This window comes from Actinokineospora lacus, from assembly GCF_053813445.1.
The window spans coordinates 168,357-629,729 of the sequence record NZ_JBQERA010000002.1 but is presented as its reverse complement, the minus strand read 5'-3'; the positions used below and the strand labels follow the sequence as shown (position 1 = coordinate 629,729).

Below are 461,373 nucleotides of genomic sequence, written 5' to 3'. Positions count from 1 at the left end.
CCACGAGCAGGTCGCCGCCTTCCACCTGCTGCACGCCGCCGATGGCCACCCTGCCCACCGTCCCCGCGCGCGGGGAGGTGATCGCCGCCTCCATCTTCATCGCCTCGATGGTCGCCACCGTGGCGCCCGCCTCGACCTCGTCGCCCTTGGCGACGGCCAGGGTCACCACGCCCGCGAACGGGGCCGCGATGTGGTTGGCGTCGCCCCGGTCGGCCTTCTCCGCCGCGGGCGCCTTGGCGGCCACCGAGCGGTCGCGGACCTGCACCGGCCGCAGCTGGCCGTTCAGCTTGGCCATGACCGTGCGCATCCCGCGCTCGTCGGGATCGGAGACCGCCTCGATCTCGATGAGCAGGGTGACGCCGCGCTCCAGGCTGACGGCGTATTCCTTGCCCTGCTGCAGGCCGTAGAAGAAGTCCTTGCTCGCCAGCACGCTGGTGTCGCCGAACTGCTCGCGGTGGGCCAGGAACTCCTTGGTCGGGCCCGCGAACAGCAGCCGGTTCAGCGTCGCGCGGGTCTGCCCGGCCAGCCCGACGCGGTCGTCGTCGGACAGCTCGACCATGCCCTTGGGCTTGGGCCGCCCGGCCAGCGCCTTGCTGCGGAAGGGCTCCGGCCAGCCGCCCGCCGGGTCGCCCAACTCGCCGTGCAGGAAGCCGATCACCGAGTCCGGGATGTCGAAGCGGCCCGGCTCGGCCTCGAAGTCCTTGGGGTCGACGCCCGCGCCGACCAGGTGCAGCGCCAGGTCGCCGACGACCTTCGACGACGGGGTGACCTTCACCAGTCGACCGAGCATCCGGTCGGCGGCGGCGTACATGGTCTCGATCTCCTCGAACCGGTCGCCCAGCCCCAGCGCGACCGCCTGGGTGCGCAGGTTCGACAGCTGGCCGCCCGGGATCTCGTGGTGGTACACGCGCCCGGTCGGCGAGGGCAGCCCCGCCTCGAACGGCTTGTACACCTTGCGCACGATCTCCCAGTAGGGCTCCATGTCCGAGACCGCCTGCAGCGACAGCCCGGTCTCCCGGTCGCTGTGGTCGGTCGCGGCCACGATCGCCGACAGCGACGGCTGCGACGTGGTGCCCGACATCGAGGCCACCGCGCCGTCGACGGCGTCCACCCCGGACTGGATCGCGGCCAGGTAGGTGGCCAGCTGCCCGCCCGCGGTGTCGTGGGTGTGCAGGTGCACCGGCAGGTCGAACTCCTTGCGCAGCGCGGTCACCAGCCGGGCCGCCGCGGGCGGGCGCAGCAGGCCCGCCATGTCCTTGATCGCGAGCACGTGCGCGCCCGCGCCGACGATCTGCTCGGCCAGCTTGAGGTAGTAGTCCAGGGTGTAGAGCTGCTCGGCCGGGTCGGACAGGTCGGCGGTGTAGCAGAGGGCGACCTCGGCCACCGCGGTCCCGGTCTCGCGCACGGCCTCGATGGCCGGGCGCATCTGCTCGACGTCGTTGAGCGCGTCGAAGACGCGGAAGATGTCGATGCCGGTGGCCGTGGCCTCGTGGACGAAGGCGCTGGTCACCTCGACCGGGTAGGGCGTGTACCCGACGGTGTTGCGCCCGCGCAGCAGCATCTGCAGGCACAGGTTCGGCACGGCCTCGCGCAGGGCGGCCAGCCGCTCCCAGGGGTCCTCGGCCAGGAAGCGCAGCGCCACGTCGTAGGTGGCCCCGCCCCAGCACTCCAGCGACAGCAGCTCGGGCATGGTCCGCGCCACCTGCGGGGCCACGGCCAGCAGGTCGCGGGTGCGCACCCGGGTGGCCAGCAGCGACTGGTGCGCGTCGCGGAAGGTGGTGTCGGTGACCCCGACCGCGCGGGACTCGCGCAGCCAGCGGGCGAAGCCCTCCGGACCCAGCTCGGTCAGGCGCTGCTTGGAGCCGGGCGCGGGCTCGGCGGCGAGGTCGGCGGCGGGCAGCTTCTCCCGGGGGTCGATGACCTGCGGGCGCTCGCCGTGCGGCTTGTTGACGGTGACGTCGGCGAGGTAGGTGAGCATCCGGGTGCCGCGGTCGGCGGAGTGCCGGGCGGTCAGCAGGTGCGGGCGCTCCTCGATGAAGGCCGTGGTCACCCGGCCCGCGCGGAAGTCCTCGTCGTCGAGCACGGCCTGCAGGAACGGGATGTTGGTGGCCACGCCGCGGATGCGGAACTCGGCGATCGCCCGCTTGGCCCTGCGCACGGCGGCGTCGAAGTCGCGGCCCCGGCAGGTCAGCTTGACCAGCATCGAGTCGAAGTGGGCGCTGACCTCGGCGCCGACCGCGGTGCCGCCGTCGAGGCGGATGCCGCCGCCGCCCGGGGAGCGGTAGGCGGAGATCTTGCCGGTGTCCGGGCGGAAGCCGTTGGCCGGGTCCTCGGTGGTGATCCGGCACTGCAGGGCCGCGCCGCGCAGGTACACGTCGTCCTGGGTCAGCCCGAGGTCGGCCAGGGTCTGCCCGGCGGCGATGCGCAGCTGGGACTGGACCAGGTCGATGTCGGTGACCTCCTCGGTCACCGTGTGCTCGACCTGGATGCGCGGGTTCATCTCGATGAAGACGTGCTCGCCGCGCCGGTCGAGCAGGAACTCGACGGTGCCCGCGTTGCGGTAGCCGATGTGCCGGGCGAACTTCACCGCGTCGGCGCAGATCTGCTCGCGCAGCGCCGGGTCGAGGTTGGGCGCCGGGGCGATCTCGATGACCTTCTGGTGGCGGCGCTGCATGGAGCAGTCGCGCTCGTAGAGGTGGATCACGTTGCCCTCGCCGTCGGCGAGGATCTGCACCTCGATGTGGCGCGGCTCCACCACGGCCTGCTCCAGGAACACCGTGGCGTCGCCGAAGGCCGACTCGGCCTCGCGCATCGCCGCTTCCAGCGACTCGCGCAGCACCTTGCGCTCGGCGACCCGGCGCATACCGCGCCCGCCGCCGCCCGCGACCGCCTTGACGAACAGCGGGAAGCCGATCTCCTCCCCCGCGGTCAGCAGCCCGTCGACGTCGGTCGACGGCTCGCTGGAGCGCAGCACCGGCAGCCCGGCCTCCCGGGCGGCGGCGATGGCGCGGGCCTTGTTGCCGGTCAGCTCCAGCACGTCGGCGTCGGGGCCGACGAAGGTGATGCCCGCCGCCGCGCACGCGCGGGCGAGCTCGGGGTTCTCGGAGAGGAAGCCGTAGCCCGGGTAGACGGCGTCGGCGCCCGCCTTGCGGGCGGCCTCGACGATGGCCTCGACCGAGAGGTAGGCGCGGACGGGGTGGCCTGGCTCGCCGATCAGATACGCCTCGTCGGCCTTCATCCGGTGCGGGGAGTTGCGGTCCTCCTGGGGGAAGACCGCGACGGTGCCCGCTCCGAGTTCGTAGCCGGCTCGGAACGCCCGAATGGCGATCTCACCCCGGTTGGCGACGAGCACCTTGCGGAACATGCCCGGATACCTCCTGCTACCTAGGGGTCGGTCGCAGGAGATTACCGTGTTTGTCCCGCCAGTCGGGAGCTCAATCTCACGTGACGGGCGCAACGCCGGTGAGCCTCGGCACGTTGGCCATTGTGCCGCACCGCCCGCCCCTACCAGCGGGTTGTGAGCCTGGACACGCGGGACGCGGTTCTGTCGGGCTACCCCAGGACGGGTCCGGTGTAGAGGATCTTGTTCGGCGAGCCGGTGGGCAGGTTGCAGACGCCGGGGCTCGCGTCGCGGACCAGCGCCGCCTGCACCTGCGCGGGCGTCGCCGCCGGGTTGAGGGCCAGGTGCAGCGCCGCGCCGCCGGTGGTGTGCGCGGTGGCCAGCGACGAGCCGGAGATCGTGTTCGTCGCGGTGTCGGAGGTGTGCCACGGGCCGGGGATGACCAGGCCGGGGGCGTAGAGGTCGATGGCGGGGCCGTAGTTGCCCTGCGGCGCGGCGCAGTCGTCGCGCCCGATGGCCGCGGTGGTGATCGCCTCGGTGACCCGGGCCGGGGAGAAGTTGCTCGCGGGCTGGCGGGAGGACCCCGAGGTCACCGAGTAGGTGATGCCCGCGGCGATGGACCGGCGCACGGCGTCGTCCAGCGCCTGGTTGGCGGCGCCGCCGAGGCTGACGTTGACCACGGCGGGCTTGGCCGCGGTGCGGGTGATCCAGTCGATGCCCGCGATCACCCCGGACATGGTCCCGGAGCCTGCGTTGTTGAGCACCCGGACCGGGACCATCTTCACGCCCTTGGCCACGCCGTAGGTGCGGCCGCCGACGAGCCCGGCCATGAAGGTGCCGTGGCCGTTGCCGTCACTGGCGTCGCTGTCGTTGTCGACGAAGTCGTGGCCGCCGACGACCCGGCCGCCGAACTCGGCGTGCGTGGCGCGCACACCGGTGTCGAGGATGTAGGCCGTGGCCCCGCGCCCGTCGGTGCCCCAGCGGTAGCGCATGTCGAGCGGGGGCCTGCGCTGGTCGATGCGGTCCAGGCCCCACGGCGGGTTCAGCTGCTCGCCGTGGGCGCGCACCGGGGTGTCGGGCACGACGTAGGCCACCGCCGGGTCGGCGGCGTATCCGCGCACTTGGCGGGCGGTGAGGGCCGCGGAGAAGCCGGTGAGCGCCGAGTCGTAGCGGTGGCCGACGACGCCGCCGTGGCGCTCGGCCGTGGCGGCGACCGTGCCCGCCTTGAGCACGACGATGTAGTCGCCGGTCGGGGTGGCGTGGCCGGGCGCGGTGAGCACGGCCGACAAACAGACGATTCCGGCTGCCAGGGTGGTCAATCGGGCCGGGCGCGGGGTGGTGGCCATGATTCCTGTCTAGAAGCGCGGTCCGCGCGGGGCAATCATCCCCAGTTGCCACCCGTCCGGCGCTCGCGCGGGCATCCGTGCACGCAGAATTGACCGCGACGTCGCATTCACTACTCCAGGTGACCAACTATGGTAGGACGATGCCCTCTGGTGACGCCGAATCCGCTGATCGACTTCCCCACTTCGACACCGTTCTTCGGGGGTATAACCCCCGTCAGGTGAACGAGCGGGTCACTCGTTTGACCTACGACCTTCGCCACGCGACGAATGATCGCGACGAGACCAAGGCAAAGGTCGCGGAACTGACCAAATCGCTCGGCTCGCTTCAGCAGCAGTTGCTGGAGACGACCACTCGGCTCAACCGGATCACGGCCAACCCCAACAGCACGGAGGGCATGACCGAGCGGGTCCGGCTGATGATGCAGCTGGCCGAGGAGGAGATCGCCGAGTTCAAGCGCCAGGCCGACGAGTACGGCCAGGGCGCCCGCGCCGAGGCCGAGGCGTGGGGCGCCAAGCACCGGGCCGAGGCGGAGGCCGCGGCCGGGCGGATCAGGGCCAAGGCCGACGAGCAGGCCGCGCAGACCGGCCGCAGCGCCGAGGCGTACGCGACCAACACCCTGAAGAAGGCCGACGAGCAGGCCGTGGGGCTGCGGGCGGCGGCGGAGGCCGACGCCGCCGAGCTGCGCGCCCGCCACGAGCGCGGCCTGGCCGAGCTGGAGGCGCGCCGGGCCCAGCTCGAGGCCGACTACACCCGCACCCACCAGCAGCTCGACGCCGAGTACGAGCAGATGCGCACGACCCTGGCCGCCGAGCACACCAAGCTCATGGCCGACTCCCGCGCCGAGGTCGAGGCCAACACCAAGGCCACCGAGGCGCGCATCGCCCAGCTCGACGCCGACGCCGCCGCCGAGCGCGACCGGCTCGACACCCAGGCCACCGAGCTGCGCAACCGGCTCGACGCCGAGGCCAAGGACCTGCGCACCGCCCTGGAGGCCGAGTCCGACCGGCGCCGCGCCGAGGCCGAGGCCGCCTCCGCCGCCGCGATCACCGCAGCCCAGAGCGCTTCCGAGGAAAGCCTGGCCGCGCGCCTGGCCGAGACCGACGCCGACATCGCCGCACGCCAGGCCGACGCCGACGCCCGTATCACCGCCCAACTGGCCGACGCCGACCAGAAGGCCGCCGCATTGGTCGCCGACGCGCGAAAGCGGAAGTCGGAAACCGAAGAAATGCTCACTAATCTGCGAAAGACGACCGACGAGCAGATCGCGGCCCAGATCTCCGATGCCGACCGGAAGGCGGCGGCCTTGGTCGCCGATGCCGAAAAGCGGAAGTCCGACACCGAGAATGCGGTGACCGCGACCCGCGCGGAGGCGGAAGCGGAAATCGCGGCAAAGCGCGCCGAAGCCGACACCTACGCGGGCACGGTCACCGCGAAGGCGGAGGCACTGCTCGCCGAGGCGACCGACCGGCACACCGCGGCCACCGACTTCCACTCCCGGGTTGCCGACCAGGTCGGCAGCGCGTTCACTCTGCTTGAGGAAGCCAAGCGCCACTTCGCCGAGGCGGCGGCCAAGGCGGAGGCGAAGCTCACCACGGGCGAGCCCGCCGAGGCCGAGTCGCCCGCGGGCGGGTCCACCGAGGTCAAGCCCGCTGGGGCCGACCCCACCGGGGCGAAGCCCGCGGCGCGCAACGGCGACCAGAACCGCAACGGGACCCACGCGAGGGCTGGGGCCAGGTAGGTACGAGTGGGCCTCGCCTGCCGGGGCCCACTCGTTCTGGGGGTGCTCCTGGCAGGATCGACGTCGTGGAGATCCCCGACGCCGTGCTCACCACCGTCGGCCCCGACGCGACCTGGTCGACCGACCACGAAGGCCGCGGCGGCGACGGGGTCTGGCGGACCAGCGGCGCCGCGGGCACGTTCTTCGTCAAGCACGGGCCCTCGGCCGCCCTGGAGCACCAGCGGCTCTCGTGGCTCACCGGCCGCGTCCCGGTGCCGGAGGTCCGCGCCTGGGAGGCGGGGTTCCTCGTGCTGGCCGACGTCCAGGCGCCGTCCCTGCTGAGCGCCCCGCCGCCGGACATCGGGACCGTCATGGGCACGCTGCTGCGCCGCCTGCACGGCCTGCCGGTCGAGGAGTGCCCGTTCGACTCCCGCCTGCCGGTGACGGTCGGGCGGGCCCGCGCCAACGTCGACAACGGCCTGGTCGACGCCGACGACCTCGACGACGACCACCACGGCTCGACGCCGGAGCAGCTGTTCGCCACCCTGGTCGAGCGCCTGCCCGCCACCGAGGACCTCGTCGTCGCCCACGGGGACTTCACCCCGGCCAACGTGCTGCTGCGGCCCGACCGCACCCCGGTCCTCATCGACCTCGCCCAGCTCGGGGTCGCCGACCGCCACCGCGACCTGGCCCTGGCCGTCCGCGACCTGGGCGAGGCCGGCGGCGAGGCGGTCGAGGCGTTCACCGCCGCCTACGGCCTCGTCCCCGACCCCGACCGCCTCTACTGGTACCGGCTCCTCGACGAGTTCTCCTGAGACGACTCATTCTGAGACGACTCCTTCTGGGGGTCACACGCCCGCGTTGTCCTCGATCCACCGGCGCAGGGCGGGGTTGGCGAGGTTGGTGTAGACGCCGTAGTACCGCGGCCGGGCGCAGCCGTTGCCCCACGAGACCAGGCCGACGAGGGTCGCGCCCGCCGTCAGCGGCCCGCCCGAGTCGCCCTGGCAGGAGTCCCTGCCGCCGTCCGGGTAGCCCGCGCACAGCATCCGCGCGGTAATGGCGGCGTCCTCATAGGACTCCCGGCAGGCGGTGCGGCTGACCATCGGGACGACGACCGCGCGCAGCCGAGGTGACGCGGGGCCGGATTCCACCGTGCTCCCCCACCCGGTCACCACCAGCGGCTGCCCGACGCGGGGCACCGAGGTGCCGACGTGCGCCGCCCGCACTCCCGGGGCGCCCAGCGGCAGCGGGTCGGCCAAGAGCAGCACCGAGACGTCGTTGTCGACCGTGGCGGCGTCGTAGCGCGGGTGCTGGACGACGGCCGCCACGGCCCGCCGGTGCCCGCCCTCGGCGTGCCGCGAACTCCCGGCGCGCACGGACATCTCGTGCGCGGGGACGCCGTCGGTGCAGTGCGCCGCGGTCAGCGCGACCTCGGCGGAGACGATGACCGCGCCGCAGAAGTGGCTGTCGCCGTACTGCAGGCTCAGGGTCCACGGGACCCGCTCAACCTCGATCTCCTCGCCGCCCACGATGCGCTGGTCGGCCGCCGCCGGGGTCACCAGCGCACCCGCCAGCAGCACCGCCAGTGCCGTTGCCCGCCACCTCATGACCGCTCTCCCTCCCGCCGCCGTCCCCTCACCGTGGGGCGGCGCGGCGGGCCCGGCCAAGGCGATTCACCCGCCGGGACCGCGATGTCGCCCATCCGGGACGGCTAGGGCCTGTCCCCAAACCCCGATCGCGACAGCCGAGCCGGATCGGCCGGAGTTCGAGGACAGGCCCTAGGACTTCTCCAGGTACTCCGCGCGATCGCCCGCGACCAGCTGCTCGGCCATCGCGGCCAGCCCGGGGAACTCGGTCAGCTCGGGGTCCTCGGTCACCAGGGCCTGGGCCACCGCGCGGGCGTCCTCGATGATGCCCGCGTCGCTCAGCAGGGACAGCATCTTCAGGCCGGACTTGGCCCCGGACTGGCTCGCCCCGAGGATGTCGCCCTCGCGGCGCATCTCCAGGTCCAGCTGGGCCAGCTCGAAACCGTCCAGAGTGGACGCGACGGCGGCGAGGCGGTCGCGGGTCGCCGTGCCGCCGGGCATGTCGGTGACCAGCAGGCACAGGCCCGGCGCGGAACCGCGGCCCACGCGCCCGCGCAGCTGGTGCAGCTGGCTGATGCCGAAGCGGTCGGCGTCCATGATCGCCATGACCGTCGCGTTGGGCACGTTGACGCCGACCTCGACCACCGTGGTGGCCACCAGCACGTCGATCTCCCCCGCGGCGAAGGCGCGCATCACCGCGTCCTTCTCGTCGCCGGGCAGGCGGCCGTGCAGCACGCCGACGGACAGCCCGGCCAGCGGTCCCGCCGCCAGCATCGGGGCCACGTCGGCGACCGCGAGCGGCGGGCGCCTGCCGTCGGCGCCCTCATCGGGGCCCTCGTCGGGGCCGTCCGGGGTGACGTCCTCGGCGGCGGCGTCCTCCCCGATCCGCGGGCAGACCACGTACGCCTGGTGCCCCTTGCCGACCTCCTCGCGGATGCGCTCCCAGGCCCGGTCCAGCCACGCGGGCTTCTCCGAGACCGGCACGACGCTGGTGGAGATCGGCGAGCGGCCCGCGGGGAGTTCCCGCAGGGCGGAGGTCTCCAGGTCGCCGTAGACGGTCATGGCGACCGTGCGCGGGATCGGCGTGGCGGTCATGACCAGCACGTGCGGGCTGGTCTCCCCCGCCCGCCCGCGCAGCGCGTCGCGCTGCTCCACGCCGAAGCGGTGCTGTTCGTCGACGACGAGCAGGCCCAGCTCGGCGAAGGTGACCTTGTCCTGGATGATCGCGTGCGTGCCGACGACGATCCCGGCCACCCCTGAGACGACGTCGAGCAGGGCCTGCTTGCGCTGCGCCGCGGGCATCGAGCCGGTCAGCAGCACGACCCTGGTGGCGTTGTCGGCGCCGCCGAGCTGCCCGCCCTGGGCCAGCTCGCCCAGCGACTCGGCCAGCGAGCGGGCGTGCTGGGCGGCCAGCACCTCCGTCGGCGCGAGCAGGGCGCTCTGGCGGCCGGAGTCGACCACCTGCAGCATCGCCCGCAGCGCCACGACCGTCTTGCCGGAGCCGACCTCGCCCTGCAGCAGGCGGTTCATCGGGTGCGCGACCGCGAGGTCCTCGGCGATCGCCGCGCCCACCTCGGCCTGGCCCGCCGTCAGCTGGAACGGCAGGCGCGCGTCGAAGGCGTCGAGGATGCCGCCGGACTTGACCGGGCACTCCGGCGCGGGGCGCGCACCCGCCGAATTGCGCCGCAGGGCCAGCGCGAGCTGCACGGCCAGCGCCTCGTCCCACTTGAGCCGGTGCTGGGCCACCGCCAGCGCGGCCTGGTCGGCGGGCCGGTGGATGGCGCGCACGGCGCTCTCGTACTCCGAGAGCCCGAGGCGCTCGCGCAGCTTCTCCGGGACGGGGTCCTCGATCTCGGTGAGCATGTCCAGCGTCTGCCCGACGCACTTGGCGATCTGCCAGGACTGGATGCGCGCGGTGGCCGGGTAGACCGGGATCATGCCGCCCGCGAACTCCTCGACCACCTGGGCCGACGGGATGTCGCCGCCGTCGTCGGCGGGCTCCATCAGCTGGTAGTCGGGGTTGGCGAGCTGCAGTTTCGCGCGGAAGGCGGTGACCTTGCCCGCGAAGAGCGCCATCATCCCCGGCCGCAGCCGGTCGACGTGCCACGGCTGGTTGAAGAACGCGCACTCCAGCGACCGCTTGCCGTCGGTGATCACCACCTCGACCAGCGAGCCGCGCTTGGTCCGCATCTGCCGCTTGTTGACCGAGACGACCTGCGCCATGACCGTGACGTGCTCGCCGACCTCCAGCCCGGCGATGTCGGTCAGCTCGCCGCGCTCGGCGTAGCGGCGCGGGTAGTGGCGCAGCAGGTCGCCCGCCGTGTGCAGCTCGAAGGCCGCGGCCAGCGCGTCGGCCGACTTCTTGCCCACCACCTTGTCCAGGCGCTCGCCCAGCGCGACCATCACGCCCCTTTCCACAGACCCGTGCCCGATTATGTCGAGCGACCCCGACAGCGTGGGCAAGCACCCGCGATCACCCTCAAGGCGGCGCGAGTGGGTGACTAGCCCGGCTTCACGGCCTGGGCGGCGAGCGTCGCGGTCACCGTCTCCGAGACCGTCTGGAGTGGACCGGTGCCCACCGTGTCCGGGGTGGTGAGGGCGACGTAGACGGGCCGGTCGACGAGGAACCACGTGGTCGAGCCCATGCCGGTGACCGGGAGCCACTGCGCGCCGGAGACCTGGGTCAGCGACGAGGTGGGCTCCAGCTCCGGCGGCTGGCGCAGACCGCAGCGCAGGACGACCGGGGCCATCCGGTCCCCCCACGCCGTCGAGCCCGCCGGGGCGGGGTCGGCGATGGGCAGCGCGGGCAGCTCGGCGCCGCTGCTGGGCAGGGCGTCGGGCAGCGCGGCGAGCAGGTCGGCGCAGTGCCGCGACGCGGCGTCCGGGGCCTCGACCGGCACCAGGCCCAGCGGCCCGGCGCTGACCGGCGGCTGCTCGGCTTCCGGCGCGAACCGGCTGGCCACGATCACGCCGACGGCCAGCAGGCCGACCAGGACGGCGGCCACGACGACCGCGGCGCGCGGCGGCGCGGGGCGCGACGAGGTGGGGCGGGGCTCGGTCACCCGCTTACTGAACCACGCTCTAGAGGTGCACCACCGGGCAGGTGAGGGTGCGGGTGATGCCCTCCACACTCTGGATGCGGGCCACGACGAGCTGCCCGAGCAGGTCGACGTTGTCGGCCTGGGCGCGCACGATGACGTCGTAGGGGCCGGTGACGTCCTCCGCGGTGGTCACCCCGGGCACGGTGGAGATCTCGGTGGCCACGGCGGCAGCCTTGCCCACCTCGGTCTGAATCAGGATGTATGCGTGAACCACGGCGCGCCCCTTCGCGGCTCGAAGTCGACAACGGGTAGGAACGTGTCGTGAAACGTACCCCACTTCGCGGGTTTGGTGGGGTTCCAACAATCGGAGGACCTCGTGCGCGATGCTCCCGACGACGCGGAGACGGTGGCCGACGTCGGTGAGTTCGCCCTCATCCGGCGGATCACCGACGGCCGGGCCAAGGGCCAGGCCACCCTGCTCGGCCCAGGGGATGACGCCGCCGTGGTCGCCGCGCCGGACGGCCGGGTGGTGGCGTGCACGGACGTGCTGGTGGAGGGCGTGCACTTCCGCTTCGACTGGTCCCCGCCCGATCAGGTGGGTCGCAAGGCCGCCGCGGTCAACCTCGCCGACATCGCCGCGATGGGCGCGGTGCCCACCGCGCTGCTGGTCGGGATCGCCTGTCCATCCCGGACTCCGGCCTCGGTGATCGACGGGCTGTCCTCGGGGCTGGCGGCCGAGGCGGCCCGCGCCCGGATCGGCGTCGTGGGCGGGGACATGGCCCGCGCGGAAAGCCTTGTGATCTCGGTCACCGCGTTGGGATCACTGGAGGGCAGGGCCCCGGTCACCCGGGGCGGCGCCCTCCCCGGGGACATCGTCGCGGTGGCGGGCAAACTCGGCTGGAGCGCCGCGGGACTGGCCGTCCTCGGGCGCGGGTTCCGCTCCCCGGTGACCGTCGTCGGCGCCCACCGCGTGCCGCAGCCGCCGTACGCGGCGGGCCCGGCCGCGGCGCTGGCCGGGGCCACCTCGATGATCGACACCTCCGACGGCCTGCTCGCCGACCTCGCCCACATCGCCGAGGCCGCCAACGTCGGCATCGACCTCAGCGGCGAGCTGATCCCGGTGGACCAGCGGCTCATCGAGGTCGCGTCGGCACTGGGCGCCGACGCCCGGCACTGGGCCCTCACCGGCGGGGAGGACCACGCCCTCGTCGCCACCTTCCCCTCCGCCACCGTGCCCCCGGAGTTCCGCGTCATCGGCGCGGTGACCCGGGCCGGGGGCGTCACGCTCGACGGCAAGCCCTACACCGGCGAACAGGGCTGGCAGCACTGGCGCTGAGGGACAATGTCGGCGTGCGCATCGAAATCAGGGGCTACGACCACGCCGACTCCGTGACGCTGATCGCCGAGGTGCAGCAGGAGTACGTGGTGCGGTATGGCGGACCGGACGAGAGCCCGGTCGACCCGGCCGAGTTCGCGCCCCCGCAGGGGCTGTTCATGGTCGGGTACGCCGATGTCGGCGACGGCGAGCGGGCGGTGGCCTCCGGCGGCTGGCGCAGCCACGGCGCCGACGCCGAGATCAAGCGGATGTACGTCACCCCGGCGGCCCGCGGCAAGGGATACGCGCGGGCCATGCTGGCGGAGCTGGAGTCGACCGCGCTGCGGGCCGGGCACGGCAGGGTGATCCTGGAGACCGGCCTGCGCCAGCCCGAGGCGGTCGCGCTGTACCGCAGCGCCGGGTACGAGGACGTCCCCGCGTTCGGGCACTATGCCGAGGCAGAGCTGTCGGTCCACCTCGGCAAGGTGTTCACGAAGGAGCCCGCGTGCCCGTCTACGCCCTCGGCGACCTGACGCCCGAGATCCACCCCGACGCCTACGTCCACCCGGACGCCACGGTGATCGGCAACGTCGTCCTGCGCGCGGAGGCCTCGGTCTGGCCCCAGGCCGTGCTGCGCGGCGACGACGGGGTCATCGACATCGGCCCGCGCACGAGCGTGCAGGACGGGACGGTCATCCACGTCACCGAGTTCCACCCGGTGCGCGTCGGCGCGGACTGCGTCATCGGGCACAACGTCCACATCGAGGGCGCCACCATCGGCGACCGGTGCCTGATCGCCTCCGGTTCGGTGCTGCTGAACGGGTCCGTGGTCGAGGACGGGGCGGTGCTCGGGGCGGGCGCGGTGATGTCGTTCAACGGCCACCTCCCGGCGCGGTCGATGGCGCTGGGCGTGCCCGCGAAGACGAGGGAGGGTCACGTCGTGCCCGCTGACATGACCTCCGGGATCGTGGCGCGGTACGTGCGCAGCATTGGGGTCTACCGGGCGGGGCTGCGTCTGCTGGACTGAGTAGGGTTCCCCGGCGTGACGAAGCCGTTGAGCGAGATCGTCGAGGCGGGCTGGGCGCGGGCACTGGAGCCCGTCGCCGAACGAGTCGCCGCGATGGGCCAGTTCCTGCGCGAGGAGATCGCCGCGGGGCGGCGGTACCTGCCCGCGGGCGAGCACGTGCTGCGGGCGTTCCAGCAACCTTTCGACGCCGTGCGGGTGCTGATCGTCGGCCAGGACCCCTATCCGACACCCGGCCACGCGGTGGGGCTGTCGTTCTCGGTGGCCCCCGACGTGCGGCCGATTCCCAAGAGCCTGGTGAACATCTACAAGGAGTACTGCGAGGACCTCGGGCACCCGCTGCCCTCCAACGGCGACCTGACGCCGTGGGCCGCCAACGGGGTGCTGCTGCTCAACCGGGCGCTGACCGTCGAGCCGGGCAAGTCGAACTCCCACCAGGGCAAGGGCTGGGAGGAGGTCACCGAGCAGGCCATCAGGGCCCTGGCAGCGCGCGGCGGTCCGCTGGTGGCGATCCTGTGGGGGCGCAACGCGCGCAACCTGCGGCCGCTGCTGGACCCGGTCCCGGCGATCGAGTCCGCCCACCCCAGCCCGCTGTCGGCGCACGCGGGCTTCTTCGGCTCCCGGCCCTTCAGCCGCGCCAACGCGCTGCTGGTGGAGCAGGGCGCCGACCCGGTGGATTGGAAACTCCCCTGACCTGTGCGGTGAGGGCTGTGCAGGTGAATCTTGATCACCCGGCCCGCGATCCGCGTTAGGTTCGCCATGTGCGGGGCACACGGGATCTGGCGCTGGTGGCGAGCGGGGCTGCGGTGTCGCTGTTCGGCACCGCGGTCACCCTGATCGTGCTTCTCCTGCACGTCAAGGACTACGGCTCCTACGCGGTGGTCGGCGTGCTGGTCGCCGAGTTCGTGCCGGTGACGCTGGCCGCGCCGCTGGCCGGGCTGCTGGTCGACCGGCTGCCCAACCGCAGGCTGATGATCATTGGCCAGCTGCTGCAGGCCGCCGCCGTGCTCGCGGTGACCACCGTGCTGCACAGCTTCCCGCTGATCCTGCTCATGCTGGTCGTCCTCGGCTGCGGCACCGCGGTGGTCAACCCGGCCGCCTCGGCGCTGATCCCCGCCATCTGCGGGGAGGCGCACTCGGGGCGCGGGTACTCCTGGCTGGCGGTCGGGCGCGGCGGGGGGATGCTCGCCGGGTCGGCGGCGGGCGGGCTGCTCGTGGCCGCGCTGGGCACCCGCGACGCGCTGCTGGTCGACGCGGGCACCTACCTCGCCCAAGCGGCGCTGCTGTCCCTCGTCCGCGTCGAGCGCGACCCGCGCGGCCAGGGAGGGCGGGACAAGGACAGCGGGGCCACAGCGGGCCTGCGGCACCTGTGGAGCGACCCGGTCCTGCGCGTCGCCACGGTGTGCCTGGCCGTGGCGTGCATGGGGGTGATGCTCGCCGACGTGGCGAACGTCTTCTACGTCACCGAGGTGCTGGACGGCGGCGCGGCCACCCTGGGCCTGCTGCACGCCTGCTGGATGCTCGGCGTCCTCCTCGGCGCGCGGGTCGCCGCGCGGCTGCTCACCCAGCGCGCGCTGCTGCTCGGCCTGGGCTCGGCGTGCACGGTGATGGGCGTCGGCATGCTGATCCCCGCCCTGCTGCCCTACACCACCCCGGTCGCCGTGGGCTACGTCGTGGGCGGGGCGGCCAACGGCGCGCAGAGCGTGACCAACCAGGGCATCGTGCGGGCGCGGACGCCGTCACACCTGCGCGGGCGGGCGTTCGCGGCGGCGGGAGCGGTGCTGGTGGGGTCGAACATCCTGGGCACGGTGCTCGGCGGGGCCGTCGTCGCGCTGCTCGGGCCGCGGCAGACGTTCACCATCGCCGGGCTGGTCACCTTCGCCGCGGGCGTCGCCGCCCTGATGGCACTGCGGGCGGTGGACACGACGAGAGCGGCGCCGGTGACCTGAGTCACCGGCGCCGCCGTCGTTTGAAAGTCTGGGGATCAGCCCCGAACGACCTTGCCCGCCTTGATGCACGAGGTGCAGACGTTCATCCGCTTCCGCTGGGAGATGCCCAGCTTGGCGTGCACGGTCTGGATGTTCGGGTTCCACCTGCGGTTGGTGCGCCGGTGGGAGTGCGAGACCGACTTGCCGAAGCCTGGCCCCTTGCCACAGACGTCGCACACGGCAGCCACGTCAGACACTCCTTCAGGTTGCAGTACAAAGGCGCGAGCCGGGGCCCGAGCGGTTGTCCCAGGGTAACGGGTGCGTGTCCGCGGCTCCAAACCGGGGCTACTCTGCCCCGAACCGAGGGAGAGGAGCCGGGCCGGTGGTGGAGGCGCTGGACGCGGCCGGGGTGCGGCGCTGGGCGGCGGCCTGTGTGGAGTCGCTGGACGCCCACCGGGCCTCGATCGACCGGATCAACGTCTACCCGGTGGCCGATGGCGACACCGGCTCGAACCTCCTGCACACCCTGCGCGCCGCCCTGGAGTCCCTGCTGCGCGCCCCCGCGTCGGCCCGCTCGGACGCGGGCTCGGCGCTGGCGGTGCTCGCCAAGGGCGCGGTCACCGGGGCGCGCGGCAACTCCGGGGTGATCGCCTCGCAGATGCTGCGGGGCATGGCCGAGGCGGTGGACTCGGCGGCCGCGCTGGACGGGCGGTCGCTGGCGGCGGCACTGGCCTATGGCTCGTCGCGCGCGGAGGCGGCGGTGTCCGCGCCGGTGCCGGGGACGATGCTGACCGTGCTCTCGGCCGCCGCGGCGGGCGCGCACGGGAGCGGGCTGCGCGAGGTGGCCCTGAACGCCGCGCGGGCGGCGGCCTCGGCGCTGGACAAGACCCCGGCGCAGCTGGCGGTCCTGGCCGAGGCCGGGGTGGTCGACGCGGGCGGGCGCGGCGTGGTCGTTCTCCTCGACGCCCTGGTCTCGGTCATCGCCGGAACGCCGGTCAACACCGCGGCCGCCCGGGTCGACGGCGTGCTCCGGCCGCCGGACACCGCGGTGGTGGCGGCCAGGGAGATCGGCTCGGAGCTCTACGGGTACGAGGTGATGTACCTCTTGGAGCACGCCGACACCGCGGCCGCGGACCGGCTGCGGCGGACCCTGGAGGGCCTGGGCGACTCGGTGTCCGTCGCCGGGGACGGCGATTCCCTCTGGACCGTCCACGTCCACTGCAACGACATCGGCGGCGCCATCGAGGCGGGCGTCGACGCGGGCCGTCCCCGCGCCATCCGGGTGGCCCGCTTCGCTGACGCCCTCCCCGACGGCCCGGCCCGGTACGTGCGCGAGCGCGCGGTGGTGGCCCCCGTCCGCGGCGACGACCTGGCCGACCTGTTCCTGTCCGAGGGCGTCGCGGTGCTGCGGGTGGATGACGGGCTGCCGCCCACCCCGTACGAGCTGCTCCAGGTGATCACCGGCACGGGCGCCGCCCATGTGACGGTCCTGCCCGGCCACCCCGACCTGACCGCCATCGCCGACGAGGCCGCCATCCGCGCCGTCGCCGCGGGCCAAGACGTCGTGGTGATCCCCTGCGCGTCGCCGGTGCAGGCTCTGGCCGCCTTGGCTGTCCACGACCCCCGCCGCCGCGCGGGCGACGACGTCGTCGCCATGGCCGAGGCCGCGGCGGCCACGCGCCGGGGGGAGGTGGTGGTGGCCGCAGAAGACGCCATCACCTGGATCGGCCCCTGCGCGGCGGGCGACGTGCTCGGCTTCGCCGACGGCGAGGTCGTCATGATCGAGCCCGGCCCGGCCACCCCGGAGGCGGTCTCCCGCACCGCCACCGCGGTCATCGACCGGATGCTGGCCAACGGCGGCGAACTCGTCACCGCCCTGCTCGGCGACGCGGCCCCGGACACCGTGGCCGACGCCGTCACCGGCCACCTGCGCCGCACCCACCCGGAAGCCGACCTGGCCGTGCACCGCGGCGGCCAGACCGACGCGGTGCTGGTGCTGGGGTTGGAGTAGCCGCGCTCAGCGCAGGCCGGTTCCCCTCGCCAGCGCGGTGTCGATCAAAGTGGACACCAGGGTCGGGTAGTCGACGCCGGTCACCGCCCACATCTTCGGGTACGCCGAGGTGGGGGTGAAGCCGGGCATCGTGTTGACCTCGTTGATGGTCAGCTCGCCGCCCTCGCCCACGAAGAAGTCCACCCGGGCCAGGCCCTGGCAGTCCAGCGCCCGGAAGGCCGCGACGGCGGCGGCGCGGAGGCGGTCGGTGACGTCGTCGTCCAGTTTGGCCGGGATGTCGAGGTCGCCGCCGTCGATGTACTTCGCGTCGAAGTCGTACCAGTCGATCCCGTCGTCCAGGCGGATCTCCGCGGGCTGGGACGCCTCGACCCGGCCGTCGGGGAATTCCAGGACCCCGCACTCGACCTCGCGGCCCACCACGGCCGCCTCCACCAACACCTTGGGATCGATGGCGCGCGCCACGGCGACGGCGTCGGCCAGGGCGTCCCATGACGACACCTTCGTGATGCCGGTCGACGACCCGGCCCGCGACGGCTTCACGAACACCGGCAGTCCCAGGTGCTCGCGCTCGGCGTCGGTCAGGTCCCCGCGCCCGCGCGGCAGGTCGACGTAGCGCCCGATCGGCAGGGAGTCCGCCGCGAGCACCTTCTTCGTGAACCCCTTGTCCATCGCCGCCGCGCTCGCCAGCACCCCCGGCCCGACGTAGGGCAGCCCGACCATCTCCAGCAGCCCCTGGATGGTCCCGTCCTCCCCGTAAGCGCCGTGCAGCACGGGAAACACGACATCCACAGTGGACAGGAGCTCACCCTCGCGGCCCGGTTCCAAGACCACCAGCCCGGAACCGGAGGCGGGCAGCGTCAGCGCCGTGCCCGAAGACACCGAGGGAAGCTCGCGACCCGCGATGCGCAGAACCGACGGGTCGGCCGGGCCGAGCACCCACGCCCCCGACGCCGTGATGCCCACCGGCACCGCCTCGAACCGCTCCGGGTCCAGGTGGGTGAGCACACTCGCCGCCGACACACAGGAGACCGCGTGTTCCGTGCTGCGTCCGCCGAACACCACGGCGACCCTGGTCTTAGACATGAAACGACCCTAACCCGTGAAGAGTTCGACCAGCACCGGCAGGGCGGCGCGCAGCTGCTCGCGCGAACACGCCGCATAGCCGAGTGCGACGCCGAAGCGGGCCGCGCGGCCGCTGTGGTGGCGGGCCAGCCCGTCCAGGCGCAGGCCGCGGCGCGCCGCCGCCGCCAACAGCTCGGTCTCGGCCGCGGCCGAGGGCAGCGGGATCACCAGGTGCGCGCCCGCGTCGTCGCCCAGGAACGGCACGCCGCCTGCGGCCAGGGCGGTGACCAGCAGGCCCCGCCGCTCGGACATCTCCCGGCGGACCTTGCGCAGGTGCCTGCCCAGATCGCCGTTGCGGGCCAGTTCCACGACCACGAGCTGTCCCGCGGGGGACGGTCCGACGCCGGTCACGTCCCGGTGTTCCAGCACCGCGGACACCACCGACGGCGGCGCGACCATCCAGCCCGCGCCCAGGGTCGGGGTGAGGATCTTGCTCGTCGTCCCCAGGTGCACCACGACATCGGGCGCCAGGGCGGCCAGCAGCGGCAGCGGGGCCACGTCGTAGCGCAACTCGCCGTCGTAGTCGTCCTCGATGACCAGCCACCCCGCGCGCCGGGCGCGTTCGACCAGCTCGACCCGCCGCGACGCCGACATGCGCCGCCCGAGCGGGTACTGGTGCGCGGGCGAGCAGTACACCGCCCGCACGGTCGCGGGCAGGGCGTCGACCAGCACCCCGTCGCCGTCCACCGGCGCGGGCACCACCCGCAGGCCGGAGGCCCGCATCGTGGCCACCGCCCGCTGGTACCCGGGCTCCTCCACCGCCACGGTGTCCCCCCGGCGCAGCACCGCCGCGGCCAGCTCGGCCACCGCCGCGGTGGTCCCGCCGGTGGCCAGCACCGATTCCGCCTCGCCGCCGACCCGCAGCCCCCGGTGCCGCAGCAGGTGCTCGGCCACCACCTCCCGGTACGCGGGCAGCCCGGCCCGCCGCGGGCTCGGCAGCGGCGCGGCCTCCGCCGCCCCCCGCCACGCCCGCCGCCACGCCGCCCGGTCGATCCCGCCCGCCCACGGCGACCCGGGCGTCAGGTCCACCGACGGGACCTCCAGCGCCCCGGCCCGCGGGCGGCGCGGCCGGGTGCGCAGCGACCCCGGCGGCGCGGTGGTGACGTAAGTGCCGGACCCGTGCCGCCCGGCGATCCACCCCTCCGCGTGCAGCTGCTCGTAGGCCGCCGCCGTCACCGTGCGGCTGACGTCGAGCTGCGCGGCCAGCGCCCGGGTGGACGGCAGCCGGTCGCCCGCGCGCAGCCGCCCGTCGGCCGCCGCCGCGCGCAGGGCGTCGGCGAGCTGGACGGCCAGCGGGGTGGACGACGACCGGTCGACGCTGACCGGCAGGGCCGGGCTCTCCGTCACAAGTGGCCTCCTCAAACAACGCAGACATGGCCCTACAAGGATGCCACTCGACGCCCCTAGAGTCGACCTCGTGAGCGATCTCTCCCCCACCGAGCGCAGCACGGTCCGCCGCGGCAAGGCCCGCGCGGTCACCGACCGGGCGGCCCTGCGCGCGGTCCTCGACGCGGGCCTGGTGTGCCACCTGGCGACGGTGGTCGACGGCGCCCCGCTGGTCCTGCCCACCGGCTACGGGCGCGACGGCGACACCCTCTACCTGCACGGCTCGACCGGCGCGCGCAGCCTGCGGGAAGCCCAGGCCCAGCAGGTCTGCGTCGCGGTCACCCTGCTCGACGGCGTCGTCTACGCCCGCTCGGTGTTCGACCACTCCATGAACTACCGCTCCGCGGTCATCCACGGCGCGGCCGTCCCCGTCACCGACCCGGCGGCGAAGACCCACGCCCTGCGCGTGCTCACCGAGCACCTGGCGCCGGGCTCCTGGGACCACGCCCGCACGCCGTCGGCGAAGGAGCTGGCCGCCACCGCCGTGCTCGCCCTCGACCTCACCGAGGCGGCGGTGAAGATCCGCGCGGGCGACCCGGCCGACGAGGACGACGACATCGCCGCCGACCGCGCCTGGGCCGGGGTGCTGCCCCTCACCCAGGTCTGGGGCGACCCCCGGCCCGCACAGAACCTCGGCGACCGGTGGGAGGTCCCCGAGCACGTCAGGACCCGACGGTGAACCCGCCGCGCGGGGGCCGCTCGCCCCGGTAGACGTGGATGGTGATCGCGGGGTCGACCGTGTCGTTGCGCACCTGGTGGACGTAGCCGGGGCCGAACACCCGCGACTGCCCCGCCACCAACGGGTGCGCTTCCACCCGATTCCGCCGCGCGACCCGCTCGGTCAGACCGCCGCTGACGACGGTGAACGCGCCGCTCGCCCAGCCGTGGTCGTGCAGGTCGGTTGACTGGCCCGGCAGCCAGCTCAGCAGCCAGATCTCCTGGTCAGCGGTAGCCTCGACCAGGGTGGCGAAGCGCTCGTCGGGGTCGTAGCGCAGCAGCGCGCCCCAGCGGTGCCGGTCGGCGGCGACCTGCTGGGCGATCAGCGCGGGGTGGGCGGAGGCGGGCGTGCCCGCCAAGGCGACAGTGTTGGGCGGCACTGCGAACATGATTGAGGGACTCTCTGGGTGTCAGCGGGCAACAACGACGGGGTCGTTCACTGACAGAGACAGAGCGCGCTCGCGGTCCGGCCGAGGTCGATGGGACCCCGCCGTCCGGTCGTGGCGCGTGTGAACACGCCAGAAGGAAAGCAGACACCCAGGGCCGCCGCAACGCGGCCCAGGGGGTGAGACACCAATCCGGGCACCCATGACCCTCGAATGAGTGGTGCGACCACATCGAGACCGCGCGGAGCGAAGTGCGGGGAACGGGAGCAACACCATGGTCGAACGCGCGCGGCGGCTGTCCAGCGTTGCGGAGACCCGGGCGGGCGGCCCCCCGGACACCAGTGAGCTCCTGCAGCGGGTCGCCCGCGGCGATGAATCCGCCTTCGAGCAACTCTACGACGCGGTCTCCGCGCCGGTCTTCGGCCTCATCCGGCGAATCCTGCGCGACCCCGCGCAGTCGGAGGAGGTGACGCAGGAGGTGATGCTGGAGCTGTGGCGCACCGCCGCGCGCTACTCCCCCGACCGCGGCTCGGTCATGACCTGGGTGATGACCCTGGCCCACCGCCGCGCCGTCGACCGGGTCCGCTCGGCGCAGTCGGCCACCGACCGCGAGGACCGGGCCCACCGCCAAGACGGCGGCAGGCCGTTCGACGAGGTCGCCGAGCAAGTGCACACCCGCCTGGAGTACGAACAGGTGCGCCGATGTCTGGGCTCACTCACCGATCTCCAGCGCCAGTCGGTGGAACTGGCGTACTACCGCGGACTGACCTACCGCGAAGTGTCCGAACTGCTCAGCACTCCGCTCGGCACGATCAAAACCCGACTGCGCGACGGCCTCATCCGGATGCGCGACTGCCTGGGGGTGGCCCGATGACGAACGCAGACATCCACGTCCTGACCGGGGCCTACGCCCTCAACGCGATCTCGGAGACCGAGCGCGCCGCCTTCGAGAACCACCTCACCGAGTGCGGCTCCTGCGTGGAGGAGGTCGCCGAGCTGCGGGCCACCGCGGCCCGCCTGGGCGAGGCCGCCGCCGAATCACCGCCACCGGCGTTAAAGGCCGCGGTGATGTCCAGGATCGGGCAGATCCGCCAGCTCCCGCCGATCGGCGGTGACGGGGCGCGCGCGCTCGCCGCGACGCGCTCGCCGTGGCCGGTGCGGATCATGGGCCTGGCCGCGGCGGTGCTGCTGGTGGTGTCGGTGTCCCTGGGCGTCGTGCTCCAGCAGACCCGGGCGGACCTCGACGACACCCGACAGCAGACCTCGGCGATGACGGGCATCCTGTCCGCGGGCGACGCCGAAGTGGTCAGTGGCGGCGTGAACGGCCTGTCCGGCACGGTGCTCTACTCCCGCGAGCGCGGCGAGGTCCTGCTGATGGCGAACGGCGTTCCGACCCCGCCGGAAGGCAAGGCGTACCAGGTGTGGCTCATGGGCGACACCACGGCGCCGCACTCCGTCGGCCTGGTCGTCCCGGACGCCAACGGCCGCGCCGCGATCCTCGACGCCACCGGCGAGCTCGCGACCGCCACGCAGGTCGGCATCACCGTCGAACCGGCGGGCGGCTCGCGGGCCCCCACCGCGGAGCCGATCATGGCGATGGACTTGGCCTAGGTCTGGCCGAGGGCTGCCAGGACGTCGGCGACCAAGTCGTCGGGGTCCTCGCAGCCACAGGAGATGCGCAGCAGACCGGCGGGCACCGCGTCACCCCAGCGGGCCCGCCGGTCCGCGCTCGTGTGCAGCCCGCCGAAGCTGGTGGCCGAGGTGACGAGGGCGGCCTTGCCGACGAACTCCTCGGCCTCCTCCGCCGAGCCCAGCTCCACCGCGATCACACCCCCGAACCGGCGCATCTGCCGCGACGCCACCGCGTGCGCCGGGTCGTCGGCCGCGCCGGGCCACCGCAGGCTTCGAACCCGGGGATGCCCGCGCAGTGCGCCGTACAGCGCCGCGGCGTTCTCCGCCTGCCGCGCCAGCCGCAGGTCCAGCGTCCCCAGCCCGCGCAGCGCCAGCCACGACTCGAACGGCCCCGGCACGCTGCCCGAGGTCGTCCGCTCCGCCAGCAGCCGCGCCGCCCACTCCGCCGACGCCGTGCTCACGTGTCCCAGCACGACATCGCTGTGCCCGGCGACGGCCTTGGTGTCCGAGGCCACCACGAAGTCCGCCCCCAGCGCCAGGGGACGCTGCCCCAGCGGTGTCGCGGTCGTGTTGTCCACCGCCACCAAGGCGCCCGCGGCCCGCGCCGCGGCGATGACGGCGGCCAGGTCGCAGACATCGAGCCCGGGATTGGACGGCGTCTCCACCAGCACCAGTCGAACCCCGGTGAAGTCCCACGACGCCGACGTCGTCGGCACCTCCCGGACGGTCAGCCCGGACATGAACCGCCGCACGTACTCCCGCGCCAGGTAGTACCCGTCCGAGGGCACCACGACGGTGTCCCCGGCGGACACCGCGGTCCGCAGCAGCGAGGAGACCGCCGCCATCCCCGAGGGGTACACCAGGCACGTTCCCCCGTCGAGCCCGCCGATCGCCGACTCCAGTGCCCGCCAGGTCGGGTTCCCGGCGCGGCCGTAGAAGTCCGTGCCCGGATCGTCCCCCAGGTGGAACTGGGCGGCCAGCACCGGCTGCGCGGGCACCGGGTCCCCCACGGCGACGGGCGGCAGTCCGGCGTGCACGCACCGCGTGCCGTCCCCGAGAGAGGGCATCACCGCTCCGGCCTCGTCTTGCGGCCGATCAGCTCACCGGCCATCTCCCTCGGGTCGAACCCGTCGTGGCAGACCCGGTGCACCACCTCGGTGATGGGCATCTCCACGCCGTGCGCGTGCGCCAGGGCCCTGATCGACGAGCAGGACTTCACGCCCTCGGCGACCTGCCCCTGCGCGGCGGCCTGCGCGCGGGCCACGGACTCGCCGCGGCCCAGCCGCTCGCCGAAGGTCCGGTTGCGCGAGAGCGGCGACGAGCAGGTGGCCACCAAGTCGCCCAGGCCCGCCAGCCCGCTGAGCGTGATCGGGTCGGCGCCCAGCGCCGCGCCGAGCCGCGCGGTCTCGGCCAGCCCCCGGGTGATCAGCGTGGCCAGCGTGTTCGCCCCGAACCCCAGTCCGGAGGCCATCCCGCAGGACAGCGCGATGACGTTCTTGCACGCGCCGCCGATCTCGCACCCCACCACGTCGGTGATGGTGTACGGCCGGAAGTACCCGGTGGTGCACATGCGCTGCAGCTCCACCGCCCGGTCGTGGTCCTGGCAGGCGATCACCGTGGCCGTCGGCTGCTCGGCGGCGATCTCCTTGGCCAGGTTCGGCCCGGACACCACCGCGATCCGGTCGGCGCCCACCCCGGCGACGTCGGCGATGACCTCGCTCATCCGCTTCAGCGTGCCCAGCTCGATCCCCTTGGCCAGGCTGACCAGCGTCGAGTCCGGGGGCAGCAGGCCGCGCCACGCGGTCAGGTTGTGCCGCAGCGACTGGCTGGGCACCGCCAGCACCACCGTGGTCGCGCCGTCCAGGGCCGCGCGCGGGTCCGATGTGGAGTGCAGCGAGCCCGGCAGCCGCACGCCGGGCAGGTACTCGGCGTTCTCCCGGTCGGCCTCGATCGCGTCGGCGACGTCGCGGCGGCGCGCCCACAGCGTCACGTCCTGCCCGGAGTCGGCCATGACCTTGGCGAAGGCGGTCCCCCACGACCCCGCGCCGAGCACGGCGACGCTCACCGCTCCGCCTCGCGCCGCCCGGCCGGGGTGAAGAACACCGAGGGGGCGGGCTCGTCGCGGATGTCGGCGAGCAGGTCGCGCACGTGCGCCATCAGCAGGTCGGTGACCTCGCGCAGCAACTGGTTGGTCACCGGCTGCCCCCGGTAGGCCGAGAGGTCGACCGGGGCGCCGACGACGGTCCACACCCGCTTGCGCGGGAACGGCCGGAACTTCTTGGTGTACCCGTCCCAGATGCTGTTCGTGCCCCAGCGGGCCACGGGCAGGATCGGCACGTCGTTCTCCAGTGCCAGCCGGGCGACCCCGGTGCGCGCCCGCATCGGCCAGCCGGTCGGGTCCTTGGTGATGGTGCCTTCCGGGTAGATCAGCACGAGCTTGCCCTCGCGCAGGGCGGCGTGCGCGGCCCGCAGGCTCGCCGCGGCCGTCGAGCTGCCCCGGTACACCGGGATGCCGCCGGACCCGGCCAGGATCTTGCCGAACACCGGCACCGCGAACAGGCTGTCCTTGGCCATGAAGCGCGGCACCCGCTTGTTGCGGTGCACGAAGACCGCGTCGTTGGGCGCGTCCAGGTGGGAGACGTGGTTCATCACCAGCAGCGCGCCGCCGGTGGCGGGGATCTTCTCGACGCCCCGGTAGGACCGCTTGCCCAGCCAGCTCAGCGGGTAGAAGAGCGAAGCGGCCGCGCCCACCCAGAATCCGCCCTTCTCGCGCTTGCCCACCCTCGTCCTCCTCATCGCCCGTGGCCGTGGGGTCAGAGTCTGACCTGCGCCCGCGCGCGAGGTCCAGACGGGGTGGCCGGCAGTATCGGCCCGGTGGCGGACGTGCCGGTGGTGGACGTGGTGGTGCCGGTGAAGCACCTCGACCGGGCCAAGTCGCGGCTGCGGGGCGCATCGCCCCGCCACCGCGACCTGGTGCTGGCGGTGGTGCGCGACACCGTCACCGCGGCGCTGGCCGCCGCGGGCGTGCGCGCGGTGCTCGTGGTGTGCGAGGACCAGCGGGTGGTCGACGGGCTGGCGGGCACCGGCGCGGAGTGCGTCGACGAGCGCGGCCTGCCCGGTCTCAACGCCGCGCTGCGCCACGGCGCCCGGCTCCTGCGCTCGCGCGACGCCGGTTCCGCGATCGCGGCGCTGCAGGCGGACCTGCCCGCGCTGGTCCCCGCCGAGTTGGACGGTGCCCTGGCCGAGGCCGCGGGCAGGCGCGCCTACGTGCCCGACCACGTCGGCACCGGCACGGTGCTGCTGGTCTCGGCCCCCGGCGGCCCGCTGGCCCCCCGGTTCGGCCCGGGGTCGGCCGCGGCGCACGCGGGGTCCGCCGTCGCCGTCGGGACCGGGCTGGCCTCGCTGCGCCAGGACGTCGACACCCCGGCCGACCTGGCCGACGCCGCGCTGCTCGGGCTCGGCCCGCACACCCGCGACCTGCTGCTGAGCAGAGAATTCACCACGCCGTTCGACGCGTGACGGGCTTTCCGGGCCGTTGTGTCGGAGAATGCCAACCGTGAGCACGGACAGCACTTTCCCGGAGGCACCACCGGCGGCAGAACCCCGCGGGCTGCCGACCGCGCCGCCAGCGGCGACCCGCGCGCAGGCGGCCACCGACCTTCCCGACGACCGGTACCTCAACCGGGAACTGTCCTGGTTGGACTTCAACGCCCGGGTGCTCGCCCTGGCCGAGGACGCCTCCCAGCCGCTTCTCGAGCGGGCCAAGTTCCTGGCCATCTTCGCCTCGAACCTCGACGAGTTCTACATGGTCAGGGTGGCGGGGCTCAAGCGCAGGATGGAGACCGGGCTCTCGGTGCGCAGCGCCGACGGGATGACCCCGCGCGAGCAGCTGGCCTGGATCGCCAAGCGCAACCAGGAGCTCGTCGAGCAGCACTCGCGGGCCTTCGCCGAGAACATCCGCCCCGAGCTGGACCGCCTGGGCATCCGGATCGCCAGGTGGTCGGAGATCACCTCCGAGCAGGCCGAGAAGATGTCGGCCTACTTCCGCGACCAGGTCTTCCCGGTGCTCACCCCGCTGGCCTTCGACCCGGCGCACCCGTTCCCCTACATCTCCGGGCTCTCGCTCAACCTCGCGGTGACCGTGCTCAACCCGGAGGAGGGCACCCCGCGCTTCGCCCGCGTGAAGGTGCCGGACAACGTGCCCCGGCTGGTGCCGGTCGACCGCAGCCCCGACGAGCGCACCGCGGTGTTCATGCCGCTGGAGGAGCTCATCGCCGCGCACCTGCAGATGCTGTTCACCGGCATGGACATCATCGAGGTGCACGCCTTCCGGATCACCCGCAACGCGGACCTGGAGGTGGAGGAGGACCGCGACGAGGACCTGCTCAAGGCGCTGGAGCGGGAACTGGCGCAGCGCCGGTTCGGCCCTCCCGTGCGCCTTGAAGTCGCCGACGACATGACCGACCACATGCTGGAGCTGCTGCTGCGCGAGATGGACGTGCACGAGAACGACGTCGTCGTCGTGCGCGACCTGCTCGACCTCTCGTGCCTGTGGGGCATTTACGGAGTAGACCGCAAGGAGCTCAAGGACCCGCCGTTCGTCCCCGCGACGCACCCGGCCTTCGCCGAGGGCGAGACCCCCAAGAGCGTCTTCGCCCGGCTGCGCGAGGGCGACGTGCTGGTGCACCACCCGTACCACTCGTTCTCCACCAGCGTGCAGCGCTTCATCGAGCAGGCGGCCAACGACCCGCACGTGCTGGCCATCAAGCAGACCCTCTACCGGACCTCCGGCGACTCCCCCATCGTCGACGCGCTCATCGACGCGGCCGAGGCGGGCAAGCAGGTCGTGGCCCTGGTGGAGCTGAAGGCCCGCTTCGACGAGCAGGCCAACATCAAGTGGGCGCGGACGCTGGAGAAGGCGGGCGTGCACGTGGTCTACGGCCTCGTCGGGCTCAAGACGCACTGCAAGACCTCGCTCGTGGTGCGGCAGGAGGGCTCCACCATCCGGCGCTACTGCCACATCGGCACGGGCAACTACAACCCCAAGACCGCCCGGCTCTACGAGGACATCGGCCTGCTGACCGCCGAGCCCGCCCTCGGCGCCGACCTGACCGACCTGTTCAACGTCCTCACCGGATACGCCCGGCAGGACCACTACCGCCGCCTGCTCGTCGCCCCGATGGGCGTGCGCCGCGGCATCGTGGAGCGCATCGACGCCGAGATCGAGCACGCCCGCGCCGGGCGGCCCGCCGGGGTGCGCATGAAGGTGAACTCGCTGGTGGACGAACAGGTCATCGACGCCCTCTACCGGGCCTCGCAGCAAGGGGTGCCGGTCGAGGTCCTGGTGCGGGGGATCTGCGCGCTCAAGCCGGGCATCGCCGGGCTCTCGGAGAACATCAACGTGCGCTCGATCCTGGGCCGGTTCCTCGAGCACTCGCGCACGGTGTGGTTCGTCGGCGCGGACGAGCACTGGATCGGCAGCGCGGACATGATGCACCGCAACCTCGACCGCAGGGTCGAGGTCATGGTGCGGGTCACCGATCCCCGGCAGACCGCCCAGCTGGCGGCCATCTTCGAGTCGGCGATGGACCCGGCCACCCGCTGCTGGGTCCTCAACGGCACCGGCGACTGGACCGCCTCCCCCGCCGACAGCGAGACGGTGCGCGACCACCAGACCGAGATGCTCGCCCGCCACTGGTCCAAGGAGTGACTCCGGTGGTGATCGCCGCCGCGGGCGCGGTCCTCTGGCGGGCGGGCGACAAGGGCATCGAGGTGGCCCTGGTGCACCGCCCCCGCTACGACGACTGGAGCCTGCCCAAGGGGAAGTTGGAGCCCGGCGAGTCGGTGCACACCGCCGCCGTGCGGGAGATCGCCGAGGAGACCGGCCACCACGCGGTTCTGGGCCGCCACCTCGGCCAGGTCTCCTACCGGGTGGGCGGTTCGGCCAAGACGGTGGACTACTTCTCCGCCCGCGCGGTGTCCGGGGAGTTCACCGTCAATGACGAGGTCGACGAGCTGGTGTGGCTGCCCGTGGAGCGCGCCGCGCGGCGGCTGACCCACAACCGGGACCGCGATGTCCTGGCCGCATACGCGGTCTCGCCGCGCGCGGTGACCCTGCTGCTGGTGCGCCACGCCCACGCGGGCAGCAGGTCGGAGTGGGACGGGCCCGACGAGGAGCGCCCGCTGTCGAAGCGGGGGCTCACGCAGGTCTCGGGGCTCACCAGGTTCCTGTCCCTGTTCGGGCCGGAGCGGGTGCACTCGGTGGGGAACGTGCGCTGCGTGGGCACCGTGCGCCCGCTGGCGGAGCGGCTGGGCTGCCCGGTGGCGGTCGAACCGTCGCTGGGGGAGGACGGTTACGCCGCCGACCCCGACCGGGGCCTGGCGCGGCTGCTGGAGATCGCGGCGGAGGGCCGCCCGGCGGCGGTGTGCAGCCAAGGTGGGGTCATCCCCGAGCTGCTGGCCGCGCTCGGGGTGGAGTCCGGTGTGGAGGGGGCCCCGGTGCGCAGCCGGAAGGGAAGTGTGTGGGTGCTCACCTTCGACGGGGACAAGCTCGTGGGGGCGCGGTACCTGGCCCGCCCGGCGTGACCCGGCCCGGCGCACACTGATTCTTCAGACGCCCGAGAGCCCCGCACGTGGCCTGCGTGCGGGGCTCTCGCGGTCATCGCCCGATGACTACCGGGCCAACCACATCCGGGCTACTTCTTGGCCGCCGACGCGCGCTTGGCGGGCGCCTTGGCGGTGCTCTTGGCCGCCGCGGAGGTGGCCTTCTTGGCGGGGGCGGCGGTCGCCTTCGCGCGCGGGGTCGTCGTCTTGGCCGGGGTGGCGGCCTTCGCCCGCGTGGTGGTGGTCTTGGCCGCCGCCGTCTTCGCCGGGGCCTTGGCGGCCGCGGTCTTCGTCGCCGCCGCCGGCGCCTTCGCCGCGGTCTTCGCCGTGGTCGCCTTCGCCGTCGTCGCCTTCGCCGTGGTGGCGGGCTTCGCCGCCGCCGCGCGGGTCCGCGTGGTGGTGGAGCGGGTGGTGGCGGCCTTGGCCGTCGTGCCCGCGGCCGTGCGGGTCGTGGTGGCGCGGGTGCCCGCGGCCGCCTTGGTCGCGGCGACCTTCGGCAGCTTCTTCGACCCGCTCACGACCTCCTTGAACATCGTGCCCGCGCGGAACGCCGGAACGTTGGTCTTCTTCACCTTCACGGTCTCACCCGTGCGCGGGTTGCGGGCGGTGCGAGCGGCGCGGGCGCGCTTCTCGAAGACGCCGAACCCGGTGATGTTGACCTTCTCGCCCTTGTGAACCGTGCGAACGATCACGTCGACGAGACCGTCGACCGCAGCGCCTGCGGCCTTCTTGTCGCCCAGTCGCTCCGTAAGCGCCTCGATGAGTTGGGCCTTGTTCACGCTTCAGTCCTCCGTAAGAGACCACATTGCCGTTCACGGCCCATGAGGCCGACTTCAGGCCACCGTATTCCTATGGACGCGCAATTTCCACGCGACGCGCCCTAATTTTTCCTTGGCGGCCCGGAGGTTCGTCAACCGGGGTGGGTGCCGAGGGGGGATCAGGGGGTCGCGTGGGCGGTGTGGTGACCTATTCGAGAGGGGCGGAGGGGCGGGAAACTCCGGCGCTGGAAGGGGTTCCCCGCCCCCGTTCGCCAGAGGTGCCTCAGCCGCCCGTCAGCGGGGTCGTCACGGGCTTCCACTTGGGCCTGGCCTGCTCAAACGCGGTGACGGCCGCCTCGTGGCGCAGGGTCAGGGCGATGTCGTCGAGCCCTTCCAAGAGCCGCCAACGGGTGTAGTCGTCGACGCCGAAACGGGCGGTGAAGTCCTTGGCCGTGACGGTCTTCTCGCGGAGGTCCACGGTGACCTCCGTGCCCGGCTCGGCCTCCAGCAGCTTCCACAACAGTTCGATGTCGGCTTGGTCGCACTCGCCCGCGACGAGCCCCGCCTTGCCCGCGTTCCCGCGGAAGATGTCGGCGAACCGGGCGGAGAGGACCACCCGGAAGCCGTAGTCCGACAGCGCCCAGACGGCGTGCTCGCGGGAGGACCCGGTGCCGAAGTCCGGCCCGGCGACGAGCACGCTGCCCGCGCGGTAGGGCTCGGCGTTGAGCACGAAGTCCTCGTCGCCGCGCCAGGCGGCGAACAGGCCGTCCTCGAAGCCCGTCCGGGTGACCCGCTTGAGGTAGACCGCCGGGATGATCTGGTCGGTGTCCACGTTGGACCGGCGCAGCGGCACGCCGACGCCGGTGTGGCTGGTGAACGGCTTCATGGCGGGCTCCTTACGAGTCGAGGTCGGCCGGGGACGACAGGGTGCCGCGGACCGCGGTCGCGGCGGCCACCAGCGGGGACACCAGGTGGGTGCGCCCGCCCTTGCCCTGCCTGCCCTCGAAATTGCGGTTCGATGTGGACGCGCTGCGCTCCCCGGGGGCGAGCTGGTCGGGGTTCATGCCAAGACACATGGAGCATCCCGCCTGCCGCCATTCGGCTCCCGCGTCGAGGAACACCTGGTGCAACCCCTCGGCCTCCGCCTGCGCCCTGACCCGCATGGAACCGGGCACGACCAGCATCCGCACGCCCGCGGCGACCTGGTGCCCGCGCAGGACGTCGGCGGCGGCGCGCAGGTCCTCGATGCGGCCGTTGGTGCACGAGCCGAGGAAGACGGTGTCCACCCCGACCTCGCGCAGCGGGGTGCCCGGGGTCAAGCCCATGTAGGCCAGCGCCTTCTCCGCGGCCACCCGCTCGTTCTCATCGGCGATGGCCCCGGGGTCGGGCACGGCCGCCGTCAGCGGCAGGCCCTGGCCCGGGTTGGTGCCCCACGTCACGAACGGCGCGAGCGCGGCGGCGTCGATGACGACCTCGGCGTCGAACCCGGCGTCTTCGTCCGTGCGCAGTTCGCGCCAGTCGGCCACCGCGGCGTCCCAGCCGTCGCCCCTGGGCGCGTGCGGGCGGTCCTTGAGGTAGGCGAAGGTGGTCTCGTCCGGGGCGATCATCCCGGCGCGCGCGCCCGCCTCGATGGACATGTTGCAGACCGTCATCCGGGCTTCCATCGACAGCGCCTCGATCGCGCTGCCGCGGTACTCCAGGACGTAGCCCTGGCCGCCGCCGGTGCCGATGCGGGCGATGACGGCGAGGATGAGGTCCTTGGCCGTGACACCCGGCGGCAGGTCGCCCTCGACGGTGATGGCCATGGTCTTGAAAGGACGCAGCGGCAGCGTCTGGGTGGCCAGCACGTGCTCGACCTCGGAGGTGCCGATGCCGAACGCCAGCGCGCCGAACGCGCCGTGGGTGGAGGTGTGGCTGTCGCCGCAGACCACGGTCATCCCCGGCTGGGTCAGGCCGAGCTGCGGTCCGACCACGTGCACGATGCCCTGCTCGACGTCGCCCATGGGGTGCAGCCGCACCCCGAACTCGGCGCAGTTGCGGCGCAGGGTCTCGACCTGCGTGCGCGAGACCGGGTCCGCGATCGGGAGGTCGATCCCGATCGTCGGGACGTTGTGGTCCTCCGTGGCGATGGTGAGGTCGGGCCTGCGCACCGGGCGGCCCGCCAGCCGCAGGCCGTCGAAGGCCTGCGGGCTGGTCACCTCGTGGATGAGGTGCAGGTCGATGTAGAGCAGGTCCGGCTCGGCGCCGTCACCGCGGCGGACGACGTGCTGGTCCCAGACTTTCTCGGCGAGCGTCTTACCCATCGCTCATCACCATCAGCTTCCCACAGACTGGACATCCCATATAACGGGAACGTAGTATCGAGACGTGGGACAGCATAGCGGCATCGGAGTTCTGGACAAGGCGATGGCGGTTCTGCAGGCCGTGGCGAAGGAACCCTGTGGCCTGGCGGAGTTGTGCGCCAAGACCGGCCTCCCCCGGGCGACGGCGCACCGGCTCGCGGTCGGCCTTGAGGTGCACCGCCTGCTGCGCCGCGGTTCTGACGGCCGCTGGCGCCCGGGGGCGGCCCTCGCGGAGCTGGCGGGCGGCGCGACCGACCCGCTGCTCGACGCGGCGGACGCGGTCCTGCCGCGGCTGCGCGACCGCACGGGCGAGAGCGTCCAGCTCTACCGCCGCGATGGCCTGTACCGCGTGTGCATCAGCTCGGCGGAACCGCCGAGTGGTTTGCGCGACACCGTTCCCGTCGGCGCCCGCCTGCCGATGACCGCGGGCTCGGGGGCGAAGGTCCTCGCCGCGTGGGCCGACCCGGCAACCCAACGAAGCCTTCTCCAGGAAGCCGTCTTCGGCGAGCGCGCCCTCCTGGAGGTCCGCCGCCGCGGCTGGGCCCAGAGCGTCGCCGAGCGCGAACCGGGCGTCGCCAGCGTCTCCGCCCCCGTCCGCGACACCGCGGGCCAGGTAGTCGCCGCCGTCTCCGTCAGCGGCCCCATCGACCGCATGGGCCGCCGCCCCGGCGCCCGCTGGGCCGCCGACCTCCTAGCCGCCGCCGACGCCCTGCAAAACCGCCTCTAACCACCCAGCAACGCCCAAGTCCCAAGTAGACGGTCAACAACAAAGCCCAAAGAGGCAACCCGCCCACAATCACCACCCGATGCCGCGAAGCGGCGAGCCCACCCATACGTGACCACGCTGGATCGGCCACCGATCGCACCGTGGGCGATCCGACCGATGCTTACGTTCCCGGCCCGCACGCCGGATCGCGAGATACCGCACCGTGGGCGACCCACCCGATGCTTACGTGCCCTGGCGCCGGGTCGAGACGTACCGCACCGTGGGGGTGTGGGGGCTCGGCCCCCACGTGCAATGACGAAAGATCCCCGTGACCGCTTTCCGGTCACAGGGATCTCCCAGATCTTTCGTAGCCCCGACGGGATTTGAACCCGCGCTACCGCCTTGAGAGGGCGGCGTCCTAGGCCGCTAGACGACGGGGCCAGGAACTTTTTTAGTTGTTCTTACTGTCTTGCCTGGCGGAAAGTTTACCAGATGGCTTCTGGTGGACTTTCGCTGGGGTACCAGGACTCGAACCTAGACTAACTGAACCAGAATCAGTCGTGCTGCCAATTACACCATACCCCAATGACATCGCTCTGACGGGGCTCGCTTCACGCGGGTCCCGTCGTCGCGTTGACAGAAGATACCTTAGCCCACACCGATCGGACACCGGAAATCGGGGGGTTACCCACGCGGCGCGGGCACCCCGCCGCCGGTCGACAGGCTGGGGGTGCGGAACTCCGTCACCAGGAGTGTGGGCAGGTCGGCGAGGGTGTCGATGACGTGCACGCCCGCCCCGACGGGCTCGGGGCAGTCGTCGCGGTCCAGCCAGACGCCGTGCAGGCCCGCCTCGGCGGCGGCGCAGGCGTCGAGGTCGAGCCGGTCGCCGACGTGCAGGGTCTCCTCGGGCGCGGTGCCCAGTTCGGCGCAGGCGGCGTGGAAGATCGCCGGGTCGGGTTTGGCGACGCCGAGGGCTCCGGCGCTGATCACGACGTCGAAGAACCGCGAGAGGCCCACCCGGGCGAGGCGGGCCCGCTGGTCGGGGTGTGAGGCATTGGTCACAGCGGCGGTGCGCAGGCCCGCGGCGCGGAGCCAGTCGAGGGCGGGCGCGGCGTCGGGGAAGGCGCGCCACAGGTGGGCCATCCGGTCGCGGCGGCGGTCTTCCAGGACGGCGACGACGTCGTCGTCGAAGTCGGCGCCCTGGGCGACCAGGAACGCCTTGGTGCGCGTGCGGCGCATGGTGTCGTGGTCGAACTCCCCGGCGATGGCGCGGGCGCTGTGGTGCTCGGTGATCGCCTGCCACTCCGACCACAGGTCGTCGCGGCCGGTCAATTCCGAGAGCGCCATTCTGGCCGAGCCGGTGAAATCGATCACCGTGTCGTCGACATCCAGGCAGATCGCGTGAATCGTTGGCGGGAGCGCGGCGGGCGGTGGCTGTGTGATCGACAGGAAAGGCGCCCGCGCGGAAGTCATTACGGCAGGTTAGATCGCGGTCGCCGTGGGCCGATTCGTCTGCTCAGGTGATGTTTCGAGAACTTATTCGGTCAAGCGCGCAGTGCCCGCGACAGGGCCCGAAACGGGCCTATATCGCGGGCCGTCGGCGTGTCGTTACGGAAGTGCCTTGCGCAATCGCCCAAGCGTGCGCTCCCGGCCGAGCAGCTCCAGCGACTCGTACAGCGGCGGGGAAACCGTACGTCCGGTCGTCGCGACCCGCACGGGGGCGAACGCCTTGCGCGGTTTGAGGCCCAGCCCGTCGATGAGCGCGGCCTTGAGCGCGGCCTCGATGGCCGGGGTCGTCCACTCCCCCAGTGCGGCAAGGGCTTCGATGCTCGCGTCCACAACGGGCTTGGCGTCCGGCCCGAGGGCCTTGGCCGCGGAGTCCGCCTCGGGGGCGAAATCGGCCTCGTCGGTGAACAGGAACCGGACCATGCCCGCGGTGTCGGAGAGCACGATCACCCGCTCCTGCACCAGCGGCGCCACGGCGTCCAGCGTGGCCAGCTGCTCGGCCGACGGCTCGGCGGGCAGCAGCCCGGCCTCGACCAGGTACGGCACCGCCCGGCGGACGAACTCCTCGGCCGGGAGCGCGCGCAGGTGCTCGGCGTTGATGGCTTCGGCCTTCTTGAGGTCGAACCGCGCCGGGTTCGGGCTGACGCGGCCGATGTCGAAGGCGGACACCATCTCGGCCATGGTGAAGATGTCGCGGTCCTCGGCGATGGACCAGCCGAGCAGCGCCAGGTAGTTCAGCATCCCCTCGGGGATGAACCCGCGGGTGCGGTAGGCGAACAGGTCCGACTCGGGGTCGCGCTTGGACAGTTTCTTGTTGCCCTCGCCGCGCACGAGCGGCATGTGTCCGAAGTGCGGCGTGAACTCGGCGACCCCGACGCGACACAACGCCTCGTAGAGGGCGATCTGGCGCGGGGTGGAGGGCAGCAGGTCCTCGCCGCGCAGCACGTGGGTGATCCGCATGAGGGCGTCGTCGACCGGGTTGACCAGGGTGTACAGCGGCTGGCCGTTGGCGCGCACCAGGACGGGGTCCGGGACGCTGCCCGCCGGGAAGGTGATCTCCCCGCGCACCAGGTCGGTGAAGGTGATGTCGCGCTCGGGCATCCGCAGGCGCAGCACCGGCTCGCGGCCCGCGGCGGCGAACTCCGCGCGCTGGGCGTCGGTGGTGTCGCGGTCGGCGTTGTCGTAGCCGAGCTTGGGGTCCTGGCCCGCGGCCCTGCGCCGGGCCTCGACCTCGTCGGGGGTGGAGTGGGACTCGTAGAGCTCGCCGCCCTCGACCAGCTTGGCGATGACCTCGGCGTAGCGGTCCTTGCGCTGGCTCTGCCGGTACGGCCCGAAGTCGCCGCCGACCTCGGGGCCCTCGTCCCAGTCGATGCCCAGCCACCGCAGCGCGTCGAGGAGGGCGGCGTAGCTCTCCTCGGAGTCGCGGGCGGCGTCGGTGTCCTCGATGCGGAAGACGAGCCTGCCGCCCGCGTTGCGGGCGAAGGCCCAGTTGAACAGGGCGGTCCGGATGAGCCCGACGTGCGGGGTGCCCGTGGGGGACGGGCAGAAGCGGGCCCGGACGGGGGTGTCTGCGTGTGGCGTCGTCATGGCGTGGTGAGCGTAACGCCGTGGCCCGCCTTGACCGCGCCTGCGTCCCGGTGCATCCTGTAGTTATTCAACTGCTGTTGAAATAATGGAGGGGATCATGGACCGGACGACGGTGTGCGTGGTCGGCGGCGGGCCCGCCGGGATGGTGCTGGGCCTGCTGCTGGCCCGCGCGGGCATCGAGGTGACCGTGCTGGAGAAGCACTCGGACTTCCTGCGCGACTTCCGCGGCGACACGGTGCACCCGCCCACCCTCGACCTGCTCGACGACCTCGGCCTCGGCGAGGAGTTCGCCGCGATACCGCAGCGGCGCATCGATCAGGTCGGCCTGCCGGTGAAGGGCCGGATCGTGCAGGTGGGGGACCTGTCGCGGCTGAAGGGCAGGCACCCCTACATCGCGATGGTGCCGCAGTGGGACTTCCTCAACCTGCTGCTGAAGGCGGCCTCGGCCGAGCCCACGTTCACCCTGCGCATGGACACCGAAGCCACCGGACTCATCCGCGACCGCGGCAAGGTCACCGGCGTCACCTACATGACCCGCGACGGGGACAGCGGCGAGATCACCGCGGACCTGACCGTCGCCGCCGACGGCCGCTCATCGCTGCTGCGCTCCTCGGCGCGCCTGACGCCCAAGTCCTACGCGACCCCGATGGACGTCTGGTGGTTCCGCCTGCCGCGGCACGGCGACGACCCCTCCGGCATCGTCGCCACCATCACCGCCGCGCGGGCCGCGGTGATGATCGACCGCGGCGAGTACTGGCAGAGCGCGGTGCTCATCGGCAAGGGCACCGACCAGGCGGCGCGCCGCGGCGAGGTCGGCGACATCGTCCGGCAGATGGCCGCGGGCGCCCCGTGGCTGGCGGGCCGCGAGGGCGCCCTGTCCTCGTGGGACGACGTGAAGGTGCTCGACGTCAAGCTGGACCGGCTGCGCCAGTGGCATGTGGACGGCCTGCTGTGCATCGGCGACGCCGCCCACGCGATGTCCCCGGTGGGCGGTATCGGCATCAACCTCGCCGTCCAGGACGCCATCGCCACGGCCGGGCTGCTGGCGGGGAAGATCAGGCAGGGCACGCTGACGGGCAAGGACCTGGCGAAGGTCCGGCGGCGCAGGCTGTTCCCGACGGTCGCGGTGCAGACGCTGCAGCGGTTCGTGCACTGGCGGGCGATCGGGCCGGTGGTGCGCGGGGAGGTCGAGGTGGCCGGATCAGACACGCTGCCCCTGCCCCTGCGCCTGCTGAGCCGGGTCCCCCGCCTGCGCGCCATCCCGGCGACCATCATCGGCCGCGGCGTGCGCACGGAGCCGACCCCGGCCTTCGCCCGCCGCTGACCCCACCACCAGGGCACGCGTCCCGTCGTCCACCATGCCCCCCGCCAGCATGACCCTGACAGCATGATCTCGCCATCATGACCTGGCAGCACGACCTGACCGCATGACCTGACAGGGGATCGACGCCCAGCACGGAGACAGGCGCCATCGACAGCTCCTACCTGGCCGAGTTCGACGAGCCCACCGGCTACGCGGACTTCGCCCGCTTCGGACCGCCGGGCCGGTCGGTCATCACCACCACCGAGACCCTGACGCGGCGCGCGGCGCGGGCCGGGGCCGACACCGTGGACGAGCTGATGGCCGAGGAGACCCGGGCGACGGCGGTGGCGGCCCGCCTCTGCGGCACGACCCCCGAGCAGGTCTTCCTCGTCCCGAACACCAGCCTCGGCCTCGTGCAGGCCGCCTTCGGCTGCCGGGGCGAGGTCGTGGTCCCCGCGGCGGACTTCCCGGCCAACACCTACCCGTGGGCCAGGGCCGAGCAGGCGGGGCTGCTCACCGTCCGGTGGCTGCGCGCTCCCGCCACGCCGGGGACCGTGGCCGCCGCGCTGACCCGCGACACCGCGGCGGTGGCGGTCAGCGCGGTCGACTTCCGCACCGGCCACCGCGTGGACCTGGCCGCCCTGCGCGACGTCGTGGGCGACCGGGTGCTGGTGGTCGACGGCATCCAGGGGTTCGGCGCCGTCGGCTCGGCGTGGGCGGCCGCCGACGTCCTCGTCGTCGGCGGGCAGAAGTGGCTGCGCGCCGGGTGGGGAACCGGGTTCGCGGCGCTGTCCGAGCGCGCCATGGCCCGGCTGGAGCCGCTGGTGTCGAGCTGGACGGGCGTCGCGGACCCGACGCGTTTCGACGCCCGCCTCCACGACCCGGCCGACGGCGCCGCCCGGTGGAACATCACCAACCTCAGCCCGGTCACCTCGGGCGCGCTGGCGACCGCGCTGGACCTCGTCGAGGGCGTCGGGGTGCCCGCCATCGAGGCCCGGATCGCCGAGCGGGTCGGCCTGCTCGCCGACACGATCCGCGCGGCGGGCGCGCGCGTGGTGTCGACCGGCCCCACCATGCTGACCGTCGCCGCGCCCGACCCCGACCGGGCGAAAGCGGTGCTCCGGGACCACGGAATCGCCGCCACCGTGCGCGCCGACCACATCCGGTTCTCCCCACACGCCTCAACCAGCGCCGAGACCGTGGACGCCATTCGCGCCGCACTGCGCCGCTTATAGCCATGCCGAGCATTTCTCGCCTATTCGTCCCGCGCTGACGAGAAGGTGACGCGCGCGCTACGCCGATCGGGTGGCGTGCGTAATGAACAACCCAAATGCGCGACCGTGATTTCGGTAGAGTTGATCGGTACTTGGGCCGCGGGGGTGAGGGTGGACCGTGCGACAGCCGGGTGGCCACGCCGCGCCGCGGTGTGGTCCATGGTCGCGGTCTTCTGCCTCCTCTCGCCCGCCACCGCGCTCGCGATTGACGACGCGCACGTCGTCTACTGCCTCGCGCCCAAGCAGCGAGACGCGCTCCAGGAGGCCGCCGTCGCCCTCGGGAAGGCCGAGAACCGGTCCGCGATAGGCGATGTCGCCGCGTGGCGCAAGCGCGACGCCACCGCGTTCGAGGACACGTGCGAGGCGCTGTACGAGTCGGTCAAGCCACAGCCGGGCGTCTTCGCCGACCTCCTGCCCTTCCTGACCGCGGTCGCCGCCGCGCTGCTGACCTACTTCGCCGCGCTGGCCACCGAACGCCGGAACCGCCGCCGCCAGCAGGCAGCCGCCCTGCGGGCCGCCCTGACCGAGTTCGACGCCGCGGCCCGGCACTACACGCACGAACTGGCAGGCAACCGTCCGGTCGAGCGGCTGCGCCTGGCCCACGGCGTGCTGGCGGGCAAGGTGGCCGAGGCCGCCGCGGAAAACCCGGGCTGGACCACCGCCGCGGCCTGCCACACGCGGCTGGTCAGCGGTGATCTCGGCATGGACGCGCTCACCGCGGGCTGGGAAGGCGACAAGGAGGCCCGCGCGCGCGAGGTCCGGCGCCAGGTCAGCATCCTGCAGACCGCGCTCCAACGGGTGGCGGCGGGTTTGGCGAGGCCGCGGGTGCGCAATCCCGACAAGGATGAGGACGACAAGGCGCCGACAGCGATCCCGAGCACCGGGAACGCGCCGTGACGGCCGGCGGGGACCTGCTGAACCCCTTCGCGCTGCCCGGGGTCCAGGCCGACTCCGTGCGGGTCCTGCGCCCGCACGAAGACGGCAGCCACGACGAGCTGTACGTCGACGTGTGCGGCAGCGAGGCCGCCTACGCGAGGTTCCACGCGGAGTTCAACGCGGGGACCGTTGTCGAGCGCGGCGGCTACCTGCTGGTCGCGGGCGATTCCGGTTGCGGGAAGACGGCCCTGGTGAACAGGTGCGTCTTCCACATGACCCGCGAACTCGCGGGCTCCGCCACCGTGGTGGTCAAGAACCTCGACTGGGTCCTGCCCGCGCCGTTCGACCCGGCCAACCAGCTGTCGATCCCCGACCGGATCAGGCACGTGTGCGACGAGCTCTTCGACGTCCTGCACAGCGACGGCCTGATCTACCAGGGCGCGCAGGACGAGTTGGCGAAGGAGGCCAGGGAGAAGGGCAACCTCCTGGCGCTGCGCAGGCTGTCCAACCTCCTGAAGCCGAACATCGTCCTGGTCGTCTGCCTGCCGACGCCGGACGACCTGGTCGACGAGATCACCAACTACGCCTATTCCGGTTGCGCCAAGCGCGTGGTCTTCGTCACCGAGACCAGTTCACTCCAAAGTGAGCATTTTGACCACTTACGGTACAAGAGACCCTCACATTCGGTGCCGCCGATGATTATCACCCTGCGTCCAATCACCTCCGACGAGATTCAGGAATTCGTGCGGAATCGGCTGACCCGGTGCCAGGGAAGCGGTATCTTCCCGGGCGTGGACAACTCCGGTCTCACGTACCTCGCCAGGCACACCAACTCCATCCGACGGGTGCAGGAGTTGCTGTTCAGGGCATACCAGGCCCGCATGAGCACGAAGACGAACTACACCACGGACGATGTCGTGACCGATGTCGACTTCGCGAGGACCCTGGTCCCATGACTCGACGGCGAGGGCAATGAGATGAGCACCGGCGGACACGCGTTGCGCAGGAATCCGTTCCGCTCGACCGCGATCGCGGACACCGCGCTCATCGGGCACGACCCGGACAGTGCCGAGACCAATGTCGGCACCGCCGCGCACCACCGCGCTTTCGCGCCACTGCGCGCCTATCTCGCCGAGACCGACGGGCGCGGGAACGGCATCACGATCATGCTTTCCGGGGATTACGGAACCGGGAAGACGCACCTGTTGGTGCGTATGGTCGATGAGGCGCTGCGCACGATCGGCGACCCCGGCCGGGCGCTGTACGTCGTGGCGGGCGAGGACGGGTTCCTCGCGCTGTACCGGAACTTCCTCAAGGCCGTCACCAAGGGCGAACTGGTCCGGCAGGTCAGCCAGTACTACGCCGACGCGGTCGAGGCCGAACTGCGGGACAACGACGTGCCGCACGCCCACCTCTGGAGCCGGGGCGAAACCCACCACGTGGAACGCGAGTACGACGTGCTGTCCAGCGTCGTCAACCGGCGGGTGCACGAGAACCTCGCCCGGGTCACCGACAACGGCGACTTCACCACCGCGCTGTCGCTGCTGATGCGGGACGAGCGCATGGCGGACCCGGTGTGGGAGTGGCTCAACGGCGCCGAGCCGGGGATCGCGCTGCGCAACCGGCGCGTGGAGCACCGCATCGACGACGACCTCGCCGCGCTGGACGCGCTCGGCGTGCTGGCCCTGGTCCTCGGCGGGCGCGACCAGAAGTTCGTCCTGGCCATCGATGAGATGAGCGACATCTTCGCCCGCAGCGACACCCCGCGCGACCGGCTGCTGGAGGCGTTCCGCGTCCTGCTGGAGACCGCCAAGCGCTCCGGCGCGTGCTTCATCCTCTGCGGGCTGCCCGACCTCGTGGACGACCTCACCCCGAAAGTCCGCGAGCGCATCACCGAGCACGTGGAACTGGGCGGCTTCACCGAGAACGACATCATCGAGTTCATCCTGCGCTCGCACGAGCGGACCTTCCGCAGGCGCCAGTTCCCGCCGTTCACCGAGAACGCCCAGCACACCATCCGCGACGTCACCCGGGGCAACCCGCGCCAGGTCGCGCGGCTGCTGCACCGCGCGTTCGCCCTGGCGAACGAGGGGCGCCTCGACGGCGGTCCCGCGCAGCCCTCGGCAGAAGACGAGCGGCCCGCGTGGGTCGAGGACCTGCCGGAGATCACCCATGAGATCCTGTACCAGGCGGCACGCCTGCTCACGCCCGCGACCTTCGACACCGTGCTGGACGAGATCCGGGCGGTCGCGGCGCGCAACCACTGGGCGCTCTCGCCAGAGCACACACTGCCGCTGGAAGCCCACTCGTGGGCGGAGTTCCGGGTCGAGTCCGGTCACCCCGACGGTGACTGCGCGGTCCTGGTGGCGCGATCACTGCTCTCCCAGGCGGAGATCGCGCGGTTCACCGAGTGGGTTACGGCCGTGCGCGGGCAGAATCCGCGCGGGCCGCTCGTCGTGGTCACCGTCGGGGTCCCGAGCAACTCCGCGCTCGTCACCATCCGCGCTCAGTTGCGCGCCGACCCGATCGTGCGCCGGACGACATTCGAGGCCGACCTCACCGCGGCGCTGACCGCGGGCCCCGCGACGGCGCCCCTCGACAAGGTCGCCCTGTCGCGGCTCTCGCGCGTGCTCGACGACATCTCGGCCATGGTCACCACCGTCGCCGACCGCCCGGAGCCGAACTCGAAGCTCATCGCCCGGGAGATCGCCGCGCAGCTGGCGCCGCTGATGGCGGCCCGGCCCGCCGAGGCCGGGCGGGAGCCGGACCCGCTGCCCGCGTCGGTGGCCGACCTGTTCACCGTGGCGGAGGAGCGGGTGGACCGGCTGCTCGGCTTCGCCCCGCGCGTGCAGGCCGCGTTCAGCCGGGGCGGCTACGACGCGGCGGCGGTGTTCCGCGACCAGTTCTTCGAGTCCGGGACCCGCAAAGCCATCGGCGCGGCCGTCATCGTCGCGTCCTTCCTCCGCCAGTTCCGGGCCAGGATGGCCGAGTGGTTCCGCGAGTCCGCCCGCACGGACTCGGCGGAGCGGGAGCTGGCGGCGATCTGCGAGACCTACCAGGCCATGGAGGACTGGGTGCCGCTGACGGACCTCGCGCCGCTCACCGCGGTCGCCGACCCGCCCGCCACCGGCATCGGCGCGACCGACCCCGTCGAGCAGGCGGTCTTCGTGCTGTCCGGGTTCGCGGCCCGGATCAAGGCTGTCGCGCTGGACGTGTCCAGCGAACGGGCCTGACCCGCGGCGGATCATTCTTCGGCGGCGGCGGCGTTGTCGGCGGCGGCGGCGGGCGCTCCCGCTCGATATCGGGCCCCGGTGGCGGTCGGCGCGACGGGAACGCGTTGGCGGCCCCGTGCAGCAGGTTCACCACCACGACGGCGAAGGCCAGGATTCCGGCCGCGCCCGGGTACAGCGGTTCGAGCAGCAGCGCCAGCACGATCGCGGTCAGGCCGTTCTGCTGCGCGAACGCCAAACCCATCCGGTCGCTTGCCGAGAGCCCGCGCGCGGGCAGCACCAGCGCGACCAGGAACTGGGCGAAGAAGGCCGCCGTGCCCAGCACCACGCCGGTCAGCGCGGTCACCCGGTCGACCACGAGCACCATGCCGATGGCGAAGGTGGCGGCGAACAGGGCGCCGGTGGCGACCCGGTCGATGAGCGCGTCCATCCGCGGGCGGACGAAGAGCCCGATGAACGCCAGGGACAGCAGGAGCGCGTACCAGACCGCCACCACCGCGAAGGCCAGCACGACGACCACGGTGGCCACCCGGCCCCAGCGCCGCCTGCTCGCCGACCGAGTCAGCCCCGCGCGGGACTGGTAGGCCCGCCACACGGCGTACGCCGCGGCGGCCAGCAGCAGGTTGAGCGCCAGGTTGGTCAGCAGGGGCAGCAGACCGCTGTCGAGCGCGCCCAGCCCGGCGTCGCCTTCGCCGCTGAGCACGAACGCCGCCAGGTACGCGGTCAGCAGCACGGTGACCGGGTCGTCGAAGGACGCCCACACCGACAGCAGCGACGAGCCCGCGGGCGAGAGCCGGGTGCGGTGCCGCACCGCGGCGACCGACAGCGGGTCGATCTGGGCGACCGCGACCGCCAGCAGGACCATGCGCGGGTCGCCGAAGAACACCACCATGATGGTGGCGACCACGGCCACCTTCGCCAGCACGCCGACGGTGACGGCCAGCACGGCGGTGCGCAGGTGCGCGCGCGCCTCGCGCAGGTCGATGCCGTACGCCGCGGCGTAGAGCCCGACTCCCAGCAGCGCGGTGATCGCCCACGTGTACGCGGTGGAGCCCTCGACGTCGGACAGGCCCAGCTGGTCGGCGACCAGCCAGCCCGTCCCCGCCGTGGCGAGCATGAGCACGGATCGGGTGGCGCCGTTCATGCCGGGCGGCCCCGAAACCGGGCTCTGGTGGGGATCGCGGTCACGGCGTGCCGCCGTTGAGCGTGCGCGCCAACCGCGTGACGGTCTCGTCGGCCGCGGCCACCATCGGCTGCGAGAGGGTGACCGCGGTGAGGTAGCGCTGGGTGGGCAGGCGGGCGTAGAACACCGCGCCCGCCTCCACGTCGAGCACGATCCGGTTGAGCCTGCCCTTGAGCGCCCCGCCGCAGGTGAGCTTCAGGTCCGTGGCCAGGGTCCTGAGCCTGCGGGCGAAGGCGAGGTGGAAGTCGAGCCGCTGCTGCGGGCTGATCTCGGCCTCCGCGCCGACGATGCCCGGCGAGACGAGGTCGGGGTGGTCGAAGCAGTGCTCGACCTCCTCGCGCCTGCCGTTGACCCAGTAGGAGGCGAAGTGCAGCCCGTCGGGCCCGACCACGGCCCGGAGGCGGTCCTGCACGCTGCCCTCGGTCGGCACCCGCGGCGGCGGTCCGTCGTGGGCGCACTCGAAGGCCCCGTGGTTGACGGGCATCAGCCGGGCCTCGGCCCGCAGGCGGCCCGCGAGCTCGGCGACCACCTTGTCCCCGGCCAGCGCGGTGCTCTCGTCGGTGTCCGGGTCGGACAGCGCGACCACGCCCAGGATCTCGTGACCGGGCTGGATCATGTCGTAGAACAGCGCGTGCCGGTCGGTGCGCAGGACAGTGCGGATGAGCCTGCCGGTGCGGGCCCGCTGGAGGTCTTCGTCAAGGTCCTGCACGTGGTAGGCCATCTGCCTGGCGAGCACGGTGAACGCGCTCGCCATGCCGGTCTCCCCGCCGACGTCGCCCGCCTCCCCCCTGCCGCACCGGATCAGCGGCACGCCGTCGCGCAGGTAGCCCAGGTAGGAGATCGACGGGGACCGGGAGAGGGTGGCCTCGCACGCCTCGCGCACCGAGACCAGCTGGGCGTCGTCGGCGCCGATCCCGGGGCTGACCCAGGTCGCCTGGGCGTTCCGGTCAGGTGTGCGGGATGTCGACATCGATCTCCCTCCAGTTCCGCTGACCGCCCGCGCGGGCGAGCCCCAGGTTGTGCCCGGCGATGGTGACGTACGGGTGGGTGGGGCCGACGATGTCCAGCAGGTCCTCCAGGGCCTCGTCGGTGAGGGACTCGGCCGTGTCCAGGTCCCCGGCGGAGGCGGTGAGCACGGCGAGGTCGATAACCGCGGCGAGCGTCCACGGGTGCGCGCGGTCGAACCGGGCGAGCAGCGACTCGTACGCGCCCTTCACCAGCTCGGTGCCCGCGTCGTGGTCGCCCGCGGCCGCGGTGGCCAGTCCGAGGCCCATGGCGGCCAGGGCGCGGAACGGGTGCCCCTCGGCGAAGTCGTGGTGGTCGAGCCTGCCGGTGGCGTTGTGGGCCATCTCCTGCGCTTGGCGCGGCAGGTGCCCCGACCGGCGGGTGATGGAGGCGTTGGTCAGCATCGCCGCGGTGATGTCGGGGTGGCGGGGCGGCAGCAGCGACCGGAACCCCTCCAGGGTCTCGGTGCTGATCGTGGTGGCGGTGCTCAGCTCGCCGGTGTCGCGCAGCACCATGCTCCACTGCCAGCGCGCGATCAGCGACAGGCGCTCGCGGCCGGGTCGCCCGTGCAGCTTCTTGGCCAGGTTCGCCAGGCGCGAGCGCGAGTCGCCCAGGCCGAGGTCCCGCTGGTACGTGGCGATGCGCACCTCGGACCACTCGGTGCGCTCGTGGCGCTCACCGAAGAGCCGGACCCGGCGGCTGTGGTTCTGCCGTTCCACGGCGAGCGCGCGCTGGGTGTTGCCCGAGAGGTACAGCGAGGTGGCGAGGTTGTTGGCCGCCATCCTGGTCTGCGGGTGGTCCTCGCCCAGTTCCCGGACATACCCGCGCCACACCAGCTGGTCGGTGGCCAGGGCGTCGAGGTAGTGGCCGAGGCCGCGGTCGTCGCCGCCGAGCCCGCGGGACGCGGCGAGCGAGGTGGGCCGCGCGACCTCGCCGCGCGTGTCGAGCACCTCGACGTCGAGCCGTTTGGCCCGGTCGCGGTCGCCGAGGGCCCGCGCCAGGTTGGCCAGCGCCACGATCAGCCGCAGCCGCAGCGGGTCGTCGGCCGGGATGCCCGCCCGGTCCCAGGCCGCGAGCAGCCGCTCGCCGTGCTCCAGGGTCTCCTCGGAGATGGCCCTGACGTCCTGCTCGTAGAGGTAGCGCACCTGGTTGAGCAGCCAGCGGCGGACCTGGTCGTCGGTGCTGTCCAGGGCGCCGGAGGGCTCGACGTGCCAGACGAGGAGCTCGAACCGGCGCCTGCTGACCGCTGTCGCGGTCTCGGTCGGCGCGAACTCGGCCAGCGCGGACAGGACCAGCCCGGCGATCGCTGCCGCCTCAGCCGGGTCGGCCAGCTCCGCGAGCGCCGCGGTGACCGCCCTGGTCAGCCGGACCACCCCGCTCAGGCCCCAGTCCACCGTCAGCAGGCCGTACCGCTCGCCGAGGCGCAGGGCGCGGTCGATCTCGACGCTGTCGATGAGCAGGCTCCGCGCCGCGGGTCCCAGCTTGTCGGCCAGCGCGCGGGTCAGCTCCCGCGACTGGACGAACTCCAGGCCGACGCCGTTGGACGCGAGCGTGGCGAAGCACCGCGACAGCAGCACCGTCGCCTGGCCGAGCCAGCCCTCGCGGGTGAGCAGGGTGTCGCTGACGACCGACACCATGGCCGCGACCGGGTCGCCCGGCGCCCGGTCGGCGAGCGCGGCGAGCAGGTCGGCCCGCGCGGCACCGGCCGCGCCCACCGCGTCGTGGCCCGTCCTGCGGTGGCGGGCCGCGGTCTCCAGCAGCCAGCTCCCGGCCAGCCGCACGGCGAGCGGGATGTGCTCCAGCACCTCGGCGACCTCGGCCGCCGCGCGGGGCGTCAGGTCGGCGACCCGCGCGGTGAGCCGGGCGACGGCCTGCTCGGGCCGCAGCTCGGCGAGTTCGACGCGGTGGTCGACGGGCACGCCGCTCGCGGGCGAGCGGGAGGTCACCAGCACGTGGACGTCGCCGTCGGCGGCCGGGAGCAGCCCGTCGGCGAGCATGTCGAGGTCGTCGCAGCCGTCGTAGACGAGCAGGTAGCGGCTGTTGCCGGGCGCGGTCACCGCCTCCAGGGCGCGGGTGCTGCCGTACTGCGCGGCCACCCGGTCCCCGGGCAGGACCGCACTGGACAGGTCGGCGACCGCCCGCAGCAGGGAGCGCCGGTCCCGTGAGGACAGCCACCAGACGCCCTGGTAGTCCCAGGCGTAGTGCTCGGCGTAGGCGCGCGCGAGCGTGCTCTTGCCCGTGCCCGACCCGCCGTGCACGAGCACGGTGGTCCGGCTTCCGGTCGGCAGCACCAGCTTCTCGCGCAGCGCCGCCAGGTCGGGGTCGTCGACCCCCGGCAGGTCCGCGGTCACGGGCAGGCCGAGGTTCGCGGGAACCGACCAGGGGAAGCGGGTGGCGGCGCGCTCGGCCGAGCGGCTCGGGCCGACGAACCCCAGCGCGGACAGCAGCCGCGTGCGGAAGACGTCGGCCTGGCTCGCCCCGCCCGCGAACGCCTCGGGCCCCGCGACGTCGTCGGGGGCGGGCACGGCGAACGAGACCAGGGTCTCCGCGCCCCTGACCTCGGCGGGCACGGCGACCTCGTCCTCGTCGGCGCGGTGCAGCAGCAGCACCGGGGTGCCCGGCGCCGCGTCGGCCGCCGCGACCACCGTGCCGCCCGCGCGGATGACCTGGGTGCGCACCCACGGCACCCACTCGCGGGTGTCCGGCAGGCCCGCGATCACGACCGGCCGCGTCCCCGGGTCGCTGTCGAGCCCGCGGGACCACCGGTACCCGGCGCGGATGTGCGCGGGGACGGCGGACCAGTCGCCGTCGTCGGTGAGCCAGGTCGCCAGCCGGACGTGTTCCTGCCACAGTGCCGTTCCCGGGTCCTCGGCGACCACGGCGAGGATCGGCGATGACTCCGAGTAGGGCGTGAGGGCCAGTTCGGCGCAGCGCTGCTTCGGCACCCGCTCGGCCTGCTCGGCGAACAGCACGGCGAACATGCCGTTGGCCTCCGAGCGCACCCTGGCGATCAGCGGCGACGGCCGGTCGACAGCGGGGACCCTGGTCAGCGCGGGCAGCACGGCCACGTTGAGCGGAGCGGCCTTGCGGATGCCCCTGGCCACGTCGACCGCGGCCGCCACCGCCCGCGTGCTGGGGCCGAAGACGACCAGGACCGTGTCGGCGAGGATGCCCGCCACGGTCTCGGCCCGCGCGTCGGCGGCGTCGGACTCGGGCAGCACCACCAGGACGTCGTCGTACCCGCTCTCGAGCAGGCGGCCCCGCAGCGCGGCGACCGCCTCGGGGTCGGCGCGATCGAGGTCGAGCGTCGGCGGCGCGGCCGGTTCGCCGATGACCAGCGTCGAGACGCTGCCGCCGAGGTCGCCCGGGAGGTCGAAGCGGCGCACCTCGCCCACCGCGGCGGTCGGTTCCACGCAGAGCGCGCGCACCCGCTCGCGCAGCCGGTCCGGGCACGTGGTGATCTGGCCGGGGAACACGTCGAGGTAGTCGTGCACGGCGCGGTAGGCGTTCGCGAAGTCCAGGACCAGCACCCGCCTGCCGCCGCAGGCCAGGACGGCGGCGAGATTCGCGGTGAGGTCGACGTGGTCGCATCGGGGGGACGCGGGAAACGCGACACACACTCTCGTCTGACCGATCGCCATCGGCGGACTGCCCATCTCGCTCCCGCTCAACCGACGTGCCTCCTTCTTTCTATCGGACCCACCGGTGAATCGTTCGCGTGTGGACGGACCAATCACTCGATCGGCGCAATCGAACTAGAGCGCGCTCTCGAATGCGGCGAACCGGTCCGGCACGGCGGCCCTCTCGGCGAGGACGCGACGCAGGGCGTTGCCCAGCACCGAACCCGGGAGCCCGGTGAGAACGGCCAAGTCGATGCCGCTCACGTCGAGCAGGCCGCCGTCATCGCCGGGATCGGGAGCCGTTGTCGTGTCCTTGGACGTCATCTGTCCTCTTTTTGTCCAATAGTTTGAACAACCCGAGACGCACTTGCCGCGGAATCCTACGATACCCCTTTTGTCGGAGCCTATCGCCAAATACCCCATTCGGTCGACTGCGGCCGGGGTGCGCGCACTGTTTCATGGAAGCAGGGCTCGGAATTGCCCGGCCCACACTCGCGGAGGGGGACCGTGACACGCGCGGTGCGGCAGTTCGTCCTGAAAGTGCACGGCCGCTGCGACCTGGCCTGCGACTACTGCTACGTCTTCACCTCCGCTGATCAGCGGTGGCGGGGGCGAATCCCCGCCATGGCGCCGGAAACCGCCGCGCTGGCGGTGACCCGGATCGCCGAACACGTCCTGGCGCACGGGCTGGCCGAGGTGGAGATCGTGCTGCACGGCGGGGAACCGCTGTTGGCCGGGCGGGCGTTCATCGACTCCGTGGCGCGCGACGCCCGCGCGCGGATACCGGCGGCGACGCGGATCACGGTCCAGACCAACGGCGTGCGACTGGACCGGGAGTTCCTGGACCTGTTCCGCGCGCACGACATCCGGGTCGGGGTCAGCCTCGACGGCGACGCCGCCGCGCACGACCGGCACCGCAGGACCCACGACGGCAGGCGCAGCCACCACCGGGTGCGCGCGGCCGTGGACCTGCTGTCCAGCCCGGAGTACCGCGACCTGTTCGCGGGCCTGCTGTGTGTCGTCGACCTCGCCAACGACCCGGTCGACACCTACACCGCGCTGGCCGGGTTCGCCCCGCCCGTCATCGATTTCCTGCTGCCGCACGGGACCTGGGCCGCGCCGCCGCCGGGGCTCGGCGCCCGACAGGCGCGAACCCCCTACGCGGACTGGCTGATCGCGGTCTTCGACCACTGCTACGCCGCCCCCGACCCGGTCGCCGTCCGGTTCTTCGACGCGGTGACGGCGCTGTGGCTGGGCGGCCGCTCGCTCGTCGAGGGGCTGGGCACCGAGCCGTCGCCGCAGGTGGTGATCGAGACCGACGGCGGCATGGAGCGCTCGGACATCCTCGCGGTCGCGTACCAGGGGGCGGGGGCGACCGGGTTCACCGTGCGGGAGGACCGGATCGACGCCGTCCTGCCCCTGCTGCCGGACCCGCCGTCGGCGACCTGTCGCGCCTGCGCGGTCTTCTCGGTCTGCGGCGGGGGGCATCCCGCCCACCGGTTCGCGCCGGGCAGCGGGTTCGACAACCCCTCGGTCTACTGCCCGGACCTGTTCCGCTTCACCACCCACGTCCGCGCGCGGCTCGCCGCCGATGTGCGGCGGCTGACCGGAACGCGGTGACCGGCGCGCTCCCGGTGATCTCGCTCGGCCCCGGCGAGATCGACGCGCTCGCGGGCGGCGGCGGGGGCCCGGACCTGGCCCGGCTGCTGGTGCGGGCCCGGCGCAGCACCACCCTGTTGTTCATCGCGAGCGTGGCGGACCGCGACGCGCCGGCCTGGCGGACGCTCGCCGCGCTGGCCCGCCAGGCCCCCGCGGCGTTCGCCCGGGTGCTCGACGACCCGGCGGTCGGGGCGTGGGCGGCGGCCCGCGACCCCGGCGGTCTCGCGTTCGTCGCCGCCGCGGTGGCCATCCGCGCGGGCGTCGGGGTCGAGTTGGACTTCCCCCCGGCCACGGCCGGGTTCCTGCCCTCGCTCGGGCCGCTCACCTCGCCCGTCGGGGGCCTGACCAGGACCGACCGGCTGCGCTGGGAACCCGCGCCCGTCGTGCGGGTCGGCGACGGGATCGCGTTCGCCGTCACCGGGCTCCCCGCGCACCTGCTGCCCCCCGGGCTGGACCAGGCCCACACCGTCGACATCGCCGCGTGCACGGCGCTGCTCCGCGAGGCGTGGCACGTGCTCGTCGGCACCGACCCGACTGCGGCGGCGGAGTTCGCCGCGGTGATCACCACGCTGGCGCCCATGGCCGCGCGGGGCGGGCAGGCCAACAGCCTGACCGTCACCGACGCGCTGGGGTGCGTGTTCCTGACGTTCAACACCGACGCGGAAACGCTGGCGGCCACGCTGGTGCACGAGCTCCAGCACGCCAAGCTCGCCGCCGTCATGGACATCCACCCGCTGACCACGGGCACGGGCCAGGCCCGCTACTACGCGCCGTGGCGGACAGACCCGCGGCCCGCGGCCGGTTTGCTGCACGGCGTCTACGCCTTCCTCGGCGTCGCGGGCTTCTGGCGGCGCAGGCGCGGGCTCGGCGGCGGGCTCCGGGCCGAGCGCGAGTTCGCCCGCTGGCGCTCGGCGGCGCTGTCGGCCGCGTGCGCGCTGATGGCGGGCGGCGAGCTGACCGCGCGGGGCGGGCGCCTGGTCGACGGCGCCGCGCGCACCCTGTTGGCGTGGTCGGCCGAACCGGTCCACCCCGACGCGATCGCCTACGCGGCGCAGGAGAACACCGCGCACCGGCGACGCTGGCGTTAGGCCGTGGTTCAACGGCATGGCCGCGCCAATCCGGGCGCTGACGGCACGGGCCGGATACACACCGGTATCAGGGCGATCCCGCCGCACCGCCAGTGACCAGGCTGATCACGACTCTCCCGAACCTGAACACGACCTAGCGCCTGTCCTCAAACCCCGCTCGCGACAGCCGGGCCGAATCGGCCGCTGGCGGCACCGCCGCAGAACCCGAGTACAACCCCGGTACGAGGGTCCTGCGCCTGCGCCGCCAACAACCGATCCACCGACCAGGGTTGGAGGACACTCCCTAGCGCCGCCCCCGCAGCAGGTCCCCGAGTTCCGGGCGCAGCTCGCGGACGAGCGGGTCGCTGGAGTGGCGGGTCAGCGAGACCGCCAGGTGCCGCACGTCGACGCGCACCGTGGCGCTGTCGATGCGGCGGAGGTCGCCGAGCAGGCCGGTGATCCCCGCGCAGGCGCTGTCGATGTCCCCGGCGTCGGCCTGGGCGCGGGCCAGGCGGACACCGAAGCGCGCCCGGGAGCGGACCGACAGCGAGGGGATGCCGTCGAGTTCGGCGGCGAGCAGCGCCACGGACTGCTCGCTGCGGGCGAGGTTGACCATGGCCCACCCGCGGACGAAGGCGAGCGGGTTCGACAGGCTGGTGGTGCCGTAGTGCGGCCCGCTCTCGGCCATGGCCTGCTCCTGCCACCGCTCCGCCTCGTCCAGCGCGGACAGGCAGGCGGTCAGGTCGCCGAGGAGGGCGTGGCCCTGCGCTTCCCGTTGCGCGGCAAGGGATCGGATGGCCGCGGTCGCCCCGGGCGCGCCCGCCGCCCGCCGGGCGAGGTCGACCATGGTGTAGCCGTCCTCGCGGTAGAGGGCGATCTCGGCGGCGCGGACGAGCGCGTAGCTGCCCAGGCCGGTGTCCCCCACCGACGCGGCGATGCGCACGGCCGTGCGGGTCCAGAGCAGCGCCCGGTCCGCGTCGCCGATCTCCTGGTACATCCAGCCCGCGTACTCGGCGTAGCGGGAGGCCATGCGCACCAGCTCGGGCATGGGGCGGTCGGTGACCAGCTGGCGGATCGCCACGCACTGGGCGAGCAGGCCGGGCAGCACGTGCGCCGGGCTCATGCCGTGGCCCATCATCCGCCAGCCCTCGAACTGCGCCCCGAACAGCGCCACGGTCCGCTCGTCGACGACGTAGCAGTTGGGCGCCATCGCCGCCGGGTCCAGCAAGCCGGCGCCGACCGCGCCCGCGTACGGGTCGGGCACGAAGTGCGTGCCGCCGCCCGGGTCGACCACCAGGCTCCACAGGTCCTCGTCGTCGGGTGGCGGGTCGGGTCGCGCGGGCGGGGGCGCCAGCGCCCGGGTGAGCACGCCGTCGGTGGCCAGGATGCGGTCGAAGACCATCGCCTTGTCCGGCGACAGGGGACGCTCGCCGTTCTCGATCTTGCTGAGGTATCCCTTGTTGTAGTTGGCCTCCTTGGCGAGCCTGGTCAAGGAATAACCTTTTCGCTCGCGCAGTTGGCGCAGAATTTCCCCGGGTTCAGTCAACGTCAATCCCTCCCCCGCATCTATCCTCACGGTCGCACGGCTGGTTCGATTGTGGAATGGCAACCACCCGTGAGAACGCCGCCGAACGACCGTGGCGGCTCCTGGACAGCCGGGAACTGGTGCGCACGCCGTACTTCGCGGTGCACCGGGACTCCGTCGTCCGGCCGGATGGGGAGCAGGACACCTACGACCACGTCGTCGCCCCGGGCGCGGCCACCGTGCTGGCCATCGACGCCGAGGACCGCGTCGTGCTGACCAGGCAGTACATCTACACGTGGGGCACCCGCCAGTGGCGCCTGCCCGGCGGCGGCGTCGACACCGGCGACAGCGACCCGCTGGCCGCCGCCCGCCGCGAGCTGGCCGAGGAGACCGGCCTCTCGGCCGCGACGTGGGAGCCCCTCGGCCAGGTCCACGGCGCCGACAGCCTGAGCAACCACGTCGACCACGTCTTCATGGCCACCGACCTCACCGAGGGCCCCGCGTCCCTGCAACCGGGCGAGGTCGACCTCGACGTGGTCCGCCTCCCCTTCGAGGAGGCCATAGCGCTGGTGGAGAAGGACCAGGTCCCGCACGCCGCCAGCGCCTACGCCCTGCTCCGCGCCGCCTTGCGGCGCAACCGCTCCTGAAGCCATCCCGCTCCCTCACCCTGGGCGGACGCTCTCGCGTCACGCTATCCAATGGGCGCGGGCGGACAAGGACAAAACGTCGACAGTTTCCCAACCGCTGGAACCGGCCCGCCCCCACACCCAGCAGGTGCCGCCTGGACCTCGGCGAGCACAGCGCACAATCGCGCCAGGTCGGCACGGGTGTCGGTGGACACCAGGACCCGGCGGCTCGACCACACGCCGGCGCTGCCGCCGGGGCCCGGTCGGTGACGGGTCAGCGGTTGGCGACGGTGTTGGTCAGGGTGCCGATGCCGTCGACGGTGACCGAGACGGTCTGGCCCGAGCGCATGGGGCCGACGCCCGCCGGGGTGCCGGTGAGGATGACGTCGCCCGGGAGCAGGGTCATGACGCGGGTGATCCACTCGATCAGTTTCGGGATGTCGTGGATCAGCAGGGAGGTTCGGGACTCCTGCTTGGTCTTGCCGTCGAGCACCGTGCGGATGGCCAGGTCGGACGGGTCGATCTCGGTCTCGATCCAGGGGCCCAGCGGGCAGAAGGTGTCGTGGCCCTTGGCGCGGGTCCACTGGCCGTCGGCCTGCTGCTGGTCGCGGGCGGTGACGTCGTTGGCGATGGTGTAGCCCAGGATGAACTCCGCCGCGCGCGAGGCGGGGACGTCGCGGACGGGGCGGGGGCCCATGACGACGGCCAGCTCGCCCTCGAAGTCCACGCGCGCGGAGTCGGCCGGGAGCTTGACCGTGGCCGAGGGGCCGACGACCGCCGTGGAGGGCTTCATGAAGATCACCGGGTTCGCCGGGGCCTCGGACCCCATCTCCGCGGCGTGGTCGGCGTAGTTCTTGCCGACGCACACGATCTTCGGGGGCAGCATCGGGGCCAGCAGCCGCACGTCGGCCAGCGGCCAGCGCCTGCCGGTGAACGTGTGCGGGCCGAACGGGTGCTGGTCGGCGATCTCGGCGGCGACGAGGTCGTCCCCGGCGCCTTCGACGGCAACGAACGCGACACCTGCTGGGTGGGCAATACGGGCGATACGCACGCGCCAACCCTAGACGGTGGCCCCCACACGCATCGCCTTGTGGGCCAGGGCGTCGCACAGGGCCAGCCAGCTGGCCTCGACGATGTTGCCGTGCACGCCGACGGTGGTCCACTCGTCGGAGTGGTCCGAGGAGCGCACCAGCACCCTGGTCACCGCGTCGGTGCCGTGCTCGGCGCCGCGCGGGCCGGTGGTGAGGATGCGCACCTTGTAGTCGGTCAGCTCGACGTCGTCGAGCCACGGCAGGTGCGGCGCGAGGGCCTTGCGCAGCGCGGCGTCGAGGGCGTGGACGGGGCCGTTGCCCTCGGCGGTGGCGATGACGCGGTGGTCGTCGACGAGCACCTTGACCGTGGCCTCGGAGACCACCGTGCCGTCGGTGCCGTGGTCGAGGATCACCCGGTAGGACTCCAGCGCGAACGGGACGATCGCGGCCTCGTCCAGTTCGGTGCGCAGCAGCAGTTCCAGGGAGGCGTCGGCGGCCTCGAACGACCAGCCGCGCGCCTCCAGCTCCTTGACCCTGCGCAGGGCGCTGCCCACGGCTTCGGGCCTGGCGGCCAGGTCGAGGCCGAACTCGTGTCCCTTGAGTTCGATGCTCGCCCGGCCCGCCATCTCGGTGACCAGGACCCGCATGTCATTGCCGACCACGCCCGGATCGATGTGGTTGTACAGCTCCGGGTCCACTTTGATCGCACTCGCGTGCAGGCCCGCCTTGTGGGCGAAGGCCGACGACCCGACGTAGGCCTGGTGGGAGTCGGGGGCGATGTTGGCGATCTCGGCAAGGGCATGGGAGACCCGGGTCAGCTCGGCCATGGCCCCGGTCGGGAGCACGTCCTTGCCGAGCTTGGTCCCGAGGTTGCCGATCACGGCGAACAGGTCGGCGTTGCCCGCCCGCTCGCCGTAACCGTTCGCGGTGCACTGGACGTGGGTCGCCCCCGCCTGTACCGCCGCGATGCTGTTGGCCACCGCGCAGGAGGTGTCGTCCTGGCAGTGGATGCCCACCCGGAAGCCGGTGCGGGCGATCACCTCGCCGACGGTCTCGGCGAGGCCGAGCGGGAGCTGCCCGCCGTTGGTGTCGCACAGCACGGCGACGTCGGCCCCGGCGGCCATCGCCGCGTCGAGGACGCGCAGCGCGGTGTCGGGGTCGAAGGCGTACCCGTCGAAGAAGTGCTCGGCGTCGAGGAAGACCCGGCGCCCCTCGCCGCGCAGGAAGCCGACGGTGTCGCGCACCATGTCCACCGCCTCGTCGACGTCGGTGCGCAGCGCCAGCTCGATGTGGCGGCGGTCGGCCTTGGCGACCAGGGTGATCACCGGCGCCTGGCTGTCCAGCAGCGCCTTGACCTGCGGGTCCTCGTGCGCCTTCGTGTTCGCCCGCCGGGTCGAGCCGAAGGCGACGAGGGCGGCGTGCTTGAGGTCGAGCTCCCCGGCGGCCCTGGCGAAGAACTCGGTGTCCTTGGGCATGGCGCCCGGCCAGCCGCCCTCGATGAACCCGACGCCGAGCCCGTCGAGCAGCCGCGCCACGTGCAGCTTGTCGGCCACGGAGTAGGAGATCCCCTCGCGCTGGGCCCCGTCGCGCAGCGTGGTGTCGTAGACGTGGAAAGCGTCGCCGAGCGGGGTGCCTGCGGGCGTCGTGCGGGTCACGGAAGGCTCCTAGTCGGGGGGATTCGCCGCGGAAAAAGCAAAAGACCCCCCGCTGTGGATGCGAGAGGTCTGCGCGCCGGTGCCGGTGGAGATCGGCTATCCAGCGCGCTCGTCAATAATGATCACGACGAAGGCGGCCACGGCACGATGGTGCCACAGCCGTCCGCCGGATACCAACCCACGGACGAGCGATTCCAGATGGTGGACTACACGGCGGTGGGCACGACGGTGTCGGGATCGTCCAACCCGTACCGCTCGGCGATGGAGGCGGCCTCCGCGCCGCGCCCGAACCGCAGGTACGCCCATCGCAGCGCGACCGCGACCCGGCGCACCTCCCAGAACGTCCGGTCCTGGCGCAGTTCCAGCTGCCGGATCGACAGGGCCTCGCCGATGACCGACAGCCCGCTCATGTCCCGCAGGCACGCCCGCGCGATCCCGTTGCGCTGCAACGCGATGGCCCGCGACGCGGGTTCCGCTCCCGCGCGCAGCTCGACCACCCGCGCCGATTCCGCGCACGCGGTCGAGAAGTCGGCCCGCGCCGAGGCGTCATCGCCCGCCCGCTCCCTGGCCAGCCCGCGCCGGTAGTACGCGCGCGAGCGGTTGAGCCTGCTGGACAGGGTCAGGCGTCCGTCCAATCCGAACGCGCGCGAGCGCAGCAGGACGGCCTCTTCGGCCAGGTCGAGCGCCTCGTCGACGACCGAGTCGTCGTCCAGCTCCAGCAGGCTGGCCACCAGGTTGTGGCTCCCGCTGGAGGTCTGCAGCACGCCGAGGACGCCCGCGAGCGCCTGGCGGCGAACCAGCAGGTCCCGGCGGATGGCGACGGACTGCGGCACATCGCCGATGCGCATGGCGTTGAAGGCGACGTCGGCCAGCGCGCTGAGGGTGTGGCGGTGGTGGGCGCCGAAGTGCTCCTCGCTGAGCGCGGCGCGTTCACGCGCGCATTCCAGCGCGCGCAGCCGGTCACCCAGGCCCGCGTGCCGGACCATCGTCGCCTCGGCGAGTTTGACCTGGGCCAGCGGGGAGAGCGCCGTCTCGTCCACGCTCCGCCGGGTCTCCGCGAGGAGCGTGGTGGCCTCCTCGGCGGCGGCCTGACCCCGGCGCAGCAGCGTGAGCACCAGTTCGGCGCGCGCCTGGGCCAGCAGGTCCCGGTCGCCGAGCGGGCCGAGGACCGCCACCGCGCGGCGGGCGATCGGCTCGGCGGTCTCGCGGCCGTACTCGGCGCGCAGGAGCCCGGAGACCGTGCTCAGCGCCGACCCGAGCCGGGCGGACGGCAGCGGGGTCACCGAGTCGTACCAGCCGATCGCCTTGCGGAGGTAGCGGATCGCGTCCGAGCGGCGGGATTCCTCGATCGCCCGGTCGGCGAGTTCGACAGCGCTGTCGGCGGCGCCTGCCAGGTCCTCGGCGACGGCGGCGTCGGCCAGGTCGACGCGCAGGGTCAGCAGGACCAGGCGCGCGCTATCGGGCAGGTCGCCCGCCAGCAGCATCCGGGTGGCCCGCAGAGCGCCCCGGCGGACCTCGGCCTGGTCGGTCGCGGACAGCACGTTCGGACCGTCCACTTTGGCCACTTCCCAGCGGATGCGCTCGATGAACTCCATCAGCCCGATCGCCCCGGCGGGCTGAATCCAGGCCGAGCTCCGCGCCTGGTCCAGCCCGGCGCTCGGGGTGATGGGGCGCAGGGCCTCTTCCAGAACCTGTTCGTGGAAGGACGACCCGAGCATCGACGCGGCGACGAGGATCTGCCGGACCCCCACCGGCAGCTGCGCCCACAGCTCGCTGATCAGCCGTTCCAGGCCGCTGCTCAGCGAGTCGACCTCGGCGGCGGTGAGCCCCAGCCTGCCGTCGGCGGCCGAGGACACCACGCGCGGGGTGTTGAGCAGCAGCCGCAGGGAGTACGGGTTGCCGTCGGCGCGGCGGGCCAGGCCGGTGAGGATCTGCGGGTCGGTGGCCGGGTACTCCCCCGCGATGCACTCGACCAGGTCGTCGTCGTTGAGCCTGCCCAGGGAGATCCGGGAGTAGCGGTCGCCGTGGCCCGCCGAGGCGAGGTAGTCGGCGAACGGGGAGCGGGCGTCGTCGACGACGAGGTGCTCCGGCCAGGTGGTGGCCAGGACGAGGACCGGCAGGTCCGAGGCCAGGGTCTCGCCGAGGAAGTCCACGGTGGCCTGGTCGAGGTCGTGGGCGTCGTCCAGGACCAGCACGATGGGCAGGCCCGCGGTGAGCGTGCCCAGCAGGGCGCTGAGCCTGCCCGCCATGGACCCCTCGGGCAGGGTCTGGTGCTGGCCGAAGGCCAGTTCCACGACCCGGCCGCCGAGCACGCCCGCCATGCCGATCACGTCCGCCAGCGGCAGGGTGCGGACGATCTCGGCGAGCACGTCGTCGGTGGGCAGCCCGGCGGCGGCGCGGCGGGCGAGCAGCGCGGGGACTGCGCGGGTGAGCTGGGTGGCGACGTCGGCCAGCGCGGGGGCCGGGGTGCCGTCGCTGATCCGGCCGGTGGCGGGGGCCAGCCACAGCCAGGGGATCTCCGCCTCCGGCGGCGGGGTGAAAGCCTGGTGCCGCACGGCTTTGCGGGTGGCGGTCAACTCAGCCAGCGCGCCTGCCCCGGGGCCGACCACCGGCGTCAGCGAGGCGGGCCAGTAGCGCTGCCCAGCGGCCAGCTCGGCGTAGAACTCCTGGACGATGCGGGTCTTGCCCCAGCCGGGCGGCCCGACGTAGGCGACCATGCGGGCCTCGCCGGAGGAGGCCACCATGGCGAACGCCTCGGTCAGGCGCTCGACCTCGCGGTGGCGTTCAGCGCCGACGAACGGTGCGGCGTTGATCACGGTGCTACCTTCCGGCCGTGCGCGGTGAACAGCGGGACTTCTTCATCAGCTACAACAAGGCCGACCACGACTGGGCGGTGTGGATCGCCCACACGCTGGAGAACGCCGGCTACACGACGGTGCTGGAGGCGTGGGACTTCCGCCCCGGCCAGAACTTCGCCGTGGAGATGCAGAACGCGCTGACCCGCTCGGACCGGGTGATCGCGGTGCTCAGCCCGGACTACTTCCGCGGCGAGTTCGCCTTCGCCGAGTGGGCGAGCGCCTTCGGCGACGACCCGACCGGGGCGCGGGGCAGGCTGGTGCCGGTGATGGTCCGCGAGTGCGCTCCGCAGGGGCTGCTGAGCACGATCATCCACATCTCGCTGGTGGGGCTGGAGCAGACCGCGGCGGGGTCGCGGCTGCTCGGCGGGCTGGCCGCGGGCCGCACCAAACCCCTGACCGTGCCGTCCTTCCCCGGGGCCGTGACCCCGGAGGCCGAGCCCGAGCCGCCCAGGACCACATCCACCACCACCTGGACCCCGCTGGACACCCCGCCGAAGGTCACCTGGCGGGTGGACGCGACCGGCGCCGACCGGGCGGGCGGCCCGCTGCTGGAGGCGCACCTGCTGCCGGTCCCCGCGACATCGATGCCGGTGCGCGAGCTGTCCGCGCTCGGCGACCGGCTGGTCTCCACCGGTCGCGCGATGGGGCTGTTCAGCCAGGCGCAGGCGGTGTCGATCAAGAGCGGGACCGGCCACGTGACCGCCTTCGTCGGCAGCACCCGGATCGGTCCCGGGCTGCTGGCGACCCGCACCGGCCAGCGCGGCGGGTGGGCGCCGCTGCCAGGTGACACCTTCGGCGCGGTGCTGGACGAGGCCGATGTGGCGATCCGGCTCGTCGGGCTGCTGACCACCTTGGCCGCCGTCGACCCCCTGCCCGCCGAGATCGCCATCGCCGTCGGGGTCGAGCCCGCCGATTTCCTTGTCCTGGGAAGTGCCGCCGACGTAGGCAGGCGATCGTCCGCCGAATTCCCGAGCGTGCGCGCCCCGCTTGTCCGCTGGGAGCCGACCGACACCGTGCCGTCCGCGCGGCTGGGCACCCACGGCGAGGAGATCGCCGCGGAGCTGGCCGCCCGGATCGTCGGCCGGTTCACCGAAAGCCGCTGACACGGCCCACCCCCTCGCCCCTCATGATCCGCATCGAGGGGGCGAGGGGGCGCGTTACCGAACCGGGTTGCCTGTTCAGCGGACGACGACCAGCACGTGGTCGTGGCCGAACTGCCAGACCGGCCCGCGGCGGTCAGCACGGCGGTGTACTCGCCCACGGTGAGCGTGCTGGAGGAGTCGTGGGAGATGGTCAGGGCGGAGTGCTCGCGGGCGGTCTCGGAGTCGACGTCTGCCAGGATCGCCTCCCACCAGGCGCGCCAGTCCTCGTTGTCCTCGACGCCCACTCGGCGCGCGCGGGCCTCGCGGACCAGGCGCGCGTAGGTCTGCAAGGGGTTGGCCAGGACCATGTGGTCGGCGTTGACCAGGACGCCGCCGGGGCGCGGGCGGGTTGCGGCGGTGGTGATGACCTGGGCCAGCCGCGCGGGTTCCAGCCAGTGCAGCGCGGTGCTGGAGACCACCGCGTCCCACTCCCCGGGAACTGCGGCGTTCCGCGCCAGGAAGAACGGTCCACAATGGACACGAGCCGCCCTCCGGTGCGGAGGGCGGCCCGTGTCTCGAACTGGGGTCAGAACGCCTTGGCGTTGGACGAGACCAGCGCGGCCAGGCGGTCGCCGATGGCGTGGGTGCCGCCGGGCGATGCGTGGTCGCGGGTGGCCAGGTCGAAGGCGACCGATGCCTCGATGCGCCGCGCCGCCTCGTTCTCGCCGAGGTGGTCGAGCATCAGGGCCACCGACAGGACCGCCGCGGTCGGGTCGGCGATGCCCTGCCCGGCGATGTCCGGCGCGCTGCCGTGCACCGGCTCGAACATGCTCGGGTTGCGGCGGGTGATGTCGAGGTTGCCGCTGGCGGCCAGCCCGATGCCGCCGGTCACCGCGGCGGCGAGGTCGGTGAGGATGTCGCCGAAGAGGTTGTCGGTGACGATCACGTCGAAGCGGCCGGGGTCGGTGACCATGTGGATCGTCGTGGCGTCCACATGCTGGTACGCCACGGTCACGTCCGGGTGCTGCAGCGAGACCTCCTCCACCACCCGCGACCACAGCGAGCCCGCGTGGGTGAGGACGTTGGTCTTGTGCACCAGCGTCAGGTGCCTGCGCGGCCGGGCGGCCGCGCGGGTGAACGCGTCGCGCACGACCCGCTCGACGCCGAAGGAGGTGTTGACGCTGACCTCGGTGGCGATCTCGTGCGGAGTGTCCTTACGCAACAGTCCGCCGTTGCCCGCGTAGAGGCCCTCGGTGCCCTCCCGCACGACGATCATGTCGATCTCGCCCGGGTCGGCGATCGGGCTCTTCACCCCCGGGTACAGCCGGGCAGGGCGCAGGTTGACGTGGTGGTCGAGCTCGAACCGCAGGCGCAGCAGCAGGCCACGCTCCAGGATGCCGCTGGGCACCGACGGGTCGCCGACGGCGCCGAGCAGGATCGCGTCGTGCTCGCGCAGCTCTCCGAGCACCGACTCCGGAAGCAGCTCGCCCGTGGCGTGCCAGCGCGCCGCGCCGAGGTCGTAACGAGTGGTCTCCGCCGACGGGACGACCTCCTCGAGGACCTTGAGGGCCTCGGCGATCACTTCCGGCCCGATCCCGTCTCCTGGGATCACCGCGAGCCGCATGCACACACCTCCGAAGGTATATCGGCCCGAAGAGCGCAGGGCCTGGTAGACGAACGAAGGCTACCGGTTTGCCGTCCGGCAGCCGCACCTCGCCACCCCCCCGGGTGGTTTTGGGCGTGTGCCTACACACGAACGGTGCCCGGAAACCGCTCCGGGCACCGCTGGCGTGGTCTTAGTTGAACGCGATCGAGCGCACGACCCGCGCGCCGACGGAGGCGCCGATCGAGTCGAGCACCGCGGCGTCGACGGCCCGGTCGACGCGCAGCAGCATGACCGCGTCGGTGCCGTCGGTGGTCTGGCTGATCTGCGCGGCGTCGACGTTGACCCCGGACTCGCCCAGCAGCGTGCCCACGGTGCCCATCACGCCGGTGCGCTCGGGGTACTCCAGCAGCAGCACGCTGCCCTCGGCGCGCAGGTCGAAGTGGCGGCCGTTGACCTCGACGAGCTTCTCCACCTGCGCCAGGCCCGAGAGCGTGCCGGAGACGGTGACGACGGAGCCGTCGGGGTAGACCGCGCGCAGCGTGACCAGGCTGCGGTGGTTGGCGCTCTCGGACTCGGTGGCGACCTCGACGGCCACCCCGAGGTCCTCGGCCAGCCGGGGCGCGTTCACGAAGGTCACCTGGTCGGCGACGATGCCGGAGAACACCCCGCGCAGCGCGGCGAGCGGCAGGATCGAGACGTCCTCAGTGGACAGTTCACCGCGGACGATCACCTTGAGGACGCTGGGGGCCTTGCTGTCCAGGGCGGACAGGACCACGCCCAGCTTCTGCGTCAGCGGCAGGTACGGGCGCACCTCCTCGCCGACGACGCCCCCGGCGGCGACGTTCACCGCGTCGGGCACGAAGTCCCCGCGCAGCGCCAGCAGCACCGAGCGCGCCACGTCGGTGCCCGCGGCGTCCTGCGCCTCGGCGGTCGAGGCGCCCAGGTGCGGGGTCACGATGACGCCGGGCACGCCGAACAGCGGGTTGTCGGTCGTGGGCTCCTTGGAGAACACGTCGACGCCCGCGCCGCGCACGTGGCCGCTGCGCACGGCGTCGGCCAGGGCCTGCTCATCGATCAGACCGCCGCGGGCGGCGTTGACGATGATCACGCCCTTCTTGGTCTTCGCCAGCGCCTCGGCGTTGAGCAGGCCCGCGGTCTCCTTGGTCTTGGGCAGGTGCACCGAGATGACGTCGGCGCGGGCGAGCAGCTCGTCCAGGGTGACCAGCTCGGTGCCCAGCTGCGCGGCGCGCGCCGGGGAGGCGTAGGGGTCGTAGGCAATCAGCTCGGTCTCGAAGGCGGCCAGGCGCTGGGCGAAGAGCTGCCCGATCTTGCCGAGGCCGACGACGCCGACGGTCTTGCCGCGCAGCTCGACGCCGGAGAACGAGCCGCGCTTCCACTCCTTGTTCTGCAGGGTGGCGTGCGCGTCGGGGACCTGGCGGGCCACGGCCAGCAGCAGGGCGACGGCGTGCTCGGCGGCGCTGACGATGTTCGACGTCGGCGCGTTCACCACCAGCACCCCGCGCTCGGTGGCGGCGGGCACCTCGACGTTGTCGAGCCCGACGCCCGCGCGCGCGACGACCTTGAGGGTGTCGCTCGCCTTGAGCACCTCGGCGTCGACCTGCGTGGCGCTGCGCACCAACAGGGCGTCGGCGTCGGCCACGGCCTGCAGCAGCGCGGGTCGGTCGGTCCCGTCGACGTGGCGGATCTCCACTTCGGAACCGAACACGTCGAGCACGGACGGCGCGAGCTTCTCGGCGATCAGGACGACGGGACGGTTCGTTGTCACGCTACGACTCCCGGAAGAGATGTTGAGGGGGTGGTTACCGCGCTGTAACCGGGCGACCGAAGTCTAGAACCGGACCTGAACCGTTCCACCCGGAGGGTGAGACTTGTGACATGTCAGCTTCCGGTCATGGTCATTCTCCGATAACGGGAGGCGCGGTGAACTCCTCGTTGCCGAACATCTCGTCGCCGTCCCCTTCCACCAGGTAGGAAGGCCGTTTGCGCTCCGGGGCCGGGGCGGGCGGGGCGGCGGGCTCGGGGTCTTGGTGACGGATCGGGACGGGCGTCTGCCCCGTCACCGCGCTGCCGGAACCGGCAGGCCCGAACCCGTCGAGCACGGGAAGCACCGGCCGCGCGCGCTGCGGTCGCGGGGCGGGCGCGGCCGGGATCGGCGGCAGGCTCCCGCCCCGGCCCCCCGACACCGGCCCGAAGTCCGCCGACGGCGCGGGCTGGGGACGCCCCCCGGGCCCGCTCGGCTGCCACGGCGGGGGCTGCGCTTGACGCGCCTGCCCCGGCGGCTGGACGGCCCCGGTGTTCACCTGCGGTCGTGGTGGACCGACTGGCGGGCCAGGCGGACGGGCCGGCTGATTCGCCTGAGGCCCCACGGGCTGCGGCCCTCCCCCAGGCTGCGGCGACACCGCCTGCGAACGCTGAGCCCCTGTCGGCTGCCGCTGCACCGGCTGGGCGGGATGAGGCCCCGTCGACTGCTGCACAGGCTGCTGACGCTGAGGCCCCGCTGGCTGCCGCCCCGGCTGGGCGGGATGAGGCCCTGTCGGCTGCTGCGCCGGTCCCGCGACCCGCGGGCGCCGAGGTCCCGCCTGCGGCGACTCCAACATTCCCGAGAACTGCGACCCCGCAGGCCCGGTCGACTGCGGTCGCACCGGTGGCCCGGCCTGTGAACCCTGAGGTCCCGCCTGCCGCGGCTGCGCCACCGCCCCAGGCTGCGGACGCTGAGGTCCCGCCTGCTGTGGGTGCGCGGGCTGGGGGCGCTGGGTCGCCGTCGGCTGCGGCGGGTTCGGGCGCTGGGTCGCCGGTGCGGGGTGCGCGGGACCGGTCGGCTGGGGGCGTGCCGGTTGCGCGGCGGCGGGTTGCTGGGGAGTGGGCTGGGGCGGGCGTGCCGGACCGGGTGGGGAGGGGTGCAGGGCGCGGGTGGGCGCGGACTCGTCGGTCCAGGGCGGGTCGGGGTGGGGGACCTGCTCGGGGGGTGTCCAGACCGGGCGGTCCTCGGTCACGGGGTCACCACGGTTCGTCGAATTCGCCTGCCTTGGCGCCTTCGACGAAGGCGTCCCACTCGGACATGGTGAACACGAGGACGGTGTCGTCGGGGCCGGTGTGCTTGCTGTTGCGCATGGCCACGTACTGGTTGCCGTCGGTGTGCGGGACGAAGGCGATCTCGACGTACTCGCCGTCGGGGTCGGCGTCGGGCTCGGCGGCCCGCTGCCAGTCGGCCTCGGTGAGGTCGAGGTTGCCGCGGACCTCGGCCTTGTCGTCGTAGATGGGGGCGCTGTCCATCGACGTGATCTCCTCGCGGGTAGTTCGTCCGGCCGGTCCAGGTATACCGCAGACGGGCGCATGTCGATCCCGCGGCGGACCGGTCGCGCTCAGTAGCGTAGCGGGGTGACCTCGTACTACCGGCGCTACCTGCGCGGCGACCGCGAGGCGGTGTGGGCGGAACTCCGCGCGCTCGGCCCGGTGCCGGACGCCCTCGTGGAGGACGCCGCCGCGGTCGCCGACGAGACGATGATCCGCGTCGCCCAGCACGTCGCCCGCATCGCCGCCGCCCTCCCCGAGCTGGGCTGGGTCTCCGCCGACCGCCTCGTCTCCCCGCACGAGCCCCCGACGTCGGCCGACGACGCCCTGGTCGACACCCTCACCCAGAAGATCGGCCCCCTCCCCCTGTCCCTGGACGCCTGCCTGCGCCGCGTGGGCGAGGTCTGGCTCGCGGGCGACTGCGCGGTCCTCGACCTCACCTACCACCGCCAACCGGCCCCGCGCACCCGTCCGCCCAGCCCCGAGTTCCCCGACCCCCTGTGCCTGGGCAACGCCTACTCCCTGGCCTACGAGTGGGAGCACCACGACGGCCCCGGCGGCTTCGCCTTCCCGCTGGCCCCGGACGAGCTCGGCAAGGCCAACCTGGACGGCGGCGACCACACCATCGCCCTCCCCAGCGACCTGGCCGACCCACCCCTGCGCGGCGTCGCGGGCAAACCCGACACCACCCTGGTCGAGTACCTCCGCGAGTCCATCACCTGGGGCGGCTTCGCGGGCTGGTCCCTGCACCCCGACCTGGCCCCGCACGCCCTCATCACCCTGCGAGCCCACCCGGACTTCTGACCACCGCTCCATTTGGCGTATCGCCACGACTCCGCTGCGGCCGAATAACCCATCCCACCATGCTCAGTCCCCCAGCAACGGAGGGACATGGTGGGCAAACCTGACCAACCACGCGACCTCGATGGGAAGTGGCGACGCCGAGGCCGCGTGGTGGTGCTCGTCGCGGCCTTGGGCGGCACCGTCGCGGCACCGAGTTCACCGGTCGCCACTACGGCTCGCGCGCCGCTCCACATCCCTACGTCGTGATCGCCGGGGCCGAGCCCGTCAAGCGGTGACCCGGACCCGGCGTTCATCGACGGCGTCGCCGAGGTGGCGGCGTCGCCGCCGCCACCATGAGCGTCAGCGGGACGGGTCGCGGACCGCGCCGGTCGAGGCGTCGGTGGTCAGGCGGGCGTAGGCGCGCAGGGCGGCCGTGACGGGGCGGACGCGGTCCTTGGGCTGCCAGGGGCGCTCGCGGGCCACCATCTTGGCGCGGCGCTCCGCCAGCACGTCGGCGTCGACCAGCAGGTCCAGCTGACGGGTGTGCACGTCGATCAGGATCTGGTCGCCGTCCTCCACCAGCGCGATGGTGCCGCCGCCCGCCGCCTCAGGGGAGACGTGCCCGATGGACAGCCCCGACGAGCCGCCCGAGAAGCGGCCGTCGGTGATCAGGGCGCACTTCTTCCCCAGCCCGGACCCCTTCAGGAACGCCGTCGGGTGCAGCATCTCCTGCATCCCCGGCCCGCCCGCCGGGCCCTCGTACCGCACGACCAGGACGTCGCCGGGCTGGATCTTCTTGCCGAGGATGACCGACACCGCCTCCTCCTGGCTCTCCACCACCCGCGCGGGGCCCTGGAAGCGGAACAGGTCCTCGTCGATCCCCGCCGACTTGATGATCGCGCCGGACTCCGCGAGGTTGCCGAACAGCACGGCCAGGCCGCCCTCGACGGTGTACGCGTGCTCGACCGACCGGATGCAGCCACCCGCCGCGTCGACGTCCAGGCTCGACCACCGGTTCGAGGTCGAGAACGCCTTGGTCGTGCGGACCCCGCCGGGAGCGGCGTGGAACAGCTCGACGGCCTCCGGCGACGGCGACCCGGCGCGGATGTCCCAAGTGGACAGCCACTGCTCCAGCGTGGGGCTGTGCACCGAGGTCACGTCCGTCCGCAGCAGCCCGCCCCGGTACAGCTCCCCGAGGATCGCCGGGATGCCGCCCGCCCGGTGGACGTCTTCCATGTGGTAGTCGGAGTTCGGCGACACCTTGCTCAGGCACGGCACCCGCCGCGAGACCGCGTCGATGTCGGCGAGGGTGAAGCCGATCTCGCCCTCCTGCGCCGCGGCCAGGATGTGCAGGACGGTGTTGGTCGAGCCGCCCATGGCCACGTCGAGGGCCATCGCGTTCTCGAAGGCCGCGCGGGTGGCGATCGAGCGGGGCAGGGCCGTCTCGTCGTCCGAGCCGTACCAGCGCCTGCACAGGTCCATGACCGTGGTGCCCGCGCGGGCGAACAGGTCGCGGCGGGCGGCGTGGGTGGCCAGGGTGGAGCCGTTGCCGGGCAGGGACAGGCCCAGCGCCTCGGTGAGGCAGTTCATGGAGTTCGCGGTGAACATGCCCGAGCACGAGCCGCAGGTCGGGCACGCGGAGCGCTCGACCTCCGAGAGCGCGGCGTCGTCCACCGCGGAGTTCGCCGACGCGGCGATGGTGGTGATCAGGTCGCTGGACGGGTGCGCGACGCCGCCGACGACGACCGCCTTGCCCGCCTCCATCGGACCGCCGGAGACGAACACGGTCGGCACGTTGAGCCGCATCGCCGCGTTGAGCATCCCGGGGGTGATCTTGTCGCAGTTGGAGATGCACACCAGCGCGTCGGCCTGGTGGGCGTTGACCATGTACTCCACGGCGTCGGCGATCAGCTCGCGCGAGGGCAGCGAGTACAGCATCCCGCCGTGGCCCATGGCGATGCCGTCGTCGACGGCGATGGTGTGGAACTCCCGCGCCACCCCGCCCGCCCCGGCGATCGCCTCGGCCACGATGTCGCCGAGGTCGCGCAGGTGCACGTGGCCGGGCACGAACTGGGTGTAGGAGTTGGCGATGGCCACGATCGGCTTGCCGAAGTCGTCGTCGGTCATGCCGGTGGCGCGCCACAGCGAGCGGGCGCCCGCGGCGTTGCGGCCGTGGGTGGTCGTGCGGGAGCGCAGCGCTGGCACGGCTCCTCCAGATCTCGCGGTTCTCGGACTCAGATGCGGCCCTGGGGGTGCGCGGGCCGATGGCGGGGAGCGGTGCCGCCCAGGCTACTCCGCCGCCGGACCGGGCTCCGACGGCGCGGGCCCGTCCTTGACGGGCGCGGCCTCCTTGGGCACGGCCTTCGCGGAGGTGGCCTTCGCGGAGGCGGTCTCCGAAGGCGCGGCCTCGGTGGGGGCGGGCTCCGTGGGGGCGGGCTCAGCGGGGACGGGCTCAGCGGGGACGGGTTCGCCGGGGACAGGTTCGGTGGGGTCGGTGATGCGCCCGCCGCTGATCAGCGACAGCGCGGGCAGGTGGCGCACCCGCACCGAGGGCAGCTCGACGCGGCTCTCGTCGGCCAGCACCGCGGCCACCCCGCCCTTGCGGCTCAGCAGCAGCCCCTTGAGGTCGTCCCAGGCCAGCGACCTGCGCCCGACCACGGACCGCACCACCAGGCCGTCGGCGTCGGCGGTCGTGCGCACGCGCACGACCCATACGATGATCGAGATCGGGATCGCGTACAGCGCGAGGAAGGCCGGCTGGGCGGCGGCCATCGGTGTGGCGCAGATCGCGACCAGCAGGGCCGCGAGAATCGAGATCTGCGGGACGCGGAACACCAGCCGGGACGGTATCTGCAGCTCGGACACCCTTAGATGGTGCACTCACGGCGCGGCGGCCCCGCCCCCGGGTCCCCCGATGGTGTCCAGCATCCGGAACCTCCGTCCCGCAGAGTTGACGCCTCTAGACCGGACGAACTAACGTCACGACCGTGCCGACACAGATCATTCTCGTACTTCCGCCGCGCGTTCGACGCTGACGGAAGCCCTCACCTGCGTCGAACGCGCGGACCCTCGTACGACCCACTGGCGGTCGGCGGGGGTTTTTTCGTGTCCGCCCCTCGCCCAGACTCCCTTCTACCCACGAGGCAGAGATGACCAGCGCAACTTCGCGGCCCACCCCGGCCGCAGGCAATCCTGGCGCCACGCCTGCGCGTCCCAAGCCGGCCCCGCCCGCGGGGGCGCCCATCCGGGTGACCGGCGCGCAGTCGCTGGTCCGCTCGCTCGAGGCGATGGGCGTCGAGGTGGTCTTCGGCATTCCCGGCGGGACCATCCTGCCCGCCTACGACCCGCTGCTGGACTCCACCAAGGTGCGCCACGTGCTGGTCCGCCACGAGCAGGGCGCGGGCCACGCGGCCACCGGGTATGCCCAGGCCACCGGCGAGGTCGGTGTGTGCATGGCCACCTCGGGACCCGGCGCGACCAACCTGGTCACCCCGCTGGCCGACGCCAACATGGACTCGGTGCCCCTGGTGGCCATCACCGGGCAGCAGTCCCGCGCGCTCATCGGCACCGACGCCTTCCAGGAAGCCGACATCTGCGGCATCACCCTGCCGATCACCAAGCACAACTTCCTCGTCACCGACCCCGCGGAGATCCCGCGGACGATCGCCGAGGCGTTCCACCTGGCGAAGACCGGCCGACCCGGCCCGGTCCTGGTCGACATCCCCAAGGACGTCCTGCAGGAGACCACGTCCTTCGCCTGGCCCCCCGAGCTGCGCCTGCCCGGCTACCGGCCGACCACGCGCCCGCACGGCAAGCAGGTCCGCGAGGCCGCCCGGCTGATCAACTCCGCCAAGCGCCCGGTGCTCTACGTCGGCGGCGGCGTGATCAAGGCCCATGCCTCCGCCGAGCTGCTGGAGCTGGCCGAGCTGACCGGCATCCCGGTGGTCACCACGCTGATGGCCCGGGGCGCGTTCCCCGACTCCCACAAGCAGCACCTCGGCATGCCCGGGATGCACGGCACCGTCCCCGCCGTCGGCGCGCTGCAGCGCGCGGACCTGCTGGTCGCCCTGGGCGCGCGCTTCGACGACCGGGTCACCGGCCAGCTCTCCTCCTTCGCCCCGGACGCGGCCGTCGTGCACGCCGACATCGACCCGGCGGAGATCTCCAAGAACCGCCGCGCCGACGTGCCCATCGTCGGCGACTGCAAGGAGATCCTGGTCGAGCTGATCGCCGCGGTGCGCGCCGAGCGCGTGCAGGCGCCCTCGGCCGACCTGGCCCCGTGGTGGCGGACGCTGGACTCCTGGCGCGAGGCGTTCCCGCTGGGCTACGAGTGGCCCTCCGACGGCACCCTGTCCCCGCAGTACGTCATCGAGCGCATCGGCGCGATCGCCGGGCCGGACGCCATCTACACCGCGGGCGTCGGCCAGCACCAGATGTGGGCCGCGCAGTTCATCCGCTACGAGAAGCCGGGCACCTGGCTCAACTCCGGCGGCCTGGGCACCATGGGCTACGCGGTGCCCGCCGCGATGGGCGCCAAGTTCGGCCGCCCGGACAAGGTGGTCTGGGCCATCGACGGCGACGGCTGCTTCCAGATGACCAACCAGGAGCTGGCCACCTGCGCCATCGAGGGCGCGCCGATCAAGGTCGCGGTCATCAACAACGGCAACCTGGGCATGGTCCGCCAGTGGCAGAACCTGTTCTACGGCCAGCGCTACTCCCAGACCGACCTGGGCACGCACAAGCACCGCATCCCGGACTTCACCCTGCTGGCCGAGGCCCTGGGCTGCGCGGGCCTGCGCTGCGAGACCCGCGATGACGTGGACTCGATCATCAACCGGGCCATGGAGATCAACGACCGACCGGTCGTGGTCGACTTCGTGGTCGGCAAGGACGCCCAGGTGTGGCCGATGGTGGCCGCGGGCACGGGCAACGACGAGATCATGGCCGCGCGCGGCATCCGACCGCTGTTCGACGAGGACTGAGCACATGACCACCCATACCCTGAGCGTGCTCGTGGAGAACAAGCCCGGCGTGCTGGCCCGGGTCGCGGGCCTGTTCTCCCGGCGCGGCTTCAACATCGAGTCCCTCGCCGTCGGCCCGACCGAGCACCCCGACGTGTCCCGGATGACGATCGTGGTCGCCGTGGACGACCTGCCGCTCGAGCAGGTCACCAAGCAGCTCAACAAGCTGATCAACGTGATCAAGATCGTCGAGCTGGAACCCGCCGTGGCCGTGCAGCGGGAGTTGCTGCTGGTCAAGGTGCGCGCCGACGCCACCGTCCGCAGCCAGGTGCTGGAGACGGTGCAGCTCTTCCGCGCCAAGGTCGTCGACGTCTCCCCGGAAGCCCTGACCGTGGAGGCCACCGGCACCGCGGACAAGCTGGAGGCGCTGCTGCGCATGCTGGAGCCCTACGGGGTGCGCGAAATGGTCCAATCCGGCATGGTCGCCATCGGCCGCGGCCCGCGGTCCATCACCGCGACCGCGGTCCGCTAGTTCATTTCATCGAAGGGAAGTGCCCGACCCCATGTCCGTCGAGATCTTCTACGACGCCGACGCCGACCTGAGCATCATCCAGGGGCGCAAGGTCGCCGTCATCGGCTACGGCAGCCAGGGCCACGCGCACGCGCTGAGCCTGCGCGATTCCGGTGTGGACGTCCGCATCGGACTGCCCGAGGGCTCCAAGAGCCGCCCCAAGGCCGAGGAGCAGGGGCTGCGGGTCCTGACCCCGGCCGAGGCGTCCGCCGAGGCCGACCTGATCATGGTGCTGGCGCCGGACACCAAGCAGCGCTTCATCTACGCCGAGGACATCGAGCCCAACCTCAAGGACGGCGACGCGCTGTTCTTCGGCCACGGCTTCAACATCCGCTACGACCTCATCAAGCCCCCGGCCAACGTGGACGTGGCGATGGTCGCGCCGAAGGGCCCGGGGCACCTGGTGCGCCGCCAGTTCGTCGACGGCAAGGGCGTGCCGTGCCTGATCGCCGTGGAGCAGGACGCGACCGGCGGCGCCCAGGCGCTGGCCCTGTCCTACGCCGCGGCCATCGGCGGGGCGCGCGCGGGCGTCATCAAGACGACGTTCACCGAGGAGACCGAGACCGACCTCTTCGGTGAGCAGGCCGTGCTCTGCGGCGGCGCGTCGGCGCTGGTGCAGACCGGGTTCGAGGTGCTGACCGAGGCCGGGTACGCCCCGGAGATCGCCTACTTCGAGGTCCTGCACGAGCTCAAGCTCATCGTCGACCTGATGTACGAGGGCGGCATCGCGGGCCAGCGCTACTCGGTCTCCGACACCGCCGAGTACGGCGACCTGACCCGCGGCCCGCGCGTCATCACCTCGGCGGTCAAGGCGGAGATGCAGAAGATCCTGGGCGAGATCCAGGACGGCACCTTCGCCCGCGAGTGGGTGGCCGAGGACGAGAACGGCCGGGGGAACTACCACCGCCTGCAGCAGGAAGGCGCCAAGCACCCGATCGAGGAGACCGGCGCGAAGCTGCGCGGCCTCATGTCCTGGGTGCAGCGCCCGATCACCGAAACCGCGTGAGCGACGCGGCGGGGAGGGTGTCCGCCCCCTCCCCGCCGCGGCTCAGCGCAGCACGAACAGGGTGACCGCGGACAGGCCCAGCGCCAGGACCAGGAAGATGAACCCGAACGCGGGCGCCCGCCGGAACCACGGCGACCTGCGGTCGAGGGAGAAGTGGCCCGCGCCGGTGAACAGCAGGGCGAACGCGGCCGCGGCGTAGATCACCTCCAGCTCGACGTCGCCGACGAAGAGGTTGATGTCCAGCCGGACCCAGATCGCGTTCAGCATCACGCCGAAGACGGCGGCGGCCGCCGCCGGGGTGAACAGGCCCAGGATGAGCAGCAGCCCCGCCACCAGCTCGGTGACGCCGGTGACCCAGGACAGCAGCGTCGCCTGCTGGAAGCCGAGCTGGGTGAGGACCTGGGCGAACCCGTCGATGCCGGGGCCCTGCATCAGCCCGAACACCTTCTGCAGCCCGTGGGCCAGCACGAGCGCGCCGAGTGTCACGCGGAGCGCGAACAGGCCCAGGTCGGCGCCGACGTGCCATCGGTGGGTGTCCACCGGCTGCTGTTCCTGCGCTTTGTTCAGGACCGTGGTGTCTTTGGTGTCATACGGGCTGTCGAAGGCCGCGGTGCCCTGCGACTCCGAAGGCCGGAAGTAGTCGCTCACGCGGGCAGAGTAGTCGGTTCGCTCAGTAGTCGCCCCTCACCAGGGTCGTCGGCTCCTCCCCCGAGGCGAACAACGCGACCTGCTCAGCGACGACCCGGTAGGCACGCTCACGGTGCCCCACGCAGCTCCCGGCGACGTGCGGGGTGAGCAGCAGATTGGGCGCCGTCCACAGCGGATGCCCCGCGGGCAACGGCTCGGGATCGGTGACATCCAGCGCGGCCCGCAGCCTGCCGAGTTCACCCAGCAGCGCGTCGGTGTCGACCACCGCACCCCGGGCGGCGTTGACGAGAATGGCGCCGTCAGCCATGCGCGCGAGGAACCCGGCGTCCACCATCCCCCGGGTGGCCGGGGTCAGCGGAACAACGAGCACCACCACGTCGTACTCCGGCAGCAACTCGGGCAACTCATCAAGCCCCCGCACCCCATCCCGAGCCCGGGTCCCCACGAGCGTGCAGTGCGCGTCAAAGGCATCCAGCCTGCGCCGAGTCTGCTGCCCCAGATCCCCCGCCCCCACGACCAGCACCCGCTTGCCCTGCAGGGTCTCGGTGACCCGACCAGCCCACCGCTGCTCGCCGCGCGCCACCTCCAACTCCCTGAACTCGCGATAAATCGTCAGCAGCGCGGCAACAACCCACTCCGCGGTACTCCCCCCGTGCGCCCCCCGACAAATGGAGATCTCCACCCCCTCCGGCACCCGCCCCACCCACGCCTCAGCCCCCGCGGTGAGCAGCTGGATCAACCGCAACCGAGGCAACCGCCCCAACACCCCAGCGTCCGCAGGCACCCCGATCCCGGGCACCAGCACCTGAGCGCCATCAGCCTCGGGCGGCAGGTCGTCAAAGGACCCATACCGAACCACGCGGACCCCATCGATCCCTCCGAGCGCCCGCACACCATGATCATCAGGAACCAGCACCGTAACCGTCACCCCGCCACACTAAGCGCCGCGCTCCATCCGCACCCGAGGCCGCGTCCGCGCCACGTGACCGGTATGTGTCCAGCCGCGACTGCGGCCCGGCCGGGTCAGCGGTTCGCGGGGCGCCCGTCCGGGTGGGCCATGGTGATGACGCCGCCGCTCACGCCGGTCTGGCCGCGAGCACGGTCTTCGTGTTCTCCGCCGCATTGGTCCTGCACTGGTCGACCATCGGGCCGGATCTCAAATCGGCCCTGTGGTGGCTGTTTGGGTGCGCGGCGGCGCTACAGCGGCGCGGTGGAGCTCGGCCACCGCAGCCACCTGTGGAGGATCCGGTCCACGCTAGAGCAGGCACCCCAGCGGGTGTCGGCGCTCAAAGAGCGGTTCACTGAATTCAGTCGCCCGATCCCGTACTCCGCCCATTCCGTCCGCACGCAGCGCACCACGGGGTAGCGAGCACAAGATGGCCGTGGAACGCGCCATCGAGGGGTTCAAGTCGAACAGTCCCCTGCTTAGGTCCTGTACATCGCCCTCAACTTCGACGACGTCAGATATGCCGTGTGCCCACTTCCGAGGTCGGGTGATGTTGGCGGTCACTTGGATGATTTCTGCTCGTCTGAGCGACCGCCGTTCAGTCAAGGCTTTCTCGTTGTGATGACCGGCTGAGGTCAGGCGCGGAGGTTGATGTTGGCGCGGGTGCCGTCTTTGGTGAAGGTGCCGTAGAGGGCGGTGCGGGTGGTGCCGGTGGTGAGGAAGGTGAGGTAGTTGTTGTCGGCGTGCGGGCCCGCGACGTGGAAGACCGGGGCGGTGGCTGCCTGGAGGGCGTACCACTGGTCGACCACGATGCAGTTCGCGCCCCACAGGGCCGGGGTCGGGACGGTCTGGCCGACGGCCTCGACCTGGTTGGCGCGGTTGATGACGGCGATGGCGTGTCCGAGGCTGCCCTGCTTGACGCCGATGTACTCGATCACGGTGCCGTTGGCCAGGGGACTGTTCTTGGCGGCCAGGATGGCGATGGCGACGGCGTTGAAGCTCTCGCAGACGCCGACGAAGGGGTGCTTGACGGCCCGGTCGGCGCCCCAGTCGAGGTAGGACGTGACGCGTTCGGCGTGGGAGGGCGGGGCGTCGCCGTAGCCGATGGCCCGTGACTTGAGCTGAGAGAGGACGGGCAGCAGAGTGTCCGTCCCGGGCGCGACCTGCACGGGCCGCTTCCTCGGGTCCTTGCCGAACCTGGTCAGCGCGTTCGCGTTGATCGCGTTGTACGGGTTGTCGATGTAGACGCCCTGGTCAGGCCCGTTCACCGGGTGGGCCACCGCCACCCCCAGCGACGACGCCTGAATCCGCGTGGCGATCTGATCCTCGAGCGACTGCGCGTGGGCCATGTCCTGCTCCTCCGTCTGACGTCCTACCTAAATGATCATCGTCGGCGGGAGGCCGGACGTAACGGACAGGCCAGAAGTCGGACCGCCTGCCGAGGGACGGGCCCCCGCGGCGAGGTCGGGCCTAACCGGTGGTTCACGGGTGGGCACCTAGCCTTGTCGCATGTCAGGACACCGGAGCCTTGTGGCGTTGGCGGCCACGGTTCTTGTTGTGTCCGGGTGTGCGACGTTCACCGAGCAGCCGCCGTCGGCCAGTTGGCAGGTGCAGGTGCCGCTCACGGCGCAGGCCGCGCCGGAGCCTCGGCCTGGGCCCGAGGGCGGGGACGGCGGCGCGGGTGAGCAGGAGGTGCCGCAGTCGGTGCCCCCGCCCGACGGCTGCACCGACTTCCACCCCGCCGTCCTCGGCACCTGCATGGACTCACTGACGGCGGTCGCGGCCCTCCCGGGGGACGGCAGCAACCCCACCGCCCTGGTCGGCGAGCGCACCACCGGGCGCATCCTGCTGGTCCGCAGGGACGAGGAGCCCAAGGTGGTCGCCACCATCCCGGTCGACGCGAGCGCCGGTGGCGGGCTCACGGGGCTGGCGCTGTCCCCCAGCTACGCCGAGGACCAGCTCCTCTTCGCCTACATCACCACCCCCACCGACAACCGCCTCGTCCGCATCGCCCCCGGCGACGTGCCCAAGCCCGTCCTCACCGGCATCCCCCGCGGGACCACCGCCAACCGCGGCGCCCTCGCCCTGGACCACCGCGGCGCGCTCCTGCTGGCCACCGGCGGCGCGGGCAGGCCCGCCGACCCGAAGTCCCTGGCGGGCAAACTCCTGCGGCTGAACTCCGCGGGCAAGGCCGCCGAGGACAACCCGACCCCCGGCTCCGCGATCGTGGCGGGCGGCCTGACCGCGCCCGGCGGCGTGTGCAGCTCGCTGGACGGCGCCCGCACCTGGGTCACCGACCAGACCGCCAAGGCCGACGTCGTCTACCGCGTCGAGTTCGGCAAGCCGCTGGGCAACCCGGCCTGGGTCTGGCGCGACAAGCCCGGCGTCGCGGGCTGCGCATCGACCACCCAGACGCTGTGGGTGGCGATGTCCAAGGCCGCCCACCTGCAGAACCTGCCCCAGGCCCCGGACGGCACCTTCACCGGAAAACCCCAGGTCACCCTGGAGGACGACAAGGGCTTCGGTCGCGTCTCCGGCCTGGACCTGATGAACGACCGCGTCGCGGTGGCGGGCACCCTCAACAAGCGCGGCGGCACCCCCGTCTCCAGCGACGACCGCGCGGTCGTGATCGTCCTCAGCGACGCGGGCGGCGGCAACGGCGCGGACTAGACCGCCGAGCCAACCGCTGACGCTGACCGTCCCCAGCGCCCAGCGACGACACGGACCAAACCACCGAACCGGCCGAACAAACCACTGACGCTGACCACCCTCAACGCCCCAACAGCGACAACGACACAGGAGCCATGGGTCCTCCTCGAAGTGGGGTCGAGCGGCCCGAATACCCGGCCCCACCTCGAAGAATCAGAACCCGACGCGGCATCCCGCGATCGGACGACTCCGCCACCCGATCAGGCGGACCAGTTCCCGCCCGTCACGGAATGCCACCCAACCGAGTGGTCGTGGGAGGAACCTTGACGACGAGCATGGCGGGCCCGGCAACCGCCGGACCCGCCAGCGCGCGACCTCAGCCGCAGCGCTCGAGGACCAGTTCGCGGACGCGCTTGGCGTCGGCCTGGCCCTTGGTCGCCTTCATGACCGCGCCGACGATCGCGCCCGCCGCGGCGAGCTTGCCGTCGCGGATCTTCGCCGCGACGTCGGGCTGGGCGGCCAGTGCCTCGTCCACGGCGGCGTAGAGGGCCGAGTCGTCCGAGACGACCTTCAGGCCGCGCTGCTCGATGACCTCAGCGGGGTCGCCCTCGCCCGCCAGCACGCCGTCGATGACCTCGCGGGCCAGGCCCTTCGTCAGGGTGCCGTTGGCGACCAGGGCGATCACCGCGGCCACCTGGGTCGGGGTGATCGGCAGCTCCGCCAGCTCGACCCCGCGGTTGTTCGCCTGCTGCGCCAGGTACGACACCCACCACGACCGGGCCTCGGCCGGGGGCGCGCCGACGTCCACGGTGGCGGCGATCAGGTCGATCGCACCGACGTTCACCAGGTCGCGCAGTTCGGCGTCGGACAGGCCCCAGTCGGCCTGGGCGCGCTTGCGGCGCTCCCACGGCATCTCCGGCAGGGTGCCCCGCAGCTCCTCGACCCACTCCCGCGACGGCGCGATCGGCACCAGGTCGGGCTCCGGGAAGTACCGGTAGTCCTCCGAGGTCTCCTTGCGCCGCCCCGCCCGCGTCGAGCCGGACCCCTCCTCGAAGTGCCGGGTCTCCTGCAGGATCGTCCCGCCGTCGGCCAGGATCGCCGCCTGGCGGGTCATCTCGTGGCGGACCGCGCGCTCCACGCTCCGCAGGGAGTTGACGTTCTTCGTCTCCGTGCGGGTGCCGAACTCGGTGGCGTCCTTGGCCATCAGCGAGACGTTGGCGTCGCAGCGCAGGGACCCCTGGTCCATGCGCACGTCGGAGACGTCCAGCCCCTTCAGGATCTCCCGCAGCGCGGTCACGTACGCGCGGGCCACCTCGGGCGCGCGCGCACCCGTTCCGGTGATCGGCTTGGTGACGATCTCGATCAGCGGCACGCCCGCCCGGTTGTAGTCCAGCAGCGAGTAGTCCGCGCCGTGGATGCGCCCGGTCGCCCCGCCCACGTGCAGGGACTTGCCGGTGTCCTCCTCCATGTGGGCGCGCTCGATGCCCACCCGCACGACCTCGCCGTCGGAGAGCGTGACGTCGAGGTGACCGCCGAAGGCGATCGGCTCGTCGTACTGCGAGGTCTGGAAGTTCTTCGGCATGTCCGGGTAGAAGTAGTTCTTCCTGGCGAAGCGGCACCACTCGGCGATCTCGCAGTGCAGCGCGAGGCCGATGCGGATCGCCGAGGCCACCGCGGCCCCGTTCAGCGCGGGCAGCGCGCCGGGCAGGCCGAGGCAGACCGGGCAGACCTGGGTGTTGGGCTCGGCGCCGAACCCGGTCGGGCAGCCGCAGAACATCTTCGTGTTCGTGGACAGCTCGACGTGCACCTCAAGACCCAGCACCGGGTCGAAACGCGCGATGACGTCGTCGTAGTCCATCAGCTCGACAGTGTCCACTGTGGTCACTTGCCGCTCCGCAGGGCCCGTACGGCGAGCATCACGCCGGTGACCGCGACCAGGATGCTGGCCAGGGCGTTGACCAGCGAGAGGTGGTCCTTGTCCAGCCGGGCCGTCTTGATCGTGGCGACCGCGCTCGTCGTCGAGGCCATCGCGCCCGCGAGGCGGAACGCGCCCTTGATCTTCCGCTGATCTGCCATCAGTGTGCGACCTCCAGTTCGGGAACGCGGTGGATGAGCGCGCCGCCCTGCGCGGCGTCGCGGGCGACCTCGTAGGCCGCGGCCACCCGGTAGCCGCGGTGGTCGTGCAGCGCCGGGGACATGATCTGCAGGCCGACCGGCAGGCCGTCGTCCTCGGACAGTCCGGACGGGACGCTGATCGCGGCGTTGCCCGCCATGTTGGCCGGGATGGTGCACAGGTCGGCCCGGTACATCGCCATCGGGTCGTCGACCCGCTCGCCGATGCGGAACGCCGTGGTCGGCGTCGTCGGCGACACCAGCACGTCGACCTGCTCGAACGCGGCGGCGAAGTCGCGGGTGATGAGCGTGCGGACCTTCTGCGCCGAGCCGTAGTAGGCGTCGTAGTAGCCCGCCGACAGCGCGTACGTGCCGAGCATGATGCGCCGCTTGACCTCCGCGCCGAACCCGGCCTCCCGGGTCAGCGACATGACCTCCTCGGCGCTGCGGGCGCGGTCGTCGCCGGTGCGCAGGCCGTAGCGCATCGCGTCGAAGCGGGCGAGGTTGGACGACGCTTCACTCGGCGCGATCAGGTAGTACGCCGGGAGCGCCAGGTCGAAGCTCGGGCACGACACCTCGACCACCTCCGCGCCCAAGGCGCGCAGCTGCTCGACGGCGGCGTTGAAGGAGGCCAGCACGCCCGGCTGGTACCCCTCCCCCGACAGCTCGGTCACGATCCCGACCCGCACGCCGGACAGGTCGCCGGTCGCGCCCTCGCGGGCCGCGGCGACCACCGGCGGGACCGGCGCGTCGATCGAGGTGGAGTCCATCGGGTCGTGCCCGGCGATGACCTCGTGCAGCAGCGCCGCGTCGAGCACGGTGCGCGCGCACGGCCCCGCCTGGTCCAGCGAGGAGGAGAAGGCGACCAGGCCGTAGCGGGAGACCGTGCCGTAGGTCGGCTTGACCCCGACGGTGCCGGTGACCGAGCCGGGCTGGCGGATCGAGCCGCCGGTGTCGGTGCCGATGGCCAGCGGCGACTCGAAGGCGGCCAGCGCGGCCGCCGACCCGCCGCCGGAGCCGCCGGGGATGCGGTCGAGGTCCCACGGGTTGTGGGTGGGCCCGTAGGCGGAGTTCTCGGTGGAGGAGCCCATCGCGAACTCGTCCATGTTGGTCTTGCCAAGGATCACCAGGCCCGCGTCGAGGAGCCTGCGCACGACCGTGGAGTCGTAGGGCGGGTGCCAGCCCTCCAGGATCTTGGAGCCGCACGTCGTCGGCGCGCCCTGCATGGTCAGCACGTCCTTGACGACGACCGGCACGCCGGCCAGCGGGGACCCGGGCTCCTGACCGGCGGCGACGCGCTCGTCGACCGCTCGCGCCGCGTCGAGGGCGCGCTCGCCGTCGACGTGCTGGAAGGCGTGCACGGCCGGGTCGACCGCGCTGATGCGGTCGAGGTGCGCCTGGGCGACCTCGACGGCGGAGACCTCGCGGGTGCGGACCAGCTCGGCCAGCTCGGCGGCGGTGCGCCGGATCAGCTCGCTCATGCTTCCTCCCCCAGGATTCGCGGCACGCGGAAGCGGCCGTCCTCGGCGGCGGGGGCGCCCGCCAGTGCCTGCTGCTGGGTCAGACCGGGGCGGACCTCGTCGGCCCTGAACACGTTCGTCAGCGGCACGGCGTGCGAGGTCGGCGGGATGTCCTGGTCGGCGACGGAGCCGACAGCGGCCACCGCCGACACGATCTGGTCGAGCTGGGCTGCGAACAGGTCGAGCTCGGCGTCGGTCACGGCCAACCTGGCCAGTCGCGCGAGGTGAGCCACCTCGTCGCGGGAAATGGTGGGCACTGAAGCGAACCCCCGGGGTCTCGCGGTGTTGTCCGGTCCCGGTGGAGTCTATTTCCCCAGGGCCGGTGGGCTCGAACGGGTTGTCGTCAACCGGCGATCCCGGTATGCGGTCCCGGGTGGACGCCTGCCCGCGCGTATTCGGTGGTCTGCGACAATCAGCGATCGGCATGGCGACTGGCCGGGAGTCCGGGCGCCGACCAACCGATAATGCGGGAGGCGTTCGACGTGTCCTTCCTGATCCGGGTCCAGCTCCCGGACAGCCCTGGCACGCTGGGCGCGGTCGCGACCGCGCTCGGCGCCATCGGGGCCGACATCCTCAGTGTGGACGTGGTGGAGCGCGTCGGTGGGATCGCGATCGATGACCTGGTGGTGGAGCTGCCGGGCGGGCGGCTGCCGGACGTGCTGATCACCGCCGCCGAGTCGGTCGAGGGGGTCGAGGTCGACGCCGTGCGCCCGTACGCCGGGGTGCTGGACACCCACCGGGAGCTGGAGCTGGTGGAGGAGATCGCCGCCGACCCCGCGCACGGCCTGACGGTGTTCACCGAGGGCGTCCCGAAGATCATCCGAGCGGGGTGGGCCCTGATGCTGGGCCCGTCCGGCAGGCTGGCGGCCTCGACGGCCGCCCCGGAACTCCAGGAACTCGACCTGCCGTGGATGCCCCTCGCCCGCGCGACAGTGCTCGACGGCGAGGAGAACTGGGTCCCCGAAACTTGGCGGGAGCTAGGCACCGAGCTGACCGCGACCCCGGTGGGCAAACCCGAACGGGTACTCCTCGTCGGCCGCCCCGGCGGCCCGATGTTCCGAGCCGCCGAGGTGGCCCGACTGGCCCACCTGGCAGGCATCGTCTCGGTCGTCCTGCTGGACTGAAGCGACCGCGCTAACCCCGCCGCTGATCTTCGGCGGCGAGAGCTTCACCGGCGATCCGGATGAAGCGCGACACGCTCTCGAGGCCCATGGTCAGCTCGAAGTCGTCGCCGCCCTGTCCCAGAACGAAAGTCACCTCGCCGTTGTCGCAGGGGTAGTACCGCATCGGACAGCTGTTGTTGACGACCATGCCCGTGAATACCGTCATGTGATCACTCATCGCACTCCCCAATCGACTGTGGCCTGACACACGGTAAGCCGCGCACGGTGCGCCGCGCAACGCACGAACGGGCGATATTTGGTCGTCACTGTCTGTCGCTAAGGTGTGGCGCATGCCCGCTGAGCTGACCCGTCGCAAGCGCAGTCTCGGTCGATACATGGAGGCACTGCGCAAGCGACCGGACCGCACGCTGACGGCGGACGAAGTCGCCACCCTCGCCGAGACGTCCCGGACGACGATCAGTCGGATGGAAGGCGGCCTCCAGTTGCCCAACAAGCACCTGTTCGCCGCGATCCTCGGTGCGCTCAGGGTCAACGAGACCGAGCGGCAGGAAGCATTCGCACTCTGGCGCCGGGCAGGAGTGCGCACCGCGTCAGTCGAGCACGCAACAGACCTGCCGCCGAAGTACCTTGCCTTCCGGCGTGACGAATCCGAGGCGGTCTCCGAGCTGACAATCAACTACGTCGCTCTTCCCGGCCTACTCCAGACGGCCGCCTACCACCAAGCTCTGGTGGAGGCGACCCACTGGCTTGTCCCGAAAGCCTCTCCTGGTTGGGAAGAACGCTCAGCAGATGAGCGGCGTGCCCGGCAGCAACTACTTACCGGCGAAGCTCCTCTGCATCTGCACGCGATCCTCAGCGAATCCGTCCTCCGCTATGTCGTCGGGGGCCGCGAGGTGTGGATGGAGCAGTTGGAGCACCTGTTGGCCGTGGCCCAGCAGGAGAACATCACGATCCAGGTTGTCCCGTTCCACCGGGGCGCGTACGGGTCGACCAACGGACCGGTGACCATCCTCTGCTTCGAGGACGACCCCGACACGCCTCACACCGTTTACCTCGAACATCCGGCAGGCGGGGAGACCATCGATAGCCAGGAGGAGGTGTCCTCGTTCGTGGGTATGTTCGATGATGTACGCAAGCTGGCTTGCTCTCCGGACGAGTCGGCACTAGTCATCCGAACACTGCTGGACAAGGCCAAGGACCAGGAATGAACTACACAGCGTCATGGCGTAAGAGCAGCTTCAGCGCCCCGAACAACGCGTGCGTCGAGCTGGCCGTGGGTGGGGACAGCGCTGGGGTGCGTGACTCGAAGCGGCCTGTGGCGGGGGCGCTTTGGTTTGGCGCCGCCGCCTTTGGTCGCTTCCTTCGGCAGGTCAGGGGCTTCTAAACCGCTTCCTCGGCCTCCGGGGTGGGCTCGGTCGCGTCGTCGCCGATTGTGGCGATCTCCCGGGCCGCGTCGGGGCCCTTGGTCAGCAGGATGGTGAAGCCGTCTTCGTCCAGGACCGGGACCTTGAGCTGTACCGCCTTGTCGTACTTTGATCCTGGCGCGTCTCCCACCACGACGAATGCCGTCTTCTTTGAGACCGCGCCGGAGGCTTTGCCGCCTCGGACCATGATGGCTTCCTTGGCCTCGTCCCGGGAGTAGGTGCTCATGCTGCCGGTCACGACGATGGACATGCCCTCCAGGGTCCTGGGGATCGAGTCGTCGCGTTCTTCGGCCATGCGGACGCCTGCCGCGCGCCATTTCTCCACGACGGCCACGTGCCAGTCGATGGCGAACCAGTCCTTCACGGCCGTGGCGATGGTCGGGCCTACGCCCTCGCTGGCGGCCAGCTGCTCCTCGTCGGCGTCCCTGATGGCGTCGATCGAGCCGAACTCGCGGGCCAGGGCCTGGGCGGCGGTCGGGCCGACGTGGCGGATCGAGAGCGCCACCAGGACCTTCCACAGCGGGCGGTCCTTGGCCACGTCCAGGTTGTCCAGCAGCTTGTGGCCGTTGGCGGAGAGGTTGCCCGCCTTCGTCCTGAACAGGTCGACCCGGATGAGGCTGTCCTCGTCGAGGTCGAACACGTCGCCCTCGTCGACCACCACGCCCGAGGACAGCAGCGCCGCCGCCGCCTCGAAGCCCAGCCCCTCGATGTCGAACGCCGCCCGGCTGGACAGGTGGAACAGCCGCTCCCGCAGCTGCGCCGGGCACGACTGGGCGTTGGGGCACCGGATGTCGGCGTCGCCCTCCTTCTCGTACCGCAGCGTCATCGCACATTTGGGGCAGACGTTGGACATCACGAACTCACGGGCGTTCTCGGGCCGCGCCTCCATGACCGGGCCCAACACCTCGGGAATGACGTCACCGGCCTTGCGCATGACGACCCGGTCGAGGAGCTGCACGCCCTTGCGCCTGACCTCCGAGGCGTTGTGCAGGGTCGCCATCGACACCGTCGACCCGGCGATCTTCACCGGCTCCATCACCGCGAACGGGGTCACCCGGCCGGTGCGGCCGACGTTGACCTCGATGTTGAGCAGCGTGGTCGTGGCCTCCTCGGGCGGGTACTTGTAGGCGACCGCCCAGCGCGGGGCGCGGGAGGTGGTGCCCAGGCGGCGCTGGAGGGAGACCTGGTCGACCTTGATCACGACGCCGTCGATCTCGTAGGCGTTGTCGTGGCGGTGCTCGCCCCAGTGCTTGACGTGCTCGGCGAGCTTCTCCGGGTCGTCCAGGACGACCGTGTGCTCAGAGACCGGCAGGCCCCAGGCCGCCAAGGCCCGGTATGCCTCGGACTGCGAGGTGGGCTCGAACCCGTCGCGCTTGCCGAGGCCGTGGCAGATCAGGCGCAGGTTGCGCGAGGCGGTGACCCGGGGGTCCTTCTGCCGCAGCGACCCGGCGGCGGTGTTGCGCGGGTTGGCGAAGGGCGGCTTGCCGGACTCGACCAGCCGGGCGTTGAGCGCCAGGAAGTCCTCGACGGCGAAGAACACCTCGCCGCGCACCTCCACCAGGCGCGGCACCGGGAACTCCTCGGTGGCGGCCAGCCGCTCCGGGACGCCTTTCATCGTGCGAACGTTGAGGGTCACGTCCTCGCCGGTGCGGCCGTCACCCCTGGTCAGGGCGCGGGTGAGGCGGCCGTCCTCGTAGAGCAGGTTGATGGCGAGCCCATCGATCTTCAGCTCGCACAGGTACTCCGCGTCGGCGGCCTCCTTGCGCACGCGGTCGACCCAGGCACCCAGCCCGTCGAGGTCGAAGGCGTTGTCGAGGCTGAGCATCCGCTCCAGGTGGTCGTGCGCGACGAACTCGGTGGAGAAGGTGCCGCCGACACGCTGCGTGGGCGAGTCCGGGGTGACCAGGATCGGGTGCCGCTCCTCCAGCTCCTGCAGCTCGCGCAACAGGGCGTCGAACTCGCCGTCGGAGATGGTGGGCGCGTCGCGGACGTAGTACCGGAACTGGTGGTCCCGCAACTCCTCGGACAGCACGGCATGGCGGTCGCGCGCGTCGGCCGGGATGTCGGTCGACTCCGTGTTCTCACTGGTCACCGGGTCAGAGTAGCCAGGGGCACCGACGAAACCGTTATCCGTCCGTGGCGAGTCCGCGCACGAGGTCGCGCAGTTCGAGGAGCCCGATGCTGTCCGCCGGTTCCTGGTCGGCGGCCTCCACCCGCCCCAGCCGCTCACCCGCCAGGCGCTCACCGAGCGTGGCGTCCAGGGGCAGGAACGTCATGGCCTGACGGGCCGCCGGGTCCAGCTCCGACAGCAGCGGGTGGTGCACGGCGACGTCGACCACCCCGCCGTCGACCTGGGCGTGCACGCGGACGTCGGCCAGGGCGACGCGGTGGGCGCCGAGGTTGACCGTGACCAGGGTCGGGTCCGGGACCGGGGGCACCGAGTCGTGGAACTCCCAGATGGCGTCGTCCGGGGGCGCGGCGGCTTTCCAGGCGTCGGTCAGCGCGCGCAGCTCCGGGTCCTCCTGGCTGGAGACGACCAGCGCGTAGATCGCCCGCCCACCGCGTTCCAGCGCGAAGTGCAGGTCCGGGTGCAGCTCCCCCACGAGGTCGCAGAGCAGGGTCTCGACCCGCTGCGGCTCCCCCTCGCCCAGCGCGGCGGCGACGGTGGGCAGGTGGCGGTGCCAGGCCGCCCAGAACGCCTGGGCGCGGTCGGTGGGAGTCACCCGCCCATCCTGCCCAATCAGCCGCCCGCCACGGACGGGATCACCTGGATTTCGGTGCCCGGTGGCACGGGGGTGTCCTTGCCGTGCAGGTGGCGGCACTCCTCGCCGTCGATGAAGAAGTTGACGTAGCGGCGTAAGGCGCCCTGTTCGTCGCGGAGGCGGCGTTCCAGGCCCGGGTGGGACTGGGCGAGGGTGGTGAGGATGTCGGCGAGGGTGGCCGTGGGCGGGGCGTCCACCTCGACGGCCGCGCTGCCGCCCGCGCGGGGGCGCAGCGCGCCGGGCAGGCGCACGGTGACTGTCATCTAGACCACCGCAGCCCTGATGCACAGCACGTCGGGCAGGCTGCTCGCGATGCGCAGCCAGGTGTCGCCGCCGTCGCGGCTGCCGTAGACGTCGCCGGAGCGGGAGCCGAAGTAGACCCCGGCGGGGTCGGCGTCGTCCACGCACATGGCGTCGCGCAGGACCGTGGTCCAGTAGGGCTCGCGTGGGAGGCCGTCGTCCAGGGCCGTCCAGGTCTCGCCCGCGTCGGTGCTGCGGTAGACGCGGCAGCGGCCCTCGGGCGGGAACCGGTGGCCGTCGGCGACCAGCGGGAAGGTGAAGACGGTGTCCGGGTCGTGCGGGTGGACCACGATCGGGAAGCCGAAGTCCGAGGGCAGGCCGTCGGCGATGGACTTCCAGGTGTCGCCGCCGTCGTCGCTGCGGTAGACGCCGTGGTGGTTCTGGGCGTAGAAGCGCTCGGGGCGGGCCGGGTGCTGGGCGATCTTGTGCACGCACTGGCCGTACTCGGGGAACGGGTCGGGCAGGAAGTACGCCTTGATGCCCGCGTTGCTGGGGGCGAAGGTCGCGCCGCCGTCGGTGGTGCGGTAGACGCCGCCGGTGGACATGGCGACGGTGACGTGCGCCGGGTCGGCGGGGTGCGGGATCACCGAGTGCACGGCCTGGCCGCCGAAACCGGGGAACCAGTGCTCGCGGTGCGGGTGGTCCCACAGGCCGCGCACCAGCTCGAAGTCGCGGCCGCCGTTGTCGGAGCGGAACAGCGCCGAGGGCTCGGTGCCCGCGTAGACGACGTCGGGCTCGCCCTTGGGGCCGGGCGCGAGCTGCCACACCCGGTTCAGCGCGGTCTCGGTGTCGGCGGGGAAGGCGATCGGCGCGTGGTCGGGCTCGTCCCAGGTGGCGCCGAGATCGTCGCTGACGGCCACGCTCGGCCCCCAGTGCTCGGAGGTCACCGCCGCCAGGATTCGCGGCGTCTCCCTGCGCGTATCGATGGCGACGGCGTACACGTCGGTCATCGCGTGGTGTGGTCCGGTCACCGTCCACCCCGCGCTCGACGCCAGGAACAAACCCTTGCGGGTTCCGATCGCCACCAGCACTTCTTGTGCCATTGCCCCTCCTCGGCCGTGATGGCCGACACGCTACGCCCGGCCACCGACAGAGTCGGGGTTCATCGCCGCGACCAGCACGTCGCGGTTGAGGGCGGCGATGACGTCGAGCGGGATTTCCTTGGGGCACACCGCCGTGCACTCCCCCGCCTGGGTGCAGCCGCCGAAGCCGAGGTCGTCGTGGGTCTCGAGCATGTCGAGGGCGCGGGTGTGGCGCTCGGTCCGTCCAGGTGGGAGCGCGGCGAGGTGGGCGGTCTTGGCTGCGGTGAACAGCATCGCCGATCCGTTGGGACAGGCCGCGACGCACGCCCCGCAGCCGATGCAGGCGGCGGCGGTGAAGGCGGCGTCGGCGTCGGGTTTGGCGACCGGGACGGCGTGGGCGTCGGGGGCGGCTCCGGCGTGGACGCCGACGTGCCCGCCCGCCTCGATGACCCGGTCGAGCGCGGAGCGGTCCACGACGAGGTCCCGGATGACCGGGAAGGGGCGGGCGCGCCAGGGTTCGACGGTGATCGGGTGTTTGGGGTCGAACTCGCGCATGTGGAGCTGACAGGTGGTCGTGGCCTTCTGGGGTCCGTGCGCCACGCCGTCGATCATCACGCCGCACATGCCACAGATGCCTTCACGGCAGTCGTGGTCGAAGGCGACGGGTTCGTCCCCGTCGAGGGTCAGGCGCTCGTTGAGGACGTCGAGCATCTCCAGGAACGACATGTCCGGGGTGACGCCGTCGACGGTGTACTCCACGAGCCGTCCCCGGGTGTCCGGGCCGGACTGCCGCCACACGCGGACGGTGTACTTCACCGGTAGCTCCTTTCAGTGGGGCGGGCGGCGGTGAACTCCAGGTGCTCGCGGTGCAGGACCGGTTCGCCGTCGGTGTGCTCCCAGGCGGCGACGTAGGCGAAGGCGTCGTCGTCGCGGCGGGCCTCGCCGTCGGGGGTCTGGCTCTCGGTGCGGAAGTGGCCGCCGCAGGACTCGGTGCGGTGCAGGGCGTCGCGGCACATCAGCTCGGCCAGTTCGAGGAAGTCCGCGACGCGGCCCGCGTGTTCGAGGGCCTGGTTGAGCGCGCCGCCGGAGCCGGTCACCTTGACCCGCCGCCAGAACTGGGCGCGCAGGTCGGGGATGCGCTTGAGGGCGTCGCGCAGGCCCTCCGCCGAGCGTTCCATGCCGCAGTGGTCCCACATGAGCCTGCCGAGTTCGCGGTGGAAGGACTCCGGGGTGCGGTCGCCGTCCACGGCCAGCAGCGCGGCGATGCCCGCGTGGACGTTGTCCTCGGCCTCCTCCACGGCGTCGCGGTCGACCGCACCGAAGGGACCGTCGGCCAGGTAGTCGCCGATGACGGCCGGGAGGACGAAGTAGCCGTCGGCCAGGCCCTGCATGAGCGCGCTGGCGCCGAGGCGGTTGGCGCCGTGGTCGGAGAAGTTGGCCTCCCCGATGACGAACAGGCCGGGGATGGTCGCGCGGAGGTCGTAGTCCACCCACAGGCCGCCCATCGTGTAGTGCACGGCGGGGTAGATGCGCATGGGGACCTGGTAGGGGTCCTCGGCGGTGATCCGCTGGTACATCTCGAACAGGTTCCCGTAGCGCGCGGAGACGGCGTCGCGGCCAAGGCGGTCGATGGCGTCGGCGAAGTCGAGGTACACGCCCCGCCCGCCCGGTCCGACGCCGCCGCCCGCGTCGCAGACGGCCTTGGTCGCGCGGGAGGCGATGTCGCGGGGGACGAGGTTGCCGAAGCGCGGGTAGCGGCGTTCGAGGAAGTAGTCGCGCTCGGCCTCGGGGATCTCACCCGGCGCGCGCGGGTCGCCCAGGGTGGCGGGCACCCAGACGCGGCCGTCGTTGCGCAGGGACTCCGACATCAGGGTCAGCTTGGACTGGTGCTCGCCGCCGACCGGGATGCACGTCGGGTGGATCTGGGTGAAGCACGGGTTGGCGAGCCAGGCGCCGCGCCGGTGCGCGCGCCAGATGGCGGTGGTGTTGCAGCCCTTGGCGTTGGTGGAGAGGTGGAAGACGTTGCCGTAGCCGCCGGTGGCGAGCACGACCGCGTCGGCGGTGTGGGTGGTGATCTCCCCGGTGACCAGGTCGCGGACGACGACGCCGCGCGCCCGTCCGTCCGAGACGACCAGGTCCAGCATCTCCGTGCGCGGGTGGCTGTGGACGGTGCCCGCGTGGATCTGCCGCGCAAGCGCTTGATAGGCGCCCAAAAGAAGCTGCTGGCCGGTCTGGCCACGGGCGTAGAAGGTGCGCGAGACCTGGGCGCCGCCGAAGGAGCGCGTGTCCAGGAGCCCGCCGTACTCGCGGGCGAATGGGACGCCTTGGGCCACGCAGTGGTCGATGATGGCGCCGCTGACCTCGGCGAGCCGGTACACATTGGACTCCCGCGCGCGGAAGTCGCCACCCTTGATGGTGTCGTGGAACAGGCGCTGGACGCTGTCACCGTCGCCCGCGTAGTTCTTCGCCGCGTTGATCCCGCCTTGGGCGGCGACGCTGTGCGCGCGCCGCGGGCTGTCCTGGTAGCAGAAGGACAGGACGCGGTAGCCCAGCTCCGCCAGCGTCGCCGCGGCGGAGGCGCCCGCCAGCCCGGTGCCGACCACGGCGACGGTCATGCGGCGGCGGTTGGCGGGACTGACCAGGCGGGCGCTCAGGCGCCTGCGCTCCCAGCGGGTCTCCAGCGGGCCGTCCGGGGCGCGGGTGTCCCGCAGCGGCGTGCCCTCGGTGTACATCAGTGGATCACTCCCAGGAGGACGGCGTAGGGCACCGACAGGAACCCGACGGTGACGGCCGCGGCGACGCCCAGCGCGGCGGTGTGGGCCAGGGCCGTGCGGCGCGCGCCGAGGCTGCGCAGCGCGCTCCACATGCCGTGGCGGATGTGGAAGCCGAGCGCCACGACGGCGAGGGTGTAGGCGGCCACGACGTACCAGCGGCCGAACCCGGCCACGACGCTGGCGTGGATCTCGCCGGGGACGCCGTGCGGGTTCAGCACGCCGACGGTCAGGTCGAGGATGTGGTAGACGACGAACAGCGCGATGATCACCCCGCCCCAGCGCAGCGTGCGGGCGGCGTACCCGCCCTGCACGCGCGGGCGGTGGGCGTAGCCGACCGGGCGGGCGCGGCGGGCCCGGCGGGCGAGCTGGACCGCGGCGGTCATGTGCAGCACGACGGCGGCCAGCAGGACGGTCCGCGCCACCCAGAGGAAGCCGCCGTGGCCGAGGACCGGGTCCAGGAACTCCCGCAGGAACCGGCCGTAGCCGTCAAGGGACTCGGGGCCGACGAACGCCTTGAGGTTGGACAGCATGTGGGCGACGACGTAGAGCAGCAACACGATCCCGGTGACAGCCATCACAGCTTTCTTGCCGACCGTGGTGGACCACAGCCGGACAAGCGGAATCCGTTGGCGCACCGGGGTTTCCGGCGCCGCGGTGACGGGCATACCACCACGCTAAGCCGATCGGTGACGAGTCGTCCAATACATGAATCGGTTCGAGTCGATAGCGTGGGACTATGACGCTGCAACAGCTCGCGTACTTCCTGGCCGTGGCCGAGACCCGCAACTTCACCCGGGCGGCGCGGCGGTCGCACGTGGCGCAGCCCTCACTGAGCAAGCAGATCCAGGCGCTGGAGTCGGAGCTGGGCTCGCCGCTGTTCACCCGCGGCCGGTCCGGGGTCACCCTGACCCCGGCGGGCGAGGCGCTGCTGCCGATCGCCAAGCGCATCTCCTCCGACGTGGACTCCGCGCGGCTGGAGGTGGCCGAGCTGGCCGGGCTGCGGCGCGGGCGCATCCGCCTCGGCGCCACCCCGAGCGTGTGCGTCGGCGTGCTGGCCGACGTGCTGCGCCGCTTCCACGACGCGCACCCCGGCGTGCGGCTGCTGGTGGAGGAGAGCGGGTCGCGGGACCTGACCGCCGCGCTGGTCGCCGGTGACCTCGACCTGGCCCTGGTCATCGTGCCGCCGCAGGGCGTGGACCCGACGCTGCGCGCGACCCCGGTGCTGCACGAGGACCTGGTGGTCGCCGCCGCGACGCCGCTGCCCGCCCGGGTCCGCCTCGCCGACCTGCGCGAGCACCCCGTGGTGATGTACCGGCAGGGCTACGACCTGCGCGAGACCACCCTGCAGGCGTGCCGGGCGGCCGGGTTCGAGCCCCGGCTGGCGGTGGAGGGCGGGGAGATGGACGCGGTGCTGCGGTTCGTGGAGGCGGGCCTCGGCGTGGCCGTCGTGCCCAGCCTGGTGCTGGCCGACCGGCCCCGCCTGCACTCCGCCCCGCTGGTCTCCCCCGCCCTGCGGCGCACCGTCGCCCTCGCCCACCGCAGCGACGCCCCGCCGACGACGGCCGCCCGCGCGTTCCGCTCGGTCCTGCACGCCCACCTGGACCACCTCGTCGCCACCGCCGCCCTCCCGCCGGGGGTCACCCTCGCTTAGCCCGCGCCCCACACCTGGATCTTCACCAGCTCCGGCGTCGCGGCGGGCGGCGGCGAGTCCGTGACCACCTTGCCCAGGGCGTCGAGCCCCTTCAGCGCCTTGGCCGCGACGGGGTCGCCAAAGAGGTTCACGCGAGCGCACTCCTGTGCCGTTGGTACCCCGGCCCGATGTGGCAGGGCTACCAGGACTCGGGTGGCTCCACGAACGCCTTGCCGACCTCGCGGACCAGGGTCATGGCCCGGCGCGCCCAGCCCGTGCTGGCCCCCGCCAGGCCACAGGACGGGGTGGGCACCGCGCGCTCGGCGAGCGTCGCCCGCGGGAAGCCGAGGTGGTCGGTCAGCGTGAGCGCGGGGGCGGCGGCCTCGCGCAGGGTCGGCAGGCGGGCGGGGTCGGTGCCGGGCAGGACGCCGAGGAACAGCACCGCGCCGGACTCCCACGCCTCGCCGATCTCGTCGTACAGCGAGGCGTTGAAGGGGATGTCGGCGTCGAAGGCGATGGCGTCGGCGCCCGCGGAGCGCAGGAACGCCACCGGGGGGCGGTCGGCGCAGCAGTGCACGAGCACCGGCTGCCCGCTGGCCGCGCGGGCGGCATCGATCACCGTGGACAGCACGTCGCGGGCCTCCGGCTCGGCGACGGCGGACACGGTGCCGAAACCCGAGGGCGTCGGCACGGCCCCGGCGAGGACGGTGGGCAGCCCCGGCTCGTCGAGCTGGACCACCACCGGCGCCCCGATCCGCCGCCGCACCTCGGCGACGTGCAGCGCGATGCCCTCCACGAGCGAGGCGGTCATGTCCCGCAGCGCGCCCTTGTCGGTGAGCACCTTGTGCCCGCGGGGCAGCTCGATCCCCGACGACAGCGTCCACGGCCCGGTCACCTGGACCTTGACCACCGGCGGCTCGGCCCCCGTGCGCCCCACGACCTCCTCGATCGCGTCGAGGTCGCGGCGCAGCAGGTCCACCGCGCGCCGGTGGTCGCCGCCGGGCCGGGGCACGATCCGGTACCCCGAGGGCACCAGCTCCACGGCGATGTCGACCAGCAGCCCCGCGGTCCGCCCCAGCACGTCGGCGCCGAGGCCCCGCGCGGGCAGCTCCGGCAGGTGCGGGAACTCCGGCAGCTCGCCGAAGACGACGGCCGCGGCCTCAACCGACTCGTGCCCAGGCAGCGACCCGATACCGGTCGCGGCCCCGGGCGCCCAGGGTGCGGTGCTCATGGCCGCAGTGTGGCCGATCACGCGGTGCGGGCCGGGTCGGGGGTCTCGTCATTAGCATGGCGGTCATGGACCTGGCCGACGTCACCGAAGCGGCGGAGCGGATCGCGCCGCACATCCGCAGGACCCCGCTCCTGCGGGCCGAAGTGGACGGCAGGCCGGTCGTGTTCAAGCTCGAGCACCTCCAGCGCACCGGCTCGTTCAAGCTCCGGGGCGCGCTCAACGCGCTCAGCTCCGGCCCGAGGGCCGAGCATGTGGTGACCGCGTCCGGGGGCAACCACGGGGTCGCCGTGGCCACGGCCGCCCGGCTGCTGGGGCTGCCCGCCACCGTCTACCTCCCGGAGACGGCGCCCGCCGCCAAGGCGCGCCGGATCGAGGCGGCCGGGGCGAAGCTGGTGCGGGTGGGCCGGGCCTACGCCGAGGCGAACGTCGCCGCGCGCGCCGAGGCCGCCGGGTCCGGCGCCCGCTACGTCTCCGCCTACGACGACCCCCTGGTCATCGCGGGCCAGGGCACCTGCGCGGCCGAGGCCGTCGCCGACGCCCCGGACATCGACGTCTTCCTGGTCGCCGTCGGCGGGGGCGGGCTGGGCGCGGGCACGGTGCTCGGCGGTCAGCGCCCGGTGGTCGCGGTGGAGCCGGAGGGCTGCTGCGCCTTCCACCACGCGGTGAAGGCCGGTGCCCCGGTGGACTCCCCGGTCGAGTCGGTCTCGGCCTCGGCGCTGGGCGCCACCCGCGTCGGCGCGCTGCCGTTCCGGGTCATGGCAGGCGTCCGCTCGGAGCTGGTCACCGACGCGGCCACCCTCGCCGCCCGCGACCGGCTGTGGGAGGAGTTCCGGCTGGCGGTGGAGCCCGCCGCCGCCGTCCCCTTCGCCGCCTGGCTGGCGGGCCGCGCCGACGGCCTCGCGTGCGTCGTGCTGTGCGGGGCGAACTCCGACTGGACACCGACGGTATAGGCCGCTGCGCCGATCGGGCGACATTGTTCACGCGCCGTCCATCCCACGGCACCAATGCCTCTCCCTGCGCAGTCACTCCTTGGGCAATACGTGTGGTCCTCTTGATTCGATTGGACAGTGTCATCAAGGGCTCATAACATGAAATTCGACGACCAAATTGGGGGGGTCGACGATTAGTGGATTACTTCGATATCTGCGTGGTGGGGAGCGGCGCGAGCGGTGCCGTCGCGGCGGCCGAATTCGTCAAAGCCGGATCACGTGTGCTGCTGCTCGAAGAAGCGTCCGGGGACCGCCCCCGGCGAATGGACGACGTCGAACCGAATTGGCCGAGAGCGGTGCTGGCCGACGGCGCCACCGGCAGACCGTGGTCCGGGCGGGCGTTCGGCGGGGGCACCGCGTTCTACGCCGGAATAGCCTTCCGCTACCGCCTCGTCGACTTCGACGCCCGCGAGCACGTCGCGGACGACGCGCTCGACCCCCGCTGGCCCATCGGCTACGACGACCTGCGCCCGTTCTACGACGAAGTGGAGCGTCGCGTCGGGATCGCCCGCTGCGACGGCGGCGACCCGCTCGCCCCGCCGAGCCCGCCGCCGGTCATGCCGCGGCACCCGTACAGCCTGGCGGGCGGGCTGATCGCCGACGCGGGGCACACCCTGGGCCTGCGCCCCTTCCCCACCCCGCTGGCGGTCAACTCCCGCCCGTACGCGGGCAGACCGCGGTGCGCGCACATGACCCCCTGCAACGAGTACCGCTGTCCCATCGGCGCCCGCGCCGACGCCGCGACGGTGTTCCTCACCGGCCTGGGCGAGAACCTCACCATCGCGCTGAACAGCCGGGCCCTGCGGGTCGAGCTGGCGGGCCCGGACCGCGCGGGCTGGGTGCAGTGGCTCGACCTGCGAACCAGGACCCGGCACCGCACCCGCGTCGGGCGGGTGGTCCTCGCGGCCAACGCGGTGCAGTCCTCCGCGCTGCTGCTGCGATCGGCGCAGCAGTGGGCGCCGCGCGGGCTGGGAAACCGGCACGACATGGTCGGCAGGGGCCTGTCGTTCAAGGTCAGCGGCTCGGTTCAGGCCCGGCTCCCGGTGCCGCGCAACCAGGTCAGCCCCCTGACCGGTCCACACTCGACGGTCGCGCTGTCGGACTACTACCTCGCCCCCGACAGTCCCGGCGGCCTCGGTGGGCAGATCTACGAGAACAGCCCGGAGTCCCGCGCGGTCGTCGACGGACGGCTGCCGGTGCGCTTGCACTTCGTCGCGGGCGACCAGCCGATGCGCGGCAACCGGGTCCTCCTGGCAGGCAGCCTCGACGAGTTCGGCGTCCCCCGGGTGGCCATCGACTACACCACCCACCCGCTGGACGCGGAACGCCTGCACTACCTGGAGAAGCGCTCGACAGAAGTGCTCGTCGCCGCGGGGGCGGAGGCGGTGGCGGCCGAGAAGTCGTTCTACGAGCGGGGAAGCCGCCACCTGCAGGGCGGCGCCCGCGCTGGGGACGACCCGCGCGAGTCCGTGGTCGACCGCGACGGGCGGGTGCACGACCTGGCCAACGTCCACGTCGTCGACGGCTCGTACTTCCCTTTCGCGGGCGGAGTGAATCCGACCCTCACAATTCAGGCGAACGCGCTGCGGATTTCCCGCACACTGATCTAGGCAAACAAAGGACGGCAATGGCACCGACCATGCTCGAACGCGCCCGAAAAGTGACCACGACTCACAATTCGGAGGTTCATCCCCGATTCCCCTTTGTCCTCCACCGCGCCGATGGGGCGCACATGTGGGACGCTGACGGAAAGCGCTATATCGATTTCACGTCGTGCAGCGGCGCCGCCCCGCTCGGCGCGGGCCACAAAGGGGTGCTCGACCGCACGGTGACCGCGCTCCACGAGACCGGCGGAATCGTCGCGGGCCCGCTGTCGACCGCCCGCGTCGAGCTGGCCGAGCGGCTGTGCGAGATCTTCCCCGACGCCGACCGCGCCCTGTTCTTCCGCACCGGCTCCTGCGCCACCACCGCCGCGGTCCGCCTCGCCCGGGTGCACTCCGGCCGCCGCCGGGTCCTCACCAGCGGTTTCCACGGCTGGCACGACTGGCACCTGCAGTACCGCCCGCACCTGGCCCTGCCCGACCGCGACCCGGACACCGCCGACTTCGGCTACGACCTCGACCTGCTGGCCGGTGCCGCCCGCGCGGGCGACGTCGCCGCGGTGATCATCACCCCGGAGGTCAACTTCTTCCCCCACGAGTACGCCCGCGAGGTCGAGAGGACCGCCCGCGCCCACGGCGCGCTGCTGATCGTCGACGAGGTGATGACCGGCTTCCGCTACGCCCCCGGCGGGTACGCCGCGGCGGCGGGCACGCACCCGGACCTCATCACCGTCAGCAAGGGCCTGGCCAACGGCACCGCCCTGTCCGCGGTCCTGGGCCGCGACGAGGTCATGCGCGCCCAGGAGGCGACCTACGTCGGCAACACCTACCAGCGCGAGGTGACCCCGTTCGCCGCCGCCCTGGCCACCCTCGACGCCTACCGCGACGAGTCCCCGGCCCAGCGCGTCGACCAGGTCGGCGCCGCGCTGATGGCCGGGCTCAACGAGCTGTTCGCCGAGCTGGGCGTGCCCGCGTGGTGCTTCGCCGTGCCCGCCATGTTCGACATGGTTTTCGCCGACCCCGCCGAGGGCACCCGGTTCTGTGCCGAGATGTGGCAGCGCGGCTACCTCATGCAGTACGGCGGCCGGTTCCTGCCGTCGGCGGCCAACTCCGCGGACGACGTCCGCGAGGCCCTGGCCGCCGCCCGGGAGTGCCTGCGCCCGGGCGAGGGCAGGCCCGAGGCGCCGTCGGGGCTGGCCGGGTTCGCCGGGGAGAACTTCGCCGCGACCGCCGCGACGGTCGCCCGGTGGTCCACTCGCTCGTCTGCCCGCTCGGTTGGGGGTGCGCGGTGACCGCGACGCTGTGGCTGACCGGGCTGCCCAGCGCGGGCAAGAGCACCCTGGCGGGCGCGCTGGCCGCGGGCCTGCGCGCGGCGGGCAGGCCGTGCGAGGTCCTCGACGGCGACGTCCTGCGCCAGCACCTGGCCCAGGACCTGGGCTACACCCGCGCCGACCGCGACGCCAACGTGCGCAGGGTCGGCTGGGTGGCGCGGCTGCTGGCGGCCAACGGCGTGCTGGCCATCGCCGCGGTGATCGCCCCGTACCGCGCGGCCCGCGACGCCGTGCGCGACTACCACGGCGTCGCGGGAATCCGCTTCGTCGAGGTGCACGTGTCCACCCCGCTGCGGGTGTGCCGCGAGCGCGACGTCAAGGGCCTCTACGCCCGCGCCGACCGCGGCGAGATCACCGGCCTGACCGGGCACGACGACCCCTACGAGCCGCCGCTGGCCCCGGAACTGCGGGTGGACACCAGCACCGAACCCCTCGACCACAGCGTGGCCCGGCTGCTGAGCGCGCTGGACGCGACGGTCTCCGCCTGAGAGGACACCCATGTTGACTTCCGATCCCGTGCTGCTCGGCGGGGAGAACCGCTCGGGGACCACCCTGTTCAGCGTGGTCCTGGACTCCCACCCGGACCTGGTCGTCGGGCCCGAGCTGGACTTCGTCGAACCGCCGGACCTGGGCCCGCACATCATCGAGGCGTGCGGGCTGCTGCTGGCGGGCGACGAGCGCGTGCTCGGTCCGGGCACCGACACCGCCGACCCGTTCTGGTACCACGGCGCGCACTTCGTCAAGCAGTGCGAGCGCTTCGGCGTCGGGCCGGAGGAGTTGCGGTCCCTGGTGGCGAAGGTGGCCGCCGAGTGCGGCTCCGAGCTGGTCACGCTCGCGGACCGGTGCAGGCTGGTCGAGGTCATCGGCGAGCACCGGCGCGCGGCCACCGGGGCGAAGCGCTGGGGGATCAAGCTCCAGCGCAAGATCGCCAGGGTGGACGAGTTCGCCGCGATCTGGCCGCGGGCGCGGTTCGTCCACATCATCCGCGACGGCCGCGACGTCGCCGCGTCCCACCTGACCACGGTGACCTGGGGCTACCGTCAGGTGGCGGAGGCGGCCACCGGGTGGCTGGAGGTCGTCGGCCGTCCACACCGGATCGCCCCGGCGGGGCGCTACCTGGAGTTCCGCTACGAGGACCTGGTCAGCGCCCCGGAGCCGACGCTGCGCCGGGTGGTGGAGTTCCTCGGCCTGCCGTGGCGCCCGGAGGTGCTCGACCACGCCTCGCTCACCCACTCGCTGTTCCACAAGCCGTGGGGCCACCCGGCGGCGGAGGCGGCCCGCAACCCGCTGTACGACAACCGGATCAGCCGCTACCGCCGCGACCTGAGCGAGACGCAGATCGCCGAGTTCGAGCGCATCGCCGGGGCCGAGCTGGCCCGGGTCGGCTACCCGGTCGGCAGGCCGAGGTGACCCAGGCGGAGTTCCTGCTCCCGCTGCGCCGCAACCGCTCCTTCGTGCTGCTGTGGTCGGGGCAGAGCGTGTCGCTGGTCGGCTCGCAGGTGACCGTGGTCGCCCTGCCGCTGGTCGCCGCGCTCTCCCTGGGGGCGGGCGCGTGGGAGATGGGGGTGCTGGCCGCGTGCAGCCGGGCGCCGTACCTGGTCTTCGGCCTGCCCGCCGGGGTCTGGGTCGACCGGCTGCCGCGGCGGCGGGTGCTCATGACGTGCGTGCTCGGCCAGGCCGCCGTGCTGGGCCTGGTGCCCGCGGCGGCCGGGCTGGACGTGCTGACGCTGCCGCTGCTGTTCGGGGTCGCCTTCGCCGCGGGCGCGCTGGCGGTCTTCGCCGACATCGCCTCGCTGGCCCTGGTGCCGATGGTGGTGCCGCGCGCGCAGCTCACCAACGGCCAGGGGGCGCTGGAGGCCAGCGCGTCGGGCTCGCAGATCGCGGGCCCGGCGCTGTCGGGCTGGCTGGTGCAGGCGCTGACCGCCCCGGTGGCGATCCTGGCCGACGCGCTGAGCTTCCTGGTCTCGGCGGTGACCCTGTCCGGCATCCGGGTCGAGGAGCGCCCCCGGGACACGGGGGCCGCGCCGTCGATGCTCCGCCAGATCGCCGCGGGCGGGCGGGCGGTGTTCGGTCCGCCGATCCTGCGCTACGTCACGCTGTGCACGGCCACGCACATCTTCTTCTTCAACGCCTTCCTGGCCGTGCTGGTGCTGTACCTGGCCCGCGACCTCGGCCTGTCGCCAGGGCTCCTCGGCCTGACCCTGTCCGCCGGGGCCGTCGGCGGCCTCCTCGGCTCGGTGCTGGCCAGCCGGATCGGCCGCCGCTTCGGGCTGGGCCCGACGATGACCGCGGCCATCACCCTCGCCGGGCTGGGCTCGCTGCCGATCGTCCTCGCCGACGACGCGTCGGGCCGCTCCATCGCCCTCGTCGTGGGCTCGCAGATCCTGCTGTGGTTCGCCTTGCAGGTCTACAACGTGCACCAGGTGCCGGTCCGCTACGCCCTCACCGAGGAGTCCATGCACGGCCGGGTCAACGCCACCATCCGCACAACGGTGTGGGGAACGGCCCCGATCGGCGCCTTGGCGGGCGGCGCGGTGGGCGACCTCGTCGGCATGCGCGCCGCCCTCCTCGTCGGCGGGATCGGGGCGGCCCTCGCCTCGCTGTGGCTGATCGCCACCAGGGTCAGCGCGGTCCGCGACCTGCCTGCGCGTGAATAGTGGTGTTGAGGAGGGCATGCTGGTGGACATGCGGCCGCACACGTTGCTCGCGCTCATCGTCGCCGCGGCACTGCCGGCGGCGACCGCCCTGGTCTCCCCACCCCTGCTCCCCTGGGCACTGCCCGTCCTCCCGGTCCTGGCCTGGCTGCTGAACCACACCCGCTGGACCAGCCTGGTCCGGCTGCGCGCCATCCAGGCCGCCGCCGCGGGCCAGACCGTCGCGGTGGCCGCCGTCCTCCTCAAGGCCCCCCTCCCGCTGGCAATCCCCGGCGTGGCCCTGTTCGCCCTCGCCGCGATCGCCACCGGGTACGGGGTGGTGAAGTTCCCAGCCAGAACCGAGCCCCGCTAGCGGGGCGATAGTGAATTCCCTATCATGGTGGCATGGGTGCCAACGGCAGCGAGACGGCCGCCAACCTCGTGGCGTCGGCGCGGGAGCGGCGAGACCTGTCCCAGCGTGAGCTGGCGCGCGCCGCAGGGGTGCCGCAGTCGACGGTGTCGATGATCGAGTCGGGGAAGCAGCAGCCCTCGGTCGCCATGCTCGAACGCCTGCTCGCAGCCGCGGGTTTCACGCTCAACACCCGTCTGGTCAACGCGGTGGCGCCGTCGGTTCTCTTGGCGCGGCACCGCGAGCGGGTCAAGGCGACGATCGCTGAGTACCCGGTGGCCGATGTCTGGGTTTTCGGCTCGATCGCCCGCGGCGACGACCACGCGGGCTCCGACGTGGATCTGCTCGTCGAACTCAAACCCGGAGCGACCGTGGTCGACATCCTCGGACTCGACGAGGCCCTGGCCGCACTCCTCGGCTGCCCCGTGGACGTCGTGACGACCTCGGAGATCGCGGCGAACCACCTACTCCGCCGCGGCGTGAACCGACACCGTCGCCCCCTAGCGGCCTGACACGCGCCACTTGTCAGCCGGACGGTCGGGCACGCCTGTCATTGCTGGACGCGATCTGACTGCACGGCAACAGCCGTCCGACTTTGTCCTCTCAGCCAGTGCAGGAACATTCCCTCAGCGGCCCCAAGGCACGTAGTGGTGCGGTCGTGCGCCAAATCGACGCCTCCGGTGGCGATCGCTCAACCGCGATCGCCACCGGGGGGGTCAGAGGTTGATGGTGGCTGGGCTGGGGGACTCGGCGTAGAGGTCGTCGATCTCGTGGGCGTACTTGCGGGCGATGGGCTTGCGGCGGAGTTTCAGCGTGGGGGTGAGTTCGTCGCCGCCGGGTTCCCAGGTGGCGCTGAGGATGTGGAAGCGCTTGATCTGTTCGATGCGGGAGAGGCGGGCGTTGCCGTCGCGGACGGCGGTGGAGACGAGGTCGCGGACCTGGTCGTGCTCGGCGATGGCGCTGGGGGCGGCGGTGATTCCGAAGCGGGCGGCCAGGCCCGCGGCGGCGTCGGCGTCCAGGACGATCAGGGCGGTGATGTAGGGGCGGTCGTCGCCGATGGCCACCACCTGGCCGATGACCGAGCTCGCCGCCTTGATGGCGTTCTCGATGTTGGTCGGGGACATGTTCTTGCCCGACGAGCTGATGATCAGCTCCTTCTTGCGGTCCACAATAGACACGTACCCGTCGGCGTCGATCACGCCGATGTCGCCGGTGTGCACCCAGCCGTCCATGTCCACGGTCTCGGCGGTGCGCTGGGGGTCGCCGCGGTAGCCGCGCATGTTGGAGGGGGAGCGGATCAGGAGTTCGCCGTCGTCGGCGAGGACGACCTCGGTCGCGTGGACCGCGGTGCCGACCGAGCCGAGCCTGACCTGGCCGGGGCGGCACGACGTGCCCATGCCCGCGGTCTCGGACATGCCCCACACCTCGTACACCGGCACGCCGAGACCCCAGAAGAACTCCATCGTCTCCACGGGGATGGCCGCCGCGCCGGAGACCGGCACCCGGCACTCGTCCAGGCCGAGCTTGTGGCGCAGCTTGGCCAGCACCAGCTTCTCGGCCAGCTTGTGCTGCAGGCCGAGCAGCGCGGGCACCGGCTTGTTCGCCTGCTCCAGCTTGACCTTGCGGATACCGGTCTGGATCGCCCACGTTGCGATCTTGCGCTTCTTCTCCGGCTCCTGCTCCAGCGCGCTGTCGATGGCGAGCTTCATCTTCTGCCAGACGCGCGGCACGCCGAAGAAGACGTGCGGGTGGCAGTCGGCCAGCCCGGCAGCCACCTGCCTCGGGTCGGCCACCGAGGTCACGACGCTGCCGAACAGGATCGAGCAGTAGTGCGCGACCACCCGGTCGGCGATGTGCGCCGACGGCAGGAACGACAGCACCCGGTCGGCGTGGCGGATCTCGAAGGAGTGCCGCAGCGCGTCGGACACGGCGAGGATGTTGCGGTGGGTCAGCTCGACACCCTTGGGCGGGCCGGTGGTGCCGGAGGTGTAGATGATCGTCGCCAGGTCCTCGGGGTCGACCGCGCGCCAGGCGGCGTCGAAGTCGAAGTCCGCGTCGCCGGACTCCTCCAGCTCCCGCAGCGACATCGTCCCCTCGACGCCCGCCTCCACGCAGATGACCGTGGCCTCGACCCCGGAGGCGCGGACCGTGGGCAGGAACTGCTCCTCGGTGATCACGACGCTGGTGCCCGCGTTGGCGAAGACGTACGCCAGTTGCTCGGCGGCAAGGGTGTTGTACACGCTGAACGGCACCGCGCCCAGGTGCAGCACACCCGCGTCGGCCACGTGGAACTCCGGGCGGTTGGTCAGCATCAGCCCGACGGTGTCGCCCCGGCCGACGCCGAGCTTCGCCAGCCCGGCGGCGACCGCGCGCGCCCGCTCGGCGTAGTCCCGCCACCGCAGCGACACGGTGTCACCCGGGGTGCGTAGCGCCACCAGGTCGGGATTGCGACCTGCGATGTCCTGGAACGCCGCGCACAGGGTCTCGGGAGAGCTCATCACGCGCCTCTCGGTGGGGTGGGTTTAGACACAGTGGCGTGATCGTAGGTACCGCTCCCGCGCGTGTCTACGGGCCATCCGCCTGGTTCATCCCGATCCGAGGCACACGAACGGCCGCCGGTACGGGTCCACCGCCACCGACTCGGCCAGAGCGCGGGCAGGCGACAGGCCCGAACGCAGGCGCTGGTGGTAGTCCACCATCGCCGTCGCCGCGGCCTCGTCCCCCACCCGGCTGGTGGCCGCGACGACCGTGCGCACCCCCGCGGCCAGCAGCGCGCCCGCGTACCCCAGCGCCTCGTCACCCGGGCGCACGTAGCTCAGCGCCAGCTCGCACGCCGCCAGCACCACCTGCCGGGGCGGGCGCTGGAGACGGGCCACCTCGTAGGCGAACAGCGGGCCATCGGCGAGGTCGAGCTGGGAGAACAGCGCGTTGGTCGACTCGTGCTCCCCGTGCGCGGCCACGTGGGCCAGCGACGCACCGTCCAATGCGGACAGCACCTCGGCCACCGTCGCCGCGGGCCCCTCCAGGTCGACCGCGTCCGGGTAGATGCCGCGCAGCGACGTGCCCTCGACGACGCGGCCGGTCAGGTTGGGCCCGCGGGCCAGCAGCACCGGCCCGTCCGGGCCGGGTGGCGCGGTCGCGGCGGTGTGCCACGCGGTCGCCGACGGCGCCACGACCACCGGGCGCCCGACCAGCGACGGCAGGCTGCCCCACTGCACCGCGTACAGCTCCCCCGTCGGCACCACGACCAGGTCGCGGTCGCCGATCACCGGCAGCAGCGGGTGCACCAGCAACTCGTCCAGCGTGCCCGCGCTGCGCACCGCGCAGTCGCGCACCACCGCGGCGATCGGCGGCGGCAGCACGTCCGGGGCCAGCGCGTTGAGGTCGTTGTACAGCCGCGCCGCCCACTCAGCGGCCCGCGCCATCGAGCCGAGCCGCACCATCCGCACCGACCCGCCCGCCACGACGACGGCCACCAGGTCCCCGCCGGAGGAGGCGAACTCCACCAGCGCGGCGGAGCCCAGCGCCTCGGCGACGGTGTCCAGGGTGGCGACCGGCTTCGGCCTGCCCCACTGGCTGGCGTACCAGCCCATCCGCGCGACCTCGCGCTCCAGCGCGGCGGCCTGCTTCTCCAGCGGGGCCACCGCCCGCCCGGCCAGCCGGGCCAGCTGCGCCTCCCGCCGCGAGCGGCGCAGCTCGGCGGCCTTCTGGGCGATCCCCGGGTCGTCGATCTCCGGCAGCGGCTCGTAGCGGTACACCTGCGCGCGGGTGCGCTCCAGCCAGCCGAACAGCGTCCTCGGCTGCCCGCCCAGCACCAGCCGCACCGCCAGCTCCCCGAGCTGGCGCCCGTGCACCGCCGTGCCGCACACCAGGTCCAGACCACCCATGCGGTCACGCGCGGAGCCCAGCTCGGTCAGCCCGGCGCGCGCCTGGGCCAGCGCCCCCCTGCGGTTGGCGTCGGCGACGGCCAGCTCGGCCCGGCACAGCCGCAGCAGCATCCGGTGGTCGACCGGGGTGGTCGGCCGCGGGCGGGGCACCTGGGCCAGCATCGAGCGCGCCGCCTCCCGGTCGCCGCGGCGCAGCTCCAGGCGCACCGCGAGCATCAGCGCCAGCGCGGTCTCGTCCACCAGGCCCAGCCCGCGCAGCTCCTCGGCCAGCTTCACCGCCACCGCGGGCAGCGAGGCGGGCACGCGCCCGGCGGTGAGCGCGGTCGCGGTCTCCGCGCGCAGCCCGGCCAGCGCCGCCACCGCGGCCCAGCGCTGGTTGCCGCGCCGGATGAACCGCCGCTCCGCCGAGCGGGCCCACTTGCGGGCGTCGCGGACGCGGTCGTCGAGCAGCGCCGAGGCGGCCAGGGTCACCTCGACCTCGGCGGCGTCCTGCCCGGCGCGCTGCTTGCGCAGCATCGGCAGGGCGTCGGCCAGGTGCCGGGCGGCCTCCTGGGGCAGACCCGCGGCGAGCAGCGCCCTGGCCTGGTCCAGCCGCACGACGGGCAGCAGGCTGGGCGCGCGGACCAGGCACTCCTGCGCCACCCGCTCGAAATCGCGCAGCGCCGTGGGCAGGTCACCGGTCATGTAGGCGATGTAGCCGATGTTGTGGCGGGCCTTGATGCCGACCGGGTTGAGGTCGTAGCGCTCGGCGAGGTCGACGCTGCGGCGCAGCTCGGCCACCGCGCCCGCGGTGTCGGCCCGCTCGATGAACACCAGGCTGCGGTTGACGTGCAGCCCGGCCAGCACGTCCGGGTCGCCGACGCCCATCGACAGCCCGGTCTCCAGGTCCCGCACCGCGGAATCCAGCAGGCGCATCCCCTCGCCGCCGCGCCCGGCCCGGATCAGCAGGAAGCCGCGCTGCTGGGCGACCAGGCCCCGCAGTTCCAGCAGGCGCGGCCCCTCCGGGATCAGCTTCAGCAGCTCCGCCGCCGCGTCCAGCGCCCCGAGCCCGCGGCCCGCGCCCTCGCTGTCGGAGTACGCCAGGCTGACCAGGACCTGCACGCGCATCGCGGTCAGCTCGGCGTCACCGGTGTGGTCGACGGCGTCGAGGGCGCTCAGCGCCGCCCGCAGCGCCGAGCGCGCGTCGGCGAACCGGTAGGCGTAGAGGGCCTGCCGCGCCTGCCGCTGGAAACGCCCGGCCCGACGGAGCACCCGGTCACGGACCGGGCCCCGTCGGGACTCGGGGATGCTCGACACAGATCATTACATTACGGACTGTGCCGGTGTCTGGGGAGGCGGCGGGGCGCTCAGCGTTTCCAACCCAGTGACGTCAAGTAGTCGTCGACCTCGGCCAGTGCCTCGGCGGCGCGCAGCGGGCGGTCGCAGAGGGCCTCGGGGTCGGGCCGGTCGGCCAGCCGCTCGGCGAGCATGCCCGCGATCACCGGGGTGGCGAAGGACGTGCCCGCCCACACGGCGAAGCCGGTGGTCAGGTCGTCGTGGTCGGGGGCGGCGCGGACGTGGTCGCCGTTGTCCAGCGAGATGGACCCCTGCCCGGAGCCCTGCCACAGCGGCACGGTGCTGACCAGCGCGTTGCCCGGCGCCCAGCGGGTCACCCAGTCGCCGTCGTTGCTGAAGGCGGCCACGGTCTTGCCGGAGGCGTTGAGCGCGCCGACGGCGACCAGCAGGTTGTTGCCGTTGTTGCTGCCGTCGGCGTTGAGCGCGTGCGCGGCGGGCACGAACGGCCGCGCGGACGCGTCGTTGCCCGCGGCGGCCACGACCGTCACGCCCAGCTCGGTGAGCTTGCGGACCGCCTCGGCCAGCAGGAAGCCGGTCTGGGTGTCGTCGGTCTCCGGGTAGAAGCCCAGCGACAGCGAGACCACGTCCACCAGGTCGGCGGGCCGGTCCTCGGCCAGGGCTGCGACGACGCGCAGGCGCAGCCACTCCAGGGCCAGCAGCACGATGCGGTCGGTGGTGATGCCGTCGGTGTGCAGGACGCGCAGCGACAGGATGCGCGCGTCCGGGCAGTTCTGGTGGACCAGGCCGGTGACGAACGTGCCGTGCCCGCTGTGCGAGTCGGTCAGGCCCAGCAGGGGCTGCACGACGTCGCGCTGGTCGAGCGGGGAGACCAGGGACGGGCCGGGCTGGTGGCCGCTGGCGGCGGCCAGCGCGGCCTCGGAGTCGGCCAGCAGCTGCTGGAAGTCCGGGGCGATCTCGACCACCGGGTCGTCCGCCGGGTCGCCGACGGGCAGCCACGGGTGCTCGCCGATGCCGGTGTCCAGCACGGCGACGACGGGGCGCCTGCCCGCGGCGATGTCCTGGACGTCGCGGCGGCGGGGCTGGGGCACGAACAGCCGCACGGGGTTGCGGCTGCCGGTGGCCAGCGGCAGCCCGGCCGGGACCTGTCCGTGGGGCTGGCCGTGGCCGAAGGGCTGGCCGTGCCCGAACGGCTGGCCGTGGCCGAAGGGTTGACCGTGTCCGAAAGGTGTGCCGTGCAGTTCCACTGAAGCAGCTCCCGCCAGGTGCTCAAGTCCGATGCCCCGGGTGTCCTCGTCGTCGAGCTTGCGGCGCAGCCGCACGAGCAGCGCCCACGGATCGGGCAGCTGGTCGGCGCAGGAGTCCTCGCTGAGCCGGATGAGCGTGGACACGGGCAGGTCCTCGGTGAGCCGGGGCAGGACCTCCTGCCAACGCTTGGTGGTGGGCACGATCGGCTCCAGGACCACCTCCATCGGCGCGAGGACCTTGTTCAGCCGGGCCAGCGCCTCCGGGTCGCGCACCACGCGCAGCGGCACCAGCAGGGTGTCGCCGCGGTAGAGGGTGGACCCGGGCTTGCCCTCGGCGCCGCACAGGGCCGACGCCGGATCGAGCACGCGGGCGCGATGGCGTTCGAGCAGGGCCAATGCCGGGCCCGCGGGCAGGCGGGTCCCCCCGCTCGGCGGCTTGTCCCCGTTGGCCGCTGTCCCGGTGTTCGGTCCCATCGTCACCATCGCCCCACCCTTCGTGACGTTCTGTGCTCCGTTTGAGGCCGTATCTGCCATTTGTAGTAGAGCAGCTCACGCCTCATCAGATACGTCGCTCACCATATTTCCTGCGTAACGGGTTGGTGTGAAATCCCCGTCGGGTGAGGATGATTACGCAGCGTAGAGGGCTGGTTGCGATTACTCGTTCGGCCGCGTGGCGCTGGTGGTCGCGCTGATGGTCGCGCTGCCGAGCACGATGTCGCCGTCGGGGTCGGGGCGGTAGAGGACCACCGCCTGTCCCGGTGCGACTCCCGTGAGGGTCTCGTGGGGCCGGACGATCAGGACACCGTCCTGGACGCGGGCCGTCGCCGGGCTGGTGCCGCCGTGCGCGCGGACCTGGGCCACGCAGTCGACCGCGCCGACGAGCGGCTCGTGGCGCGGCCACACCGGCCGCTCCGCGACGATCTCGGCCACGGCCAGCCGTTCGATCGGTCCGACGCGGACGGTGCCGTCGACCGGCTCCAGGGCGAGGACGTAGCGCGGGCGACCGTCCGGGGCGGGACGGTCGATGCCCAGGCCGTGGCGCTGGCCGACGGTGAACCCGTGCACCCCGGTGTGGACGCCGAGCACCGCGCCGGTCTCGGCGTCGACCAGGGTGCCGGGGCGCTCGCCGATGCGGGACTCCAGGAAGGCCCGGGTGTCGCCGTCGGGGATGAAGCAGATGTCGTAGCTGTCGGGCTTGTCCGCGACGGCGAGGCCGCCCGCGGTGGCCTCGGCGCGGATCTGGTCCTTTGTGGTGTCGCCGACCGGGAACATGGCGTGCTTGAGCTGCTCGGGGGTCAGCGAGGCGAGCACGTAGGACTGGTCCTTGGCCTCGTCGACGGCGCGGCGCAGCACCCCGCCTGCGAGCCTGGCGTAGTGGCCGGTGCAGACCGCGTCGAAGCCCAGGGCGACGGCCTTGTCCAGCAGCGCCTCGAACTTGATGCGCTCGTTGCACTTCAGGCAGGGGTTGGGGGTGCGGCCCGCGGCGTACTCGGCGACGAAGTCCTCGACCACGTCCTCGGTGAACCGCTCGGCGAAGTCCCACACGTAGAAGGGGATCTTGAGGATGTCGGCGGCGCGGCGGGCGTCGTGAGCGTCCTCGACGGTGCAGCACCCGCGCGAGCCGGTGCGCAGCGTCCCCGGCTTGGCCGAGAGCGCCAGGTGCACGCCGACCACGTCGTGCCCGGCGGCCACCGCCCGCGCGGCGGCCACCGCCGAGTCCACTCCCCCGCTCATCGCGGCCAGCACGCGCACGTTCCTCAGACCTCCGCGGGCTTTCGCCGCATCCCGGCGAGACCCGCCGACCGGGCCCGCTCGACCACCGGCACGATCGCGGCGACCAGCGCGTCGATGTCGGCCTGGGTGGTGGTGTGGCCCAGGGAGAACCGCAGGGACCCGCGGGCCAGGTCGGGGGCCACGCCCATGCCGAGCAGGACGTGGCTGGGCTGGGCGACACCCGCGGTGCAGGCGGACCCGGTCGAGCACTCGATGCCGCGGGCGTCGAGGAGCATCAGGAGGCTGTCGCCCTCGCAGCCGGGGAAGGTGAAGTGGGCGTTGCCGGGCAGGCGGGACGGCCCGCCGTCCATGACCGTCTGGCCGGGGTCGCCGTTGAGGATGGCCAGCGGCAGCACCGCCCTGACCCGGGCGACCAGGTCGTCGCGCAGCTCGGTGAGCTGCTGGGCGCGGGCTGCCCGCCGCGTGGTGGCGGTCTCGATGGCCGCGGCCATGGCCAGGATGGAGGGGACGTCGAGGGTGCCGGAGCGCACGTCGCGCTCCTGGCCGCCGCCGTGCGTCAGGGGGACGCAGGGCACGTCGCGGCCGAGCAGGAGGGCGCCGACGCCGTAGGGGCCGCCGACCTTGTGCCCGGAGACGGACAGCGCGTTGGCCCCGCTCGCGGCGAAGTCGACCGGCAGCGCGCCGACGGCCTGCACGGCGTCGGTGTGGAAGGGGATGCCGAACTCCGCGCACGTCTCGGCCAGCTCGCGGACCGGGTTGACGGTGCCGACCTCGTTGTTGGCCCACATGACGCTGACCAGCGAGGTCCGCTCCGGCGCCTCGGCGATCGCGGCGCGCAGGGTGTCGGCGTGCACGCGGCCGAAGTCGTCCACCTCCAGCTCGACGACCTCCGCGTCGGCGTGCTCGCGCAGCCACAGGGCGGCGTCGAGGACGGCGTGGTGCTCGACGGCGCTGACCAGGACGCGGGTCTTGCGCGGGTCCTTCTGGGCGCGCGCCCAGTGGATGCCCTTGACGGCGAGGTTGTCGCTCTCGGTCCCGCCGGAGGTGAAGACGACCTCCGATGGCCGCGCGCCCAGCGCCGCCGCGATCGACTCCCGCGCCTCCTCCACCGCTCGGCGGGCCCTGCGGCCCGAGGTGTGCAGCGAGGAGGCGTTGCCGAGAGCGGGCAACGCCGCGGTGAGCGCCGTCACCGCCTCCGGCAGCATCGGCGTGGTGGCCGCATGGTCGAGATACGTCATCGCGCCACCAGCGTAACCAGGGCCGTCACGGGCATCGGGCTCAGCACCCTCCTTCCAACACGCCGCCGCCCGCCCTTGTTCCGCCCACCGCCACGCGCCATCGGTCAGTCACGGGTGCGTAAGAACAGGACCGCGCCCGCGGCGGCGACGCCAGCCATGATCAGGTTGATGACGACGATCGCCGCCGTCGGCGCCGCCGGGGAGGCCAGCGCGGCCAGCAGGACACCGCCCGTGCCGACCAGGAGGGCGGAGAACAGCATGTCGGAGACCTGCAGGGCGGAGGAGGCGAAGCCGCGTTCGGTCTCCGGGGCGTACCCGAGCGCCAGCACGCTCACCGCGGGGAAGGCCATGCCCATGCCCGCCCCGGCGATGGCCCACCACAGCGACGCGGTCCACGCCAGCGGCCAGTCCGGGGCGATCAGGGCCATGCCCGCCAGGCCGACGGCCAGGAACGTGAAGCCGATCCGGACCAGCGTGGAGCGGTCCAACTCGACCCTGCCCTGCCACCAGGACGCGGTCGACCAGCCCAGGGCGCCGACGGTCAGCGGCAGACCCGCCAGCGCGGGCGAGTAGCCGTGCACGGCGCTCAGGGTCAGCGGCACGAACGCCTCCACCCCGAAGAACGCGCCCGCGAGCAGCCCGCGCGCCAAGACGACCCGCGGTAAGCCGGGACGCCCGCGCAGGGTGCCCCGCGGCAGCAGGACCCGCAGCGCCGGGACGATGGCCGCCACGCCCGCCACCCCGAGCCACAGCGTCGTCCCGGACGGGTGCTGCACCGCCCAGGTCAGCGCCGTAATGCCGAACCCGGCGGCCAGGGCGGCCAGCGGCAGCCCGCGCCGCCCCGGACCGGATGGCTCGACGCGGGGCAGCCCCCGCAGGGTCGGGATCAGCAGCAGCACACCGAGCAGCGCCAGCGGGGCCAGCCCCAGGAACACCCAGCGCCAGCCCACGAACGAGGTCAGCACCCCGGCGATCGTCGGGCCGAGGATGGACGGCACCACCCACGCGGCGGCCAGCAGGCCGAACATGGCGGGCCGGAGCGCCACCGGGTACACCAGCGCGATCAGCACGTAGATCGCCACCGCCTCCGCGCCCAACCCGAGGCCCTGCAGGAAGCGGGCGGCCAGCAGCGTCGGCATGTCCGACGCCGTCCCGGCCACCACCAGCCCCACGAGGAACAGCGCGGGGCCCACCATCAGCACCACCCGCGGCCCCACCCGGTCGCTGACCCGCCCGGCCAGCACGGTCGAGACGACGCTCGCGGCGAGGAAGGCGGTGAACGGCCAGGAGTAGAGGTGCCCGCCCTCCAGGTCGGCCAGCATCCTGGGCATGGCCGTGCTGACGCCCAGGTGCTCGAAGGCGCCAATAGTGATCAACAGCAGGATGCCCACCGTGGTGGCGCGATTCTGCTTGCCCCACAGCGGGTTCGCGGCCGGGGGGCGCAGGGTCGGGGTGCTCACCTGTTCATGGTGCACTCTCCACCCTGGTGGAGGTCCAGCCCAATTTCCGCGCCTGTGGACAACTTCAGGCCGCGGGCACCTCCTGGCGGCGGGCCCGCCGCGGCGCGGGGATGGTGACGCGCAGGCCGAGGGCGGTTTTCATCGCCGATTCGGTCAGCATCGCCAGTGCCGCGCGGTCGTCGGCCCTGCCCGGCGCGATCTCCGCGCACACCCGCAGGTCGACGACCAGGCCCCGCAGCCTGGCCACCCGCAACATCGACTCCAGGATCGTCTCGGTGCCGATGAACGCGGGCGCCGGGGTCTCGCGCCCGTCGGCCAGGTGATAGCGCAGCGCCAGGGGCCGCACCGGCACCCCGGCGTCCAGAGCGGCCTGGAACAGGGCGGGCCGGAACCTGCCCATGCCCTGCCCGCACCAGGTCGTGCCCTCCGGGCACACGTAGACCATCGCGCCGCCGCGCAGCGCCTCGGTCAGCCGCCGCACCGCGTCCGGCAGCGACCGCAGGCGCTCGCGGTCGATGAACACCGTGCCCGCCGCGGCGACCAGCGGCCCGAGCACCGGCCACGACCGGATGTCCTGTTTGGCCAGTGACCGCATGGGCCGCACCGCGCTGACCGCGGCGATGTCCAGCCACGAGATGTGGTTGGTCACCACGAGCACGCCGCGGCTGGACGGGGGGACCGGCTCCGAACAGGTCAGCCGCACCCCGAAAGCGCCCAGCAGCGCCCGGAACACGTGCTTGGCCACCCACTGCCTGCCGTGGCGCCCGATCAGCGGCAGCGCCGGGAGCAGCAGCAGGCTGCACACCAGCACACCCAGCGCCGCCGCCAGCCGCAGGACGGTCAGCCCCCAGCCCACGGTCGGCTCGTCACCCCGGAGGCAGTGCGGCCCGCAGGGCGAGAGCGGCATGTACGGGTGGGACACGGCTACTCCCCGAGGAAGAAACGCAGGTACCGCTGGTCAACGTGCTGGAGGCCCAGCAGCACGAAGAAGTCCGCGACCCCGAAGTCGGCGTCCAGCGCGGGCGGCCCGCACACCCGCGCGCCCAGGCGCAGGTAGCCCTTGAGCAGCGGCGGCAGCACCGCCCGCCCGGCGGACGCGGCGCTCTCCGGGTCCCACGGGGTCAGCGGCCGGACCCGGTACTCCTCGTCCGCGTAGTGCTTGGCGCGCACGGTCTGCCACACGCCCGCGGCGAGCGCGCCGCCGTCGGCCAGCGGGACCGACGCGCAGCCCGCCAGCCACTGGTGCCCGGAGAGCAGCATGTAGCGCGCGATGCCCGCCCACACCAGGCTGACGACCGCGCCCGTGCGGTGGTCGGGGTGCACGCAGGAACGCCCGGTCTCGACGAGTCCCCCGCGCAGTCCCGACAACCGCGCGAGATCGAACTCGGTCTCGGAGTACAACCCGCCCGCCGCGACCGCGCGTTGCGGCGGGAGCATCCGGTAGGTGCCCACGATCTGCCCGGTCGGGTCGTGGCGGACGACGAGGTGGTCACAGTGCTCGTCGAAACGGTCCACGTCCAGCCCGGCGACCGGCGAGTGGAGGTTGGCCCCCATCTCACCTGCGAAGACCTCGTGGCGCAGGCGCTGGGCGGCCTCGACATCGGCGGAGTCGTGGGCCACCAGCAGGGAGTAGTGCGATGCGTCGGTTCCCGGCTTCGGCGTGCTCAGCAGGACCTGGGAATGGGTCATGGCTTAGGTGTACGGCCCGGCACGCGTCCGCCACGCCCCCGTTCCCCTTACCAGTCGGTGGACCTTCCGTGAATTGCCGGTAGGCCGGAATCCGGACCCACGATTCCGCTCCGCCACGACGGCAAAGGGCGGCTCCCGGGAATCCCGGGAGCCGCCCTTGAGTACTGCCCTGAAGTACGGCGCCGATGTACCGCGCTCAGCCCTTGCGCTTGGCGACCTCGTCGGTCAGCTGCGGGGCCACGGTGAACAGGTCGCCCACGACACCGAAGTCGGCGATCTCGAAGATCGGCGCCTCGGCGTCCTTGTTGACCGCCACGATCGTCTTCGACGTCTGCATACCGGCCCGGTGCTGGATCGCGCCGGAGATGCCCAGGGCGATGTAGAGCTGCGGGGAGACCGTCTTGCCGGTCTGCCCGACCTGGAACTGCGCCGGGTAGTAGCCGGAGTCGACCGCCGCGCGGGACGCGCCGACGGCGGCGCCCAGCGTGTCGGCCAGCTTCTCCACGACGTCGAACTTCTCCGCCGAGCCGATGCCGCGGCCGCCGGAGACGACCACCGACGCCTCGGTCAGCTCCGGCCGGTCGCCGCCGATGATCGGCTCGGTGCCCGCGACGCGGGTCGCCTTCGCGGCGTCGACCGCGGGCACGGCGACGGTCTCCTCGGCCGCGGCGCCGTCGGCGGCCACCGCGTCGACGCCACCGGGGCGCACGGTCACGATCGGCGTGCCCTGGGTGGACTTCGACTTCACCGTGAAGGCGCCGCCGAAGATGCCCTGCACGGCGACGATGTCGTCGCCGGAGCGCTCCACCCCGACCGCCTCGATCAGCACGCCGGAGTCGGTGCGCACGGCCAGCCTGCCCGCGATCTCCTTGCCCTCCGCGGTCGCCGGGATCAGCACGGCCGCCGGGGAGGCCGAGCCGACCAGCGCGGCCAGCACGTCCACCTTGGGCGTCACCAGGTACGTGGCGGCGTCCTCGGACTCCGCGACGTAGACCTTGGCCGCGCCGTAGCCCGCCAGGGCTTCCTTCACCTTCGCCGCGGTGCCGGGCGCGCCGACCACGACCGCGGCGGGCTCGCCGAGCTCGCGGGCCGCGGTCAGCAGCTCGAAGGTGACCTTCTTGACCTCGCCGTCCACCTGGTCGACGAGGACGAGGACCTCAGACATGTTCTCGTTCTCCTTTGTGGACGTCAGATGAGCTTCTGGCCGATGAGGTACTCGGCGATCTTCGTGCCGCCGTCACCCTCGTCGGAGACGCGGGTGCCCGCCGCGCGCGGGGGCTTGGGCGTGGCCTCCAGCACCGCGGTGCTGGCGCTGGCCAGGCCGACCGAGCCCGGGTCGATGCCGAGGTCGGCGACGGTCAGGGTGTCGACCGGCTTCTTCTTGGCCGCCATGATGCCCTTGAACGAGGGGTAGCGCGGCTCGTTGATCTTCTCGCCGACGCTGACCACCGCGGGCAGCGTGGCTTCGAGGTGGGCCAGCCCGGCGTCGGTCTCGCGCGTCACCTTGATGCTGGTGCCGTCGATCTCGACCTTGCGCGCGTGGGTGAGCTGCGGGTAGCCCAGCACCTCGGCGAGCATGGCCGGGATGGCGCCGCCGCGGCCGTCGGTGGCCTCGTTGCCCGCGATGACCAGGTCGACGCCCTCGACGCGGCCGATCGCCGCGGCCAGGACCTTTGTGGTCTGCAGCAGGCAGGCGCCGTGCAGGGCCGGGTCGGAGACGTGGATGGCCTTGTCCGCGCCCATCGACAGCGCCTTGCGGATCGCCTCGGTGGCCCGGTCGGGGCCGACGCTGAGCACGGTCACCTCGCCGCCCTGGGCCTCCTTGATCAGCAGCGCCTCCTCGACGGCGCGCTCGTTGATCTCGTCGAGCACCGCGTCGGCGGACTCGCGGTCGAGCGTGTGGTCGCTGTCGGAGAGTTTGCGCTCCGAGTAGGTGTCTGGCACCTGCTTGACCAGGACAACGATGTTTGGCATGGGTCTTCTTCGACCTCCCGGGTACGAGCAGCCGACCAAGTGCGGCGCGACGTGCCGATTGTTGTGCGGTTCGGCAGACCTTGCCACGAGGGTCGGCCGCACGGCACGGTGGCCTTTGCCACGACCGATGTTACTAGCCAGTAGGAGGTCGGCAACCCGGATGCCCGGTGACGGTACTCACCTGGACACTCCGGACACGCCAAAGGCCACCCCGGGGCAGGGGTGGCCTTGAGCGGGCGGTCCCGCCAGGCGCGGCGGCGGGAATCCCGTGGGCGTCACGCCCGCGCGGCTCACGCCGTCGCGGGCAGCCACTTCGCCCGGCCCGGGGTGGTGGGCACCCAGCACCCGCGCGCCCAACTTGCCGCACAGGACTGGTCGATCACCCCGGGAGTGTGGTCATCAGGGAGGTCAAGCAACGCGGCCAGCACATCGGAGGCTCGGCCCGCGCGCTGCCACAGGATCTTGGCGGGGCGGGTGATGTCCGTGGTCTCGCCAGGCAGCCTGGTCGCCTCGACGTCGTCCTCGGCGCGCAGCCGGACGACATCGATGACGTCGTGGTGCACCCGCACCCCGACCACCGCGGTCAGCTCACCGCTGGCGTCGCGGGGGTGCAGGAACTCGAAGCCGCGCCTCACCAGCGCGCGCAGTTGCGACTCCGTGTCCGAATTCACCGCGCGAAGCCCCTGATCACGTCCGCGACGGAACCGGGGAAAACCAGGGCGGGTCCGGTGGGGCACTTGGAATCGCGCACCGCGGTCACCTCGCCGAGCGGGGCCAGTTCGACACAGTTTCCGACGGCGCCGCTGCGGCTGCTCTTGCGCCACTGCGCACCGGTCAGATTCTCGGCCGAGACTCCGTTGCGGACCACGAAGACCACCTTCCCGCTGCTCACTCTTGGTGTGAATGCACGTGCGCTTGGTAGTGACGACGGTAACACGTGCACCCGGTCGGGCAAATGCACGTGCATCCGCACAAGCCAAGAGCACCCGATAGCAGTAATTGAGCAACGGGTTAGCCTGTTTGGGTTAACACAGAGTGATTCTCACAGCTCAGCGCGACGCTTCGACAGCCGCTGCCGCGTGCGGCTGGGCGTCTCCGCGTCGACCGTCAGCCGGTCCACGGCCCGGCTGTACTGCTCGATCTCCTCGCGTCGGTCGAGGTAGATCGCGTTGGTGAGGTGCTCGATGCAGACCAGGTCGGGCAGCTCGGGCTCGGTGAAGCGCAGCATGGTGAACGAGCCCTCGGCGGCGTAGCCGCTCAGGTCGTAGGGCACGACCTGGAGCGTGATGTTGGGCAGCCGGGTGATCTCCAGCAGGTACTCGATCTGCTCGCGCAGCACCTTCTGGCCGCCGATGGGGCGGTGCAGCACGGACTCGTCGACGACCGCCCACAGCTTCGGCGCGTCGGTGCGGTGCAACACCTTCTGCCGGTCCATCCGCAGTTTGACGCGGCGGTCGATGTCCGGCGTGGCCATCTCCGGCCTGCCGTGGCTGACGATCGCCCGGACGTAGTCCTCGGTCTGCATCAGGCCGGGGACGAACTGCAGCTCGTAGGTCTGGATGCGGGAGGCGGACTCCTCGAGGCCGACGAAGTCCTGCAGCCAGTTCGGCATCAGGTCCCCGTAGCGGTACCACCAGCCCGGGTTGTTGGACTCCTTGACCATCTCCAGGTACTCGGCACGCTCGGCCTCGTCGTGCACCTGGTACATCGTCAGCAGGTCGGCGACGTCGCGCTCCTTGAAGCCGACCCGGCCCAGCTCCATCCGGCTGATCTTCGACTCCGAGCCGCGGATGGCGTAGCCCGCCTCGCCGCGGCTGATCTCGCAGGCCTCGCGCAGCCGCCGCAATTGGGCGCCGAGCACGATCCGGCGCGCGGTGGGCCTGCCCACGCTGCCGCCGTCTGTGCGCCGCTCGACCACTTGCCGCTCTCCTCATGGGCCAAACCGAGACCGTGCGCCCCTTGTCCACGACGCCAATGCGAGGATACTCCTTCACTGCACATCGTCCATGATCGACGACGCTCTGTGAGGATTTGCGATGCCGACTCCCGTTTACATAGACACGACCAAAGCGAGCATCGCTCGGGTGTATGACGCCTTCTTAGGGGGAAAAGACAACTACGAGATCGACCGTGAGGTCTTCCGCCGGGTCAAGCAGGTCGCGCCCGAAGCGGCGACACTCGCCTTCGACAACCGGCAGTTCCTGATCCGCGTCGCCCGGTTCGTCGCCTCCCAGACCGGCATCCGCCAGTACCTCGATTGCGGGTCGGGCCTGCCCACCGCGGAGAACACCCACCACGTCGTGCAGCGCCTCGAGCCGGACTCGACGGTCGTCTACGTCGACAACGACCCGGTCGTGCTCGCCCACGGGCGCGCGCTGCTGGAGGAGAACGAGCTCACCCACTTCATCGCCGAGGACATCTTCGAGCCCGAGCGGCTGCTGGAGAACGAGACCCTGCGCGGACACCTGGACTTCAACGAGCCGATCGCGCTGTTCCAGCTGGGAACCATCCACCACTACGACGGCGAGCGCGACCCGGCGGACATCATGCGCGCCTACATCGACGCCCTGCCATCGGGTTCGGTCGTGGCCATCAGCCACTTCTTCGACCCCGAGGACGACGGCGACCTGTCGCGGCTGGCCCGCCGCATGGAGGACGTCTTCGTCCACAGCCCCATGGGATCGGGCCTGTTCCGCACCCGGGACGAGATCGAGGCCATGTTCCCCGGCCTGGAGATGATCGACCCGGGCGTCACCCTGTGCGCCGACTGGTGGCCCGACGGTCCCCGCCTCAAGCCCCTCGACGCGGTGTCGCAGTGCATCGCCGGTGGCATCGGCCGCAAGCCCTAGCCCTGCTGACTGGCACTGGCACCTGATCCTGGCGCTTGGACCTGGCACCTGGCACTGACGTCTGACCCCGGCGCCTGGCACTTAGGCACTGGCGCTCAGCACTGCCGCTTAGCCCCGGCGCTCAGCCCTGGCGCCTGGCCCCGTCCGGCCAGAGCACCGTCACCGGCAGCCCTCGCTCCCGCGCGGCGGCGACCACGTCGGCCGTCCCGCCGTGACCACCGGCGGGCCCGCCGTCCCAGACGGCGATCACGGCCAGCACGGTGCTCAGCACCTGTTCGCTCGCGGCCATGTACGCCTCCTCGCCCGCCTGGGCGTAGGGCAGGACGCGCACGGTGTCGGCCTGGCGGATGAGGGCGTCGAACTCGGCGGCGTTGTCCGGGGAGACCACCCGGTCGCGGTAGTCCGCCGAGGGCAGCACGACCTCGACCCGGCCGCCGAGCCCGAGCACGACCCGCGCGAACACCTGGTCGGCGCCCTGGGCCAGACACGTCACGCCCACCAGGTCCTCGGCGTCGGCGAGCGCGGACTTGATCGCGTCGGCGACCAGGGGTGTGGTGTCGGCGGTCAGGTTGCTGTGCCCGGTGATGCCGATGCGCATGGGGTCCTCATTCGGGGGACGGCGATCCGCGCACGCTACCCGCCCGGGGGCTACTGACCGGTAGCCCCCGGGGCGCATGGGTTACCGTGCCCGCGTGGCCACGGACACGACCCCGCTCCCGCTGACCGGTGAACGCACGGTCCCCGGGATCGCCCAGGAGAACTACTGGTTCAGGCGCCATGAGGTCGCGTATCTCCACCTGGCGCACCACTGCGCCGACGCGGTCGTCCTGGAAGCCGGGTGCGGTGAGGGCTATGGCGCCGACCTGCTCTCCATGACCGCGCGGCAGGTCCTCGCCCTGGACTACGATGCCCACACCGCTGCCCACGTCGCCCGCGCGTACCCCGGGGTCCACACCGTGCGCGGGAACCTGGCCACCCTGCCGCTGCGGGAGCACGCCGTGGACGTGGTGGCGAACCTGCAGGTCATCGAGCACCTGTGGGACCAGGAGGGCTTCCTCGCCGAGTGCCACCGCGTGCTGCGCCCCGGCGGCGCCCTGCTGCTGACCACCCCCAACCGGATCACCTTCTCCCCCGGCCGGGACACGCCGCTGAACCCGTTCCACACCAGGGAGTTGGCCGGGCGCGAACTGGCCGGGCTGCTGGCCGACTCCGGCTTCACCGTGGAGTTCCTCGGCGGCGTCCACCATGGACCCCGGCTGGCCGAACTCGACACCCGCTTCGGCGGATCGCTGATCGACGCGCAGATCGAGCACGCCCTCGCCGACGCGCCGTGGCCCGCCGACCTCCAGGAAGCCGTCGCCTCGGTGACCGCCGAGGACTTCGTCATCACCGACGACGACGTGGACGCCTCCCTCGACCTCGTCGCGGTCGCACGGGCATGAGCGAACCGATCGGCGGGTTCGCCCTCGTCCTGCACAGCCACCTGCCCTGGCTGCCCCACCACGGCACGTGGCCGGTCGGCGAGGAGTGGCTCTACCAGGCGTGGGCACACTCCTACCTGCCGGTTGTCGACCTGCTGCGCCGCTTCGCCGACGAGGGCCGCCGGGACGTGCTGACCCTCGGGGTCACCCCGGTCCTGGCCGCCCAGCTCGACGACCCCTACGCGCTGCGCGCGATGCACGACTGGCTGGGCAACTGGCACCTGCGCGCGCAATACGCCGCGGTCAACTGGCGCGGCGCCGACCACCGGCTCCGCGAGCTGGCCGCCGCCGAGTTCCGCGCGTCCGGCGCGGCGCTGGCCGACTTCGAGCAGAACTGGCGGCACGGCTTCTCCCCCGTGCTGCGCCCGCTGGTCGACAACGGCGTCATCGAGCTGATCGGCGGCCCGGCCACCCACCCCTTCCAGCCGCTGCTCGACCCCCGGGTCCGCGGGTTCGCCCTGCGAGCCGGGCTCGCCGACACCGCCCGCCGGGTCGGCAGGCGGCCCGCGGGCATCTGGGCCCCGGAGTGCGGCTACGCCCCCGGGATGGAGACCGGGTACGCCAAGGCGGGGGTGCGACGGTTCCTTGTGGACGGTCCGGCCCTGCACGGCGACACCGCTTTCGCCCGCCCGGTCGGCGATTCCGGCGTCGTGTGCTTCGGGCGGGACCTGGAGGTCACCTACCGGGTCTGGTCGCCCAAGGCGGGCTACCCCGGGGACGCCGCGTACCGGGACTTCCACACCTACGACCACCCCTCCGGCCTCAAACCCGCCCGCGTGACCGGACGGGGGGTGTCCCCTGAGGACAAGAAGCCCTACGAGCCGCTGCTGGCAGAGGATGCCGTCCGCAGGCACGCACAGGACTTCGTGGACACCATCGTCGCCAGGCTCACTGATCTACGGCGACGGCACGGCAGGCCCGCGTTGGTGGTCGCCGCCTACGACACCGAGTTGTACGGCCACTGGTGGCACGAGGGTCCCGCCTGGCTGGAGGCCGTCCTGCGCGCGCTGCCGGAAGCGGGCGTCGAGGTGACCACCTTGGACAAGGCGCTCGACCACTACGTCGGCACCCCCGTCGAGCTGCCCGCGTCGTCCTGGGGATCGGGCAAGGACTGGCGGGTGTGGGACGGCACCCAGGTCGCCGACATGGTCGAGGCGAACGCCCGCCTCGAAGCCGACCTGCTCGACCTCGCCTGCGCCACCCGCGACCCCGCGCGCGACCAGGCCGCCAGGGAGGCGCTGCTGGCCCTGTCCAGCGACTGGGCGTTCATGGTCACCAAGGACTCCGCCGCCGACTACGCCCGGCGCCGCGCCAAGGCCCACCACGAGCGCTACGCCGAACTGGCGTCGCTGATCCGCGCGGGCGCCCGCGAGCGGGCCGCGACCCGGGCCGCCGAGCTGCGCGCGGAGGACGGGGTCTTCGGCGCGCTCGATGCCCGCGATCTGCTTACCGACGAGTAGGGTGCCCGGATGCGCGTGCTGATGCTGTCGTGGGAGTACCCGCCGGTCGTCATCGGCGGGCTCGGCAGGCACGTGCACGCCATCGCCCGCCACATCGCCGCGCAGGGCCACGAGGTCGTCGTCCTCTGCAGGCACGAGGCGGGCACCGACGCGGCCACCCACCCGACCGAGGACGCGGCGGCCGACGGCGTCCGGGTGGTCAGGGTGGCCGAGGACCCGACGCACCTGGTGTTCGAGAAGGACCTGGTCGCCTGGACGCTGGCCATGGGCCACGCGATGATCCGCGCGGGCCTGCGCCTGCTGGACCGCTGGCGCCCGGACGTCGTGCACGCCCACGACTGGCTGGTCACGCACCCGGCGATCACGCTGTCCGAGCAGGCGGGCGTGCCCCTGGTCGCCACGCTGCACGCGACCGAGGCGGGCAGGCACTCCGGCTGGCTGTCCCAGCCGCTCAACCAGCAGGTCCACTCCGCCGAGTGGTGGCTGGCCAACCGCGCCGACGCCCTGATCACCTGCTCGGCGGCCATGCGCGCCGAGGCCGCCCACCTGTTCGAGGTCGACCCCGAGGGCATCGAGGTCATCCACAACGGCATCGAGCCCCGCAGCTGGCGCGTGCCCGCGACGGTGGTCCGCGCGACCCGCGCCGAGCACGGCGACGCGCCGCTGCTGCTGTTCTTCGGCAGGCTGGAGTGGGAGAAGGGCGTGCACGACCTGATCGCCGCCCTGCCCAAGATCCGCCGCACGCACCCGGGCGCGCGCCTGGTGGTCGCCGGGCGCGGCACGCAGACCCGCAAACTCATCGACCTGGCCCGCAAACTCCGCGTCCGCCGCGCCGTCGACTTCGCGGGCCACCTGAGCGACGAAACCCTCTCCGCCCTCCTCGCCGCCGCCGACGCGGTGGTGCTGCCCAGCCGCTACGAGCCCTTCGGCATCGTCGCCCTGGAAGCCGCCGCCGCAGGCGCGCCACTGGTCGCCTCCACCGCAGGCGGCCTGGGCGAGGTCGTCATCAACGGCCGCACCGGCCTGTCCTTCCCCCCGGGCGACATCGACGCCCTGACCACCGCCATCCGCACCGTCCTGGACGACCCGACAAGCGCCCGCCGCCGCGCCCGCACCGCCAAGTCCCGCCTGTCGGTCGACTTCGACTGGAACCGCATCGCCGCCCAGACCGTCGGGGTGTACGCAGCGGCTCGCGTGGGCGAGCACCCACCGCTGGGCAGGCCGAAGATCGCCTCCGGCAACGCCTTCAACCGCTGACCGGCCGCTCTGACATCTTCCATTTCATATGCCCGACATTTCCAGAAGGTGGGATCGGGCCTCGATCAGGCTGTCGAAAACTGCGACCGCCCCCGCTTCCTCCAGTTCGGTTCGGCTTGTCTTGCCAGTGGAGACGGCGACAACGGCCACCCCCGCCTCTCGCCCTGCGCGGACATCGTTGGCGGTGTCCCCGATGAGAACGGTTCGGTCGTTCGCGAACGGCTCACCGGCTCGTTCTCGGGCTCGTCGCTGGGCGATGTGCACCAACTCGGCCCGGTCGTGCCCGTCCTCGCCGTACGCCCCTGCATCGAGATCGACGAATTGGTCGAGGTCAAAGGCTTCCAGCTTGACTCGCGCGACATCTCGCAGATTCCCGGTCAAGACGCTCTGGTAGATCGCGGGCAGACCGGCAAAATGCGCGAGGGTGTCCTGTGCCCCCGGCAATGCCCGTCCTGTGCCGGTGAGCTCATGGCGGTGTTCGGCGTATGCGCGAACCAGTTCGGCCGTGACGTTCGAGATCGCCTCGTCTGTCGACTCGATGCCGTTCAGCCGCAGCGACTCCGCGGTGATGTCCAACTCAGTCCTGCCCGCGATCTTGGCGAGCCGGCGCAGCTCCTGCCCAGTGGCCTTCTCGAACGCCCCCTTGTAGAGCGCAAACCCAATACCGCGCGTCTCGATCAGGGTGTGGTCGATGTCCCAGAGAATCAGGAGGCGGGCAGAACCATCGGCAACGGACATGGCAGAAGTTTGCCAGTCCGCCGCTCAGCAGCCCGCCCGGCGATCACGGTGGGCTATGTCGTCCCAAGTCAACCCCGGCGTACGATGGCAGCACGGCGTTACGGTTGGAGTACTCAGCGTGTCGGTTGACCAGGGAAACCAAGCTCGCCAACTTGGCGAGCGGCTGCGTCGTATCCGACTTGCCCAGCGCCGCCAACAGACCGTTGTCGCCGGGCTCGCCGGGATCACAACCGACTACCTGTACCAAATCGAGCGTGGACTGAAGCTCCCATCGTTGCCGGTCCTCATCGAGTTGGCCCGCGTACTCGGCCAACCGGTGTCGGCTCTGCTTGGTGAAGGCCCCGCGTCGAGCACCACGGCAGAAGATGCCCGGCCCCGCAGTGCGGCAGACGAGCCGCCCACGACGCTGGCGAAGTTCGATCCGATCCCTGGACCGGGCATGGTGCGACTGGGCGAAGACCTGTACCGGGCGATGACGACCCTGGCAGGCGATACCGCGACGAGGTCTTCGTCAGACCTCGGCGATGAGGTCGAGCGCGCGTGGGACACCTGGCAGCGCCACCCACAGCGGTACAGCGAACTCAGTGCGACCGCCCCAGCACTGGTCACGGGCGTTGAACAACAGCTCCGCGAGCTTCAAAGCGCCGATGCCCACGCAGAACGTCGCGTGGTGGCCGGGCACGCAAGTGACCTCTACGGACTCCTCCGCTCGTTCTGCAAGCGAGTCGGGCGCATCGAGCTGTCGCTCCTCGCCGCTGATCGCGCCATCCGCTCGGCTGAACTCGCGGACGACCCGACCCGCCTGGCGGCAGCACAGTGGAACCTGGCCCATGTCCTACTGGCCGATAACGAGCCGGCAGGGGCCGAAGACGTGGCGATGGCCGGTATGACGGCACTCCAGTCTGGTGCCAGCGCCGAATCAGCCACGGGCGCGGCTTTGCGCGGAGCACTGCTACTTGTTGCCTCGATGGCAGCCGTGCGTCGTGGTGACGCCTGGACGGCCCGCGCCCGCGTCGATGAAGCGAGCCGCCTGGCAAAGCGCACCGGCGAACAGAACGCCTGCTGGACGGCGTTCGGTCCCACCAACGTGGCGATGCACGCGGCCAGCGTCGAGCTGATGGCCGGTCAGGCCAGCGAAGGACTCCATCTCGCGGAGCAGGTCGACCACCGTGCTTCACCGTCGATCGAGCGCAGGGTCGCGTTCCTGCTAGACCAAGCACAGGGCTGGCACCAGAAGCGCGACAACGCCCAGGTGCTCGTGCTGCTCATCGAGGCGGAACAAGAGGCACCTGAAGATCTTCGCTACCGCCCGGCTGCGAAGTCACTCATTGCCAACCTCATACAGAGGGGCCGACGGTCGGTGGCTGAGCAAGCAACATCCCTCGCGGGGCGATTGGACCTCGTTATCTCGTAGGGCTTGCTCGCGCAACCGAGCCAACAGACAACCCGAGCTGACAGTACGGATTCGGCTACTGACCTGCACATACGTTGCTCCCTGGCACCCGGATACCGGGAGCACCCGCGCTGAGACAAGCCCGATGTCTCCTCCATCAGCGTAGGCAGCTCACGGCGTTCGGTATGCCTCCAGACATGGCACCGGAGCCGGGAGACACGAGATGCCACAGCAGCCGATCACGCACGAAGAGGCACCCTGGTCGAGGTCAGCGAGCGTCCATGACGTTGTCGATCACTTCATGCGTTTCGCGTTGCGGGACGGCGCAACTGACCTTGAGCGCTTCACTTACTACGAGGCGTACGTCGCGGCGCTGGAGGCCGCACGCGAGCGCGGTACTGGGCTGGAGTGGTCAGCGTTCGCTGAACGCTGGTACCGGGACCTGCATGATGCCTTGCTGCGGTGCTTGGAGCGATACCGGTTGCGCTGCGAAGAGAACTCTGTCCCGGAGCAGTCCAGGCCAGTGTCTGGACCAGGTGCCGGTCATTCCCGTGCGTGAACGGGCCCGGATGGTGCTGCACCCGGGCGAGGCGCGGCGGTTGTTGCGATTTGAGCTGGAACGGTTGGTTGCCGAGACAAAAGTGACTCACGCGACGGTGGCGTCGTGGCTGGGGGTGTCCAGGGCATCGGTGACCCAAGCGCTGAACGGCAAGAACCTGTTGAGCCGGCCAGCCATTGAGGTGGTGTGCAATCACTTGGGCCGCGTGGAGTTGTTCCCGCGTTTGGCGTCTCTGCTCGCTACGGCACGCGGTCGTGGAACAGCACCAGGTGGGAAGGATGGACGTGCCTCGCGTGACACTGACCTAGTGGTGGGGTTGGAAGCCTTTGCCGAGCAGGTCACGGTTTTTGACCCGTGGCAGGTGCCGCCGCACTTACAGATCCAGTCCTACGCCGATGCCTTGACCTCGCCGGATAACACCGCTCAACACGAGACGCGGGAGCGGCGGCAGTCTGCCCTGATGGAGAGCGATGATCCGTTGGGGTTTCTGTGGGTGACCACCGAGCATGTCTTGCACCGCAGGGTCGGCTCCGCACTCGTGATGCGTGACCAGCTCGCCTACCTGGTGGAGATGGGCGGGCGGGACAACGTCTGCATCCGGGTCATTCCCACGACCGCTGATGCGCTCGTTGATGCCGGGGGCAGTTTCCAGCTCATCTGGGGTGCGCCGCCGGTGGTGGTGGAGCACAGCCGGTTGGCCGTGCAGCACAGCCATGACGCCGAGACGGTCGCCTGCTTCGCCCATCTGCTCGACAGCGTGCAGCGGCAGGCGCTGGAGTCGGACGCGTCGCTGGCCCTGATCGCGGGACTGCTGCCGTGACCAGGACGGCTCTCGGACTGCTGGCCATGGGGCTTGCGGGTCAGGGGGAGTCGAGGGTTTCGCGGAGGGCTCGGTCGGCTTTGCGGCCCATGTCGGCGATGGCGGCGCGGTGGGTGGTGGCCGCTTCGTAGGCTTCGCGGCGGTCGCGGACGACGCGGGCGGGGATGCCTGCGGCTACGGCGTAGTCGGGGACTTCGCCGCGGACGACGGCGTGGGCGCCCAGGACGCAGCCGCGGCCGATGCGGGTGCCCTTGGTGACGGTCACCTTCGTGCAGATCCAGGTGTCCGGGCCGATGCGGACCGGGGACTTGGCGATGCCCTGGTCCTTGATCGGCTGGTGGATGTCGTCGGTGACGTGGTCGAAGTCGCAGATGTAGACCCAGTCGGCGACCAGGGCGGCGGCGCCGAGCTCGATGTCGAGGTAGCAGTTGACGACGTTCTGCCTGCCGAAGACCACCTTGTCGCCGATGCGCAGCGAGCCCTCGTGGCAGCGGATGGCGTTGCCGTCGCCGATGTGCACCCAGCGGCCGATCTCCAGGCGGCCGTAGCCGGGGCGGGCGTGGACCTCGACGTCCTTGCCGAGGAAGACCATGCCGCGCAGCACGATGTGCGGGTTGAGCAGGCGGAACTTCAGCAGCCGCCAGTAGCGGACCAGATACCACGGGGTGAAGGCGCGGTGGCGCAGCACCCAGCGCAGCGAGGCCATGGTGAGGAAGCGGGCCTGCGCGGGGTCGCGGCGCTGCCGCAGCCGCGAGATGACCGGCGATCCCCACATGGACGTCATGCGGGAAAAGGTAACCCAGGAGCCGGCACAGTGAGGACATGCCCCGACTCATCATCGACACCGACCCGGGCGTCGACGACGCGTTCGCACTCGCCTTGGCCGCGCGGTCGCCGGAGGTCGAGCTGACCGCCGTGACCACGGTGTTCGGCAACGTCGGCCTGGAGAGGACCACGACCAACGCGCTGGGCCTGCTCGCCCTCGCCGGGCGCCCGGACGTGCCGGTCGCGGCCGGGGCGGCCCGGCCGCTGGTGTTCCCCGCCCCGCACGAGGCCGAGTACGCCCACGGCCGCGACGGGCTCTCCGGCCAGGCACACCGGCTGCCGTCCCCCGACCGCGCGGTCGAGCCGGAGGGCGCGGTCGCCCTGCTCGCGCGCATCCTCGCGGAATCACCCGAACCGGTGACCCTCGCGCCGATCGGGCCGCTGACCAACATCGCGCTGCTGTTCGCGGCGTTCCCGTCGCTGCGGTCGAAGGTGGACCGGCTGGTGGTGATGGGCGGCGGGCTCGGCGGCGGCAACTCGACAGCGGCGGCGGAGTTCAACATCTGGGCGGACCCGGAGGCGGCGTACCGGGTGCTGGTGGAGGAGGACGTGCCGACCGTCCTCGTCCCGATCGACCTGACCTACCGCTGCGCGGTGGACGGCGGCTGGCTCGGCGACCTGCGCGACTCGGGCCCGCTGGGCGAGGTCCTGGAGTCCTTCACCCCGTCCTACCGCGCCCACTACACCGAACTGCTCGGCTACGACTGCACCGTCCTGCACGACGCGGTCGCCATCGCCGAGGCGGTGAAGCCCGGCCTGCTGACCACCGAACGCCTCCCGGTCACCGTGCAGACCACCGGCCCGGCCCGGGGCGCGGTCATCGCCGACCGCCGCCTCGGCGTCCCCCCGACCCCCGGCTTCCGCACCATCGACGTCGCCGTCGACACCGACCTCGACGGCCTGCGCGCGTTCATCCTGGACCGGGTGCGATCCGCCTGACCAAACCGTTCCATCCGCTCACAGTTGGCGCACACGAGCAGTGTGTGCGCCCTTCACGCTGTCCCACTGTGCAGACACCCTGCACGGCCTCGTAACCAGCGCGTTCGGCTCGGCCGATCGGTTGACCGATGCGGGTTCAGCCTCGGAAGCGTTGCGGTTTCAGCGATCCTGCTCATGGTAGTGATCACCCCCGGGGGACATCACGCGAGGAGGAGATCAATGGGGGTAGGGGGAGAGCCTGGCTCGTGCCATAGGAAGTGGTTGGTGGGCGCGAATCCGTGCCGCGCCCACCCAACCATCCGACCTGTGAACGTGTCACTTGTTGAACGATCGAACGATTGAACGACATCGTGGTAGCGGTCGTTGGATTGTTCAACGATACGACATCAGGTGCGCTCGGCTTGGCAGATGATCGCGGTGGGGGTGCGGCCGATGCGGGTGAGGATCACCGAGGCTTCGGCGTGGCCGCGGGGTTTGAGGCGGGGGCGCAGGGTGTTGGGGTCGATGTCCAGGCCGCGGACCAGGATCTCCAGGCGGCCGACGGACAGGCGGGACAGGGTGGAGCGGAGGGTCTTTTCCGTGTACTTCCCGTGTTCCAGGACGCGGAAGGCGCGGATGCCGGGGGGTGGGACGGGGCCGGTCAGGTAGGCGATGCGGTCGTCCAGTTGGGACAGTCCGTGCCGGGCGGCGTAGTGGCGGACCAGGCCCGCCCGGACGACCGCGCCGTCCGGGTCGACGATCCACTCGTCGACGGGGGTGACCAGGCAGGTGTCGTCGTCGGCGTCGGTGACCGTCCACTCGGCACCGTCGGAGCGCAGGACGGTGGCGCGCCTGCGAGCCGTCGCCAGGGTTCCGGTCCACAGGCACGCCTCGCGGACCGCGCCATCGAGGGAGACCAGCTCCACCTCATCGGCCCACGGGACGTCCGCGGGGTCGACACCAGGGGCGCACTTCACCGCCAGGTCCCGACCCGGGTACGCCGACACCAGGGCGTCCAGCGGCGGGGCGAAGTCGGCAGGACGCCAGCGGCGGCGGCCGGAGGCGTCGCGGCGGGCCGGGTCGGCCAGCACCGCCGCGGACCGGGTGACCGGGCGCAGCGCGTCCGCCCGGACCACGGCGGCGCCCGGCACGTTCCCCCGGGCCATCGCCAGCCGCACACCGTCCACATCGGACCCAACCGCCCGAGCCGCCACCTCGGTGACCGCCGCCAGGTCCACCCCCACCGAGCAGGTCACGTCGTGCACGTCGCGCCCCGCCAGCCGCCGGGCCCGCGCCACCGCCACCGGCCACGGCGTCGCCTGCTGCACGGCGTCCGCGGTGAACAGCCACGCGCCGGGGGCGGGCACCTTCGCCGATGCCTTGCGCCGCAACAGAACCGTCTCCACCAGCGCCGCGGCGCGGGAGCCAGCCAGCGCCCGCGCGGCCGTCACGTCCGCCAGGTGCGATGCCGGGGTCAGCGCGAGCGCGGCGATCTCCGCGAGGGCCGCGATCCCGGCGGGCGAGCGCAGGAACGCCACGTCGCCGACGGTGAAGGGGTAGCCCAACTCAGCCCGGCTTACGCCCGGTGACGAGCACGTTGTAGAACAGCTCGCGCGGCAGGACGTGGCGCAGCAGGCGCTCGTCGACCCACGTCAGCCGCTGCCAGGCGCGGTAGGCGAACATCGCCCAGCGGAAGCCCAGCTTCTCCCTCGGCACCGCGGCCTCGAACGTGCGCACCGGCCACCCGAACAGCGCCGCGGCGAACTCCTCGGTCACCGCCCGCACCTCGACCAGGCCCGCCGAGCGGCACACCGACTCCAGGTCGGTCGGGTCGAAGGTGTGCAGGTCGACCACGGCTTCCAGGGCCGCGGCGCGCGAGGACTCGTCCAGCTCCTCCTGCGGCTTGCGCCACGCCCGCAGCGGTCCGAGCCGGGTCAGGTTGGTGGTCAGCCACCAGGTCGCCTGCCCGAGCCTGCGCGCGTACTTGTCGCCGATGCGCGTGGGCTCGCCCGCGAAGACGAACCGGCCGCCCGGCTTGAGCACCCGGCGGACCTCGCGCATCGCGGCGGCCACGTCCGGGATGTGGTGCAGGACGGCGTGCCCGATCACCAGGTCGAACGACTCGTCCGGGTACGGGACGCCCTCGGCGTCGGCGACCCGGCCCTCGACGTCGAGCCCGAGGCCGCGCGCGTTGCGCAGCGCCACCTCGACCATGCCCGGCGACAGGTCGGTCACGTGGCCCTTCGTGATCACCCCGCCCTGCATCAAGTTGAGCAGGAAGAACCCGGTGCCGCTGCCCAGCTCCATCGCGTTCTCGTAAGGCCAGCCCGCCTCGCCCGCGACGGCCTTGAACCGAGACACCGCGTACTCCACGCAGCGCTCGTCGTAGGAGATCGACCACTTCTCGTCGTAGGTGCCCGCCTCCCAGTCGTGGTAGAGGACGTTGGCGAGCTTGGGGTCGCCCCAGGCCGCCTCGATCTCCTCGGCGGTGGCGTGCGGGTTGGGCGCGGGGTCAGCGGCCACGGAACTCCGCCTTCCCCGGGCCGTTCTCGATGAACGACTCCATGCCCACCTTCTGGTCCTCGGTCGCCCACAGCGCGGCGAACAGGTGCGTCTCCAGGCGCAGGCCGCTGTCGAGGTCGTTGTCCAGGCCGCCGTCGATGGCCGCCTTGGCCGCGGCCAGCGCCAGCGCGGGGCCGCTGGTGAACTGCGACGCCCAGCGCCGCGCCGCCTCGTAGACGTCGTCCGGGGCCACGACCTCGTCCACCATGCCGATCGACAGCGCCTCGTCGGCCTTGACGAAACGGCCGGTGTAGACCAGGTCCTTGGCCTTCGACGGGCCGATCAGCCGGGCGAGGCGCTGGGTGCCGCCCGCGCCGGGGATGATCCCGAGCAGCATCTCCGGCTGCCCGAGCTTGGCGTTGTCACCGGCGACGCGCCGGTCGCAGCACAGGGCCAGCTCGTAGCCGCCGCCCAGGGCGTAGCCGGTGATGGCCGCGACGGTCGGCTTGGGCAGCTCGGCCAGCACGCGCAGGGACCCGCTCAGCTCCGGCCCGTACGCCACGATGTCGGAGTACGACATCGTCGCGAACTCCTTGACGTCGGCGCCCGCGGCGAAGACCTTCGGCCCACCGTAGACGATCACGGCCCGGACCTCGGGGTTCTCCCGCGCTTGCACCGCCGCAGCGCGCAGCTCGGCCTGCAGCTGCCGGTCGATCACGTTCATCGGCGGCCGCTCCAGCCGGATGGTGCCGATGCCGTCCGCGACTTCCAGCCGCACGAACTCACCCACGGCGCTGTCCTCCCTGCTCGGTTGCTCCGCGAAGGCTACCTGCCAGTAGCCGCCTACCGCCTGCGGGCGAAGAACCGGTCGTCCGCCCGGGTCAGCTCCAACTGCTGACCGAAGGCGGCGGACAGGCTCTCGCTGGTCAGGACGTCGTCGATCAGCCCCTGGGCGACCGCCCCGCCGCCGGAGAGCAGCATCAGGTGGGTGAACCCCGGGGGGATCTCCTCGACGTGGTGGGTGACCAGGATCGACGTCGGCGCGTCCGGGTCGGCGGCCAGGTCGGCCAGCCGGGCCACCAGGTCCTCGCGCCCGCCGAGGTCCAGGCCCGCGGCGGGCTCGTCGAGCAGCAGCAGCTCCGGGTCGGTCATCAGCGCGCGGGCGATCAGCGCGCGCTTGCGCTCGCCCTCGGACAGCGTGCCGAACGTGCGCCCGGCCAGGTGCGCGATGCCCAGGGCCTTGAGCAGCTCCTCCGCCCGGCCGGTGTCGAGCCGGTCGTACTCCTCGCGCCAGCGGCCCAGCACCGCGTACCCGGCGCTGACCACGACGTCGAGCACCCGCTCCTCGGCGGGCACCCGCCCGGCCAGCGCGGCCGAGCAGAAGCCCAGCCGGGTCCGCAGCTCGAAGACGTCGACCTTGCCCAGCTGCTCGCCGAGGACCTTCACGGTGCCGGTCGTGGGGTGCAGCTCGGCGCCCGCCAGGCGCAGCAGGGTGGTCTTGCCCGCGCCGTTCGCGCCGAGCACCACCCACCGCTCGTCCACCTCGACCTGCCAGTCCACGCCCGCCAGCAGGTGGGTGCTCCCGCGGCGGACACCCACGTCGGCCATGTGCACCACGAGGTCGTCGGTACCGGTGTCAGGATCAGTCTGCGCGGTCACGGGGGCCATTCTCGCCTGCCGCCGACCGGCAGCCGCCACCGGCACTGGATGGATCACATCGCGGTGGGTCGATCAAGTCGGTCCGGTGGGCCAGGATGGGGGTGTGGCTTATTCGGACTCGCGCCTGCTGCCAGGACACCCGTTCCCGCTCGGGGCCCACCCCGAGGCGGGGGGCGTGCGCTTCTCGGTGTACTCCTCCGTCGCCGACGCGGTGGAGGTGTGCCTCATCGGCGAGGGCGAGGACGGGCCGGTCGAGCACCGCGTCGAGCTGACCGAGCGCACGTTCGGGATCTGGCACGGCGTCATCGCGGGCATCACCCCGGGCCAGCGCTACGGCTACCGCGTGCACGGGCCCTACGAGCCCGCGCGCGGGCTGCGCTGCAACCCGGCGAAGATCCTGGTCGACCCCTACGCGCGGCGCATCGCCGGGACGGTCCGGGACCTGGGCGTCACCCGCGGCTACCGGGGCGAGGCGATGACCGGGTCGCGCTCGCGGATGGACTCGCTGGGGTCGGTGCCGCTGTCGGTGGTCACCTCGCCGGGCGGGTCGGACATCGGGCGGCTGCCGGACGTGCCGTTCGAGGAGACGGTGATCTACGAGCTGCACGTGCGCGGCTTCACCAAGCTGCACCCGGACGTGCCGAAGAACCTGCGCGGGACGTACCTGGGGCTGGCGCACCCGGCGGTGGTGGAGTACCTGCAGCGGCTCGGGGTGACGGCGGTGGAGCTGCTGCCGGTGCACGCCCACTCCGACGAGCCGCTGCTGCTGCGCTCGGGGCGGCACAACTACTGGGGCTACTCGACGCTGGGCTTCCTGGCCCCGCACGCCGGGTACGCCAGCAGGCCGGGCCACGAGGTCGAGGAGTTCCGCACGATGGTGGCCGCCCTGCACGCGGCGGGCATCGAGGTGATCCTCGACGTGGTCTTCAACCACACCAGCGAGGGCGGGGTGGCGGGCCCGACCCTGTCCTACCGGGGGCTGGACGCGCCCGCGTACTACCTGCTCGACGACCAGGGCCGCGACATCGACCTGACCGGCTGCGGCAACACCCTGGACCCGGGCTCGCCGACGGTCGTGCGCCTCGTGCTGGACTCGCTGCGGTACTTCGCGGGGGAGCTGGGCGTCGACGGGTTCCGCCTGGACCTGGCCTCCGCGCTGGGCAGGCCGCGCGGCGGGCCCTTCGACCCGAACGCCGCGCTGCTGACCGCGATCACCACCGATCCCCTGCTGTCGCGGCGCAAGCTGATCGCCGAGCCGTGGGACGCCACCGGCGAGGGCTACCGGGTCGGCGGGTTCGGGGTGCAGTGGGCGGAGTGGAACGGGCGCTTCCGCGACGGCGTGCGCGACTTCTGGCGCGGCGCGACCGGGGTGCGCGACCTCGGGTACCGGCTCTCGGGGTCTTCTGACCTGTACGGGATGAGCGGGCGCAGGCCGTGGACGTCGGTCAACTTCGTCACCGCGCACGACGGGTTCACCGTGCGGGACCTGGTCTCCTACGACCACAAGCACAACCACGAGAACGGCGAGCACAACGCCGACGGCACCAACGACAACCGCTCCTGGAACTGCGGCGCCGAGGGCGAGACGCAGGACCCCGCGGTGCTGGCCCTGCGCGACCGCCAGGCCAGGAACCTGCTGGGCACGCTGCTGCTGTCCACCGGCACCCCGATGCTGGTCGCCGGGGACGAGCGCTGGCGCACCCAGCACGGCAACAACAACCCGTACTGCCTGGACAACCAGACCTCGTGGGTGGACTGGAGCCACGGCGAGCGCCCGGAGGCCATGCTGGCGTTCACCCGGCGGCTGACGGCCCTGCGCGCCCAGTCCCCCGCCCTGCGCCAGCCGGAGTTCTTCGACGGCCGCCCGACCCGCTCCGGCGAGCCCGACCTGATCTGGTTCCGCCCCGACGGCACCCCCATGACCGACGAGGACTGGTTCGACGAGGGCAGGCGCACCCTGGGCATGTGGATCGACGGCTCGGAGTGCCTCTCCCGCGACCGCGAGGGGGAGCTGGTCGCCGACGACTCCTGGCTGCTGCTGCTCCACGCGGGCCCGGAGACGGCGAGGTTCACCCTCCCCGCCGAGCGCTACGCCCACCGCTTCGTCCCGGAACTGGACAGCACCACCCCGACCGGCGCGCCCAAGCACACCACGCCCCACGCGCCGGGCACGGTCCTGCGCCTGCCCCCGCACACGCTGCACCTGCTCCGCGCCCCCCGCGCGGTCTAACCCGGGCCCAGGCCGTGTTAGACCCGGGCCGCCTTGGCAGCGGCGACGAAGGCCCGGATCAGCGCCGGGTCCTTGACGCCGCGGCTGGACTCCACGCCGCTGGAGACGTCCACGCCCCAGGGGCGGGCCTCGGCGATGGCGGTGGCGACGTTGTCCGGGGTGAGGCCGCCCGCGAGCAGCCAGTCGCCCGAGGGCGGGCGGAGGTCGGCGAGGTCCCAGCGCTCGCCGGAGCCAGCGACCGGGGAGTCCAGCAGGAGCATGTCCTCGCCGTAGGCGCCGACGGCGACGTCGGTGTCCGGGGTCAGCGCGGTGGCGCGGATCAGGCGCAGGCCCGCGAAGCGGGTGAACGCCTCCCGCGGGTACTCCCCGTGCAGCTGCACGGCCCGTACGCCCGACTCGGCGGCCAGCTCCACCGCGGCCGAGGGCTCGACGTCCTTGAAGACCCCGACGGTCAGCACCTCGTCGGGGATCTCCTCGGCCAGCGCCCTGGCGAGCGCCGCCTCGATCCGGCGCGGGCTCTCGGCGAAGACGAAGCCGATCGCGTCGGCCCCGGACCCCACCGCCGCGGCGACGTCGTTCGCGGTCCGCAGCCCGCACACCTTGACGAACACGCCGCCAACCCTACGGCTCACCCGGAGAAGGCGCGGGCACAGCCCGCGTCCCCCTCGAAGTACCCGATCCGGAACGCCTCCACCCGGGCGAAGCCCGACGGGACCTGCCTGCCGTTGACGTCGGCGGCGATCAGGCTGGTGTCCTGCAGCAGCTCGGCCACGGCCTCGTCGAGGTCGCCGATCGCCAGGTGCAGCTGCTCGTCGCCGTCGCCCGGGATCTTGTCGACGGTGAACGCCGCCCACGCCCCGGTCAGGCACGCCGTGCGCAGGCCCGCGATCGCGCCCTCCAGCGGCGCCCCGACGCCCTTCTGCACCGCCAGCGAGTACCGGGAGGCGATCTCGGCGAACGCGGCGAAGTCGCCGATGCCGTTGCCGTCCACCCCCGGCTCCTGCCCGCGCTTGGGCGGGGTCGCGATCTTCTCCAGCGCGGACATGTCCACCGCCACCGTGTTGTCCTCCGCGCAGTAGCTCACCGGCGGGGTCCCGCCGCCGCCACCGCACTCGGCGCCGTCCTGCCTGATCTCGGGCAGCGGCACCTCGGTGCCCTCGAACGCGCTGGCCAGGCTCTCCTTCAACAGCTCGAGGATGCGCTTGTCACCGATGTCGACCTGCCCGCCGACACCCTCGTCGCTGACCACCCGCTCCTGCTCGGCGATGCGGCCCTCGATCTCGGCGACGTCCATCCGCGCGCAGCGCTTCGGGCCCTCGGCGAACCCGGCCTGGAAGGCGAACACCCGGTCGAAGGCCAGCCCGTGCGCGCCCTTCTCCTTGGCCGAGAGGCCCGCTGGGTCGCGGATGAAGAACATCGTGGCGAGCGCCTGGTTGAGGCCGCTGCCGGTGTTGATCGTGAAGTGCTTGGCCTTGTCCTCGGCGAGGTAGCGGAAGAAGCCGCCCGCGTAGCAGTCGGCCTGCTGCTCCTTGACGATCGTCGGCGTCGCCTGGTTGATGTTGGACTTCTCCCCCAGCCGGAACTGCACGGCGTGGCCCATCTCGTGGGCCAGGACCGCGACCACCGACATCGGGCCGAACTGCTTGTCCAGCATCGGCAGCAACTTGCCCCGGTCCCAGGCGACGCTGTCGTCCGCGCCGCAGTAGAAGGCGTTGACCAGGCCCGCGGTGCTCGTGCCGCACAGGGTGATCGCCTTGCCGCCGGAGTCGTAGGAGGCCAGGCGGGCCACCGGCTCGAACTTCTGCCCGCCGAAGTCGGCGGGCATGCGCTCGGTCCAGTAGTCGTAGATGTCGGACAGGGCGTTGACGGCCAGGCGGTCCATCTCGCCGTTGTCGGCGTTCTCCACCGCCAGGTCCGCGTCGGCCACGCCCTCGCGCGGGCCGGTGGGGGCGTTGTTGTCGATCGGCAGGCCCGCGGCCGTGCCGACGTCGATCGCGCCCGCCGCCCTCGGCTCGCCGGGGATGCCGCGACCGCAGCCGCCGATCACCGCGATCGCCAGCGCGACCGCCACCGCGACCCTGTACCCGCTCACCGTCATCCCCGCACCCCGATGCCGCATCGACCGATGTGCGAGCACCCTACTTGCCCGACCCGCGCCGGGTGTGGAGATCAGCAGCCCTGCGCGCCCTCGGTGAACCCGTGGCGGAAAACCGTCACCCGGTCGAACGCGGACCCGATCGCCTCGCCCTCGACGTCGCGGGACACGTAGTCGTAGTGGAGCAGCACCTGCACGGCCTCGTCCATGTCCCCGGCCGAGAGGAACCGCAGCTCCTGCTCGAACAGCGACCCGGTGAACGCCCCGGTCAGGCACACCGCGCCGCGCTGGGCCTCGGGTCCGGCGACCGGCTTCCCGGTGGCGGCCAGCGCGGCCAGGGCGTAGCGGCTCGCCAGGATCGTGCCGGTGGCGTAGTCGCCGATCTTGTCGTGGATGCCGGGCAGCTCGCGGGCCACGTCCAGCTCCACGACCCCGCCGTCGGGGCAGAAGGCCGCGGGCCCCTGCGCCTGCGGGGTGCAGCTGGGCTGCTCCTGGGTCTGGCGCACCTGCGGCTCCCGCCACCGGTCCCCGGCGACCGTGGCGAAGTAGGTGTTGAGCCCCGGGGTGATCGATTCCACGATCTGCTCGAAGTCCAGGTTGCCCCCGCGCGCGGCGTCGCCCGCGTCGATGAACCCGGAGAGGGTGAAGACGCGGTTGTCGACCGTCATCTCCGAGCACAGCTTCGCCCCGGACTCGTACCCGTCGAGGAACGCCGAGACCCGGTCGAAGGCGTCCCCGTGCGCCCCCCGGTCGTCGGCCTCGGTGCCGACCGGGTCGCGGAAGCTGATCATCGCCTCCAGCGCGGAGTCGAGCTGGTCGCGGCTGAACTCCAGCCGCTCGGCCTCCCCGTCGACCACCCACCGGATGAACCCGCCCGCGTAGCAGTCGGCCATCGCCTCGATGAGGATGGTCGGGAACTTCTCCGGGTCGGCCCGCCGCTCCGTGAGCCCGGCCCCGGTGCGGTTCTGCACGGCGTGGCCCATCTCGTGGGCCAGCACCAGCATCACCGCCGCCTCCCCGAACCGGTCCTTGAGCACCGGCAGCAGCGCCGCCCGGTCCCAGGCGATGACGTCGGCCGTCGGGCAGTAGAAGGCGTTGCCCTCGACATCCATGGGCGAGTCGGTGCACGGCGGCTCGGGCGCGGTCGCGTCGGCGGAGTCCACCGAGTAGTAGCCGCCGTTGAGGTCGGTGAACTCCTTGCCGAAGGTCTCGGGGAACCGCATCCCCCAGTACTCCCGCAGGTCCTCGACGACGGTGGCGGCGAGCCGGTCGATCTCCCCGCCGTCGGTGTTCTGCACGAAGGCCTCCGGATCGACCCCGCCGGGCTCCGCCCGCGAGATCACCCGCCCCTGCGACACCGGCTCCCCCGGCACCGCGGTGGTACACGCCACGACCGTCCCGGCCAGCAGCACAGCCACCACCAGCCGGACCGGACCGGCCCTCCGCACACGCCCTCGCACGTCCCCAGTGTGCCTGATGAACCTGGACGGGACCGGAGGGTTGGCGGAGTCCGCGCGGGACGGGCCGCCTACTCGCCGTCGAGCACCAGCCAGACGACGCCGCTCGGGGGGACGGTGACCAAGGCCGACGCGGGGCGGCCGTGCCATGGGGTGTTGTCGGCGGTGACCGCGCCCAGGTTGCCGACGCCTGAGCCGCCGTAGGTCGGGGAGTCGGTGTTCAGGACTTCCCGCCACCGGCCCGCCACCGGCAGGCCGACCCGGTAGTCGTAATACGGAATTCCGGCGAAGTTCGCCACGCACGCCAACAGGGAATCGCCACCGGAGCGCAGGAACGTCACCACGTTGTTTCCCCAGTCATTGGCGTCGATCCAGGAGAAACCCTCCGGGTCGACGTCCTTGGCGAACAGCGCGGGGGTCTCGCGGTACACCGCGTTCAGGTCCCGGACCAGTTTCTGCACGCCGCCGTGGAGTTCCTCCTCGGCCAGCGGCCAATCCAGCGACTTGCTCTCCGACCACTCCCCGACCTGGCCGAACTCCCCGCCCATGAACAGCAGTTGCTTGCCGGGGTGGGCCCACATATAGGCCAGCAGCGTCCGCAGTCCGGCCGCCTTGTTCCATTCGTCGCCCGGCATCCGGGACCACAGGGAGCCCTTGCCGTGGACGACCTCGTCGTGGGACAGCGGCAGCAGGTAATTCTCGCTCCACGCGTACATCAGCGAGAACGTCAGTTCATTGTGGTGATAGGCCCGGTGCACGGGGGCGTGACCCACGTACCGCAGGGTGTCGTGCATCCAGCCCATGTTCCACTTGAACCCGAACCCCAGACCGCCGAGGTGGGTCGGGCGGGTCACCCCGGGCCAGGCCGTCGACTCCTCGGCGATCATCATGATGCCGGGGTGGTGCTTGTAGACGGTCGCGTTCAGCTCCTGCAGGAAGCGGACCGCGTCCAGGTTCTCGCGGCCGCCGTGGATGTTGGGCAGCCACTCGCCCTCGTTGCGGGAGTAGTCCAGGTACAGCATCGAGGCCACGGCGTCGACGCGGAGGCCGTCGATGTGGTACTCGGAGAACCAGAACAGGGCGTTGGCGACGAGGAAGTTGCGCACCTCGGTCCGCCCGAAGTCGAACACCAGCGTGCCCCAGTCCGGGTGCTCGCCCCGGCGCGGGTCGCCGTGCTCGTACAGGGGGGTGCCGTCGAAGCGGGCCAGGGCCCAGCTGTCGCGGGGGAAGTGGGCGGGGACCCAGTCCACCAGGACGCCGATGCCGCGCTGGTGCAGCACGTCGACGAAGTGGCGGAAGTCATCCGGTGAGCCGAAGCGCGAGGTCGGGGCGTAGTACGAGGTGACCTGGTAGCCCCAGGACCCGCCGAAGGGGTGCTCGGCGATGGGCAGCAGCTCCACGTGGGTGAAGTTGTGCTCCTCGACGTAGGCGGCCAGCTGGTCAGCCAGCTCCCGGTAGTTCAGCCCCGGTCGCCACGAGCCCAGGTGCACCTCGTAGACGCTGACCGGGGCGGCGCTCCAGTCGGTGGCCTCGCGCTTGGCCACCCACTCCGCGTCGTTCCACACGTGCTCCGATGTGGACACCACCGACGCGGTCGCGGGCGGGTGCTCGGTGGCGAAGGCCATCGGGTCGGCCTTCTCGTGCCAGGAGCCGTCGGCGGCGTGGATGCGGAACTTGTACCGGCTGCCGGGCGTCACCCCGGGCACGAACAGCTCCCACACCCCGGAGGACCCCAGCGAGCGCATGGGGTACCCGCGGCCGTCCCAGCCGTCGAAGTCCCCGCACACCCGCACGCCGCGGGCGGTGGGCGCCCAGACCGCGAACGAGGTGCCCTCGACCCGGCCCGACGCGGTGTCGTAGGCCCGCACGTGCGCGCCGAGGACGTCCCACAGGCGCTCGTGCCTGCCCTCGCCGAACAGGTGCAGGTCCAGCTCGCCCAGGGTCGGCAGCCAGCGGTACGGGTCCTCGACCAGCACCACGTCACCGGTGCCGTAGTCGGCCTCGAAGACGTACTCGGTGGGCACCTCCGAGATCACGACCTCGAAGAGGCCGTCGGCGATCTCGGTCATGTCGTGACGACTTCGCCCGACCAGCACCGCCACCGACTTGGCGTGCGGGCGCAGCGCGCGGACGGCGGCCCGGCCGGGCTGCGCGGGCAGCGACTGGACCCCCAGCAGCGAGTGCGGGTCGTGGTGGGCGCCGGCGAGCAGCCGGGCGAAGTCGTCAGACAAGAGGTGTCACCCTTGGGAGATATAGGAAGTCAACTGGTCTCGGTCGCTCTCCAACTGGCTGATGCGGCTCTTGACCACATCGCCGATGCTGACGATGCCGACCAGCTCGCCGTCGGAGAGCACCGGCGTGTGCCGGATGCGGCGTTCGGTCATCGCACTCGCCAGCGCATCAATGGTGTCCCCCGGCTCGCAGGTGTACACGTCGGCGGTCATGATCTCGGCGACGGAGACGTCGAGCAGCCCGCCCCCGCGTTCGGCCAGCCCGCGCACGACATCGCGCTCGGACACGATCCCCACCACCGTATCCCCGTCGACGACGACCAGCGCGCCGACGTTGTGCCTGGCGAGCTCGGCGAGCAGCCCCGCCACGGTCAGTCCCGGGTCGACCGTGGCCACGGTTGACCCCTTGCTTCGCAGCACATCCGAGATCCGCATGCGATTTACCTCGATCCCGTCGGAAGTGTCACCCGGTCACGGGCCTGAACGATCAGGCTATCCACGTTCGGGCGACCTCGATACTCTTCGTCACCCACTTCGCCGAGCCCGCTACCGCGCGGGGCGACCGGGGGCCGCGCCATCATCCGACCCTGCGCAGCGCCGCGAGCGGGATGTCGAGCCAGTCGGGCCGGTGGCCCGCCTCGTACACCACCTCGTAGACGGCCTTGTCCAGCTCCAGCGCCCGCAGCAGCACGGCCTGCTCCCTCGGGTCGCCCGCGACCTCGGCGTACCCCGCGCAGAAGGCGTCGCGGTTGCGGTCGGCCCACTCCAGTGCCCTGGTGAGCTGCTGGCGGTCGGGCTCGGCGCCCGCGAGCAGGTGCAGCGCCGCGTAGTCGAACGAGCGGAGCATGCCCGCCACGTCCCGCAGCGGGGACCGGGTGCGGACCCGCTCGGCCGGGCTGGCGTCGGGCTCGCCCTCGAAGTCGATGAGCACCCAGCCCGTGGTGGTGCGCAGCGTCTGTCCCAGGTGCAGGTCGCCGTGGACCTGCTGGACGTCGACGCCGCCGAGCCCGCGCAGCGCGTCGAAGGACGCGCGGACCATCGCCTCGTGCTCGGCCAGCTCGGGCACCCTGGCCAGGGCGGCGTCGAGCCTGCCGTGCAGCTCGGCCACGGCGTCGCCGACCGCGGACGCCGCCATGCGCTCGGTGCCGAGCATCCTGGCCAGGTCCACGTGCACCTTGGCCAGCGCCTCGCCCAGCCGCCCGGCCTCGCCCGCGAAGTCCCCGCCCACCTCGGCGGCGAACAGGTCGCCCTCGGCGAGCAGGTCGCGGACGCTGGCGGTGGCCGCTGCCCAGCCCTCCGCCGCGTCGGCGAGGTAGCGCTGGGCGAACCCCAGGACCAGGTCCTCGGAGTGGACCACGGCGACCGGCTCGGCCACCTGGGCGCTGCCCGCGCGGAACAGCGCCCGGTGCAGGTCGACGTCGCGGTTGGGACCGGGCGACGGCCTGCGGAACAGCTTGAGGATGTAGTGGTAGCCGAAGATCACCGAGGTGTTGGACTGCTCCACCCCGACCGGCCGCGCGCGCAGCCCGGTGACCAGCTCCAGACCCGGCTCGGGCCGCCAGTGGATGCCCTCGGTGTCGGCGCCCGCCGCCATCAGCTCCAGCAGCACCGACATCAGCTCGGCGTCCTGGGTGGCCTCGTAGGCGTAGGCCCCGCCGACGCGCCCGATCACCGAGTGCGCGAGGTGCTCGGGCAGCTCCGAGCGCAGGCCGATGAGCAGCTGGTACGGCTCGTCGCCGTTGACCTTGACGATGGCCTGGAGCAGGGCGGGGTCGCCCTCGTGCAGCCGCGCCGCCTCGACCACGCCGACCGAGTCCGGCCGCGACCCCTTCGCCGCGTACCAGCGCTGCGCGGGCAGCCACTCGGCCAGGTCGTCGGCCAGCGCGGCGACGGTGTCCCGCGGGCGGGCGGTCATACGGGTTCACCCTCCTCGGTCGCGGTGCTGATCTGGAACCAGTAGAAGCCGTGGCCCGGCAGCGTGAGCAGGTACGGCAGCTCGCCGATCGCCGGGAAGCGCACGCCGCCGGTCAGCTCCATCGGCACGCGGCCGTTGTACTGGTCCAGGTGCAGCTCCACCGGCTGGGGGAAGCGGGAGAGGTTGTTCACGCAGAGGATCACGTCGTCGCCGTGGCGGCGCAGGTAGGCCAGCACGCTGGGGTTGGACGAGCCCAGCTCGGCGAAGTCGCCCAGGCCGAAGGCGGTGTGCTGGGTGCGCACCTGCAGCATCCGCCGGGTCCAGTGCAGCAGCGAGGAGGTGTTGTTCATCTGCGACTCGACGTTGATCGCCTGGTACCCGTAGATCGGGTCCATGATCACCGGCAGGTAGAGCCGCCCGGGGTCGGTGCGGGAGAAGCCCGCGTTGCGGTCGGGCGACCACTGCATCGGGGTGCGCACCGCGTCGCGGTCGCCCAGCCAGATGTTGTCGCCCATGCCGATCTCGTCGCCGTAGTAGAGCACCGGGGAGCCGGGCAGGCTCAGCAGCAGCGCGGTGAACAGCTCCTGCTGGTTGCGGTCGTTGTCCAGCAGCGGGGCCAGCCGCCGCCGGATGCCGATGTTGGCCTTCATCCGCGGGTCCTTGGCGTACTCCGCGTACATGTAGTCGCGTTCCTCGTCGGTGACCATCTCCAGGGTCAGCTCGTCGTGGTTGCGCAGGAAGATCCCCCACTGGGCGCCGGAGGGGATCGACGGGGTCTGGGCCAGGATCTCCGAGATCGGGAACCGCGACTCCCGGCGCACCGCCATGAAGATGCGCGGCATCAGCGGGAAGTGGAAGGCCATGTGGCACTCGTCGCCGCCGACGGTGGCGTCGCCGAAGTACTCCACCACGTCGGCGGGCCACTGGTTGGCCTCGGCCAGCAGCACCCGGCCGGGGAACTCGTCGTCGACGACCTTGCGGCAGCGCTTGAGGAACTCATGGGTGCGCGGCAGGTTCTCGCAGTTGGTGCCCTCCTCCTCGAACAGGTACGGCACCGCGTCGAGCCGGAAGCCGTCGATGCCCAGGTCGAGCCAGAACCGCAGCACGTCCAGCATCGCCTCCTGGACCTCGGGGTTCTCGAAGTTCATGTCCGGCTGGTGGGAGAAGAACCGGTGCCAGTAGAACTGCCCGCGCACCGGGTCGAACGTCCAGTTCGACGTCTCGGTGTCGACGAAGATGATCCGCGCGTCGGAGTACTGCTCGTCGGTGTCGCTCCAGACGTAGAAGTCGCCGTAGGGGCCATCGGGGTTGCTGCGGGACTCCTGGAACCACGGGTGCGCGTCAGAGGTGTGGTTGAGCACCAGGTCGGTGACCACCCGGATGCCGCGCTTGTGGGCCTGGTCGAGCAGGTAGACGAAGTCCTCGACGGTGCCGAACTCGGGCAGGATCGCGCGGAAGTCGCTGATGTCGTAGCCGCCGTCGCGCAGCGGGGAGGCGTAGAACGGCGGCAGCCACAGGCAGTCCACGCCGAGCCATTGCAGGTAGTCGAGCTTGTCGGCGAGCCCGCGCAGGTCGCCGGTGCCGTTGCCGTCGGAGTCGTTGAAGGCCCGCACCAGGACCTCGTAGAAGACCGCGGTCTTGTACCAGTTCTGATCGGCGGGCGCCGATCGGGCGTGGTCGAAGTCCTCGGATTGAGGTTCGATGAGGTGACCGTCAGCGGTCATCCCCTCACCGGTGTGCGGGATTCCTTCCAAGCCCAGGGCAGCGTCCGGGGCAGCGGGGTACGTCATGGGTCGCCTTGTCACCGTCGTCGTTGGCCGGTGTCCTTTTCCGGTTGGTGGATTCTGCCTGCCCTGTGTGCGTACCACGACAACGCGGTCACCAACCGTCGATTCGACCCGGTGGTGACGATCATGGCGGTGTTCGGGCTGATCAGTCCACTCCGTACCTCCGACGGAGGTCAGGACAGGGACCATTGTCGGGCAGGGCGCGCGCGTCCGCCGCGCCCGGCCCGACGCCGCCGGTCCGGGCGGGTTCAGCGACGGATGTGCACCACGTGGGCCACCGACTGCCACGGCTCGAGGCGCACGTAGTTGGCCCCGCCCCACTGCCAGTTCTGCCCGGTCACCTCGTCGTACACCGGGTGGCTGCCGTTGGCGTCGAGGCCGAGGGCGGCCGTGTCCAGGTACAGCGTGCCCTCCTGCGGCGCGTGCGGGTCGAGGGTGACCACGCACACCACGGTGTCCCCGGTGGCCGGGTCGACCTTGGAGTAGGCGATCAGGGCGTCGTTGTCGATGTGGTGGAAGCGCAGGGTGCGCAGTTGCTGCAGCGCCGGGTGCACGCGGCGGATGGCGTTGAGCCGGGTGATCCACGGCTGCAGCGACTGACCGCCTGCCAGTGCCCCCCCGAAGTCGCGCGGGCGCAACTGGTACTTCTCCGAGTCCAGGTACTCCTCGCTGCCCTCGCGGACCGCCGCGCCCTCGAACAGCTCGTACCCGGCGTACACGCCCCAGGTCGGCGACATCGTCGCCGCCAGCGCCGCGCGGATGGCGAACATCGCCGGGCCGCCGTGCTGCAGCGAGGCGTGCAGGATGTCCGGGGTGTTGACGAACAGGTTCGGCCGGGCCTCGTCGACGTGGGCGGCGATCTCGACGCCGAAGTCGATCAGCTCCTGCTTCGAGGTGCGCCAGGTGAAGTAGGTGTAGGACTGGGTGAAGCCCAGCTTGGCCAGCCCGTAGAGCCGCGCGGGCCGGGTGAACGCCTCGGACAGGAACAGCACGTCCGGCGCCACCGCCTTGACCTCGCGGATCAGCCACTCCCAGAAGTCCGGCGGCTTGGTGTGCGGGTTGTCGACCCGGAAGATCCGCACCCCGTGCTCGACCCACAGGAGCACGACGCGCAGCACCTCGGCGTAGAGCCCGGGGGGGTCGTTGTCGAAGTTGAGCGGGTAGATGTCCTGGTACTTCTTCGGCGGGTTCTCCGCGTACGCGATCGTGCCGTCGGGGCGGGTGGTGAACCACTCCGGGTGCTCCTGGACCCACGGGTGGTCGGGCGCGCACTGCAGCGCCAGGTCGAGGGCCACCTCAAGGTCGAGTTCCTTGGCCCTGGCGACGAAGGCGTCGAAGTCGGCGAAGGTGCCCAGGGCCGGGTGGATCGCGTCGTGCCCGCCCTCCTCGGCGCCGATCGCCCACACCGAGCCGACGTCCTCCGGCACGGAGACCACGCTGTTGTTGGGGCCCTTGCGGTTGGACCGGCCGATCGGGTGGATGGGCGGCAGGTACACCACGTCGAAGCCCATGTCCGCCACCCGGTCCAGTTCGCGGACCGCCGTTTGGAAGGTGCCGTGCACCGGTTTGCCGGACTCGTCGACCCCGCCGGTGGAGCGGGGGAAGAACTCGTACCACGACCCGTACAGCGCCGTTCTGCGGTCGACCCACACCTGGTGCGACCTGCCCTTGGTGACCAGCTCGCGCACGGGGTAGGCCGTCATGACCCGGTGGGTGGGCTCGGCCAGCGCCTCGGCGATGCGCGCGGAGAGGGGCATCGTGGTGTCGCGCAGGGCCCGCGCCGCGGAGAGCAGCAACTTGCGCTCGACGCTGCGGTCGGGCCGCCTGCCCACCCGCTCCAGCAGCCGCGCCCCGCTCTCCAGGTCGTTGGCCAGCTCGTCGGCCCGCTGCCCCGCGCCGACCTTGACCTCGACGGCGTGGCGCCAGGTGGCCCAGGGGTCGCTCCAGGCGTCCACCCGGAACGTCCACAGTCCCTCGGCGTCCGGCACGATCTCGGCGACCCAGCGGTCGAGCCCGACACCCTCGCCGGTCATCCGCGTGGTGCGCGAGACCCGGTCCCGCGGGCCGCGCCAGGACACGCTGGCGGCCACCGCGTCGTGACCTTCTCGCCACACCGTGGCGCGGACGGGGATGTGTTCACCCACCACGGCCTTCGCCGGATATCGGCCGCCCGACACGACCGGGGAGACGTCATCGATTCCAAGCCGACCGCTCACCGGTACGGCTCCTTCCCGTTGCTGGTCCTGTGGTTAGTTTGCCTTGCTCGATCTAGCCCCACACGCCGGGCTGCCCGCCCGGCGGGCTTGCCGAAGGCCGCCTGCCCGCTAGGGTCCTTGACCGTGAGAGCCGTACGCCGATTCACCGTCCGTGCCGGTCTGCCCGAGCCGCTGGCTGATCTCGGCCTGCTCGCGACCAACCTCCGCTGGACGTGGCACCCCCCGACGCAGGACCTGTTCGCCGCGGTCGACCCCGACATCTGGGCCAGGGTGGGCGGTGACCCGCTGCACCTGCTGGCCCAGGTGCCCGCCGAGCGCTTGGACACCCTCGCCGCCGACGCCGACTTCCTCGGCCGGGTGCGCGAGCTCTCCGACGAGCTGCGCCGCTACCTGACCGGGCCGCGGTGGTACCAGCAGCGTGAGCACAGCCACAACGGCACCCGCCTGCCCGCCGCGATCGCCTACTTCTCCATGGAGTTCGGCGTCACCGAGGCGCTGCCCAACTACTCCGGCGGCCTGGGCGTGCTGGCCGGTGACCACCTCAAGGCCGCCTCCGACTTGGGCGTGCCGCTGATCGGCGTCGGCCTGCTCTACCGCTCCGGCTACTTCCGCCAGTCGCTGTCGCTGGACGGCTGGCAGGTCGAGCACTACCCGGTGATCGACCCCAACGGCCTGCCGCTGGAGGCGCTGACCGAGCCCAGCGGCGCGCCGATCCTGGTGCACGTGGCCATGCCCGGCGGGCGGGTGCTGCGCGCGCGGATCTGGAAGGCCCAGGTCGGCAGGGTGCCGCTGCTGCTGCTGGACTCCGACATCGAGGAGAACCCCGACGACCTGCGCAACGTCACCGACCGGCTCTACGGCGGCGACCAGGACCACCGCATCCGCCAGGAGATCCTGGCCGGGATCGGCGGCGTGCGCGCGGTCCGGGCGTACTGCGAGCTCTCGGGCACCCAGCAGCCGGAGGTGTTCCACACCAACGAGGGCCACGCGGGCTTCCTCGGCCTTGAGCGGCTGCGCGAGCTGGTCTCCGGGCGCGGGCTGGACTTCGACCAGGCGCTCTCGGCGGTGCGCGCGGGCACGGTGTTCACCACCCACACCCCGGTGCCCGCGGGCATCGACCGCTTCCCCGTCGACCTGGTGCAGCACTACTTCGGCGACGAGTCGCTGCTGCCCGGCATCGAGCTCCGCCGGGTGCTGGCGCTGGGCGCCGAGGAGAACGCGGGCATGTTCAACATGGCGCACATGGGCCTGCGCCTGGCCCAGCGCGCCAACGGGGTGTCCAAACTGCACGGTGCGGTCAGCCGGGACATGTTCGGCGCGCTGTGGCCGGGCTTCGACACCGGGGAGGTCCCGATCAGCTCGGTGACCAACGGGGTGCACGGCCCGACGTGGGCCGCCAGGGAGATCACCACCCTGGCCGACTGGGACGACGGCGGGACCAACCCGATCGAGTCGGTCAGCGACGCCGAGCTGTGGCAGATCCGCGCCACCCTGCGCTCCCGGCTGGTCGCCGAGGTCCGGCGGCGGGTGCGCGCGGCCTGGCTCCAGCGCGGCGCCTCCGCCCTGGAGCTGAACTGGACCGACGCGGTCTTCGACCCCGACGTGCTGACCGTCGGCTTCGCCCGCCGGGTGCCCACGTACAAGCGCCTGACCCTGATGCTGCGCGACCCCGAGCGCCTGCGGTCGCTGCTGCTCAACCCCGAGCGCCCGGTGCAGCTGGTCGTGGCGGGCAAGTCGCACCCGGCCGACGACGGCGGCAAGGCCCTGATCCAGCAGATCGTCCGCTTCGCCGACGACCCGCGCGTGCGCCACCGCATCGTCTTCCTGCCCGACTACGACATGTCCATGGCCCGCTTCCTCTACTGGGGCTGCGACGTCTGGCTGAACAACCCCATGCGCCCCCTGGAGGCGTGCGGCACGTCGGGCATGAAGTCGGCCCTCAACGGCGGCCTCAACCTGTCCATCAGGGACGGTTGGTGGGACGAGTTCCACGACGGCAGCAACGGCTGGGCCATCCCCACCGCCGACGGCGTCCACGACCCCGTCCGCCGCGACGACCTCGAAGCCGCCGCCCTGTACGAGCTGATGGGCTCGCAGGTGGCGCCGCTGTTCTACGACCGCGACGCCGCCGGGGTCCCGACCCGCTGGCTGGCGATGGTGCGCCACACCCTGGACACCCTCGGCCCGCGCGTGCAGGCCTCCCGCATGGTCGGCGAGTACGTCGACCTGCACTACGCCCCCGCCGCCACCGCGGGCGCCCTGGCCGAGGCCGAGGACTTCCAGATGGCCCGCGACCTGGCCGACTACCGCCGCCGCCTGAGCGGCGCGTGGTCCTACGTCCGCGTCACCGGCTGCGAGCTGGGCATGGACGACGGCCACACCCCGGTGATCGGCGACCCGGTGACGGTGCACGCCGCGGTGGACCTCGCGGGGCTGGCCCCGTCCGATGTGGAGGTCCAGGCGGTGATCGGCCGGGTCGGCGACACCGACGAGCTGACCGACGTGGTGACCGCGTCGATGCACCCGGCCGAGCCGGGCCGCTACGTCGCGGAGATGGCGCTGCCGCACGCCGGGGCGCTGGGCGTGACCGTGCGGGTGCTGCCCAAGCACGGCCTGCTGGCGACCCCGGCCGAGCTGGGGAAGGTCGTCCTGGCCTAGGCCGTGTTTCAGATGGCCTAGCTGATGTCGAGCCGTGCCCTGGTGGCCGCCACCCGCGGCCACCAGGGCACGGTCTTCTCCGCTTCCCCGAGCGCGGCCCTGGCCGCCCTGTTGTCGCCCGCGGCCATGTGGGCGCGGGCGAGGGTGGCCAGGTCGTCGGCGCGGCCGATGCGGTCGTCGTTCGCCTCGACGGCCTGGCGGGCGAGGTTCATGGCCTGGGCCGCGTCGCCCGTGAGCAGGGTGTGCAGGGCCTTGGTGCCGGTGAGCTTGTAGGTGGGGTAGCCGAGGGTCTCGGCCATCTCCAGCGCGGTGGCGGCGGTCGACAGGCCGATCTCCGGGGGCAGCCCGCCCGCTTCGACGATGTCGCAGGCCAGCCCGGCCAGCGCGGCGAAGAAGGCCGCGGCCTCGGCGGGGGTCTGGTCGGGCTCGTCGATCATGGCCATCGCGATGGCCATGGCCTCGGCGTAGCGGGCGTGGGCCTGGTGGACGAGGATTCTCGCCGCCTTGGCGGTCCTGAGGGTGGGGTGGTCGCTCTCCAGGCGCGCCGCGAGCTGCTCGGCCTTCCCCAGGTCGCCATCCACTGTGGCGTCCACCGTGGCGGTGACGGCGGGAGCGGCGTCGAGCCGGGCGGCCTGGGCGCCGGTGAGGCGCAGCAGGTGGAACAGCAGCCAGCCGGTCGAGGTCGCGCCCGCGGTCTTGCGGGGGACCAGCGCGTGCGCCACCGTCAGTCCACAGGCGACACCGAGGACGATCCACGCGCTGGTGAGCAGCGCGGTGGCCGCGATCCCGAGGACCGCCGACGCGAGCGCCGCGCCCCACATCCGGGGCCGGACCGGCGTCCGCCCGGGAGCGATCGAGACCGACAGGAACAGCGGAACGGCCCGCAGCACCAGGGCCCGCCGCGGCGTCGACCAGTCGGCCAGCCGCGGCCCCACCCCGATCACGACCGAGCGCACCCCCACCCCGAGCCCGAGCGCCCCGGCGAGCAGCCCGACCTGCATGGCGAGCAGCCCGCCGAGGTAACCGGCCAGGGTCGCCGGCAGGCCGAGCAGCACGTCGGTGACGGACGAGGCCAGCACGACCGACAACGCCAGCCCGACGGCGAGCAAGCCCGTCAGGGGGTGGGACAGAACGCGCCTGATGGTGGGGTGTCCGACTAGAACAGCGCGCTCGCGAGGTCGCGACGGGCCTTCATGACCCGCGGGTCGTCCGGCGCGAACAGCTCGAACAGGCCGACCAGGTGGGTGCGGACCCTGTCCCGGTCGTCCCCGGACGCCTTGCGGACCGCGGCGATCAGCCTGCCGAACGCCTTCTCCACCTGCTGGCCCGCGACCTCGAGGTCGGCGGCGGACATCTGCGCGTCGAAGTCGTCCGGGGACATGTCCGCCCGGACGATCACCGAGGGGTCGATGGCCTGCGTGCGGGCCATGAACCGGACCTGCGTCAGCGCCGCGGCGGCGTCGGCGTTGCCGGGCTCGGAAACCAGCACCGCCTGGTAGGCGGTCTCGGCGGCGGCGTAGTCGCCCCGGTCCAGCGCGGCCTCGGCCTGCGCGAAGCGCGGGTCCTCCTCCTCGACGGCGGCCTCGGGAGCGGTCCCGCCCTCGGCCTCGGCCGCCGCGATCCCGGGCAGCCGCTCGCGCAGCGCGTCGACCAGGCTCGCCAGCCACTGCCGCAGCTGGTCCTCCGGCGGGATGTCGGCGAACGCCTCGACCGGCTGCCCGGCGGCCACGGCGACCGTCATCGGCACCGACTGGACGCCGAAGAGCTGGGCCACCCTCGGGCTCGTCTCGATGTCGACCTTCGCCAGGCGCCAGGTGCCGTTGAACTCGCCCGCGAGCTTCTCCAGCATCGCGACCATCTGCTGGGCCTGCGCGGACCAGCTCGCCGTGAGCGCGACGATCACCGGTACTTCCATCGAGCGTTCGACGACCTCGGCCTGGAAGGTGGCCTCGGTCACATCGGTCACGTGGTCCCCGGCGGGCTCCGGGGCGGGTCGCCCCCCGGCCGGGGCCGTCCGGACGGCATCCGCCCTGGCCTTGAGCGCGGAGAGGTCGACGGCCCGGGACAGGGCGGCCGAGAGTGCTGCGGTGTTGCGTGGGTCTGGCCTGGTCACGGGTCCCATCCTGGCATACCCGCGATCACGCCCCCTCGGCAAACACGCCCCCGGCGGGTTTCCCGCCGGTCACCCGGACAGCCGCACCAGGTCCGGCTCCGGCGCCAGCGCCATGGGGTTGGTCCGCATCGCCTCGTTCGCCCTGGTGATCCGCAGCGACAGCGGCGCCAGCAGCCGCGCCAGCCGGGCGGCGCCGTCCACTCCCAACTGCTCCCACGGCGCGGCGGCGGCCTCGTCGGTCAGCGCCTCGACGGTCTCCCGCACCGCGCGGCCGTCCTCGGTCAGCCCGCCGCCGTCCATCAGGCCGCGCTCGGTGAGCCGCTGGACCGCCGCCGCCCACTCCTGCTCCGACCACTTGCGCGCCAGCCGCATGTACTCCGCGGACAGGCCGTGCTCGGCGGAGAAGGCCACCAGGGCCTCGCAGGGGTCGAGCCCGGCGGTGACCAGCGCCGCGACGTGGCCGTCCCCGCGCGACTCGCGCAGGGTCGTGCTCGCCTGCCACAGCGCCAGGTGGGGCTCCTCGGGCCGGGGCAGCGCGGCGTTGGCCGCCCCGAGCGGCCTGCCCGCGGTCGGCGCCGCGGCGGCGGCCACCGTCGCCAGCTCGGCGGCCTCGACGATGTCGTCGCCGGTCACCAGCGGGCCCAGGAACCGCCGCAGGGCCTTGTCGACGCCCGCCAGCCGCGCGGCGAGGAACGCCTCCGGCGGCGCGATCTCCCACGCCTGGGGCAGGGCGCGGGCGACCTGGGACGGGTGGAAGTTGTAGAAGACGCTGGTGACCAGCCACGGCGGGGCCGCGCCCAGCGGGGCGGCGCGCATCCCGAAGTAGCCCATCCAGCCGCCCCGGCAGCCCAGCGCGTCGGTCTCGGCGCGGCTCTCCGGGGTGAAGTAGGTGACGTCGTGGTACGGCTCGATGCACAGCCACAGATCGCGCGGGGTGGTCACCCCGCGATCCTAATCGCCCAGGTACGACTCGACGCGCTCCACCTTGGCCCTGAGCTGGCCGGTGTGGCCGGGGCGGATGTCGGCCTTGAGCACCAGCGACACGCGCGGGTACTTCGCCAGCAGGACGTCGGCGGCCCGCTTGACCACGGCCATCACCTCGTCCCACTCGCCCTCGACGGTGGTGTACATGCTGGACAGCTCGTGCGGCAGGCCGGACTCGCGCACGACGCGCACGGCCTCGGCGACCGCGCGGCCGACGTTCTCCGATTCCCCGCCGAGCGGGCTGACGCTGAAGGCCACGAGCACGGGTGAACTCCTGTCGGGTCGGGTCCTCGGGCGCACCCCGGCCGGGTGGGCGCGTGGGTTCCGCGCCTTGACCTCGGCCAGTTCGTCGCCGCGGGGGCTACTGATCGGTTCACACTGGTAGTTTCACTGTTATGAGGCCGCGCACGTTGCCGTTCGACCCCATCGCCCGCGCCGCGGAACTGTGGGAGGACCGCATCGGCGACGCGACGGCGATGGCCGCGGTGACGAGCATCATGCGGGTGCAGCAGATCGTCCAGTCCGCTGTGGACACCGCGCTGAAGCCGCACGGGCTGACCTTCGCCCGCTACGAGGCCCTGGTCCTGCTCACCTTCGCCAGCCGGGGCAGCCTGCCCATGCGCGTCATGGGCGAGCGGCTGCAGCTGCACCCGACGAGCGTGACCAACATCGTCGACCGCCTGGAGGCCGACGGCCTGGTCCGCCGCCTCCCCCACCCGACGGACCGCCGCACCACCCTCGCCGAGATCACCGATGCCGGGCGGGCGCGGCGCGGCGAGGCCACCGCCGCGGTCACCGCCATCGACTTCGGCCTCCAGGGGCTCACCGAGCGCCAGACGGGTCAGCTGACCGACCTGCTGGCCAAGGTCCGCAAGGCCACCGGCGACTTCCAGGACTGACGCGCGACAGTCCACTGAGGACTCCTCAGAAGCGGCGGCGCAGGGCCACCGGGTCGAGCTTGCCGGTGCGCAGCGCCCAGCGCTCGAACAGCAGCGTGGCCAGCGGCGGCACGCTCGCCAGGAGGGCCCACAGGGTCGCCCTGCGGTCCCAGGCCAGCTTGCGGGCGGCGAACCACGCCACCGCGAGGTAGGCGACGAACACCGCGCCGTGGATCGGGCCGAAGACCTTGACGCCGAGCTCGCCGGATTCGGTGACGTACTTGAAGAACATGCCCGTCAGCAGGCCGATCCACGAGACGGCCTCGGCCAGGGCGACGAAACGGAACAGCGCAACGGGGTGCATGGCTCCAGTGTGCGGCGTGAGCGCCCTCACGCCGGGGTCGGGGTCAGGCGTTCTCCCAGGTGAACACCTTCGCCGCGATCGCCGAGACCACCAGGGTGAACCCGAGCAGCACCGCGCACGGCAGCAGCAGCGCCTCCGGGCCCTGCCCGCGCACCAGGAACGCGAGCATCCCGTCGTTCATGTGGCGCAACGGGAACACCTGCGACACCGCTTGCAGCCATGGCGGCGCGACGTCGATCGGGAAGAAGGTGCCCGACAGGAACGCCATCGGCAGCACGACGATGTTCGCCGCGCCCGTCGCGGCCTCCTCGGTCTTGCAGAAGGCGCCCACCAGGATGCCGATGGCGAAGAACGCCAGCACCCCACTGAGGAAGACCGGGATGGACATCCACCACGTGCCGGACAGTTTCAGCCCGAACACGGGCAGTAGCGCCACGGTGATGAACATGATCGCCTGCAGCGCGGCGACGGCGATGGTCACCACGATCCGCGCGCTGAGCACCGTGCCCACCTTGACCGGCGCGAGCCGCAGCCTGCGCAAGACCTGCTTGCGCCGCCAGTTGACCAGCGTCAGCGCCGCGCTGAACACCGCGCTGACGGCCACGCCCCAGCTGAGGATGCCCGGTGTCAGGTACTGGATCGGCTGCAGCGAGGCGTCCTCGACCTGTTCGGCGCTGTAGCGGAAGCGCGGCGGGCTGCCCGACTCGGCGACGTTGACCTGCTGGGTGATTCCGGACACCAGCCCCTGTACCAGCCCGGCCTGGGCCTGGTCGCTGGCGGCGAAGTGCAGGCGCACGGTGTCACCGTCCACTTCGACCACTCCGGGCAGGTCGCCGCCGCGCACCTGCTCGATGCCCGCCGCGGCGGTGTCGAACCTGGTGATCTCCACCGCCCCGGTGCTCTCCATGGCGGCCACGACCGGCCCGTCCCCCACCACGCCGATCTCGACCTTCTCGCCGCCCGCGTCGCGGAACAGCAGGCCGAAGATCACCAGGAACATCAGCGGGAACAGGAAGGCGAAGAACAGCGTGGCCTTGTCCCGGTAGTAGCCCTTGGCCATCGCCACCGACAGGCTCTTGAAGGCCGTGTTCACGCGCGGTACTCCCGTCCGGTCAGGTCGAGGAACACGTCCTCCAGGGTGGCGGTGCGCACCTGCAGCCCGTCGAGCGTGCCGCGCTCGGCGAGCGCGGAGAGCAGCGGCGCGGGCGTGCGGGTGCTGATGGTCAGCGACTGCTCGTCCTCGTGGGCGTGCTCGGCCCCGGCGAGGTTCCGGGCGTCGGCGACCGACATCGTGCCCCGTTCCAGGGAGACCCTGGTGGGCGCGTCGAGGCCGCGGATCAGGGACGCGGGCGTGTCGAGGGCGAGGATTCGCCCCCGGTCCATGATGGCGACCCGGTCGCAGAGGATCTCGGCCTCGTCGAGGTAGTGCGTGGTGTAGACGATGGTCTTGCCGCGCTCCTGGATGGCGCGCAGCACGTCCCAGAGGTTGCGGCGCGCCTGCGGGTCGAGCGCGGCGGTCGGCTCGTCGAGGAACACCAGGTCCGGGTCGTGCACCAGGGCGCAGGCGATGGAGAGCCGCTGCCGCTGCCCGCCGGAGAGCCTGTCCTCGCGGGTGTCGGCCTTGTCCGTGAGGCCGACCAGGTCGAGCATCTCGTGCGCCCGCTCGCTGCCGACGCCGTAGAGCGCCGCGAACGTCTCCAGCTGCTCACGCGCGGTGAGCTTCTCGAAGAACGCCGACGCCTGCAGCTGCACCCCCAGGCGCGGCAGCAGCGCGGCGTTGCGGGGGAAGGGGTTCTGCCCCAGCAGCCGCACCTCGCCGCCCTCGGGCTCCCGCAGCCCCTCGATGATCTCCAGCGCGGTCGTCTTGCCCGCGCCGTTGGGACCGAGGATGCCGAAGAACTCCCCCTCGGCCACGGTGAACGAGACCCCGTCGACGGCTTTGAGGTCCCCGTAGGACTTGCGGATCTCCCGCACCTCGATCGCGGAGGTGGTGTCGGTCATGGGATGAACCTAGTGGCGAGCGGCGGCCCGCATAGCCCATTCGAGTGAATTACACCGATTTGGGAGGTCAGATGCCGTCGATGAGGAGGTCCGCGGCGGTGTAGGGGTCGATCTCGCCCGCCATGACGCGCCGGGCGAGGCCGGTGAGGGCGTCGCCGCCGCGCAGGTCGCCGAGGTGGGCGCGGAGGGCGGCCAGGGCGATGGCCTCGACCTCGGTGCGGGCGCGGGCGGTCCTGCGGTGTTCCCACTCGCCGTGGGCGCGGGTCCAGGCGGCGTGCTCGGCGATGGCGGTGACGACGTCGGCGATGCCCTCGCCGCGGGCGGCGACGGTCTTGACGATCGGCTGGCGCCAGCGGGCGCCCCGGATCTCCCTGCGCCCCAGCGAGACGGCGTACTTCAGCTCGCGCACGGTGGTGTCCGCGCCGTCGCGGTCGGCCTTGTTGACGACGAAGACGTCGGCGATCTCCAGGATGCCCGCCTTCGCCGCCTGGATGCCATCGCCCATCCCGGGCGCCAGCAGCACCAGGGTCGTGTCGGCGAGGCCGACCACGTCCACTTCGGACTGTCCAACCCCGACGGTCTCGATCAGCACGACGTCGAAGCCGGCCGCGTCGAGCACCCGCAGGGCCTGCGGCGTCGCCCAGCTCAGCCCGCCGAGGTGCCCCCTGGTCGCCATGGACCTGATGAACACCCCGGGATCGGTGGCGTGGTCCTGCATCCGGATGCGGTCGCCGAGCAGCGCCCCGCCGGAGAACGGCGACGACGGGTCGATCGCCAGCACCCCGACCCGCCTGCCCGCCGCCCGCAGCGCGGTGACCAGGGCCGACGTCGTGGTCGACTTGCCGACCCCCGGCGGACCCGTCAGCCCGACCACCTGCGCGCGCCCGGTCAGCGGCGCCAGGGCCGCCGCGACCGCGCGCAGGTGCGGGCTGGCGTCCTCGACCAGCGAGATCAGCCGGGCCACCGCGCGCGGCTCCTGCCGCCGCGCGCGGTCCACCAGCTCGCCCACATCGACGTGCCGGGCCAACCTCAGCCCTTGGGGACGGTGATGATCAGGGCGTCGCCCTGGCCGCCGCCGCCGCAGAGGGCGGCAACGCCGACACCGCCACCGCGCCGCTTCAGCTCGTAGGCCAGGTGCACCAGCACCCGCGCGCCGGAGGCGCCGATCGGGTGCCCGAGCGCGATCGCGCCGCCGTCGACGTTGACGATGTCGGGGCTGACGCCCAGCTCGCGGGTGGAGACGACGCCGACGGCGGCGAACGCCTCGTTGATCTCCACCAGGTCCAGGTCGGCGACGGTGATGCCCTGCTTGGCCAGCGCGGCCTTGATCGCGTTGGACGGCTGCTCGTGCAGGCTCGCGTCCGGTCCGGCGACCACGCCGTGCGCGCCGATCTCGGCGATCCAGGTCAGGCCCAGCTCCTGCGCCTTGGCCTTGCTCATGACCACGACCGCGGCGGCGCCGTCGGAGATCTGCGAGGCGGAGCCCGCGGTGATGGTGCCGTCGGCGGCGAAGGCCGGGCGCAGCCTGCCCAGGCTCTCGGCGGTGGTGTCGGCGCGGACGCCCTCGTCGGTGTCGAACACCACCGGGTCGCCCTTGCGCTGCGGGACGGACACCGGCGCCAGCTCCTCGGCGAAGCGGCCCTCGGCGATGGCCGCGGCGGCGCGCTGGTGCGAGAGCGCGGCGAACTCGTCCTGCTCGGCGCGGGTCAGGCTGTAGCGGGTGTTGACCTTCTCCGTCGCCGAGCCCATGGCGACCTGGTCGAAGGCGCAGAACAGGCCGTCGTAGGCCATGTGGTCCTGCATCGTCACGTCGCCGTACTTGAAGCCGGAGCGGGACTTGGGCAGCAGGTGCGGGGCCTGGGTCATCGACTCCTGGCCACCGGCGACGACGATCTCGAACTCACCGGCGCGGATGAGCTGGTCGGCCAGCGCGATCGCGTCGAGGCCGGAGAGGCAGACCTTGTTGATGCTCAGCGCGGGGACCGACATCGGGATGCCCGCGGCCACGGCCGCCTGCCGGGCGGGGATCTGGCCCGCGCCCGCGGTGAGCACCTGTCCCATGATCGTGTACTGGACCTGCTCGGGGGCGACGCCCGCCTTCTCCAGAGCCGCCTTGATGGCGATGCCACCGAGCTGCGCCCCGGTGAAGTCCTTGAGGGAGCCGAGCAAACGGCCGATGGGGGTGCGGGCCCCCGCGACGATCACGCTTCCGGGCACGGCGGTCTCCTAGCGACGAGAGCGAACGAACGTTAACCTCGACGATACCCGCGCTGAATCGACGCGCCGGGTGGCGATGTGAGTAGCCGCACAGGAAAAGTTACCCATCGGTAGTCGTATCGTCTTCCTATGCAGGATGCGCTGAAGCAGTTCGTGACCGCGATCGACCACGTCGGCGTCGCCGTGCCCGACCTGGACTCGGCGATCTCCTTCTACCGCGACAACTTCGGCCTGGTCTGCGCGCACGAGGAGACCAACGCCGAGCAGGGCGTCCGCGAGGCCATGCTCCGCGCCCCCGGCGACGACGGCTCGGGCACGGCCGTGCAGTTGCTGGCCCCCCTGGACGAGACCTCCACGATCGCCAAGTTCATCGGCCGCAACGGCCCCGGCCTCCAGCAGCTGGCCTACCGCGTGGTCGACGTCGAGGCCGCCGCCGCCGCCCTGCGCGCGCGTGGCCTGCGCCTGCTCTACGACACCGCGCGCGGTGGCACGGCAGGCAGCAAGGTCAACTTCCTGCACCCCAAGGACACCGGCGGCGTCCTCGTGGAACTGGTCGAGCCGGGTGAGGGGCATTAACGGCGCCCGCGCGATCCCCGTCCTGCGCGACGGCGCGAGGACGACGGGCACGCTGACCTGGTGGCGCCACGGCTGGCAGACCTACGCCCTGCGCCTGGAAGGTCCATTCGGCATGGTCGAGGCCGTGGAGGACACCTGGTTCGACGCCCTGGCCGCGGTGCGCGAGCAGATGGCGGGCTGGACCCTCGACCTGCCCGAGAGCCTGCCCGAGATCGCCGAGGAACACCGCCTCCAGTGGCTCACCTGGCTGGACGCCCACGCTCCCGGCTAGCTCTCCCCCGCAACACCCCTGCCGCGCCGCGGTGATCGCCTGACTCGCCGTCGGCACCCGCGGCGGGCACACTGCGACGCTGGTGTCACATTCCCGGTCCCGGCGGTGCTCTAGAGGCATGGACCTGGTTCGGCACGGAGGAGCGGCCCCAGCGGCCGCGTGGGCGGCTCCCGGGGTGGCCGCCGGTGTCGCGGTGATGCGGGACGAGAGGGAGAAACGCGTGGCGGTGTCGGGTTCGGCCCGCGGTGCTGTGCGCGCCGACCTTGGCGAGATCTTCCGGGGCGAGTACCAGCGGACCGTCGGCGTCGCCGCCCGGGTGCTGGGCTCGCGGGACCAGGCGGAGGACGTGGCGCAGGAGGTGTTCCTCTCCTTCGGCCGCTCGTCGGTGCCCGCGGGGGAGGCCCGCGGCTGGCTCTCCGTCGCCGCCGCCCACACCGCTTTGAACCTGCTGCGCTCCGGGCGCCGTCGCGCCTCCCGTGAGGAGACCGCGTCCGCGGCAGACACCGCCGTGGTGTCCGACGTCGCCGAGGCGGTGGTCAGGCGCGAAGAGCGCGGGCGCGTGCGCGCGGCGCTCGGCAGGCTGCCCCGCAAGCAGGCCGTCGCCCTCGTGCTGCGGCACAGCGGGCTGAGTTACGCCGAGGTCGCCGCGGCCCTCGACATGTCCCCCGGCAGCGTCGGCACCACCGTGCGGCGCGCCGAATCCGCCTTGCGCAAGGAGTTGAACCGTCATGCGTCATCCGACTGAGGGTGTGCTGCGCAGGCTGCTCGATGAGCCCGCGGGTGTGACCGACCCCGACCGCCTGCACGTCGTGGACTGCTCGCGGTGCCTCGGCACGCTGAGCGCCATGCGCGAGGACGCCGCCCTGGCCGGCGCGGCCCTGACGACGGCGCTGACGACGGCGCTGGCGTCCGAGAGCGGCGGGGACATCGGGGAGAGCGATGTCGACGCCGCGTGGCGGCGCCTGTCGACGGCCGCGCCCGCCACCGGCCGGGCGCCCGCGCCCCGGACCGCCCGGTTCGGCGCGTTCCTGCGCCGCCCCGTCGTCGCGGCCCTCGCCGTCGGCGTCGTGCTGGCGGGCGCGGGCACCGCCGCCGCCAACGACTGGCTGCAGATCTTCAAGACCAAGCAGGTCGCCCCGGTCAGCTTCAGCACCGCCGACGTCATGGCCCTGCCCGACCTGAGCGCCTACGGCGAGGTCGAGGTGACCCGCGACGGCGACGTGCACCAGGTCGCCGACGCGGCGGCCGCGGCGGCGGAGACCGGATTGGTCGTGCCGGAGGTGGACACGCTGCCCCGAGGGGTGGGCGGCGAGCCGATGTACCAGGTGGGCGGCAAGGTGAACCTGACCTTCACCTTCTCGGCGGAGCAGGCAGCCAAGGCCGCCGCCGACGCCGGGGCCGTGCTGCCGCCGGTCCCGCCCGGCCTGGACGGCAGCCGCGTGCAGCTCGTCGCGGGCCCGGGGCTGGCCAAGGTCTGGGCGCAGTCCGCGGGGGTGCCCTCCCTCGTCGTGGCGCGCGCCGTCGCGCCGACGGCGTTCTCCTCCGGGGCCCCGTTCCCGCAGGTGCGCGACTACCTGCTCTCGCTGCCCGGCATGCCCGAGGAGATCGCGGCGCAGCTGCGCTCGTTCGCCGCGGACGGCTCGATCCTGCCGCTGCCCGTGCCCGGTGAGTACGTCACCACGTCGGAGGCGCGGGTCAACGGCAAGTCCGCCACGGTGCTGGCCACCCGCGACGGGGCCATGGCCGCCGTCGTGTGGGTCGACAGCGGCCTGGTGACCTTCGTCGCCGGGGCGATGGACGCCGACGAGGTCCTCTCGATCGCCGAGGACGTGCGCTGACCGTGGCCGATCCAACGACTGTCGAGAACGACCCGGGGCTCCACGCCGAGGCGCGCATGGTCGCGGGCCTCCCGCCCACGCCCGCGGTCTGGTGCTCCGGCTTGCGCAAGCGCTACCGCAAGCGCCAAGCGGTGGACGAGGTGTCCTTCGAGGTGGGCCGCGGCGAGGTGGTCGGCCTGCTCGGCCCGAACGGGGCGGGCAAGACCACGGTGATCAAGATGTTGCTCGGCCTGGTCCACCCCGACGCGGGGGAGGCGATGCTCCTGGGTCGGCCCGCGACCCAGCCCGCCGCCCGCGCCCGCGTCGGGTACCTGCCGGAGCTCTTCCGGTACCAGCCGTGGCTGACCGCGGCCGAGGTGCTGGCCCTGCACGTCCGCCTGGCCGGGGTCTCGGTGCCCGCCCAAGAGCAGCGCGACTGCCTGGCCCTGGTGGGCCTGGCCGGGCGCGAGGGCGACCGCGTGGGCGGCTTCTCCAAGGGGATGCAGCAGCGCCTCGGGCTGGCGGTCGCCCTGGTGGCCGAGCCGGAGCTGGTGGTCTTGGACGAGCCGACCAGCGCGCTGGACCCGCTGGGCCGCGTCGACGTGCGCGACATCGTGCTGGCCCTGAAGTCGCGGGGCGTCGCGGTGCTGCTCAACTCGCACCTGATCGGCGAGGTCGAACGGGTCTGCGACCGGGTGGTCATCCTCGACCGGGGCCGGGTCGCGGCGTCGGGGAGCCTCGCCGAGCTGCTCGGCCAGCGCGAGCTGAAGCTGCGCCTGACCGGCCTCTCCCCCGAGGCCGAAGCGCGGCTGGCCGACACCGGGAGCGTCGTGCGGGAGGGCGAGTGGTTCACGGTGGCGCTGCCCGCCGAGGACGACGACACCATTCCCGACCTGGTGGGCGACCTGGTCGCCATGGGCGCGCGGGTGCACGCCGTCGAACCCGCGAGGATCAGCCTGGAGGAGCGCCTGCTCGGCATCCTGCGGGCGGGCAACGGAGACAACCGATGACCGTGCTGACCATCGCCGCGCTCACCCTGCGCGAGGCGTCCCGCAGGCGCGTGCTGTGGGCGCTGGCCCTGCTCACCGTAGCGCTGCTCATCCTGAGCGGCTGGGGCTTCTCCCGGGTGGCGGCGGAGTCCGGGCTCGCCACGCTCACCAGCGGCCAGGCCCGGCTGGTGGCCTCCCAGCTGCTCAACCTCGTGATGTTCGGCATGAGCCTGATCGCGGCGCTGGGCACCGCGTTCCTGGCGGGCCCGACGCTGGCGGGCGAGACGGAGTCCGGCATCGCGCTGTCGACGCTGGCCCGGCCGGTCCGCCGCTCGGTGGTGCTGCTGGGCAAGTGGCTGGGGCTGGTGGCCTTCGGCACCGGTTTCATCGTCCTCGCCGGGCTGGCCCAGTGCCTGGTCGTGCTGTGGACGGTGGACTACTGGCCGCCGCAGCCCGCGGCGGCGCTGGCGCTGCTCGCGGGGCAGACGATCGTGCTGCTCACCCTCGGGCTGCTGCTGTCCACGGTCGTCTCGCCGATGGCCTCGGGCGTGGTCGCGGTCGGCCTGTTCGGCGCCACCTGGGTCGCCGGTGTGGTGGGCGGCATCGGGGAGGCCCTCGGCAACGAGGGCGTCGCGCGGGTCGGCACCGTCTCGCGGATGCTCCTGCCCACCGACGGCCTGTGGCGCGGGGCCATGCACGCCTTCCAGGACCCGACCGCGCTGGCCGAGCTGGGCGTCGCGCTCGACGGCTTCCCGTTCCTGAGCACGGCCCCGCTCACCGCCACCTACCTCGCGTGGGCCGCGGTGTGGGTCGCGATGGTCTGGGGGCTGGCGGCGGCGTCCTTCCTGCGGAAGGACCTGTAGTCAGCGCACTCCGTGCATCAGGCGCCGGACGAGCGGGGACAGGGCGAACATGACCACGCCGAGGGCGATCGCGCCCGCGCCCAGCAGGCCGAAGTACGACGGCTCGGCGTCCTTGGCGTAGTACGTCGCCAGCGCGCCCGCCACCGACGAGCCCAGGGCGATCGAGAGGTAGAACAAGGCCACCATCTGCGCCCCGTACGCCCGCGGGGCCAGCTTGGTGGACAGCGACAGCCCCACCGGCGACAGGCACAGCTCGCCCAGTACGAAGATGACCAGGACGAGCACCAGCAGCAGCGGGTTGACCACGCCGTCGCCCCGGGTGAAGCCCATCAGGGCCATCACCAGGAACGCCACACCCATCGCCGAGACACCGAGGGCGAACTTGACCGGAGTGGACGGCTGCCTCGGGCCGAGGCGGACCCACAGCGCGGCGAAGACCGGGGCCAAGAGCACCACGAACAGCGGCTCGACGGAGTTGAACCACGACGGCGGGATGGTGAAGAACCCCAGCGCGTCGCGGTCGACGCGCTGCTCGGCGTAGATCGCCAGGACGGTGAACTGCTGCTGGAACAGCGCCCAGAACCCGAAGCTGACCAGGAACATCGGGATGAACGCGACGACCCGCGAGCGCTCGACCCGGTCGACCTTGCGGCTGGTCAGCAGGATGGCGAACAGCACCACGGTCGCCACCGAGATCACCCAGGTCACGACGGTGGCCAGGTTCTCCGCGCCGATCACGCCGGTCAGCACCAGGGCGACCAGCGCCGCCGCGGCCACGCCGATCACCGCGAAGGCCCGCACCCGCTCGGCGCCCGCGATCGGGTTGGGCACCTCGCGGCCGGACTCGGGCAGGTTCGCGCGTCCCAGGACGTACTGCGCCAGGCCCGCGGCCATGCCGAGCGCCGCCAGCCCGAAACCCCAGTGGAACCCGATCTTGTCCTGCAGCAGCCCGGTCAGCAGCGGCCCGGCGAGCGCGCCGATGTTGACGCCCATGTAGAAGATCGAGAACCCGGCGTCGCGCCGGTCGTCGTTCTCCGCGTACAGCTTCCCGACCAGCACGGTGGCCGTGGCCTTGAGCCCGCCGGAGCCCAGCGCCACGCACACCAGCCCGGCGGCGACGCCCGCCACGCCGGGCAGCACCGCCAGCGCGATGTGCCCGACGAGGATCAGGACGGCGCTGTAGAGCAGCGTCCGCTCGGGCCCGAACAGCCGGTCGGCGACCCACGAGCCCGCGATCGTGGCCAGGTAGACCGAGCCGCCGTACGCGCCGACGATCCCGGCGGCCACGGCCTCGCCGATGCCCAAGCCGCCATCGCTGACGCTGAAGTACAGGTAGTACAGCAGGATCGCTTGCATCCCGTAGAAGGAGAAGCGCTCCCACATCTCCGTGCCGAACAGGTTCGCCAGCCCGCGCGGGTGTCCGAAGAACCCCTTCGGCTGTCCTGCCTCGGTAGAGGTCGCCATGCCCTCGACCGTACGACAGATGGCTACGCCAGGCCGTTCGCGGACATCCATTCGGCGTCGGGCTCGATCTGCTGGACGAACTCCACCACCGGTCCGGGTGAGCGCGCGAAGAAGTGCCGCTGCCCCCAGGGCTCGTCGCGGCACTCGGCCAGCAACTCCACGCCCGCCGCCGTGAGCCGGGCCTGCTCGGCCTCGGCGTCGTCGACGATGAGCGCCAGGACCACGCCCTCGGCCGGGCCCAGCGCGGCGGGCATCGACGGGTGGCCGACGGTGACGAAGTCCACCATGAACGACGGGTCGGACTCGTGCGCCAGGTCGACGAACCAGCCCAGGTCCACAGTGACCGCGCAGCCGAGCCGCTCGACGAAGAAGTCCCGGCAGGCGGCGACGTCCTCGACCATCAGGACGGTGGCGAAACGGGTGAACCGCACCAGGGTCTCCTCTCGTATAACTACAAGCGTAGTACTACAGTCGTAGTTGTCAAGGAGGACGCCATGCCCCGCCGCAATCCCGAACGCCGTGCCGCCCTGCTCGACGCCACCGTCGCCGTGCTGGCCGGGGAAGGCGCCCGCGGCCTGACCTTCCGTGCCGTGGACGCCGCCGCGGGCGTGCCCACCGGCACCGCGTCGAACTACTTCCCCAGCCGCGACGCCCTGCTGACCGAGGTCGGCGAGCACGTCCACCACCGGCTGGCCCCCGATCCGGCCACCGTCGACGCCCTCCTGGCCCGCCCCCGCGACAAGCGCCTGGTCGAGGCGTTCATGCGCGACATCCTCGCCCGCGTCACCCGGGACCGCGCCGGTTACCTGGCCCTGCTGGAACTGCGCCTGGAGGCCACCCGCAACCCCGCCCTGCACAAGGGTTTCGGCGCCACGATGGCCGACCAGCTCCGGTCCAATGTGGCCTTCCACCTGGAGGCCGACCTCCCCGGCGACGCGGTGGACGTGACCGTGCTGTACCTGGCGATGACGGGCCTGGTCGTGGAACAGCTGACGCTGCCGGACATGCTCCCCGACGCCGAGGGCCTCATCAGGCGGATGACCGAACGGCTCACGTGACCGCGCCCCGAACGGGTGCCATGCCTCACATCGCGGGCTTCTGAATCGCTACCCACGAGTAACCTCCAGCGCACCTTAAGCGCCGACTTGGAGGGACCGCCGTGCAGAAGATCCTCGACGCCATCATGGCCGACGAGCTGGGCGCGATCGGCGAACTGCCGGTCCCCGACACCTACCGCGGGATGACCGTCCACGCCGACGAGGTCGAGATGTTCGCCGGGATGCCGTCGCGGGAGAAGGACCCCCGCAGGTCCCTGCACCTCGACGAGGTCACCACCCCGGAGCTGGGCCCCGGTGAGGCGCTGGTGGCCGTGATGGCCAGCGCGATCAACTACAACACCGTGTGGACCTCGATCTTCGAGCCGGTCTCCACCTTCAAGTTCCTCGAGCGCTTCGGGAAGGTCTCCCCGCTGGCCAAGCGCCACGACCTGCCCTACCACGTGGTCGGCTCCGACCTCGCGGGCGTCGTGCTGCGCACCGGCCCCGGCGTGCACAACTGGAAGGCGGGCGACGAGGTCGTCGCGCACTGCCTGAACGTGGAGCTGGAAGGCCCCGACGGGCACAACGACACGATGATGGACAGCGAGCAGCGCATCTGGGGCTTCGAGACCAACTTCGGCGGCCTCGCCGAGATCGCGCTGGTCAAGGCCAACCAGCTGATGCCCAAGCCCGGCCACCTCACCTGGGAGGAGGCCGCCTCCCCCGGCCTGGTCAACTCCACCGCCTACCGCCAGCTCGTCTCCGGCAACGGCGCGGGCATGAAGCAGGGCGACGTCGTGCTGGTCTGGGGCGCCTCCGGCGGCCTGGGCTCCTACGCCACCCAGTTCGCCATCAACGGCGGCGCGATCCCGGTGTGCGTGGTGTCCAACCCGGAGAAGGCCGCGATCTGCCGCGCGATGGGCGCCGAGCTGATCATCGACCGCAGCGCCGAGGGCTACAGGTTCTGGAAGGACGAGCACACCCAGGACCCGCGCGAGTGGCAGCGCTTCGGCGCCAAGATCCGCGAGCTGACCGGCGGCGAGGACCCCGACATCGTCTTCGAGCACCCCGGCAGGGAGACCTTCGGCGCCTCGGTCTACGTCACCCGCCGCGGCGGCACGATCGTCACCTGCGCGTCCACCACGGGCTTCATGCACCAGTACGACAACCGCTACCTGTGGATGAACCTCAAGCGCATCATCGGCTCGCACTTCGCGAACTACCGCGAGTCGTGGGAGGCCAACCGGCTCATCGCCAAGGGGCTGATCCACCCGACGCTGTCGAAGACCTACGCGCTGGAGGACACCGGCCAGGCCGCGCTGGACGTGCACCGCAACGCCCACCAGGGCAAGGTCGGCGTGCTGTGCCTGGCACCCCAGGAGGGCCTCGGCGTGCGCGACCACGAGCTGCGGGCACAGCACATCGACAAGATCAACCGGTTCCGGGGCGTGTGAGTTCCTGGCGAGCACCGGTGTCCGGGTAGCGTGTGGGCATGGGCTTGGGCGAGGAACGCGAACTCGTGCCTCTGGGCCCCGGGTTCGACATCACGAAGCGCGGGTACCACCCCGCGCAGGTGAATGAGCACCTGGAGCGGCTAGAGGCCGAACTGCAACTGATGCACGCCGACCGCAACGCCGCGGTGTCGCAGTCGGCCGATTTGGCCAAGCAGCTCGAACAGAGCCGCTCGGAGATCAACGAGCTGCGCAAGCAGATCGATCGGCTCTCCCTGCCACCCACGACGCTGGAGGGCCTGAGCGAACGGCTGCAGCGGATGCTGCGCCTCGCCCAGGAGGAGTCCGCCGAGATCAAGGCACACGCCGAGACCGAGGCGGACCGTCTCCGCGCCAAGGCGGAGGCCGACGGCGCCGAACTCCGCCAGCGCTACGAACGCATGATCGCGGACGTGGAGAAACGCCGCGCGGACATGGAGTCCGAACACCGCGACGTGCTGGCCAAGGCCCGCGCCGAGGCCGATCACCTGGTCACCGAGGCCCGCGCGGAAGTCGACCGCCTCGACGTCGCGGCCAAGCGCCGCCGCGAGCAGGTGGAGGAGGACTTCGAGATCGCCATGTCCGGCAGGCGCACGGAGGCGATGCGCGCCTTGGCCGAGCAGGAGGCGACCAGCAAGTCCGAGGCCGAGCGCCGCGTCCGCGAGGCCACCGAGGAGGCGGGCCGCCGCCGCCACGACGCCATCACCGAGGCCAAGGCGAGGCTGGAGGAAGCCACCTCGGAGGCCCACCGCCGCGTCCGCGAGGCGACGGAGGAGTCCAACCGCCGCATCACCCACGCCGCCCAGCGGGTCACCGCGCTGCGCCAGCTCCGCGCCCGCGTCGCCGACCAGCTCAACAGCGCCCGCGACATGATCGCCAGCGCGCACGTCCAGCTGGCCGACGCCGCCCCCGCCCTCGACCCCCTCCCCGAGGAGCGCGTCCCCGCCACCGTCGACGGCGCCCCCGCCGACGAGTCCCCCACCCGCACCATGCTCACCCCGGTGAAGCCCGTCTCGGAGACCTCGGGCCCACCCCGCGAGCACTGGGAGGCCAAGGACCCCGACGCCAGCCAGACCCAGCGCCTGGCCAAACCGGCCCCCCAGCCGCCGAAGTCCTCTCAGGACAACGACCCCCAGAAACCCAAGCAGGCCCCGGTCAAAACCCGCCGCTGACCTGCCACACCCACCGCTGACCGAGGCCACACGGCCTCGGTCAGCGGTTTGGTCCGTGGTGAGTCCTTACTCGCCGATGTCCTCGAACCACAGGTCCGGGCGGGCGGCGATGAAATCGGTCATCAGGGCGACGCACTCGGGGTCGTCGGCGATGGTGACGGCCACGCCGTGCTCGGCGAGCCAGTCGTGGCCGCCGGTGAAGGTGCGGGACTCGCCGATGAGGACCGCGGTGATGCCGAACTGGCGGATCAGGCCGCTGCAGTACCAGCAGGGGGACAGCGTGGTGACCATCGTCGTCCCCCGGTACGACCGCCGCCGTCCCGCCGCGCGGAAGGCCGAGGTCTCGCCGTGGGCGGAGGGGTCGCCGTCCTGCACGCGGCGGTTGTGGCCGGTGCCCCAGACCTCGCCGTCCTCACCGATCAGGGCCGCGCCGATCGGGATGCCGCCGGTGGCCAGACCGGCGCGGGCCTCGGTGACGGCGATGGCGAGCCAGGCGGGGTCCATGGACGGAGATTGTGGCGCGTCCCTCGGGGTGCTGTCTCGTTGTCGTGGGTAGGTTTACCCGCAAGTAGCCAACGAGGGAGGACCCCATGGCCGCCTACCAGACCGTCGTCGTCGGCACCGACGGGTCGGATTCGTCGTTTCTCGCCGTCGACCGCGCCGCGCGCATCGCCGGGGACGCCGGGGCCACGCTGGTCATCGCCTGCGCCTACCACCCGGCCAGCGACCGCGACGTCCGCAAGGCCCAGGACGACCTCGGTGACGACGTCGCCTACCAGGTCGTCGGCTCCAACCCCGCCGACGACGCCGTCCGCACCGCCGCCGAGCGCGCCCGCAAGGCAGGCGCGGCCAAGGTCGAAACCGTGGTCATCGACGGCGAGCCGGTGCAGGCGCTGGCCCGGATCGTCGGCAAGCACCGGGCCGACCTCCTCGTCGTCGGCAACCGCGGCCTCAACACCCTCGCCGGGCGCATCCTGGGCTCCGTCCCCGCCGAAGCCGCCCGCAAGTCCGGCGTCGACGTGCTGATCGTCCACACGACGTAACCGAGCGGTCAGAAGAGCCGCTTGGCCATCCTGCGCCGCCCCGGCTCAACACCACTCAGCGGAAGCGCCAGGTCACCGCAGCCGTGACTCCTGAACCCGCACCACCGCGTCCTCGCCCGCCAACTCCGCGCGCGCCTCCGGGTGGTCGCGGTAGTAGGCCAGTGTGTGCAAGACCACCAGCTGGTCCACGTTCACCGACGCCACCGGGACCGCGCACGCCACGTCCGGGCCGAACCGGCGGGCCAGCTTCGTCATCCGCTCCCCCACCGCCAGCCGCTCGCGAGTGCACAGCCCGATGTAGTTCCGGCTGGCCGACTCGGGCGCGCGCCCCAGCCGCAGCGACAGCGGCCGGACCTCGGTGATCCCGTCCCACGGCAACCGGACCACGGGCCGCGACCAGGTGAGCACCACGGCCGTCGGGGTCAGCACGAACCCCGTCGCCGCGGGCCGCTTGCGCAGCGCGAACAGCCCGGCGGCGATCAGCAGGACCCCGAGCAGCCCCAGCACGACGCCGCCCACGACGCCGATCACCGCCGACCCGGTGACCAGCAGCCCGGACAGCACCGCCAGCGCGGCCCCCACGCCCACCAGCACGTACGCCGCCTTGCGGCTGGTCGCCTTGGTGGGCAGCAGCAGTCCGGTCTCACCGTCGATGGCCGCCGTGCACGGGGTGCCCGTGGGGACGGCGTCTTGCCGCGGTGTCCCGTCAGGACTCCGCCAGAGCTTCGGGCAGGGCAGGGCTTCCATACCGTCCATGATCGTCCATCACCAGCGCCGACGCGAGCGCGCCGACCAACATCCGCTGTGCCAATGCCGACGTTCCGACACGCCGTCATCAGCCGACCACACCACCAGGTGCGCGGTCCCCGGCCGGATCTCATGATCGCACCCGGGGCAGCGGTAGATCTTCACCGCCTGACTACCCGGAACCGTGCGAACCAACCATTCCCCGTCGGCGCCGGACTCCCGGAACTGGTTGGCCAAGCTCCCGCCGAGCGGGCGCTCGGCGGGACGGTGCGGTCGGTTGCGGCGGGGCACGGGTTGGCAGGATATGCGTGAGGCACAATAGGCGCCGTGCCCACCTACGAATACCGCTGCCGCGAGTGCGGCGGCACCTTCGACGTGAAGCGGCCGATGAGCGAGTCCTCGGCCCCCGCGTCGTGCCCGCAGGGCCACGACGACACCGTCAAACTGCTCCGCATGGCGGGCCTCTCCGGCGGCGCCGCGGCCCCCGCCCCCAGCGGCGGCGGTTGCTGCGGCGGAGGCTGCTGCGGCTGACCGCTGCCCGCGACCTCAGCTGTAGTCGCGGAAGCCCTTGCCGGTTTTGCGGCCCAGTCGGCCCGCGGTGACCAGGTGTTCCAGTAGGGGGGCGGGGGCGTAGCCCGCCTCGCGGAATCCGTCGTACAGGGTGCGCTGGATGGCCAGGGACACGTCGAGGCCGACGACGTCCAGCAGCTCGAACGGGCCCATCGGGAGGCCGCAGCCGACCTTCATGGCGGTGTCGATGTCGTCGGCGTCGGCGTAGTGGGCTTCGAGCATCTTCACCGCGTCGTTGAGGTACGGGAACAGCAGGGCGTTGACGATGAAGCCCGCGCGGTCGCCGCAGTGGACCGGGTGCTTGCCGACGCGGGCGCACAGGGCGTGGGCGGTGGCGACGACGTCGGCGGCCGTGGAGATGGTCTCGACGACCTCCACCAGCTTCATGACCGGCGCCGGGTTGAAGAAGTGCAGGCCCACCACGTCGGTCGGGCGGGAGGTCGCCACCGCGCACTCGATGACCGGCAGGGAGGACGTCGTGGTGGCCAGGATCGCGCCCGGCTTGACCACCTCGTCCAGCGCGCCGAACACCGCCTGCTTGACCGCCAGGTCCTCGGCGACGGCCTCGATCACCAGGTCGCAGTCGGCCAGCTCCTCGAACTCCACCGCCGGGGTGACGCGGCCCAGGACCTCGTCGCGGACCTCCTCGGTCAGCCTGCCCTTGGCCACCTGCCGGTCGAGGGACTTGCGCACCCTGCCCAGCGCCGCCTGCGCCTTGTCCGCGGCACGGGCGCGCAGCACGACGTCGAAACCCTTGCGGGCGAACACTTCCACGATCCCGGTCGCCATCGTGCCGGTCCCGACGACACCCACCCGGTGGACCTCGCGCACCCGCGCGCCGTCGTTCGCGCCCGCGACGGGCGTCTGCGCGTCGGCGACGACGGTCGGGGAGTCCGGGGCGTCGTAGGTGTAGAAGCCGCGGCCGGTCTTGCGGCCCAGCAGGCCCGCGGTGATCATCTGCTTGAGCATCGGGGCGGGCGCGTGCAGCCGGTTGCGCGACTGCGCGTACATCGTCTCCAGGATCTCGTAGGCGGTGTCCAGGCCGATGAGGTCCAGCAGCGCCAGCGGGCCCATCGGGTAGCCGCAGCCGTGGCGCATGGCGGCGTCGAGGTCCTCGCGGGTGGCGTAGCGCTGCTCGTACATCGACACCGCGTGGTTGAGGTAGCCGAACAGCAGCGCGTTGGCGATGAACCCGGCGCGGTCGCCGATGACCACCGGCTCCTTGCCGAGGGACTTGGCGAACTCCACGACGTCGGCGACCACGTCGGGCTCGGTCACCACGGTCCGCACGATCTCGGTCAGCTTGAGCACCGGCGCGGGGTTGAAGAAGTGCAGGCCGACGACCTTGCCGGGGCGTCCGGTGTGGACACCGATCTCGGTGATCGACAGCGAGGAGGTGTTGGAGGCCAGCACCGCCTCCGGCCGCACGATCTTGTCCAGCTCGGCGAAGACCTCCGCCTTGGCCGCCAGGCTCTCCGGGATGGCCTCGATGACGAGGTCGGCGTCGGCGAGGTCGGTCAGCGAGGTGGTGTAGGTGATCCGCGCGTGCAGGTCGGCGTGCGCGGCGTCGTCGAGCTTGCCCTTGGCCAGGGCGCGGGCGGTGGAGTGGGTGATGTGGCCCCTGCCCCGCTCGATCCCGGTCTCGTCGACCTCCACGGCCACGACCCGCAGGCCGTTGCGCGCCAGCACCTCGGCGATCCCGGCGCCCATGGTCCCCAGCCCGACAACACCGATCGTGGAGAACTCGCGCGCCACAGTGACCTCCGTGTAGCTGTCCGGGTGCAAAGCTACCTACCGGTAACTTGGCCCGATCCTGCCACGCGGTTCGGCTGACGCCGGGTGAACTACACCACTGGACCGTTCACGCGAGGGAAAGAACCCACAAGTCAGTCGCCGAATCCGCGGCCGGCAAGCGCTTGCACCCGGTGCAGCGCCTCGGCCGCGTCGGCCCCGTGCGCCTCGACGGTGACCTGGTCGCCGCCCTGCGCGCCGAGCCCCATGAGGGCGAGGACGCTGCGGGCGTCGGCCGAGCGGGACCCGAAGTGCACGGTGACGACCGCGTCGAGATCGGTCAGCGCCCGCACGAGCAGGCCCGCGGGTCGGGCGTGCAGGCCGATGTCGTTGGTGAGGTCGATCACGACCTTCTGCTCAAGACCCGGTGACTCGCCGGGCTTGGCCGTGCTGGCCGACGCCGCCGCGGAGAGGACCTCGTCCATGGTCCCGCCGGTCTGCGCGGTGACGGCGGCGGCCACCGCGCCCTCGACGAACGGCGCGTCGACCACCACGGCGGTGGACGGGTCGCCCAGCATCTCCACCGCGACGTCGGCGATGAGCTTGGCGCTGCCCAGGTCGTAGAGCAGGACGACGCCCGCGCCGGACTGGGCCCGCGCCAAGGCGTCGGACACCAGGTCGAAGTCGGTGCCCAGGTCCCCGTCGGCGCCGCCCGCGGCGACGATCGCCACGTCCGGGGCCATCTGACCGGCCAGCTCGGCCAGCCCCTCGGCGAGCCGGGCGCTGTGCGAGACCAGCACCAGGCCGACCCGGCTCACGAGGTCACCTCGGCGAACGCGCGCAGGATCAGCGCGGTCGAGCGCGCGCCCGGGTCGAGGTGCTCGGCGCTGCGCTGCCCCAGGTAGGAGGCCCGGCCCTTGCGGGCGACCAGTGGGACCGTCGACGCGGCGCCCTCGTCGGCGGCGTCGGCGATCCCGCCCAGGGACGCCCCGCCCAGCGCCGCCTGCACCGCGGGGGCCAGCGCGTCGACCATCGTCTTGTCGCCGATCTCGGCCTTGCCCCGGTCCACGACGCCGCGCAGCGCGGCCTCCAGCGCGACGGTGACGTCCAGCTCGGCGGCCTCGCCGACGGCGGTGGCGGCCCGCAGGAACGCCGTGCCGTACAGCGGGCCCGACGCGCCGCCGACCTTGGAGATCAGCGTGGTGGCCACCAGCTTCAGGACCTCACCGGGGGTGTCCGGCGTGGATTCGTCCAAAGCGGACACCACGAAACCGAAGCCGCGCTTGAGGTTCTCGCCGTGGTCGCCGTCGCCGATGGCCTGGTCGAGGGCGACCAGCTCGTCGCGGTGGGCGGTGACCGCGGCCGCCGCGCGGCGGACGGCGGCGGCGACGGCCGCGCTGTCGCAGCCCATCTACCGGCCCCAGCGCAGGGCGGCGGTGTGCACCGGGGCGTCCCACAGCGACAGCAGCGCCTCGTCCAGGCGCAGCAGCGTCAGGCTCATTCCCTGCATCTCCAGGCTCGTCACGTAGGGGCCGACCAGCCGCCGCCGCACCTCGATGCCGCGGGCGGCGAGCTGGTCCTCGGCGATGCCGTGCGCCAGGTACAGCTCCAGCAGCGGGGTGCCGCCCATCGAGTTGGTGAACAGCAGCACGTCGTCGCCCTCGGCGAAGGGCAGGTCGGCCAGGATCGGGTCGAGCAGGCCCGCCACGATCGCCTCGGCGGGCAGCAGCGGGGTGCGGACGCGGCCGGGCTCGCCGTGGATGCCGATGCCGACCTCCATCTCGTCCTCGGCCAGCTCGAAACTGGGGGTGCCCACGTGCGGGACGGTCGGGGCGCTCAGCGCCACGCCCATCGACCGGACGTCGGCGACCACCGCGCGGGCCAGGCGCTCGCACTCGTCGAGGTCCGCGCCGGACTCCGCGGCCGCGCCGACGATCTTCTCCAGCAGCACCGTGCCCCCGACGCCGCGGCGGCCCGCGGTGAAGGTGGAGTCGCGCACGGCCACGTCGTCGTCGATGACGACCGTGCGCACGTCGATGCCGTCGGCGGCGGCCAGCTCCGCGGCGGTCTCGAAGTTCAGCACGTCGCCGGTGTAGTTCTTGACCAGCAGCAACACGCCCGCGCCGCCGTGCACCGCGGTGACAGCGGCGTGCACCTGGTCCGGCGTCGGGGAGGTGAACACCGGGCCGGGGCAGGCCGCGTCGAGCATCCCCGGGCCGACGAACCCGCCGTGCAGCGGCTCGTGGCCGGACCCGCCGCCGGAGACGATGGCGACCTTGCCCGCGACCGGCGCGTCGGCCCGGATCACCGCGGCCGGGTCCTCGACCACCCGCAGCAGGTCGGCGTGCGCGGAGGCCAGGCCGCGCAGCGCTTCGACAACCACCGTCTCGGGCTGGTTGATGATCTTCTTCATCCCGGCTCGCCTCCTCGCAGCTCCCGGTTAAGTCCTACACCTGGGCCGACATCCGGCGATAGCGCCCGATTCAGCGTGGCGGCGATTCCGCGACGAGCACGGCGGCGGCCGATCGGGTGACGGCGCGGGCGTCGCGGCCCGGGTCCGCCGTGCTCAGCCGTCGTCCAATTCAGGCACCGGCCCGTCCAGGGAGCGCGGCACCCGACCACGGCAGCCGGATCAATCGGCGTCGCTCCTGGTCTCGGCGTCCCTCCTGGTCTCAGCGTCGGGGTCGGCGTCAGCGCCGGGATCGGCGTCGGGGTCGGGCACGACCAGCGGGCGCAGCCGCTGCCACAGCCCGAACGCGGCCGCGGTGAGCAGCATCGCCAGACCCATCCACAGGTTGACGTTGATGTCACCGGCCTTGCGCATCTCCTCCTCGGTCGTGACGAACAGGCCCATGATCGTGAGGACCACTCCGTACACGGCGAACAGCAGGGCCAGGATGCCCCGCAGGTCGAACAGCCCCACGCGCTTGGTCATGGCGGTCCTCCTCACCAGAAGATGACGTTGAGCACGGCGGTCAGGGCCAGCACGCCGATGGCGAGCACCGCGGGCCTGCGGTACCAGCCCGCCGCGTCGCCGGTGGTGTCGTGCTGCCGCTGCTCACGCGGGGTCAGCGACCAGACCAGGCCGACCAGCTCGCGGTCGGGCTTGGGCTTGGTCACCATCGTGACGGCCACGCTGACGGCGATGTCGACGACGAACGCCGCGATCGCGGCGACGAAGCTGGCGCCCTGCCCGGCCAGCCCCAGCACGCCCGCCCGGTTGAGCACGTCGACGGTCACCGCCGCCGCCGTGCCCGCGACCAGGCCGAAGCCGCCCGCGAGCGGTGTCATCCGCTTCCAGAACATGCCGAGGATGAAGGTGGCGAACAGCGGGGCGTTGAAGAAGCCGAACAGGGTCTGCAGGTAGTCCATGATGTTGTTGAAGCTGGCGGCGATGAACGCCGTGCCGATCGCCGCTACGCAGCCCACGATCGTGATGATCCTGCCGACCCGCAGGTAATAGCCGTCGGGCTTGTCCTTGACTATGTAGGACTGCCAGATGTCGTAGGTGAAGACGGTGTTGAACGAGCTGACGTTGGCCGCCATGCCCGCCATGAACGCCGCGAGCAGACCGGTGATGGCGATGCCGAGCATCCCGTTGGGCAGCAGGTCGCGGATGAGCAGCAGGATCGCGTTGTTGTAGGTCACGCCGTTGTCCGCGGTGCCGCCGCTGGCCTTGTACTCGGCCAGCTCCGGGGAGAGCACCGCGGCGATCATGCCCGGGATGATCACGACAAGCGCGATCAGCGTCTTCGGGTAGGCGCCGATCAGCGGGGTGCGGCGCGCGGCGGACATGCTCTTGGCCGACATCGCCCGCTGCACCTCGGCGAAGTTCGTCGTCCAGTAGCCGAAGCTGAGCACGAAGCCCAGGCCGAACACGATCCCGAGCACCGACAGCGTCGCGTCGCCGATGCCGGTCAGGTTGGTGCCCGGCCAGCTGTTGAGCTGGTCCGCGGCGTTGGCCTGGCCGCCGATCTTGTCGACCAGCCCGTCCCACCCGCCGACGCGGTGCAGGCCGACGAAGGTCAGCGGCAGCAGCATCGCGACGATGACGAAGAACTGCATCACTTCGTTGTAGACGGCCGCGGAGAGCCCGCCGAGCGTGGTGTAGGCCAGCACGATCGCCGCGGCCACGACGACGCTCAGCCAGAGCGGCCAGCCGAGCAGGAGGTTCACGACCGTGGCCAGGGCGAAGAGGTTGACACCGGCGATCAGGACCTGCGCGGTGGCGAAGCTGAGCCCGTTGACCAGGTGCGCGAACTTGCCGAAGCGGCGCAGCAGGAACTCCGGGACGCTGCGCACCTTGGAGCCGTAGTAGAACGGCATCATCACCAGGCCAAGGAACACCATGGCCGGGATCGCGCCGATCCAGTAGTAATGGACCGTCGGGATGCCGTATTGGGCGCCGTTGGCCGTCATGCCGAAGATCTCGACCGCGCCGAGGTTCGCCGAGATGAAGGCCAGACCGGTCACCCAGGCGGGAAGCGACCGCCCGGAGAGGAAGAAGTCCAGACTGCTGGACACCGACCGGCGCGCCATGGCGCCGATGCCGAGTACGACGAGGAAGTAAACGGCGAGCAGGGAATAGTCCACCCAATTCGCGTCCAGCCGCAGGTCGGCCTGCGCCATCACGTCCATCCGCCCTCCCCGAGCCACCCGTGATCGACACAGCATGGCGCGCCAACCGCTCTCGCGCACGACGAGCGCTCACCACTTTCGAGCGGCATTCCAGGACCGCCTGCCCGACGACGAACAGGGACGATTGCCACGTCGCCACGGCGACATCGCCGGGTGGTGAGCAAGCGTTACGGGCAGAATGGGCCTCCGCCCAACCTGGGGATCGACGTTGTCCATCGACGCAGTGGCCGCACAGCTACGCCAAGCCGTCGCCTGCCTGCCGCTGACCCTGCTGGCGCAGGCCACCACCTTCTTCGACGAGGCTCGCGCCACCTTCGCCGAGGCCAGCCAGGGAAGCAGCCGCACTGAACCCGGCGAAGCCATTCACGGCCTGAGTCAGACCATCGCCGAGGTGGCAGAACTGCACAAATCGACAGCCCAGGTGAAAGCGCTCATCGAGCAGTACCTGGCGCATATCGCTGGAGGAGACCAGAGCACCAAGCCACCAGCGTTCCGGCTACCCCCGACTACTCATTCCGTGCCCCGGACATCACAGACCACCGACCGCGACCTCGTGGCCGAGGTCCAGCGACAAGGGAAGAAGATCAGCCCGGAGAAGGTTGTCCGGATAGGGAAGGACAGGGCGGGCAGGGTGGTATGGCTGGAGGAAGGCGACGACAAGGCCGGATTGGCGCATCTGATGGACCCGATTCGCGTGGCCGACTTTGCCAACAAGGGTGTGACCAGCGAAGATGTAGTCGACTTGGTCTTCACCGCGCTCGCCAAGGGAGAACCGGTCGGCACCAGCGGCAGGGACCGAATCGTCTACGCTATCGCGTACCGCGGGCAACCTAAGCGGGTTGCCATCACAGTGGCGGGCAATGGATACATCATCGGTGCTCACCCAGTTGGCCTGACAAAAAGGATCAAACCACTGCGATGACCGAGACCACGCCTCTCCCCGCAACGCTGCGCGTCGACCTTCGTCCGGACTGGGGGACCGGGCCGATCTGGGTTGCCACGCCGAATGATGGCTACGAGCCCTACGACTCCGAGGAGGTGACCGAAGTGCTTGACCTCAGCGCAGAACTGCGGGCCGACATCGCGGCCTGGGACGACCGCAACCACGCGACGCTGAACCACGACGACCCGCCCAGCTCTGGTTTCCCGACACCGGAGGACGAAGCGGTCTTCGTCGCCGACGGCAAACAGCTCGCCCTGCGGCTCCGGGACGAGCTGCCGGGGGCCGAGGTCACCTACAGCACGATCGGCGGCGAGAACGTTCCACTCGATTAGGCTAGAACAGGCGGAACTCGTCCGGTTCGATGCCGCGGAGGGTGTCGTAGTCGAGGGTGACGCAGCGGATGCCGCGGTCTTCGGCCAGGGTGCGGGCCTGGGGTTTGATCTGCTGGGCGGCGAAGATGCCGCGGACCGGGGACAGCAGGGAGTCACGGTTGAGGAGTTCCAGGTAGCGGGTCAGCTGCTCGACGCCGTCGATCTCGCCGCGGCGCTTGATCTCCACGGCGACGCTGGCGCCGCCCGCGTCGCGGCAGAGGATGTCGACCGGGCCGATGGCCGTCGGGTACTCGCGGCGCACCAGGGTCCAGCCCTCGCCCAGGGTGGTGATGTGCTGGGCGAGGAGTTCCTGCAGGTGGGCCTCGACGCCGTCCTTGACGAGGCCGGGCTCGGGGCCCAGTTCGTGGGCGGAGTCGTGCTGGATCTCCTCGATGGTGATGACCAGCTTCTCACCCGCCTTGTTCTGCACCGTCCAGAGCTCGCGGTCCTCGATGAGCCAGCACGGCGGGGTCATCCAGTTCAGCGGCTTGTAGGCGCGGTCGTCGGAGTGCACGGAGATGGAGCCGTCCGCCTTGATCAGGAGCAGGCGGTTGGCCATCGGGAGGTGGGCGGTGAGCCTGCCGACGTAGTCGACCTGGCACCGGGCGATCACTAGGCGCACGCCGAGCAGGTTAGCCCCGTGCCCCCTGTCGGGTGAGAATGGCCCGCGTGGAATCTCTGGGCACCCGGCAGGTGTACGCGAACCCCTGGATGACCGTCCGCGAGGACGACGTGCGGCGCGCCGATGGCAGCGCGGGCATCTACGGCGTGATCGACAAACCCGACTACGCCCTGGTCGTCCCCCTCGACGACGAGCGGCTGATGCTCGTCGAGCAGTACCGCTACCCGCTCGGGCAGCGCCGCTGGGAGTTCCCCCAGGGCACGGCCCCCGGCGGCGCCGACGCCGAGCCCGCGGCGCTGGCCGCGCGCGAGCTGCGGGAGGAGACCGGGCTGCGGGCGGGCCGCGTCGAGCGCATCGGCTCGCTGGACTGCGCGCCGGGCATGTCGAGCCAGCGCGGGCACGTATTCCTGGCGACGGAGCTGAGCGAGGGCGCGCACGAGCGGGAGCTGGAGGAGCAGGACATGCGCTGCGCCTGGTTCCCGCGCTCGGAGTTCGAATCGCTCGTCCGCGCGGGCGCCATCAGCGACGCCCAGTCGATCGCCGCCTACACCCTCCTGCTGCTGCACGAACACCACAGTTGATCGTCCACTCAGGACCAATCACCGAGTTGTCCACAGCCCAGAACTTCCGGTGGCCGAGCCATCGGCCCCGGGTGAAGGATGGGGGAAACACACCGAAGCCGCACGACGGAACGAGGGTGACGAATGCGAAAAGCGATTCTCCCGGTGGCGTTGCTGGTCAGCGGGCTGGTGGTCACGCCCGCAGCCGCCCAGCCCGCCGCCCAGCCCGCCGCCGCCCAGCCCGCCGCGTCGGGGCCGCTCGCCCAGGGGTACGGCGGGGCCGTCGTGTCCGACACCGTGGAAGCCACCGAGGCCGGTCTGCGCGTGCTGCGCCGCGGTGGCACGGCCGCCGACGCCGCGGTCGCCGTCGCGGCCACGCTGGGCGTCACCGATCCGATGATGGCGGGCGTGGGCGGCGGCGGGTACTTCGTCCACTACGACGCCCGCACCGGCAAGGTCTCCACGATCGACGGTCGCGAGACCACCCCGCGCGCGGGGCACGAGCGCATGTTCATCAACCCGGCGACCGGTGAGCCGTACCCGTTCGCCGACGCGGTGACCAGCGGCTTGTCGGTCGGCACCCCGGGGACGCTCGCCACCTGGGAGCGCGCCCTGGACCGGTGGGGCCGCCTCGACTTACCTGATGTGCTCAAGCCCGCCATCGAGGTGGCCGACCGCGGCTGGCCGATGACGGCGACCCTGCGCGCCCAGGTCCAGGCCAACGAGGCCCGCTTCCGCCAGTTCGCCCCCACCGCCGAGCTGTTCCTGCCCGGCGGCACGGTCCCGGAGGTCGGCACGCTCCTGCGCAACCCGGACCTGGCCGCCACCTACCGCGAGATCGCCCGCCACGGCACCCGCGCGTTCTACGGCGGCGGGATCGGCCGCGACCTGGTCGACGCCGTGCGGAACCCGCCGCTGGCCGAGGACGCCACCATCGACCCGCCCGCGGGCCTGATGACCGTCCGCGACCTGCGCGGCTACCGCACGATCGACCGCGCGCCCACGCACGTCAACTACCGCGGGCACGACGTGTACGGCATGGCGCCCTCCTCCAGCGGCGGCATGACGGTCGGCATGGCCCTCAACAGCCTGGAGCGCTTCAACCTGGGCTCGCTGGACCGCACGCAGGCGCTGCACTACTACCTGGAGGCCAGCAAGCTCGCCTACGCCGACCGCAACCGCTACATCGGCGACCCGGCCTACGTCGACGTTCCCCAGCGCGAACTGCTCGACGAGTCCTACGGCCGTGCCCGCGCCTGCCTGATCGACCCGATCCGGGTGCTGCCCGCCCCCGTCGCCCCCGGCAACCCCCGCGGCCCGCACCAGTGCACGCCGCCCCCGCCCGGGACGGCGTCGAACGAGAACGAGGTGCACACCAACCACTTCGTCGTCGCCGACGCCCGCGGCAACGTGGTGTCGTACACGAACACGATCGAGCAGGTCGGCGGCAGCGGCATCGTCGTGCCCGGCCGCGGCTTCCTGCTGAACAACGAGCTGACCGACTTCAACTTCACCCCGACCCAGGGCAGCGCCCCCGACCCGAACCTCGCCGCCCCCGGCAAGCGCCCGCGGTCGAGCATGTCCCCGACGATCGTCCTGCGCGACGGCAAGCCGTTCCTGGCCCTGGGCTCCCCCGGCGGCTCCACCATCATCACCACCGTCCTGCAGATCCTGGTCAACCGCGTCGACTTCGGCATGACCCTCGCCGAGGCGGTGGCCGCCCCCCGCGCCTCCCAGCGCAACTCGCCCACCACCCTGGCCGAACCGGCCTTCATCGCCGCCGCCGACGGCCTGCGTCGCATAGGCCACGCCTTCGCCCCGCAGACCGAGATCGGCGCCGCCGCCGCGCTGGAGATCACCGGCCGGGGCCGGATCATCGCCGTCGGCGAGCCCACCCGCCGTGGCGGGACCCACGCGGGGGTGGTGTTCCCGAGGCCATGACCAACCCGGGGTGGGGCACCGCGGTGCCCCACCCTTCCGCCTCCCGGCCAGAGGGCGGGTGATCAGCGACAAGGGTCATTCCGGCCGTGCGACCACCCTCCCGGGTACTTTCAGGTCGCGGGCTGTGGACGGTCGGTGCCGAGGTCACCGGCACAGGGGTTTCGCCTTGGGCGAGATCGAGAAACGGGGGATTTCGCTGATGGCGACCTATGTGTTGATCCCGGGGGCAGCGAGCAGCCCGTGGCACTGGCACCTGCTCGACGCGCGGCTGCGTGAACGCGGCCACGACGTGGTGGCCGTCGACTTGCCCGTCGACCAGGACGGGGCGGGGCTCTCGGAGTACGCCGACGTTGTCGTCGAGACCCTGCGGGACCGCGATGTCGTTGCCGAACGCGGCGAGTTGGTGCTGGTCGCCCACTCGTTCGCCGGGTTCACCGCCCCATGGTCTGCGAACGAGTGCCCGTGGACCTGCTGGTGCTGCTCAACGCCATGACCCCGTCCCCGGGTGAGGCGCCGGGCGACTGGTGGGCGAACACCGGGTACGCCGAGGCCACGAAGGCCCAGGAGCACGACGGGGTGCACCCGGACGACGACACCTTCTTCAGCGACCTCCCCCCGGATCTGGCCGCCGAGGCGAACGCGAGGCTCCGCGACCAGTCCGGCACCCCCTTCGAGAAGCCGTGGCCCCTGCGCGCCTGGCCCGACGTGCCGACCCGGTTCCTGCTCGCCCGTCAGGACCGCTTCTTCCCCGCCGCCTTCCAACGCCGGACCGTCACGGCGCGGCTGGGCATCACCCCCGACGAGATGGACGGCGGGCACTTCGTCGCCCTCAGCAGGCCCGACGAACTCGCCGACCGCCTGGAGACCTACCGCACCGAACTGCTGTAGCGCCCGAGGAACCCTCGACGCGGTGAACAGCAGGCATTGGCCACCCGCCACAGGACTGGCTCGGCCCGCTTGCCGCCGATCACATCGACGGCGAACTCGACCGGGCAGTAGTACCGCGTCCTGCGCACGTTCACGAACCACAAAGTACGTACTTGTCCGCGGAGACCCAAGAGTGCTCGACTGCGGCGGTGACGATCGAGTACATCCGATACCGGGTAACCGCCCGTCGCGCGGCGGAGTTCGAGGACGCCTACCGCCGCGCGGCCGTCCACCTGGCCGCCGCGCCGGAGTGCCACGACATCGAGCTGAGCCGCTGCGAGGAGGAGCCGGAGAGCTACGTGGTCCGGTTGACCTGGACCTCCACCTGCGACCACCTGGCGGGCTTTCGCACAGGACCGCACTTCCCACCGTTCTTCGCCGAGATCCGCGAGTTCGTCGAGGACATCGAGGAGATGCGCCACTACGCACCGGTGGACATCGGCGGCTCGGTGCCGACCCTGTACGAGTGGGCGGGCGGCGCGGGCGCGCTGGAGAAGCTGTTCCAGACGTTCTACCAGCGCGTCGCCCAGGACGAGCTGCTGGCCCCGCTGTTCGCGGGCATGGACCCCGACCACGCGAAGCACGTCGCGACGTGGCTCGGTGAGGTGTTCGGCGGTCCGCGCACGTACTCGGAGAACCGCGGCGGCCACGCGCACATGGTCGGCAAACACCTGGGGCAGGGGCATCGGCGAGCAGCAGCGCAGGCGGTGGGTCGCGCTCCTGCAGGACACCGCCGACGAGGTGGGCCTTCCGGACGACCCGGAGTTCCGTTCGGCGTTCGTCGGCTACCTGGAGTGGGGCACCCGCATGGCGGTGATCCTCTCTCGGCCGGGCGCCGAGCCGAACCCGGCTGAGCCGGTGCCCGCGTGGGGCTGGGGCAACGTGCGCCCCTGGCAAGGCTGACGGGGGCGCCAGAGCCCGAGGGCCACGCACTCGTCGCGAGCTATGCGCACATCCCCCGTCGTCGTCGCCGGACTAGGGACTGTCCTCCAGCAGCGTCTCGATCGCTCGGTTCGCGTCGGCGGGGAAGACCAGGATGCGGAGGGTTTCGCCGTCCGGGCTTGGCACCGTCGTTGTCCGGACGCCCGCGTCGCGGAGGCGGTCTTCCACGATGGTGGCGGCGGTGCGGCTCGGGACCGTCGCGACCTCGCGCAGCAGGCCGTAGTCGCGGTTGCGGTCGCTCGCGAAGGCCCAGCGCAGGACCAGGCCCAGCAGGCCGACGACCACGAGGGCGACCAGGGTCAGGTACGGCGCGGGCAGGTCCACGGGTCAATGATGCGCCGTCGGGCGGCGACTCACGAGACGGACCGGATGGCGGGCAGGGCGGGTGGCGCCGATGCTGGGGGCGGCCGGGGCGCGCGTCTCGAACGATCCTGTGAGCAATGGCACCGCCGACACCGTGTTACCGGCCAGTACGCTGCGGCGAAAGGGCGAGTTAACGGAGGTTCACACCGGTGCCGTACCCCACTGATCGTGAGCGAGACCGCCCGTGGGTCATGCGGACCTACGCGGGCCATTCCTCCGCCAAGAAGTCCAACGAGCTCTACCGGCGCAACCTGGCCAAGGGCCAGACCGGCCTGTCGGTGGCCTTCGACCTGCCCACCCAGACCGGCTACGACCCCGACCACGAGCTGGCCAGGGGCGAGGTCGGCAAGGTCGGGGTGCCGGTGACGCACATCGGCGACATGCGGGCGTTGTTCAGCGGCATCCCGCTGGGCGAGGCCAACACCTCCATGACGATCAACGCCACCGCCATGTGGCTGCTCTCGCTCTACGTCACCGTCGCCCAGGAGCAGGCCGAGACCGAGGGCCGCGACTGGCACGAGGTGGTCGCCCGCCTCGCCGGGACGACGCAGAACGACATCATCAAGGAGTACCTCTCCCGGGGCACCTACGTCTTCCCGCCCGGCCCGAGCCTGCGCCTGATCACCGACATGGTGGCCTGGACCGTGGCCACCGTGCCCAAGTGGAACCCGATCAACATCTGCAGCTACCACCTGCAGGAGGTCGGCGCGACCCCGGTGCAGGAGATCGCGTACTCGATGTCGACCGCGATGGCGGTGCTCGACTCGGTCTTCGACTCCGGCCAGGTGCCCGAGGACCGCAGGGGCGAGGTCGTCGCCCGCATGTCCTTCTTCGTCAACGCGGGCGTGCGGTTCGTGGAGGAGATGTGCAAGATGCGCGCCTTCACCGAGCTGTGGGACGAGATCACCCGCGACCGCTACGGCATCGACAACCCCAAGCACCGCCGCTTCCGATACGGCGTGCAGGTCAACTCCCTCGGCCTGACCGAGGCCCAGCCGGAGAACAACGTCCAGCGCATCGTGCTGGAGATGCTGGCCGTCTCGCTGTCCCGCAAGGCCCGCGCCCGCGCGATCCAGCTCCCGGCGTGGAACGAGGCGCTGGGGCTGCCGCGGCCGTGGGACCAGCAGTGGGCGCTGCGGATGCAGCAGGTGCTGGCCTACGAGACCGACCTGCTCGACTACGAGGACATCTTCGACGGCTCCCCGGTCATCGAGGCCAAAGTGGACGAACTCGTCACCGGGGCCCGCGCCGAGATCGACCGGGTGCAGGCGATGGGCGGCGCGGTCGCGGCGGTCGAGAACGGCTACATGAAGACCCAGATGGTCTCCGCGCTCGCCGACCGCCGCAGGCGGATCGAGGCGGGCGAGGAGGTCATCGTCGGGGTCAACAAGTTCGACAGCACCGAGCCGAGCCCGCTGCAGTCCGGCGGGGTCAAGTCCATCGAGACCACCGACCCGGTCGCCGAGCGCGAGGCCGTCGCCGCGCTGGCCGCGTGGCGGTCCGAACGGGACGGTGGGGCCGTCACCGCGGCGCTCGCCACCCTCCGGGACACCGCCAAGACCGACGCCAACCTCATGGCGGCGACGCTGGCCTGCGCCCGCGCCGGGGTGACCACCGGCGAGTGGTCCGCGGCGCTGCGCGAGGTGTTCGGCGAGTACCGCGCGCCCACCGGCGTGGCGGGGGTGTCGGCCTCCGGCGAGGCGGGCGCGGCGCTGGCGCGGGTGCGCGAGCAGGTCAAGGCCACGGGCGAGGAACTCGGCGAGCGACTGCGGATGCTGGTCGGCAAGCCCGGGCTGGACGGGCACTCCAACGGCGCCGAGCAGATCGCCGTGCGCGCCCGCGACACCGGGTTCGAGGTCGTCTACCAAGGCATCCGGCTGACCGCCGACCAGATCGTGGCCGCCGCGGTGCAGGAGGGCGTGCACGTCGTCGGCCTGTCGATCCTGTCCGGCTCGCACCTGGAAGCCGTGCCCGCGGTGGTCGAGGGGCTGCGCGCGGCGGGCGCGGGCGACGTGCCGGTCGTCGTCGGCGGGATCGTGCCCCCCGAGGACGCCGAGGTGCTGCTGGCCCAAGGCGTTGCCCGCGTTTTCACCCCGAAGGACTACGAGATGACCCAGATCATGGCCGAGATCGTGGCCGTGATCCGCGAGGCGAACGACCTGGCCACCGCCTGACCGCACGATCGGGCCGCCTCACCCTGAAACCATGGCGTGCTCGCGCCCGTCCCCCGCTGCGCCGTCGTTCACGTGTTGGATTGTTGAACAAAACTACAACTGAACGATCTAACGAAATACCCCGCGGCGCCGCTCACTGAGCCCCGCGAGCCGCGCGCCCCAGGGTTGCCCTGGGCGTCCCTCGGCCGAGCCCAAGCCACAAGCGGCGTTGTTCGCCGTCACAAAGGACGTCCGAGCGGGATTGACAGCGCGCGGTGGCGCCGGTCACTGTGACCGAGCTAGTGCTACTTCCGAGTAGCCTTCGGTGCCGTAACCACGAGGAGTTCACAGTGGCACTCCGACCAGCCCTGCGTTTCGGATTGCTCGCGGTGGCCGCGGCCATGGTCACGGGCCTGCTCGCCTCCCCGGCCGCCGCGCTCCCGTCCTTCTACGACCCGCCCGCCACCCTGCCCGCCGCCGACGGCGACGTCGTCCGCTCCGAGCCCGCCGACTTCTTCCTCGACCCGCTGAGGCTGGTGAGGGTCGACGCCGTCGTCAACCGCGTCATGTACCGCACCACCGACCGCGACGGCACGCCCATCGCCGTCACCGGCACGGTGCTCACCCCGAGGCACGCCTGGCGCGGCGCGGGCGAGCGCCCGATCGTGGCGTACGCGCCGGGCACCCAGGGCCTCGGCGACCACTGCGCGCCGTCGCGGCAGCTCGCGGTCGGCAGCGAGTACGAGGGCCCGTTCATCGGCGGGCTGCTGCTGCGCGGCTACGGCGTCGTGGTGACCGACTACGAGGGCCTCGGCACCCCTGGCACGCACACCTACGTCAACCGCGTCGTCTCCGGCCGCGCGGTGCTGGACTCCGTCCGGGCGGCGCAGCGCCTGCCCGAGGCCGGGCTGCCCGACGACGGGCCGGTCGCCATCAGCGGGTACTCCCAGGGCGGCGGTGCCGCGGCGGCCGCGGCCGAGCTGGCCGGGGCGTACGCGCCGGAGCTGGACCTCAAGGGCGTGGCCGCGGGCGCCATCCCGGCCGACCTGCAGAAGGTCGGCGTGAACCTCGACGGCGGGCTGTACGCGGCGTTCCTGGGCTACGCGGCCGTCGGCCTGGCCGCGGGCTACGGCGTGGACATGGACCCGTTCCTCAACGCGCGCGGCCAGGCGCTGTTCGCCGAGCTGGAGGACCACTGCACGATCGAGGCGGTGGCCAGGTACGCGTTCACCCGGTCGGCGACGCTGACCGCCGACGGCAGGCCGCTGACCGACCTGCTCTCGACCAACGAGCAGTTCAAGGCCATGGTGGGCGAGCAGCTGATCGGGCGGCTGAAGCCCGCCGTGCCGGTGGTCGTCTCCCACAGCGTGCTCGACGACGTGATCCCGTACGGCGTGGGCCGGAAGGTCGCCGCGGACTGGTGCGCGAAGGGCGCGACGGTGGCGTTCCTGCCGAACCTCGCCCCGACCCACGTCGGCGGCGCGGTCGCCGCGTACCCCGCGGTCTTCGCCTGGCTGGAGGGCCGCTTCGCCGGGCGGCCCGCGCCCAACAACTGCTGGGCATTGCCCACGATGTGACCTAGCGTCGAGCCCATGTACGAGCACATCCTGGTCGCGCGCGACGGCGACACCGTCCGCGTCACCATGAACCGGCCGTCCCGGCGCAACGCGCTCTCCGCCGAGCACCTGACCGAGTTGCGCGACGCCTTCACCGAAGCCGGTGAGACCGACGCGACCGGGGTGGTGCTCGGCGGGGCGGGCCCGGTGTTCTCCGCGGGGCACGACTTCGCCGACGTCGCCGCCCGCGACCGCGACGGCGTGCTGGAGCTGCTGCGGCTGTGCACCGAGGTGATGGCCACGATCCAGGACATCCCGCAGGTCGTCGTCGCCAAGGTGCACGGGCTGGCCACCGCGGCGGGCTGCCAGCTGGTGGCCTCCTGCGACCTGGCCGTCGCCGCCGACACCGCCGGGTTCGCGCTGCCCGGCGGCAAGGGCGGGTGGTTCTGCCACACCCCGGCCGTGCCGGTGGCGCGGGCCGTGGGACGCAAGCGGCTGATGGAGCTGGCCCTGACCGGCGAGCCCGTCGACGCGGCCACCGCGCTCGCCTGGGGCATGGTCAACCGCGTCGTCGCGCCGGAGGACCTCGACGAGGCCACCGACGAGCTGCTGCGCCGGGCCACCCGCGGCAGCCAGGCCAGCAAGGCGCTCGGCAAGCGGACGATCTACGCCCAGCTCGACCGCCCGGAGGCCGACGCCTACGCCATCGCGCTGGAGGTGATGGCCGAGGCGTCGCAGCTGCCCGGCGCCAAGGAGGGCATGGCCGCCTTCCTGGAGAAGCGCACCGCGGCCTGGCCGGACTGAGGACGTGCGCGGCGGGCGCCCTCGCACCGCCGCGCACGTCCCCCGGGACCCCTCCTACGGCAGGGTGTCCAGGTGCGCGCCGACCGAGTTGGCGAACGCGTACCCGTTGGAGGCGTCCCAGTTGATCGACCACGTCATCGCGCCCCGGAAGGTGGGGTACGTGGTCGACGGGCGGAAGCTGCCGCAGTTGGTGCCCTTGGTCAGGCAGTCGAGGGCCCGGTTGACGTTGGCCGGGGACTGGTAGCCGCCGCCCGCGCCGGACGGGGAGGCGGGCAGGCCCAGGCCGATCTGGTCGGGCCGCAGCCCGCCCTGCAGCTGGATGCAGGCCAGCGCGGTGAGGAAGTCCACCGTGCCCTGGGCGTAGACCTGCTGGTTGCAGCCCATCATCGTGCCGGAGTTGTAGTACTGCATGTTGACGATCGTCAGGATGTCCTTGATGGCCAGCGCGGTCTGGAAGTAGCCGCCCTGGGTGGACTGCATGTCGATCGTCTGCGGGGCCATCGTGATGATCCGGCCGCCGCCCGCGTGGATCGCGCGCAGCGCCTGGGTCATGTACGTCGGGTTGATGCCGTTCTCCAGGTCGATGTCCACCCCGTCGAACCCGTACTCGTTGATCAGCGCGACGACGGAGTTGGCGAAGGCGGTGGCGGCCTGGGCGTTGCCGACCCAGATGGTGCCGCGCTCGCCGCCGACGGAGATGATCACCTTCTGGCCGCGCGCCTGCGCGGTGCGGACGTCGGCCTTGAACTGGGCGTCGGTGTAGCCGCCGAGCTTGGCGACCAGGCCGGGGTCGAGGGTGAAGTCGACGGCGCCCTGCACGCCCGGGACGGCGTCGGCGAAGGACACGGCGATGATGTCGTAGCTGGTGGGCACGTCGGCGATCTTCAGGGCGCGGGCGCCGTTGTCGAAGTTGTGCCAGTAGCCGGTGAGGACGTGCTTGGGCAGCGACGTGGGCGGCCGCGGCGTGGTGGTTGTCGTCGTGGTCGTCGTGGTCGTGGTCGTCGTGGTGGGCTTGGTGGTGGTCGTGGTCGGCGGGGTTCCCGGGCCGTCGAGGTTCACGTCGTCGGCGAGGTAGGCGGGCTGGCCGTACCAGCCGTGCAGGTAGACGGTCACCTGGCGGGTCGAGGAGCCCGCGGTGAACGAGGTGGACAGCTGGGTCCAGGCCGTCGACGCCGTCCAGGTGCTGACGTCGGTCGTGCCGGTGCCGGAGGCGCCGAGGTAGGTGTAGGCGCCCTTGACCCACGCGGTCAGGGTGTAGCGCTGGCCGGGCTGGACGGTGACGGACTGGGAGCACCGGGCGTTGTCCTGCCCGGCGGGGGTGGCGGTCATCGCGTAGGCGCCGGTGCGCTTGTCCGCCGAGGTGGCCGCCGCCGAGCCGGAGCAGGTCCAGCCCTCCAGGCTGCCGGTCTCGAACCCGGGGTTGCGGAGCAGGTTGGCCGCCGCGGCGCTGCCGGTGAAGGTGAGCACCAGTCCGGCGCACACGGTCACCGCGGCGACCAGTGCGGCGAGTGCCCGCCTGGATTGAGACGTCATAGCTGGCCTCCAGGGGCATGCAGGGTGTCATCAAAATGGACTAGACCATTGACGATGTCAACCCCTGGCCACGGGAAGGCCCAGGACGGCGGCGCGGGTTCTCTCGCTGGTCAAGCTAGGTGGGCGTGGGAACTCAGGCCCGCGCCCCCTGCCGGTCGACCGTCTTCCACAGTGGACCAAAGACGAACCACAGCCCGCTCACCCAGCCCAGCCGCGGCAGCCACCCCGCCCACAGCGCCTCGGTCTGGGCGGGCGTGGCCACGACGAAGGACAGCAGCAGGATCACCGCCGCGGCGATCCCGCAGGCCAGCACGCACCTGCCCCACTCCCGCCACTCGTGCGCCAGCCTGCCGGGACCGTGCCTGGGCGGCCTCCACGGCGGCGGACCGCCCGCGAACCGGTGCGCCACCCGCTGGTCGGCCCACCGGATCACGCTGTGTCCGAACGCGACGCTGAAGCCGAGGTAGGCCGCCCCCAGCCCGTGCGCCATCCCGGCCTCCCCACCGCGCCGCAGGTCGACGACCGTGGCCACCAGCAGCACCGCGTCGAGGACCGGCGTCCCCACCAGCAGCACGACGCCGACCCGCCGCCACTTGAGCAGGTAACGGGCGGCGAGCCCGGCGGCCAGCAGCACCCAGAACCCGATCTCGCACGCCGCGATCAGCGCCACCATCGGGTTTTCCGCGATCCATTCCACGAACTCCAGCCTGTCCCCCGCAGCGCCCCGACCGCGTCGGCGGACAGGGCGACCCGCCCTCATCACTTCGACGGATGTCCGACGAAGGGTGGACGCCGCGCCGCGCGCGCTGTGCTGTGATGGCGGTGTGGAGCAACCGAGGCGGCCGTGGCAGTTGCCGCTCTGGCACGCCGTCGTCTGCTTCGGCTTCGGGTGCGTCCTGCTGGCCGTCGACGTCCCCCTGGTCTCCCCCGCCGCGGTCATCCCGGCCCCGCAGTGGGCCCGGCTGCTCGTGCTGGCCGGGATCTGCGCGCTGCAACTGGGCCGGGACCGCCACCCCGTCGCGGGACTGCTCGCGGGCCAGCCCCTGCTGGTCCTGGACGCCCTGATGGGCCTGAGCCTGCCCGCCCTGCTGGCCGCGGGCGACCTGCTCTACGCCGCGGTCCTCAACGGATCGCGGCGGGCGTCCCGGGTCCTGCTGTGCCTGGCCTTCGCCGCGGTCGCGGCCATGCTGGCGGTGTCGCTGACCGTCGGCAAGGACCTGCGCGACTCCACCCTGTACTTCCTCGCCATCGCGCCGATCCCCCTGCTGCCGGTGTGGTGGGGGACGAACGTGCGCCGCCAGCGCGACGCCGCCGAGGCCGAGCGGGCCCGCGCCGACCAGCTCGCCCGGATCGCCGCGCTCGACCGCGCCGCCGCCGTCACCGCCGAGCGCGCCGCCATGGCCCGCGACCTGCACGACGTCATCGCCGGGCACGTCTGCGCGGTGGCCATCCAGTCCGAGGCGCTGCTCAGCCGCGTCGACGGCGACCCGGCCACCGTGCGGACGGTGCTGCGCTCGGTCCGCGAGAACAGCGTCGCCGCCCTCACCGAGATGCGCGCCATGATCGGCCTGCTGCGCAACGAGGCCAAGCCCGACGCCATGACCGCGCCCGCGCGCCTGCGCGACCTGGCGGGCCTGGTCGGGTCGGCCCGCGCCGCCGGGCTGCAGGTGGCGGCCGAGACGTCGGTGTCCGCGGAGCTGCCCGCGGCGGTCGACCTCTCGGCGTACCGGATCGTGCAGGAGGCGCTGACCAACGCGGTCAAGCACGGCGGCGCCCGCGCCGAGGTGAGGGTGCGCGCCGAGGACGGCAGGCTGCTCGTCGAGGTCGTCAACGACGTGCCCGCGACCCGGGCGCTGGGGCAGGGCACCGGCCTGCTGTCGATGACCGAGCGGGCCACCGCCGTCGGCGGCTCCCTGGCGGCCGGGCGCGACGGCGACCGCTGGCACGTGCGCGCCGAACTCCCCCTGGAGGACAGGTGAGCATCCGCGTCCTGGTCGCCGACGACCACGCCGCCATCCGCGCGGGCCTGTGCCTGATCCTCGACGGCGCCGAGGGCGTCGAGGTCGTCGGCGAGGCCGGGGACGGCGCCGCCGCGGTCCGCAAGGCCCGCGCGCTGCGCCCGGACGTCGTCCTGATGGACGTGCGGATGCCCGACGTGGACGGCATCGAGGCCACCAGGACGCTGGTCGCCGAGGGCACGTGCCCGGTGCTGGTCCTGACGACCTTCGACATGGACGAGTACGTCTACGGCGCGCTGCGCGCGGGCGCGGCGGGCTTCCTGCTCAAGTCCGTGGACTCCGCCCGCCTGATCGAGTCGGTGCGCCTGGTCGCCGCAGGCGACGGCGTCATCGAGCCCAGCGTCACCCGCCGCCTCATCCGCGCCTTCGCCGAGTCCGCGCCCCGGGTCACCGCGCCACCACCGGGCCTCGACCGGCTGACCGAGCGCGAGCACGACGTCCTGGTGTGCCTGGGCGAGGGCCTGTCCAACCACCAGATCGGCCGCAGGCTGGGCATCGGCGAGGCCACGGTGAAGACGCACGTGTCCCGGGTGCTGACCAAACTGGACCTGCGCTCCCGCGTGCAAGCCGCCGTGCTGGCCCAGGAAGCGGGCCTGACCGGTCAGGGCCCCTAGTCCGGTGAGGTCAGGACCCGCCGGACGTCGGCGCCCAGGCGCTGCATGTTCTCCACGAAGCGCGGATAGCCGCGATCGATGTGGAAGACGTCCCAGACCTGGGTGACGCCGTCGGCGCACAGCCCGGCCAGCACCAGTCCGACGCCCGCGCGGATGTCGGAGGCCCAGACCGGGGCGCTGGAGAGCAGCGGGACGCCCCGGACGACGGCGTGGTGGCCGTCGGTGCGGGCGTCGGCGCCGAGGCGGACCATCTCCTCGACGAAGCGGAAGCGGGCCTCGAACAGGTTCTCGGTGATCATCGACGTGCCCTCGGAGATCGCACTCTGCGCGATGGCGAAGGGCTGCAGGTCGGTGGCGAAACCCGGGTAGGGCAGGGTCACGAAGTCCACCGAGCGGGGCCGCTCGTGCTGCACGACGCGGAAGCCGTGGTCGGCGGTGGTGATCTCCGCGCCCGCGGTGCGCAGCTTCTCCAGCACGAGGTCGAGGTGGTGCGGGTTCACCCCGCGCACGGTGATGTCGCCGCGGGTCATGGCGGCGGCGAAGGCCCACGTGGCCCCGACGATCCGGTCGCCGACGACGCGGTGCTCGGTGGGGCGCAGCGAGGTGACGCCGTGCACGGTCAGGGTGGAGGTGCCCGCGCCCTCGATCATGGCGCCCATCTGCTGGAGCATCAGGCACAGGTCGACGATCTCCGGCTCGCGCGCGGCGTTGTCGATCACCGTCGTGCCATCGGCGAGGACGGCGGCCATCAGGATGTTCTCGGTGGCGCCCACGCTGGGGAAGTCCAGCCAGATCTGGGCCCCGTGCAGGCCCTCGGCCTCGGCGACGACGCAGCCGTGCTCGATCTCGGTGCGCGCGCCGAGCTGGCGCAGCCCGCTCTGGTGCATGTCCAGCGGCCGCGACCCGATGGCGTCGCCGCCGGGCAGCGCGACCACCGCCCGCTTGCACCGCCCGACCAGCGGCCCGAGCACGCACACGCTGGCGCGCAGCTTGCCCATGGAGGAGGAGTCGGCGCGGTGGTTCAGCTCGGCCGGGGTCGCGATGACCACCGTGCCCCCGTCGATGTCGACCTCACAGCCCAGGCTGCGCAGGACGTCGGCCATCAGCGGCACGTCCAGGATCTCCGGGCAGTTGGTCAGCGTCGTGGTGCCCTCGGCCAGCAGGGCGGCCGCCATGAGCTTGAGAACACTGTTCTTCGCCCCGACGACATCGACCTCGCCGACGAGCCGCGCGCCGCCGCGCACCTGGAAATGCTCTGTCACGCGAGCATCATGCCTTGACCGCTCCAGAGGGTTCGCCTGGCCCTAGGCTTGCGGCCATGTCCGTTCACATCACCCGCGTCTACACCAAGGTCGGCGACAACGGCACCACCGCGCTCGGCGACGGCTCCCGGGTCAGGAAGACCTCCCCGCGCCTGGCCGCCTACGCCGAGGTCGACGAGGCCAACGCGGTCATCGGCCTGGTCCTCGCCCTGGGCGCGCCGCCCTCGGAGGTGGCCGACGTCCTGCGGGCGGTGCAGAACGACCTCTTCGACTTGGGGGCGGACCTGTGCACCCCGGTGGTGCCCGACCCGCCGTACGAGCCGCTGCGGATCACCGAGCCGTACATCACCCGGCTGGAGGGCTGGATCGATGAGTTCAACGCCCCGCTGCCCAAGCTGAACTCCTTCATCCTGCCCGGCGGCAGCCCCGCCGCCGCGCTGCTGCACCAGTCCCGCACGGTCACCCGCCGCGCCGAGCGCAACGCCTGGGCGCAGGTGGAAGCGGAGCCGGAGACGACGAACCCCCTGGCGGCGAAGTACCTCAACCGCCTGTCGGACCTGCTGTTCGTCCTGGGCCGGGTCGCCAACCCCGACGGCGACGTCCTCTGGAAGCCGGGCGCGGGGCGTTAGTCCACAGCGCTACGAGGCCCAGGGCAGGCGGTGGCCCGGGGGCGCGCTTTCCAGCCAGGACAGGAACCCGGTGAGGGTGTCCGGGCCCATCGCGATCTCGATGCGGGTCTCGCCCGCCGTCGTCTGCAGGATGCGGGCGCCGGTGGGCATCACCGGCATCTCGGCGCGCTCGGGGTCGCGGCGCTCGGCGATCTCCAGGCCGTCGCGGCGGATGACGAGGTTGGGGCCCGCGCGCAGGCTGAACGCGCGGAACCAGGTGAACTCATCGCCCTGGTAGCGGCCGACGCCGAGGTGCCAGCCCTTGCCGGAGTCGTCGACGCGGGTCCGCATGGCCACGTGCACGCCACCCATCCGCAGCAGCCGCAGGCGGCGCAGGACGAGCAGGATCAGCACGAGCAGGATCGCGGCCAGGGCCAGCACCACCACGTCGCTGATGTCCACCGGCCCGCTCCCCCCGCTCGTCAGCGTCGCATCAGGCTGCGGTGTCCGCGGCGCGGAGGCGGGCGGCCGCTCGGGCTCGCTCCTCGACGTCGTCGTCGCTGAGGGCCCGGCGGGCGGCGTCGACGTCGATTTCGCCGGAGAGCTCGGCCGACTCGGCCAGGATGCTGACGTTGTCGGCGTTCACCGAGAGGAACCCGCCGAGCACGGCCGCGGTCACGACCTCGCCCGTGGTGGTCGTGATCTTCACGACGCCCCCCTCGACGAGCTGGCCGAGAACCGGCTCGTGCCCGGCCATCAGGCCGATCTCACCATCGGTGGTCTGCGCGACGACGAACGACGCGGAGCCCGACCACAGGCGTCGTTCCACGGCGACCAGCTGGACGGACATCTCAGCCACGCGTCTCTCCTTCAGCTCGCGGTTGTCGGGGAGTCTAGTCGGCCGGTGCGCAACCTCCCGAGGCCACCCGGTGTCTTCCCCGACGATGAACCACACTGATGACTGGGGGTGACGACCATCGACCCGGACCGTGACATCGGGGACTTCGCCGACTTCGTGGCGCACCGGTCGCCCGCGCTGCCGCGCACCGCGTACCTGCTCTGCGGCCCGTGGACAAACCCGCCCATTGATTAACCGACCGCCCGCACGTCGCCTACGGGCGGGCGTACGGCATGGGCGGTCGGTAACAGACCGAAGCCGTTTGCAGATGAGCCGGGCAAGATCGGCGAGTCGAGAGGTACCTCAGTGGAAACTGGCGACGCTGCTACGTGGTTCGCCCTCGGCGTGGCGATCATCTCCTCATTCATCGCACTCGGCAGTATGAACGCGGCGAAACGCAGCGCGGGTGCAGCCGAACGGCAAGCAGGTTCAGCGAAACGAAGCGCGGATGCCGCTGAGATACAAGCTGAATCGGCTAAACGAAGCGCCGATTTGGCGGAAAGACAGGCCGATACGGCCGACTCCGTAGCCAAGGCCACCCAAGATCAAATTGATATCATGAAGCAACAGGTTCAGAACGAAGTCAATCGCATGAATCGTGAGGACCGCCCAGAATTCACCCTCAAATCACGAATATTCAAAAGCGGAGCATGGGCCATCACAGTCAAGATGATCAAGGGTAATGGGCCGATTCGCGTGCATCCGGTATGGATGATTGAAGCCGCCCTGCTGACTGAAGACCCACCGATCGGCCACGAAGCAGACCTCGTGGGTGGCCTTAACGTCATCGAAGGACAGCTTCAACAGGTCGTACTCGATGAGGAGTTCGACATCTTTATCCCTACGCTGTATCAAGCAGAGCGCGGGATGACAGTTCAAGTCCACCTCCACTGCGTCGAGGTCGGCGGACTACAGCGAAGTTGGATGTGGCTCAAGGCCATCAAGCTTCCCGGCCCATTCCGATTCCGCTACCTAGATTCCGGGAATTAACACCACCAACACGTGGGCTGGGAGATCCCAGCGGGCCGCATCGACGATGGCGAAGACCCCGATCGACGCTGCGCGGCGGGAAATCCTGGAGGAGACCAGTCACCGCGTCGCCGTGGTCGAACCGCTCGTGAGGTACAGCCCTCTCACCGGGATCAGCGACCAGCGGTACCAGGTCTTCCTCGGCTTTCGAAGCCCGCCGGGAGGGCTCGGCGGGCGCCGCCGAAGCCAGCCGGGTCGAGTGGGTTCCCGTCACTGACCTGCGCGGCCTCGTCGCCAACGGACAGATCAGCGACGGCCCGTCGTTGACCGCCTTGAGCACCTACCTCGCCCTCCACGGCTAGGACGCGAGTATTTCTGCAGCAGGACGCGGCAGCCGCCACCGGGGCACCTCTACGCGATCACCACCGACGCGGGCGGGGAGGTCCTGTCGGTCACTTACGGCGGCAGGCTCGCCCCGGTCCAGCCACTGCCCGCCCGGGTGCGGCTGCCCGACGGGCAGGGCTGGGTCGTGGCCCAGCACGGCGCTTCCCTGGCCTTCCGGCCCACCGAGGACGCGCGGTGGCAGCCCCTGGGCGCCAACGCCGCTCTCGTGCCCGACGTCGACGGCGGGCAGGTCGAGGTGAGTACCCCGGGCAAGGACCCGGTCGTGGTGACCCTGGGATAGCGAAAAAGGGGCCGGTGTCCAGAGTGGACACCGGCCCCTTTCGACTGCTCGGTACTACTTCTTCTTGCCGGTCAGCTGCTGGTACTTGCGCTCAAGGTCGTCCAGGCCACCGATGGACAGGAACGCCTGCTCGGGGACGTGGTCGTAGTCGCCCTTGGCGACCTTGTCGAACGCCTCGATGGTGTCCGACACCTTGACGAAGGAGCCCTCCTCGCCGGTGAACTTCTGCGCGACGAAGAAGTTCTGCGACAGGAAGCGCTCGATGCGCCGCGCCCGGTTGACCGTCACCTTGTCCTCTTCGGACAGCTCGTCCATGCCGAGGATCGCGATGATGTCCTGCAGCTCCTTGTACTTCTGCAGGATGCGCTTGACCTCCTGCGCCACCCGGTAGTGCTCCTCGCCCACGATGGACGGGTCCAGGATGCGCGAGGACGAGCTCAGCGGGTCGACCGCCGGGTAGATGCCCTTCTGGGAGATCGGACGGGAGAGCTCCGTCGTCGCGTCCAGGTGGGTGAAGGTGGTCGCCGGGGCCGGGTCGGTGTAGTCGTCGGCGGGGACGTAGATGGCCTGGATCGAGGTGATCGAGCGGCCACGCGTGGAGGTGATGCGCTCCTGCAGCTCGCCCATCTCGTCGGCCAGCGTCGGCTGGTACCCCACCGCGGACGGCATGCGGCCCAGCAGGGTCGACACCTCCGAGCCCGCCTGGGTGAACCGGAAGATGTTGTCGATGAACAGCAGCACGTCCTGGTTCTGCACATCGCGGAAGTACTCCGCCATGGTCAGCGCGGACAGGGCGACCCGCATACGGGTGCCCGGCGGCTCGTCCATCTGCCCGAACACCAGCGCGGTGTCCGGGAGCACGCCCATCTCCTCCATCTCGAGGAAGAGGTCGGTGCCCTCACGGGTGCGCTCGCCGACCCCGGCGAAGACCGACGTACCACCGAAGTTGCGGGCGATACGGGTGATCATCTCCTGGATGAGCACGGTCTTGCCGACACCCGCGCCGCCGAACAGGCCGATCTTGCCGCCCTCGACGTACGGGGTGAGCAGGTCGAGGACCTTGACGCCGGTCTCCAGCATCTTGGTCTTGCCCTCGAGCTGGTCGAACGCCGGGGGCTTGCGGTGGATGCCCCAGCGCTCGACGTCCGCGGCGTGGCCCGGCTTGTCCAGGCACTCGCCCAGGGCGTTGAACACGTGGCCCTTGACCGCGTCGCCGACCGGGACCGAGATGGACTCGCCGGTGTCGGTCACGGGGGCGCCGCGGACGAGGCCGTCCTGGGGCTGCATGCAGATGGTGCGGACCAGGTTGTCCCCGAGGTGCTGGGCGACTTCCAGGGTCAGCGTCTTCCTCAGTGCCTCGTAGGTGACCTCGGCCTTGAGGGCGTTGAAGAGCTCGGGAACGGAGCCGCGCGGGAACTCGACGTCGACGACCGGACCGATCACCCGGACAACGCGCCCGACGGCGTTCTTGGTTTCCTGAATGGCAGTCATGGCTTAGTCATCACTTCCTGCGGCTGCGGCAAGAGCCTCCACACCGCCGACGATCTCGCTGATCTCCTGGGTGATCTGCGCCTGGCGAACCTGGTTGGCCGCGCGGGTGAAGCTGCGCACCAGCTCGTCGGCGTTGTCCGTGGCGGCCTTCATCGCCGTGCGCCGGGCAGCGGACTCCGAGGCCGCCGACTCCAGCAGGGCCGCGTAGATCCGGGTGTTGATGTACTTCGGGAGCAGGTTCTCCAGCAGCGTCTCCGCGCCGGGCTCGAACGAGTACGCCGACTTCAGCTCGGTGGCCGCCGCGGCGGCCTCCTCGTCGGAGGAGTACTCGACGACCAGCGGAGCGACCCGCTTGGCCATCGGCTTCTGCGTGAGCATCGAGACGAACTCGGTGTAGACGATGTGCAGCTCGTCCACGCCGAGCACACCGTCGGGGCCGGGGTTCTCCCCCTCGTCGTCGGCGCCCTGCAGGAACGCCTGCACGGCCGCCTCGCCCGCGGCCACCGCGTCGCTGTAGGCGGGCTTCTCGGAGAAGCCCGTCCACGAACCCGCCACGGTCCGCTGCCGGAACTTGTAGTAGTTCAGGCCCTTGCGGCCGACCACGAAGATGACCGGCGTCTTGCCCTCTTCGCGCAGCAGCGTCTGCAGCTCCTCCGCCACGCGCAGCACGTTGGCGTTGTAGCCGCCGCACAGGCCGCGGTCGCTGGTGACCACCAGCACGCCCGCCCGCTTGGGCCGGGCGCGCTCGGTGAGCAGCGGGGTGTCCACATTGGCCACACCGCCCGCCAGCAGGCTGAGCACCTTGGTGATCTCGTCGGAGTACGGCTTCGACGCGGCCACCCTGGCCTGTGCCTTGCTGATCCGCGACGTGGCGATCAGCTCCTGCGCCTTGAAGATCTTCTTGAACGACTGCGCGGACTTGATCCGCGCCCGGATCTCACGAAGTTGGGCCACAGCGGGTCACTTCTTCGGGGCGGTCTTGGCGACCTTGACGGTCTCCTGGCCGACCGCGTCGGCGTCCATCGCCTCGGCCTCGGTCTCGGTCACCACGACCGAGGAGCCGTCACCGGAGGTGAAGCCCGACTTGAACTCCTCGACGGCGGCGACCAGGCGCTCCTCGTTGTCCGAGGACAGCTCGCGGTTGACCCGGATCTCCTCCAGGACGCCCCCGTGCCGGTGGCGCAGGTTGTCCAGCAGCTCCGCCTCGAAGCGCCGCACGTCGGCGACCGGCACCGAGTCGATGTAGCCCTTGGTGCCCACGTAGATGGACACGACCTGCTCCTCGACCGGCATCGGGGAGAACTGGTTCTGCTTGAGCAGCTCCATCATCCGCATGCCGCGCTCCAGCTGGGCCTTCGAGGTGGCGTCCAGGTCGGAGGCGAAGGCGGCGAACGCCTCCAGCTCGCGGTACTGGGCCAGCTCCAGGCGCAGCGTGCCGGAGATCTTGCGCATCGCCTTGGTCTGCGCGGAGCCGCCGACGCGGGACACCGAGGTGCCGACGTTGACCGCGGGGCGCTGACCGGAGTTGAACAGGTCCGACTCCAGGAAGCACTGGCCGTCGGTGATGGAGATGACGTTGGTCGGGATGTAGGCCGAGACGTCGTTGGCCTTGGTCTCGATGATCGGCAGACCGGTCATCGAGCCCGCGCCCTCGTCGTCGGAGAGCTTCGCGCAGCGCTCCAGCAGGCGCGAGTGCAAGTAGAAGACGTCGCCGGGGTAGGCCTCGCGGCCCGGCGGGCGGCGCAGCAGCAGCGAGATCGCGCGGTAGGCCTCGGCCTGCTTGGTGAGGTCATCGAAGATGATCAGCACGTGCTTGCCCGCGTACATCCAGTGCTGGCCGATGGCCGAGCCGGTGTAGGGGGCGAGCCACTTGAAGCCCGCGGAGTCCGAGGCCGGGGCGGCGACGATGGTGGTGTACTCCATCGCGCCCGCCTCCTCCAGCGCGGCCTTGACGCCCGCGATGGTGGAGCCCTTCTGGCCGATCGCGACGTAGATGCAGCGCACCTGCTGCTTCGGGTCGCCGGTGGCCCAGGCCTTCTTCTGGTTGATGATCGTGTCGACGCAGACCGTGGTCTTGCCGGTCTTGCGGTCGCCGATGATCAGCTGGCGCTGGCCGCGGCCGATCGGGGTCATCGAGTCGATGGCCTTGATGCCGGTCTGCAGCGGCTCGCCGACCGGCTGGCGCTGCACGACGGTGGGCGCCTGCAGCTCCAGCGCGCGGGAGCCCTCGGAGACGACCTCACCCAGCCCGTCGATCGGGTTGCCCAGCGGGTCCACCACGCGGCCGAGGAAGCCGTCGCCGACCGGGACCGAGAGGACGCGGCCGGTGCGCTTGACCTCCTGGCCCTCCTCGATCTTGTCGTAGTCGCCGAGGATGGCGGCGCCGATCTGGCGCGCGTCGAGGTTCAGTGCCACGCCGAGCACGCCGCCCGGGAACTCCAGCAGCTCGTTGGCCATGGCCGAGGGCAGGCCCTCCACGTGGGCGATGCCGTCGCCGGTGTCGGCGACAGAGCCGACTTCCTCCCGGTTGACATCCGGGGAGTAGCTGGAGACGTAGTTTTCGATCGCATTGCGGATCTCGTCCGACGAGATCGTCAGCTCCGCCATTGAGGTTCCTGCTCTCGCTTCGTATCTGGGTGAAAGTTCTTAGGCGGCGAACCGGCGCCGCAGGGCGTCCAGCCTGCCCGCGACGCTGCCGTCGATGACCTCGTCGCCGACCCGCACGATCATGCCGCCGCCGAGGTCGGGGTCGACCTCGAGGTGCAGGGCGATGGGCCGGGCGTAAATGCGCTGCAGTGCCGCGGAGAGCTGCTCCTGCTGGGCCTCGGTCAGCGGGGACGCGGCGACCACGTGGGCCACCGACCGCTCCCGCCGCTTGGCCGCCTCGGCGGCCAGGACCTCGAGGCCGGAGACGATGTCGCGTCCCCGCGGCTGGCCGACGAGGTTCTCCACCAACACCACCGAGGTGGGGTCGGTCTTGGCCCCGATCAGCCCGCGGATCAGGCTGAGCTTGCCCTCCCGGCTCGCCGAGCGGTCCGAGAGCACCTGCTCCAGCTCGGTCTGGTCGGCGATGATCCGGCCGAGGCGGAACAGCTCGTCCTCGACCGCGTCCAGCCTGCCCGCCCGCTCGGCCCGCACCAGCAGCGCGGTGGTGCCGAGCGACTCCAGCCCGTCGACCAGCTCCCGCGGGCTCGACCAGCGGGTGGTGGCGACGGCCACGACCACGGCCAGCGCGCTGTCGCCGATCTTGCCGCCGAACAGCTCGCGCACCAGGCGCTCCCGGCTGGCGGCGTCGGTGGAGGAGTCGGCCAGCGCGCGGCGCAGGCCGATCTGCCGGTCGAGCACGCCGACGACCGCGAACAGCTGCTCGCCGAGGTCGTCGGTCGCGGCGCCCTCCAGGGTGTCGAGCAAGGTCAGCTCGACGGCGGCCAGTGCTTCCCGGCTCGCGGCATGCAGTGTCATCTGTCCCTCTTAGTTCTTCGCGGGAGCGGAGACCGAGTCGAGTTCGGACAGGAAGCGGTCGACGGTTCCCCGGCGCCGCGCCTCGTCCTCAAGCGACTCGCCGACGATCCGGCCGGCCAGCTCCACTGCCTGCCGACCGAGGTCGGCGCGCAGCTCGGCGACGATATGCGAGCGCTGGGCGGACAGTCGCGCCTCACCCTGGGCGACGATGCGCGCCGCCTCCTCCTGCGCTTGGACCCGCAGCTCTTCCTTGATCAGCTCGGCCTCGGCGCGCGCGTCGTCACGGATGCGCGCGGACTCGGCCCTGGCCTCCGCCAGCTGGTCCTGGTACTGCTGCAGGGCGGCCTTGGCCTCAGCCTGGGCCTCCTCCGCCTTCTTGATGCCGCCTTCGATCTTCTCGGTCCGCTCGGCGTAGAGCTTCTCGAAGCGCGGCGCCACGAACTTGGAGATGACGAACAGCAGCAGGAAGAAGGCCACCAGTCCGAGGATGATCTCGGAGAGGTGCGGGAGAACCGGGTTCAGCTCTCCCTCAGCGGCCAGGTTCAGCTCTGCCGTCAGCATCATGATGACTCCCTACGCCGAAACAGCACTGACTACGCGATGAAGAAGACGACCAGGCCGATCAGGGCGAGGACCTCGACGAGGACGAAGGTGGTCCACGCGATACCCATGAGCTTGCTCTGGGCCTCCGGCTGGCGAGCGGTGCCGTTGATGACGGCCGCCCAGATCAGGCCGACGCCGATGCCCGGGCCGATCGCGCCGAGGCCGTAGCCGATCGCGGCGAGGCCGGAGTTGGTGATTTCGACCGTGTTCTGGGCGAGAACAACTGCGCTCACTTGTGTATCCCTTTCCAACTCGGTCCGCGGGCACCCGCGGATCGGGGGTCTGTGGTCCGAGGTGGTGTCCCTCAGACGGCCTTGCTCAGTGGTCCGACGCCAGCGCCATACCGATGTAGCCTGCCGACAGCAGAGCGAAGATGTAGGCCTGCAGCACCTGGATGAACGCCTCCAGGAAGGTCATCGCGATGGCGAAGGCCCAGGAGATGATCGAGACCGGCTTGAGCGGCCAGGCGGCGTGCAGCAGCAGGTACTCGCCGCCGAGGGTGAACACCAGCAGGATCAGGTGCCCGGCGAACATGGCCCCGAACACCCGGATCGCCAGGGTGATCGGGTTCATGAAGAACTTCTGGAAGAACTCGATCGGCGTCAGCAGCAGGTAGACCGCCTTGGGCGCGCCCGGCGGGAACAGCTGGTTCTTCAGGTAGCCCTTGAAGCCGTGCCGCCGGAAGCCGACGAAGTGGTACACGGGGTAGACCACGAGCACCGACAGCGCCAGCGGGAAGGCGATGTGCGACATCGTCGGGAACTGGATCACCGGGATGACGCCGAAGATGTTGTTCACCAGGATGAAGGTGAACAGCGTGAGAATAAGCGGAACAAACGGCTTGAAATCTTTGGAACCGATCTGTTCCCGGGCGATGTTGTTGCGGCCGAAGTCGTAGACCGACTCGGCGGCGAACTGGAACTTGCTCGGGACGATCTTCAGGTTGCGGGTCGCCGCGAGGAAGAAACCGCCGATGATGACGACGGAGAGCGCCACCAGCACCATGGGCTTCGTGACCTCGCCGAAGATCGGCGGGAGGAAAAAGTCCCGGACACCGGGGGGCGTGAACTCCTCACCCTGTGCCAACACCAGCCTGCCCAACTCTGGGCTCCTTCCGGTTCTCCCGGCCGGCGACACGTCCGCCGGGGGAATCGTCACGATCAGGACGTAAAGTACCTGACGAACTTGGCTTGTCTGCAGGCGGCTGCCACTTGGCCCGGACGCCGGATCGGCACCCGCGAAACCACGGCTGACCTGCCGCCTTCATGGGCACCCTATCAGGGGTCACCCATACGTGGGACAGGCGTACTACTTACTGGTCAGAAGTACTCTCACCTGCGGGAATGATGGTTGGGAGCTTGGTCCGGCGGAAAGCGATGGCTTCCGCGGCCGCCGCGACGATCACCACCGCGATCATCGTGATACCGAGTGACTCCCGGTGCAGCGCGGCCACGTCCTTGAGTGCCGCCATGATCAACAGCAAGATCAGCAACTTGCCGACGAAGCCGCCCAGCGACGCGGCCATCCCCATATGCGGACCGGCGTTGGCGGATTTGCGCATCAGGAACAGCGTCAGCAGCGACGACCCGATCGCCAGCGTGGCGCCGATGAGCGCGCCCAGCGCCCCCGGCATTCCGTTGACCAGGCCGAACACCACGACACCGAGGACGCCGACACCAATCGAGGGCCAGATGGAGTAGCGAAACATCGCGGCGGCCAATGTGAGCAACGCCTCGGTATGGGGATTGCGCCCGGAATTCTCGCTCATGGTGCCGTCCAGTCTATTTCACGCCGCGGACCGAGGGCAGGAACGATACAGCCGCCGCCACGACCACAGCGCCCGCCAAGCTGAGCGTGACGGCCACCACATCGAACATGGTGATGGCCACCGCGCCGAAAGCGATGAGGCCGACCCACAAATAGATGAGCAGGACCGCGCGGCGCTGTGAGTGGCCGAATGCGATGAGCCGGTGGTGCAGGTGCATCTTGTCCGGGGAGAACGGGCTCTCCCCGCGCCTGGTGCGCCGGACGATGGCCATCAGGAGGTCCAATAGCGGCACGAACAGAACCGCGGCGACAATCACCAGCGGCGAGAGGACGGCGACGGTTTCGGTGGCCCCCCACAGCGACGGGTTCGCCCGGCCCGACGCCGACGTGCTCGCCGCGGCGAGCAGCAGGCCGATCAGCATGGAGCCGGTGTCGCCCATGAAGATGCGGGCGGGCTGGAAGTTGTGCGGCAGGAAGCCCAGGCAGGCGCCCGCGAGCGTGGCCGCGATCAGCGCGGGCGGGTAGCTGTTCACGTCGTTGCCGGACTGGCTGAGCAGGTGCAGCGAGAACGCCAGGGTGGCGGCGGCGGCGATCAGCCCGATGCCCGCGGCCAGCCCGTCGAGACCGTCGACGAAGTTCATCGCGTTCACCAGCGTGACCGCCAGCAGGATGGTCAGCAGGCCGCCCTGGTTCTCGTCGAGCACCAGCACCGAGCCCTCGCCGCCGCCCCACGGCACCCAGAAGATGAACCACTGGATGCCGAAGAGCACGAGGATGCCCGCGCACGTGGTCTGGCCCGCGAGCTTGGTCAGCGAGTCCAGCTCGAAGCGGTCGTCCAGCATCCCCAGCGCCACGATGATCCCGCCGCCGACGAGCACGGCGACCGGGTCGAGGGTGTAGTCGAAGGCGCGGCGCAGCAGCGGGAGCTGGTGGGCCAGCAGCATCCCGCCGCAGACGCCCAGGTACATCGCCAGCCCGCCCATGCGCGGGATCGGCACGACGTGCACGTCGCGCGAGCGCGGGTAGGCCACCGCGCCGATGCGGATGGCGAAGAGCCGGACGAGCCCGGTCAAGAGGAAGGTGACGACGGCGCTGATCAGCGCGACCAGCAGGTACTCCCGGACCGGCAGGCCCGCTGCGGCGTATCCGCTCGACGGGGGCATCTCAGTCCCGTTCCGGGGTGCACACGGTGGGTCGCATCTCCAGCGGTCGGTTGGGGGAAGTGGCCGCCACGCTACCGCGCTGTGCGCACCTCGGTGCCAAGAGCCTCGGCCACCGCGGCGACGCTGACCGCGCCCTCGCGCAGCACCACCGGCTCGTCCTCGGTCAGGTCGACGATGGTGGAGGGCACGGGGTCGCCGCACGGCCCGCCGTCGAGGTAGACGCTGACGGACTCGCCGAGCTGCTCCCTGGCCTTCCCGGCGTCGTTCGGCGCGGGCTGCCCGGTGCGGTTGGCGCTGGAGACGGCCATCGGGCCGACCTCGCGCAGCAGCTCCAGGGCGACCGGGTGCAGCGGCATCCTGAGCATGACGGTGCCGCCGGTGCGGCCGAGGTCCCACGCCAGCGAGGGCGCGTGCGGCAGGACGATCGAGAGGTCACCGGGCCAGAACGCCTCGACGAGCGTGCGCGCCTGCGGGGGCACGCTCAGCACCAGCCCGTCCAAAGTCGACCACGACCCGACGAGCACCCCGACCGGCATGTCCGGCCCCCGGCCCTTGGCGGCCAGCAGCGAGACCACCGAGTCGGCGGAGAAGGCGTCGCAGCCGATGCCGTAGACGGTGTCGGTGGGAATCACGACCAGCTGCCCCGCCCGCACCGCGCTGGCGGCCGCGGCGAGCCCGTCCACCCGTTCCTCGGGAACCGCGCAGTCGTAGACCATGCTCACGGCCGCGACCCTATCCCCCGCCCTGCCGGTGCCTGCCCCGGGCGTACCGCTCGGCGAGCAGGCGCCAGTTCTGGCGGCGGAAGCGCAGCACGATCGCCGCCAGCAGGGCGCCGCCGACGAGCACCCCGGCGACCACCAGGACGACGTTGCCCGCCAGGCCGCCCATCGCGACCATGAGGAAACCCAGGGACGCGGCCAGGACCGCCAGGCTCACCGCGATGCCCTCGGGCTCCCACCGCCAGCGGCGGGCGGTGTCGACCTCGTCGAGCAGGCGCCGCGCGCCGCGGCGGAGTTCGGGGTCGGCGACGTCGAGGGCGAGCATGCGGCGGGCGGCGCGCTCACAGACGGCGACCTGCTCGGCGCTGGTGAAGACCAGGACGTCCTCGCCGGTGCGGCCGCGGGCCTGCTCGGCCACCGAGCACCAGGTGCTGGCGAGGTAGTAGCGCAGCACCGGGTCGGCGGTGTCGGCGTAGCGGCTCTCCAGGTCCTCGGCGGCGTGGGCGGCGTCGCCGCCCGCGACGAGGGCCTGGGCCCGGCCCAGGACGGGCAGCGGGTCGTCGGGGGCGACCCGGGCGGCGCGCTCGTAGCGGCGCAGCGCGGCCCGCCAGCGGCCGCGGGCCAGCAGGACGTCGCCCGCGCCGACCTCGTCGTGGGCGTGCACGCGCAGCTCACCGGCCTTGCCGAACTCGGCCATCGCCTCGTCCAGCCTGCCCTCGAGCAGCGCGGCACGGCCGCGGGCGGCGTGGCCGCCTGCCGCCGCGTCGTCCGGCGCCGGGACCAGCCGCCACTTCTCGGTCACGTCCTGCCAGGTTCGCAGCATTGGATCACCCGGGAGGGCACGCTACTCTCAGTAGGCCCCAGGGGGGGACTCCGGCATCCACGCAAGGGGAGTACGACGAGCAGCCGCACACCGCGACCAGGGTTCCAGCTCAGCTCAGGCAGGCTGGCGTCCGTCCTCGTCACGGCCTACATCGCGGTGAGCACCGTCCTCGGCGCCACCCTGCTGGCCGCCCCACCCGCCCCGGACGGCTCCGCGTCGCCGCCGACGAGCTACGTCTACCAGCCCAGCGCGCCGACGCCGTCCGGGCGCTCCGCGACGGACGGGACCAGCCCAGGCGGGTCCAACACAGGTGGGTCCAGCCCAGACGGTTCCACCACAGGCAAGGCAGGCACGCGCCCGCGCGTCACCACCCCGAGCCCGTCGATGGTCGCCATGCCGATCCCCGAGGGCTTCCAGCGCGTCGCGGGTCCCGGCGGTCTGGTCACGACCGTCCCGAAAGGCTGGACGATCACCCGCTCGACCGGCCCGGGGGCCATGCAGGCCACCGACCCGGCCGACCCGGAGCGCTTCGTCCGCTACGGCGGCTCGCCGCCGCCCGCCCAGCCGCTCAACGAGTCCCATGTGGACTACGCGAAGCGGTTCGGCGCGACCAAGCCGGGGTTCGAGTCGATCCGCCTCGACGCGCTGACCTACCGCGGTTTCCCCGCCGTGGAGTGGGAGTTCACCCACGACTCGCCCGAGGGCAGGCGGCACGCGAAGTCGCTGTACTGGCGGGTCCAGGGCATCGAGTTCTTCATCTACGCGGCGTCCACCTCGGACCGCTGGACGGGCACCGAGCCCATCTACCGCACCATGATGGCGAACACTAAGCCCTGAGGGCGGTCGCGAAGCGGGGCCTGCCCGCCAGGTCGCTGTGCCCGGCGACCCCGGTGAGCACCGATCGCGCGCCCAGCAGCGCGGGCACCGCCTCGGCGTGGGTGTCGTCGTGCTCGATCGCCACCGCGCCGCCGGGCGCCAGCAGCCGCGCGGCCAAGGCCACCACCGGGCGGATGGTCCCCAGCCCGTCGGCGCCGGAGAACACCGCGTCGCGCGGGTCGTGCTCGGCGACCTCCGGGGGGACGGCGGTGCCCTCCGGCACGTACGGGGGGTTGCAGAGCACGAGGTGCACGCGGCCGTCCAGCTCGGCGAGCAGACCGGGAGCGGTGACGTCGCCGGAGAGCAGGCGGATGGGGGTGTCCCCGGCGGCGGCGCGGACGTCGGCGTTGCGGCGGGCCCAGGACAGCGCCACCGGGTCGCGCTCGACGGCGTGCACCTCGGCGTCGGGGCGGGCGGCGGCGTAGGCCAGGGCCAGCGCGCCGGAGCCGGTGCACAGGTCGACCACGACGGGCTCGCTCTGGCCAGCTGTCGCTTTGAGACCCCACTCCAGCAGCAGCTCGGTCTCCGGCCGCGGGACGAACACACCGGGTCCGACCGCCAGGTCCACCGCGCCCATCGCCGCCACGCCCGTCAGGTGCTGCAGGGGCTCGCGCTTGGCGCGCCGGGCGACGAGGCGGCCGATGGCCTCGACGACGGCCCAGTCGACCAGGGGCACCAGGGCGAGCTTGCCGCGCTCGACCTGGAGCACGTGCGAGGCCAGCAGCTCGGCGTCGGTGCGCGGGGAGGCAACCCCCGCCGCGGCCAGGACGCGTTCGGCCTCCAGGATGGCCAGGCGCAGGGGTTGGCGGTTCATGGCGCACAGCTTCGCACGCCGCGCTCTCAGGCGTCGGCCACCGCGATCACGACATTCCCGCTCTTGTGCCCGGTTTCGACATATCGATACGCCTCGGCGGCTTGGTCCAGGCGATAACTGCGGTCCACGACAATCCGCAGTTCGCCCGCCTCGACCAGCTCCTTGACGAAGACCAGCCCGGCGTTCTTCCGCACGGACATCCCGGTGGTGACCTTCTTGCGCCGCGTCGACGTCCACAGCGACCGGAAAACATTGCCCAAGCCCGTGGTCGGGATATAGCGCCCGTCTTCGGTGAGAGCGTTCCTGCACAGCGCGAAGGAACTCTTGGTCACCGTGTCGAAAATGACGTCATATCTGTTCGCGTGCTTGGTGAAGTCTTCCCGCGTGTAATCGACGACGGTATCGGCGCCGAGCGACTTGACGAGGTCCACGTTCCGCGGGCCGCACACCCCGGTCACCTCGGCCCCGAAGTGCTTGGCGAGCTGCACGGCGTAGGTGCCGATGCTGCCCGACGCCCCATTGACCAGGACCCGCTGACCTGCCCGCACCTTCGCCTTGTCGCGGAGGAAGAACAGCGCGGTCGTCGCCCCGTCGACGGCGGCGGCGGCCTCGGCGTGGGACAGGGTGGCGGGCTTCAGCGCCAGCGAGGCGCTTTCGGGCAGGCATTTGTACTCCGCGAGCGCGCCCACGTTGAACCCGGCGAATCCGAAGACCTGGTCCCCCGGCGCGAACCGCCGCACGTCCCTGCCCACCGACTCGATCTCGCCGGAGACCTCGAGCCCGAGGGTCCGCATTCGCTTCCTGGGTCTGCGGAAACCGAGGATGACCCTGCCCCACAGCGGCTCGCCCTTGCGCATGAGGCATTCCGCCGCGGTGGCCGTCGTGGCGTGCACCTTTATCAGGACTTCATTGTCCTTCGGCGCCGGTTTGAGCACGTCGCGGAGTTCGAGGACTTCGGGCGGGCCGAACCGGTCGTAAACGATCGCTTTCATGCCCGCACAGTATGCCGAAAGGCACTGAGACCGCTCTCAGGAATTCACCTGCTGGGCGTCGAGGCGTTCGGCGCGGTCGGCGTGGATCAGGGCGTCGAGGACGCCGTCGAGGTCGCCGTCGAGGACCGCGTCGAGGTTGTGGGACTTGTAGCCGACCCGGTGGTCGGAGATGCGGTTCTCCGGGAAGTTGTAGGTGCGCACGCGCTCGGAGCGGTCCACGGTCCGGATCTGGCTGCGGCGGGCATCGCTGGCGCGGGCGGCGGCCTCCTCCTCGGCCGCGGCGAGCAGCCGGGCGCGCAGGACCTGCATCGCGCGGGCCTTGTTCTGCAGCTGCGAGCGCTCGTTCTGGCAGGAGACGACGATCCCGGTCGGCAGGTGGGTGATGCGGACCGCCGAGTCGGTCGTGTTGACGCTCTGGCCGCCCTTGCCCGAGGAGCGGTAGACGTCGACCCGCAGCTCCTTGTCCGGGATCTCGCCCAGCTCGGCGGCCTCCTCGACCTCCGGGTACACCAGCACCCCCGCGGCGGAGGTGTGGATGCGGCCCTGGGACTCGGTCGCGGGCACCCGCTGGACGCGGTGCACGCCGCCCTCCCACTTCAGGCGGGCCCAGACGCCGTCGGCGTCGGCGCCGGGGTTCTTGATGACGATGGTGGCGTCCTTGACGCCGCCGAGGTCGGAGTCGGTGGCGTCGAGGACCTCGGACTTCCACCCGTGGCGCTCCGCGTAGCGCATGTACATGCGCAGCAGGTCCCCGGCGAACAGGGCGGACTCCTCGCCGCCCTCGCCGGACTTGACCTCCAGGACGACGTCGGCGCCGTCGTGCGGGTCGCGGGGCAGCAGCAGCTCGGTCAGCCGGGCCTCCAGCTCCGGGATGCGCGCGGTCAGCGCCGCGGCCTCCTCGGCGAAGCCCTCGTCCTCGCGGGCCAGCTCGCGGGCGGCCTCCAGGTCGCTGCGGGCCGATTCCAGCTCGCGCATGGTGCGGATGACCGGGGTCAGCTCGGCGTAGCGGCGGCCCAGCTTGCGCACGCGGGCCTGGTCGCCGTGGATGGTCGGGTCGGCGAGGGCCAGTTCGAGCTCCTCGTACTCGCGCACCCGCTCGGCCAGCTGTGAGGCGTCCACGCTTTGCGTTCCCTTCGGTGTGAGAAGACCCCGGGCGCTGAGAAGACCCCGGACACTGGGCAGACCCCGGACACGACGACGGCGCCCATCCCCGGCTCGGGGAGGGCGCCGTCAGCGAAGCTACTTCGCGGCCTTGTCGCGCTTGCCGTAACGCGCCTCGAAGCGCGCGACCCGGCCGCCGGTGTCCAGGATCTTCTGCTTGCCCGTGTAGAACGGGTGGCAGGCCGAGCAGACCTCGACGGTGATGGTGCCCGACTTCTTGGTGCTGCGCGTGGTGAAGGTGTTCCCACAGCCGCACTGCACGTCAGTCGAGACGTACTCGGGGTGAATGCCGTTCTTCATGCGTACGCCTTTCCTCGGATGGCCGCCGGGTCCCCGGAGGTGATCACGGGGTGAACCGGTGCCGGACTCGACCTGACAGTCTGCCAGACGCACCTGCTGCAACGCCCGCCAGGGTGGCGGTATTCCGCCTACCACCGCTCACCGCTTACAAGTAACCACTTGCCGACCGTGTTCGGCCACTCACCGAACGTGGCACGACTGCGCCGTTCAGTCGTCGCAGACTATCCAAGTGCTCTACGTCATCGACAGGCCGATCTCGGTACCCGCGTGGCTGGGGGCGCCGCTGGTCTTCGCGGCGTCCGTCCTGGGCATCACCGCCGCCGGTGGCCTGCTGGTGCACGCCTCGTGGGCGGTGGCGCTGTCCTCCGCCCTCGGCGGGGCCAGCGCCGCGGTGGCCGCGGCGCTGGCCAAGGCGGTGACGTGGAGCTCGCGTCGCCAACGCCTGGCGCTGGCCGTGCCGTACCCGGTGGCGCTGCTGGGCGCCGGGCTGGCCCTTGACGGCGTCGCGCTGCCGACCCCGGTGGCGCTGGGCTCGGGGATCGCCGCCACCTCAACGCTGCTCGGTTTGCTCTGCCTGCGCTCCCGCGCCGAACCGGTCGATCAGGCCGCGCGGGCGGGCCGGTAGGTCTGCAGGAGGACGTTCGGGCCGACCGGGCGGGTCTCGACCAGCTCCAGGTCCGAGACGCCCGCGGCCGCGTTGAACAGGCGCTTGCCGGTGCCCAGGGCGACCGGGTGCACCATCAGCCGGTACTCGTCGACCAGGTCGTGGGCGCGCAGCGTGTCGACCAGCCGGGAGCTGCCCGCGACCAGGATGTCGCCGTCGTACTCGGCCTTGAGCTTGGTGACCGCCTCGGCGACGTTCTCGGAGATGATCGTGGTGTTGTTCCACGTCGCCTCGGTCAGCGTGGTGGACACGACGTACTTGGGCATGGCGTTCATCTTCTCGGCGAACCCGGCCTCGTCGGTCATGCCCGGCCACGCCTCGGCGAAGGCGGCGTAGGTCAGGCGGCCCAGCAGCTGGGCGTCGGCGGCCATCAGCTCGTCGAACTTGAACTGGTCGCCGTCGGGAGCCGGGTTCCGGAAGCACCAGCCGCCGTGCTCGAAGCCCTCGACGCCACCCGGGTCCTCGATCACGCCGTCGAGGGACACGAACTCGCTGACGACCAGCTTGCCCATGGCGATCTCCTTCTGCCTGGCCCGTCCGAGCGGGCATTCACCCCTACGTCGAACGGGGCCAGGCGGATTCGACACCGCGGGCGCGGGGTCTCCCCTATGCCAGGGAAACCGCGACCTCCTCCAGGTGGTCCATGGCGTCCTGCATCCCGGCCTCCATCCCGGAGTCGATGTGCGCGTCGCGGTGCTCGGGACGCACGTGTTCCACCAGGACGGTCAGCGTCGTGCGGCCGTCGCGCTCGGTCAGGGTCACCGTGTTGACCGCGGCGTCCTCCTCGGTGATGCCCGGCGCGCCCTCGAACAGCTCCGTGGACACGATCCGCGAGTTCGGCGCGATCTCCCGGTACTCGCCGTGGAAGCCGACCTCGAAGTCGCCCGCCATCATCACGAAGCGCCACGCGCCGCCCACGCGCAGGTCGACGTCGCAGACCGTCACCACGCCCCGGTCCGCGTGCCACCAGCGGCGGATCAGGTCCGGCTCGGTGTAGGCCCGGTAGACCAGGCGCGCGGGGGCGTTGAACTCCCGGGTGATGAGGATCTGGTTGTCCGCCGGGAGGGTCACCACGGCGCTGCCCTTAGTCGTCGTCGCCATCTTCCTGCTCCTTCAGTTCGTCGATCACGGCGTCCATCAGCTCGAAGCGCCGTGTCCATGTCCGCTCATAGCCCTTGACCCAGTCGAAGATGGGTTTCAGGGGATGGCCGTTGAGCCGGTACATCCGCTGCCTCCCCACCTCGCGCACGTCCACGAGGCCCACCTCGCGCAGGACCCGCAGGTGCTTGGACACCAGCGGCTGCACCACGCCCATCGCGGTGACCAGGTCGGTCACCGAGCGCTCTCCCGCCGCCAGCAGATCCAGGATCTGCCGCCGCCGGGGCTCGGCAACCGCGTTGAAGGCGTCCGCCGTGGTCGCTGCCCTTGCCATGCCGGGAACATTACATACCCATATAGGTATATGTCAACCCGGAAGAAGGGCCGCCCCATGACAGGGCGGCCCTTCAACGCGGAGCGGATCAGATCAGTCGTCGTTGTGCGACGGGGTCGTCTTCGCCACCTGCATCAGGAACTCGATGTTGGTCCGCGACTTGCGCAGCCGGTCGAGCAGCAACTCGATCGCCGCCTGGCTGTCCAGGGCGTGCAGCACCCTGCGCAGCTTCACGGTGACCGCCAGCTCGTCCGGGGACAGCAGCAGCTCCTCCTTGCGGGTGCTGGACTGGTCGACGTCGACGGCGGGGAAAGTCCGCTTGTCGGCGATCTTGCGGTCCAGCTTCAGCTCGGCGTTGCCCGTGCCCTTGAACTCCTCGAAGATCACCGTGTCGGCCGCGGAGCCGGTCTCCACCAGCGCGGTGGCGATGATCGTCAGCGAGCCGCCGTTCTCGATGTTGCGGGCGGCGCCGAGGAAGCGCTTGGGCGGGTACAGCGCCGTGGAGTCGACACCACCGGACAGGATGCGCCCGGACGCCGGGGCGGCCAGGTTGTACGCCCTGCCGAGGCGGGTGATCGAGTCCAGCAGCACGACCACGTCGTGGCCCATCTCCACCAGGCGCTTGGCGCGCTCGATGGACAGCTCGGCCACGGTCGTGTGGTCCGACGGCGGGCGGTCGAAGGTGGAGGCGATGACCTCACCCTTCACCGACCGCTGCATGTCGGTGACCTCTTCAGGACGCTCGTCCACGAGGACCACCATCAGGTGGCACTCGGGGTTGTTCGTCGTGATCGCGTTCGCGATCGCCTGCAGCACCGAGGTCTTGCCCGCCTTCGGCGGGGACACGACCAGCGCGCGCTGCCCCTTGCCCAGGGGCATGACCAGGTCGATCACCCTCGTGGTGAGGATGTGCGGCTCGGTCTCCAGGCGCAGCCGGTCGTTCGGGTAGAGCGCCGTCAGCTTCATGAACTCCGCGCGGTTGCGCGCGGCGTCCGGCTCCAAGCCGTTGATCGACTCCACCCGCACCAGCGGGTTGAACTTCTGCCGCTGCTGCTCGCTGTCCCGCGGCTGGCGGACCAGGCCGGTGATGGCGTCACCGCGGCGCAGGCCGTGCTTGCGCACCAGCGACAGCGACACGTAGACGTCGTTCGGGCCGGAGAGGTAGCCGGAGGTACGCACGAACGCGTAGTTCTCCAGCACGTCGAGCACACCGGCGACCGGCAGCAGCACGTCGTCATCGCGGACCTCGGTGTCGTTCTGCCCCCCACCCGTGCTCGGGCCCTCGACGCGGCCGCCCCGCCTGCGACGGTCCCGGAAGCGACGGCCGCGGCGACCGCCGCGCTCGTCGTCATCGTCGTCGTCCATGCGGTTGTCCTGCTGCTGACCGCGGTTGTCCTGCCTGCCGCGGTCGCTCCGGTCGGGACGCTCGCCCCGGTCGGCACGCTCGCGGTCACGGTCGACACGGTCGCGGTCGGGACCACGGTCGGAACGGTCCTGCCGCTCGCCGCGGTCCTGGCGCTCACCCCGGTCCGAGCGCTCGCCCCGGTCGGCACGGTCACCGCGGTCCTGGCGCTCACCCCGATCGGGCCGCTCGCCCCGGTCGGCGCGCTCGCCGCGCTCAGGGCGCTCGCCCCGCTCGTGGCGCTCGCCCCGCTCGCCCCGCTCGCCCCGCTCGGTGCGCTCACCACGGTCGGCACGCTCACCACGGTCGGCACGCTCACCGCGCTCGGGACGCTCGCCCCGCTCGGGACGCTGACGCTCGCGCCGAGGCTCCCGCTCAACGCGGGTCTGCTCCTCGACGACGGGCGCGGCCTCGACGGTCTCCGCCTGCACGGCGGGGGTCGAGTCCGGGCTGCCCGCGGGCCGCACAACGGCCCGGCGACGCCGGTTCTCCCTGCGGGGCGCCTCCTCGACGGCAGGCGCCGCATCGGCGACCTTCGCCTCGGCTGGGGGCGCGGCCTTGGTCGGCGCGGCCTTGGCGGGCTGAGATTCCGCCGGGCTCGCACCGTTGAGCGGCAGTTCCTGCGGCGAACCGCCCTGCCGCTCCTTGATGGCAGCGATCAAGTCGCCCTTGCGCATGCCCGCGATTCCGGTGATGCCGAGCTGTCCGGCGAGTTCCCGCAATTCCGGCAGGACCATCCCGGACAGGCCCGCGCGCTTGCGCGGGGCACCGCCGTTGGCCGCGCGCTTGGCCGTACCGGATTCCGGGGAATCGGCAGGGCTGTCACTGCTCAATAGATCGGTATTGCTCACACATGTCCTTCCTGACCGGTCCCCGCCTCCTACGTGGACCAGCGGACCGCCGCCCGACGGAACGCGAGACGGCCGTTCTCCCCATCGGCGGCGCGCACCCGACACGACGCTGGCCACAGTGCGGGCCAATCGTGCGACTCGGTCGCTGATTGGGAGCATCTGGTCACCACGGTCGTCGGGTACCTGCCATCCCCGACTCGGCACTGGAAAGACAGAACCGAGATCTCGGCAGATGATGCGGCCCGGAGTTGCGATCTCACCGGCCCCGAAAGGCCGATGCTGCTACCGGGAACGACACCGGGCGCCCGTGCGCGCGGTGACTGAACGCTCCCGAGGGTAGACGCCCGTCACGCAAGGTGCAACAACCGCCCCACCGCGCGTCGCACGGGGAGGCACTTTGCCCGGTGATGTGTGTCACCAACGGGTTCCGGGCAGATGACAGCACGGTCACCCGATCAGGCCAGCGGCTCGACGACGACGCCCGCCCGGTCGACCGGCAGCGGCCACGCGCTGAATCCCCGCAGGTCAAGCCCGTCGGGAACGTCGCCGAGGGCCAGCACCGTCGGACCGGCCCCGGACACCACGGCAGGCACGCCCTGGTCACGCAGCGCGCGCACGAGCCGCAGTGTCGCTGGGTAAGCGCTCTCGCGGTAATCCTGGTGCAGGCGGTCATCCGTGGCGGCCAGCAGCAGCTCCGGGGCCGCGGTCAGCGCGTGCACGGCCAACGCGGCCCGGCTCGCGGTGAAGGCGGCGTCGGCGTGCGGCACGGTCGCGGGCAGCAGCCCCCGGGTGACGTGGGTGTCCGAGCGCTCCGAGGGCACGATCGCCACGACCCGCAGGTCCGGGTGCGGCTCCAGGCTGGCCGCCCGGAACCTCCCGGCGTCGCACCAGGCGATCACCAGCCCGCCCAACAGGCTCGCGGCGACGTTGTCGGCGTGGCCCTCGAACTCCGCGGCCAGGTGCAGCGCGTCCTCGTCCAGCGCGCGCCCCGCGATCCCGTGCGCCGCGGCGACACCGGCCACGATCGCCGCGGCGGAGGACCCGAGCCCGCGGGCGTGCGGAATGGTGTTCACGCAGGTCAGCTCGACCGGCCCGACGTCGACGCCGAGCCGGGCCGAGGCCGCGCGGAAGGCGCGCAGGACGAGGTGCCGCTCGTCGGCGGGCACCTCCCCGGCGCCCTCGCCGGATACCCGGACCGCCGGGTGAGCGGCGGTCCGGACCTCCACGTCGTCGTAGCGGCCCAGGGCCATGCCCAGCGTGTCGAAACCGGACCCGAGATTGGCCGTCGACGCCGGGACGCGGACCCGGACCCCGCTCACACCAGGTCCAGCGCCGAGGCCACGGCCGTGGCGTCGACGGGCACCGGCTCGACGGCGGCGACGCCGAGCAGGGCCGTGTCGGGGTCCTTGAGGCCGTGCCCGGTCACGGTGCACACCACGGTGGCCCCGCGCGGCAGGCGCCCGTCGGCGGCCGTGGCGAGCAGGCCCGCGACGCTGGCCGCCGAGGCGGGCTCGACGAACACGCCTTCCCGTGCGGCGAGCAGCTTGTAGGCGTCGAGGATCTGCTCGTCGGTGACGGCGTCGATGAGCCCGCCGGAGCCGTCGCGCGCGGCGATCGCCCCGGCCCAGGACGCCGGGCTGCCGATGCGGATGGCGGTGGCGATGGTCTCCGGGTTGGGGACCGGCTCGCCGCGCACGATGGGCGCCGCGCCCGCGGCCTGGAACCCGAAGAGCCGGGGAATGGACTCGATCAGCCCGTCCTGGGCGTAGGACTGGTAGCCCTGCCACAGCGCGGTGATGTTGCCCGCGTTGCCGACCGGCAGGCAGTGCACGTCGGGCGCGCGGCCCAGCACGTCGCAGACCTCCCAGGCGACCGTGCGCTGGCCCATGATGCGCACCGGGTTGACGGAGTTGACCAGCTCGATCGGGTACTCCGACGCGGTCTTCCGGGCCAGTTCGAGGCAGTCGTCGAAGTTGCCCTGGATCTGCAGGATGCGCGCGCCGTAGGCCACCGCCTGGGCCAGCTTGCCCAGCGCGATCTTGCCGGTGGGCACCAGCACGGCGCAGGTCATCCCGGCCCTGGCCGCGTACGCCGCCGCGGAGGCCGAGGTGTTGCCGGTGGAGGCGCAGATGACCGCCTCGCGGCCCAGCGCCTTGGCGTAGGTGACGGCCACGGTCATGCCGCGGTCCTTGAACGAGCCGGTGGGGTTGAGGCCCTCGGTCTTGAGGTACACCGACGCGCCGGTCAGCTCGGACAGGTGCGGGGCGGGCAGCAGCGGTGTGTTGCCCTCCCCGAGGGTGACCACCTCGGCCTCGCGCGGGATCTCGATTCTGGTGGGGTAGGCCCGGATGATGCCCGGCCAGCCCGGCCGCACACCGGTGGGAACGCTCATTATTCCTCGCCTTCGACCCGCATCACGCTGACCACCTCGTTCACGAACGGCAGCCCGGCGATCTTGTCCACAGTGGACCGCAGGGCGGCGTCGGGCGCGGAGTGCGTGACGATGACCAGGCTCGCGTCGACGGCGCGCCCTTCCTGGCGCACGGCGGCGATACTCACCTCGTGCTGGGCGAACACGGCGGCCACGGCCGCCAGCACGCCCGCGCGGTCGGCGACGTCCAGGCTGATGTGGTACCTGGTCGACGCCTGCGCGATGGGTCGGACCGGCAGGTCGGCGTAGGCCGACTCGCGCGGACCCCGCCCGCCGACGACCCGGTTGCGGGCTACCGCCACGAGGTCGCCGAGCACGGCGCTGGCGGTGGGTGCGCCACCTGCGCCCTGCCCGTAGAACATGAGCTGGCCCGCGGCGTCCGCCTCGACGAACACCGCGTTGAACGCGCCGTTGACCCCGGCGAGGGGGTGCGTGCGCGGGATCATGGCCGGGTGCACGCGCACCGCGACGGACTCCCCGCCGCTGCCGTCGGGGACGCGCTCGCAGATGGCCAGCAGCTTGATGGTGCGCCCGAGGGCGCGCGCGGCGGCCACGTCGGCCGGGGTGACCGCGGTGATGCCCTCGCGGTGCACCTGGCCCGCGGTGACCCGGGTGTGGAAGGCGATGGAGGCCAGGATGGCGGCCTTGGACGCGGCGTCGTAGCCGTCGACGTCGGCGGTCGGGTCGGCCTCGGCGTACCCGAGGCGGGACGCCTCGTCCAGGGTCTCGGCGTACCCGGCGCCGGTCTCGTCCATGGCCGAGAGGATGAAGTTGGTGGTGCCGTTGACGATGCCCATGACCCGGGTGATCCGGTCGCCCGCCATCGACTCGCGCAGCGGGCGCAGCAGCGGGATGGCCCCGGCGACCGCGGCCTCGAAGTACAGGTCGGCGCCGCTGGCGTCGGCGGCGGCGAACAGCTCGCCCGCGTGCTCGGCCAGCAGCGCCTTGTTCGCGGTGACCACCGACTTGCCCGCCCGCAGCGCGGCCAGCAGCCAGCCGCGGGTGGGCTCGATGCCGCCGATGACCTCGACCACGACGTCCACGTCGTCCCGGGTGACCAGGGTCTCCGCGTCGGTGGTCAGCAGCTCGGCGGGCACGGGCCGCACCTTGTTCGCCCGGCGGACGGCGATGCCCACCAGCTCGACCGGCGCCCCCACCCGGGCGGCCAGGTCGCCTGCCTGCTCGGTCAGCAGGCGGTGGATCTGGGTGCCCACCGTCCCGCAGCCGAGCAGAGCGACGCGGATGGCTTTACCGGTCACGACACCTCCAGTCGCAGCAAGTCGTCCACGGTCTCCCGGCGCAGCAGCAGCCGCGCCACGCCGTCGCGCACGGCCACCACGGCGGGCCGGGGCAGCCGGTTGTAGTTGCTGGCCATCGAGTAGCAGTACGCACCGGTCGCGGCCACGGCGATCAGGTCGCCGGGAGCCAGGTTGTCCGGCAGCCAGCAGTCTCGCACCACAACGTCACCGGACTCACAGTGTTTGCCCACTACTCGGGACAGCACCGCCCCGGTGCGCTGTCCGCCCTCCCCCGCCGAGCGGGAGACGAGCCGGGTGTCGTAGGCCGCGTCGTACAGGGCGGTGCGGATGTTGTCGCTCATGCCGCCGTCGACGCTGACGTAGCGGCGCACGGCGCCGTGACCGACGGTGACGTCCTTGGTGGTGCCGACCTCGTACAGCGTCACCGTGCCCGGCCCGACGATGGCGCGGCCGGGCTCGACGGCCAGCCGCGGCGTCGGCAGGCCCTCCTGCTCGCACTCCTTGGTGACGATCGCGCGCAGCTGCTCGGCCAGCCACTGCGGCGGCGGCGGGTCGTCGGCGGGGGTGTAGGCGATGCCGAGGCCGCCCCCGAGGTCGACGGTGGTCAGGTCGGACAGCGCCTCGGCGCCGTGGGCGCGGTGCAGCTCGGCGAGCAGCCCGATGACCCGGTGCGCGGCGATCTCGAAGCCGTTGGCGTCGAAGATCTGCGAGCCGATGTGGCTGTGCAGCCCGGCCAGGGCCAGGCCGTCGCACTTGAGCACCCTGGCGCACGCCTCGGCCGCCGCGCCGCCCGCCAGGGAGAAGCCGAACTTCTGGTCCTCGTGGGCGGTGGCGATGAACTCGTGGGTGTGCGCCTCGACGCCGACGGTCACCCGCACGAGCACCGACGCGGTGACCCCGCGCTCGCGGGCGAGCTTGTCCAGGCGGGCGATCTCGGCGAAGGAGTCGACCACGACGGTGCCGATCCCGGCGTCCAGGGCGGCGGCCAGCTCGGCGACGGACTTGTTGTTGCCGTGGAAGGTGATCCGCTCCGGCGGGAACTCCGCGCGCAGCGCGACGGCCAGCTCCCCGCCGCTGCACACGTCCAGGCTCAGCCCCTCCTGGGCCACCCAGCGGGCGATCTCCACGCTGAGGAACGCCTTGCCCGCGTAGTGCACGTTCGTCGGGTCGCCGAAGGCGCGGGCGTGCTCGGCGCAGCGGGCGCGGAAGTCCGCCTCGTCGACGACGAACAGCGGCGTGCCGTAGGTCTCGGCCAGCTCGCGCACGTCCACCCCGGCGACGCGGACCGCGCCGTCGTCGCCGCGGCTCGTGTTGCGCGGCCAGACCTCGGGGTGCAGCTCGTCGAGCTCGGCCGGGTCGACCGGGCGCTGGGTGGTGATCGTGCTGGGGGGCAGGATCTCGGCGTGGCGGGGTCCGGCCGGATGGGCCCTCATGTCAACTCCAGGTCACATGCGCTCGGGCGCGGTCACGCCGAGCAGGTCGAGGCCGGTGGCCAGCACCTGACGGGCGGCGGCGCACAGCGCCAGGCGGGCGGCGTGCCGCGGGCCGGGGTCCTCGTCGCCCTGGGGCAGGACCCGGCACGCGTCGGTGAACCGGTGGAACACCCCGGCCAGCTCCTCCAGGTGGCGGGCCACCCGGCGCGGCTCGCGCAGCTCGGCCGCGGTGGCGGCCACCCTGGGGAACTCGCCGAGGGTGCGGATCAGCTCGCCCTCGCGCTCGTGGGCGAGGAGTCCGAAGTCGACGGTGTCCGTGCCGCCCACCCCGAGGTCGGCGCCGCTGCGCAGGATCGAGCAGGCGCGGGCGTGGGCGTACCGGACGTGGTAGGCGGGGTTCTCGCTGTCGTGCTTGGCCCACAGGTCCAGATCGATGTCCACTGTGGAGTCTATTGGGGAGTTCATGGAGGAGTCCATGGGGGACCGGATCAGCGCGTACCGCGCCGCGTCCACGCCGACGGCGTCGACCAGGTCCTCCAGGGTGACCACGCTTCCGGCGCCCTTGCTCGTGCGCACCGGCCGCGCGCGGTCGACCCGGTCGACCGCGTCGTTGACGTGGTGCTCCCGGGTGACCTCGGCGCCCTGGAAGGCCAGCACGCGCCCGAGCGCGTCGCCGACCGCCGCCCGGCGGGCGCCGCCCAGGTGCGGTGACCCGGTCGGGTTCGCGCTGGCGAACTCCAGGGTGACCCGCCTGCCCGCGAGGGCGTCGCCGCGGCCGTAGTCGGCCCCCTCGGCCAGCACCTGCGCGACGACCGCGCCTCGGGCACCGGCGGCCACGCGCAGGTTGATGAAGCCGGGTCCGGCGACATCGGCGCCGCTCAGCCCGGGTGTGGACACCAGCTCGGCGGCCAGCCAGCCTGCCAGGTCCCTCGGGGCGACGCCGACCTTCCCGGCCACCTGCATGGCCAGGTTGGTGGCGTAGTCGCCGTGCTCGGGGTTGCGGGGCCGCTCCACGCTCACCGCGGCCGGGACCCGGGCCGCGTCGAGCCCTCGGTCGCCGAGCACCCGCACGGCGGCGGCGCGCACGGCCTCTGCGAGGGCTGCGGGGTTCACGGCCTGAAGTCTAGGGAGCCCTCACCAGCGGGTTTCACATGACCCTAGACTCGCCCACATGGTCTTGGTCTCGCGCGGACGGGTCGTCGTCGCGCTGGTGGGAGCGCTGCTGTCGACGGCGTGCGCCGCGCCGGTCACCGGCGTGCCCACCGCGGTGCGCCGGGTGGACTTCACCCCGAGCGAGGCCGACCCGGACCCGACCGAGGACATCGAGGGCGTCCTGCGGATCGACTACGCGCACGGCATCCAGCACGTCGACGCGCCGCGGCGGGTCGACTACGACAACCTGCCGCCGCTGGGCGGGGCGCACGACAGCCACTGGGCGCCGTGCAACGGGGTGGTTTTCCCAGTTGCCGTTCGCACCGAGCACTTCGTGCACTCCCTGGAGCACGGCGCGGTCTGGCTGACCTACGACCCCGAGCGCGTCCAGGGCGCCGACCTGGCGGCGCTGGTGGCGCGGGTGGAGGGCAAGCCCTACACCGTGCTCTCGCCGTTCCCCGGCCAGGCCAAGGCCGTCTCGGTGCAGTCCTGGGGCAGGCAGCTGCAGGTGGAGGCGGTCGACGACGAGCGGATCGACCAGTTCGTGACCGCGACCCGGGGCAACCGCTTCCTTGCCCCGGAGCCCGGCGCGCGGTGTGATTCCGTCGGTCAGGACTACTTCGACGAAAGCGACCCCCCGCCGTTCCAGGCGGGGCCACCGGGGCCCGACGCGGTCCCGGAGACCGGCGGTTGACGTCAACCGAACACCCTATCCCTAGACTCACCCCTGCAACCGGTGACCCGAGAGTCCGAGGACGGCATGGCCAACAAGAACAAAGGCGGCAAAGCGGCGCTCAAGGCCGCACGCGCTTCCGTCGTGTCGAAGAAGGGCCCGCCGTGGGGACTCATCGCGGCGATCTCCGCCGTGGTGCTCGTCGCCGCGGGTGTCTTCGGGTACGCCTACATGGAGATCTCCTCGGTGAAGGAGTTCACCGTCTCCGAGGAGAACAAGGACCCCTCGGAGAACATCGACGGCGTCGTGCGCGAGACCTACGAGGGCAGCCAGCACGTGAACCTCGACCAGCGGGTCGCCTACGACAAGAGCCCGCCCTTCGGCGGTCCGCACGACGGCGTGTGGGCGGACTGCACGGGCATCGTCTACCCCGTCGCGGTGCGCACCGAGAGCCTGGTGCACTCCCTTGAGCACGGCGCGGTGTGGATCGCCTACAACCCCGACACCGTGCAGGGGCCCGCGCTCGACACGCTGAAGGAGAAGGTCGAGGGGCAGCCGTACATGGTGATGTCGCCGTACCCCGGCCTCGACCGGCCGATCTCCCTGCAGTCGTGGGGGCACCAGCTCAAGGTCGACGACGCCAACGACGAGCGGATCGACCAGTTCATCCGGTCGCTGCGGACCAACCGGTTCCAGAACCCCGAGCCCGGCGGGCGCTGCGACACCAACGGGCTCAGCTTCGACGCGGCCAACCCGCCGCCGTTCGTGGCCGAGGCGCCCGGTCCGGACGCGATCAAGATGGACGGCTCGAACATCGCCCCGCCGCAGACCTCCGCCGCCGTGCCGACGTCGGCCGCCCCGCCCTCGCAGTGAGCCAAGCCCGCGGTCGCGCGGCGGTCTACTCGATCGCCGCGCTCGCGGTGCTGCTGGTGGGCGCCGCGGTCGGCATGCTGCTGACCCTGGGCGTGGTGCGCCCCGAGCCGACCCCGGACGCGGGCTCGGTGGACGTCGGGTTCGCCATGGACATGCGCGTGCACCACCTGCAGGCGATCACGATGGCCGGGCAGGCCCGTGACCGCAGCACCGACCAGGACGTGCGCGGTCTCGCCTTCGACATCGAGTCCACCCAGCTGGAGCAGGCGGGCAGGCTGGCGGGCTGGCTGGCCGTGTGGGACCAGCCCGAACTGCCCCCGCCCGGCGAGCGGCACATGCGCTGGATGCCCGCCTCAGCGCACGGCGGCCACGGCGGCGGCCCGGCTGGGGTGGAGCGGATGCCCGGCATGGCCTCGACCGCCGAGCTGACCACGCTGCGCTCCCTGTCCGGCCGCGAGCTGGACGTCCACTTCCTCCAGCTGATGCTGCGCCACCACCAGGGCGGCCTGGAGATGGCGACGTTCGCCGCCGCCAACGCCCAGACCGGCTACGTCCGCCTCCTGGCCGAGAAGATCGCCGCGGGCCAGGACGCCGAGACCCGGCTGATGCGCGACCTGCTCGCCGAGCGCCAGGCCGAGCCGCTGCCGTTCCCCTGAGTCACCAGGTCGTCTGGCACCGGTAGGCGGGGCGCTCGACCTGCAGGGTCGCGTGCTCGATCGCGTAGTCGGCGGCCAGCAGGTCCCGCGCGGCGACGAGCACCGCTTCCCCGTCGGCGCACTGGTCGGTCATCAGGTGCGCGGAGGCGACTTCCATGCCCGAGGTCAGGGTCCAGACGTGCACGTCGTGCACCTCGGCAACCCCCGGCACCGCGCGCAGCCGCTCGGTCAGCTCCGCCACGTCCACCCGTTCCGGGGCGTGCTGGAACAGGATGCGCAGGGCGCGGCGGGCCAGGGAGTACGTGCGGGGCAGCACCCACACGCCGATGGCCACACCGACGACGGCGTCGGCGTAGCGCCAGCCGAAGACCAGGGTGACCACGGCGCTGAGCAGCACGGCGACAGAGCCGACCAGGTCGGCCAGGACCTCCAGGTAGGCCCCGCGCACGTTCAGGCTCTCCTTGGCGCCCTCGCGCAGCAGCAGGAACGACACCGCGTTGGCCGCCAGCCCGCCCAGCGCGGTCAGCAGCACCGGCCAGCCCGCCACCGCGGGCGGGTCGCCGATCCGGTCGACGGCCTCCAGCAGCACGTACCCCGCGATGCCGAACAGCAGCACGGCGTTGGCCAGCGCGGCCAGGACCTCGGCGCGGTAGAGGCCGAAGGTGCGGTTGGGCTGCCGCACCGCCCGGCGCGCGGCCATGATCGCGGCCAGGGCGAGGCCGACGCCGATGACGTCGGTGAGCATGTGGGCGGCGTCGGAGAGCAGGGCGAGCGAGGAGGTCGCCAGGCCCACGGCGAACTCGGCGGCCATGAACACCGCCGCGATGCCGAAGGCCGCCCACAGCCTGCCGACCATCCGCCCCGACGCGCTGCGCGGCGCGTGTCCGTGGCCGTGCCCCATTCCCGACGCTCCTCCCGTAGCCCCGGGACATATTGTCACACGTGCATGAATCCTGGGCGAGGGGTCACACGAACGGGGGTTCTCCCCGCGCGCTGGTCAGCCCGGCGGCCCGGGGGCTGGTACCACGAGGAGGAGACCGGCTCCCGGCTTGGAATGAGGCCCGCGTGCGACTGCGCCCCAGCGTCCGTCCCGTCACCGCCCTGGCACTGGCGGCGCTCTGCGTGGCCGCGGGGGCTCCCGGTTCGACCCCGGGGGTCACCGCGGTCGTTCCGGTCGTCGAGCGGGCTCCTGGGGCGTCCGCGCGCCCGGTTCTCGTCGTCCCTGAGCTGCCGGTCCTGCGGCGCGTCGACGGGGCCGTCGTCTCGGTGCGCGTGCCGCTGCCGCGTGAGGTGGATGTGCCGAGGGTTCCCCCCGCCGCCGCGGCCCTGCCCGCCGTGAGCAGCCCCGACGGAGGCGAGGACGGGTCCGACCGGGCCACCCCCGCCCCAATCCGGCCGGTGCAGACGCCCGCGCCCGTTCCCGTCCCACGGCCGACGACCGCTCTTGCTCCTGCCCTTGCGCCTGCTCCCGTTCCTGCGCCTGCCCTTGCTCCCGCTCCTGCTTTCGCTCCCACTCCTGCGCCTGCTCCCGTGGAGGAAGCGCCCGCCGGGGAGATCCCGGGCGAGGACGCCGCGGGCGGGGAAACGCAGCCCGGGAACGACTTGGCGGGTGCGGACAGCGCGGGTGGGCCGTGCGGGCTGTCGCACGACGTTGACGACATCCTGGGAGACACCGACCTCACTGAGACCTGTGCTGGGTTCTGTCCCACACAGGACTGAGGCGGCTCCGCGCCCCCGACCGCGGAGCCGCCTCGGCGAACGGCTAGAGGGTGGGGTAGTCGGTGTACCCCCGGTGGTCGCCGCCGTAGAAGGTGGCCGGGTCGGGCTGGTTGAACGGTCCGCCCGCGGCGAGCCGGGCGGGCAGGTCCGGGTTGGCCAGGAACATCGCGGCGAAGGACAGCATGTCCGCCGTCCCGTCCTCGACCAGGCCCAGCTCCGACTGCCCGGTCGGGCGGCCCTCCGTGTGCGGGTTGAGGATGAACACGCCGCTGAACTGCTTGCGCAGCAACAGGGTCAGGTCCCGGTCCGCCGCCTCGCCCACGTGCAGGTACGCCAGCCCCAGCGGCTCGATCGCCTCGACGAGGGCGGTGTAGGTCTCGCGGTAGCCGTCCTCGACGATGTCGTTGAACCGGTTGGCGGGCGAGATCCGCAGCCCCACCCGGTGCGCGCCGATGGCCTCGGTGACCGCCCTGGCCACCTCGACGGCGAACCGCACGCGGCCCGTGCCGCCCCAGGCGTCGGTGCGCACGTTGGCGTTGGTGGAGAGGAACTGGTGGATCAGGTACCCGTTGGCGCCGTGCAGCTCGACGCCGTCGAACCCGGCGTCGACGGCGTTGCGGGCCGCGGCGGCGAAGTCGGCGATGGTCTCGGCGATCTGCTCCTCGGTCAGCTCGGCGGGCGTGACGAGGTCGTGCGGCCCGTCGCTGAGGTACACCTGCCCGGCCGCCCGCACCGGCGACGGACCCGCGGGGTGCAGCCCGTTGACGCTCGGGTGCCCGATGCGGCCGGTGTGCATGAGCTGGGCGAAGATCGTCCCGCCCGCGGCGTGCACGGCGTCGGTGACCGCCCGCCAGGCGTCGGCCTGCTCGGCGGAGTGCAGGCCCGGGGTGTTCGAGTATCCCTGTCCGAGCACCGAAGGCTGGGTGCCCTCGGTGATGATCAGCCCCGCCGAGGCGCGCTGGGCGTAGTACTCGGCCATCAGGGGCGTCGGACTCGCACCGGGACCGTAGGCCCGGCTGCGGGTCATCGGCGCCATCGCGATCCGGTTGGCCAGCGGCAGCCCGGCGAGGTCGATGGGGTCGAAGGCGGTGGTAGTCATGCCTGTCCGAACAGCTAAATTCACCACCCTCTTCCCCGCGCGCAAAAACTGTGACCGCCACCACAGGTCGTTCACTCCGTAGGATGACCAGGGGACAGAGGAGGACCGGTGGACCACAGCTGCGAGACCGACGAGCGCAAGCCCACCGTTCCGCTGCCCGCCGCGGCCTCCTGCGGCCCGGTCAGCCACGCGATCTTCCGCCTGACCCGCCTGCACCGCATGGTCGCCGCCCAGCTGCTGCGCCGCCTCGGCCTGCACCCCGGCCAGGAGCTGCTGATGATGCACCTGTGGGACTGCGGCCCCCAGCGCCAGGCCGACCTCGCCGCCCTGCTCGGCTCCGACTCGGCCACCATCACCCGCACGATCCACCGCCTCGAGCGCGGCGGGTTCGTCCGCCGCAGCCCCAGCCCGACCGACGGCCGCTCGGTCATCGTCAGCCCGACCGCCGCCGGGAACGCCCTGCGCGCCGAGGTCGAGGCGATGTGGCACGAACTGGAGCAGCGCACCACCGCGGGCCTGGACGAGGCCGCCCGCGCCGCCACCCTCGACACCCTGATGCACATGGAGTGCAACCTGCGCGAAGCCGACCGCTGACGCCCGGAGCCGCACCGAAAAGCGAGCACAACTCGCGCACCACAAGGCCATTCCACCGCCGGTCCGATGTGGACTCACCGTTGCCCCTGGTACGCATCTTTGGTGACACGGTCTCAGCGCCGACGTCACCAACCCCTCGGCGCGCCGTCCCGGTTCTGCGCCACACTGGGAACCATGAGGCACCCACTCGTCCACGACCTGGTGATCACCACCGCCGCGCCGTCGGTGCTGCTGTCCGGACTGGACGGTCAGCTGCGCGGCACCGGCGCGCACGGGCTGCTGCACGGCGACCGGCGGGTGCTCGCCGGGGCCGTGCTCACCGTCGCGGACCAGGAGCCCGAGGTCATCACCGGCGGGCGCGAGGGGTACCTGGGGCTGCTGCGGGGGCTGGACACCGGGCCCGACCCGGTGGCGCGGGTCTGGCGGCGGCGGACGCTGCGGGCCGGGAGGCTGACCGAGCGGCTGGCGCTGGAGCTGCCGCCGGGCGAGCACACCGTGCGCGTCGCGCTGTGGGCGGACTTCGCGGGCGTGGAGCACGTGCGGTCCGGGGTCGAGGGCGCCGCGGTGCGCCCGGCGGCCGACGGGTGGTCCGCGCGCGGGCTGCGGGTGCGGGTCTCCGCGCCCGGGGCGGAGATGTCGGTCCAGGGCGACGACCTCGTCCTGCGCTGGACGGTGCCCGGCTCGTCGGATCTGGAGTGGACGGTGCAGGTGGAGGACCCCGAGGCGGTGTTCTCCCCGGGCGCTGCCGTTGTGCCGCAACCGGTTGTGGTGGCCGACGACCCGCGCGTGGCGGCGGTGCTGCGCCGCGCGGTGGACGACCTGAACTCGCTGGTGCTCTCCGACGGCCCCGACGCCTTCGCCGCCGCGGGCGCGCCCTGGTACCTGACCCTGTTCGGCCGCGACAGCCTGTGGGCCGCGCGCCTCGGCCTGCCGTGGACCACCGCCCTCGCCGGGTCGACGCTGCGGGTCCTGGCCCGGCTGCGCGGCACCCGGCACGACCCGGCCACCGGCGAGGCGCCGGGCAAGATCCCCCACGAGCGCCGCCGCGCCGGTTTCCGGCTCGGCGACATGGTGCTGCCCCCGCTGTACTACGGAACCGTCGACGCCACCGCGCTGTGGGTGTGCCTGCTGCGCGACGCCTGGCGGGCCGGGCTGCCCGAGGCCGAGGTCCGCGACCTGCTGCCCGCCCTGGCCGACACGCTCGGCTGGATCACCGCGACCGAGGGCTTCCCCCGCTACGTCGACGAGACCGGCCACGGCCTGGCCAACCAGGGCTGGAAGGACTCCGCCGACGCGGTCCGCTTCGCCGACGGCCGCTTCGCCGAGGCGCCCATCGCGCTGGCCGAGGTCCAGGGGTACCACTACGAAGCGCTGCGCGCGGGCGCCGACCTGCTCGACGCCTTCGGCGGCGACGCGCGCGGTCTCCGCGAGCGCGCCGACGAGCTGGCCGGGCTGTTCCGGGCCCGCTTCTGGGTCGACGGCGTCCCCGCGCTGGCGCTGGACGCCCACGACGCCCCGGTGGACGCCCCCGCCAGCAACATGGCCCACTTGCTGGGCACCGGCCTGCTCGACGCCGCCGAGTCCGCCGTCGTCGCCGCGCGGCTCGCCGAGCCCGACCTCACCAGCGGCTACGGATTGCGCACCATGTCAACGGAAGCGGCCGCGTACTCGCCGCTGAGCTACCACTGCGGGTCGGTCTGGCCGCACGACACCGCCGTCGCCGTGCGCGGCCTGGCGCTGGCCGGGTTCCCCGGCCAGGCGGCGGATCTGGGCACACAGCTGCTGCGCGCGGGCGCGGCCGTCGGGGAGATTCCGGAGCTCTACGCCGGATACGGCGCCGACGAGGTCGCGCGCCCGATCCCCTACCCGGCCTCGTGCAGGCCGCAGGCGTGGTCGTCGGCCTCGGCGCTCACGGTGCTGAAGGTGTTGCTGGGACTGGAGGTCGACGTGCCGAACCGGCACATCGCCATCCGCCCGCCCCGACCGATGCCGGTCGGGGCGCTCGCGGTGTCCGGCGTGCCGCTGCCCGGCGGCCACCTGGCTGTCCAGGTGGACCGGGACGGCGCGGTGCTCGACGTCGCAGCACCGCCCGGATACCGCGTGACGGCCTAGATCATGCGTTCGCCGGTCTCCGGGTGGAACAGGTGGATCTCCTCGGGGTGCCGGACCGAGACGCGCACGACCTGGCCCAGCGCGGGCGGGGTGCGCCCGTCGACCCGCATGACCATGCGGGAGCCGGACTCACCGGTGATGGTGCCGTGCACGAGCGCGTCGGCGCCCAGCTCCTCGACCAGCTCGACGGTCAGGTCGAACGCCTGCGCGGTGTCGTGCGGGGCCAGGCCCAGCGACTCCGGGCGGATGCCGAGGGTCACCGTCTGCAGGTTCGCCTTGGCGATGGCGTTGAACGCCTCGCGGGTCAGCGGCACGTTCAGGCCGCCGAGCAGCACGCCGTTGCCCGCGACGCGCGCGTCGCGCAGGTTCATCGCCGGGCTGCCGATGAAACCGGCGACGAAGGCGTTGGCGGGCGAGTCGTAGAGCGCGCGCGGGGTGTCGCACTGCTGGAGCAGGCCGTCCTTGAGCACGGCGACCCGGTGGCCCATCGTCATGGCCTCGACCTGGTCGTGCGTCACGTAGATGGTCGTGGTGCCCAGCCGCCGCTGCAGCGCGGCGATGTTGGCGCGGGTCTCCACGCGCAGCTTGGCGTCGAGGTTCGACAGCGGCTCGTCCATGAGGAAGACCGCGGGGTCGCGCACGATGGCCCGGCCCATGGCGACGCGCTGGCGCTGGCCGCCGGAGAGCGCCTTCGGCTTGCGGGCCAGGTACTTCTCCAGGTCGAGGAGCTTGGCCGCCTCGGTGACCTTCTCCGCGATCTCCGTCTTGGGCAGCCCCTGCAGCTTCAGCGCGAAGCCCATGTTCTGCGCGACGGTCATGTGCGGGTAGAGCGCGTAGGACTGGAACACCATCGCGATGTCGCGGCCCTTCGGCGGGACGTGGGTGACGTCGCGCTCGCCGATGCGGATGGTGCCCTCGTCGATGTCCTCAAGACCGGCCAGCATCCGCAGCGCTGTCGACTTGCCCGACCCCGACGGGCCGACCAGCACCAGGAACTCCCCGTCCTCGACGGACAACTCGAGTCGGTCGACCGCCCGGACCGGCGGGGACCCCGCGTAAACCCGCGACGCTGACTCGTACCGGACCTCGGCCACCTCATCCTCCTAGCGTGTGGGCCGTGAATGGATTCAGACGGCTCAGTCGGACAGCATGCCTCACCGGGGCCCGCAACACCAGAGCCTGGTGACAGCGGATCACGGACAGCGTCAAGAATCGGTAACGAACAGATACTGGGCGGTACCGACCGCACCGCCGGAGGTGCACAGTGCCTCACACCGCGACGGAGCGATCGGCGTTCATGCGCCACCGCCCCGTCTCTGAACCGATTCACATATGGAGGCGCCGTGCCGACGCACCGGGCAGTAGGGACCACTCCCGTGCGCAATACCCTCCGCTCCGCCGCAGTCCGTTTCGCCGCTATCGCCACCGTTGTCGCCACCGCGGCGGCTTGTGGGTCTTCCGACCCCGAGCCCGCGGCGCAGGGCAACGGCGATCAGCCCGCCGCCCTCGAAGGCGTCGGCCCGATCTCCCTGGCGACCGGCAAGGACACGTCGGGAAACCTGCAGAAGCAGGTGGACGAGTGGAACAGCAAGCACCCTGACCAGAAGGTCACCGTCATCGAGCTGCCCGAGAGCGCCGACGCGCAGCGGCAGCAGATGGTGCAGAACGCCCAGACCAAGTCCGACGCCTACGCGGTGCTCAACCTCGACGTCGTCTGGACCGCGGAGTTCGCCGCCAACCAGTGGGTCGCCCCGCTGCCGGAGGCCGAGTTCCCGATGGACAAGCTCCTCCCGGCGACCGTCGAGACGGGCAAGTACTTCAACAAGCTCTACTCGGTGCCGACCACCTCCGACGGTGGCCTGCTCTACTACCGCAAGGACCTCGTCGAGGCCGCGGGCGCGCAGCCGCCGAAGACCTGGGCGGAGATGGCCGCGACCTGCGAGAAGATCAAGGCCAAGCCGGAGAACGCCAAGCTGTCCTGCTACGCGGGCCAGTTCGAGAAGTACGAGGGCCTGACGGTCAACTTCAGCGAGGCCGTCAACTCCGCGGGCGGCGACGTCGTCGGCGAGGACGGCAAGCCCAACGTCAACACCGAGGAAGCCCGCAAGGGCCTGGAGTTCCTGGTCGAGGGCGTCAAGTCCGGGATGATCCCGGACAAGGCGCGCACGTACAAGGAGGAGGAGGGCCGCCGCGCCTTCCAGGCCGGTGAGCTGATCTTCCACCGCCAGTGGCCCTACCAGTACGCGCTGGCCTCGGCGACCGACGGCTCCTCCAAGGTGGCCGAGAAGTTCGACGTGGCCCCGCTGCCCGGCCTCGACGGCCCCGGCGCCTCCACCCTCGGTGGCCACAACTACGCCATCAGCGCCTTCACGCCGAACAAGAAGACGGCGCTGGACTTCATCAAGTACATGGTCGACGAGCCGCAGCAGCGGGCCAACCTGGAAGCCACCTCGCTGGCGCCCACCTGGGCCTCGCTGTACGACGACCCGGCGCTGGTCGCCAAGTTCCCGTACCTGACCGGGCTCAAGGCGTCCATCGAGAACGCCGAGAAGCGCCCCGCCGTGGTCAAGTACCAGGAAGTCTCCACCGCGATCCAGGAGGCCGCCTACTCCGCCATGAGCGGCAAGGTCGCCCCGGCCGACGCGCTGGCGACCCTGCAGACCAAATTGGAACAACTGACCGCCAGCTGATCGACGTCGGGCGGTCTCGGGGGAGTTTCTCCCCTGGGGCCGCCCGCTTTCATGGAGGACCAATGACCACAACGGTCGGCGCTCCAGTCGATCCCAAACCGGAGGCGGCCCCGACACGCGCGGGCCGCCGGGCCGGGGTCGGTCGGCTGGCCGCGCTCCTCGTCTCCCCCACCCTCATCGTCCTGGCCCTGGTCGTCGGCTACCCGATCATCTCCGCGATCCGGCTCGCCTTCTACCGGCGCAGCGACGGGATCGACCCGGAGACGGGCATCCTGATCAAGGGCGACGAGTTCGTCGGGCTGGACAACTTCCTCGACATGTTCACGGGCGACACGGGCGCCCGGTTCCTCAACGCCCTCTACAACACCACCACGTTCACCATCGTCGCGGTCGTCCTGGAGGTCGTGATCGGCGTCCTGATGGCGCTGATCATGCACAAGGCGTTCCGCGGCCGCGCCCTGGTCCGCGCCAGCATCCTGGTCCCGTGGGCCGTGCCGACCGCGATCGCCGGTCTGCTGTGGCGCTGGATCTTCCAGGCCGACGGCGTCGCCAACAACCTGCTGCCCGGCAGCCCCGTGCTGTGGACCGCCGACGGCCCGCCCGCGTGGCTGGCCGTGGTCATCGCCGACACCTGGAAGACCGCGCCGTTCATCGGGCTGCTGGTGCTGGCGGGCCTGCAGGTCATCTCCACCGAGGTCTACGAGGCGGCCAAGCTCGACGGCGCGACCCCGTGGAAGACCTTCTGGTCGATCACCCTGCCGCTGGTCAAGCCCGCCCTGCTGGTCGCGGTCCTGTTCCGCATCCTCGACACGCTGCGGATGTTCGACCTGCCCTACACCCTGATCGGGCCGGGCAAGGACTCCACGGACACGGTGACCGTCCTGGCGTTCGAGGAAGCGGTGAAGTTCGGCAACTACGGCCAGGCGTCGGCGTACTCGGTGGTGCTGTTCATCTACGTCTCCACCGTCGCGTTCGTCTTCGTCAAGCTGCTCGGCGCCGACGTCATCGGGGCGAGGACGGGGAGGACGCGTCCATGACCAAGGCCCGTGCCTGGCTGCCGTACCTCGGCATCGCGGCGATCGTGCTGTACTGCCTCGCGCCGTTCTACTGGATGGTCGTCTCCAGCTTCCGGCGCACGTCGGACCTGTTCGACAGCTCCCCGCTGCCGAACCCGATGAGCCTGGAGAGCTACGAGGCGGCGTTCTCCCCGAACAACGGGTTCCTCAGGGCCCTCGGGAACAGCTTCATCGTGGCGGGCGTGACCACGGTGGCGGTGCTGATCATCGGCATCCTCACCGCCTACGCCCTGGCGAGGCTCGACTTCAAGTTCAAGAACCTCGTCCTCACGGTGATCATCACCACCGCGATGTTCCCCGGCATCTCCCTGCTGGTCCCGCTGCTGGAGCTCTTCGGAGCCATCGACTGGATCAACACCTACCAGGCGATGATCGTGCCCAGCATGAGCTTCGCCCTCCCCCTGGCGGTCTGGAACCTCACGGCCTTCTTCCGCCAGATGCCCACCGAACTGGAGGAAGCCGCCCAGATCGACGGCTGCACCCCGGCCCAGGCCTTCCGAAAGGTCATCCTCCCCCTGGCCGCCCCAGGCGTGTTCACCACCGCGATCATCACCTTCATCGCCGCGTGGAACGAGTTCATCATCGCCCTGTCGATGGTGAACAAGCAGGAGCTGAAGACGGCCCCGGTGATCACCTCCCAGTTCACCGGCCAAACCAACTTCGACGCCCCCTTCGGCACCCAGATGGCCGCGGGCGTGATCGTCACGATCCCCCTGGTCATCCTGGTCCTCATCTTCCAACGCCGCATCGTCGCAGGCCTAACCGCAGGCGGCGTCAAGTAACCCCCCGTATGGGGGCGGCCCGATTACAACCAGGCCGCCCCCATACGCTAGGCTTCACCGCGTTGGCCCCCGTAGCTCAGGGGATAGAGCACCGCCCTCCGGAGGCGGGAGCGCAGGTTCGAATCCTGCCGGGGGCACTCCACTTGACCAGCACGAAAGCCCGCTGACCAGCGCGAACGCTGACAGCGGGCTTTCGTGTGTCCGGCTGGCTCTGGCTGAGTCCGACCGTCTACGCTGCTCAGGCCAAATACGGGCCAAAGTTTGGACGGGGTTCGGGTCACCAAGCGCGGCGTCGACGCGCTGCCGTATAGCCGCCTGCATACCGTCGAGACACTTGGCGTAGATTCGCAGCACCAGACTCTGGTCGATTTCGAATCCCCAACAACGCCTGAGTCATCGCCAAGCGAGAATGAAGCCGCTTGCCCGAGCACACAAACTGGCATGATTTCGTGTGGAACGCGCAAGTCACCGGAGTACGTGCGGGTTTGGGCGCGGACACCCTGGACGTGTCGGCGTTGCTGGTCGACCTGCTCAACATCGTCTTCTAACTCGCCCTGGTCGGGGCTACTGTGGGTACCACATCGCCCGCCATGCCGCACCGCACGGCACGTCGGGCGGCGGGACGGAGACTCCGCCGATGAGCGACCCCCGCGCGGGGACCTCCCCGCTCGCGCAGCCGGACAACGGCTCTTTTCCGCGAATCGGACGTCGGGTTTCCTCTGCAACACATCACCGTCGCAACGTGAGCAACCCTTGCCCAGGTCGAGAAAAGGTCAGAGGCGGAGTTGATGAATTGTGGAACGACGCATGTCAATCGCGACGCACTGGGGTAGTTTTGTCGCCGTAGTCGATTCCGGTCGGTTGGTGCGAATCGAGCCGAGGCGGGATGACCCCGCGCCATCGCCTATCGGTCCCGGAATGGTGACAGCCGCCGATGACAGCGCCCGCGTGTTGCGCCCCGCGGTGCGCAAGGGCTGGTTGGACGGCGAGCCGCGCGGCCACGGCGCGGCCAGAGGCACGGACGCCTTCGTGGAGGTGAGCTGGGACCAGGCGCTCACGCTGGTGAGCGAGGAGCTCCGTCGAGTCCGTTCACAGCACGGAGACAGCGCGGTGTTCGGCGGCTCCTACGGTTGGGCGAGCGCGGGCAGGTTCCACCACGCGCAGGGACAGCTCCACCGGTTCCTGGCGCTGGGCGGGGGTTACACCGACTCCCGCAACACCTACAGCACCGCGGCTTTGGAGGTCATCCTCCCCCATGTGATCGGCGGGCATCCGTGGAGCTACCAGAGCCGGATGCCGATGTGGGACGAGATAGCCGAGAACTGCGAGCTTGTGGTGGCGTTTGGCGGGCTGGCCCTCAAGAACAGCCAGATCAACCCCGGTGGGCTGGCCAGGCACCAGACGCGGGACCTGCAGCGCCGATGCCGTGAGGCCGGGGTGCGGTTCGTGAACGTCAGCCCCATCCGCAGCGACGTCGCGGACTTCCTCGGCGCCGAATGGCTGCCCGTCATCCCCAACACCGACACCGCCGCGATGCTCGGCATCGCCCACACGATGCTGGTCAACGGGTGGCACGACGAGGACTTCCTCCGCCGGTGCTGCGTCGGGTTCGACCTCTTCGCCTCCTACCTGGTCGGCGAGCTCGATGGCATCCGGAAGGACGCGGCCTGGGCCGCGGAGATCACGGGCATCAGTTCCGAGGTGATCACCGACCTCGCTCGCCGCCTCACCACCCGACGGTCCCTCATCATGGTCAACTACGCGGTGCAGCGGGCAGACCACGGCGAACAACCGATCTGGATGTCCGTCGTGCTGGCCGCCATGGCGGGCTCGATGGGTCGACCTGGCTGCGGTTGGGGCGCGGGTTACGCGACGATGGACGCGACGGGCGTTGTCAAGGACCGCGCCTTCGTGGCGACGATACCGGCGGTTTCCAACCCGGTTCCGGATTTCATCCCGGTTGCCAGGATCGCCGACACCCTGCTGCATCCAGGCGAGGTCATCGACTATGACGGCACGCGCCTCACGTTGCCCGAACTCCGCCTGATCTACTGGTGCGGAGGGAACCCGTTCCACCACCACCAGGACCTCCACCGGTTGACCCGCGCTTGGCAGACCCCTGACACGGTGGTGGTTCACGAAGCCTGGTGGAACACGACGGCCAAGTTCGCGGACATCGTCCTCCCCGTGGCCACCAGCCTGGAGCGTGACGACTTCGCCGCCGGGTTTTCCGACCCCCACCTCGTCGCGATGCCGAAAGTCCGCGAGCCCGCGGGCGAGTCGCGCACCGATCACCAGATTTTCGCCGCCTTGGCCTCCCGGCTCGGAGCGGACGAGCGCGCTTCGCCCTGTTACACAAGCGCATCCCGCTCGACCAGCAGCAACGCCGAAGTCTTCGATCCGCACTTCAGCTCGCTTCGTTGATCACGCAATCGACGACAGATCCGCTCGTTGACCCGAACTGTCTGTCGGACGACACGGTCGCGCTGTGAAACCGCCGAGCCGGGATGCCGTCGTGCGAACGGGTACGGCGGCACCCCGATCGAAGTCAGCCAGGCGGTTGCCGGGCGCGTCGGGGTCGGTGCCGGTGCTATGCCTTCGAGTCACACGTCCTCCGCGGGAGAACATTCCCTGCTCGTCGAACCCGCAGGCACCGGCTACTGAGCACGGAGCCGTACCTCGACCCGCGCAGCCTGGACATCGTCCACCCCGCCGATTGTCAGAGCACCATGACCACCACCTCATCCGCCCTCGGCCCGCTCGTCGCGGTGTACGGCCTTGTCGGACACGACGAGCGGCTCCTGGCCGTCTGCGACCCGGACGCCACGACGTACCGACTGCCCGGCGGACTCGTACACGCCGCGAACCCGTCGAGAACATTCTCCGGCGCATTCTGCGAGAACACCTCGACGGCCACGTCACCCACATGGACTTCTGCTCCGCCGTGGAACTGCCCGGACACCACCCATCGAGATGTCGGCGGTGACGGGCGGCAGGTTTCCGGCTTGCTCATCAGCCAGGTAACGAGTCGCCGCAGCGAGGTTGGATCAGGTTCAGCGCGGCCCTGGTCGAGATGGCGGACCAGGAGGTCGGTGCTACCAGGTGGCCCAGGACTGGGGAGAACGGCGGCGGGTGACCGGGACATCGGGCTGCTGCGCCCGGGGGCCAGTCCGCTTGCCGCTGGGCCGAGCTTGACGCGGGTGTCATTCCTGCGCACGCGGAATTAGTTCGGCATTTATTCAACAAAGGTTGAGAAAAACGGAAAGTGAAGCAGAAACACCCTAGACCGCGCTATCGTCCCTGTTCAGCAAGTGTTCTCCCCGCGCACGCGGGCTGGTCCCCTCCCAAGAAGTCGTGGAAGCGCTCCGGCTCCGTTCTCCCCGCGCACGCGGGGCTGGTCCGGACGCGATCGCTCGCAACTCGGCGTCGGTCGGGTTCTCCCCGCGCACGCGGGGCTGGTCCCCAGAGCCGGGCGACCTCGGCGAACCTGGTCTCGTTCTCTCCGCGCACGCGGGGCTGGTTGCAACTACGACAAACGTCTGCGTCGATTTCGGGTCTCATCGCGTAGGCGGGCGGTCCCGGTAGCGCTGCCGATCACTGTCCGTGGGGGAAGGCTGGTTGTGGTGGTGTGGGTCGATGCCTCGTGTTCGGGGTGTTAGTCGTTTCTGCCGTAGCGGCGGCGTTGCTCCAGCCGGTTTTCTGTTCGGGGCGGGTGGTTTTTGGGTTGGGGCGGAGGATGAGGTGGAGGCCTTCGTGGTCGATGGGGGTCCAGTCGTGGTTGTGGACGGCGAAGTCGAGGCCCTGTTCGTTGTCGGCGGTGAAGACCATGATGGCGCGGCCGGTCTTGGCCATGTCGGTGACGCGGGCCCAGAGCAGGGTGCGGACTCGGGCGGTGATGTTGCCGATGAAGACACCTGGTGAGATCTCCAGGAGCCAGCGGGTGAGGTGGCCGCGCAGGCCGACGGGACAGGCGGTCACGACGATGACGGTCATAAGTCCTCGTCGTAGGAGGTGCCGCCCGCGACGGTGCGGCCGTTGTAGTCCCAGAGCATGACGACGTCCTCGAACGCTTCCGGGCCGTACTCCTGGACCTCGTCGTCGGGGGCGAGGAGGGCTTGGATGTCGCGGACGCAGGTTTCGAGGAACTTGCCGTCCTTCATGACGTCGCGGACGGCGCGGCGGGTGTCGGAGGCGATGTCGGAGGAGCCGCGGGCCGCCATGTCGAAAGCGATGGGCAGGGTGATGTCGGCTTTGTACAGGTCGGCGACGTCGTAGATGAACGAGCGGATATGGCCGGTGTGGACGAACCCGAGGCCGGGGGCGCACCCGAGAGCGACGACGACGGCGTGCACGACGCCGTAGAGGCTGGTGTTGGCCGCGGACAGGGCTTGGTTGACCGGGCTGCCGCTGTCGAAGTCGGTGGGGTTGTAGTCGCGGCGGTCCCATTCGGTGCTCCCCGCGCAGGCGGGGCTGGTCCCGGGCCGCCGCGCAAGTACGTCGTACAGCTACTGTGCTCCCCGCGCAGGCGGGGCTGGTCCGTGGATGACCCGGCCCGAGTAGGTGGGGAACTGGTGCTCCCGCGCAGGCGGGGCTGGTCCCCGTTTGCGCCGCTCGGCCTGCTCCCGGGTCGTGTGCTCCCCGCGTGGGCGGGGCTGGTCCACGCCCACGCGCTGCTATGGCCCCTCTTCCGTGCTTGCCGTGCGAGGTGCTTGCCAATATGGCGCCGTTACGGCTGCTTGGGCCAGGTGTGAGTCGAAGTTGGGGTGGGGTTTGGGTCACCGGGTGCGGCGGTGAGTGGTTGGGGGCGTTTTGGGGGGTTGGTGGTCACTACGCCTAGGAGTAGGTCGGCGTTGAGGTAGCCGAATGTGCGGGAGTCGTAGCTTTCGTTGGGGTTGTCTCCGAGCACCACGAGCCTTGCGGGTGGGACGTGGGAGCCGGGGTAGCGCCACAGCAGGGGTACGGCCTGGCGGGGGATGGGGTCGCCGGGTACGGCGAGGACGCGTTTGACCATCCAGCCTTCCATTGTGGCTCGGGGTCTGCCGAACACCACCACGTCGCCTGGTCGGATGTGGCGTAGGGGGGTTCGGCGGACCAGGACGCGGTCGCCGGGGGACAGATTGGGCAGCATGCTCACCCCCCGCACGTGGACCCGGACCAGCCGGGACCTCAGCCACAGCAGCGCGGCCACGCACAGCGCGGCGGCGATCCACGCCGTCATCCCGCCACCTCCGGTTCCCGGTAGCCGCGCATCTGCAGGCTGTAGAGCCGCGCGTAGAGGCCGCCGCGGTTGAGGAGTTCTTGGTGGTCGCCGGATTCGGTGACGCGGCCGTCGGCGAGGACGGCGATCCGGTCGGCGTCGCGCACGGCGCCGAGGCGGTGGGAGATGAGCACGCTGGTGCGGCCTTCGCGGTGGGTGCGCAACCGGGTGTGCACGTCGTGCTCGGCCTCGGCGTCGAGGCCGGAGCTGGGCTCGTCGAGGATCAGCAGGTCGCGCTGGTCGCGCAGGAACGCCCTAGCCAGGGCGAGCCGCTGCCACTGGCCGCCGGAGAGCACGACGCCGGTGCTCGGGTCGTCCCGGTCGGCGCTGTCGGTGAAGATCCGGCTGAGCATGGTGTCGTAGCCGTGCGGCAGCGTGGCGATGACCGCCCGCGCGCCCGCGCGGTCGGCCGCGTCGTCGAGGCGCCCGGTGTCGCCGAGCGCGGACAGGTCGCCGAGGGCGATGTTCTCCGCCGCGGTGAGGTCGTAGTCCATGTAGTCCTGGAATACCGCGCCGATGCGGCTGCGCAGCTCCTCGACGTCGAACTCCCGCAGATCCGTTCCGTCCCAGCGGATCGAGCCGCGGTCGGGGTCGTAGAGCCTGCACAGCAGCTTGATCACGGTCGACTTGCCCGCCCCGTTGTGCCCGACCAGGGCGGTGGCCGCGCCCGCCGGGATGGTGAGGGAAACGCCGCGCAGCACCCACGGGTGGTCTGGGCTGTAACGGAACCACACGTCGTGGAACTCGATCCCCTGCCGCAGCACGGGAACCGGCCTCGGCCGCGCGGCGACCGCGAGATCGGCCCGCACGGCCCCGACGAACAGGTAGTGGTCGAACAGCAGCAACGCCTGGTGGATCTGCGCGGCCTGGTCGACCCCGGTGGCCAGCGCCGCCTGCACGGCGCCGACAGCGGCGATGAACACGGCGACGTCGCCGACGCCGACCTCGCCCGCGGCCGCCGCCCGCACCACCCACACCAGCCCGAAGCCCGCGATACCCGCCGACAGCACCGCCAGCACGCCCTGCACGCCCACGGCCCGGCGGTCGACCGCGCGCTCGGCCCGGTTCACCGCGCGCAGCTCGGCGACCATCCGAGACCGGAAGAAGGCGCCGAGCCCGAACAGCCGGACTTCCTTGGCCGCGCTGAGACCGGTGAGCAGCTGGGCGTAGAACAGCTCGCGGCGCTGCCAGGGCTCCACCTCCCAGAGCATCCTGGCCCGCTGCCGGGACATCGTGAACTCCGCGACCGCGATGGGCACCGCGCCGACGAGCACGACCAGCGTCACCAGCGGGCTGATCAGCAGCAGCGCACCGGTGAACCCGATGACCGTCAGCGCCCCGCGCACCAGGTCGACAGCGCCCGTCACGACGGCAGGCGGGCTGATCCGGCCCGAGTCCGCGGCCAGCCGCAGCCGGTCGTGGAACGCGGGGTCCTCCAGCGTGGCCAGGCCGTGCAGCCGGTCCAGCGCGCCGAACAGCCGTTCCCTCGCCACGACGCCGGTGGCCCGCTCCAGTTCGGCCCGCAGGTAGCGCTCGAGGTGGAACAGCAGGGCGACGAGCACCCCGGCGGCGGCGATGGCCAGCGCCAGGCCGAGCATCCCGCCGGTCGCGCCCGCCGCGACCCGGTCGAGGATGAGCTTGGTGAGCCAGACGACCGCGACCGGGGCGAGGCCGCCGAGCACGGCGATCAGCAGGTGACCGGCGACCGCGCCGGGGTGCGCCGCCCACGCCAGCCGGACCGCGCCGATCGCCTGCGGGAGACCAGCCCTGGGCGGGCTGTCGACGGGTCCGCTCATGCCTGTTGGTGGATCGGCAAGTCGTCGACGTGGTGGGTGGACTGGCCGACCAGCCCGTCGACGACCACCAGGAACGCCGGAAAAGCGTTGACCCCGAATGCTTTCTGCAGCTCGCCGTGCTCGCGCTCGGAGAACACCGTGCCCACTTCGGACAGTGCGGCGCGGTATCGGGCACCGCCCGCTTCCCCCGCCACGACCGCCACCACCCGCTGCTTGCCACCGGGGAAGTCGTGCGCGTACGACAGGAAGGCAGGCAGCTTCTCCTCACACGCCGGGCAGTCCGGGGTGAAGAACGCGACCAGCGTGGGCGCCACGAGGTCGTCGCGGGTCAGCACGGCCCCGGTGGCGCTGACCGCCGAGAACGGATCGATCCCCGACCCGGGGTCGCGCAGGGTGTTCTCCTCCGGCAGGCCGTTCAGGGCGACGAGGCGGTCGGTGTGGTCGCGCAACCGCCGCACGATGCCCATTGTCAGCACCAGGTTGAGCAGGCACAGCGCGCCGAGCAGCGCGACGGCGGCGTACACCATGGTCATGTCCGGTTCTCCTTCTTCTGATCCGACCGGGGCAGACCCGCGACCAGATAGGTCAGCGAGTCGAAGTTGAGGACGAGCGCGGCCAGGACCAGCGCCGTGACACCGGCCATCGCCAGCCCCAGCGGGTCGCCTGCCCCGACCGGGCCCGCCAGCCCGGTCACCGCCGCCAGCGCCAGGACCGCGTTGCGCGCCAAGTCGCTCGTGCCCACCGGCCGGTCCCCGCCCGAACCGCCGAAGCACCGGCAGGGCGCGCTGCTCCCCCGCCGCAGCGCGAGCGCGATGGCGGCGGTGAACGCGCTCAGCAGCACCAAGGCCGCGGCCAGCCCGACCGCCGCCGTCGCGGGCACGGCCAGCAGCACCACGATCCCGACCTCCGCGGCGACCACAGCGCCCGCGAGCGGCGCGGAGTACCTGCCCGCCAGCGGCGCCAACGCGGCCGTGGCCTGGACGAACGCGGCGAACGCCGCCCTCCCCCGCAGCTTCCCGACCGCCGAGGCGGCGAAGACGAGCACCAACAGGCAGCGAGCGGCGAACACGAGGTAAGCCACAGGGTCCTCCCGTTCTGACGGCCCGCGCCGGGGCCGAGGCCCCGGCGCGGATGTCACACCACTAAGTCGTGTTCAGATGTGGGGGCGGCAGAGTCGTGATCAATCCGGCGGCTATGCCGTGTTCCACATCTGAGACACGACCTAGCAGGGCTCGGCGAACTGGCAGCTCCCGCAGACCCCGTTGCAGCACCGGCGGTACCGCTGGATGCCGTTGAGGCACGCACCGCAGTTCGGGTACGTGCACGCCGCGCTCCCGGCGGCGTCGGCGGTGATCGCCGGGACGAACGCGTCCAGGACCCGTTCCCCCAGCCGTTCCAGAAGACTGATCATTGTCGGATTTCTCCTGGTCCCGTCGCGGATCAGCAGTCGTAGACGAGATTGCAGCCGCCGCACACCCCGTTGTTGCAGTTCTTGTACCTGGCCTGGCGGTTCCTGCAGTAGCAGAAGACGACGGCAGTGGTCCCCATGCCCGCGGCCTGCGCTTCGACAGTCGGGACGACCATGCTCAGCAGACGGTCTCCGAGTTTTCGGACAGCTGACCTCATAAACGTTTCCTTTCGGTGGAAGGACTTCACAAGAACGACGAGATCGGACTTGTCGTCGATGTCGCCACGGTGCGCGGGCGATCGTGTGGATTTCTTGCGGCATTCCTGCATGGCGCTGGTCAGGCGGCTGTACCGTCTCGGGGGACGTCGTTGTGTCAGGGGGCCACGATGATGGTGCGTCTGCTGGGGGAAGTGGCCGTGCGCGTCGGTACGCGGCCGGTGGACCTGGGGCATCCCAGGCAGCGGTGCCTGCTCGCCGCGCTGGCGGTCGAGGCGGGCCGGGTCGTGCCGGTGGACCGGCTGGTGGAGCGCGTCTGGGGAGCGGACGTACCGAGACGGGGGCGGGCCACGCTCTACAGCTACGTCTCCCGGCTGCGGCAGGCCCTGACCTGCGCGGACACCGTGACCATCGAGCGGCGCTCCGGCGGGTACGCCCTGCTGACCAGCACGGCCGAACCGCTGGTCGACCTGCACCTGTTCCGGAAGCTGTGCGCGAGCGCCCGCGCGGACGCCGATGCCGAACAGGCCGCGCGGTCGCTGACCGACGCGTTGGAGCTGTGGCAGGGTGAGGCGCTGACCGGGCTGGATGGTGAGTGGGCCTGCTCCGAGCGCGACCAGCTGGCCCAGGAACGGCTGGCCGCCCAGCGTGACCTGGCCGACGCGCGACTGCGCACCGGTCACGGCGGGCAGCTCGTGGCCGAGTTGGCCGCCCACGTGGCGAGCCACCCCCTGGATGAACGGATCGCGGGCCAGTACATGCTGGCCCTGCACCAGGCCGGACGGCCCGCCGACGCGCTGAAGCACTACCGGCAGGTCCACGCGCGGCTGGCCGAGGAGCTGGGCACCGACCCCGGTGCGGCGCTTCGGGACGTGCACAGGCGGCTGCTGGCCGGTGCTCCCGATTCCCCCGGCGACTCGGCCGAGCCGGTGCCGTGCGACCGGGCGCCCGAGCGGGATGAGGTGTGCCCCGACGCGTGCAGGCCACGCCAGCTGCCGCCCCGGGCCGCGCACCTGATCGGCCGGGACGCCCTCATCGCCGCGGTCGCGGACTCGGTGCGGCCCGCGGCGGACGCGCCGCCACCGGTCGCCGTGCTGGTGGGGCAGGGCGGGATCGGGAAGACCGCGCTGGCCCTCGCGGTCGGGTCCGCGGTGTCCCCGCGGTTCCCGGACGGGCAGATCTTCGTCGACCTGCGCGGCGCGCGCCCCGACCCCGTCGACCCGCACACCGTCACGGGCAACGTCCTGCGGGCGCTCGGCGTCGACGGGACGACGCTGCCCGCCGACCGCGACGAGCGGACCGCAGTGTACCGCAGCCACCTCGCCGACCGCGCGGTGCTGCTCGTCCTGGACGACGCGGCGGGCGAGGAACAGGTCAGGCCACTGCTTCCCGGCACCGGGCGGTGTGCCGCGGTGGTGACGTCGCGCCGACAACTCGGGGCGCTGCTCAGCGCGGCACGGCACCCGGTGCCGCTCCTCGACGAGCCCGACTCCGTGGCGCTGCTGGCGCGGATCGCCGGAGGCGGGCGCGCCGCGGCCGAGCCCGCGGCGGCGCGCGAGGTGGTCCGGCTCTGCGGGAACCTCCCGCTCGCCGTGTGCGTCGCCGCCGCCCGGCTGGCCATCACGCCGCACCAGGGCGTCGAGGAGTTCCGCGAGCTCCTCGCCGACGAACGCGCCCGCCTCGACGAACTCGCGGTCGGGGACCTGGACGTCCGGGCGAGCATCGCGCTGGGCTACCGCACCCTCACCCCGGACGCGCGAACGCTGCTGCGCGCGCTCGGGCTGGTCGCCGCGCCGGACTGGCCGCGCTGGGTGGCCGAGGAGCTGTTCGGGCGCCCCCTGCGCAGGGTGCTGGACCAACTCGTGGAGACGCACCTGGTCGAGTGCACCGGCCGGGACGCCGTCGGCCAGGCCCGGTACCGGCTGCACGACCTGGTGGCCGACTTCGCGCGCGAACGGGCGGCCCAGGACGACGGCGTGGCGGCGTGCGACAAGGCGGTGACCCGGCCGCTGGAGGGCTGGCTCGCCCTCGCGGCCATCGCCGACGAGCGGGTCCCCCACGGCACCGCCCACGCCGAAGGGCTCCCGGCCCCGCCGCCGCCCGCGGGCGCGCCACGCGCGGTGGCGGAGTCCGCCGCCGAGTGGTTCGAGGCCGAGCGGCACAGCCTGGGAGTGGCGGTCGACGAGGCGCTGCGGTTGGACCTGGTGGACCTGGCCGGGCACCTCGTGCTGCGCATGTCGGGCTTCCTCACCCTGCACGCGCACGACACCCAGCGCGAGACCCTGCTCCGCCGCGTCGTCGGGCGGGTTCGCGAGCGGGGCGGGGACTCGCTGATGCTCCGGCTCCTGCCCGCCTTCTACGAGGCGTGCAACCAGCTCGACCTGACGGCCGAACTGCCGGTGATCGCCGCCGAGCACCTCGCGCTGGCCAGGAGGCTGGCCGACCGCGGCGCCGAGGTGGTGGCGCTGTGGCAGGCGGGCCGCGCGGCCCGCCTGACGGGCAGGCTCGACGCGGCGCGGCGCTGGCTCGAGGAGGCCGTGCGCCACGCGCGCGCGCCGGGGATCGACCCGCTCCTCGTCTCCAGCACCCTGTCCGGGTTGGCGTACGCGCACCTCGACCTCGGCAGGCCGGAGCGGGCGCTGCCGCTCACCGAGGAGGCGATCGCCCTGGTGAAGCAGACGGGCCGGACGCGGGGACTCGCCCTGCGGCTCTACCTCCACGGCATCGCCCTCATCGAGAGCGACCTGCTCGCGGAGGCGGACGCGACGGCCGCCGAGATGGTCGATCTCACCACCGAGATCGGCGACGACACCTGCCGCGCGTACGCGCGGACCGTGTTGGCACGGATCGCGGTTCACCGGGGCGACTGGACCGCGGCCACCCAGCACGTCGACACCGCCGTGCGAGCCGGGGAAGACCTGTCCAACGACTACCTGCTCGCGGACGTGCTGCGCCTGCGCGGTGACCTGCACGCGGCACGCGAGCGCTGGCGGGACACGATCACCTCCTCGACCACGGCACTGGCGCACTGGCGGCGGCTGGGATCACCGCTGGAGGTGGCGCGCACCCTCGCCCGCCTGCACATCGCCCACGACGCGGTCGGCGAGGCAGGCACCGCGTCGCGCTACCGCGAGGAGTGCGAGCAGGTACTGGCCGAACTCGCGCTGACCGCCGACAGCCTGCGGCTCCCCTCCCACCTGGCCGCACGACGCCGATAACGCTCCCCGCGCCAACGCCTCCAGGCTCCGCGGTCCCGATCCCCTGGTCGCTGGTCCCAGGGCCGCTGATTCCCGGGTCACGGGCACGGGCCGGTCACGGCCTGGCCAACTCGCGGTGGGCTGTCGGGGCTCACGGCTAGCTTGTGGGGGCGGGTTCGGGCGATGGGTAGGAGAGGGTGGACGTGCGGCGACTTGAGTACATCGGGGGTGGGTCCCAGAAGTTCTGGGAGGGGGTCCGGGACAACACCGATGTCGTCTTGTCCTGGGGGAGGCTGGGGACTGCCGGGCAGTCCAAGCGCAAGGGGTTCGCCTCCGTCGAGGCGGCTGAGGAGTTCCTTGCCAAGCAGGCGGGGGACAAGGTCAAGAAGGGGTACGTCGAGGCGGGTACGGCGCGGGCCGCGACCACCGCCGAGCCTGCCGAGGTCGCCAGCGCCGCCCAGGCTGCCGACGTCACCCAGGCCGCCGAGGCCACTGAGGTCGCCCAAGCCGTCGAGGTCGCCCAGGCCGCTGAGGCGATAGAGGTCGCTCAGGCCGTCGAGGCCATCAACGTCGCGCCGGTCGCCGCCGACTCGATGCCGGACGAGGACGCCTTCACCCCGCCGTCCGGGGTGGTGCGCATGGCCTACGCGCGCCGTGACCAGGGGCGGAGCCGGTATCGGCCCGATCCCGAGGCGGCCGGGGCGGTGGCGCGGCTCGTCGTGAGGCACCGGCAGCCGCTGGACATCGTCTTCGGCCGCGAGGACAGCGACCGGCGGATCGTCGAGGCCGCCCGCCGCTACCTCGACGGCGCCCCGGACGCCGTGGGCGCGGCGGCGGTGCTCACCACCGTCAGCAGGCACGGCTACTACAGCGACCAGGACGAGGTCGGCAAGTTCGGGCAGGCGTGGCTGACCACGCACGGCCTGCTGTTCGCGGTCGAGGCGGTCATGGCGCTGGCGGCGGTCACGCTCAACCAGCGCGGCAACCCGCGCCAGCACTCGGACATCCGGTTCGCCGAGGGGGACGAGGAGCTGCCGTGGCGGTGGGCGCCGTCGAACGCGCTCGCCGACGTCCGGGCCGCCGTCGCGTCCGCGAGTGACGACGAGTACGCCCAGGTCGTCGAGCGCCTGGCCGCGCTCCGGGGCAACGCCAACTCCCGGCTGCTCGCCGCGTTCCTGGCGCCGACCGAGACCGCGTGGGTGGACGAGCTCGGCGACCCCGGCACGCACAGCCACCGAGGCATGTGGATGTACCTGGCGATCGCCTACCGCGCGGAGCAGCTCGACGAGGTCCACAGTGCCGACTACGAGCTGCGGTACCACGGCCGGGTGCTGCCCACGATCGTCCGCACGGTCGGCCCGCCCGCCGCGCGGGCGCTCGCCCGGTGGACCAAGGGCGTCGAGACCGACGTCCTGCGCCGCCTGCTCGCGGCCATCGTCGCGATGCCGACCGACGAGGCGTTCACCGAACTGCTCACCCGGGTCGAGCAGCCCCATTTCCGCCCCGCCGTGCAGGAGGCCATGCAGCGCTACCCGGTCCGCGCGGCCCGGCTGCTGTCCGCGGCCGCGGCGGAGGGCAACGCCGTCGCCGTCGAGCTGTTGCGCGGGCACCTGCTGGCGCGCCCCGCGCTGCTCGCCGACGTCGTGCCGACCCTGCCGCCCGCGGCCCGCGAGGCCGCCGAGGCCACCCAGGCCGGCCTCGTCCGGCTGCCCGACGCGCCGCCGGAGTCACTGCCCACCGTGCTCACCAGCCCGCCGTGGACCCGGTCGAGCCGCACCTCGAAGCCGGTCGTGCTCACCGGGCTGGTCCTCGACGCGCCGACGCGCGTCGTGTGGGCCCCCGGCGAGCACGAGAAGGCACTCGCCGCGCGGGCCCGGCTCGCCTACCGCGGCCACGGGCGGTCCAACGTCGACTGGCAGGCCGAGATCGCCGACACGCGCAGCCACCACTGGGCCTACCCCTCGCTGCTGCTGCACGCGCCGATGGAGCTCGCCGAACCGCTGCTGGCGGACTGGCAATCAGGCAACTCCTACGGCGTCCTCGACTGGGGTGCCGCACTCCTCGCCCGTTTCGACGTCGCCGCCGTGCCCGCGGTCACCGCCACCGTGGCCTCCGCCACCGGGCAGGACGACCTCAAGGTGTTGATGCCGGTGCTGGACACCACCGCCGCCGCGGTGCTGGCAAGCGCGCTCGTGCGGCGCAAGACGGCCCGCCCGGTGGTGCGGGCCTGGCTGCTGCGCCACGGCCTGGCGGCGTTGCCATATCTGCTGCCCGCCGCCCTCGACCGGGCGGGCAAGCCCCGGCAGGCGGCGGAGACCGCGCTGCGCGTGCTCGCCGCGCACGAGGGCGTCGACGCCGTGGTCGCCGAGGCGGCCCGCCTGGCGGGCGAGGAGGCGGGCGCGGGCGTCGCGCAGGTCCTCGCGGCCGACCCGCTGGAGCTGCTGCCGAAGAAGCTGCCGGTGCCCGGCGTGTGGGCCGACCCCGCGGCGCTGCCGCAGATCCGCCTGCGGGACTCCGAACTCGCGCTGTCCCCGGCCGCGACGGCCGACCTGCTGACGATGTTCGCCCTCGGCGAGCCGGGCGAGCCCTACGGCGGCGTCGCGCAGGTCGCCGAGGTGTGCGACCCGACCTCGCTCGCCCGGTTCGGCTGGGCGGTCTTCGAGCAGTGGCGCAAGGCGGGCATGCCGCCCAAGGACGGCTGGGCGCTGTACTCCCTCGGCGCGATCGGCGACGACGACACCGTGCGCGAGCTCGCGCCGGTCATCCGCAACTGGCCCGGCGAGGGCGGCCACGCCCGCGCCGTCACCGGGCTGGACGTGCTCGCCGAGATCGGCTCCGACGTCGCGCTGATGCACCTCAACGGGATCGCCCAGAAGGTCAAGTTCGGCGGGCTCAAGCAGCGGGCCGGGGAGAAGATCGACCTGGTCGCGGCCAACCTCGGCCTGACGGCGGAGCAGCTCGCCGACCGGCTGGTGCCCGACCTCGGGCTGCAGGCGGACGGCACGCTCGTCCTCGACTACGGCCCGCGCCGGTTCGTGGTCGGGTTCGACGAGGCGCTGCGGCCGTACGTGTCCGATGAGGACGGCACCCGCCGCAAGGCGCTGCCGAAGCCGGGCGCGAAGGACGACGAGGAACTGGCCCCGCACGCGTACCAGCGGTTCACCGGGCTGAAGAAGGACGTCCGCACGCTCGCGGCCGCCCAGATCACCCGGCTGGAGCGGGCCATGGTGACCGGCCGCCGGTGGAGCCCGGAGGACTTCGCCGCCTACTTCGCGGGCCACCCGCTGCTGTGGCACGTGGTGCGGCGGCTGGTCTGGGGTGTCTACCGCGACGGCGACCTGGTCGGCGCGTTCCGGCTGGCCGAGGACCGCACCCTCGCCGACGCCGAGGACGAGGGCTACGCGGTGCCCGCGGGCGCGACCGTCGGCGTCGCGCACCCGCTGCACCTCGGCGGCGCGCTCGCCGCGTGGGCGGAGGTGTTCGCCGACTACGAGATCCTGCAGCCGTTCCCGCAGCTGGGCAGGCCGGTGCTGGCGCTGACCGGCGAGGAGCGGGCCGCCCCGCACCTGGAGCGGTTCGCGCGGGTCAAGGTCAACGTCGGCAGGGTGCTGGGCCTCGGCAAGCACGGCTGGGAGCGGACCACGCCGCAGGACGGCGGGGTCGAGCCCGGCGTCGTCAAACCGCTGCCGGGCGGGTGGTTCGCGGTGCTGGAACTCGAGGAGGGCATCGTCGCGGGCTCCCCGACGATGCTCGGCGAGGACCAGCTGATCCGCCGCGTGTTCCTGTCCACCGACCGCGATGGCTGGTGGGGCGCCGAGAACACGCCGCTCGACCGGCTGGACCCGGTGTCCGCCAGTGAGCTGCTGGCCGACCTGAGCGAACTGGTGGCCGCGAAATGACCGCACCGGCACGGAAGGCGAACCTCCAGCGCCCGCCCGCGGAGGTCCGCTTCGCCGACGAGCTGGCCCGGCTGGCGGAGCGCGACACCGCGCCGAGGCCGCCGGGCTGGGCGCTGAGCCTGGACGCGGCCCGCCGGTTCGTCATCGGCGACCCCGCGCTGGACGTCCGCAACAAGTTCGTGGGCGATCCGTCCCTTGTGGACCGCGCGCTCGTCACCCTGGCCACCAACCGGGGCCTGCTGCTGGTCGGCGAGCCCGGCACGGCGAAGTCGCTGCTGTCGGAGCTGATCGCGACCGCGGTGAGCGGGGTGTCGACGCTGACCATCCAGGGCGGCGCGGCCACCACGGAGGACCAGATCCGCTACTCGTGGAACTACGCGATGCTCGTCGCGGACGGCCCGTCACCGCGGGCGCTGGTGCCCGCGCCGCTGTTGCGCGGCATGGCCGAGGGCAAGGTGGTGCGGTTCGAGGAGATCACCCGCTGCCCGCTGGAGGTGCAGGACTCGCTGCTCTCGCCGCTGTCCGACCGGGTGCTCGCGATCCCGGAGCTGACCGGGGCCGACGCGATGGTGTTCGCCACCGACGGGTTCAACGTGATCGCCACCGCCAACACCCGCGACCGCGGCGTCAACGAGATGAGCGCGGCGCTCAAGCGCCGGTTCAACTTCGAGACCGTGTTCCCCATCCCCGACCTGGACACCGAGCTGGCGCTGGTGGAGACCGAGTCGGCGGAGCTGCTGCGCCGGTCCGGGGTGCCGCTCGCGCAGCGCCGCGACGTGCTGGAGGTGCTGGTCACGACGTTCCGCGAGCTGCGCGCGGGAACCGGGCGGGGTGGCGCCGAGCGGTTGTCCACCGTGCTCAGCACGGCGGAGGCGGTGTCGGTGGCGCACGCGGTCGGCCTGCGCGGGTGGTACCTGCGCGGCGAGCCGGGCTCGGCTGCGGACATCGTCGAGTGCGTCGTCGGGACGGCGGCCAAGGACAGCCCGGAGGACCTCGCGAAGCTGCGCCGCTACCTCGAACAGGACGTCGCCCAGCGTCGCGGCTCACCCGCGTGGGACGAGCTGCACGGCGCGCGGCTGCGGCTGCCCGGCTGATGGTCGCCCCGGTCCACGTGGTGGGGGTGCGCCACCACAGCCCGGCGTGCGCGCGGCTCGTTCGCGAGACCATCGCCGCGCACCGGCCCGCGCACGTGCTGATCGAGGGCCCGGCCGACTTCTCCGACCGGATCGGCGAACTGCTGCTCGGGCACGCGCCACCGCTGGCGATCTTCAGCTACGTGCGGGACGCGGCGCGCACCCGCCTGTCGTGGGCGCCGTTCTGCGACTACTCCCCCGAGTGGCTGGCGCTGACCGAGGGGCACGCCGCGGGCGCGCGGGTACGGTTCATCGACCTGCCCGCGTGGCACGCGGACGACACGGAGAACCGCTACGCGGACGCGGAACGGCGCTACGCGGACGCCACGGACCGTCTGTGCCGGACCTTCGCCGTGGACAACGTCGACGTGCTGTGGGACCACCTGGTGGAGGCCCACCCGCACGACGGGCTCGCCGAGCGGCTCGAGGCGTACTTCGACCTGGTGCGCGGCGAGGCGGACGCGGGCCCGGTGGACACCGCGCGCGAGGAGTACATGGCGCGCTGGGTCGCCGCGGCCGCCGCCCGGGACGACGGTCCGGTCGTGGTGGTGGTCGGCGGCTTCCACCGCCCGGCGCTGCTGGCCCGCCTCGCCGGGGCGCCCGGGGAGCCTGGCTGGCCGGAGTCGGACTGGCCGGAGGTGCCGGGCGTGCCGCCGGGCACCGAGGTCGGCAGCTACCTGGTGCCGTACTCGAACCGGCGGCTCGACGCGTTCACCGGGTACGCCTCCGGGATGCCCTCGCCCGGGTACTACCAACGGCTCTGGGAGGGCGGTCCGCGCGAGGCCGCCACCGGGCTGGTCGCCGACGTGGTCACGCGGCTGCGGGCACGCCGCCAGGGCGTGTCCACGGCTGACCTGATCTCCGCCCGCGCGCTCGGGGAAGGGCTCGCGGCGCTGCGCGGCCACGAGCACCCGTCCCGCACTGATGTGCTGGACGGGCTGGTCAGCGCGCTGGTGTCGGACGCGTTGGACCAGCCGCTGCCGTGGGCGGCGCGTGGCCGGTTGGCGCCCGGCGCGCACCCGGTCGTGGTCGAGATGGTCGCCGCGCTCACCGGCCACCGGGTCGGCAGGCTGCACCCCGACACGCCCGCGCCGCCGCTGGTGGGCGCCGTGGCGGCGGAACTGGCCGCGCACGGGCTCGACGGCGACCGCGCTGTCCGGCTCGACCTCGTCGACCCGACGGACCTGCGCCGCAGCCGCGTGCTGCACCGGCTGCGGGTGCTCGGCATCCCCGGCGTGGAGCGGCGGTCCGGCCCCGCGGCCGGGCGCGACGCGACCGCGGAGGAGCAGTGGCGGCTCACCGACTCCGACCGGCGCGAGGCCATGCTGATCGAGGCGGCGGCGCGCGGCGGCACGCTGCCCGACGCGGCCGCGGCCACGCTCGCCGAGCGGGCCGGGGACGCGCGCGACGAGGTCGGCGCGCTGGCGGGCCTGCTGTACGACGCGGCGCTGTGCGGGCTCGCCGAGCTGGCGGGCGAGCTGACCACGAGCGTCGCGGACGGCGTGCGGGCGGCCCGTGAACTGGGGCCGCTCGGCGCGGCGCTGCGGGTCGCGCTCGGACTGTGGCGGCACGACCGGCTGCTGGGCGCCGCGGGCAGCGCGCTGCTCGGCGAGGTGGTCGCGACCGCGACCACGCGGGCGCTGTGGCTGGCCGAAGGCGTGCGCGGCGGCCCGGGCCCCGCCGAGCCGGAGCGGCTGCGGGCACTGGCCGCGGTGCGGGACGCGGTGCGCGACGGCGCGGCCGTCGGGCTCACCCCCGGCCCGGCGATCGGGGTCGGCGGACGCCTCGCCGCCACCAGGGACGTGCCGCCGGACCTGCGCGGCGCCGGGCTCGGCCTGTGCTGGGCGCTCGGCGAGCCGGTGGACGCGGGCGAGGCGGTCCCCCGCGACCCGACCGTGCTCGGCGACTGGCTCGCCGGGCTGTTCGCGGTGGCGCGCGAGGAGGTCCTCGACGACGCCGGTCTCACCCCGGTGCTCGACGCCATCGTGTGCGCGTTGACCGCCCACGACTTCCTGGTGGCCCTGCCCGCGCTGCGCCAGGCGTTCGAGTTCTTCCCGCCCGCGGAGCGGGAACGGTTCGCGACGGCGCTGGTGCGGCGGCGCGGCGGCGGCGGTTCCGGGCGGGGGCTGCTGCGGCTGCGCGCGGACCCGGTGCTCTCCGCCGAGGCCGCGGCCATCGAGGAGGCGGTCGAGGAGATGCTCACGCGGGCGGGACTGGTGGACCTGTGACGGGACAGGCGAACGATGCGGAACTGGAGCGGTGGCGGCTGGTGCTCGGCGCGCCCGCGGCGGGCATGGCCGCGCTCGGCGGTGAGGCCGCCGCCATGGACGCGGCGCTGTCCTGGCTGTACGGACGCGACCCGGACCTGGCCGAACGCGGCGTGCGCGGCGCGGGCGGTGAGGACTCGCGGCTGACCGCCGTCGAGTGGCTCGACGACGTGCACCGCCTGTTCCCGAAGGAGACGATCGAGCGGCTGGAGCGCGACGCGGTCGAGCGCTACGACATCCACGAGATCGTCACCGACCCGGCCGTGCTGGAACGGGTGGAGCCGAACCCCGCGCTCCTGCGGGCGGTGATGCGCACCAAGCACCTGATGAACCCGGAGGTGCTGGTGCTGGCCCGGCGGATCGTCGCGGAGGTCGTGCGGGAGCTGATGGAGCGCCTGGCCACCGAGGTGCGCCACGGCCTGACGGGCGCGCGGCTGCGCAGGCCGAGCAACTTCCGGCAGGCACGGGACTTCGACTTCCGCGGCACCGTGCGGGCCAACCTGGCGCACTACCAGCCGGAAGACCGGCGGCTGCTGATCGAGCGGCCCCGGTTCACCTCGCGCGGCACGCGGCACACGCAGCCGTGGCAGCTGATCCTGCTGGTCGACCAGTCCGGCTCCATGGTGGACTCGGTGATCCACTCGGCGGTGACGGCGGCGTGCCTGTGGGGGGTGCCGGGGCTGCGCTCGCACCTGATCGCCTTCGACACCAGCGTCGTCGACCTGACCTCCGAGGTGACCGACCCGGTGGAGCTGCTGATGCGGGTCCAGCTCGGCGGCGGCACCGACATCGCGCGGGCCGCGCGGTACGGCGCGGACCTGGTGGACGCGCCCCGGCGCGCGATCGTCGCGATCGTGTCCGACTTCTACGAGGGCGGCGACGGGCACTCGCTGGTGCGCACGGTGCGCGGGCTGGTGGAGCAGGGCACGCACGTGCTGTGCCTGGCCGCGCTGGACGAGGCCGCCGAGCCGGACTACGACCGCGAGCTGGGCCAGCGCCTGGCCCAGGTCGGCGCGTACGTGGGCGCCATGACCCCCGGCAACCTGGCCGGGTTCGTCGCGGAGAGGATCGGCCGGTGAGGGCGGACCTGCTGGCGCTGACGCCCGACGCCCTCGCGTCGCTGGCCAACCGGGGTCTGGTGAAGCGCGCGACCCGCGAGCTCGACGGTGTGCCGCCGGTGGCGGAGGCGGGCGACGGCACGGTCGGGGTCACCTTCGCCGACGGCGCCGCGGTGACGCTGCCGCCGGGCCACAGCCTGGACGCCGCTGCCTGCACGTGCGGGGCGCCCGGGGTGTGCAGGCACCGGATCGGCGCCGTCCTCGCCTACCAGCGCGATCGCGCGGCGGAGCCCGCGCCCGCCGCCGCCCCACCGGGGTGGCCGGGTTCGGTGACGGACGAGGAGCTGACCGCGCGGTTCGGCGCGCGCACGGTGGCCTCGGCCCGCCGTGGGCTCGCGAGCGGCGTCACCGCGCGGGTGCGCCGCCCCGCCACCGTGGAGACCCCGGCGGCGACGGTCCGCTTCCTGGTCCCCGGCGAACTGGGCTTCGTCGACTGCGACGCCCGCGCGGAGGCCCGCGACGCGCTCATCGTCCTCGCGGTGTGGGCGTTCCGCCGCGCCGACGCCGAGCACCCGGACGACCAGGAGGTGACGGTAGAGCTGTCGGGCCCGGCGGCCCCGCCCGCCACGCTGCCGCTCACCGCGGTCGGTGAGCTGCTGCGCGCGGGCGTCGTGTCGGCGGACGAGGTGCTGGCGGCCGCGCTGCGCCGTGAGCAGGAGGCGTGCGACCGGGCGAACCTGCGCTGGCCCGCCGCCGCGCTGGCCGAGCTGGTCGAGCAGCTGAACGCCTACCGGTCCCGTTCCGCGCACCACGAACCGGTTCGGGTGGCCGAGCTGATCACGGAGCTGTACGCCCGCGACCACGCGGGCGCCGTCGCGCCGTCGCGGGTGCTCGGCACCGAGGAACCGGCGGAGACCCCGCTGCGGCAGGTGCGGCTGATCGCGCTGGGCTGCCGGGTGGGCCGGGACCAGGACAATGACACGGCGGAGGTGTTCCTCGCCCACCCGAGCACCGAAACGGTGCTGGCGGTCCGACAGCGCTGGCCGCACGCCCCCGGCGCCGTCGCCGCGCGGCGCGTCGCGGGGACCACCGTCGCGGCGCTCGCGGCGGGGAACGTGGTCAGCGAGGCCGCCGTGCGCAGCGCCGGTCGGGTGGTGCGGTTCGGGGCGGGGCGTCTCGCGCGGACGACCGTGAGCCCGGTCGGCGAGTCGTGGGCGGACCTGCCCCCGGCGTTGCGGCCGCCGTCCGTCGCGGCGGTGTCGGCGCTGCTCGCCGCGCTGCCGCCGCGGCTGGTGCGGGCGCGGGTCGCGGCCGAACTGGTCCGGGTGCTGCCGCTGGCCGAGGTGCGCCAGGTGCGCTATCTCGCTGGGGCGCAACGACTTGAGGCCGTGGTCGCGGACGCGGGCGGCCACACGGCGACCATCGGCCTGACCCACCGCCCGGCCGCCCCGGGGGCCCTGGACGCGCTCGCCGCGGCACTCGCCGCCGAGCCCGTCGCGGTCAGCGGTGCGCTCCGCCGGGCCCGCGGCGGGCTGCTCATCGAGCCGTACGCGATCCAGACCCGCGACGGCGTGGTGGTCCCCGACCTGGCCGCCCCCGACGGGACAACCCCACCGGCGAGCGGCCCACCCGAGCGCGACCCCCTGGCCGCCGCCATCGAGGACGCCCTCACCCTCCTGGCCGAGGCCGCCCACCGCGGCCTCTCCCGCCTGCCCGCCTCCATGGCCACCCGCGCCACCACCGCGGCCACCACCCTGACCCAAGTCGGCCTACACCGCTGCGCGACAACCACCACCGCCTGGGCAACGGCGACCGACGACCCCAAGGCATGGCTACGAGCCGTCACCCGCCTGATGACCACCGCCGAACTGCACTGACCCAGCGACTATCTCCGGGATTCTCACGCCATCAACGACCGACTACTCCGCGCCACCGGGTTAGTCCCTTCAGACACCGTTGGTGAACCAAGAATCGGCCCCTCAAGGAACGACAATGCCCGGTGTGCTGGCGCCACCATGTCTGAACTCCGGCTTCAATAGCAGGCGTTGGTCATACCATCAATCCACTGCAGTGGAATATCGCATCATGACTGCCAACGTAGCGTCCAGTTGAGATGAGGTCCGCTGGTACGAGCCCAAAGAGGGAGGTGCTGTCGAGGATGATTCCACGGCAGCACCTCCCTCGGACATGCGTTAATCAGTTAACGGCTGTCCGCTGTCCCCCCATTCCCACCAGGGCGGGCGGCAAACGGCTGGATGTACGGCATGGCTCTCTCTTTCCGTGAGACGTGATCATCCTGGATCACGATGGGGTCAATCGGCCTGGATCGGTGCGCTGAGGATGGGTGTGGTCGGTTCGGGCAGGTGGAGCACTCGGTAGCAGGTGGCTCGCAGGACCGCGGCCGAGCGGTGAGGCAACGACGTGATCCGGTCGGTCACCCCTTTTCCGTCCACCGGCTCCTTCGCACGTTCGAGTTGAACCCGCAATGAGGCAGCCGGGTCGAGTACGGGTGCCACGGCGGCCAGTGCCTCGGTGACCGAGCCGGGGACGAGGTTCGCCTTCGGGGAATGGGCAAGCACCACCGGTTTTCCCATGGATGCCGTGTACGCCGTGACGAGTCCGTGGTCACCCACGACACAGTCGGCCGCGATCACCGCGACGCGCCAGTCGACGCCCGGTGGGTTGAGGACGAGACCCGCCCTGCGCGCGTCCGCCGTCCACGCCAGGACCTGGCGGCGGCCGTGGACGTCCCAAACGTCGGGGTGAAGGTGGCACAGCACAAGGTGCTCCGCGGGAGGCAGGTCCGCGATCAACCGGTCCAGCACACCCGCCGAACGGGCGAACAACGATCGTGGACCACGAGTCGAGACCGCCAGCACGACATTGCGAGTGGGCTCCACACCTAGTTGCGCGCGGTAGCGCTCCCGGTGCGGCACGCTCGCGGCCAACCGGTCGAAGTCCGGATCGCCGACCACGACTGCGTGCCGCACCGCCGCGGGCCACCGACTGAGCAGCGATCGCCGTTGCCCGTAATGTGCGAGCGCCACAACCGACGACATCCCGTCGGGCGTGCCAACGGCACGTTTGATCCCGTTGACGCCGTCGTAGCCCTTGAGGTCGGGAAACACCCCTCGCGGCGAGACGTCGGGAAGCAGGAGCACCGGGCCGGTGAGCTCCGCGACGTGCCGCGAAGACGCCGACACGACGAGGTCGAACGCCCCTTCGACGGCCTGCTCCCACAGAATCACCACACCTGCGGTCCTCCGCAAGAACTCCTCCAGGACACCGCCCGTCGAGTCCGGCGGGCGAGTGAACACCACCTGCACCGCAGGGTCGCTCTCGACGACCGAGAGCGTGTCGAGCACTCGTTGGCCCGATGCGACCGTGTGCACGACCGCAAGCACAACTCGGCGCACCGCACGAGTCTGCTCAATCGGCGCCCGGGTCCAGTTCCGCGTAGTCACGTGATCTCCTTTCCTCCTGTCGATCAGGACGTCGGAAGAGTGGACGGGAAGTGCGGGACGAACGCGGGGGAAACGCGGGGTCACCGCGTGGCCGACGCGCGGCGCGCTTCTGCTCTGCTTCACTTGCCGTGATGAGCAGCGATGACATCCAGGTCCAAGTACTCGGCCCTATGGCCCTTTTCGTGGGTGGCGAGCAGCAGGTGGTCACCGAGAACCGCGTGCTGGCGATGCTCGCCGCACTGGCGCTCAGCGAGACCTTCACCTCGGACCACCGCCGGTTCAACACACTGCTGACGGGTCAGCCGGACGATCTGCACCCGTCGACGCTCACGAGCTACCTCTCCAAACTGCGCAAGCTGGTCGGCCCGGAGGTGCTCCCCGCGCACCAACGCAACATCGTTCGCATCCGGTTGTCTCGGGACAACGTCGATTACTGGAGGTTCCGGGGACTCATCGATCGGGCGCACACCGCTGATCCGGACGAACAGGTGCGCCTCCTGCGCGAAGCGTCGGGCCTGTGGCAGCCCGGAGAACCGCTGTCGAACCTGGGCCAAGCCCACTTCGAGGACGAAATCTTTTCCCTACAGGGACTTCGTCGGTCGACATGTCTGCGCTTGATCGGTGTGCTGCGGGAACTCGGTCTGTTCGACGAAGCACTCACCGAGGCTCGGAAGGCGAATGCGCTGTGGCCCCTCGACGTGGAGGTCTGCCGGTTCCTCTTGCGGGCACTCGCCCACACGGGCAACGCCGACGCGGTCGAAAGCGCCGCAGGGGAATTCGTCCGGAGAATGACTTCAGCGGGTCTTGAGGTCCCTGACGACCTGCCGCAGACGACCACCGAGTGCGCCGAGCTTGCTCGGAGCACACCGAACGTCGAGGTGGCCCGTAGGTTCGTCGCTCCCAACCAGTTGCCGCGGGCCTTGGAGGTGCTGCACGGCCGCGAGCACGAACTGGCGCGGTTGGACTGGCTGCTCGAAGGTGTGCCGACCCAGGCACGAGCGGTGGCCGTGGTCGGCACGCCCGGTGTCGGGAAGACGCAGCTGGCGCTGACGTGGGCGCACCGATCCGCACACCGCTTCCCGGACGGCGTGCTGTACGGCGAGTTGAGCGGCTTCGCCGACGAAGCCCCGGTCACCGTCGACCGGCTGGTCACGTCCTTCATCCGGGCGTTCGGGACCACGCCGACCGACAACCCGGTGGGCCAGTACCGCAGCCTGCTCGCACACAAGTCCGTGCTCGTCGTTCTCGACAACGCCGCGGGCTACGAACAGGTCGAGCCACTGCTACCCGCGGGCGCGCGCTGCGCGGTGGTTGTCACCAGCCGATCGCGGATGCCCGGGCTGAGCTCCGCGGGTAGCGCCGAGGAGGTCACCATCGAACCACTGGCGCCCGAGGCAGGTTTGGCGATGCTGCGCGGCCTGGTCCGCGACGACAGGATCACGCGGGAATGGGACGCCGCCAGCCGGTTGGTCGAGGCCTGCGACGGTCTGCCCCTGGCGATCGCCATTGTCGCGGCGCGGGCGGTGCAGCGGCGCAAGCACCGTCTGGCCACGATCCTCGAAGAACTCAGCAACACCACAACGCTGCTGGACTCCTCCGTGCCGACGAGTCGACGCATCACCCTGCGCGGCGTACTCACCTGGTCGTACACCGCGTTGTCCGCAGGTACGGCACACGTGTTCCGACTGGTCGGCATCCATCCCGGTCCCACGATCGGGTCGCCTGCGCTGGAGTTCCTGGCAGACCTGCCTGCACCGGCATTGCGCCGGTGCGTGGACGAACTACTGGACAGCCACCTGCTTGAGGAGGTGGCCGAGAATCGATTTCGCCTGCACGACGTCCTGCGCCGCTTCGCCGTGGACCGCGCCGCCGTTGACATGACCGACGAAGCGCGCAGTCTGGTCCGACTCCGCGCTCTTGATTACCTGCTGTGGAACGGCAAGGCTTGCGACCTGGCCTTGGACTCCGGGCGTGAGCTTCCGCCGGAATCCCCTCCAGCGGAACTCGTCGTCGCCGAGGTCGACGAGGAGCAGGCTCTGATCTGGTTCGAGGAGGAGTACCCGGCCTTCGTCGCCGCGCTGACTTCGCCCGCCTACCAGGTCCACGAGTCGCACCACTGGCGGTTGGCCATGGTCCTGGTCATGTATCAGCGACTACGAGGGCAGTGGCGGGACTGTGAGGCATTCCTCGTCGCCGCCAGGGAGACCGCTGCCCGCACGACCGAGCCGCTGTACCGGGCGATGGTGCACCGCCAGCTGGGTGCCACGCGTCGCAAGCTGCACAAACTCAACCTGGCCGCGAGCGATCTCCAGGAAGCCATCCGGCTGGCCCGGCAGAGCCGCGACAAGCTCGCCGAAGCTCATGGCCACCAAGTCCTCGGCTCCATCCTTGAGAGCCAGAGGAACTGGCCCGCGGCGATCGAGCACTACGGCACGGCGCTGGCGACGTACGAGAAATTCGATGATGTCCGCGGGGTGGGTTACACGGCGAGTGGCCTGATCAGTGCCCTCATGGCCGACGGGCGCTCGGCGGAGGTGGGCGCTCTGGCGCAGAAGGCCATGCAGGCGGGTGAAGAAGGAACCGACGGCTACGGGCGGGCAGCGATCCACCGCACCGCGGCTCAGCACCACCTCACCTTGGGGAACCTCGATCTGGCCATCGACCACGTCACGAAGGCGATCGACGAATACCGCCGGACCGGCGCTGCCGTGAACGAGGCCCACGCTCAACACCTGCTCGCCACGGCATTGGTGAAATTCGGTGATCACGTTGGGGCGCAACAAGTCTGGCAACGAGCACGTGAGATCCTGACCGGGATCGAGCACCTCGAAGGAGACGACCGGCGCCTCCTCGACGAGGTTGGTGCCCGGCTCGACTAGTCCATGACTGCGGGCATCCGAAGAAATTGGGCGCGCAGCCACGCCTCTGGATCCGGTTCAGGCGCCTGTGGATCCGGCGGCGCGTCAGGTGGCGGCAGAAGACGGCGTAACCTGTCCACCACCTCGGCGGCGCTGGAGAATCGACGGTCCAGGTCTCGGTCGAGCATCTGAAGCACCACGTCCCCCAGGTCCGGTCCGAGTCGGTGCAGGACGTGAGGTGGCACCTCGGCCGGGACATCGGCCACGTTCCACTCGTCCTCCTCGGTGAACGGCACCTGGTTGGTGACCATCTCGCAGATCAGGCAGCCGAGGGCGTAGACGTCGCTCTGGAAGGTCAGCTTCCGATCGCGCACCTGCTCGTAAGGCGCATAACCCTTCGTTCCGCCGAAGATGTTCTTCGCGGTGACATCCTTCGCGATACCGAGGTCGAGCAAGTAGACGCGGCCCGAGTTGTCGATCTTGATGTTGTCCGGCTTCACGTCCCGGTGCACGAACCCGCGTCGGTGCACGTCATCGAGGATTCGGCCCAGTTGACACGCGATCGCGACCGCCGTGCGCCGTTTCAACGACCGGTACCGCGCCAACAACTCCGTGAGGCTCGGTCCTTCGATCATTTGCATCACCACGTAGGACTGTCCGTCGGAGACCCCGATGTCGTACACGACGGGAGTGCCGCCGATGCCATCGAGGTTCTTACCTATGTCACCCTCGACAGCGAGCTTCTCGCGCTTCTCCTCATACCAGGTATCGGTTTCATGAAAACGAGCGGGAAGCACCTTGACAGCGACCTCGAAACCAGATATCTGGTCGACCGCTCGATAAATCTTCCCCATAGCGCCTTGACCGAGCGGAGCGGTTATCTGGAACCGCCCACCGAGCACCACGTCGATCTTCACGAATCCACCTTCCGCCGACACCTCGCCACTTCGGTCATACATCGGAAGCCGTCTCCCGTTACGAAGTTCACCCTCCTGGAGTAGAGCCCTTCTGACATCATCCTCAACCACGGGAGGAGAGCACATGGGGGGTTGGAGCGCACCCGAGGGGATTACGGGTCGAGCACAGAAAATCGTCGTGTCTGTCGCCGCGGTCGGGTCCGCGGACTTCCGTTGTCCCATGTCGGAGGCGCTCAACGCGCGTCAGGGGCTTTTGCCCAGCACGCCGCGTCGCAAGCGGGAAGCCCTCAATGACTTCCCACTCGGCCCGTTGATGACCGCACTCGACCTGATTGAATTCCGCGATTTCACGGCCGCGCGTGCGATGGAAACCGCACTGACGCCCGTCGAAGGGCCACCCAATCACGAGGGCGTGGCCGAGTGGACCAGACACGCGGTCGACGGCTATCTCCACGCCTTCCCCACCGATGAGGTCTGGTTACCGGTGCGCGAACCGTGGCTGCACCGCAGCGTGCTGACGAAGCCGGACTCCCGAGGCGTTCGCCGGTATGACATCCGCGCATGGGGCAGGCGCTACCGCTCGCGCGATGGGAAGGCCCGCGAACTGCGCATGATCAGGTTCCGCGGTGGGCGTCGGAGTCCAGGTGAGCTGGCCGTGGCGGCGTTGGTGGTGGCCGGTGCCGGAACACCACCGGAGCGGGTGCGCATCCGCGAGTTCGCCTGCTTCGAGGGCACCGCCTCGCTGCTTTACGACGAGGCGTCCGAAGATGTCCAGCAGTTCTACCGAGTGCACGGCAAGGACGCCTTGAGAGAGGCAGTGGACGGCACCGCTTACCGACCCGGCTCAGCATGCGTATCTTGCCGTTATCGGGTGGGGTGCCCAGCCTTGGACGAAGCGGTGGGCGTGCTTGGTGTGAGCGACCGGACGCGGCCTCGCCGGACGTGGTCGGTGTCCAACGCCCGCAAGTACGCCGCCTGTCCAGCGCGGGACCACCTGATCCGGTTGCGCCTCCCGGTGGAGTGGGCGGTCGAGCGCAGCCCGTGGACGGAACGCGGGCGCGCAGTGCACCAACATCTCCAGCGACAGCACCAAGAGGGTGTGCTGTGCTCCGCTGACGTTCCGACATCTTGGCCCGATCGTGAACTTCCGGATCGCGAGATCGCGGTGGGCACCCGGATGCTGCGCCATCACGCCGAGATCTGCCCGCTACTCCACCGTCCGACGGACGTGCGAGTGGAGCCAAAGCTCGTGTTCGACGACACGGCGGCAGACGTGGTCGTGCTGGTCACCCCGGACCTGCTTTATCACGACGGCGGTTCGCTGGTCTGGCGCGAAGTAAAGACCACCACCGCCGATCCCGCCACTCGTTTTCGCACGCTCGCAGAAGTTCCGCAGTTGGCGCTCGCGATCGTCCTGCTCGGCAGGGGAGCCCTCCCGAACACCGGAGCACGACCACGGGCGGAGTTGGAGGTGCTGCACCCCAACGGCAATGACCTGCGCTTCTACGACGCACTGGACCCCGCCACCCAAGCCGAGGCGAGCGAGGTGGTCGCCGCTCTCGCCGGGCCGTGGCACCGAGACGCCGAGTTCCGCCCCTGGCCGGGTCCTGCGTGCCAATCGTGCGAGGTGCTGCGGTGGTGTCCGTCGGGCAAGGCTGAGGCCGCCAGGTGATGTCGTCTCCCGATGAGGACATCGCGGTGGTCCACGCAGTGGCCAGAGGGCTTCTGGCACTCGCCGAGGTGGACCGGCTGACGGCTTTCTCGATGCCGTACCCGGAGAGCGCGCAGTCGGCCCTCGACAGGCTGACCCTGGCCTGTCTTATACGGGGAGCACACCCGCCACGCAGCCTGCCCGACCTGGTGCGGTGGTGCGGAATTCGCCCGCTTGGCGATTGGCCGCTGCGATTGCCGCCGACGGTGTTCAGCGGTGGAGACCTCCTGGTCGACGCACGGCGTGGCAGGCCGTCAGACCTGTGCGGGGAGTGGGCCGCGGATGGCGCTACGGGGGCTGCCCAACCCCTGCGGGATCTCGCGGAGAAGGCGCCGGACGCAGACCAGCACCTGGCCTGCAGGCTGTTCCTCATAGACCACCCGATGGTCTCCAAGACGGAAGTGGAAGCGCTGAGCGGGGATCGTGCGCATCGCCGCACGTGGCGGCTCGTGAAAGACCTTTATGAGCCCGTCCCCCGAACGCTGACCAGGCGTGGCGAGGCGGCCCGTTGCGCGACGTGCCAGGTTCCTTCCGTGCCGCTCGGTGATGGCACCTGGCTGTGTGAGAGGGAATCCTGCACTGTCCCGGACATCGTCGGCGACAGGTTCCCCGTGGCCGGCGCGCTCGCGCTGCCCTCGGCGCTGCGGGCGTCGGTCATCGGCGCGGGTCGGGTGGAACAGGCCGTGGTGGCGACCGTCGTTCCTCGCGGCGCAAGATCGGTCGTGGAGCCCGACCACGTGGACGTGCTGCGCGTCGACTGGCTGGACGGTGAACGGTGGCACGTGTTGGCTCGGGGCCATCGAAACCCGGCACTGCTCGCACGTCAAGTCGCTCGGTCGTCGGTGCCATCCGGTTCTGACCGCGTGTTGATCGTCGTACCCAGTCACCGTCTCCGCGACCAGCCGGACTACCGGGAGGTCTTCAACCGCTGTCTGCCGGACGGGCCCGCACTCGTGTCGGATGCCGAACTGGTCGACCTCCTTGGGGCTCGACCCATCGCTCGGGCGGAGGTGTGATGCGCGATTCGGCGCAGGTCTTCAAAAACATGTCCGAACCGTTGGTGGCCGCCTACGGAGTCCCCTCCGAACTGCTGCACAAGGCGTTCACCACGGAGTTCGGCCTCTTCCTCACACAAGCGGTGATCCCAGGCCATCCCGCGGCCGATGCCTGGCCGCTCTTCAGCGGCTACCCGCTGGCCCGGGAGCGAGGGCTGGTCGGTTCCGCAGAGGAGAACGTACTGCGCATAGCGCGGTACGAACTGTGGATGCTGCGGAGCCCTGGTGCGTGGAAGGCCGCGGTCGCCGACTACAACGAGGTGCTCGAAGAGCTGCGCGGCTATTGCGAGGTCGTTCTGGACAAGCCGCCCGTGCGGCGCCCGGTCTCCACCGCGCCGGAACGGTGGTCGACGTACGAACGGCTGCTGCGACGGGCCGCGCCGTTCGCGAGCAACCCGCTGCGCATCGCGGGGTCGGGCATGCACAGTTTCATCGCGGATCAGGAACTCACCAAGGTGGACCTGCCTCGGGTCCACCTGCCACCACCGGTCGGGCACGACCTCGACGTTCCCCTCCGCGGCGGCGGTAAGTCCATCCGGGTCGACAAGGCCGATCTGCTGAACACCGCCCGGGAAATGGACGTGTCCGTGTACGCGGACTGGGAGCGGCGGCTCGACCGGGTCGCCTTGCTCACTCGCGACGGCGGGCGCTTCGCCACGGGCGACACCCTGGAGTTCGACGGCTTGACCCACCTGCTCGGCATCGTGGGCGCGGGCAAGAGCACGTTGCGGGACGTGCTGACCGTGCACGCGGTTCGGGAACTCGGTCTGCGAGTGACAGTGGTCGTGGGTGACGTCGCCGAGGTGCTCAAGCTCACCGCCATGTTCGAGGCGCACGGCCTGCGAACGGCCCCCGTCATCGGCGGATCGACTCGCACACGGCACGCTGAACGGTTGCACCGGCGGCTGGCCGGTCGTGGAGCCACGAACCTCCTAGGTCACGTCGACCTGGGTTTCGACCACCTCGGCACAGCCTGCGCCGTTGACGCACTGCGCGGCGGTGACCCCCCACCGTTGCCCTACTTCGACGCACCGTGCACCCGGCTGCGCCCATCGAACCGGCGCCATGATCAGGGGTCAGACGTCACGCCCGCGTTCACCGATGTCAGACGGGGCTGCCCGTTCTGGTCAGCGTGCCCCCGCCACCACTCCGCGCAAGAATTGGTGGACGCCGACGTCTGGGTGGCGACACCGCAGAGCCTGGTGCAGGCGTCCCCGCCATGGCCGCAGAACGCCGAACGGGTCCGCTTCCTGGAACTGGCGTGCCGCCGCAGCGACTTGGTGGTCGTGGACGAGGTGGACCGCGTGCAGATCACCCTGGACACGATGTTCGCGCGGACCACGACTCTCGTGGGTCGAGGTGCGGTGTCGTGGCTGGACAAGGTGCACTCGCACAAGATCGAGCAACTGGTCGACCGGGGGCGGCGGCAGTTGTCCGACAGCGACGTGCAGGCGTGGTCCGCGGCCGTGAACACGGCCACCGCCGCGACCGACCGGCTGTACGCGCTGCTGGTACGCCGTCATGATGTGCGCCGATGGTTGAGAGAAGGGCACTTCAGCGCATGGTCACTGCAGCAGAAGCTGGTCTTGAACCGCTACCCGTTTCCGGTTGAAGGCGCTGACGACCCGTTCGCCTCACGTCGCTCCGCGCTGCTGTCCGAGCTGGACCGTTTCCGCGACAACCCATTCGGCGAGCGCCGGAATTTCCCACCCGCCGACCCGGTGCTGGTCCGGTTGACCAGCGAGCTCCTGCACGCCACCTCACCACGTCGAACCAGGCTCGAACTCCGCGCCGTGTTGGCAGCCCTGTTCGGCCTCCGCGATGACGACGACCACCGAGCATGGCTCGACCAGTGGAGCACCCGGTTCGAGTTCACCCTGCTGCTGGCGGCGCTGGAACCAAAGCTGTCACTCATGACCGTGATGTGGCCGCGCGTGGAGGCGGTGCTGAACCTCGACGCGGCAGGTGGATTGCGCCGGCCGACCGACTACGGTCCAGTCATCCCCGAGTCGCCGATGGGCGACGTCATCGGCTTTCAGTTCCACCCGGAGCGCAGGGACACCGGGGGCGTGGTGAGCGGCGAACTCCGGTTTTTCCATTGCGCCGGGGTGGGCCGGGCGCTGTTGCCCGCCATGCCCCTGCTGCCGACCGCGGACGGACGCCCGGGTCCCCACGTGCTGTTGATGTCGGGCAGCAGTTGGGCAGGGACGTCGACCCGGTATCACGTCGATGTTCCGGTTCAGGCACTACTCGCCCCAGACCGCGTCGAGACTGACCGGATCGCCACTGACAGCCACTTCCGCTTCACCCCAGTCCGCCACGGCGGCACTCCCCTGCGCGTGTCGGGTTCACCGCTGGACGATCGCTCCCGCGTGCTCACCCGGATGACCACCCTGCTCAGCGAGTCGGTGGATGGCGAGGCGAGCGTGCTCGAGAACGAACTCGCGGACATCGCCAACGACTACCGCCGCCGCATCCTGCTACTGGTGGGAAGCTACGAGGAGACCGCCCTGGTCGCCGATGTGCTGCACGGGATGGAGCGGTGGCGTGGCAAGGTGTTCCGTCTCGTGGCCGATGACGATGAGGTGACAGACGCGGGCGGCGAGCACCAGGCGCCCGTGCTGCGCCGCGGTGACGTGGACACGCTGGCGGGCACGAGGGCTGACTTGCTGGTGGCACCGTTGCTGGCCATCGAGCGCGGGCACAACATCCTCAACGAACACCGCGAGGCGGCGATCGGCTCGGTCTACTTCCTCATCCGGCCGAGCCCCCGGCCTGATGACCTCGCGCTCGCGGTGCACGCGGTGAACGACTGGGCATCGCGCACTCTGAGCGACGGCCGCTTCCGATCATGGGCCACCCACGCCGCATCGCTCGACGGTGCGGGGCGGGACTTCCGGGCAGCAGCCCGGCGGGAGTGGCGCCGCGTGCTCAGCCGCAGCATGGCGTGGCGGGATCTCGGCCCTGACCGCGAGTCGGTCACCTGGGACGTGCTGGTGGTGATCTGGCAGGTGATCGGCAGGCTCGTCCGCGGCGGAGTGCCCGCCCGCGTCACCTTCGTGGACGCCGCGTTCGCGCCGAACCTGGCGTCGGGGCGCGAGGAGACCGCCGAGACGAGCTTGCTGTTCGGCATGCACGCGCTCCTCGACCGGTACTGCTCCGCTGACGGCGATCTCGACATCCCCGAACACGAGCGCCGACTCGTGCAAGCGTTGTACGGGCCGCTCTGGTCCGCGCTCGGCCGGTGTCTGGCACACGCAGTGGAGGGTGCGCGCATCCCATGGTCCCCCTGATCCGACTGACCGCTTACGACCTCGACCCGTCCTCGACGCCTTGGCTGCACGACTTCAAGACCATCCGATTCGCCCAGGAGTGGCGAACGGAGGTCGCCCGGCGGTATTCGGCGCTGTTCCGCCGACCGGAAGCGGGGCGGACCGTGCCGATCCGACAGCTCACCGCCTTGCTGCACGCAGCCGTGCCGGATGTGGTCGCGGCCCCCGGCGCGGCGACCGACGACCAACTCCCCTGGCTGTACGCGGCCGAACCGGTACCGCGCACGGCGGTCAACCACCTGGTGAATGCCTGGGTGACCACCATTCTGTCCCGTAAGGAGCGAGTGGACGAGAACGATGTCGACGATCTGCTCGACGCGCTCGACGACGCCATGCCGGAATGGGTGGACACGACGGTCGACCTGTCCGCGAACGAGCTGACGAAAGGAGGCACCGCGAACCCACACCGCCGTCTCTACAGCCTTCTTCCCGAAGTGGTCGCCGCGAGGTTGGCCGCGCGAACGTACAAGTACGACGGTGCGGAGCTGTCGTTCCGGGTCGTCACCACCTCCAAGGGCACCGAATTGGTGTCCTGGCCACCGCGTTCGTACCTGAAGGGCAAGAGAACCTGGCACTACTCGTTGCTCTTGCGGGTTTCGCTGCACACTGTGCCGTTCTCCGGACGCGTACGGGTGCACATCACCTCCGGTGTGCGGCGATGGGAGACCGGTGACCCCGTCAAACTCGACCCACAGCGCGGCGCGATGGCCTACCTCCAAGTGCCGCTGCCCTGGATGGTGCGGGCGGGAAGTGTGCCCAGGCTCATCCCGAACCTGCTCAGGCACGATGCCGTGCTCGGTGTGCCCGCGTGGCACCACAACAGCCTCGTGAGGTTGCTGCCCGAATACAGCGCGGCCTTCCCGTACCCGGAAGCGGACGAACTGCTGAACAACCCCTCCGAGTGGGCCCGGGGCCGGGACGGCGTCTCGGCTTGGGTGGTGCACCGCACCGGGCTGGCCACCCACCGGGCCAAGACGGGGTTGATGCCGGTCGAGCGCAGGCACGTGGACAGTTGGGTGGAGCAGGCACTCAGTGGGAACCTCCTGCGCGCGGCGGACATGGGCAAGGTCACGCTCATCGCCAAACCCGACGTGTGGGGCCGGGTGAAGCCGAACCCCGAGGCCAAGGCAGAGGCCAGGGTGGTACGCGGACGGGCACGTCGGAAGGCGTGCGCGGCGGCGCTCGGTGGTCGTCCGCTGGTCGTGGACGTCCGGTACGAGAATGAACGCACCCGCGATGCGCTGGTGACCGCCTTGCGGGAGGTCTTGGACCTCGCACCGACCACTGGCGCGCAGGTGTGGCACACCGAGGAACTCGACATCCGGGTGGAGGCCACGACCTGGGATTTGATCACGGCAGATCTGCCGGTGCCCCGGGCGGCCGCGGCACGGCGGCGCGCCGCGCTGTCCGCGGCCCTGGAGCGTCGAACCGCGATCGTGGAGCACTTCGGCACACCCGGCCCGGACGCGCCCATCGGGTTGACCCTCATCGAACTGCGGGACGCGGACAAGTTCGGTCCCGACCGCGACCCGAAGACCGCCATCCGCCTTGGTTGTGCGGATGCCCGACGGGTCAGCCAGTTCATCACCACCGACGAGAAGGCGCTGGCCGACCGTGCTCGGTCCGCGGTCCTCGACGGCCTGCGCCAGTTGGGCGCCGTGATGCCACCGCGCCACCGGCTCGGGACCGCCGTGCCGGAGGACATGCAGTACGTCGGGTTGTGGATGGTCCGGAAGCAGCGGACCACCACCCGGTCAGCGCGACGGGCGCTCGTCGCGGTTCGCACCCGACCGTTCGAGGATGGACAGCGCGTCGAGGGCTGGGACGAACACCGGAAGGCGTGGGTGGCCTACCCGGAGCTGCTCCTCAGCCTCACCCGGGACACCGACAGGGCGCTGAGCGAACCCGACGAGAGCAAGCACCTTTCGCTGTCCGAGCAGCGCGCCGTGGTCCAGGCACATATCCGCTCGATCCTCTACCAGCTCCGCAGCACTCCGACGCTGCTGCTCGTACAGGCCGCCAACCTCCGGCAGTCTTGGCCGTGGTTGACCAACGCCTCGCTGGTTCGGGACATGCTCGGCTTTGGCGACTGGCCGCCCCAGCGGGCCGCGCTCTTCGGCCCGGACCTGCGCGTGGTCCTGTTCCGCGACAGTGGCGGGCGCGACGAGGTGCCTCAGTGGTACGCCCCGCGGGACGACGACCGGTTCGCCGGTCACGCCAGCGGAGTGTGGGAGGCGTTCGACGCCGCTCCGGGCAACCGGGTGTTCGCGAGCACCACCGAGGTCCCGGTGCAGGGCGCCCGCCCGAATCAGGCGATCAAATTCCAGGATGGGACGACGTCGCGCGGCGCGGACGTGAGCGCGTGGAACCCGGAATACCGGGAACTCACCGTACTCGCGTGCAAGATGACGACCACGGGCGAGCCCGAGAACCCGAAGACGTGGGCAGTGCTCGCGCACCAGCTCAGGCACGTGGACGACTACGTGCCCTTGGCGAAACCCCTGGTGTTGCACTTGGCAGAACGAGCGGAACAATACGTTCTCCCACTCTTCGCGGAGAAGTCAGATAGGGGTAATTCCACATCCCCCGAACAGCGCAACACACCTATCGCGTGACAGCGATCACCACTGGACACCGGAGAACCCACAGATGACGAACGCCCCACTCAGCATTTCAGAGAAATCCGCACTCCTGGCGTTGATGATTCTCGGACAGAAGGCGTCGAACCCCGAAATTCAGGATTTCTGCGGGTTCACTATCGACAAGCCCGTACGCGTGGTCCTGGTCGAGCGAAAGCTCATCGAGGCCGAGCAGTCGAAAGCGCACCGCGGGGCGTTTGTGCACGAACTGACCGAAAAGGGCTGGCAGCGATGCCGTGAGCAGTTCGCCGACGAGATGCCCCCGGGTGGGCAGAAGAAGGACCGCATCCTGTACCGGCTGGCGCAGTGGACCGGCCGGCTCATGGATCGGACGGAGACAACGTTTGCCGACCTCACCGATGTCGACGAGCCTGCTGCCGTCAAACCTTCCCCGACCACTGTGGACGAGCGGGTGATCGCCGCTTACCAGGACCTGGCAACAGGACCCGACGCCTGGATCGGGTTGGTCGAGTTGCGCGAGGCACTGCCGGACTTGGCCCGCGCCGAACTCGACGAGGCCCTGCACCGGATCGCCGAACTGCCACAGGTCTACTTCACCCCCGAGGTGAACCAGAAGACGTTGACCGACGCGGACCGCGAAGCGGCCCTTTACCTCGGCGGGGAGCACAAACACTTCCTGTCCGTCGAAAGCTCCTGAGGCGCGCCGTGGACGACGCGGAGCGCCGGGCGCTGGACAACCTGCGATTCGACTGGGCTCCCACCCCCGAAGCCGTGTGGGGACCGGCGCAGGCCCACGTGGAGGAGCTCAACGCACCCGTGCTGAACTCCGTGATGGCGGCGTTCACCGACGCGGACCTCAACACGACGTCGAACCCGCTCGGTGTCGTCATCACCGGCCAGCAGGGTGCCGGGAAGACGCACATGCTCGGCATCGTGCGGGCCGAGGTGCAACGTCGCGGAGGCTATTTCTTCCTGGTGAGCCTGCTGCACGGCAAGGACTTCTGGCAGAACATCGTGCACGCCCTCCGAGACGGCCTGTACCACTTGGGCCCGAGCGGGGAGCACCAGCTGACGGCCGTGCTGCACCGGCTCGCCGATCGCCTCGCGCTGCCGGACGCCGCGCGCTACCAGGTCATTGGCAAGGCACCCGTCACCAGAGAGACGCTCGACAGGGTCGTCGTCGCGCTCCGGGACGCGGATCCGGTGCACGGGTGGAAGTGCAGGCATACCGCCCGGGCGCTCATCCTGCTGGCAGCGGAGGACCCGGCCGTCCAGGAGGTCGGCGAGGCGTACCTCACCTCGGGCAGTGAGGCGATGTCCGGTGAACGGCACCAGTGGGGCATCCACCCCGACTCGAAGCCGGCGCACGAGATCGTCCGGGAGATCTCGACGCTGCTCGCGATGACCGGCCCCAGCCTGCTCGCGATCGACCAGATCGACACCTTGATCTCCCAGTCCGGCGTGTCGACCCGCACGACACCGGTCGGGCTGCCCCGCGACGAGCTGTTCGAGCAGATCGGCACGGGCTTGATGGAGTTGAGGGAGTCGTTGCACCGCTCGCTGCTCGTCGTCGCGTGTCAGTTCCCGGCTTGGGAGGCCATCCGCACCAGGGCGCATCTCGCGGCGGCTGACCGCTTCCGGCCGCAGTACAAGCTCAGCACCGTGGCAACCGCGGCGACGGGCCGGGCCTTGGTGGTGGCGCGGTTCGAACCGCGGTTCGCCGACTGCGGCTTCCGTCCTCCGTACCCGACGTGGCCGATCCGACCGGAGGCGTTCGACGGCGCTTCGCAGTACACCCCGCGGCAACTGTTCAAGCGCATCGACGAGCACATCCGGTCCTGCCTGGACAACGGCGTGCTGACCGAGTTGACCAGCTTGGCAGGAGCGGCCGCCGCCGCACCGCGACCACAACCGCCGGTGATCGCGGTCGCCGACGTTGAGATTTCCGCGCTGGACGAGCGCTTCGCCGAGCTGACGCGCGACGTCGACCTGCGGGCCGCGCTCGACAAGGACACCGAAGACGTGCGGATGCCCCTCATGTTGAGCGCGGCCCTGCACGCCTATGTGCACGAACTCGGCGAACGGGGTGAGAAGTACTCGGTCGACCTCAACTGGGGCGAGAAGCCCGCTCTGCACGCGCGTCTGCGCTGCGTGCTCGACGATGAAACGGAAGACGAGATTCACTGGGCGTTCCGCGGTATCGCCTCGTCGAACCCTATGGCGGCGCAGAACCGCATCGAGCGCGTACGGGTCATGGCCGGCCTGGATCCCGATGTGGACAAGCGCCGCGCCTACCTGTTGCGCACGGGAAACTGGTCGATGACGACCAGGAAGACCAAGGCGATGCTCGACGAGTTCCGCGCCGCGGGCGGTGTGCTGGTGGGTGAGGTCGAGCAGGACGACCTGCGGGTGTTCGCCGCGCTGGAGCGGATGCTCGCCAAACCCGGCCCGGAGCTGCACGCCTGGTTGCTGCACCGCAAGCCCGTGAGCAACACCTCGTTGTTCCGCCTGGTTTTCGGACCACCCGAGGACACCACCACCGTCGGACCTGAGCCGTCGACACCCGATCCATTCGACCTGATCCAGCCTCAACACGACGACTGGCCCACCGACGACCTCGACGCGGCGCGACCACAAGCCGCCGCTCCTCCGGACTCCCTCTCCCTCGGCGACCGGTTCGACACCGGTGATGCCGTCCACGTGCCACTGGAGTCGCTGCGCAAGCACACGGTGATCTTCGCCGGGTCCGGGTCGGGCAAGACCGTGCTGATCCGCCGCATCGTCGAGGAGTGCGCGGTGCAGGGCGTGTCGGCGATCGTGCTGGACCCCAACAACGACCTGGCCAGGCTCGGCGACGCCTGGCCGCAACCGCCCGCCTCGTGGAAGCCGGGAGACGCCGAGAAGGCAGCCGACTACCTCGCCCACACGGACGTCGTGGTGTGGACGCCGCGTCGGGAATCCGGACGACCGCTCAGCTTTCAGCCCTTGCCCGACCTGGCTGACGTGGCGAGTGACCCAGACGAGTTCAGCCTCGCCCTGGATACCGCCGTCGCCGCCCTGGCACCGCGCGCTCGTGCCGACGGGTCCACCGCCAAGTCGGAACGGGCCAAGGCCGTGCTGCGGGAGGCCCTGACGTCCTTCGCGCTGGGAGGCGGCTCAGGGCTCAGGAGCTTTCTCGACTACCTCGCGGACCTGCCCGATGACGTCACACCGCTGGCCAACGCGACGACCATGGCCGCGGAAATGGCCCAGACCCTCATCGCCGCGACCATCAACGACCCCCTGTTCGGCGGCATCGGCACCCCGCTCGACCCTGGCGTGCTGCTCACACCCGCGCCGGGCAAGCGGGCGCGCGTCTCGGTCATCAGCCTGATCGGCCTGCCAACCGACGACCAGCGGCAGAGCTTCGTCAACCAGTTGCAGATGGCGCTGTTCGCGTGGATCAAGACGAACCCGGCGGGTGACCGCCCGCTGGGTGGCCTGTTCGTGATGGATGAGGCGCAGACCCTGGCTCCGTCGGGCGCGATGACCGCTTGTACCACCAGCACGCTGGCACTCGCGTCCCAGGCCCGGAAGTACGGGCTGGGGCTGGTGTTCGCGACGCAGGCGCCCAAGGGCATCCACAACCGGATCGTGGGCAACGCCGCCACGCAGTACTTCGGGTTCATCAACACGCCCGTTCAAGTAACCGCCGCCAAGGAAATGGCCTCGGCCAAGTCCAGCACGGTGCCGGACATCTCCCGATTGAGCGCCGGTGAGTTCTATGCGGTGGCCGAGGGCACGCCGTTCCAGAAGGTCAGGTCGCCGATGTGCCTGAGCCACCACCCGTCCAGCGCGTTGACCGCGGAGGACGTGCTAGTCAGAGCCCGGACAGCGGTACCGGACTGAGTGTGCCAGAGGAGAGAGCACCACTGTGGAACGCATCATCAGCGGCCTGGTCGAGGAATTCCAGAAGGACTACGCCCTCGCCGAGCTGTCAGAGAGCGAGGCGTTTGAGGCGTTCGCCGCCTACTGCGTGCTGAGTTCGTACTACGAGGACGAGTTCAACCCGGACGAGTTCCGCACGGGTGGCGGGAACGACCTCGGCATCGACGCGGTCGGCATCCTGCTCAACGGCGACCTGCTCCAGGACGCGGCGGACGTGCGGGCGTACATCGAGCGCACGCGGCGGTTGGACGTGCGGATCGTCGTCATCCAGGCCAAGACCAGCGCCGGATTCGAAACGAAGGTGATCTCGGACCTCGCCGACAACCTCAGCCACATCGCGACGGCAGGAGCACTGGCCTACCAGGCGTCCACCGACATCGAGAACCTCCGCAGCTGCCTGGAAGCGGTCTACGGCAACATCGCCAAGCTCTCAGGCGCGCTGCCGGAGCTGCATGTCCACTACGTCACCACCGGTGACCAGGTCGCCGACATGGTGGCGATGAAGGCCCAGTCGGCACAGCAACGCCTCGCGAAACTGGGCCGGTTCGACGTGGTCGAGTTCCACTGCGTGACCAAGGACGAACTGCGCGCGCTGTACCGACGGGCCACCACCAAGGTGACGGTCCAGTTCCCGATGCCGAAGAAGGTGCCACTGCCCAAGGTGCCTCAGGTCGAGCAGGCACTGCTGGGCCTGCTCTCCGCGCGCGACCTCGTCACGAAGATACTGAGCGATGATTCCGGTCGATTGCGCAAGACCTTGTTCCATGGCAACGTCCGGGACTACCTGGGCGATAACGCGGTGAACCGCGAGATCGCCAACACGCTGCGCGATCCGGTGCGGCGCGATCGGTTCGCGGTGCTCAACAACGGCATCACGATCGTCACCCGCGGCTTGCACGTGGTCGGCGACGACGTGTACCTGGACGACTTCGAGATCGTCAACGGCTGCCAAACGTGCCACGTGCTGTTCGAACACCGCGACCTGCTCACCGATGACGTCCACGTCAGCGTGCGCATAGTGCATTCGCACGATGACGACGTGATCGATGGGATCGTGGGCGCCACCAACCGGCAAACTGTGATCAGCGAGGAGGACCTCACCATCCGGGAGAAGTTCCACCACCTCTTGGAGGACTACTTCGCGTACAGCAAGGACAAGCAGCGGGTGTTGTTCTACGAGCGGCGGACCAAGCAGTACGCCGAGCGCAAGGAGGTCGAGAAGACCCGAATCATCACCCGCGCACAACTGACCCGTTCGTACCTCGCGATGTTCCTCAACGAGCCCGCCCGCCTCGGGCATTACAAGTCGTTGCTCTCGGTGCGGTCCGGCGAGCTGTTCGCGGAGAAACACCAACCGGTCGTCTATTACACGGCGGCGAGTGCTTTTTATCGCTTGGAGTGGTTGCTGCGGAACGGTCGCATCAACAAGCGCTACGCACCTTTCCGTTTCCACCTGCTTGCCGCGATCAAACTGCGGATGCTGGGACGAGACCTGGTACCGCACACGTCCAGGTCGGCGGAGCGGGAATGCGCACGCATCCTTGATCGAGTGTGGGACAAGTCTGCCGCCGAACACCTGGTCCTCGAACTGCTCACACCTTTGCAGCGGGCAATCGACGCCGAACTGGAATCGGGTGTGGCACCGGGTGAGATGGTCCGCACCCAGCGGTTCGCCAAGCGCGTACAGCGAGAGGTTCTGGGGTCCGGGCACGAACCCGACGTGACAGTGACCTCCACGCCGCCGTCAGCAACGCGTCGCCACGACGACAGAGCACGCTAAAGCGTGAATCGCTCCCCGTACGGGTGAGGTATTACGGGAATCCCGGTATGGGCGAGGTCGAGAACTCGTGTGGGTCAGTCGCATGGTCGGTCAACAATGTTTGTGGCATCCCGATTCGGATACCCAACCGGAGCGTCGAGTCTCGCTGACGTGGAGGAGATGGGCAGACAGTGGCCGGAGCGCGTACGTGCAGTGAGAAGGAGGAGTGATTGTGATCAATCAGGCCGAGTTGGACCGGGTGTACGACTGCGACGTGGTCGACGCGCATGGGGAGAAGATCGGTTCGATCAAGCAGGTGTGGCTCGATGACCGCACGGGTGCCCCGTTGTGGGCCGAGGTGGGGAGCGGTCTGTTCGGGATGAGGGATTCCTTCATCCCGATGCAGGACGCCCGGCTGGGTGACGGTGAGGTGGTCGTGCCCGTCGAGAAGAAGGTGGTGAAGGACTCCCCGCACCCCGACATTTCCAGTGGGCACATCTCCGAGGCCGAGCAGGAGGAGTTGTACCGCTATTACGGCATGGTTCCCTCCGCGGCGACCGGGGAGCACGACCGGATGCGCGGCGACGAGGAGGGGATCACCCGGTACGAGGAGCAGCTCGATGTGGGCACCCGTGACGTCGAGGTCGGCCGCGTCCGGCTGGTGAAGCACGTGGTGACCGAGGAGCAGAACATCTCGGTCCCCGTCTCGCACGAGGAAGTCCGGGTCGTGCGCGAACCGGCCGACGGCCGCGAGAAGGCGGGCCGCGATGCGTTCACCGACCAGGAAACCGAGGTCACGCTGCACCGCGAGGAGCCGGTCGTGCAGAAGACCACCAAGCCCGTCGAGAACGTCCGCCTGGAGAAGAACACCGTCACCGAACAGCAGAATGTCAGCGACACGGTGCGCAAGGAACACGTCGACATCGAGGAAGACGGCGACGTGCCCAAGAACCGCCGCGACAGGCGGTAGGCAGACCCTCCGGTGTCGCTCGGGCCTACGCACCCGAGCGACACCGGGTCCGTGTGCGGCAACCACAACACGTGGCGACGGTGGCCGTTCGGTCGCTATGGTGACTGAGAGCGCTCCCATGTCACTGCCGACTCGGACGAAGGGCTCATGACGTGACACTCAGTCGACGTAGGCTTCTGGTTGTGGGTGGGGCTGGATTGGCGGGCACCGCTCTTGGTGTCGGTTCGGCGGGGGCGGCTGTTTGGGAGACCGTTCTCAGCGGGTCCTTTGCCTCCTACGGCACCCTGGAGGCTGGCTGGAACTACCGCTACCCCTGGGGTTCCGACCACAACGGCACCGCGCGCATGTACGCCAGCGCGGCCGACCACAACCACGTGTACCTGGAGGGCTCGACGCTGGTGCTCCGGGCCTCGCGCATCAACTGGGACGAGGGCAACAGCTCAGCCGACCCGCACCTGCCGATCCGCTACCACTCCGGCGCGGTGCACGCCAAGCCGCAGATCCGGGTCAGCGACCAGTTCCCCAGCTGGGAGGTCAAGGGCGAGTTCCAGGCGCCGTCGGCACCCGGCACCTGGCCCGCGTTCTGGCTCACCGGGGCCAACAGCTGGCCGCCGGAGAGCGACATCCTGGAGTTCAAGGGCGACGGGCGGAACTGGTTCAACACCTACCGCAACGGCACCGGCGGCTGGTCGAGCACCACGCGCTGGGTGTCCAGCCCCGGCTCGTGGCACAGCTACCGGGCGTGGATCACCAAGGTCAACGCGACCGATGTGGACATTCACTACTACCTCGACGGCGCCTGGGTCGCCCAGCACCGCGGGGCGAACTTCGTCAACCAGCCGATGTGGCTGATCATCAACCTGCAGATGGAGGGCTCGTCCGGGTCCTCCGGCCCGTCGGGCAACACCTATTACCGGGCGCGGAACGTCTACATCGGCCGCAGCAGGGCCTGAGCGTCCCGCGCGGGCGGGTCGGGGCCGCCCTGACCCGCCCGCCGGCCCCCGCCTGGAAACGTTCCGGCGGCCGGTGACAAATCGAAAACGCACTCTGGATCACGAACCTGCCGAACGTGCCCGACCTGCCGCCCACTCCCTCGGTGACCGAGTCGTGGGCGAGGCTCACGCGCGGTCGGGTCGGGGAACTGCTCATGATGACGGTCACCGCGGGCCTCGGCTTCCCGATCTCGTACCTGGACCAGAGGGACGGCTCGGTGTTCCACGACGTCCACCCGACGCGCGGGAACGAGGCCGAGGTGTCGAGCCAGAGCTCGTCGGTCGACCTCGGCCTGCACACGGAGATGTTCTTCCACCCGGAACCGCCCGACCACCTCGTGCTCCACTGCCTGCGCTCACCGCGCGGCCGGTCGGCGCGCACCTGCGTCGCGAGCGTGGCCGACATCGAGGAGAAGCTCAGCGAGGAGGACCGGGCGCTCCTCCGGGAACCCCTGTTCGCGCTCGACATCGCACGGCTGCACGGCAGCTACACGATCGACGGCCGCCCGTGCGCCGACACCGACCCGAGACCCCGCGTGCCGATCATCGCGGACTCCCCGGCGGCGACGCGCTTCCGGTTCGAGCCCGCCCTGATGACGCCGACGACCGTGGCCGCCGCGGCGGCCATGCGGCGGGCCGAGCAGGCCGCGGAATCGGTCGCCACACCCGGCGTACTGGTGGAGAACAGCATCCTCATCATCGACAACCGGCGTGCGGCCCACTCCCGATCACCGTTCACCGCGGAATCGACGCGGCTTTCGTCGCCGGGGTCACATCGGAGCTGGCCCATTCCGGCCTGGCTCGAATCGCCCGGTTTCCCGCGAGCGCGTCCACCTACGTCGATTTCCTCTCCCTGTTCGGGGAAACCCTGCGCTACTACGGGGATGACGCGGGCACGCATCCGGACCACCCGGCCATCTGGCGCGTCAGGTACGAACCGGCGGCCGCGGCCAGGGGCGAGGTGCACGGCATGGCCGGACCGCTGGCCCCGCACTCGTCCCAGTCGCTGCGATGGCCCAGGCCGCCGTTCTTCAGCATGCTGATGGTCGACTCCGGCTGGCAGGACCGCCCGTCGGGGGAGAACGGGGAGTCCCTTCTCGTGCGGTGGAGCGACGCCGTCCGGCTGATGAGGTCCGACAGTTCCCAGGCAGACCCGGTAGCGGGCCTGTTCTCGGAGGTCCCCTTCCCGGACGGGGTCCAGCGTTCGGTGGCCTACGAGCTGGCGACCGCGGCGGGCCCGGACGACATCGGGGTGCGCCTCAAGAGCGATCTCGGGGGACCACCTGCGATCGGTCGCCCCCGACCATCCCGCGACCGCCGCGGTGGGACGCCTGGCCGAGGCGGCCGCACAGGTGGCGAAGCGCGTCCGGCTCGCCTCGGGCGATGTGCTCCTGCTCGACAACGACCGGTGGGGGCACGGGCGGGATTCGGTGGTGGGGTGCGAGACAGGACCCGGCGGCGAGCTCCACCTCAATCCCCGTGAGCTCTGGAGCGTGACGGTCGGATGAGCTGCCCACGCGTGTTCGCGGGCGCTCGGTTGGCGGTCGACCCGCCCGGACAGGAGCGGACTTCCGGTGTGGTTCTCCGCGGCCGCGCGCACCTTCGAAGAGCTCGTCGCGGAGCGCGGCCCCTCAGGAGGTCGCGCCTGCCACCGAAACGAGGTGGCGGACCGTCAGCCATCACGCTCGTTCGGTCGGGTGATGGCCGACCCGCGCGTTGAGGCGGGCGGCCTGGCAGGTGAGGTGGTCGCGTTCGGGGAGGCTGGACGCCGATCGGGCGGCGTCGGCGTAGAGGCGGGCGGCGGTCACCGGGTCGCCGTCGCGCTCGTGCAGGTAGGCCAGGACCGCGGTGTGGCGGGGCAGGGCGGGGTCGAGCCCCGCGAGGGCGGCCAGGCCCGCGCGCGGGCCGTCGGCCTCGCCGACCGCGACGGCCCGGTTGAGGCGGGCCACCGGGCTGTCGGTCAGGCGCACCAGCTCGTCGTACCACTCGACGATCTGCACCCAGTCGGTCTCCTCGGCCGTGCGGGCGTCGGCGTGGAGCGCGGCGATGGCGGCCTGGGCCTGGAACTCGCCGAGGCGGTCGCGGGCGATGGCCGCCTGGAGCACGTCGACGCCCTCGGCGATCATGCCGGTGTCCCACCGGCCGCGGTCCTGCTCGGCGAGCGGCACGAGCCTGCCGTCGGGGCCGGTCCGCGCCGGGCGCCGGGCGTGGTGGAGCAGCATGAGCGCGAGCAGGCCCGCGACCTCCTCGTGGTCGATCCCGGCCGCCAGCTGGCGGGTGAGGCGGATCGCCTCGGCCGCGAGGTCGACGTCGCCGGAGTAGCCCTCGTTGAAGACCAGGTAGAGCACGCGCAGCACCGTGGCGACGTCCCCCGGCCGGGTGAGCCGGACCCCCGCGACGGTCCGCTTGGCCCGGCTGATCCGCTGGGCCATGGTCGCCTCCGGCACCAGGTACGCCTGCGCGATCTGCCGCGTGGTCAGGCCGCCGACCGCGCGCAGCGTCAGCGCGACGGCCGAGGCCGGTGTGAGGGACGGGTGCGCGCACAGGAAGTACAGCTGGAGCGTGTCGTCCACCGCCTCCCCCTGGCCGGGCCCGGGCTCGGCCTCGACGCGGACCTCGCGGTGCCGCCGGGAGGTGTCGGCGCGGGCGGCGTCGAGGAACTTGCGCCAGGCCACGGTGACCAGCCAGCCCTTGGGGTCCCGCGGCGGCTCGCCCGGCCACCCGCGCACGGCCTCGACCAGGGCGTCCTGCACGGCGTCCTCGGCCGCCGCGAAGTCAGCTCCGCGGCGGACGAGGACGCCCAGGACGGCAGGAGTGAGGGTCCGCAGCAGGGCCTCGTCCACGGGTGTCACTCCGTGATGGTGGGGGGCGCCGCCAGGAACGGGCGCACCTCGAGCCACTCGTGGATCGGCTTGCCGCCCGCGCCCGGCGCCGCGGACAGCTCCCCCGCCAGCTCCAGCGCCCGCTCGTAGCTCTCGACGTCGATCACCATCCAGCCCGCGATCAGGTCCTTGGTCTCGGCGAACGGGCCGTCGGTGACCGGCGGGCGCCCCTCGCCGTCGTAGCGGACGAAGGTGCCCTCCGGGGAGAGCGCCTGACCGTCGACGTACTCGCCGGTGCCCTCCAGCCGGGTGGCGAAGTCCCCCATGTACTGCACGTGGGCGGTGACCTCCTCCGGCGTCCACTGGTCCATCGGCACGTCGTTGACCGCCGAGGGCGCGCCGCGGTAGTGCTTGAGCAGCAGGTACTTGGCCATGGTGTTCTCCTTGGTGCGGTACGGCCCATTGTGGCCGCTTCACCCCGAGGACGGAGCCGCGTCCGGCTTCTCGACATCCCGCCGCGACATTTTTTTCGGGTGCGGGTCTGGCCGTCGGGGGTGAAGAGGTCCCCGCCACTCCTCAGTGGATTGCTCGCGCGCCACCGTGCCGGGGTTGCCAACAGACGCCGAGGAAGTGTCGTGTGGACCGGCTTTGAGGGGCGGGTGGCGTTACCAGTACTGGTGCCGCTTTCCGTCGGTGTCGGCGATGAAGATGACCGCGTCGGCGCCTGCCAGGTCCGTTGGTTTCAGGGGGAGGTGGCCGGGCACGATCGGTTCGCCCGCGGTGGTGGATGGGGGTAGGGCGGCGCGCAGGGCTGGGGTGGGGAACAGGGTGCGGTGGGTGGTGGCGTCGGCCAGGTGGCCCTGGAGGGTGGCCGGGTCGCTGCGGGGGTTGGCGTCGGTGGCCAGGAACAGGTAGCGCTCGGCGAGGGTGCGGGCGACCAAAGCGCCCGCGCATGCCCAGGTCCCGTCTACCGGGGTGCGCTGGAGGTGTGCGTTGTGGGCGAACACCAGGCTCGGTCCGCGGTGTTGCTCCTGGGTGACGATCGCGAGGAGGTTCTCGGCCATCATCTCGGCGCGCAGGCTGAGCAGGGTCGCGATGCGGTCGGGGGCGGGGTTGGCCATGGCGGCGTGATAGCGCAGCAGGCCCAGTGCGGTGCGCGCGTGGGCAACGGCGTGGTCGTGGGCGGCGGGGTCGGCCGGTCGCAGGCTGGGGGACGCGCGGTGCAGGGCGCTGGCGAGGTCGTCGGCGGTGACGCGCAGGGCGCGGGCGCGGTCGGAGGCGCCGATGGAGGCCGCCGGGTCGCGCATGGCGGCCGGGTTCGTCCAGTCGGCGTCCTCGCCGAGCAGCGCGTCGAGGTCGCGGGTCGATTCGGGTCGCAGCGACGCGGGCAGGTGGTCGGCGGCCGCGAACAGCGCGCGGCGCGGGCTCGGGGCGCCCGCGTACTCCACCGGCGCGTCGAAGCCGTGGAAGCGGACCTGGTCCTGGCTCGCGCGGCCCGCGTTGTGCGTGCGGAGCCATTCGACGAGTTCGCGGTTGCCCGGCACGGCGCCAAACCCGTGGCTGAAGCCGGTCGCGAGCACGGTGTCGACATCGGCTGTCGCGCCGCGCACGTAGTTGTCGACGACGGAGGCGGCGAAGACGTCGGTCTCCAGCACGATCGACCGGTACCCGCGTTCGACCAGGTGGGCGAGGAGTTCGTTGCGCAGCAAGGGGAACGCCTCGATCCCGTGGGTCGGTTCGCCGAGGGCGAGCAGGGTCGGCGGCTCGGGTCGCGCGGCGAGCAGCTCGTCCAGGGCCCGGCCCAGGCTTGCCGGGTCGTCGAGTCGGCGGCCGATCCCCCGCAGCGATGCGGACATGTACACCCCTTCCGGAAAGGAACTGCCCTCAACGCTATCGTTGAAGAATCAGTTGAAACTTCCGCGATGATCTGCCTGACTTTCCTGGGTAAAGCCTCAAACGGAGGTGCACGCTGCGGCCCGTCGACCTCGCCCGGGAACACCAGCTGTCCGCCCAGGCGATCCGCAACTACGAGGACGCGGGCGTCCTGCCGCCCGCCGAGCGCGGCGAGACCGGCTACCGGCGCTACACGCCCCGGCACGCACAGGCCCTGCGCGCCTTCCTCGCGCTGCGCCGCGGCCACGGGCACCAGCGGGCGGCGGAGATCATGCGCGCGACCAACGAGGGCGACCCCGAGTCCGCCTACCGGCTCATCGACGCCGCGCACGTCGGGCTGCTCGCCGAGCGCGGGACCCGCGCCGAGGTCGCGACGGCCCTCGGCGCCTTGTCCACCACGGCACCCCGGCCGGTCACCGCGCGAGCGCTGACCGTGGGCGAACTCGCGCGCAGGCTCGGCGTGCACCCGGCGACGCTGCGCGCCTGGGAGGCCGCGGGCATCCTGCGCCCCGAACGCGACCGGGCGACGGGCCACCGCGAATACGGGCCGGACGGCGTGCGCGACGCCGAGGTCGCCCGGCAGCTGCGCCGAGGCGGGTACCCGCTGCGCCGGGTCGCGCAATTCATCGGCTCGCTGCGCGAGGCGGGCGGACCGGACGCGCTGAGCGCCTTCCTCGACTCCTGGCAGGACCGCCTGACCACCCGCGGCCGCGACCTCCTCGCAGGCGCGGCCCAACTCGACGCCTACCTCACCCTGCGCGACCAGGCATAGCGGGGACGGCCCGCGACGCGAGCACGCGCGCAGTCACCGTCCGGCGGCCATCGACACCGCCGCCGCGACACCGGCCAGGACGCCGGGCTCGGGGACGTGCCGCTCACCTGCGCGCCCGAAACGCGCGCCGGTTCGGGTGCGCATGAGGTTCGGGGGGTTGTCCGTCTACAGCGGACGAATAGTGGAAAAGGGGAAGCACTTCCCTCCACTGTCAACTTATAGCGCACCGGGGGGCTTGTGGCAAGACCCCCGTTGTGCCGCAGAATCACCGGCCTCAGGCCAGTACCTGCGGAAATGGGAGTCGCGAAGTGCGCGTGTTGTTGTCGACGTATGGGTCACGCGGGGACGTCGAGCCGGTGGTCGGGCTGGCGGTGCGGTTGCGGGAACTGGGGGCCGAGGTGCGGGTGTGCGCGCCGCCGGACGAGGAGTTCGTGGAGCTGCTGGCCGGGGTCGGGGTGGCGCTGGTGCCGGTCTACGAGTCGGCGCGGGCGTTGACGGTCGCGGCGCCGCCGCCGTCGTCGCTGCCCGACCGGGCGGCCGCGGTGATCGCCAGCCAGTTCGAGGCGGTCACCGCGGCGGCGCGGGGGTGTGACGTGCTGGTGGCGACCGGCATGATGCCCGCCGCCGCGGGCGCGCTGTCGGTGGCCGAGAAGCTGGGCATCCGCTCGGTGTCGGTGACCTTCCAGCAGCTGACCCTGCCCTCGCCGCACCACCCGCCGCTGGCGTACCCGGGCAGGCCGCTCCCGCCGGGGGTGACCGACAACCGGGTGCTGTGGGACTTCGACGCCGAGAGCGTCCACGCGCTGTTCGGGGCGGCGCTCAACACCAACCGGGCCTCGGTCGGGCTGCCGCCGGTGGACAGCGTCCGCGACTACGTCATCGGCGCGCGGCCGTGGCTGGCGACGGACCCGGTCCTGGACCCGTGGCACGAGACGCCGGACCTCGACGTCGTGCAGACCGGCGCGTGGCTGCGGACCGACCCCCGCCCGCTCCCCGACGACCTGGGCGCGTTCCTCGACGCGGGCGCGCCGCCGGTGTACGTCGGCTTCGGCAGCATGCCCATGCACACCTCGGCCGACGCCGCGCGGGTCGCCATCGAGGCGGTCCGCGCGCAGGGCCACCGCGTGCTCCTGCGGCGCGGCTGGGCCGACCTGGCCCTGATCGACGACCGCGACGACTGCTTCGCCGTCGGCGAGGTCAACCAGCAGGCGCTGTTCGGCCGGGTGGCCGCCGTCGTGCACCACGGCGGCGCGGGCACCACGACGACGGCGACCCGGGCGGGCGCGCCGCAGGTGGTGGTGCCCCAGGGCGCGGACCAGCCGTACTGGGCGGGCCGGGTGGCGGAGCTGGGCATCGGCGCGGCGCACGAGGGCCCGACCCCGACGTTCGAGTCCCTCTCGGCCGCGCTCGGCACCGCCCTGGCCCCCGGGACCCGCGCCCGAGCGGCCGAGGTGGCGGGCGCGGTCCGCACCGACGGGACGACGGTGGCCGCGACGCTGCTGCTCGACGCGATCAGCCCGGAAAGGGCATGAGTGGGCTTGACAAAAGGGGGAGAATAAAAAATTGGCGTGCACTCCACAATTCAATGGAGAACCCGCCGTTCTAATATCAGATTAGCCACAGTGAGGGGCACGTGTCAACTCAGGGGTACGACGGGGAATTGCGGTCCGAGCGCGGTTACGTGGCCGGGCTCTACACGCGGCTCGACGCCAAGCGCGCGCGGCTGAAGGGGGCGCACACCGCGGCGCTGCGGGGAAACGGCGGCACCCCGATGGAACGCGACGCCGAGGTGCGCTCGCTGGCCAAGGAGGTGAAGCGGCTGGACGTGGCCGACAGCGGGCTGTGCTTCGGCAGGCTGGACACCGTCTCGGGCGAGCATTCCTATATCGGCCGGATCGGCCTTTTCGACGAGGAGGACGAGTACGAGCCGGTGTTGCTCGACTGGCGGGCGCCCGCGTCGCGCGCGTTCTACGTCGCCACCGCCGCGAACCCGGAGAACATGCGCAGGCGCCGCCAGTTCCACACGCGCGGGCGCCAGGTGCTCGACTTCACCGACGAGGTGCTCGGCCGCCCCGACGGCGAGGGGCGCGGGGACGCCGCCCTGCTCGCGGCGGTCAACGCCCCGCGCGGTGAGGGGATGCGCGACATCGTGGCGACGATCCAGGCCGAGCAGGACGAGATCATCCGGCTCGACCACCCGGGGGTGCTGGTCATCGAGGGCGGGCCGGGCACCGGGAAGACCGTGGTGGCGCTGCACCGCGTCGCGTACCTGCTCTACACCCAGCGGGAGCGGATGGAGCGCCACGGTGTGCTCGTGGTCGGGCCCAACCCGGCGTTCCTGGACCACATCGGCCGCGTCCTGCCGTCGCTGGGCGAGTCCGACGTGGTGTTCATGACTCCCGGCGACCTCGTGCCCGGCCTGCGCGCCACCGCCGAGGACCCGCCGCGGGCCGCGCGGGTCAAGGGCTCGCTGACGATGCTGGACGTGCTCGCCGCCGCGGTCGCCGACCGGCAGCGGCTGCCCGAGCAGCCGGTGCCGATCCAGCTGAAGGACGTCACGGTGCGGATCGACGCCGAGACCGCGCAGTGGGCAAGGGAGGAGGCGCGCGCGAGCGGGCGCCCGCACAACGAGGCGCGCGCGGTGTTCGCCGAGATCGTCACCTACGTGCTCACCGAGCGGGCGATAGGCAGGATCGGCCGGGGCTGGCTGACCCGGGACGACCGCGAGGCCTGGGAGGACCTGCGGGCGGACCTGCTCGGGGAACTCGCCGACGACGGGGAGTTCGCCGCCGCGCTCGACGACCTCTGGCCGATCCTGACGCCGGAGTCGCTGCTGGCGCCGCTGTACAGCTCCGCGGAGCGGCTGCGCGCGGCGGGCGCGGACCCGGCGCTGCTGCGCGCCGACGGCGAGGCGTGGACGGTGTCGGACGTGCCCCTGCTGGACGAGCTGGTCGACCTCCTGGGCAGCGACAAGACCGCCGACAAGGCCGTCGACGTGGCCGCCGAGCGGGAGCGGCGGGCCGAGGCCGAGTACGCCGCGGGCGTGATGGACCTCATGAAGCTCGACCGCGAGGAGATGGACGAGGACGTCATGCTGGCCGCCGAGAACCTGCTCTACGCCGAGGACCTGGCCGACCGCTTCGTCGAGCACGACACGCGCAGCCTGGTCGAGCGCGCCAGCGCCGACCGCGACTGGACCTACCGGCACGTCGTGGTGGACGAGGCCCAGGAACTGTCCGAAATGGACTGGCGGGTGCTGATGCGGCGCTGTCCCGGCCGGTCCTTCACGGTGGTCGGCGACCTCGCCCAGCGCCGCTCGGCGGCCGGGGCCACGTCGTGGGGCGCGATGCTGGAGCCCTACGTCCCCGGCCGCTGGGCCTACCGGTCGCTGACGGTGAACTACCGCACGCCCGCGGAGATCATGGCCGTCGCCGCCGCGCTGCTCGCCGAGTTCGCGCCCGGGGTCCAGCCGCCGGAGTCGGTCCGCGCGTGCGGCGTGCGGCCGTGGTCCAGGCAGGTCGCCGGGGACGGGGTGGCCGCCGCCGTCGCGGAGTTCGTCCGGGACGAGGCCCGCCGCGAGGGCACCAGTGTCGTGATCGGACCACCGGGGGTGCCGGGCGCCGTCCCGGCGTCGGAGACGAAGGGCCTGGAGTTCGACGCCGTCCTGGTCGTGGAGCCCGCGGACATCCTCGCCGACGGCCCGCGCGGCGCGGCCGAGCTCTACGTCGCCCTCACCCGCGCCACCCAGCGCCTCGGCGTCCTGCACCGGGGCCCGTTGCCGCGGGCGCTGACCGGGCTCGCCGAGGCCGGGACGCCCGCCCAGGCCGGGAAGTAGCCATCGCCGGTCGCGGACGGCCCCACCGCCCTGCCACCGGGCCGGACCCCCAGTCCCGCCCGGTGGCAAGGGGAAGCCTGGCGGCGCGAGCCCTCCCCCGGCCCGCGCCGACGTCCCCCACGCGAACATCCAAACCCAGCCGCCTACACAAACCTCCACACACGACCGGGGAATCGGACATAAAGGACTGTAGTCGTGCCGGTCGGGGTATCATCGCTCGACCAAGGGGGCTGGATGCGGTATCGGGTTCTGGGGCCGCTGGAGGTGGGTGGCGGCACGCCACTTCCCAACCGGCGCAAGCAGCGCCTCCTGCTGGCCCTCCTGTTGGTCAACGCCAACGCGGTGGTCCGCACCGGCACCCTCCTGGAAGCCTTGTGGGACGGCGACCGACCCGCGTCGGCGGGGGCGAACCTGCAGTCCTACGTCGCCGGCCTGCGCCAGGTCCTCGGCAGGGAGCGCCTGGAGACCCGGCGCGGCGGCTACCTGCTGCGGGTGGCCGAGGGCGAGCTGGACGCCGAGGTGTTCACCGGCCTGGTCGAGGCCGGGTCGCGGTTGCTCAAGGCGGGCGAGCCCGCGGCGGCCGCCGAGCGGCTGAGCGCGGCGCTGGAGCTGTGGCGCGGCCCGATCCTGGACGGCCTGCCGCTCGTCGGCGCGCTGCACAGCGAGGCGGGGCGCCTCGACGACCTGCGGGCGGACGCCTTCGAGGACCGCGTCGAGGCGCGCCTGGACCTGGGCGAGCACAGCGAAGCGGTGGTGGAGCTGCGGGCGCTCACCACCCGGCATCCGTTCCGGGAACGCCTCTGGGGCCAGCTGATGCTGGCGCTGTACCGCTGCGGCAGGCAGGACGAGGCGCTGGCCGCCTACCAGCGGATGCGCCGGGTGTTCGTCGACGAGCTGGGCATCGAGCCGGGCAGCGAGGCGCGGCGCACCCACCAGCGCATCCTCGCCGCCGATCCGACCCTGGAGCCGCGCCGAGGCCCGGTCCGGCCCCGGATGCTGCCCCCGGACGTGGCCCACCTGGTCGGCCGGGACGGCGAGCTGGACCTGCTCGACAGGGTGCTGTCCGGCACGGCCAGGACGAGCCTCGCGGCCGTCGTCGGCCCCGCCGGGGTCGGCAAGACCTCGCTGGCGACCCGGTGGGCCCACCGGGTCGCCGAGCGGTTCCCGGACGGCCAGCTGTTCCTGGACCTGCGGGGCAGCGACCCCGACTCGCCGATGAAGGTCGAGCAGGCGCTCACCCAGTGCCTGCGGGTGCTGGGCACGCCGGGCAGGCTGGTCCCGGTGACCGTGGACGAGCAGGTCGCGCTGTACCGCTCCCTGCTGGCGAACCGGAAGATGCTCGTGGTGCTCGACAACGCCGCGAGCGCCGAGCAGTGCAGGCCGCTGCTGCCCTCGGCGCCGGGCTGCGTGGCCATCGTCACCAGCCGCAGCGACCTGCGCGGCCTCACGGTGGTCAACGACGCCACGATGGTGCGCCTGGACGTGCTCGACCCGCGTGAGGCGCGCGCCCTGCTGGGGGAACTGCTGGGAGAACCGCTGGGAGAACCGCTGGGGGACCTGCCGGAGGAGCCGCTGGGGGACACGCCGCACACCGCCGTCGAGCCGGGCTCGGTGGACGAGCTGGCCCAGCTGTGCGGGTACCTGCCGCTCGCTCTGCGGATCGCGGCGGCGAACCTGGTGGGCGGCCAGCACGCCACGGTGTCCGACTACGTGACGGCGCTGCGCGAGGGCGACCGGATGACGGAGCTGGCGATCGAGGGCGACCCGGACACCGCCGTCCGCGCGACGTTCGACCTGTCCTACCGGGCGCTGGACCCGCGGACGCGGCGGATGTTCCGGCTGCTCGGCGCGGCGCCCGGCCTGGACTTCACCGTGTCCGCCGCCGCCGCGGCCAGTGGTGTCCCGGCGCGGCCCGCGCGGCGGCTGCTCGACCGCCTCGTGGCGGCGAACCTGGTGGCGCAGCGGGGGAACCGCTACCAGTTCCACGACCTGATCCGGGAGTTCGCCACCAGCCTGGCCCGCGAGGAGGACGGCCCGGCGGCCCGCCACGCCGCGGGTGCCGGGCTGCTCGCGCACTACCTGCGGACCGCCGACCGCGCGGTCGGGCTGCTGTACCCGGGGACCCGCAGGCTCGACCCGCTGCCCGCCGCCGACGAGCCCGCGGGTTCCCCGGTCGACGGCGAGGCCGCCGCCCTGCGGTGGCTGGAGCGGGAGAGCTGCAACCTGATGGAGGCCGTCAAGCGGGCGGCCGAGGTGCCCGAGCACCACGTCTACGCCTGGCAGCTCGCCGACGCGCTGCGCGGGTACTTCCAGGCGCAGGGCCACGCCTGCGACGGCCTGGCGATCTGCGACGCCGCGCAGGTGGCCGCGCGGAAGTCCGGCGACCACCTGGCCGAGGCGTCCGTGCTCGACCTGCGCGGCCTGATCCACTACAACCTCAGCGACTACACCCGCGCCATCGAGCAGCACACCCTGGCGCTGGAGGTCACCCGGCGCTCGGGGGACGCGGACGCCGAGGCGGACTGCCTGCACAACCTCGGCCGGGTCTACGCCCAGCTCGGCCTGCCGGGCCCGGCGCTGCGGTACCACGAGCAAGCGCTTGCGCTCAGCCGGGAGTCGGGCAACCGCGAGGCGGAGGCCCTGGCGCTCAACTACATCGGCGTCGCGCTGCTGTCCTTCGGCGAGGCCACCGCGGCCATCGCCTGGCACGAGCGGGCCCGCGAGCTCAGCAGGCGGATCGGGAACCGGTACACCCAGGCGCGGGCCATCAACGGGCTCGGCCTGTGCGCCTGGACCCTGGGCGACCTCGACGGCGCCGCGGCGTACCACCACGAGAGCCTGGACCTCTGCGTCGACCTCGGGCTACCGGCACGGCGAGGTCGTCGCCCTGGTCTGCCTGGCCGAGACCTACTGCGACGCGGGCCGCTTCGACGAGGCCGCCGCCTTCACCCAGGACGCGATCGCCAAGAGCGTGCGCCTCGGCGACCGCCGCGGCGAGGCCAGCGGCCTCGAACTCGCGGCCACCATCCGCAGGCGCAGGGGCGACGACGACGGCGCGGTCCAGGGCTACACCACGGCCCTGGACCTGGCCCGCCGCATCGGTTTCGGCTACGGCGAGACCTCGATCCTGATCGGCCTGGCCCAGGCCCACCTCGGCCGGGGTGAGCCGCACCTCGGGCGGGCGCACGTCGACCAGGCCCTCGCCAAGATCCAGAACACCGACATGCGCGTGCTGGAGGCCCAGGTGATGACCGTCCTGGCCCGGTGCCTGGCGGACCTGGGCGAGCCGGACCGGGCCGCGGACACCGCCGAGCAGGCGCTCACCCTGGCCCGCAAGGGAAACCAGCGACTGGTCGAGGCCCGCGCGCTGCGGGTGCTCAGCGACCTCCGCGATGGCGCCGGTTCGCACCGGCACCTCCCGCACCAGGACCGCGGGCCGGGAAACCCCCCGTCGGGCCGGTTCCCCACCGACCTGGCGCTCCACTCGCCCTGACCCCTCACGCACCTGGTCCGCGAACCCGGGGGTTCGCGGACCAGGTGCGTCCGAGCGGCAGGCCCTACTTCGGCGGCGGGTCCCCGAAATACCCGGACCACGCCTTTTCGTGGTTCAGGCCCGCGGGGACGTTCATCTGCGGTTTGGCCGTCAGGCCGCGGGTCTTGAGTCCCACCCCGAGGCCGAAGGACCACTTCCCGCTATCGCTGCGGCCGATGTCCAGGCCGACCGGCCCCAGGGGGATGGACAGCATGTCGCCCTGCCCCCCGAGGTCCTCGATGCTCCCCTGGGCGATCTTGAAGCCGACGCCCGCGGACAGCTCGGCCTCCGGGGCGATCCCGGCCTTGCCGCCCCCAGACCAGCCAATGCCCCGCGAGTCCTCGGCAATGCAGCCCTCGATACCCGCGCCCGCTCCCGCGTAGACACTGGCGCCGCCACACGCCGCGACCGTCCAGCCATCGGGCACCGACCGCAGGGCGTTGATCGCGGCCTGGGTGGCCAGCGCCCATTTCTGCAGGTCGGACAACTCCCGCTTCGGCTTCGTGGGCGGCGGGGTCGCCGCGATGCGCTTGTCCCGCTGCTCGCCTCTGGCCGCGATGCAGGAGATGTTGGCCTCGGGGGAGAACCCCGACCCGTTCCACTCGCACGGCTTGGGGGTGACCTGCCAGTCCTTCAGAATCCGGCACTCGCCGAGGAAGCAGCTCTGGACGGGCCTGGGCGCCCCCTTGGGGACCGGCCCGGTGAACGCCTTCTGCTTAGGCGGGGTCCAGGCGTTCCCACCGGCGGGCTCGGACCAGTCGACCGGCGGGTTGTAGGTGTCGGCCGGGCCGTCACCGTCCGGGTAGTCCCCGAAGCGGCACTCACCGTCCGGGCAGGAGTCCTTGATCAGGCCGGAGGGGTCGCTGAAGGTCGCGGGGTTGTTGTCGCTGTAGGCGTACCCGTTCAGCTGCTGCGGGGTCGACAGGTCCAGGATCGGGTCCACCGAGATGAACCGGCCCAGGTCCGGGTCGTACTCGCGGGCGCCGAGGTGGGTGAGGCCGGTGCTCGCGTCGGCGGTGGCGCCGAGGAAGCCGCGGTCCCCCGGCCACGCGGGCGCCGCGCCGCGCGGGCCGCCGAAGGGCAGCTGCCTGCGGCGGGTGACCTCGCGGGTGTCGGCGTCGACCGCCACCCGCGCGGTGCCCTGCCTGTCGTTGCCCAGCCAGGTGAGCGCGCCGCGGCCCTGGCGCATGGCGATGACCCTGCCGCCGTGCGAGTAGTACCGGGTCACGGTGGGCCCGCCGGTGGTCCCGACCCGGACCTCCTGGCCCGCCAGGTACAGGGTGGTGCCCGTGGGGTCCTTGCGGAGCAGGCGGTTGCCGTTGGCGTCGTAGATGAACGACGTCGTCTCCCCCGCCCGCGCCACCGACCCGAGCCGGCCCTCGGCGTTCCAGGTGAGCGTCTGGCCGCCCCGGTTCAGGGTCCGGCCCGCCGCGTCGTACTCGTAGTCCTCGACCGTGCTGGTGCCGTTGGCCGCGGTCGTGGTGACCGAGTTAAGGGCGTGCGCGTGGCCCGGCACGTCGTAGGCGAAGTCCTTAGTCACCGCGCCCGCGGCGGCGTGCCGGGTCTCGGTGAGCCGGTTGCCGGACTTGTCGTAGGTGTAGGAGTGCCAGTACGGGGCCGGTCCGGCCAGTCCCGCCACGGTCGGGTTCTCCTGGCAGCCGGTCCCGGCCGACCAGGTGCTCGCCGCCGGTGTCCACGCCTGGGTGGTCCTGCGCAGGTGGTCGTTGCGGAAGCACTGGACGTCGGCGGTCTGGTCGAGCGTGGTGTCGGCGATCGAGGTGACGTTGCCCGCGGGGTCGTAGGTGTAGTGGTTGTCGGCGACCATCGGGCTCGGGATCTCGGCGTCCACGATGGACCGCTTCAGCCGCCGGGTGTGGTCGTCGTAGTAGGAGGACAGCCACGCCCGCTTGGTGCCCGACCCGAGCTGGACGCGCTGCTGCTCGCCGTAGCGGGTGTGGTCGGTGGCCGAGGCGTACCGGACCGTCGTCCCCTCGTACCCGCCGGAGGTCGTGGTCGGGTGCCCGAGGTCGGTGTAGTCGTGGTTGACGGTCTCGTCGGGCAGTTCACCCGCGGCCGGGTACGACACCCCCGAGACGCTGCCGTCCGGGTCGTAGCTGGTGTGGGTGGTGTAGGTGTTCTCCAGCTGCCCCTGCTCGGCCGGGATGGTGACCGACTCGCCGGTGGGCAGGTAGAGCGGGGTGTAGCCGACCACGGAGGTGGTGTACGCCGCGGCGCCGACCCAGCGGGTGGCCGAGGCGGGCTGCCCCTTGCCCCAGCCGGCCGTGTCGTAGGCCCACGACGTCAGCTTGGGGCCGCCGACCTGGTCGGCGAACGTGCCGGTCGGGCGGCCGAGCGCGTCGTAGGCGGTCGCCACCGTCCTGCCCGAGGCGTCGCGGACGCTGGTGGGCAGGTCGCCGTTGTCGTAGGCCGTCGTCGTCACGCCCGTGTCGGGGTCGGTGGCGCTGGTGGCGCGGCCCCGCAGATCGTACTCGAAGCGCCAGGCGTTGCCCGAGGGGTCGGTGACGGAGGCGAGCTTGCCCGCGGGGGTGTAGGTGTAGCGGGTCACGTCGAAGGCGTCCGGGGCGCTGTGCTCGCGCAACTCGACCGTGCGCCCGCGGGCGTCGCCGAACCGCGTGGTGATGGTGCCGCCCGCGGGTGGCTCCACCCGCACCCAGTCGCCGCCGAACGTCGTGGTGGTGCGCCACTTCTCGTGGGCGCCGCCGAAGAACAGCGCGGCGGTCGGCCTGCCCGCGCCGTCGTACAGGGTCCGGCTGTGGGCCGCGACCTTCTCATCGGAGGCGGAGAGCAGGGCGGTGTCGACGGGGCTGTCGTTGAAGTACGGCTGGGTGGACTTCCAGGCCCTGCCGTGCGAGTCGTACTGCGTGTCGGTGATCAGCCGTCCCCCGCCCGCGGCGGGCGACTGGGTCTGGCGCGGGCGCAGCAGGCCGTCGAAGATCGCGGTCGAGACGATGTCGGTGCCGTTGGCGCCGATGCGCGTCGTGGTGACCGCCGAGGTGGCGTCGTCGCGGATCAGGTACGCCATCCGCACGCTGGCCCGGGTCGGGTGCTCGCTCTTCGGCCGGTTGGGCAGCCACACCGCGACCTTGCGGCCCAGCGGGTCGTACTCGACCTCGGTCCTGCGCCGGTTCGGGTCGCTGACGTGGGTGGCGACGCCCCAGGCGGGTTCCAGGGTGGTGGTCGTGACCAGGCCGGCCGGGACCGCCGCGGTCGGCGGGCTGGTGGCGACGGTCTTGGTGACCGGGCCGCCGGTCAGCGGGGTGTGGACGAGCGTGCTGGTGTGGCCGCGGGCGTCGGTCGTGGAGGTCGCCCGGCCGTGCACGTCATGGACGGCGGTGCCGGTGGTGGCGTAGACGGGCTCGGTGGTGGTCCACTCCGAGGCGACCTCGGTCTTGGTCGCGTTGCCCGCGGCGTCGTAGGTGTAGCGGTTCGCCGAGACGGCGTGGCGGGGGAACTCGGCGGGCTCGCCGCAGCGGACCGAGACGGTCTTCACCGTGGCGGGCAGGTTCGCCACCAGGTGGTCGGGGACGTAGGCGGTCGTGGTGCACAGGTCGTCGTCGGCGGTCGCCACGTCGCCGAGGTCGTCGACCCGGTCGGGCAGGCCGCGGGTGTCGTAGCGGGTGTCGGTGCGGGTCTGCCGCCAGCCACCGGAGGCCAGCGCCGTGTACTGGCGCGTGCTGCCGGTCCGGACCCGGTAGGACTTGATGGTTCCGCGGGTGGCCGTCGGGCCCTCCCACACCGGGTCGCTGATCCTCTTGGCCACCCTGGGCGGGTCGGGCAGGTCGGATGGCCCTTCGCGCTCGAAGGTCGCGTTCTCGAAGGCGAAGCCGCGCAGCCAGTCCAAGTCGGCGCGGGAACCGCCCTCGGTGTCGGTGACCGTCGCCGGGCGGGTGCCCGAGGACAGGCGGTCGCCGTCCATGCCGCGGTGGTAGCGGGTCTCGGTCATCGTGACGGGACCGGAGAGAGTGTCCGCCGTACCGGTGCGGACCCGCACCCGGCCGAAGCCGCGGAACTCGTTCCACGTCCGCTTGTCGTCCTTGGTGAACTCCGAGGTGTCCCAGTGCCAGGCGGCGCCGTCGAGGTACTCGTAGCGGGTCTCCACGGCCGGGTTGGTGGCGATCCGGTCGGTCTGGACCACGACGCTGACCACGTACTTGTGGAAGTGGTCGGTGCGCTCCTCGTGGTTCTTCTTCGCCCACCGGACCGGGTAGCACCGCAGGGTGTTGGTCTCCGCGGTGGCGGGCATCGGACCGCCGTGGCGGCACTGGGACTCGTAGGTGACCGCGGTGACGCCGCCGCTCTCGGAGACGACGCCGGTGACCCGGTACCGGTTCAGCGGCGCGATGCCGTCGGCGGCGCTGTCCACCCGGTTCGGCATCGCGTGGCCCTCGAAGGTCACGGCGGGCAGGGCGGCGGCGGCGCCGACGAGCCCGGTGTGGGTGACGGACTTGAGCCACAGCGCGGCCTTCTCGCCCTCACCGGTGGCGACGTCGCCGTCGCCGGGGTCGGGGAACAGGTGCTCCAGGGTCCAGCGGTCCACTGGCACGTGCCCGGTGCCGCGCCAGACCTCGGTGGTGATCGAGGCCAGGCGCCTGGTCGACCAGAACGTCGGCGCGTGCTTGCCGGGGCAGGTCGCGGCGGCGCACTTGCTGCTCCACGGCACGTCCGGCCAGTTGTTCGGCTTGGCCTCGACGCACTCGCTGCCCGGCACGCACCGCTCGGCGGTGGTGAACACGACCCGGCCGGTGGCGGGGGCGGTGCTGTCCTCGCGCAGGCCGTACTCGGCCCGCAGCAGCGTGCCGCCGCGGATGTAGGGCACTGCGGTGGCGGCGAGGTTCCTGCCGTAGGAGTTGGTCTCGGTGTCGTAGAAGTAGCGGATCACGTTGCCGTTGCGGTCGACGACCTTGTCCAGGTTCCACCGCCACGCCTGCGCGCAGTGGGATTCGGCGAAGGTCGTCTTGTGGCACGGCTCGAGCTCGTCGTCGCCGAAGACCGGCACGGTCCACGTGGACTTCGCCTCCGGGCTGCTGCCGAAGTGGTACCGCGTGCCGTCGAGGGTGGTGATGACCCAGCGCTCGCCGTTGTCGTCGCCGTTGCCCGCGTTCTCGAACCGCTCGACGCGGGAGCCGTCGTCGCCGCGCGGGCGCCACACCCCGGTGGCGTCGTCGCGCACGAGCGTCCCGCCCTGGCCCCCGTAGGCCGCCGTGGCGTTGTCCGAGCGCCAGCACAGGTCGCCGGTCTTCGGCGGCGTGGTGCCGCCCCCGGTGTCGTCGGCGCACCCGCCGTAGGCGCGCTCGATGAAGCCCGGCGACAGGTCCCACCCGTCGCCGACCCAGGACGGCTGGTTGTTCGTCGCGCTGGTCCGACCGTCCACTGAGGACGACGAGTAGGACAGCGCGAACCTGGGCTCCAGCCCGCCCGGCGCGGGCGGCACCCGCAGCGGGTAGGACCAGGTGAAGTCGCCGGTGTGCTGGGCGACGTCCCAGCTGGCCGACGGGGACAGCGGCGTCGCCGTCGGCAGTCCGGTGCCGTCCAGGTCGGCCCCGGCGCCCTGGTTGCCCGAGAGCGCTTTGCCGCTGGCGTCATCCGCCGCTCGGCCCTGCATCGACTGCTGGCCGACCGCCACGGAGGGCGTCACGGGCAGCGGCACCGACGGCCCGCCGTCCACCGCCGCAGCGGGCGGCGGCGCCACCGTCTGGGCGAGCGAGGCGGCGAGCACCGCGCCCAACGTCAGCGTCACACCCCTGACCAACCGGGCTCTTACGCGACCACGCACCAAGTCCTCCTCTAAGGACACGACAGAACAGGCAGTACAGATCCGGGACCCCGATGACGCGTCCCCGTGGAGCGCGGGGGGCGGCGCTCCACGGGGACGCCGCTCACGCGGCGGGCACCGGCGGGTCGGTCAGTCGAGCCAAGACCTGGCCGTCCAGATCGCCAGGTTCACCGTCGAGGTGCGGTGCCCGGCGACCCAGGCGCCTGCGTCCCAGATCGCGCCGGTGACGTGGGGGTTGGAGAACGGGTTGCCCGGGTTCTGCGGCAGGCGGCCGCTCTTGGCGCTCTCGTACCCGGCGGTGACGGCGGAGGAGTTGCCCGCCCCCACGCCGACGCCCGCCGAGCCGGACCATTTGCCGTCGGTGCTCCGGGCGATCTCGACGCCGCCGCGCTTGCCGATGTCGGTTGCCCACCAGTACCCCTCGCCGCCGAGGTCCTCGATGCTGCCCTCGGCGACCTTGAACCCGACGTCGGCGCCGACCGCACTGCCGATGGAGTTGCCCGCACCCGCCTTCTCGGCGGTCGACCAGCCCATGCCGTGCCGGTCGACGGCGAGGCAGGCCTCGTAGCCGGGCGCGGCCAGCATGTACTGGAGCGAGCCGCCTGCGCACACGGCGATGGTGACCTCCGACTCCTTCGGCTTCGGGATGGGCGGCCCCGACTTCATCTGCGGCGGGGTCTTGACCGCCGGGGCCGGGGCCTGCTTGCGCTGCGGCGACGTGCCGCACGCCCCCGGGCGGCGCTCACAGCTCTTGATCAGGTCGTTCCACGCCTTCATGCCCTGGCAGCTGTTCGTCCCGCACCAGGACGGCTTGGGCGGCAGGAACGGCTTGGCCGACTTGGTGGGCTTGCCGGTGTAGCGCTGGCCGGGGCACACGTACGGCACGCCGCACCCGCCGGACCTGCCTGATGACTGGCCCGCCGAGGGCTGGCCCGCGGGCTTGCGACCGACCTGGCAGTCGCCGTCGGGGCACATCGCGTGGATGAGCCCGCTCGGGTCGCTGTAGGTCACCGGGCTGTTGGCGCTGTAGGCGTAGCCGTTGAGCTGCTGCGGGTCGGACAGGTCCATGATCGGGTCGGCCGAGGCGAACCGGCCGATGGCCGGGTCGTACTCGCGCGCGCCCAGGTGGGTCAGCCCGGAGGTCTTGTCCTGGGCTCCGCCGACGAAGCCGCGCTCCCCCGGCCAGGCGGCCTCGGCCCCGCGCGGCCCGCCGAACGGGAGCTGGCGGCGGCGGGTGACCTGCTGGGTGTCGGAGTCGATGGCGAGCTGGGCGGTGCTCTGGTGGTCGGCCGCCAGCCAGGTCAGCGGGCCCGTGCCCTGGCGCATCGCCACGATCCGGCCGCTGTGTCCGTAGTACCGCGTCGCGGTCGGGTTGCCACCCGCCTTGGCCACGCGCAGTTCCTGCTTGCCCAGGTACAGCGTCGTCGCGGCCGGGTCCTTGCGCAGCAGGCGGTTGCCGTCGGCGTCGTAGATGAACGACGTGGTCGCAGCCCCGACCTTGACCGCGGCCAGCCTGCCCTCGGCGTCCCAGGTGAGCTCCTGCCCTGGCCGGACCGAGGTCTGGCCGGAGGGCAGGTACGCGTAGGACTCGGTGGTGTCGCCCTGCGGGGTCCTGGTGGTGACCGAGCCGACCGCGTGGGCGTGCCCGGCGACGTCGTGGGCGAACTCGCGCACGACGTCGCCGCCCGCCGCGTGCCGGGTCTCCTTGGCGCGGTTGCCCGAGTCGTCATAAGTGTAGGAGTGCCAGTACGGCGCGGGACCGGCCAGTGCGGCCGAGGGCGCGGAGCGGCAGCCCTCGGTCTCCGACCAGTCGCCCTGGGCGGGCGTCCACGCCTCGGTGAGGCGGCGCTGCTGGTCGACGCGGAAGCACTGGACGTCGGCGGGCAGGTCGGCCGGGGTGTCGGCCACCGAGGTGATGTTGCCCGCCGCGTCCCGGGTGTAGCGCACGTCCGCCTGCATCGGCTTGGGCAGCTCGGCGTCCACGATGGCCCGCTTGAGCCGCCGGGTGTCGCTCTCGTAGTAGTACGACAGCCACGCGCGCTTGGTGCCCGATCCCAGCTCGACGCGCTGGACCTCGCCGAACTTGGTGTAGCTCATCGCCTGGACGTGCCGGTGGGTCACCCCGTTGTAGGCGCCCGAGCTGGTGTTGGGCATCCCCAGGTCGTGGTAGTCGTAGTTGACCGTCTCCTCGGGCAGTTCCCCGCCCGCGGGGTAGGTCTCCCCCGACAGGCTGCCGTCGGGGTCGTAGCCGCGGAACGTCTCGTACGTCCCCGCGAGCAGGCCCTCGGCCTCGGGGATCGTCACCGACTGCTGCGTCGGCTGGTAGAGCGCGGTGTAGCCGTGCACCGCCGACCGGTACGGCGTGTCGCCGACCCAGCGGGTGCTCGTCGCGGCCTTGCCCTTGCCCCGGGTGACGGTGTCGTAGGTCCACTCCGCGAGCTTCGCCCCGGTGACGGAGTCCCGGAAGGACCCGGTGCGGCGGCCCAGGGCGTCGTAGGCGTGGGCGATGGTGCTCCCGCGGGCGTCGGTGAAGGTGCTGATCCGGTCGAGCGCGTCGTAGGTCGTCGTGGCGCGGCCGGTGTCCGGGTCCTCCGCGGTGGTGCGCCTGCCGAGCAGGTCGTAGCCGTAGCGCCAGAGCGCCCCCATCGGGTCGGTGACGGTCTCCAGCTGACCCGCCTTGGTGTAGGTGTACCGCGTGGCGAGGAAGGACTCCGAGGGCTGCGGGGTGTTGTGCTTGCGCAGTTCGACGACCTGCCCGCGGGCGTTGGTGATCGTCGTCGTCGGGGTCCCGCCCGCGACCGGGGTCACGTGCACCCGGTCGCCCTCGTGGGCGGTGGTGGCGCGCCACTTCTCGTGCGCACCGCTGAAGTACACCGACGCGGTGGCCCGCCCGGCGCCGTCGAACAGGGTGCGGGAGTGGGCCGGGATGCCGGTGTCGGCGACCTGCGACAGCGTCGTGTCCACGGGCGCGTCGTTGAAGTACGGCTGGGTCGTCTTCCACGCCCGCCCGTGCGAGTCGTAGTGCGTGTCGGTGATGAGCCTGCCGCCGCCGAAGGCGGGCGACTGGGTCTGGCGGCCGCGCAGCAGGCCGTCGAACAGGGCCGTGCTGGTGATCTCGGTTCCGTTGGGGCCGATGCGCGTGGTGGTCACCGCCGACAGGTCTTCCTTGCGCACCAGGTGCGTCGTGGCCACGCTCGGCTTGGGGTTCTCGCTGCGGGGCCGGTTGGGCAGCCAGAGCTTGACCTGCCTGCCGAGCGGGTCGTGGACGGTCTCGGTCTTGCGCGTGTTGGGGTCGTTGACCAGCACCGGCAGGCCCCACGCGGGCTCGATGGTCGTGGTGGTGACCAGGCCCGCGGGGACGGCGGCGGTGCCGGGGGTGGTGACGGCCGTCTTGGTCAGCGGCCCACCCGTCTCGGGCGTGTACGCGGTCTTGGTGGTGTTGTTCAGCGCGTCGGTGGTCGAGGTCGGGCGGCCGTGCGCGTCGTAGCCAACGGTCGAGGTGACGGAGTAGGCGGGGTCGGCGCCCGTCCACTCGTGCGCGACCTCGGTCTTGGTGGCGTTGCCGTTGGCGTCGTAGCTGGTGCGCGCCGCGGAGACGGCGTCCCCCGGGAACTGCGGCGTCTCTCCACAGTGGACGCTCACCGTCCGCTCGGTGGCGGGCAGGTCGATCAGCCACTTGGTGGTGTCACGGGCGTAGGTGGTGCTGACGCACTGGTCGTCCGCCGCGGTGGCGGTGTCGCCCCGGTCGTCGACGCGGTACGGCAGGCCGTACTCGTCGTAGGAGGTCGTGCTCGCCGTGGTGCGCCACCCGCCCGCCACCGCCGTGTACGAGCGGGTCGTCCCGGAGCGCACGATGTGGGACTTGAACGCGCCCCGGGTCGCGGTCGGGCCCTGCACCACCGGTTCGCTGATGGTCTTGGCGATCCGCGGCGGGTCGGGCTGGTCGGAGGGGCCCTCGCGCTCGAAGGTGGCCGACTCGAAGGAGAAGCCTGCCAGCCAGTCGGAGTCGGCGCGGACGCCGCCCTCGGTGTCGGTGACCGACGCCGGGCGCGTGCCGGTGGGCTGCCGGTCCCCGTCCATGCCGCGGTAATAGCGCGTCTCGGTCATGGTGACCGGTCCGGCGGCGTCACCCGGCGCGCCGACGCGCACCCGGACCCGGCCGAACCCGCGGAACTCCGTCCACGACCTCTTGTCGTCCGGGGTGAACTCGCCGTTGTCCCAGTGCCACGCCGCGCCGTCGAGGTACTCGTAGCGCGTCTCCTGCGCGCGGCTGCTCGACGTGCGGTCGTTCTGGATGACGGAGGTGACGACGTACTTGTGGAAGTGGTCGGTGCGCTCGGCGTAGTTGGGCTTGGCCCAGCGCACGGGGAAGCAGCGCAGCGTGTTGGTGTGGGCGTCGGCGGGCATCGGGCCGCCCGGTGCGCACTCGCTGCCGTAGGCGACCACGGTGACGCCGCCCGCCTCGGAAACCACGGCGGTGACCCGGAACCGGTTGATGGGCGAGAGCCCGTCGGCCACGGTGTCGACCCGGTTGGGCAGCGCGGTGCCCTCGAAGGTCACCGGGGGCAGGTCCACGGCGCCGCCGACCAGGCCGGTGTGGGTGATGCCCTTCAGCCAGAGCGATGCCTTCTCACCGGTGCCCGGGTCCGGGTACTGGTGGTCGAGGGTCCACCGGTCGACCGCGGCGTGCGCGGTGCCGCGCCAGACCTCGGTGGTGACCGAGGCCAGCCGCTTGGTGTTCCAGAACGTCGGCGAGTACTGGTCCGGGCAGGTCGCCGCGTCGCACTTCGCCTTCCACGGCACGTCCGGCCAGTTGTCGGGGCTCGCGGAAGTGCACGCGCTGCCCGGGACGCAGCGGTCGGCGGGGGTGAACACCACGCGGGCCGCCGGGGTGGTGACACCCGCGCGCAGGCCGTAGTCGATGCGGGCCAGGCGCCCGCCGCGCACGTAGGAGACCGCGGTGTCCTTGAGGTTCATCCCGTAGGAGTTGGTCTCGGTCTCGTAGTAGTAGCGCACGACGTTGCCCGACGGGTCGACGACCTTGTCCAGGTTCCAGCGCCATGCCTGCGCGCAGTGGGACGCGGCGAACGAGGCCGCGTTGCACGGTTCGTTCGCGTCGTCGCCGAACACCGGGACGGTCCAGGTCGACTTGGCGTCGGCCGCCGAGCCGAACCAGTACTGGGTGCCGTCGAGGCCGGTGATGACCCAGTGCTCGCCGTTGTCGTCGCCGTTGCCCGCGTGGAGTTCGCGCTTGATCCGCGAGCCGTCGTCGTCGCGGGGCCGCCAGGCGCCGGTGGCGTCGTCGCGCACCAGCATCCCGCCGCCGCCCGCGTACACCGCGGTCGCGTTGTCCGAGCGCCAGCACAGGTCACCGGTCTGCGGCGCGACCGTGCCGCCGCCCTTGTCCTGCGCGCACCCGCCGTAGGTGCGCTCGATGAACCCCGGGGACAGGTCCCAGCCCTCGCCCACCCAGGACGCCTGATTGTTGGTCGCGCTCGTGCGGCCGTCGACAGAGGACGAGCGGTAGGACAGCGCCAGGTCCGGCTCCAGCCCGCCGGGGACCGGCGGCACGCGCAGCGGGTAGGACCAGGTGAAGTCGCCGGTGTGCGTGGCGACGTCCCAGGTGGCCGACGGCGAGAGTGGCTGGACATTGGCCAGGCCCGCGCCGTCCTTCTCCGCGACCGCGCCCTGGTTGCCCTGCAAGGCGAGGCGGGACGCGTCGTCCGGCGCCCGCGCGCTCATCGACACGCCGGTCACCGGCGTGGAGGCGACGGGGGGCAGTTCCACCGACGGCCCTCCCGCCGCGCTCGCCACGGGCAGGGCGACGGCCTGTGCGAGCGACGCGGTCAGCACGCCGACCACGCAGGCGATCACGGCACGACGGAGCCGCATTTTCCCTCCAGGTTCACGGTGACACCACGAAATTGCCATTCCGGTGCGTATTCCGGTGCGTCGTCCCGGGGCGCTGTTCCGGGGCGGTGCGTTGATTCCGGGGTGGGGACGGTGCGGGCGGGGATCGGTCCCCGCCCGCACCGTCCGCGTCAGGCGCCCGGCGCCGGGACCGCGGTCAGCACGTACCCGAGCAGACCGAGCACGGGCCGCCCGTCACACGTCGGGCTGGCGGCCTCGAAGCGGTTGTTGGGCGATGCCTGGCACTGGTACAGGGCCTGGCTCTGCAGACCGGGCGGCGGCGCGGTCCAGATGCCGCCGACGGTGTGGACCACGGTCGCGCCCCCACAGGTGGGGTCGGTGGAGAGGAACCGGTCGTTGCCGCTCAGGCAGGACTGCAGCTTCTGGGTGCCCGGTTCACTCGCCGAGCGGGCGAGCAGGCCCAGGGTTCCCTCCCTGCGGTAGCCCGGCGCCATGCCGCTGGTGGTGGCGGCGTGGTCCGGCCTGCGCGAATCGAGGTAGCGGACCAGCGGCGCGTACGCGAGCAGGTGCCCGAGCACCCCGTCGGCGGTGCCGCCCTCGCAGGCGGGGTCCATCGAGTCCCCGCGCTCCTGCCCGAAGCGGCAGGCGTGCAGCGGGGCCGTCGACACCCCGGCGGGCGGCTGGGTGTAGGCCCAGCCGAGGTCGGCCAGCTTCGTCGAGCCCCCGCAGTCGGCCGCGGTGGAGGTGAAGCTGTCAGTGCCCGCCAGGCACGAGTACAGCCGGTGGGTGCCCGGCGCCTCGGCGTCGAGCAGCATCCCCAGCGGGCCCTCGTACTTGTACTGGTCCGGCATCGGGGCGAACTGGTCCCAGAACCCGGAGGACGCGTCGACCGAGCGGTGGTCGCCGGTGGCGTTGACGAAGCGCCCGAGGTGCCCGCCCGACGGCGCGGGCCGCGACGCCCGCGCGAGGATGTCGTGGTCGCGGGCCACGCCGAGGTCGGTGGTGACCTCGTCGACCGCGCCGGGGAAGAACTCCGCGGGAAGCCCGTTGACCTTGCCGCGCCCGATGCTGAACCCGCCGTTCGCCTGCCAGAGCAGGACGTTGCCGCGGGTGCCGACCAGGTGCCCGTCGACGTAGATCCTGAGCTGGCGGGCGGGCAGGTCGTAGACCCCGGTCAGGTGGGTCCACCGGTTGAGCGCAGGCGGGTTCACCGACGCGGCGTAGACCGTCGGCACGTTGTCCGCGTCATGGGTGGCCGCGCCGAACATCCAGCGGTTGACCGCGGGCCGGTACTGGACGGTGAAGCCGCTCTGCCGCGAGCCGTCCTGCCCGAGGACGGTCGCCGTCTTGTCGCCGCGGGAGAGCCTGGCCCACGCCGAGACGGTGAAGCTGTCGCGCATCGGGACACCCACGTTGGCGGCCGTCGCCGACGCCGAGACGCCGTCGAGTCCCAGGGCCGTGCCGGAGACGCCCTGCGGGTAGGACACCGCGCCGCTCGCCGTGGTGGGGTTGGCCCGCCAGGAGGCGTCGGTGACCGTGCCGTCGTCGAAGCGCCACGTGCCGTGCGAGACGGCGGGGGCGTCGTCGTGCACCCGTCGGACCTCGCCGTCGGTGAGGGCCTTGGTGAACGCCCGGACGTCGTCAACGCCCTTGGGGAAGTAGCACGCCTTCGCACCGTTCCACTTGCACCGGCCGACCGACAGCGGGCCGGTCGACGGCTTGGGGACGATGTCCGTCTTGACCCCGGACAGCGAGCCGTTCACGTAGAGGCGCAGCTGGGTGCTCGGTTTGTGGTAGACGACCGTGAGGTGCGTCCACGCGTTGAGCGGCGCGGGTTCCAGCGACAGGACCTGGTCCAGTGCCGCGTTGGTCGAGTCGGACTTCGGCACGACCGCGCCCCACTTCTGGGCCCCGGCGTCGTACTGGAGGTAGAAGGTGCTCATGACGTTGCCGTCCTGGCCGAACACCGCGGCGTACTTGGTGCTGTCGGTGAGCGCCACCCAGGCCGAGACCGAGAAGCTGGTGGAGGTGTCGAGCACTGTGCCCGCGGTCTCGGCGTGGCCCCCGTTGCCGTCGAGCCAGAGCGACCCGGCGTCGCGGCCGCCGTTCCAGCCCGCGGCGCCGTGCAGCGTCATCGGCCTGCCCGCGGCGCTGGTGTCGGCGGCGGTGGTCCCGCTGCCCTCGTTGAACTTCCAGTGCCCGGCGTTGGCCACCGGCATGGCCGCGTCGGCGCCGACCGCCGGGTAGGAACGGACCAGGGCGGTGACCCGGGCGTCGTCGAGGGCGCCGGAGTAGAGCCGGACGTCGTCGACGCTGCCGTGCCAGAAGCGGTGCGTCGCGCCGTTCCTCCAGCCGTGGCCGATGGTCAGCCCACCGGTGCCCTGCCACGGCTTCACCAGGGTGCCGTCGTCCTCGTAGTTGCCGTTGACGTAGAGGTAGATGGCCTTCGCGCTCGCGTTGTACACGCCGGTCAGGTGCACCCAGCTGTTGAGCTGGTCGGGCCGGACGGCGATGGCGGCGTCGGTGATCCACCCGTCGTCCTCGGGCATCTCGAAGACCCACTTGCCGTCGTTGCCCTGGTCGTCCATGCGGTGGCCGAGCCGGAACTTGCTGCTCGGCTCCGTGCCGCCGCCGTCGAGGGCGACCGCGCTGCGCATGCACACGGAGGTGGCGTCGAAGTCGCAGTCCTTGCTCTCCAGGTTGACCCACGCGCTCACCGTGAAGCTGGCGTCGGTGCGCACGTCGACGGCCTCGGTGGTCACCACGTCGTCGACGCCGTCGAGCCGCACGGCGTTGCCGACCCGGCCGGGGGCGAACGCCGCCCCGCCGCCCAGCGCGGCCTGGCGGCTGCCCGCCGTGTCGCCGGAGGTGGCGCCGGTGCCCTCGTCAAGGGTCCAGTTGTGGCCGAGGCTCTGGTCACGGCCCGCCATCGAGGTGATCTCGGCGGCGAACAGCGGCCTGCTGTACACGGCCACGTCATCGACGGCGCCGGGGAAGTAGTCGGTCACGACGCCGTTCCACTTGGCCCGGCCGACCTGGATCGCCCCGGTGGCGCGGAACCCCCCGGCGTGCGGGGCCGAACCGGCGAGCACTCCGTTGACGTACAGCTCCACCCGGCCCAGGTCCTTGCGGTACACCCCGACCAGGTGCGTCCACACGCCGGGCTGGGCGATGGCGCCGCTGGCCACCTCACCGCCGTTGCCGTTGTGCACGTCGGCCTCCTGGACGCGGAAGGACCACTTGCCGTTGGGCAGCGCCCGCAGCCAGAACCCGCTGACGTTGGTCCCGTCCTGCGACATCACGGCCGGGTGGCCGCCGATGCGGTCCAGCCGCGCCCAGGCGGTCACCGCGAAGCTCTCGTCGGTGCGGATGACGCCGGGGAAGTGCACGTGGTCGTCGGTGCCGTTGAGCCGGACGGCCAGGTCGTCGGGGTTGGGGATGTCGGTCTGCCCCGCGGAGTACTCGGTGTCGGCGGGGTTGCCCGTGAGCTCGGCCCGGTTCCGGGCGTCGAGGAGGTTGCCGTCGAAGCGCCACTGCCCCGCGCTGACGTTGTCGCGGCTGAGCAGCCCGCGGACCTCGTCGAGGGTGACGGCGCGGCCGAGCACCCGCACCTCGTCCACGGTGCCCGGCAGGTGCTGGCTCGGGACGCCCTTGACGAGCGCCCGGCCGACCTGGAAGGGCCCGCTCGCGTTCCACGAGACCGGGCGGGTCGTCTCGCCGACCATCACGCCGTCAACGTAGAGGCGGACCTTGTCAGTGTCGGCGTCATAGGTGCCGACGAGGTGGGTGTAGCCGTTGACCTTCGGGACGGCGGTCGCACCCGCCCAGTAGTACGCGGCCGGGGTGTCCACATCGGCGTCGACGAACACGAAGACCCAGCGGCCGTTCTGGTACTGCAGGCAGAACCCGCAGAACCGCGTGCCGTCCTGCGAGAGCACGGTGTAGGTGCCGGTGTCGAACCTGGTGAGCTTGACCTGCGCGGTGACGGTGAAGCTCTGGTCGGTGCGCACGACCGGGCCCGTGGTGGCCATCGCGTCGTCGATCCCGTCGAGCAGCAGCCCGCCCCCGACCGCGCCGGCGGCGGTGAACGCCGCGCCCTTCTCCAGCACGCCGTCGATCCCGCCGTCGACGGCGTTGCGGGCGGTGGCGCCCGTGCCGTCGTCGAGCTTCCAGTGCGCCAGCTGCACGCCGCTGGTGCTGACCGCGGCCTCGATCTCCGCCGCGCTCAGGACCCGGTCGTGGACCTGGACCTCATCGATCGCGCCGGGCCAGTGGTTGGTCTGGGCGCCGTTCCAGAGGGAGCGCCCGACGGCGAACGCGCCGGTGGCGTCGAACCCCTTGGTGCGCGCGGCGGTCGCGGTGTCCGCCAGCTTGCCGTTGACGTAGAGCCTCATGTTCCCGGCGGTCGGGTCGAACACCCCGGCCACGTGGGTCCAGGTGTTCAGCGTGACGGGCCGTTTCACGCGCACGGCCTCGTCGGCCGGTCGGGTCGCGCTGTCGGCCGACGGGCTGTAGAGCTCCCACTGCCCGCCGTCGGTGTTGCGGTAGCCGAGCATGAACCCGCTGACGACACCGCCGTCCTGCGAGAGCGCCGTGTAGGTGTGGCCCGCCGCGGGCAGGCTGCTGAGCTTGACCCACGCCGAGACCGAGAAGGGTCCGTCGGTGTGCACCGCGGCCGGGGCGGTGAGGTGGGCGGGCGCGCCACCGAGCGCGGCGGCGCTGCCGACGGCGCCCTGGGCGGTGAAGCCCGCGCCGCCCCGCAGGGTGGCGTGCCGGTCGCCGAGGAACGCGGTGTCCCTGGCGTTGCCCTCGAACGAGTACTGCGCCAGCGCGCCGTTGCCCGCCCGGACGTAGAAGCGGTGCTCCTCGACCGGGCTCTTGTGACCCGCGCGGTCGACGGACTGCACGTACAGCGTCTGCGGACCGTCTTCCTCCGGGGCCAGCGGGATGGTCGCGCTGCCGCCGAGCGCGTTGGCGGCCACCGGGGTCGACGGATCGGGGTGCCAGCCGTAGAGGTAGTGGTCGATGTCGTTCTTCGACGGGTCGGGGCCGGTCCAGTTGGGCTTGAAGGTGAAGGTGTCCGCCACGCCGACACCGCCGTGCCAGCGGTTGTCCTCGGTGTACACCGTGGCCTCGACCAGCGGCTTGGAGGTGATGCCCACCCGGTCGGACACGAACCGGCCCGACCAGTCCACCCAGGCGCCGGCCGCGCGGCCGTCCCCGGCGATCGCGCCGAAGGAGATCATCTTGCCGTTCTCGGCGTCACCCAGCCCGAGGGTGACGTCGTGCAGGCTGCCGGACGGACGGAACGCGCTCCACCCGGTTTCCCCGGCGACACCGTTGCGGGAGATCCGCCAGTTCGCGTTGACCTGGTCGCCGTCCGGGTCGGACATCCTGGCCTTCAGCCGGATGCTGTCGGCGCCGTAGTAGGACACGCCGTCGCACCAGCGGCAGGGCGGATTCAGCGAGGGCTCGGTGTGCAGCTCGGTGGGGTTGTGCGGCGCGGTGTTGTAGTTGATGGTCAGCGTGGTCGACGCCGGGTCGTACTTGCGCCAGGCGCCTTGGTCCGTGGAGTCCTTCGCCGTGATGAGGAACGTCGTGAAACCGGTCATGCTGATGTGCTCGGTCGCGATGCCGTGCCCGACGGGCTTCCAGCCCGAGCAGTTGGTGTACACGCCCTGGGCGGTGAACTCGGCCAGCAGGGTTCCGCCCGGCTTGTTGTTCCAGGTGGTCCCGGTCCCGACCGGGCTGTGGGCCCGGTAGAACATGTGCTGCTTGTTGGTGCAGTTCGGGCTGGAGCGGATCGCGGTGTTGAACGTGGCGGTGTGGACCGCGCGGCCGTTGAGGGCGCTGGTGTCCCACTGGAAGTACGACCACGCCTCCTTGATGCCGTCGCAGTAGCCCACGTCGTAGCACTGGCCGACCTGCGCGGTCGACCCGTCGCCGCTGGAGTTCCAGTAGGTGTCGTTCGGCTTGCCCGAGAGCACGCTGGTCCAGCCGTGCTTGCCCGGCGTCCAGTCCGGATCGATGGTGACCGGGAAGACGGTGGCCGGGTCGGCGAGGAACTTCAGGTCCGGCCTGAGGTCCATGGTGCCCTTGCCGAGGGCGATGGCGACCCGCGTCTTGCGCGACTTGGCGTCCCACATGACCGCGGGCGGCGAGCTGAAGACCACCGCGCCCTTGCCGTCCACGGCGCTGAGCGCGCCGGACTTGTCCGCCCGCACGCGCAGCCCGCCCGCATCCACGCGCATCCGGATCGACTTGAGGGCGGGGTTCTTCGCCGCGGCGGGCGTCTTGACGACCAGGTGCTGGCGGTAGCCCGCGCGCTCGGCGTGCATCAGCAGGTCGACGCCGGGCAGGACCTCGGGGTAGGTGGCGGTGGCGCCGTCGAGCACGGGCTCGGGCAGCGGCGCGGGCCAGCGCACGCTGAAGCGCTTGCCCTCGCTGCGCATCTGCGCCAGCGGCGCGTCATCACCGCCGCCGGAGAGCACCAGCTCCCCGACCGCGGCCTTGGGCTCGACCGTCCCGTCGGGTCTGCGCTGCAGGTCCTGGTCGACCGGTCTCCACGCGCCGCCCTTGAGCACCCGCACGGGCACGGCGTGCAGCTCCGCGGTGAGCGTGCCGCCCGGGTTGGCCCACACCACGCGGGTCGGGGTGCGCTCGTCGAGCACCTCCACCCGGGAGTTCTGGAGCTGGGCGGCCGTCATCGCGGTCACCTCGTCGGGCGCCTCGGCCAGCGCCGCCACCGGCGGCTCGACGGGCCCGTTCACCACTGTGACGGCGATGGCCGCCCCCAGCAGGGCCGTCACCGTCCCCGCGATCACCACACGACGCAGCCGCACTTTTCCTCCAGCGTAGGGCACTTCTGGGAGCAGGCTGCTCGACGCCGCCTGCGTTTCGCCTGCATTCCGGTTTCAGCCCGCGGGGGCCAGCTCCGGGCCCACGGACACGCAGCCCGCGGCGAACTCCCGGATCAGCTCCGGCAGCCCGAAGCGGTCCGGGCCGTCGCGGGTGACCAGGTTCGCCGCGGCGAGCCGGTCCAGGACCCGGCCCGCCGCCAGCGGGCTGGTGCCCAGCAGCCGGGCGGCCTCCGTGGAGCTGAACTCGCCCAGCGCCGACAGCGCGCACAGCGCGGCCCGGTCGTCGGCCCGCAGCGCGGTCCAGGAGCGCGCGACGCTGGTCAGGACGGAGGGGCCGTCGTCGCCGTCGATCGACAGCGCCGCGAGCCTGCCCGGCCCGGCGAGGTCGGCGGCGAGGTCGGCCACCGTCCGGTGCGGGTCGGCGGCCAGGTGGGCGCCCGCGATGCGCAGCGCCAGCGGCAGGTGAGCGCACAGCCCGGCGAGGCGGGCCAGCGCGGCGGGCTCGGCGGCGGCCCGCGCCTGCCCGATCTGGGCGGCCAGCACCGCCATGGCCGCCGCCGGGTCGAGCGCGGGCAGCCGGACCCGGTCCAGCGCCTGGCGCACCGCGAGGGCGCGCAGGTCGTCCCGGCTGGTGATCAGCACCGCCACGCCGGGGATGCCGGGCAGCAGCGGCTGCACCTGGCCCGCCGACCTGGCGTCGTCGAGCACGACGAGCATGCGCCGGTCGGCCAGCAGGCCGCGGAACAGCGCGGCGCGGCCGTCCAGGTCATCGGGCACCCGCTCGCGCGCGACGTCGAGCGCGCCGAGGAAGCGCCCGAGGACCTCCGAGGGCGTCAGCGGCGTCTCGGCGGCGAAGCCGCGCAGGTCGACGTGGAGCTGGCCGTCGGGGAAGCGGGCGCGCAGCCGGTGCGCGAGCCGCACGGCGAAGGCCGTCTTCCCGACCCCCGGCGCGCCGCACACCAGCACGATCGACGGGCCGTCCGCCTGCTCGGCCGACAGCAGCGCCTCGACCTCGGCGAGCCGCTCGCCGTGCCCGGCGAACCCGCGCACGTCCGAGGGGAGCCCGCCGACGGCGGCGGGCGCGGCGAGGACGGCGCGGTGCGCCGCGCGCAGCTCGGGCCCGACGTCGATCCCCAGCTCGGCGCGGAACCTGCGGTCGAGGTCGCGGTACACGCCCAGCGCGTCGGCCTGCCTGCCGCAGCGGTGCAGCGCCAGGATCAGCCGCGCCCACAGCGTCTCCCGCCACGGGTGCTCGCCGGTGAGCCGCACCAGGTCGCCGAGCACCTCGTGGTGGCGGCCCAGCTCCAGGTAGGCGCCCGCGCGCCGCTCGGCGGCCCGGACCCGCTCCTCCTCCAGCCAGGGCGCCACCTCCTGGCGCAGCGCGTCGGCCGGGACGTCGGCCAGCGCGGGCCCCCGCCAGCACGCCTCGGCCCGGTCGAGCCACTCGGCGCGCTCGGCGGTGCTCCCCGCGCGCTCGGACGCGGCGACGGCCGCGGTGAACCGGGCGAGGTCGAGCGCGTCGTCGCCCACGGTGATGAGGTAGCCGTCGGGGCGGGTCAGGATCAGCGCGGGGCGACGCGGGTCGTCGGCGAGCAGCCTGCGCAGCCGCAGCACGTAGATCTGCAACGACTTGCGCGCGCTCGCGGGCGGTCTGTCACCCCAGAGGTGCTCGACCAGCCGATCGACCGGCACCGACCGGTTCGCCCGCGCCAGCAGCGCCGCGAGCAGGACCCTCAGTTTGGGTGTGCTGACCTCGACCTGCCGCCCGTCGACGCGGACCTCCATTGGTCCGAGCAGCCCAAACTCACGGTGAAACCCCATCGTGCCCCCAGTGTTCGCCCCCCGGGCGGCAGCTCACAGCACGGAATGTCCGGCGGCAACGGTTTCATCCACAGCTAAAGGACGGACTTCGGGTAACAGATACTTGCTCCGATCGCGGCGCTCGGATCGGCGGCGACCGAAACGCGCGGCGGCCCGGCCGCGATAACGCGGGCAGGGGTCGGGCGCCCACCCGGGTCGAGCACGACCTCGCCATGGACCGGCGACGCCCGAGCCAGGGAACCGAAGCGGCTCCCGGCCGTCTAGGTGGGCAACACGGGATGATCACCGCTGAGAGGGTGGCCGGGCATGACGAGCACTGGTGGCAACGACGTCGACGCGAGGACGGCGCTGATCGCCGCGCCCACGCGCGCCGAGCAGGTCGTTCCCGACATCTCCGCGCGGTCGGCGGCCTGGGCCACCGGGCTGTTCAAGAAGCTGGACCCGCTGCCCACCGGGCGGGCGCCGCTGCGGGTCGACGTCGTGGGCGGCGGGCCGGTCGGCCTGGCGTTCGCCTGCACCGTGCGCGCCATGATGGGCGACCAGGTCGTCGTGCGCGTCCACGACCGCCGCTGGCGCAGGCAGGGCAACCGGGTGGTCTGGATGGGGCGCGCCGAGGGCAACGTCCGCCGCGAGCAGGTGGTCACGCTGCAGAGCAACGTCTGGTCCACGCTGCCCCACCAGGTCCAGCGCCGGCTGTTCGTGGAGGGCCGCTACGGCGAGATGTGGCCGCTCGGCCCCGACTCCCCCGCCGAGCGCGGCAGGCCCCGCAACATCAAGATCCGCTGGATCGAGGACTGCCTGCTCGACATGGCGCAGGACGTCTACGACATCGAGCTGATCCCCGGCGCGTACACGCCCCCGGCGGCGTACGGCGGCGCGCACATCCTCGCGATCGCCGACGGGGCGAACTCCCCGACCCGGACCCGGCTCACCACCCACTTCGGCACCCCCGACCGGAACTTCTACTCGGTCAACGGCGAGCAGCTGGTCGAGACGGTGCTGGGAATCCGGGTCAAGGGCACCGTGCCCGACGAGCACACCGTCCCGCTGACGGTCAGCCAGAACCGGTACCTGTTCAACTCGCTCGGCGGCGGGTTCATCAACATGCGCCTGACGGCCGAGGAGGCCAGTGAGATCGTCGCCATCGGCGAGGACAGCCCGGTCGACTGCATCCAGAAGTACCGCTGCATGATGCTCCCGCGCGGGGACCGGTTCGTGTGCGACCGGCACCGGGCCGTGTTCAAGCCCTCGGTGGACCGGCTGTCGTTCCTGTGGCCGCGCATCCTGGAGGGCGCCCGCCTGTTCGGCGCGGCCCCGCAGGACATCCTCGGCATCACCATGTTCCGCCTCGGCATGACGCAGAACGCCCGGTTCACCGCGCAGCTCGCGCCGACGACCTTCGGGTGCCTGATCGGCGACGCGGCCAACTCGCTGCACTTCTGGCCGGGGCGCGGGCTCAACACCGGGGTCAAGAGCGCGCTGTCGCTGGCGGGCACCCTGCGCTCGCGCTGGCAGGGCAAGCCGCTGCGCTCGTCGGACTTCTCCGCGCACGAGGGCCTGATGCAGCAGCTCCAGTACCGCGAGAAGTCCCGGGCGTGGACCACGATGGTGATGCCCGACGAGAACGGCATGCCCCGGGGCATCGAGGACCGCCTCCGCGCGGGCTTCCCCGGCCCGCACGACCGCCAGGCCCTCACCGCCGAGCTGATGACCCGCGTCCGCTCGATCAAGGCCCGCCTCGCCAGCCGCATGAACTCCCTGCCCGGCGACGACTGGTACCTGGCCAGGCTCGGCGTCCTGCACGTCAAGACCCTGAAGGCCCTGGTGGAGAGCGGCCCGTGGATCACCCGCGAGATCGGCGGCGACGAGGTCTCCGTCGACGTCGACGTCCCCGCCCTGGACTACCCCGCCCTCGACCGCACCCCCGCCCCCATCTCCGACACCGTCGCCTGGCCCGTCACCGAGCGCGACGAGGCAGACCCCGCCCTCCCCGCGGTCCCGGTGCACTGACCCGGGCTTTCCGCAGCTCTTCGCCCGCCTGCCTGTCCGCCGGACTCCGCACCGCGCGTTGACCGGAGCACCGGCTCGGGACTCCCGTGGGGGACGGGAGTCCCGAGCCGCACCTTGTCCTCAAAGGATCATCTCGGGGCGACCCCGTGCCATGCTCCATTATGGACAGTCAGCGTGCCGGCGTTCAGCGCAGTGCGGCGAAGAACGCGCGGATGTCCTCGGCGAGGACGTCGGGGACCTCGAGCGCGGCGAAGTGGCCGCCACGCTCGAAACGGCTCCAGTGCACGATGTTGGTGTTGTCGCGCTCGGCGAAGACGCGGATCGTCTGGAAGTCGTCGGCGAAGACGGCGACGCCGGTGGGGGCGGTGTTCACGGGGGCGGGCCCGTCCGTCGCGGCGGCGGCGTTGTCGTAGTACGAGCGGGCCATGCCCGCCGCGGCGTTGGCGAACCAGGCCACGGTGACCTCCAAGAGGATGGTCTCCAGCGGGACCAGGGAGGTGCCGTTGCCGAAGGAGTTGAACAGCTCGCTGTAGGCGAGCAGGCCCAGCGGCGAGTCGCTCAGGCCCGCGGCGACGGTCTGCGGGCGGCTGGCGTTCATCGTGTTGTACCCGCCGACCTTCTGGAACCACCGCATGTGCTCCAGGCCGGCGTAGTCCTGGGGCTCCAGCCGCTCGAACTCCGCGGGGTCGCCCGACGGGAAGGCGAACAGCTGCAGCACGTGCAAGCCGATGAACCCCTCCGGCGCGAGCAGCCCGAGCTCCCTGGCGACCATGGCGCCGTTGTCGGAGCCGTGGATTCCGTAGCGCCGGTAGCCAAGGCGGCGCATGAGCGCGTCGTAGGCGCGGGCGACGCGGGCGGTGGTCCACCCGCTGTCGGTGACCGGGGTGGAGAAGCCGTAGCCCGGCGCGTCCGGGACCACGACGTGGAAAGCGTCCTCCGCGCGCCCGCCGTGGGCGACCGGGTCGGTGAGCCGGTCGATGAGGTCGAGGTAGTCCACCGACGAGCCGGGGTAGGTGTGGGCCAGGAGCAGCGGCGTGGCGCCGGGGTGCGGGGACTCGGCGTGGATGAAGTGGATCGGCTGGCCGTCGATGTCGGTCACGAAGTGCGGGTGGGCGTTGACGCGCTCCTCCGCGGCGCGCCAGTCGAACGCCTTCCACGCCTCGACGGCCTCGCGCAGGTAGTGGTTGGGGGTGCCGTGCTCCCAGGTGTCGCCGGGCGCGGGCTGCGGGAGGCGGACGCGGTCGAGGCGCGTGGCCAGGTCGTCCAGCTCGGCCTGGGCGATCTCGACGCGGAAGGGGCGGAGTTCGGTGTTCGTCATGGCTCAGACGCTACGGTGCATATAGGAACGTTCAGTTCCTACTTGCCGAAGGAGTTCGCCGTGCCCGACACCGCCGCGCGCCTGCTCGCGCTGCTGTCGCTGCTCCAGTCGCGCCCGTCGTGGAGCGGGACCGAACTCGCCGAGCGGTTCGGCGTCAGCACCCGCACCATCCGCAACGACGTCGAGCGCCTGCGCGGGCTCGACTACCCGGTCGAGGCCACGCGGGGCGCCACGGGCGGCTACCGCCTCGGCGCGGGCGGCAAGCTGCCCCCGTTGCTGCTCGACGACGAGGAGGCGGTCGCCGTCGCGATCGGGCTGCGGGCGGGCCGCGGCATCGCGGGGATCGCCGCGGCCAGCGCCCGGGCGCTGGCCAAGCTCGAACAGGTGCTCCCGCCGCGGCTGCGCCCCACGGTCGAGGCCGTCGCCTCGGTCGTCGACCACGCCCCGGAGAACACCGGCACCGACGCGCCCGACCCCGAGGTCGACCCGGCGGTCCTGCGGGCGGTCGCCGCCGCGATCCACCACGTCGAACGGCTCCGCTTCGACCACCAGGACGCGCCGCGCGTCGTCGAGCCCTACCGGCTGCTGGCCTGGCAGCGCCGCTGGTACCTCGTCGCCCGCGACCCGTCGAGCGGCGGCTGGGAGGTCTTCCGCGCGGACCACATCACCCCGCGGACGCGCACCCACCACCGGTTCGCCCCCACCCCGCTGCCCGGCGGCGACTACGCCGCGTTCACCATGCGGCAGGTGGCGAGCAGCGGCTGGAACGTGCACGCCCGCCTGCTCATCGCGGCCCCTGCGGCGGCCGTGCTCGACCGGATCAACCCGGCCGTCGGCGTCGTCGAGGCCGTCACCGGCACCACCTCGGTCCTGGTCACCGGCGCGGACTCGCTGGACACCATCGCCGCCTACATCGGCATGCTGGACATGGACTTCACCGTCGAGTCCCCGCCGGAACTGCGCGCCAAGCTCCACCGCCTCGCCGAGCGCTACACCCGCGTGTGACCGGCGAGCCGCAGGCCCCTGATTTCCGGGCTCCTGTGAGCGGCGCTTGGTTGGCCTGTCGCCCACCCGCCGCGCGTGCTTGCCTGCCGTCTCCTCTGAACGTCCTTGTGCGGCAAGGCGGTTGGCGTGCGGAAACGTGTCGATCTTGCGGGCCGGTTGCGGTGGTGCGCCGACACTCGGTCACCCGGGCACGCTTTCCCCTGCTGGTCCTGAGTGGACAAACACGTTCTGGGAGGAGCTCAACGTGACCATCCGAGCCAGGATGGGGTCGGCCATCGGCGCCGCACTCATCCTCACCCTGCTCACCCCCGCGGTCGCCACGGCCGACGGGGGTGTCACCACGATCGCGACCGGGCTCAACAGCCCGCACGGCCTGGCATTCGCGCCCGACGGGTCGCTGTACGTCGCCGAGTCCGGCACCGGCGGCGCCGGGCCGTGCTTTCCCGGCAGCCAGGCCGACGTCGAGTGCTTCGGCGCCACGGGTTCCATCACCAGGGTCAACCGCGGCCGCCAGCACCGGGTGGTGACCGGTCTGCCGTCGATCGCCCCGGTCGACGGCTCACGCGCGATCGGCCCGTCGGACGTGGCCTTCGTCGGCGGGCTGCCGGTGTTCACCAACGGCCTGGTGATCGCCGCCCACACGCGCCCCACCGTCCTCCCCGCCGCGGGCCAGGACGCCGGGTGGCTGATGGCCGCGGTGGCGGGCCGGGCCGTGCGGATCACCGACATCGCCGGCTACGCCATCCGGACCGACCCCGACGGCGGCAACCCGAACTCCCTCGCCGTCACCGGCGCGGGCGTGGCCGTCGCCGACGCGGCGGGCAACACCCTGGTCCGCGTCGGGCTGGACGGCCGCACCACCACGATCGCCCGGTTCCCGAGCCAGGACGTCGAGGCGCCGCCGGAGCTGGGGATGCCGCCCGGCTCCGTGATCACCGCCCAGGCGGTGCCCACGGCCGTCGTCGTCGGCCCGGACGGGGCGTACTACGTCGGTCAGCTCACCGGTTTCCCCTTCCCCGTCGGCAAGGCCAGCGTGTTCCGGGTGGTCCCCGGCCGGGAGCCGACCGTCGTGGCCACCGGCTTCACCAACATCATCGACATCGCCTTCGACCGCCACGGCTCCCTCCACGTCCTCGAGGTGGCCCACAACGGCCTGCTCTCCGGCGACCAGACCGGCGCCCTGATCAAGGTCGGCCGCGACGGCGCGCACCAGGTCCTCACCACCGACCTGACCGGCCCCGGCGGCCTCGTGATCAAGGACAACGCCGCCTACGTCACCGACTGCGGCGTGTGCGCGGGCACCGGCACCGTGCTGCGCATCCCCCTGCCCTGACCCCATCCAGCCCGCGCGCCGACAGGGGCGGACCACACGGTCCGCCCCTGTCGGCGTCTGCCAGAGGGCACCGCGGCCGAGGAACCGGCCCTGCCCGCCGATTCGAAATTTTCGCAATGCCTGCCGGGTTTCGATAATCCTATGACCTCCCGAAAACCGCAGGTAAAGCCATGATTTCCGAAACATTAACGAAAACCGTTGACTACCGCTCGGAGCCAGTCTGATACTGGCTCTATCGGCAGACTTGACCACTGCTGATCGGGAGTCACCCCGCAACCGGTATTCCGACCGCATGGCGGTCGGCCATTCCGCGCCGCGTTGACAACGCCTGCCTCACCGAGGAGGACGCACGCCCATGAAGACCGCCCCTGCCCCCGCGCCCAGCCGCAGACGTGGAGCCATCAGACTGCTCGGCCGTGCCTTCGCCATCGCGCTGGTCGCGGCCGCGACAATCGCACCCGGCACGGCCAACGCGGCCATCTCGACAAACCAGACCGGCACCCACGACGGCTATTTCTATTCATTCTGGACCGACAGCCAGGGCACGGTCTCGATGGAGCTGGGCGGGGGCGGCAATTACAGCACCTCGTGGCGCAACACCGGGAACTTCGTCGCGGGCAAGGGGTGGCGGACCGGCAGCCGCAGGGCGGTGACCTATTCGGGCACCTTCAACCCCTCCGGCAATTCCTACCTGACGCTCTACGGGTGGACGAGAAACCCGCTCGTGGAGTACTACATCGTCGACAACTGGGGCACCTATCGGCCCACCGGCACGTACAAGGGCACCGTCACCAGCGACGGCGGCACGTACGACATCTACCAGACGACGCGCTACAACGCCCCGTCGATCGACGGCATCAAGACCTTCAACCAGTACTGGAGCGTCCGCCAGTCGAAGAAGACCGGCGGCACCATCACCTCGGGCAACCACTTCGACGCGTGGTCCCGCAACGGGATGAGCCTGGGCGCCCACGACTACATGATCATGGCCACCGAGGGCTACCAGAGCAGCGGCAGCTCCAACATCACGTTGGGCAGCGGCGGCGGCGGGGGCGGCGGAGGCGGCAGCTGCACCGCCTCCCTGTCCGCGGGCGACCAGTGGAGCGACCGCTACAACCTCAACGTCGCCGTGTCCGGCTCCAGCTCCTGGACCGTGACGATGAACGTCCCCTCCCCCGCCAAGGTCATCTCCACCTGGAACGTCGGCACCAGCTACCCCTCCGCCCAGCAACTGGTCGCCAGACCGAACGGCAGCGGGAACAACTGGGGCGTCACCATCCAGCACAACGGCAACAGAACCTGGCCCACGGTCTCCTGCGCCGCGGGCTGACCCCGCGAAACCACTCCCAGCGCCACACTGCCAGCAACCGGGCAGTGTGGCGCTTTTCGCTTCCACCTCCAGCGGCAGCCGAACGTGCTGGTCATCGTGGTGGCAAGTCACACGATCGTGTGACTCGGTGTCCTCGTTCCGGGGCCGAGCGCGTCGTTCTGGCGAGCGCCCCGAGAGCGGGCGAAGCACCGGAGGCCAACTTGAACACCACGGCCGTCGCGCTGGCGGGCTGGTTCTGCCCCGCCGCGTTTCTTCTCGGCTGGACGCTGCGGAGCTGGACACCGCAGGGCTGGACACCGCGGGGCTGGACATGCCAGTTCACGCCACCAGCCGTCCCGCAGCCGGTCGCGCCGACAATCGTGATCATCGACCCGCACGAGGGCTCGGGGCGGTGACACAGGACGACCCGGGCACCGGCAAGATCCGCCGTCGCCGTCAGCAGGAGTTCTCGGACCTGCACGCCGCGGTCGGCCTGGCCTGCTCCACTACCTGAAGCACAGATTCCCGTCCGTGGACGCCGAAGTCGTCGCGCAGGAAGCCTGGCTGCGCACACTGGGCAAATGGGACGCGATCAGCAATAGGCGCGGGTACCTCTTTCGAGTCGCGCAGCGGGTCGCCATCGACAGTCTCAAGCTCGCGCGGAAGCATGTGCCGCTCGAATCGGCCGGTGACGTCGTCGAGACGAGGGCCGCCGATCCACTGCTGGCCTGCGAGGTGCGCGAACTCGTCAAGGCCATCGCGCTGCTGCCCGAGGCCCAGCAGGAGGTCATGCACCTGGTCGTGGGAGAGCTGGACGTGCGCGAGATCGCCGCGGTGCTGGGGAAGAGCGAGGCGGCCGTGCGCAAGAGCATGCGGCGGGCCAAGGCGGAGCTGGCCAGACAGGGCTTCGGGGAGCCGCCCCAGCGCCGCGCGCCGCGCCGATCCCGCCCGGCCGCCGACCCGGCACCGGAGCACAGCGCCAAGAATGACAGCCAACCGCACGATATCTGCGGAATCGGGGCCCGCGATGCTTAGCCTTTTCCTCAGCCGTATTCCCGGCACTCGAGCCTACCGACAGCACCAGGCCGTGACGCGCAGGATTCGCCGAGCCGGGCAGGCCATTCGCGGGCAGTACGACCCCGCGACGCTCGAGTTGGAGGCCCGTCGCCTGTTCAAGCTCGCCGAGGACGCGAGCGAGCCCGCCGGGTCCGTCGGCGACGTCCTCCCGCTGAGCGACGCCGCGTCCGCGTGGGCGCAGGCGCTGGCGGCGCGCACCCACACCCCGCACAGTCCGGCCGCCCTGGAGGACGCGCTGCTCGGGATCGTGGAGCGGATCGTGCGCTCCAGCCCCCGCGAGCTCGCGCAGGTGGCGCGGGAGGCGGGCGCGGAACTCGGCGAACGCCTGCGGGTGATGCCCGCCGCCTTCGAGGACCTCCTGCAGGTGCTCATCCCCTGGATCGAGCACCACCACCGCGGCCGGGACGACGACGGCCACCCCGTGCGCGCGAAGGTCCTCGCCGCGCTGGCCGCGGGCTACGCGCAGGCGGTCGTCGAGCGGCTGCTCGACGGGCAGCTGAGCAACACCAAGAACGTCGGCGCGATGCGGGAGCAACGGGCCCACGCGATGGTCGCCTCCGATCCGTACACCTTCACGCAGTCCATGGAAACCTGCGCCGACGTCCCGATGATGGTGCTGGACCGCCGCGGGGTGGTCCTGGGCGCGAACGGCGCGGCCAAGGCACTGCTCGCCCTCGGCGACGACCAGGGTTGCTACCTGGAGGACACCGGCTACACCGCCGCGGACTCCATCACGGTCAAGGACATCATCGAGTCCCTGTCCCCCGCCGTGCCCCTGCACGTCGACTACGCGGTCGCCTGGCCGGAGGGCACGTTCAAGGCGTGGGTGCGCCTCACCCTGCAGTGGCACCCGGGCAACGCGCACAACCCGGGCCGCGTGTGCGCGGTGTTCGAGGACGCGACGAACCACCACGTGTGGCGGCGCCACCTCGACCAGCTCGCCAACCGCGACGAGGTGACCAACCTGCCGTCCCGACGCGCCTTCCTCGCGAGCGTGCAGAACCTGCTCGACTCGACCAGCGTCCGGGACGACCTGGCGGACCGGACGGTCGGGATCTGCGTGATCCGCCTGGTGGGCCTGACGAGGATCACCCGGGAGCTCGGCCTGCACCTGAGCGACCTCGTCATCAAGACCCTGGCCGCCCGCACCGCCGCGGCGCTCGCCGGGCTGCCCGACACGATCACCGCCAGGCTCGACCGGGACACCCTGGCCGTCATGATCGGTGACCGGCAGAGCTGGGCCGCCGCGGCGGACACGATCAAGCGGCTCTCCGCGTGGCTGTCCGAGCCCGTCCCCGCCCGCAAGCACCGCTTCGCCATCACACCACGGGTCGGGGTGGCCGAGGCCAACACCCGCGGCCTCACCGCCGGGGACCTGCTCGCGCGCGCCGAGAGCGCGCTCGACAACGAGACGACCACCACCCGCAGGCCGTGGACCATCATCGACAACGGGTCGGACGGGCAGGCGCGCACCAGCCTCATCGCCGCGCTGCCCGACGCGCTGGCCCACGACGAGCTCGCACTGACCTACAGTCCGATCGTCCGGGTCGACGACACCGCCATCGCGGGGCTGCGCATCCACATCCGGTGGAACCACCCCGACTACGGCGACATCGCCGCGGACCGGGTCGTCGGCGCGGCCGACGAACTCGGCATGGACCTCCCCCTCGCCCGGTGGGCCCTCAACACCGCCACCCGGGACGCGCTCAGCGCGTCGGGCCTTCCTCCGCACCTGCTGCACCTGGCCCTCCCGGCCGAGGCGTTCCTGGGCGACGACAACAGGACCCGCCCCCACATCGAGGCGCTGGAGGGCATGGGAACCAGCCTGGAACTGCGCGGTTTCGGCACCCGGTTCGCCGCGTTCGGCCACCTCACCGCGATCCCCCTGACCGGCGTGATCATCCCGCGACCGCTGACGACCCACCTGCACAACAGTCCTGAGCACCGCGGCATCCGCGGCGTCGCCCACTCCCTGATGGGCATCACCGCGGACCTGGGGTACACCGTGCAGCTCGACGGCATCACCACTCCCGACCAGATCCACGACGCGCGGCTCCACACCGTGTGCCACGCGCACGGACCGCTCTTCGGAACCGCGCTGCCCGCCGAGGACATCACCACGCTCCTGGACGAGGAACCCGCCGGGCACACCTGGATCACCGCCCACGGCCGCGTTCCCCTCCAACGGCGCTGATGTCTCCAACGGCGCCGGCGGTGGCGGCTTCAACAGCGCCGGCGGTAGAAAGCAGCAGAAAGCGGTGGAGGGCCGGGGTTCGGCCCTCCACCGCTGGTCTTTCCGCGCGTCCTGACTACATCTGGCTGACTACATCTGGCTGACTACATCTGGCGGCGGGCGTCGTGCTGGACGTTGCCCGCGCTCTGCTGGGCCTGGCCGCGGACGTTCTCGACTGAGGAGGCGGCGTCCTGCTTGACGTTCTGCGCCGCTTCCTTGGCCTTGTCCTGGACGTTGTGCGCGGCTTCCGCGGCGGTGTCCTTGAGGTTCTCGCCCAGTTCCGCGCCGACCTGCTTGGCCTGGTCGATCAGCGGCTGGGCGTGCTCGCCGACGGCCTGGGCGACCTGCTGCTCCTTCTTGGTCGTGGGCAGCAGGGTCGCGGCGAGCATCCCGCCGCCGAAGGCGATCAGGCCCGCGGCGAGGGGGTTGCCCTTGGTCTGCTCCTCGACCTGGCGCAGGCCGTGCTCGGCGCTGTCCATCATCGAGTCCTTGGATCCCATGACCTTGTCCTTGGTGGATCCCATGACCTTGTCCTTGGTGCCCATCACCTTGTCCCTGGTGCCGCGCAGCTTCTGGCGGACCCGCTGCTTGCCGCGATCGGCGATGCGGCCGGGGGTGACCCGGTCGGTCACCTCATCGATCGTCGAGCCGAGGTGGTTGCGGGTCTGCTCGATCTCGTGCCTTATTTCGTTTGCGCTCGTGCCCATTCTGCGTCCTCCTTCAGCGTTTCGACGGTCTGGCGCGGGATCGGGGAGACTTCCCGGAGTTGCTTGCGGCCGCTCGTGAAGAGCACCGCCGCCGCGATCCCGTACAGGACCGCGACGATCAGGAACGCCCAGCCGACGTCCATGTTGGCCACCTCGGACAGGCCCCACGCGATCGCGAAGGACATCAGCAGCAGCGCGAGGTAGCCGATCACGGCCGCGGCGCCGAGCTTGCCGCCCGCCTTGGACGCCTTCCGCGCCTCCTCGCGCATCTCGACCTTGGCCAGCTGCAACTCCTTGCGCATCAGCTCACTGATGTCGCGGGTCGCCTCGCTCAGCAGCTGGCCGATCGACTCGTCTTGGCGCCTCGGCGGGGAATCGGCCGCTCGGTGGTCGATGTGGGGTTGCGTCATGACCGCGCACCGCCCTGGTACGGCGACCCTCCCTGGTACTGAGGCCCGCCCTGGTACGGCGACCCTTCCTGGTACTGAGGCCCGCCCTGGTACGGCGGCCCATCCTGGTACGGCGACCCTCCCTGATACTGGGGCCCTCCCTGGTACAGCGGCGTCTCGACCTCCGGCATCGTCGACACCGGCATCGGCGGCGCGGCGGCCTGGTGGGAGTACTGCGCGGTCAGCTCGTCCGTGGCGGGCGCCCCACTGGCGGACACCCCGCTCTGGGACTCCTCCTTGCGGGCTTCACTGCCCGCGCGCAGCAACCTGCTGGCGGAGAACCCGGCAGCCGCGGCGACGAGGAGGAACGTCCCCGGCCGCCTGCGCGCGAAGCTCTCGGCGTCCTGCACGATTCCCTCGAAGCCGCGCGACTCCACCCGGCCGACGACCTCGTGGATCTTGTCGGCGGCCTGCCGCACGTAGTCGGTCAGCGGCCCGGCCTCCTCGGGCCTGCCCTGGGCGAGCGCGTCCACGTGCTCGCCCAGGCGCCGCAGCGACTCACCGACCTTCTTCGTCTGCTCCTCGGCCTGGTCCCGCAGCTGCGACTTGGCGTCCTGCGCGACCTTGCGGGCCTCGCCCTTGGCCTGGTCGACGACCGCCTGGCCCTGGGCGCGCGCCTCTCGCGCGACGCCCTTGCCCTCCTCGGCTGTCGTCTGCGCGACGGCCCTGCCCTCGTGGCGGACCTTGTCCGCCGTCCCGTTGGCGGAATCGCCCTGCCAGCCATGAGTGGATGTCACGCTCATCCTCCTTCGTCCTCGCGTGAGGAACCTGTCGGCCCGCGACACGGGCCGATGACGTCCTCGTTGAGGGGGGACTACCCACGGATGGCGGGAAAACACACATCGGCGGCGGAGAATCTGCGGCGAGTTCTCAAACCCGGGCGCGCATCACAATGAGGTCGCCGTGGCCGCCGTAGCCCAGGACCGGCTCGGCGTACTGGGTGCCGTCGAAGGTGATCATCCACCACTCGCGCCCCACCGGGAGGAGCATCGGGTGCGGGATGTTCGTGCCGTACGGGGCGTCGAGGGTGCCGAGCTTGCGCATGGCCATGTCGTAGACCGGGTACTCGCGGGCGTCGCCGTCGCTGGCGAAGACGTACCAGTCGCGCCCGACGCGCTGGATGATGGGGCCCTCGGTCTGGTCGAGGCTGTTGTCCGCGCCCACCAGCCTCGTCTGGGTGTAGTCCGCGCCGCGGGGGGCGATGGCCAGGGCGGGGTGGAAGACGAACGCGGGCTGCTGGGCCTCGCTCTCCACGAAGGCCAGGTGCCAGCGGCCGTCGATGCGGGTCAGCGACGGGTCCCACGAGCTGACGCTGGTGGGCAGGGGCAGGCGCGCGGTGGGGATGACGTGGACGCCGGAGAGGACGTTCGCGGTGGTGGTGGCGTGGCGGATGTGCACGCCACGGAAGGCGAAGTCGCCCCAGGAGCTCATGGTGAGGATGAACCGGCGGGCGCGGTCGTCGTAGACGATCTGGCCCGCGTGGTCGCCGAGGACCACGCCGTCGCGCTCGAAGAACAGCACCGCGACCTGTTCGAGGCGGGTCGGGTCGGCCAGGTCGAGCGTCCACACCGCCCAGTGCGCCTGCTGGAAGAACCCGAGCCCGGCGTTGGTCATGGTCAGGTACAGCTTGCCGTCGCGGATGAACGGCCTGCCGTCGGCGTGCTGCACCACGTGCGGGTCGCGCACGCCCGCCTGGCCGTAGTACCCCGCCTGGACCCGGCCGATGGCGACCGACCCGTCACCGCGCCCGCCGTAGGTGTAGCTGAGGGCGCCGAGCACCGCGGGCACGCGTAAGTCGACCAGCGCGCGCACCTTGTCGCGCTCGCTGAGCAGCGGCTGCCAGCCCGTGCCCGTGCCGGTGGGGTCGACCAGGGCGGTGACGGCGTTCTCGTTGACCACGACGGCGAACCGGAACGGCCCGCTCACCCGCGCCTCGGCGGACTTGACCACGGTGGTCGTGCCGTTGACGGTCACCTCGATCGTGGCCCGCCCGGCGCTCGGGTCGAGCGTGCCCAGGACCGACGTGCCGCCACCGGCCAGGCCCGCGACGACCACCCCGGCGCCCTCGACCCGCTGGACCTCCACCAGCACCGAGCCGTACGGCGCCCGGGGCCGCACCCCGGTGTGCACCAGCGTCGCGCGCGGGGCCGGGGTGATCGCGGTGTCGTACTGGACGAAATTCGGTGCGATCAGGTCGAACGGGCGGTACTTGTGGGTGGTGGAGAAGTGCAGGTCGAAGGGGCTCAGGCCGGGGGCCGCCGCCGCGGGGGCGGCGCCGAGCAAGCCGGTCATCGCACCCGCCGCGCCCGCGCCGAGCAGCAGGGTGCGTCGATCGATTCCGCGTACCGTCATCTGTTCTCCTTTGGATTTCCGGACACACCCATGACCAGGCCCTCGATGGTGTGCTTCTGCGCGATGGGCGCCAGCTCGTCCACCAGCCGCACGGGCAGGTGGGCGCGGACCTCATCGGGCAGTCGGGCGTGGTAGTCACGGGTGCAGACCAGGTCGTGGCGTTCGTCGTTGCCCGCCCCGGGCGCGTCGACGCCCAGCACGAGGGTGGGCCGCGGCGTGGCGGACGTGTTCGCCGTGCCGCGGTGGATGGTCAGGGCGCTGCGCGCGGAGATGTCCCCGCGCCGGGTGAGCCTGCGCCTGGCCAGCCCGGCGTAGCGCGGCCAGTCGGCCCTGGGCGGGAACATGCCGTGCTCGAAGTCGGGCGAGTCCTCCCACTGGGTCCCGGGCGCGATCTCGAAGGGGCCCATGTCCGGGGTCACGTCGACGGTGGTGATGTTGAACGCCAGCGAGGTGAACCGGTGATCGAGCACGGTCTCCCGCGGCGCGGGGAAGTCCCGGTGCCACGGCTGGTCGACCGCGCCGGGCAGCGGGATGTCGAAGCCGATCTCGACGATCCGGTAGTCCTCCCCGAGCACCGACCGGCACACGGCGCTGACCCACGGGTGGGTCACCAGGTCGACGAACCCGCGCAGCCGCTGCGGGTGGATCTCGACGTAGAAGCGGTTGGGCCCGCGGCCGATCGCGCCGTCGGGACGCGCGCGGGCCTCGGCGAAAAGCTGCCCGATGTCCTCGCCCAAGCGGTCCACCCAGTCCACCGGGAAGGCGTTCTGACAGCCGATGATCCCGTCGGCGTGGAGCCGCTCGATCTGGGCGCGCATGTCGGCCGGGGCCTGCCTGCTGTCCGTCATCTGCCCTCCCTGCGGGCCGTTGCGGGATAACCAGGTGGTACCGGGATCGGTGCGAAAGCGCCAGGCATTGATCGAAAGTGGCGCACCGGCCGCCCGGAAACGGTCACCGGCCGATCACGCCCCGCACAAAGTGCGTCTCCCCAAACGGCGCGGTCTGGGTTACGGTCCGAAGTCATGTTCGCCGCCGAACGTCGACAGGTGATCCTGGAACTGGTTCGGACCAATGGAGCGGTGTCGCTGCGGGAGTTGGCCAGGATCGTCAAGACCAGCGAGGTCACCATCCGCCGTGACCTGCGCTTCCTCGCCGACGAGGGGCTGCTGGCCCGCAAGCACGGCGGCGCCGTGGCCACCGACCGGCCGACCTACGAGCCGAGCTACTCGGAGAAGGCGCAGGTGGCGGGCGAGGAGAAGGCCGCCATCGCCGACCTGGCCGCCGAGTTGGTCTCCCCCGGCGACGCCATCGTCCTCGGCGCGGGCACCACGACGCAGGCCCTCGCGCGGCGGCTGGCCCGGCTGCCCGACCTGACGGTGGTCACCAACTCGCTGCTGGTGGCCCAGGTGCTGGCCAGGGCCAGGGGCATCGAGGTGATCATGCCGGGCGGCATCCTGCGCGGGTCGATCTTCGCCCTGGTGGGCAGCGCCGCCGAGCAGGCCATAAGCGGACTGCGGGTGCAGCGCGCCTTCCTGTCCGGCAACGGCCTTTCCGCCGGTCACGGACTGTCCACACCGAACGCCGCGGTGGCCGGGGTGGACCGGGCGATGGCCGCGATCGCCGACGAGGTGGCCGTCATCGCCGACCACACCAAGATCGGCGTGAACACGATGGTCCAGACCGTGGCGCCGGGCGAGATCGCCCACGTCTTCACCGACAGCCGCGCCCCCGCCGAGGAGCTGGACAGGCTCAGGGCCGCGGGCGCGGTGGTGCACCTGGCCCACCTGGACACGGCGTCCTCCGCCTGACCAATCACATTCGATCAGGGGTTTCTGTTGGATTCTGTTTCATCGGCCGGGCACGACGCTCGCCAGCCGGACGGAGCAACGAACTCCGGCGGTCGGTCCCATGTTATCGCTAACAACATGTATCGCTTGCCCCGCAAGAGGATTCGTCGCGCTGACCACTGGCCTGGACCATCGCGACTGGACTAGCCTCCAGCTCGTGCGCTCCCCGAGCCGATGTTGAAACCCACTCGTTTCGTGGTGATAAGTGTTGACATTTGTTCGGAGTGGACGTCAAATGGATCGCACCGCTGCCCGGCCGGGGGCAGGCAGACGATCTGAGCGCAGGCGGCGCTACGCGGTCCCACCGAACGAGCCAGAGCGCCGGTGGGCGGGGTCGGTTCCGGCCCCGCCCACCGGCTCCCACCGACAGCAGGAGTCATTGATGACACGGACGAAAGCCCAGCGGTGGGCGCTCGCCGCCGCGTGCGCCGTCGCCCTCGCGGGCTGCACCAACCCCGGCCAGGACGCGGCCCCCGCACCGGGCGCGGGCGGCAACGACGAGCAGGTCGTCAAGGAGAGCCAGGCGAGCGGGAGCACCTGCGCCCTGGAGAAGCACGGCGCCGAGAAGCTGGACCTCAGCGGCGCCGTCGTCGGCTTCTCCCAGTCCGAACCCGACACCGCGGCCTTCCGGGCGGCGGAGACGGCATCGATCCGCGCGGCGGCCGAGGACGTGGGCGTCAAGCAGCTGCTGGTCACCAACGCCAACGGCGAGCTGCCCAAGCAGATCGCCGACATCCAGAACCTGCTCAACCAGGGCGCGCAGTTCCTGATCGTCGCGCCGGTCAACTCCGACGGCCTCGACCCGGCCCTCGACGCAGCCAAGCAGAAGGGCGTCCCGGTCCTCACCATCGACCGCAAGGTCACCAACACCCACTGCGAGCACTACATCGCCTTCATCGGCTCGGACTTCTACGAGCAGGGCAAGCGCGCGGCCGACGCGATGAACAAGGCGACCGGCGGCACGGGCAAGGTGGCCATCCTGCTCGGGTCCTCCGGCAACAACGTCACCGACAACCGCAACGCCGGGTTCAAGGACCAGGTGAAGGCCGAGTACCCCGGCCTGGAGATCGTCGCGGAGCAGACCGCCAACTTCGCCCGCGACGAGGGCCAGGCCGTCGCCGAGCAGCTGCTGCAGTCCAACCCGGGCATCACCGCGATCTACGCGCACAACGACGAGATGGGCCTCGGCGCGGTGACCGCGGTGCAGGCGGCGGGCAAGCAGCCGGGCACGGACGTCAAGATCGTCTCCATCGACGGCACGCGCAACGCCGTGCAGGCCATTGTGGACGGAAAGATCAACGCGGTGATCGAGTCCAACCCGCGCTTCGGCCCGCTCTCCTTCGAGATCGCGAAGAAGTTCTACGCGGGCGAGGCCATCCCCGAGGACGTGATCATCGAGGACGACGAGTACAACGCCGACAACGCCAAGGCCGAACTCGGCAACTCGTTCTAGGCGACGGCGACGAGGGAGCATCCCGGTGAGCATCCTGGAGACCAGGGACGTCACCAAGTCCTTCGGTGGCGTGCGGGCCCTGCGGGGCGTGGACTTCGCCCTCGAACCGGGGGAGATCCACGCCTTGGTCGGCGAGAACGGCGCGGGCAAGTCCACCCTGATCAAGGTCCTCACCGGGGTGCACCCGCCGGACTCCGGCGAGGTGCGGTTCGCGGGCGCCCCCATCGGCTTCCACCGGCCATCGGACGCGCAGGCGGCGGGGATCTCCACGATCTACCAGGAAGTGAACCTGGTTCCCCTGCTCTCGGTGGCGCGCAACATCTTCCTCGGCCGCGAGCCGCGCACCCGCCTCGGCCTGATCGACGTGCGGGCGATGAACCGCGCCGCGGCGGAGCTGGTCGGCGACCTCGGCGTCGACGTCGAGGTCACCGCCGACCTCGGCCGCCTCGGGCTCGGGGTGCAGCAGATGGTGGCGCTGGCCAGGGCGGTGTCGGTGGACAGCCGGGTGGTGATCATGGACGAGCCGACGTCGTCGCTGGAGGCCAGGGAGGTGACCACCCTGTTCCGGGTGGCCCGCGGGCTGCGCGAGCGCGGCGTCGGCCTGGTCTTCGTCTCCCACCGCCTCGACGAGCTGTGGCGGCTGTGCGACCGGGTCACCGTGCTGCGCGACGGCTCGCGGGTGCACACCGGCCCGATGCGCGGGCTGGACCGCGTCGGGCTGCTCGCGCACATGCTCGGCCGGGACACCGAGCAGGTCGCCCAGGAGGGCGCCACCGAGTTCGGCGAGACGCACCGGCAGGACCGCGCGCCGGTGCTCACCGTCTCCGGCGTCACCGCGCGCGGGCGGCTGGCCGGGGTCGGCTTCGCGGTCCGCCCCGGTGAGGTCCTGGGGCTCGGCGGGCTGCTCGGGTCCGGGCGCAGCGAGACCGTCAAGGCGGTCTACGGCGCGCTGCCCACGCAGGCGGGCGCGGTCGAGGTCGAGGGCAGGCGGGTGCGGGCGAACTCCGTCGCGCACGCCCTGCGCGCGGGCGTCGCGCTGCTTTCCGAGGACCGCAAGGCGGAGGGGATCATCCCCGACCTCTCGGTCCGCGACAACATCGCGCTGGCCGTGCTGCCCCGGCTCTCCCGGGGCGGGCTGGTGTCGGAGTCCAGGATCGACGCGGTGGTGGGCACGCTGATGGCCCGGCTGCGGATCAAGGCGTCGAGCCCGGCGCAGAAGGTGCGCGAGCTCTCCGGCGGCAACCAGCAGAAGGTGCTGATCGCCCGGTGGCTGTGCACCGAGCCGAAGGTGTTCCTGCTCGACGAGCCCACCAGGGGCATCGACGTCGGCGCCAAGGCCGAGGTGCAGGCGCTGATCGACGAGCTGGCCGCGCAGGGCCTGGCGGTGGTGCTGATCTCCAGCGAGATGGACGAGCTGGTCGAGGGCGCCGACCGGATCGTGGTCCTGCACGAGGGCACGGTCGCCGACGAGCTGGCGGGCGAGCGCGTCACCAGCACGGCGCTGCTCGCCGCGCTGGCCGGGGACCCGCGAGGAGCTGGAGATGACTGACCGCCCGAGCACCATCACTCCCCCCGCCGACAGCGCGGCGGCGCCGGAGCCGCCGCCGAAGCGCTCGGGGGTGGACTGGGACTGGGTGCGGCGCAACGGCGTCTACCTGGCGCTGGCCCTGCTGGTCGCGGTGAACGTCGTGGTCACCGACAACTTCGTCAGCACGGGCACCTTGCGGCTGCAGCTGGTCCAGGTCGCGCCGGTGCTGATCGTGGCGCTGGGCATGGCCCTGGTCATCGGGACGGAGGGCATCGACCTGTCGGTGGGCGCGGTCATGGCCCTGGCCGCGGCGCTGATCCCGCTCTACATCGGCTACGGCACGGTCGCCGCGACCGCGATCGGCCTGTCGGCGGGGGTGGCCACCGGGCTGCTCGCGGGATTCCTGGTGGCCAGGGTCGGCGTGCAGCCGATCATCGCCACCCTCGGCATCATGGTCGCGGGCCGCGGCCTGGCCAACCTGTTCGGCGGGGAGATCAAGAGCATCAACGACCCCGGCATCGTCGCGCTCGGCACCGGGGAGCTGCTCGGCGTCCCGTACGTGGTGCTCATCGCCGCGGCGGTGGCGGCGGTGGTGTGGTTCCTGGTGCGGCGCTCGACCTACGGCAGGCAGCTCGTCGCGATCGGCGGCAGCAAGCGCGCCGCCGAACTCGCGGGCCTGCCGGTGCGCCGCGTGCTCGTCACCACGTACGTGGTCGCGGGCCTGCTGGCCGCGATGGCCGGGGTGCTGATGGCCGCCCGCTCGCAGGCCAGCGACCCGACGCGGCTGGGGCTGCTGGTCGAGCTCTCGGCCATCACCGCGGTGGTCATCGGCGGGACACCGCTGTCGGGCGGGCAGGTGCGCATCGCGGGCACCATCGCCGGGGCCCTGCTCATGCAGCTGATCACCGCGACCCTGATCTTCCACGACATCCCGGACTCCACCGCGCAGCTCGCCCAGGCGGTGATCGTGGTGGCCGCGGTGTACGCCCAGACCGGCCGCGGAACCCGGCCCCGCCGAGGGAAGGCGCGCTCATGACCGTCCGCACCACCGCCCCGCGCGCGGGCATCGCCCGCCTCGCCCAGCGCCAGGGCGCCCTGGTCATCCTGGTCGTCGCGCTGGTCGCCTCGACCATCGCCTTCGACTCCTTCGGCACGGCGCAGAACCTCGGTGGCATCGCCCTGCAGGCGTCGTTCCTGGCGGTGGTCGCGCTCGGCATGACGTTCGTGATCATGACCGGCGGGATCGACCTGTCCGTCGGGTCGGTCTTCGCCCTCGGCGGGGTGCTGGCGGCGTGGGGCGCCCAGCACGGGACCTGGGTCGCGCTGCTGCTCCCGCTGGCGGTGTGCGGGCTGATCGGCCTGGCGCAGGGGCTGATCATCGCCCGCGGCGGGCTGCCGCCGTTCATCGTCACGCTGGCGGGCCTGCTGTTCGCCCGCGGCCTGCTGCTGCTCATCAGCGATGAAGGCGCCAAGACGTACAAAGTGCCCGGCGACTCGGCGTTCCGGACGCTCGCGCAGGGCAGCTTCCTGGGCATCGGGTACCCCATCTGGATCGTGCTGATCGCCTTCGCCGTCGGCGGCCTGGTCCTGCACCGCACCTCCTACGGCTCCTCGGTGCTCGCCATCGGCGGGCAGGAGGACGCCGCCGACCTGATGGGCCTGCCGGTGGCGCGCGCGAAGGTCGTGACGTACCTGGTGTCGGCGCTGCTGGCGGGCCTGGGCGGGATCATGATGGCCTCCTACACCTCCTCGGGGGTGACCATCCTCGGCGTGGGCATGGAGCTGGAGGTCATCGCCGCGGTGGTGCTCGGCGGCACCCTGCTCACCGGCGGCGCGGGCACGGTCCTCGGCACCCTGGTCGGCGTGCTGCTGCTGCAGGTCACCAAGAACGTCATCAACCAGATCGGCACGCTGAACTCCAACTGGCAGGCGGTCGTCAGCGGCGCGATCCTGCTGCTGGTGGTCACCCTGCAGCGCTGGTTGTCCAAAGTGGAACGTCGCTGAGCGGGCCGGTCCCGCTCCTCGCCTGGCAGGATCGCCCGATCTGACCTAGACTCACCCCGGTTCCAGCACACTGGGGATGGCTGGTATCTCGTGGCTGGTGTGAAGCCCACCGACGTGGGGTAGTCCGCGGCATCACCGGGGCTCGAGAGGCGATGAGAACACCGTGACGACGGATACTGGACTTCACATCGAGAGCCGGGCGCTCCAAGACGCCATCGTGGTCGAGCCGGTCGGGGTCCTGGAGGTGGCCACCTACGCCCTGATGCGCGACTACCTGCTCAAGTGCGCCGTCGACGAGCCCGAGATGATCATTGTGGACCTGGCGGGCGTCACGGTCACCACGAGCGCGTCGCTGGTGGTGTTCTCGGCGGTGGCCGCGCAGATCGCCGAGTGGCCGGGGGCGCCGCTGCGGCTGGTCAGCGCGCCGGGCGCGCCGGTGCCCGTCGACAGCCCCATCCGGCGGTTCGTCTCGGTGCACGCCAGCGTCGCCGACGCGCTGGCCGCGGGCGACCAGGCGCCCACCCGGCGCGTCATCCGGATCGCGCTGCCCAACGACTTCTCCGCCCTGTCCGCCGCCCGCACGTTCGTGGGGCGGACCTGCCTCGACTGGGACGTCCCCGACCAGCTCGCCGACGCGAAGCTGATCGCGAGCGAGCTGGTGGAGAACACCCTCCAGCACACCATGTCGGCCCCCACGCTGCGGCTGGAGCTGCGGCGGGAAGTGCTGACCGTCGCGGTGTACGACACGAGCCCGGTCCCCGCCGAGCTGGTCGCCACCCCCCGCCCCTCCGAGCGGCAGCTGGGGATGACGCTGGTCGCGCGGCTCAGCGCCGTGTGGGGGTGCACGCCGACCCGCCAGGGCGGCAAGGTGGTCTGGGCTACCCTGCGTGCTCCACGTCCATGAGCAGGATGGCCCCGCGCACGGCTCCGTTGCCGTTGTGCAGGGCGCCGCAGACCAGCCGCAGCGACACCGGCCTGCCCCTGCGGTTGATCGCGTCCAGGCGCGTCGTGCTCGTGAACTGCGGGTCGCCCAGCGCGGACCGCAGGGCCTGGGGCAGGTCGGCCACCGGCAGGCCGATGTCGAGGTTGAGCAGGTGCTCGCCGCGGGCCTCGTCGTGGCGCAGCCCCCACAGGTCCTCCGAGGCCCGGTTCCAGGCGCGGACCCGCAGCTCGCGGTCGACCACGACGACGCCGGAGCGGATCGAGGTCAGCACCGACTCCAGGAAGTCGTTGACCTCGTCGAGTTCCAGGCTGCGCTCGCGCAGAGCGTCGTTGATGGCCTGCAGTTCGTCGTTGGTGGACTGCAGTTCCTCGTTCATGGTCTCCAGTTCCTCGTTGGTCGACTGGAGTTCCTCGTTGGTGGTCTCCAGCTCCTCAACGGTGGACTGCAGTTCCTCGTTGGTCGTCTCCAGTTCCTCGTTGGTCGACTGGAGCTCCTCGTAGGCCGCTTCCAGCTGCCGGTTGGCGTGCTCGAGCTCGTCGAGCAGCGCGCGGGCCGCGGTCACGTCGCGAAAGGCCACGGAGACGCCCAGCAGCCCGTTGTCGGCGTTGGCCAGTGGGGTGAGGCTGATCTCCAGCCACACCGGGGCGCCACTGCCGCGCTGCCACTCGATGTCCTTGACGCGGATCGCCCGCCGGTCCACTTTGGCCTGGTCGAGGTAGGTCCGCAGCTCCACCGGCCGATAGGACATCTCCAGGTCCCGCAATGGCCTGCCGATGTCCTTGTTGGACAGTCCGAAGTACAGCTCGGCCTGCTGGTTGATCATGGCGATGGTGTCGTCGCCGGTCACCACGAGCTGCGCGATCGGGCCCGCGGCGAAGGCGTGCTCGCGCAGCTCGTCGAGCATCCCGAACTCGCCGTGCTGGTCCCGGAAGGGCGCGATCGCGGTGCTCAGGCTGGGCGCGGGGGCCGCGGACTTGCGGAAGACCCGCCGCTTCAGTTCGGTCGGCTCGAAGATGCTCCCGTGCGAGAGCAGCATCTCGGCCTTGCCGAGGAACAGCAGCCCGTCGGGGGCGAGGGCGAAGTGCAGCCTGCTGAGGATCGCGGCCTGCGTCGCGGCGTTGAAGTACATCATCGTGTTGCGGCACACCAGCAGGTCGATCCTGGAGATCGGCGCGTCCTGCACCAGGTCGTTGCGGCCGAAGATGACCGAGCGGCGCAGGTCCTTGCGGAAGACGAACGCCCCGCCCTGGCGGTCGAAGTACTGCCCCAACAGGTCCTCGGGAACCCCGGCGACCTCGGCCTCGCTGTAGGCGCCCGCGCGGGCTTGGGCGAGGGCGTCGGCGTCGACGTCGGTGGCGTAGATCTTCACCCGCTGCCGGAACTGCTCGGCGCCGAGCTCCTCGACCAGCACCATGGCCAGGGTGTAGGCCTCCTGCCCGGCGGCGCAGCCCGCGCTCCACACCCGGATCGGGTCGTCGGGGGCCCGCTTGGCCAGCATTTCCGGGATCGCCTGCGAGCGCAGGTATTCCCACGCGTCGGAGTCGCGGAAGAAGCTGGTGACGTTGATCAGGATGGTGTTGAACAGCGCGTCGAACTCGCCGGGGTTCGCCTGCAGGTGGTCGATGTAGTCGCCATACTCGGTGATGTCCACCTGGGTCATGCGCTGGAGCACCCGCCGGGCGAGGCTGGTGCGCTTGTATCCGGTGAAGTCGAAGCCGCGGCTGTCCTTGAGGTAGGTCAGCAGCTTCTCGAATTCGTGGTTCGGCTCCGGCGGAGTGCTCACCACCACACACTACTCCGGGCGTATTCGACCGCTGATCAGGCCAAATCCTCCCGCGCGGCCGAATCAGCCTGGACAGAAGCGCTGGTCAGGGTGTGACGCAGCAGCTCAGCGGCCTGGGCCGCCTCCGCGAGCCGGTCCTCGTACCGGTCGGCCAGGACCACGTTGCCCCGGTCGCGAGCCTGCTCGGCCATGCGCCGGGACAGGCTCACCTTCTCCTCCAGCGTCCGCATGGCGACCCACAGCGCGCGCTCCCACGCGGTCCCCTGCGCGTCCAGCAGCGCCTCGGCGGTCCAGGCGTGGCCGACCCGGCAGCGGTAGCGCGCCACGTCCTCGATCTCCGCCAGGCTTCCGTCGCAGTCCGGGCAGCTGTATCCCGACGCGGGGCCGAGGACGTAGCGGTCCGGGTCGGCGGGCAGGCCGTCGAGGTGAGCGGCGATGTCGTTCTCCATCCACATCAGACGTGTGGGGGCGGGCGCCGAGGACACGTCGACTTCCTCCCGCACGATGTCGGCCAGGGCCTTGCCGATCTCGTTCGCGGGCAGGACGTGATCGGCCCGCACCGCCCGCAGGGCGTTGGCGGGCATGCTCGGGTGCAGCGCGTCGGTCGGCTCCTGCACCACCACGCGACCGCCGCGCTCGGCGATGGCGACCAGCCCGGCCACCCCGTCGTCGAGCACCCCGGAGAGCTGCACGCCCACCACCGCGGGACCCCGGGCCACCGCCGCGGACCGGAACAGCGCGTCGACCGCGGGCCGGTGCCCGTTCTCGGTGGGACCGTGGGTCAGGGCGAGGCCGCCGTCGATGACGAGGGTGTGGTGGTTGGGCGGGGCAACGTGAATGACACCCGGGCGCAGCACGGCCTCGTGCCTGGCCACCACCGCGGGCAGCGGGCCGGAGCGGTCGAGGATGGCGGGAAGCGCGCTGGTGCCCCCGGCGGGCAGGTGCAGGACGACCACGACGGCCCCGGGGAAGTCCGCGGGCAGCCCGGCGACCAGGTGGCGCAGGGCCTCCACGCCCCCGGCGGAGGCGCCGACCACGACCAAGTCGCATTTCCGCTTCGCCATCGGTCCACCTCCCGAGCCCGCAGCGTACTCCGGGGCCACCCCGGCCACCTGATGACGGCAATCGGTTTGCCCTGCTCAGCCGAGGTCGCCGTCGACGCGCACGCGGGCCGGGGAAAGGCGATACTGCAAACAGGTGATGGTCCCCCACCTCGATGGTCGAGTCCGATCGCCCGCCGCGCTGTCCGCTGTGGCGGGCTTTGGCTGTCCGGGCGCTGACGCCCCAGAGGACCGACCCCATCAGGCAATGAGACAAGGAGAACGCGATGAGCATGGAGAAGCCGTGGAACGACGTGGCCGACCAACAGCGATCGGTCGACCCCGACCACGACGCGGCGGAGGGTGAACTCGCGTCAACCGAAGACGGGCCCGCGCGCGACGTGGACCCGACCGACGTGCTGGAAGCCAATCCCGCCGACGTCGCCGACCAGAACCGCGTCGTCCCACTGCACGAGGACGACGACGTGCCGCCGTTCGAGGATCACCCCAGGCCGTGATGCCGGGTCACGCCGCGGCCCCTTCGTCCTTAAAGGACAAATCAGGCACGGTCGCGCTCTCCTCGCGCGTCGGGCTCAGCAGCGGCCCGGCCTCGGCGAGCAGACCCTGAGCGGCCCGCAGGGACGTGGCGATGTGATCACGGCGCTCCGCCAGCCGGTCCACGCGGCGCTGGGCGTCGGCGACGATGCGCTCAGCCCGCTCGGCAGCGGCCCTGACCAGCTCGTCGGCCCGCGCCCGCGCCGCGGCCTGCTGCTCGGCGATCACCTGGTGGACCTCGGCGCGGCGGGTGGCCATCTCCTGTTGGGCCTCGGCGCGGCGGACGGCCGTCGCCAGCGCGAAGTCGGACTCGACCTGGGCGCGCTGCCGCGCGGCCCGCTCGTCCAGCTCCGTCCGGCGCTGCTCGGCCTGGCGCGTCATCGACTCGACCCGCTCGTGTGCGCGGCGCATCCGGTCGCGGTGCTCGGCCTCCATCTGGTGCCGACGGGCGTCCAGCTCGGCGACCAGCCGCTCGTGGCGCGCCCGCAGCCGCTCGGCGGCCTGGTTGGCGGTGTCCCAGCAGTCCTCCGCGGCGGCCCGCGCCCGCGCGGTGGTCTCGGCGGCGTCCGCTCGGGCGAGTTCGACCATCCGCCCCAGCCGCTCGGTGAGCGCGTCCAGCCCGATCGGCGCGCGGCAGATCCGGTCGACCAGCGCGCCCAGCTCCCGGACCCGGTCGCGCTCGGCCTCCAGCTCCCGGGCCAGCGCCTCGACCTGCGCGACGGCGGCGTCGCGGTCGGCCGCCAGCAGGCGGAACTCCGCCTCCACCGACTCGACGTAGTGCCGCACCTGGCCGCGGTGGCAGCCGCGCCACACCAGGTCGAAGTCGGTGCCCAGCGGCACCATCTCGTCGGCGATGTCGTGGACCGCCACCCGCCTCACCATCCCCTTCGGACCTTTGTGGACAGTGTGCTCAAGATCACCTGTCGCGCTCAACTATAGGACGAGGACGGCGTCACCGGTTCCGTCAATCGAGCACGAATCCGGCGTTGATGCCGAGGCAGCGGACCCGGTCGCCGTGCTCGACCCGGTCGCGCGCGGACGAGGCCGGATGCCGGGCGCGCCAGTCCCGGCGTTCGCTGGATGTCAACCTGCGTCCGGGTGACGCGCCCGAAATTCGCCGGATCGAAGTTCGCCGGTGGGAAAAGGCCCGCCCGCTGTGTACGCGGGGGGCGGTGTGGGCACTCCCTGCGCGTGACCACGCGACTCAGCCCACCCGCCCTCATCCGATCCGTCCGCGACCGGTATCGCCAGGGAGCCGACCGGCCCCTGGGGGGCTACGTCCGGGCGCTCGGCACCTACGCCGCCGCCGTCGGCGGCCTGACCCTGCTCGGCCGCGCCCGGGGAGCCCAGCTCCCGGAGCGGATCGGACTCGCGGACACGGCGCTGCTGACCGTCGCCGCGCACAAGGCCAGCAGGATGCTGACCAAGGACGCCGTCCTGAGCCCCCTGCGCGCGCCGGTGGTCCAGTACGAGGAGTCCGCGGGCGCGGGCGAGATCAACGAGAAGGTCGTGGCCACCGGCACCAAGCACGCCGTCGGCGAACTGCTGACCTGCCCGTTCTGCATGGCGGTGTGGGCGGCGACCGGCCTGCTCGCGGGCCTGGTCATGGTCCCGAGGCCCACCCGGCTCGTCGCCACCGGACTGACCGCCGTGGCCGGGGCGGACTCCCTGCACCTGCTCTACGACTGGCTGAAGGCCCAAGCCGAGAAGTGACCCGCGGGCCCGCGGCGAACAACGCCGCGGCCAGCAGCAGTTCGGCGAGGTCGCCGCCGTAGTACATCAGCTCCGCCGCGGCGGCGACGCTCTCGGCGTCGTGGTGGGCGGCCCACGGCAGGGTGTCGGCGCGGGCGTAGAGCGCCTTGGCGAGGACGGCGTGGGCGGCGGCGGCCAGGACGAGCACGACCAGCCGGGTGCGCGGGGCGGGGCGTCGGGGAGCGGGGTCGGGTCCGGCGATGGACCAGGTGAACAGGTAGCCCGCCACGAGGTAGTGCAGGTGCAGGGCGTGGTGCGCCACGGGGTGGGTTTCGGCGACGGTGTGCAGTGGGGTCAGCATGACCGCGTAGAGCCCGCCGACGCTGAGCACGGCCGCCGCCACCGGATGCCCCAGCACGTGCACCGGCGCGGACCGCAGCACCCGACCGACCCGCCGCCGGGTCGCGGGGCCGCGGACACGCAGGAGCAGGGTCACCGGCGCGGCGAGCACCAGGCCCAGTGGGGCGATCATGCCCAACAGCAGGTGCCGTGCCATGTGCGCCCGGGGATCGCCGCCTTCTCCCAGGACCGGCGACACCGCCACCGCGACCACCGCGCACCCCGCGACCCACGCCGCGCTCCGCCACCGGCTCCAGCCGCGCGGCCCGGTCCTCGCGCGCGCCGCTGCCAGCAGGTACGCCAGCGCGGCCGCGGCGGCCAGGACCGCGGGCACCCAGAAGTCCAGCCCGCCTTGGCCGGGGTGTGGGTGGTCGGTCATGGACGGGAGCGGCGGGCGGCGCGCCATGCCAGTCCGGCGCCCGCCAGGAGCAGCACCGCCCCGGCGGCGATCCACGTCAGGTCGTAGGGCAGCGGATCTGGTGTGTAGCGCACTTGGTGCACCCGCAGCACTTTGTGGTTGACCACGCCGTCGAACAGCTGGAACGCCCCGGCGCCGAGCAGGGACCCGCCGCAGGCGGCCATCGGCACGAGCGCGCCGCGGCGGCGGAGGTCGGCGAACCAGAAGAACCCGCCGACCAGGGCCACCAGCTCGGCGGCGTGCAGCAGCCCGTCGGACAGCAGTCCGACGGCGGGCGTGGAGCGGTCGTAGAAGTGGTGCCACCCCAGGATCTGGTGGAAGACCACCTCATCGACCGCCGCCATCACCGCCGCCCCGATCACCCCCGCCGCGAGCACCGAGGCCCGCAGACGCCCGTCCGGCTTGGGCAAGAGCGACACCGGTACCACCCCCTACCCATGGCTCCGCATGACTCAACCGTTCACTTGTTGAACAATCGAACGATCCTACAGCTCCGGTTCGTTGAATCGTTCAACGAACCAACCAGGCGGGGCGACGCTCACTCCGACTGCTCGCGGCGGCGTTGCGACTCGGCTCGGGCCTCGGCGCCGGACTGGCCCGCGGCGCTGTCCGGTTCGCCCGCGACGCGGCCGACGAAGGTGCCGCTGGGGCCGCTGCCGGTGGTGCTCTTCCAGTCGCCCTCGGAGCCGGTGACCGGGACATCGTGCTCGGGCGGTCCGCCGGGTTCGCCGACGGGGGTCTTGCCCCGCACCACGCTCGCGACGACCAGCAGCGCGAGCGCGGCGGCGATCCCGACGACCGTGAGCACGTCGGTCCCCGTGAGCAGGCCGATCGCGGCGAGGATCACCGCGGCGGCGCCCAGCGCGGACAACAGCATCGCTCTGCGGGACATGGTCCCTCCCATCTCGGGCGACCGACGGGCCGCCGTCACATCCTGAACGCGTACCGGTCCAAGCGCTGGTCGCCCTCGGTTCCTCGCCCGGTGGCTACCCGATTGCCCGCCGATGAACACATACACGAGCCACGAAACCGCCTGCGGAGCACACCAAGACCCCGCACAGACGCGGCGAACGGGCCGACCACCCTGTTGACCCTTCCCCACGCGCATCCTGGGGCAAGGGCGATTGGAGACCACAATGGACTCACCCAGCCGGTTCACCAGACCGGTGTCCCGGCGCTCGATGCTGGCCGGAGCCGCGGTCAGCGTCGTGGCGCCCACGGTCGTCGCCGGACCGGCGGCCGCCCAGAACCAGGGCGACGGCAAGCCCCACCAGGGCATCACCAAGAAGGTCACCCTCTACGCCGAAGCCCTGCCCGGCGGCCTCTACCGTGGTCGAGCCCGCGGACACCACCGCCGAGACCGCCGAGTACGCCAACCACGGCGTGTTCGCCAGCCACGTCGACAAGGTCACCAGCAGGCTGGTTACCGACGGCGTGCTGGCGAGCAAGGACAAGGCGCGCATCGTCCGCGCGGCGGCCCGCTCGGACATCGGCAAGTAGCGCCGGGCGGTGAGGCCACCAGCCCCACCGCCCGGATTCAGGCCGCGCTGAACGCCTTGGTCCGTTGCCCTTCGCCCTGGTACCAACCGTGTTCGAGGCCATTCACCTACGTCATCCTCTCGTCCTGCCACCGCTTCTGTCCTCTGTGGGCTTTGCGCGCGGCAGAGTCGGGGCGGCGGGGTCAGGGCGGCGGGGATTCGACCGCTCGGCGATCGCCGTGTTGTCCCGCCGTCGCGGGATGGGCCATGATGTGTGGCTGTGGAGTCCACCCGAGTGGACCGCTGGCTCTGGGCGGTCCGGCTGACCAAGACCCGACCGGACGCCGCGGCGGCCTGCCGGGGTGGTCACGTCCGGGTCAACGACCGCCCGGCCAAGCCCGCGACCGTCATCGTCCCCGGCGACGAGGTCCGCGCGCGGGTGGGTGACACGACCCGAATCCTCGAAGTCGTGCGGGTGATCCAGAAGCGGGTGGGCGCCGCCGACGCCGCCACCTGCTTCATCGACCGCACACCCCCACCGCCGCCGGACGCCGCTTCCCCGGTGGCCCGCCGCGACCGGGGCGCGGGCCGCCCCACCAAGCGCGAACGCCGCGTACTCGACAAGTTCCGCACCGGCGAACGCTGAACTCACCCGGGCGCCAGGTGCTCAGCCAGGTCTCGCGCGCCCCGTCCGCTGGGCGGGTGCCGGGACGTCGCCGATCAACGGCACGAGCTCTGCCGCCACATGCTCGGTGTCGAGGAATCGGGGACGTCGCGAGGCTCAGCTCACCACTTTCAGGCCGACCACCCCGGCGACGATGAGCAGCAGGCACAGCATTCGGGCCACGGTGGCGGATTCGCCCAGGAACAGCATGCCGAAGGCGGCGGTGCCCACCGCGCCGATGCCGACCCAGACGGCGTAGGCGGTGCCGATGGGGATGCCGCGCATGGCGTAGGCGAGGCCGGCCATGCTCAGGACCAGGGCGACGGCGAAGACGGCGGTGGGCGCCAGGCGGGTGAGGCCGTCGCTCTTGCCCAGGGCGATGGCCCAGACGGTCTCCAGGAGACCGGAGACGACGAGGATGATCCAGTTCATGGTGTGGTGCGTGCCGTCTTGTCGGGGCCGGGTACGGCGCGCGGTCGTCCGGGGTGGCGCTGGGGTGCGCCGCCGCTGCCCAGTGTAGGGAAGTCGGCCCCTGAGGCCGCCCTCTCGGGCATCGACCACCGCCCGTGCGCGTGGGGACCATGGCGGTGACCACAGCGAAGGGACGAGTCAATGGCATCCGTGACGGTGCGGCAGGTGGGGGCGGGGCGGGCGGACGGGACGTCCGGGGAGCTGGACGAGCACACCGAGATCCAGGTGTTCGCCCAGCTCACCAATGACGATCCCGACCCGATCACCCTCGGGGTGAGTTTCACCGTCGCCGATCGGTCCGAGGCGGTGGGGCTGAACATCGGGGGCGGGGAGACGCAGTGGGCGCAGTTCGTGCTCGGCAGCCTGCCGGTGGGGGCGCACCCGCTCGACGTGCTGGTCTACGCCGAGGTCGACGGGTCGTCGCAGGTGCTCGGCCAGCAGACCGGTGAGTTCACGGTGGCCGGGCAGCGCCCGAGCACCACCGACGAGCCCCTGCCGCAGCTGTCCATCAGCGTCTTCGAGTTCGAGGCGGGGCGGGGCGAGGGGATGTCGCCGGGGCCGGGCGAGGCCTACGACACCGGCGGCGGCACGGTCACCGTCCAGGTCCGCAACCTCGGCGAGGACCAGTCCGGCCAGACCGTGCTCACGATCGTGGCCGGGTCGGAGTACGAGACCCACGGCCTCGACCTGGCCGCCAGCGAGGAGGTGCGGTTCACCCTGACCGCCGAGACCCTGCAGCAGGGCCAGGCGCAGGTGTACGCCTACCTCACCATGGAGATCAACAACGCCACCCAGACGCTCGCCCAGGAGTCCACCACCGTCGCGGTCATCGCCGGGCCCGCGCGGGAGGCCGCCACCCTCGGCAGCGCCACCGTCGACTTCAGCATCGCCATGCACACCACCGACGAGCGCGGCGCCAGCTACCTGCTGTCGGCCTACGTCGCCACGGTCACCTTCGTCGGCGACGACGGCTCCGACGTCGTCCCCTCCGAGACCGACCGCTGCGAGACCGAGCACGGCCCGTTCACCTGCAACGACATCATCGTGCCCAGCTCGGGCCGGGTGATCGTCGAGGCGACCAACCCCGAGGGCGACACCCTGCGCGGGGACTGCCACTACACCCTCAACGGCAAGCGCGTGCTCGCCATCGACGCCATCCAGGCCGTGCACCAGATGGAGATGACCGCCAGCAGCACCCAGGAGCTGACCGAGCAGGTCGAGACCGACGTCCGCGCGAAGGTCTCCTACGCCTTCGTCGAGGCCGAGGGCGGCCGCACCTGGACCCGCGGCGACACCGAGTCCTGGGGCGAGGAGCGCTCCGGCACCGTCCTCTACCCCCTCGACGTCCTGACCCTGCAGGTCCTCGACTGAGCCATCGGTCAGCGGCCCTGGAGGCGCTTGACGTTGTCGCCGAAGGTCCAGGAGCGGGCGCCGTCCCAGTTGATGGACCAGGTCATCAGGCCCTTCAGGGCGCCGCGGTAGGTGTTCCAGGCGTTGGCGACGAGGGTCGGGGACATGTGGCCGCCGCCCGCGCCCGGCTGGGCGGGCAGGCCGGGGACCTGGCGGTCCAGCGGGACGCGGATGGTGGTGCCCTGGATGACCAGGCCGCGGTCGAGGCAGTTGGTCTGGGCGACGAATCCGGCGACGGTGCCCGCGGAATACGAGTCGCCGGAGCAGCCGTACATGCTGCCGTTGTAATACTGCATGTTCAGCCACCACAGCCTGCCGTTGTCGGCGTATTTCTTGATGACCGGCAGATAGGCGCCCCAAATGGACCCGTACGCCACGCTCCCGCCGGTCACGTACGCCGTTTCCGGGGCCATCGTCAGCCCGAATCCCGGCGGCATGGCCGCCAGCACGCCGTCGATGATCCGCACGAGGTTGGCCTGGGAGGGGGACAGCTGGGTGATCCGGCCGCTGCCCACCAGCCCGGTCTCGACGTCGATGTCGATGCCGTCGAAGTTGTACCGCTTGAGGATCGGCACCACGGTGGCCACGAACCGGTCGGCGACGGCGGCGGAGCTGAGGTCGATGCCCGCGGTGGCGCCGCCGATGGACAGCAGGACGGTCAGGCCCGCCGCCTTGGCCGCGCACATCTCCGCGGGGGTGGGCACCTTGACGGTGGTGTCCATCCCGTCCTCCCACAGCACCGTGCCGTCGGGGCGGATCACCGGGAACGCGGCGTTGACCACGTTGTAGCCGTGGTCGCGGATGCGCTGGTCGGTGATGGGTATCCAGCCCATCGGCGGGTGCACCCCGTTCGCCGCGCCGTCCCAGTTCTCCCAGTACCCGTGCAGCACCTTCCCCGCCGGGCGCGGTTTGGGCGCGCACACCTCGACGGCGGCCCGCGCTGTCGGCGCGGGCGCGAGCAGCACCAGGGCGAGCGCTATTCCCAGAAAACGACGCGGCATGTCGACTCCCCGATCAATCGTCGATTGATCCGAGTGAAGCAATGCCGAACCTCCGGTGTCCACCCGGCGATTTCACCAGATAGTTCGCCGAGATACTCGACGGCCGGAATCACACCGTGTTCGAGGGATGGTTTTTCAGGGCGCGGTGGCCACCGCGTTCACTTTTCCGATGATCTCGTCCCCGTACGCGCGCAGGGTGCCCTCCCGGTCGTCGTGCATCAGGTAGATGGCGAACTGGTCCACCCCGAGCGAGGCCAGTTCGGCCAGGCGGTCCAGGTGCGCGGCCGCCGGGCCGAGGAGGCAGAAGCGGTCGACGATCTCGTCGGGGACGAAGTCGGTGGAGCGGTTGCCGGACTTGCCGTGGTGGGCGTAGTCGTAGCCCTCGCGGCCGCGGATGTAGTCGGTCAGCTCGCGCGGGACCGGGCCGGAGTCGCCGTAGCGGGTGACGAGGTCGGCGACGTGGTTGCCGACCATGCCGCCGAACCAGCGCAACTGCTCGCGCTGGTGGGCCACGTCGTCGCCGACGTAGGCGGGCGCGGCCACGCAGATGGTGATGCCGCCGGGGTCCCGGCCCGCGGCGGCGGCGGCCGAGCGCACCGAGTCGATGGTCCAGCGGGCGATGGCCGGGTCGGCGCACTGCAGGATGAAGCCGTCGGCCTGCTCGCCGACCAGCTTCAGCGCCTTGGGCCCGTAGGCGGCCATCCAGACCTCCAGCCGCCCGTCGCGGACCCACGGGATGCGCACCGGGACGCCATGCAGGTCGGCGGAGCGGCCCTCGGCCAGTTCGCGGATGACGTGCATGGCGTCGGCCAAGACGGCCAGGCTGGCCGGTTTCTGGCCGATCACCCGGCGCGCGGAGTCGCCGCGGCCGATGCCGCAGACCGTGCGGTTGCCGTACATGTCGTTCAGGGTCGCGAACAGCGACGCGGTGACCGACCAGTCGCGGGTGCTGGGGTTGGTCACCATGGGGCCAACGACCAGGTCCGTGGTCTGGGCGAGGATCTGGGAGTAGATGACGAACGGCTCCTGCCACAGCACGCAGGAGTCGAACGTCCAGCCGTAGCGGAAGCCGCGCTCCTCGGCGGCCACCATCAGCCGCACGACGTCGCGCGCGGGCGGGTCGGTCTGCAGCACCAGTCCGAAATCCATGGCTTCTCCTACAGCAGGTACTGGGACAGGGCGCGCTCGAGGAACTGGCCGTGGCCCTCGCGGCCGTGGAAGGCGTTGTCGGCGATGACCACCATGCCCCGCGACAGCACCGTCTCCACCCGCCCGGTCAGCTCCATCCCCTCGTACGCGGAGTAGTCCACGTTCATGTGGTGCGTGGCCGCGGAGAGCACCTGGGTGGCGGTGGGGTCGTACACCACGATGTCGGCGTCGGCGCCCGGCGCGATCACGCCCTTGCGCGGGTACAGCCCGAACATCCGCGCCGGGGTGGCCGCGCTGATCTCCACCCAGCGCGACAGCGAGATCTCCCCGCGCACCACGCCTTGGTGCAGCAGGTCCATCCGGTGCTCGACCCCGGGCATCCCGTTGGGGATCTTGGAGAAGTCCCCGCGCCCCAGCTCCTTCTGCCCGACGAAGCAGAATGGACAGTGGTCTGTGGACACCACCGACAGGTCGTTGGTGCGCAGCCCGCGCCAGAGGTCGGCCTGGTGGTCGATCGGGCGCAGCGGCGGCGAGCAGACGAACTTCGAGCCCTCGAAGTCCGGCCGCGCCATGTCCTCCTGGGACAGGAACAGGTACTGCGGGCAGGTCTCGGCGAACACGTTCTGCCCGGTGTCACGCGCCGCGGTCACCGCCGCCAGCGCCTGCCGCGACGACAGGTGCACGATGTAGAGCGGCGCGCCGGTCACCGCGGCGAGCTGGATCGCCCGGTGGGTGGCCTCCCCCTCCAGCTCCGGCGGGCGGGTCAGCCCGTGGTACACCGGGTCGGTGCGCCCCTCGGCCAGCGCGGTGGCGACGAGCTCGTCGATGGCGATGCCGTTCTCGGCGTGCATCATGATCATCGACCCGGTGTCGCGGGCCTTGTGCATGGCGCGCAGGATCTCCCCGTCGGTGGCGTAGAAGACACCGGGGTAGGCCATGAACATCTTGAAGCTGTTGACGCCCGCGGCGACGCAGGACTCCATCTCCTTCAACGAGGTGTCGTTGACGTCGGAGACGATCATGTGGAACGAGTAGTCGACGGCGCAGTGCCCGCCCGCCTTCTCGTGCCACTTGTCCATTGTGGCCAGGAGTGAGGTGCCCTTCGCCTGCACCGCGAAGTCGATGATCGTCGTCGTCCCGCCCCACGCGGCCGCGGTCGTGCCGGTGGCGAAGGTGTCCACCGACGCCGTCCCGCCGAAGGGCATCTCCATGTGCGTGTGGGCGTCGATGCCGCCGGGCAGCACGTACTTGCCCGTCGCGTCGATGACCCGGTCGGCCGTGGCGAACAGCCCCGGCGCGGCGACCGCGGAGATGGTCTCCCCCTCGACCAGCACGTCGGCCGGGAAGGCGCCGCCCGCGTTGACGACGGTCCCGTTGCGGATCAGGGTGCGCATCAGCCCTCCGTCAGGGACGAGTAGGTGTCGGGCCTGCGGTCGCGGTAGAACGCCCACAGGTCGCGGACCTCGGCGAGCAGGTCCATGTCCAGGTCCCGGACCAGGACCTCCTCGTCGGTGTCCGACGCCGCCTCCCCCACCAGCTGCCCGCGCGGGTCGGCGAAGTACGACTGGCCGTAGAAGTCGTTGTCCCCCAACGGCTCCACCCCGACCCGGTTGATCGTGCCGACGTAGTACTCGTTGGCCACCGCCGCCGCGGGCTGCTCGAGGCGCCACAGGTACTCCGAGAGCCCGCGGCTGGTCGCCGAGGGGTTGAACACGATCTGGGCCCCCGCGAGCCCGAGCGCCCGCCAGCCCTCCGGGAAGTGCCGCTCGTAGCAGATGTAGACCCCGACGCGGCCCACCGCGGTGTCGAACACCGGGTAGCCGAGGTTGCCCGGCCGGAAGTAGAACTTCTCCCAGAACCCCTTGACCTGCGGGATGTGGTTCTTGCGGTGCTTGCCGAGGTAGGTCCCGTCGGCGTCGATCACCGCGGCGGTGTTGTAGTACACCCCCGGCTGCTCCTGCTCGTACATCGGCACCACGAGCACCACCCCGTGCCGCGCGGCCACCTCGCACATCAGCTTCGTCGTCGGCCCGTCGGGGATGGCCTCGGTGTAGGAGTAGTAGTCGGCGTCCTGGACCTGGCAGAAGTACGGGCCGTAGAACAGCTCCTGCAGGCACACCACCTGGGCGCCCTGCGACGCCGCGGTGGCGATCGCCGCGACCGCGTTGGCGGTCATCGACTCCTTGTCCCCGGTCCACCGCTGCTGGACGAGCCCGGCTCGCACGATCATCGGTTCCCCTCTCGGTTCGTTCAGGTCGGTTCGTTCAGGTCGGTCGCTTCGACTGGATTGTCAGGACGCCGCGGGCGCGGGGGCCACTCCGGTCACCCGATCGCGGCGTCGGCGTTCATCCGGGCATCCTGGGTCCGCGCGGCGGCTCGCGGGCAGCGTCACAGTGTTCAGCGTTGATCGCCATGGCGAACACTCTGCCCATTGCGCTCAGAGCGATCCGGTGCTCGGAATGCGGGCGCGCGCTGCCGTTGATCCGAACGGGTCACTCAGTCGGGCTGGGTCACGCCGACGTCGAGTGCGAGCAGGGCCACATGCAGGGACAGAACGGACTCGGCGTCGTCGAGGGAGACGCCCAGGACCTGCTCCACCCGGGCCAGCTGCTGGTAGTACGCCGTGCGCGAGAGGTGGGCGGCGGCCGCGGCGGCGGACTTGTTGCCGCCCTGTTCGCAGAAGTGCCGCAGCGCCTCCACCAGCCTGCTGCCGTGGGTGGTGTCGCGGGCCACCAGGGCGCCCAGCTCGCGCTCGGCGAAGGCGGCCACCCGGTCGTCGCCCGCCAGCAGGTGCAGCAGCCCGCGCAGCCGCACGTCATCGAGGCGGTGGTAGGGCGCCGACCCCGGCGAGCGCAGCGCGGCCCGCGCCACCTGGGCGGCCTCGACCAGGCTGCGGCGCGCGTCCGCGGCGGCGGCCACCGTGCCGCCGACGGCCACGATCACCGGAACCGCGGCGGCCCGGTGGGTCTCCTCGGCCAGGCGCCCCAGCACGGCCTCGGCGTCGGCCTGCGGGGTGAGCGAGAGCAGGGCGCGCACGCTGGTGTCGTCGACGATGCCGACCAGCGCGGCCACCCTGGTCCTGCGGGCGGCCAGCGCGGTGGCCTCGGCCAGGTCGCGCAGCACCTCGTGGGTGGCCATCGACTGGGTGGTGGCCACCGTGCCGGGCCGCACCGCCAGGCCGATGAGCTGGCGGCGCTCCAGCGGCACACCCAGGGCGACGCTGTGCGCGGTGAGGTCCGGGCTGGGCGCGGAGATCAGCTCGGTGAGCAGCGTGCGGTGGGCGTGGCGCTCCAGGGACTCCCGGTCGCGGGCCACCAGCCGGTGCACGGCCAGCGCGGAGGCGGCGCGCTCGGCGATCACCCGCTGCCGGTGCACCGGCTCGCGCGGGCACAGCAGCACCAGCCTGCCCCAGTGGTGCCCGCGCGCCCCGACCACGGTGACCAGCCAGCCCGCGCCCGGGTGGTACCCGGTGCGCTCGGCGACGGCCACCGCGCGCGAGCGCCTGCCCCAGTCGGCCAGCAGCTCGCCGGGGTCGAGCCCGGCGGTGTCGTAGGCCAGGACGTCGTGGGCGAGGGTCTCCAGGACGACGGGCAGCCCGGACGCGCGGGCGACCTCGCGCAGCACCTCCACCGGCTCGGCCCCGGCCACGGTCAGCGCGGTGAAGGTCTCGTGGATCTGCTCGGCGGCGCGCAGCTCGGCCAGCTGCGCCTCCAGGATCAGCCCGACGACGGCCTCGGTGACCGCGACGAAGCGGGTCTCCCTGGCCAGGGTGATCAGCGGCAGCCCGTGCCGCTCGGCGGCGGCGACCAGCGCGGGCGGCAGCGCGCCGCGCCAGTGCCGGACCAGCTCGACGACCAGCCCGGCGACGCGGGCGCCCGCCAGCTCGTCGACGTAGCGGGTGAGCCCGGCGGGCTCGTCGGGCAGGGCGATGCCGGTGGTCAGCACCAGCTCGCCGCCGCGCAGCAGCGCGGCGATGTCGGCGACCTCGGCGGCGTGCACCCAGCGGACCCGCCGCTCCAGCCCCGCCGACCCGGCCACGACCTGCGGGCCGCCCGCCCGCACGACCGGGAGCGCGAGGGCGTCGGAGACCGTCGGGTACACCTGACACAGTGTAAGCCGATGGCCGTGATCGGGGCGCACTTTGTCCATAGCCGGGCGGGTCCGCGCCCCCGCACACTTCGCGGTATGGCCGAACGAGACCTGATCGAGCGCCACCGCGCCGTGCTTCCCGACTGGCTGGCCCTCTACTACGCCGACCCGCTGGAGATCGTCAGCGGCCACGGCCGCCGGGTCACCGACGTCAACGGCAAGAGCTACCTGGACTTCTTCGCCGGAATCCTGACCAACGCCATCGGCTACGACGTCGCCGAGGTCAGCGACGCGGTCCGCAAGCAGCTCGACACCGGCATCCTGCACACCTCGACGCTGTACCTGATCCGCAGCCAGGTGGAGCTCGCCGAGCGGATCGCGGCGCTCTCGGGCATCCCGGACGCGAAGGTGTTCTTCACCAACTCCGGCACCGAGGCCAACGAGACCGCGCTCATGCTGACCACCCAGCACCGCCGCAGCAACCAGGTGCTGGCGATGCGCAACTCCTACCACGGGCGCGCGTTCGGCACCGTCGGCATCACCGGCAACCGCGGCTGGTCGGCCAGCTCGCTCTCCCCGGTGAAGGTCAGCTACGTCCAGGGCGCCTACCGCTACCGCAGCCCGTTCGCCGCGCTGTCCGACGCCGACTACATCCGCGCCTGCGTCGACGACCTGCGCGAGGTCATCCAGACCACGACGTCGGGGGACGTCGCCTGCATGATCGTCGAGCCCATCCAGGGCGTCGGCGGGTTCTGCATGCCGCCGGACGGGCTGTACGGGGCGTTCGCCGAAGTCCTCGCCGAGTACGGCATCCCGCTCATCTCCGACGAGGTGCAGACCGGGTGGGGGCGGACCGGGGAGCACTTCTGGGGCATGGGCGCGCACGGGGTCGTGCCCGACGTGCTGACCTTCGCCAAGGGCCTGGGCAACGGCCTGGCGATCGGCGGCCTGGTCGCCCGCGCGTCCATCATGGACAGCCTGGCCGCCAACTCGATCTCCACCTTCGGCGGCAACCCGGTGGCCACGGTCGGGGCCGCCGCGGTGCTGGACTACCTGGCCGACCACGACCTGCAGGCCAACGCCGCGGCCATGGGCGAGCGGCTGCTCACCGGCCTGCGGGCGCTGGGCTCCCCGGTCGTCGGGGACGTGCGCGGCAAGGGGCTGATGGTCGGCGTCGAGTTCGTCGAGCCGGGCGGGACGGTCCCGTCGCCCGCCGCCGCGGTCGCCGTGCTGGAGGGCTGCCGGGCGCGCGGCCTGCTGGTGGGCAAGGGCGGGCTGCACAACAACGTGATCCGGCTGGCGCCGCCGATGACGGTGACCGCCGACGAGGTCGACGAGGCGCTCGACGCCCTCGCGGGCGCGATCGGGGAGGTGTAGCCATGCCGATCACGCACTGGATCTCCGGCAGGCCGTGGGCGGGGGCGGCCGAGCGCTCCGGCGAGGTGTTCAACCCCACCACCGGCGCGGTCTCCGACCTGGTGGACCTCGCCGGTCAGTCCGAAGTGGACGCCGCGGTGGCCGCCGCGGCGGCGGCGTTCCCGGCCTGGCGCGACGCCTCGCTCGCGGCGCGCTCGTCGGTGCTGTTCGAGTTCCGCGCGCTGCTGAACGCCCGCAAGGACGCGGTGGCCGAGATCGTGTCCGCCGAGCACGGCAAGGTGCTCGACGACGCGCGCGGGGAGGTGCAGCGGGCGATGGAGGCGGTGGAGTTCGCCTGCGGGATTCCGCACCTGCTCAAGGGCGGGTTCAGCGAGAACGTCTCGCGCAACGTCGACGTCTACTCGATCCGGCAGCCGCTGGGCGTGGTCGCGGTGATCTCGCCGTTCAACTTCCCGGCGATGGTGCCGCTGTGGTTCATGCCGAACGCGGTCGCGTGCGGGAACACCGTGGTGCTCAAGCCGTCCGAAAAGGACCCCTCGGCGGCGAACTACCTGGCGGGGCTGTGGGCCGAGGCCGGGCTGCCCGACGGCGTCGTCAACGTCCTGCACGGCGACAAGGCCGCGGTGGACGGCCTGCTGGCCCATCCCGACGTGCGCGCGGTGTCCTTCGTGGGCTCGACCCCGGTCGCCCGCCACGTCTACGAGACCGGCACCCGCCACGGCAAGCGGGTGCAGGCGCTGGGCGGGGCGAAGAACCACATGGTCGTGCTCCCGGACGCCGACCTCGACCTGGCCGCCGACGCCGCGGTGTCGGCGGGCTTCGGCTCGGCGGGCGAGCGCTGCATGGCGATCTCGGTGGTGGTCGCGGTGGGCGGGGCCGCCGACGACCTGGTCGCCAGGATCGCCACCCGGATCGGCGCCCTGCGCGTCGGCTCGAACCCCGGCTGCGAGATGGGCCCCCTGGTCACCGCCGCCCACCGCGACCGGGTCGCCGGGTACCTCGACGCCGGGGTGGCCGCGGGCGCCACCCTCGCGGTGGACGGGCGCGCCCACCCGATCGACGGCGCGCCCGAGGGCTTCTGGCTGGGCCCCACGCTGTTCGACCACGTGCGCCCCGACATGTCCGTCTACACCGACGAGATCTTCGGCCCGGTGCTGTCGGTGGTGCGGGTGCCCACCTACGCCGACGCCGTCGACCTGGTCAACGCCAACGACTACGGCAACGGCACCGCCATCTTCACCAACGACGGCGGCGCGGCCCGCCGCTTCCAGAACGAGGTGGAGGTGGGCATGGTCGGCGTCAACGTGCCCATCCCGGTCCCCGTCGGCTACTACTCCTTCGGCGGCTGGAAGTCCTCCCTGTTCGGCGACTCCCACGCCTACGGCCCCGACGGCGTGCACTTCTTCACCCGCACCAAGGTCGTCACCAGCCGCTGGCTCGACCCCTCGCACGGCGGGGTGAACCTGGGCTTCCCGCGCAACGAGTGATCCTGCGGAAGGCAGGCGCGGGCCCCGGTGATCAGCGCCCGGCCGCGAACACCGCCTGACGGACTGGGCGCCGCGCCGACCTCGCGAGAGGATTTCCTGGCGCTGTCCGTCGGGTGGTGTGCGGGCGTCGTCGTTGTCCGGTGGGTAGTGCGTCATGGCGAACCTTCCCGCGGCTTGGGCTCGTCGCCGATCACGTCATATGTCGAGCAGCAGCGCAACCAGCACCGTCAGCACGACCGCCGCGACAAATCCCAGGACCAGCAGTCCGAGTGCGGTCCTGCTCATGGCAGCAGTCCGGAGATCAGGGCCAGGGACGCGCCTGGGTCCAGCGCCTGCCGCTGCACGTTGTCGAGCAGATGGGCGAAGTAGGCGACCGTCTCGGCGTCGTGGGTGTGGTGGACGGCCAACCGGCCGTATTCCACCATCACTGGCGGTGTACCCCAGATGAGCTGGAAACTGCCCCCGGCATCAACGAGCGTGTCAGCGGTGGCGGGGATGACCCGGATGCAGACGTTCTCCCGCTCGCCCATCTCCACCAAGTGGGCAAGTTGGGCACGCATCACCGATGGGGAGCCGACCCTGCGGTGCAGGACGTGCTCGGTGGTCACCCATAGGAAGTCCAGTGAGTCATCGCTGTCGGTCAGGGCAGACTGGCGCCGCTCCCGCGTCTCGTGCTGCGTGTCGTCTGGTGCGGTCAGGGCGTCGGCGTAAGTCTGGGTCTGCAAGTGCGGTGGCACCAGCCACGGGTCGAAGACCGTGACCTGTTCGGCGAAGGCTTCCAGTCCCAGCACCAGGTCGGTGTCACGCGGGATGGCGTGCCCGGCTATCCCAGCTGGTGCTGTTCCACGGCCGCGTGCCGCAGTAAGCAAGGACGCCAGGCGCTGGAACAATTCCATCCGGCCCAGGCGGTTGCACACCACCTCGATGGCGGGCTGACTCAACAAGTTCTTGCCGGCCAGCGCTTGGGTCACCGATGCCCTGGACACCCCCAGCCACGACGCCACCGTCGCGTGAGTCACTCCTGTCTCGACAAACAGCCACTCCAACTCAAACCGCAACACCCGCCGCGCCTCCACCGGGTACAGCGCCATCCGGGGCCGCTCACGCACGGAGACGACTGGCGCCTGGTCCGGTGCGGCGGTCACGATCTGCCCTCCTGCCGCCACCACCACCACATCCCAAGCCGCACCACAAAGCCCAACGCGACAAGCACTTCGAGCACCAGCACCATGCTCATGTCGTCAACTCCGGGTCGGCGTTCTCCTTGCAACGCAAGCGGTATTGCTCCACACAGCGCACCAAGGCACCGTGCAAGTCGCGATACCAGCGTTCCGCGAACGCCGAGCGCTCCAGCCCAGCACTGCGCTCGCGCGCAACCTCCAGCGCCGCGACGTACGCCTCGTAGTAGGCGAGACGTTCCAGATCAGTTGCGCTGTCGGGCAGCGTGGAGAGCATGAAGTGGTCGACCACCTCAGGGACGTTCGCCGACCTCGGCCACGGCGGCACCATCCAGCACTGAGGGTCGCGCAGGGAACGGAGGCCGCCACCCGGCACATGAGCCAAGGCGTCCGCAGCACCTTGCGTGATGACCAAAGACGGCGTTGACATGAACACAGCTCCAAAGTGATTGCGGGCAGGGGATCAGCGCACGACCGATGGCAACCGTGGATGCTTCTTGGCCGCCTCACGGACCTTCTGGTAGCCGCGCTCGGCGGCGTTGGCGACGACCTGTTCCACGGCCGAGGTGCAGCTCATGGCGACGAAGCTCAGAGTCGAGAGCTCCAACACCGACAATGCCACCGTGAGTGTGACTTGCTCAGGCGGCTTCGGCGGGACGGACTGCTTCTTACTCACGGCCACGCTCCACTGGGTCGGCAGCATTGGGTGGCACCCGGCGCCGGGGGCTGCTTGCACTGCCACGGGGAGGCCGTCGGGGGAAGCAAGTGCGTTTGTTCTCGACGCCGGGTGCCTGGTTCAAGGCTGTTATCTGGGGCAGAGATGGAACAGACCGCTCAGCGCTCGATATCCGCTCACGAACCGCCCAGCACAGTCAGTGACCAGGCGAAACGGATGCGCTACGGTTCTGGTCGGGCGTGAGTACGGAGGTAACCGGATGACCAGGCGGCCAGGTTTGGCGAAGGCCAGGCGGCGGGCTGGTCACACGCAGGAATCGCTTGCCGAAGCACTCAGGGTCGGCACGTCGACCGTTCGCCGCTGGGAGGCGGGCGGTCAGCCTGCGGCGCACATCATCCGGCGGTTGGCAGAGGTGCTGGGGATCAGCACGGTTGAGTTGGACACCCTCTTGCACCCCGAGGCCGCACCCTCGACCATCGCAAGGCAACCGAGTCTTGAGGGAAGCGGGCTGCCCGTGCCACGCACCATCCACGCCGAGCTGCTGACCCAGTACGAAACACTGACCAACGCCTACCGCCAACTCGACTACCAAGCCGGATCAGCGACGGTCTATACCGAGACAATCGCCCAGCTCACTCGCCTGTTGAGCATCGCCGACAACGTGCCGTCTGCGCTCTACCAGCGCTTCGCCCTGGCGCTTGGGGATACCGCCCAGCTTGCCGCCTGGCTGGCGATCGACCACCAGGATTACGGCGCAGCGCGGCACTACACCTCGTTGGCGCTCTCCAGCGCCCAAGAGGGCGAAGACCCCGAGCTGCACGCCTACGTGCTGGGGATCATGAGCTACATCCACCTGCACGCTGGTCGCGGCCCGGACGCCGTGCGTTTGTTGGTCGCGGCCTTGCGCTTGGCTGAGAACCCCCGCTTCGGCATCAGCCGAGCCGTGCACTCCTGGCTGTCGGAAGCCATCGGCGAGGCATACGCCCTGTCCGGTGACCAACAGGCCGGAGCACGCGCACTGGCCCACGCTGAACGACTGTTCGATCAGGTGACACCTGCCGACGTACCGGCCTGGCTCGGCTTCTTCAACGGCACCGAGCACGTCATGCGGCTCAAGGGGCGCTGTCTTGTCCGGCTTGGTGACGGAGCGGCCGCCACAACCGCGCTGGAAGAAGCGCAGCAAGCGTTGCCCGCGCACTACGTCCGTGAGCGCTCAGGAACGCTCATCGACCTGGCCACGGCGCAACTTATGCCGAAGCAGCCTGGCCAACCTGCGACAACCGAACCCGAGGCCGCCGCCGCAACCGCCCTTGAAGCGTGGAGCCTGGCTGTCCAGACCGGCTCAGCCCGGAATCAGCGGCGCGTGCGCGAGCTGGTGCCGCAGTTCAAGCCGTACCGCCAGCTCGGTTCGACGCGGGCACTGCTGGAGGCGGTCAACTAGCATCAGCGCGGTGACTAGGAGTAACGCCACCCCAAGCCACCGCGATGGCCGATGAGCCGACGAAACTGGTTGCTGCTCGGGGCGCTGTCGGTTCTCTGGGGTGCGGCCTACCTGTTTATCGCCGTGGCCTTGCGCGGCTTTTCGCCGGTTGTGGTGGTCTTCGGTCGCGTGGTGCTCGCCGCCTTGTTCCTTCTGCCGTTGGCGATCCACCGGGACGTATTGAAGCCGCTACGGAAGCATCCGTGGTGGGTGCTGGTGACCGTACTTTTTCAAGCCACCGCCCCGCTGTTGCTCCTGACCTATGGCCAGCAATGGCTTTCCGCTGGTCTAACCGGTGTGCTGATCGGAGCGCAACCGCTCTTCGTGGCTCTACTGGCTACCTGGTTCGCACCTGACCAGCGGCCACGCGGCCTTCGGGGTTTCCTCGGCCTGCTGCTGGGGTTCGCGGGCGTGGCACTGCTGTTCGGGGTGGACATCCGGAAGAGTGAGCATTTGCTTCTCGGCGGAATCCTGGTCACCGTGGCTGCCTTCTGCTACGCCATCGGCTCAATCCTCATTCACCGCAAGCTGGGATTCGCCCAACCGCTCGGCGTGGCCACCTCGGCAATGGTGGTGGCCAGCACCGTGTTGGCCGTTCCAGCCATGCTATCGCTTCCCGATCAATGGCCACCCATGTCGAGCGTGCTTGCGCTCATAGCATTGGGTACGGTCTTTACGGCACTGACACTCACCGTCTTCTACGGCCTGATCGCTGGTGCCGGCCCCAGCAAGGCAACATTGGCCTTCTACTTGTCGCCTGGTGTAACTGTAGTGCTCGGCTGGCTGTTCCTGCACGAGCAAGTGCGGTGGTCAACCGTGTTGGGATTGGCGGCGATTGTGGCGGGATCGGTGCTGGCTGCGAGCATGTCAAAGGTCGAGGCGCAGTGAAGTTGGATCATCTGGGCAGACTTGTCACCAGATAGTGGTGGGTCAGGCAATTGGATGCGCTTCAACCTTCGATCCAAGAGCACCGACCGGTGGACGCGCCGCCGGGCATGGGAGGTCAACGTGGCCGCGGGCGCACAAGAGAGCGCAGCAGGGCGGGTGGCTCGGTCCCGGTGAGTTCCAGCTTCGCCGGGACCAGCTGGCTGTCGGGCCGGGCGAGGGCGGCGTCGAGCAGGCGCAGGGCCTCGGGGTCGGTCAGGGTGCCGACCGGGGTCTGGGTGACCAGGCACGGGGCCGCCGCCGACCAGTGGCCCCAGGCCAGGCTCGACCCGGCCAGACCCCGGGCCCTGCGGTCCTCGGCCAGCGCGTCGAAGAACGTGTTGGCGGCCGAGTGCGCCGACTGCCCCGCGGCGCCCAGCACCCCCGACGCCGAGGAGAACAGCACGAACGCCGAGAGGTCCATGCCCGCCGTCACGGCGTCGAGGTGCAGCGCCCCGGCCACCATGGGCGTGAGCACCCGCTCGATCCCCTCCCGGGTCTGGTCGGCGAACGAGGCGTCGTCGGCGGTGGCGGCCAGGTGGAACACCCCGTGCAGCGGCAGGCGCGGATCGATCCCGGCCAGCACCCGCTCGACGTCGGAGAGCACGGCGACGTCGCAGGCCGGGATGCGGACCGACTGCGCGCCCGCGTCCAGCAGGGACCCCACCACCTCCGACGCCGTGGCGGTGAACGGGCCCGCCCGCGAGGTCAGCACCAGGTGGCGCACCCCGTAGCGGCGCACCAGGTGCAGCGCCAGCAGCCGGGCCAGCTCGCCGGTCCCGCCGGTGATCAGCACCGTCCCGCCGGGGCCGAGCGGCCGGGGCGGCGCGTCCGGGGCGACCGCCCGCACCAGCCGGACGGCGCGGACCTTCCCGTCCCGCACCACCAGCTCCGGCTCGTCGGTGACCGCCAGCGCCGCCGTGACGTCCGCGCCGGGTGGGGCGTCGATGAGCCGCAGCCGGTTGCCGTGCTCGGCCCGCGCGGCCCGCACCAGGCCCCGCACGGGCGCGGCGGCGAGGTCCCCGCGGGTGACCCACACCAGCTCGGTGCGCGCCAGCCGGGCGTCGGCCAGCAGGTCCTGCAGGACCGTCAGCGCGGCGGAGGCGGTCGCGCGGACGGCGTAGGCGGTGTCCGGCCCCGTGGTCGCGGGCACATCGATCACCAGCCGCGACGGCGGCGGCATCGTGCTCAGCGCGGGCAGGTCCGACAGCGACCACGTCGTCCCCAGCAGCGCCGACGACGCGCTCACCGGGACCGAGTCGACCCGGTACAGGTGCCGCGCCGGGTCGCCCGCGCGGACCTGCTCGGCGGTCACCGCGCGCAGGAGCAGCTCGTCGACGTAGGCGACGGGCATGTCCGCCTCGTCGGTCACCCACAGCCGCGCGACGCTGTGATCGCCGCGGTCGGTCAAGTCCAGCCGCACCCGCAGGTACGCCCCCGGCGACCCGTAGAGCGTCACCCCACGCCAGGACACCGGCATCAGGGCCTCGGTGGCGTCCGGGCGCAGTGCCGCCATGGTGTGCAGGGCGGCGTCGAGCAGGGCGGGGTGGACGCCGTCGAAGTCGCCCTCCAGCTGTTCGGGCACCCGCACCAGGCCGAAGGCGCTGTTCCCGCGGCGGGCCAGCTCGCTCAGGCCGCGGAAGGCCGGGCCGCAGGAGACCCCCAGCGACGCCAGCCGCCCGTGCAGGCCGACGACCGACACCGGCTCGATGTCGGGCACCGGCCACTCGGTCCAGCCGGGCTCGTGCTCGACCCACTCGGTGACGATCGTGCCCACCGCGTGCAGGGTCCAGCCGTCGGGGGTGTCGCCGGGCTGGGAGTACACCGCGATCGGGCGCACCCCGTCGACCTCGGCGCCGACGGTGACCCGCAGCCGGACGAAACCGGTGGCGGGCAGCACGAGCGGGCGGGCGAGCGACAGCTCCCCGATCCCGGCCGCGCCCACCTGGTCGGCGGCGGCCGCGGCCAGCTCCACCAGCCCGGTCCCGGGCACGACGACAGCGCCGAAGATGCGGTGCTCGCCCAGCCACGGGTGCGCCTGCAGCGAGAGCCTGCCGGTGAACAGGTGCCCCTCACCGTCCACAGTGGAGGTCACCGCGTCCAGCCACGGGTGCGGCAGCGCCTCGGGGCTCACCGACCGCAGGTCGCCACCGGAGCGCGCGACGGGCAGCCAGTAGCGCTCGCGCCGGAACTCCGAGGACGGCAGGGCGACGCGCCGGGCGCCGCGGCCCGCGAACACCGCGGCCCAGTCGACGTCCTGCCCGGCCACGTGCAGCGCGCCCAGCGCGGCCAGCACGTCGCGGGGCTCGTCGGCGCCGCACAGGCTGGGCACGAACACGCTCGGCGACTCCGGCGGCAGGCACGCCCGCGCCGTGGCGGTGGGCACCGGGCCCGGCCCGCACTCGAGGTACCCGCCGATGCCCGCGTCCTCCAGCACCCGGACCGCCTCGGCGAAGCGCGCGGCGCCGTCGAGCTGGTCGATCCAGTACCCGGGCTCGCGCACGCCCTCGCCGGGGGCGAGGTCGGGGCCCATCCACTCGGCGGTCATGGCGCTGACCATCGGCAGCTCGGGCGCGGACAGCTCGCAGGACCCGACGACGGCGCCGTACTCGGCGAGCGCGTACCCGGGGGCGGGCAGGGGGGCCGACACCGTGAGCCGCCGGGTCCGGCAGCCCAGCGCGGCGAGCCGGTCGACGACGGCCAGCACCGCGGGTTCGGCCCCGGAGACGATGGTCTCCCCCGGGTCGCACGCCCCCACCACGGTGACGTCGAGGTCGGAGACCACCGCGATGGTGTCCTCTTCGGACAGCGACACGGTGGCCATCGCCCCGCCGGAGCAGGACCGCAGCAGCCGCCCGCGCGCGGCGGCCAGCCGGGCGGCGTCGGGCAGCGTCAGCACGCCCGCCACGTGCGCGGCGGCCAGCTCGCCGACCGCGTGCCCGGTGACGGCCGAGGGCAGCACGCCCCACGAGACCCACAGCCGGAACAGCGCGACCTGCACGGCGAACAGCGCGGGCTGGGCCAGCCCGGGGTCGTGCACCGCGGCCTCGTCCGCGCCGAAGACCGCCGCGCGCACCGAGCCGCCGACGTACGGGTCCAGCTCGGCGCACACCGCGTCGAATGCCTCGGCGAAGACGGGGAAGGCGCCGTACAGCGCGGCCCCGGTGCCCAGCCGCTGCACACCCTGGCCGGTGAACACCACCGCCAGTCCGCCGTCGGCGGCGTGCTCGGGCTCGACGAGGCCGTCGGCGACATCGCGCAGCGCCGAGGCCAGCTCGGCGGAGGTCCGCGCGGTGACACACGCCCGCACCGGGAACGCCGTGCGGTGCACCGCCGCGGTCATCGCGACGTCGAGCACCGAGGTGCCCGCGGCGATCCGGTCGGCCCACCGCCGGGCCTGCGCCCGCACCGCGGCCTCGTCGTGGCCGGACAGCACGACGGGGTAGGCGACGCCGTCGGGCTCGCGGACGGGCGCCGCCGCGACGGCGGGCGCCTCCTCCACGATGATGTGGGCGTTGGTGCCGCCCAGGCCGCGGGCGGACACACCCGCCCGGCGCGGGCGCCCGCGCGACGGCCAGGCCCGCGCGGCGGCGAGCAGCGTCAGCGGCCCGACCAGGTGCGGGGACGGGTTCTCGGCGTGCGCCGACGGCGGCAGGGTCTCGTTGCGCAGCGCGAGGATGACCTTGATGACCCCGGTGACCCCCGCGGCGGCCTGGGTGTGCCCGACGGTGGACTTCACCGAGCCGATCCACAGTGGACGGTCCCGGTCGTACACCGCCGCGATCGCCGCCGCCTCGGCGGCGTCCCCGCGCGCGGTACCCGCGCCGTGCGCCTCGATGGCGTCGACGTCGTCGGGGGTGAGCCCGGCCGCGGCCAGCGCGGTCCGCAGGACGAGCGCGTCGGACCCGCCGTCGGCCACCGCCGACCCGCGCAGCAGGGCCAGGATCTCGTCGCCGTCGGCCTCGGCGGCGGCCAGCGTCTTGAGCACCAGGACGCCGCAGCCCTCGGCCCACCCGGTCCCGTCGGCGTCCGCGGCGAAGCTCTTGCAGCGCCCGTCACCGGCGTTGTCCTCGCCCACGCCGCACTCGACGAACGCCGCGGGCGTGCTCATCACCGTCACCCCGCCCGCCACGGCGACCGCGCACTCGCCGCGGCGCAGGGCGTCCATCGCCAGGTGCAGCGCGACCAGCGACGACGAGCACGCGGTGTCGACGGTGACCTCGGGACCGCACAGCCCCAGGGTGGCGGCCACCTTCGCGGCGAGGCCGCCCGCGTGACCGCCCATGGCGACGTGCCGGTCGAGGTAGTCGGTGGCGCCGAGGTACACCCCGGTGCGCACGTGGGAGTCCGGCCGCACCCCGGCGCCCTCCAGCGCCTCCCACACCGTCTCCAGCGCGACGCGCCGCTCGGGCTCCATCGCCTGGGCGGCCAGCGGGGAGACCCCGAAGAAGGCCGCGTCGAAGCGGTCGGCGTCGCGCAGGAAACCGCCGCCGCGCACGGTGGCGTCGAGGTCGAGGCCGTCCCAGCGGGCGGGGAACGCCTCGATCGCGTCACCGCCGCTGGTCAGCAGTTCCCACAGCGCCGCCGGGCTGTCGATCCCGCCAGGCAGTCGGCAGGCCATGGCGACCACGGCGATCGGCTCGGACCCCGACATGCGCCCCACTCCCCACTAGATCCGCTCCGGACAGCGACCGCGCCCGCCTCCCCCGAGATTGGGCTGGAACCGGCGGACCGGTCCCTGGAGATCGCTGATCCAGTGATGCTCGAAAGATAAAACCGACCGGCCGGTTTGTCAACGCTCCAGGGCCGGGAGCCATAAGGTCTGATAACAAACCTGAGCGATCACCGCAAAGTGGCTCTCAGCAGCGAATCTACCAAGGCCCAGCGCCCCTGCCCACCGCCTGGGGCAAAGTGCCTACCTGCGGAGCAGTGGGTTCCACGACCGTTCAACCAGGCAAAATCTGGTGACCCAGGTCACAATATGCCGAAACAAACCTACCGGGCGGTTTCTTTCTGGGCCGTTTGGTGTCAGGATCTCCCTGCGAGACACAGCGGCGTGGAAGGGCAGGACACAGTGGCACAGCAGCGAGCGGAGCGGACCCGTACCCAGATCCTCGACGCTGCCGCCGCTGTCATCGACCAGCACGGCTTCCAAGGCGCCCGGCTCTCCGGCATCCTCGCGACGGCGGGAGTCACCAAGGGCGCATTCTACTTCCACTTCTCCTCCAAAGAGGAGCTCGCGCACGCGCTCGTCGACGAGCAGTTCGCCGTCGACGACGCGCCGCCCGAGCCCGCATCGTTCGGGCTGCAGGAAGTCATCAACCTGACCCACCAGCTCGCACACGCTTTACTGACCAACGTCCGGGTGCGCGCCAGCGTGCGGCTGACCGTGGAGACGGGCAGCTTCATCGCCCCCCGCCCCGAGCCGTACCTGCGCTGGATCGGCGTGGCGCGCAGGCACCTGGAAGCCGCCCAGGAACGCGGCGACCTGCACAAGGAACTCGACCCCACCGTGGTGGCCACCTGGGTGTCCGGCTCATTCCTCGGCATCCAGATCCAGTCCGAGGTGCTGACCAGCCGCGCCGACGTCCACGAGCGCATCACCGACATGTGGCGCATCGCGCTGCCCGGCCTGGTGCCGCCATGGCGCCTGGCCACGTTCTCCCCGTCCGGCACGGTTTCACCCGCCGAGCTTTCCGGAGGATCCCATGACCAGGCCCTTTCACCGGCTGAGGCTGGTGTGCCTCAACCTTGACGGTGTCCTGCTGCCCGACACCTTCAGCCCCGTCATCCACCGACTCCTGACCGCGCACGGCGTGGCGTACACCAGCGAGCTGGAGCGCCTGATGCTCTCCCAGCCCCGCGAGGTCGCCGGATCGATCCTGGCATCGGCCGTGCGCATGCCGTGGACCTGGCAGCAGGCCGTGTCCGCGTTCTTCGCCGAGCGCGAGCGCTACCTCGCCGACAACCCCATGCGGCTGCGCAAGGGCGTCGGCGAGCTGGTCGACCTCCTCGGCGAGAAGGGCGCCACGCTCATCTGCTACGGCGGCATGGACCGCCAGGCCTTCGACGAGTTCCTCGGCCCGTGGCGTGAGCGCTTCGCCGCGCCGCAGTACATCAGCACCAACGACTACCGGCCCGGCATCCGCGAGATCATCGGCTACTTCGGCGTGGAGCCGACCGAGGCGCTGTTCGTCGACGACGTCAACCGCTTCGCCGAGTTCGCCAAGGACATCGGCGTCGGGTTCGTCGGGATGCCCAACGAGCACCCGCACAGCTTCCAGCACGCGCACATGACCGAGACCGGCGTGCGGCACGTGGTCTGGTCGCTGCCCGACATCGATGACGCGCTGCTCGACCAGCTCGACCGCGAGAGCGCCGCGGGCACGGTCTGGGACTAATCCTTCAGCAGGCGCTCGGACAGCTCCCAGAGGCGGGCGGCGTTCGCCGGGTCCGACGCGTAGGCCATGTGGTGGCCCTCGGGCAGGTCCGCGGCCTCCCAGGGCCGGGTGACCGCGCAGTTCTCCACGATGTGGCCCGGCGCGTCCGCGGCGGTCGCCGCCCAGACGACGCTGGCGGCGGCCTGCTGGACGCTCTTCCACCCGGCGGCCGGGGACGGGGCGCCGCGATCATCGGTCCAGCCCTGCGCGCGGAGCTGGGCCGGGGGGAGGTCGCGGATGATGTCGGTGAACACCAGACCGGGCATGACCGCCGCGGCCGGGTGGGCGCGGCGGTGGAACTCCAGGGCGAACAGGGCGTTGGCGGTCTTGGACTGCCCGTAGGCGGCCCAGTGGTCGTACGGGCGGGTGCGCCAGTTCGGGTCGACGGGATCGACGTCGGCGCGGCGGTGCGCGCGGGAGGACAGCACGACCACCCTGGCGTCCTCCAGCGGGATCGCCGTGGCCACGGCGAAGTGGCCCAGGTGGTTGACCCCGAAGTGGGTCTCGAAACCGTCCGCGGTGCGGGTGAGCCGGTCGGTCAGCACGCCCGCGTTGAGGACCAGCAGGGTCACCGGCGTCCGCACCGACCGGACGAAGGCGGTGATCGAGGCGCGGTCGGCGAGGTCGAGCGGGGCGTAGACCGCGCCGATGCCCGCGGCGGCGGCCCGCCCCTTGACCGGGTCGCGGCCGGTGACGACCACCCGCGCGCCCGCCGCCGCCAGGGCCCGCGCCGTCTCCGCGCCGATGCCCGCGGTGCCGCCGGTCACGACCGCGTGCGTGCCGCTCAGGTCGTGGCCGCCGAGCACGTCACCGGCTGTCGAGTGCCTGTCGAACACGTCTGCCTCATCCCGTCGGCGCATTGTCGGGGCGGGTGCTTCACGAAGGCAACCGGTGGATAGCCGAATAAACCTCATGGACATTTCCTGGACACAATAGCGACAACGGCGCCGGAGAGGGGGGACCGACCTCGGTCCGACCTTTAGGCTCTGCTTTACTCCAAAAGCAGGAAGGCACGCCGATGATTCGGGCCAAACGTCCGCCCCTGTACCTTTCGGCGGTAATTGTTGCCGCAATGGCGGCGGGCTGCACGAGCGCGGCGGAGCCCCGCGTCGCCGGTCCGGATCTCCAGGTCGGGTACGCGGGGGCGGCCCAGCGGCTGGCGGGCATGGACCCGCTGGAGGGCGCCGAGCAGAAGCGCGACTGGCTGCGCCTGGCACTGGCCGCGCACCTCGAGCTGGACACCGGGCAGCTGCGCGACCAGTCCTACGACACGCTGCCGCTGCGCGACGAGGGCTTCACCGACCTGGCCCGCCAGCCGGTCGGCCCGGGGCGCGCCCTGCTCGACGGCGCGGGCGTCCTGCACGTCCTGGCGCCCGATGGCGACCAGCGGGCCGTCGGCCTGCTGCTCGACCAGCACCGCGCCGACGCCGGGGCCGACCCCGCCCAGGTCCGCGTGCACCACTACACCGACCACGCCGACACCGCGACCGCCGACATCCGCTCGGGACCGCCGACGGCCACCGCCGAGGCGCGCGCGTCGCTGGGGTACGTCGAGACGCGGGTCGACGGCGGGCAGGGGCTGGCCGACTTCCTCGGCCGGGCGCGCCATCTGTCCACACTGGAGGTCCGCGACGGGCAGGTGTGGGCGGGCGGCTGGACGTGGCCGAACGCCGGGGCCGCGCTCAGCGCCGCCGACGTCTCCGTGCTGCACCGCGCCTACACCGCGGGCGACCGGCCGGGGTTCTCCCTGGACCCGGTCGACCCCACGGTCGACGGGCTGCTGGCCGCACTGCCCGAAGTGGACCCCGCCCTCGCCAAGGTGATCGTCGACGGCGGCTGGGCGGGCACGGAGTTCGGTTCCGCCGAGGAGTTCGCGGGCGACATCGACCACGTGCTGTTCGACAACGGCTCATTGGGCAGGCTCGCCGATTACGGAATCACCGCCGACCGGACGCAATTGTGGGCGCTGCTCAACGCCGCCGAGGGCAGGCCGTTCTCCAGCGAGGCCAGATATGACGGCGGGCTCGCGGGCACCGAAGTGGGAATGACCCTCTTCTACACCGATTACATCGCCAAGGACTGGACCGCGGGGGTCGGCGACGGCGTTCCCGCCGATGCCGTCGAGGGATTCACCCCGAAGACCCAGGCGCCCACCGCGTGGAGCCATTGCGGCGACACGGCCGCGGAGTCGGGCAGGCTCTGGTTCGGCCAGAACGACGCCGCGTTCGCCTTCCACGACGGCCGCGTCGACATCGGCGCGCAGGCCACCCGGCTGTTCACCCGCTCCGACGCCGACGGCGGCGAGATCGAGAGCAGCTACGCCTTCGGCGGCGCGCTGCGCTGGTGGGACCGGCACTACCAGGCCGTCGCCGACTACGAGCCGCAGTACAGCCGCCTTGAGCAGCTGATGCGGTGGAGCGCGGCGCTGGAGTGGCTGGTCGGCACCACCGAGCACCGGCTGCGGCTGGTGGAGCCGGGCGAGGTGGCCACCGGGCTGTCCTACGCCGACTGGTACGCCGACCACGACGACCTGCGCGAGCGCGGGCCGCTGCGCATGGTCGCCGGGGCGGACCCGGAGGAGCTGCTGCCCCAGCCATCGCAGGACTACACCAGCTGCGGGCGGACCTGGCTCGGCGGCGGGGTCAGCCTCGGGGACGTGCTGGCCCGCAAGGGCGAGCGCGCCTACCGCGCCGACCTGCCCGCCCCGGCCAACCGCGCGGGCCTGGTCGACGAGTCCTCCACTTTGGACTCCAATGGCGGCACCATCAAGAACCCGGTGCTGGACGACCGGGGCGCCGTCACCGACGTGGTGACCCGCGAGGTGGCGAGCACGGCCGACGGCGCGGCCACCGTCGCCACCACCGCGGGCGGGCGCGCGGTGGCGCCGCTGGGCGGGCTGAAGGTCTGGCTGGCCAAGGCGGTCGGCCGCGAGGTCGGCACCGACCTGCGCGCCGGGGGCGGCAGCGTCGAGCAGAACGCCTCCTTCCACGGCCACGACCTCGGGGGGCTGCGGGCGCAGAAGAACGGGCGCACTGTCACGGTGAGCTGGCGCACCGGTGTCATCGACCGGGCCCGGTCGGTGCTGGCCGACATCCAGGCCAGGATGACGACCACCCCGTCGGCCACGCTGGCCGCGGCGGGCGGGCGGGTGCTCTACTCCCACAAAAGCGCGGGCGGCACGACCCTGCACCGCGTCGGCGGCGGCGAGGAGCCGTGGCTGGCCATCACCGCCGACCTCGGCCCGCCCGGGGACAGCCTGGCCCTGCGCCTGGGCGTCCCGCGCCCGGACGACACCCCGGCGTTCTACCACGGCACGTTCACCGCGGGACCCGGCCCGCCGTCGCGCTGGATGACGGTCACCCCCGGCGAGACCGCCGTGCTGTCGTTCTCCGACACACCACCGTCCGGCAGCCCCGTCACCGTGTCCATGAAGGACGGTCGGACCGGCAGGGCGCACCCCGACTCCGACCGCTGGTCCGCCGCGACCGACGACCCGGTGCTCGGCCTGCGCGGCCCCGTCGAGGGCGCCGCCCTGCTGCGCGACATGCCCCGGGTCCACGCGGCCATGAAGGACGCCGCGGGCGACGGCATCCCCCGGGCCGTGGTCCTCGGCCAGGACGGCGTGGCCCTGGCCACCCCCGAGGGCATCCAGCTGCTGTCGCCCACCGACCCGTGGACCGCCCGCGTCCTGGCCGCGGTCGGCCCCGACCTGACCCGGGTCCCGCTGACCCGCGTCATCGACGACCGCCTGGTCCACGTGGTGCCCGACGGCCTGCGCGGCCCGGCCGAGCCCTACACCGCCTCCCTCGCCGACGTCCTCGCCACCGCCGACGCGGTCTACTTCCACAACCAGTTCCGGGCCGACCTGTCGCTGTCGGAGGGCACCCTCCTGGCCGACGCCCTCCCGCTCGACGCCACCGTCACCGTCCGCCCCGCGCTGATGGCCGAGGAGCCCCGGTACCAGTTCCACACCCAGCCCGACGCCCGGACCGACTTCGGCGCGACCTGGTGGCGCGTCGACGGGCGGGTGGCCACCACCGGGAACGGCCAGCCCACGACGACCGCCTCCGCCCCGCCGACCTCGTCCACCCCGCCGGGCGCGAGCCAGGACATCCCGGGGTCCCGCGTGCTCCTGGTCTGCCCCGAGGACACCGACGACCTCGCCGGGTGCTCATGACGATCGAACTCGACCCCGGCACGCCCCTGGCCGACGCCGTCACCGCGGCGGCGGCGGCGTACGGGCGGGGTGATCACCGCGGCACGGACCACGCCTACCTCGCGGCGATCGGCCTCGCCGACAGCACCGCGCTGGCCGCGGCCCTGGCCGCCGACCACGTCACCGCCCTGCTGGCCCTGCGCGCGGTCGCCATGGCCGACGAGCGCTGCGCCGCGCACCTCGCCCGCTTCCCCGACGACCCGCCCCTGCGCGCCGTGCGGGCGCAGGTCCGCAGCGCCCGGGGCGAGCACGCGGGCGCGGTGGCCGACGCCGAGGCGACCATCGCCTCGACCAGCGGCGCGGTCCGGGGACGGCTGCTGCGGGTGCTGGGACTGGCCGCGGCCGACGACCGCGACCACGGCCTCGCCGCGAGCCGCCTCGCCCAGGCGCGCGAGGAGTTCCGGCGCGCCGGGCACAGCGCGGGGCTGGCCGCCGTCGAGCGCGACCGGGCGGTCATCGCGATGCGGCTCGGCGACCAGGCCGCCGTCGCCGCGGTCATCGCGAGCACCCCGCGCACCACCGCCGACCACCTCGCCCGCGCCTCCGCGCTGCGCAAGGAACTGCGCTACGAGGAGGCGCTGGGAGTCGTCCGGACCGCGCTGACCACCGCGGACCCGGCGCTGCGCCAGGCCGTGATCGAGGAGCAGGCCGTCCTGCTGCGGCTGCTGCGCCGCGACGGCGACGCCGAGCTGCTCACGCCGTTGATCACCGGCGTCGCCCGGGTCTGGCCCGAGGCCGCGGCGGGCGAGTCCCCCCGGTTCGACCGCGAGCTGCACCGGGTGCGGCGGCTGATCGAAGACCGCCGCCACGCCGAGGCCGACGCGGTGCTGATCGGCCTGCGCCCCCGCACCGACCACGAGGTGGGCATCTGGCACCTGGCCGCGGGCGAGCTGGAACTGGCCCGCCACGACAGCACCGGCCACGGGCTGGCCCAGGCCGTCGTCCACCTGGCCACCGCGGCCGACCGGGCCGACACCGTGGCGCTCACCGAGGTCCGGGTGCACGCCCTGCGCAGGCTCGGCCTGGCCTGCTTCTGGTCGGACGACGCGCACCGCGCCGCCGAGTGCTGGGCGGCGGCGCACAAGGCCGAGGAGTCCATCGCCGACCGGCAGGTCAGCGACGAGTGCCGGGTGCGGATGCTGACCGCCGCCGACACCGAGCACGACCACGCCGTCACCGCCACCGCCCACGCCGCCGAGCGCGACCCGCGGGCGGCGGCCGCGGCCGTGGTGGCCATGGAGGCCGCGCGCGGGGCGACCCTCGTCCCCGGCCGCCTGCTCCCCGGCCTGCGCGACCTCGACGGCGCGTGGCGCTGGCTCAAGCGGATGACCGTCGACCTGGCCGGGAACCAGGCGGTGTGGATGGCGCACGCCACCAGCGGGCGGGTCCATCACGCGGTGCTGACCCGCGACGGCGTCCGGCTGGGCAGCGTCGCCGCCGACATCACCCGGCTCGGCGACATCGTCGCGGAGTTCCAGGCCTTCCTGAGTCCGGGCTACCTGGAGATGAGCGCCCGCTCCGGCGACTTCGACCGCGCCCTCGCCGAGATCGCCGCGCTCGTCGGGCTCGACGCGGCACTGGCCGACATCCCCGGCGGCGTCACCCGCCTCGCCGTCGTCGCGGGCGGGCCGCTCGGCCATGTCCCGTGGGCGGGGATGTCCACAGCGGACGGTCACCTGGTCGCCAGGTACGCGCTGTCGGACCTGCCCAACCTGACCATCCGCCGGCCGCTGCGCCGCCGGGCCCTGGGCTCGCGCGGCGACCGGGAACTCCTGCTCAGCCCGCCCGACGGGCTCACCATGGCCGTCCCCCGCCCAGGCCGCACCCTCCTGGCCGACGACCAGGCCACCACCGCGGCGCTCGCCGCCGCCGCGCCGCGGCACCGGGTCGTCCGGATCGACTGCCACGGCAGGCACGACCCGACCGCGCCCGAGGAGTCCTGGCTGACCCTCGGCCGAGGTGAGCGGCTGACGGCGCGGCAACTCCAGCGGTTGCCCCTGCGCGGCACCGTCACGCTGGGCGCCTGCGAGTCCGGCATGGCCCAGCCGCGCGGCCGCGACGAGCCGGTCGGCTTCGTCCGCGCCGCGCTGCACGCGGGCGCCGCCGCGGTGGTCGCCGCCCGCTGGGTCGCCGCCGACGACACCGCCGCCGCCCTGCTGGACAGCTTCGAGCGCCACCTGCGCCACCTGCCCCGCGACGTCGCCCTGCAACGCGCCCAGCTGTCCACATCAGACCACCCGGCCCGCTGGGCCTGTTGGACCCTCTATGGAGACCCTGGCAGGCAGACCAAAGCCGGTCCGATCCGCCGCCTGCTGCGTGCCCGTGCCGACCACCGGAGACACCGTGCCCCTTTTCGCTGACCGACCCCGCCCCGCGGTCTTCCTGTCCTTCGCCGGACCCGACCGCCCGCTCGCCATGCGCCTGCACGATGACCTGCGCGGGCACGGCGTGCGGGCCTTCGTCGACGACTGCGACGTCCCGCTGGGCAGCAACGTCGTGCTCGCGCTCAACAGCGCGCTGGCCCGCTCGGACTACTACGTCCTGCTGTGGTCCCGGCACGCCGTCGACCGGCCCTACGTCGACGCCGAGTGGGCCGCCGCCTACGCCAGGGAACTCCACGAGCGCCGGTCGTTCCTCTTCGTGCTGCGCCTGGACAGCACCCCGCTGCCGCCCCTGCTGGCCCCGCGCAAGTTCCTCGACGCCGCCGACGGCTGGGACGCCGCGGTCTCCGCCCTCGTCCGCGCCTGGCGCACCGACCTCGACCTGCGCGTGCCCGTGGTCCCCGCGCCGTCCCCGACCTCCGAGGAAGGGCCGGAGATCGTCCTCTACGTGCGCAACCGCGCGCTGTCGGTGGCGCACACCGTGGCCGTGTCCCCGAACGCCACCGGCCACGCCCTGCACGAGCGGGTCCGCGTCAGCCTGGCCCTGCCCGACGGGGAGTCCCGCTTCGGCGGCCAGGTCGGGCTGCGCTTCACCTACCGCCTGCTCACCGCCGAGGAGCCCCTGCCCGACAAACCGCTGTCGGAACTGGGCATCGGCGACGGCGCCACGGTCGACCTCGAGGTCACCGTCGACCCGTTCGGCCCGGACGGCCCGCAGGAAGGCTGGGTCATGCGCGGGGAATGGGACCTCGCGGCGCTCTCGGCGGTGGCAGGCCCGAACGAGAGGTTGGTCAGTGCCATGGAGCGGGCCGCTTTCGGGCACCTGGCACCGTGATCCACTCGTGCTTGACACCGCGGGACCCGGCTAGGCATCCTGGTGTCGCGAAGGGGAGTACCCGCCCAGTCCGTGGCCGTCAGTACGACAGGTCGACACCTGTCCGGCCAGGACGCCGCCGTGTGGCGGTGGGGAGACCTTCGGTCGTTCAAGGCCGGAGGAGAGCGCACATGCGTCGAATTGGTTCCGTGGTCGCGGTTGTGGCCGGTTTCGCCCTGCTCACCGGCTGCTCGGCGCTGCAGGACGCGGCGAACACCGCCCAGGCCGCCGAGCAGGCGCTGACCACGGCGCAGGTGTGCGCGCAGGCCATCAGCGCGGTCGAGTTCAACCCCGCCAGTGACCCCCAGGCCGCGGTGGAGCAGAGCCAGAGCGCGGCGCGGGAGCTGTCCGACCTGGCCGCCCAGGCCGCGGACGTGACCGTCGCCGAGGCCATCGGCGGTGTCGCCGACACGCTGATGAGCGTCACCCTCGCCGACTTCGCCACCCCGGTGGAGTGGTTGCAGCAGCGGACTTCGCAGGCCGCCGACCTGCTGTCGGCCTGCTCCGGCCTCTGATGTCCGCCGCCGGTTCCTGATCGACGGGAGTCGCTGAGACCTACCGGGAGAAGAGGGCCACCGCGACGCCGGGGGGTGTCGCGGTGGCCTGTCCCGTCGAGGGGCCCGTCCTGTCAGGTGGCCCGTCCTGTCAGGCCCGTCCTGTCAGGCCCGTCCTGTCAGGCCCGTCTCGTCAAGGCCCGTCTCGTCAGGGGTCTCCGGCAGGCTGAAGTTGCCGAAGACCCAGTTCCCCGGCGCGATGGGGTCGTCGCTCACCCAGAACTGCGTCCACAGTGTCGTGAACTGCGCCCGGCTGAGCAGGCCGTCGCCGTCCTCGTCGAGGATGCCGAACACCGCGTCGGTGTCGGTGCTGCGCCCGTTCCACGCCTCGATCAGGCTCCGGTACTCCGCCGCGGAGATCAGGTCGTCCCCGTCGGCGTCCCCCGCGTCGAACATCGCCGACGCGGTCGTGACCACGGCGTCGAGCATCCCCGGCAGGCGCGCCACCACGGCCAGCACCTCGTCCACGGTGACCTTGCCGTCGCCGTCGGCGTCGGCGACCGTGGCCAGCGCCGCCCACCAGCCCATCATGATCGCGCTGATCCGCTCGTGGTCGGCGCTGCCCTCCGCGGCACCGCGCAGCCACGACCAGCGCTCGGTGATGGCGCGAAAGTCCGATTCGTCGAGCAGGCCGTCGCCGTCGGCGTCCATCGCCCGGAACACCGCGGTCACCTTGCCGCGCTGGAGTTGGCTGGCCCTCATCAGGCTCCTTCCGCCGAGTGGATCACAAGGGTGGTACAGGCGGCGGCAGGGGAACAGGGCCGCCTGGGTCAGTCGCCATCCCGACCGGGTGATGAAGTGACCACAGGGCGTGAGTAGGGCGTAAATGTTACGAACAGGATCATTGACAACCCTGCCGTGAGAGCGCTTACATGGTTCGCAGTTTGTTCCTGACAACAACAAACTGATCTTCACGGCATGACCGGGTCGACAAGGAGGTCCCCTACCGTGCCCACCCTGCAACGCACGCTTCCCAAGCGGGGCAAGCGCTTGCGACTGGCCCTCGGCGCCGCGAGCGCCGCTGTGCTGGTCACCGTCCCGCTGACCCTGGCCGCCAAGGCCGATGTCCCGACCACGCCCAGCGGATGGACACTGGCCTGGAGCGATGACTTCAACGGCTCCGCGGGCTCCCGCCCGTCAGCGGCCAACTGGATCATCGACCTCGGCCACAACTACCCCGGCGGTCCCGCCAACTGGGGTACCGGTGAGATCCAGAACTACACCGACAGCGCGCAGAACCTGGGCCTCGACGGCGCGGGCAACCTGCGGATCACCCCGCGCCGCGACGCGGCGGGCAACTGGACCTCGGCACGCATCGAGAGCCAGCGGTCCAACTTCCGGCCGCCGCAGAACGGCGTGATGCGCATCGAGGGCCGCATCCAGATGCCGAACGTGACCGGGCAGGCCGCACTCGGCTACTGGCCCGCGTTCTGGGCACTCGGCGCGCCGTACCGGGGCAACTACTGGAACTGGCCGGGCATCGGCGAGTTCGACATCATGGAGAACGTCAACGGGATCAACTCCGTCTGGGCCGTGCTGCACTGCGGCGTCGCGCCGGGCGGGCCGTGCAACGAGTTCTCCGGCCTGGGCAACAGCCGCGCCTGTCCCGGCGCGAGCTGCCAGTCCGCCTTCCACACCTACCGCTTCGAGTGGGACACCAGCGTCTCCCCCAACCAACTGCGCTGGTACGTCGACGGCCAGGAGTACCACCGCGTCACGCAGAACCAGATGGACGCGACCAGCTGGGCCAACATGACGAACCACGCGGGGTACTTCATCCTGCTCAACGTGGCCATGGGCGGCGCTTTCCCCAACGGCGTCCAGGGCAGCCCGACCCCGACCGCCGCCACGGTCCCCGGCCACCCGATGGTCGTGGACTACGTCGCGGTCTGGACGCGCGGCGGCGGCACCCCGCCGACCACCACCACCACGACGAACCCCCCAGGTGGCGGTGGAAGCGCTTACACAACCCTGCAGGCCGAGTCCTTCCAACAGCAGAGCGGCCTCGGCGTGGAGACCACCACCGACTCCGGCGGCGGGCAGAACGTCAGCCACGCGACCGGCGGTGACTGGGCCCTGTACCGGGGCATCAACTTCGGCTCCACCCCGGCCCGGCAGTTCATGGCCAGGGTGGCCTCCGGGGCGGGCGGCGGCGTCAGCGGCCTGATCGAGGTCCGCCTCGGCAGCCGCACCAGCGCGCCGGTCGGCAGCTTCGCCGTCGGCAACACCGGCGGCTGGCAGAGCTGGCGCACCATCCCGGCCAACATCACCGCGACGACGGGCGTGCACGACGTGTACCTGACTTTCAGCAGTGGCCAGCCCGCCGATTTCGTCAACGTCAACTGGTTCACCTTCGGCCACTGAGTGACCCACCGATGAAGCCCGCCCGCGGGCCCCGCCGCCGGTCCCACGGCGGGGACCGCGGGCACCCATTCTGTCAGAACGGCCCGTGAGACCGCTCTCACGGTAAATCAGGAGGCACGGAATGCGCAGAGCACGACGGACGCGCGCCGCGGCCGGGCTGCTGATCAGCGGCTTGGTTCTCACGGCGTGCTCCAGTGGCGGGGAACAGCAGTCTGGAGGGGACCCGAACGCCCCCGTCACGCTGACGGTCAACGTCTTCGGCGACAACTTCTCGCTGCCGGAGGACCGCTCGGTCTATGACGAGTACGAGCGGCTGCACCCCAATGTGAAGATCGTCGAGAACCGCGGTGACTTCGGCACCCACCACCAGAACCTGCAGGCCCGCCTGACCGCGGGCACGGGCGCGGCGGACCTCGAGGTGATCGAGGTCGGCCAGGTCGCGGGCTACGTCGGCCAGACCGACAAGTTCGTCAACTTCCGGGACCACGACGTCGACACCTCGGCGTGGACCGACGCCACGATCGCCAGGGCGTCCACACCGGACGGCGCCGCGCTGCTCGGCCTGCCGACCGACATCGGCGGCCTGGCCATGTGCTACCGCAGCGACCTCTTCGCCAAGGCGGGCCTGCCCACCGACCGCGCCGAGGTCGCCAAGCTGTGGCCGACGTGGCAGGACTACGTCGCCACCGGCGACAAGTTCCTCGGCAAGGCGCCCAAGGGCGTCAAGTGGTTCGACGCGGGCGGCCACGTCTTCACCGGCGTCCTCGGCAACGAGAAGGAGACCTTCTACAACGCCAACGGCGACCTGATCGTCGCGCAGAACCCGGCCGTGCGCGCGGCGTGGGACCTGACCGCCCAGGCGATCAAGGCCGGGCAGTCCGCCGCGCTGCCGGAGTTCACCCCCGAGTGGAACACCGGCTTCCAGCAGGGCCAGTTCGCCACGGTGACCTGCCCGGCCTGGATGATGGGCTACATCAAGTCCAACGCCGCCGACACCGAGGGCAAGTGGGACATCGCCACGATCCCCGGCGGCTCGGGCAACTGGGGCGGCTCGTACCTCACCGTTCCCAGCCAGGGCAAGAACACCGCCGCCGCGGTCGAGCTGGCCAAGTGGCTCACCGCGCCCGAGCAGGCCGTCAAGCTGTTCAAGTCCATCGGCAACTTCCCGAGCCAGCGCGGCACCTGGGAGCAGCCGGAGGTCAAGGACTTCACCGCGCCGTTCTTCAACAACGCCCCCGCGGGCACGATCTTCCCGGCATCGCTGGCCAACGCGCCCGTGCAGATCGCGGGCCCGCAGAGCGGCGTCATCGGCAGCACCTTCGGTGTCGCCCTCAACAGTGTCGAGCAGGGCAAGGACCCCAACGCGGCTTGGGACCAGGCCATGACCGACATCGAGGCCGCGGCAGGGACCGGATGAGGAGTCCGCACGCGGACCCCGAGCACCGCGGGCTGTCGGCGGACGCCGACCGGCGACAGCCCGCGGGACCACCAGCGCCGCCCGCCGACAACCGGCGGGCGGCGTGGCGGTCCCGGCTTTACCGCTGGGACCTGAAGGGGTCCGGTTACCTGTACGTCGCGCCGTTCTTCCTGCTGTTCGGCGTCTTCGGCGTGCTGCCGCTGGCCTACACCGCGGTGATCTCCACCACCGCGTGGAACACCCGGCGGCCCGGCAGCGAGGACACCTCGGTCGGGCTGGACAACTACGGCGCCCTGCTCGGTGACGACAACTTCTGGAACGCGCTGGTCAACACCCTGGGCATCGGGGTGTTCGCCACGGTCCCGCAGCTGCTGTTCGCCCTGGGCATCGCCCACCTGCTCAACTACAAGCTGCGCGGGCGCCTCGCGCTGCGCATGGGCGTGCTGATCCCGTACGTGACGTCGGTGGCCGCGGTCGCGCTGATCTTCAACCAGATCTTCGCCCGCGACTTCGGCCTGCTGAACTGGCTGCTCTCGCCGTTCACCGAGGCCCCGATCGACTGGCGCTCCAGCACGGTGGCCAGCTGGTTCGCCGTCTCGGCCATGGTGACCTGGCACTGGACCGGGTACAACGCGCTGATCTACCTGGCGGCCATGCAGACCATCCCGTACGAGCTCTACGAGTCCGCGTCGATCGATGGCGCGGGCAAGTGGCGCCAGTTCTGGTCCATCACGATCCCGAGCCTGCGACCGACGATCATCTTCACGGTCATCGTGTCCACAGTGGGCGCCCTGCAGCTGTTCGCCGAGCCGTTCCTGTTCGACACGACCCGCAACCACAACGGCGGGTCGGAGAGACAGTTCCAGACCGTCGTCCTCTACCTGTACCAACAGTTCTGGACGAACGGCCGCTACGGTTACGGCGCGGCGATCGCCTGGACGCTGTTCGTGATCACGGTGGTGATCGTGCTGGTCAACCTGCTGATCGTGCGACGCATCAGGTCGTCGGAGTGAGGAGGGTCATGTCGGGCAAGGCATCGGGCGCGCGCTGGCCCACCTACACGCTGCTCATCGGGATCGTCGTGGTGTCGATGTTCCCGCTGTACTGGTCGATCGTGGTGTCCTCACGGGACCAGCAGTCGGTCGGCAGCTACCCGCCGCCGCTGCTGCCGGGCGGGAACCTGTGGGACAACATCGCCGCGGCCTACGAACAGGGCAACTTCGGGCTGGCGCTGATCAACTCCACCATCGTCGCGGGCACCATCACCGTCTCGGTCGTGCTCACCTCGACCCTGGCCGGGTTCGCCTTCGCCAAGCTGCGCTTCCGCGGGCGCGACGCGCTCTTCGGCGCGGTGGTGGCCACCATGCTGGTGCCGACGCAGCTGGCGATCATCCCGCTCTATATCATGGTCACGCAGTGGTTCGGCTGGGCCAACGACCTGCGCGGGGTGATCGTTCCCGCGCTGGTGACCGCGTTCGGCGTGTTCTTCATGCGCCAGTACCTGTCCTCCGCGGTCTCGCACGAGCTGATCGAGGCGGGCAGGCTCGACGGCGCGAGCACGTGGCGCATCTACTGGAACGTCGTGCTCCCCCTGGCCCGGCCGGGGGCGGCCGTGCTGGGGCTGCTGACGTTCATCACCTACTGGAACGACCTGTTCTGGCCGCTGATCCTGCTGAACACGCAGAACCCGACGGTGCAGGTGGCCATCGCCAACACCGCGGGCGGCATCGAGGTCGACTACTCGCTGGTGCTGGCGGGCACGGTGATCGCCACGTTCCCCATGGTGATCGTGTTCCTGCTGCTCGGCCGCCAGATCATCGGAGGAATCATGCAGGGAGCGGTGAAGGGATGAGGATGGGCTTTCCGCAGGGGTTCCTCTGGGGCGCGGCGACGGCCGCTTACCAGATCGAGGGCTCGCCGACGGCCGACGGCCGGGGCAGGTCCATCTGGGACACCTTCTCGCACACCCCGGGCAAGGTGGACAACGGCGACACCGGGGACGTGGCCGTCGACCACTACCGCCAGGTCCGCTCCGACGTGGCGCTCATGGCCGACATCGGGCTGGACGCCTACCGGTTCTCGGTGTCCTGGCCCCGCGTCCAGGCATCCGGCAGCGGCCCGGCCAACGCCGCGGGCCTCGACTTCTACTCGCGGCTGGTCGACGAGCTGCTCGGGCGGGGAATCAAGCCCGTGCTGACGCTCTACCACTGGGACCTGCCGCAGGACCTGGAGGACGCGGGCGGCTGGACGTCGCGGGAGACCGCGGCCCGCTTCGCCGAGTACGCGGCCATCGTCGCCGACCGCCTCGGCGACCGCGTTCCACTGTGGACGACGCTGAACGAGCCGTGGTGCTCGGCGTTCCTCGGCTACGGCAGCGGGCTGCACGCGCCCGGCCGCACCGACGGCGAGGCGGCGCTGCGCTCGGCGCACCACCTGCTGCTGGCGCACGGCTGGGGCGTCTCGGCGCTGCGCGCGGCGCTCCCCTCGGACGCGCAGGTGTCGGTGGCGCTGAACCCGCACGCGGTCTCCGCGGCGTCGGACTCCCCCGACGCGGTCGAGGCGGCGCGGCGCATCGACGCGGTCGGCAACCGGATCTTCTTCGACCCGCTGCTGCGCGGGGGCTACCCCGACGACCTGATGCTGGACACCATGTCGGTGACCGACTGGACGTTCGTGCGGGAGGGCGACGAGGCCGCCATCGCCGCGCCGATCGACGTGCTGGGCGTCAACTACTACGCCACCGCGCGCGTGGAGGGGTTCGGCGCCGCGGACGGCAAGCCGTCGCCGTGGCCGGGCAGCGAGCACGTCCGGTTCGCGCCCACCGCCGAGCCGGTCACCGAGATGAACTGGACGATCGACCCGGCCGGGCTCACCGCGCTGCTGGTGCGCGTGCACACCGAGTACGGCGGCCCGCCCATGATGGTCACCGAGAACGGCGCGGCGTTCCCCGACGTGGTCGGGCCCGACGGCACGGTGTCCGACCCCCAGCGCGTGGCGTACCTGCGCGAGCACGTCGGCGCCCTGCACGACGCGATCGCCGCCGGTGTCGACCTGCGCGGGTACTTCGTCTGGTCGCTGATGGACAATTTCGAGTGGTCCTACGGCTACGCCAAGCGCTTCGGTATCGTTCACGTGGACTATGCGAACCAGCGGCGCGTCTGGAAGGACAGCGCGCACTGGTACCGCGAGGTGATCAAAGCGAACGGCATCGACGCGGTATGACGACCGAACGGCAGCCCACCCTGGACACCGTCGCCGCTGAGGCGGGGGTGTCCAGGGCGACGGTGTCGCGGGTGATCAACGGATCGCCCCGGGTCTCCCCCGAGGCCCGCGACCTCGTCAAGGGCACCATCGCCCGGCTGGGCTACGTGCCCAACCGGGCGGCCCGCAGCCTGGCCTCCCGCCGCACCGACTCGGTGGCCCTCGTCCTGCGCGAGGCCGACGCGACGGTGCTCGCCGACCCGTACCTCTCGGCGGTCATCATCGCCACCAGCCAGGCGCTGGTGGGCACCGGCGTGCAGTTGCTGCTGGTCAACGCCCAGAACGACGCCGAGCACCAGCGCGTCGGGGAGTACGTGCGCAGCGGCCACGTCGACGGCGTGCTGCTGGCCTCCATGCACGCCGACGACCCCCTGCCCCAGCTGCTGGTGCGCTCCGGGGTGCCGACGGTGGTCGGCGGCAGGCCGGAGCGCCCGATCCCGGGCCTGGTCTACGTCGACAGCGACAACGTCGGCGGGGGCCAGCTGGCCACCGAGCGCCTGCTGACCGCGGGCCGCACGCACATCGCCCACATCGCGGGCCCGCCGGACATGACCGCCGCGGCCGACCGCCTCACCGGCTACCACCGCGCCCTGTCCCGCGCCGGCCGCGACGCGGGCCCGGTCGCCTTCGGCAACTTCACCCGCATCTCCGGGGAGACCGCCATGGCCGCCCTGCTGGAGCGCGACCCGACCATCGACGCCGTCTTCGGCGCCAACGACATGATGGCCATCGGCGCCCTGCGCGCCCTGCGCGCCGCGGGCAGGCGGGTGCCGGAGGACGTGTCGGTGGTGGGCTACGACGACATCGAGCTGGCCCAGCACACCGAGCCCGCGCTGACCACCGTGCACCAGCCGGTGGTCGACCAGGCCCGCACCATGACCGAGCTCCTGCTGCTGCAGATAGGGGGCCAGCCCCCCGGCGACCCGGTCGTCCTGCCCACCGAGCTGGTCGAGCGCGACTCGGCCTGAGCCCGAGCGGCGACGGCATAAGGTTCACCCGGGCGGGTGGCGGGTACAACAGTGACCTACGCCTCACGTCCCGATGAACCGCCGCGGACGGAACGGCTCCGAACGCCCCGAGGACTTGGAGTCGGACCACACGGCTGGTTTGCTTGCCCCCGAACGTCCGATTCCGCCTCACCCCGGGAGCTGCCCCATGTCCCTGTCCGTCGACGACGACGGGTCGCCCGCGACCCCTGCCGACGCAGGTCCGAAGCCGGTCTTCGGCGCACCGCGCGGAACGTGGCCGCAGATCGGGACCTACCTGTTCATCCTGGTCCCGTTCCTGGCGCTGATCGCCGCCGTGCCCTTCGCCTGGGGCTGGGGCCTCGGTTGGGTCGACGTCGGCCTGGCCGTGTTCTTCTACACCTTCACCTGCCTGGGCGTCACCGTCGGCTTCCACCGCTACTTCACCCACGGCGCGTTCAAGGCGCCGCGCGCGGTGCGGGTCGGGCTGGCGATCGTGGGCAGCATGGCGCTGCAGGGCCCGGTCATGCACTGGGTGGCCGACCACCGCCGCCACCACGCCTTCTCCGACCGCGACGGCGACCCGCACTCGCCGTGGGCGTTCGGCACCTCCCCCGCCGCCCTGGCCAAGGGCTTCTGGCACGCGCACATGGGCTGGGTGTTCGACCGCAACCTGACCAACCAGGAGCGCTTCGCCCCCGACCTGCTCGCCGACGAGGACATCGTCCGCGTGCACCGGCAGTTCGGGCTCTGGACCGCGGTCACCCTGCTCGCCCCCGCGGTGCTGGGCGGCCTGCTGACCTGGTCGCTGTGGGGCGCGGTCACCGCGTTCTTCTGGGCGGGCCTGGTCCGCGTGTCGTTCCTGCACCACGTGACCTGGTCGGTGAACTCGATCTGCCACATGGTCGGCGAGCGCCCGTTCAAGTCCCGCGACAAGGCCACCAACTTCTGGCCGCTGGCGGTGCTGTCGATGGGCGAGGCGTGGCACAACCTGCACCACGCCGACCCGACCTGCGCCCGCCACGGCGTGCGCCGCTTCGAGATCGACATCTCCGCGCGCACGATCTGGTTCTTCGAGAAGTTCGGCTGGGTCTCCGACGTCCGCTGGCCCACCCCGCAGCGCCTGGCCAAGCTGAGCGCCGCGGAGCAATAGCTCCTTTTGGTTGCTAGACAACCAGGAAGTCTTGGTTAGCGTGAATTTCAGGCAACCCCTGAAAGGAACGCGTATGCGAAGGACGCTCCTCATCAGCGCCGCCGTCGCGCTCGCCGCGGTCCCCACCGCGGCGAGCGCGGCGGTCGTCCCCGACCACGCCATCGTCGTCTGCCACAGCGCCAGCTTCTACGCCAACTACGACAGCGCCTCGGGCCCGGTGGGCCTCAAGCGCGTCCTGTACTACGGCGACAAGGTGGGCCACACCCGGGGCGCCCACCCCGTCTACAACGGCTGGGCCGCCTCCTTCGACTTCGGCCCCAACGACTGGGGCTTCCTGCGCCACGAGTGCCTGGGCGGGTGGGGCTCATGGTGATCCGCGCCCTCGCCGCCGCGGTGCTCACCACCGCCGCCCTGGCCACCCCGGCCCAGGCCGCCAACGGCACCGTCGGCGAACGCGAGACCGTCTGCGCCCAGAGCCTCGCCGTCCGGACCGAACCCCTCGGCGCGTGGATGGGCACCCTCACCCACCCGCAGACCTTCCTGGTGGAACGCATCCAGGGCCAGTGGGTCTACGGCTTCGCCTACGGCCACGTCAACCGCCGCGGCTGGGTGCAGGACGGCTGGTTCTGCTAGCGGTGTGACCCAGCGATCCCGCCTCGCCGTGGAGCGGTGAGCGAGGCTGTCACGTTTCTGTCCACGTGGTGTCGTTCCCAGCGACCCCCTCCACCCGGTGTGCTGGACGGCAGCGCAGTGGGCGCGGGGAAGCGGGGCACGAGCCGATGCGGTGGCAGAACCGGTACCGGGTGACCGGGCGGCTGGGCGCGGGACCGATGGGAGAGGTCGTCGGCGCCGTGCGCGGCGACGGCGTGCCCGCGCGGGTCGCGGTGAAGCTGCTGCGCGGCGACCTCGCCGCGTGCCCGGAGACCCCCGGGCGGCTGCGCGAATTGGTCGGCGAGGTCCACGGGGTCGGCGGCGAGCACCTGGTCGCCGTGTGGGACAGCTTCCGCGACGGCGACGTCGTGGGGCTGGTGATGGACCTCGCCCCGGGGGCTTCCCTGCGCGGGCGGCTGGCGGCTGGGGGGCCGCTGCCGCCCGCCGGGGTCGCCGGGACCGGGGCCCGGATCGCCGCCGCGCTGGCCGTGCTCCACCGCCGCCGGTTCGCCCACCTGGCCGTCAAACCGGAGAACGTCCTGGTCGACGGCGACAGCGTGCGCCTGACCGGACACTGCCTGGTGCCACTGCTGCTGGCCGCGCAGGGCCGCGCCGCGGTGCTGCTCAACACCCCCCAGTACACCGCCCCGGAGATCCCCCTCGACGGGCCGGTGAGCCCGGCCGCGGACCTCTACAGCCTCGGCGTGATCCTCTACGAGCTGTGCTGCGGCGTCCCGCCCCTGGCCGGGCACGGCACCGACGACCTCGCCCACCTGCTGCCCTCGCGCCCCGGCGGCGTGCCCGACCCGCTGTGGGCGGCCATCGCCGAGCTGCTGGACAAGGACCCCCGGCGCAGGCCCACCGCCGCCCAGGCGGCCGAGCGCCTCGGCGCCCTCAGCGGCGACCTCGCGGGCTGGCCGGTCGGCCCCCGCCTGCCCGAGCCGCCGTCGCCGGTCGACCCCCGCGGCCGCCCGGCGGGCCGACACCGCCGCATGGGCGCGCTGGCCGCCGTCGTCGCCCTGGGCCTGTGGTCGCCCCACCCCGCCTCCGTGGGCTCCTCGGCAAGCCCCCCCGGCCCGGCGGCCGCCGCCGCGCACGTGCCCGCGCCATGACCGCGCCCCCGCTCACCGCGCCCCGGCCCGCCATGCTCCGGCCCGCCGTGGTCCGGCCCGACGTGGCCCAGCCCGCCATGATCCGCCTACGACAGCACCCAGCCCAGCCCGTAGGAGCGGTCCGGCGCGAGGTCGGTGAAGACCGCGCGCGCCTCGCCGGAGGCGTCCGCGGCGACCAGGGGCCTGCCCGGCCGGTCCTCGGCGGCGTCCAGGGCGAACTCGTCCTCGATCAGCCAGATGCGCCCAGGGGCCCGCCCGGCGCCGAAGCCGACGGTCAGCTCGAAGCGCTCGCACGGCGCCATCGGTGTGCAGACGTAGAACGGCGCGAAGCCCTGAGGAATGCGGATGCGGAACGAGAACTCGTGGTCGTCGCCCTGCCCCAGCGGCCGGGGCAGGCGCAGGCGCAGGCGGACGCGGCTGGCGGTGATCCGCTCGGGTGAGTGCAGCACGCCGCCGCGCAGCAGGTCCACGCCGAGGTCGGCCAGCGACGGCGGGCCGACCGCGCCCGGCGCCGGGGCCACCGACACCGAGTGCTCCACTTCGGACAGCCCGTCCCGGTGGCTGATGACGCGCCGCTCCTCGATCACCTCGACGACCGGCAGGTGCAGCGCGACGACCACCTTGACCGAGGTGGTGTGCCAGTCCAGGTCGCCGCGGCGGGTCTGGCGCGGCACGGCCGAGGTCGCGGACTCGGCGATCTGGGCGATGACGTCGTCGACCCTGCGCTGGGCGGTGCGCGTGTCGCGGTCGATCAGGCCCGCGATGCGCGAGACCCGGGCGGTGTAGCGCTCATGGCCCGCACCGTCGAGACCGAACGCGATCCGGCCGATGGTCCGGGGGGACGCGGGCAGCCGGTCGGTCAGCTCGGTGAGCGTGGCGATGACCTTGTGCCTGCGCGTGCCCGGCGCGTCGGACTCCGCCACCGCGCACACCCTCGCCAGCTCCGGTCCGAGGCGCGCGGCGAGGTCCGGCGCGTGCACCCCCAATCCGCGGCGCACCGCCTTGAGGTCATCGATCAGTCCCGCGACGTCCATCGCCCACCTCTCGAACCGGTGCCGGGGAGTGTATCGCCGGCACCCGGGGCACGGTTTCCGCACCGCCGCAGCTCAGTGCCGGTTTCCCCGTTTCCGCCGGCAGTGACAACGGGAAACCCCTGCCGCGGAATCGCTGCGCGTTCCATTCTTGTGGTGTCGGGAATCCCCCGGCAGATCGCCACAAACGGACTCGCGGCGAATCGAAATCGACCAGTCAACGGGAGTCACGGTGAAGGTTTTGTTCACGGTGTCGTTAGCGGTGCGAATCGGATTCTGGATGCTGCTCGTCGGCTTCACCGCCGGCCTGTTCGTCGGACACCAGGCCACCGCCGAAACCGGCTCCGACCTGCCTTCCGACCCCCGCTCGATCGCCACGGTCCACTGCCTCGACTGGAGCGGATCACCATGCACACCCACATCATCATCGTCCTGACCGGGCTGCTCAGCGTGCTGCTGGGCTAAGGAATGCCCACCCAACCACCGCGCCGGCCGCCGAATCACGATTCGGCGGCCGGAGCATCATTTCTCGAACACATCGGGGACCACTGATGGAATTCGGAACCGAACTGCGCAAGCTCCGCCAGTCCCGGGGAATGTCACTGGCCGCCCTCGGCGCCGCCGTGTACTTCACCAAGGGTTACCTCAGCAAAGTCGAGAACGGCAGGGCCAGGCCGAACAGCGCGCTGGCCGCCCTCTGCGACCGCGCACTGGGCGCGGGCGGGGAATTGACCGCGCTGCTCGGCGACCCGCCTCCCCGCTGACGCCACAGCGGCCCCCCTCGGCCGGAGCCGAGGAGGACCGCTCATGGGGCGCGCCGGTTCAGGGGGTGGGAACCGGGGTGCGCTCGACCTCGGGCCGCTCCAGCAGCGACGGTGTCGGCACGAACGGCCGGTGCGCGGCCGCGCCGACGAGGAACGCGAGGACGACCCACAGGTAGCTGTCGCCGAGCAGGTGGTCCAGGACCGTCCACTCGGTACCCATGTCGCCGCTCAGTGTCATGTTGTAGGCCATGCCCACCACGAACACGGCGAAGACCACCGCCACGCCGATGTAGGTCGGCACGTGCGCGCGCTTGCGGGCGTAGGAGGCCATCAGCACCGCGGCGGGCGCGATCCACACGTAGTGGTGGGTCCACGACACCGGCGAGACCAGCACCCCGGCGGCCGCCACCACCAGCAGCGCCACCGCGTCGTGGTCAGCGGCCCGCAGCCGCCGCACCGCCACCCAGGCCGCGGCCACGACCGCCGCGCCGAGCAGGACCCACGCCACGGTGTGGACGGCGCCGTCGAGCCCGAAGCGGTGCAGCATCGAGCGCAGCGACTGGTTCACCGGCCAGGTCTCGGGGCCGATGCCGCCCGCGGAGAACAGGTGGTTGAGCCAGTAGTCGCCGCTGTCGCGCGGCAGGACGAACCCGGCCAGCGCGCTGAACCCGACGAACGAGGCGACGACGGTGCCCGCCGCGCGCCACTGCCGGGTCGGGACGAAGAACAGCAGGAACACCAGCGGCGTCAGCTTGATCGCCGCGGCCAGGCCGACGAGCACGCCGCGCGGCAGCCACTTCGGCCGCGGCGCCAGCAGGTCCGCGGCGATGAGGCCCATGATGATCAGGTTGACCTGGCCCGCCATCAGCGTCGTGCGCAGCGGGTCGAACAGCAGCGCGCCCGCCCCCGCCACGATGACGGCCAGCGCGAGCGCCTTCGGGCCGCGGCCGTGGACGCCGCGGGCGAAGATCAGGCAGGTGTAGGCCAGCGCGCCGAGGCCGAGCACGGCGAGCAGGCCCGCGGCTGCCTTGATCGGGATGACCGCCAGCGCGGCGAACACCACGGCGGCGAACGGCGGGTAGGTGAAGGGCAGGCCCAGCTCGGCCAGGATCGGCGGGGTCGGGGAGTACAGCGGGAGGCCGTCGAGCCACGCCTGCGCCCCGAGGGTGTAGACCCACAGGTCCGGCGCGGGGGAGATCAGGGCGAGGACGACGGCGGCGGCCAGCGCGACGGCGCCGAGGCCGATGAGCACCCACCCGCCGGGGCGCATTCTCTGGGTCTGGGTCGAGTCGGCCATCGCGCTACCTCTTTCGTCGGGTGCTGGCCTGGTGGTCGTGTCGGAACGCTAGCCGGGAATTCCCGGGGTCGGCAGCGCGATTCATATTCTTGAATACGCGGCCAATCCGCGTTCCAGCCGTCCTCCAGCGGCTCTCAACCCAGCGAATCACCAGGTGGGGCACCATGACCGCGGCACAAGCGACCGGGTAGGCCGCCACCTGCGGTATCCGGCCTTTCAATGTGCCGTTGTCCGGGCGGCCCGACCATCGGTTCCATTTCCGTAGAAAGCAGTCAACGGAATTGGAAAGGGCGGGAGAATGGAACGCACGGTGTCCCGACTGGCGCTCCCCGACGCGTGCGAGGCCGTCGTCGCGCTGCGCGCCGCCCGCGGCCAGGTCGCGCTGACCGAGGCGCAGCGCGCCGAGCTGGCCGCCACGCACGAGCAGGCGGCCCCCGACGACGTGCTCCTGCGCCTGCTGACCAGACCCTTCAGCGGCGCCGACATCCCGGAGTACTACCGGTACACGGGCCTGCACGTGTACTCGTGGTTCCTGGAGGAGTTCGGCCACGACCCCGTCGGCGGGTCCGTGCTGGCGCTGCACGCCACCCTCGGCGACCTCAAGGCCACCGAGGAGCGCGCCGCGCGCGGCCCGGTCGTGGTGCCCGAGCACATCGTCGAGCGGCTGCGCAGGCTGGCCCCGCTCACCTCGGCGGTGCGCGCGCTGCCGATCGACTTCGCCACCACCGGCGAGGACGTCGTCCGCCACGCCGAGGGCAGCGAGGAGCTGCGGTGGCGGACCGGGGTGCTGACCCGCTGCACGGCGTTCCCGTACTCCGACAAGCACGACGAGCACGTCTTCCTGCGCTCGGTGCACGTCTGCGAGCTGGTGTTCTTCCTGGTCCGCTGGATCGCGCGGCGGCTGGTGGAGATCATCGGCGACGACCGCGACGAGGTGCTGTTCCGGCTCGGGCAGCTCACCACGACGGCGAACCTGCTCACCGACACCTTCCACATGCTCAAGACGCTGACCCCGGAGCTGTTCATGGGCTTCCGGGACGCGACCGGCGCGGCCAGCGCGGTGCAGTCGCTGAACTACCACCTCATGGAGCTGGTGGTCTACGGCTACGACGAGCGCAAGGCCGAGACCTACGAGCGCTTCGCGCACCTGCGCGTGCTCAACGACCCGGCGCTGCGCGAGCACCAGTCCCTGCGCGACGTGCTGCTCGCCCGCGGCGACGTGGAGTTCCTCGCCGAGTTCGCCGAGGTGGAGCGCATCCTGCTGACCTGGCGCGGACGCCACTACGGCTTCGGCCGCAAGTACCTCGCCGACATCGAGGGCTCCGGTGGCACCGACGGCGCGGCGTACCTCAAGCGCTACGTCGACAAGGACCCGTGTGTCTCAGGGCACGACCGGACTTCCGCGTCACCGCTGCTGTCCGAGTTCGCCGTCCGCTAGCTTACGGAGTGCCACACTGTGTTTCCGAAAGGTGACGTGATGTCCCAGCCGGCCGCCGGGCCGACCGTGCTCGACCAGCCGACAGCGCCGCGCTCGTGGGCCGCCTATGCCGCCGCCCTGTGGGTGCTGCCCTACCTGGGCATCCACCTGCACGCCGCGATCACCGGCAGCTCGTGGCCGCTGCCCAACCCGCCGGAGGTGGTGCGCGACCTCGAAACCGGGCGCGTCATCGAGTTCGGCGTCTGCCTGGTGCTCATCGGCGCCGCGCTGACCGCGCTGAGCCTCGTGCGCCCGTGGGGCCGGATCTTCCCGGCCCGGCTGCGCCTGGGCGCGGCGTACCTGGGCGCGGTCGTCGGCATCGGACACGCGGTGATCTGGAGCGCGCGCGGTCTGACGCGGGTCTTCGGCGGGCCGGTCGAGGCGCCGCCGCCGGGGGTCTCGGCCGCGGAGATGACCGCGTACGTGCGGGAGTACGACCGGATCAACCTGATGGTCAACGAGCCGTGGTTCTTCGGCATCGGCGTGCTGTACCTGCTCGCCGCGCTGCAGACCCGCCGCGCGCTGCGGGCGGCGGGCGACCTGCCGCCGCCCGCGTGGACCGTCGCGCGCGGGTGGCCCGCCTACGCGGTGCTGGCGTGGGGACTGGTGACCGCGGGCGCGCACCTGCTGTGGGGCCTGGGCGGCACGCTCGGCCAGCGGGTCGGGCTGGCCGAGCCGGACAACCAGGAGGAGTTCCTGGCCCAGCTGCGCCCGGTGTTCCTCGCCATCGCGGTGGCGGCCCTGCTCGGCCTGGCGGTCTTCTGGTCGCTGCTCAACGGCGCGTCGTCGCCCGCGTTCCGGCGCGCGGCGCGGGTCATGGCCGGGGTGCTGGTGCTCGGCGGCCTCCTGACCGTCCTCATCGGAGTGATGAGCTTCAACGCCTGGATCTTCGCGCTGTACGGCCCGTGGCTGATGGCGGGCGGGATCATCGCCGAGCTGGCCCTCTGGCACCACCGGCTGCGAAGTCTTTGATACACCGGCTCTCCCGGTGGCGCGCGGCGTTAGCGTTCAAGGCGAATCAGCCGCACGCACACCGGGAGACACGGTGAAGGTCCTCATCTACGCATACGGCACCCGCGGCGACGTGCAGCCCTCCGTCGCACTCGGCCACGCCCTGGTCCAGGCCGGGCACCAGGCGGTGCTGGCCGCCCCCGCCCGCTACGCCGACTTCGCCGCCGAGTACGGCCTGGAGTTCGTCCCCCGCGACGAGCAGTGGCTGTCGCTGATGACCGACAACCCCGATGTCCGCGAGCTGTACCACGGCGACCAGAAGAAGCGCACCGAGCGCCAGAAGGAAATCTTCGAGTGGTACAAGGCCGAGGTGCTGCGCCTGGTCCCTGTTCTCCTTGAGGACCAGTGGAACGCCGCGGCCGGTGGCGCGGACGTCATCGTGTACCAGGACACCTGGTTCACCCACGCCAACCACGTCGCCGAGGCGCTGGGCATCCCGTCGGTGCTGGCGGTGCAGTACCCGCAGTCGGTGCCGTCGTGGGAGTACCCGAGCATGCTGGTCCCGCCGGGCAAGAAGCTCCCGCGCGTGCTGAACCGCCTGTCGCACTGGCCGATGCGGTTCATGGTCTCGGAGAAGAAGCGCATCGACGCCTGGCGCACCGAGCTTCTCGGCCTGGCTCCCCGCAAGCGCCGCTTCGACCGCCTGACGCTGCCCGACGGGGCCCCCACCCAGGTCCTGCAGTCCTTCAGCCGCCACGTGGTCGAGCCCGCCCCGTCCTGGGGCCCGCACATCCACACCACCGGCTTCTGGTTCCTGCCCGCCGCCGACTACACCCCGCCCGCCGCCCTGGTCGACTTCCTCGCCGCGGGCGAGGCGCCGGTGTTCGTCGGCTTCGGCAGCATCGTCGGCAAGGACCCGGCCGAGACCGGCCGCGTCGTCCTTGAGGCCATCGGCGACACCCGCGCCGTCATCGGCACCGGCTGGGGCGGCCTGGAGCTGACCGACGTCCCCGACAACGTCCACGTCATCGACCAGGCCCCCTACGACTGGCTGTTCCCGCAGGTCCGCGCGGTCGTGCACGCCGGTGGGACGGGCACCATCAACTACGCCCTCGCCGCGGGCCTGCCCCAGGTGGCGTGCGTGTTCCACCACGAGCAGATGATGTGGAGCAAGAACCTGCACGCCCTCGGCGCCGCTCCCGCTCCACTGTGGATGGACACCCTGGAGTCCGGCGCCCTGCGGGAGGCCATCCAGGCAGCCTGCACCGACCCGTCGATGACCGCCGCCGCGCGGCGCGCGGGCGCCGGGATGCGCACCGAGGACGGCACCGCCAACGCCGTCGCGGTGCTGGAGAAGATCCACGGGAAGGTCGCCGCGCCCGTCAGCTAGACCGAACTCGTCGAGAGCGCCGCGCAGCCGGGACACCGCTGCGCGGCTTTTCGGCGTCCGCCCGCCAGTCACCCGGTTCGCCCGCCAGTCAAGCAGTCTGGCCGCCTATCACGATGTTCGCCTGTCACGGTGTCTGACTGCCTCGACATCTGGCCGCCTGCCCCAGTGGCCGAAACGCGAAGGAGGCCCCGCCGGGTGGCGGGGCCTCCTTTCCCGAGCCGTCAGCTCGACCGGCGCCAGTACACGCTCCAGTGGTCGATCTGCTCGATCGGGTCGCCCTCCAGGTCGTGCTCGCGGCGGAAGTCGTGGACGGCCTCCTTGCACGCCGGGATCAGGTAGTCGTCGATGATGACGTAGCCGCCGACCGACAGCTTCGGGTACAGGTTGACCAGCGCGTCCATCGTGGACTCGTAGAGGTCGCCGTCGAGGCGCATCACGGACAGCGTCTCGATGGGGGCGCCGGGCAGGGAGTCCTTGAACCAGCCCGGCAGGAAGCCGACCTGGTCGTCGAGCAGGTCATAGTGGCGGAAGTTGTCGCGGACGATCTCCTCGGACACGCCCAGCACGTCGTTGGCCTCGTGCAGGTTGAGGTCCTTGTCCAGCGGGTGCGACGAGTCGTCCACCGTCGGGATGCCCTCGAAGGAGTCGGCGACCCAGACCTTGCGGTCGTCCACCCCGTACGCCTTGAAGATGCCGCGGGCGAAGATGCACACCCCGCCGCGCCACACGCCGGTCTCGATGAAGTCGCCGGGGACCTTCTCCTCGATGACCCGCTCCAGCAGCTTCTGCACGTTGTCCAGCCGGGCCATGCCGACCATCGTGTGCGCGACGCTGGGCCAGTCCACGCCCGCGACCCGGGCGTCCTTGATGAACTCGGCGTTCTCGAACAGCATGTTCGGGATCGCCGGGTCCTCGTAGATCACGTTGGTCAGGACCTTCTTGAGGAGGTCCAGGTAAAGCTCCTTGCCGACATCGGACAGGTCGCCCACGGCTTTCCCCTTACGTTATCGAATGGACATTCAGGCGGTGCGCCGGTCCCGAAGGCCCGACTCGAAGGCGAAGATGACCGCCTCGACCCGGTTGCGCAGCCGCAGCTTGGCCAGCAGCTTCTGCACATGGGACTTGACGGTGTGCTCGGAAACGGTGAGCGCCATGGCGATCTCGGCGTTGGACATGCCCTTCGCCATGAGGACGAGCACCTCGCACTCGCGCTCGGTGAGCCCGGCGGTGGTCTGCCTGCGCTCGTCTTCCTCGACGCTCTGCTTGACCACACCGCCGATCGCCGCGCGGAGTGACTCTCCAATAAGGACATACCCGGCCGCGGCCATCCGCACCGCGGCCACGACCTGCTCCGGGGTGGCCGAGCTGGGCAGCAGCGCGGCCACGCCGTCCTCCATCAGCACGTGCTCGCCGATGGAGTCGGACCCGATGATCACCAGCCGCACCCCCGGCGCGGCACGGGCCAGCCGGGTCGTGTCGTCGCGGTGGCGCGCGGCGTGCAGGAGCAGCACGTCGGGCCGCAGCACCGCGATGGTGGCGGGCAGCTCGCGGCCCGGCCCGCTGTCGCCGACCACGGTGAGTCCGGACTGGCCGTCGACCAGTGTCCGAATCCCACTGCGGGCGACCACATCCGGTCCGACCACGAACACGAACGTCTCCGCCCGGCCGACCTCCCGCGCGGTCGGGTGGTAGCTGGGACGCCGACCGTCGGCCAGCACCCGGACGTTGTCCCCGGAGATCACGCGCAAATCGGCGCGGTCCGCGTCCTTGTAGTCCATAACGTGCCCCTAGTCCTCGGCGTGCTCGTGACGTTATCCGCGGATCGCCCCGCCGCCGAGCGCTGTCGAGCGGTCCTCGACCGACCGCCGAACCGGTGTCGAGCTGCGACGATCGCTTGTCACAAGCGGCAGTCCGCGTTGACGGGAGTCAGCGGCATCCATTTGATGGCAACTGTCAGTCAACGCCGAAGGAGAGAACGTGGACATCCAGGTACTGGGACCGCTTGCGGTCCGGGAGGGCGCGCACTCGGTCACCCCGACCGCCGCCAAGCCCCGCAAGCTGCTCGCGATGCTCGCCGTCCACGCCAACCAGGTGGTGCCGGTCTCGGCGCTCCTGGAGGAACTGTGGGGCGAACGCCTGCCGCGCAGCGCCAGCACCACCCTGCAGACCTACGTGCTGCACCTGCGCAACCTCATCGCCGCCACCGGCCGCGAGCCCAAGCAGGTCCTGGTCACCGTCCCCGGCGGATACCTGCTCGACACCGAGGGCGGCCCGGCCGACATCGTCGAGTTCGAACGCATCGGCACCTCGGGCCACCGCGCGCTGGAGCAGGGCGACGCCGTCCTGGCCGCCACCCTGTTCTCCGAGGCCCTCAGCCTCTGGCGCGGCCCCGCCCTGGTCGACGTCGCCGTCGGACCGGTCCTGGAGGTCGAGGCCCGCCGCCTGGACGAGTCCCGCCTGAGCATCCTCGAGCGCCGCATCGAGGCCGACCTGCGCCTGGGCCGCCACCACGAGCTGATCAGCGAGCTGACCGCACTGGTCGCCCGCAACGCCCGCCACGAGGGCCTGCACGCCCAGTTCATGCTCGCCCTGTACCGCTCGGGCCGCCAGGGCGAGGCCCTGGCCGTCTACCAGCGCCTGCGCGCGGGCCAGGTCCGCGACCTCGGCCTGGAGCCCTCCCCCGCCCTGCGCTCCCTGCAGCGCTCCATCCTGATGTCCGACCCCGCCCTGACCGCCCCGGGCCCCCGCCTGTCCCAGGTCGGCTGAACCGGCGATCGGGCAGTCGCTGTCCGGGGTGAACAGGCGATGGTCCTGTCCGCACCATCATTCCCGCCGCGCTTCCGGGGCCGTGACCTCATCCTTCGAGCGGACACCGAGGGCCAATACCACACCTGAGAGCCATGACAAGGGCACGCAGGAAGCGCTACCCCGACCGATTGCCGTGAATGCCTGAAGCGGCAGACAATCAATACTGCCAGCCCCGCCGCCAACCTGCGGGCACCAGTCCGGTGTGGACCATCAGCTGGCGCCACGACGGGGGTGGACCACATGCACGAGCGTGAGTTCAGGGCGTTCGTCTCGATCGCCGAGATCGGCCGGATGGACATGGCCGCCAAGGAGCTGGGCTATTCCCAGCCCGCGATCAGCTACCAGATCAAGTGTCTTGAGCAGACGCTCGGCACCAAGCTGTTCACCCGCGACCCCGCGGGCGCCCGGCTGACCAGGGAGGGCGCGATGATCCTGCCCAGCGTGCGCGCCGTGCTGACCCTGATCGACGGGATCAAGGAGATCCGCCGTGCCGAGCGCGTCTCGCCGGTGACCGGGCTGCCCGCGCGCGTCCCGTCCGGACTGCGCCGCAGTGGCTGAAACACTGCCGGTTCCGGAAACGGCACCTGCGTCAGCACGCCCTGAAGTGGGTTAATGACCCGGCCGAAGAACCGAAACCTGGTGAGGTGTCGAGATGATCCCGGACCACCTTGAGCGCGCAGTGCACGGGCTCTACGCCACGCACGCGCTGCACCTGGCCGACCGCCACGGTGTGTTCCGCCGCCTCGCCGAGCACGGGCCCGCCGAGCCCGCCGAGCTCGCCGCGGCGCTCGACCGCGACGCCGAGACCCTGACCCGGCTGCTGACCCTGCTCGACGCGCTGGAGATCGTCACCAAGGACGGCGAGAAGTACGCCCTCCCCGACGAGGTCAAGCCCTATGTGGACGAGCGCGACCCCCGCTACCGCCTGGGTTTCGTCGACCACGTGGTCAACGGCACCGCCGAGCGAATGCCGCTGCTGTCGGACTACCTGCTCCAGGGCAAGGAAACCACCGACGCCACGCGTCCGGCGCCCTTCGCCGAGATCTACGACAACGACGAGGCGGTCGGGGAGTTCCTGGCGGCCATGTGGTCGCTGAGCCACGACGTCTCCCGGGAGCTGGTGGCCCTGGCCGACCTCGGCGCCGTCGGCACGCTGCTCGACGTGGGCGGCGCCAGCGGCCCGTTCAGCGTCGCCGCCCTCACCGAGCACCCCGGGCTGACCGCGACCGTCTTCGACCTCCCGCAGGTCGAGAAGCACCTCGTCGCGAACCGCGAGCGCTTCGGCCTCGGCGACCGCCTGCGCTTCGTCCCCGGCGACTTCTTCCGCGACGAGCTGCCGCCCGCCGAGTGCGTCGCCTTCGGCTACATCCTCTCCGACTGGACCGACGAGATGTCACTCGACCTGCTCCGCAAGGCGCACAAGGCATGCGCGCCGGGCGGCCGGGTCATGATCATGGAGCGGCTCTTCGACGACGACCGCCGCGGCCCGCTGGCCACCGCGGTCATGAACCTGTCGATGCACCTGGAGACCCAGGGCCGCCACCGCACGCCCGCCGAGTACATCGCCCTGCTGGAGGGCGCGGGCTTCACCGACTGCGCCGTGCGCCGCTCCACGCGCGACAAGCACCTGGTCATCGGCCACCGCGCATAAAGGGGACTCGATGTCGCACTACGCCCTGGTCTGCCCGGTCTGCGCGGCCCGCCACGACGACGACGGCCTGATGCTGTCGTGTCCGCGCCCGCACGAGCCCGCCCTGCTGGCCACGGAATACACCCAGCCGAGCCTGCGCCCCCGCACCGACGAGCCCGGCCTGTTCCGCTACCGCGACTGGCTCCCGGTCCGCCGCACCCTGCCCGAGGCCGCGCACAGCGTCGTCTACCGCTCCGAGGCCCTGGGGAAGGTGCTCGGCCTGCGCGAGCTGTGGGTCGCCTTCTCCGGCTACTGGCCCGAGCGCGGCGCCACGCTGCCCACCGGCACGTTCAAGGACCTCGAGGCGTACACCGTCCTGGGCCGCCTGCCCGAGCGCACGCCGACGCTGGTCATCGCCTCGGCGGGCAACACCGCCGCCGCGTTCGGCCGCATCTGCAGCCGCTACCGGGTGCCGTGCCTGATCATCGTGCCCGGCTGGGCGCTGCCGGTGATGCGCTTCGCGGGCCCGCTCGACCCGTGCGTGCAGCTGGTCGCCCTCGGCGACGACGCGGGCTACGCCGACGCCATCGAGCTGGCCGCGCTGGTCTCCGACCTGCCCGGCTACCAGGCCGAGGGCGGCGTGCGCAACGTGGCCCGCCGCGACGGCCTGGCCACCGCGATGCTCGCCGCCGCCGAGACGATGGGCGCGCTGCCGGACTACTACGTGCAGGCCGTCGGCAGCGCGGCGGGCGCCATCGCCGCCCACGAGGCCGCCTCCCGGATCGCCGCGACCACCGGCGAGCGCGTCCCGCGGGTCGTCATGTGCCAGAACGCCGCCTTCGCCCCCATCCACGACCTGTGGTGGTACGGCGCCGCCCCGGCCGACCTCGGCCAGGAGGGCGCGCTCGCGGGCGAGCTGACCAACAAGACCCCGCCCTACCAGGTCCGCGGCGGCGTCCGCGACGTGCTGATGGACAGCGCCGGGGACGTCCTGGTCGCCGACGCCGCCGCCACCCGCCGCGCGATGGCGATGGTGGAGGCGGTGGAGGGCATCGACCTGGTGCCCGGCTCCGGGGTGGCCGTGGCCTCGCTGTGGCAGGCCGCCCAGTCCGGCCGCGTCCCGACCGACGCCCGGGTCCTGCTGCACCTGACCGGCGGCGGCCGCGTCCGCCTCACCCGCGACGGCCACACCGCCGCGGTCCGCCCCACCGCCCGCATCACCTCCGCCGCCAGCGATCCAGCGCGGCACCTGTGCCAGCTCCTGGAGATGGCTTGAGTTGAACCGGGGGCAGCCAACGGCCCGGCGGCGCGGACCATTTCCGCCGCCGGGCCGTTCCACGCGCCCGCCCGATCAGCCCTGATCCACGCCACACACCCCGCCCCCGCCTCCGCCGGGGCGGGTTGTTGTCGCTGCTGGAACGTTCCACGCCTGATAAGCCCTGAGGCACACCACCCGACCTGCCCGCGTGGCGCGAAACTGTCCCGCTGTCCGACCGTTCCCCGCGCCCGTCTGTCGCCCTGACGCCCCGCCTCGCCCTGCCTCGCGTGGCGGGAAACTGTCCACCGACTTTCCCCATGCCTGCCCGATCACGCCAGAACGCGTGTCCCGCGTTGGCGCGGAACGTCCTCGCAGGACATCCAGGTCTCGTTCCAGACATGCCAGAACGCCCTGTCCCGCGTGGCGCGGGGCAGGGCGTCGGCCGTTGTGGGTCAGGTCGCGCGGCGGAAGCTGCGGATCGCCAGCGGCATGGCGACCGCGGTGATGAGCAGGCAGATGGCCACCGCGGACAGGATCGCGATGGGGTTGGGGTCGCCGAGGGCCAGGCCGCGGGAGGCGGTGATGGCGTAGGACAGCGGGTTGACCGAGGCGAACACCTGCAGCCAGCCCGGCAGGTTCTCGATCGTGACGAAGGCGTTGGAGGCGAACATGAGCGGGAAGGTCGCCAGCGACCCGACCATCTGCACGACCTCGGGACGGCGCAGGCCCGCGGCCACCGCCATGAACACCCAGCCGAGCGTGATGCCGACCAGCACGCCCATCAGCAGCCCGGCGAAGGTGCCGAGCATGCCGCCCGACGGCGAGTACCCGAACATCAGCGCGCCCAGCACCACCAGGATCACCAGCTCGAACGCCAGCCGGACGGCGTCGGCCACCCCGCGGGCGGCGAGGATGGACACCGTGCGGATCGGCATGGAGCGGAACCGGCCGATCACGCCGTTGCGCATCTCGGCGGTGAGGGTGGCGCCGGACTGCAGGCCCGCGCCGACACCGGTGGTGATGAGGATGGCGGGCAGCAGGTAGTCGATGTAGCTCACGCCCGCGGGGAAGCCGGGCGTCTTGGCGATGCTGCTGAACACCTGCCCGAACAGCACGAGCAGGATCAGCGGCTCGATCAGGCTGGGCAGCAGCAGGCGCGGCTCGCGCAGAGCGCGCAGCGAGCGGCCCGCCAGTACCTGGATCTGGGTCAGCACCCCGGTTCCCTGCCACGCGGCGGGCGCGGCGGGCCGCACGTCGTCGACGGCGGGAACGGGCGGCGCGACGGTTGCGGTCATCGCGGGATCTCCTCGGGCTCTCGGGCGGTGATTGCCCGGTTGACAGTCAGGTTGACCAACCAGTGACCAGCCCCGGTGGACAGCGGACCAGGGCAGCTCGACTGACTGTTCACCTGTAGTTTTGTTCAACTGTAGTTTTGTTCAACAATCCAACAAGTGAGCAGCGGCTCGGCGGTTGACGGGAACGAGCACGGCGACGAGCGACCCATGACGCGGCGTCCAGAAGTCGGATTGTTCAACAATCAGACAGGACTGATGGGGTGTCGCAAGCGGGTCAGGCGGCGGCCCTGGCGTCGGCCTGCGCCTGACGGGTCAGGGCGAGGTAGACGTCGTCCAGGGTGGGCTCGGCGAGGGCGAGCTCGGCGACGGCCACGTCGACCTCGTCGAGCGCCCGCACCACGGTGGCGAGCTGGGCGGACTCGGCGACGGCCGCGGTCACCGCGTTGCGCCCCTGGTCGTAGGTGGAGTTCAGGCCCGCCCGGGTGAGCGCGCCGACGGCGGTGTCGTGGTCGTCGGCGACGGCCAGGGTGACCGTCACCGTGCGCTGCCCCACCACGTCGTTCTTGAGCTGCGTGGTGGTGCCCGAGGCGATGACCTTGCCCTCGGACAGGATCGTGATGGCGTCGGCGAGCCGGTCCGCCTCGTCGAGGTACTGGGTGGTCAGCAGGACCGTCGCGCCACCGGCGACCAGGTTCTCGACGATCTCCCACATGCCGAGCCTGCTCGCCGGGTCCAGCCCGGTCGTCGGCTCGTCGAGGAAGATCACCCCGGGTCGCCCGACCAGGCTGGCGGCCAGGTCGAGCCTGCGCCGCATCCCGCCGGAGTAGGTCTTGGCGATGCGCTTGGCGGCGTCGGTGAGCCCGAAGACCTCCAGCAGCTCGTCGGCGCGCTCGCCCGCCTCCCGGCGACCGGCGCCGAGCAGCCGGGCGATCAGCACGAGGTTGTGCCTGCCGGGCAGGTCCTCGTCGACGGAGGCGTACTGCCCGGTCAGCCCGATGCGGGAGCGCACGATCTGGGCGTCACGGGAGACGTCGAACCCGGCCACCCGCGCGGTGCCCGAGGTCGGCTCGAGCAGCGTGGTGAGAACGTTGACCAGGGTCGTCTTGCCCGCGCCGTTGTGGCCGAGCAGGCCGAGCACGGTGCCCTGGGGCACGGCGAGGCTCACCTCCGACAGCGCGGACACCGACCCGAAGCTCTTGGTGATGCGGTCGGCCTCGATCATGATGTCGGCCACGGCAGGTCCCTTCGGCGGTGGAGTTGCTACGCCCTGAGCGTATGGCGCGCACCGGGTTTCACCACCGCGGAATCAACGATTTCAAATCGTCCACTGTGGACGTCCCACGCGCGGTTGCCTCATGCTGCAATGACCGTTGTCAAGGGGCCCTCGCGGGGGATAGAAAATACCCATGACAACAGTAAACGTCCGACACGGCCGCTTCTCCACCCTGACCCGAGCGGTACTCGTCGCCGCCGCCCTGACCTGTGGCTTAGCCTGCGCTCCCGGTATCGCCACCGCCACCACCGCCGAGGTCGGGATCGACTTCCGGGTGAACGGCCCCGGTGACTGGCCCTGGGAGATCCTGCCCATCCCGCCCAAGTAAGCCCACAACCGAAACAGTTAGGGGTGTCGTGGCCATCGTCGGCATCCGGCAGCCGGAGTTCGGCCAGCGGCTGCGGCGCATGCGCCGGGAACGCGGGCTGTCTCAGCGGGACGTGGCCGGGACCGTGGTCAACCCCAGCTACATCTCGCTGTTGGAGTCAGGGGCACGGGTGCCCACCCTCGAAGTGGTCCTGCAGATCGCCCAGACCCTCGGGGTCTCGGCCGAGGAACTGGTCGGCGGACCGGTGCTGCCCAGAGGACCGGATTCCCCGGAGGACGCCGGAAGCCGCCTCGTGCACGGCGTCCTGGCCCGCTCGGCGTGGGACGTCGGGGCCTGGGAGGACGCCCAAGCCCGCCACCAGCGCGCCTACGCCGCCGCCACCGACCCGGCCGCCGCCCTCGAACACGGCATCGCCCTGCACGACGTGCTCAACCTGCGCGGCGAGCACGCCTCCCGCTACGCCCTGCTCGTCGACCTGGTCCAGACCGCGGAGGACTTCGGCGTCCCCGAGCTGATCGTCAAGCTCCGCGTCGACCAGGCCACCGCCGCCCGCGACTGCGGCCGCCTCGGCGAGGCCCACGCGCACGCCGAGGCCGCCGTCTCCGCCCTGCCCGGCACGGAACTGGCCCACACCGCCGAACACGTGCGCGCGCTGGGCGTGCTGGTCTCGGTCAAGGTCGACTCCGGCGACACCGCCGACATCGACGCCCTCATCAACACCATGCTCGACCTGGCCGACACCCTGGCCTCCCCCACCGTCCACGGCCGCTCGCACTGGGCGGCGTCGATCGCCTACGCCCGCATGGGCCAGCCGGACAAGGCGCACCTGCACATCAGCCACGCCCACCGGATGCTCGCCCACCCGGACACCTCCCTGCGCGACTGGGGCCGCTTCGCCCGCGCCGCCGCCTCCGCCCTGCTCGACACCCAGGCGCCCCTGGAAGACACCGCCACCTACATCCGCTGGATGCGCGCCGCCGCCGAACTCACCGAATCCGCGCGCGGCCACGAACACGCCACCCTCATCGAAGCCCGCTTCGCCCTGCACACCGGCGACCCCCAGCGAGCCCGCGAGCTGACCAGCCACACCCCGGCCCACCTGACCACCACCGACGTCATCCGCCACCACCACACCCACGGCCAAGCCCTCCACCAACTGGGCCGCACCGACGCCGCCATCACCACCCTCCGCGCCGCCGCCCAACTGGCCGAACAACACGACAACTACCGCCTGGCCACCCAGATCTGGCGCGAGATCGACCGCATCCACACCACGTAACCCGCCCAACCACGTCAAGCCCTGATCCGGTGAATCCACCCGATAGAGGACTTTTCGTCGTTTCTGACCGGTCGTCGATGGTTACGATCCACGCGTTCAAGAAAGACACGACTGTGCGCGACAACAGCGACCGCGGAGTGCCCTGCCACAGCGAGCGGGAGGAAACCGCTCACAGCCAGGCGGTCACGTACTCTCACGTACGTCGGCATCACTCCCCTGGAGAGCAGCATGACGCATCCCTGGCCGCCCATCGGTGAGAACGTCAGCCGACTGCGCACCTTGGCCAACCTCACCCAGGAGTCACTGGCGGAACGGGCAGGCATCTCGGTTGACCTGGTACGTCGGCTGGAGCAGGGCAACCGGCAAACCGCCCTGATCTCAAACCTCTACAAGATCGCCTCAGCCCTCGACGTCCCGCTCTCGGTCCTGCTGTCGCAGCAACCGGTCTTCCAAGCCGCCGAACCGCCACCCCTGGTCGGCAGGGTCGAGGCACTTCGGCGTGTCCTGCAACCCATCGGTGCTGGCGCCCTTGAGGAACCCGAGCCAGTCACGTCGGCTGACGTGGTGAAGTCCTCGCGAGCGGCCTGGCGGCTGTACTACTCAGGGGAGTTCGCCCACCTGGCAGACCTGTTGCCCACGACTATCACGGCCGCGCAGGTACTGGCGGAACGACTCAGCGGCAGTGAGCGCAACGCTGTGCTGACCGAGCTGAGCAAACTGTATAGCGTGTGTTCGGGCGTGCTGACGCAGCTCGGCCATGAAGACTTGGGCTGGATAGCGGCCAAAGCCGCAGTGACCAACGCCAACCGAACAGACAACCCATTGGCCCCGGCGGACGCCACCAACGCGGTGACGTTCGTCCTTATCCGGCAGGGCCGGTTGGATGAGGCACAGGATCTTTCAGTCAGCACGGCAGAAGCCCACGAACCGCGACTTGGCCGAGCCAAAACCCCTGAACTGATGAGCTGGGGCGGCCTTCTGTGGAACGGCATGACAGCCGCATCCCGCCTGGGACGAAGGTCCGAGGCCAAAGACCTGCTCAATCTCATGCAAGTGGCCGCCCATCGCTTGGGCACAGACCACGTGGACGACTACGGCAGTTGGTTCGGCCCGACGACTGTCGGTATGCAATCGGTGGCTTACGCCGTGGAAACCGGCGACTACGGCGAAGCCCTCATGCTCGCCGAACGTATCCGACACGACGGTGGCGCGGCCGTGCTCACCCGGACACGCCACCTGCTCAACGTCGCCAATGCCCAAGCCCACGAGGGCCAACCGGAAGCGGCCGTGAGCCTGCTGCACGACCTGGTGCGACAGGTTCCCGAGTGGCTGCGGTACCAGGTACTCGGCCGCGAGACGACGGCCATGATCATCGACAGCAGTCCTCAGCTATCACATGATGGCCGCAACCGCCTGCGGAAACTGGCCACCCATTTGGGTGTCGCAGGCTAATCGCCAGGACAATACGGCCCACTCCCGACCAGACCTCACCCGAGCTAGGACACGATGTCCTAGCTCGGGTCCTTTGTGCTGGTCGCGGACTAAGGGGTTCCCAGGGAGCAACGCCCGCGCGGATCACCAACGCCCAAGACACACGGCCCAGCCATGAAGATCAACGCCTACTACGGGCGGGACGAGGGACCGCGAAAAGTTTCTGACGTCGCGGCCGTGAGAAACTTCGTGGAACGAATCCGCCTCGACTCGGTCAAGTACGGCGCGCCCCTGCTGAGCCAATGGTACGTCGACGATGACGACGAGACCCCAGAGTTCTGCGTGGGCGTGAACGGAGATCGCGGGGTGCTCTACTACAGCGGGCGGGAGTGGACCGGACCCTGGTCCAGTCACAATGGCGAACCCGCGACCGATGAGACGATCGACTACGACTACATGGACAACGCCACCGAGTTCTCGCTCAACAGCGAAATCCCCTACGACGAGGTCGTACGGGCCGCCGAGGAGTTCTTCGCCATCCAGGGTGATCGTCCGGTCGTGGCACGGTGGCACACATTCACCTAGTCGCGCGAAGTCAAGAGAAGCCCTCCGATCGAGGGCGCGCCTCCTGTGACACAACCACGCTCGGAGCAGACCCCTGGCAGCTGAAACTCCGTCGGTGGAACGGCAGACGGGAGGTACGGTCGCCCCGTGCCCGACGCGATTTTCGCCCATCCCGACCTCGCCCCGATCTACGACGTCTTCGACGGCCCTCGCGACGACCTCACGGCCTACCTCGGCATCGCCGATGAGTTGGGCGCCACCAAGATTCTCGACATCGGTTGCGGCACAGGCTGCCTGGCCGTCCTGCTCGCCAGAAGCGGCCGCACGGTCGTGGCTGTCGACCCGGCCCAGGCATCCCTCGAAGTGGCCAAGCCCAAGGACACAACCGGAAGAATCACCTGGCTCCACGGCGACGCCACATCACTGCCCCCGCTCAACGTCGATCTCGCCGTGATGACGGCGAACGTCGCCCAGGTCTTCCTCACCGACGACGGCTGGGCCCGCACTCTGCGCGGCATCCACGCCGCCCTGCGCCCCGGCGGCCACCTCGTGTTCGAGTCCAGGCGTCCCGAGCGGCGGGTCTGGGAGGACTGGGCCGCCGACCCGGCTCACGTCGTCCTCGACATCCCCGGAATCGGGACGGTGGAGCAGCGGCGCGAGGTCACCGACGTGAGCCTGCCGCTCGTCTCTTTCCGCTACACCTACCGGTTCCTGTCGAGCGACACCACGGTCACCTCCGACTCCACCGTCCGCTTCCGCGGCCGTGACGAGCTGGAATCGAGCCTGGTCGCCGAGGGCTACCGAGTGCTGGACGTCCGGGAAGCCCCCGACCGGCCCGGCCGGGAGTACGTGTTCATCGCGCAGGCATGACACACCTTTGGGCCGCGCCCCATGAGGACGCGGCCCAAAAGGTGGGTGTCAGCTGGCACGCTCCATGGCGTCGATCAGGCTCTTGGGGCGCATGTCGGTCCAGTTGGCGTTGATGTGGTCCAAGCAGGACTGACGGCTGTCCTGGCCGTGCGCCACGGTCCAGCCCGCGGGCACGTCGGCGAACGCGGGCCACAGCGAGTGCTGGCCCTCGTCGTTCACCAGGACGTAGTAGCTCGCGTTGTCGTCCTCGAACGGGTTCGTCATTGCCAGGTCTCCTCACAGTCGTTGCGCGACAGCCGGTCGGCGACGATCCGGCCGATCTCGGCGAGCGGGCCCGGCTGGGTCAGCTCCCCGTGTTCGCAGGCGATGCGGTGGGTGCTCACCTGTCCGCCCACGTGGGGCGTCCAGGCCCGCAGCGCCTGCTCGGTCCTGGTGCGCGCGGCCTCGTCGTCGGTGGCGGCCACCACCACGACCAGGTCGCCCGCGATTCGCGCGGGCGCGAAACCGCCGGTGATGCGGCGGTTGTTCGCCAGCACGGCGCCGAAGGCCCGCATCCGGGCCTCGTCGAACCCGGCGAGGACGTTGCCGCTCTCCCGCAGGATCTCCTTGACCCGGTGGTAATCCGCCGGTTCGGCCTCCGGATGGCCGACGAATTCGAGGATAGTGCCGAAGGCGTCCTTCTCGGGGTGCTCCTCGTCCAGGTCCCCATCGGGAATCGAGTCGAGGTTGACCAGCAGCGCGACCCGCTCCCCCGCGGCTTCCAGCTGCGCGGCCATGGCGTGGGCGATGAACCCGCCCAGCGACCATCCCAGCAGGTGGTAGGGCCCGTGCGGCTGCACCTCCCTGATCCGGCGGACGTAGTCGGCCGCCGCCTCCTCGATGCTCGCGGGCAGCCCGTCACCGGTGTCCAGCCCCCGGCACTGCAAGCCGTAGAGCGGGCGGTCGGGCAGGTGGCGCAGCAGCCCCGAGTACATCCAGGCGAGCCCACCGGCCGGGTGCACCGCGAACAGCGGCGGCTCACCGCCCGTGGACCTCAGCGGCAGGAGCACGGCGAACGCGTCGCCATCGTCCTCCACATGGGACATCAGGTCGGCGACGGTGGGCGCCTCGAAAAGGCCCCGGTTGGTCACCGCGATGTCCGTCGTGGCCCTGATCCGGCTGACCAGCTCCACGACCCGCAGGCTGTCCCCGCCCAGCTCGAAGAAGTTGTCGTCGATGCCGACCTCGGCCACCCCGAGCACCTCGGCGAACAGCTGGCACAGCAGCTGCTCCTTCGGCCCGCGCGGCGCGCGCCCCACCACGGTGGTGATCTCCGGGGCAGGCAGCGCCCGCCGGTCGAGCTTCCCGTTGGGGGTCACCGGGAGCTCGTCGAGCGCGACCACCGCCGAGGGCACCATGTAGTCCGGCAGCTCGCGGCCCGCGAACTCCCGCAGCCCGTCCGCCTCGCCCACGACGTAGGCCACCAGCCGCCGGTCGCCCGGCCGGTCCTCGCGCACCACGACGGCTGCCTGCGACACCCCGGGCGCGCGCGCCAGCACGGCCTCGACCTCGCCGAGTTCGATGCGGAACCCGCGCAGCTTCACCTGGTCGTCCACGCGCCCGAGGTAGTCCAGGACGCCGTCGTCGCGCCAGCGGACCAGGTCGCCGGTGCGGTACATGCGGGCCCCGCCGCCCGCGAACGGGTCGGCCACGAACCGCCCCGCGCTGAGGTCGGCCCGTCCGAGGTAGCCGCGCGCCAGGCCGGACCCGGCCACGTACAGCTCGCCGGGCACACCGGGCGCCACCGGCCGCAGGTACGCGTCCAGGACGTACACCCGGGTGTTGGCGATCGGCTCGCCGATGGGCGGAACCACCCGTCCCGCAAGGGGTTCGCTGATGGTCGCGCACACCGTCGTCTCGGTCGGCCCATACGCGTTGATCATGCGCACGTGCCCCGACCACCGGGCCACCAGCTCCGGCGGGCACGCCTCCCCGGCGACGACCAGCGTCGACCCGGCGGGCAGCCCGCCGTCGGGCAGCACCGCGAGCGCCGCGGGCGGGATCGTCGCGTGGGTCACGCCCAGCCGCGCGCACAGCTCCGAGAGCTCCGGCCCCGGCAGCATCCGCCTGCCCGGCACCACGAGCGCGGCGCCGGTCAGCAGCGCCATGCAGATCTCCCAGAACGCCGCGTCGAAACCCGGCGAGGAGAACTGCAACACCCGGCTGTCGGCACGGACGTCCAATTTGGACACCTGACCGGCGGCCAGGCTGGCCACCCCGCGGTGGGACACGACGACGCCCTTGGGCCGCCCGGTCGAGCCCGAGGTGTAGATGACGTAGGCAGCCGAGTCCAGGCTCGCGAACCCCGGCTCGGCGGGCGGTCCGTCCCAGTCCACGGAGTCGACCAGCAGCCGGGGCACGTCCAGCGGCGGCAGCGTGGTCGCCTCGTCGGTGACCAGCAGGACCGGCCGCGAATCCGCCACCATGTAGGCGATGCGCTCGTCGGGGTAGTCGGCGTCGATGGGCAGGTACGCGGCCCCGGCCTTGAGCACAGCCGCCACCGCGACGACGGCGTCCACGGACCGCTGCATGGCCAGCGCGACGATCCGCTCCGGCCCGGCTCCCCGCTCCCGCAGCACCGCGGCCAGCCGGGCGGCGCGCGCGTCGAGTTCGGCGTAGCTGAGCACCCCGTCGTCGCTGACGACGGCGCTCGCCCCCGGCGAGGCGGCCACGACGTCGGCGAACAGCTCGGCGAACCCCTTCTGGGGCACCAGGGTCCGCGTCGCGTTCCAGTCGCGCACCACCCGCCGCTGCTCGCCCTCCGAGAGCAGGTTCAGCTCCCCGATGGGGCGGTCCGGGTCGTCGGCGACGCCCGCGAGCAGCCGGGTGAGCCACTGCGCCATCCGCTCGGCGAACTCCCGGTCGTAGAGGTCGGTCCGGAACGTCAGCTGCCCGTCCAGCCCCGCCGGGGCCCCGTCGGGGGCCCGCTCCTCGCCGATGTCGAAGGCGAGGTCCACTTTGGCCACGTCCACCTCGACCGGCACCGACGACACCGCCAGCCCCGGCAGCTCCAGGCTCCCCTCGGCGTTGTTCTGGAACGCCAGCATCACCTGGAACAGCGGGTGCCGCGACAGCGAGCGCACCGGGTTGAGCACCTCGACCAGCCGCTCGAACGGCACGTCCTGGTTGTCGTGGGCGGCGAGCACCGTTTCCCGGACCCGCCGCAGCAGCTCCACGAAACTCGGGTTCCCCGCCGTGTCCGTCCGCAGCACCAGGGTGTTGACGAAGAACCCGACCAGCTCCTCCAGCGCCTCGTCGGTCCGCCCGGCCACCGCCGTCCCCATCGGGATGTCGGTCCCCGCCCCCAGCCGCGTCAGCAGCACGGCCACGGCGGCCTGCACGAGCATGAACATGCTGGCCCCGTGCTCACGCGCCACCACGTCCAGCCGCGCGTGCAGGGCCGCGGGCACGGTGAACCCGACGGTCCCGCCCACATAGCTGGCCTCACTGGGCCGCGCTCGCTGCGCGGGTAGCTCCAGCTCCTCCGGCAGCCCGGCCAACTGCCGCGTCCAGAACTCCAACTGCCGCGCCAGCGGACTCTCCGGGTCGTCCTCCTTGCCCAGGACATCCCGCTGCCACAACGCGTAGTCCGCGTACTGCACGGGCAACTCGTTCCACTCAGGAGCGTCCCCACCCAGCCGCGCCTGGTACGCCTCCGACAAATCCTTCGCCAGCGGCGCCAACGACCACCCATCGGTCGCGATGTGGTGCATCACCATCAGCAAGACGTGCTCATCCGCGGAAACCTCCAGCAGATGCAGCCGCAGCGGCAGATCGACCGCCAAGTCGAACCCCTGCCCAGCCAGCCGGGACAACACCTCCCCCAGCTCAGCCTCCCGCACCGCCGCCACCGACACCCGAAGCCCGACCTCGGGCAGCCCCCACCACTCCCCGGGGGGCGACCCCTGGTCCAGTCTACCGAGACCGGGGGCCACGATTGGGTGATCATCGGCGGCTGTGGACAACTCCGGCGGCTGTGGATGGTCGTTTGACAGGGTGACGCGCACCTGCTTGACCTCCTGCCGCGGGCGCCCATCCGTGTCAGGGAAGACCGTGCGCAGGCTCTCGTGGCGCCCGACCACGTCCCCCAGCGCCGCGGCCAGGGCGTCGCGGTCCAGCGCACCGGACAGCCGCAGGGCCAAGGGGATGTCGTAGGTGCCGCCCGCGCCCTCCAGGCGCTGGAAGAACCACAGCCTGCGCTGGGCGAACGACAGCGGGACCTCGGCGGGCCGCTCGTAGCGCCGGACGGCGGCACGGGCGGTGGAGCCGCCATCGAGGTACAGCGCGAGCGTCGCCACCGTGGGCGCCTCGAACACCGCCCGCACCGGCAGCTCCACGCCGAAGGCGGACCGGATGCGCCCCACCAGCCGGGTCGCCAGCAGCGAGTGCCCGCCCATGGCGAAGAACCCGTCATCGATGCCGACGGCGGGCAGGTTCAGCACGTCGGCGAACAGCTCGCACAGCCGGGTCTCGCGCTCCGTGCGCGGCGCCCGCCCCGCCGACGGCGCGCCGTAGGACGGTGCGGGCAGCGCCGCCCGGTCGACCTTTCCGTGACGGGTCAAGGGAAGCGTGTCCAGCGGGACGAACGCCGCGGGCACCATGTGCTCCGGCAGCAGCGCGGCGACGTGCGCCCGCATGTCCGCCCCGGACGCCGAGCCGACGACGTAGGCCACCAGCCGCTTGTCCCCCGGCTGGTCCTCCCGGACGATCACCGCGGCCTCGGACACCCCGGCGCACCCGATGACCGCCGCCTGCACCTCGCCCAGCTCCACCCGCAGGCCGCGGATCTTCACCTGGTCGTCCACCCGCCCGACGAACTCCAGCGTCCCGTCGACCCGCGAGCGCACCAGGTCCCCGGTCCGGTACATCCGCCCACCGGCGGGTCCGAACGGGTCGGGGACGAACCGCTCCCCGGTCAGCGCGGGCCGGTTCAGGTACCCGCGCGCGACCCCGGCACCGGCGACGTAAAGCTCCCCGGGGACACCGGCCGGAACCGGCCGCAGCGCACCGTCCAAGACGTACACCCGGACGTTCGCCGCCGGGGAGCCGATCGGCACGGCGGCGCCGACGGCGAGCGGACCGCTCAGCGTCGCCGTGCAGGTGATCTCCGTCGGCCCGTAGGCGTTGACCATGCGGCGCCCCGGCGCCCAGCGCGCCACCAGCTCCGGCGGGCACGCCTCACCGCCGGTGATCACGCACTCCAGCGCGGGCAGCGCGGTCTCCGGCACCGAGGCCAGCACCACGGCCGAGACCAGCAGGTGGCTGATCTCCTTGCGCGCCAGGTAGTTGCCCAGGTCGGCGCCGACCAGCGGCGGCTCGTGCGGGGGCAGGACGAGCGTGGCCCCGGCGAGCAGGCTGGTGGCGATGTCGGCCATGGACACGTCGAAGCTGGTCGGCACCAGTTGCAGCACCCGGCTCGACGGCGACACCGCGAAACCGTCGATGTGGGTGGCCGAGAGCCCCGCCACGCCGCGGTGGGTGACGCTGACCCCCTTGGGCTGCCCGGTGGAGCCGGAGGTGTAGATGACGTACGCGGTGTGGTCCAGGCGCAGCGGGGCGCGGCGGTCGGCGTCGGCCAGGTCGGTGCCCGCGTGGTCGCCGACCTGGTGGCGCACGTCGTCCATCAGCAGGACGGGGTAGTCGCAGGCCAGTGGCGCGGCGGCCAGCACGAGCGCCGGGGCGACGTCGTCGAGGATGAACGCGACGCGCTCGGCGGGGTGGCTCGGGTCGACGGGCACGTACGTGCCGCCGGACTTGAGCACGGCCCACACCGCGGTGATCCAGTCCAGCGACCTCGGCACCGCCACGGCGACGGCCGTGTCCGGCCCGACACCCCGGTCGACAAACAGCCGGGCGAGGCGGTTGGCGCGGGCGTTCAGCTCGGCGTAGGTCAGCCGGTCGTCGCCGTACTCGGCGGCGATCGCTGCCGGCGTCCGCGCGACCTGGCGCTCGAACAGCGTCGGGAAGTCGGCCAGTGGAACGGATTGTGCACTGTTCCACTTGTTCAACAATCCTACACGCTGACAATCCGACATGACATCAAGTGAACCCACGGTCGTGTCGACGCCGGAGACGATCGTCTCGAACAGCCGCAGCAGCGCCTCGGCGAACCCGGTCACGGTCTCCCGGTCGAACCGGTCGGGCCGGAAGTCCAGCCGCAGCCCGAGCCGCTCGCCGTCCTGCATCACCGCCAGCCCCAGCGGGTAGTGCGTGCCGTCGACCCCGTCGACGTCGACCACCCCCAGCCCCCCGGCGGACTCCCGCAGCCCGTCGGCGTCCACGGGGTAGTTCTCGAACACGATCGAGGTGTCGAACAGCTCCCCGAGCCCGGTCAGCCGCTGCACCTCCCCCAACCCGAGGTACTGGTGGTCCATCAGCTCGGCCTGCTGCTCCTGCACGGCCAGCACCGTCGCCGCGAGCGTGCGGGCCGGGTCGAGCCGCACCCGCACGGGCAGGGTGTTGATGAACAGCCCGATCATCGACTCCACCCCGGCCAGCTCGCCCGGCCGCCCCGACACCGTCGCCCCGAAGACGACGTCGTCGCGCCCGGTGAGCCGTCCCAGCAGCAGCGCCCACGCCACCTGGGTGACCGTGTTGGCGGTGACCCCGTGCTCGCGGCCGTACCGCGCCAGCGCGGACGCCAGCCCGGCAGGCGCCTCGACCAGCACCTTCTCGGGCACCATCGGCTCGCCCCCGCGCCCGACCAGGGTGGACTCGGCCAGCCCGTCCATCGCCGCCAGCCACGCCTTCGTCGCCGACACCCGGTCCCGCCCGGCCAGCCACTCCAGGTACGCCGAGTACGGCGCGGGCACGGCCAGCGCGCTGTCGTCGCCCGCCGTCGCGTAGAGCTCGAACAGCTCGTCGAGCAGCAGCGGCGTCGACCAGCCGTCCAGCAGCAGGTGGTGGTTGGTGATCACGAGCCGGACGTCGCCGGGCGCGACCCGCAGCAGGGTGAACCGGATCAGCGGCGCGGCCGACGGGTCGAATCGCACGGCCCGGTCGGCGGCCAGGAAGCCCTCGACGTCACCGGTCCGCACCGACGCCCACGGCGCGCCCACGCGCGCGGGCACGACCTGCACCGGCTGCCCCGACGGCGTGTGCGCGAACGCCCCGCGCAGGTTCGGGTGGCGGCGCAGCATCGTGTCCGCGGCGGCCCGCAGCGCGGTCTCGTCCGGGTCGGCGTCGAGCTTCAGTACTGTTTGGACGGTGTAGACGTCGGTTCCCTCGACGTCGTAGAGCGAGTGGAACAGCAGTCCTTCCTGCAGCGGGGACAGCGCGCAGATGTCCACGGTGTCGGGGTAGCGGGCGCAGATGGCGTCGATGTCCTCCTGCGACACCGGCACCGCCAGGTCCGACGGCGTGAACCCGCCGCCGTCCACCGCGGCCAGCTCGGCCAGCGCCGCGAACCACCCCTCGGCGAGCGCCCGCACCTCGGCGTCGGTGAACACCCCGGCGGGCCACGTCCAGTCGGCCACGAGGCCGACCCCCGGCACCGCCGCCGCGTTGATCTCCAGCGCGTGCCCCAGGGGCATGTCCCCGTCGGCTCCGCCGCCGAACCCGGCCGCGTCGACGCGCCCCAGGTAGTTGAACCCGATCTGCGGCGCCCGCTCAGGCAGCGGAACCCGCGCCAGATAGCGCAGGATTCCGTAGCCCAGCCCCTTGTCCGGGATCGCCCGCAGCTGCTCCTTGACCCGCTTGAGCGCCGCGTCGACGGTCCCCGTCCCGGGGTCGAGCCGCACCGGGTACTGGCTGGTGAACCACCCCACGGTCCGCGACAGGTCGATGTCGTCGGCGATCTGCTCGCGCCCGTGGCCCTCCAGGTCGATGAGCACCGACCCGCCCCCGCGCCAGCGCGACACGGCCAGCGCGAGCCCGGTGAGCAGCACGTCGGCCACCTCGGCGTGGAACGCCGCGGGCACCCGGCCCAGCAGTGGCTCGGTGATCTCCGGCGGCAGCGTCAGCGTCCGGCTGACCGATGTCCCCACGGTGTCCGACGCGGCGAGCGCGCGCGCTCCCAGCAGCGGATCGGGCTCGGCCAGCATCCCCCGCCACAGCTCCACCTCGTTCCCGCGGTCGGCCGCGTTGAGCCGCTGCGCCCATTCCCGCAGCGACGTCCCCACCGGCGCCAGCCGCGGCACCCGCCCCGCCCGCACGTCCTCCAGCGCCGCGGCGAGGTCGGGCAGCAACACCCGCCACGACACCCCGTCGACAACCAGGTGGTGCACGACCAGCAGCAGCGACCCGGGGGAATCCCCCCGGTCCACCCACACCGCCTGCACCATCCGACCTGCCTCGGGAGACAGCCGCGAGCGCGCCTCGTCCTCCAGCGCCCCGAGGTCGGCCGGTTCGACAACCCGCCGCACCACCCCGGTCACCGTCCCGGGAGCCGGGATCTCCAACGCCCACCCGGAACACCGCATCCGCAGCGCGTCGTGGTGGTTGATCAGCGCGGCCAGCGCGAGCGCGACCTGCTCCTCGGACATCCCGCCGGGCACGTCCACCGCGGAGGACTGGCTGAACCCGTCGATCGGCCCACCCTGCTCGGCCAGCCACCCGATGATCGGCGTCGAGGGCACCGCCCCGACCCCGCTCACCCGCTCGACCGCGCCCCCGCCGACCTCCCGGGCCACCACCGCCAACCCCGCGGGCGTCTTGTGCCGGAACACCTCCCGCGGCGTGACCACGACCCCGTCCTTGCGCAGCCTGCTGACAAGCTGAATGGAGACGATGCTGTCCCCACCCAACTCGAAGAAGCTGTCGTCCGCCCCCACCTCGGCCAACCCGAGCACCTCGGCGAACACCCGGCACAGAACCGCTTCCCGCTCCGTGCGCGGCTCCCGCCCCCGCACCACAGCGGCGAAATCCGGCGCGGGCAACGCCTTGACGTCAAGCTTCCCGTTCACCGTCAGCGGCAGCGCCTCAACAGCCACGAACGCCGCGGGCACCATGTACTCCGGCAACCCAAGCCCGACGAACTCCCGCAATTCCTTCTCGAGGGCGGCAAACCCTCCCTCGGACAGCCCCCGCCACTCCCAGGGGGGACGCCCCTCGGCCAGTCTACCGGCGGGCACCGACGATCCACGCGCCTCAGAGGCGCCTGTGGACAACTCCGTCGGCTGTGGATGGGCGTTTGACACAACATAAGCCACCAGGCGGATCACGCCGTTGTCCTCACGGGCGACCACGGCCGCCTCGGAGATACCGGGATGCGCCGTCACGGCGGCCTCGATCTCGCCCAGCTCGATGCGGAAGCCGCGCACCTTGACCTGGTGGTCCACCCGGCCGAGGAAGTCGAGCAGGCCCTCGGGTGTCCAGCGGACGACGTCGCCGGTGCGGTACAGGCGTTCGCCGGTGGCGAACGGGGAGGCGACGAAGCGGGTCGCGGTCAGGTCAGGGTGCTTGGCGTAGCCGCGGGCCAGCTGGGCGCCCGCGACGTACAGCTCTCCCGGAACGCCCGGGGGCACCGGCCGCAGCGCCGCGTCCAGGACGTAGACGCGGGTGTTCCACACAGGACGGCCGACGAGGGGGCGCTCGCTCTCGCTGACCGGGCAGGCCAGGGTGTCGATGGTGCACTCGGTCGGCCCGTAGAAGTTGTGGCTCGCCGTTCCCGGCGCCGCGCGCAGCTCGTCCCACAGGGCCTGGCCCATGGCCTCGCCGCCGAGCATCAGGACGGGGACGCGGCGCTGCTCGAGCAGGCCCGCGGCGAGGAGCTGGCGGGCGTAGGTCGGGGTGATGTCGAGGAAGTCCACGCCGTGCTCGGCGACGTAGGCGACGAGGGCGTCGGGGTCGCGGCGCACCTCGTCGGTCAGCACGTGCAGCTCGTGGCCCGCGACCAGCCACAGGATCGGGTCCCAGGCGGTGTCGAAGGTGAACACGGTGGTCAGCGCGGGTCGCAGGACCTCGGCGCCGGTCGCGGCCAGCGCCGGGGCGATGAGGTCGGCGGCGTGGCAGTGGAACAGGTTGACCAGGTTGCGGTGCTCGACGACGACACCCTTGGGCCTGCCGGTGGAGCCGGAGGTGTAGATGAGGTAGACCGGGTGCTCGGGCCGCAGCGGCGCGAGGCGGTCGAGGTCGGTGAGCGGGGCCGCGGAGTGGCTGTCGAGGTCGAGGTCGCCGAAGGTCAGCACGACGGGGTGCTCGGGCACGGGCGTGTCGGCCAGGACCAGCACCGGGTCGGCGTCGGCGAAGACGTAGGCGATGCGGTCGGCCGGGTGGTCGGGGTCGATCGGCAGGTACGCCGCGCCCGCCTTGTGCACGGCGAACATGGCGACGACGAGGTCGGCCGTGCGCTGCATCGCCAGCGCCACGACGGACTCCGGGCCGACGCCCCGGGACACGAGCAGCCGGGCGAGGCGGTTCGCGCGGGCGTCGAGCTCGGCGAAGGTCAGCCGCCGCTCGCCGACGACCAGGGCGGTGCGCGACGGCGTCCGCGCGGCCTGCTCGGCGAACAGCTCGGTGATCGTCGTGGGCGCGACGTCGTGCGCGGTGTCGTTCCAGTCCACCAGCATCCGCTCGCGCTCGTCGGCGCCGAGCAGGTCGAGCCGGGCCAGCGGCAGCGACGGCGTGGCGGCCACGGCGCCCAGCACCGTGAGCAGCCGGGCGGCGTGGCCCTCCACGGTGGACCGGTCGAACAGGTCGGGCCGGTAGTCGACGCGCAGCCCGAGGCGGCCCCCGGCCAGCCACGCGGCCAGGGTCAGGGGGTAGTGCGCGGTGTCGTGGCTGGCCACGTCGACCACCCCGAGCCCGCCCGCGGACTCCTGCAGGGTGTCGGCGTCGACGGGGTAGTTCTCGAACACCAGCAGCGTGTCGAACAGCTCCCCGGTCCCGGCCGCGCGCTGCACCTCGGCCAAGCCGACGTACTGGTGGTCCATCAGCGCGGCCTGGCGCTCCTGCAGGGCGGACAGCATGTCGCCCAGGCTCGCCCGGGGGTCCATGTTCACTCGTACAGGAAGAGTATTGATGAACAATCCAACAATCTGCTCCACCCCGGGCAGGTCCGGCGGCCGCCCGGACACCGTCGCCCCGAACACGACGTCATCGCGCCCGCTCAGCAGCCCGAGCAGCACCGCCCACGCCCCCTGGACCACGGTGTTCACCGTCATCCGCAGCTCCCGGGCCCGCGCGACCAGCGCCTCGGTCACCGCGGCGGGCAGCTCGACGACGACCTGGGCGGGCGCCACCGCGTCCCGGTCACCCGCGGGGGTGACCAGGGTCGGCTCGGCCCCGGCGAGCGCGTCCCGCCAAGCCGCGACCGAGGCGGCCCGGTCCTGTTGGGCCAGCCAGGTCAGGTAGTTCTTGTACGGGACCGGCGCGGGCAGCGCCGAGTCGTCGCCCGCGGTGCGGTAGAGGGCGAACAGCTCCCCCATCAGCAGCGGCACCGACCAGCCGTCGAGCAGCAGGTGGTGGTTGCTGAACACGAACCGGTGGTCGTCGTCGGCGACCCGGATCAGCGTGAACCGCAGGAGCGGCCCGTTCGCCGGGTCGAACCGCAGATTCCGGTCCTGGGCCAGCCAGGACTCCACTTCGGACTCCGCCAGCTCCACATCGGACCACGGCAGGACGACCTGCTTGGGCACCAGCTGGACGGTCTCGCCGTTCTTGCGGCTGCGGAAGCTCACCCGCAGGTTCGCGTGCCGCCGCAGCACCGTCTCGGCCGCCGCCCGCAGCGCCGCGACGTCGACCGGGCCGCGCAGCGCGCACACCGTCTGCATCCCGTAGACGTCGGCGCCCTCGTCGTCGTAGACCGTGTGGAACAGCAGACCTTCCTGCAGGGGCGAGAGCGGCAGGACGTCTTGCAGACCCGACTTCGACATCGTCATCCTCAGCTCAGCTCGTCGTCGAATTCGTCGATCTCGTCCTGCGAGAGCGACACCAGGGCGAGGTCGGAGGGGGTGAAGCCGCCCGCGTCCGGCGCCTCGGCGTGCGCGGCCAGCCCGGCCAGCGCGTCGAACCACAGCCGCGCCAGCTCCCGGACCCGCGCCTCGGGGAACAGCTCGACCGGCCACGCCCAGGTCGCCGACAGCGTCGGCCCCTCGGCCCGGTCGACGGTCACCGCGTTGACCTCCAGGGCGTGGGCCAGGGCGAGCCCGGCGTCGGCGCCGCCGCCGAGGACCTCGGCGGCGGGGTCCGGCCCCCAGTCCGCGGCCTCGGCGGGTCCACCGGCGGCGAACCGGCCCAGGTAGTTGAACCCGATCTGCGGGGTGTTGCTCGGGACATCGGTGCTGTAGCGCAGCAAGCCGTAGCCGACGCCCTTGTCCGGAATGGACCGCAGCTGCTCCTTGACCCGCTTGATCGCCTCACCGGCGACCGCGCCGCCATTGACCACTGTGGACCACTCGGCGGCCCCGGGGTCGAGGCGGACCGGGTACAGGCTGGTGAACCAGCCGACGGTGCGCGAGAGGTCGGTGCCCGCGACGACGTCCTCCCGGCCGTGGCCTTCGAGGTCGACCAGCACGGCCGACTCCGCGCCGCGCCACCGCGCCACCGCCAGTGCCAGCCCGGTGAGCAGCACCTCGTCCACGGCCGCGTGGAACGCGGCGGGCACGGTGCCCAGCAGCGGTCCGGCGACCTCCGGCGGCAGCGTCACGGTGAACTGGGTGGCGGCGTTGACGATGTCGCGGGCCGGGTCCAGCGCCCGAGAGCCCAGCACCGGGTCGGGGCAGGACAGCACGTCCCGCCACAGCGGCAGCTCACCGCGGCGGGCTTCCGCCGCGTCGGCCAGCCCGAGCGCCCAGCGCCGGAACGAGGTCCTGACCGGCTCCAGCTGCGGGGTGACACCCGCGGCCACCGCCTCCCAGGCGGCGGCGAGGTCGGGCCGCAGAACGCGCCAGGAGATGCCGTCCACCACCAGGTGGTGGACCATCAGCACGAGCTTGCCGTGCGCGGCGCGGCCGGCGTCGAACCAGACCGCGCGCACCATGATCCCCGCCTCGGGCGAGAGGGTGGCCTGCGCGGCGTCGACGTGGTGGTAGATCAGGCTTTCCAGCTCGGCGTCGGGCACGTCGGCGATGTCCACGCGGTCCAGCAGCGCTTCCGCGCGCACCGATCCCGGCTTGCCGATCTCCAGTTCCTCGGTCTCCCGCAGCAGCCTGCCGCGCAGCACGGCGTGGGTGTCGAGCACCGCCTGCAGCACCGCCGCGATCCGCGATTCGTCGCACGCGGGCGGGGTGAGCAGCCGCATGGACTGGTGGAAGTGCTCGATGGGGCCGCCGCGGCCGAGCAGCCACCGCATGATCGGCGTCAGCGGCAGCGTGCCGACCGCCGAGGACGGGTCCTCGGCGACCGCGCCGTCGGCGCTGTCGGCGACCAGCGCCAGCGCCGCGGGGGTCTTGTGCTGGAACACCTCGCGCGGGGTCAGGACCAGCCCGGCCTTGCGCGCCCGCCCGACCAGCTGGATGGAGACGATGCTGTCGCCACCCAGTTCGAAGAAGTCGTCGTCGACCCCGACCCCGTCGATCCCGAGCACCTCGGCGAACAGCTCGCACAGCACCCGCTCGGGGCCCTCGGCGGGCGCCCGCCCCTGGCCCGCCGCCGCGAACTCCGGCGCGGGCAGCGCCTTGCGGTCCAGCTTCCCGTTGGGCGTCAGCGGCAGGACATCAAGCCCGACGAACGCCGCCGGCACCATGTACTCGGGCAGCTCACGCCCCAAGGACTCGCGCAAATCCTGCTCGAGGGCGGCAAACCCTCCCTCGGACAGCCCCCACCACTCCCAGGGGGGACGCCCCTCGGCCAGTCTACCGGCGGGCACCGACGATCCACGCGCCTCAGAGGCGCCTGTGGACAACTCCGTCGGCTGTGGATGGGCGTTTGACACAACATAAGCCACCAGGCGGGTCACGCCGTTGTCTTCGCGGGCGACCACGGCTGCCTCGGAGACAGCGGGGTGGGCTGTGACGGCGGCCTCGATCTCGCCCAGTTCGATGCGCAGGCCGCGGATCTTGACCTGGTCGTCCGCGCGGCCCAGGTAGTCCAAGGCGCCGGTGGGGCGGCGGCGGACGATGTCGCCGGTGCGGTACAGGCGTTCGCCGGTGGCGAACGGGGAGGCGACGAAGCGGGTCGCGGTCAGGTCGGGGCGGTTGGCGTAGCCGCGGGCCAGTTGGACACCGGAGAGGTAGAGCTCGCCCGCACAGCCGACCGGGACCGGGTGCAGGGCGCTGTCGAGGACGTGCAGGCCGGTGTTCCAGACCGGGTGGCCGATCGGGACCGGGGCGGCGCGGTCGGCGGGGCGGCAGGTCCAGTGGCTGACGTCGACGGAGGCCTCGGTCGGGCCGTAGAGGTTGTGCAGGCCGCAGTCGAGGATGCCGAAGAACTCCGCCGCCAGGTCGCCGGGAAGGGCCTCACCGCTGCAGATGACGCGGCGCAGCGACGCGCAGTCCTCCGCGGTGGGTTCGGCGACGAAGGCGCGCAGCATCGACGGGACGAAGTGGACGGTGGTGATCTCCTCACCCTGGATCAGCGACGCCAGGTAGGCGGGGTCGCGGTGGCCGCCGGGCTTGGCGACGACCAGCGTCGCCCCGACCATCAGCGGCCAGAAGAACTCCCAGACCGAGACGTCGAAACCCGACGGGGTCTTCTGCAGGACGCGGTCCTCGGCGCTCAACTCGTACTCGGCCTGCATCCAGCGCAGGCGGTTGACGATGCCCGCGTGCGGGACCACCGCACCCTTGGGCTTGCCGGTGGAGCCGGAGGTGTAGATCGCGTACGCGGCGTTGGCCGGGTCGACCGGGGTCGCGTGGCCGGTGGGCCGGGACGCGAGGTCGGCGACCACCGCGGGGTCGTCGAGCACCACGACCGGGGTGTCCACACTGGGCAGTGGCACCTCGGTGGAGGTCAGCACCAGGGCGGGCTTGGAGTCCGACAGCAGGTAGGCGATGCGGTCGGCCGGGTACTCCGGGTCGATCGGCACGTACGCCGCCCCCGCCTTGTGCACCGCGTACAGGGCGACGACGAGGTCCAGCGAGCGCGGGACCGCGACGGCGACGAAGCGGTCGGGGCCCGCGCCGCGCTCGGCGAGCAGGTGGGCCAGGCGGGACGCGCGGGCGTCGAGTTCGGCGTAGGTCAGGGTGCTCTCGCCGAACACCAGCGCGGGCGCGTCCGGGGTCGCGGCGACCTGGGCGGCGAACAGCTCCGGCAGGGTCGCCGGGGGCAGCTCGCGGGCGGTGTCGTTCCACGCGTCCCGCTCCTCGGGCAGCAGGACGCCGATGCCGCCGACGGGCCGCTCCGGGGTCTCGGCCACGGCGCGCAGCAGGGCGAACAGCCGCCTGCCGATGGCCGTCGCCTCGTCGGTGGAGAACAGGTCGGGGCGGTGGCTCAGCGTCAGCGACAGCTTCGGCCCGACGACGGCGACCAGGAGCGTCAGCGGGTAGTGCGTGGCGTCGCGGGCGTCGACGTCGACCAGCGCCAGGTCCTCCCGGGCGGCGAGGCCCTCCTCGTCGACCGGGTAGTTCTCGTAGACCATCAGGGTGTCGAACAGCTCGCCGACGCCCGCCATGCGCTGGACCTCGGTCAGGCCGAGGTACTGGTGCGGCATCAGCTCGGCCTGCTGGATCTGCAGGTCGGTGACGGTCTCGGCGAGGGTGCGGGCGTTGTCCACGCGCACCCGCACCGGCAGGGTGTTGATCAGCAGCCCGATCATCCTGTCGACGCCGGGGACCTCCGGCGGGCGGCCGGAGACGGTGGCGCCGAAGGTGACGTCGGCGCGGCCGGTGAGCCTGCCGAGCAGGATCGCCCACGCCGCCTGCACGACGGTGTTGATGGTGACGCCGAGGGCGCGCGAGCGCGCGGTCAGGCCGCTCACCAGGTCCTCGGGCAGCTCCAGGGTGGTCTCCACCGGCACGACCGGGTCGCGGTCGGGGTCGGCGGGCACGAGCAGCGTCGGCTCCTCGATGCCCTCGACCACCGCGCGCCAGGCGTCGCGGGCCGCGCCGCGGTCCTGGGCGGCGGCCCAGGTGAGGTAGTCGCGGAACGGGGCGGGCGGGGGCAGCTCCCGGCCGTGGTAGAGGTCCATCAGCTCGCCGACCAGCAGCGGCATGGACCAGCCGTCCATCAGGATGTGGTGTCCTGTGTAGACGAGTCGGTGGCGCTCGGGGGCCAGCCTGACCAAGGTGAACCGCAGCAGGGGCGGCGCGGCCAGGTCGAAGGGGCGGGCGCGGTCGGCGTCCAGGAACCCCTGCAACTCGCTTTCCGCCAGCTCCACTTCGGACCACGGCGTCGGGAGCGGGGCGTAGACCTGGACCGGGCGGCTCAGGCCGGAGTAGTGGAAGCCCGCCAGCAGGTTGGGGTGACGCCGAAGCAGACCGTCCACAGCGGAACGCAGACGGGCGCTGTCGAGCGGGCCGTCGAGGGTGAAGGCCGTCTGGACCGTGTACGGGTCCAGCTCGCCCTCGGTGAAGCCCGCGTGGAACAGCAGGCCCTCCTGCAGCGGCGAGAGCGGCAGGACGTCGGTCAAGCCGGGGACCAGCGCCTCCAGGCGGTCGATGTCCTCCTGCGGCAGGTCGGCCATGGTCAGGTCCGAGGCGCTGCGCCCGCCGCCCGCGGCCCCGGACAGCTCGGTGAGCACCGCGGCCCACTCGGCGGCCAGCGCCTCGACCTCGGCGCGCTCGAGCAGCGTCGCGGGGAACGCCCAGTTCGCCACCAGGCGCGGGCCGTCCGGCAGGTCCTGCGCGGAGACGGTCAGCTCCAGGGTGTGCGCGGCGGGCAGGCCGGGGTCGGCGTCGTCGAGGATGTCGGCGGCGACCATCTCCCAGTCCCCGGCGACCTCGGCGTCGGCCACGGTGAAGCGGCCGAGGTAGTTCACCAGGATCTCGGGGGTGGCCAGGCGGGCGAGGGCGGGCGCGGTCTGGGCGTTGAGGTGGCGCAGCAGGCCGTAGCCGATGCCCTTGTCCGGCACCGCGCGCACCTGCTCCTTGATCCGCTTGACCGCGGCGGCGAGATCGTCGCCGGGGCCGGGGTCGAGCCGGACCGGGTACTGGCTGGTGAACCAGCCGACGGTGCGGGCGAGGTCGAGGCCCGCGACGATGTCCTCGCGGCCGTGCCCTTCCAGGTCCACCAGGACGGCGCCGTCGCCGCGGGTGCGGTTGACCGCCAGCGCCAGCCCGGCGAGGACGATCTCGTCAACGCCCGCGTGGAAGGCGGTGGTGACCTCCGACAGCAGCGCGTGGGTCACCTCGGTGGGCAGGGTGACGTTGACCTGCTGGGTCACCCCGGCGACGTCCGTGGCGGGGGTGCGCGGCCGGTCGGCGAGCCGGTGGCCGGGGTCGCCCAGCACCTGCATCCACCGCGACAGCTCGGTGAGCCGGGCGGGCGCGGCCGCTTGGGCGGCAAGGGCTTGCGCCCACTCCCGGTAGGAGGTCCGCACCGGCTCCAGCGTGGCGCTCAGGCCGACGCCGACGGACTCCCACGCGGTGGCCAGGTCCGGCAGCAGCACGCGCCAGGACACGCCGTCGACCACCAGGTGGTGCAGCACCAGCAGCAGCCGACCCGGCCTGCCCTGGCCGGAGTCGAACCACACCGCCTGCGCCATCTGCCCCGACTCGGGCGCCAGCCCGGCCTTCGCGGCGGCGGCCTCGGTGCGGATGACCTGCTCCAGCGCGGCGTCGTCCAGGCCGTCGACCTCGACGGTGCGCAGGACGTCGCGGGCGCGGACGCTGCCGCGCGGGCCGGTCTCCAGGCTCCACACCACGTCGCCGACGACCTTGGTCAGCCGGGCGCGGAGCATGTCGTGGCGGTCCAGGACCGCCTGCAGGGTCGCGGCGAGGCGGGCCTCGTCGCAGGTGGCGGGGGTGCGCACCAGCGCGTGCTGGTTGTACCCGTCGATCGGGCCGCCGAGTTCGCGCAGCCAGTGCATGACCGGGGTGAGCGCGACGTCGCCGATGCCGTTGTCGGAGTCGACGGCCTCGTCCTCCTGGTCGGCGCCCTCGGCCGCGGCGGCGAGTTCGCGCACGGTCTTGTGGCGGAACACGTCGGCGGTGGTGAACACCAGGCCGGCCTTGCGGGCGCGGCTGACGAGCTGGATGGAGACGATGCTGTCGCCGCCGAGGTCGAAGAAGCTGTCGTCGACCCCGACCGAGGCCACCCCGAGGATGTCGGCGAACAGCCCGCACAGCACGTCCTCGCGCGGGCTCGACGCCGCGACCGGCGCGGGCGCGGCGGCGGGCGCGGTGAACACCGGCAGCGGCAGCGCGGCCCGGTCGAGCTTGGCGTTGGGCGTCAGCGGCAGCGCGTCGAGGCTGACGAACGCGGCCGGGACCATGTAGTCCGGCAGCGCGGCGGCCATGTGCCCGCGCAGCGACGCCGCGTCGAGCTTGCGACCGGCGACGGGCACGACGTAGGCGACCAGGCCGCGACCGCCGGGCAGGTCGTCGCGGACGACGACGGCGAGCCGGGCGACGTCGGGGTGATCGGCCAGCACGGCCTCGATCTCGCCGAGCTCGATGCGGAAGCCGCGCACCTTGACCTGGTCATCAGTGCGGCGCAGGAACTCCAGGTCCCCGCCGGGCACCCAGCGGACCACGTCGCCGGTGCGGTACATGCGCTCCCCCGGCGCGCCGAACGGGTTGGCGACGAACCGCGAGGCGCTCAGCCCCGGCCTGCCGAGGTAGCCGCGGGCCAGCTGGGTGCCCGCGATGTACAGCTCGCCCGCGACGCCGTGCGGGACCGGCCGGAGCGCGGCGTCGAGCACGAAGGCGCGGGTGTTCCAGATCGGCTTGCCGATGGTGAGCACGCCGGAGGGGATGGCGTCGCCAGGCTCGATGCGGAAGGAGGTGCAGCCGACGGTGGTCTCGGTGGGGCCGTACTCGTTGACCACGGTCGTGCCCGGGTGCTCGTCGCGCCACGCCTGCACGGCCTCGCCGAGCAGCGCCTCGCCGCCGAGCACGAGCTGCCCGGTCGGGGAGAACTCGCGCGGCAGGGTGTTGAGCAGCGCGAAGTGCGTCGGGGTGGCCTTGAGGAAGGTGCACTCGTCGGGCGGGGTGACGACGTCGTCCATCGCCGAGACGTGGACGCGGCCGCCGTTGACCAGCGGGGCGAACAGCGCGGTGACGGTGAGGTCGAAGGAGACCGGCGAGTGCAGCAGCGCCGTGCCGGACACCGCCGGGTACTCCTGGGCGACCCAGGCGAGGTACTGGGCGAGCGCGCGGTGCTCGATCACCACGCCCTTGGGCTTGCCGGTGGAGCCGGAGGTGTAGATGACGTAGGCGCTGTTGTCCAGCGTCGCGGTCGGGGCGAGCGGCGTGCTGGGCTGCTCGTCCAGCGCGGCGGTGTCGAGCAGGACGTCCGCGGTGGCGATGTGGTCCGAAGTGGACACGACGAGCGCGGGGGCGCCGTCCTCCAGCAGGAAGGCGATGCGGTCGGCCGGGTAGTCCGGGTCGATCGGCAGGTACGCGCCACCGGCCTTGAGCACCGCCAGCACCGCGCACACCAGCTGCGGCCCGCGCGGCAGCAGCAGCGCGACCAGCTTCTCCGGCCCAATCCCCTTGCCGCGCAACAGGTGCGCCAACTGGTTGGCCGCCGCGTCCAGCTCCGCGTAGGAGACCCCGGCGAACGGAACCCGGCGCAGCCCCCACCACTCCCCGGGGGGCGACCCCTGGTCCAGTCTACCGGCGCCCGCGGCCGCGGGAAGGGGTGCGGACGGGGGTGTGGACAACTCCGGGGGTTGTGGATAAGTGGCGGCGCCCGAGGGTGCGGTTGCGGTATGGGGGGTGGTGCTTGCGCTGGTGGGAGCGGGGGTGGGGGAGACAGCGGCGGCGCCGGGGGGCGGGGCGGCTGTGAGGGCGGTCACGGTGGGGGTCCGGGTGGCCTGGGCCTCGAACTGGGCGGTGACGGTCGTGGTGGGTTCGGGGCGGGTGGTGGTGTTGTAGGTGGTCAGCAGGGTGTGGCGCTCGTCGGGGGTGAGGATGTCGATGGCGCCGATGGGGTGCTCGGGGTGGGTGGCGATGCCGTCGAGCAGGCGGAGCAGGCGGGTGGTGATGGCGGTGGCGGTCGCGGGCTCGAAGAGGTCCTTGCGGTACTGGAGGAAGCCGCGCATGCCGCCGGTCGGGTTCTCGCCGAGGCTCAGGGAGAGGTCGACCTTGGCCGCGCCCAGGGAGACCGCGTGCGGGGCCAGGGTCAGGCCGGGCAGTGCGAGCGCGGTGTCGGGGCGGTTCTCGAAGACCAGGGCCACCTGGAACAGCGGGTGCCTGGCCAGGGAGCGGGCCGGGTTGAGGATGTCGACGAGGCGCTCGAAGGGGACGTCCTGGTTGGCGTGGGCGGTCAGCACGTCGTCCTTCACGCGGGCCAGCAGCTCGGTGAAGGTCGGGTCGCCCGCGGTGTCGGTGCGCAGGACCAGGGTGTTGACGAAGAAGCCGACCAGGTCGTCGAGGGCCTCGTCGCCGCGGCCCGCGATGGCGGTGCCGATGGGGATGTCGGTGCCCGCGCCGAGGCGGGTCAGCAGGGCCGACCACGCGGCTTGCACGAGCATGAACATGCTGGCGTCGGCCGATCGGGCCACGGTGGACAGCCGGGCGTGGAGGTCGGCGGGCACGTCGAACCACAGTTCGGCGCCGTCGTAGTCGGCCTCGGCCGGGTACGGGTGGTCCACCGGCAGGTCGATGGCCTCGGGCAGGTTCGCCAGGCGGGTGCGCCAGTAGTCGGTCTGCGCGCTGATGGCGGAGCCCGGGTCGTCCTCGGTGCCGAGGACTTCCCGCTGCCACAGGGCGTAGTCGGCGTACTGGACCGGCAGCGGGCTCCACTGTGGAGCGCCGCCGCCCAGGCGGGCGGTGTAGGCGGTGGAGAAGTCCCGCGCCAGCGGGCCCGCGGACCAGCCGTCGGTGGCGATGTGGTGCATGACCAGGAGCAGGACGTGGTCGCGTTCCCCCAGCGCGAACAGGTGGGCGCGCAGCGGGGTGTCGCGGGTCAGGTCGAACTCGACGGACGCGGCGGCGGTGAGCTGGGCGTCCAGGTCACTCACCGGGGCCACCGACAGGGCGGGGCGGGCGATCTCGGGGTCGAGCACCAGCTGGCGAGGGACGCCGTCGGTCTCGGGGAACACCGTGCGCAGGGTCTCGTGCCGGGCGACGAGGTCGCCCAGGGCGTTGCGCAGGGCGGCGACGTCGGGGTCGCCGGTCAGGCGCAGGGCGAGCGGGACGTGATAGGTGCTGCCCGAGCCGTCGAGGCGGTTGACGAACCACATGCGGCGCTGGGAGAACGACAGCGGGACCTCGTCCGGGCGGGGCCGGGCGCGCAGGGCCGGGCGGCCCGCGGCCAGGCCGAGGCGCTCGGCGAGGGCGGCCACGGACTGCGCCTCGAACAGCGTGCGCACCGAGACGTCCACGTCGAACACCGCGCGGATGCGGTTCACCAGGCGGATCGCCGACAGCGAGTGCCCGCCCAGGTCGAAGAAGCCGTCATCGACGCTGACCTCGTCCACCTTCAGGATCTCGGCGAACAGCTCGCAGAGCACCTGCTCGCGCGGGGTGCGCGGACCGCGCCCCGACGGGGTGTCACCACCGGTGTCCACAGTGGGCGGGACGATGATCTCCAGTGTCCCGTTGGGACGCCAGCGGGCGGTCTCCCCCGTGCGGTACATGCGGGTGCCGCGCGCGCCGAAGGGGTCGGCGACGAAGCGGTCCCCGCTGCCGGTGCCCGCCACGTAGAGCTGGCCGGGCACGCCGACCGGGACCGGGCGCAGGCGCGGGTCGAGCACGTAGGCGCCGGTCGCGCGGACCTCGGCGAAGGCGGCCAGGGCGGCGTCGTCGCGCAGGGCGAGGAGTTCGGCGCGCTCGGCGTCGGTCAGGATCTCCACCCGGGTGATGGGCTGCGCCGGGTCGGCGGCGACACCGCTCAGGAAGCGCAGGAAGGCCTCGGCGACGCGCCGCACGCCCGCGGGGTCGAACAGGTCGGCGCTGTACTCCACCAGGGCGTCGATGCCCGCGGGGGCGCCGTCGACCAGGCGCTCGGCCAGCTCCAGCTCCAGGTCGAACTTGGCGACGGTGACGTCGGTGGGCAGTTGCGCGGCGGTCAGGCCCGGCAGCTCCAGCGCGCCGGACTCGTTGTTCTGGAACGCCAGCATCACCTGGAACAGCGGGTGGCGGGCCAGCGAGCGGGCCGGGTTCAGCACCTCGACCAGGCGCTCGAAGGGGACGTCCTGGTTGGCGAAGGAGGCCAGCACGTTCTGCCGGGTCCTGGCCAGCAGGTCGGCGAAGGTCGGCTCGCCGGAGGTGTCGGCGCGCAGGACGATCGTGTTGCTGAACAGGCCGACCAGGTCGTCGAGGGCCTCGTCGGCGCGGCCCGCGACCGGGCTGCCGATGGGGATGTCGGTGCCCGCGCCCAGGCGGGTGAGGACGGCGGCGAGGGCGGCCTGGGTGAGCATGAACATGCTGACCTGGTGGGCCTTGGCCAGGTCGGCGAGCCGGGCGTGCAGGTCGGCGGGGACCTGGAAGCGCAGCGAGCCGCCGCGGTAGGACTGCTCGGCCGGGCGCGGGCGGTCGACCGGCAGGGCCAGCTCGTCGGGCAGGTCCGCGAGGTTCTGCTTCCAGTACGCCAGTTGGCGGCCCAGCGGGCTGCTCGGGTCGTCGTCGCTGCCCAGGATGTCCTTTTGCCACAGGGTGTAGTCGGCGTACTGGACGGGTAGCGGGGACCATGCCGGGGCCTCGCCGCGGACGCGGGCGGTGTAGGCGGTGGACAGGTCGCGGCCGATAGGGGCGGCCGAGCCGCCGTCGGCGGCGATGTGGTGCATCACCAGCAGCAGGACGTGGTCGGTCGCGCCCAGGCGGAACAGGTGGGCGCGCACGGGCAGCTCGGCGGCCAGGTCGAACCCGGTGTTCTGCGCGGTCGCCAGCGCGTCGGCCAGGTCGGCCTCGGTGACGTCCACAATGGTCAGCTCGACCGCGGCGCCGGTCAGGATCTCCTGGCGCGGTGTGCCGTCGCTGTCCGGGTAGATGGTGCGCAGGCTCTCGTGGCGCTCCACGATGTCGCCGAGCGCGGCGGTCAGCGCGGCGACGTCGAGGTCGCCGGTCAGCCGCAGGGCCGCGGGGATGTTGTAGGTGCCGCTGCGGCCTTCCAGCGTGTGCAGGAACCACAGGCGGTGCTGGGCCGAGGACAGCGGGATCTCCGCGGGCCGGGCGTACGGGCGCAGCGCGGCCCCGACCGACGCGCCGGAGTCCAGGCGGCGCGACAGCCCGGCGACGGTGGGCGACTCGAACAGCGCGCGCACCTCCAGCTCGACGTCGAAGGCCGCGCGGATGCGGCTGACCAGCCGGGTGGCGAGCAGCGACTGGCCGCCGTGGGCGAAGAAGTCGTCGTCGACGCCGAACCGGGGCAGGTCAAGGACTTCGGCGAACAGCTGGCACAGCAGCTCCTCGCGCGGGCCGCGGGCGGTGCGGCCCGCGGTGGCCGCGCCGAAGTCGGGCGCGGGCAGGGCGCGGCGGTCGAGCTTGCCGTTGGTGGTCACCGGGAGCGCGTCGAGCACGACGACCGCCGCGGGCACCAGGTGCTCGGGGTGTGAAGCGGCCACAAAGGACCGGATGCTCTCGGGGTCGCCGCCCACGGTGTAGGCGACGAGCCGGTTGTCGCCGTGGCGGTCGGGCACGGCCACGACGGCGGCCTGGCTGACGGCCGGGTGCGCGGACACCGCCGCGGTCACCTCGCCCAGCTCCACGCGGAACCCGCGCACCTTCACCTGGTCGTCGGCGCGGCCGACGAACTCCAGGTCACCGCTGGCGCTCCAGCGCACGACGTCGCCGGAGCGGTACATCCGCGCCCCGGGACCGCCGAACGGGTCGGCGACGAACCGGCCCGCGGTGAGGCCGGGGCGGTCCAGGTAGCCGCGGGCCAGACCGGCGCCGGAGATGTACAGCTCGCCCGCGACACCGGCGGGCACCGGGCGCAGCGCGCCGTCCAGGACGTACACGCGGGCGCCGTGGACCGCGCGGCCGATCGGCGGGGCGCCGTTGCCGGGGGCCAGCGGGGCGCTCATGGTCGCGCAGACCGTCGTCTCGGTGGGCCCGTAGGCGTTGACCATGCGCCGGTCGGCGCACCAGCGGTCGATGAGGTCCGGCGAGCTGGCCTCACCGGCGACGACCAGGGTCATCCCGTCGGGCAGGGCCGGGATCGCGCCGAGCGCGGCGGGCGGGATGGTGGCGTGGGTGACGCCGTTCTCCGCGCACAGCGCGGCCAGGCCGGGGCCGGGCAGCAGGCGCTCGCGGGTGCCGAGGACCAGCCGGGCGCCGGAGAGCAGGCCCATGCACAGCTCCCAGAACGCCGCGTCGAAGCTCGGCGAGGCGAACTGCAGCACCCGGCTGTCGCGGCCGACGGCCAGACCGTCCATCTGGGACGCGAGCAGGCTCGTGGCCCCGGCGTGGGAGACGACCACGCCCTTGGGCTTGCCGGTGGAGCCGGAGGTGTAGATGACGTAGGCGGCCTGGGCGGGGTCGATCGGCAGGTCCAGGTTGGCCGCGTCGTGGTCGAGGGCGAGGTCGTCCAGCACGATCGCGGGCACCGGCAGGCGATCGGCCAGCGCGGCCGTGGTGAGCACCGCGGCGGGCGCGGAGTCGGTGAGCAGGTAGGCGATCCGCTCGGCCGGGTACTCCGGGTCCACCGGCACGTACGCCGCGCCCGCCTTGAGCACGGCCAGCACGGCGGTGACCTGCTGGACCGAGCGGGGCAGCACCAGCGCGACCCGCGACTCCGGCCGCACCCCTCGGGCGAGGAGCTCACGGGCGAGGCGGTTGGCGGCGGCGTTGAGCTCGGCGTAGGTGTGGGTGCCGAAGTCGCCGGTGATGGCGGTGCCCTCGGTGTGGGCCTCGAACAGCGAGACGACGGTGGCGGCCGGGTGCGCGGGCACGCCCGCGCTCCAGGCGTCGAGCCGCGAGCGCAGCGCCGGGTCGAGCACGTCGAGCGCGCCGACCGGGGTGTCGCCCGAGGTGACGACCGCGCGCAGCACCCGCAGCAGGCTCTCGCCGACGGCGGTGACCTCGGCGGTGGTGAACACCTCGGTCTGGTGGTTGAGCCGCAGCGTCAGCCGCTCGCCGTGGACCGAGGCGTTGAGGTAGAGCGGGTAGTGGCCGCGGTCGCGGGCGTCGACGCTGCCCAGCCGCAGGCCGCCGGGCAGCTCGGACCCGGCGGCGACCGGGTAGTTCTCGAACACCATGGCGGTGTCGAACAGCTCGCCTTGCCCGGCGGCGCGCTGGATGTCGGCGAGGCCGAGGTGCTGGTGGGCCATCATCGCGGTCTGCTGGGCGGCGACGTCGGCCAGCAGGCCGAGCAGCGGGCGGGCCGGGTCGACGGCCACGCGCACCGGGACCATGCCGATCAGCAGGCCGACCATCCGCTCGACGCCGGGCAGCTCGGCGGGGCGGCCGGAGACGATCGAGCCGAACACGACGTCGGCGCGCCCGGTCAGCCGGGCCAGCACCTGCGCCCACGCGGCCTGCACCACGGTGTTCAGGGTCAGGTCGCGCGTGCGCGCCAGGGCCGACAGCTCCGCCGTCTCCTCGGCGCTGAGCGCGACCTCGACGCGGCCGGTGGCCGTCGGGTCGACCGCCCGCGTGGCCCCCAGCAGGGTGGGCTCGTCCACATCGGACAGCAGTGCGCGCCAGGCGTTCTCGGCGGCGGGGCGGTCCTGGGCGGCCAGCCAGCCGAGGTAGTCGCGGAACGGGGTGACGCGCGGCAGGGTGGCGCCGTCGTAGAGCTGGAAAAGCTCGCCGATGAGCACCGGCATGGACCAGCCGTCGAGCAGGATGTGGTGGTTGGTGACCACCAGGACGTGCCGGTCGGCGGCGAGGCGGGCCAGCAGGAAGCGGATCAGCGGCGGGCGGTTCAGCTCGAAGCGGCGGGCCTGCTCCTCGCGCCGCAGCGCGGCCAGCCCGGCCTCGTCGCAGTCCACTTCGGACCAGGGCAGCGCGACCTCGCGGGCGATGAGCTGCACGGGCCTGCGCAGCTTGCCGTGCACGAACCCGGCGCGCAGGTTGGCGTGGCGGCGCAGCAGCGCGTCGGCCGCGGCGCGCAGGGCGCTCGCGTCGAGGGCGCCGTGGAGCTCGATGGCGACCTGGACGGTGTACACATCGGGCGCCTGCTCGTCGTAGAGCGAGTGGAAAAGCAGGCCCTCCTGCAGCGGCGACAGCGGCAGGATGTCCTCAGGCCCTTGCCTCGTCATTGCAATGTCCTCCACTCGGCTTCCAGCATGGTGATCTCGTCTTGCGACAGCGACAGCAGCGACAGGTCCGACGGGGTGTGCCCGCCCGCGTCGGCGCAGCGGGCCAGCAGCCGCAGCGCGCTGTCGGTGAGGTCGGCCAGCTCGACGGCGTCGAGCAGGCCGGGGGCCCAGGTCCAGGTGGCGACCATGGTCGGCCCGTCCGGGCCGTCGTGGGTGATGGCGTTGAGGGTCACCGGGTGCGTCAGGGGCGCCTCGGGGTCGCCCGCGGGCAGGTCGGCGGCGATGAGGGTCCAGTCGCCGGTGTCCGCGCCGACGCTCACCCTGCCCAGGTAGTTGAGCGCGACCTGGGGCGTGGCGCGCGGGGTGAAGCCGCCGCGGTAGCGGAGCAGGCCGTAGCCGGTGCCGTCCTCGGGGACCGCGCGCAGCTGTTCCTTCACCGTGCGCAAGGCGTCGGCGACGTCGCCGTCCCAGGGCCCCGGCCGCAGCCGGACCGGGTAGAGGCTGGTGAACCAGCCGACGGTGCGGTCCACACCGTCGCCGCGGCCGTGGCCTTCCAGGTCGATGAGCACGTCGTCGCCGGGCAGGCCGCGCCTGCGCCGCCACTCGGCCACCGCCAGCGCCAGGCCGGTGGCCAGCACGTCGGCCGGACCGGCGTGGAAGGCGGCCGGGACGCTGCCCAGCAGCGGCTCGGTGATCTCCGGCGGCAGGGTGGTGGTGTGGCGGCGGGCGGTGGCGGCGGTGTCGGTCAGGGGGCCGGTGACCAGGTCGGCGGGTTCGTCCGTCGTGGACTTCCAGTGGTCGAGTTCCGCGGTGGGCGGGGCAGAGGAGCGGGCCCAGGTCCGGAAGGACGTGGGGACCGGGGCCAGCTCCGTGCCTTCCCAGGCGGCGACGAGGTCGGGCAGCAGGATGCGCCAGGAGACCCCGTCGACCACCAGGTGGTGGATGACGAGCAGGAGCACGCCGGGCTCGGCGAACCACACCGCGCAGACCATCCGGCCGGTCTCGGGCGAGAGCCGGTCGAGCGCGGCGTCGGCCTCGCCGTAATAATCCGAGCCGGTGTCGACACGGCGCAGGTCGACGCGGTCGCCGGGCTCGGGCACGGTCAGCGACCAGGCGCCGAGCCGGGCGCGCAGCATGTCGTGGTGGTCGAGGACCTTCTGCAGGGCGGCGCGGAGCCGGTCGGCGTCGCAGTCGGCCGGGGTGCGCAGCAGCGCGGACTGGCTGAAGCGGCCGATGGGGCCGCCGCGCTCGGCCAGCCAGTGCATGATCGGGGTGAACGGCACCTCGCCGAACGCCTCGGCGCGGTCCTCGCCCTGTTCCTCGGCCTCGGTGGTGGCCACGGCGGCGAGGTCGGCGGGGGTCTTGTGGGTGAAGACGTCCCGCGCGGCGAACACCAGCCCGGCCTTGCGGGCCCGGCTGACCAGCTGGATGGAGACGATGCTGTCGCCGCCGAGTTCGAAGAAGCTGTCGTCGATGCCGACGGCGGGCAGGCCCAGCAGCTCGGCGTAGAGTCCACAGAGGATCGCTTCGGCCGGCGTGCGGGCGGCGCGGGTGCCCGCCAGGGCGGCGAAGTCGGGGGCGGGCAGGGCTTTGCGGTCGAGCTTGCCGTTGGGGGTCAGCGGCAGCGCGTCGAGGGTGACGAACGCGGCGGGGACCATGTAGCCGGGCAGGGTGGCCGCGGCGTGGTCGCGGACCTGGGCCGGGTCCGCGGCGGTGACGAGGTAGGCGACCAGGCGCTTGACGCCCGGCTTGTCCTCGCGGATGACCACCGCGGCGTGGTCGACGGCCGGGTGCCGGGTCAGCACCGCCTCCACCTCGCCCAGCTCGATGCGGAAGCCGCGCAGCTTGACCTGGTCGTCGGCGCGGCCCAGGTAGTGCAGGTCGCCGTGGGTGTCCCAGCGGGCCAGGTCGCCCGTGCGGTACATCCGCCCGCCCGCGATCGGGTCGGCGACGAAGCGCTCGGCGGTGAGCCCCGGCCTGCGCAGGTAGCCCCGGGCCAGGCCCGCGCCGGAGACGTACAGCTCGCCGGTGACGCCGGGCGGGACGGGGCGCAAGGCGGCGTCGAGGAGGTAGACGCTGGTGCCGCGCACCGGCTTGCCGATCGGCGGGACGGCGGTGGCGGGGGTGAGCGGATCGCTCATGGTGGCCGCGACGGTGGACTCGGTGGGGCCGTAGGCGTTGACCATGCGCCTGCCGTCGGCCCAGCGGCGCACCAGCTCGGCGGTGCACGCCTCGCCGCCGACGATGAGGGTGGCGAAGTCTGGCAGGTCGGTGGGCGGGACGCTGGCCAGCGCGGTCGGCGGGATCAGCGCGTGGGTGACCCGGTGCCGGGCCAGCACGTCGGCGAGGGCCTCGTCGGCGAGCGGGCCGGGCGGGGGGATGACGACGGCGGCGCCGGTCAGCAGCGCCATGCACAGCTCCAGGACGGAGGCGTCGAAGCTGGGCGAGGAGAACCGCAGGACCCGGCTGTCGGCGGTGACGGCGAAGCGCTCGGCCTCGGTGGCGGTGAAGGCGGCGATGCCGCGGTGGGTGACGACGACGCCCTTGGGCCTGCCGGTGGAGCCGGAGGTGTAGATGACGTAGGCCGGGTTGTCCAGGCAGGCCTCGACGCCGGGGTCGTGGGTGGGGCCCTCGCCCAGCTGGTCGACGCAGAGGGCGTCCTCGGTGTTCGGGGGGCGCTCGGCGGTGGTGGTGAGGATGGCCTTGGGCGCGGCGTCGGCGAGCATGTAGGCGATGCGGTCCGGCGGGTAGTCCGGGTCGACGGGCAGGTAGGCCGCGCCCGCCTTCAGCACCGCGAGCGTGGCGACGACCGACTCGGTGCTGCGGCCCATGACCAGGGCGACGATGTCCTCGCGCCCGATGCCGCGGGCGATCAGCTCGTGCGCGAGGCGGTTCGCGGCGGCGTCGAGGTCGCGGTAGGACAGGGTCGTGTCCTCGGCGATGACGGCGGGCGCGTGCGGGGTGCGGTCGCGCTGGGCGGCGAACAGCGCCGGGAAGGTGGCCGGTTCGGTGTCGCCGGTGTCGTTCCAGTCGTGCAGGACCTGGCGGGTCTGCTCCTCGGTCAGGACGCTGATGTCGGTCAGGCGCGCGTCGGGCCGCTGGGCGGCGGCGGTGAGGATCGCGCCGAGCCACTGGCAGAGGCGCTCGGCGGTGGCGTGGTCGTAGAGGTCGGTGCGGTAGTCGAGGTGGGCGTCGATGCCCTCGGGGGTCTCGGTGAAGTGGAAGGCCAGGTCGAACTTGGCGATCCGGACGTCGACCGGCTCCTCGCGCACGGTCAGGCCGGGCAGCTCCAGCCGCGCGGGCGGGTTGTTCTCCAGGCTCAGCGACACCTGGAACAGCGGGTGGCGGGCCAGGGAGCGGACCGGGTTGAGCACCTCGACCAGGCGCTCGAAGGGCACGTCCTGGTTGGCGTAGGCGTCCAGGACGTTCTGGCGGACCCGGTCGAGCAGCTCGGCGAAGGTGGGGTCGCCTGCGAGGTCGGTGCGCAGGACGACGGTGTTGATGAAGAAGCCGATCAGCGGCTCGACGGCGTCGTCGGTGCGCCCGGCGATGGGGCTGCCGATGGGGATGTCCCGGCCGCCGCCGATCTTGCCGAGCAGGGCGGCGAGGGCGGCCTGCACGACCATGAACAGGCTCGACTGGTGGCGGCGCGCCAGCCCGGTCAGCGCGCGGTGGGTGTCGGCGTCGACGCGGAAGGGCACGGTCCCGCCCGCGTAGCCCGCCTCGGCGGGGCGGGGGCGGTCGGTGGGCAGGTCCAGTTCCTCCGGCAGGCCGTCGAGGTTGGCCTTCCAGTAGGCGAGCTGGGCGGAGATGGCGCTGTTCTCGTCGTCTTCGCTGCCGAGGGCTTCGCGCTGCCACAGGGCGTAGTCGGCGTACTGGACCGGCAGGGGTGTCCACTGTGGTGCGCGGCCGTGGGCGCGGGCCGCGTAGGCGGTGGAGAGGTCGCCCGCGAGCGGGGCGGCCGACCAGCCGTCGCTGATGATGTGGTGCAGGACGATGAGCAGGACGTGCTCGGTCTCGCTCACCGCGAACAGGGTGGCGCGCAGCGGCGGGGCGGTGTCGAGGGCGAAGCCGCGGCCCGCCTCGGCGGCCAGGTCCCTGGCCACGTCCTGTGTGTCCACAATGGAAAGGCGCGCGCGGATGTCGGTGACCTGCTGGCGCGGCCTGCCGTCGGTGTCGGGGAAGACGGTGCGCAGGCTCTCGTGGCGGGCGATGACGTCGTCGAGCGCCTGGGCCAGGGCGTCGCGGTCCAGCGCGCCGGTCAGGCGCAGGGACAGGCCGACGTTGTAGGTGCCGCTGGGGCCGTCGAACTGGGTGAGGAACCACAGGCGGCGCTGCGCGAAGGACAGCGGGATCTCGCTCGGGCGCTCGACGGGGCGCAGCGGCAGGCGGGCCCGGTCGGCCCGGTCGACGCGGCGGGCGAGCTCGGCGGCGCTCGGCGCCTCGAAGACCGCGCGCACGGGCAGTTCCACGCGCAGCGCGGTGCGGATGCGGCTGATCAGGCGGGTCGCGAGCAGGGAGTGGCCGCCGAGGGCGAAGAACCCGTCGTCCACGCCGACCTCGTCGAGCCCGAGCACCTCGGCGAACAGTCCACAGAGGATCGCCTCGCGCGGCGTGCTGGGCGCCCGCCCGCCCGCGGTGACCTGGGGCTCGGGGAGGGCCTTGCGGTCGAGCTTGCCGTTCGGGGTGAGCGGCAGCTCGTCCAGGGTGACGAAGGCCGAGGGGACCATGTACTCCGGCAGCGCGTCGGCGGTCCTGGCCTTGACCGCGGCCGGGTCGGCGGGGCCGACGAGGTAGGCGACCAGGCGCTTGTCGCCGGGGCGGTCCTCGCGGACGATGACGGCCGCGGCGTCGACGCCGGGGCAGGCGGCGACGGTCGACTCGACCTCGCCCAGCTCGATGCGGAAGCCGCGGATCTTGACCTGGTCGTCGGCGCGGCCGAGGAAGACCAGGTCGCCTCCGGCGGTCCAGCGGGCCAGGTCGCCGGTGCGGTACATGCGCTCGCCGGTGAACGGGTTGGCGACGAACCGGGTGGCGGTGAGGTCGGGTTTGCCGAGGTAGCCGCGGGCCAGGCCGCGGCCGGCGATGTAGAGGTCGCCGATGACGCCCGCGGGGACGGGGCGCAGGTGGGCGTCGAGGACGTACATCTCGACGTTGCCCTGCGGCTTGCCGATCGGGACCGGGCCCGGCGGCAGCTCCTGGCCGGGCTCGATGCGGTACTCGGTGCAGTTGACCGTGGCCTCGGTCGGGCCGTAGACGTTGTAGACCACGGCGTCGGGGTGCGCGGCGCGCCAGTCGCGGATGTTCTCGGCGAACAGCGCCTCACCGCCCATCAGCAGCTCGCCGGTCGGGGAGAACTGCTCGGGCAGGGCGGCCAGGAACGGCAGGTGGCTGGGGGTGCCCTTGAGGAAGGTGCAGGGCCGCTCGGCCAGCGCCCGCTCGGCGTCGGGGTCCTCGCCGGTCAGGGCGGTGACGTGCACGGCGCCGCCGACGGCGAGCGGGGTGCACTGGGTGGTGACCGAGGCGTCGAAAGACACCGAGGCGTGCCAGATCGCCACGCCCGCGGCGCTGGGGTAGGCAGCGGCGGTCCAGGTGATGTAGTTGGCCAGCGCGCGGTGCTCGACCACGACGCCCTTGGGCTTGCCGGTGGAGCCGGAGGTGTAGATGACGTACGCCGCGCCCGCCGGGTCGACCTCGGTGGCGGGGGCGTCCGCGGCGGCCAACTCGATCCGGTCCAGCAGCATCGGCGGCACGCCGAGGTCGGGCAGGTCCGCGGCGGTGGTGGTGACCAGGGCGACCGGGCGGGCGTCCTCGACCATGTAGCGCACGCGGTCGACCGGGTAGTCCAGGTCGATGGGCAGGTAGGCGGCGCCGGTCTTGTGGACGGCGATGATCGCCTCCAGCATCGCCGCCGAGCGCGGCAGGGCGAGCGCGACCAGCGTCTCCGGGCCCGCGCCCTGGCCCGCCAGGTGGGCGGCGAGGCGGGTGGAGGCCGCGTCGAGTTCGGCGTAGGTGCGGGTGGTCGTGCCCTCGGTGACGGCGGGGGCGTCGGGGGTGCGGGCGACCTGGGCTCGGAACATGTCCAGGAAGGTGGGGGCGCCCGCGTCCTGGGGGGTGTGCCGCCAGGTGCCGAGGATCTGGTCGCGCTCGCCGGGGAGCAGGACGTCGACGGCGTCCACGGTGATCCCCGGGCGGTCGGCGACCTGGCGGAGCACGGCGAGGAAGCGCTCGGCGACGGCGCTCGCGGTGGCGGCGTCGAACAGGTCGGTGTTGAAGCGCAGGGCGCCGTGGATGCCGTCGGGGGACTCGTCCAGGTGGAAGGCGAGGTCGAAGCGGGCGGCGTCGATCCGGACCTCGTGCGGGCGCGCGGCGATCCCCCCGAGGTCCACGTGCGAGGCGGGCGCGTCCTGGACGGCGAGGGAGACCTGGAACAGCGGGTGCCGCGACAGCGAGCGCTCCGGGTTGAGGGCCTCGACCAGGCGCTCGAACGGGACGTCCTGGTTGGCGTAGGCGTCGAGCACGGTCCGGCGGACCTGGTCGAGCAGGTCGGTGAAGGCCGGGTTGCCCGCGGTGTCGGTGCGCAGGACCAGGGTGTTGACGAAGAAGCCGACCAGCCCGTCGAGCGCGTCGTCGGCGCGGCCCGCGGTGGGGCTGCCGATGGCGATGTCGGTGCCCGAGCCCATGCGGGTGAGCAGGACGGCCAGGGCGGCGCGCAGGACCATGAACACGCTGGCCTGGCGGTCGCGGGCGAGCGCGGCCAAGGCGGCGTGCACATCGGCGGGCACGGTGACCGCGACGGTGTCGCCGCGGCCGGACGGGACGGCGGGGCGGGGGCGGTCCAGCGGGAGGGGAAGCTCCTCGGGGATGCCCGCCAGCGCCGTGCGCCAGTAGTCCAGCTGCTTGGCGAAGGCGCTGCCCGGGTCGTCCTCGTCGCCGAGCACGTCGCGCTGCCAGAGGGCGAAGTCGGCGTACTGCACCGGCAGCGGAGTCCACTGTGGTGCTTCGTTCGCGGTGCGGGCGGCGTAGGCCGTGGCCAGGTCGGCGGTGAGCGGGGCGAGGGACCAGCCGTCGCTGATGATGTGGTGCATCACGATCAGGAGCACGTGCTCGTCGGACGACTGGGTGAACAAGTGCGCCTTGAGCGGGCGCTGGGTCGCCAGGTCGAACCCGACGCTGACCGCCTCGGTGAGGGCGTGGCCCACCTCGGCCACGTCGTGGACCGACAGCTCGACGGGCGCCTCGGCCAGGATCTCCTGGTAGGGGTTGCCGTCGTCCTGCGGGAACACGGTGCGCAGGCTCTCGTGCCGGGCGACGACGTCGTTCAGCGCGGCGGTGAGCGCCTCGCGGTCGAGGTCGCCGGTCAGCCGCAGGGCCAGCCCGTGGTTGTAGACGTGGCTGTGGTCGTCGAGCTGGTTGAGGAACCACAACCGCCGCTGCGCGAACGACAGCGGCACCCGCGCGGGCCGCGCCATCGGCGCCAACCCGGCCCGAGCCACCCCCGCCAACCCCAGCCGCCGCGCCAACTCCCCCACCGACCCGGCCTCGAACACCGCCCGAACCGACAGCTCGACCCCGAATGCCGCCCGAATCCGGCTGACCAGCCGAACCGCCGACAGCGACTGCCCACCCAACTCGAAGAAACTGTCCGAAGCCTTGACCTCCGGCACCTTCAACACCTGCGCGAACAACCCGCACAGCCGCGAAACCCCATCCACACCATCGAAACCAGCCGCGAACCCGGGGGGGCGCAGCCCCCGCCCATCCCTGGGGGGCGTCCCCTGGTCCAGTCTACCCGCGCCCGGGGTCACGATCGGGTGATCGCCGGGAGCTGTGGACAACTTGGCGGGCTGTGGATGGGCGTTTGACAGGTCGGTGGGGATGTGGTTCGAGGCGGTGTGGTCGGTGGCATTGCCGTTGGGGCCGATGTGGTCACGGGCGCCGCCGTTGGTGAAGACGCCGTTGGTGGCGGCCCTGTTGGTGGCAGCGCTGTTGGCGGCGAACCCGTTGCTGGAGGTGCCCGGGGTGGTGTCGGTCGGGATGGGGTCGAGAGGGAGGTCGCGCAGGGCGGTGGTGGGGGAGGTGGCGAAGTGGGTGAGGAAGGTCAGGAGGGCGTCGCGGTGGGCGGTGAGGGTGGTGGGGGTGTAGAGGTGGGCGTTGGCGTGCAGGTCGAGGTGGAAGCCGTCGCCGGGGTGGCGGTTGTCCAGGACGATGGAGAGGTCTTCCTCGGGGCCGACGGAGAAGCCGCGGACGGTGGCGGTGGCCTCACCGAAGCGCAGTGTCGGGGCGGTCATCAGGAGGTTGACCTCGGGGCCCCAGAGCCGCGCGCCCGCCAGGCCGAGGTCGCGGTGCAGGTCCTCGTAGCGGTAGCGCTGGTGGCGCAGGGCGGCGCGCAGTTCGGTGTTGGTCGCGCGGATGATGTCTTCGACTGTCGCGTGTGGAGCGACCTGGACCAGCAGGGGCACCGAGTTCGACACCATGCCGGGAATGGCCTTGGTGGCGCGGTCCTGGCGGGCGGCGACGGCCAGGCCCAGGACGATGTCGGCGGCCTCGGAGCGGCGGTGCAGGTAGGCGGCGATCCCGGCGACGACGACGGCGGGCCAGCTCGCGCCCGCCTCGCGGGCCGCGGTGCGCAGGGTGGCGGCGTCCGCGGGGTCGACGGGGCCGGGCAGGCGCAGGTGGTCGCCGGGGATGGTGGCGGGGCGGCCCGCGAGGGTGACCGGCCGGGGTCGGGCGGCGAAGCGGTCGGTCCAGTAGGCGCGGTCCTGGGCGAACTGGTCCGAGGCGCGGTAGGCGGCGTCGGCGTCGATGAGGGCGGAGACCGGGCCGAACGGTGTGCCGGTCTGTCCATTGTAGATCTCGGCGACGCGCTGCGCGATGAGCGAGCCGCTGAGGCCGTCGACGGCGGCGTGGTGGATGCGGTTGAACCACACCACGCGGTCGGGGGCGGTGCGCAGCAGGGCGAAGGTGAACACCGGGTCGGTGGTGATGTCCATGGGCGCCGCGGCGGCCCTGGCCATCCAGTCCCGCGAGGGCGAGTCGACGATCTCCGGCGACCAGTCGGCGAAGCGGGACGGCGGGTCGACGGTTTGCCAGACGCTGTCGCCGTCGTCGATGAAGCGCAGGCGCAGGACCTCGGTCTCGGCGACGACCTGGCGCAGGGCGGCGGCGAGGCGGTCGATGTCGACCTCGCCGGTGATGTCGACGCACTCGGCGATGGCGAACATGGGGTTGCCGGGGTCGGCGGCCTGGGCCAGCCACATTCCCGATTGAGCCGCGGTGAGCGGGAGTCGAGCTCCGGACATGGACTGTTCACCTCGCTGGAGAAGGACCGACTCGGCTGCCTAGTCAAACAATGCGCGCGAGCCACCGGCAATACCGCTTTCAGGAAGCGGCACTGCCTGGATTCTTTCCCCGGCCGCAACCTGCGGCAATGCGGGTTTGAGCAGTCCTGTAGCGGCTCTGCTGGGCATTCTCGACCGAAACTGGTCTGGCGTTGGGATAACGTCGGCAACGCATTTGTCGGCGAGGAGCAGGGGACGGACAATGGGCGAGACATCGGCGGGCACGACACCCGCGCGGATCGATCATTTCCTGCCGGAATGGCACTTCACCGAGGTCCACGACCTGCCGATCCCGGCATCGCCCGCCACCGTGCTCGACGCGGTGACCGGGCTGACGCTGCGCGAGGCGCCGTTCGCGTTCCTGCTGCTGAGCATCACCAAGAGCAAGCCGAAGCCGGAGCACCGGGTGGTCGGCGACATCGACCCGAAGTACCTGCTCGACCGCACCGACAACGAGTTGGTGTTCGGCGGCATGGGGTCCGCGGGCGGGGAGCCGCCGTCGCTGATCGGGCCGGTGCGCGAGGTCTTCCGGGACTTCGCCGAGCCGGGCTACAACAAGATCTGCCTCAACTTCCGCTGCGTGGACGGGATTCTGCGCACGGAGACGCGGATCTGGTGCACCAGCGAGGAAGCGCGCCGCGACTTCCGGCGGTACTGGTTCGTCATCCGACTGGGCAGCGGGCTGATCCGGCTGTCCATGCTGCGCGCCATCAAGCGCCGCGCCCTGCGCACGACGGAGGAGGACTGATGACCACGGCGTCGCTGTCCAAGTACTGGATGTTCACCAACGACTACACGCAGAACCCCTACCCGTTCCTGGCGCACCTGCGCCGGGAGCAGCCGGTGTGCAAAGTGGAGACTCCGGACGGGTTGCGCGCCTGGGTGGTCACCCGGTGGGCCGATGTCCGCTCCGCGCTGTCCGACGACCGGATGAGCCGCGACATCACCAACCTCTACGGCGCGCTGTCGCGCCAGACCGGCACCGAGTTCACCCCGCCCGACGAGCTGGCCCACCACCTGGCCAACTCCGACCCCCCGCGGCACACCCCGCTGCGCAAGGCGATCGTGCACGCGTTCACCCCGCGGCGGGTGGAGACGATGCGGCCGAGGATCGTCAGCGTCGTCGACCACCTGCTGGACACCATGGCCGCCGCGCCGCGCCAGGACATCGTGCCGGGCCTGGCCGAGCCGCTGCCGATCATCACCATCGCGCACCTGATGGGCGTGCCGGACACCGACTGGGCGCGCTTCCGCCGCTGGTCAGCGACGCTGCGCGGGGTCGACCCGACCGACCCGACCGGGGTGCTGGACAAGGACATCAAGGCGCTGTCGGACTACATGGCCGCGCTGATCGCCCGCCTGCACGTCACCCCCGGCGACGACCTGCTGTCGGCGCTGATCCACGCGGACAACCGGCTCACCGACACCGAGATCCTCTCCACCGGGTTCGCGCTGATGACCGGCGGCAACGACACGACGATGAACCTGCTCAGCGGCGCGATCGCCGCGCTGCTGGGGCATCCGGGGCAGGCGGAGATCCTGCGCGCCAACCCCGGCCTGATGCGGGCGGCGGTCGACGAGCTGCTGCGGTTCACCGCCCCCGCGATCAACGCGCTGCAACGGCTGACGCTCGCGCCGGTGAACCTGGGCGGGGTGACGATCCCGGCCGGGGAAATCGTGATCCTGTCCCTGGCCTCGGCCAACCGCGACGACGCGATCACCCCCGACCGACCGGACACATTGGACATCACCCGGCCGAAGCCGATGCACGTCAGCTTCGGGCACGGCATCCACTTCTGCCTGGGCGCGCACCTGGCGCGGGCGCAGACGGAAATCGCCATCGACCGGCTGTTCGCCCGCTTCCCGAACACGCGGATGCTGGTGGACTACGCGGACCTGCACTACCAGCCGGGCATGGCGGTTCGCCCGCTGGTGTCAGTGCCGGTGCGGCTGGCCTGAGCGCCCGTCTCCCACCACGGGTTACTGTCTGTGGCTGACAGTGGCGGCGTGAGGGGTGGGGCGGATGAAGGTGTACTCGATACCGATGCGGACGCGGTTCCGGGGTATCGATGTGCGGGAAGGGGTGCTGGCCGAAGGGGCCGCGGGGTGGGGGGAGTTCTGCCCGTTCCCGGAGTACGGCGACCGGGAGGCGGCGGCGTGGTGGGCCACGGCGGTGGAGGCGGCCGAGGTGGGGTGGCCCACTCCGGTGCGGGACCGGGTGGCGGTGAACTGCATCGTGCCCGCGGTGTCGCCGGAGCGGGCGTATGAGATCGCGGCGGCGTCGGGGTGTGCGACGGCGAAGGTGAAGGTGGCCGACCACCCGGGGTCGCGCGCGGAGGACGTCGCGCGGGTGGCGGCGGTGGCCGACGCGGTCGCGGCGGTGCGGGTGGACGCCAACGGGGTGTGGGACGTGGACACCGCGGTCGCGCGCATCCGTGAGCTGGACCGCGCCGCGGGCGGGTTGGAGTACGTCGAGCAGCCGTGCCGGACGATCGAGGAGCTGGCGGCGGTGCGGCGGCGGGTGGACGTGCGGATCGCGGCGGACGAGTCGATCCGGCGCGCGGAGGACCCGCTGCGGGTGGCGGTGGCGGGGGCGGCGGACGTCGCGGTGCTCAAGTGCGCGCCGCTGGGCGGGGTGCGGCGGGCGCTGGCGGTGGCGGAGGCGTGCGGGCTGCCGTGCGTGGTGTCCTCGGCGCTGGAGACGAGTGTCGGGCTGGCGGCGGAGATCGCGTTGGCCGGGGCGTTGCCGTCGCTGGATTTCGCTTGTGGGGTGGGGACTTTGGCGTTGCTGGCGGGGGATGTGACGGCGGAGCCGCTGCGGCCGGTGGCGGGGTTCGTGTCCGTGCCGCGGCAGGCTCCGGAGCCGACGGTGGAGTGGGCGGCGGGGGCGGAGCGACGGCAGTGGTGGCTGGAGCGGGTGGCCCGGGTCAAGGCTCTGGGTCCTCGCCAGGACTAGCGGATCGCCGCCGGTGGTGCCACTCCGGGGCGCCGACGACCTGGAGTTCGCCCGTCAGGACTAGCGGATTGATGCCGGTGGTGCCACTGTGGGGCCATGTCCGGTGCGATGGCGACCTGCCCGACGTGTCACGGGTCGGGCATGCAAGACCAGCCGGAGAGCGCGGCCGATGACGACGGCAGCCCGCGCGGCACCTGTGGCCGGTGTGGCGGCCTCGGGGAGGTGCCCGGATGAGCGGCGAGGCCGACTCGACAGCGCGGTGCCCGGTCTGCGCCGACACCGGTCTGATGCGCTGGCAGCAGCCCGTGCCCGGCCCCGACGGTCGCTGGGATCTGCGCGAGGCCACCCACCCCTGCACCTGCGCCGCCGCCCGCGCCGCGGGCCTCTGGCGCCACCCGGCCGCTGAGCGGCACCACGTCGTCGACGCCCCGGCCACGGAGGTCGACGCGCCGCGAGGCCAGGTCCGCGCGGCCGGACAGCTCGACCCCGGCCTGGCCGCCATCCTGCGCTCGGCCGACCCGTGCCTGTGATGGCGTTCGTCACGTTCCGGGCTGTCACAAGAATCGCTCGCCCGGCATCTCGTGGTCAGTACGCACACGACCACGAGTGAGGACGACGTCATGGACGCTCGGTTCAACCTGTTCGCCAACGAGCTGGCGATGAAGTTCGGCAAGCGGTTCGCGAACGCGGGCATGGTGGTCCACGAATCGCCGCTGCCCAAGGCCACCCAGGAGCTGGTGTCATTGCGCGCCAGCCAGATCAACGGCTGCGGCTTCTGCACCGACATGCACACCAAGGACGCCGCGGCGGCGGGCGAGACGTCGGTCCGCCTCAACCTGGTCGCCGCGTGGCGCGAGTCCACCGTCTTCACCGACGCCGAGCGCGCCGCACTGGCCCTCGCCGAGGAGGGCACCCGACTCGCCGACACCCACCACGGCGTCTCGGACGAGACCTGGGCCCAGGTGCGCAAGCACTACGACGACGACCAGATCGCCGCCCTGGTCTCCCTGGTCGCCCTGGTCAACGCCGCCAACCGCATGAACGTGATCGTCCGCAACCCGGCGGGCTCCTACGAACCCGGCATGTACGCCAACATGATGAACTGACCACCGCTGAGGCCCGGCCTGGACCACCCGGGCCGGGCCTTCGGGCACAGGAGGCGACCAACTAGCTTAGGGGGTCCAGTGCCTAATTGGTCGTGATCGCACAGCCGGACAGGATCGTGGACTGGCCAGGAAGTGAGGGTCGGGACGTGCTCGGGCTGGAACAGCTCCGCCGCTACGCCTGGGCGGATGAAGACCCCGACCTGGCGTGGACGCTGGCCGTCGCTACCGGCCGCACCGCCGATGAGGTTGTCACCGCCTACGGCGGGGACCCCGACCGTGGTGTCGACATAGTGTTCGGCGACGCCCATGTGGGTCCTGACGAGCTGGGAGCGGTGTTCTTGGTGCAATTGATGGCTGGGCCACAGCACATCGTCGCCATCGAGAACAACGGTTGGCTTGGCACGCGCACCGAGGTTGCCGAGAAGGCATCGGCTGACGGTGGCCACTTCCTCAGCGTCTTCTGGAACCTGAACGGCGACTACAAGGTCACCGAGGCACAGGACGGCCGCCTCACCGCCTCCTTCGACCCCCTGGGCATCGAGAGAAGCGCACCTCCGGGCGACACCTATCCCGACTGGCTCGCCGACGTGGTGTTCACCGTCGACGCACTCCACGCTGTCCTCCTGTCGGTGGTCGAGGAACGAACCGACCTCGCCGTCGACCGGGCCTGGCTCAATGAAGCCCTTCCGACGTTCACGATCTAGTCCACGCCCTATGGGGATGTGGACATCGCCAAGGAGCGGGTGTGCGGGAGCTGATCGGGCGCTATGACTGGGTGCGGGGTCTTGACATTGTGCTGACCTTCGCGGTCGTGGTCGGCAGCAGCGCGGACGACGTCGTGCGCGTGTACGGGGGTGACCCTGCGGAGCGTTTGTCGCTCACCATGGCCGAGGCGGAGGACGCGGCGCTGGACGACGAGGGGGGCTTCTACTTCCAGGTCTTCCAGCACGGCACGTCGGTTGTCGCTGTGGAGAACAACGGGTGGAGTGGCACGGTTCCCGAGGTCGCGCGGCGTGCTTCGGCGGGTGGGCGGTTCCTCAGCGTGCACTGGAACGCCAATGGGTTGTTCAGGGTCACCGAGGCGGTCAACGGCGCGGTCACCGCCTACTTCGAGCCTGGCTCCGGACCGGCACCCGACGACGTGGTTCCGGGGTGGGCCTCGTCGGTCGGGTCCGACCGCGCCACCTGCCTCGCGCTCGTGGAGGCCGAGACGGGGGTGGCGTTCGACCGGCGGTGGTATGAGGCCAGGCTCCCGACCTACCGGATACCGGACCCGGATGAGCTGTTCGCGGGTGTCGAGGACGCCCGGACGCCCTGACCTCGAGTCACCTCGTCCGTGACAAGGTCCGGCCCGGGCAGCTGGGCTGGCCCGGGCCGGTGTGGCTAGCGGAATTGGCGGAAGAAGGCGCGGAGGTCGGCTACCAGGAGGTCGGGTTGTTCGACCGCGGCGAAGTGGCCGCCGCGGGGCATGTCGGTGAGGCGGGTGAGGTTGTAGAGGCGGTCCAGCCATTCCCGGGGGGGTTGGAAGATCTCGGCGGGGAAGCGGGCCAGGGCGGTGGGTGGGGTGATGCGGTCGGTGGGGCCGAAGTCGGTGCTCTCCGCCGCTCCCTCGGCGTAGAGGCGCAGGGATGAGCCGATGGTGCCGGTCGTCCAGTAGATCATCAGGTTGGTGATCAGCTCGTCCATGGTGAACGCGCGGGAGAGGTCGCCATCGCAGTCGCTGAAGGCGTGGAACTTGTCCAGCAGCCAGCCCGCCAGGCCCGCCGGGGAGTCGTTGAGGCCGTAGGCCAGCGACTGCGGCTTGGTGCTGTGCACCGCCAGGTAGGCGCCCTCGCTCTGCTGCCAGCGCTCGACCTCGGCGATGTACTTGCGCTCGGCCTTGGTCAGCGGTGGGCTCTCCGGGCCCAGGTACGGGGTCATCAGGGCCAGGTTGAGGTGCAGGCCCACGACCGAGGACGGGTGGCGGAACGCCAGGGTGCTGGCGATGCGGGAACCCCAGTCCCCGCCCTGCACACCGAAGCGGGGGTAGCCGAGGGTGCGCATCAACGCCTGGAAGGCGTCGGCGATGACGGCGCCGTTGACGCCGGGGCGGGCCGGGTCCGGGGAGAAGCCGAAGCCGGGCAGGCTCGGGGCGATGACGTCGAAGGAGTCGGCCGGGTCGCCGCCGTGCGCGGCCGGGTCGGTGAGCGGGCCGATGATCTTGTGGACTTCCCAGAACGAGCCGCCCCAGCCGTGGTTGAACAGCAGGGGGACCGGGTTGGGCCCCTTGCCCCGGGCGTGGACGAAGTGCAGGTCCAGGCCGTTGACGGTCGCGCGGTACTGCGGCATCGCGTTCAGCGCCGCCTCGTGGGCGCGCCAGTCGTAGCTGTCGCGCCAGTGCGCCAATAACCCCGCGAGGTAGTCCTGGCTGGTGCCGTGGCGCCAGCCCGCTCCCAGCAGGGCGCCGGGCAGGCGGGTGCGGGCCAGGCGCTCGCCCAGGTCGGTCAGGGTCGCCTCGGGCACGGCGATGGTGAAGGGCTGCATGACCTCTCCCTCAGCGGATGCCGACGAGCTCGGTGCGGGACAGGACGTCGGGGCCGTAGATGTCGCGCACCCAGTTGCTCTGGTACACGGTGTCCAGGTAGCGCTCGCCGAGGTCGGGGGCCAGGGTGACGGCGACGGTCCCCGGGTCGGGCCGGTTGCGGTCCAGCCACGCGCGGGCCCCGGCGACCGCGGTGCCGGTGGAGCCGCCGAAGAGGAAGCCGCGGGCGGCGAGGTCGTGGCAGGCCCTGATGGTCTCCACCTCGGAGACGTGCTCGACATCGGTGAGGTAGCTCTCGTCCAGCATCGGCGGGCGGACGCTGGTGCCGAGGCCGGGGATCATCCGCCGCGCGGCCGGGGTGCCGAAGGTGACCGAGCCGACGCTGTCGACGGCCACGATCGCCACGTTCGGGCGGTGCTCGTGGAACCAGCGCGCGCAGCCCATCAGGGTGCCCGTGGTGCCCGCGCCGACGAAGAGCACGTCCAGGCGCGGGAAGCGGTGGCCGATCGCCGGGGCGGTGCGGCGGTAGTGGGCCTTCCAGTTGTGCGGGTTGGAGTACTGGTTGAGCCAGACGTAGCGCTCGTCGGAGGCGACGAGGTCGCGGACGTAGGCGATGCGCGCGCCGAGGAGGCCGCCGGTCGGGTGGGGCTCGGTGATGGTGTGCACCTGCCCGCCGAGGACCTCCATGAGCTGGCGGGTGGCCAGGTTGCAGCGGGAGTCGGTGACGCACAGGAAGCCGTAGCCGCGGTCGGCGGCGATCATCGCCAGCGCCACGCCCAGGTTGCCGGAGGAGGACTCGACGATGACGGACCCGGGGCGCAGGGCGCCGCGGCGCTCGGCGTCGCGGACCATCTCCTCGGCGGCCTTGACCTTGATGGACCCGGCGAAGTTGAAACCCTCGCACTTGAGGTAGATCTCGCGTCCGACGATGCCCCGCAAGTCAACATAGAGGTCTTCGGTGTTGTACTGCAGGGGGCTGGAGATGATCGGCATTGTGTCCCTCTCACTCTGGCTTGGCGTACCGGTTGAGGTCGTGGAAGAAGCCGTCCACAACGGACAGCTCGCCCGCCGCGGTGACGGCGTCGTGGACGAACTTGCCCACGGCCAGGTCGAGCACGCCCAGGCCGAACGGGGAGAACAGCAGCGGTCGGTCGGCGGGCAGCTCGACGGTCCCGGCCAGGACGTCGGCGAGGGTGCCGTGGATGAAGTCGCGGCTGCCGGTGCGCTGTTCGGCCAGGTGCGGTGAGGTGTTGGCCTTGAGGCAGTGCTCGACGTCGTCGACGATGTTGGTCGAGGCCAGCACGATCTCCGGGGAGAGGTCGCGCAGGGACACGTGCAGGATCAGCGGGTTGTGGCTGAACAGCGCCGGGTCGTGGACGTGCGGCTCGCCCGCGACGGTGGCGAAGACGACCATGTCGCTGGAGCGGATCAGGTCCTCGGCGGTGTCGTGGATGACCACCCTGGCCGCGTCGGCGCCGTCGAGGTAGCCGCGGAACCCCGCCGCGTGCTTGGGCGAGAGGTCGTAGACGCCGACCTCGTCGAACTCGAAGCCGATGCCCGCCAGGTAGGTGTGGATGTAGCGGGCGATGAGGCCGACGCCGAAGAAGCCGACCCGGCGCGGGCGGCCGCGCTCGCGGGTGAGCCGGTCGGCGGCCAGGGCGGCGGAGGCCGCGGTGCGGACCGCGCTGATGATGGAGCTCTCCAGGCAGGCGAACGGGTAGCCGGTGGCCGGGTCGTTGAGGATGAGCACGGCCGAGGCGCGGGGAATGCCCGCGGCGACGTTCTCCGGGAAGCTGGAAATCCATTTGACGCCGTCGACGGCCGCGCTTCCGCCGACCGAGGCGGGCAGCGCGATGATCCGCGAGGTCGGCCGGTCGGGAAAGCGCAGGAAATACGACGGCGGGTTGACCGTGTCGCCCGCGCCGTGCAGTCGGTAGGTCTGCTCGACCAGGGCGACGACGTCCTTCTCCCGACCACGCAGGGCGGCGTCGACCTGCGCGCCCGGGATCACGGCGAACGGCGGCACTGCGGTTTGCGGCGACATGGATCAGCTCCGGATTCGCGTGGGTGGCTCTCGATGACAATTCGAGTGAACCACTGGCGCGAATACACCCGCAACCGAGTGACAAATTCTTCAAAACGCCCCGGACGCGCGAAACCGGCCGGTCGCGCGAAATGCGCGACCGGCCGGTGAATCGGGCTGGGGTCAGTTGTTGTTGTTGTTCGGGTTGTTGTTGGCGTTGTTGTTGTTCAGGTTGTTGTTGTTGTTGTTCACGGCGTTACCTCCGGTGTGGTGTGGGGCTGACGGGATCGGCGAACACGACGGCCATGTCGCGGTCACCGGTGTAGGGCTCACGGCTGTGCGCCATGGCGATGTTGTCGATGGCCATGAGGTCCCCCGCCCGCCACGGGGCGCGGCGGGTGGCCTCGTCGTAGACCTTGTTGATGAGGTGGACCACGTCTTCGGTGATGGGGCTGCCGTCGCCATACGCCGTGTCGAACGGCAGCCCGTCCTCGCCGTACTCGCAGACGAGGTACTCCCGGACCTCCTCCTCCATCGTCCACGCGTTCAGGAACGCGATCTGGTTGAACCAACAGGCTTCGCCGGTGACCGGGTGATCGACCACGGCCGCGCGGCGCTGGCGGGTGCGCAGGATCGCGCCCTGCCACTGGTACTCGATGCCGGCTGCCCGGCAGTAATGCTCCACTTCGGACTTCTCGGTTGTGCCGAAAGCGGTCGTCCAGGGGACGCCGATGTCCTCGTGGTAGGTGCGGTTCAGCTGCCAGCCCACCTCGGTGAACCTCGCCACCAGGTCGGCGGGCAGCGCGGACAGGACCTCGCGGGCGTCGGACACCGCGGTGGCCCCGCCGGTCTCGGGGGCGCGCAGGCAGCCGACGAGCAGCAGGCCGGGGACTTCCGCGGCGTAGCTCAGCTCGTGGTGCATGCACATGGGCTGGTCGGGCGGCCACTCCGCGGAGGAGTAGACCCCGTCCGGGCCGCGGTGGCGCGGGGCGAAGCCCTCGCGCTCGTCGACGGGCGCCGACCCGATGGCCCGGGCGACCGCGGCGACGTCGGCGGCCGAGGCGATGCCCAGCCCGCGCACCAGCACGGCGCCGTGCTCGGCGACGGCGGCGCGCAGCCTCTCCGGGTGGGCCGCCGCCCACGCGGCGTCCTCGGCCTGGACCAGCGCGGTCATCGTGGTTCTCCTCTCAGTGGGACGCGACCAGGGACTTGGTGTCCAGCAGCTCGGCGAGGTCGGCGAGCACGGCGGCGCGCTTGACCTCGGCGAGGGTGACCCGGCGCTGGAGCCGGGCGACCAGCCGGACCGCGGTGAGCGAGGTGCCGCCGCGGGCGAAGAAGTTGTCGGTGCGGCTGATCCGCTCGGCGGGCTGGCGCAGCACCTCGGCCCACAGCTCGGCGAGTTCGCGCTCCAGCTCGGTGCGCGGCTCCTCGTAGCCGGTCTCCACCCGTTCCCCCGCGAGGCGGGTCAGGGTCTTGCGGTCGATCTTTCCGTTGGCGGTCAGGGGAAGCGGGTCGAGCCGGTGGAACGCCGCGGGCACCATGTACTCCGGCAGCGCCGCGCCGAGGTGGGCGCGCAGGTCGGGTTCGGGGATGTCGGCGGGGGCGCTGTAGAAGGCGACCAGGCTGCGTTCGCGGCCCGGCCCCTCGTCCACCACCACCGCCGCGTCGCGCACGCCGGGGGCCCGCAGCAGGGCGTTGTCGACCTCGCCGATCTCGATCCGGAAACCGCGGATCTTGACCTGCGCGTCGCGCCTGCCCAGGAACTCCAGCTTGCCCTCGGGGCGCCAGCGGCCGAAGTCGCCGGAGCGGTAGAGCCGCTCCCCCGGCCGCAGCGGGTCCTCACCGAAGGCCGCCGCGGTGCGGTGCGGGTCGTTGACGTAGCCGCGGCCCACGCACACCCCGGAGAACACGATCTCCCCCGGCGCGCCCAGCGGGACCGGGCGCATCCGCTCGTCGACGACGTAGACGACGGCGTTCTGCACCGGCCGCCCGAGCAGCACCCGCTCGGGCGCGTGCCGCATGACCTCGTGGTTGGTGTCGTCGGAGGTCTCGGTGAGGCCGTAGGCGTTGACCAGGGCCGTGTCGGGGAACGCGGCGAACCAGCGGACCGCGAGCTCCCGCTTGAGCGCCTCCCCGGTGACCGACACGCAGCGCAGCGAGCGCAGCCGCCGCGTGTCGTCCTCCACCGCTGACATTACTACGTCCAAATAGGACGGAACAACCTGCAGGACCTCGACTTCGGCTTTTTCGATCTCGCCGATGAACCGGGTCACATCCAGGATGACGTCCTGGCCGATGATGTGCGTGGTCCCGCCGACCATGAGGGCGGCGACCAGCTGCCACAGGGAGATGTCGAAGCACTGCGGGGCGGTCTGGGCGACGACGGTGCCCGGCCCGACGCCGAGGTCGTCCACTTTGGCGTAGAGGTGGTTGAGCATCCCGCCGTGCTCGCACAGCGCGCCCTTGGGTTCGCCGGTGGAGCCGGAGGTGAAGTAGATGTAGGCGGCCTGCTCGGCGGCGACGGGGATGTCGAGGTCGGTCTCGGCGTGCGGCTCGGCGAGCACGTCCGGGATGGCGAGGACGGCGGCCGGGATGTCGACGAGGTTGGCGTCGCTGCCGGGCGCGGTGAGGACGTAGGCGGCCTCAGCCCTGGCCAGGACGGTCCGGATGCGGTCGGGCGGGAAGCCGGGCTCGATGGGCAGGTAGACCCCGCCCGCCTTGAGGATCGCCAGGACGGCGGTGAGCCAGTCCAGGGTGCGCTCGGTGGCCACGGCGACGACGGTCTCGGCGGGCAGGCCCCGGGCGAGCAGCGCGCGGGCGAGTCGGTTGGCGCGCCGGTTCAGCTCGCCGTAGGTGAGGCCGGTCCCGTCGTGGGTGGCGGCCACCGCGTGCGGGTGGGCCTGGGCGCGTTCCTCGAACAGCTCGTGGAAGCGCAGGTCCGGCAGCGGGCGGGCGGCGCCCGCGAGCCCGTGGACCTGGTGGCGCCACTCGTCGTCGGAGAGCAGGGTGGCGCCCGCGTGCTCGGCGTCGACGTCGGCGGTCATCGCGGCCAGGGCGCTCACGTAGTACCCGGCGACGCGGGTGGCGTGCTCGGTGTCGATGACGTCGTCGGCGTGGGTGAGGCGGATGACCGGGGCGCCGTTCTCCACGGTGATCCGGGTGGTCAGGTCCAGGGCGGTCGACTCAGGGGTGGCAGGCTCAGGGGTGTCGGCCAGGTCCAGGGCAGTGCGCTGCGGGCCGTCGACGGCGTGCGCCGCGTGGGCGACGGTGGCCTCCTCGGACTCGGCGGCGGCGTCGATGAGCACGCGCCAGGAGCCCTCGGGGATCTCCAGCCTGCACGGGACGCCCGCGTAGCCGGTCAGGACGGCGGCCTCGCCGGTCAGCGCCGAGAGCACCTTGGCGTGCGCGGCGAGCAGGACCGCCCTGGCCGGGACGTTCAGGTCCGCGGCCAAGGCGTGCACGGACTTCCACAGCGTCGCGGGCACCGGGGCGACCACGTCGTGGCGGCGGCCGGTCGGATTGCGGGTCCACTGTGGAATGGAGGTGGCGCCGCCGGAGGCGAGGACCGCCTGCCAGTACTCCGAGTGCGTCGTCATCACCCGCACCCGCCCGCGTGCCCGGCGTCCGACCCGGCCTTGACCAGGACCCGCGACTCGAGCGGGGCCACCGTCTCGATGACGCGGCCGCTGCCGCGCACGGCCGCGGCGAACAGGTCGACCCGCTCGGCGCCCCAGTACTTCTCCCGGCCCGCGACGAAGAACGGCACGCCGAACGCGTCGTCGTGGTACGCCTCGGCCAGGCACTCCAGGCCGCGCGCCCGCAGGTCCGGGTCGGCGATCGCGCCCGCGACCGCGGGCACGCCCAGCAGCTCGCCGACCTCGGCGATCGTGGCCGGGTCGCTGATGTCGCGGTTGCGCTCCCACCGCATCCGGGACACCTCCTCCACATAGGACCGCCCGACCCCGGCGTCCGCCGCGGCGAGGTAGCCCAGGTGGGCGTGCTCCCAGTGCGGCGCGCGGTCGACCGGCCAGCTGATGGTCCAGCCGCGGCCGCGGAACATCCGCCGGGTGTCGGCGAGGATGTAGAAGTTCTTGGCCCGCGACATCGGCACGACCGGCAGCTCGACCCCCCGCTCGGATAACGCCGCCTCGAACTCCGGGTCGGGCTCCCAATAGGGAATCCAGCGCACGGCGTCGAGGACGTCGGGGTGGCGCTCGGCCAGGTCCCGGTAGGCGTACCAGGAGTAGGGGCTGCGCAGGGAGAAGTAGAACCGCGGCTGCTTCTTGGCTTTCATGGCATTGCCTCCCTAGAGGGTGATTCCGCCGTCGATCTGCACGACCGCGCCGGTGACGTAGCGCGCGCCCGCCAGGTAGGACACCAGGTCGGCGACCTCGTCGGCCTCGCCGATGCGGCGCAGCGGGATGGTCTCCAGCGCGCGGGCGCGGACCTTCTCGGTCAGCCCCGAGGTCATGTCGGTCTCGATGAAGCCGGGCGCGACGACGTTGACCCGCACCCCGTAGCGGCCGACCTCCTTGGCCAGCGCCTTGGAGAAGCCGATGATCCCGGCCTTCGAGGCGGAGTAGTTGGTCTGGGTGGCGTTGCCGTAGACCCCGGCGACGGAGGAGATGTTGACGATCACCCCGGCCTTGCGCTTCATCATCTCGAAGACGACCGCGCGGTTGACGTGGAAGACGCCGTCGAGGTTGGTGTCGATGACCTGGTGCCACTGGTCGTCGGACATCATCGCCAGCGCGGTGTCGCGGGTGATGCCCGCGGCGGTGACGGCCAGGTCGATGGGGCCGAGGGTCTCCTGGGTGAGCGAGACCCAGGAGCGCACGGCGTCGGCGCTGGCGACGTCGGCGCGCACGGCCATGGCGCGCACGCCGTGCTCGCCGATCTCCTTCTCCAGCTCCAGCGCGGCCTGCTCGTTGCTGTGGTAGCCGAAGCTGATGTCGTAGCCGTCGGCGGCCAGCCGCAGCGCGGTGGCCCGGCCGATGCCGCGTGAGCCGCCGCTGACCAGGGCGACGCGGGTGTCGGACATGTCTGCTCCTCAGGCGGGGGCGGTGGCGGGGCGGAAGGCGAGCACCATGGCGCCCACGGTGACCGCGGTCTCGCCGTCGACGCGGGTCTCGCCCTCGAAGATGACGGTGTCGCCGAGCGAGCGGGTCACGCTGACGTGGTGCTCCAGGACGTCGCCGGGGTAGGCGCGGCGGTGGAACTCGACCTTGCTGGTGGCGCCGAAGAGCATCACCTTGTCGGTGACGTCGGGGGTGTGCAGGGCGGCCAGCAGGGCCGCGGACTGGCCCCAGGACTCGATCATCAGGATCTCGGGGTAGGCGTAGTCCACATCGGTGGCCGCCGCCGACATGCGGGCGTAGTAGGGCTCGTTGAGGGTGACGGCCTTGACGGTGCTGATCCGCTCCCCCGGCACGTGGTCCAGGACGCGGTCGACGAGCAGGATCGGGTACCGGTGCGGCAGGGTCGCGCGGATCTGGGCGGCGGTCAGCACGGCGCGCCCCGGTAGCGGAGCTTGACGGTGGCGGCCTCGCCGCGCTCGGTGGCGGCGGTGGCCACGCACTTGGCGCCGTTCCAGCGCAGGTCGACGGTGAGGACGTCGCCGGGGTGGACCGGGCCGAGGAACCGCGTGGACTCCACGGCCGCCAGCACCACCGGGCCGGGCGCGGTGGCCCGCGCGGCGCGGTGCACGGTCTCGATGACGCAGACGCCGGGCAGGATCGGCAGGTCGGGGTAGTGACCGGCGAACACCTCCTCGGCGGCGTCGACGGGCAGGCGCACCCGCCACTGCCCGGGCTCGCCCGGCGTGAGGTCGATCTCGGCCGCGATCACGCGGCACGCGGTGTCGGACATCGTCTGCTCCGTCTACAGGGGGATGTTGCCGTGGCGGCCTCGGCCCGCGGGGGCGTCGGCGATGGCGTTGGCGATGCGGGCGCCGGTCTCGGCCGGGTCGATGACGGCGTCGATGCCGCCCAGGTCCAGTGCGCGCTCGACGCCGCCCGCGGTGCGCTCGTGCTCGGCGGTGAAGCGCTCCAGCAGCTCGGCGCGCTCGGCCAGCGGGGCGGCGGCGAGCTCGCGGCGGCGCAGCACCCGGACGGCGGCCTTGGCGCCCATGACGGCGCAGTCGGCGCTGTCCCAGGCGTAGACCGCGGTCGCGCCCAGGGAGCGGGAGTTCATCGCGATGTACGCCCCGCCGTAGGCCTTGCGGGTGATCAGGGTGACGCGGGGGACGGTGGCCTCGGCGAAGGCGTAGAGCAGCTTCGCGCCGCGGCGGACCACGCCGTTCCACTCCTGGTCGACGCCGGGCAGGTAGCCGGGGACGTCGACCAGCACGACCAGCGGCACGCCGAAGGAGTCGCACAGCCGCACGAACCGGGCGGTCTTCTCCGCCGAGAGCGAGTCCAGGCAGCCGCCCTTGCGGATCGGGTTGTTGGCGATGACGCCGACGGTGCGCCCGCCGAGGCGGGCCAGGCCCACGACGACGTTGGGCGCCCAGTCGCGCTGGATCTCCTCGAACTGGGGGACCAGCTGCGCGTCGGTGTCCACGACGGCCCGGATGAGCGGCTTGACGTCGTAGGCGCGCTGCTTGGCCTGGGGCAGCAGGCCGCGCAGGTCCTGCCCGGTGCGCGCGGCGGCCGGGTCGATGACGCCCTGGTCGGCGAGCAGGGTCGTGAGCCTGCGGGTGCGGCGGAACGCGTCGGCCTCGTCGGTGGCCACGACGTGCACCACGCCGGACTTGCGCCCGTGCGCGGTCGGCCCGCCGAGGTCGACCATCTCGACCTGCTGGCCGGTGACGCTGCGCACGACCTCGGGGCCGGTGACGAACACCCGGCCCTCGGGCGCCATGACGACGAGGTCGGTGAGCGCGGGGCCGTAGGCGGCGCCACCGGCGGCCGGGCCGAGCACCACGGAGAGCTGCGGCACCTTGCCGGAGGCGGCGACCATCGCGGCGAACATTCGGCCCATGCCGTCGAGGGACTCCACCCCCTCGGCCAGCCGCGCCCCGCCGGAGTGCCAGACGCCGATGACCGGGACGCCCTCGGCGACGGCGGTCTCGATGGCGGCGACGATGTGCGCGCACCCGGCCGAGCCCAGCGCCCCGCCCATGCGGGCGGCGTCGGTGCAGTAGGCGATGACGGGCGTGCCCTCGATCTCGCCGCGCACGACGTAGACGCCGCTGTCGTCGCGCTCGGTCATCGGGGTGAGGGTGTCGAGCAGGCTGGTCAGGCGCAGGGCCGGGTCGCGGGGGTCCAGGTCCGTCTCGGGCCTGATGTCCATTGTGGTCACTTCTGGCCTCCGGTTCGGAGCAGGACGCACACGACGGTGCCGTTGGGGGCCACCGAGGACACGGCGACCACGCGCTTGGACGGGTCGGGGATCGCGAGCATCACTGCCCCCCGATGCGCAGCAGGGCGCACACCACGGCGCCGTCGGGGTCGACCGAGGTGACGGCGGCGACCTTGCCCTGGGCGGTGGGGTCGGTCTCGGCGTGGGCCAGGACGGTGGCGATCTGGAAGGCGGCCGAGGCCGCGGAGGTGTCGCCGATGGCGAGCCGGGGCAGGCGCCCGACCGCGTCCGCGCCGAGCACCGCGGTCGCGGCGGCGCTCTCGCGGGCGCCGTAGAAGCCGGGGGCCCCGGAGGTCACCGCGGCCCACACCTCGGACACACCCGCGCTGCCCATGGCCGAGCGCAGCGCCGCGGCCAGGGCCGAGCCGACGTCGCCGTCGAGGAACACCCGGGACTCCACGGCCAGGATCTCGGCCAGCCCGGGGCCGCTCGGCTCCAGCAGCAGGACGGCGGCGCCCTCGCCGAGCGGGGCCGACGCGCCGCCGCGGGCATGGTGCTCCAGCCAGGAGCGGGCGCCGGAGAACTCCTCGGCCGCCCCGCAGACGACCCGGGCGGCGCGGTCGGTGGAGAGCAGGCGCCGGGCGTAGCCGAGGGCGGCCAGACCCGCGGTGCGGCCACCGGCGATGGTGGCGTTGGGGCCCTTGAGCTGGTGCCAGATCGCGCACTGGCCCGCCGCGCAGTTCATCACCGCGTTGGGCATGACCGCCGGGTCGACGTAGAACGGCTTCTCGCCCTCCAGGGAGGTGCGGGTGAAGTCCATCATGGACTGGACGCTGCCGGTGGTGGTGCCCAGCACGAACGCGGTGCGCTCGGGGTCGGGGGCGACGCGGTCGCGGCCGGTCTCGGCGATGAGGTCGCCGAGGGCGGCCACGGCCAGCGCGGTCACCCGGTCCATCGAGCGGGTGCCCTTCTTGCCGAGGACCTCGCGGATGTCGAACCCGGGGACCAGGCAGGCGGTGTCGTCGGCGGCGCGCCAGTCGGGCGCGACGGCCCCGGCGGTGGCCGCGCCGCCGGTGACCCCGGTGACGAAGGCGGCGCGGCCGATGCCGTGCGGGGAGACCGCGGACCACGCGGTGATGGCGGTCATCGGTTCTCCCCGGTGAGGGCGGCGAGCGCGGACTCGTCGAAGCTGGCCATCACCCAGTCGTTCTGGGCCCGCTCGGTGAGGTAGCCGTGGGTGATGCGGCCGGTGGCGACCTGCACGAGGGCGCCGTCGCGCAGGACGTGGCAGTCCATGCGGGAGGTGTAGAGCAGGCCCTTGAAGATGTCCTCGACGGTGTAGACCGTGTAGAGGTCCTCCTCCATGATCGCCTCGTCGAGGAGGCTGATGGTCGACTGGGTGACGACGGGAATCCAGTTGCGCTCGTCCAGGGTGGCCTTGATCGGCAGGCCGCGGTCGGCCAGGAACAGGTCCACGACCTCCTCCATCACCCGCAGGAACGCCGACATCTGCATGCGCTCGTTGAAGTGGCAGTAGAAGTAGGGGATGCGGTACTTCCAGCCGAAGGCGTTCTCGCCGTCGGTGAGCGCGGCCAGCGGGTCGCCGGTGACCGGGCGCGGCTCGGCGGTGCCGAGGCGGTCGACCACGAAGCGCTCCAGGCCGTCGGGCAGCGGCTCGACGGCGGTGACGTGGGTGTCGCGGCGCAGCACCACGCGCACCGTGGAGGTGGCGACCTTGGTGGCGGCGCCGTCGCGCTGCACGGTCATCGTGACCTTGAACTTCAGCTCGGCGTCGCTGACCGGGGTGACGGTCACGGCGGCCTCGTCGTCGACGTCGAGCAGCGCGCCGAGGCGCGAGCCCAGCTCGATGACGTCGAAGCCCAGCGCGTGCCTGCGGTACAGCTCGCCCACGGAAAGCCCGGCTTCCCGGAAGTGCGCCAGCACGGCCGCCTCGGCCAGGTAGTTGATGTGCTTGAAGCCGATCGCGTAGCTGATGTTGTTGCCCTCGAACTGCGGACGCAGCGAGACCGTGGTCGGCACGGTGGTGAGGGTCTTCACGGCGGTGTCCATGGGGGCTCCTCAGGTGGCGCAGAACTGGCGCACGAGCGCGGCGAACCGCGCGGGGTCATCGATCATCGGGAAGTGGCCCGCACCGGCGATGACCGCCGACGAGCCGGTCGGCAGGTCTTCTGCCAGCGCGAGGCCCTCGGCGGGCGGGGCGGTGGCGTCGGCGTCGCCGACGACCACGAGGGTGGGCACGGTGAGCAGGTCGGTGCGCAGGAACGGGGTCCGCAGGTAGACCTCGAAGAACCGGGTCCAGCCGTAGGGGCCGATGCGGTCGCACACCAGGCGGGTCAGGTGCGCCATCAGGTCGGGGTCGTGGGCGCGGGTGCCCTGCGCTCGGATGCCGTCGGCGATGGTGCGCTCGAAGCGGCCCACCAGCTCCGGGATGGACGACCAGCTGAACTCCCGGGGGGAGCGCCGGTAGAACGGCGAGACCAGCACGACGTGGCGGGGCATCCGCTCGCTCTGCCCGGTGCGGGCCAGGCGCTCCAGCACCGTCAGCGTCAGGTTCGCGGCGAAGGAGTGCGCGACGACGACGTCCGGCGGGGTGGGCAGGGCGGCCAGGGCCTGCTCGAGCCAGCCCGCGGTGTCGCTGCCGTAGCTCCACTCGGTGACGTCCTCGCTGCGCCACGGCAGGGCGGCCGACCAGACGTCGAGGTCATCGGCCCACCGGACCGGCTCCCACGCGGCCGGGCTGGAGGCCAGGCCGTGCAGCAGCAGGACGCGGCGGTGGTCGGTGCGCCACACCGGTTCCAGGACGGCGGTCATCGCAGCGCCTCCACGAGCAGGCCGGCGGCCGCGTCGTCACCGTCCACACCGGACAGCGCCAGGACCGTCCCGCCGACGCCGAGCGCGGCGGCGACCTGCAGGACGCCGAGCGCGCCGGAGGTCTCACCCCAAACGGCGCTCAGGTCGTGGCGGGGCACGCCGGGCAGCACGTGGTCGGGGACCGCGCCGAGGACCATCTCGGGCTCCGCGGCGAGGCGGGCCAGGCAGGCGGCCTGGTCGGCGGCGCGGACCGGGGTGCCGATGTCGGCGTGGCGGCGCGCCGCGGCGCGGGTCAGGACCAGCGCCGCGCCGCCGTCGACCACGCGGTCGGTGCCCAGCAGGGCGCGGACCTCGGCGTTGTCCGGTTCGACGCCGACGACCAGCACGTGCTCGGCGCGGTCCGCGGCCAGCAGCGACACCGCCCAGCGGATCGCGTCGACCCCGCTGGTGGGGCCGTTGCACACCATCAGGTTGGGGCCGCGCAGGCCGAACCGGATCGCGATTTCCGAGGCGATGACGTTGCTGGAGGCGTTCGGGGTGTCCATGGCGCTGACCCCGCGGGTGGTCTCCTCGGCGATCGTGGCGACCACCCGGCACACCGTGTCGACGTTGCCCAGGTTGGAGCTGACGACCACGCCGATGGACTCCCCCGGCACGCTCAGCCCGTCCGGGCCGAGCAGCCCGGCGTCGGTCAGGGCGTCCTTGGCGGCGCACAGCCCGAGGTGGGTGGCCCGGTCCTTGTAGCGCAGGCCCTTGCGGCCCAGGCGGGCGGCGGGGTCGACGGGGGCGGCGTCCACCGGGCGCGGGCCGAGCAGGTCGGCGGGGGCGGTGATGCCGGGCATCGCGATGCCGACCCCGGTCACGGCGGTCATCGGGCGGCCTCCACGATCGCGACGGCGTTGACGCCGCCGAAGCCGAACCCGTGCACCTGGGCGATGTCCATGCCTTCGGTGGCCGCGCGGTCGCGGACCAGGCGGAACCCGTCGGTCTCGGGGATGGGGTCGCGCAGCCCGGCGATCGGCGGGACCGTGCCGGTGGCCAGCGCGCGCAGGGCGACGATCAGGCTCAGCACGCCCGCCGAGCCGGAGGTGTGCCCGGTCATCGACTTGATGCCGGTGGTCAGCGGCCTGCCGACGGCCTCGCCGTGCACCTCGCGGGTGGCCTCGGCCTCGGTCCGGTCGTTGAGCGGGGTGCCGGTGCCGTGCATGACGATGAGGTCGACCTCGGCGGGGGTCAGGCCCGCGCGGGCGTGCGCCTGGCGGATGGCCGCGGCCATGCCCGCCCGGTCGGGGGCGGTGCTGTGGAAGGCGTCGCAGTTGACGCCGACACCGCGCAGCACGCCGTGCTTGTTGCCCCCGCCGCGCTGCAGGACCACCGCCGCGGCGCCCTCGCCGAGGATGGTGCCCTTGCGGTTGGCGTCGAAGGGCAGCACGCGGCCGGGCGGGATGGGCTGGATGCGGTCGGAGAGGCCGAACATGCTCTCGGTGACCACGTCCACCCCGGCCACGACGACGGTGTCGGCGCCCAGGTCGATCTCGTCGGCGCCCAGGGCCAGGGCGTAGAGGGAGGCGGAGCAGGCGTTGGCGAAGGTGTGGGTGTCGTCGGCGCCGAAGCGCTCGCGCAGGGCCGGGCCGAAGTGCAGGTCGGCGGCAGGCGCCCCGTCGCGCCACCACAGCTCCAGCGAGCGCAGCTCACGCAGGCCGGTGCCGATGAGGACGGGCACGCCCGCGAGGTCGTCGCCGATGCCCGCGTCCTTGGCGGCCTGCTCGATGGCGTGGACCAGCAGCTCGGTGGCCCGGCCGGGCCGGTCGGCGCCGTCGCGGTTGTCCACTTCGAACAGGTGCTGGGCGGTGAACCTGCTGCGGTCGAAGCCCTGCAGCTCGGTGCGGCCGTCGCGGCCCTCGCAGAGCGCGGTGAAGATCTCCTCGACGTCGGCGCCGACGCTGGCGATCGCGCCCATGCCGGTGATGGCGGTCATGACTGGTCCCCGTCGTAGCGGCCGAGGATGACGATGGCGTTGTTGCCGCCGAAGGCCAGGCCGTTGTTCTGCACGATCCGCAGGTCCGCGGGCACCGACTCGTTGGGCACGCAGTCGACCTCGCACTCGGGGTCGGTCTCGACGTGGTTGATCGTCGGCGGGATGAAGCCGTGGGTGATCGCCAGCGAGCAGGCGATGGTGGCCAGCGCGCTGGCGGCGCCCATCGTGTGGCCCAGCATGGACTTCAGCGACACGGTGCGCGGCGGGGCGTCGCCGTAGACCTCGCGGATGGCGCGGGACTCGGTGATGTCGTTGGCCTTGGTGCCGGTGCCGTGCGCGGAGACCAGGTCGACCTCCTCGGGCTTGACGCCCGCGTTGTCCAGCGCCAGCTGCATGCAGCGCGCGACGCTGGCCTGGTTGGGGGCGACCTGGTGGTAGGCGTCGCAGTTGAGGCCGTAGCCGAGCACCTCGGCGTAGATGCGCGCGCCGCGGGCCAGGGCCGACTCCAGGCTCTCCAGCACCATCACGCCCGCGCCCTCGCCGGTGAGGATGCCCTTGCGGTCCTTGTCGAACGGGCGGCACACGTCCGGGGCGATGGTGCCGAGGCGGTAGAACCCGGTGAAGGTCTTGCGGCACATGGCGTCCGCGCCGCCGGCCAGGGCGTAGTCGACCTCGCCGGTGCGGACCGCGTCGAACCCGGCGCCGATGGCGTAGTTGCCCGCCGAGCACGCGGTGGCGATGGTGAAGGCGTCCACATTGGAGAGCGCGAGCTCCTGGGCGATGGCCGTGGACAGCCTGATGGTGGAGACCCGGGCCGCCGCGACGGGGTCCATCGCCTGGGGGCCGTGCGCGAGGTCGGTGGCCACGAGCTGGTCGAGGTCGTAGGACTCGCCGTCGGTGGTGCCGACGGAGACCATCCCGCGCTTGGCGCGCAGGTCCTCCTCGGCGAAACCGGCGTCCTCGACGGCCATCCTGGCCGCGGCGACGGAGAACTGGCTGGCCCGGCCGAGCTGGTCGACCGGGATGCGGCTGATCCAGTCCGTCGGCTCGAACCCGGCCACCTCGCAGCCGTTGGCGTGGGCGAACCCCTCGGTGTCGAACAGCGTGATCGGGCGGGCGCCGCTGCGACCGGCACGCAGTCCGGCCGCGAACTCCTCGGCACCGACCCCGATGCTGGAGAACACCCCGAACCCGGTCAGGACTACCCGGCGGGCCCCTTCTGGCGCAGCTGACATGATTTCCCCGCTTCGGCTGAAGGTTTCGACGCCACCGAGTCTCGCCGCGGCCGAGCTTTCCCCGCCAGGCCATAGAGAAATCATCGAATCGGGTAGCAGAGGCCCGGGTGGGCCGCAAACCCGCTTAGAACTCCTTGCATCGCGGTTCCCCTGCCCGGCGGGACGCGCCAATACTGCCGATAACGCCAAACGCCGTATGGAGGACCGCCATGACCACCGCTATCGACCCGCGTCTGCAGGAGATCAAGTCCATCGTCTGCGAGATCCTGGAGCTCGAGGAGGACGAGGTCAGCGAGACCAGCCTGTTCGCCGAGGACCACGGCGCGGACTCGCTGCGCGCCATCGAGATCCTGGCCTCGCTGGAGAAGGCGTTCAACGTCGTCATCGACCAGGCCGAGCTGAGCCGCATGGTCAACCTGCGCGGGGTGTACGACGTCGTCGCCGAATCCGCGGGCTGGAACTGAGCGCGTCCACTCGCGCCCGCGTGCCGCACCCGGCGCGCGGGCGCTCGCGTTTTCCGAGAGGATGGCTTCATGTCCGCGCTGATCCGCCCGAACCCGCGCCCGGACGCCGCCCGGCGCCTGGTCTGCTTCAGCTTCTGCGGCGGGGGCACCGCCCCGTTCCGGCCGTGGGCCGCCACCGTCGCGCCAGACGTCGAGCTGGTCATGGTGTGCTACCCGGGCCGCGAGGGCCGCTTCACCGACCCGTTCGCGCCGACCTGGAACGCGCTGGCCGAGGACGCCGTGGCCGCGCTGCGGGGTCTGGACCAGCGCCCGTTCACCCTGTTCGGCCACAGCATGGGCGCGTGGCTGGCCTTCGACGTGGCCGTGCGCCTGGCCCAGCTGGGCCGCCCCCAGCCCTCGGCCGTGGTCGCCTCAGCCAACGACGCCCCCAGCCGCTGGGCGGCCAAGCTGACCAAGCCGCCGACCGTGGCCGACTCCGACGAGCAGCTGCTGGCCTGGATGGGCGACGTCGGCCAGCTCCCGGCGGTCGTCCTGGCCGAACCCGACCTCCGCCGGATGGCCCTCGACCTCTTCCGCGCCGACCTGCGCGTCTCCGACTCCTACCGCTACGTCCCCGGCGTCCGGGCCCAGGTCCCCCTGCACTTCCTCTACGGCGCCGACGACCCGGACGTCGACGAGGCCGCCGCCAAGCGCTGGCGCCTCCTCGCCGCGACCGACTTCACCGCCCACGAACTACCCGGCGGCCACTTCTACACCCCGGAAACCTGGGCCACCCTCCCCACCCGCATCGACACCCTGACGATGGCCACCGCCTGAGCCGAATTCGCTCGTGAGCCGTTCTCTGCCGTGCCATCGAGCGCGGACGCGTTCGCGCTAACGTGCAGCCCATCGCTGGTCGAACTGGGCGTAGCGATGCTCTGAGACGACCCGCCACGTGACGTCGGCCCGTTCCCGCTCCTGATCGCGGGTTGTGGCAATGATGTTCTCGATGACGCGTACGTTCTCTGGAGTGAGCGGCTGACGTTCCAGGTCCATGATCGCCTCATCGGCCTCAGGGTCGGGGTCGAGGTCGGGATGCATTCGTTCACGCTGACCTGCGAACATGGCGAATTTGTCCGCATCCTCGCCTGCGCGGCGCATCGCCACCCCCAATGAGTCGATCATCGCGTCCCCGAACCGGACGAAGCATTTCAAGATCCAGTAGCGATAGATCGGCTCCGGGTGCTGGAAGGTGAGCTTGCGAAGCTCTGCGAAGATGCGGCGGTGCTCCTCCACCCCTTCATCGAGCCAATAGTGGCGAAGAGCCTCGTAGGTAGTCCACTGCGTGTAGGCGTCCAGTTCAAGTTCCTCCCACTCCGTGTAACGGCATCTCATCTCCGAGGCATACAACGCGCTCAGCCGGTTCATGCCCCGACCCAGCGCTGATTCCGGATCGGCGTAGGTCGTGTCGAACTGGAAGTAGTCGGCGCACGCCCAGTTGTCGACCACCCATTGGAGCAGGAAATAACGGGTCATGCGGCGGAAGTCTCCGGGCCACGTTTCTCGCATCCACACGTAGGCGGGTGCTTGCCACAGTTCGTCGAACGCGTTTCGGCTGAGCGCTTTGAGGTTCTCGCCCTGCTCGTTTCCACTTGCGGGGTGCTCTAATCTCATGGCCGAGGTCACATCGAGTTTACTGGATTCCCGCAACGACGCGCTCGATCGCCCTTCTGTCCGGGCGTCGAACGTCCAGCGCTTCTCGCGCACGTCGCGGGCGTACTCGTGCCACTCCGAAAAATGGAAGTGGAAGATCTCGAACACGCGACTGACGAGCCCTCCCGCCTTTGAGCGTTGGGCTGGGGAGAGGACGGCTTGCCTGAACGGGCGCTCGTCACCGCCCTGAAGGTGGCCGGTCTCGCGTTCGAGGTGGTATCGGCCGTAATATGGAAACGATTCGTCCGGCCCCAGTTTATCGACAATGGGAACCGTCTGGGTGAAGAAAACCTTGCCCGCCTCTTCCATGGACTCGACCAGCGCGAAGCGGAAGAGTGGATCAGGATGATGGTACATGAGAGAGGCGATTTCGAAATTGACTCGACGAGATGGAGCCGTCTTGTCGCAAGTGAGCCACCAGTAGAGATCCCGCGGCGCCCATCCGAGATGCGAGTCCATATCCAAAGACGCCCAGTCGACCAGCATGAGCGCCGAGTGGGTTTCGTCTTCGCTGGAGTGCGAATTGATCGTCAGTTCGAGGTCGTTCTTTGGCGTCGAATATCTGATGAAATGCTTGTTAAGATCCCTGAACCCCATGATGAAGTCGAGGGTCATGGGGGTGAAGATGAGTTTCTCGCTCGCGGGGATCGCGTCGTTCCGCAGCCAGTCCGTGAACAGGGCGTGCTGCGTCAGCCTTCTTGATTCAGTCTCGATCAGGCGAAAGATCTCGTCCAAGACGATCCCTGCTTCCGGTAGGAGGTGCTGCGGTCTCGCTGCGCGGCAGCAGACACCCGCTCAGGGGCAGCACTCCACTTACGGCTCGTGAGCGTCGAGGGTTCCACTCCGGGGAAAGTTCTCATCCCCGCCCCAGCACTCGGTGCGGCGTTGACATCCCGTACCGGGCAGACCTGTGAAACCTGTGGGGCTCGTCCGAGGCAGGCCCCACGATCACATCGCGCACCCGCCGGTTCCCCGTACAGTCGCCCGGGGCGCTCGCGGCGAGCCGGGTCCGCGCCGACGCCGGGGACAGTATGCTCGACTACCTCGGCGGGGTTTAGCCGCGCGCTGGGCGGGCGCCTCCAGGACGTCGCCGTCGATCTCCAGGTAGGCGCGGCGCCCGCGGCGGTCGAGCCAGACGGAGACCGCACTGAAGAACGCGGCCAGCACCCGGACCCGGACAGGGCGAGCAGCAGCGCGCCGATCGCGGTCCATTCCACCGCCCTCGTGCCCGGCGGGGCATCGCCTGCCTTCGGCCGCTCGACCTGGACGTCGAGGGCAAGCAGTTCCGCCCGCAGCCCAAACGCTCCTGTTCGAGCGCTCGTCGTCGGCGTCACCATCCATGCGGAGCCAGATTCGCGTCGACATCGCCGCGCCTTCCTCGCCTACAGACTGGGGTCAGGCGCGCGCTCCGACCCGCTAAGGCCGTTCTCAACCGGGAGTCGAGGGGGCCCGCTCTACTGTCGGCGGCATGGACTCGTTCGCCTCAGCCCTGTTCGGCACGGTGGTCCTGGTCGTGGTCATCGCCGGGGTCGCCGTTGGCGCGCGGCGGATGCTGGGGCTGCGGGTCGGGCCGACGCGCATGGTGGTCGCCACGGTGGTCGCGTTCATCACCGCGGCGCTGACGGTGCGCGCGGTGCCCGAGGCCGAGCGGCAGGGGGCCTTCCTGACCATGGTGGTCGGGGTGTCGCTGCTGGTCACGATGAGCTTCCTGGTGCTGGCCGAGATGGCGCTGCCCAACCGCTCCCGCCCGGTGACGTGGTCGCGGGCGGTGAAGCGGCTGGTGAACCGCGGCAAGCGCTACGGGCAGATCGCCAGGATCGTGGTGCGCCACCGGCTGCACCGGGCGCCGTCGGCGCGGGCGCTGCGGACCGCGCTGCAGGACGGCGGGGTCACCTTCGTCAAGCTGGGCCAGATGCTGGCCACCCGCCCGGACCTGATGCCCGCGGAGTACACCGTCGAGCTGAGCCGGTTGCAGTACCAGGTGGACCCGGCGCCGTGGTCGGAGGTGGAACCGGTGCTGGTGGCGGAGTTCGGCATGCCGCTGACGGAGGTGTTCGCCGAGTTCGACCCGGTGCCGCTGGCGGCGGCGTCCATCGCGCAGGTGCACACCGCCCGGCTGCACTGCGGGCGCGAGGTGGTGGTGAAGGTGCAGCGGCCCGGCATCCGCCCGATGGTCGAGCGCGACCTGGACATCCTGCGCCGGGTCGCCAGGACCCTCGGCGGGCGCGCGGAGTGGGCGCGAACGATCGGGGCGCGGGAGCTGGCCGAGGGGTTCGCCGCGGCCCTGCTGGAGGAACTGGACTTCCGGGTCGAGGCGGCGAACATCGTCGCCATTGGACAGTCGCGCGGCGCTGACGGGCTGGTCGTGCTGCCCGATCTGCACGAGGACCTGTGCGGTGAGCGGGTCATGGTGATGGACCGGATGCTGGGCACGCCGGTGGCCGCGGCGGATTTCGGCATGGCCACGGTGATCGAGCGCACCGCCCTGGCGCGGGCGCTGTTGGAGCACGTCCTGCAGCAGGTGATGACCGACGGGGTGTTCCACTGCGACCCGCACCCGGGCAACGTGCTGCTGCTCGACGACGGGCGCGTCGGCCTGCTCGACTTCGGTGTCGTCGGCAGGCTCGACGGGCAGACCCGCACGGCGCTGACCCACCTGCTCCAGTCGGTCGAGCGCGGTGACCGGGCGGCGATGTGCGACAGCCTGCTGGAGGTCCTCGTCCGGCCCGACGACATCGATGAGGCCAGGCTGGAGCGGGCGCTCGGGCAGTTCCTGGCCCGCCACTTCGGCACCGGGACCACCCCGGACCTGGAGATGTTCACCGCGCTGTTCCGCCTGGTGGCGGGCTACGGGCTGAGCGTGCCGCCCGCGGTCGCCGCGGTGTTCCGGGCCCTGGCCACCCTGGAGTACACCCTGGCGCGGATCAGCCCCGGCTTCGGGCTGATCGCCGAGTCGCGGGCGTTCGCCGGGCGGGAGCGGGCCAGGGTGCTGACCTCGTCCTCGGTCGGCGGCACGGTGACCGACGAACTGCTGAGCATGCTGCCGATGCTGCGCCAGTTCCCCCGGCGGGTCGCGCGGATCACCAGCGCCCTGGAGCACGGCAGGCTCGGGGTGACGGTGCGCCTGTTCGCCCACGAGCGGGAGCGGCGGCACCTGACCGGCCTGGTGCACCAGGGCCTGCTGGCGGTCCTCGGCGCGGCGATCGGGATCATGGCGGTGATGCTGCTGGGCACCACCGGCGGCCCGAGCGTCACCGCGACGCTGACGCTGCACCAGGTCTTCGGCTACAACCTGCTGGTGATCAGCGCCGCGCTGATGCTGCGGGGCCTGGTACGAATCTTCCGAGGGGACTCCTAAGACCCGTGGATCACCTGGCCGTTCCCCGGCCGCAGGCGCCGTGAGCTCCGGAAGTCGAGCTGGACGAAGACCCGGTGCAGCCACCGGTCCCGGCCGTCGTAGCGGGGGCGGAAGGACGTGCGGCCGTGCAGGGTCAGCCGGTTGTCGACGAAGGCGAAGTCGCCCGGCTCCAGGATGTGGGTCTGGCGGACCTCCGACAGCGCGATCCCCAGGGCCCGCATGGCGCGGGCGGCGTCGTCGTCGAGCGGGCGGGTGCTCTCGAAGTCCACGACGATGTCGGGGTCGTCGGGGTGCCCGCGCAGGATGCCCGCCGGGGCGGGCGGCGCGGCGTTGCCGCCGAAGGACCCCGGCGCCTCGGTGACGAACCTCGGCTGGTGCAGGATCTCCCTCGTGGACTCGTCCACCAGCGCGAGCGCGTTGCGGACGCAGGCCGTCTGCAGGCCCGCGATGTTGTCGTGGTCGTTGCGCAGGCACAGCAGGCCGACGTAGTCGGGGCGGTTGGCGTGGAAGGCGTTCTCCACGTGCATGCTCAGCGTGGTGGAGCCCGCGTTGCCCTGGAAGGACTCCATCCCGGGCACCGGGACCACGTCCTGCACGAGCGCCCCGGACTTCTCCTCGCGGAAGGCGACCAGTTCCCCCAGGTGCAGGGCGATGAGCGCGGCGACCGCGCTGGGCACGGCCGGGACGCGCTGCACCGAGCCGCGCGCCGACGGGGTGGCGGGCATGGTCTCCGGGGAGACGG

376 protein-coding genes, 3 tRNA genes and 1 pseudogene (2 of these 380 running past the window's edge) are annotated in these 461,373 nt (G+C 72.0%); 176 read left to right on the top strand and 204 right to left on the bottom strand.

The window, feature by feature from the left end:
• Window positions 1-3,364, bottom strand: the 5' portion of a protein-coding gene (locus ACTG9Q_RS07265) for a pyruvate carboxylase (RefSeq protein ID WP_455571838.1). The gene continues 14 nt to the left of window position 1, outside the view; the window shows 3,364 of its 3,378 coding nt (coding positions 1-3,364); its start codon is at window positions 3,362-3,364; its stop codon lies beyond the left edge, outside the window.
• Window positions 3,365-3,552: 188 nt separating this feature from the next.
• Window positions 3,553-4,686 carry a S8 family peptidase gene (locus ACTG9Q_RS07260; RefSeq protein WP_455571837.1) on the bottom strand — a complete coding sequence of 378 codons (1,134 nt, stop codon included), beginning with the start codon at window positions 4,684-4,686 and terminating at the stop codon, window positions 3,553-3,555.
• A 218-nt stretch (window positions 4,687-4,904) separates the two neighbouring features.
• On the opposite strand from ACTG9Q_RS07260, the gene ACTG9Q_RS07255 reads away from it, so the two are divergent.
• On the top strand, window positions 4,905-6,425 hold the full coding sequence (locus ACTG9Q_RS07255; protein ID WP_455571836.1) for a hypothetical protein: 1,521 nt from the start codon (window positions 4,905-4,907) through the stop codon (window positions 6,423-6,425).
• A gap of 65 nt (window positions 6,426-6,490) precedes the next feature.
• Window positions 6,491-7,219 (top strand): APH(3') family aminoglycoside O-phosphotransferase, encoded by a 729-nt coding sequence (locus ACTG9Q_RS07250; RefSeq protein WP_455571835.1) that lies wholly within the window; start codon window positions 6,491-6,493, stop codon window positions 7,217-7,219.
• A 33-nt stretch (window positions 7,220-7,252) separates the two neighbouring features.
• On the opposite strand, the gene ACTG9Q_RS07245 is transcribed toward ACTG9Q_RS07250, so the two are convergent.
• The 4 genes from ACTG9Q_RS07245 to ACTG9Q_RS07230 form a co-directional block, all read right to left on the bottom strand.
• Window positions 7,253-8,011: a serine protease gene (locus ACTG9Q_RS07245; protein WP_455571834.1), complete on the bottom strand. Its 759-nt coding sequence runs from the start codon at window positions 8,009-8,011 to the stop codon at window positions 7,253-7,255.
• A 171-nt stretch (window positions 8,012-8,182) separates the two neighbouring features.
• Complete coding sequence (gene recG / locus ACTG9Q_RS07240; protein ID WP_455572033.1) at window positions 8,183-10,393, bottom strand: ATP-dependent DNA helicase RecG; 2,211 nt, start codon at window positions 10,391-10,393, stop codon at window positions 8,183-8,185.
• A 98-nt stretch (window positions 10,394-10,491) separates the two neighbouring features.
• Complete coding sequence (locus ACTG9Q_RS07235; protein ID WP_455571833.1) at window positions 10,492-11,052, bottom strand: DUF3515 domain-containing protein; 561 nt, start codon at window positions 11,050-11,052, stop codon at window positions 10,492-10,494.
• 19 nt (window positions 11,053-11,071) lie between these two features.
• Window positions 11,072-11,305 (bottom strand): Lrp/AsnC ligand binding domain-containing protein, encoded by a 234-nt coding sequence (locus ACTG9Q_RS07230; protein ID WP_455571832.1) that lies wholly within the window; start codon window positions 11,303-11,305, stop codon window positions 11,072-11,074.
• 102 nt (window positions 11,306-11,407) lie between these two features.
• Between ACTG9Q_RS07230 and ACTG9Q_RS07225 the strand changes: the two genes are divergently transcribed.
• The 5 genes from ACTG9Q_RS07225 (at window position 11,408) to ACTG9Q_RS07205 (ending at window position 15,319) form a co-directional block, all read left to right on the top strand.
• Window positions 11,408-12,367, top strand: coding sequence for a thiamine-phosphate kinase (locus tag ACTG9Q_RS07225; RefSeq protein ID WP_455571831.1), 960 nt, complete (start codon window positions 11,408-11,410; stop codon window positions 12,365-12,367).
• A gap of 14 nt (window positions 12,368-12,381) precedes the next feature.
• Complete coding sequence (locus ACTG9Q_RS07220; RefSeq protein ID WP_455571830.1) at window positions 12,382-12,879, top strand: GNAT family N-acetyltransferase; 498 nt, start codon at window positions 12,382-12,384, stop codon at window positions 12,877-12,879.
• Window positions 12,852-13,373, top strand: a complete 522-nt coding sequence (locus tag ACTG9Q_RS07215; RefSeq protein ID WP_455571829.1) for a gamma carbonic anhydrase family protein — start codon at window positions 12,852-12,854, stop codon at window positions 13,371-13,373. Before ACTG9Q_RS07220 ends, ACTG9Q_RS07215 begins: the two co-directional genes overlap by 28 nt.
• 15 nt (window positions 13,374-13,388) lie before the next feature.
• On the top strand, window positions 13,389-14,063 hold the full coding sequence (locus ACTG9Q_RS07210; RefSeq protein WP_455571828.1) for a uracil-DNA glycosylase: 675 nt from the start codon (window positions 13,389-13,391) through the stop codon (window positions 14,061-14,063).
• A gap of 68 nt (window positions 14,064-14,131) precedes the next feature.
• Window positions 14,132-15,319 carry an MFS transporter gene (locus ACTG9Q_RS07205; protein ID WP_455571827.1) on the top strand — a complete coding sequence of 396 codons (1,188 nt, stop codon included), beginning with the start codon at window positions 14,132-14,134 and terminating at the stop codon, window positions 15,317-15,319.
• A 35-nt stretch (window positions 15,320-15,354) separates the two neighbouring features.
• Here ACTG9Q_RS07205 and rpmB read toward each other — a convergent pair whose 3' ends face one another.
• Entirely contained in the window at window positions 15,355-15,546 is a 192-nt protein-coding gene (rpmB, locus tag ACTG9Q_RS07200; protein ID WP_189213385.1) for a 50S ribosomal protein L28, read from the bottom strand.
• Between the two features lie 134 nt (window positions 15,547-15,680).
• Here rpmB and ACTG9Q_RS07195 point away from each other — a divergent pair, with 134 nt between their 5' ends.
• The gene (locus ACTG9Q_RS07195) at window positions 15,681-17,309 is read left to right on the top strand and encodes a DAK2 domain-containing protein (protein ID WP_455571826.1); all 1,629 of its coding nucleotides are present in this window, start codon (window positions 15,681-15,683) and stop codon (window positions 17,307-17,309) included.
• 6 nt (window positions 17,310-17,315) lie between these two features.
• Here the strand turns inward: ACTG9Q_RS07195 and ACTG9Q_RS07190 are convergent, their stop codons facing one another.
• Window positions 17,316-18,392 carry a D-alanine--D-alanine ligase family protein gene (locus tag ACTG9Q_RS07190; protein ID WP_455571825.1) on the bottom strand — a complete coding sequence of 359 codons (1,077 nt, stop codon included), beginning with the start codon at window positions 18,390-18,392 and terminating at the stop codon, window positions 17,316-17,318.
• 9 nt (window positions 18,393-18,401) lie between these two features.
• Window positions 18,402-19,778: a MocR-like pyridoxine biosynthesis transcription factor PdxR gene (gene pdxR, locus ACTG9Q_RS07185; protein WP_455571824.1), complete on the bottom strand. Its 1,377-nt coding sequence runs from the start codon at window positions 19,776-19,778 to the stop codon at window positions 18,402-18,404.
• Window positions 19,779-19,818: 40 nt separating this feature from the next.
• Between pdxR and ACTG9Q_RS07180 the strand changes: the two genes are divergently transcribed.
• Window positions 19,819-20,496 carry a pyridoxamine 5'-phosphate oxidase family protein gene (locus ACTG9Q_RS07180; protein WP_455571823.1) on the top strand — a complete coding sequence of 226 codons (678 nt, stop codon included), beginning with the start codon at window positions 19,819-19,821 and terminating at the stop codon, window positions 20,494-20,496.
• Here ACTG9Q_RS07180 and ACTG9Q_RS07175 read toward each other — a convergent pair.
• A complete protein-coding gene (locus ACTG9Q_RS07175) occupies window positions 20,480-20,923 on the bottom strand; it encodes a cysteine dioxygenase (RefSeq protein WP_455571822.1) in 444 nt (147 codons plus the stop codon). The genes ACTG9Q_RS07180 and ACTG9Q_RS07175 overlap by 17 nt on opposite strands.
• Before the next feature lie 271 nt (window positions 20,924-21,194).
• Here ACTG9Q_RS07175 and ACTG9Q_RS07170 point away from each other — a divergent pair, with 271 nt between their 5' ends.
• Both ACTG9Q_RS07170 and ACTG9Q_RS07165 read left to right on the top strand, forming a co-directional pair.
• Complete coding sequence (locus ACTG9Q_RS07170) at window positions 21,195-21,794, top strand: sigma-70 family RNA polymerase sigma factor (RefSeq protein WP_455571821.1); 600 nt, start codon at window positions 21,195-21,197, stop codon at window positions 21,792-21,794.
• The gene (locus ACTG9Q_RS07165; RefSeq protein ID WP_455571820.1) at window positions 21,791-22,531 is read left to right on the top strand and encodes an anti-sigma factor; all 741 of its coding nucleotides are present in this window, start codon (window positions 21,791-21,793) and stop codon (window positions 22,529-22,531) included. The genes ACTG9Q_RS07170 and ACTG9Q_RS07165 overlap by 4 nt, the downstream gene beginning before the upstream one ends.
• Here the strand turns inward: ACTG9Q_RS07165 and ACTG9Q_RS07160 are convergent.
• From ACTG9Q_RS07160 to ACTG9Q_RS07150, 3 genes are read right to left on the bottom strand one after another with little or no spacing between them, the layout of a single operon-like run.
• Window positions 22,528-23,619 carry a cystathionine gamma-lyase gene (locus ACTG9Q_RS07160; protein ID WP_455571819.1) on the bottom strand — a complete coding sequence of 364 codons (1,092 nt, stop codon included), beginning with the start codon at window positions 23,617-23,619 and terminating at the stop codon, window positions 22,528-22,530. The genes ACTG9Q_RS07165 and ACTG9Q_RS07160 overlap by 4 nt on opposite strands.
• Window positions 23,619-24,617: an NAD(P)H-dependent glycerol-3-phosphate dehydrogenase gene (locus ACTG9Q_RS07155; protein WP_455571818.1), complete on the bottom strand. Its 999-nt coding sequence runs from the start codon at window positions 24,615-24,617 to the stop codon at window positions 23,619-23,621. The genes ACTG9Q_RS07160 and ACTG9Q_RS07155 overlap by 1 nt, the downstream gene beginning before the upstream one ends.
• Window positions 24,614-25,333: a lysophospholipid acyltransferase family protein gene (locus ACTG9Q_RS07150; RefSeq protein WP_455571817.1), complete on the bottom strand. Its 720-nt coding sequence runs from the start codon at window positions 25,331-25,333 to the stop codon at window positions 24,614-24,616. The genes ACTG9Q_RS07155 and ACTG9Q_RS07150 overlap by 4 nt, the downstream gene beginning before the upstream one ends.
• A gap of 72 nt (window positions 25,334-25,405) precedes the next feature.
• Here ACTG9Q_RS07150 and cofC point away from each other — a divergent pair, with 72 nt between their 5' ends.
• From cofC to ACTG9Q_RS07135, 3 genes are read left to right on the top strand one after another with little or no spacing between them, the layout of a single operon-like run.
• Window positions 25,406-26,071: a 2-phospho-L-lactate guanylyltransferase gene (cofC, locus tag ACTG9Q_RS07145; RefSeq protein ID WP_455571816.1), complete on the top strand. Its 666-nt coding sequence runs from the start codon at window positions 25,406-25,408 to the stop codon at window positions 26,069-26,071.
• Window positions 26,072-26,099: 28 nt separating this feature from the next.
• A complete protein-coding gene (locus ACTG9Q_RS07140; protein WP_455571815.1) occupies window positions 26,100-28,262 on the top strand; it encodes an RNA degradosome polyphosphate kinase in 2,163 nt (720 codons plus the stop codon).
• Between the two features lie 11 nt (window positions 28,263-28,273).
• Entirely contained in the window at window positions 28,274-29,137 is an 864-nt protein-coding gene (locus ACTG9Q_RS07135; protein WP_455572032.1) for an NUDIX hydrolase, read from the top strand.
• A gap of 110 nt (window positions 29,138-29,247) precedes the next feature.
• Here the strand turns inward: ACTG9Q_RS07135 and ACTG9Q_RS07130 are convergent, their stop codons facing one another.
• The 3 genes from ACTG9Q_RS07130 to leuC all read right to left on the bottom strand — a co-directional run bounded on the left by ACTG9Q_RS07130 (window position 29,248) and on the right by leuC (window position 32,216).
• Window positions 29,248-29,934: an HU family DNA-binding protein gene (locus ACTG9Q_RS07130; protein WP_455571814.1), complete on the bottom strand. Its 687-nt coding sequence runs from the start codon at window positions 29,932-29,934 to the stop codon at window positions 29,248-29,250.
• Between the two features lie 262 nt (window positions 29,935-30,196).
• Window positions 30,197-30,799 (bottom strand): 3-isopropylmalate dehydratase small subunit, encoded by a 603-nt coding sequence (gene leuD / locus ACTG9Q_RS07125; RefSeq protein WP_455571813.1) that lies wholly within the window; start codon window positions 30,797-30,799, stop codon window positions 30,197-30,199.
• Window positions 30,800-30,809: 10 nt separating this feature from the next.
• Window positions 30,810-32,216 carry a 3-isopropylmalate dehydratase large subunit gene (leuC, locus tag ACTG9Q_RS07120; protein WP_455571812.1) on the bottom strand — a complete coding sequence of 469 codons (1,407 nt, stop codon included), beginning with the start codon at window positions 32,214-32,216 and terminating at the stop codon, window positions 30,810-30,812.
• A 64-nt stretch (window positions 32,217-32,280) separates the two neighbouring features.
• Here leuC and ACTG9Q_RS07115 point away from each other — a divergent pair, with 64 nt between their 5' ends.
• A complete protein-coding gene (locus tag ACTG9Q_RS07115) occupies window positions 32,281-32,982 on the top strand; it encodes an IclR family transcriptional regulator (RefSeq protein WP_455571811.1) in 702 nt (233 codons plus the stop codon).
• A gap of 347 nt (window positions 32,983-33,329) precedes the next feature.
• Here the strand turns inward: ACTG9Q_RS07115 and ACTG9Q_RS07110 are convergent.
• From ACTG9Q_RS07110 to gltX, 4 genes are all read right to left on the bottom strand, one after another.
• A tRNA-Glu gene (locus ACTG9Q_RS07110) sits at window positions 33,330-33,402 on the bottom strand.
• Between the two features lie 72 nt (window positions 33,403-33,474).
• Window positions 33,475-33,546: transfer RNA gene (locus tag ACTG9Q_RS07105), tRNA-Gln, on the bottom strand.
• A 99-nt stretch (window positions 33,547-33,645) separates the two neighbouring features.
• Complete coding sequence (locus ACTG9Q_RS07100) at window positions 33,646-34,434, bottom strand: HAD family hydrolase (protein ID WP_455571810.1); 789 nt, start codon at window positions 34,432-34,434, stop codon at window positions 33,646-33,648.
• Window positions 34,435-34,569: 135 nt separating this feature from the next.
• The gene (gene gltX, locus ACTG9Q_RS07095; RefSeq protein WP_455571809.1) at window positions 34,570-36,054 is read right to left on the bottom strand and encodes a glutamate--tRNA ligase; all 1,485 of its coding nucleotides are present in this window, start codon (window positions 36,052-36,054) and stop codon (window positions 34,570-34,572) included.
• Window positions 36,055-36,151: 97 nt separating this feature from the next.
• Here gltX and ACTG9Q_RS07090 point away from each other — a divergent pair, with 97 nt between their 5' ends.
• The 5 genes from ACTG9Q_RS07090 (at window position 36,152) to ACTG9Q_RS07070 (ending at window position 42,740) form a co-directional block, all read left to right on the top strand.
• A complete protein-coding gene (locus ACTG9Q_RS07090) occupies window positions 36,152-37,378 on the top strand; it encodes an FAD-dependent oxidoreductase (protein ID WP_455571808.1) in 1,227 nt (408 codons plus the stop codon).
• Between the two features lie 284 nt (window positions 37,379-37,662).
• Window positions 37,663-38,592 (top strand): aminotransferase class V-fold PLP-dependent enzyme, encoded by a 930-nt coding sequence (locus ACTG9Q_RS07085; RefSeq protein ID WP_455571807.1) that lies wholly within the window; start codon window positions 37,663-37,665, stop codon window positions 38,590-38,592.
• 150 nt (window positions 38,593-38,742) lie between these two features.
• A complete protein-coding gene (locus ACTG9Q_RS07080) occupies window positions 38,743-39,528 on the top strand; it encodes a hypothetical protein (protein WP_455571806.1) in 786 nt (261 codons plus the stop codon).
• Complete coding sequence (locus ACTG9Q_RS07075; protein ID WP_455571805.1) at window positions 39,525-40,463, top strand: hypothetical protein; 939 nt, start codon at window positions 39,525-39,527, stop codon at window positions 40,461-40,463. The genes ACTG9Q_RS07080 and ACTG9Q_RS07075 overlap by 4 nt, the downstream gene beginning before the upstream one ends.
• Before the next feature lie 21 nt (window positions 40,464-40,484).
• Entirely contained in the window at window positions 40,485-42,740 is a 2,256-nt protein-coding gene (locus ACTG9Q_RS07070; RefSeq protein WP_455571804.1) for a hypothetical protein, read from the top strand.
• Here ACTG9Q_RS07070 and ACTG9Q_RS07065 read toward each other — a convergent pair.
• From ACTG9Q_RS07065 to fxsA, 4 genes are all read right to left on the bottom strand, one after another.
• A complete protein-coding gene (locus tag ACTG9Q_RS07065) occupies window positions 42,700-43,881 on the bottom strand; it encodes a hypothetical protein (RefSeq protein ID WP_455571803.1) in 1,182 nt (393 codons plus the stop codon). The genes ACTG9Q_RS07070 and ACTG9Q_RS07065 overlap by 41 nt on opposite strands.
• A gap of 40 nt (window positions 43,882-43,921) precedes the next feature.
• The gene (locus ACTG9Q_RS07060) at window positions 43,922-44,890 is read right to left on the bottom strand and encodes a hypothetical protein (RefSeq protein ID WP_455571802.1); all 969 of its coding nucleotides are present in this window, start codon (window positions 44,888-44,890) and stop codon (window positions 43,922-43,924) included.
• Window positions 44,868-48,596, bottom strand: a complete 3,729-nt coding sequence (fxsT, locus tag ACTG9Q_RS07055) for an FxSxx-COOH system tetratricopeptide repeat protein (protein ID WP_455571801.1) — start codon at window positions 48,594-48,596, stop codon at window positions 44,868-44,870. The genes ACTG9Q_RS07060 and fxsT overlap by 23 nt, the downstream gene beginning before the upstream one ends.
• Window positions 48,597-48,680: 84 nt before the next feature.
• Window positions 48,681-48,869, bottom strand: a complete 189-nt coding sequence (fxsA, locus tag ACTG9Q_RS07050) for an FxSxx-COOH cyclophane-containing RiPP peptide (RefSeq protein WP_455571800.1) — start codon at window positions 48,867-48,869, stop codon at window positions 48,681-48,683.
• A 183-nt stretch (window positions 48,870-49,052) separates the two neighbouring features.
• On the opposite strand from fxsA, the gene ACTG9Q_RS07045 reads away from it, so the two are divergent.
• Both ACTG9Q_RS07045 and ACTG9Q_RS07040 read left to right on the top strand, forming a co-directional pair.
• Window positions 49,053-50,165, top strand: a complete 1,113-nt coding sequence (locus tag ACTG9Q_RS07045; RefSeq protein ID WP_455571799.1) for an FxsB family cyclophane-forming radical SAM/SPASM peptide maturase — start codon at window positions 49,053-49,055, stop codon at window positions 50,163-50,165.
• The gene (locus tag ACTG9Q_RS07040; RefSeq protein ID WP_455571798.1) at window positions 50,162-51,292 is read left to right on the top strand and encodes an aKG-HExxH-type peptide beta-hydroxylase; all 1,131 of its coding nucleotides are present in this window, start codon (window positions 50,162-50,164) and stop codon (window positions 51,290-51,292) included. Before ACTG9Q_RS07045 ends, ACTG9Q_RS07040 begins: the two co-directional genes overlap by 4 nt.
• 283 nt (window positions 51,293-51,575) lie before the next feature.
• Here the strand turns inward: ACTG9Q_RS07040 and ACTG9Q_RS07035 are convergent, their stop codons facing one another.
• Entirely contained in the window at window positions 51,576-52,847 is a 1,272-nt protein-coding gene (locus tag ACTG9Q_RS07035) for a helix-turn-helix domain-containing protein (RefSeq protein WP_455571797.1), read from the bottom strand.
• A 26-nt stretch (window positions 52,848-52,873) separates the two neighbouring features.
• Between ACTG9Q_RS07035 and ACTG9Q_RS07030 the strand changes: the two genes are divergently transcribed.
• Window positions 52,874-53,443 carry an NUDIX domain-containing protein gene (locus ACTG9Q_RS07030; RefSeq protein WP_455571796.1) on the top strand — a complete coding sequence of 190 codons (570 nt, stop codon included), beginning with the start codon at window positions 52,874-52,876 and terminating at the stop codon, window positions 53,441-53,443.
• Between the two features lie 253 nt (window positions 53,444-53,696).
• Here ACTG9Q_RS07030 and ACTG9Q_RS07025 read toward each other — a convergent pair whose 3' ends face one another.
• From ACTG9Q_RS07025 to ACTG9Q_RS07015, 3 genes are all read right to left on the bottom strand, one after another.
• Window positions 53,697-54,473: a fumarylacetoacetate hydrolase family protein gene (locus tag ACTG9Q_RS07025; RefSeq protein WP_455571795.1), complete on the bottom strand. Its 777-nt coding sequence runs from the start codon at window positions 54,471-54,473 to the stop codon at window positions 53,697-53,699.
• A gap of 9 nt (window positions 54,474-54,482) precedes the next feature.
• A complete protein-coding gene (gene cimA, locus ACTG9Q_RS07020; RefSeq protein ID WP_455571794.1) occupies window positions 54,483-56,108 on the bottom strand; it encodes a citramalate synthase in 1,626 nt (541 codons plus the stop codon).
• A 206-nt stretch (window positions 56,109-56,314) separates the two neighbouring features.
• Window positions 56,315-58,924: an AAA family ATPase gene (locus tag ACTG9Q_RS07015; RefSeq protein ID WP_455571793.1), complete on the bottom strand. Its 2,610-nt coding sequence runs from the start codon at window positions 58,922-58,924 to the stop codon at window positions 56,315-56,317.
• 17 nt (window positions 58,925-58,941) lie between these two features.
• Between ACTG9Q_RS07015 and ACTG9Q_RS07010 the strand changes: the two genes are divergently transcribed.
• Both ACTG9Q_RS07010 and ACTG9Q_RS07005 read left to right on the top strand, forming a co-directional pair.
• Complete coding sequence (locus ACTG9Q_RS07010) at window positions 58,942-60,069, top strand: toll/interleukin-1 receptor domain-containing protein (RefSeq protein ID WP_455571792.1); 1,128 nt, start codon at window positions 58,942-58,944, stop codon at window positions 60,067-60,069.
• A gap of 102 nt (window positions 60,070-60,171) precedes the next feature.
• Entirely contained in the window at window positions 60,172-60,390 is a 219-nt protein-coding gene (locus ACTG9Q_RS07005; protein WP_455571791.1) for a hypothetical protein, read from the top strand.
• Between the two features lie 244 nt (window positions 60,391-60,634).
• On the opposite strand, the gene ACTG9Q_RS07000 is transcribed toward ACTG9Q_RS07005, so the two are convergent.
• From ACTG9Q_RS07000 to ACTG9Q_RS06985, 4 genes are all read right to left on the bottom strand, one after another.
• Window positions 60,635-61,672 carry a 3-isopropylmalate dehydrogenase gene (locus ACTG9Q_RS07000; protein ID WP_455571790.1) on the bottom strand — a complete coding sequence of 346 codons (1,038 nt, stop codon included), beginning with the start codon at window positions 61,670-61,672 and terminating at the stop codon, window positions 60,635-60,637.
• A gap of 172 nt (window positions 61,673-61,844) precedes the next feature.
• Entirely contained in the window at window positions 61,845-63,440 is a 1,596-nt protein-coding gene (gene serA / locus ACTG9Q_RS06995; RefSeq protein ID WP_455571789.1) for a phosphoglycerate dehydrogenase, read from the bottom strand.
• Between the two features lie 130 nt (window positions 63,441-63,570).
• Window positions 63,571-63,975, bottom strand: a complete 405-nt coding sequence (locus ACTG9Q_RS06990; RefSeq protein ID WP_455571788.1) for a hypothetical protein — start codon at window positions 63,973-63,975, stop codon at window positions 63,571-63,573.
• Between the two features lie 697 nt (window positions 63,976-64,672).
• A complete protein-coding gene (locus ACTG9Q_RS06985) occupies window positions 64,673-64,948 on the bottom strand; it encodes a DUF397 domain-containing protein (RefSeq protein ID WP_455571787.1) in 276 nt (91 codons plus the stop codon).
• A gap of 105 nt (window positions 64,949-65,053) precedes the next feature.
• Between ACTG9Q_RS06985 and ACTG9Q_RS06980 the strand changes: the two genes are divergently transcribed.
• Window positions 65,054-65,770 (top strand): hypothetical protein, encoded by a 717-nt coding sequence (locus tag ACTG9Q_RS06980; RefSeq protein ID WP_455571786.1) that lies wholly within the window; start codon window positions 65,054-65,056, stop codon window positions 65,768-65,770.
• 339 nt (window positions 65,771-66,109) lie between these two features.
• Here the strand turns inward: ACTG9Q_RS06980 and ilvD are convergent, their stop codons facing one another.
• Entirely contained in the window at window positions 66,110-67,954 is a 1,845-nt protein-coding gene (gene ilvD / locus ACTG9Q_RS06975) for a dihydroxy-acid dehydratase (protein ID WP_455571785.1), read from the bottom strand.
• A gap of 84 nt (window positions 67,955-68,038) precedes the next feature.
• On the bottom strand, window positions 68,039-68,614 hold the full coding sequence (locus ACTG9Q_RS06970) for a PH domain-containing protein (RefSeq protein ID WP_455571784.1): 576 nt from the start codon (window positions 68,612-68,614) through the stop codon (window positions 68,039-68,041).
• A gap of 284 nt (window positions 68,615-68,898) precedes the next feature.
• Between ACTG9Q_RS06970 and ACTG9Q_RS06965 the strand changes: the two genes are divergently transcribed.
• From ACTG9Q_RS06965 to ilvC, 3 genes are read left to right on the top strand one after another with little or no spacing between them, the layout of a single operon-like run.
• Complete coding sequence (locus ACTG9Q_RS06965; RefSeq protein ID WP_455571783.1) at window positions 68,899-70,731, top strand: acetolactate synthase large subunit; 1,833 nt, start codon at window positions 68,899-68,901, stop codon at window positions 70,729-70,731.
• A 4-nt stretch (window positions 70,732-70,735) separates the two neighbouring features.
• On the top strand, window positions 70,736-71,242 hold the full coding sequence (gene ilvN, locus ACTG9Q_RS06960) for an acetolactate synthase small subunit (RefSeq protein ID WP_455571782.1): 507 nt from the start codon (window positions 70,736-70,738) through the stop codon (window positions 71,240-71,242).
• 31 nt (window positions 71,243-71,273) lie between these two features.
• Window positions 71,274-72,287 carry a ketol-acid reductoisomerase gene (ilvC, locus tag ACTG9Q_RS06955; protein WP_455571781.1) on the top strand — a complete coding sequence of 338 codons (1,014 nt, stop codon included), beginning with the start codon at window positions 71,274-71,276 and terminating at the stop codon, window positions 72,285-72,287.
• Between the two features lie 42 nt (window positions 72,288-72,329).
• Here the strand turns inward: ilvC and ACTG9Q_RS06950 are convergent, their stop codons facing one another.
• The 3 genes from ACTG9Q_RS06950 to ACTG9Q_RS06940 all read right to left on the bottom strand — a co-directional run bounded on the left by ACTG9Q_RS06950 (window position 72,330) and on the right by ACTG9Q_RS06940 (window position 75,230).
• Window positions 72,330-72,935 (bottom strand): DoxX family protein, encoded by a 606-nt coding sequence (locus ACTG9Q_RS06950; protein WP_455571780.1) that lies wholly within the window; start codon window positions 72,933-72,935, stop codon window positions 72,330-72,332.
• 22 nt (window positions 72,936-72,957) lie between these two features.
• Window positions 72,958-73,863: a 2-hydroxyacid dehydrogenase gene (locus ACTG9Q_RS06945; RefSeq protein ID WP_455571779.1), complete on the bottom strand. Its 906-nt coding sequence runs from the start codon at window positions 73,861-73,863 to the stop codon at window positions 72,958-72,960.
• Window positions 73,864-74,516: 653 nt separating this feature from the next.
• Complete coding sequence (locus ACTG9Q_RS06940; protein WP_455571778.1) at window positions 74,517-75,230, bottom strand: hypothetical protein; 714 nt, start codon at window positions 75,228-75,230, stop codon at window positions 74,517-74,519.
• 160 nt (window positions 75,231-75,390) lie between these two features.
• Between ACTG9Q_RS06940 and ACTG9Q_RS06935 the strand changes: the two genes are divergently transcribed.
• Complete coding sequence (locus ACTG9Q_RS06935) at window positions 75,391-76,551, top strand: PQQ-dependent sugar dehydrogenase (RefSeq protein WP_455571777.1); 1,161 nt, start codon at window positions 75,391-75,393, stop codon at window positions 76,549-76,551.
• Window positions 76,552-76,906: 355 nt separating this feature from the next.
• On the opposite strand, the gene gatB is transcribed toward ACTG9Q_RS06935, so the two are convergent.
• Genes gatB through gatC form a run of 4 tightly spaced genes read right to left on the bottom strand, consistent with a single transcriptional unit; the run spans window position 76,907 to window position 80,419 of the window.
• Window positions 76,907-78,388 carry an Asp-tRNA(Asn)/Glu-tRNA(Gln) amidotransferase subunit GatB gene (gatB, locus tag ACTG9Q_RS06930; RefSeq protein WP_455572031.1) on the bottom strand — a complete coding sequence of 494 codons (1,482 nt, stop codon included), beginning with the start codon at window positions 78,386-78,388 and terminating at the stop codon, window positions 76,907-76,909.
• A 23-nt stretch (window positions 78,389-78,411) separates the two neighbouring features.
• On the bottom strand, window positions 78,412-78,606 hold the full coding sequence (locus ACTG9Q_RS06925) for a hypothetical protein (RefSeq protein ID WP_455571776.1): 195 nt from the start codon (window positions 78,604-78,606) through the stop codon (window positions 78,412-78,414).
• Window positions 78,606-80,123, bottom strand: a complete 1,518-nt coding sequence (gatA, locus tag ACTG9Q_RS06920; protein ID WP_455571775.1) for an Asp-tRNA(Asn)/Glu-tRNA(Gln) amidotransferase subunit GatA — start codon at window positions 80,121-80,123, stop codon at window positions 78,606-78,608. The genes ACTG9Q_RS06925 and gatA overlap by 1 nt, the downstream gene beginning before the upstream one ends.
• Window positions 80,120-80,419 (bottom strand): Asp-tRNA(Asn)/Glu-tRNA(Gln) amidotransferase subunit GatC, encoded by a 300-nt coding sequence (gene gatC, locus ACTG9Q_RS06915; RefSeq protein WP_455571774.1) that lies wholly within the window; start codon window positions 80,417-80,419, stop codon window positions 80,120-80,122. Before gatC ends, gatA begins: the two co-directional genes overlap by 4 nt.
• Before the next feature lie 225 nt (window positions 80,420-80,644).
• Between gatC and ACTG9Q_RS06910 the strand changes: the two genes are divergently transcribed.
• Window positions 80,645-81,286 (top strand): amino acid-binding protein, encoded by a 642-nt coding sequence (locus tag ACTG9Q_RS06910; RefSeq protein ID WP_455572030.1) that lies wholly within the window; start codon window positions 80,645-80,647, stop codon window positions 81,284-81,286.
• 10 nt (window positions 81,287-81,296) lie between these two features.
• Here the strand turns inward: ACTG9Q_RS06910 and ACTG9Q_RS06905 are convergent, their stop codons facing one another.
• Window positions 81,297-81,491 (bottom strand): hypothetical protein, encoded by a 195-nt coding sequence (locus ACTG9Q_RS06905; protein ID WP_455571773.1) that lies wholly within the window; start codon window positions 81,489-81,491, stop codon window positions 81,297-81,299.
• 124 nt (window positions 81,492-81,615) lie between these two features.
• On the opposite strand from ACTG9Q_RS06905, the gene ACTG9Q_RS06900 reads away from it, so the two are divergent.
• Entirely contained in the window at window positions 81,616-82,494 is an 879-nt protein-coding gene (locus ACTG9Q_RS06900) for a helix-turn-helix domain-containing protein (protein ID WP_455571772.1), read from the top strand.
• Entirely contained in the window at window positions 82,491-82,670 is a 180-nt protein-coding gene (locus ACTG9Q_RS06895; protein WP_455571771.1) for a DUF397 domain-containing protein, read from the top strand. The genes ACTG9Q_RS06900 and ACTG9Q_RS06895 overlap by 4 nt, the downstream gene beginning before the upstream one ends.
• Here ACTG9Q_RS06895 and ligA read toward each other — a convergent pair.
• The 7 genes from ligA to ACTG9Q_RS06860 are packed head-to-tail and all read right to left on the bottom strand — an operon-like array spanning window position 82,667 to window position 90,233.
• Window positions 82,667-84,802 carry an NAD-dependent DNA ligase LigA gene (gene ligA, locus ACTG9Q_RS06890; RefSeq protein ID WP_455571770.1) on the bottom strand — a complete coding sequence of 712 codons (2,136 nt, stop codon included), beginning with the start codon at window positions 84,800-84,802 and terminating at the stop codon, window positions 82,667-82,669. The genes ACTG9Q_RS06895 and ligA overlap by 4 nt on opposite strands.
• A 34-nt stretch (window positions 84,803-84,836) precedes the next feature.
• The gene (locus tag ACTG9Q_RS06885; RefSeq protein WP_455571769.1) at window positions 84,837-85,433 is read right to left on the bottom strand and encodes a hypothetical protein; all 597 of its coding nucleotides are present in this window, start codon (window positions 85,431-85,433) and stop codon (window positions 84,837-84,839) included.
• 17 nt (window positions 85,434-85,450) lie between these two features.
• Window positions 85,451-85,735, bottom strand: coding sequence for a ubiquitin-like small modifier protein 1 (locus ACTG9Q_RS06880; protein ID WP_455571768.1), 285 nt, complete (start codon window positions 85,733-85,735; stop codon window positions 85,451-85,453).
• Entirely contained in the window at window positions 85,736-86,815 is a 1,080-nt protein-coding gene (locus ACTG9Q_RS06875) for a WD40/YVTN/BNR-like repeat-containing protein (protein ID WP_455571767.1), read from the bottom strand. It lies immediately after the preceding gene.
• A 30-nt stretch (window positions 86,816-86,845) separates the two neighbouring features.
• The gene (locus ACTG9Q_RS06870) at window positions 86,846-87,610 is read right to left on the bottom strand and encodes a succinate dehydrogenase/fumarate reductase iron-sulfur subunit (protein WP_455571766.1); all 765 of its coding nucleotides are present in this window, start codon (window positions 87,608-87,610) and stop codon (window positions 86,846-86,848) included.
• On the bottom strand, window positions 87,607-89,526 hold the full coding sequence (locus ACTG9Q_RS06865) for a fumarate reductase/succinate dehydrogenase flavoprotein subunit (RefSeq protein WP_455571765.1): 1,920 nt from the start codon (window positions 89,524-89,526) through the stop codon (window positions 87,607-87,609). Before ACTG9Q_RS06865 ends, ACTG9Q_RS06870 begins: the two co-directional genes overlap by 4 nt.
• On the bottom strand, window positions 89,526-90,233 hold the full coding sequence (locus tag ACTG9Q_RS06860) for a succinate dehydrogenase cytochrome b subunit (protein WP_455571764.1): 708 nt from the start codon (window positions 90,231-90,233) through the stop codon (window positions 89,526-89,528). Before ACTG9Q_RS06860 ends, ACTG9Q_RS06865 begins: the two co-directional genes overlap by 1 nt.
• Window positions 90,234-90,304: 71 nt before the next feature.
• Between ACTG9Q_RS06860 and ACTG9Q_RS06855 the strand changes: the two genes are divergently transcribed.
• Window positions 90,305-91,219, top strand: a complete 915-nt coding sequence (locus ACTG9Q_RS06855; protein WP_455571763.1) for a LysR family transcriptional regulator — start codon at window positions 90,305-90,307, stop codon at window positions 91,217-91,219.
• On the opposite strand, the gene ACTG9Q_RS06850 is transcribed toward ACTG9Q_RS06855, so the two are convergent.
• Both ACTG9Q_RS06850 and ACTG9Q_RS06845 read right to left on the bottom strand, forming a co-directional pair.
• Window positions 91,216-91,350 (bottom strand): hypothetical protein, encoded by a 135-nt coding sequence (locus ACTG9Q_RS06850; protein WP_455571762.1) that lies wholly within the window; start codon window positions 91,348-91,350, stop codon window positions 91,216-91,218. The two genes, ACTG9Q_RS06855 and ACTG9Q_RS06850, sit on opposite strands and share 4 nt — an antisense overlap.
• Window positions 91,351-91,397: 47 nt before the next feature.
• Complete coding sequence (locus ACTG9Q_RS06845) at window positions 91,398-92,429, bottom strand: methionine synthase (protein ID WP_455571761.1); 1,032 nt, start codon at window positions 92,427-92,429, stop codon at window positions 91,398-91,400.
• Window positions 92,430-92,494: 65 nt separating this feature from the next.
• Here ACTG9Q_RS06845 and ACTG9Q_RS06840 point away from each other — a divergent pair, with 65 nt between their 5' ends.
• The 8 genes from ACTG9Q_RS06840 to ACTG9Q_RS06805 all read left to right on the top strand — a co-directional run bounded on the left by ACTG9Q_RS06840 (window position 92,495) and on the right by ACTG9Q_RS06805 (window position 99,904).
• On the top strand, window positions 92,495-93,379 hold the full coding sequence (locus tag ACTG9Q_RS06840; RefSeq protein WP_455572029.1) for a serine/threonine dehydratase: 885 nt from the start codon (window positions 92,495-92,497) through the stop codon (window positions 93,377-93,379).
• A gap of 176 nt (window positions 93,380-93,555) precedes the next feature.
• Window positions 93,556-95,028, top strand: a complete 1,473-nt coding sequence (locus ACTG9Q_RS06835; protein ID WP_455571760.1) for a GMC oxidoreductase — start codon at window positions 93,556-93,558, stop codon at window positions 95,026-95,028.
• A 17-nt stretch (window positions 95,029-95,045) separates the two neighbouring features.
• Window positions 95,046-96,311 carry an aminotransferase class III-fold pyridoxal phosphate-dependent enzyme gene (locus ACTG9Q_RS06830; protein WP_455571759.1) on the top strand — a complete coding sequence of 422 codons (1,266 nt, stop codon included), beginning with the start codon at window positions 95,046-95,048 and terminating at the stop codon, window positions 96,309-96,311.
• Window positions 96,308-96,838, top strand: coding sequence for an adenylyl-sulfate kinase (gene cysC / locus ACTG9Q_RS06825; RefSeq protein ID WP_455571758.1), 531 nt, complete (start codon window positions 96,308-96,310; stop codon window positions 96,836-96,838). Before ACTG9Q_RS06830 ends, cysC begins: the two co-directional genes overlap by 4 nt.
• A 10-nt stretch (window positions 96,839-96,848) precedes the next feature.
• Window positions 96,849-97,760, top strand: coding sequence for a sulfotransferase family protein (locus ACTG9Q_RS06820; protein WP_455571757.1), 912 nt, complete (start codon window positions 96,849-96,851; stop codon window positions 97,758-97,760).
• The gene (locus ACTG9Q_RS06815) at window positions 97,757-99,007 is read left to right on the top strand and encodes an MFS transporter (RefSeq protein WP_455571756.1); all 1,251 of its coding nucleotides are present in this window, start codon (window positions 97,757-97,759) and stop codon (window positions 99,005-99,007) included. The genes ACTG9Q_RS06820 and ACTG9Q_RS06815 overlap by 4 nt, the downstream gene beginning before the upstream one ends.
• Before the next feature lie 16 nt (window positions 99,008-99,023).
• Window positions 99,024-99,356 carry a hypothetical protein gene (locus ACTG9Q_RS06810; RefSeq protein WP_455571755.1) on the top strand — a complete coding sequence of 111 codons (333 nt, stop codon included), beginning with the start codon at window positions 99,024-99,026 and terminating at the stop codon, window positions 99,354-99,356.
• Window positions 99,357-99,388: 32 nt separating this feature from the next.
• Complete coding sequence (locus ACTG9Q_RS06805; RefSeq protein ID WP_455571754.1) at window positions 99,389-99,904, top strand: helix-turn-helix domain-containing protein; 516 nt, start codon at window positions 99,389-99,391, stop codon at window positions 99,902-99,904.
• A 204-nt stretch (window positions 99,905-100,108) separates the two neighbouring features.
• Here ACTG9Q_RS06805 and ACTG9Q_RS06800 read toward each other — a convergent pair whose 3' ends face one another.
• The 13 genes from ACTG9Q_RS06800 to ACTG9Q_RS06740 all read right to left on the bottom strand — a co-directional run bounded on the left by ACTG9Q_RS06800 (window position 100,109) and on the right by ACTG9Q_RS06740 (window position 115,832).
• Window positions 100,109-101,890, bottom strand: a complete 1,782-nt coding sequence (locus tag ACTG9Q_RS06800) for an AMP-dependent synthetase/ligase (protein ID WP_455571753.1) — start codon at window positions 101,888-101,890, stop codon at window positions 100,109-100,111.
• A gap of 87 nt (window positions 101,891-101,977) precedes the next feature.
• Window positions 101,978-104,575, bottom strand: coding sequence for a CHAT domain-containing protein (locus ACTG9Q_RS06795; RefSeq protein ID WP_455571752.1), 2,598 nt, complete (start codon window positions 104,573-104,575; stop codon window positions 101,978-101,980).
• Between the two features lie 50 nt (window positions 104,576-104,625).
• Complete coding sequence (locus tag ACTG9Q_RS06790) at window positions 104,626-106,302, bottom strand: S8 family peptidase (protein ID WP_455571751.1); 1,677 nt, start codon at window positions 106,300-106,302, stop codon at window positions 104,626-104,628.
• A gap of 171 nt (window positions 106,303-106,473) precedes the next feature.
• On the bottom strand, window positions 106,474-107,571 hold the full coding sequence (gene mnmA / locus ACTG9Q_RS06785) for a tRNA 2-thiouridine(34) synthase MnmA (RefSeq protein WP_455571750.1): 1,098 nt from the start codon (window positions 107,569-107,571) through the stop codon (window positions 106,474-106,476).
• A 5-nt stretch (window positions 107,572-107,576) separates the two neighbouring features.
• A complete protein-coding gene (locus tag ACTG9Q_RS06780; RefSeq protein WP_455571749.1) occupies window positions 107,577-108,791 on the bottom strand; it encodes a cysteine desulfurase family protein in 1,215 nt (404 codons plus the stop codon).
• A gap of 104 nt (window positions 108,792-108,895) precedes the next feature.
• Complete coding sequence (locus tag ACTG9Q_RS06775) at window positions 108,896-110,251, bottom strand: MFS transporter (RefSeq protein WP_455571748.1); 1,356 nt, start codon at window positions 110,249-110,251, stop codon at window positions 108,896-108,898.
• Between the two features lie 64 nt (window positions 110,252-110,315).
• On the bottom strand, window positions 110,316-111,173 hold the full coding sequence (locus tag ACTG9Q_RS06770) for a lysophospholipid acyltransferase family protein (RefSeq protein ID WP_455571747.1): 858 nt from the start codon (window positions 111,171-111,173) through the stop codon (window positions 110,316-110,318).
• A gap of 2 nt (window positions 111,174-111,175) precedes the next feature.
• Window positions 111,176-111,940 carry a GNAT family N-acetyltransferase gene (locus ACTG9Q_RS06765; protein WP_455571746.1) on the bottom strand — a complete coding sequence of 255 codons (765 nt, stop codon included), beginning with the start codon at window positions 111,938-111,940 and terminating at the stop codon, window positions 111,176-111,178.
• Between the two features lie 196 nt (window positions 111,941-112,136).
• The gene (locus ACTG9Q_RS06760; RefSeq protein WP_455571745.1) at window positions 112,137-113,105 is read right to left on the bottom strand and encodes an electron transfer flavoprotein subunit alpha/FixB family protein; all 969 of its coding nucleotides are present in this window, start codon (window positions 113,103-113,105) and stop codon (window positions 112,137-112,139) included.
• Window positions 113,106-113,128: 23 nt separating this feature from the next.
• Window positions 113,129-113,914 carry an electron transfer flavoprotein subunit beta/FixA family protein gene (locus tag ACTG9Q_RS06755; protein ID WP_455571744.1) on the bottom strand — a complete coding sequence of 262 codons (786 nt, stop codon included), beginning with the start codon at window positions 113,912-113,914 and terminating at the stop codon, window positions 113,129-113,131.
• A 290-nt stretch (window positions 113,915-114,204) separates the two neighbouring features.
• Window positions 114,205-114,585: a hypothetical protein gene (locus ACTG9Q_RS06750; RefSeq protein WP_455571743.1), complete on the bottom strand. Its 381-nt coding sequence runs from the start codon at window positions 114,583-114,585 to the stop codon at window positions 114,205-114,207.
• Window positions 114,582-114,791, bottom strand: coding sequence for a DUF397 domain-containing protein (locus ACTG9Q_RS06745; protein ID WP_455571742.1), 210 nt, complete (start codon window positions 114,789-114,791; stop codon window positions 114,582-114,584). Before ACTG9Q_RS06745 ends, ACTG9Q_RS06750 begins: the two co-directional genes overlap by 4 nt.
• Window positions 114,792-114,956: 165 nt before the next feature.
• Window positions 114,957-115,832, bottom strand: coding sequence for a helix-turn-helix domain-containing protein (locus ACTG9Q_RS06740; RefSeq protein WP_455571741.1), 876 nt, complete (start codon window positions 115,830-115,832; stop codon window positions 114,957-114,959).
• Window positions 115,833-115,950: 118 nt separating this feature from the next.
• Between ACTG9Q_RS06740 and ACTG9Q_RS06735 the strand changes: the two genes are divergently transcribed.
• Window positions 115,951-116,763: an SAM-dependent methyltransferase gene (locus ACTG9Q_RS06735; protein ID WP_455571740.1), complete on the top strand. Its 813-nt coding sequence runs from the start codon at window positions 115,951-115,953 to the stop codon at window positions 116,761-116,763.
• A gap of 121 nt (window positions 116,764-116,884) precedes the next feature.
• On the opposite strand, the gene ACTG9Q_RS06730 is transcribed toward ACTG9Q_RS06735, so the two are convergent.
• Complete coding sequence (locus ACTG9Q_RS06730; RefSeq protein ID WP_455571739.1) at window positions 116,885-117,361, bottom strand: hypothetical protein; 477 nt, start codon at window positions 117,359-117,361, stop codon at window positions 116,885-116,887.
• A gap of 76 nt (window positions 117,362-117,437) precedes the next feature.
• On the opposite strand from ACTG9Q_RS06730, the gene ACTG9Q_RS06725 reads away from it, so the two are divergent.
• Genes ACTG9Q_RS06725 through ACTG9Q_RS06715 form a run of 3 tightly spaced genes read left to right on the top strand, consistent with a single transcriptional unit; the run spans window position 117,438 to window position 120,961 of the window.
• Window positions 117,438-118,205: a class I SAM-dependent methyltransferase gene (locus tag ACTG9Q_RS06725; protein WP_455571738.1), complete on the top strand. Its 768-nt coding sequence runs from the start codon at window positions 117,438-117,440 to the stop codon at window positions 118,203-118,205.
• Window positions 118,202-119,704 carry a 1,4-alpha-glucan branching protein domain-containing protein gene (locus tag ACTG9Q_RS06720; protein WP_455571737.1) on the top strand — a complete coding sequence of 501 codons (1,503 nt, stop codon included), beginning with the start codon at window positions 118,202-118,204 and terminating at the stop codon, window positions 119,702-119,704. Before ACTG9Q_RS06725 ends, ACTG9Q_RS06720 begins: the two co-directional genes overlap by 4 nt.
• A gap of 9 nt (window positions 119,705-119,713) precedes the next feature.
• Window positions 119,714-120,961 (top strand): glycosyltransferase family 4 protein, encoded by a 1,248-nt coding sequence (locus ACTG9Q_RS06715; protein ID WP_455571736.1) that lies wholly within the window; start codon window positions 119,714-119,716, stop codon window positions 120,959-120,961.
• A gap of 24 nt (window positions 120,962-120,985) precedes the next feature.
• Here the strand turns inward: ACTG9Q_RS06715 and ACTG9Q_RS06710 are convergent, their stop codons facing one another.
• The gene (locus ACTG9Q_RS06710) at window positions 120,986-121,699 is read right to left on the bottom strand and encodes an HAD family hydrolase (protein WP_455571735.1); all 714 of its coding nucleotides are present in this window, start codon (window positions 121,697-121,699) and stop codon (window positions 120,986-120,988) included.
• A 118-nt stretch (window positions 121,700-121,817) separates the two neighbouring features.
• On the opposite strand from ACTG9Q_RS06710, the gene ACTG9Q_RS06705 reads away from it, so the two are divergent.
• Together ACTG9Q_RS06705 and ACTG9Q_RS06700 are read left to right on the top strand one after the other, a co-directional pair.
• A complete protein-coding gene (locus ACTG9Q_RS06705; RefSeq protein ID WP_455571734.1) occupies window positions 121,818-123,113 on the top strand; it encodes a helix-turn-helix domain-containing protein in 1,296 nt (431 codons plus the stop codon).
• 530 nt (window positions 123,114-123,643) lie between these two features.
• A complete protein-coding gene (locus tag ACTG9Q_RS06700; RefSeq protein WP_455571733.1) occupies window positions 123,644-124,471 on the top strand; it encodes a DUF5753 domain-containing protein in 828 nt (275 codons plus the stop codon).
• A gap of 40 nt (window positions 124,472-124,511) precedes the next feature.
• Here ACTG9Q_RS06700 and ACTG9Q_RS06695 read toward each other — a convergent pair whose 3' ends face one another.
• On the bottom strand, window positions 124,512-125,255 hold the full coding sequence (locus ACTG9Q_RS06695; RefSeq protein ID WP_455571732.1) for an acyltransferase: 744 nt from the start codon (window positions 125,253-125,255) through the stop codon (window positions 124,512-124,514).
• A 38-nt stretch (window positions 125,256-125,293) separates the two neighbouring features.
• Here ACTG9Q_RS06695 and ACTG9Q_RS06690 point away from each other — a divergent pair, with 38 nt between their 5' ends.
• Window positions 125,294-126,235, top strand: coding sequence for a nucleoside hydrolase (locus tag ACTG9Q_RS06690; RefSeq protein ID WP_455571731.1), 942 nt, complete (start codon window positions 125,294-125,296; stop codon window positions 126,233-126,235).
• A 386-nt stretch (window positions 126,236-126,621) separates the two neighbouring features.
• On the opposite strand, the gene ACTG9Q_RS06685 is transcribed toward ACTG9Q_RS06690, so the two are convergent.
• Genes ACTG9Q_RS06685 through ACTG9Q_RS06670 form a run of 4 tightly spaced genes read right to left on the bottom strand, consistent with a single transcriptional unit; the run spans window position 126,622 to window position 130,384 of the window.
• Window positions 126,622-127,779 carry a THUMP-like domain-containing protein gene (locus ACTG9Q_RS06685; protein ID WP_455571730.1) on the bottom strand — a complete coding sequence of 386 codons (1,158 nt, stop codon included), beginning with the start codon at window positions 127,777-127,779 and terminating at the stop codon, window positions 126,622-126,624.
• Between the two features lies 1 nt (window position 127,780).
• Window positions 127,781-128,737 carry a class I SAM-dependent methyltransferase gene (locus tag ACTG9Q_RS06680; protein WP_455571729.1) on the bottom strand — a complete coding sequence of 319 codons (957 nt, stop codon included), beginning with the start codon at window positions 128,735-128,737 and terminating at the stop codon, window positions 127,781-127,783.
• A complete protein-coding gene (locus ACTG9Q_RS06675) occupies window positions 128,727-129,506 on the bottom strand; it encodes an enoyl-CoA hydratase/isomerase family protein (RefSeq protein WP_455571728.1) in 780 nt (259 codons plus the stop codon). The genes ACTG9Q_RS06680 and ACTG9Q_RS06675 overlap by 11 nt, the downstream gene beginning before the upstream one ends.
• A gap of 53 nt (window positions 129,507-129,559) precedes the next feature.
• The gene (locus tag ACTG9Q_RS06670) at window positions 129,560-130,384 is read right to left on the bottom strand and encodes an ABC transporter ATP-binding protein (protein WP_455571727.1); all 825 of its coding nucleotides are present in this window, start codon (window positions 130,382-130,384) and stop codon (window positions 129,560-129,562) included.
• 94 nt (window positions 130,385-130,478) lie between these two features.
• Between ACTG9Q_RS06670 and glgX the strand changes: the two genes are divergently transcribed.
• Window positions 130,479-132,605, top strand: a complete 2,127-nt coding sequence (gene glgX, locus ACTG9Q_RS06665; protein ID WP_455571726.1) for a glycogen debranching protein GlgX — start codon at window positions 130,479-130,481, stop codon at window positions 132,603-132,605.
• A 17-nt stretch (window positions 132,606-132,622) separates the two neighbouring features.
• On the opposite strand, the gene ACTG9Q_RS06660 is transcribed toward glgX, so the two are convergent.
• The 8 genes from ACTG9Q_RS06660 to ACTG9Q_RS06625 all read right to left on the bottom strand — a co-directional run bounded on the left by ACTG9Q_RS06660 (window position 132,623) and on the right by ACTG9Q_RS06625 (window position 144,306).
• On the bottom strand, window positions 132,623-133,216 hold the full coding sequence (locus ACTG9Q_RS06660; protein ID WP_455571725.1) for a phosphoribosylanthranilate isomerase: 594 nt from the start codon (window positions 133,214-133,216) through the stop codon (window positions 132,623-132,625).
• A gap of 17 nt (window positions 133,217-133,233) precedes the next feature.
• Window positions 133,234-134,703, bottom strand: coding sequence for a neutral zinc metallopeptidase (locus ACTG9Q_RS06655; RefSeq protein ID WP_455571724.1), 1,470 nt, complete (start codon window positions 134,701-134,703; stop codon window positions 133,234-133,236).
• Window positions 134,704-134,774: 71 nt separating this feature from the next.
• Window positions 134,775-136,160 (bottom strand): neutral zinc metallopeptidase, encoded by a 1,386-nt coding sequence (locus tag ACTG9Q_RS06650; RefSeq protein ID WP_455571723.1) that lies wholly within the window; start codon window positions 136,158-136,160, stop codon window positions 134,775-134,777.
• 68 nt (window positions 136,161-136,228) lie between these two features.
• Window positions 136,229-138,388: a 1,4-alpha-glucan branching protein GlgB gene (glgB, locus tag ACTG9Q_RS06645; RefSeq protein WP_455571722.1), complete on the bottom strand. Its 2,160-nt coding sequence runs from the start codon at window positions 138,386-138,388 to the stop codon at window positions 136,229-136,231.
• Window positions 138,389-138,394: 6 nt separating this feature from the next.
• Complete coding sequence (locus ACTG9Q_RS06640) at window positions 138,395-138,823, bottom strand: CBS domain-containing protein (protein ID WP_455571721.1); 429 nt, start codon at window positions 138,821-138,823, stop codon at window positions 138,395-138,397.
• Window positions 138,824-138,965: 142 nt separating this feature from the next.
• Entirely contained in the window at window positions 138,966-140,303 is a 1,338-nt protein-coding gene (locus ACTG9Q_RS06635; RefSeq protein ID WP_455571720.1) for a maltokinase N-terminal cap-like domain-containing protein, read from the bottom strand.
• Window positions 140,300-142,093, bottom strand: a complete 1,794-nt coding sequence (gene treS, locus ACTG9Q_RS06630; RefSeq protein WP_455571719.1) for a maltose alpha-D-glucosyltransferase — start codon at window positions 142,091-142,093, stop codon at window positions 140,300-140,302. The genes ACTG9Q_RS06635 and treS overlap by 4 nt, the downstream gene beginning before the upstream one ends.
• Before the next feature lie 245 nt (window positions 142,094-142,338).
• Window positions 142,339-144,306 carry an alpha-1,4-glucan--maltose-1-phosphate maltosyltransferase gene (locus tag ACTG9Q_RS06625; protein WP_455571718.1) on the bottom strand — a complete coding sequence of 656 codons (1,968 nt, stop codon included), beginning with the start codon at window positions 144,304-144,306 and terminating at the stop codon, window positions 142,339-142,341.
• A gap of 123 nt (window positions 144,307-144,429) precedes the next feature.
• Here ACTG9Q_RS06625 and glgP point away from each other — a divergent pair, with 123 nt between their 5' ends.
• Complete coding sequence (glgP, locus tag ACTG9Q_RS06620; protein WP_455571717.1) at window positions 144,430-146,964, top strand: alpha-glucan family phosphorylase; 2,535 nt, start codon at window positions 144,430-144,432, stop codon at window positions 146,962-146,964.
• A 17-nt stretch (window positions 146,965-146,981) separates the two neighbouring features.
• Here glgP and ACTG9Q_RS06615 read toward each other — a convergent pair whose 3' ends face one another.
• The 4 genes from ACTG9Q_RS06615 to ACTG9Q_RS06600 form a co-directional block, all read right to left on the bottom strand.
• A complete protein-coding gene (locus ACTG9Q_RS06615; RefSeq protein ID WP_455571716.1) occupies window positions 146,982-148,073 on the bottom strand; it encodes a hypothetical protein in 1,092 nt (363 codons plus the stop codon).
• A gap of 47 nt (window positions 148,074-148,120) precedes the next feature.
• Window positions 148,121-149,077: a tetratricopeptide repeat protein gene (locus ACTG9Q_RS06610; RefSeq protein ID WP_455571715.1), complete on the bottom strand. Its 957-nt coding sequence runs from the start codon at window positions 149,075-149,077 to the stop codon at window positions 148,121-148,123.
• Window positions 149,078-149,146: 69 nt separating this feature from the next.
• On the bottom strand, window positions 149,147-150,019 hold the full coding sequence (locus ACTG9Q_RS06605; RefSeq protein WP_455571714.1) for an SCO6745 family protein: 873 nt from the start codon (window positions 150,017-150,019) through the stop codon (window positions 149,147-149,149).
• A gap of 9 nt (window positions 150,020-150,028) precedes the next feature.
• A complete protein-coding gene (locus tag ACTG9Q_RS06600) occupies window positions 150,029-150,325 on the bottom strand; it encodes an MTH1187 family thiamine-binding protein (protein ID WP_455571713.1) in 297 nt (98 codons plus the stop codon).
• A gap of 131 nt (window positions 150,326-150,456) precedes the next feature.
• On the opposite strand from ACTG9Q_RS06600, the gene ACTG9Q_RS06595 reads away from it, so the two are divergent.
• Window positions 150,457-150,960 (top strand): MarR family winged helix-turn-helix transcriptional regulator, encoded by a 504-nt coding sequence (locus tag ACTG9Q_RS06595; protein ID WP_455571712.1) that lies wholly within the window; start codon window positions 150,457-150,459, stop codon window positions 150,958-150,960.
• A 25-nt stretch (window positions 150,961-150,985) separates the two neighbouring features.
• Here the strand turns inward: ACTG9Q_RS06595 and ACTG9Q_RS06590 are convergent, their stop codons facing one another.
• The 5 genes from ACTG9Q_RS06590 to ACTG9Q_RS06570 form a co-directional block, all read right to left on the bottom strand.
• The gene (locus ACTG9Q_RS06590; protein ID WP_455571711.1) at window positions 150,986-151,303 is read right to left on the bottom strand and encodes a DUF3817 domain-containing protein; all 318 of its coding nucleotides are present in this window, start codon (window positions 151,301-151,303) and stop codon (window positions 150,986-150,988) included.
• Window positions 151,304-151,346: 43 nt separating this feature from the next.
• Window positions 151,347-152,396: an ABC transporter permease gene (locus tag ACTG9Q_RS06585; protein ID WP_455571710.1), complete on the bottom strand. Its 1,050-nt coding sequence runs from the start codon at window positions 152,394-152,396 to the stop codon at window positions 151,347-151,349.
• Entirely contained in the window at window positions 152,393-153,304 is a 912-nt protein-coding gene (locus ACTG9Q_RS06580; protein WP_455571709.1) for an ABC transporter ATP-binding protein, read from the bottom strand. The genes ACTG9Q_RS06585 and ACTG9Q_RS06580 overlap by 4 nt, the downstream gene beginning before the upstream one ends.
• Before the next feature lie 67 nt (window positions 153,305-153,371).
• A complete protein-coding gene (gene meaB / locus ACTG9Q_RS06575) occupies window positions 153,372-154,331 on the bottom strand; it encodes a methylmalonyl Co-A mutase-associated GTPase MeaB (RefSeq protein WP_455571708.1) in 960 nt (319 codons plus the stop codon).
• A gap of 2 nt (window positions 154,332-154,333) precedes the next feature.
• Entirely contained in the window at window positions 154,334-155,521 is a 1,188-nt protein-coding gene (locus ACTG9Q_RS06570) for an acetyl-CoA C-acetyltransferase (RefSeq protein ID WP_455571707.1), read from the bottom strand.
• A 129-nt stretch (window positions 155,522-155,650) separates the two neighbouring features.
• Here ACTG9Q_RS06570 and mce point away from each other — a divergent pair, with 129 nt between their 5' ends.
• From mce to ACTG9Q_RS06540, 6 genes are all read left to right on the top strand, one after another.
• Window positions 155,651-156,097: a methylmalonyl-CoA epimerase gene (gene mce, locus ACTG9Q_RS06565; protein ID WP_455571706.1), complete on the top strand. Its 447-nt coding sequence runs from the start codon at window positions 155,651-155,653 to the stop codon at window positions 156,095-156,097.
• Window positions 156,084-156,368, top strand: a complete 285-nt coding sequence (locus tag ACTG9Q_RS06560; protein WP_455571705.1) for a hypothetical protein — start codon at window positions 156,084-156,086, stop codon at window positions 156,366-156,368. Before mce ends, ACTG9Q_RS06560 begins: the two co-directional genes overlap by 14 nt.
• Window positions 156,369-156,588: 220 nt before the next feature.
• Entirely contained in the window at window positions 156,589-157,113 is a 525-nt protein-coding gene (locus ACTG9Q_RS06555; RefSeq protein ID WP_455571704.1) for a sigma-70 family RNA polymerase sigma factor, read from the top strand.
• Window positions 157,097-158,206, top strand: a complete 1,110-nt coding sequence (locus tag ACTG9Q_RS06550; protein ID WP_455571703.1) for a hypothetical protein — start codon at window positions 157,097-157,099, stop codon at window positions 158,204-158,206. Before ACTG9Q_RS06555 ends, ACTG9Q_RS06550 begins: the two co-directional genes overlap by 17 nt.
• Before the next feature lie 2 nt (window positions 158,207-158,208).
• Window positions 158,209-159,195, top strand: a complete 987-nt coding sequence (locus tag ACTG9Q_RS06545; RefSeq protein WP_455571702.1) for an ABC transporter ATP-binding protein — start codon at window positions 158,209-158,211, stop codon at window positions 159,193-159,195.
• On the top strand, window positions 159,192-160,037 hold the full coding sequence (locus tag ACTG9Q_RS06540) for an ABC transporter permease subunit (protein ID WP_455571701.1): 846 nt from the start codon (window positions 159,192-159,194) through the stop codon (window positions 160,035-160,037). Before ACTG9Q_RS06545 ends, ACTG9Q_RS06540 begins: the two co-directional genes overlap by 4 nt.
• On the opposite strand, the gene ACTG9Q_RS06535 is transcribed toward ACTG9Q_RS06540, so the two are convergent.
• Together ACTG9Q_RS06535 and ACTG9Q_RS06530 are read right to left on the bottom strand one after the other, a co-directional pair.
• Window positions 160,038-161,501: a peptide MFS transporter gene (locus ACTG9Q_RS06535; protein WP_455571700.1), complete on the bottom strand. Its 1,464-nt coding sequence runs from the start codon at window positions 161,499-161,501 to the stop codon at window positions 160,038-160,040.
• Window positions 161,502-161,524: 23 nt separating this feature from the next.
• Window positions 161,525-161,932: a VOC family protein gene (locus ACTG9Q_RS06530; RefSeq protein WP_455571699.1), complete on the bottom strand. Its 408-nt coding sequence runs from the start codon at window positions 161,930-161,932 to the stop codon at window positions 161,525-161,527.
• A 63-nt stretch (window positions 161,933-161,995) separates the two neighbouring features.
• Here ACTG9Q_RS06530 and ACTG9Q_RS06525 point away from each other — a divergent pair, with 63 nt between their 5' ends.
• The 3 genes from ACTG9Q_RS06525 (at window position 161,996) to ACTG9Q_RS06515 (ending at window position 165,200) form a co-directional block, all read left to right on the top strand.
• Window positions 161,996-162,559 (top strand): TetR/AcrR family transcriptional regulator, encoded by a 564-nt coding sequence (locus tag ACTG9Q_RS06525; RefSeq protein ID WP_455571698.1) that lies wholly within the window; start codon window positions 161,996-161,998, stop codon window positions 162,557-162,559.
• 125 nt (window positions 162,560-162,684) lie between these two features.
• Window positions 162,685-163,992 carry a crotonyl-CoA carboxylase/reductase gene (gene ccrA / locus ACTG9Q_RS06520; protein WP_455572028.1) on the top strand — a complete coding sequence of 436 codons (1,308 nt, stop codon included), beginning with the start codon at window positions 162,685-162,687 and terminating at the stop codon, window positions 163,990-163,992.
• A gap of 38 nt (window positions 163,993-164,030) precedes the next feature.
• The gene (locus ACTG9Q_RS06515; RefSeq protein WP_455571697.1) at window positions 164,031-165,200 is read left to right on the top strand and encodes a chromosome segregation protein; all 1,170 of its coding nucleotides are present in this window, start codon (window positions 164,031-164,033) and stop codon (window positions 165,198-165,200) included.
• A gap of 66 nt (window positions 165,201-165,266) precedes the next feature.
• Here the strand turns inward: ACTG9Q_RS06515 and ACTG9Q_RS06510 are convergent, their stop codons facing one another.
• Window positions 165,267-165,704 carry a nucleoside deaminase gene (locus tag ACTG9Q_RS06510; protein ID WP_455571696.1) on the bottom strand — a complete coding sequence of 146 codons (438 nt, stop codon included), beginning with the start codon at window positions 165,702-165,704 and terminating at the stop codon, window positions 165,267-165,269.
• A gap of 86 nt (window positions 165,705-165,790) precedes the next feature.
• Here ACTG9Q_RS06510 and ACTG9Q_RS06505 point away from each other — a divergent pair, with 86 nt between their 5' ends.
• The gene (locus ACTG9Q_RS06505; protein WP_455571695.1) at window positions 165,791-166,243 is read left to right on the top strand and encodes a universal stress protein; all 453 of its coding nucleotides are present in this window, start codon (window positions 165,791-165,793) and stop codon (window positions 166,241-166,243) included.
• Window positions 166,244-166,315: 72 nt separating this feature from the next.
• On the opposite strand, the gene ACTG9Q_RS06500 is transcribed toward ACTG9Q_RS06505, so the two are convergent.
• Window positions 166,316-166,990 carry a hypothetical protein gene (locus ACTG9Q_RS06500; RefSeq protein ID WP_455571694.1) on the bottom strand — a complete coding sequence of 225 codons (675 nt, stop codon included), beginning with the start codon at window positions 166,988-166,990 and terminating at the stop codon, window positions 166,316-166,318.
• 18 nt (window positions 166,991-167,008) lie between these two features.
• Entirely contained in the window at window positions 167,009-167,281 is a 273-nt protein-coding gene (locus ACTG9Q_RS06495) for a hypothetical protein (protein WP_455571693.1), read from the bottom strand.
• Window positions 167,282-167,317: 36 nt separating this feature from the next.
• Between ACTG9Q_RS06495 and ACTG9Q_RS06490 the strand changes: the two genes are divergently transcribed.
• Window positions 167,318-167,521: an FmdB family zinc ribbon protein gene (locus ACTG9Q_RS06490; protein WP_455571692.1), complete on the top strand. Its 204-nt coding sequence runs from the start codon at window positions 167,318-167,320 to the stop codon at window positions 167,519-167,521.
• 15 nt (window positions 167,522-167,536) lie between these two features.
• Here ACTG9Q_RS06490 and ACTG9Q_RS06485 read toward each other — a convergent pair whose 3' ends face one another.
• The 6 genes from ACTG9Q_RS06485 to ACTG9Q_RS06460 form a co-directional block, all read right to left on the bottom strand.
• A complete protein-coding gene (locus ACTG9Q_RS06485) occupies window positions 167,537-169,315 on the bottom strand; it encodes a 3-hydroxyacyl-CoA dehydrogenase family protein (protein ID WP_455571691.1) in 1,779 nt (592 codons plus the stop codon).
• 131 nt (window positions 169,316-169,446) lie between these two features.
• The gene (dhaM, locus tag ACTG9Q_RS06480) at window positions 169,447-170,109 is read right to left on the bottom strand and encodes a dihydroxyacetone kinase phosphoryl donor subunit DhaM (RefSeq protein ID WP_455571690.1); all 663 of its coding nucleotides are present in this window, start codon (window positions 170,107-170,109) and stop codon (window positions 169,447-169,449) included.
• A complete protein-coding gene (dhaL, locus tag ACTG9Q_RS06475) occupies window positions 170,106-170,702 on the bottom strand; it encodes a dihydroxyacetone kinase subunit DhaL (RefSeq protein ID WP_455571689.1) in 597 nt (198 codons plus the stop codon). The genes dhaM and dhaL overlap by 4 nt, the downstream gene beginning before the upstream one ends.
• On the bottom strand, window positions 170,703-171,704 hold the full coding sequence (gene dhaK / locus ACTG9Q_RS06470; RefSeq protein WP_455571688.1) for a dihydroxyacetone kinase subunit DhaK: 1,002 nt from the start codon (window positions 171,702-171,704) through the stop codon (window positions 170,703-170,705).
• A 219-nt stretch (window positions 171,705-171,923) separates the two neighbouring features.
• The gene (locus tag ACTG9Q_RS06465; protein ID WP_455571687.1) at window positions 171,924-172,226 is read right to left on the bottom strand and encodes a hypothetical protein; all 303 of its coding nucleotides are present in this window, start codon (window positions 172,224-172,226) and stop codon (window positions 171,924-171,926) included.
• An 11-nt stretch (window positions 172,227-172,237) separates the two neighbouring features.
• Entirely contained in the window at window positions 172,238-173,929 is a 1,692-nt protein-coding gene (locus ACTG9Q_RS06460; RefSeq protein WP_455571686.1) for a sodium:solute symporter family protein, read from the bottom strand.
• Window positions 173,930-174,137: 208 nt separating this feature from the next.
• Between ACTG9Q_RS06460 and ACTG9Q_RS06455 the strand changes: the two genes are divergently transcribed.
• Window positions 174,138-174,851, top strand: coding sequence for a hypothetical protein (locus ACTG9Q_RS06455; protein WP_455571685.1), 714 nt, complete (start codon window positions 174,138-174,140; stop codon window positions 174,849-174,851).
• Window positions 174,848-175,204 (top strand): hypothetical protein, encoded by a 357-nt coding sequence (locus tag ACTG9Q_RS06450; protein ID WP_455571684.1) that lies wholly within the window; start codon window positions 174,848-174,850, stop codon window positions 175,202-175,204. Before ACTG9Q_RS06455 ends, ACTG9Q_RS06450 begins: the two co-directional genes overlap by 4 nt.
• Window position 175,205: 1 nt before the next feature.
• Here the strand turns inward: ACTG9Q_RS06450 and nucS are convergent, their stop codons facing one another.
• Window positions 175,206-175,865 carry an endonuclease NucS gene (gene nucS, locus ACTG9Q_RS06445; protein ID WP_455571683.1) on the bottom strand — a complete coding sequence of 220 codons (660 nt, stop codon included), beginning with the start codon at window positions 175,863-175,865 and terminating at the stop codon, window positions 175,206-175,208.
• 38 nt (window positions 175,866-175,903) lie between these two features.
• On the opposite strand from nucS, the gene ACTG9Q_RS06440 reads away from it, so the two are divergent.
• From ACTG9Q_RS06440 to ACTG9Q_RS06425, 4 genes are all read left to right on the top strand, one after another.
• On the top strand, window positions 175,904-176,446 hold the full coding sequence (locus ACTG9Q_RS06440) for an NUDIX domain-containing protein (RefSeq protein WP_455571682.1): 543 nt from the start codon (window positions 175,904-175,906) through the stop codon (window positions 176,444-176,446).
• 123 nt (window positions 176,447-176,569) lie between these two features.
• On the top strand, window positions 176,570-178,366 hold the full coding sequence (gene ggt / locus ACTG9Q_RS06435; protein ID WP_455571681.1) for a gamma-glutamyltransferase: 1,797 nt from the start codon (window positions 176,570-176,572) through the stop codon (window positions 178,364-178,366).
• Window positions 178,367-178,565: 199 nt separating this feature from the next.
• Entirely contained in the window at window positions 178,566-178,859 is a 294-nt protein-coding gene (locus ACTG9Q_RS06430; protein WP_455571680.1) for an alpha/beta fold hydrolase, read from the top strand.
• Window positions 178,829-179,254 carry an alpha/beta hydrolase gene (locus ACTG9Q_RS06425; RefSeq protein WP_455571679.1) on the top strand — a complete coding sequence of 142 codons (426 nt, stop codon included), beginning with the start codon at window positions 178,829-178,831 and terminating at the stop codon, window positions 179,252-179,254. Before ACTG9Q_RS06430 ends, ACTG9Q_RS06425 begins: the two co-directional genes overlap by 31 nt.
• On the opposite strand, the gene ACTG9Q_RS06420 is transcribed toward ACTG9Q_RS06425, so the two are convergent.
• The gene (locus tag ACTG9Q_RS06420) at window positions 179,233-179,388 is read right to left on the bottom strand and encodes a hypothetical protein (RefSeq protein WP_455571678.1); all 156 of its coding nucleotides are present in this window, start codon (window positions 179,386-179,388) and stop codon (window positions 179,233-179,235) included. The two genes, ACTG9Q_RS06425 and ACTG9Q_RS06420, sit on opposite strands and share 22 nt — an antisense overlap.
• Window positions 179,389-179,442: 54 nt before the next feature.
• On the opposite strand from ACTG9Q_RS06420, the gene ACTG9Q_RS06415 reads away from it, so the two are divergent.
• The gene (locus tag ACTG9Q_RS06415) at window positions 179,443-180,147 is read left to right on the top strand and encodes a globin domain-containing protein (protein WP_455571677.1); all 705 of its coding nucleotides are present in this window, start codon (window positions 179,443-179,445) and stop codon (window positions 180,145-180,147) included.
• A 121-nt stretch (window positions 180,148-180,268) separates the two neighbouring features.
• Here the strand turns inward: ACTG9Q_RS06415 and ACTG9Q_RS06410 are convergent, their stop codons facing one another.
• Window positions 180,269-180,559, bottom strand: coding sequence for a hypothetical protein (locus tag ACTG9Q_RS06410; RefSeq protein WP_455571676.1), 291 nt, complete (start codon window positions 180,557-180,559; stop codon window positions 180,269-180,271).
• 188 nt (window positions 180,560-180,747) lie between these two features.
• Between ACTG9Q_RS06410 and ACTG9Q_RS06405 the strand changes: the two genes are divergently transcribed.
• From ACTG9Q_RS06405 to ACTG9Q_RS06395, 3 genes are all read left to right on the top strand, one after another.
• A complete protein-coding gene (locus tag ACTG9Q_RS06405) occupies window positions 180,748-182,772 on the top strand; it encodes a methylmalonyl-CoA mutase family protein (RefSeq protein WP_455571675.1) in 2,025 nt (674 codons plus the stop codon).
• Between the two features lie 380 nt (window positions 182,773-183,152).
• Window positions 183,153-184,328 (top strand): lipase family protein, encoded by a 1,176-nt coding sequence (locus tag ACTG9Q_RS06400; protein ID WP_455572027.1) that lies wholly within the window; start codon window positions 183,153-183,155, stop codon window positions 184,326-184,328.
• Between the two features lie 15 nt (window positions 184,329-184,343).
• Window positions 184,344-185,111 carry an enoyl-CoA hydratase-related protein gene (locus tag ACTG9Q_RS06395; RefSeq protein WP_455571674.1) on the top strand — a complete coding sequence of 256 codons (768 nt, stop codon included), beginning with the start codon at window positions 184,344-184,346 and terminating at the stop codon, window positions 185,109-185,111.
• Between the two features lie 54 nt (window positions 185,112-185,165).
• Here ACTG9Q_RS06395 and ACTG9Q_RS06390 read toward each other — a convergent pair whose 3' ends face one another.
• Together ACTG9Q_RS06390 and ACTG9Q_RS06385 are read right to left on the bottom strand one after the other, a co-directional pair.
• Complete coding sequence (locus tag ACTG9Q_RS06390; RefSeq protein WP_455571673.1) at window positions 185,166-186,644, bottom strand: chitinase; 1,479 nt, start codon at window positions 186,642-186,644, stop codon at window positions 185,166-185,168.
• 133 nt (window positions 186,645-186,777) lie between these two features.
• Entirely contained in the window at window positions 186,778-187,317 is a 540-nt protein-coding gene (locus tag ACTG9Q_RS06385; RefSeq protein ID WP_455572026.1) for a hypothetical protein, read from the bottom strand.
• A 151-nt stretch (window positions 187,318-187,468) separates the two neighbouring features.
• On the opposite strand from ACTG9Q_RS06385, the gene ACTG9Q_RS06380 reads away from it, so the two are divergent.
• Together ACTG9Q_RS06380 and ACTG9Q_RS06375 are read left to right on the top strand one after the other, a co-directional pair.
• Window positions 187,469-188,623: a sensor histidine kinase gene (locus tag ACTG9Q_RS06380; protein WP_455571672.1), complete on the top strand. Its 1,155-nt coding sequence runs from the start codon at window positions 187,469-187,471 to the stop codon at window positions 188,621-188,623.
• Window positions 188,620-189,276, top strand: a complete 657-nt coding sequence (locus tag ACTG9Q_RS06375) for a response regulator (RefSeq protein WP_455571671.1) — start codon at window positions 188,620-188,622, stop codon at window positions 189,274-189,276. The genes ACTG9Q_RS06380 and ACTG9Q_RS06375 overlap by 4 nt, the downstream gene beginning before the upstream one ends.
• Here the strand turns inward: ACTG9Q_RS06375 and murA are convergent.
• A complete protein-coding gene (murA, locus tag ACTG9Q_RS06370; RefSeq protein WP_455571670.1) occupies window positions 189,273-190,538 on the bottom strand; it encodes a UDP-N-acetylglucosamine 1-carboxyvinyltransferase in 1,266 nt (421 codons plus the stop codon). The genes ACTG9Q_RS06375 and murA overlap by 4 nt on opposite strands.
• A gap of 56 nt (window positions 190,539-190,594) precedes the next feature.
• Between murA and ACTG9Q_RS06365 the strand changes: the two genes are divergently transcribed.
• Entirely contained in the window at window positions 190,595-191,167 is a 573-nt protein-coding gene (locus ACTG9Q_RS06365; protein WP_455571669.1) for a cob(I)yrinic acid a,c-diamide adenosyltransferase, read from the top strand.
• Between the two features lie 9 nt (window positions 191,168-191,176).
• On the opposite strand, the gene ACTG9Q_RS06360 is transcribed toward ACTG9Q_RS06365, so the two are convergent.
• Entirely contained in the window at window positions 191,177-191,608 is a 432-nt protein-coding gene (locus tag ACTG9Q_RS06360) for a DUF2550 domain-containing protein (protein ID WP_455571668.1), read from the bottom strand.
• A 31-nt stretch (window positions 191,609-191,639) separates the two neighbouring features.
• Complete coding sequence (locus ACTG9Q_RS06355; protein ID WP_455571667.1) at window positions 191,640-192,005, bottom strand: F0F1 ATP synthase subunit epsilon; 366 nt, start codon at window positions 192,003-192,005, stop codon at window positions 191,640-191,642.
• A gap of 108 nt (window positions 192,006-192,113) precedes the next feature.
• On the opposite strand from ACTG9Q_RS06355, the gene ACTG9Q_RS06350 reads away from it, so the two are divergent.
• From ACTG9Q_RS06350 to ACTG9Q_RS06340, 3 genes are all read left to right on the top strand, one after another.
• A complete protein-coding gene (locus ACTG9Q_RS06350) occupies window positions 192,114-192,239 on the top strand; it encodes a hypothetical protein (RefSeq protein ID WP_455571666.1) in 126 nt (41 codons plus the stop codon).
• A 111-nt stretch (window positions 192,240-192,350) separates the two neighbouring features.
• On the top strand, window positions 192,351-193,034 hold the full coding sequence (locus tag ACTG9Q_RS06345; RefSeq protein WP_455571665.1) for a hypothetical protein: 684 nt from the start codon (window positions 192,351-192,353) through the stop codon (window positions 193,032-193,034).
• A 478-nt stretch (window positions 193,035-193,512) separates the two neighbouring features.
• On the top strand, window positions 193,513-193,698 hold the full coding sequence (locus ACTG9Q_RS06340; protein ID WP_455571664.1) for a hypothetical protein: 186 nt from the start codon (window positions 193,513-193,515) through the stop codon (window positions 193,696-193,698).
• Between the two features lie 54 nt (window positions 193,699-193,752).
• Here ACTG9Q_RS06340 and atpD read toward each other — a convergent pair whose 3' ends face one another.
• From atpD to ACTG9Q_RS06285, 11 genes are all read right to left on the bottom strand, one after another.
• Window positions 193,753-195,189 (bottom strand): F0F1 ATP synthase subunit beta, encoded by a 1,437-nt coding sequence (gene atpD, locus ACTG9Q_RS06335; RefSeq protein ID WP_455571663.1) that lies wholly within the window; start codon window positions 195,187-195,189, stop codon window positions 193,753-193,755.
• Window positions 195,190-195,192: 3 nt separating this feature from the next.
• Window positions 195,193-196,143: a F0F1 ATP synthase subunit gamma gene (locus tag ACTG9Q_RS06330; RefSeq protein WP_455571662.1), complete on the bottom strand. Its 951-nt coding sequence runs from the start codon at window positions 196,141-196,143 to the stop codon at window positions 195,193-195,195.
• 6 nt (window positions 196,144-196,149) lie between these two features.
• Window positions 196,150-197,796, bottom strand: a complete 1,647-nt coding sequence (gene atpA, locus ACTG9Q_RS06325; protein WP_455571661.1) for a F0F1 ATP synthase subunit alpha — start codon at window positions 197,794-197,796, stop codon at window positions 196,150-196,152.
• A gap of 39 nt (window positions 197,797-197,835) precedes the next feature.
• Window positions 197,836-198,651 carry a F0F1 ATP synthase subunit delta gene (locus ACTG9Q_RS06320; protein ID WP_455571660.1) on the bottom strand — a complete coding sequence of 272 codons (816 nt, stop codon included), beginning with the start codon at window positions 198,649-198,651 and terminating at the stop codon, window positions 197,836-197,838.
• A gap of 9 nt (window positions 198,652-198,660) precedes the next feature.
• The gene (locus ACTG9Q_RS06315) at window positions 198,661-199,212 is read right to left on the bottom strand and encodes a F0F1 ATP synthase subunit B (RefSeq protein WP_455572025.1); all 552 of its coding nucleotides are present in this window, start codon (window positions 199,210-199,212) and stop codon (window positions 198,661-198,663) included.
• A gap of 32 nt (window positions 199,213-199,244) precedes the next feature.
• The gene (locus tag ACTG9Q_RS06310; RefSeq protein ID WP_455571659.1) at window positions 199,245-199,487 is read right to left on the bottom strand and encodes an ATP F0F1 synthase subunit C; all 243 of its coding nucleotides are present in this window, start codon (window positions 199,485-199,487) and stop codon (window positions 199,245-199,247) included.
• A gap of 85 nt (window positions 199,488-199,572) precedes the next feature.
• A complete protein-coding gene (gene atpB, locus ACTG9Q_RS06305) occupies window positions 199,573-200,355 on the bottom strand; it encodes a F0F1 ATP synthase subunit A (RefSeq protein ID WP_455571658.1) in 783 nt (260 codons plus the stop codon).
• Between the two features lie 211 nt (window positions 200,356-200,566).
• A complete protein-coding gene (locus tag ACTG9Q_RS06300; protein WP_455571657.1) occupies window positions 200,567-201,022 on the bottom strand; it encodes a hypothetical protein in 456 nt (151 codons plus the stop codon).
• Between the two features lie 13 nt (window positions 201,023-201,035).
• Entirely contained in the window at window positions 201,036-202,184 is a 1,149-nt protein-coding gene (locus tag ACTG9Q_RS06295; RefSeq protein WP_455571656.1) for a glycosyltransferase family 4 protein, read from the bottom strand.
• Between the two features lie 71 nt (window positions 202,185-202,255).
• Entirely contained in the window at window positions 202,256-202,906 is a 651-nt protein-coding gene (locus tag ACTG9Q_RS06290) for an L-threonylcarbamoyladenylate synthase (RefSeq protein ID WP_455571655.1), read from the bottom strand.
• 10 nt (window positions 202,907-202,916) lie between these two features.
• A complete protein-coding gene (locus tag ACTG9Q_RS06285) occupies window positions 202,917-203,726 on the bottom strand; it encodes a tetratricopeptide repeat protein (protein ID WP_455571654.1) in 810 nt (269 codons plus the stop codon).
• A gap of 156 nt (window positions 203,727-203,882) precedes the next feature.
• Between ACTG9Q_RS06285 and ACTG9Q_RS06280 the strand changes: the two genes are divergently transcribed.
• On the top strand, window positions 203,883-204,563 hold the full coding sequence (locus tag ACTG9Q_RS06280) for a hypothetical protein (protein ID WP_455571653.1): 681 nt from the start codon (window positions 203,883-203,885) through the stop codon (window positions 204,561-204,563).
• Here the strand turns inward: ACTG9Q_RS06280 and prmC are convergent.
• From prmC to rpmE, 4 genes are all read right to left on the bottom strand, one after another.
• Complete coding sequence (gene prmC, locus ACTG9Q_RS06275) at window positions 204,553-205,416, bottom strand: peptide chain release factor N(5)-glutamine methyltransferase (RefSeq protein WP_455571652.1); 864 nt, start codon at window positions 205,414-205,416, stop codon at window positions 204,553-204,555. The genes ACTG9Q_RS06280 and prmC overlap by 11 nt on opposite strands.
• A gap of 26 nt (window positions 205,417-205,442) precedes the next feature.
• Window positions 205,443-206,408, bottom strand: coding sequence for an NAD(P)-dependent alcohol dehydrogenase (locus ACTG9Q_RS06270; protein WP_455571651.1), 966 nt, complete (start codon window positions 206,406-206,408; stop codon window positions 205,443-205,445).
• 36 nt (window positions 206,409-206,444) lie between these two features.
• On the bottom strand, window positions 206,445-207,527 hold the full coding sequence (prfA, locus tag ACTG9Q_RS06265; protein WP_455571650.1) for a peptide chain release factor 1: 1,083 nt from the start codon (window positions 207,525-207,527) through the stop codon (window positions 206,445-206,447).
• A 120-nt stretch (window positions 207,528-207,647) separates the two neighbouring features.
• Window positions 207,648-207,869, bottom strand: coding sequence for a 50S ribosomal protein L31 (gene rpmE / locus ACTG9Q_RS06260; RefSeq protein ID WP_455571649.1), 222 nt, complete (start codon window positions 207,867-207,869; stop codon window positions 207,648-207,650).
• A gap of 229 nt (window positions 207,870-208,098) precedes the next feature.
• On the opposite strand from rpmE, the gene ACTG9Q_RS06255 reads away from it, so the two are divergent.
• Window positions 208,099-208,494 (top strand): hypothetical protein, encoded by a 396-nt coding sequence (locus tag ACTG9Q_RS06255; RefSeq protein WP_455571648.1) that lies wholly within the window; start codon window positions 208,099-208,101, stop codon window positions 208,492-208,494.
• Here ACTG9Q_RS06255 and ACTG9Q_RS06250 read toward each other — a convergent pair.
• From ACTG9Q_RS06250 to ACTG9Q_RS06210, 9 genes are all read right to left on the bottom strand, one after another.
• Entirely contained in the window at window positions 208,470-209,045 is a 576-nt protein-coding gene (locus ACTG9Q_RS06250; RefSeq protein WP_455571647.1) for a dihydrofolate reductase family protein, read from the bottom strand. The genes ACTG9Q_RS06255 and ACTG9Q_RS06250 overlap by 25 nt on opposite strands.
• Before the next feature lie 94 nt (window positions 209,046-209,139).
• The gene (locus ACTG9Q_RS06245) at window positions 209,140-209,634 is read right to left on the bottom strand and encodes an SRPBCC family protein (protein WP_455571646.1); all 495 of its coding nucleotides are present in this window, start codon (window positions 209,632-209,634) and stop codon (window positions 209,140-209,142) included.
• Window positions 209,618-209,965, bottom strand: a complete 348-nt coding sequence (locus ACTG9Q_RS06240; protein WP_455571645.1) for an ArsR/SmtB family transcription factor — start codon at window positions 209,963-209,965, stop codon at window positions 209,618-209,620. The genes ACTG9Q_RS06245 and ACTG9Q_RS06240 overlap by 17 nt, the downstream gene beginning before the upstream one ends.
• A gap of 93 nt (window positions 209,966-210,058) precedes the next feature.
• Window positions 210,059-212,218 (bottom strand): transcription termination factor Rho, encoded by a 2,160-nt coding sequence (rho, locus tag ACTG9Q_RS06235; protein ID WP_455571644.1) that lies wholly within the window; start codon window positions 212,216-212,218, stop codon window positions 210,059-210,061.
• A 455-nt stretch (window positions 212,219-212,673) separates the two neighbouring features.
• The gene (gene thrB, locus ACTG9Q_RS06230; protein WP_455571643.1) at window positions 212,674-213,537 is read right to left on the bottom strand and encodes a homoserine kinase; all 864 of its coding nucleotides are present in this window, start codon (window positions 213,535-213,537) and stop codon (window positions 212,674-212,676) included.
• Window positions 213,534-214,610 carry a threonine synthase gene (gene thrC, locus ACTG9Q_RS06225; RefSeq protein WP_455571642.1) on the bottom strand — a complete coding sequence of 359 codons (1,077 nt, stop codon included), beginning with the start codon at window positions 214,608-214,610 and terminating at the stop codon, window positions 213,534-213,536. Before thrC ends, thrB begins: the two co-directional genes overlap by 4 nt.
• Complete coding sequence (locus ACTG9Q_RS06220) at window positions 214,610-215,908, bottom strand: homoserine dehydrogenase (RefSeq protein WP_455571641.1); 1,299 nt, start codon at window positions 215,906-215,908, stop codon at window positions 214,610-214,612. Before ACTG9Q_RS06220 ends, thrC begins: the two co-directional genes overlap by 1 nt.
• A complete protein-coding gene (gene lysA / locus ACTG9Q_RS06215; protein WP_455571640.1) occupies window positions 215,905-217,341 on the bottom strand; it encodes a diaminopimelate decarboxylase in 1,437 nt (478 codons plus the stop codon). The genes ACTG9Q_RS06220 and lysA overlap by 4 nt, the downstream gene beginning before the upstream one ends.
• Window positions 217,342-217,353: 12 nt before the next feature.
• The gene (locus ACTG9Q_RS06210; RefSeq protein WP_455571639.1) at window positions 217,354-218,454 is read right to left on the bottom strand and encodes a DALR anticodon-binding domain-containing protein; all 1,101 of its coding nucleotides are present in this window, start codon (window positions 218,452-218,454) and stop codon (window positions 217,354-217,356) included.
• 58 nt (window positions 218,455-218,512) lie between these two features.
• Between ACTG9Q_RS06210 and ACTG9Q_RS06205 the strand changes: the two genes are divergently transcribed.
• The 3 genes from ACTG9Q_RS06205 to ACTG9Q_RS06195 all read left to right on the top strand — a co-directional run bounded on the left by ACTG9Q_RS06205 (window position 218,513) and on the right by ACTG9Q_RS06195 (window position 220,695).
• Window positions 218,513-219,187 carry a DUF3105 domain-containing protein gene (locus tag ACTG9Q_RS06205; RefSeq protein ID WP_455571638.1) on the top strand — a complete coding sequence of 225 codons (675 nt, stop codon included), beginning with the start codon at window positions 218,513-218,515 and terminating at the stop codon, window positions 219,185-219,187.
• Window positions 219,188-219,253: 66 nt separating this feature from the next.
• Entirely contained in the window at window positions 219,254-220,039 is a 786-nt protein-coding gene (locus ACTG9Q_RS06200) for a DUF3105 domain-containing protein (RefSeq protein ID WP_455572024.1), read from the top strand.
• The gene (locus ACTG9Q_RS06195; RefSeq protein WP_455571637.1) at window positions 220,036-220,695 is read left to right on the top strand and encodes a DUF305 domain-containing protein; all 660 of its coding nucleotides are present in this window, start codon (window positions 220,036-220,038) and stop codon (window positions 220,693-220,695) included. The genes ACTG9Q_RS06200 and ACTG9Q_RS06195 overlap by 4 nt, the downstream gene beginning before the upstream one ends.
• Before the next feature lies 1 nt (window position 220,696).
• On the opposite strand, the gene ACTG9Q_RS06190 is transcribed toward ACTG9Q_RS06195, so the two are convergent.
• Together ACTG9Q_RS06190 and ACTG9Q_RS06185 are read right to left on the bottom strand one after the other, a co-directional pair.
• Window positions 220,697-221,596: a cation diffusion facilitator family transporter gene (locus ACTG9Q_RS06190; RefSeq protein WP_455571636.1), complete on the bottom strand. Its 900-nt coding sequence runs from the start codon at window positions 221,594-221,596 to the stop codon at window positions 220,697-220,699.
• 861 nt (window positions 221,597-222,457) lie between these two features.
• Window positions 222,458-223,513, bottom strand: coding sequence for an alkene reductase (locus tag ACTG9Q_RS06185; RefSeq protein WP_455571635.1), 1,056 nt, complete (start codon window positions 223,511-223,513; stop codon window positions 222,458-222,460).
• A 108-nt stretch (window positions 223,514-223,621) separates the two neighbouring features.
• On the opposite strand from ACTG9Q_RS06185, the gene ACTG9Q_RS06180 reads away from it, so the two are divergent.
• Both ACTG9Q_RS06180 and ACTG9Q_RS06175 read left to right on the top strand, forming a co-directional pair.
• Complete coding sequence (locus ACTG9Q_RS06180) at window positions 223,622-224,107, top strand: MarR family winged helix-turn-helix transcriptional regulator (RefSeq protein ID WP_455571634.1); 486 nt, start codon at window positions 223,622-223,624, stop codon at window positions 224,105-224,107.
• Window positions 224,108-224,281: 174 nt separating this feature from the next.
• Window positions 224,282-226,219: a glycogen debranching N-terminal domain-containing protein gene (locus ACTG9Q_RS06175; protein ID WP_455571633.1), complete on the top strand. Its 1,938-nt coding sequence runs from the start codon at window positions 224,282-224,284 to the stop codon at window positions 226,217-226,219.
• On the opposite strand, the gene ACTG9Q_RS06170 is transcribed toward ACTG9Q_RS06175, so the two are convergent.
• Window positions 226,216-227,313 (bottom strand): ABC transporter ATP-binding protein, encoded by a 1,098-nt coding sequence (locus tag ACTG9Q_RS06170; protein ID WP_455571632.1) that lies wholly within the window; start codon window positions 227,311-227,313, stop codon window positions 226,216-226,218. The genes ACTG9Q_RS06175 and ACTG9Q_RS06170 overlap by 4 nt on opposite strands.
• Before the next feature lie 282 nt (window positions 227,314-227,595).
• Here ACTG9Q_RS06170 and ACTG9Q_RS06165 point away from each other — a divergent pair, with 282 nt between their 5' ends.
• The 6 genes and pseudogenes from ACTG9Q_RS06165 to ACTG9Q_RS06140 all read left to right on the top strand — a co-directional run bounded on the left by ACTG9Q_RS06165 (window position 227,596) and on the right by ACTG9Q_RS06140 (window position 233,191).
• Window positions 227,596-228,909 (top strand): ABC transporter substrate-binding protein, encoded by a 1,314-nt coding sequence (locus tag ACTG9Q_RS06165; protein ID WP_455571631.1) that lies wholly within the window; start codon window positions 227,596-227,598, stop codon window positions 228,907-228,909.
• 62 nt (window positions 228,910-228,971) lie between these two features.
• Complete coding sequence (locus tag ACTG9Q_RS06160; RefSeq protein ID WP_455571630.1) at window positions 228,972-229,946, top strand: carbohydrate ABC transporter permease; 975 nt, start codon at window positions 228,972-228,974, stop codon at window positions 229,944-229,946.
• Window positions 229,943-230,767: a carbohydrate ABC transporter permease gene (locus ACTG9Q_RS06155; protein ID WP_455571629.1), complete on the top strand. Its 825-nt coding sequence runs from the start codon at window positions 229,943-229,945 to the stop codon at window positions 230,765-230,767. The genes ACTG9Q_RS06160 and ACTG9Q_RS06155 overlap by 4 nt, the downstream gene beginning before the upstream one ends.
• Before the next feature lie 65 nt (window positions 230,768-230,832).
• Window positions 230,833-230,904 (top strand) — tRNA-Arg (locus ACTG9Q_RS06150).
• 670 nt (window positions 230,905-231,574) lie between these two features.
• Window positions 231,575-231,679, top strand: a pseudogene (locus tag ACTG9Q_RS06145) (hypothetical protein); the annotation flags it as partial.
• A gap of 6 nt (window positions 231,680-231,685) precedes the next feature.
• Complete coding sequence (locus ACTG9Q_RS06140; protein WP_455572023.1) at window positions 231,686-233,191, top strand: molybdopterin-dependent oxidoreductase; 1,506 nt, start codon at window positions 231,686-231,688, stop codon at window positions 233,189-233,191.
• Between the two features lie 1,170 nt (window positions 233,192-234,361).
• Here ACTG9Q_RS06140 and cas2e read toward each other — a convergent pair.
• The 8 genes from cas2e to ACTG9Q_RS06100 form a co-directional block, all read right to left on the bottom strand.
• Window positions 234,362-234,760: a type I-E CRISPR-associated endoribonuclease Cas2e gene (cas2e, locus tag ACTG9Q_RS06135; RefSeq protein ID WP_455571628.1), complete on the bottom strand. Its 399-nt coding sequence runs from the start codon at window positions 234,758-234,760 to the stop codon at window positions 234,362-234,364.
• Window positions 234,757-235,119: a hypothetical protein gene (locus tag ACTG9Q_RS06130; protein WP_455571627.1), complete on the bottom strand. Its 363-nt coding sequence runs from the start codon at window positions 235,117-235,119 to the stop codon at window positions 234,757-234,759. The genes cas2e and ACTG9Q_RS06130 overlap by 4 nt, the downstream gene beginning before the upstream one ends.
• 374 nt (window positions 235,120-235,493) lie before the next feature.
• Entirely contained in the window at window positions 235,494-235,985 is a 492-nt protein-coding gene (locus tag ACTG9Q_RS06125) for a S26 family signal peptidase (RefSeq protein ID WP_455571626.1), read from the bottom strand.
• Window positions 235,982-237,820, bottom strand: coding sequence for an ABC transporter ATP-binding protein (locus ACTG9Q_RS06120; protein ID WP_455571625.1), 1,839 nt, complete (start codon window positions 237,818-237,820; stop codon window positions 235,982-235,984). The genes ACTG9Q_RS06125 and ACTG9Q_RS06120 overlap by 4 nt, the downstream gene beginning before the upstream one ends.
• On the bottom strand, window positions 237,817-238,353 hold the full coding sequence (locus ACTG9Q_RS06115) for a TlpA disulfide reductase family protein (RefSeq protein ID WP_455571624.1): 537 nt from the start codon (window positions 238,351-238,353) through the stop codon (window positions 237,817-237,819). Before ACTG9Q_RS06115 ends, ACTG9Q_RS06120 begins: the two co-directional genes overlap by 4 nt.
• Window positions 238,350-238,901, bottom strand: a complete 552-nt coding sequence (locus ACTG9Q_RS06110) for a MauE/DoxX family redox-associated membrane protein (protein ID WP_455571623.1) — start codon at window positions 238,899-238,901, stop codon at window positions 238,350-238,352. Before ACTG9Q_RS06110 ends, ACTG9Q_RS06115 begins: the two co-directional genes overlap by 4 nt.
• Before the next feature lie 141 nt (window positions 238,902-239,042).
• Window positions 239,043-239,231: a hypothetical protein gene (locus tag ACTG9Q_RS06105; RefSeq protein ID WP_455571622.1), complete on the bottom strand. Its 189-nt coding sequence runs from the start codon at window positions 239,229-239,231 to the stop codon at window positions 239,043-239,045.
• Window positions 239,232-239,260: 29 nt separating this feature from the next.
• Window positions 239,261-239,404: a hypothetical protein gene (locus tag ACTG9Q_RS06100; protein WP_455571621.1), complete on the bottom strand. Its 144-nt coding sequence runs from the start codon at window positions 239,402-239,404 to the stop codon at window positions 239,261-239,263.
• A gap of 210 nt (window positions 239,405-239,614) precedes the next feature.
• Between ACTG9Q_RS06100 and ACTG9Q_RS06095 the strand changes: the two genes are divergently transcribed.
• The 6 genes from ACTG9Q_RS06095 to ACTG9Q_RS06070 all read left to right on the top strand — a co-directional run bounded on the left by ACTG9Q_RS06095 (window position 239,615) and on the right by ACTG9Q_RS06070 (window position 252,875).
• Window positions 239,615-242,662: an AfsR/SARP family transcriptional regulator gene (locus ACTG9Q_RS06095; RefSeq protein ID WP_455571620.1), complete on the top strand. Its 3,048-nt coding sequence runs from the start codon at window positions 239,615-239,617 to the stop codon at window positions 242,660-242,662.
• Between the two features lie 182 nt (window positions 242,663-242,844).
• Window positions 242,845-246,540: a DUF4132 domain-containing protein gene (locus tag ACTG9Q_RS06090; protein ID WP_455571619.1), complete on the top strand. Its 3,696-nt coding sequence runs from the start codon at window positions 242,845-242,847 to the stop codon at window positions 246,538-246,540.
• The gene (locus tag ACTG9Q_RS06085) at window positions 246,537-247,634 is read left to right on the top strand and encodes an ATP-binding protein (protein WP_455571618.1); all 1,098 of its coding nucleotides are present in this window, start codon (window positions 246,537-246,539) and stop codon (window positions 247,632-247,634) included. The genes ACTG9Q_RS06090 and ACTG9Q_RS06085 overlap by 4 nt, the downstream gene beginning before the upstream one ends.
• Window positions 247,592-249,901, top strand: a complete 2,310-nt coding sequence (locus ACTG9Q_RS06080; RefSeq protein WP_455571617.1) for a DUF5682 family protein — start codon at window positions 247,592-247,594, stop codon at window positions 249,899-249,901. The genes ACTG9Q_RS06085 and ACTG9Q_RS06080 overlap by 43 nt, the downstream gene beginning before the upstream one ends.
• Window positions 249,898-251,019, top strand: a complete 1,122-nt coding sequence (locus ACTG9Q_RS06075) for a VWA domain-containing protein (protein ID WP_455571616.1) — start codon at window positions 249,898-249,900, stop codon at window positions 251,017-251,019. Before ACTG9Q_RS06080 ends, ACTG9Q_RS06075 begins: the two co-directional genes overlap by 4 nt.
• Window positions 251,016-252,875 carry an SWIM zinc finger family protein gene (locus ACTG9Q_RS06070; RefSeq protein ID WP_455571615.1) on the top strand — a complete coding sequence of 620 codons (1,860 nt, stop codon included), beginning with the start codon at window positions 251,016-251,018 and terminating at the stop codon, window positions 252,873-252,875. The genes ACTG9Q_RS06075 and ACTG9Q_RS06070 overlap by 4 nt, the downstream gene beginning before the upstream one ends.
• Before the next feature lie 435 nt (window positions 252,876-253,310).
• Here the strand turns inward: ACTG9Q_RS06070 and ACTG9Q_RS06065 are convergent, their stop codons facing one another.
• Window positions 253,311-254,462 carry a hypothetical protein gene (locus tag ACTG9Q_RS06065; protein WP_455571614.1) on the bottom strand — a complete coding sequence of 384 codons (1,152 nt, stop codon included), beginning with the start codon at window positions 254,460-254,462 and terminating at the stop codon, window positions 253,311-253,313.
• A 131-nt stretch (window positions 254,463-254,593) separates the two neighbouring features.
• Here ACTG9Q_RS06065 and ACTG9Q_RS06060 point away from each other — a divergent pair, with 131 nt between their 5' ends.
• Window positions 254,594-257,341 carry an ATP-binding protein gene (locus ACTG9Q_RS06060; RefSeq protein WP_455571613.1) on the top strand — a complete coding sequence of 916 codons (2,748 nt, stop codon included), beginning with the start codon at window positions 254,594-254,596 and terminating at the stop codon, window positions 257,339-257,341.
• Here ACTG9Q_RS06060 and ACTG9Q_RS06055 read toward each other — a convergent pair.
• Window positions 257,338-258,237 carry a serine/threonine protein kinase gene (locus ACTG9Q_RS06055; protein WP_455571612.1) on the bottom strand — a complete coding sequence of 300 codons (900 nt, stop codon included), beginning with the start codon at window positions 258,235-258,237 and terminating at the stop codon, window positions 257,338-257,340. The two genes, ACTG9Q_RS06060 and ACTG9Q_RS06055, sit on opposite strands and share 4 nt — an antisense overlap.
• 220 nt (window positions 258,238-258,457) lie before the next feature.
• On the opposite strand from ACTG9Q_RS06055, the gene ACTG9Q_RS06050 reads away from it, so the two are divergent.
• From ACTG9Q_RS06050 to ACTG9Q_RS06005, 10 genes are all read left to right on the top strand, one after another.
• Window positions 258,458-259,909 carry a PD-(D/E)XK nuclease family protein gene (locus ACTG9Q_RS06050; RefSeq protein ID WP_455571611.1) on the top strand — a complete coding sequence of 484 codons (1,452 nt, stop codon included), beginning with the start codon at window positions 258,458-258,460 and terminating at the stop codon, window positions 259,907-259,909.
• The gene (locus tag ACTG9Q_RS06045) at window positions 259,909-260,964 is read left to right on the top strand and encodes a pPIWI_RE_Y domain-containing protein (RefSeq protein WP_455571610.1); all 1,056 of its coding nucleotides are present in this window, start codon (window positions 259,909-259,911) and stop codon (window positions 260,962-260,964) included. The genes ACTG9Q_RS06050 and ACTG9Q_RS06045 overlap by 1 nt, the downstream gene beginning before the upstream one ends.
• Window positions 260,964-264,296 (top strand): pPIWI_RE_Z domain-containing protein, encoded by a 3,333-nt coding sequence (locus ACTG9Q_RS06040; protein WP_455571609.1) that lies wholly within the window; start codon window positions 260,964-260,966, stop codon window positions 264,294-264,296. Before ACTG9Q_RS06045 ends, ACTG9Q_RS06040 begins: the two co-directional genes overlap by 1 nt.
• Window positions 264,284-266,950, top strand: a complete 2,667-nt coding sequence (locus tag ACTG9Q_RS06035; protein ID WP_455571608.1) for a pPIWI_RE module domain-containing protein — start codon at window positions 264,284-264,286, stop codon at window positions 266,948-266,950. The genes ACTG9Q_RS06040 and ACTG9Q_RS06035 overlap by 13 nt, the downstream gene beginning before the upstream one ends.
• A 34-nt stretch (window positions 266,951-266,984) precedes the next feature.
• Complete coding sequence (locus ACTG9Q_RS06030; protein WP_455571607.1) at window positions 266,985-267,632, top strand: hypothetical protein; 648 nt, start codon at window positions 266,985-266,987, stop codon at window positions 267,630-267,632.
• Window positions 267,633-267,640: 8 nt separating this feature from the next.
• Window positions 267,641-270,823, top strand: coding sequence for an ATP-binding protein (locus ACTG9Q_RS06025; RefSeq protein ID WP_455571606.1), 3,183 nt, complete (start codon window positions 267,641-267,643; stop codon window positions 270,821-270,823).
• Between the two features lie 25 nt (window positions 270,824-270,848).
• Entirely contained in the window at window positions 270,849-272,642 is a 1,794-nt protein-coding gene (locus ACTG9Q_RS06020; protein ID WP_455571605.1) for an AIPR family protein, read from the top strand.
• Between the two features lie 211 nt (window positions 272,643-272,853).
• Window positions 272,854-273,591, top strand: coding sequence for a DUF2382 domain-containing protein (locus ACTG9Q_RS06015; RefSeq protein WP_455571604.1), 738 nt, complete (start codon window positions 272,854-272,856; stop codon window positions 273,589-273,591).
• 182 nt (window positions 273,592-273,773) lie between these two features.
• Complete coding sequence (locus tag ACTG9Q_RS06010) at window positions 273,774-274,544, top strand: glycoside hydrolase family 16 protein (RefSeq protein ID WP_455571603.1); 771 nt, start codon at window positions 273,774-273,776, stop codon at window positions 274,542-274,544.
• A gap of 194 nt (window positions 274,545-274,738) precedes the next feature.
• The gene (locus ACTG9Q_RS06005; protein ID WP_455572022.1) at window positions 274,739-275,626 is read left to right on the top strand and encodes a TauD/TfdA family dioxygenase; all 888 of its coding nucleotides are present in this window, start codon (window positions 274,739-274,741) and stop codon (window positions 275,624-275,626) included.
• 636 nt (window positions 275,627-276,262) lie between these two features.
• On the opposite strand, the gene ACTG9Q_RS06000 is transcribed toward ACTG9Q_RS06005, so the two are convergent.
• The 3 genes from ACTG9Q_RS06000 to ACTG9Q_RS05990 all read right to left on the bottom strand — a co-directional run bounded on the left by ACTG9Q_RS06000 (window position 276,263) and on the right by ACTG9Q_RS05990 (window position 279,261).
• Window positions 276,263-277,426, bottom strand: coding sequence for an RNA polymerase sigma factor (locus tag ACTG9Q_RS06000; RefSeq protein ID WP_455572021.1), 1,164 nt, complete (start codon window positions 277,424-277,426; stop codon window positions 276,263-276,265).
• Window positions 277,427-277,431: 5 nt separating this feature from the next.
• Window positions 277,432-277,839, bottom strand: a complete 408-nt coding sequence (locus tag ACTG9Q_RS05995) for a YciI family protein (RefSeq protein ID WP_455571602.1) — start codon at window positions 277,837-277,839, stop codon at window positions 277,432-277,434.
• 231 nt (window positions 277,840-278,070) lie between these two features.
• Window positions 278,071-279,261 (bottom strand): erythromycin esterase family protein, encoded by a 1,191-nt coding sequence (locus ACTG9Q_RS05990; RefSeq protein WP_455571601.1) that lies wholly within the window; start codon window positions 279,259-279,261, stop codon window positions 278,071-278,073.
• Window positions 279,262-279,374: 113 nt separating this feature from the next.
• Here ACTG9Q_RS05990 and ACTG9Q_RS05985 point away from each other — a divergent pair, with 113 nt between their 5' ends.
• The 5 genes from ACTG9Q_RS05985 to ACTG9Q_RS05965 all read left to right on the top strand — a co-directional run bounded on the left by ACTG9Q_RS05985 (window position 279,375) and on the right by ACTG9Q_RS05965 (window position 287,398).
• Window positions 279,375-280,070: a MerR family transcriptional regulator gene (locus tag ACTG9Q_RS05985; RefSeq protein ID WP_455572020.1), complete on the top strand. Its 696-nt coding sequence runs from the start codon at window positions 279,375-279,377 to the stop codon at window positions 280,068-280,070.
• A 308-nt stretch (window positions 280,071-280,378) separates the two neighbouring features.
• Window positions 280,379-281,602: a glycosyltransferase gene (locus ACTG9Q_RS05980; protein ID WP_455571600.1), complete on the top strand. Its 1,224-nt coding sequence runs from the start codon at window positions 280,379-280,381 to the stop codon at window positions 281,600-281,602.
• Between the two features lie 101 nt (window positions 281,603-281,703).
• The gene (helR, locus tag ACTG9Q_RS05975) at window positions 281,704-283,905 is read left to right on the top strand and encodes an RNA polymerase recycling motor ATPase HelR (RefSeq protein WP_455571599.1); all 2,202 of its coding nucleotides are present in this window, start codon (window positions 281,704-281,706) and stop codon (window positions 283,903-283,905) included.
• Window positions 283,906-284,139: 234 nt separating this feature from the next.
• Entirely contained in the window at window positions 284,140-287,070 is a 2,931-nt protein-coding gene (locus ACTG9Q_RS05970) for a BTAD domain-containing putative transcriptional regulator (protein WP_455571598.1), read from the top strand.
• On the top strand, window positions 286,985-287,398 hold the full coding sequence (locus ACTG9Q_RS05965) for a tetratricopeptide repeat protein (protein ID WP_455572019.1): 414 nt from the start codon (window positions 286,985-286,987) through the stop codon (window positions 287,396-287,398). Before ACTG9Q_RS05970 ends, ACTG9Q_RS05965 begins: the two co-directional genes overlap by 86 nt.
• A 64-nt stretch (window positions 287,399-287,462) precedes the next feature.
• On the opposite strand, the gene ACTG9Q_RS05960 is transcribed toward ACTG9Q_RS05965, so the two are convergent.
• From ACTG9Q_RS05960 to ACTG9Q_RS05945, 4 genes are all read right to left on the bottom strand, one after another.
• On the bottom strand, window positions 287,463-293,195 hold the full coding sequence (locus ACTG9Q_RS05960; RefSeq protein ID WP_455571597.1) for an RHS repeat-associated core domain-containing protein: 5,733 nt from the start codon (window positions 293,193-293,195) through the stop codon (window positions 287,463-287,465).
• 165 nt (window positions 293,196-293,360) lie between these two features.
• The gene (locus ACTG9Q_RS05955; protein WP_455571596.1) at window positions 293,361-299,123 is read right to left on the bottom strand and encodes an RHS repeat-associated core domain-containing protein; all 5,763 of its coding nucleotides are present in this window, start codon (window positions 299,121-299,123) and stop codon (window positions 293,361-293,363) included.
• A 149-nt stretch (window positions 299,124-299,272) separates the two neighbouring features.
• A complete protein-coding gene (locus ACTG9Q_RS05950) occupies window positions 299,273-305,944 on the bottom strand; it encodes a LamG domain-containing protein (RefSeq protein ID WP_455571595.1) in 6,672 nt (2,223 codons plus the stop codon).
• A 72-nt stretch (window positions 305,945-306,016) separates the two neighbouring features.
• Entirely contained in the window at window positions 306,017-307,747 is a 1,731-nt protein-coding gene (locus ACTG9Q_RS05945; protein WP_455571594.1) for a BTAD domain-containing putative transcriptional regulator, read from the bottom strand.
• Between the two features lie 342 nt (window positions 307,748-308,089).
• Between ACTG9Q_RS05945 and ACTG9Q_RS05940 the strand changes: the two genes are divergently transcribed.
• Window positions 308,090-309,793 (top strand): hypothetical protein, encoded by a 1,704-nt coding sequence (locus ACTG9Q_RS05940; protein WP_455571593.1) that lies wholly within the window; start codon window positions 308,090-308,092, stop codon window positions 309,791-309,793.
• 184 nt (window positions 309,794-309,977) lie between these two features.
• Here the strand turns inward: ACTG9Q_RS05940 and ACTG9Q_RS05935 are convergent, their stop codons facing one another.
• Window positions 309,978-311,111 (bottom strand): epoxide hydrolase family protein, encoded by a 1,134-nt coding sequence (locus tag ACTG9Q_RS05935; RefSeq protein ID WP_455571592.1) that lies wholly within the window; start codon window positions 311,109-311,111, stop codon window positions 309,978-309,980.
• 60 nt (window positions 311,112-311,171) lie between these two features.
• Between ACTG9Q_RS05935 and ACTG9Q_RS05930 the strand changes: the two genes are divergently transcribed.
• The 6 genes from ACTG9Q_RS05930 (at window position 311,172) to ACTG9Q_RS05905 (ending at window position 318,029) form a co-directional block, all read left to right on the top strand.
• Window positions 311,172-312,116 (top strand): helix-turn-helix transcriptional regulator, encoded by a 945-nt coding sequence (locus ACTG9Q_RS05930; RefSeq protein ID WP_455571591.1) that lies wholly within the window; start codon window positions 311,172-311,174, stop codon window positions 312,114-312,116.
• 244 nt (window positions 312,117-312,360) lie between these two features.
• Entirely contained in the window at window positions 312,361-313,449 is a 1,089-nt protein-coding gene (locus ACTG9Q_RS05925; protein ID WP_455571590.1) for a ScyD/ScyE family protein, read from the top strand.
• A gap of 355 nt (window positions 313,450-313,804) precedes the next feature.
• On the top strand, window positions 313,805-314,779 hold the full coding sequence (locus tag ACTG9Q_RS05920; protein ID WP_455571589.1) for a glycoside hydrolase family 11 protein: 975 nt from the start codon (window positions 313,805-313,807) through the stop codon (window positions 314,777-314,779).
• A gap of 200 nt (window positions 314,780-314,979) precedes the next feature.
• Window positions 314,980-315,174, top strand: coding sequence for a hypothetical protein (locus tag ACTG9Q_RS05915; protein WP_455571588.1), 195 nt, complete (start codon window positions 314,980-314,982; stop codon window positions 315,172-315,174).
• A 115-nt stretch (window positions 315,175-315,289) separates the two neighbouring features.
• Window positions 315,290-315,793, top strand: coding sequence for an RNA polymerase sigma factor (locus ACTG9Q_RS05910; RefSeq protein WP_455571587.1), 504 nt, complete (start codon window positions 315,290-315,292; stop codon window positions 315,791-315,793).
• Between the two features lie 52 nt (window positions 315,794-315,845).
• Window positions 315,846-318,029 (top strand): EAL domain-containing protein, encoded by a 2,184-nt coding sequence (locus ACTG9Q_RS05905; RefSeq protein WP_455571586.1) that lies wholly within the window; start codon window positions 315,846-315,848, stop codon window positions 318,027-318,029.
• 143 nt (window positions 318,030-318,172) lie between these two features.
• On the opposite strand, the gene ACTG9Q_RS05900 is transcribed toward ACTG9Q_RS05905, so the two are convergent.
• The 5 genes from ACTG9Q_RS05900 to ACTG9Q_RS05880 form a co-directional block, all read right to left on the bottom strand.
• Window positions 318,173-318,775, bottom strand: a complete 603-nt coding sequence (locus ACTG9Q_RS05900) for a DUF3618 domain-containing protein (RefSeq protein ID WP_455571585.1) — start codon at window positions 318,773-318,775, stop codon at window positions 318,173-318,175.
• The gene (locus ACTG9Q_RS05895; protein WP_455571584.1) at window positions 318,751-319,185 is read right to left on the bottom strand and encodes a phage holin family protein; all 435 of its coding nucleotides are present in this window, start codon (window positions 319,183-319,185) and stop codon (window positions 318,751-318,753) included. Before ACTG9Q_RS05895 ends, ACTG9Q_RS05900 begins: the two co-directional genes overlap by 25 nt.
• Window positions 319,182-319,961 carry a hypothetical protein gene (locus ACTG9Q_RS05890; protein WP_455571583.1) on the bottom strand — a complete coding sequence of 260 codons (780 nt, stop codon included), beginning with the start codon at window positions 319,959-319,961 and terminating at the stop codon, window positions 319,182-319,184. Before ACTG9Q_RS05890 ends, ACTG9Q_RS05895 begins: the two co-directional genes overlap by 4 nt.
• A gap of 133 nt (window positions 319,962-320,094) precedes the next feature.
• Window positions 320,095-321,576 carry a hypothetical protein gene (locus ACTG9Q_RS05885; RefSeq protein ID WP_455571582.1) on the bottom strand — a complete coding sequence of 494 codons (1,482 nt, stop codon included), beginning with the start codon at window positions 321,574-321,576 and terminating at the stop codon, window positions 320,095-320,097.
• Window positions 321,573-322,424, bottom strand: a complete 852-nt coding sequence (locus ACTG9Q_RS05880) for a phytanoyl-CoA dioxygenase family protein (RefSeq protein ID WP_455571581.1) — start codon at window positions 322,422-322,424, stop codon at window positions 321,573-321,575. The genes ACTG9Q_RS05885 and ACTG9Q_RS05880 overlap by 4 nt, the downstream gene beginning before the upstream one ends.
• A gap of 174 nt (window positions 322,425-322,598) precedes the next feature.
• On the opposite strand from ACTG9Q_RS05880, the gene ACTG9Q_RS05875 reads away from it, so the two are divergent.
• From ACTG9Q_RS05875 to ACTG9Q_RS05850, 6 genes are all read left to right on the top strand, one after another.
• Entirely contained in the window at window positions 322,599-323,384 is a 786-nt protein-coding gene (locus tag ACTG9Q_RS05875) for a DeoR/GlpR family DNA-binding transcription regulator (protein WP_455571580.1), read from the top strand.
• A gap of 421 nt (window positions 323,385-323,805) precedes the next feature.
• Complete coding sequence (locus ACTG9Q_RS05870) at window positions 323,806-324,876, top strand: ABC transporter substrate-binding protein (RefSeq protein WP_455571579.1); 1,071 nt, start codon at window positions 323,806-323,808, stop codon at window positions 324,874-324,876.
• A 25-nt stretch (window positions 324,877-324,901) separates the two neighbouring features.
• A complete protein-coding gene (locus ACTG9Q_RS05865) occupies window positions 324,902-326,425 on the top strand; it encodes a sugar ABC transporter ATP-binding protein (RefSeq protein WP_455571578.1) in 1,524 nt (507 codons plus the stop codon).
• Window positions 326,418-327,440 (top strand): ABC transporter permease, encoded by a 1,023-nt coding sequence (locus ACTG9Q_RS05860; protein WP_455571577.1) that lies wholly within the window; start codon window positions 326,418-326,420, stop codon window positions 327,438-327,440. Before ACTG9Q_RS05865 ends, ACTG9Q_RS05860 begins: the two co-directional genes overlap by 8 nt.
• Window positions 327,437-328,408 (top strand): ABC transporter permease, encoded by a 972-nt coding sequence (locus tag ACTG9Q_RS05855; protein ID WP_455571576.1) that lies wholly within the window; start codon window positions 327,437-327,439, stop codon window positions 328,406-328,408. Before ACTG9Q_RS05860 ends, ACTG9Q_RS05855 begins: the two co-directional genes overlap by 4 nt.
• 163 nt (window positions 328,409-328,571) lie before the next feature.
• Window positions 328,572-329,312, top strand: a complete 741-nt coding sequence (locus tag ACTG9Q_RS05850; RefSeq protein ID WP_455571575.1) for an ATP-binding protein — start codon at window positions 328,572-328,574, stop codon at window positions 329,310-329,312.
• Here ACTG9Q_RS05850 and ACTG9Q_RS05845 read toward each other — a convergent pair.
• Window positions 329,287-331,134, bottom strand: a complete 1,848-nt coding sequence (locus tag ACTG9Q_RS05845) for a CheR family methyltransferase (protein WP_455571574.1) — start codon at window positions 331,132-331,134, stop codon at window positions 329,287-329,289. The genes ACTG9Q_RS05850 and ACTG9Q_RS05845 overlap by 26 nt on opposite strands.
• 35 nt (window positions 331,135-331,169) lie before the next feature.
• Window positions 331,170-332,198 carry a chemotaxis protein CheB gene (locus tag ACTG9Q_RS05840; RefSeq protein ID WP_455571573.1) on the bottom strand — a complete coding sequence of 343 codons (1,029 nt, stop codon included), beginning with the start codon at window positions 332,196-332,198 and terminating at the stop codon, window positions 331,170-331,172.
• Window positions 332,199-332,467: 269 nt separating this feature from the next.
• Here ACTG9Q_RS05840 and ACTG9Q_RS05835 point away from each other — a divergent pair, with 269 nt between their 5' ends.
• The gene (locus ACTG9Q_RS05835; RefSeq protein WP_455571572.1) at window positions 332,468-332,692 is read left to right on the top strand and encodes a hypothetical protein; all 225 of its coding nucleotides are present in this window, start codon (window positions 332,468-332,470) and stop codon (window positions 332,690-332,692) included.
• A 7-nt stretch (window positions 332,693-332,699) separates the two neighbouring features.
• On the opposite strand, the gene ACTG9Q_RS05830 is transcribed toward ACTG9Q_RS05835, so the two are convergent.
• Window positions 332,700-333,599, bottom strand: a complete 900-nt coding sequence (locus ACTG9Q_RS05830) for a metallopeptidase (protein ID WP_455571570.1) — start codon at window positions 333,597-333,599, stop codon at window positions 332,700-332,702.
• Between the two features lie 94 nt (window positions 333,600-333,693).
• Complete coding sequence (locus tag ACTG9Q_RS05825; RefSeq protein ID WP_455571569.1) at window positions 333,694-333,816, bottom strand: hypothetical protein; 123 nt, start codon at window positions 333,814-333,816, stop codon at window positions 333,694-333,696.
• A 104-nt stretch (window positions 333,817-333,920) separates the two neighbouring features.
• Here ACTG9Q_RS05825 and ACTG9Q_RS05820 point away from each other — a divergent pair, with 104 nt between their 5' ends.
• Entirely contained in the window at window positions 333,921-334,442 is a 522-nt protein-coding gene (locus ACTG9Q_RS05820; protein WP_455571568.1) for a DUF1360 domain-containing protein, read from the top strand.
• Here ACTG9Q_RS05820 and ACTG9Q_RS05815 read toward each other — a convergent pair.
• From ACTG9Q_RS05815 to ACTG9Q_RS05805, 3 genes are all read right to left on the bottom strand, one after another.
• Window positions 334,333-335,199: a cytochrome c oxidase assembly protein gene (locus tag ACTG9Q_RS05815; RefSeq protein WP_455571567.1), complete on the bottom strand. Its 867-nt coding sequence runs from the start codon at window positions 335,197-335,199 to the stop codon at window positions 334,333-334,335. The two genes, ACTG9Q_RS05820 and ACTG9Q_RS05815, sit on opposite strands and share 110 nt — an antisense overlap.
• Window positions 335,196-335,657, bottom strand: coding sequence for a DUF2243 domain-containing protein (locus ACTG9Q_RS05810; RefSeq protein ID WP_455571566.1), 462 nt, complete (start codon window positions 335,655-335,657; stop codon window positions 335,196-335,198). Before ACTG9Q_RS05810 ends, ACTG9Q_RS05815 begins: the two co-directional genes overlap by 4 nt.
• Window positions 335,658-335,776: 119 nt before the next feature.
• The gene (locus ACTG9Q_RS05805) at window positions 335,777-336,130 is read right to left on the bottom strand and encodes a hypothetical protein (RefSeq protein ID WP_455571565.1); all 354 of its coding nucleotides are present in this window, start codon (window positions 336,128-336,130) and stop codon (window positions 335,777-335,779) included.
• A 437-nt stretch (window positions 336,131-336,567) separates the two neighbouring features.
• Here ACTG9Q_RS05805 and ACTG9Q_RS05800 point away from each other — a divergent pair, with 437 nt between their 5' ends.
• Both ACTG9Q_RS05800 and ACTG9Q_RS05795 read left to right on the top strand, forming a co-directional pair.
• Entirely contained in the window at window positions 336,568-336,738 is a 171-nt protein-coding gene (locus ACTG9Q_RS05800; protein WP_455571564.1) for a hypothetical protein, read from the top strand.
• A gap of 258 nt (window positions 336,739-336,996) precedes the next feature.
• Entirely contained in the window at window positions 336,997-337,362 is a 366-nt protein-coding gene (locus ACTG9Q_RS05795; protein WP_455571563.1) for an RNA-binding S4 domain-containing protein, read from the top strand.
• Between the two features lie 135 nt (window positions 337,363-337,497).
• Here ACTG9Q_RS05795 and sugE read toward each other — a convergent pair whose 3' ends face one another.
• Complete coding sequence (sugE, locus tag ACTG9Q_RS05790) at window positions 337,498-337,812, bottom strand: quaternary ammonium compound efflux SMR transporter SugE (RefSeq protein WP_455571562.1); 315 nt, start codon at window positions 337,810-337,812, stop codon at window positions 337,498-337,500.
• Window positions 337,813-337,992: 180 nt separating this feature from the next.
• On the opposite strand from sugE, the gene ACTG9Q_RS05785 reads away from it, so the two are divergent.
• On the top strand, window positions 337,993-339,222 hold the full coding sequence (locus ACTG9Q_RS05785; RefSeq protein ID WP_455571561.1) for a hypothetical protein: 1,230 nt from the start codon (window positions 337,993-337,995) through the stop codon (window positions 339,220-339,222).
• An 8-nt stretch (window positions 339,223-339,230) separates the two neighbouring features.
• On the opposite strand, the gene ACTG9Q_RS05780 is transcribed toward ACTG9Q_RS05785, so the two are convergent.
• The 5 genes from ACTG9Q_RS05780 to ACTG9Q_RS05760 all read right to left on the bottom strand — a co-directional run bounded on the left by ACTG9Q_RS05780 (window position 339,231) and on the right by ACTG9Q_RS05760 (window position 345,512).
• Entirely contained in the window at window positions 339,231-340,262 is a 1,032-nt protein-coding gene (locus ACTG9Q_RS05780; RefSeq protein ID WP_455571560.1) for a chitinase, read from the bottom strand.
• 135 nt (window positions 340,263-340,397) lie between these two features.
• The gene (locus ACTG9Q_RS05775) at window positions 340,398-341,411 is read right to left on the bottom strand and encodes a TIGR03842 family LLM class F420-dependent oxidoreductase (RefSeq protein WP_455571559.1); all 1,014 of its coding nucleotides are present in this window, start codon (window positions 341,409-341,411) and stop codon (window positions 340,398-340,400) included.
• Window positions 341,412-341,419: 8 nt separating this feature from the next.
• On the bottom strand, window positions 341,420-342,805 hold the full coding sequence (hydA, locus tag ACTG9Q_RS05770) for a dihydropyrimidinase (protein ID WP_455571558.1): 1,386 nt from the start codon (window positions 342,803-342,805) through the stop codon (window positions 341,420-341,422).
• Window positions 342,805-343,641, bottom strand: coding sequence for a nitrilase-related carbon-nitrogen hydrolase (locus ACTG9Q_RS05765; protein WP_455571557.1), 837 nt, complete (start codon window positions 343,639-343,641; stop codon window positions 342,805-342,807). Before ACTG9Q_RS05765 ends, hydA begins: the two co-directional genes overlap by 1 nt.
• 266 nt (window positions 343,642-343,907) lie before the next feature.
• Window positions 343,908-345,512 (bottom strand): PucR family transcriptional regulator, encoded by a 1,605-nt coding sequence (locus ACTG9Q_RS05760; protein ID WP_455571556.1) that lies wholly within the window; start codon window positions 345,510-345,512, stop codon window positions 343,908-343,910.
• A gap of 84 nt (window positions 345,513-345,596) precedes the next feature.
• Between ACTG9Q_RS05760 and ACTG9Q_RS05755 the strand changes: the two genes are divergently transcribed.
• Both ACTG9Q_RS05755 and ACTG9Q_RS05750 read left to right on the top strand, forming a co-directional pair.
• On the top strand, window positions 345,597-346,877 hold the full coding sequence (locus ACTG9Q_RS05755) for an aspartate aminotransferase family protein (RefSeq protein WP_455571555.1): 1,281 nt from the start codon (window positions 345,597-345,599) through the stop codon (window positions 346,875-346,877).
• Window positions 346,878-346,879: 2 nt separating this feature from the next.
• A complete protein-coding gene (locus tag ACTG9Q_RS05750) occupies window positions 346,880-348,364 on the top strand; it encodes a CoA-acylating methylmalonate-semialdehyde dehydrogenase (protein WP_455571554.1) in 1,485 nt (494 codons plus the stop codon).
• A 281-nt stretch (window positions 348,365-348,645) separates the two neighbouring features.
• Here the strand turns inward: ACTG9Q_RS05750 and ACTG9Q_RS05745 are convergent, their stop codons facing one another.
• The 3 genes from ACTG9Q_RS05745 to ACTG9Q_RS05735 all read right to left on the bottom strand — a co-directional run bounded on the left by ACTG9Q_RS05745 (window position 348,646) and on the right by ACTG9Q_RS05735 (window position 350,218).
• Entirely contained in the window at window positions 348,646-349,509 is an 864-nt protein-coding gene (locus tag ACTG9Q_RS05745; RefSeq protein WP_455571553.1) for a DUF5753 domain-containing protein, read from the bottom strand.
• An 88-nt stretch (window positions 349,510-349,597) separates the two neighbouring features.
• Window positions 349,598-349,834, bottom strand: a complete 237-nt coding sequence (locus ACTG9Q_RS05740; RefSeq protein WP_455571552.1) for a hypothetical protein — start codon at window positions 349,832-349,834, stop codon at window positions 349,598-349,600.
• A 171-nt stretch (window positions 349,835-350,005) separates the two neighbouring features.
• Window positions 350,006-350,218: a hypothetical protein gene (locus ACTG9Q_RS05735; RefSeq protein ID WP_455571551.1), complete on the bottom strand. Its 213-nt coding sequence runs from the start codon at window positions 350,216-350,218 to the stop codon at window positions 350,006-350,008.
• 259 nt (window positions 350,219-350,477) lie between these two features.
• Between ACTG9Q_RS05735 and ACTG9Q_RS05730 the strand changes: the two genes are divergently transcribed.
• Together ACTG9Q_RS05730 and ACTG9Q_RS05725 are read left to right on the top strand one after the other, a co-directional pair.
• Window positions 350,478-351,659, top strand: a complete 1,182-nt coding sequence (locus ACTG9Q_RS05730) for a helix-turn-helix domain-containing protein (protein ID WP_455571550.1) — start codon at window positions 350,478-350,480, stop codon at window positions 351,657-351,659.
• Window positions 351,660-351,710: 51 nt separating this feature from the next.
• Window positions 351,711-352,586 (top strand): DMT family transporter, encoded by an 876-nt coding sequence (locus tag ACTG9Q_RS05725; protein ID WP_455571549.1) that lies wholly within the window; start codon window positions 351,711-351,713, stop codon window positions 352,584-352,586.
• Window positions 352,587-352,701: 115 nt separating this feature from the next.
• Here the strand turns inward: ACTG9Q_RS05725 and ACTG9Q_RS05720 are convergent, their stop codons facing one another.
• Window positions 352,702-357,276: a beta-ketoacyl synthase N-terminal-like domain-containing protein gene (locus ACTG9Q_RS05720; RefSeq protein WP_455571548.1), complete on the bottom strand. Its 4,575-nt coding sequence runs from the start codon at window positions 357,274-357,276 to the stop codon at window positions 352,702-352,704.
• A gap of 420 nt (window positions 357,277-357,696) precedes the next feature.
• Here ACTG9Q_RS05720 and ACTG9Q_RS05715 point away from each other — a divergent pair, with 420 nt between their 5' ends.
• Entirely contained in the window at window positions 357,697-358,377 is a 681-nt protein-coding gene (locus ACTG9Q_RS05715) for a ScbR family autoregulator-binding transcription factor (protein WP_455571547.1), read from the top strand.
• On the top strand, window positions 358,331-359,023 hold the full coding sequence (locus tag ACTG9Q_RS05710) for a hypothetical protein (RefSeq protein ID WP_455571546.1): 693 nt from the start codon (window positions 358,331-358,333) through the stop codon (window positions 359,021-359,023). The genes ACTG9Q_RS05715 and ACTG9Q_RS05710 overlap by 47 nt, the downstream gene beginning before the upstream one ends.
• On the opposite strand, the gene ACTG9Q_RS05705 is transcribed toward ACTG9Q_RS05710, so the two are convergent.
• The gene (locus ACTG9Q_RS05705; RefSeq protein WP_455571545.1) at window positions 359,020-359,898 is read right to left on the bottom strand and encodes an SDR family NAD(P)-dependent oxidoreductase; all 879 of its coding nucleotides are present in this window, start codon (window positions 359,896-359,898) and stop codon (window positions 359,020-359,022) included. The genes ACTG9Q_RS05710 and ACTG9Q_RS05705 overlap by 4 nt on opposite strands.
• 236 nt (window positions 359,899-360,134) lie before the next feature.
• Between ACTG9Q_RS05705 and ACTG9Q_RS05700 the strand changes: the two genes are divergently transcribed.
• The 4 genes from ACTG9Q_RS05700 (at window position 360,135) to ACTG9Q_RS05685 (ending at window position 367,048) form a co-directional block, all read left to right on the top strand.
• Window positions 360,135-363,239, top strand: coding sequence for a hypothetical protein (locus ACTG9Q_RS05700; RefSeq protein ID WP_455571544.1), 3,105 nt, complete (start codon window positions 360,135-360,137; stop codon window positions 363,237-363,239).
• Window positions 363,236-365,638 (top strand): CHAT domain-containing protein, encoded by a 2,403-nt coding sequence (locus ACTG9Q_RS05695; RefSeq protein ID WP_455571543.1) that lies wholly within the window; start codon window positions 363,236-363,238, stop codon window positions 365,636-365,638. The genes ACTG9Q_RS05700 and ACTG9Q_RS05695 overlap by 4 nt, the downstream gene beginning before the upstream one ends.
• Entirely contained in the window at window positions 365,622-366,494 is an 873-nt protein-coding gene (locus ACTG9Q_RS05690) for a toll/interleukin-1 receptor domain-containing protein (RefSeq protein ID WP_455571542.1), read from the top strand. Before ACTG9Q_RS05695 ends, ACTG9Q_RS05690 begins: the two co-directional genes overlap by 17 nt.
• 170 nt (window positions 366,495-366,664) lie before the next feature.
• Window positions 366,665-367,048, top strand: a complete 384-nt coding sequence (locus ACTG9Q_RS05685; protein ID WP_455571541.1) for a bacteriophage spanin2 family protein — start codon at window positions 366,665-366,667, stop codon at window positions 367,046-367,048.
• A gap of 144 nt (window positions 367,049-367,192) precedes the next feature.
• Here the strand turns inward: ACTG9Q_RS05685 and ACTG9Q_RS05680 are convergent, their stop codons facing one another.
• Window positions 367,193-367,789 carry an EF-hand domain-containing protein gene (locus tag ACTG9Q_RS05680; protein ID WP_455571540.1) on the bottom strand — a complete coding sequence of 199 codons (597 nt, stop codon included), beginning with the start codon at window positions 367,787-367,789 and terminating at the stop codon, window positions 367,193-367,195.
• 246 nt (window positions 367,790-368,035) lie between these two features.
• Here ACTG9Q_RS05680 and ACTG9Q_RS05675 point away from each other — a divergent pair, with 246 nt between their 5' ends.
• The 10 genes from ACTG9Q_RS05675 (at window position 368,036) to ACTG9Q_RS05630 (ending at window position 378,010) form a co-directional block, all read left to right on the top strand.
• Entirely contained in the window at window positions 368,036-369,451 is a 1,416-nt protein-coding gene (locus ACTG9Q_RS05675; protein WP_455571539.1) for a glycoside hydrolase family 16 protein, read from the top strand.
• 121 nt (window positions 369,452-369,572) lie between these two features.
• Window positions 369,573-370,868 (top strand): ABC transporter substrate-binding protein, encoded by a 1,296-nt coding sequence (locus ACTG9Q_RS05670; RefSeq protein ID WP_455571538.1) that lies wholly within the window; start codon window positions 369,573-369,575, stop codon window positions 370,866-370,868.
• A complete protein-coding gene (locus ACTG9Q_RS05665; protein WP_455571537.1) occupies window positions 370,865-371,881 on the top strand; it encodes a carbohydrate ABC transporter permease in 1,017 nt (338 codons plus the stop codon). The genes ACTG9Q_RS05670 and ACTG9Q_RS05665 overlap by 4 nt, the downstream gene beginning before the upstream one ends.
• An 8-nt stretch (window positions 371,882-371,889) precedes the next feature.
• On the top strand, window positions 371,890-372,720 hold the full coding sequence (locus tag ACTG9Q_RS05660) for a carbohydrate ABC transporter permease (protein WP_455571536.1): 831 nt from the start codon (window positions 371,890-371,892) through the stop codon (window positions 372,718-372,720).
• A 2-nt stretch (window positions 372,721-372,722) separates the two neighbouring features.
• On the top strand, window positions 372,723-374,090 hold the full coding sequence (locus tag ACTG9Q_RS05655; RefSeq protein WP_455571535.1) for a GH1 family beta-glucosidase: 1,368 nt from the start codon (window positions 372,723-372,725) through the stop codon (window positions 374,088-374,090).
• On the top strand, window positions 374,087-375,097 hold the full coding sequence (locus ACTG9Q_RS05650) for a LacI family DNA-binding transcriptional regulator (RefSeq protein ID WP_455571534.1): 1,011 nt from the start codon (window positions 374,087-374,089) through the stop codon (window positions 375,095-375,097). Before ACTG9Q_RS05655 ends, ACTG9Q_RS05650 begins: the two co-directional genes overlap by 4 nt.
• Before the next feature lie 187 nt (window positions 375,098-375,284).
• Window positions 375,285-376,247 (top strand): acyl-CoA desaturase, encoded by a 963-nt coding sequence (locus ACTG9Q_RS05645; RefSeq protein WP_455571533.1) that lies wholly within the window; start codon window positions 375,285-375,287, stop codon window positions 376,245-376,247.
• Between the two features lie 73 nt (window positions 376,248-376,320).
• Window positions 376,321-376,620, top strand: coding sequence for a hypothetical protein (locus ACTG9Q_RS05640; RefSeq protein ID WP_455571532.1), 300 nt, complete (start codon window positions 376,321-376,323; stop codon window positions 376,618-376,620).
• Window positions 376,614-376,880: a hypothetical protein gene (locus ACTG9Q_RS05635; RefSeq protein ID WP_455571531.1), complete on the top strand. Its 267-nt coding sequence runs from the start codon at window positions 376,614-376,616 to the stop codon at window positions 376,878-376,880. The genes ACTG9Q_RS05640 and ACTG9Q_RS05635 overlap by 7 nt, the downstream gene beginning before the upstream one ends.
• Before the next feature lie 146 nt (window positions 376,881-377,026).
• A complete protein-coding gene (locus ACTG9Q_RS05630; RefSeq protein WP_455571530.1) occupies window positions 377,027-378,010 on the top strand; it encodes a serine/threonine-protein kinase in 984 nt (327 codons plus the stop codon).
• An 86-nt stretch (window positions 378,011-378,096) separates the two neighbouring features.
• Here ACTG9Q_RS05630 and ACTG9Q_RS05625 read toward each other — a convergent pair whose 3' ends face one another.
• The gene (locus tag ACTG9Q_RS05625; RefSeq protein WP_455571529.1) at window positions 378,097-379,044 is read right to left on the bottom strand and encodes a hypothetical protein; all 948 of its coding nucleotides are present in this window, start codon (window positions 379,042-379,044) and stop codon (window positions 378,097-378,099) included.
• A gap of 229 nt (window positions 379,045-379,273) precedes the next feature.
• Here ACTG9Q_RS05625 and ACTG9Q_RS05620 point away from each other — a divergent pair, with 229 nt between their 5' ends.
• Both ACTG9Q_RS05620 and ACTG9Q_RS05615 read left to right on the top strand, forming a co-directional pair.
• Complete coding sequence (locus ACTG9Q_RS05620; RefSeq protein WP_455571528.1) at window positions 379,274-379,477, top strand: hypothetical protein; 204 nt, start codon at window positions 379,274-379,276, stop codon at window positions 379,475-379,477.
• 115 nt (window positions 379,478-379,592) lie between these two features.
• A complete protein-coding gene (locus ACTG9Q_RS05615) occupies window positions 379,593-379,805 on the top strand; it encodes a helix-turn-helix domain-containing protein (protein ID WP_455571527.1) in 213 nt (70 codons plus the stop codon).
• A gap of 58 nt (window positions 379,806-379,863) precedes the next feature.
• On the opposite strand, the gene ACTG9Q_RS05610 is transcribed toward ACTG9Q_RS05615, so the two are convergent.
• The gene (locus ACTG9Q_RS05610; RefSeq protein ID WP_455571526.1) at window positions 379,864-381,102 is read right to left on the bottom strand and encodes a glycosyltransferase family 87 protein; all 1,239 of its coding nucleotides are present in this window, start codon (window positions 381,100-381,102) and stop codon (window positions 379,864-379,866) included.
• Between the two features lie 310 nt (window positions 381,103-381,412).
• Here ACTG9Q_RS05610 and ACTG9Q_RS05605 point away from each other — a divergent pair, with 310 nt between their 5' ends.
• The 3 genes from ACTG9Q_RS05605 (at window position 381,413) to ACTG9Q_RS05595 (ending at window position 384,920) form a co-directional block, all read left to right on the top strand.
• Window positions 381,413-382,540 carry a tryptophan 2,3-dioxygenase family protein gene (locus ACTG9Q_RS05605; protein WP_455571525.1) on the top strand — a complete coding sequence of 376 codons (1,128 nt, stop codon included), beginning with the start codon at window positions 381,413-381,415 and terminating at the stop codon, window positions 382,538-382,540.
• 39 nt (window positions 382,541-382,579) lie between these two features.
• Window positions 382,580-383,551: a hypothetical protein gene (locus ACTG9Q_RS05600; protein ID WP_455571524.1), complete on the top strand. Its 972-nt coding sequence runs from the start codon at window positions 382,580-382,582 to the stop codon at window positions 383,549-383,551.
• 73 nt (window positions 383,552-383,624) lie between these two features.
• Window positions 383,625-384,920: a glycosyltransferase gene (locus ACTG9Q_RS05595; protein ID WP_455571523.1), complete on the top strand. Its 1,296-nt coding sequence runs from the start codon at window positions 383,625-383,627 to the stop codon at window positions 384,918-384,920.
• A 221-nt stretch (window positions 384,921-385,141) separates the two neighbouring features.
• On the opposite strand, the gene ACTG9Q_RS05590 is transcribed toward ACTG9Q_RS05595, so the two are convergent.
• Together ACTG9Q_RS05590 and ACTG9Q_RS05585 are read right to left on the bottom strand one after the other, a co-directional pair.
• The gene (locus ACTG9Q_RS05590; RefSeq protein ID WP_455571522.1) at window positions 385,142-385,909 is read right to left on the bottom strand and encodes a TylF/MycF family methyltransferase; all 768 of its coding nucleotides are present in this window, start codon (window positions 385,907-385,909) and stop codon (window positions 385,142-385,144) included.
• Window positions 385,910-385,939: 30 nt separating this feature from the next.
• Window positions 385,940-386,698: a response regulator transcription factor gene (locus ACTG9Q_RS05585; RefSeq protein ID WP_455571521.1), complete on the bottom strand. Its 759-nt coding sequence runs from the start codon at window positions 386,696-386,698 to the stop codon at window positions 385,940-385,942.
• Window positions 386,699-386,897: 199 nt separating this feature from the next.
• On the opposite strand from ACTG9Q_RS05585, the gene ACTG9Q_RS05580 reads away from it, so the two are divergent.
• The 4 genes from ACTG9Q_RS05580 to ACTG9Q_RS05565 all read left to right on the top strand — a co-directional run bounded on the left by ACTG9Q_RS05580 (window position 386,898) and on the right by ACTG9Q_RS05565 (window position 390,634).
• On the top strand, window positions 386,898-387,686 hold the full coding sequence (locus ACTG9Q_RS05580; protein ID WP_455571520.1) for an AfsR/SARP family transcriptional regulator: 789 nt from the start codon (window positions 386,898-386,900) through the stop codon (window positions 387,684-387,686).
• A 282-nt stretch (window positions 387,687-387,968) separates the two neighbouring features.
• Window positions 387,969-388,286, top strand: coding sequence for a LysR family transcriptional regulator (locus ACTG9Q_RS05575; protein ID WP_455571519.1), 318 nt, complete (start codon window positions 387,969-387,971; stop codon window positions 388,284-388,286).
• 94 nt (window positions 388,287-388,380) lie between these two features.
• The gene (locus tag ACTG9Q_RS05570) at window positions 388,381-389,379 is read left to right on the top strand and encodes a methyltransferase (RefSeq protein WP_455571518.1); all 999 of its coding nucleotides are present in this window, start codon (window positions 388,381-388,383) and stop codon (window positions 389,377-389,379) included.
• Between the two features lie 10 nt (window positions 389,380-389,389).
• Window positions 389,390-390,634, top strand: coding sequence for a cysteate synthase (locus ACTG9Q_RS05565; protein ID WP_455571517.1), 1,245 nt, complete (start codon window positions 389,390-389,392; stop codon window positions 390,632-390,634).
• Between the two features lie 434 nt (window positions 390,635-391,068).
• Here ACTG9Q_RS05565 and ACTG9Q_RS05560 read toward each other — a convergent pair whose 3' ends face one another.
• Together ACTG9Q_RS05560 and ACTG9Q_RS05555 are read right to left on the bottom strand one after the other, a co-directional pair.
• The gene (locus ACTG9Q_RS05560; RefSeq protein ID WP_455571516.1) at window positions 391,069-391,911 is read right to left on the bottom strand and encodes an ABC transporter permease; all 843 of its coding nucleotides are present in this window, start codon (window positions 391,909-391,911) and stop codon (window positions 391,069-391,071) included.
• Window positions 391,912-392,185: 274 nt separating this feature from the next.
• Entirely contained in the window at window positions 392,186-393,145 is a 960-nt protein-coding gene (locus ACTG9Q_RS05555) for an ATP-binding cassette domain-containing protein (RefSeq protein WP_455571515.1), read from the bottom strand.
• Between the two features lie 172 nt (window positions 393,146-393,317).
• Here ACTG9Q_RS05555 and ACTG9Q_RS05550 point away from each other — a divergent pair, with 172 nt between their 5' ends.
• The 5 genes from ACTG9Q_RS05550 (at window position 393,318) to ACTG9Q_RS05530 (ending at window position 397,656) form a co-directional block, all read left to right on the top strand.
• On the top strand, window positions 393,318-393,512 hold the full coding sequence (locus ACTG9Q_RS05550; protein ID WP_455571514.1) for a hypothetical protein: 195 nt from the start codon (window positions 393,318-393,320) through the stop codon (window positions 393,510-393,512).
• 28 nt (window positions 393,513-393,540) lie between these two features.
• The gene (locus ACTG9Q_RS05545; protein ID WP_455571513.1) at window positions 393,541-394,791 is read left to right on the top strand and encodes a helix-turn-helix domain-containing protein; all 1,251 of its coding nucleotides are present in this window, start codon (window positions 393,541-393,543) and stop codon (window positions 394,789-394,791) included.
• A 228-nt stretch (window positions 394,792-395,019) separates the two neighbouring features.
• Window positions 395,020-396,243, top strand: coding sequence for a helix-turn-helix domain-containing protein (locus tag ACTG9Q_RS05540; protein WP_455571512.1), 1,224 nt, complete (start codon window positions 395,020-395,022; stop codon window positions 396,241-396,243).
• A 153-nt stretch (window positions 396,244-396,396) separates the two neighbouring features.
• Window positions 396,397-396,807 (top strand): Imm1 family immunity protein, encoded by a 411-nt coding sequence (locus ACTG9Q_RS05535; protein WP_455571511.1) that lies wholly within the window; start codon window positions 396,397-396,399, stop codon window positions 396,805-396,807.
• Window positions 396,808-396,933: 126 nt separating this feature from the next.
• Complete coding sequence (locus ACTG9Q_RS05530) at window positions 396,934-397,656, top strand: class I SAM-dependent methyltransferase (RefSeq protein ID WP_455571510.1); 723 nt, start codon at window positions 396,934-396,936, stop codon at window positions 397,654-397,656.
• A 48-nt stretch (window positions 397,657-397,704) separates the two neighbouring features.
• On the opposite strand, the gene ACTG9Q_RS05525 is transcribed toward ACTG9Q_RS05530, so the two are convergent.
• From ACTG9Q_RS05525 to ACTG9Q_RS05510, 4 genes are read right to left on the bottom strand one after another with little or no spacing between them, the layout of a single operon-like run.
• On the bottom strand, window positions 397,705-397,920 hold the full coding sequence (locus ACTG9Q_RS05525) for an MbtH family protein (protein ID WP_455571509.1): 216 nt from the start codon (window positions 397,918-397,920) through the stop codon (window positions 397,705-397,707).
• Window positions 397,917-409,508 (bottom strand): amino acid adenylation domain-containing protein, encoded by an 11,592-nt coding sequence (locus ACTG9Q_RS05520; RefSeq protein ID WP_455571508.1) that lies wholly within the window; start codon window positions 409,506-409,508, stop codon window positions 397,917-397,919. Before ACTG9Q_RS05520 ends, ACTG9Q_RS05525 begins: the two co-directional genes overlap by 4 nt.
• An 8-nt stretch (window positions 409,509-409,516) precedes the next feature.
• The gene (locus ACTG9Q_RS05515; protein WP_455571507.1) at window positions 409,517-423,823 is read right to left on the bottom strand and encodes an amino acid adenylation domain-containing protein; all 14,307 of its coding nucleotides are present in this window, start codon (window positions 423,821-423,823) and stop codon (window positions 409,517-409,519) included.
• Entirely contained in the window at window positions 423,820-433,125 is a 9,306-nt protein-coding gene (locus ACTG9Q_RS05510) for an amino acid adenylation domain-containing protein (RefSeq protein WP_455571506.1), read from the bottom strand. Before ACTG9Q_RS05510 ends, ACTG9Q_RS05515 begins: the two co-directional genes overlap by 4 nt.
• 241 nt (window positions 433,126-433,366) lie before the next feature.
• On the opposite strand from ACTG9Q_RS05510, the gene ACTG9Q_RS05505 reads away from it, so the two are divergent.
• From ACTG9Q_RS05505 to ACTG9Q_RS05475, 7 genes are all read left to right on the top strand, one after another.
• Window positions 433,367-433,912: a hypothetical protein gene (locus ACTG9Q_RS05505; RefSeq protein WP_455571505.1), complete on the top strand. Its 546-nt coding sequence runs from the start codon at window positions 433,367-433,369 to the stop codon at window positions 433,910-433,912.
• Window positions 433,912-435,123, top strand: a complete 1,212-nt coding sequence (locus tag ACTG9Q_RS05500; protein ID WP_455571504.1) for a cytochrome P450 family protein — start codon at window positions 433,912-433,914, stop codon at window positions 435,121-435,123. Before ACTG9Q_RS05505 ends, ACTG9Q_RS05500 begins: the two co-directional genes overlap by 1 nt.
• A gap of 64 nt (window positions 435,124-435,187) precedes the next feature.
• Window positions 435,188-436,120 carry an o-succinylbenzoate synthase gene (locus ACTG9Q_RS05495; protein WP_455571503.1) on the top strand — a complete coding sequence of 311 codons (933 nt, stop codon included), beginning with the start codon at window positions 435,188-435,190 and terminating at the stop codon, window positions 436,118-436,120.
• Between the two features lie 230 nt (window positions 436,121-436,350).
• Entirely contained in the window at window positions 436,351-436,650 is a 300-nt protein-coding gene (locus ACTG9Q_RS05490; protein ID WP_455571502.1) for a hypothetical protein, read from the top strand.
• A gap of 90 nt (window positions 436,651-436,740) precedes the next feature.
• Window positions 436,741-437,226, top strand: coding sequence for a carboxymuconolactone decarboxylase family protein (locus ACTG9Q_RS05485; protein WP_455571501.1), 486 nt, complete (start codon window positions 436,741-436,743; stop codon window positions 437,224-437,226).
• A gap of 92 nt (window positions 437,227-437,318) precedes the next feature.
• Window positions 437,319-437,930: a DUF6461 domain-containing protein gene (locus ACTG9Q_RS05480; protein WP_455572018.1), complete on the top strand. Its 612-nt coding sequence runs from the start codon at window positions 437,319-437,321 to the stop codon at window positions 437,928-437,930.
• 41 nt (window positions 437,931-437,971) lie between these two features.
• Entirely contained in the window at window positions 437,972-438,544 is a 573-nt protein-coding gene (locus ACTG9Q_RS05475; RefSeq protein WP_455571500.1) for a DUF6461 domain-containing protein, read from the top strand.
• 65 nt (window positions 438,545-438,609) lie between these two features.
• On the opposite strand, the gene ACTG9Q_RS05470 is transcribed toward ACTG9Q_RS05475, so the two are convergent.
• From ACTG9Q_RS05470 to ACTG9Q_RS05395, 16 genes are all read right to left on the bottom strand, one after another.
• Window positions 438,610-439,749, bottom strand: a complete 1,140-nt coding sequence (locus ACTG9Q_RS05470) for an epoxide hydrolase family protein (RefSeq protein WP_455571499.1) — start codon at window positions 439,747-439,749, stop codon at window positions 438,610-438,612.
• Window positions 439,750-439,759: 10 nt separating this feature from the next.
• Window positions 439,760-440,740: a 2,3-diaminopropionate biosynthesis protein SbnA gene (gene sbnA / locus ACTG9Q_RS05465; protein WP_455571498.1), complete on the bottom strand. Its 981-nt coding sequence runs from the start codon at window positions 440,738-440,740 to the stop codon at window positions 439,760-439,762.
• A 10-nt stretch (window positions 440,741-440,750) separates the two neighbouring features.
• The gene (gene sbnB, locus ACTG9Q_RS05460; protein ID WP_455571497.1) at window positions 440,751-441,791 is read right to left on the bottom strand and encodes a 2,3-diaminopropionate biosynthesis protein SbnB; all 1,041 of its coding nucleotides are present in this window, start codon (window positions 441,789-441,791) and stop codon (window positions 440,751-440,753) included.
• Between the two features lie 235 nt (window positions 441,792-442,026).
• Window positions 442,027-442,944 (bottom strand): TauD/TfdA family dioxygenase, encoded by a 918-nt coding sequence (locus ACTG9Q_RS05455; RefSeq protein WP_455571496.1) that lies wholly within the window; start codon window positions 442,942-442,944, stop codon window positions 442,027-442,029.
• A gap of 13 nt (window positions 442,945-442,957) precedes the next feature.
• Window positions 442,958-445,366 (bottom strand): non-ribosomal peptide synthetase, encoded by a 2,409-nt coding sequence (locus tag ACTG9Q_RS05450; RefSeq protein WP_455571495.1) that lies wholly within the window; start codon window positions 445,364-445,366, stop codon window positions 442,958-442,960.
• Entirely contained in the window at window positions 445,366-446,064 is a 699-nt protein-coding gene (locus ACTG9Q_RS05445) for a DsbA family protein (protein WP_455571494.1), read from the bottom strand. The genes ACTG9Q_RS05450 and ACTG9Q_RS05445 overlap by 1 nt, the downstream gene beginning before the upstream one ends.
• A gap of 12 nt (window positions 446,065-446,076) precedes the next feature.
• Window positions 446,077-446,811 carry a 3-oxoacyl-ACP reductase FabG gene (fabG, locus tag ACTG9Q_RS05440; protein WP_455571493.1) on the bottom strand — a complete coding sequence of 245 codons (735 nt, stop codon included), beginning with the start codon at window positions 446,809-446,811 and terminating at the stop codon, window positions 446,077-446,079.
• A 9-nt stretch (window positions 446,812-446,820) separates the two neighbouring features.
• On the bottom strand, window positions 446,821-447,279 hold the full coding sequence (locus tag ACTG9Q_RS05435; protein WP_455571492.1) for a 3-hydroxyacyl-ACP dehydratase FabZ family protein: 459 nt from the start codon (window positions 447,277-447,279) through the stop codon (window positions 446,821-446,823).
• Window positions 447,273-447,638 (bottom strand): ApeI family dehydratase, encoded by a 366-nt coding sequence (locus ACTG9Q_RS05430; protein WP_455571491.1) that lies wholly within the window; start codon window positions 447,636-447,638, stop codon window positions 447,273-447,275. Before ACTG9Q_RS05430 ends, ACTG9Q_RS05435 begins: the two co-directional genes overlap by 7 nt.
• Before the next feature lie 12 nt (window positions 447,639-447,650).
• Window positions 447,651-449,063 carry an acyl-CoA carboxylase subunit beta gene (locus tag ACTG9Q_RS05425; protein ID WP_455572017.1) on the bottom strand — a complete coding sequence of 471 codons (1,413 nt, stop codon included), beginning with the start codon at window positions 449,061-449,063 and terminating at the stop codon, window positions 447,651-447,653.
• A gap of 109 nt (window positions 449,064-449,172) precedes the next feature.
• Complete coding sequence (locus ACTG9Q_RS05420; protein WP_455571490.1) at window positions 449,173-450,219, bottom strand: beta-ketoacyl synthase N-terminal-like domain-containing protein; 1,047 nt, start codon at window positions 450,217-450,219, stop codon at window positions 449,173-449,175.
• Window positions 450,216-451,142, bottom strand: coding sequence for a thioesterase family protein (locus ACTG9Q_RS05415; protein ID WP_455571489.1), 927 nt, complete (start codon window positions 451,140-451,142; stop codon window positions 450,216-450,218). Before ACTG9Q_RS05415 ends, ACTG9Q_RS05420 begins: the two co-directional genes overlap by 4 nt.
• A gap of 9 nt (window positions 451,143-451,151) precedes the next feature.
• Window positions 451,152-451,904: an alpha/beta fold hydrolase gene (locus ACTG9Q_RS05410; RefSeq protein ID WP_455571488.1), complete on the bottom strand. Its 753-nt coding sequence runs from the start codon at window positions 451,902-451,904 to the stop codon at window positions 451,152-451,154.
• Window positions 451,901-452,776 carry a beta-ketoacyl synthase N-terminal-like domain-containing protein gene (locus tag ACTG9Q_RS05405; RefSeq protein ID WP_455571487.1) on the bottom strand — a complete coding sequence of 292 codons (876 nt, stop codon included), beginning with the start codon at window positions 452,774-452,776 and terminating at the stop codon, window positions 451,901-451,903. The genes ACTG9Q_RS05410 and ACTG9Q_RS05405 overlap by 4 nt, the downstream gene beginning before the upstream one ends.
• Window positions 452,773-453,882 carry a beta-ketoacyl synthase N-terminal-like domain-containing protein gene (locus ACTG9Q_RS05400; RefSeq protein ID WP_455571486.1) on the bottom strand — a complete coding sequence of 370 codons (1,110 nt, stop codon included), beginning with the start codon at window positions 453,880-453,882 and terminating at the stop codon, window positions 452,773-452,775. Before ACTG9Q_RS05400 ends, ACTG9Q_RS05405 begins: the two co-directional genes overlap by 4 nt.
• Window positions 453,879-455,117 carry a beta-ketoacyl-[acyl-carrier-protein] synthase family protein gene (locus ACTG9Q_RS05395; protein ID WP_455571485.1) on the bottom strand — a complete coding sequence of 413 codons (1,239 nt, stop codon included), beginning with the start codon at window positions 455,115-455,117 and terminating at the stop codon, window positions 453,879-453,881. The genes ACTG9Q_RS05400 and ACTG9Q_RS05395 overlap by 4 nt, the downstream gene beginning before the upstream one ends.
• A 209-nt stretch (window positions 455,118-455,326) precedes the next feature.
• Between ACTG9Q_RS05395 and ACTG9Q_RS05390 the strand changes: the two genes are divergently transcribed.
• Together ACTG9Q_RS05390 and ACTG9Q_RS05385 are read left to right on the top strand one after the other, a co-directional pair.
• On the top strand, window positions 455,327-455,581 hold the full coding sequence (locus tag ACTG9Q_RS05390; protein WP_455571484.1) for an acyl carrier protein: 255 nt from the start codon (window positions 455,327-455,329) through the stop codon (window positions 455,579-455,581).
• 69 nt (window positions 455,582-455,650) lie between these two features.
• Entirely contained in the window at window positions 455,651-456,397 is a 747-nt protein-coding gene (locus ACTG9Q_RS05385) for a thioesterase II family protein (protein ID WP_455571483.1), read from the top strand.
• 57 nt (window positions 456,398-456,454) lie between these two features.
• On the opposite strand, the gene ACTG9Q_RS05380 is transcribed toward ACTG9Q_RS05385, so the two are convergent.
• On the bottom strand, window positions 456,455-458,008 hold the full coding sequence (locus ACTG9Q_RS05380; RefSeq protein ID WP_455571482.1) for a hypothetical protein: 1,554 nt from the start codon (window positions 458,006-458,008) through the stop codon (window positions 456,455-456,457).
• A 733-nt stretch (window positions 458,009-458,741) separates the two neighbouring features.
• Between ACTG9Q_RS05380 and ACTG9Q_RS05375 the strand changes: the two genes are divergently transcribed.
• Complete coding sequence (locus tag ACTG9Q_RS05375) at window positions 458,742-460,631, top strand: ABC1 kinase family protein (RefSeq protein WP_455571481.1); 1,890 nt, start codon at window positions 458,742-458,744, stop codon at window positions 460,629-460,631.
• Here the strand turns inward: ACTG9Q_RS05375 and ACTG9Q_RS05370 are convergent.
• Window positions 460,628-461,373, bottom strand: partial view of a TauD/TfdA family dioxygenase gene (locus tag ACTG9Q_RS05370; RefSeq protein WP_455571480.1) — the 3' portion only. The gene runs 253 nt beyond the window's last position; the window shows 746 of its 999 coding nt (coding positions 254-999); its start codon lies off the right edge, out of view — the gene reads right to left on this strand; the stop codon is at window positions 460,628-460,630. The genes ACTG9Q_RS05375 and ACTG9Q_RS05370 overlap by 4 nt on opposite strands.

Coding starts and splice junctions, on each gene's coding strand:
- ACTG9Q_RS07260 (WP_455571837.1), bottom strand. CDS start 4,686: ATGGCCACCACCCCGCGCCCGGCCCGATTGACCACCCTGGCAGCCGGA.
- ACTG9Q_RS07245 (WP_455571834.1), bottom strand. CDS start 8,011: ATGAGGTGGCGGGCAACGGCACTGGCGGTGCTGCTGGCGGGTGCGCTG.
- recG (WP_455572033.1), bottom strand. CDS start 10,393: ATGGTCGCGCTGGGCGAGCGCCTGGACAAGGTGGTGGGCAAGAAGTCG.
- ACTG9Q_RS07190 (WP_455571825.1), bottom strand. CDS start 18,392: ATGTCTAAGACCAGGGTCGCCGTGGTGTTCGGCGGACGCAGCACGGAA.
- ACTG9Q_RS07180 (WP_455571823.1), top strand. CDS start 19,819: ATGCCACTCGACGCCCCTAGAGTCGACCTCGTGAGCGATCTCTCCCCC.
- ACTG9Q_RS07175 (WP_455571822.1), bottom strand. CDS start 20,923: ATGTTCGCAGTGCCGCCCAACACTGTCGCCTTGGCGGGCACGCCCGCC.
- ACTG9Q_RS07170 (WP_455571821.1), top strand. CDS start 21,195: ATGGTCGAACGCGCGCGGCGGCTGTCCAGCGTTGCGGAGACCCGGGCG.
- ACTG9Q_RS07165 (WP_455571820.1), top strand. CDS start 21,791: ATGACGAACGCAGACATCCACGTCCTGACCGGGGCCTACGCCCTCAAC.
- ACTG9Q_RS07160 (WP_455571819.1), bottom strand. CDS start 23,619: ATGCCCTCTCTCGGGGACGGCACGCGGTGCGTGCACGCCGGACTGCCG.
- ACTG9Q_RS07140 (WP_455571815.1), top strand. CDS start 26,100: ATGCCAACCGTGAGCACGGACAGCACTTTCCCGGAGGCACCACCGGCG.
- leuD (WP_455571813.1), bottom strand. CDS start 30,799: ATGAAGCCGTTCACCAGCCACACCGGCGTCGGCGTGCCGCTGCGCCGG.
- leuC (WP_455571812.1), bottom strand. CDS start 32,216: ATGGGTAAGACGCTCGCCGAGAAAGTCTGGGACCAGCACGTCGTCCGC.
- ACTG9Q_RS07100 (WP_455571810.1), bottom strand. CDS start 34,434: ATGACTTCCGCGCGGGCGCCTTTCCTGTCGATCACACAGCCACCGCCC.
- gltX (WP_455571809.1), bottom strand. CDS start 36,054: ATGACGACGCCACACGCAGACACCCCCGTCCGGGCCCGCTTCTGCCCG.
- ACTG9Q_RS07090 (WP_455571808.1), top strand. CDS start 36,152: ATGGACCGGACGACGGTGTGCGTGGTCGGCGGCGGGCCCGCCGGGATG.
- ACTG9Q_RS07070 (WP_455571804.1), top strand. CDS start 40,485: ATGAGCACCGGCGGACACGCGTTGCGCAGGAATCCGTTCCGCTCGACC.
- ACTG9Q_RS07065 (WP_455571803.1), bottom strand. CDS start 43,881: ATGAACGGCGCCACCCGATCCGTGCTCATGCTCGCCACGGCGGGGACG.
- ACTG9Q_RS07060 (WP_455571802.1), bottom strand. CDS start 44,890: ATGTCGACATCCCGCACACCTGACCGGAACGCCCAGGCGACCTGGGTC.
- fxsA (WP_455571800.1), bottom strand. CDS start 48,869: ATGACGTCCAAGGACACGACAACGGCTCCCGATCCCGGCGATGACGGC.
- ACTG9Q_RS07030 (WP_455571796.1), top strand. CDS start 52,874: ATGGCAACCACCCGTGAGAACGCCGCCGAACGACCGTGGCGGCTCCTG.
- ACTG9Q_RS07000 (WP_455571790.1), bottom strand. CDS start 61,672: ATGCGGCTCGCGGTGATCCCAGGAGACGGGATCGGGCCGGAAGTGATC.
- ACTG9Q_RS06985 (WP_455571787.1), bottom strand. CDS start 64,948: ATGGACAGCGCCCCCATCTACGACGACAAGGCCGAGGTCCGCGGCAAC.
- ACTG9Q_RS06965 (WP_455571783.1), top strand. CDS start 68,899: ATGACCAGCGCAACTTCGCGGCCCACCCCGGCCGCAGGCAATCCTGGC.
- ilvN (WP_455571782.1), top strand. CDS start 70,736: ATGACCACCCATACCCTGAGCGTGCTCGTGGAGAACAAGCCCGGCGTG.
- ilvC (WP_455571781.1), top strand. CDS start 71,274: ATGTCCGTCGAGATCTTCTACGACGCCGACGCCGACCTGAGCATCATC.
- ACTG9Q_RS06940 (WP_455571778.1), bottom strand. CDS start 75,230: ATGGCCCACGCGCAGTCGCTCGAGGATCAGATCGCCACGCGGATTCAG.
- ACTG9Q_RS06935 (WP_455571777.1), top strand. CDS start 75,391: ATGTCAGGACACCGGAGCCTTGTGGCGTTGGCGGCCACGGTTCTTGTT.
- gatB (WP_455572031.1), bottom strand. CDS start 78,388: ATGGACTACGACGACGTCATCGCGCGTTTCGACCCGGTGCTGGGTCTT.
- ACTG9Q_RS06925 (WP_455571776.1), bottom strand. CDS start 78,606: ATGGCAGATCAGCGGAAGATCAAGGGCGCGTTCCGCCTCGCGGGCGCG.
- gatA (WP_455571775.1), bottom strand. CDS start 80,123: ATGAGCGAGCTGATCCGGCGCACCGCCGCCGAGCTGGCCGAGCTGGTC.
- ACTG9Q_RS06905 (WP_455571773.1), bottom strand. CDS start 81,491: ATGACGGTATTCACGGGCATGGTCGTCAACAACAGCTGTCCGATGCGG.
- ACTG9Q_RS06900 (WP_455571772.1), top strand. CDS start 81,616: ATGCCCGCTGAGCTGACCCGTCGCAAGCGCAGTCTCGGTCGATACATG.
- ACTG9Q_RS06895 (WP_455571771.1), top strand. CDS start 82,491: ATGAACTACACAGCGTCATGGCGTAAGAGCAGCTTCAGCGCCCCGAAC.
- ACTG9Q_RS06880 (WP_455571768.1), bottom strand. CDS start 85,735: ATGACAGTCACCGTGCGCCTGCCCGGCGCGCTGCGCCCCCGCGCGGGC.
- ACTG9Q_RS06875 (WP_455571767.1), bottom strand. CDS start 86,815: ATGGCACAAGAAGTGCTGGTGGCGATCGGAACCCGCAAGGGTTTGTTC.
- ACTG9Q_RS06865 (WP_455571765.1), bottom strand. CDS start 89,526: ATGTACACCGAGGGCACGCCGCTGCGGGACACCCGCGCCCCGGACGGC.
- ACTG9Q_RS06860 (WP_455571764.1), bottom strand. CDS start 90,233: ATGCCCGTCACCGCGGCGCCGGAAACCCCGGTGCGCCAACGGATTCCG.
- ACTG9Q_RS06855 (WP_455571763.1), top strand. CDS start 90,305: ATGACGCTGCAACAGCTCGCGTACTTCCTGGCCGTGGCCGAGACCCGC.
- ACTG9Q_RS06845 (WP_455571761.1), bottom strand. CDS start 92,429: ATGAGCACCGCACCCTGGGCGCCCGGGGCCGCGACCGGTATCGGGTCG.
- ACTG9Q_RS06840 (WP_455572029.1), top strand. CDS start 92,495: ATGGACCTGGCCGACGTCACCGAAGCGGCGGAGCGGATCGCGCCGCAC.
- ACTG9Q_RS06830 (WP_455571759.1), top strand. CDS start 95,046: ATGGCACCGACCATGCTCGAACGCGCCCGAAAAGTGACCACGACTCAC.
- ACTG9Q_RS06820 (WP_455571757.1), top strand. CDS start 96,849: ATGTTGACTTCCGATCCCGTGCTGCTCGGCGGGGAGAACCGCTCGGGG.
- ACTG9Q_RS06810 (WP_455571755.1), top strand. CDS start 99,024: ATGCTGGTGGACATGCGGCCGCACACGTTGCTCGCGCTCATCGTCGCC.
- ACTG9Q_RS06805 (WP_455571754.1), top strand. CDS start 99,389: ATGGGTGCCAACGGCAGCGAGACGGCCGCCAACCTCGTGGCGTCGGCG.
- ACTG9Q_RS06800 (WP_455571753.1), bottom strand. CDS start 101,890: ATGAGCTCTCCCGAGACCCTGTGCGCGGCGTTCCAGGACATCGCAGGT.
- ACTG9Q_RS06790 (WP_455571751.1), bottom strand. CDS start 106,302: ATGGTGACGATGGGACCGAACACCGGGACAGCGGCCAACGGGGACAAG.
- ACTG9Q_RS06780 (WP_455571749.1), bottom strand. CDS start 108,791: ATGACGTATCTCGACCATGCGGCCACCACGCCGATGCTGCCGGAGGCG.
- ACTG9Q_RS06765 (WP_455571746.1), bottom strand. CDS start 111,940: ATGACCCATTCCCAGGTCCTGCTGAGCACGCCGAAGCCGGGAACCGAC.
- ACTG9Q_RS06760 (WP_455571745.1), bottom strand. CDS start 113,105: ATGTCTGAGGTCCTCGTCCTCGTCGACCAGGTGGACGGCGAGGTCAAG.
- ACTG9Q_RS06755 (WP_455571744.1), bottom strand. CDS start 113,914: ATGCCAAACATCGTTGTCCTGGTCAAGCAGGTGCCAGACACCTACTCG.
- ACTG9Q_RS06735 (WP_455571740.1), top strand. CDS start 115,951: ATGCCGACTCCCGTTTACATAGACACGACCAAAGCGAGCATCGCTCGG.
- ACTG9Q_RS06730 (WP_455571739.1), bottom strand. CDS start 117,361: ATGCGCATCGGCATCACCGGGCACAGCAACCTGACCGCCGACACCACA.
- ACTG9Q_RS06725 (WP_455571738.1), top strand. CDS start 117,438: ATGGGTTACCGTGCCCGCGTGGCCACGGACACGACCCCGCTCCCGCTG.
- ACTG9Q_RS06720 (WP_455571737.1), top strand. CDS start 118,202: ATGAGCGAACCGATCGGCGGGTTCGCCCTCGTCCTGCACAGCCACCTG.
- ACTG9Q_RS06715 (WP_455571736.1), top strand. CDS start 119,714: ATGCGCGTGCTGATGCTGTCGTGGGAGTACCCGCCGGTCGTCATCGGC.
- ACTG9Q_RS06710 (WP_455571735.1), bottom strand. CDS start 121,699: ATGTCCGTTGCCGATGGTTCTGCCCGCCTCCTGATTCTCTGGGACATC.
- ACTG9Q_RS06695 (WP_455571732.1), bottom strand. CDS start 125,255: ATGACGTCCATGTGGGGATCGCCGGTCATCTCGCGGCTGCGGCAGCGC.
- ACTG9Q_RS06690 (WP_455571731.1), top strand. CDS start 125,294: ATGCCCCGACTCATCATCGACACCGACCCGGGCGTCGACGACGCGTTC.
- ACTG9Q_RS06670 (WP_455571727.1), bottom strand. CDS start 130,384: ATGGCCCCCGTGACCGCGCAGACTGATCCTGACACCGGTACCGACGAC.
- ACTG9Q_RS06655 (WP_455571724.1), bottom strand. CDS start 134,703: ATGACGGTGAGCGGGTACAGGGTCGCGGTGGCGGTCGCGCTGGCGATC.
- ACTG9Q_RS06640 (WP_455571721.1), bottom strand. CDS start 138,823: ATGCGGATCTCGGATGTGCTGCGAAGCAAGGGGTCAACCGTGGCCACG.
- ACTG9Q_RS06635 (WP_455571720.1), bottom strand. CDS start 140,303: ATGACCGCCCGCCCGCGGGACACCGTCGCCGCGCTGGCCGACGACCTG.
- treS (WP_455571719.1), bottom strand. CDS start 142,093: ATGACGTACCCCGCTGCCCCGGACGCTGCCCTGGGCTTGGAAGGAATC.
- ACTG9Q_RS06595 (WP_455571712.1), top strand. CDS start 150,457: ATGAGGCCGCGCACGTTGCCGTTCGACCCCATCGCCCGCGCCGCGGAA.
- ACTG9Q_RS06590 (WP_455571711.1), bottom strand. CDS start 151,303: ATGCACCCCGTTGCGCTGTTCCGTTTCGTCGCCCTGGCCGAGGCCGTC.
- ACTG9Q_RS06580 (WP_455571709.1), bottom strand. CDS start 153,304: ATGACCGACACCACCTCCGCGATCGAGGTGCGGGAGATCCGCAAGTCC.
- mce (WP_455571706.1), top strand. CDS start 155,651: ATGCAGGATGCGCTGAAGCAGTTCGTGACCGCGATCGACCACGTCGGC.
- ACTG9Q_RS06550 (WP_455571703.1), top strand. CDS start 157,097: ATGCGTCATCCGACTGAGGGTGTGCTGCGCAGGCTGCTCGATGAGCCC.
- ACTG9Q_RS06540 (WP_455571701.1), top strand. CDS start 159,192: ATGACCGTGCTGACCATCGCCGCGCTCACCCTGCGCGAGGCGTCCCGC.
- ACTG9Q_RS06535 (WP_455571700.1), bottom strand. CDS start 161,501: ATGGCGACCTCTACCGAGGCAGGACAGCCGAAGGGGTTCTTCGGACAC.
- ACTG9Q_RS06525 (WP_455571698.1), top strand. CDS start 161,996: ATGCCCCGCCGCAATCCCGAACGCCGTGCCGCCCTGCTCGACGCCACC.
- ccrA (WP_455572028.1), top strand. CDS start 162,685: ATGGCCGACGAGCTGGGCGCGATCGGCGAACTGCCGGTCCCCGACACC.
- ACTG9Q_RS06515 (WP_455571697.1), top strand. CDS start 164,031: ATGGGCTTGGGCGAGGAACGCGAACTCGTGCCTCTGGGCCCCGGGTTC.
- ACTG9Q_RS06510 (WP_455571696.1), bottom strand. CDS start 165,704: ATGGACCCCGCCTGGCTCGCCATCGCCGTCACCGAGGCCCGCGCCGGT.
- ACTG9Q_RS06505 (WP_455571695.1), top strand. CDS start 165,791: ATGGCCGCCTACCAGACCGTCGTCGTCGGCACCGACGGGTCGGATTCG.
- ACTG9Q_RS06500 (WP_455571694.1), bottom strand. CDS start 166,990: ATGGAAGCCCTGCCCTGCCCGAAGCTCTGGCGGAGTCCTGACGGGACA.
- dhaL (WP_455571689.1), bottom strand. CDS start 170,702: ATGGGCTGCGACAGCGCGGCCGTCGCCGCCGCCGTCCGCCGCGCGGCG.
- dhaK (WP_455571688.1), bottom strand. CDS start 171,704: ATGAAGAAGATCATCAACCAGCCCGAGACGGTGGTTGTCGAAGCGCTG.
- ACTG9Q_RS06465 (WP_455571687.1), bottom strand. CDS start 172,226: ATGACCAAGCGCGTGGGGCTGTTCGACCTGCGGGGCATCCTGGCCCTG.
- ACTG9Q_RS06460 (WP_455571686.1), bottom strand. CDS start 173,929: ATGGACGTGATGGCGCAGGCCGACCTGCGGCTGGACGCGAATTGGGTG.
- ACTG9Q_RS06450 (WP_455571684.1), top strand. CDS start 174,848: ATGACCGAGACCACGCCTCTCCCCGCAACGCTGCGCGTCGACCTTCGT.
- ACTG9Q_RS06440 (WP_455571682.1), top strand. CDS start 175,904: ATGGCCCGCGTGGAATCTCTGGGCACCCGGCAGGTGTACGCGAACCCC.
- ggt (WP_455571681.1), top strand. CDS start 176,570: ATGCGAAAAGCGATTCTCCCGGTGGCGTTGCTGGTCAGCGGGCTGGTG.
- ACTG9Q_RS06430 (WP_455571680.1), top strand. CDS start 178,566: ATGGCGACCTATGTGTTGATCCCGGGGGCAGCGAGCAGCCCGTGGCAC.
- ACTG9Q_RS06400 (WP_455572027.1), top strand. CDS start 183,153: ATGGTCACGGGCCTGCTCGCCTCCCCGGCCGCCGCGCTCCCGTCCTTC.
- ACTG9Q_RS06395 (WP_455571674.1), top strand. CDS start 184,344: ATGTACGAGCACATCCTGGTCGCGCGCGACGGCGACACCGTCCGCGTC.
- ACTG9Q_RS06390 (WP_455571673.1), bottom strand. CDS start 186,644: ATGACGTCTCAATCCAGGCGGGCACTCGCCGCACTGGTCGCCGCGGTG.
- ACTG9Q_RS06385 (WP_455572026.1), bottom strand. CDS start 187,317: ATGGTGGCGCTGATCGCGGCGTGCGAGATCGGGTTCTGGGTGCTGCTG.
- ACTG9Q_RS06365 (WP_455571669.1), top strand. CDS start 190,595: ATGTCCGTTCACATCACCCGCGTCTACACCAAGGTCGGCGACAACGGC.
- atpD (WP_455571663.1), bottom strand. CDS start 195,189: ATGACTGCCATTCAGGAAACCAAGAACGCCGTCGGGCGCGTTGTCCGG.
- atpA (WP_455571661.1), bottom strand. CDS start 197,796: ATGGCGGAGCTGACGATCTCGTCGGACGAGATCCGCAATGCGATCGAA.
- ACTG9Q_RS06320 (WP_455571660.1), bottom strand. CDS start 198,651: ATGACACTGCATGCCGCGAGCCGGGAAGCACTGGCCGCCGTCGAGCTG.
- ACTG9Q_RS06315 (WP_455572025.1), bottom strand. CDS start 199,212: ATGCTGACGGCAGAGCTGAACCTGGCCGCTGAGGGAGAGCTGAACCCG.
- ACTG9Q_RS06300 (WP_455571657.1), bottom strand. CDS start 201,022: ATGAGCGAGAATTCCGGGCGCAATCCCCATACCGAGGCGTTGCTCACA.
- ACTG9Q_RS06295 (WP_455571656.1), bottom strand. CDS start 202,184: ATGCCCCCGTCGAGCGGATACGCCGCAGCGGGCCTGCCGGTCCGGGAG.
- ACTG9Q_RS06285 (WP_455571654.1), bottom strand. CDS start 203,726: ATGCTGCGAACCTGGCAGGACGTGACCGAGAAGTGGCGGCTGGTCCCG.
- prmC (WP_455571652.1), bottom strand. CDS start 205,416: ATGAACCGCCAACCCCTGCGCCTGGCCATCCTGGAGGCCGAACGCGTC.
- ACTG9Q_RS06270 (WP_455571651.1), bottom strand. CDS start 206,408: ATGAAAGCGATCGTTTACGACCGGTTCGGCCCGCCCGAAGTCCTCGAA.
- rpmE (WP_455571649.1), bottom strand. CDS start 207,869: ATGAAGAACGGCATTCACCCCGAGTACGTCTCGACTGACGTGCAGTGC.
- ACTG9Q_RS06250 (WP_455571647.1), bottom strand. CDS start 209,045: ATGGGCAAGCTGGTCGTCAGCGAGTTCGTGTCCCTCGACGGCGTGATC.
- ACTG9Q_RS06245 (WP_455571646.1), bottom strand. CDS start 209,634: ATGGCGACGACGACTAAGGGCAGCGCCGTGGTGACCCTCCCGGCGGAC.
- ACTG9Q_RS06240 (WP_455571645.1), bottom strand. CDS start 209,965: ATGGCAAGGGCAGCGACCACGGCGGACGCCTTCAACGCGGTTGCCGAG.
- thrC (WP_455571642.1), bottom strand. CDS start 214,610: ATGAGCGTTCCCACCGGTGTGCGGCCGGGCTGGCCGGGCATCATCCGG.
- lysA (WP_455571640.1), bottom strand. CDS start 217,341: ATGAGGGCCCATCCGGCCGGACCCCGCCACGCCGAGATCCTGCCCCCC.
- ACTG9Q_RS06205 (WP_455571638.1), top strand. CDS start 218,513: ATGGTCTTGGTCTCGCGCGGACGGGTCGTCGTCGCGCTGGTGGGAGCG.
- ACTG9Q_RS06200 (WP_455572024.1), top strand. CDS start 219,254: ATGGCCAACAAGAACAAAGGCGGCAAAGCGGCGCTCAAGGCCGCACGC.
- ACTG9Q_RS06190 (WP_455571636.1), bottom strand. CDS start 221,596: ATGGGGCACGGCCACGGACACGCGCCGCGCAGCGCGTCGGGGCGGATG.
- ACTG9Q_RS06185 (WP_455571635.1), bottom strand. CDS start 223,513: ATGACTACCACCGCCTTCGACCCCATCGACCTCGCCGGGCTGCCGCTG.
- ACTG9Q_RS06175 (WP_455571633.1), top strand. CDS start 224,282: ATGAGGCACCCACTCGTCCACGACCTGGTGATCACCACCGCCGCGCCG.
- ACTG9Q_RS06160 (WP_455571630.1), top strand. CDS start 228,972: ATGACCACAACGGTCGGCGCTCCAGTCGATCCCAAACCGGAGGCGGCC.
- ACTG9Q_RS06155 (WP_455571629.1), top strand. CDS start 229,943: ATGACCAAGGCCCGTGCCTGGCTGCCGTACCTCGGCATCGCGGCGATC.
- ACTG9Q_RS06140 (WP_455572023.1), top strand. CDS start 231,686: ATGGTGACAGCCGCCGATGACAGCGCCCGCGTGTTGCGCCCCGCGGTG.
- cas2e (WP_455571628.1), bottom strand. CDS start 234,760: ATGACCGTCATCGTCGTGACCGCCTGTCCCGTCGGCCTGCGCGGCCAC.
- ACTG9Q_RS06125 (WP_455571626.1), bottom strand. CDS start 235,985: ATGACGGCGTGGATCGCCGCCGCGCTGTGCGTGGCCGCGCTGCTGTGG.
- ACTG9Q_RS06120 (WP_455571625.1), bottom strand. CDS start 237,820: ATGAGCGGACCCGTCGACAGCCCGCCCAGGGCTGGTCTCCCGCAGGCG.
- ACTG9Q_RS06115 (WP_455571624.1), bottom strand. CDS start 238,353: ATGACCATGGTGTACGCCGCCGTCGCGCTGCTCGGCGCGCTGTGCCTG.
- ACTG9Q_RS06105 (WP_455571622.1), bottom strand. CDS start 239,231: ATGATCAGTCTTCTGGAACGGCTGGGGGAACGGGTCCTGGACGCGTTC.
- ACTG9Q_RS06100 (WP_455571621.1), bottom strand. CDS start 239,404: ATGGTCGTCCCGACTGTCGAAGCGCAGGCCGCGGGCATGGGGACCACT.
- ACTG9Q_RS06095 (WP_455571620.1), top strand. CDS start 239,615: ATGATGGTGCGTCTGCTGGGGGAAGTGGCCGTGCGCGTCGGTACGCGG.
- ACTG9Q_RS06085 (WP_455571618.1), top strand. CDS start 246,537: ATGACCGCACCGGCACGGAAGGCGAACCTCCAGCGCCCGCCCGCGGAG.
- ACTG9Q_RS06060 (WP_455571613.1), top strand. CDS start 254,594: ATGAGCAGCGATGACATCCAGGTCCAAGTACTCGGCCCTATGGCCCTT.
- ACTG9Q_RS06050 (WP_455571611.1), top strand. CDS start 258,458: ATGTCGGAGGCGCTCAACGCGCGTCAGGGGCTTTTGCCCAGCACGCCG.
- ACTG9Q_RS06045 (WP_455571610.1), top strand. CDS start 259,909: ATGTCGTCTCCCGATGAGGACATCGCGGTGGTCCACGCAGTGGCCAGA.
- ACTG9Q_RS06040 (WP_455571609.1), top strand. CDS start 260,964: ATGCGCGATTCGGCGCAGGTCTTCAAAAACATGTCCGAACCGTTGGTG.
- ACTG9Q_RS06035 (WP_455571608.1), top strand. CDS start 264,284: ATGGTCCCCCTGATCCGACTGACCGCTTACGACCTCGACCCGTCCTCG.
- ACTG9Q_RS06030 (WP_455571607.1), top strand. CDS start 266,985: ATGACGAACGCCCCACTCAGCATTTCAGAGAAATCCGCACTCCTGGCG.
- ACTG9Q_RS06005 (WP_455572022.1), top strand. CDS start 274,739: ATGATGACGGTCACCGCGGGCCTCGGCTTCCCGATCTCGTACCTGGAC.
- ACTG9Q_RS05995 (WP_455571602.1), bottom strand. CDS start 277,839: ATGGCCAAGTACCTGCTGCTCAAGCACTACCGCGGCGCGCCCTCGGCG.
- ACTG9Q_RS05990 (WP_455571601.1), bottom strand. CDS start 279,261: ATGTCCGCATCGCTGCGGGGGATCGGCCGCCGACTCGACGACCCGGCA.
- ACTG9Q_RS05970 (WP_455571598.1), top strand. CDS start 284,140: ATGCGGTATCGGGTTCTGGGGCCGCTGGAGGTGGGTGGCGGCACGCCA.
- ACTG9Q_RS05955 (WP_455571596.1), bottom strand. CDS start 299,123: ATGCGGCTCCGTCGTGCCGTGATCGCCTGCGTGGTCGGCGTGCTGACC.
- ACTG9Q_RS05945 (WP_455571594.1), bottom strand. CDS start 307,747: ATGGAGGTCCGCGTCGACGGGCGGCAGGTCGAGGTCAGCACACCCAAA.
- ACTG9Q_RS05940 (WP_455571593.1), top strand. CDS start 308,090: ATGACGAGCACTGGTGGCAACGACGTCGACGCGAGGACGGCGCTGATC.
- ACTG9Q_RS05935 (WP_455571592.1), bottom strand. CDS start 311,111: ATGACGAACACCGAACTCCGCCCCTTCCGCGTCGAGATCGCCCAGGCC.
- ACTG9Q_RS05920 (WP_455571589.1), top strand. CDS start 313,805: ATGAAGACCGCCCCTGCCCCCGCGCCCAGCCGCAGACGTGGAGCCATC.
- ACTG9Q_RS05900 (WP_455571585.1), bottom strand. CDS start 318,775: ATGGGCACGAGCGCAAACGAAATAAGGCACGAGATCGAGCAGACCCGC.
- ACTG9Q_RS05895 (WP_455571584.1), bottom strand. CDS start 319,185: ATGACGCAACCCCACATCGACCACCGAGCGGCCGATTCCCCGCCGAGG.
- ACTG9Q_RS05885 (WP_455571582.1), bottom strand. CDS start 321,576: ATGACGGTACGCGGAATCGATCGACGCACCCTGCTGCTCGGCGCGGGC.
- ACTG9Q_RS05880 (WP_455571581.1), bottom strand. CDS start 322,424: ATGACGGACAGCAGGCAGGCCCCGGCCGACATGCGCGCCCAGATCGAG.
- ACTG9Q_RS05875 (WP_455571580.1), top strand. CDS start 322,599: ATGTTCGCCGCCGAACGTCGACAGGTGATCCTGGAACTGGTTCGGACC.
- ACTG9Q_RS05870 (WP_455571579.1), top strand. CDS start 323,806: ATGACACGGACGAAAGCCCAGCGGTGGGCGCTCGCCGCCGCGTGCGCC.
- ACTG9Q_RS05860 (WP_455571577.1), top strand. CDS start 326,418: ATGACTGACCGCCCGAGCACCATCACTCCCCCCGCCGACAGCGCGGCG.
- ACTG9Q_RS05855 (WP_455571576.1), top strand. CDS start 327,437: ATGACCGTCCGCACCACCGCCCCGCGCGCGGGCATCGCCCGCCTCGCC.
- ACTG9Q_RS05840 (WP_455571573.1), bottom strand. CDS start 332,198: ATGGCGAAGCGGAAATGCGACTTGGTCGTGGTCGGCGCCTCCGCCGGG.
- ACTG9Q_RS05835 (WP_455571572.1), top strand. CDS start 332,468: ATGGAGAAGCCGTGGAACGACGTGGCCGACCAACAGCGATCGGTCGAC.
- ACTG9Q_RS05815 (WP_455571567.1), bottom strand. CDS start 335,199: ATGACCGACCACCCACACCCCGGCCAAGGCGGGCTGGACTTCTGGGTG.
- ACTG9Q_RS05805 (WP_455571565.1), bottom strand. CDS start 336,130: ATGTCCCGCAGAGCGATGCTGTTGTCCGCGCTGGGCGCCGCCGCGGTG.
- sugE (WP_455571562.1), bottom strand. CDS start 337,812: ATGAACTGGATCATCCTCGTCGTCTCCGGTCTCCTGGAGACCGTCTGG.
- ACTG9Q_RS05785 (WP_455571561.1), top strand. CDS start 337,993: ATGGCATCCGTGACGGTGCGGCAGGTGGGGGCGGGGCGGGCGGACGGG.
- ACTG9Q_RS05780 (WP_455571560.1), bottom strand. CDS start 340,262: ATGCCGCGTCGTTTTCTGGGAATAGCGCTCGCCCTGGTGCTGCTCGCG.
- ACTG9Q_RS05775 (WP_455571559.1), bottom strand. CDS start 341,411: ATGGATTTCGGACTGGTGCTGCAGACCGACCCGCCCGCGCGCGACGTC.
- hydA (WP_455571558.1), bottom strand. CDS start 342,805: ATGCGCACCCTGATCCGCAACGGGACCGTCGTCAACGCGGGCGGCGCC.
- ACTG9Q_RS05765 (WP_455571557.1), bottom strand. CDS start 343,641: ATGATCGTGCGAGCCGGGCTCGTCCAGCAGCGGTGGACCGGGGACAAG.
- ACTG9Q_RS05755 (WP_455571555.1), top strand. CDS start 345,597: ATGGCCGAACGAGACCTGATCGAGCGCCACCGCGCCGTGCTTCCCGAC.
- ACTG9Q_RS05750 (WP_455571554.1), top strand. CDS start 346,880: ATGCCGATCACGCACTGGATCTCCGGCAGGCCGTGGGCGGGGGCGGCC.
- ACTG9Q_RS05730 (WP_455571550.1), top strand. CDS start 350,478: ATGACCAGGCGGCCAGGTTTGGCGAAGGCCAGGCGGCGGGCTGGTCAC.
- ACTG9Q_RS05725 (WP_455571549.1), top strand. CDS start 351,711: ATGAGCCGACGAAACTGGTTGCTGCTCGGGGCGCTGTCGGTTCTCTGG.
- ACTG9Q_RS05720 (WP_455571548.1), bottom strand. CDS start 357,276: ATGTCGGGGTCCGAGCCGATCGCCGTGGTCGCCATGGCCTGCCGACTG.
- ACTG9Q_RS05710 (WP_455571546.1), top strand. CDS start 358,331: ATGACCAGGCCCTTTCACCGGCTGAGGCTGGTGTGCCTCAACCTTGAC.
- ACTG9Q_RS05700 (WP_455571544.1), top strand. CDS start 360,135: ATGGCGGCGGGCTGCACGAGCGCGGCGGAGCCCCGCGTCGCCGGTCCG.
- ACTG9Q_RS05695 (WP_455571543.1), top strand. CDS start 363,236: ATGACGATCGAACTCGACCCCGGCACGCCCCTGGCCGACGCCGTCACC.
- ACTG9Q_RS05685 (WP_455571541.1), top strand. CDS start 366,665: ATGCGTCGAATTGGTTCCGTGGTCGCGGTTGTGGCCGGTTTCGCCCTG.
- ACTG9Q_RS05680 (WP_455571540.1), bottom strand. CDS start 367,789: ATGAGGGCCAGCCAACTCCAGCGCGGCAAGGTGACCGCGGTGTTCCGG.
- ACTG9Q_RS05670 (WP_455571538.1), top strand. CDS start 369,573: ATGCGCAGAGCACGACGGACGCGCGCCGCGGCCGGGCTGCTGATCAGC.
- ACTG9Q_RS05665 (WP_455571537.1), top strand. CDS start 370,865: ATGAGGAGTCCGCACGCGGACCCCGAGCACCGCGGGCTGTCGGCGGAC.
- ACTG9Q_RS05660 (WP_455571536.1), top strand. CDS start 371,890: ATGTCGGGCAAGGCATCGGGCGCGCGCTGGCCCACCTACACGCTGCTC.
- ACTG9Q_RS05655 (WP_455571535.1), top strand. CDS start 372,723: ATGGGCTTTCCGCAGGGGTTCCTCTGGGGCGCGGCGACGGCCGCTTAC.
- ACTG9Q_RS05650 (WP_455571534.1), top strand. CDS start 374,087: ATGACGACCGAACGGCAGCCCACCCTGGACACCGTCGCCGCTGAGGCG.
- ACTG9Q_RS05645 (WP_455571533.1), top strand. CDS start 375,285: ATGTCCCTGTCCGTCGACGACGACGGGTCGCCCGCGACCCCTGCCGAC.
- ACTG9Q_RS05640 (WP_455571532.1), top strand. CDS start 376,321: ATGCGAAGGACGCTCCTCATCAGCGCCGCCGTCGCGCTCGCCGCGGTC.
- ACTG9Q_RS05635 (WP_455571531.1), top strand. CDS start 376,614: ATGGTGATCCGCGCCCTCGCCGCCGCGGTGCTCACCACCGCCGCCCTG.
- ACTG9Q_RS05630 (WP_455571530.1), top strand. CDS start 377,027: ATGCGGTGGCAGAACCGGTACCGGGTGACCGGGCGGCTGGGCGCGGGA.
- ACTG9Q_RS05625 (WP_455571529.1), bottom strand. CDS start 379,044: ATGGACGTCGCGGGACTGATCGATGACCTCAAGGCGGTGCGCCGCGGA.
- ACTG9Q_RS05615 (WP_455571527.1), top strand. CDS start 379,593: ATGGAATTCGGAACCGAACTGCGCAAGCTCCGCCAGTCCCGGGGAATG.
- ACTG9Q_RS05610 (WP_455571526.1), bottom strand. CDS start 381,102: ATGGCCGACTCGACCCAGACCCAGAGAATGCGCCCCGGCGGGTGGGTG.
- ACTG9Q_RS05600 (WP_455571524.1), top strand. CDS start 382,580: ATGTCCCAGCCGGCCGCCGGGCCGACCGTGCTCGACCAGCCGACAGCG.
- ACTG9Q_RS05585 (WP_455571521.1), bottom strand. CDS start 386,698: ATGGACTACAAGGACGCGGACCGCGCCGATTTGCGCGTGATCTCCGGG.
- ACTG9Q_RS05575 (WP_455571519.1), top strand. CDS start 387,969: ATGCACGAGCGTGAGTTCAGGGCGTTCGTCTCGATCGCCGAGATCGGC.
- ACTG9Q_RS05570 (WP_455571518.1), top strand. CDS start 388,381: ATGATCCCGGACCACCTTGAGCGCGCAGTGCACGGGCTCTACGCCACG.
- ACTG9Q_RS05565 (WP_455571517.1), top strand. CDS start 389,390: ATGTCGCACTACGCCCTGGTCTGCCCGGTCTGCGCGGCCCGCCACGAC.
- ACTG9Q_RS05560 (WP_455571516.1), bottom strand. CDS start 391,911: ATGACCGCAACCGTCGCGCCGCCCGTTCCCGCCGTCGACGACGTGCGG.
- ACTG9Q_RS05550 (WP_455571514.1), top strand. CDS start 393,318: ATGACAACAGTAAACGTCCGACACGGCCGCTTCTCCACCCTGACCCGA.
- ACTG9Q_RS05540 (WP_455571512.1), top strand. CDS start 395,020: ATGACGCATCCCTGGCCGCCCATCGGTGAGAACGTCAGCCGACTGCGC.
- ACTG9Q_RS05535 (WP_455571511.1), top strand. CDS start 396,397: ATGAAGATCAACGCCTACTACGGGCGGGACGAGGGACCGCGAAAAGTT.
- ACTG9Q_RS05525 (WP_455571509.1), bottom strand. CDS start 397,920: ATGACGAACCCGTTCGAGGACGACAACGCGAGCTACTACGTCCTGGTG.
- ACTG9Q_RS05520 (WP_455571508.1), bottom strand. CDS start 409,508: ATGTCGAAGTCGGGTCTGCAAGACGTCCTGCCGCTCTCGCCCCTGCAG.
- ACTG9Q_RS05515 (WP_455571507.1), bottom strand. CDS start 423,823: ATGACGAGGCAAGGGCCTGAGGACATCCTGCCGCTGTCGCCGCTGCAG.
- ACTG9Q_RS05510 (WP_455571506.1), bottom strand. CDS start 433,125: ATGTCCGGAGCTCGACTCCCGCTCACCGCGGCTCAATCGGGAATGTGG.
- ACTG9Q_RS05505 (WP_455571505.1), top strand. CDS start 433,367: ATGGGCGAGACATCGGCGGGCACGACACCCGCGCGGATCGATCATTTC.
- ACTG9Q_RS05500 (WP_455571504.1), top strand. CDS start 433,912: ATGACCACGGCGTCGCTGTCCAAGTACTGGATGTTCACCAACGACTAC.
- ACTG9Q_RS05495 (WP_455571503.1), top strand. CDS start 435,188: ATGAAGGTGTACTCGATACCGATGCGGACGCGGTTCCGGGGTATCGAT.
- ACTG9Q_RS05490 (WP_455571502.1), top strand. CDS start 436,351: ATGAGCGGCGAGGCCGACTCGACAGCGCGGTGCCCGGTCTGCGCCGAC.
- ACTG9Q_RS05485 (WP_455571501.1), top strand. CDS start 436,741: ATGGACGCTCGGTTCAACCTGTTCGCCAACGAGCTGGCGATGAAGTTC.
- ACTG9Q_RS05470 (WP_455571499.1), bottom strand. CDS start 439,749: ATGCAGCCCTTCACCATCGCCGTGCCCGAGGCGACCCTGACCGACCTG.
- sbnA (WP_455571498.1), bottom strand. CDS start 440,740: ATGCCGATCATCTCCAGCCCCCTGCAGTACAACACCGAAGACCTCTAT.
- sbnB (WP_455571497.1), bottom strand. CDS start 441,791: ATGTCGCCGCAAACCGCAGTGCCGCCGTTCGCCGTGATCCCGGGCGCG.
- ACTG9Q_RS05455 (WP_455571496.1), bottom strand. CDS start 442,944: ATGACCGCGCTGGTCCAGGCCGAGGACGCCGCGTGGGCGGCGGCCCAC.
- ACTG9Q_RS05450 (WP_455571495.1), bottom strand. CDS start 445,366: ATGACGACGCACTCGGAGTACTGGCAGGCGGTCCTCGCCTCCGGCGGC.
- ACTG9Q_RS05445 (WP_455571494.1), bottom strand. CDS start 446,064: ATGAAAGCCAAGAAGCAGCCGCGGTTCTACTTCTCCCTGCGCAGCCCC.
- fabG (WP_455571493.1), bottom strand. CDS start 446,811: ATGTCCGACACCCGCGTCGCCCTGGTCAGCGGCGGCTCACGCGGCATC.
- ACTG9Q_RS05430 (WP_455571491.1), bottom strand. CDS start 447,638: ATGTCCGACACCGCGTGCCGCGTGATCGCGGCCGAGATCGACCTCACG.
- ACTG9Q_RS05425 (WP_455572017.1), bottom strand. CDS start 449,063: ATGGACATCAGGCCCGAGACGGACCTGGACCCCCGCGACCCGGCCCTG.
- ACTG9Q_RS05420 (WP_455571490.1), bottom strand. CDS start 450,219: ATGACCGCCATCACCGCGTGGTCCGCGGTCTCCCCGCACGGCATCGGC.
- ACTG9Q_RS05415 (WP_455571489.1), bottom strand. CDS start 451,142: ATGGACACCGCCGTGAAGACCCTCACCACCGTGCCGACCACGGTCTCG.
- ACTG9Q_RS05410 (WP_455571488.1), bottom strand. CDS start 451,904: ATGACCGCCGTCCTGGAACCGGTGTGGCGCACCGACCACCGCCGCGTC.
- ACTG9Q_RS05405 (WP_455571487.1), bottom strand. CDS start 452,776: ATGACCGCCGTGACCGGGGTCGGCATCGCGATGCCCGGCATCACCGCC.
- ACTG9Q_RS05400 (WP_455571486.1), bottom strand. CDS start 453,882: ATGACCGCCATCACCGGCATGGGCGCGATCGCCAGCGTCGGCGCCGAC.
- ACTG9Q_RS05395 (WP_455571485.1), bottom strand. CDS start 455,117: ATGTCAGCTGCGCCAGAAGGGGCCCGCCGGGTAGTCCTGACCGGGTTC.
- ACTG9Q_RS05390 (WP_455571484.1), top strand. CDS start 455,327: ATGACCACCGCTATCGACCCGCGTCTGCAGGAGATCAAGTCCATCGTC.
- ACTG9Q_RS05385 (WP_455571483.1), top strand. CDS start 455,651: ATGTCCGCGCTGATCCGCCCGAACCCGCGCCCGGACGCCGCCCGGCGC.
- ACTG9Q_RS05375 (WP_455571481.1), top strand. CDS start 458,742: ATGGACTCGTTCGCCTCAGCCCTGTTCGGCACGGTGGTCCTGGTCGTG.